Genomic DNA, 455377 nt, shown 5'->3' on the forward strand with positions numbered 1-455377 from the left:
CATCGGCGGGCGTGCCGGCGGTGCGGTCGTCGCGGCCAAGTTCCTGCAGCGCTTCGTCGGCGACTTCCCCTGGGCGCACCTGGACATCGCTGGCACCGCATGGAAGAGCGGGGCGGCCAAGGGCTCGACGGGGCGGCCGGTGGGGCTGCTGGTGTCCTACCTGACGACGCGCGCGGCCGACAAGGCCGCCATCGCCACGCCCAAGGCCAAGACGAAGGCGGAGCCGAAGGCCCCGGCACGCAAGGCGAAGTCCCCGAAGTGACGGAAATCGGCTTTCACTTCAACGCGCCCGACAAGCTGAACTACGCTTGCCGGCTCGTTCGCAAGGCCGTGAATGCACGGGGCCTGCGGGTGGTGGTGGTCGGCGATGCCGAGGCGCTCGACGCGGTCGATGCCGCGCTCTGGCAACTGTCGCCCGTCGACTTCGTCGCGCATTGCCGCAGCGATGCGCAGCCCCACGTGATGGCCCGCTCGCCGGTGATTCTTGCGTCGGAAGGCGCCGATGCGGCATCGCTGCCGCACCGCGAGATGCTGGTGAACCTGGGCCTCGAAGTGCCCGCCGGTTTCGAGCGCTTCGAGCGCCTGATCGACATCGTGAGCGACGAGGCCAACGACCGGCAGGTCGGCCGCTCGCGCTGGCGCCACTACGCCGACCGCGGCTACACCATCCAGCCACACGACTTCGCAAGGAGCGCTTCCTGACATGGCCAGCACGCTGCGCACGCCGCCCCGGTTCGTCCCCACCCTGACCACGGTACTCGATATCCCTGAGGAGCCCGCGAGTCCCGAGCCGGCCGATGCGCCTGCGCCACAACCCGACCCCGCCAGCGCGGTCGCACTGCCGCCCGCGGTGCAGCTCACGCAGGCTGAAATCGTCAGTCTCGAAGAGCAGCTTTTGCACCGCGTGCTGCAGCGCGTGGACCTCTCTCTCGAAGAGCGATTGAGCGATGCGGTGTCCGCCGCGGTCCAGCAGCAACTCGATGACATGGTGCCGCGCCTGCGCGGTGAAATCGAGGCCGTTCTGCGTGCTTTGGTGATCGAATCCATGGCCGCCGAACTCTCCGAAAACACAGGGTCTACGCCAGCTTCCGGCGCATAAATCCTCGGCTAAACTGCGCCGCAGGTCGGAATGGCGTGAGGGTGCCGCTGGTCCGCGGCGCGAAACTTGCGAGGTCTGCGCGCCCGGATCACACGACCGGTTTTTTATTGTTTTCATCCAAGTTCTGGAGGTTTCCCATGCAATTGAAATGGACTGCGGTCGCACTGGCTGCACTCACGCTGGTGGCTTGCGGCAAGAAAGAAGAAGCTGCTGCACCCGCTGCAACGCCAGCGCCCACGGCGGCTGCCCCCGCACCCGCAGCACCTCCTGCCGATGCACTGGTCGTCAAGATCGGTCACGTCGGCCCGACCAGCGGTCCCATTGCCCACCTCGGTAAGGACAACGAGTTCGGCGCCAAGATGGCCATCGAAGACCTGAATGCCAAGGGCCTCAAGATCGGCGACAAGGTTGCCAAGTTCGTGCTGGTGCCGGAAGACGATGCCGGCGATCCGAAGCAAGGCACCGCCGTCGCTCAGAAGCTGGTCGACGAAAAGGTCAACGGCGTGGTCGGTCACCTGAATTCGGGCACCACCATTCCCGCTTCCAAGCTGTACAGCGATGCCGGCATTCCGCAGGTCTCGCCGTCGGCAACCAACCCCAAGTACACGCGCCAAGGCTTCAAGACCACGTTCCGCGTGGTGGCTGACGACACGCAACTGGGCGGCACGCTCGGCAAGTACGCCGTCGACACGCTCAAGGGCAAGAACATCGCCGTGATCGACGACCGCACGGCTTATGGCCAAGGCGTTGCCGAAGAATTCGAGAAGGCCGCCAAGGCCGCGGGCGGCACCATCGTGGGCCACGAGTTCACCACCGACAAGTCGACCGACTTCAACGCCATCCTGACCAAGCTGAAGGCTGCCAAGCCCGACGTCCTGTTCTTCGGTGGCATGGACGCCGTCGGCGGCCCGATGCTCAAGCAAGTCAAGCAGCTCGGCCTGAACGTCAAGTTCATGGGCGGCGACGGCCTGTGCACCGGCGAACTGCCGAAGCTGGCTGGCGATGCCATCGGCGAAGACATGGTGGTCTGCGCCGAAGCCGGCGGTGTCGATGGCGACTTCAAGCAGCCGCTGGAAGACTTCAAGGCCAAGTTCAAGGCCAAGAACGGCGTCGAAGTGCAGATCTATGCACCGTACGTGTATGACGCGGTCAACGTGCTGGCCGAAGCCATGGTCAAGGCCGGTTCGTCGGATCCGGAAAAGTACCTGCCTGAAGTCGGCAAGCTGCAATACAAGGGCGTGACCGGCCCGATCGCCTTCGACGAAAAGGGCGACATCAAGAACGGCGCGCTGACCTTGTTCACGTACAAGGGTGGCGTGCGCACGCAGATCGCCGTGGTGCGCTGAAGCGCATTGGCAGCCGCGCAATTCGCGCGGCTTGTCTGCTGAAAAAGAAAAGGGCCTTAGGGCCCTTTTTTCATGTGCGTGACCCGTCCTGCCCAGCGTTGACACCTTTCATCAGTGAAAGGAAAAAGCGCAATGGACACAGGCGTCAAGAGAACGCAGCGTGACTACACGATGGCCTTCAAATTGGCTGTCGTCGAGCAAGTGGAAAAAGGGGAGCTGACCTGGGGCCAAGCGCAGAGTCGCTATGGGATCCAGGGCAACTCGACAGTGTTGAACTGGCTGCGCAAGCACGGTCGCCAGGGGTGGGGTCGTGCGGCATCATCGGCGGCTATGCCGATCGACAAGACAGCCATTGCACGGACGCCAGAACAGCGGATCAAGGAATTGGAAACGCAACTGGCCATGGCGCAGGAGAAGGCCCGGTTGTTCGAAGCGGTGCTGGAGGTCCTGAAGAAGGATCACGGCGTGCGTGTCGTAAAAAAGCCTTCGGGCAAGTCCTCGCGCAAGGCCTCGTCCAAGGGCTGAGCGTGACGCGGGCCTGCCACCACATGGGCATCAGCCGTCAGGCGTACTACCAGGGCCAGCACAGGGCCACCCGGCGCCACGAACGCGCCGAAGCGGTGGTGCAGTTGGTCAAGGAACAGCGCATGCGCCAGCCGAGACTGGGTACGCGCAAGCTGCACTACCTGCTGCGTGAGCCGTTGCATCGCCAAGGCATCGAATTGGGGCGTGATGCGATGTTCGACGTGCTGCGCAATGCGCGCCTGCTTGTGGCGAACCGCCGGGCGTACCACAAGACGACGGACAGCCATCATCGCTTTCGCCGCCACCCGAACCTGGTCAAAGCGGGGCCTACGCAGATTCGCGTCACGCGCAGCGAGCAGCTGTGGGTGGCCGACATCACGTACCTGCCCACGGTCGACAAGGTGGTGTACCTCAGCTTGGTCACCGATGCGCATTCCCGCAAGATCGTGGGCTGGCACGTCCATGCCAGCCTGCAGACGGAGGAGGTGGCGCGGGCCCTGAAGATGGCGCTGCGCGAGCGAAAGACGCGCGAGCAACTCGTGCATCACTCTGATCGCGGCATCCAATACTGCTCGAACTACTATCAGGCGCTGCATCGCCGCCATGGCCTGAAGTGCTCGATGACCGACGGCTACGACTGCTACCAGAACGCACTGGCCGAGCGCATCAATGGCATCCTCAAGACCGAATTCCTGCTGAGCCAGCCAGCTGACCTGGCTCAGGCCAGACGACTGGTGGCCGAGTCCGTGCAAATCTACAACCACGAGCGGCCCCATCTGTCGCTCAAAATGCAAACGCCCGATGCTGTGCATCGGGCGTCCGTGGTCGGCTGAGGCCGGCTATTTGGGTGTCAACGCAATTCAGGACGGGTCAGCGCGGCGATCGCGGCAGCGTCAGAGTGCGGCGAGGCCCGAGGGGCGGTCGGTGTTGCAGTACTCGATGAAGGCATCGAGATCCCGGGACTTGTCGAACACGGCGTCGGCACCCAGCGCCTCGCATCGGGCCCGGATGTCCGCAGTCACGTAGTTGCTCAGCACCACGACCCGTTGGGCCTCCGAACGGGTCTTGCAGCCGGCCAGGACGCCCAGGCCGGAGCCTTCTTTCAGGAACAGGTCGACGATCAGGAGTTGCCAGTCATCGGGATGGGCCGCGAGCCAGGCCAGCGCATCCGACTCGGTCTCGGCAAAGCCGACGACCCGGCCATTCACCAGGTCTTCCAGTGCCGGCACCAGGTTGTCTCTGATGGTCTTGTTGTCCTCGACGAGGAACGTGATGAGGGACATGCCTTGGTTTCGCTTTGAGAACCAATAGCGTAGCGTGGCGCACGTGGTCGCAGCGTAGGAGAAGGGAGACGACGGACCGAGGGGCGCAGTTCCTGGCTGATTCAGTCCGAGTCGTTGGTCCGGATCTTTGCCTTGAGCTTTTCGGCCAGCGCGTGGCTCGCGTCGCGCTCGGCGGTCGCCTCGAGGCGCTTCTCGATCTCTTCGCTCAGCGCGGCATTCACCTCGGCCAGTTTCTCGGCGGACTTGGCCAGCTTTTCTTCGAGCTGGTTTGTGTGCTCGATGGCCTGCGCCACCTCGCCGACCTGGATCTCGTCAGGCAGTTCCTGCTCGAGCACCGTGCTCACCACGGCCAGGTTGTCCGATGCCCGCTGCACGTCGGCAGCGACTTCTTCGCTCTTTTGAAGCGTCCTGTCGAGGGAGGTCTTGTCACGCGGCGGCGTTGAGGTCTGTCCGGCCATCGAGGCTCCTTGCGAAAATTTCGCGCTTGAAAGTAAAACCTTTGGATCGTACCGCTGGACGGGAGCGTCGGTGGCTTGACCCTTTATGAAGCAACGTGTCATATGACACTCTGGAACACAAAAAAGCCCAAGTGCTTGTGGCGACTTGGGCTTCTTGCTATCTGCATGTTCGCGAACGGTTACGAACAATCAATCTCTGGCGGAGCAGGCGGGATTCGAACCCGCGGAGGGCTATTAACCCTCACACGCTTTCCAGGCGTGCGACTTAAACCGCTCATCCACCGCTCCTGAGCCCACGATTGTAGCAGTCGCTCAAGCCGGATTCGACGGCTTGCCGGCCTGGACCATGCGCATGGCCGATGCGATGAGTGCTGCCGTCTCGCTCATGTTGCTCGGCACGATCAGCGTGGTCTTGGAATCGGCCGCGACCTTGCCGTAGGCATCGACCGCACGCTCGGCCACCTTGAGCTGCACGGCCTGCTCGCCGCCCGGCTTCTGGATGGCCGCTGCCACGCGTTCGATGGCATCCGCCGTCGCCGTGGCCACCGCGGTGATGGCGGCCGCCTCGCCCTGTGCGTTGTTGATCTGGGCCTGCTTCTCACCCTCGGAGCGGGCAATGAAGGCCTCGCGCTCGCCGGTGGCGATATTGATCTGCTCCTGGCGACGGCCTTCCGATGCCGCGATCAGCGCGCGCTTGCCGCGCTCGGCGGTGATCTGCGCTTGCATGGCCAAGAGGATTTCCTTCGGCGGCGTCAGATCCTTGATTTCGTAGCGCAGCACCTTCACGCCCCAGTTGAGCGCGGCCTCGTCGATGGCGGCCACCACCTGGGCGTTGATGACGTCCCGCTCCTCGAAGGTCTTGTCGAGCTCGAGCTTGCCGATCACGCTGCGCAGCGACGTCTGCGCAAGTTGCGTCACAGCCACGATGTAGTTCGACGAGCCGTAGCTCGCGCGCATCGGGTCGGTCACCTGGAAGTACAGGATGCCGTCGACCTGCAGCTGCGTGTTGTCGCGTGTGATGCAGATCTGGCTCGGCACGTCGAGCGGAATTTCCTTCAGGCTGTGCTTGTAGGCCACCCGGTCAATGAACGGGATCAGGAAATTGGGGCCGGGCGTCATGGTGCCGTGGTACTTGCCCAGGCGCTCGCGCACCCAGGCGTTCTGCTGCGGCACGAACTTGACCGACTGGCTGATGAAGATGATCGCGATGACCAGGATGATGAGGGGGACCGAAAATTCCATGGTGCTCTTCCTTGTTCCGAGTTCTTGAGTTCTGACTGACTAGATCTTGTCGACGACGAGGCGGCTGCCGACCACCTCGACCACGCGGTGCTCGCCCGTCGAAGGCGCATGCCCCGCGCGCTGCACCACCGTCCATTGAGCGCCGCGGTAGCGCACGGTGGCGGTGCCGTCGGAGTTCCATGCATCGACCTGCACGCTCTCGCCGATGTCGAGATTCACGTCGCGGTTGGTGCCGGCGCCCGCTGCCCGCGGGCGCTTGCGCTGGATCGAGTACCAGACCAGTACGGCCCCCACGCCGATCACCGCCGCGACGATCAATTGGGTGATGGTGCCGAAGCCCATATGCGCCGCGATCGCCGCGGCCGCGAAGCCGGCCGCCAGCAGAAGCAGGTAGACCGTGCCCGAGAGCAGCTCGACCACGATGGCGGCTCCCGCGATCAGCCACCAGATGGTGGAATTCGCCATGACAACTCCTCTTTTTTGCTTGTTCGATGCGCGCCATTCTGAGGCATACGGCGTCATGCGCTTGCCTCACGTAGGGGTACTGGCCCCAGGGGAGTGCCTCATGCCGCCATCGCTCGAATGTCTTGCACCAGGCTGACCGAATTCTTCATCTGAATTCCGTACACTTCGCGCCTCATTGCCTGTCCGGAGCCCCGCTCATGAAATTTCGCTTTCCCATTGTCATCATCGACGAGGACTTCCGCTCCGAAAACACTTCGGGCCTCGGCATTCGCGCGCTCGCGCAGGCCTTCGAAAGCGAGGGCTTCGAAGTGCTGGGCGTCACGAGCTACGGTGACCTGAGCCAATTCGCGCAGCAGCAAAGCCGAGCCAGTGCCTTCATCCTGTCGATCGACGACGAGGAATTCACGGTCGGCCCCGATCTCGATCCGGCCGTGCTGAACCTGCGCACCTTCATCGGCGAGGTGCGGCGCAAGAACGCGGACGTGCCCATCTACATCTATGGCGAGACGAAAACCGCGCGCCACATTCCGAACGACATCCTGCGGGAGCTGCACGGCTTCATCCACATGTTCGAGGACACGCCGGAGTTCGTGGCGCGCCACATCATCCGCGAGGCCAAGAGCTACCTGGAAGGGGTGCAGCCGCCGTTCTTCAGGGCGCTGATCGACTATGCGGAAGACGGCTCGTACTCCTGGCACTGCCCGGGCCACTCGGGCGGCGTGGCGTTCTTGAAGAGCCCGGTGGGCCGGATGTTCCATCAGTTCTTCGGCGAGAACATGCTGCGTGCCGACGTCTGCAACGCGGTCGAGGAACTGGGCCAGCTGCTCGACCACACCGGCCCGGTGGCGGCCAGCGAGCGCAATGCGGCGCGCATCTTCAACGCCGACCACTGCTTCTTCGTGACCAACGGCACCAGCACCAGCAACAAGATGGTGTGGCACCACACGGTGGCGCCCGACGACGTCGTGGTGGTCGACCGCAACTGCCACAAATCGATCCTGCACGCGATCATCATGACCGGCGCGATTCCGGTGTTCATGAAGCCCACGCGCAATCACTTCGGAATCATCGGCCCGATTCCCAAGAGCGAGTTCGAGCAGAGCGCCATCAAGGCCAAGATCAAGGCCAACCCGCTGCTGGCCGACGTGGACCACGAGAAGGTCAAGCCGCGCGTGATGACGCTGACCCAGTCGACCTACGACGGCGTGATCTACAACACCGAGACCATCAAGAACATGCTCGATGGCTACGTCGACACGCTGCACTTCGACGAGGCCTGGCTGCCGCACGCCGCTTTCCACCCGTTCTATGGTGCCTACCATGCGATGGGCAAGCGCCGCGTGCGTCCGAAGGAATCGCTGGTGTTCGCCACGCAGTCCACACACAAGCTGCTGGCCGGCATCAGCCAGGCGAGCCACGTGCTCGTGCAGGACTCGCAGAATCGGGCGCTCGACCGTGACCTCTTCAACGAGGCCTACCTGATGCACTCGTCCACCAGTCCGCAGTACGCGATCATCGCGAGCTGCGACGTGGCGGCCGCGATGATGGAGCCGCCCGGCGGCACCGCACTGGTGGAGGAGAGCATTCTCGAAGCGCTCGACTTCCGCCGCGCCATGCGCAAGGTCGAGGAAGAGTTCGGCAAGGACGAGTGGTGGTTCAAGGTCTGGGGCCCCGAAAAGCTCGTCGACGAAGGCATCGGCCGCGCCGACGACTGGATCATGAAGGGCGAGAAGGACGGCAAGCCCAAGAACAAGAAGAGCCCGCGCAACTGGCACGGCTTCGGCGACCTGGCCGATGGCTTCAACATGCTCGACCCGATCAAGTCGACCATCGTGACGCCCGGCCTCGACCTCGAAGGCAACTTCGCGGAGACCGGCATTCCCGCGAGCGTGGTGACCAAGTTCCTCGCCGAGCATGGCGTGATCGTGGAGAAGACCGGCCTGTACAGCTTCTTCATCATGTTCACCATCGGCATCACCAAGGGCCGCTGGAACACGCTGCTCACGGCGCTGCAGCAGTTCAAGGACGACTACGCGCGCAACCAGCCGATGTGGCGCATCCTTCCCGAGTTCTGCCAGCAGCACCCGGGCTACGAGCGCCTGGGCCTGCGCGACCTGTGCCAGCACATCCATCAGCTCTATGCACGCTACGACGTGGCGCGCCTGACGACCGAGATGTACCTGAGCGACCTCACGCCGGCCATGAAGCCGAGCGACGCCTTCGCCCACATCGCGCACAGGAAGACCGAGCGCGTGGAAATCGACGAGCTCGAAGGCCGCATCACGACCAGCCTGATCACGCCGTACCCGCCGGGCATTCCGCTCCTGATTCCGGGCGAAGTGTTCAACAAGAAGATCGTCGATTACCTGAAGTTCTCGCGCGAATTCAACCTGCAGTGCCCGGGTTTCGAGACCGACATCCACGGCCTCGTGGCGCGCATCGACGAGACGGGCAAGAAGCGCTATTACGCCGACTGCGTGCGCAAGGCCGGCTGATCAATCAGAGTCAGGAGTGCGGGGCGTCTTCGCGCACCCGCATGAAGCGCGCGAACCGCGGCAGACCGCTGGCATTCGTGCCGTTGAAGCGGTAGGTGACCCAGGCGCCGATGGCGGGCGGGTTCTCGCGCTCGGCATCGGTCAAGCCGCTGCCGAGCTTGAAGCGTTTGCCCTCGGGCGTCTCGACGACGAGGGCCCCGAGCCGGTGGCTGTTGCGGCCCTTGCCGGTCACGTGGCCGACCACGCGGGCTTCGGCATCGTCGTAGGGCTTGACCTTGAGCAGGTCGTTGTTGCGCTCGCCACGGTAGGGCGAGCTGCCGCGATGCAGCATCAAGCCTTCGCCGCCCATCTTCACCGTCTTGTCCAGCAGGGCCTGCAGCTCGGCGTGCGTGGTGGCGCGTTCCTGCGGCACGAGCACGACCCACGGCGCATCGGTGATCGGGAGCAGCTTGCGGAGAGCCGCCAATCGGGCGGTGAAGTCGCCGGGCTGCGCCGGCATGTCGAACACCATGAAGCGCATCTCGCGCCAGGCGACATCATTCGGCGTCTGGCTGCGCGCGGTGGAGACCGCATGCGAGAAGCGACCGCGACCGGCCCACAACTCGCCGTCGAGCTGTTGCTTGGGCAGCGATGCGATGAACCATGCGGGTGCCGCAACGGGCTCGCCACCGCGCGTCCAGAGCTGCTTGCCGTCCCAGTAGCCGCGCACGCCGTCGTATTTCTCGCTGACCCAGTAATCGGCCAACGACATGCTGGGGCGGTAGACATCGGCCAGCATCAGCGAGGGCGCGGCGTTGCGCGCAAGCGCTGGTTGGACCAGGGCCAGGCCCAGGGTCGCGAGCAAAAGGAAGCGTCGGTTCAGCACGATGCTATGGAATGAATAGCGGGATAGCGAAAACGGCCGCAGGGCGGCCGCTTGCCGGGTCCAACGGACCTTATTCGGCCATGCCCCCGACGACGTTGCTGAAACCGCCGTCCACGTAGGTGATCTCGGCCGTCACGCCGCTCGCCAGGTCGCTCAGCAGGAAAGCGGCGACGTTGCCCACCTCCTCAATGGTCACGTTGCGGCGGATCGGCGAGGCGTCGGCCACGGCCGCCAGCATCTTGCCGAAGCCCTTGATGCCGCTCGCGGCCAGCGTCTTGATCGGGCCCGCGCTGATGCCGTTCACGCGCATGCCCTTCGGGCCGAGCGACGAGGCGGTGTAGCGCACCGAGGCTTCGAGTGAGGCCTTGGCCAGGCCCATGGTGTTGTAGTTGGGCAGCGCCCGCTCGGCGCCCAGGTAGGTCAGCGTGAGCAGCGCCGACTTGTCGTTGAGATAGGGCAGGGCCGCCTTGGCCATGGCCGGGAAGCTGTACGCGCTGATGTCGTGCGCGATCTTGAAGCCTTCGCGCGAGAGGCCGTCGAGGAAGTCGCCGGCGATGGATTCGCGCGGGGCGAAGCCGATGCTGTGCACGAAGCCGTCGAACTTCGGCCAGGTCTGGGCGAGGTCGGCGAAGAGCTTGTCGATCTGCGCGTCGTCGCTCACGTCGCAGTCGAAAATCAATTTCGAGTCGAAGTCTGCGGCATATTCGGTGATACGGTCCTTGAATCGCTCGCCGACATAACTGAAGGCGAGTTCCGCGCCTTGTTCGTGGCACGCCTTGGCGATGCCGTAAGCGATCGAGCGATTGCTCAACACGCCGGTGATCAACAGTTTTTTGCCGGAAAGAAAGCCCATGAAATTGCCTTGTGAAAATCTTGGGCAGAATTCTCGCATGCGGTTTCTCCGGGTCGGTTGGTTGTTGGTGTGTGCGGTTCCCGCGTGGGCTGCGCATGGATATGCACTTTGGGACGACCTGAAGTACGCCCCCGGCTTCACCGCCTTCGACTACGTCAACCCCGATGCGCCCAAGGGCGGCGAACTGCGCCTGGTCAGCAACCTGCGCGTTTCCACCTTCGACAAGTACAACCCGTTCACCATCAAGGGCTCGGCACCGGCTTACCTCGACAGCCTGATCTTCGAGACGCTGCTGGCCGGCTCGATGGACGAAACCGCTTCAGGCTACGGCCTGCTGGCAGAAGACGTGGCGGTCGCCCCCGACCGCCTCAGCGTGACTTTCCGCCTCCGGCCCGAGGCGAAGTTCCACAACGGCAAGCCGGTCGAGGCGGCCGACGTGAAGCACAGCTACGACACGCTGATCGGCCCCTTCACTTCGCCGGGCTACAAGACGCTGCTGCAGGAGGTCGATGGTGCCGATGTGATCGATGCCCGCACGATCCGCTTCCGCTTCAAGACGCCGAACCGCGAATTGCCGCTCACCGTGGGCAGCTTGCCTGTCTTCAGTCGCGATTGGGGCATGGAGAACGGCAAGGCCAAGCCTTTCGACCAGGTGGTGATGGACATCCCCATCGGCAGCGGTGCCTACAAGATCGGGCCCGTGCGTTTCGGCAAGGACATCACCTACGTGCGCGACCCGGGCTATTGGGGCCGCAGCCTTGCGGTGAATCGTGGCAGCTACAACTTCGATCGCATCACGGTCAAGATCTACAAGGACAACACGGCCCGCCTCGAGGCGCTGAAGGCCGGCGAGTTCGACATGATGAGCTTCTACTCGGCCGGCGACTGGGCGCGGCGGGTCACCGGCAAGCGCTTCGATAGCGGCGAGCTCATCAAGCACGAGTTCCAGCACAAGAAGCCCGCGGGCTTCCAGAGCTACGTGCTCAACAGCCGCCGGGACAAGCTCAAGGACCCACGCGTGCGCGAAGCGCTCGGGCTGGCGCTGGACTACGAGTGGATGAACCGTCAGATGTTCTACGGCGGCTATCCGCGCGTGAAGGACCTGTTCGGCAACACCGACTGCGAAGCGCAGGGCCTGCCTTCGGCGGAGGAAAAGGCCTTGCTGGAGCGCTGGCGCGGCAAGATTCCAGACGCCAGCTTCGGTCCGATGTACACGCCGCCCACGACCGAGGGTGCGGACCACTCGCTGCGCAACAACCTGCGCCGCGCGCGCGAGTTGCTCAAGGAAGCTGGCTGGGAGTACCGCGACGGCGCGCTGCGCAATGCGAAGGGCGATGCCATGACGCTCGAGTATCTGGACAGCAGGGAAGGCGGCGTGCGCACGGTGTCGCCGTGGGTCCGCAATCTCGAAAAGCTCGGCATCACGCTCAATTTCTCGTCTGTCGATTTCGCGCTCTACCAAGAACGGCTGGATCGGTTCGAGTTCGACATCACAACCATCAATTTCCCCGGCACCAACAACCCGGGCCAGCAACTGCTCGAAATTTTCGGCAGCAAGGCCGCCAAGACGGAGAGCTCGGGCAACTACATGGGCGTGTCCACGCCGGCGGTCGATGCCTTGCTCAAGGACATCGTCGATGCCGACACCAAGGCCGAGCTGCTGCCCGCCTGCCGGGCGCTGGACCGGGTCATCATGCACAGCCACTACCTGATTCCTCAATGGACGCTGAGTTCGCACCGTGTCGTGTACGACGACTGGCGACTGGCGTTCAAGGCGCCGATGCCGCCGTATGCCGCGGCCGAGGGCTGGATCATGGGCACCTGGTGGGCCAAGCCGCCAAAGAAGCCATAGAAGAGAAGGAACGCCGCCATGCTCTCCTATGTTCTCAAGCGACTGCTGCTGTTCATTCCCACGCTGCTGGGCGTGCTCCTGGTCACCTTCCTCGTCATCCAGTTCGTGCCCGGTGGGCCAGTGGAGCAATACCTGGCCGAGGCGAAAACCGCGGGCGTCGGTGGCGGGGGCGGTGGTTTCGAGTCGGGCGGCGGCTCCTACCGGGGTAACCAGGGCGTCGATCCCAAGCGCCTGGAGCAGATCAAGGCGCTGTACGGCTTCGACAAGCCACCGCACGAGCGCCTCTGGCTGATGCTCGGGCAGTTCGTGCGCTTCGACCTGGGCAAGAGTTTCTTCCAGAACAAGGACGTGTGGACGCTGATCCTCGAAAAGCTGCCCGTATCGATCAGCCTCGGCCTCTGGACCTTCTTCATCAGCTACGGCGTGGCGGTGCCGCTGGGCGTGGCCAAGGCGGTGCGCGCTGGTTCGCGCTTCGACCTCATCACCACACTCATCGTGCTGATCGGCTATGCCATTCCGGGCTTCGTGCTGGGTGTGGCGCTGCTGGTGATCTTCGGGGGGCAGCTGCAATGGTTTCCGCTACGCGGGCTGACTTCCTCGAACTGGGACGAACTCAGTTGGGGCGCCCGCATCGTCGACTACCTCTGGCACATCACCTTGCCGGTCACGGCCATGGTGCTCGGCAGCTTCGCGGTGACGGCCATGCTGACCAAGAACTCGTTCCTCGAGGAGATCCGAAAGCAATACGTGCTGACCGCGCGCGCCAAAGGGCTGGGCGAGCGGCAGGTGCTCTGGAAGCACGTGTTCCGCAACGCGCTCATCCCCATCATCACCGGGCTGCCGGCTGCGTTCATCGGCTCGTTCTTCGCGGGATCGCTGCTCATCGAGACGCTGTTCTCGCTCGACGGCCTGGGTCTGCTGGGCTACGAAAGCGTGATCCGCCGCGACTACCCCGTGGTGCTGGGCACCCTCTATATCTTTACGCTGATCGGCCTGGTGACCAAGCTGATCTCCGATCTCTGCTACGTCTGGGTGGACCCGCGTGTCAAATTCGACTGAGACGGCCCCGCACATCTCGCCCGGCCGCCGCGCCTGGATGCGCTTCAAGCGCAACCGGCTCGGTTACTGGAGCCTGGTGATCTTCACGTTCATGGTGGTACTGAGCCTCTTTGCCGAGGTGCTGTCCACCGACAAGCCGCTGATCGTGCGCTATCAGGGCCAGACCTATTTCCCCGTGCTGCGCGACTATTCCGAGAAGACATTTGGCGGCGACTTCGAGACGCCGGCCGACTACCTTGACCCCTTCATTCGCGACCGGATCACAGCCGGCGACAACTGGGCGGTCTTTGCGCCCAACACCTACGGTGCCAAGACGCTCAACTACTTCGCGAAGGCCCCGAGTCCGGCGGCGCCCTCGGCCGACAACTGGCTCGGCACCGACGACCGCGGCCGCGACCTGCTGGCCCAGCTGATCTACGGCTTTCGCGTGAGTGTGCTGTTCGCGCTCGCGCTCACGGTCATCGGCACGGTGCTGGGCGTGGCGGCGGGCGCGGTTCAGGGCTACTTCGCGGGGAGGATCGACCTCGCGTTCCAGCGCTTCATCGAGATCTGGGGCTCGATGCCGGAGCTCTACCTGCTGATCATCTTCAGCGCCATCTTCAAGCCGAGCGTGACGCTGCTGCTCATCCTGCTGAGCCTCTTCGGCTGGATGGCCCTGTCGGACTACGTGCGCGCCGAGTTCCTGCGCAACCGCCAGATGGATTACGTGCGCGCCGCGCGTGCGCTCGGCGTCAGCAACCTGCAGATCATGTGGCGCCACATCCTGCCGAACAGCATGGTGCCTGTCGTCACTTTCCTGCCGTTTCGCATGAGCGCGGCGATTCTGGCGCTGACCTCGCTCGACTTTCTCGGCCTCGGGGTGCCGCCCGGCACGCCGTCGCTGGGCGAATTGCTGAACCAGGGCAAGTCGAGCATCGACGCCTGGTGGATCTCGCTGTCGACCTTCGGCGTGCTCGTCATCACGCTCATGTTGCTGACTTTCATGGGTGACGCGCTGCGTGATGCGCTCGATCCGCGGAAGGCGGACAAGTGAGCGACATGAACCCAAATACAAAAAAGCCCTTGCTCGACGTGACCGGCCTGCGGGTCTCCTTCAGCGGCAAGGAAGTCGTACACGGCATCGACTTCCAGATTGCCGCGGGCGAAAAACTCGCGCTGGTGGGTGAATCGGGCTCGGGCAAGACCGTCACAGCGCTGTCGCTGCTGCGCCTCGTCCAGAACGCCGACCTCGCGGGCGTCGCGCGGCTCTTCGGCCCCGAATCCTCGCAGGGCGCACGTGACCTGCTGTCGATTCCCGAGCGCGAGCTGCGCGGCATCCGCGGCAAGGAGATCGCGATGATCTTCCAGGAGCCGATGACCGCCCTCAACGCGCTCTACAGCGTGGGCGACCAGATCGCCGAGGTGCTGGAGCTGCACGAAGGGCTGTCCGCCCGCGCGGCGCAAGCGGCAGCCGTCCAGCTGCTGGCCGACACCGGCATTCCGGAGCCCGCGCGGCGGGCGAGGTCGTTCCCGCATCAGCTCTCGGGCGGCCAGCGCCAGCGCGCCATGATCGCCATGGCGCTCGCCTGCAAGCCGCGCCTCCTGCTGGCCGACGAACCGACCACCGCGCTCGACGTCACGGTGCGCGCGCAGATCCTCGAACTGCTCGCGGAGTTGCAGCGCAAGTACGGCATGGCCGTGCTGCTGATCACCCATGACCTGAACCTCGTGCGCCGTTTTGCCGACCGCGTGGCGGTGATGGAGAACGGCCACATCGTCGAGCACGGCGCCGTGGCCACGGTCTTCGACGCCCCGCAGCACGCCTACACCCACAAGCTGATCGACAGCCATCCGGAGCGCGACGTGGCGGCGGTGGCGGCGCAGGCAGACGCAGCCCCTCTGCTCGAAGCCAAGGCCCTGCGAGTGAGCTATCCGGTGCCGAGGCCGGGCTTTGCCGGGTGGTTCCGCAAGGGCGAATTCATTGCGGTGCGGGGCGCCGATTTCCGCATCGTGCCGGGCGAGACGCTGGGTGTGGTCGGCGAGTCGGGCTCGGGCAAATCGACACTGGCGCTCGCGGCGCTCGGGCTGCTGAAGCATCGGGGCGAGCTGAAGGTGGACGGCAAGGGGTGGGCGGTCGATCGCGCATCGGACCTGGCGCTTCGCCGCACGATGCAGGTGGTGTTCCAGGACCCGTTCTCCTCGCTCTCGCCGCGCATGACGGTCGAGCAGATCGTGGGGGAGGGCCTGCGCGTCCACGCACCGGAACTCGACACGAAGGCGCGCAGGGCTCGCTCGCTCACTGCGCTGGCGGACGTGGGGCTGACCGAGGCGCAGTTTCCCGCGCTGCTCGACCGCTATCCGCACGAGTTCTCGGGCGGCCAGCGGCAGCGGCTCGCGATCGCGCGCGCCTTGATCGTCGATCCGCAACTGCTGGTGCTCGACGAGCCGACCAGCGCGCTCGATGTGACGATCCAGAAGCAGGTGCTGGGCCTGCTGCAGCGCCTGCAGCGCGAGCGGGGACTGAGCTATTTGCTGATCACCCATGACGTCGAGGTGATCCGCGCCATGGCGCACCAGGTCATCGTGATGAAGGACGGGGCGATCCTCGAGACCGGGACTGTCGAGCGCGTGCTGGATGCGCCGGAGCATCCCTATACGCAGAAACTGGTGGCCGCCGCGCTGCTGGAATAAAACGAAAAGAGAAGAAGAAATGTCGGTAAACGGACAGGACCGCCGCGGCGCCTGGCGCGCAGCGCTGGCCTGCATGGTCACGCTGGCGGTGGCGATGGGGCTCGGGCGATTCGCCTTTACGCCGATGCTGCCCATCATGCTGGGCGAGGGAAAACTGGAACTGGCCGGGGGCGGGGTGCTGGCGTCGCTCAATTACCTGGGCTACTTCCTTGGAGCGGTGAGCTGCGCGGCCATCGGGATCAAGGCGTCGAGCATGGTCCGGGGCGGGCTGGCCGCGACGGCGGCCTTGCTGATCGGCATGGGCCTGCTCCACAGCTTCACGGGCTGGGGCATCCTGCGGGCGGCGGCGGGTGTGATGAGCGCCTGGGTCTTCGTGTTCGCCTCGGGCTGGGGCCTGCGGCGGCTGGCTGAAACGAATTCGCCGATGCTGGCCGGCGTGATCTATACGGGGCCGGGCATTGGGATCGCCATGACCGGGCTGCTCGGCGGCGCGTTGGGGCGCTGGGGTTCGGAGGTGGGGTGGATCGGGCTGGGCTTGCTGGCCGTGGTGCTCATCGCGATCATCTGGCGCGTGTTCGATGATGGTGAAGCCGCGCAGGGCAGCGGCACGAAGACGCCTGTGGCCGCAAGCAGCGCCATGGCGTCAGGCGCGGATCGCAGCGATGCGATCTGGCTGGTGGCGCTCTATGGGCTGGCAGGCTTCGGCTACATCATCACGGCCACCTTCCTGCCCGTGATCGCGCGCCAGGCGCTGCCCGAATCGTCCTGGCCCGACTTCTTCTGGCCGCTGTTCGGCGCGGCCATCATTCCCGGCGCGTTGATCGGCGCTCGCGCGCCCACCCATTGGGACAACCGGCTACTGTTGGCGGCCGCTTATGCGCTGCAGGCGCTCGGCGTGGTGCTCTCCGTGGCTTGGCCCACGATCGGCGGGTTCGCGATGGGCAGCCTGCTGCTTGGGATGCCGTTCACCGCGATCACGCTTTTTGCCATGCGAGAGGCGCGCCGGCTGCGCGGCAATTCAGCTGCAGGGCTGATCGGCTACGCCACGGCGTCCTACGGGGTGGGGCAGATCATCGGACCGCTGTTTGCGGCGCCGCTGGCCCAGCGCACCGGCTCCTTCGAGCAGCCGCTGCTGGTTGCGGCGGCGGCACTGGCCCTCGGCGCGGTGCTGTTTGCGGTGGTCTGGTCGAAATCTCGCCGTTTGAATGCTGGCTGAGCACCAAAGCCCCTTCATTTATCACACGAATAGCATATAATTCGAGGCTCACGACCAAACGGGCGGGTACCAACCGCCCGTTTTTTTGGTCTATGCATTCTTGATCATTCGTTACGTTCGCTGAGAACGCGGCATTCGTGCATTGGCGGATATCGCGAATTCGGCGAATTGAGTATTTAAAAGGCACTTTCGAACACGTGGCATTGCAGCAAATAGTGGAACAAACCGTGGCCGGTCTTGGCTACGACCTGGTCGAGATCGAACGCTCGGCCGGGGGATTGCTGCGCGTGACGATTGATTTGCCTTGGACGGCCCCCACCTCCGAAGCTGTGGCGGCCGGTGTGCCAGAGCCCTTCGTGACGGTCGAAGACTGCGAGAAGGTGACGCGGCAACTGCAATTCGCGCTCGAGGTCGATGGTGTCGATTACAAGCGGCTCGAGGTGTCCTCGCCCGGTATCGACAGGCCGTTGCGCAACGAGCAGGATTTCGAGCGTTTCGTGGGTTCGGTGATCGACCTCACGCTCAAGGCGCCCATGGGCGCGGCGGCGGCGGGCCAGGTGTCCGCCACCCGCAAGAAATTTCGCGGCACGCTGGAGCGTGCTGAAAAGGCAGAAGGGGCTGACGCAGCCCCGGGCTGGCAAATCGTCTGGAGCGATGCGCCCAAGCCCAAGCCGGGTCAAAAAGTGAGCAAGAAGCGCGCGCCTGCACCGTTGCATGCGTTGGGCTTCGTATTGGACGAGCTGCGCGATGCGCGGCTCGCGCCGATTGTGGATTTCAAGGGCCGCAAGGCCAAAACCCAACCGGGTTTTTCGGACATTGACGACGGAACGAACGTTCCTGACTGACAAGAGGAGTGGTGGCATGAATCGCGAAATGTTGATGTTGGTGGATGCGATCTCGCGCGAGAAGAACGTCGAACGTGACGTCGTCTTCGGCGCGGTCGAATCCGCACTGGCGCAAGCCACCAAGAAGCTCCATCAGGGCGATGTGGACATCCGCGTCGCCGTCGATCGCGACAGCGGCGACTACGAAACCTTCCGCCGCTGGCACGTCGTTCCCGACGAAGCCGGCCTGCAGCTGCCCGACCAGGAAATCCTCCTGTTCGAAGCCAAGGAAGAAATGTCGGACATCGAAGTCGGCGAGTACATCGAAGAAGCGGTGGACTCGGTGCCGATCGGCCGCATCGGCGCCATGGCCGCCAAGCAGGTCATCCTGCAGAAGATCCGCGACGCCGAGCGCGAGATGCTGCTCAACGACTTCATGTCGCGCGGCGACAAGATCTTTGTCGGCACCGTCAAGCGCCTGGACAAGGGCGACATCATCGTGGAGGCCGGCCGCGTCGAAGGGCGCCTGCGCCGCAGCGAGATGATCGCCAAGGAAAACCTGCGCAATGGCGACCGCGTGCGGGCCATGATCATGGAAGTCGACCTGACGCTGCGCGGCGCGCCGATCATCCTGTCGCGCTCGGCGCCCGAATTCATGATCGAGCTGTTCCGCCAGGAAGTGCCCGAAATCGAACAGGGCCTGCTCGAAATCAAGAGCTGTGCCCGTGACCCGGGGTCGCGCGCCAAGATCGCCGTGCTCTCGCACGACAAGCGCGTCGACCCGATCGGCACCTGCGTCGGCGTGCGCGGCACCCGCGTCAACGCTGTCACGAACGAACTCGCCGGCGAGCGCGTCGACATCGTGCTGTGGAGCGAAGACCCGGCCCAGTTCGTGATCGGCGCCCTGGCGCCAGCGAACGTGTCCTCGATCGTGGTGGACGAAGAAAAGCACGCCATGGACGTGGTGGTCGACGAGGAAAACCTCGCCATCGCCATCGGCCGCGGCGGCCAGAACGTGCGCCTGGCTTCCGACCTCACCGGTTGGAAGATCAACATCATGGACGCCAACGAGTCGGCCCAGAAGCAGGCGACCGAAACGGATGCCAGCCGCAAGCTCTTCATGGAAAAGCTCGACGTCGACGAGGAAATCGCCGACATCCTGATCGCCGAAGGCTTCAACAGCCTGGAAGAAGTCGCCTATGTGCCGATTTCCGAAATGCTCGAGATCGAAGCATTCGACGAAGACACGATCAATGAGCTGCGCTCGCGTGCCAAGGATGCGCTGCTGACCATGGAAATCGCCAAGGAAGAGGGCGTCGAGACCCAGTCGTCGGTATCGCAGAACCTGCGCGACCTCGAAGGCCTGGACCCCGAGCTGATTCCCAAGTTGGCCGAAGCGGGTGTGAACACCCGTGACGACCTCGCCGACCTCGCGGTCGATGAACTCACCGAGATCACCGGCCACAGCGCCGATGACGCCAAAGCCCTCATCTTGAAAGCCCGCGAACATTGGTTCGCCGGCCAAGAGTGATGGTCATGGAGGCACGAAACCAATATGTCCAGTACCACTGTCGCCGAGTTCGCGAACGAGCTCAAGAAGACTCCCGAAACCTTGCTTGACCAGCTCAAGAGCGCAGGCGTGCCCAAAGCGGCGCCCACCGATGCACTCACCGAGGCTGACAAGCAGCGCCTGCTCGGCTTTCTCAAAGCCAGCCATGGCACCGCCGAGCCCGAGCGCAAGAAGATCACGCTGACCAAGAAGTCGACCAGCGAGATCAAGCAGGCCGACGCCACCGGCCGCGCCCGCACCATCCAGGTGGAAGTGCGCAAGAAGCGCACCTTCATCCAGCGCGACGAAGGCCACCCGGCCGAGCCCGTGCAGCAAACCGCCGAGGCGCCTGCCGCCGCGCCGGCCGCACCCCACGTGGACGAGGCCGAACTGGCCCGCCGCGAGGAAGAAGCGCGCCGCCAGGCCGAGCTGATCCGCCGCCAGGAAGAAGAACTGGTCGAGAAGCGGCGTCTCCGCGAAGAAGCCGAAGCCCGTGAACGCGAGCAGGCCGAGAAGGCCGAGCGTGCCGAACAGGCCGAGCAGGAAGCTGCACGCATCGCCGCCGAAAAGAAGGCTGCCGCCGAAGCCGCTGCTGCGCCCGCGAAGGAAGCCGCCAAGCCGGTCGAAGCGCCTGCTGCAGTCGCCGCGGCCGCCGCTGCGGAACAGCAAGCCGCCGACACCAAGCTGGCCGCCCAGACCGCCGCCACGCAAGCCAAGGAAGACGCGAAGGCCAAGGCCGCCGCCGAATCGAAGGCCCGTGCCGACGAGGAAGCCGCCCGCGCCAAGGACCTGGACGAGCGTCGCCGCAAGGCCCTCGCCGAGGCCGAAGCCATCCGCGCCATGATGAATGCACCGGCCCGCGTGCTGGTGCCGCACAAGGCGCCCGAGAAGCCGCAGCCCGAGAAGGCCGCGGTCAAGGGCACGCTGCACAAGCCGGCCACGCCCGCAGCGCGTCCTGGTGCGCCAGCCGCACCGGGTGCTGCTGCAGCCCCTGGCGCCGCAGCCGGCGCTGGCAAGGAAGTCAAGTCGGCCAAGCTCTCGTCGAGCTGGGCGGGCGATCCTGCCAAGAAGAAGGAAATCAAGACCCGCGGCGATGCCAGCGGTGGTGTCGGTCGCGGCAACTGGCGCGGAGGCCCACGCGGCCGTCGCGGCAACGACCGCGGCGGTCATGAAGAGCACACGCCGGCCGCACCGGTCGAGGCGCGCATCCTGGAAGTGCATGTGCCCGAAACCATCACGGTGGCCGAGCTCGCGCACAAGATGGCCGTGAAGGCCGGCGAAGTCATAAAGCAATTGATGAAGCTGGGCCAGATGGCGACCATCAACCAGTCGCTCGACCAAGATACCGCCATGATCCTGGTGGAGGAAATGGGTCACAACGCAGTGGTTGCCGCACTGGACGATCCGGAAGCCTTCACCGACGAGGACGTGTCGGCGCAAACGGCGGAAGCCCTGCCGCGCGCACCGGTCGTGACCGTCATGGGTCACGTCGACCACGGCAAGACCTCGCTGCTCGACTACATCCGCCGCGCCAAGGTCGCAGCGGGCGAAGCCGGCGGCATCACGCAGCACATTGGTGCCTACCACGTTGAAACCGAACGCGGCATGGTGTCGTTCCTCGACACTCCGGGTCACGAGGCGTTCACCGCCATGCGTGCCCGCGGTGCGCAGGCCACCGACATCGTGATCCTGGTGGTGGCGGCCGACGACGGCGTCATGCCCCAGACCAAGGAAGCCATCAAGCACGCGAAAGCGGCTGGTGTGCCGATCGTGGTTGCCATCAACAAGGTTGACAAGCCCGATGCCAACCTGGACCGCGTGAAGCAGGAACTGGTGGCCGAAGAGGTCGTTCCCGAAGAGTACGGCGGCGACGTGCCGTTCGTGCCGGTGTCGGCCAAGACCGGCCAGGGCATCGACGATCTGCTCGAGCAAGTGCTGCTGCAGGCCGAAGTGCTGGAACTCAAGGCGCCGGTCGATGCCGCCGCCAAGGGCCTGGTCATCGAAGCGCAGCTCGACAAGGGCCGCGGTCCGGTTGCGACCGTGCTGATCCAGTCGGGCACGCTGAAGGCGGGTGACGTGGTGCTGGCCGGTTCGACCTATGGCCGCGTGCGCGCCATGCTGGACGAGAACGGCAAGACCATCAAGACCGCGGGTCCGTCGATCCCGGTCGAGATCCAGGGCCTGACCGAAGTGCCGCAGGCGGGCGACGAGTTCATGGTGATGGCCGACGAGCGCCGTGCGCGCGAAATCGCCACCTACCGTGCCGGCAAGTTCCGCAACACGAAGCTGGCGAAGGCCCAGGCCGCGAACCTGCAGAACATGTTCACCGACCTGTCGGCGGGCGAAGTGCAGACGCTGCGGATCATCATCAAGGCCGACGTGCAGGGCTCGCAGGAAGCACTGGCCCAGTCGCTGCTCAAGCTGGCGACCGAGGAAGTCAAGGTGCAAATGGTGTACGCCGGCGTCGGTGGCATCAGCGAAAGCGACATCAACCTCGCCATCGCCTCCAAGGCCATCGTGATCGGCTTCAACGTGCGTGCCGATGCCGGTGCGCGCAAGCTGGCCGAGAGCAACGGCGTGCAACTGAACTACTACAGCATCATTTACGACGCCGTGGACGAGATCAAGGTTGCGATGTCGGGCATGCTGGCACCGGAGCGCCGCGAAGAGATCATCGGTTCGGCCGAAATCCGCACGGTGTTCGTCGCCTCGAAGATCGGTACGGTCGCAGGTTCGTACATCACCTCGGGCTCGGTCAACCGCAGTGCGCATTTCCGCCTGCTGCGCGACAACGTGGTGATCTACACCGGCGAAGTCGACTCGATCAAGCGCATGAAGGACGATGTCCGCGAAGTCCGCGAAGGTTTTGAGTGCGGTATCAAACTCAAGAACTACAACGACATCAAAGAGGGCGATCAACTCGAATTCTTCGAGATCAAGGAAATCGCCCGGACGCTGTAAGCGTTCGAAGCGAGAGCGTTCATGCCCAAAAGAAAAGCCGCCGCCCCCAACCGCGCCTTCAAGGTCGCCGACCAGATCCAGCGCGATCTGACGGAACTGATCGCGCGCGAGTTGAAGGACCCGCGCGTGGGCATGGTCACGATCCAGGCGGTCGAGGTCACGCCCGACTATGCGCACGCGAAGGTCTACTTCAGCCTGCTCACGGGCGACGTGGCCGAGACCACCGAAGCGCTTAACCAGGCCGCGGGGTTCCTCCGCAATGGCCTGTTCAAGCGCCTCCATATCCACACTGTGCCCACGCTGCACTTCCTGTTCGACCGCACCACCGAGCGCGCGGCCGACATGAACGCGCTGATCGCGCAGGCTGTCGCTTCGCGCTCGAAAGACGAATAGCGATGAATGCGCCACGCACACGGGTGCAGCGGCGCCCTGTGCATGGGGTGTTGTTGCTCGACAAACCGCTGGGACTTTCCAGCAACCAGGCCTTGCAAAAGGCCAAGTGGTTGCTGCGTGCCGAAAAAGCGGGCCATACCGGCACGCTCGATCCATTGGCCACCGGCGTCCTGCCGCTGTGCTTTGGCGCTGCCACCAAGTTCAGCCAGCTGCACCTCGATGCCGACAAGACCTACGAAGCCACGGCGCGCCTTGGCATCAAGACCTCGACCGGCGATGCCGAAGGCGAGGTGATTGCCGAGCGCCCGGTGCACGTCACCGCCGAAGACCTGGCCCGCGCCGAGGCGCAGTTCACCGGCCCGATCCGCCAGGTTCCGCCGATGCACAGCGCCCTCAAGAAGGACGGCAAGGCGCTCTACGAATACGCCCGCGAAGGCATCGAGATCGAACGTGCCCCGCGCGACGTCGTGATCCACGCATTGAAGGTCACGCAAGCGGCCTCCGAATCGGCGGGCAACGCCATCCGCATCGTGGCCTCGGTGAGCAAGGGCACTTACATCCGCACCTTGGGCGAAGACATCGGCGAAGCCTTGGGCTGCGGCGCGCATCTCACGTCGCTGCGCCGTACGGCCACCGGCGGTTTCGGCGTGGCGCAGTGCATCACGCTCGAAGCGCTCGAAGCCATGGGCGAGGAAGAGCGGCTGGCCCAGTTGTTGCCTGCCGAATCCCTGGTCGAAGGCCACACGATCGTCACGCTCGGCAGCGAAGATGCGGGGCGTTTTTTGTCCGGCCTGCGCCGCCGTGGCGCCTGGGCTGATGCAGACCACGTGGCGGTATTTGGCGACACGCCTCCCGCCTTCTTGGGCACGGCGCATATCGCCGCCAACGAACTGATCCCGGGGCGCTTGCTGAACCCCATCGAAATTCAGCAAATTCTTTTGAACGCACAACAGACAGAAGCGACACCATGAGTACCAAGCAAATCCGCAATATCGCCATCATTGCCCACGTGGACCATGGCAAGACCACCATGGTCGACCAGCTGCTGCGCCAGTCCGGCACCTTCGCCGAGCACGAAAAAGTCGTCGACACGGTGATGGACAACAACGCCATCGAAAAGGAACGTGGCATCACGATCCTGGCCAAGAACTGCGCCGTGACCTGGGAAGGCACGCACATCAACATCGTCGACACCCCGGGCCACGCGGACTTCGGCGGTGAAGTGGAACGCGCGCTGTCGATGGTCGACGGCGTGGTGCTGCTGATCGACGCGCAGGAAGGCCCGATGCCGCAGACGCGCTTCGTGACCAAGAAGGCGCTGGCGCTCGGCCTCAAGCCCATCCTGGTCGTGAACAAGGTCGACAAGCCTGGCGCGAACCCCGACAAGGTGGTCAACGCCGCATTCGACCTGTTCGACAAGCTCGGCGCGACCGACGAACAGCTCGATTTTCCCGTGGTGTACGCCTCGGGCATCAACGGCTGGTCGTCGCTCGAAGAAGGCGCTGCCGGCGAGCAGTGGGGCCCCGACATGTCGGCCCTCTTCAACACCATCCTGAAACACGTGCCGTCGCAAAAGGGTGACCCGAACGCGCCGCTGCAACTGCAAATTTCCGCGCTCGACTTCTCGACCTTCGTCGGCCGCATCGGCGTGGGCCGCATCAGCCAGGGCACGCTCAAGCCCATGACCGACGTGCTGGTCATGGAAGGCCCCGACGGCAAGGCCATCAAGGGCCGCATCAACCAGGTGCTGACCTTCCAGGGCCTGGACCGCGTGCAGTCGACCGAAGCCGGCCCCGGCGAAATCGTGTTGATCAACGGCATCGCCGACATCGGCATCGGCGTCACCGTGACCGACAAGGACAAGCCCGCACCGCTGCCCATGCTCAAGGTCGACGAACCGACCCTGACCATGAACTTCTGCGTGAACACCAGCCCGCTGGCCGGCCGCGAAGGCAAGTTCGTGACCAGCCGCCAGATCTGGGACCGCCTGCAAAAGGAACTGCAGCACAACGTGGCCCTGCGCGTGAGCGAGACCGACGAAGAAGGCATCTTCGAAGTCATGGGCCGCGGCGAACTGCACCTGACCATCCTCTTGGAAAACATGCGCCGCGAAGGCTTCGAAATGGCCGTGTCCAAGCCGCGCGTGGTGTTCCGCACCGTGAACGGCGAGAAGCACGAGCCCATCGAAATGGTCACGGCCGACATCGAAGAAGGCCATCAGGGCGGCGTCATGCAGGCCCTCGGCGAGCGCAAGGGCGAGCTGGTCAACATGGAACCGGACGGCCGCGGCCGCGTGCGCCTGGAGTACCGCATTCCGGCGCGTGGCCTCATCGGCTTCACCAACGAATTCCTGAATCTGACGCGTGGCTCGGGCCTCATCAGCAACATCTTCGACAGCTACGAAGCGCACAAGGGCGACATCGGTGGCCGCAAGAACGGCGTGCTGATCTCGATGGACGACGGTGAAATCTTCACCTATGCCCTCGGCAAGCTGGACGACCGCGGCCGCATGTTCGTGAAGGCGAACGATCCGGTGTACGAAGGCATGATCGTGGGCATCCACAGCCGCGACAACGACCTGGTCGTGAACGCCACGCGCACCAAGCAGCTGACCAACTTCCGCGTGAGCGGTAAGGAAGACGCGATCAAGATCACGCCGCCGATCGACCTCACGCTGGAATACGGCGTCGAGTTCATCGAGGACGACGAGCTGGTCGAAATCACGCCAAAGAGCGTGCGCCTGCGCAAGCGTTTCCTGAAGGAAAGCGACCGCAAGCGCGCTGGCCGCGACACGTCGATGGGCTGATCGCCTCCTCGCGTACAACAGCTCTTTCGCAATCCCATGCGCCTGACGCACGGCGGGGCTGTGTGGCTGATGGTCGTCGTGACCCTGATGTGGGGCACGGCGGGCGTCGTCACACGGCACCTCACGCAGGCGCACAGCTTCGAGATCACCTTCTGGCGCAGCCTCTTCACGATGCTGGCGCTGCTGGTGATCTTGCCGCTTTGGCGGGGACGCGCCGTGTTCTCGCAGCTGCGCAGCGGCGGGCGCGAACTCTGGATCTCGGGCGTCTGCTGGGCCGTGATGTTCACGGCCTTCATGGTGGCGCTCACGATGGCTTCGACGGCGAGCGTGCTGGTCACGATGTCGCTCGGGCCGCTGCTCACCGCGCTCGCCGCGCGCATCTTCATCGGTCACCGTTTGCCTGCGCGCACCTGGGTGGCCATCGTGGTGGCCGGGCTGGGCATCGGCTGGATGTACGGCACGCAGTTGGTGCAGGGCGGGGCGGGCGGTGCTTCGCTGCTTGGCACGCTGGTCGCGCTGTGCGTGCCGCTGGCCAGCGCCACCAACTGGACCGTGGTCCAGCACGCGCATGCCAAGGGGCATGACATCGACCTGGTGCCCGCCGTGCTGATCGGCGCCGTGCTCACTGCCTTGTTCACCTTGCCTTTCGCCTTGCCGTTCCAGGCGAGTGCGCACGACCTCGGCTTGCTGGCATTCCTGGGCGTGTTCCAGCTGGCCATTCCCTGTGTGCTGTCGGTGCTGTGCGCGCAGGTGCTGAAGGCGCCCGAGGTGGCTCTGCTGGCGCTGCTCGAAGTGATCTTCGGCATTGCGCTGGCCTGGCTCGGGGCGGGCGAGGAGCCGGCGGCCAGCGTGCTGACAGGCGGCGCGCTGGTCATCGGCGCACTGGTGTTCAACGAGCTGCTGGCGCTGCGCGGGCGCCGCACGACGGCGGCCGACACCGCCTTGCCTGGCGCGCACTAGGCGCGCACGACTTACTCGGGCGCCGCAGCGGCGTCCGTCACGCCCATGCCGATCAACCGGGCTTCCGTCACCGCCCGGGTGAAGCGCTTTGCGAAGTCGTCACTCATGCGCCAGTTGCCGTTGTCCTGCACGAAGGTGAATTCGCCGGTCATCGGCAGCGACTGCGCGCGGCCGATGGTGGCCAGCAGGCTGTCGTTGTATTCGACGACCAGCGGACAGACCCGGCTCACCCCGTCTTCGTGCGCGCGGCAGGGACCGGTGGGCTCGAAGTCGGCGATCTCGCGTTCGCGGTCCGCGTCGGTGACCACGAGGCCGGTGGTGGAGCGCTGCCGCGCGCGCTGGCGTTCGAGCTGGCGCTGGAGCATTGCCGCCGCGGGCGAGCTCGCCTGCAGGGCAGTCACGCCGTCACGGAAGGCCTTCTCCGCCGCCACGCGCCCGATGGGCTCGGCGTTGTAGAGCGGCTTGCCTTTGGCATCCAGATTGCCGAACCGAGCCTCCACGATGACCGGGTCGGCGCCGCGCACCATCATCTTGTCGTCGTCGGCCGAGGCCGGGCCGACCGTGTACGCGATGGCCTTGGTGTCGTCGCCCCGTGTCATCGTCGCCATGCAGCCGCGGATGCGTTCGTCCTTGCGATAGCCGATTTCGCGCAGCCCGCTCAGGCTCGGGATGCCGACTTCGCGCAGGCCCTGGGTTCGTGCGTCGATCGATACGCGGAGCATCAGTCCCTGCAGTGTCTTGTGCGTGGCGTCGGCATCGCAGGCCGGCACGCCTGCCGGCGCGAACAGGTACCAGCCCAGTCCGCCTGCGATCGCCAGCGTGACCAGCCCGGAGGTCCAGGCACTCCGGCGGCGCTTGCCTTGCGCGGTGGCGCGCCACGCGCCGACTGCCTTTTCGTCGGCCGCGATCTCGTCTTGCGCCTCGGCCACGATGCGGGCCCGGTCCGCCGCCATGGCAAAGGCCGGCTCGGCCGCGACCTCGGCACGCGTGGCCTCGAACAATTCCCTCTCGAGCGGGCCGTCGATCACCATCCAGGCCAGCGTCGCGGCCGGTGCGGCGGGCACGCTGCCGACCAGCGGCGTTTTCTCCAGTGCCATGTCGCGTGCCTCGGCATCGACGAGGCCGTCATTGAAGAGCGCGTTCACTGCCTCGTGGGTGATGCCGCGGTCGCCGAGTTCCCCGAATTCCTCGGCGTCGTAGGCGATATAGGACGCATCGTCGGCGGTGGCGATGGGCGGCGAGGCCTCTTCGAGCCGCTCGACGGCGGCGTCGATTTCCTCCTGGTTGACGAGGCCCTTCAGGCACATCCAGGCCAGTGCGTGCGCGGGGCCGGGGATCGGGGGAAGCGCGGCGGTCTCGGGATGAGCGAGCACGGCGTCGTGCTGCGCATCGGTGATCAGGCCAAAGGAGAGAAGGGCGAGGAACGCATCCGGATTCGCAGCTGCAGGATTCATGCGGCGATTCTGCCGTGGCGCACGCGCCAACAAAAAAGGCCCCGGTGTGAGCCGGAGCCTTTGCGATCAGGTGACCACCGTGGCGCTCAGGGGCGCGCGATCTTCCAGTTGCCGCCCACGCCGTCGCCGGTCTTGTCGCCCGGCTTGGCATCCTTGGCCCAGTAGTACAGCGGCCAGCCCTTGTAGGCCCATTGGCGCTTGCCGTCTTCGCGAATGATGATGGTGTAGCCGCCCATCGGCTTGGCAGCCTCGGCGACGGGGAGCGGCGGCCAGTTGGCGGCGCACTGGGCGTTGCAGGCGGAGGTGCCGGCGCCGGCCGTGTCCTTGATGAAGGTGTAGAGCGACATGCCGTTCGGTCCGACCAGCACGCCGTCGGCGGTGCGAGTGGGGGTGTCGGGCGCGCTGGCGGTCTTGTTGGACATGCCGCCGCAGCCGGCGAGCAGGGCCGCCGCGAGGATCGAGGCGCTGAGCAATTTCATGCAGTTTCTCCTTCGGTTGAAAAATCGCGAAAACAAACAAGGCAAGCGGGTTGTTGCGCGAGCCGGCAGTTTATGCCGGGCTCACGACAAATCGCGGTAGGCGAGGGTCGCAAGTTTGAGCAAAACCTCGCGCGGTAGCTTGCCGGCAACGGCATAGCCGAAGCCCTGGTCGACCCAGTAGAAGCTCGGCACGGGGCCTTCGGAGGCGAAGCGGAAGGCGGTTTCCTTCAGCGCGTCCGGCGACGAGCCCGCGGCCCGGGCATCGAGGGTGCCGATGTAGAGCGTGACGCGCTCGCCCGCCGCGTCCTCGAACATGAACTGGGCGCGCGCGCCGGTTTCGCCGGGCAGCAGGCGGCCGCCGACGAGGGTGTAGCCCAGGGTGCTCAGGTCGGGCACCTTGAGCGGCCGGTCGAGCCGCTTGGAGAGCCACTGCACCAGGTGCTGCTGTTCGGAGGCAGCGACTTCGACCGGGTGCCTTTTTTCAGGTGCGTAGACGACGTGGGCAATCGACGCGTCGTGCACGAATTCGCGCATCGCGGGCGCCTTGGCCAGTTGCCTCGATGGGGCGTGCGATGCCGACCATTGCGCGTTCCCGAGCCAGCCCGCGGCAAACGCGACGAGCACGCCGGCGGCCATGCCGCCCCAGCGCATCCAGCTGCTGCGCCGGGCCTGCCGGGGCAGGTGGCGGTCGAGGGCGCTCATCAGCGGCGCGGGAATGGGATCGTCCAGCAGCTCGCCATGCAGGCGGCGCAGGGCATCGCGCTGCGTGTGCCAGGCCGCGACCTTCGCGGCCATGGCGGGGTCGCGCGCCAGGGCTTCTTCGACCGTGGAGCGGCGATCCGGGGCGAGCTGGCCATCGACCAGTGCGTGCAGTTCGTCGTCGGTGATGTCGGTGGGAGGGGGGCCGGGGCGGGTCATGGGGCGGGCTTCATTTGAGACGGCGCAAGCCGGGGCGATGCGGCGCGGCGGCGCCGTCCAGCAGCTCCTGCAGCCGCACGCGGGCGCGCGAGAGGCGCGACATCACGGTGCCGGCAGGAATGCCCAGCACCTTCGCCACCTCGGCATAGGACATGTCTTCGAGCGTCACCAGCAGCAGCACGGCGCGCTGCTCCTCGGGCAACTGCAGCAGACAGCGTTGCAGATCGAGGCCTATGCCCTGGTCCCGGCCCGGGTCGATGCCGCCGTGCAGCTCCTGCGTGGCGTCGTCGAGTGGCACCACGGCGTGCGGCGGTGGCGTGCGCCGCACCTGGCTTGCGAAGATGTTGTGCATGACGGTGAAGAGCCATGCGCGCAGGTCGCTCCCCACCACCCAGAGCCGCCACTTGCTGCAGGCCCGCTCCAGGGTGTCCTGCACAAGGTCGTCGGCCGCCCACGTGTTGCCCGTGAGCGCGCGCGCATAGCGGCGCAGGCTCGGGATGTGGTCGACCAGCAGGCGGGCGTCCATGGGTGGGCCGGGAGCGCGAGTTCCGGATCAGGGCTTGGCGGTTTTCCAGTTGCCGCCCACGCCGTCGCCGGTCTTGTCGCCCGGCTTGGTGTCCTTCACCCAGTAGTAGAGCGGCCAGCCCTTGGCGGCCCATTGCTTCTTGCCGTCGTCGCGCGTGACGATGGTGAAGTCGCCGCTCGGCTTGTCGCTGTCGGCGGCCATGAAGGGCGGCCAGTTGGTGGCGCAGCCGCCGTTGCAGACCGACTTGCCGTTGCCGGCCGTGTCCTTCTCGAAGGTGTAGAGCGTCATGCCGTTCGGCCCGACCAGGGCGCCGTCGGCCGCCTTGGGTTGAGCGAATGCGGGAAGGGCGAGCAGGCTGCCGATCAGAGCGGCAGCGGCGCCGAGGGAAGAAGCGCGAAGTGGCGACATGGAATCTCCTGGTTGGGTGACATCGGCAATCCGATGACACCGCACAAACGCCCGCAGAGCGCGTTTTATTCCATGCCGCGCAAAAAATGACTAGCGGCTGCGGCTCTTCATTGCGCGCTCGACCTCGCGCTTGCCTTCGCGGTCCTTGATGGTGTCGCGCTTGTCGTGCTCGGCCTTGCCCTTGGCCAGCGCGATGTCGCATTTGACCTTGCCCGCCTTCCAGTGCAGGTTGAGCGGCACCAGCGTGTAGCCCTTCTGCTCGACCTTGCCGACGAGGCGGCGGATCTCTTCCTTGTGCAGCAGCAACTTCTTGGTGCGGATCGAATCAGGGTTGACGTGCGTCGAAGCGCTCTTGAGCGGGTTGATCTGCAGGCCCACGACGAACAGTTCGCCGTCGCGGATCACCACGTAGCCGTCGGTCAGTTGCACCTTGCCTTCGCGCAGCGACTTGACTTCCCAGCCCTCGAGCACGATGCCGGCCTCGAAGCGTTCTTCGAAGAAATAGTTGTACGCGGCCTTCTTGTTGTCGGCAATGCGGGAGGAGGTATCTTGTTTCTTTGTGGCCATGGCTCGGGAAGATGGGGACGCATGGCTTCAATACAATCCGTCGCGCACGCTGCACCGATTCTATGAAAACAGTCAACAAGTCCGTCCTCATCTGGTACAGCGCCGAAGAGATGTACGCGCTCGTCACCGATGTGGCGAAGTATCCGCAGTTCCTCCCATGGTGCGACAAGGCCCGGATCCTCGAAGAGGACGAAGCCGGCATGACCGCCGAAGTCGGCTTGGCCTTCGCCGGCCTGCGCCAGAGCTTTACCACCCGCAACACCCACATTCCCGGCCGGGAAGTGCAACTGAAACTGGTCGAAGGCCCGTTCTCCAACCTCGACGGCAACTGGAAGTTCGTGCCCGTGGGCGAAGCGGGCGAACGCGCCTGCCGCGTCGAGCTGCACATGAGCTACGGCTTCAGCAACTTCGCCCTGCAGGCGCTCGTTGGGCCGGTGTTCGACACCGTTGCATCGAGCCTGGTCGAAGCCTTCGTCAAGCGCGCCGAGCAGGTCTACGGCGCCCCCTGAATGATCGAGATCACGCTGACCTGCTCACCCGCGGCACGCGAGGTGTTCGAGCAGGTCCTGCAGCTTGAAGAAGGCATCGTCCTGAGTGACGCGGTGCAGGCGAGCGGGTTGCCGCAGCGCTTTCCCGATCTCGATTGGCGACATGCCATGACACCGGGTGTCTGGGGCAGGGCGGTCGAGTGGAGCCAGGTGCTGAAGGACGGCGATCGCATCGAACTGTGCCGGCCACTCACGGTCGATCCGAAGGTGGCGCGCCGCGAGCGCTTCAAGCGCCAGGGCGCGCGGGGCACCGGCCTCTTCGCGAGCCAGCGCAAGGGCGGCAAGACCGGCTACTGAGGCAGCCGGGTTCCGCGTTTTTTACTTGCAGTCGCTGTCGATGACCGACTGGACGCGCTTCTGCTCGGCCACGCGCGCGGAGTCGTCCATGATCTCGCGCTCGCCCTTGGCATTCACTTTCGCGATGCGGATGCCGCTGTCCAGCGTGGACTTGCCTTCGCGGGCGCGAGCGCAGTTGTCGGCCTTGGCCTTGGCGACCTTGGCTTCTTCGGCGGCGCGCTTGGCCTTTTCTTCGGCCTCGGCTTTCTTCGTCTTTTCCTCGAGTTCCTTGTCGACGCCGCTCGGCTTCGGCGCTGCAGCGCTTTCGCGCGCCTTGGGCGCTGCTCCAGCTTCGGCGCCCTCGGCCGCTGGAGCATCAATGCCGGTGGCCGGCCGTGGCGGCGGCGTGCCCGAACGGCGCAGGATGTTCTTTTCGGGAACATCGGGCGGCGGCGCCTGGTCGCTGAAGACCTTCTTGCCGTCCTTGTCGATCCATTGCCATTGCGCGCTCGCAGAGAGCGGCAGCGCCACGACACATCCCACCAGCAGCCAGTGCATGAATTTCATGCCCGAAGTTTAGCCGCGCCTTACTTCTTGCAACATCCTCGGTGGGTGCTTTTGCAACGGTCCTGAAAAGCCCGGCCGGCCGGACGGCCCGGGCGCCTCGTTACAATCCGTCTTTTGGAGCTTCACCCATGCGCCTTCTCGGCAAAGCGCTCACCTTCGACGACGTGTTGTTGGTGCCAGCGTTCTCCCAGGTCCTGCCCAAGGACACCTCCCTCGCCACCAAACTCTCCCGCAACATCACGCTGAACCTGCCGCTCGTCTCGGCGGCCATGGACACCGTGACAGAAGCCCGCCTCGCGATCGCCATCGCGCAGGAGGGCGGTATCGGGATCGTTCACAAGAACCTCACCGCGCAACAGCAGGCAGCCGAAGTGGCCCGCGTGAAGCGCTACGAATCGGGCGTGCTGCGCGACCCGGTGGTGATCACGCCGACGCACTCTGTGCGCCAGGTGATGGCGCTGTCTGACCAGCTCGGCATCTCCGGCTTCCCGGTGGTGGACGCGGGCAAGGTGGTCGGCATCGTCACCGGCCGTGACCTGCGCTTCGAGAACCGCTACGACGTCCCCGTCAGCGAAATCATGACGCAGCGCGACAAGCTCATCACCGTGCCCGACGGCACGACGCTGGCCGAAGCCAAGGCGCTGCTGAACAAGTACAAGCTCGAGCGCCTCCTGGTCATCAACGGCGACTGGGAGCTCAAGGGCCTCATCACCGTCAAGGACATCACCAAGCAGACCAGCTTCCCGAATGCCGCACGAGATGCCAACGGCCGCCTGCGCGTGGGCGCCGCGGTAGGCGTGGGCGACGGCACCGAGGAGCGCGTCGAAGCGCTGGTGAAGGCCGGCGTCGATGCCATCGTGGTCGACACCGCGCACGGCCACAGCGCCGGCGTGATCGAGCGCGTGCGCTGGGTCAAACGCAACTATCCGCAGGTCGACGTGATCGGCGGCAACATCGCCACCGGCGACGCGGCGCGTGCGCTGGCCGATGTCGGCGCCGACGCGGTCAAGGTCGGCATCGGCCCGGGCTCCATCTGCACCACCCGCATCGTGGCCGGCGTGGGCGTGCCGCAGATCATGGCGGTCGACAGCGTCGCCACCGCGCTGCAGGGCACGGGCATTCCGCTGATCTCCGACGGCGGCGTGCGCTACTCGGGCGACATCGCCAAGGCGATCGCCGCAGGCGCCAGCACCGTCATGATGGGCAGCATGTTCGCCGGCACCGAAGAGGCACCCGGCGAAATCGTGCTGTACCAGGGCCGCAGCTACAAGAGCTACCGCGGCATGGGCTCCATCGGCGCGATGCAGCAGGGCAGCGCCGACCGGTACTTCCAGGAATCGACCACCGGCAACCCCAACACCGACAAGCTCGTGCCCGAAGGCATCGAAGGCCGCGTGCCCTACAAGGGCTCGATCGTCTCGATCGTCTACCAGATGGCCGGCGGCGTGCGCGCCAGCATGGGCTACTGCGGCTGCGCGACCATCGCGGACATGCAGAACAAGGCCGAGTTCGTGGAGATCACCACAGCCGGTATCCGTGAGAGCCACGTGCACGACGTGCAGATCACGAAGGAAGCGCCCAACTACCGCGCCGAATAAGCCTGTTCTGGCCAGACCTTGAAAGTCAGGCCAGACTCGGTTTAGAATTTGGGCCAGATTCAATTTTTCTGGCCCAAATGCAATCCATCGGCATCGCTGAAGCCAAGAACAACTTCTCTGCCCTCATCGACTTGGTCGAAAAGGGCGAGGAGGTTCGCATCACCCGCCACGGCAAGGAAGTCGTGCGCATGCTGCCGGTGCGTCGCAAGCCGGTCATCACCGACGAGCAGATCGCCCGCGAACTCGGCCAGATAGACGCGCTGCACGCCGCCATCCAGCCGGGTCTTTCATTGCGCGCATTGCTCGACGAAGGGCGCCAATCGTGACAGCCTTCGTCATGGACGCCTCCCTCACCGCCGCTTGGCTCCTGCCCGATCAGGCCAGCGAACACACCCGCAAGCTCTACGCCGCAATCCGCCGCGACGAAGTCGAGCCGCAGGCGCCCAACGCCTGGCAATGGGAGTGCGCCAACATCCTCGCGAACGGCGTGCGCAGCGGCCGCATTCCGACGTCTGCCGTCGAAGGGCTGTGGAGCGTGCTCGACGCCATCCGCCACCGCGTCGAACTGCACGAACTCGCGCCGGCCCAGCACAAGGCCGTGCTCGCGGTCGCCATCGACGCAGGCATCTCGATCTACGACGCGGGCTATCTCTGGCTTGCCAAGTCGCTCAATCTCCCGCTCGCCACCTTCGACGAGCAACTCATCCAGGCAGCGCCCCATGCGGGCGTGAAGCTGTTCGACATTTCAACGCTCTGAGTCCTCTCGCCATGCAACACGACAAGATCCTCATCCTCGACTTCGGCTCGCAAGTTACCCAACTCATCGCACGCCGCGTGCGCGAGGCGCATGTGCTGAGCGAAGTGCATCCCTGCGACGTTACCGACGAATGGGTGCGCGAATACGCGGCCGACGGCCACCTGAAAGGCGTGATCCTGTCGGGCAGCCACGCCAGCGTCTATGAAGAGACCACCGACAAGTGCCCGCAAGCCGTGTTCGACCTTGGCATTCCGGTGCTCGGCATCTGCTACGGCATGCAGACGATGGCCCACCAATTGGGCGGCAAGGTCGAAGGCGGCCACAAGCGCGAGTTCGGTTTCGCGGCCGTGCGCGCGCATGGCCACACCGCGCTGCTGAAGGACATCTCGGACTTCACCACGCCCGAAGGCCACGGCATGCTCAACGTGTGGATGAGCCACGGCGACAAGGTCACCGAACTGCCGCCTGGCTTCAAGCTCATGGCCAGCACCGACAGCTGCCCGATCGCCGGCATGGCCGACGAGGCGCGCCGCTACTACGCGCTGCAGTTCCATCCCGAAGTCACGCACACGGTGCAGGGCAAGGCGATCATCGAGCGCTTCGTGCTCGGCATCTGCGAGGCCAGGCCCGATTGGGTCATGCGCGACCACATCGCCGAAGCTGTCGCGAAGATCCGCGAGCAGGTGGGCGACGAAGAAGTCATCCTCGGCCTCTCGGGCGGCGTCGATTCGAGCGTGGCTGCCGCGCTCATCCACCGCGCCATCGGCGACCAACTGACCTGCGTGTTCGTCGACCACGGCCTCTTGCGCCTGAACGAAGGCGACATGGTCATGGAGATGTTCGAAGGCAAGCTGCACGCGAAGGTCATTCGCGTCGATGCCAGTGACCTGTTTCTCGGCAAGCTCGCCGGCGTGAGCGACCCCGAAGCCAAGCGCAAGATCATCGGCGGCGAGTTCGTCACCGTGTTCAAGCAGGAGGCCGCGAAGCTCAAGGCCGGCGACGGCGGGCACAAGGGCGCGACCTTCCTGGCGCAGGGCACGATCTATCCGGACGTCATCGAATCGGGCGGCGCAAAGAGCAAGAAGGCCGTCACCATCAAGAGCCACCACAACGTGGGTGGCCTGCCAGAGCAACTGGGCCTGAAGCTGCTCGAACCGCTGCGTGATTTGTTCAAGGACGAAGTGCGCGAACTCGGCGTGGCGCTCGGCCTGCCGCCCGAGATGGTCTACCGCCATCCGTTCCCCGGCCCGGGCCTGGGCGTACGCATCCTGGGCGAAGTGAAGAAGGAATACGCCGACCTGCTGCGCCGCGCCGACGCGATCTTCATCGAGGAGCTGCGCAACTTCAAGGACGAATCCGGCAAGACCTGGTACGACCTCACGAGCCAGGCCTTCACCGTGTTCCTGCCCGTCAAGAGCGTGGGCGTGATGGGCGACGGCCGCACCTACGACTACGTCGTCGCACTGCGCGCCGTGCAGACCAGCGACTTCATGACGGCCGATTGGGCGGAGCTGCCGTACGCGCTGCTCAAGAAGGTGTCGGGGCGGATCATCAACGAGGTGCGCGGGATCAACCGGGTGACCTACGACGTGTCGAGCAAGCCGCCGGCGACGATCGAGTGGGAGTGATCCAGGGTTGTGTCACAGGGCTCCACTGAGCATCCGGTTGGCCGAAAAAATCGAGTGCCGACAAGGGTAGTTGTTCCCTGTCGTATCGCATGCCGTCGCGGTCGCTCACCTTGTAGGGCTTGTCCTTGGGCTTTAGGGCCCCCCAGCGTTTTGTCGGGGAGACCAGGCAAAGCGGGCTCCAGGTTGGATTCGATGTTGATACCGCCAACCTGCTTGACGGTATAGCGAGCCGCGATTTTTCGCGACCCCAAACCATACCGTCACCCACCGACAACAAGCCCAAGATCCAGAGATCGATCGAGGCATTCCAATCTGACTGGAGCGAGGACTGGGCGGTGATCGCCGGCGAGCGCACCAAGCTGCAGGTCGCGCATCTCAAGCTCAGCCATAGCCGAGCATTCAGCGTCCGTGCCTACCTATTGCAGACCCACAAGATGCTGTTCGACAGCGCACAACCATATCTTCCGCATGCTGGGCGGCGTGCCCAAGCGTGGGATCCACGACAACATGAAGACGGCCGTGGACAAGGTTCGCGCCGGCAAGGATCGGGACGTCAACGTCGATTCAGTGCGATGGTGAGCAGCTTGTCGAGTTCGCGGCGAAAGCGCGATTCGGCGGTGGCGTCGGGGGAACCGATCAAATTCACGGTGTGGCTCATGCGCGGAAGGCTACGTGACGGCCGTGAACCTTGGCGCTGTCAGAACGAATGGCCTTCGCTGTTGCGCCGCAAGTCGGCTTCCACCATCATCGTGCACAGCTGCTCCAGGGTCGTCCGGGGCTCCCAGTCCAGTTTTTCCCTGGCATGCGTCGGATCGCCGATGAGCAGTTCCACTTCCGCGGGGCGATAGAACTTGTGGTTGATCTTCACCAGAACCTTGCCGGTCCTGTTGTCGATGGCGACCTCGTCCTGCGCCGTTCCTTCGAACCGGAGCTCATAGCCTGCGGCTCTGAATGCCATGTCGACGAACTCCCGGACCGTTTCCGTGCGGTTGGTGGCGAGCACATAGTTGTCCGGCTTCTCGGCCTGCAGCATGCGCCACATGCCGTCGACGTATTCCTTGGCATAGCCCCAGTCGCGCTTGGCGTCCAGGTTGCCCAGCGCCAGCACATCGAGCTTGCCCAGCTTGATCTTCGCCACCGCATCGGTGATCTTGCGCGTGACGAACTCGCGGCCGCGCAGCGGGCTCTCGTGATTGAACAGGATGCCGCTGCAACCGAAGATGCCGTAGCTCTCGCGGTAGTTGATGGTCATCCAGTGCGCAAAGAGCTTGGCCACGCCGTAGGGGCTGCGGGGATAGAAGGGCGTGTCTTCCTTCTGTGGAATGGCCTGCACGTTGCCGAACATCTCCGAGGTCGATGCCTGGTAGAACCTGATGCCGCGGTTCGTCAGGCGAATCGCCTCCAGCAGATGCAGGGCGCCCATGCCGGTGATCTGTGCGGTGGCTTCGGGCTGGTTGAAGCTCACGCCCACAAAACTCTGCGCCGCCAGGTTATAGACCTCGTCGGGCTCTGCGTCGCGGATCAGCGTGAGTGAGCTGCCCAGGTCGGTGAGGTCGTACTCCACCAGATGCAGGTCGGGGTGGTCCTGGATGCCCAGCGCCTCGATGCGCCAGAAGTTCACCGAACTGGTCCGGCGGTAGGTTCCGTAGACGGTGTAGCCCTTGGCCAGCAGCAGCTCGGCAAGGTAGGCCCCGTCCTGTCCGGTGATGCCTGTGACGACGGCGCGTTTTTTCATGGGTTCATTCGGGTAGATAAGCTGAGCCAGCTCAGGCCACCGCGCCAGCGGTGAGCGCAACGTGGGGCTGGGCCACGGGCTGTACCGCTGCCCAGGCGGGCACCTCGGGCACGTCGCGTACCTCCACCACCGGGCAGCGGCCGTAGGTGTCGTCGAAGCGCACGATGTCGTCTTCGCCCAGGTAGCTCCCGGTTTGCACCTCGATCACCTCCAGCATGGTCTTGCCCGGGTTCTCCAGCCGGTGGATGGCGCCGCAGGGCAGGTAGATCGACTCGTTCTCCCGCACCAGTTGCACAGCGCCGCCGCAGGTGGCCTTGGCCGTGCCCCGGACCACGATCCAGTGCTCGGCGCGATGGTGGTGCATTTGCAGCGACAGCTTGCAGCCGGGCTTGACGGTGAGGTGCTTCACTTGAAAGCGCTCGCCCGTGTCCACGCTGTCGTAAGCCCCCCAGGGCCGCACCACGCGGCGATGCTCGGTGGCCTCGGCCGTGCCTTCGCGCGCGAGCATGCGCACCACGTCGGCAACCTGTTCGGCGCAGTCCGCGCCCGCCACCAGCACCGCGTCGGGCGTGTCCACGATGATCAGGTCCTCGGTGCCCAGCGCCACCACCGGCCGGTGCGGCGCATGGACGAAGGTGTTGCGCGAATTCAGCACGCGGCCCTGGCCGCTCACGCGGTTGCCCGCCTCGTCGGCCGCGTGCAACTGGGCCACCGCGTTCCAGCTGCCCACGTCGCTCCAGGTGCCCTCGAAGCGCACGACCGCGACGCCGGCATGTTTTTCGAGCACCGCATAGTCGATGCTCTCGCCGCGGCAGCCCTCGAAGGCCTCGCGGTCCAGGCGCAGGAAGCTGCCGTCGACCGAGACCGCCGCGGCCGCGCGTTCGCAGGCCGCGAGGATGTCCGGCGCGTGCGTGCGCAGCGCCGCGACCAGCGTGCGGGCCTGCACCAGGAAGATGCCGGCGTTCCAGCAGTAGCCGCCATGCAGGATCAGCGATTCGGCCACCGACGCCGTCGGCTTCTCCACGAAACGCGCCACGACGCGGCTCTCGCCATGCCCGGTAGGTCCGGCCGCCTCGATGTAGCCATAGGCCGTGCTCGGAAAGCTGGGCGCCACGCCGAAGGTGACGATGCGGCCCGCCAGCGCCGCATCGACGCCTTCGCGCACCGTGGCCGCGAACAGCGCCGCGTCGGGAATGTGGTGGTCGGCGGGCGCGAACAGCAGCAGGTCGTCCGGCTCGGCCAGCAGCGCGGCCGCGGCCATGGCGGCGGCGGTGTTGCGCGGCGTCGGCTCCAGGATCTGCCGGCCCTCGGTCCTGGCGTTCTCCATCGCTTCGCGTACCAGGAAGCGATGGTCTTCCGAGGCTACGCAGGTGATGGTCCGGTTCAGTGCGGAGAGCCGCTCGAGCGTGAGCTGCAGCAGGCTCTTGTTGCCGATCAGCGGCGCGAACTGCTTGGGCAGCGCCTTGCGCGACAGCGGCCACAGCCGCGTACCGCTGCCGCCGCACAGAAGCACCGGATGAATGGTGGGATCGTTCATGTTGACCAGCCTTTTTCGGAGTTGGTGAAGAAGAAGGAGCGGTTCGAAGCGGAAAGCTCGAAGCAAACCTGTGGGCGCCGGGGTGCCGCGCGCTACCGGGGCGACGCCAGGGCGGTTTCGGCGGCGGGCGGCATGCGTTCGAGCGGCAGGGTCACGCTCACCCGCAAGCCGCGTGGCGACAGGTTCGCGATGCTGATGCCGGCGCCAATGGCTTCGGCGCGCGCGCGCATGTTGCGCAGCCCCCCGGCCTTGGGGCGCGCCGCGCCGGGTTCGTGCCGGCCGGAGCCGGGCAGCCCGCGGCCGTCGTCTCGCACCTCCAGCGCGAGCATGCCGTCTGCGCCATCTGTGCCGTCCCTGGCGAGCCGCACGTGCACATGGCGGGCGCCGGAGTGGCGCAGCGCATTGGCAAGCGCCTCCTGCACGATCTTGCAGAGTTCGTGATTCGTGCGGCAGTCGTCGTCTCTTGCCGCGGACGGGAGGTCGGACACCTGCCACTGGAACGCGATGCCGCTGCGCCTGAAGGCCGGCTCGAAGCGGTAGCGAAGGTTGCCCAGCATTTCGCCGAGCGACATGCATTCGGCGCTGAGCCCGTCCACGGTCATCTGCAACTCGAGCAGGCATTCCTGCAGGCCGTGCGCGATCTGCCTGTTCGCATGGCCGTGCGGAGGAAGGCTGGCCAGCAGCATCATCAGGCGCGAGGCAACGCCGTCGTGCAGGTCGTTGGCGATCCTCTGTCGCTCGGCCAGCGTGGCCGAGAGGACCGGGTCATATGCTTCGGATGGCATGAGGAAACTCCCGTTTCGGATCGGAGGGTGCGGCGCGCCAGGTCCCGCCGCTCAGATGAGGCCGGTGTGAACGGCGAAGTTCACGGCCTGCGCGCGCGAATGCACATGCAGCTTCTTGTAGATGCTCTTGATGTGCACGTTGACCGTCTGCCAAGTGATGCCTAGCCGCTCGCCGATTTCGGCCGACACGTAGCCGCAGGCCACGAAGCGCAGGATCTCGCTCTCGCGCGGCGTCAGCGTCGCGTCGCGCCCGGGCTGTCGAGGCGGCGGCGCGTGGCCGGCGGGATCACCCTGGTGCGCGTGACGATGGTTGTTGTTGAGCCGGTGCAGCAGCCGCCGCGCAAGCCGGGGCGTGATGGCGGCGCCGCCGTTCACCACATGCAGCACCGCCTCGGCAAAACTCTGGAGCCACGCGTTCTTGAGCAGGTAGCCCGTGGCGCCGAGTTCGAAGGCGCGCAGCACGTGCGAATCGTCCTCGAGCGCCGAGATCACGATGATCTCGCCGTTGCTCTGGTGGCTGCGCGCTTCGCTGATCAGCTCGAACCCCATGCCGTCGCTCAGCCGCAGGTCGACCATCAGCACGTCGAACTCGTGCCGGGCCAGCAGCTTGCGCCCCTCGCGGATGCTGTCGGCCTGGCCTTCGAGCTGGATGCGCATGTCCGACAGCAGTTCCTGGGCGATCACCCGGCGCACGAACTCGTCGTCGTCGATCAGCAACACCCGCACCGGTGCGGTTTCCTGGCCGGTGAGGAAATCCGGCCATGGCATCGCCGTCGGCACGCAGACGCCTGCGGCGTACCCCGAGCGGCGATCGGCCATCGCGACAGGAGGTTTCTCACTGGAAATTGGAATCGAACTGTTATCAAACATTGTCAATGCCCCAGGTTGGTGAGTTGGCAAACGATTGTTTTAGCAACAAAAAGATAACAAGGCACCTCTTTTTGGCTGGGAATGGCGCTTTGGTTCACTCGCACTTTGGCGTACACCGTCTGGCGTGGAACCAAGTCGGTGCACGCGGTTCTGGTTTTTTCGGAGGCGGTGCGGGCGGTCATGCGGCCGCCAGTCTTTTTGCGGTGAGCTCGGGAGACGGGTCGTCGAAGCCGCGCGGGTTCGCGAGCTGCCAGCGCCAGCAGTCCGCGCACATCTGGTCCAGGTTGCGGCGCGCGCGCCAGCCGAGCCGGTCACGGGCATGCTGCACGTCCGCCCAGTAGGCGGCGGCATCGCCGGGACGGCGTGGCCCGATGTGCACCGGGATCTCCCGGCCCGCGGCTCGTTCGAACGCGGCGATCACCTCCAGCACCGACGCGCCGCGGCCCGTGCCCAGGTTGACCGTGAGGAGCCCCCGGTGCGTGGCCGCATACCGCAGCGCTGCCAGGTGGCCCTCGGCCACGTCCATCACGTGCACGTAGTCGCGCACGCCGGTGCCGTCGGGTGTCTCGTAGTCGTTGCCGTGCACCACCACATGCCCGCGCCCGCCCACCGCGACCTGCGCGACGTACGGCAGCAGGTTGTCGGGCGGACCGTGCGGGTGCTCGCCCAGGAGGCCGCTCTCGTGCGCGCCGATGGGGTTGAAGAAGCGCAGGCATGCGATGCCCCAGCGCTGGTCGGCCCGGGTGAGGTCCGCGGCCATGCGCTCGACCATCTCCTTGGTGCGCCCATAAGGATTGACGGCCGCATACGTCGCGCTCTCCCGGATGGGCGAGTGCTGGTTGTCGCCGTAGACGGTGGCCGAGGACGAGAAGATCAGCGTGCGCACCCCCGCCCGTTCCATGGCGCGGATCAGCGCGAGGCTGCCCGCCACGTTCACGTCGTAGTAGCCGATCGAATCGCTCACCGACTGGCCGACCGCCTTCAGCCCCGCGAGATGCATCACCGCGTCGAACCCATGCTCGGCGAATGCGCGGTCCAGCGCCACCGGATCGCGCACATCTCCGCGCACCAGCGGCGGCTCCACGCCGGTGATGTTCGCCACGCGCTGCAGCGAGCGCGGGTCGCTGTTGACCAGCGTGTCCAGCACCACCGGGCGCAAGCCGGCCTCGATCAGCGTCACGCAGACGTGGCTGCCGATGAAGCCAGCGCCGCCGGTCACCAGGATCTTGGGGTGGCTCATCCCTTGGCTCCCAGCGAAGAAGGGGTGACGGCCACGGCTTCGGTGCCGGCCACGCAGCGAAACATCTCTTGCTCGAAGCGCGACAGGATCGCGTGCTGGTCGAGTTCCGATTCGGCGAACGCCCGGCCCGCCGCGCCCAGCGCCTCGCGCACCGAGGGCGAGAGCGCGAGCTGCTCGATGGCATCGGCCAGCACGGCCGCATCGCCCGGCGCCACCACGATGCCGCGGTCGGCCATCACGCGGCTGAGCTCGGTGCCGCGGTTCGCGGTGACGATCACCGCCTTGCCGCTCGCCAGCATGCCGGCAAGCTTGGAAGGCATGACGAGGTCCGCGGCATCAGCGCGCTGCGGCAGCACATGGATGTCGGCCGTGCCCAGCAGCTCGTTGAGCCGCTCGGCCGGCTGCAGGTCAAGGAAGTGCACGTTGCGAAGGCGGATGCAGGCGGACATCAGCGGGCCGCGGCTCGGCCCGTTGCCGCAGATCACGAAATGGATGCTGCGCGCATGCGCCAGTTGCTGCGCGGCTTCGCCCAGCAGTTCGATGCCCTGCTTGGAGCCGAGGCTGCCCGCATAGAGCACGACCACCGCGTCGGCTGGAATGCCCAACTCGGCCCTGTAGCCGCGAACCGCGGTGCTTTCCGGACTTTCCGCGGATGCGGCACCCGGGCGGATCGCCGACACATCCACCCAGTTCGGAAACAGCACCAGCCGGGCTTCCTCGATGCCCTTGCCCCGGGCCTTCTCGACCATGGCGCCCGAGATGGTGGAGACGCGGTTGAACCGGGTGAGCAGCCAGCGCTCGAGCGACAGCGCAAAGCGCCGTACGCCGGCGCCGCGCACCCAGCCCAGGCCGAAGGCCGCATCGACCTCGTAGTCCTGGATGTGCAGCCACGACTTGATGCCCAGCAGCTTCGAGAAGAACAGCACCGCGGGCGCGCAGAACAGCGGCGGCTCCACCACGAAGACGAGGTCGGGCTTCCAGCGTGCCTGCGCCAGCAAGAGCGGCATGCTCGACAGCATGAAGGAGAACAGGTGCGCCATGCGCCCCAGCGTGCGCGGCCGCGCGGGCACCCAGGTCGGCGCGCGCCACACGGTGATGCCGTTGATGTCGCTCTTGCGGTAGGCCCAGGACGAGTGCCCCTCGAACACCTTCCATTGCGGAAAGGAGGGCGGCGCCGCGATCACGCGCACCTCGTGGCCCTGGCCCGCGAGCCATTCGGCCATCTCTCCGGAGTACTTGCCGATGCCCGCGAGCTCTGGCATGAAATTCATCGAATACAGCAGGATTTTCACGGGCGCCTTTCAATGGTCTTTGTGGTTCTTGGCGGTTTTCAATGGGCCTGGCGCAGCAGGCGAAGCAACGGAAAGAAGCCGAACAGCGCACGCATGCGCAGCTCGTACAGCAGCAGGTCGGAGAAAAAGGCGGCGAAGAACACGTAGTGCGGCCGGCCGGGAAAGAGCGCGATCACGGCGCCGTAGGAGGCCATGCGCAGCGCCACCTCCAGCAGCGCCCAGCGTCCGAGCAAGCCCATCGGCGTGTTGAGCGCCAGCACCATTTCGTGATGGACCGTGTAGGTGCGCAGCAGGAAGTAGGGCGCGATGCACACGAAGATGCCCAGCGCCTCGCCGCCGACCTTCAGCAGCGGCGCGGCCACCGCCAGCACGCCCGCGAGCAGCGCGAAGAGCACGCAGCCGAGCAGGAACGAATGCCGCGCGAGCCGCAGCGTCGCGGCGGCGGCCGCACCGCCCGAGGTCGCGTTCAGCATGGCCGGCGTCTTGGTGACCAGAAAGGCCTGCACGAACTGCGAGGGCGCTTCGGCCAGCAGGAAGGCCAGCTTGAACGCACCCACGTAGCCCAGCGGCATGAAGAGGGCGACGACCAGCAGGTCCGACTTGCGCAGAAGGAAAGTGAGCAGCGCATACACCGTGGCATGGGCTTGCGAGGGGAGGCCGAGCGCGGGCTTTCCGGCCGGCGGCGCCGGGCCGTTCATCGGCAGGCCGATGGCCGCGCCCACGAGCACGAAGGCGACCAGGTTGATGGCCAGCAACTGCGCCACGCCGATCTCGGCATTGAACGCGGCGAGCGCGGCCACGCCCAGCACCAGCAGCGTCGAGCGCAGGCCCGACTCCAGGTTCAGCAGCCCCGCGATGCCCAGGCCCCGGCTGTACGACAGGCGCAGGCTGTTGAACGCGAAGACCGCGAGCGTCGCCGCGATCAGCGCGAAGGGCATGCCCATCACCGGCAGCCGCTGCGCGCTCACGATGACGGCCGCGAGCGCGAGGGCGAGCGGCAGCCCGATGGCCAGCGTGCGCACCATGTCGCCGCGCGTCACGGCGGGCGGAACCTTCGCGGCGTTGCGGGAGAACAGCAGCGCGCTCCCCAGCGTTCCCACCACCAGCGCCACTTCGAGCACCGACTGGTAGATCGAGTACTCGCCGAAGCGCGCGGGCGCGACCTGGGCCGCCATGAGAAAGATCGCGAGAAACCCCGACAGGTACACATAGAGCCGCGAGGCGAGCGCACCCAGCCCCAGGCGCCGCGCGATGCGAGCGCCCGGCAGGGCGAACGAGGCTCCGGCGGACGGCTTCATGGTGCGTTCCGGTCCGCGGGAAATTCCGCCGGCGCGGCGGCGAAGCTGGGCGCATCCGCCGCGCGCCGGACCCGCATCGCCAGGCCGAATGCGGCGTTCTTCGACCGGCGCGCCATCTGCAGCGCCCAGGTCAGCGCCGCGACGCTGCGCACCCGGCCGTGCAGCGCAAGCCGCATCGCGCGCTTGGCGGAGCCCTGGAAATGCAGCGCGAGCACCCGCACCGCATCGCCGGCGTGCGTCTCCAAGCAAGGCCGGCCGTCGACGAACGCGAGGCGCTTGGCCCCGCCGCGAACGTGGAACTCCTGTGCGAGATGGTTGGTTCCGCCGTTGATGTTGTGGTCGATCACCTGGCCCTCGAACACCCGGTTGATCGGCGCGGCGTTGCCCGTGGCCTGCGCCCACAGGTAGAGCAGCGTCATGTCCGAGACGCCGCCGCGCACGCCGCGCGCCGCGAAGCGCTCGGCGATGTCTCGCAACTGCTGCAAGCCCATCGGGGTGGTGTAGGTCTCGATGAGGCAGGCGACGAAATCGTGCAGCGCCGTCGCCTTCCAGTAGCTCACGTGCGGCGAGATCTGGCAGGGGTTCCAGCCGTCGGCCGGCCGGATGAAGGAGCCGGAGAACCCGGCGCCTCCCACCAGCTTCGCGATGTGCGCGCCGGCGCCGCGAAACAGCAGCACGTCGCTGTCGATCAGCACGAATTCGCGGCACTCGGGATGCGCCGCCAGGTAGCCGGCCAGGATGAAGTAGCGCCGAAAGCAGATCTTCTCGAACTCGGGCGTGTTGCTCGACAGGTGCACATAGGCCTGGCAGAAGCGCTTGTACGCATAGCCGGCCTCGATCTCGCCCAGCACGAGCAGGCGTTCGTCCGCGCGCAGGGCCGCCTCGCGGCACAGGCGCAGCGTGTCGTTCTGACGGTCTTCCACGACGATGAAGGCAGGGGTGTTGTTCATGGCGGGGCGGTGGTTGTCGAACGGGGTGTTCAGGGCCGCGGCGCGGTGGCGCTGCGCACCAGGGCCACGTGCGCGGGCAGGAAATGGAAGTTGCTGTCCAGCGGCAGGTCCAGCGTGAGCATTCCGCCGGCGGCGGTCGCGTCGCCGATCCAGCCGCGCAGCCGCGCGGCCGAGAAGCGCGCCGTGCTCGGCCGGCCCCAGTGCGTGCCCAGCGGCGTGAGCACATGCAGCCTCAGCTCGGACGGCGGCGACACGAGGCGCGCGGTGGGCTGCAGGTACTCGCCCGCCATGAGGTTCTGGCAGGGCGCGCTCTTGAGGCTGAAGCGCGCCTGCCCCTCGCCGGCGTTGAAGGCCAGCCAGCGGTTCGATGCGCCGCTGCGGGCGGCCGCGCACAGCTTGCCCCAGTCGTCCGCCGTCATGCCGGTGGTGTTGTAGACGCCGTCGAACCACCAGCCGGTGGCGAGCGGGCCGTAGTGGTCCGACCAGTCCTTGATCACCGCCGACCACGCGGCGATGAAGCGCGGCGGCGGCGGCAGTTGCTCCGAAACATCGCCCAGGCATTCCATGAGGTACGGGTCCGCTTGGGGCGCTCGGAACGGCAGGTACAGGATGAGCGCGATGTCCCGGCGCTGCAGCGCGCGGCCGATCGCCAGGGGCAGGTCGCGCGGCGCGCGGTTCCTGGCGCTGCGCGGGCACAGCGTTTCCAGCGCGGCATTCGGCGCGATGTACTGGCCGTTGTTCTGCCCGAGCGTGAGGATGAGGTAGCTCGCGCGCATCTCGGCGAGCGAGTCCGCCAGCGCCTCGGCGTCGAAGCGCGCGAGTTCGCCGGCGGACTGCTTGTCGGGCAGGTAATGCACCATCACGCCGAAACTGGGGGCGGGCGGGCCGGCCTTGCCGGGTTCAGGGGAGGGAGCGGCTGGAGCGGGGACGACCCGTTGAACCTTGAGCGCTCCCGCCTGCGCAGGCATGTGCCATGCCCACGCGGCCATCGCGAGCGCGACGGCGGCGAGCCCGCGAAGCAGAACGGGAGCGACCCATGGGCACACGCGTTTCGTCATTGCATCGCCTCCGTCAGCGGAGCGGGCCGGCGCTTCAGCGTGAAGTAGCTTGCGGCCACCGCGCTCGGCACGCAGTCGCGCGAGTGCTGCCAGGTCGGGCGCGTGCGCTGGTGGTCGGCGAGGTAGCGCCCGACCGGTGCGAGATCGCAGCGCTCGCTGCCGATGAAGAAGGCGTAGCCGGAGAACAGCTCCCGGTGCACCGGAATGTCCGAGAGCAGCAACGGCACGCCCAGCGTGGCCGCCTCGGCCGCCGAGAGGTTGAAGCCCTCCGAGGTGGACAGCGAGATGAACGCCGCCGCCCCGCGGTACAGCCGGAACAGTTCGTCGCGCGGAACCAGTCCGCGGTGCCGCACGCTGCCCCGCAGGGCCGGCGCCTGGGCGGCGATCATCCGTTCGATCTCGGCCGCGCCGTTGCCGGTGATGTCGAGGTGGTCGACCAGGCCTTCGCGCTTCATGCGCTCGAACAGCTTCAGGATGCCGCCGAAGTTCTTGTGCGGGTAGTAGTGGTAGGCCGCGATCAGGTAGCGGTCGCCCTGCGTGCGGGCGCCGTCGGCGGCGTTCTCGCGGCTGCGGCCGCCCGGTCCCGCGTCCACCGGATTGAAGATCACCGCCGGTCGTGCGCAGCGCGCGAAGTGCCGCTCGAAATCTTCCTGGCTGCTCCTGCTGATGAACACCACGTCGGCCGCGCTGCGCGCAAGGCGGCGCAGGTTCCAGTCGAGCCACAGGCGCTTGGCCGGCGTGAAGTACTGCGGGTGGGACTTGTACTGCAGGTCGTGCACCACCACGATCGAATCGGTGTGGCGCCCGAAGGGCGAGAACGGCAGGAAGTAGTTGGGGAAGAGCGAGAACATCCGCTCGCCCGAGAACCATGCGCGCACGCGGTGGAAGTTGTAGAGCAGGATGTCCAGCACGAAGCGGCTGATGCGCAGCCGGCGCGCCGCCGCATAGACGAGCGGATGGCGCTCGCTCACCGGCTGCACCTGGTCGTCGGGCGACAGGCGCATGCTGCGCAAAAGCACTTCGGACACGTTGAGCACGCCGCCCGCCGACCGGTTCAGCCGGATGGTGTCGTAGAAGAGATAGGTGGCCATGGGCGCTTTTCCTTCTCCGTCTTTCACGCGGCGGGCGCGCCGGCGCGCGCCGCATCGAGCGCCGGCTCCGCGCCCGTTTCGCGCGCCGCTTCCCGCACCGGTACGCGCACCGTGCGCCGGAACCACGAACTCAGGCTGCCCGCGACCAGCGCCGCGATCAGCCCCGAGGCCGCGAACGGCCCCCAGCCGAGGATCGGGCCGCGCATGAACGGCACGTAGGCCGCGAGCATCACCAGCGCGCACAGGTAGGTGGCGGTCAGCGCGCGGCGCGGATCGACGATGCGGTCGACCCAGCGAAAGCCCGCCGAGATCGCGAAGCCCAGCAGCGCCGGCCCCAGCAGCCCGAAGTCGAAGTACGCGGTGGCGAACGGCGGCAGCGACAGGTTGCGCTGCGAGAAATTGGCGGCCACCGCCGACCAGCCGAGCGGGTCGAAGCCGGGAAACATCTTCAGGTCGCGCGGCAGGAAGAACGACACGGCCGACAGCAGGTAGCGCCCGAGGCCGGCGTCGGGCGAGGGCGCGCGCTCCAGGAGGCCCGCAATGACGAACATCGCGTCGAAGTCCTGGCTGAACGGAAACGACTCCAGGCCCGCGCCCCACATGGCGTCGCGCGAGATCAGGTTCAGCACCGGGCCCAGGCCCGCGATGGCGCCGAAGACCACGGCCGACAGCATCCAGCGGTGGCTGCGCGCAATGGCATGGATGAGCAGCGGCAGGAGCCCGATGAGGATGATCTGGCGCGCCGTATTGACAGGGTTCGCGGCCAGGGCGGCCAGCGCGAATGCCAGGCCCGCCGCGCACCAGGCGCCCAGCGTGCGCTGGCGCACCGCGTGGATCGCCAGCGCCACGAAGCACATCAGCACCACCAGTTTGGGAATCGTGGAATAGACGATGAAGTCGATCGGCAGGCTGTCGTCGTCCGCGACCACGCCGCGCGCCACGAAGTTGAGGTCGGGCCGGATGAACAGTGCCGCGAACGCCGCGAGCGAGCAGCTCAAAAGCAGCAGAAAGGGATGGGCCACGCCCGCGCCGCGATCGGCACCACGCAGCGCCCGCGCCGGCGGATGCGCGGGCGTGCCCAGGCGCGCGGCCTCCACGCCGGCCATGTACAGCAGGAGCAGCATCAGCGCCTGCGTGTGCGCCGCGCTGCCGAGGATGCCCACTTCCCAGAAGTCGACGTCCGCGGCGATCTGCATCGCCGGGGCGAGCGAGAAGTAGATGAGAACCACCGTGTAGTGGATCAGCAGGAACACGCTGTCGCCCGCGGCGCCGAGCATCGACAGCTGCACCGCCGCCAGCACGAACACGGCCCAGTAGCCCCAGACCGGGTCGACCAGCCCGCAGAGCAGGGCAGCGGCGATGCCGCACCAGAAGGTGAGGGTTCTCATGGCTGCTTCCGTGTGGTGTGCGCGCGCGTCAGGCGTGCTCGGCGATCGCGTCGACCGGCCGCGTGGCCTTCTGGTAGTCCGCGTAGGTGCGGCGCAGGCCCTCGGCCAGCGGCACCGTGGCGCGCCAGCCGAAGGTGGCGGCGCGCGACACGTCCAAGAGCTTGCGCGGCGCGCCGTCGGGCTGCGCGAGGTCGTAGCGGATGCTGCCCTCGTAGCCCACCGTCTCGCGGATCTGCTCGACCAGCTCGGCGATCGACACGTCCTCGCCGGTGCCCAGGTTGATGTGGCCGCGCATCGGGTCGGTGTGCTGGTCGTAGGCCGCGCGCGGCAGGTTCATCACATCGAGGCAGCCTTCGACCATGTCGTCCACATACAGGAACTCGCGCCGCGCGCGGCCGCTGCCCCAGATCAGCACGCTCGGTGCGCGGCTGATCTTGGCCAGGTGGAAGCGCTGGATCAGCGCGGGCACCACATGGCTGTTCTCCAGGTGGTAGTTGTCGCCGGGGCCGTAGAGGTTGCTCGGCATCACGCTGCGGTAGTCGATGCCGTGTGTGGCGCCGTACTGCCGGTTGTAGCTTTCGCAGAGCTTGATGCCCGCGATCTTGGCGATCGCATAGGGCTCGTTGGTGGGCTCCAGCTTGCCGGTGAGCAGCGCGTCCTCGCGGATCGGTTGGTCGGCCAGCCGCGGGTAGATGCAGCTCGATCCAAGAAACAGCAGCCGCTTCACGTCCGAGACGAACGCCTGGTGCGTGATGTTGGCCGCGATCAGCAGGTTCTCGTAGATGAACTGCGCGGGGTAGGTCATGTTGGCGTGGATGCCGCCTACCTTGGCGGCCGCCACGTAGACCTGGTCGATGCGCTCGGTCGCAAAGAAGCGCGCGACCGCCGCCTGGTCCAGCAGATCGAGTTCCGCGCGCGATCGCGTCACCACCTCGTGGCCGAGTTCGACCAGCCGCCTCGTGAGCGTCTGGCCCACCATCCCGCGATGACCTGCAACATAGATACGCATATCGTTCTTTCGGTGAAGGAGTTGATGAATCGGAGGAGAGGAAAAAATCTGTGACGGGGCTGGCTCAGCGCGAGCCGCGCGCTCCCGCGACGACGCCGAAGGTCTTCAGCACGATCGCCATGTCGCCCAGCACCGACAGCGTGGCCACGTACTCGGCGTCCATCGCCGCGCGGCGGCGGTAGCTCACCTCGTTGCGTCCGCTGATCTGCCAGAGGCCGGTGATGCCGGGGCGCACCGCGCAGTAGTGGTTCCAGTACGGCCCGTACAGGCCCTTCTGCGCGAACATGCAGGGGCGCGGGCCGACCATGCTCATGTCGCCCTTGAGCACGTTCCAGAACTGAGGGAACTCGTCGATGCTGTACTTGCGAAGGAACGCGCCCAGACGGGTGATGCGCGGGTCGTGCGCCAGCTTCTGGAACTTGTGCCACTCGCGCCGCGCGTCTTCGTTCTCGCGCAGGTGCCGCGCCAGCACCGCATCGGCGTCGGGCACCATGGTGCGGAACTTGTAGAAGCGGAACACCTTGCCGTTGCGGCCGTAGCGCGGCTGCATGTAGATGGCCGGGCTGCCCGAAGTGAGCAGCACGCCCGCCCAGATGAGCGCATAGGCCCAGCCGAAGCACACGAAGAAGGTGCCCGCCATGAGGATGTCCACCGCGCGCTTGCTGCCGCGCAGCAGCCGCGAGCCGCCCAGTGGTGCCGTCCCGCCGGCATGGGCGCCGGGCGGCGCGGCTGCGGACGAGGGCGCGCCGCTCCCCTGCGTTCCGGAGTGCAGCGTATTCATGATGCGGCGTGCTCCGGCTCGGGCCGGCGGGTGTGGCCGAGGGCCGGGTAGGCCTGCGGAGGGACGCGGTAGACGCCATATCCGTAGCCGTAGCTGCCGTAGCGCTGCTGCCGTGCGTCCAGCCCGTTGAGCACCACGCCGTGGAACGACGCGCCCACGTGTGCGAGCCGCTTGGCGCTTTCCAACAGGTCGCCCAGTTGGCTCTCGCCCGCGCGGGCCAGCAGCAGCAGCGTGCCCATGGCCGATGCCATCGCCACGGTTTCGGTCGCCCAAAGGATGGGGGGCGCATCGATGAGCACGATGTCGTAGCGCGCCGAAAGCGTGGCGAGCAATTGCGTGAACGCATCGCCCGCGAGGGCCGTGGCCGGGTCCTGCGGCAGCGTGCCGCTGGTGATCACGTCCAGGTGCGGCAGCACCTGCGCATGCGTGGCCTGCGAGAGCGTCGCGCTGCCGGCGATGAGCTCCGCGAGGCCCTTGTCATGCGCCAGCCCGAACTGCGCCGCGAGGCTGCCGCGGCGCACGTCGGCATCGATCAGCAGCACGCGCTTGCCCGAGGCCGCGAGCATGGCGGCCAGGTTCGCCGAGACGAAGGTCTTGCCCGCGCCCGGCGTGGCGCTGGTCAGCAGGATGCGGTTGTTCGGCGCCCCCAGCATCGTGAAGCGCAGCGTGGTGCGCAGCCGGCGCACGCCCTCCAGCGCCGCATCTTCCGGATGCAGCGCCGCGAGCACCTTCACGCCCGGCTTTCCCTGGCGGATGGCGCGGTCGAGGCGGGCCTGCTGCAGGCTGAGCGCGATCGTGCTGTAGACGTCCAGGCCGGTGTGCGCCTCGATCTCTTCGGGGCTGGCAACCGTGCGCTTGAGCGTCTTGCGCAGGATCGCGGTGGCCGCGCCGAGGAACAGGCCCGCCACCAGCGCGAGCGCCATCACGATGGCCGCCTTGGGCCGCACCGGCTTCTCGGGCAGCAGCGCGGGGTCGAGCACGCGGACGTTGCCGATCCTGCCTTCGCGCGCCAGCCGCATCTGCAGCGAACTGTTCAGCAGCGACGCATACAGGTCGGTGTTGACCTTGATGTCGCGCTGCATGCGCACCGAGTTCTGCTGCAGCATCGGCATGCGGCGGATGCGGCTGTCCACCGCGCCGAGTTCCCTGCGCAGCGAGGCGATCTGCGCATCCAGCGTCATCACCACCGGATGCTGGGCGGTGAAGCGGCTGGTGAGGTCCAGGCGCTTCAGGCGCGCATCGAAGAGCTTGGACTGCAGGTCGAGGTTCTGCGCGAGGGCGTTGCGGGCCTCGTCGTCCAGGCTGATGGTTCCGTTCTGGTTGCGGTACTGGTTGTAGACCTCCTCCGACTGCTCCAGCTGCTGCCTGAACTTCGGCAGCTCGGTGCCCAGAAAGTCGAGCGTGCGCTCGGCCTGCGCGGTCTTCTGGTCGATGTTCTGCCGCACGTAGAGGCGCGACACCTCGTTGAGCAGGTCGGTCAGCTGCGTCCGGTTGCCGGTCTGCCAGCTCACGTCCATCACGCCGGACTGCTTGCCTTTCTCGATCACGCGCAGGTCGTTCTGCAGCTCCAGCAGCACGAGCTGCCTGGAGCGGCGGGTGAGCTCGAAGGCGCCGCCGGGGCGGGCCTCGAACGAGCCCACCAGCAGGCGGATCGCGCCGCCCGGCACCGAGGCTTCGAGCGGCACGCCCACGCGTCCCTGCAGCGGTGTGGCGAGGTCCGGATGCGTGAGCGTGTAGCTGCCGTTCTCGCCGGCGGTGAGCAGGAAGCGCTTGCCTTCGAACGCCGGCGGCACGTCCATCTGCGCGACCGCGATCCGCTCGGTGCCGGTCACCCAGCCGCCCAGGCCGAGGAAGCCCGGGCTCGAGAGTTCGGTCGAATGCCGGGCGATGAAGTCGCCCACCAGCGGCAGGTAGTGCGGCTGCGCCTCGATGAAGAGGCGGGTGTTCTCGATCGCCTGGCCGAGCACCATGCGCGACTTCAGGATCTCGGCCTCGCCCGAGGTCGGCGTCTTCACGCTCACCCCGTTGACCGCGGCATCGGCGGGCGTGGAGGAGCGGTCGGCGTCCTCCACCTGGATCAGCACGTTCGCCTCGTACACCCGCGGCCCGAAGAGCGCGTAGCACGCGCCCACCAGCAGCGCCGCGGCGGTGATCGCGGCAATCAGCCATCGATGGTCGAGCAGGATGTCGATGTATTCCCTCGGCCCCGAGCGGGGCCGGTCGGGTTCCGCGCCCTGGGGTGCGGGAAGCGGGGGGTACCAGCGGGCGTTCATGGGGTCACCTTCTTTCCGTGTCGGGTGTGCGGGTGGGATGAGAGGGGCGCGGCGGCCTACCTGCTGCGCGCGGTGTCGCGCGCGAGGTTCACGACCTGGGCGGCCGGCAGGATCAGGCTCGCGACCCGGTTCCACGAGACCAGCGGCACGCGGTCCACGTAGACCACGTCGCGCGGCTTCAGCTCGAAGCGGTCGGCCAGCGCGAGCGCGGCGGGGTTCTTTGCATTGATGTTGAAGATCTCCGGCCCGTCGGAGGTGCTGGATGTGCCGGACGTGCCGGTCGCATCGGCGGTATCGAGCGCGCTGTCGGCACGCCGTGCGTTCCGGATCACGTAGATCTGCCCCGGGTCGGACGAGAACAGGTCGGGCCCGCCCGCATCGCCGAGCGCCTCGTTCAGGCTCAGCCGGCCGTTGCGCATCAGGAGCGCCGAGGGCCGCAGGATCTCGCCCATCACGTAGACCCGGCTGTCGTCGCGGGCGCCCACGTACACCACGTCGCCGTTGCGCAGCGGGATGTTGTTGGCGTCCGCGCCGTAGCGCTTGAGCGCCAGCAGGTCGATCGCCACCGTGCGGTCGCCGCGGGTGAGCAGCACCTGCGAGCGGTCGCCCGCGGCGGTGATGCTGCCGGCGCGGTTGAGCGCTTCCGAGAGCGTCATCGGCACGTCGGTGAAGATCTGCAGCCCGGGCGCGCGCACCTCGCCCTCCACGTAGGCGCGCTGGCTGCGGAACGACTGGATGCGCACGCTGACCTGCGGCGCCTTCACGAAGCCGCGGATGCGCCGCGCGATCAGCTCCGAGGCCTCGCTCTCGGTGAGGCCCTGCAGCTTCGTGCGGCCGATGTACGGAAAGCTGATCTCGCCCGCGGCATCGACGATGAAGCCGGGCGCCACGGTCACGCCGGTGGGGTCGCTCTGCTGCGCGATCACCGCGCCCGCATTGGGCAGCAGCTCGGGATGGTCGTAGACGATGACGCCCACCACGTCGCCCGGCCCGATGGTGTAGGACCTGGCGCGGCCGAACAGCGCGCGCACCTCGGGCGGGAGGCCGGTGTTGCGCGCGTTCTGCGCCTGGATCAGCTCGGGCGTGATCGTCGTCACCTTGCCGGTGCCGACGGAGCCGTCCGACGAACGCAGCATGCCCGGCGTGCCGAAGCCCGGCGCGCAGCCGCACAGCCCGAGCGACAGCAGCATCGACAGCCCAATCCATCGGATCCGCGCCGCAGCGAACGAGGCGCGGGCGCCGCGGCTTGCGGATCCGGTGAAGAACGGAACGCGGGCGCCCTGCGGCGCACTCGCTGGTTCGGTGCGGTTCATGAGGTTCTCCTTGGCTGGTGTGGATCGGGTGATCGGGGGATCGGGTGTGATGAGGTCAGGGGGTCATGAGGGATTCATGAGGTCAGGGCGCGGCCCACTTGGCCGGCATGGGGCGGGCGACGCCCGCGGCCGGGCGGCTCGCGCCGCGCCGTTCCGTGCCGGTGCCGAAGCAGCGCTCGGCGACCCAGTCGCCCACGGTGCGCAGGTACTGCTGCTGGCCCTTGGCCGTGCAGACCGTGTGGTCGACCTCGCGCATGAATTCGTAGTGCAGCGACTGTGCGAACGGTTCGCCGCGGAAGGGGCCGAGCTGGTCGCGGTCGCGGTCGCACACATGCAGCGATCCCGAGTACAGGAGCTGCAGCGCGACGTGCCGCTCGGTCAGCAGCGCCATCGTCCGGCCGAACCAGGCCTGGGTTTCCGCCAGCGATGCCTCCTCGGTGAAAAAGCCCGGCATCGGCTTGGCCGCTTCGCTGCGAAGGAGCCGGCGCTTGAGCCAGCGCTGCGTCTTGCCCGCGAACGAGGGGTGCGCCGGCGCGGCCAGCGCGCGCCGCAGCGTGCGTTCCCAGCGCGTGCGCCGCTGCGGAAAGGCATAGCCGTCGAACAGCGACAGGCCGATCACGCGCGCATCGACCGCGGCGATGGACATGGCGTGCTCCGCGCCCGAGCACATGCCCACGATCGCGAACTGTCCGATGCCCTGCATGCTCTGCAGCAGGTCCATGCCGGCCTGCAGGTCCCGCAGCGCACGCACCGAGAGATCGGCGGCGTCTGCCGGCGCATCGCTGTCGCCGATGCCGCCCAGGTCGAAGCGAAGGCTCGACACACCGCGCGCCGCCAGCGCATGCGCCAGCTTGACGTTGATGCGGCGCGGCCCGACCCGGTGGTTGGCACCCATGTTGAACATGAGGCAGGCCACCGCGGCGGGCGCCTGGCCCGCGGGCGCCGTGACCATGCCGACCAGCGCGTTGTCCGCCCCGAAGCGGACCGGGGTGTGCGTCATGGGCGTGAGGTGCGCTGCGTCATTCATGGAGAGCCCCTTGCAGGCGGTTGAGCGCGTCGGACGGAACCATGGCGCTGTTGGGATAGGGGTCCGCCGTCCAGTCGAGCCGGTGCTGGAAATACGCGAGCCGCACCGGCATGTGGCGCGATTGCTGCTCGGCCGCCCATTGGGGCGTGTGGGTGTCGTCGGGCGGCGTCAGCACCAGCGTGTCGTGCAGCGCGGTGAGCGGCAGTGCGTCCGGCGTGAGCGCGCCCAACTGCTCGCGCAGCGCCGGCGAGAGCAGGGCGCCCAGTGCCTCCTCGGGCAATGCGGCGGGATCGCGGCCGAGGCTCCTGCGCCACGAGAGGTCGGGAATGCAGAAGCTCGCATCGATCGCGGCCACGTGCTGCTCGCGCAGGAAGCGCGCGTAGCGGCGCCCATCGATCACCGGCTCCCACAGCACCAGGCGCACCGGGTCGCAGCGCCCGTTGCGCGCCGCCAGCACCGCGAGCGTGGCCCCCAGGCGCGCGCCGACCCAGACGATGCGCTTGCCCGGTGCGCGCCGGCGCAGTTCCTCGTGGGCCGCGCACAGGTCGCGCCGCCAGCCGTCGAGTTCGCCCTGGCTCTCATCGCCGGGCGAATCGCCCGTGCCGTGGAAATCGAAGCGCAGCGTGGCGATGCCGGCACGAGCGAAGCGTTCGGCCAGCACCTTGAAGAAGCGGTGGGTGCGCAGGCCCTCCTGTCCGAACGGCGGGCAGACGAGCACCGCGCTGTCGTCGGCGCGCGCCTCGTCCGCCGGATGGAACAGGCCGAATAGCTGGCGCGAGCCCGGGCCGAACATGAGGGGCTGCGCCGGCGCGCAGCCCCGGCCGGAGGCGGACGCCGCATGGGAGGCGGTAGCGTGCTGGGCCATGTCGTGTCACCCCTTGCGCAGCAAGCTGCCGAATGCGCGGCCCAGCAGGCTCTCGCCGCGCGATGCGCTCGCGGCCGGGACGGCCGGCAGGCCCGCCAGCTCGCCCGGCTTCGTGTCGGCCGCAGCGTTGCCGTTGCCGCCGTTGCCATCATTGCCATTGCCATTGCCATTGCCATTGCCATTGCCATTGCGGGGCGACGCGATCTGCGCGAGGTTCTCGAACAGGTAGCGCCGCATCTCCACGCGCAAGCCCAGCGTCTGCTCCGCCTGCTTGACCGCGTTCAGCACGAGCAGCGAGTCGCCGCCGAGGTCGAAGAAGTTGTCGCTCGCACGGATGTCGTTGACGTCGATGCCCAGCACGCCGGCCCAGATCTGGGCGAGCGGCGCCTGCTCCGGCGCGAGCAGGCTCGCTGCCGCGGCGCGCCCGCCGGCATCGGCCAGGGGCTTGGGCGCCTTGTCCGCGCGCTCCGGCTCGTCGGCCGCGAGCTTGCGCAGGTAGGCCGCGCTTGCGGAGCCCTCGTCCGAGGCCAGGTAGGCAAGCGTCGCGGCGGGGCGCTCGGCGGCGCGGTGCAGGAGCTCCAGGTAGCGGTCGCGCAGCTGCGCACCGGTCTCGCGCAGGTAGATGTCGGCGTTGTAGATCAGCGCGCCTTCCAGGCCGTGTGGCTTGTCCATCAGCCACACGCCGATGTCGTCGGTCGCGCCGCGCTGCATCAGGTGCATTTGGCGGGTCTGCAGGCTGCCCAGGTGCCGCGCGCGCTCGCGCGCATCCTGGAACGAGAACATCGACTGGTAGGCCCCGGCGTTCCTGTTCGGGCCGCCGAGGCCGTCTCCGGCCACCATCCGCTCGAACGGCACCTGCTGGCAGTTCATGAGCGCGAGCAGCTCCTGCTTCACGCAGCGCATGAAGTCCGGCAGCGACTGGGCGAGGTCGACCCGCAGCGACACCGGCAGCACGTTGTTGAAGACGCCCATCACGTCTTCCGTCTCGGGCTGCAGGCGCCCGCGCACCGGGTTCGCGATGACGACGGCATCGCTGCCGATGACCCGGCTCATGGTGAGTGCATAGAGGCCGAAGGTCAGCATGCTCAGCGTCACCTCCATGCCGCGCGCGATCTCGCGAAGCCTCCCGGTCGTGGCCAGGTCGATGTGGATCCACTGCGTGCCGCCCTGGCCGCTCTTGCCCGCGCGGCGGGGCATGTCGGTGCGGGGCAGGCGCGGCGGCGGCCCGCTCGCCAGCCGGCGGCGCCAGAAGCCCAACTGCTCCTCGAAGGCCGGCTCCCGCATCCAGCCGGCAAGCCATTCGGCGTAGTCGCCGTGCGTGGTCTCCAGCGGCGGCAGCCCGTGCGGACGGCCGCGCTCGGCCGCGTCGTAGATCGCCGTGAGCTCGCGCTGGAACAGGTCGAAGCACCAGCCGTCCCACACCAGATGGTGCGGCACGAACACGAAGGCGTGGTCGTCGTCGTCGACCTGAAACAGCGCCGCATGGGCCATCGGCGCGCGGCGCAGGTCGATGGGCTGGTCGGCGAGTTCCTGCATGCGCTCGGCCAGTTCGGCCTCGCGCTGGTCCGCGGGCAGGCCGCGCAGGTCGATCACCGGCAGCGAAAATTCCACAGCCTGCGCAATCGATTGAACCGGCTGCCCGGTGGCCGGATCGGTGCCCACGCAGGTGCGCAGCGCGGGCTGGCGGCGAATGATTTCGCAAAGCGCCGCCTCGAAGCGCGCTGCATCGAAAGGACCGGTCAGCCGCTGCGCCGAGGGCACGTTGTAGACCGAGCGCCCCGGGTGAAGCTGTTCCATGAAGAGGATGCGCTCCTGCGAGGGCGTCATCGGCGCGCTGGTGCGGTCGATGCGGCAGGCCAGGGGCGCCTGCACGCCGGCGCCGGCGGCTTGCAGGCCGGCAATCGCCGCGGCCAGGCGCTCGGGGGTTGGGGCCTCGAACAGCGTGCGCAGCGGCAGCGCGACCTTGAACTCGCGGGCGAGAAGCGTCGCCAGCCGTGCGGCCAGCAGCGAATGGCCGCCCATCGTGAAGAAGTCGTCCTGCATGTCCAGGCCCGGCAGGCTGAGCACCTGCTCCATCGCCGCGAGCACCGTGCGCTCGGCGTCGTTGCGCGGACCGGCGCCGCGGCGCACCTCGTCGCGCGGCAGCGCCTCCGGCACGGGCAGCGACACCCGGTCGAGCTTGCCGTTGGGCAGCGTGGGCAGCGCCTTGAGCGTGACCACATGCTGCGGCAGCATGAAGGCCGGCAGGTGCTCGCGCAGGTGCTGCATCAGCGCGGCAGGGTCCAGCGCCGCGCCGGGCACCAGCGCCAGGTAGGCCACCAGGCGCACGTCGCCCGGGCGGTCTTCGCGCGCCACCACCACGCTGCGCGAGACGCCGGCGACCTCGTTGCAGCGGGCCTCGATCTCGCCGGCCTCGATGCGGTAGCCGCGCACTTTCACCTGGAAGTCGAGCCGCCCGAGGTGTTCGAGCAGGCGGTCGTTGCGCCAGCGGCCGCGGTCGCCGGTGCGGTAGATCTTGCGGTTCTGGCCCAGCACGCGCGCGGTGACGAAGCGCTCGGCCGTGAGTTCGGCCCGTTCGTGGTAGCCCAGCGAAAGGCCCATGCCCGCGATGCAGATCTCGCCGGGCACGCCGATTGGGCAGGGCTGCAGGTTGCTGTCGAGGATCCACACCTCGGTGTTGTCGATCGGAAGCCCGATCGACACGCCGCGCGAGGCCACCACGTCACGCTGCATGTTCCAGGCGGTCGACCACACGGTGGTCTCGGTGGGGCCGTACACGTTCCAGAGTTCGGCGCAGCGATCGAGCAGCGCGAACGCGAGCCGCCCGCGCACCGCCTCGCCGCCGATCCAGCCGCGAAAGCCCTTGGCGCCGGGCCACTGCGCATCGAGCAGCAACTGCCACATGCCGGGCGTGGCCTGCAGCACGGTGACCGCTTCCGCCTCGAGCAGCGCGCGCAGGCTGTTGCCGTCGATGGCGGTCTCGCGTTGGACCATCACCACCTGGGCGCCCACCGCGAGCGGCAGCAGCAGCTCGATCACGGCGATGTCGAACGAAAGCGTCGTCACCGCGGCGATCCGGTCGTCCGGACCGAGGCCCGGCGCCTTCTGCATCGAGGCGAGCAGGTTGGCCACCGCGCCGTGCGGCACGCACACGCCCTTGGGCAGGCCGGTGGAGCCCGAGGTGTAGATCACGTAGGCCGGGTCCTCGGCCCTGGCATCGCAGACATCCGGCGCGAGCGCATCGGCAGGCGCCTGCAGCCATGCGGTGTCGCGGTCGAGTTCGAACAGCCGCGACCCCGCATCGGCGTTCCACTTGCGCGGCGCGGCGGCGATGTCCGAGGTGGTCACCAGCAGGCTGAGGCTGGCGTCGGTGGCGTAGTGGTCCAATCGCGCCTGCGGAAAGGCCGGGTCGAGCGGCACGTAGGCCGCGCCCGACTTCAGCACCGCGAGCACCGCCACGAGCATGTCCAGCCCGCGCTCCAGGCACAGGCCCACGTACTCGCCGCGGCCGATGCCGCGCGCGCGCAGCGCATGGGCCAGGCGGTTGGAGCGCGCGTCCAGATCGCCGTAGCTGAAGGTGCGTGCACCGTCGCGCAGCGCGGGGCGGTCGGGGTGCTGCAACGCGTGCGCCACGAAACCGGCGTGCGCGAGCGGCGCGCCTTCAACCGCAATGGGCGGGGGCTGCAGCGAGGCCAGCGCGCGCGCGGCTTCGGGCGACAGCACTTCCAGCCGGCCGATCGGCTCGGCGGGGCTGCGCACGGCCGAGCGCAGCACGCACTCGAACATGTCGAGCCAGCGCTGCACGCTCTCCTCGTCGTAGAGGTCGGTGTTGTACTGGGCCTCGATCTGCAGGCCGCCGTCCACCGGCCGCAGGTTGAGGAAGAGCTCGAAGTTCTCGTGGCGGCGCGCCACCGTGTCCTGCTCGACCTTCAGGCCCGAGAAGGTCTGCACGCCCGCGGCCACGTCGGGGTCGACGTTGAACATCACGCTCACGAGCGGCTGGCGGCTCGCATCGCGCTGCAGCGACAGCTTGCCCAGCAGCGCGCCGTAGGTGAGCGCCTGGTGCTCGAAGGCGTCGAGCACGGCGGTCCTGCATTCGCCCATGAGCGTGTCGAAGCGCAGGTCGGCGGGCGCTGCGAGGCGCAGCGGCAGCAGGTTCACGCAGTGGCCCACGAGGCCGGGCATGTCGCGCGCCAACTGGCCCGAGGCCGGAATGCCCACCACGATGTCGTCCTGCCCGGTGAGCCGATGCAGCGTGGCGGCGAAGCCGGCGAGCAGGCCAGCGAAGAGGCTGGTGCCGGTCCGGGCGCTCATGGTGCGCAGCGAGGCCACCAGGCGCCGCTCCAGCAGCCGCTCGGTGCGCCGCGAGGCGAAGGTGCGCACGGCGGGGCGCGGATGGTCGAGCGGCAGGTCGAGCACGGGCAGCGTGCCGCCCGAGAAGCGCTCGAGCCAGTAGTCCACATGCTGCTGCATCTCGGGCCGCGCGGCGTCGGCGGCTTCCTCGGTGGCGAAGGCGTCGAAGGTGGGGGCGGCCTTCAGCGGCAGGCCGTCGCCGGTCTCCTCGGCATAGAGGTGGCCGAGCTGCTCGGTGATCACCGCCCACGACCAGCCGTCGCAGACCACGTGGTGGGCCGACATCAAGAGCTCGTGCTCGCCTTCGCCGAGCCGGTAGAGCTCGGCGCGGAAGAGCGGCCCGCGCTCCAGCGGGAACGGCGTGCTCACCGCCGCTTCGTGCGCGTCCTGCAGGGCGAGCGCGCGGGCTTCGGGGTCGAGCGGGGCGAGGTCGCGCTGCACGAGCGGGTCGGGCCCCGCCTGGCCGACCAGCATGCAGGTGCCGTCCGGCGAGATGGTTGCGCGCAGCGACTGGTGGCGCTCGACGACCCGCGCTACGGCGCGTGCCATCGCCTGGCGGTCCAGCGGGCCGCGCAGCCGCAGCACCACGGAGTCGTTGTAGGCCAGCGATGCCTCGGTGCCCAGCATCGCGCCGAGCCAGACCTCGCGCTGCGATTCGGTCGTGGGAATCACGCATTCGACGAATGCGCCGACATTGGCGGCCGTGCCCATCGCGGCCGGGGTGGGGCGAAGAACGGCGTTCATGCGGCCCGCCCGTTGGGAATCTGGATCGCTTCAGGGGCGGCCGGCACGTACCAGAAGGGCTGGCCGTCGACATCGCGCGCGAGGATCGAGCCCTCTTCCGTGGGCTTGTGCACATCGAAGGCATGCACGGCCGGCGCGCGGCGCGGCAGGAACCCCGACTCCTGCATCTCGGCCACCGATTCCTTGAAGGCGCGCTGGATCGTGGCGATGTCTTCCTGGCTGTGCGCCGTCGTGAGGAAGCACGGGAAGTTGTCCAGGATGTGCACGCCGCGGCTGCGCATCATGGCGAAGAGCAGGTCCTGCAGCGGATGGTCTTCGAGCCAGTTCACGCGCCAGAGCGAGGCGAAGTGGCGAATCGCGATGGGCGCGCCGACCTCGGCGCACCAGGCGGTGAGCTCCCCGGCCATCGCGGCGGTGCTCGCGCCGAGCGCGGCCTGCAGCGCGGGGCCGGCTTCCTTCAGATGTTCGAGCGAGGCCTTGGCCGCAGCCAGCGCGAGCGGATGCCGCACGAAGGTGCCCGCGAAATAGGTGACGCCGACGCCCGGGATGGAGTCGTCGCCGTACTGCCAGGCGCCGCCGTCGAGTGCGTCCATGAACGGCCGCTTGCCCGCGATCACGCCGACCGGAAAGCCGCCGCCGATCACCTTGCCGTAGGTGGCGAGGTCGGCGCGCACGCCGAAGAGTTCCTGCGCACCGCCCAGGCCGGTGCGAAAGCCGGTGATGACCTCGTCGAAGATGAGGCAGGTGCCGCTTTGCGTGGTGATCTCGCGCAGTGCCTGCACGAACTCGCGCGGCTGGAAGTCGGGGCGGCGGCTCTGCACCGGCTCGACCAGCACGGCCGCCAGGTCCTCGGCGTTCTCGCGGATGAAGGCCAGCGCCTCGGGCGTGCCGTAGTCGAGCACGCGCACGTCGCCGAACATGCCGCTCATCACGCCGGGTGCGGCCGAGAGGCCCTTGCCGCCCTTGCCGGCGCGCACCAGCACCTCGTCGAAGGTGCCGTGGTAGGAGCCGGTGAACACCACCACCGTGCTGCGGCCGGTGACGGTGCGCGCGATGCGCAGCGCCGCCATCACCGCTTCGGAGCCGGTGTTGCACAGGCCCGCCCGCTCGCAGCCGGTGAGCTCGCACAAGAGCCGCGTCACCTCGGCCGCGAGCGGATGCTGCGGCCCGATCTCGTAGCCCGCGTCGAGCTGCTTTCTCACCGCCTCCTGCACGAAGTCGGGCTGCCAGCCGAACAGGTTGAGGCCGAAGCCGTTGAGCGCATCGACGTACTCGTTGCCGTCGATGTCCCAGAGCTTCGAACCCTTGGAGCGCTCGACCACAATCTGGTAAGTGATCTCCTTCGTGAGCGGGCGAAAGCCGTTGACCACGCGCGGATCGGCCATGTGGGCGCGGTTGTCCTCGGTGAAGCGCTTGCTGTTCTGCGTGCGCGCCACGTAGCGGCGCACGAACGCGGCCAGCCGCGCCTTCTGCCGCGCGCTTGGCTCCGCGGTGGGCTTGGTGTGGATGCGGGCGATGGCGCCGAAGGCCTTGGCGACGTCGTAGCGCACGGGCTCGCGGGTGGCGTCGGGCGATGCGTCCTGGGCCGGCACCGCGTGTGCCGTCTGCACCGGCACGGGCAGCGGCATCGGCATCGGCATCGGCGATGGCACGCTCATCGCCACCGCCGCGGTCGAGCCGGACAGCAATGCGAGCTGCTGGCGCATCAATTCCATTTGCTGCGCAATCAGCTGGTTCACCGCACCGGTGGAAGGCGAGGGCAACGGACTGGCCATTTGCACCATCTGCACCATCGGCTGCACGGCGGGCAACTGCACGGGGGCCGCCGCGAGTGGCTCGGGCGTGGCCTCGACTTCAGGTGGCAGGCTCTGCTGCAGGAACGCCGCGAGCGCATCGAAGCTGCGGTAGTTCTCCATCAACTGGCGGAAGCTCACGTTGACCTTGAAGGTCTTCTTGATCTGCGTGGCCGCCTGCGTCAGCGTGAGCGAATCCAGTCCGAGCTCGGCGAACATGGCCTCGCCCGCGGCATCGGCCATGTCGATGCCGGAGATGTCCTCGAACAAGCTCCGCAATCGCATGTCCACCGAGGGCGCGCGGGACGCGGCGGGAAGGGAAGGTGAGGGCGGATGGGTCGAAGGCACTGCAGCGGTCACGGTCGGCTCCAATGAAACGGGTGGGACGGAAAGAGCAGGGGCAAGCGCGGGAACGAGTGCGGCCAACATCGGCGCGGCCGAGGCAACTGGCGCGGTGGTGGCCGGGGCCGGGGGCGCGATGTCGACCCAGAGGCGCTTGCGTTCGAAGGGATAGGTGGGCAGGCACACGCGCCGCGCGCCGCCGCGGGCGGACAGCCGCGCGAGTTCGATGTCGGCGCCACAGGTCCACAGGCGCGCGGCCGCGAGCCGCAGCGTGCGGGCCTCGTCGGCCGGCTCGCCGTGCAGCAGCGGGACGGCGGTGACTCCCGCATTCGACGACGACGGGGCCAGTGCCTTCGCGCCGTGCTGGCGCACCAGCGTGGCGAGCGTGTTGCGCGGACCGACCTCCACGAAGACCGGATGCGCGGCCGCCGCCGCCGCGCTCTGCAGCGCGGGCGAGAAGCACACCGTGCCGCGCAGGTGCCGCGCCCAGTAGGCGGGGCTCGTGGCCTCCGGGTCTTCTAGCAACCGGCCGGTGAGCGTCGAGAAGATCGGAATGGCCGGTGCGTGCAGCGCGACCTCGCCGACGAGCGCCTCGAAGGGCGCGACCGCGCCGTCCATCATCGAAGAGTGGAAGGCGTGCGAGGTCTGCAGCGCGCGGCAGGCGATGCCTTCGGCTTCGAGCGCGGCCTGCATCTGCGCGATGGCGTCGGCGGGGCCGGCGGCCACGCAGGCGTTGGGCGCGTTGTCCGCCGCGAGCGAGACGGACGGCCAGGCCGCGAGCCGCGCGGCGAGATCGTCCGCACCGAGCCGCACCGACAGCATCGTCCCCGCGGGCATCGCCTGCATGAGCGCGCCGCGGCGGGCGACGAGGCGAACGGCGTCTTCGAGCCGCATCACGCCGGCGATCACGGCCGCGACGAATTCGCCCACGCTGTGGCCGATGAGCGCGTGCGGCCGCAGGCCCAGCGACAGCAGCCGCCGCGCGAGTGCGTATTCGAGCGCGAAGAGCGCGGGCTGCGTGACCGCGGTGGGCGCGAGCGCGCGCGGGTCGTCGCCGAACATGCGCTCGCGCAGATCGAAATCGGTGACGCCTTCGAGCGCGCGCAGGCAGTCGTAGAAGGCCGCGGCGAACACCGCGTCGCTGGCATGCAGTGCCCGGCCCATGCCGGCGTACTGCGCACCCTGGCCCGGGAACATCAACACCGGCTGCGGCGCGCGCGCGGCGAGGCTGCCGCTCACGCGCCACGGTGCATCGTCCATTCGCAATGCAGCGATGGCGCTTGGGGCATCGGCGGCGACCACGGCGCGACGAAAGGCATGCGCCTTGCGGCCGACGCTGAGCGTGAAGGCCGCGTCGGCGAGCGCGAGGCCGGGGTGCGCCTCCAGATGTGCCGCGAGCTGCTGCGTGGCCACCGCGAGCGCGGCTTCCGAGCGGGCCGACAGCGGCAGCACGTGGATGCCGGTCGCGGCAGACGGCGCGGCGGCGCGCGCCGGCGCCTCTTCGAGCACCACGTGCGCGTTCGTGCCGCCGACGCCGAAGGAACTCACGCCCGCGCGGCGCGGCAGGTCGGCGCGCGGCCAGGGCTGCAGCTGGCTGCTCACGTAGAACGGCGTGCGCGCGAAATCGATGGCCGGATTCGGCGCATTGAAGTGCGCGGTCGGCACCATCACCTCGTGGTGCAGCGACAGCGCCGCCTTGATGAGCCCCGCGGCGCCCGCGGCCGTGACCATGTGGCCCACGTTGCTCTTGAGCGAGCCGAGCGTGCAGTAGCCGCGCGCGTCGGTGTGCTCGGCATAGGCGACGGCCAGCGCCTCGACTTCGATCGGGTCGCCCATCGGCGTGGCGGTGCCGTGCGCCTCGACGTAGCCGATGCTCTGCGCATCCACGTCGGCCGCGGCCAGCGCGGCGCGGATCACCGCGGCCTGGCCGTCCACGCTGGGCGCGGTGAAGCTGGCCTTGGCGCCGCCGTCGTTGTTCACACAGGCACTGCGCAGCACGGCGTAGATGGTGTCGCCATCGGCCTGTGCATCGGACAGGCGCTTGAGCAGCACCACGGCAGCACCGTCGCTGAACACTGTGCCCTTCGCCTCCGCATCGAAGCTGCGCGTGCGGCCGTCGGGCGAGAGCATCGAGCCCTCGTTGTAGAGGTAGCCGCTGCGCGGCGGGCAGGTGACCGAGGCACCGCCCGCGAGCGCCATGTAGCACTGGCCGGTGCGCAGCGCATGGAAGGCTTGCGCCACCGCGACCAGCGAGGTCGAGCATGCGGTGTTCACGCTCACCGCCGGCCCGCGCAGGTTGAGCCGGTTGGCCACGCGGGTGGTGATGTAGTCCTTCTCGTTGGCCAGCATCACCTGGAATTCGCCGACGGCTTCCACGAGGTCGGGGCGCGAAGCGACGTGGCGCTGGAAGTAGGTGGCGTTGTACGTGCCCGCGTACACGCCCACCGGGCCGGGCGCCTCGTCGGGCACGTAGCCCGCGCGCTCCAGGCACTCCCAGCAGATCTCCAGGAACACGCGGTGCTGCGGGTCCATGAGCGTGGCTTCCTTCGGGCCGATGCCGAAGAAGGCGGCGTCGAAGTTCTCGATGCCTTCGATCACGCCGCGCGCCCGCACATAGGCCGGATCGCTGCGCAGCGCCTCGTTCACGCCGGCATCGAGCGTGGCGTCGTCGAAGAAGCTCACGGAGTCGCGGCCCGCGACGAGGTTGTCCCAGAACTGTTCGACGTCGTTCGCACCGGGAAAGCGGCCGGCGGTCGCGATGAGCGCGATCGGCTCGTCGCCGCCGCGCGGCGCGCGTGGGGTGCGCGTGTCCGGTCGCGTGGACGGGGCGTGCTTTGTTTCGGCGGCGGGCTGCAACTGCGCCGCGATGGCGGCCGGCGTCGGATGCCGGAAGAAGAGGTTGGTCGACAGCGGTGGAGCGTGCGGTGCGGCGTCGCGCTGCAGGTCGGCGAGCACCTGCAGCACCAGCAGCGAGTTGCCGCCGAGGTCGAAGAAGTTGTCGTTGCGCCCGACCTTGCTGATGCACAAGGCGCGCGCGAAGGCGGCGCACACCTGGGCCTCGCGTGCGTCGCGCGCTTCCTCGAAAGGCTGCGCGAGTTCGGGGCGTTCGCCCGCGGGCTCGGGCAGCGCCTTGCGGTCGAGCTTGCCGTTGGGCGTGACCGGAAGCTGCGCGAGCCAAACCTGGGCCGAAGGCAGCATCGCCGCGGGCAGGCGCGCCGCGAGGTGCGCGCGCAGCGTGTCCCATGGCAGCGGCTCCGAACGGGCGACGAGATAGGCGACGAGGCGCAGCTGGCCGTCGCTCGCGGGCCTCGCGATCACCGCGCACGACTGCACCGCGGGGTGGGCGAGGATCGCCGCTTCGATCTCGCCGGTCTCGATGCGGTGGCCGCGGATCTTCACTTGCCCGTCGATGCGGCCGATGAATTCGATCGTGCCGTCGGGCAGCCAGCGCGCGAGGTCGCCGGTGCGGTAGAGCCGCTCGCCGGGCGCGCCGAACGGATCGGGCACGAAGCGCGCCGCGGTGAGTTCGGGCTGGCCGAGGTACCCCCGCGCGAGGCCGTGGCCGCCGATGCAGAGTTCGCCGACGAGGCCGCTGGGCAGCAGCGCGAGCGACGGGCTCAGCACGCGCAGCACCGTGTCCTTGATCGGGCGGCCGAGCGGCACGGAGCGAAGCCCGTTTGCGAGGCTCGCCGGGTCGATGCGGTGCGTGGCCGCGAAGGTGGTGCACTCGGTCGGGCCGTAGCCGTTGCTGAGCACGAGGCCGGGCAGGGCGTCGAGCGCGCGCCGCACATGCGCCACCGACAGCGCCTCGCCGCCGGTGAAAAGGTGCTTCAGGCCCGCGAGGTGCTGCGGATCGCCATCGACCACCGCGTTGAACAAGCCTGCTGTGAGCCAGGCCGTGTGCACCTCGTGCCCGGCGATGGTGCGCGCAAGGCCGGCGCCGGTGGGAACCCGTTCGCCGTGGATCACGCAGCGCCCGCCGTTCAGGAGCGGTCCCCAGACCTCGAGCGTCGAGGCGTCGAAGGCGAGCGGCGCCGCATGCAGCACCGCGCGGCCGGGTGCGAACTCGGCGTAGTCCACGCCGACCACCAGTCGCAGGATCGCGCGGTGGCAGATCTCGATGCCCTTGGGCATTCCGGTCGAGCCGGAGGTGTACATCACGTAGGCGACCGATGCGCCGTCGATCACCGGCATATCCGGCACTTCCGGCACATCCGGCACATCCGGCACATCCGGCGACGTATTCGCAGAGCCGCGATGCGCGTTGCCTTCCGTGGCGTCATCGGGATCGCTTGGCAGGAGCACGGCGCCCGCGCCGATTTCGGCGGGCACGAGGTGCCGCAGCGCCTCGGCCACGACCACCCGCACAGCGCCCGCCTGGCCGAGCATGCCGGCGACGCGCTCGGCCGGAAAGTCGGCCGGCACCGGCACGTAGGCGGCGCCCGCCTTCAGGCTGCCGAGCATGGCGACGATGGCGTCCATCGAGCGCTCGAACATCATCCCTACGTTGTCGCCGGGCCGCACGCCCGACTGCCGCAGGTGCTGCGCGAAGCGGTCGCTGCGGCGCTCCAGTTCGCCGTAGCGCATGGCCTCGTCGCCTTCGACGAGCGCCACCGCATCCGGCGTGGCCGCGGCCTGGCGGCTGAACATCGCGGGCACGGTGAGTGCGCGGTCGATTGCGCCGGGCGGCGTGTTCCACGCGTCGAGCTGGTCGCGGCGGTCGGCGTCGGGCAGGGTGCGGATGCTGCCGAGCGCTGCGTCGGGACGGGCCAGCAGATCGGCGGCGGTGTCGGCGATGGCGGCGAGCAGCCGGTCGGCGGCGGCCGCGTCGATGAGGGTCGCCGCGGCGTCGAGCTGCAGGCGGGCGGAGTACCCCGGACGGGCGTCCAGCGACAGGCGGATGGCGTTGTCGCTCTCGCTGTCGTGTGGCGACGCGCGGCGCTGACGGTCGAGCTGCGCGAGCCACGTGTCCGCCGTGCCGTCCGGTTCCGCGCCGAGCCAGCGCGACTGCAGGAGCCGCCACGCCGCGTCGAACAGCGTGTCGGGCAGGAAGCCCATGGTGTCCAGCCACGCCACCCAGCGCTGCGCGAAATCCGCTTCGAGCGTCAGCGTGGCGGCGAGCCGCTCTTCGGTGGCGTCGCGCCGCGGAACGAACAGGTCGTCCAGCGAGGGCGCCGGGGCGGCGTCGGCTGCGGGCGACGGCAAAGCGAATCGAGTGTTCATTTAATTACCAAGCTGAAATTCAATGATTAATTCTTGAATTAAAATTGCCCAATAAAACCAAAACTCCGAAGCTGATCGGCTGCCGCGATCCTAGGAGTTCGGCGAAGTGGCCGTGTGGGTGTTTCAACGGGTTATTACATCCGGATATACATATTTCAGAGACCAACTACCCAATTCGCCATGTTTGAGGTACCCAGACAATGATTTTGAATAATTTGCTGCGAAACTGACGGCGTAATTTACTGATCGGTGTTCGCGGCACGCTCTTCCAATGGAAAGACGGGTATCTCCTGCGAGCAGCGGCTTGCTCGCGATCGGCCGGATCTCCCGGGGGGAGCAAGCTGTTTTCAGGGGGAGAGCGGGTTTTCAGAAAGAACGAAAGCGGCGTCTCTGTAATTTGTATTCAAGAGCCCATCCTGTAACCGGAAGAGAATCAATGGCGGGGGAGTTGAAAAATGCTGGAAATGGATGCAGTATTTGCCAAATTGTCATAACCACTCCGAAGGCTGCATATGCTCAACGACATCCTGTTACCCGACGTTGTTCTCAGGCAATCCGAAGGCTATTGGGAATCCGATCTCCACGGCAATTCGGAAGGCCGATCAGCCAATGCTTTTTATTTCGGAAATAGGGAATGGGCGCAGGAATACTTCGACGCCTGCCACCGCGATGCGCATTTCAGAAGCCGCTGGCTGGCGGCGGCCGGCGGCGATTGGACGGGCAAGGTCGTGGTCGATCTGGGCTGCGGTCCCGGCAATGTCTTTGCCACCGTGGGCGGCAAGCCCAGCATGCTGCTGGGCGTGGATGTGGCGGGCGGTTCGCTCGCATTGGCATCGCGCATCGGCTACACGGCAGTGCTGGCCGATGCGGCGCAAACGCCATTTCGATCGGCCATTGCCGATATCGTGGCCATCAATGCGTCGCTGCACCATTGCGACGACATGGCGGCGGTGCTGCGCGAAGGCGCGAGGCTGGTGCGGCCCAATGGATTGCTCATTACCGACCACGACCCGCAATTGACCGCCTGGGACTACAAGGGCGTCGCAAAGCTGCTTTGGGATGCGCGGCTGTGGATCTACCGGTGGATTCGCCACGGCTTCCACAAGAGCGACACGCAGCAGACGTGGGGGCTGCGAACCGAAATCCACCACAAGCCGGGCGACGGGGTCACGCCGGAATTCTTCAGGGCCACGCTCGAGCCGCTGGGCTTCGAGGTCGATGTCCATGCGCACAACCACCAGATCGGGGCCGACGCGTTCAAGGGCGTGGTGGGGCCCGCGCAGTGGAAATACCGCTTGGGCAACCTGCTGTCGGGCCGCGATCCCAAGGCTCCCGCGAGCGCGCTTTCGCTCATGTGCATAGCGCGCCGCACCGCGCCGGCGCCTGAACTGCCCTAGCTACCTCCTGTAACTGGCCGAACGGCCGTGCAGATGCCTCAAGGCACTGCACGGCTTTCTTGCGTCTGTGCTATTCACAAAACTCGCAAAAAATAGTTCAATTTAGAAACTAATTATTTTGTTCACGCGTAAACATGGCTGACAAGCCGGGTGCGCGGTTTCGTACGCAGCCTCGGGCCATCGGCTCTCAGGCTTCGGGAGGGGCGAGGTACCACCGTGAAAAACGCTGGAACGCAGGGGGAAGCCATTTGGGTCACGCACTGATTGTTGAAGACGACGAAGACGCGGCGCGAATGATCGCCGCGTTGGTCGTGCGCGAGGGCCACATGGTGATGTGCGCCCATTCGATCGCCGCGGCTCGCCGCCTGATCGCCATGCAGCGGCCCGATCTGCTGCTGCTCGATCTGCATCTGCCCGACGGCAGCGGGTTCGATCTGCTGGCAGACACCGAGCTCCTTCGCGACACGGTGCTGGTGCTCATGACGGGCCAGGCGAGCCTGGAGACCTCCATTCGCGCGCTGCGCCTGCGGGCGGCCGACTACCTGGTCAAGCCGATCAACCCGCAGCACCTGAAAGGCCTGCTGTCGCGCCTGATCGCGCCCTCGCAGTTGCGCGCGGAGCTGGACGAGGTGCAGGACCGCTGGCGCGAAACCGGGCGCTTCGGCCACCTGATCGGCCGGTCGCAGGAAATGCAGCGCGTGTACCGCCAGATGTCGCGCGTGGCCGGCACCGCGGTGAGCGTGTTCATCCATGGCGAGAGCGGCACCGGCAAGGAATTGGTCGCGCGCGGCGTGCACGACCTGAGCCGGCGGCGCGACCAGCCCTTTCTGGCGGTCAATTGCGCCGCGCTCTCGCCGCACCTGATCGAGAGCGAGATATTCGGCCACGAGCGCGGCAGCTTCACCGGCGCCGAGCGCCAGCACCAGGGGTTTTTCGAGCGGGCGCACGGCGGCACGCTGTTCCTGGACGAAGTGACCGAAATGCCCATCGAGCTGCAGGCCAAGCTGCTGCGCGTGCTGGAAAGCGGCACCTTCACGCGCGTGGGCTCCACGCAGACGCAGCAGACCGACGTGCGCGTGATCGCGGCGACCAACCGCGACCCTGTCGAGGCAATGACGCGCGGCAAGCTGCGCGAGGACCTGCTCTACCGGCTGCATGTTTTTCCGATCGGTCTGCCGCCGCTGCGCGAGCGCGGCGACGACATTCCGCTCATCGCCCACAGCTTCCTGCAGGAGCTGCACCTGGCCGAAGGCGGTGCGTCGCGCTTCAGCGCGGCGGCGCTGGCGTGGCTGCGCGGCTACGCCTGGCCGGGCAACGTGCGCGAACTGCGCAACGCGGTGCAGCGCGCATGGGTCATGACCACCGGCACCGAGATCGGCGAGGAGTGGCTGTCGACCACGGCAGCCGCACCGTCCCGCTCGCCGCGGCTGCAGGCGGCGCCGTCTTCGCGCGCGACGATGGCGGGCTTCGACGACACCGCGCCCGGCGCCCTGGAGGCGGACGGCGGCGATCTGGTGGTGGCGGTCGGCACGCCGCTCGCCGACGTGGAGCGGCGCGTGATCCTCGCGACCTACGAGAGGTGCGGGCGCAACAAGGAACGCACGGCCGGGGTGCTCGGCATCAGCATGAAGACGCTGTACAACCGGCTGAAGGAGTACCGCGTTTGAGGCGGCGCCGAGATGCGGCCGCGGCGCGCATCGGCTGGGCACTGGGGCGGGGCGGCTCTTGAGGCAACGGCTTTCTACGCACGGCGCGTCGTGCGACAGGCCGGCCACGCCGAAATGGCCGGGATTGCTGACGGTACCAATGACGGTATGAGAAGAATGCGATGCTCCGCAAGGCTTTATCCATGCGGCTTTTCCCACGCAATCGACTATCGAGTGGGAATGATCCGCCGCACACAGCCGGTCGGCCAGCATCTCAAGCTGCCAACACCAGCACCTTGAACTGACTCGGCACGATCCGCATGCCGATGATGTTGCAGCGGTTCTGCACGGCAAGGCTGGTCATGCGGGTGCAGGGCGTGCCCTTCAGCAGCACGGTGAACGCGCCGGTGATGTGGCGCGAGGGGCCCATCACCGTCTGCGACACCACACCCATCAGCACGCCCGCGTTGTCGCCGTTGGTGATCGGCGTGATGGTCGCCATGTTGTGCGCGGGCGTGCCGCCGTAGAGGATGTTCCAGGCGTTGGGAATGGCCGTCGGCCCGAGCGCGAAGTTGGGGTAGGGGATGGGAAGTGCGGGCGGCGTCTTGCAGACATCCGGAAAGGCGAGATCCACGCCCATCATCTGTGCATTGGCAAACATGGCAAAGGCTCCTTGATTGCGTCGTTGGTGGTTAGATGCAGCGGGGGCGGAGGCAGGGGTCAGCCCATGTGGATCTGTTCGGCATCGACCTTGACCAGCGCCTTGCTGGTTACCAAGGTGTTCTTCGCATGCAGGCGCAGTGTTTCGCTTGCCTGCATGTCGATCTGGCCCGCGCGCACCTGCTCGACCTCCTCGGTCAGGCGAAAGCTCGAACGCGTGAGCACGCTCAGCCGGTCGAGCACGGTCTCCAGCGTGCGGCCCACGAAGCGCGCGACCAGCGTGGTCACGCGCACTTCGGCGCCGCGGTAGTCCATGTCTGCGATGTCCAGACGCGCCTTCTGCGCCTGCAGCGTCAGCGTGGGCGCATCCAGTGCGATGCGCCCCTGGCGCGAGCTGATGGTGAGGTCGCCGTCGGTGACGATGCGCGACTGGCTCGCATCCGCCTGCGTGACGACCGCGATCAGGTAGAGCTGGTCGCGGTGCGGGCCGGCCACCAGCACGGTGTCGCCCGGGCTGGGCTGCAGCAGGCAGCTTGCGGCGCGAGGACAGTGCCAGCGTTCGCCGCCGTCCTGCGGTGCGACAAGAAAGCCGCCGCCGCCGGCCAGCGCTTGAACCACCGTGCCGAGCGCGCTGCCCGTCCATGGCGAGACGGCTGTCGCGGAGGAGGGCAGCGGCTTGCGCAGCAGCGCCTGCATGTCGGGAGAGGGCGTGTCGTCGCCGGCTGCAACGCCGACGACGGCCCGGGCGGATTCGCGAATGGCGCGATGAGTCATGGGGCGGTGTCTTTCGGGTCGGGCGGCAAGGGCCGCCCGAAGGTGTCGCGGCCGGCACGTCGCGGACGGCTCGCGCGGGCGGCCGAGAAGCGCTCGGCCTCGAACAGCGCGGGATCGCTGTCGAGCACGCCGAGGCGGTCGCTCCAGCGCGTGCCGTCTTCGACGGCACGGTGCAATTGCGTGCGCTGGAAGGTGGCGCCGCGCATGTCGGCACCGCGCAGGTCGGCATAGGAGAAGTCCGCGTAGACCAGCTGGCTGCGCGCGAACGAAGCGCGGTGGCAGCGCGCGCGGTGGAACACGCATTGCCCGAGCTGTGCGTCCGAGAGGTCCGCCTCGGCCAGCAGCGCATCGACCCAGATGCTCTGCGCGAAGTGCCCGCCGCGGCAGTCGGCGCCGCGCAGGTCCGCCTCCGGAAAAAGGCATTGGGGCGCATGCACGCCCGCGAGCACCGCGCGTTCCAGCTTCGCGCCCTTGAAGTTGCATTGCGTGAGCCGCGCGCCCTTGAAGTTGCAGCCCGCGAGGTCCGCGTCGATGAACTGGCAGAGGTGGAACTGCTGCGCCGAGAAGTCCTGCGCTGCCAGGTCGGCCTCGCTGAAGATCACGTTGTGAAAGCTCGCGGCCTTGAAGCTCGCGCCGCGCAGCCCGGCGCGGTAGTAGACGGTGGTGTCGAGCCGCACGCCGTCGAAGTGCGCCGCGTCGAGCGTCGATTCGCCGAACACGGTCTTGGTGAGGTCGGCGCGGTCGAAGCGCGCCGCATCCAGCGTGCTCTTGTGGAAGGCCGCGAGGTCCAGGCGTGCCGTCGCGAAGTCGGCGCCCTGCAAGGTCGATTCGCTGAAGGCCACGCGCGTCATCGTCGCGCCCCGCAGGCTTGCCTGCGAGAGGCTGCACTTGTGGAAGGCCGCACGCTGCAGGTCTGCTGCGTCGAGCCGCGCACCGTCGAAGCGGCAGGTGTCGAACATCGACTCGGCCAGTTGCGTGCCTTCGAAGCTCGCCTGCGAGAAATCGCATTCGCCGAAGGTGCCGCCGCGCAGGTCGAGGTGATCGAGGCGCATGCCCTTGAAATCCTGGCCCTTGATGAACTCGCCGCCGCGAACCTTCTGTGCCAACGCATCCGGCGTCATCGCGCCGGTTCCGCCGCACGCCGCGGGACGGTCTTGGCCTGTTCGATGTAGGCGCCGCGGGTTTCGGTGACGGTGTCGATCAGCGCTTGCGACACGTCGGCGCGAAAGAGATTGGCGTCGCGCAGGTCGACGCCGGCGAGCGTCGCTTTCTGGAGGCTTGCGTTCATGAGGTTGGCGCCGCGCAGCGACGCATGGGTCAGGTCGGCGCGGATGAACAGGCTCTCCGGCGCATCGACAAGGCTCAGGTCCGCGCCCACGAGGCTGCAGCCCGAGAGGTCGCAGGTGTCCAGCGTGGCGCGGGTCAGGCGCGCACCGTCGAGCACCATGTCGCGCAGGCTGCACTGCAGGAGCGTTGCATCCTGGAAGTCGACGGTGCGCAGGCTGCTGGTGCCGACGAAGCAGGTGGTCTTGAGCGTGGCCGCGGCGAAGGTGATGCCGTGATCGCCGGCAGTGTGAACCCAGGCGCAGGCCTCGAGATGCGCCTGCGAAAAATCCAGGCGCTCGACCACGGAGGAGATCAGGCCGAACTTGTGCAGGCGCGCCGCGCGAAAGCTGCAGTCGATCAGCCGGCTCTGCTCGAGCAGCGTCACGTAGTCGAAGTGCGCGCGATCGAAGCGGCAGTTCTGGAAGTGCATGCCGAAGAGGTTCAGTTGCGACAGGCGCGCATCCGAGAAGTCGCAGTCGTCGAAGCGGGTTTTCTCGATCGTCGTTTCATCGAAATGCGCGCGCGCGAACGAGGTGTGCGCGCAATGCGCAAGGCTCAGGTTGGCGCCGCGCAGCACGCAGCCGGCGAGCGACGCACCTGCCAGCCGCGCGCGGACCAGCACGGCTTCGGTGGCGTCGGCATCGTCGAGCCGTGCGCCGCACAGGTCCGCACTCTCGAGCAGCGTGCGGTGCAGGCGGGCGCTGCGCAGGTCCATGTGCGAAAGGTCGGCGCCTGTCAGGTCCATGCCGGAGAGATCGCGGGTGGTGGACATGAGCGCCTGTACGCGTGCCCGTGCTTCACCGGCGCGTTCGACGGTCATGGCATCGGCCGCGGACTGGTGCTGCGCACCGAGCCGGTACATGTCGATCAGGCCGCGACGGCCGCTCTCGGCGGTCTTCGCAAGATCAGCCTCCTGGGCCGGTGACATGGGCGCGGTGCGCGTGGCCGGGGCGATGCCCCGCATGCCCTGCATCAGCGCCCTGGCATCGAACGTGGGCGGACCTTTGGCCTGGCCGCCGTTCGCATCGGCCACGAGCGCGCGGCTGTCGAAACCCACCTTGCGCGATTCCACCGCATTGGCCTCGGCCATCTGCGCGAGTTCGCGACGCGCGGCGTCGAGTTTCTGTTCCTGTTCGCGCTCGTAGACCTTGGTGCGCTGCATGAACTCGGGCAGCTCGTTCAGCGTCGGCATCTTCGTGAAGGGCTCGGGCGATGCGCGCTCCTTGAAGTGGCGTGGCTTGTGGCCGAGGTCGAGCGCCTGCTGCGTGAGGTCTTGCCGCAGTGCGTCTCCGCGCTCGCGCATGTTGCGCACGAGCACGGACTCTTCCTCCTCCATCTGGTCGACCCACAGGCCGATGGCTTCGGCGGGCAGCAACTCGTCGTCGCGGAACATGTAGAGGCCGCCGGTCTCGGGATCGCAGCGGCGCTGCAGGATCGCGAAGTAGTGTTCGAGTGGCCGCGCGGTTTCGGCGGCGGACTCGATCGCCGGCATCACGTGCGTGATGTCGGCCGCGTCGTCCTCGGCGATGGCGGTTTCGCCATGCCAGATCAGCGCGACCTGCGCCAGGTGCGGAAAGAACCACGCCGTGGTGAGCCGCAGCGCTACCTCTTCGAAGCGCTCGGGCTCGGCCTGACCCGAGGCGCCCTTGCGTGCGATGAAGGCGCGCGCGCGCCAGTCAGGCAAGCGGCCGCGCTGTACCGACAGGGTGGGGTGCATGTTCCACACCTCGTAGGGCGTGCCGCCCGGAATGCGGTCGTGGTCCGGCCAGCGCTGCTCGGGCGATGCGGCGTTGAAGAGGCGCCAGTCCATGTCCTCCGAAAAACCGGGGAAGAGGTTGTCGCGCCAGTGCGCGTCGTAGTGCTTGCCGATCAGGCGCATGCGGCTGGGCCAGCTCACGTCCATCGCGCCGAAGCACGCGGGCTCCGGCTGCCGCGAGGGCAGGTCGATGCGGCGCTGCGGATGCTCGACATTGGGCAGGCGCTGCACCAGCAGGTCGTTCATCAGTTCGGGCGCATGGCCGATGCCCAGCGGGTTGTCGGCGAAGGCGGGGCCGCCGAAGGCGCGGGTCCAGTCCAGGCGCATCGATTCGAAGGGCTGCGGCGCGGTCGCCCGGCCATCGAGCCAGAAGCGGTCGCCGAACACCACGAGCTGCCGGCTCAGCGCGCCGACGTTCAGCGCGACGGCGCAGGCGGTCTTTTCCTTTTGATGATGCGTGTACGCATGGCCCGTCGCAAGGAATTCGGCGCATGCCTTGGGCATGCCGAGATCGAGCACCCCCGTGGGACCCAGTTCATTGGAGACCGCCTTCCAGAACTCGGGCTCGGGCAGCAGCACGGGTGTTTCGTCCATGGCGACCATGCCCATGCAAGTCACGCCAAGCCGCTGGTGGCCGGCGCGCAGGAAAGGGCGCGTGATGATGCTCAGCCGCAGGGGTTTGACGGTCTTCACGGCGAGGCTTGCATCAACCCGCGGCGCGCGCGATTTCGAGCGGCGTGCGGGTGCGGTCGATGGCCAGGCTGGACGCATCGTGAGGGTCGCGCAGCAGGTGCACCCGCGTGCCCGCAATGCAGAACTGCGGCAGCAGGGCTTCGTCGACCAGCGTGCGCACGACGGCCGGGTTCGAGCCGCCCGCTCCGTCGAACACCTTCAGCGACATCTCGACCGCCAGCACCGTCTGCCCCTGCGAGCCGCCGCGCGTGAGTTCGTGCGCCGAGCGCTTGACCGATTCGACGATGGCCTCCGCCGGAACGCCGTGCTGTGCCAGGCGCTTCCAGGTCTTCTCTTCGGCCGAATAGATGCGGTTCTCGCGCGAGGCGACGATCGCCACCGACACGGCGGTCACGATCACCGCGCTCATCACGACGGCGAAGACGATCCAGAGCAGCATTTCAAACCACAAGGGTGAGCACCTTGAACTTCGCGGCCAGGCCGCCGGTGGCGATGAGCATGCCCTTGTTCGCAATGGCCAGGCCCTTGGCGCTGACTTCGAGCGGCTTGTTCTTCAGCGAGAAGACGGCCGTGTCGATCTTCACGGTCGCGATCTGCGCATTGAGCCCGGCGTAGTACTGCAGGCGCGCGCCCCACACGTCGAACGACATGCCCACCAGGCTGATGCGAAGGCCCACCCCGCCCGCGCGGAACAGCCGCCAGTCGCTGCTCTTGGCGTAGTTGTTGATGTAGGTGGCGGAGTTGTTGGTGTAGTTGACCGTCAGGTTGTTGTAGGTGGTCGACGTCGTGTTGTAGGTCGTCGTGTTGATGACGTGCTGCGTCGTGTTGTGGATGTGGTTGGTGGTGTTGAAGGTCACGTCCGGCGAGGTGTGCACCGTCGGGCCGGTGACCGTGGTGGTCGAGGGGCCGTTGACCAGCACCGTGTTCGAGGTGTTGATCGTGTCGTTGCGGCCCGCGCTCACGAAGCGGATTTCCTGTCCGTCGATGGTGCCGTTGAAGCCCCCGGTGATGGCGAGCCGGACGCCGCCGGTGATGGTGTCGTTCAGCCCGCCGCTGAGCATGCGCGTCTTGCCGCCGGAGATCGTCTGGTTCACGCCGCCGCTGATGGTCTCGCCGAAGCCTCCCGCCACGTCGCGGGTGTCGCCGCCGGTGATGGTTTCCTTCGCACCCGCGGTGATGTCGCGCGTCTCGCCGCTCTGGTAGGTGGCCGACTCATGGCCCTTGATCAGGGTGGTGCGGGTGCCGCCGGTGGTGTGGGTCTCGTCGGCCTCGACCTCCACGTCGAGGTTGCGCTCGGCGTGCAGCAGGATCTGTTCGGCGCCCGTGCGGTCTTCGAAGCGCAGCATGTTGGCCTGGTTGGCCGCGCCGCCGGTGCTCGAGCGCGTGAGGATGCCGCTGGCCGTGGCGTTGGCGGGCAGCTCCCAGGGCGGCATCTGGTCGCTGTTGTAGACGCGGCCGGTGATGATGGGGCGATCGGGTTCGCCACCGATGAAATCGACGATCACTTCCTGGCCCACGCGCGGCATGTGCATGGTGCCGTAGTTGGCGCCGGCCCAGTTGCTCGACACGCGCACCCAGCAGGAGCTGTTCTCGTCGGACTGGCCATAGCGGTCCCAGCGGAACTGCAGCTTCACGCGGCCGAAGCGGTCGGTCCAGATCTCCTCGGGTCCGACGACGGTGGCGGTCTGCGGGCCGTTGGTGCGCGGCTTGGGCGTCTTGCGCGCGGGGCGGTAGGCAACAGTGGAGGGCAGCACGGTGAAGTCGAATTCGCACACCGATTCCGCGCTGCCGCCGCTCGAATACTCGGGCTCCTGCAGGTCGTAGCGAGTCTCGGTGACCAGGTACTCGCGGTTGTCGGACTCGCGCGGGCAGTGCGTCATCTGGAACAGGTAACCCGGTGCCATGCCCAGGACGTTGGTGTGTCCCGAAGCCAGTTCGTGCGCGCACTGCAACTCCTGCAGACGGACCTTGGCGTAAGCATCGCCTTGCCCGTGCTCGCTGTAGCCGCCGAGCCATTCGTAGACTTCGTAGGTCGAATGCTCGTGGCCCTTCGGGTCTTGCTGCACGCTTTGCAGCGAGGCGCGCGACTTCTTGAAATCGAAGTCGTCGAGCATCACGCGGCCCGAGGTGATCTGCTCGGAGATGCGCCACCGGTCGATGCACGGCTCCATCGCGTTGACCACGCGGTCGCGCGGACGGTAGGGAATGGTCGCGTAACCCGCCAGCCTGGCGTAGCCGCCGGTGTCATCGGCCAGCACCAGAAGGTGCGCGCCGTTGCTGTGCTCGAAGTGATAGGCGATGCCTTCGTGCTCCATGAGGCGGCTCACGAAGGCGAAGTCGCTCTCCTGATACTGCACGCAATATTCCCACGGGCGGTAGTTGCCCGTCAGGCGCTTCTCGAACTGAAAGCCGTACTTGCCCAGCACATCGTCGAGTACCTCGGGCACGCTCTTGTTCTGGAAGATGCGGCAGTCGGTGGTGCGCGTGAGGTACCAGAGCCAGGGCTGCACCAGCGCGCGGTAGATGTAGTGGCGGCCGGTTTCGTTGGCGCGGCCCACGAGTTCGAAGCGCACCACGGTGCCGTTGAGAAAACGCGGTGCGCCGCCGTCCTGCAGCTCGATGGTGAGCGATGTGCCCAGCAGCGTCTTCAGGTCGAGGCTGAAGCTCGTGCTGACCATGTCCACCTCGAACTCGAACAGTCGCGAGAGGCCTTCGTGCCCACGCATGGCGCGGAATTTGAGGTGCTCTGCACCGAGTGCGGTGTGGACCTGAACGGTACGCGTCATTCGGAATTTCCCTGACCCTTGGAGCTTGTTGCGGTTGCAAGCCTTCGGAGGCAGTCTAGAAATTCGTTATGTCATATGCATGACGTGGGCGTGCTGCGCCGTCTGGAAATCCAACGCGCGAACAGCTTGCGGCAACGCCGCATCGAGGTCACGCGCGGCTTCCTGGAACTCGGCCTTGCGCATTCGTGTGCGGTCGTTGTAGGTCTTCTGTGTGAAGTCGAAAAGAGGTTGTAATTCTTTGGAATTCATCACGCCGAGTTGCATTCAGTTGCGGTTGACCATGCCTTCTGTTCCCCTCAAGATAACAAGTGTTGACGATGGTTAATCACAAGGGGGGACCGGTTGTTGCCGAGTGAGATCGATTTGTTGCAGTCGCCTGTCGAAGGCCCGCTTCCTTGCGGCGAGGATCTGGAGTACGACCCCGATTTCATGGCGTTGCAACAAGCGACGACGGGCAAGCGGGAGCAACAGTTCGGAGCCACGATCATTCCGGCAGAGCCGCCCGACTGGGCCCGCGTGGAACGCATCGCCGGACAGCTGTGCGAACGCACGCGCGACCTGCGGGTGCTGGTTCCGCTGACCCTGGCATGGACCGAGACGCGTGGCCTCCCCGGCTACGTCGACGGCCTTCGGCTGGTCGACTTTGTGCTGCAGACGTTCTGGGACGAAGTGCATCCGCGCGTCATTGCCGACGGCTTCGAAGACCCGCTGCCGCGCATGAATGCGTTGGCTGCACTGGCGGAAACCGAAGGGCTCGGACGCAGCGTGCGAGATGCACGCCTGCTCGACGATGGTGGTTCGTCGGTGAGCCTGCGGCAGGTCGAGGCCCTGCTCGATTCGAGCAAGGCCGATCAGATCGACTATCCCGGCGGCATCGGCCGCTTGCGTGAAGCGGCGCGCCGCGCGCATGAGAAAGCAACGCCCGCGGTGGTGGCCTTGCGCGCCGCGCTGGAGCTGCTGCAGCGCATTCGCGAGACTTCCGAACGCGCACTGGGACAAAGCTGGGCGCCTGATTTCTCCCGGCTCGAACGCTCGCTTCGCACCGTGATCCAGCTGCTGCCCGAGCAGGCGCAGCCCGATCCGGCGCCGAGCCTTCCGGGGGAGAACGACATGAATCCACAAGGGACTGCGCAGTCTGTTTCGAGCGCGCAGTCCACGATCTCGGCGGCTGCAAGTGGCGGCGCAGGCCTACGCGCACCCGGTATTAAAGAGATTGAAATATCGAGCCGTGATGATGTGCGAGTGCTGTTGGAGAAGGCTTGCGAGTACCTGGAGCGCACGGAGCCCAGTCATCCTGCGCCCATGCTGATACGGCGAGCGCAAAGACTCATGGACCTCAACTTCTTCCAGATCATCGAAGAGCTTGTGCCCGAGGGATTGCAGAAGATCGAGGGACTTGCCGGACGGCCGTTGAACGGCGGTGCCGCGCCTGAATAGGCGGCCATCGCAGTCGATGCCGAAGGCTTGCGCCGCCAGGACAGACAGTCGGGTCCGACCCATGGATTCAGTTTCAAGAGGAAGCTTATGGCAGACAACCGTGTCAGAAACAGTGGTCAGAAGTTCATCGCGCGGAACCGGGCGCCGCGTGTGCAGATCGAGTACGACGTCGAGATCTACGGCAGCGAACGCAAGATCCAGCTGCCCTTCGTGATGGGCGTGATCGCCGACCTCGCGGGCAAGCAGATGGACCCGATGCCCGATCTGGCCGAGCGCGATTTCATGGAAGTCGACATCGACAACTTCGACGACCGCATGAAGGCGATCAAGCCGCGCGTGGCGTTCCAGGTGCCCAACACGCTCACGGGCGAAGGCCAGATGAATGTCGACATCACCTTCGACACCATGGACGACTTCTCGCCCGCGCGCATCGCGGGCCAGGTGGGCGCGTTGCAGCAGTTGCTCGCCGCACGCACCGAACTGTCGAACCTGCTCTCGTACATGGACGGCAAGAACGGTGCCGAGCAATTGATCGCGCAGGCCCTGCAGAACCCGGCGCTGCTCAAGTCGCTCGCTTCCGCGCCCAACCCGGCTGTCGCCAAGGCGGTCGAAGCGGCGAACGAGAAAGCGGGCCACGCGCCCGGCGGTTCTCCCGAGTAAGCGCAAAGCCCGAGCAACGCACAGCAAGCCGACAGGATTCCCACCATGAGCACCGCACCGAAACAGACAGCGCGCGCACAGGCCACCACGGTCGAGGCACTGGCGCCGAACGAGTTCTCCGACCTCCTGCAGCGCGAGTTCAAGCCCAAGACCGAGCAAGCGCGCGAGGCGGTGCAGAACGCCGTCAAGACGCTCGCCGTGCAGGCGCTGGAGAGCACGGTCACCATCTCCAACGATGCCTATCGCACGGTCCAGGGCATCATCACCGAGATCGACCGCAAGCTCACCGAGCAGATCAACCAGATCCTGCACCACGAGGACTTCCAGCAGCTCGAGGGCGCATGGCGCGGCCTGCACTACCTGGTGAACAACACCGAGACCGACGAGCAACTCAAGATCCGCGTGATGTGCGCCTCCAAGCGCGAAGTGGCGCGTTCGCTCAAGCGCCACAAGGGCATCGGCTGGGACCAGAGCCCGCTCTTCAAGAAGATCTACGAAGCCGAATATGGCCAGTTCGGCGGCGAGCCCTTCGGCGCGCTGATCGGCGACTTCCACTTCGACCACAGCCCGCCCGATGTCGAGATGCTCGGCGAAATGGCCAAGATCGCCGCGGCCGCGCACTGCCCCTTCATCGCGGGCGCGTCGCCCACGGTGATGCAGATGGACTCGTGGCAGGAACTGTCGAACCCGCGCGACCTCACCAAGATCTTCCAGAACACCGAGCACACCGCATGGCGCTCGCTGCGCGAATCGGAAGACGCACGCTACATCGGCCTGGCCATGCCGCGCTTCCTGGCGCGCCTGCCGTACGGCGCGCGCACCAACCCGGTCGATGAATTCGAGTTCGAGGAAGAAACCGATTCGGCCGCGCACACCCGCTACACCTGGGCCAACTCGGCCTATGCAATGGGCGTGAACATCAATCGCTCGTTCAAGCAGTACGGCTGGTGCACCTCGATCCGCGGCGTGGAATCGGGCGGCGCGGTGGAGAACCTGCCCACCCACACCTTCCCCACCGACGACGGCGGCGTGGACATGAAGTGCCCCACCGAGATCGCCATCAGCGACCGGCGAGAGGCCGAGCTTGCCAAGAACGGCTTCATGCCGCTGGTGCACCGCAAGAACTCTGACTTCGCGGCCTTCATCGGCGCGCAGTCGCTGCAGCAGCCGGCCCAGTACTACGACGCCGACGCCACGGCCAACGCGAACCTCGCGGCGCGCCTGCCGTACCTGTTCGCGTGCTGCCGCTTTGCGCACTACCTCAAGTGCATCGTGCGGGACAAGATCGGATCGTTTCGCGAGCGCGAGGACATGGAGCGCTGGCTCAACGACTGGATCATGAACTACGTCGATGGCAGTCCAGGCACATCGTCGCAGGACACGAAGGCAATGAAGCCGCTGGCGGCGGCGGAGGTCCAGGTGGAAGCCATCGAGGACAACCCCGGCTACTACGCCGCCAAGTTTTTTCTCCGGCCGCACTATCAGCTCGAAGGGCTGACGGTTTCCTTGCGGCTGGTTTCGAAGCTGCCGTCCAACAAGAAGGACAGCAGCTAAATCAACGGTGCTCCACGAGGGCGCAAATAACTTTGGGGGTTAATCATGGCAGTAGACATGTTCATGCGCGTTGAGGGCGCGAACGGCGAATCCAAGGACTCGAACCACAAGGATTGGAGCGATATCAAGTCGTTCGCATGGGGTGCAACGCAGCCTGGCAACATGGTCAGCGGCGGCGGCGGCGGTGTGGGCAAGGCCAGCTTCAACGACCTGCAGGTGGTCGCGCGCATCGACAAGGCGGCCCCGTCCATCCTGAAGAACTGCGCGAGCGGCAAGCACCTGAGCAAGGTCGAGGTGTCGCTGTGCAAGGCCGGCGGCACGCAGATCGAATACACGCGCGTCACGCTCGAGGAAGTGCTGGTCACCTCGGTGCAGTACACGGCGGAGCAGGGCGGCGACGCGGTGCTCGTGCAGTTCGCGTTCCAGGCCGCCAAGGTCAAGCAGCAGTATTGGGAGCAGACCGACAAGGGCGGCAAGGGCGCCGAGACGGTGCTCGGCTGGAACCTCAAGGAAAACAAGGAAGCCTGAGTTTCCTGTTGCCGTCATGCCGGGGGCAGGCCGCGCGAGCAACTCGCGCGCCGATGCAAGGAAGGCCCGCCCTCCGGCCGAGGATCGATCACCACCGGACGACTCGGCCCTGTGCGCGAGTCAGTCAATGAGGAAGCTTCATGGGCGATGGGTTTGCAGTGCTGGGCGAGCGCTCCGTGGCCGAGCACACCGAATGGGTACAGCGGCAGATCCGCGCGAGCCCCCAGAACGCCAGCCTGCGCCTTGCCCTGTGCCACTTCCTCGCGCTGCGCGGCGAGTGGCAGCGGGCTGAAGACCAGCTCAAGCTCGCGGCGAAGATCGATCCCTCTTTCGCGCCGGCGAGTGCCACCTGCGCGATGGCGCTGGCCGGCGAGCGCCACCGCACCGAGTTCTGGAATGGCGGCCGCGCGCCGTCCGTTGTTGCCGGCCAGGCCGCGTGGGTCGACGGCTTGATCGCCGCCGCGGCAATGCCACCCGAGCAGGCCGATGAAGCGGCTGTATTGCGCGAAGCGGCGCGGCAGGATGCGCCCGCATCGCAAGGCACGCTGAGCGTTGTCGACCGGTCCGATTCGCGTGCCGTGCAGGCCATCGACGGCGAGCCTGCGGAGACCATCGGATTCGCCTGGCTCTGCGATGGCGACGTGCGCATGGGTGCCGTGCTCGAACTTCTCACGCCTTCGGGCTACGCGTGGCTGCCGCTGCATGCGGTGAGCCGCCTGAAGTTCAAGCGTCCGCAGCATCTGGTCGACCTGCTGTGGGCGCCGGCCGAAATCGTCCTGCGCGATGGCCGCGGGCTCAACGGCCTGGTGCCGGTGCGCTATCCCGGCAAGCTCGATGCGCTCGACGACGAAACCACGCTGGGCCGCCGCACCGACTGGCTGCCGCTGGCCGGCGAAGAGCAGTACGCGGGCATCGGCCAGCGCACGCTGATCAGCGAAGCCGGCGACCATTCATTGCTCGATGTGCGTCTCGTCGAATTCGATTCGGCAGCAACCGCGGAGGGCGCCGCACCGTGAGCACCACGCTGCCCGCCAGCCGTTCCGCGGCGATCGACGCCGATGGCGATCCGCAGGAAAGCGTTGCGCGCGACCGCCTGCAGCCCGTGCTGCTCGATCGCCTGACCGACAAGCAGCCGCAGAGCCGCCAGGAGCGCGCGGGCAGTTTTCTCATGAGCGGCAGGCTCTTGCGCGACTCGGTGCTGCGCGACCTGCAGTGGCTGCTCAATACCACCAACTTCGGCACCGAGCACGGCATCAACGCCATGCCGCGCGCGCGGCGCTCGGTCGTGAACTACGGCGTGCGCGGCTGGGCCGGCGGGCGCATGTCGGAGGTCGACTTCGCCGACGTCGAGGCCGCCATCCGCGCCGCGATCATCGACTTCGAGCCGCGCATCATGAAGGACAGCATCGACGTGCGCTGCGTGACCGATGCGGCCGACCTCGAACACCACAACCTGCTCGCGCTGGAGATTCGCGGCACGCTGTGGTCGGTGCCTTATCCGATCGAATTCATCCTGCGCTCGGAGCTCGACCTCGAAAGCGGCCACATGATCCTGCGGCCGACGGGAGGCCTCTGAATGGACGCAAGGCTGCTCGACTACTACAACCGCGAACTCACCTACATGCACGAGCTCGGGGCCGAGTTCGCGCAGCGCTACCCGAAGATCGCGGGCCGCCTGGGCATGCGCGGCATCGAGGTCAGCGATCCGTACGTGGAGCGCCTGCTCGAGGGCTTCAGCTTTCTCACGGCGCGTATCCAGCTCAAGATGGATGCGGAGTTTCCGCGCTTCTCGCAGCGCCTCCTGGAGGTGGTGTATCCCAACTTCCTCGCGCCGCTGCCCGCGATGGCGGTGGTGCAGATCGACGGCAACCTCAACGAAGGCTCGCTGAAGGCGGGCTACGAACTGCCGCGCCACACCGTCCTGCGCGGCCGCATGATCAAGGGCGAGCAGACGGCTTGCGAGTTCCGCACCGGCCACCCGGTCACGCTGTGGCCCATCAGGATCACCGAGGCCGGCATCGGCCCCGTGCCCGCGGAGATCGGGCATGCGATGCCGATGGTGGCGCGCCAGGCCAAGAGCGCGATCACCATCAAGCTCGAAGCGGTGGGCGGCGCCAGGTTCTCCGAGATGCCGCTCGACCGGCTCGAATTCTTTCTCTCGGGCGCCGAGTTGCATGCGCTGCGCGTGCTCGAACTGGTGGCGCACCGCAGCGTGGGGGCCGTGTGCCGCAGCGGCCCGGGCGCCCAAGGCGGGTCGTCGCGCATCGTGCCGCTGGGCGACGAGGCCATCCGCCACGAAGGCTTCGACCCCGACCAGGCGCTGCTGCCCTACGACGCGCGCTCGTTCCAGGGCTACCGGCTGCTGCACGAGTACTTCGCGTTTCCCGATCGCTACCTGTTCTTCAGCGTGAAGAACCTGCGCGCCGCGGTCTCGGCCATCGGCGGCAGCACGATGGAGATCGTGATCCTGCTGGACCGCGCCGACGCCGACCTGGAGCGGCTGGTGGACGCCAAGCACTTCTCGCTCTTCTGTACGCCCATCATCAACCTCGTGCCGCGCCGCAGCGACCGCATCCCGGTCGGGCCGGGCCAGCACGAGCACCACGCGGTGATCGACCGCACGCGCCCGCGCGACTTCGAGATCTTCACCGTCGAGCGCGTCACCGGCCACATGACCAACGGCTCGGAGGAGCGCGAGTTCCGCCCCTTCCTCGGCTCGTTCGCGACCGACGACGGCGACTTCGGCGCGTATTTCTCGCTGCGCCGCGAACCGCGCCTGGTGTCGGACCGCGCACGCGCGCAGGGCACACGCACCAGCTACACCGGCAGCGAGGTCTACGTGTCGCTGGTCGACCAGCACGACGCGCCGTTTCCGCACAGCCTGCGGCACATCACGCTCGATGCGCTGTGTACCAACCGCGACCTGCCGCTGCTGCTTCCGACGGGGCTCGAGTCGGACTTCACGCTGCGCATCTCGGCGCCCGTGCGCTCGATCCGCATCCTGCGCGGCCCGTCGCGGCCGTACCCGGCGCTGGCCGAAGGCGCGCTCACCTGGCGGCTCATCAGCCACCTGGGCCTGAACTACCTGAGCCTGACCGACGTCGATGCCGCGCAGGGCGCCGCCGCGCTGCGCGAGATGCTCGACCTCTACGGCAACCTCGCCGATCCCGCGGTGCGCCGCCAGATCCAGGGCGTGCGCTCGATGGCGCTCGCGCCGGTATTCCGCCGCTTGCCCGAGCCGGGGCCCATCGTCTTCGGGCGCGGCGTGGAGGTGGCGCTCAAGATCGACGAGGTCGCGTTTTCCGGCGCGAGCCCGTATCTTTTCGGCGCGGTGCTGGAGCAGTTCTTCAGCCGCCACGTGTCGCTCAATGCCTTTACCGAGTTCGCGCTCTCCAGCCTGCAGCGCGGCGAAATCGCGCGCTGGACCCCACGGGTCGGACGCCGCCCCGCCGTATGAGTACAGCCGGCTTCTCCGACGACATGCCGCAGGCCGCGCAGGTGGAGGGCGAGGAGCTGTTCGAGGCGCATTCGTTCGATGAACCCGCGGGCCAGGAGACGCCGGAAATTGCAGCGACGGGCCGCCGCGATGCGCTGCTGGCCGACCCCGCACTGTGGGCCGGCCTGGTCGAGCAGCCCTTCGAGCACGACCTGTTCATGCTGCTGCGCAGGCTCGATGCGCACGGCGACCATCCCCTGCTGGGCCGCGCACCCCGCCCATCGGATGAACCGCTGCGCCTCGGGCAGGAGCCCTCGATGGCCTTCGCGCCGTCGAACGTCTCGGGTGTCGATGCCGATGGCGACGGGCCGCCGCGCATCTCGATCTACGGCTTCGGCCTGTTCGGCCCCAACGGTCCGCTGCCGCTGCACCTGACCGAGTACGCGCGCGAACGCAAGCGCCACCACAACGACCACACGCTCAGCGCATTCGCCGATCTGTTCCACCACCGGCTCATCCTGCTGTTCTACCGGGCCTGGGCCGATGCGCAATCGGTCAACAGCCTGGACCGCCCCGACGGCCACCGCTTCGTCGACTACGTGGCGAGCCTCATGAACATGGGGCAGCCGGGCCTGAAGGAGCGCGACCGCATTGCCGACCATGCGCGCACCTTCATGGCGGGCCATCTCGTGCGCCAGACGCGCAACCCCGAGGGGCTGATCCAGATCCTGCGCCTGTACTTCGACGTGCCCGTGCGCGTCGAGGAATTCGTGAGCGACTGGGTGATGATCGACGAGCGCCAGGTGAGCCGGCTCGGGCTCTTCGGGCGCAACCACCAGCTCGGCGGCGGAGCCACCATCGGCCTGGCGGTGCGCGATGCGCAGAGCAAATTTCGCCTCGAACTCGGCCCGCTCTCGCAACAGCAGTTTCGCGAATTCCTGCCGGGCAGCCGCCGGTTGCAGCAGGTGGTCGACTGGGTGCGGCAGTACGTCGGCATCGAGTTTGCCTGGGAGCTGCGGCTGGTGCTCAGGAAGCAGGAGGCGCGCGGCATGCAGCTGGGCAGCGACCAGCGCCTCGGCTGGGGCACGTGGGTCGGCACGCGCCTGTCGGACACCGACGCTGGAGACATGCTGTTCGAGCCCGAGGCGCTGTATCCCCGCAACACAACGGCGGCCGCAGTGCCTGCCGAGTCCGCTTCTTCCATGGCCCTATGACCGACATCCGCCGCGTCTCTCTCTTTTCCAAGCTGAACCCGATGCTCTACAAGGCATTGGAGACCGCCACCGCCTTCGCCAAGCTGCGCGGCAACGCCTACGTCGAACTCGTGCACTGGCTGCACCAGATCCTGCAGCTGCAGGACAGCGACATGCTGCGCATCGTCAAGCGGGCGGGGCTCAACCTCGATGCGGTGGAGCAGGACCTCGTGCGCGCGCTCGACCGCCTGCCGCATGGCGCGACGTCGATCAGCGACATCTCCGAGCACGTGGACAACGCCGTCGAACGCGCGTGGGTGTATGCGAGCCTGCGCTTCGAGGCCACGTCGATTCGCGGCGGGTATCTTCTGGCCGGCATCACCAAGACGCCGGGGTTGCGCCAGGTCCTCTCGGGCATCTCGCGCGAGTTCGACAAGATCGTGCCCGACGTTTTGGTGGCCCAACTCGAGGCGTGGACCGAAGGCTCGCCAGAAGACGACTACGACATCACGCCGAACGAGGGCGCGGGCGGCGGTGCGCCGGCCATGCAACACCAGGGCGATGGAACGCCGGCAGGCGGCTCTGCGCTCGCGAAGTACGCGAGCGACCTCACGGCCAAGGCGCGTGCGGGCGAACTCGATCCGGTCTACGGCCGCGACGAGGAGATCCGCCAGATCATCGACATCCTCATGCGCCGCCGGCAGAACAACCCGCTGCTCACCGGCGAGGCCGGCGTGGGGAAGACGGCGGTGGTTGAAGGCCTGGCCTCGCGGCTGGCTTCGGGCGATGTGCCGCCTTCGCTCAAGGACGTGTCGCTCTGGGTGCTCGACCCCACGCTGCTGCAGGCCGGCGCGGGCGTGAAGGGCGAGTTCGAGCAGCGGCTGCGCCAGGTGATCGACGAGGTCGAGAAAAGCCCCAAGCCCATCGTGCTCTTCGTCGACGAGGTGCACACGCTGGTCGGCGCGGGCGGCACGGCCGGCACCGGCGATGCGGCCAACCTGCTCAAGCCCGCGCTCGCGCGCGGCCGGCTTCGCACCATCGGCGCAACGACGTGGTCGGAGTACAAGAAGTACATCGAGAAAGACCCGGCGCTCACGCGGCGTTTCCAGACCATCCAGGTGCATGAGCCCACCGAGCCCAAGGCGGTGATCATGCTGCGCGGCATTTCGGCGGAACTGGAGAAGCACCACGGCGTGCTGATCCTCGATGCGGCGCTTGAAGCGGCCGTGAGCCTGTCGCACCGCTACATTCCCGCGCGGCAGTTGCCCGACAAGGCCGTGAGCCTGCTCGACACGGCGTGCGCGCGTGTGGCACTGAGCCAGCATGCGCTTCCGGCGGCGCTCGAAGACCTGCAACGGCGCATCGAGGTGCTCGGCATCGAGTCCGGCATCGCGGGGCGCGAAGCCGCGATCGGCGTCGGAGAGCACCAGCGTGTCGAGGACATCGCGGCCCAGGTGGCCGCCGCGCAAGCCGAACTCGATCTGCTGGAGCAGCGGCGGCTGGAAGAGAGCGCGCTGGTCGAGCGCATCGTGGCGCTGCGCAAGCTGTTGTCGCCCGCGGCGGTGCCGGTGCAGGCCGAAGCCGACGTCGAAGTTGAAACCGAAGAGGACGCCGACCCGGTCGGCGAAGCACCGCAAGTCGATGCGGAGCCCGAACGCACCCCTGAAGACATTCGCGCCGAACTCAACGAAGCGCAGGACAAGCTGGTGCAGCTGCAGGGCGAATCGCCGCTGATCCTCGCCGCCGTCGATGCGCAGGCCATCGCCACCGTCGTGGCCGACTGGACCGGCATTCCCATCGGCCGCATGGTGCGCGACGATGCGCAGTCCGTGCTGCGCCTGGGCGAGATCCTCTCGGCCCGCGTGGTGGCCCAGCCCGATGCGCTGGAGACCATCTCGCGGCGCATCCGCACAGCGCGCGCGCGGCTGGACAACCCCAACAAGCCCGTCGGCGTTTTCCTGCTGTGCGGCCCCTCGGGCGTCGGCAAGACGGAGACCGCGCTCGCGCTTTCGGAAGCGTTGTATGGCGGCGAGCAGAACCTCGTGACCATCAACATGAGCGAGTTCCAGGAGTCGCACACGGTCTCCACGCTCAAAGGCGCGCCGCCCGGCTACGTGGGCTATGGCGAAGGCGGCGTGCTCACCGAAGCCGTGCGCCGCCGGCCCTACAGCGTGGTGCTGCTCGACGAGATCGAGAAGGCGCACACCGATGTGCACGAGATCTTTTTCCAGGTGTTCGACAAGGGCTGGATGGAAGACGGAGAAGGACGCCACATCGACTTTCGCAACACCGTGATCATCATGACCTCCAACGTCGGCACCGACCTGGTCATGCAGTTGTGCGAAGACCCGACCCTGCGCCCCGACCCCGAACCGCTTGCAGCGGCGCTGCGCGAACCGCTGCTCAAGGTGTTTGCGCCGGCGCTGCTCGGGCGGCTGGTTGTAGTGCCTTATTACCCGTTGCAGGCCGATGCGTTGCATCGCATCATCCGCCTTCAGCTCGACCGCATCGCGGCGCGGCTCGACGCCAACCACGGCATCGCCATGCACTACGACGACAGCGCCGTGGAACTGGTGGCGCGCCGCTGCACGGCCATCGAGTCGGGCGGCCGGATGATCGACGCCATCCTCACGCACACCATCCTCCCCCGGCTGAGCGAAGAGGTCATCGGCGCCACCGTCGGCGCGCGCAAGCTCGCGGGCGTGCGGCTGTCGGCACAGGAAGACGACTTCCGATACGAATTCTCGGAAGCATAAGAAGGCAAAGAATGCATCAAGGAGACATCTTTCATGGCGCGAGTCGTAACGGCGCATACGCCACTGGGTGAAGAGCAGCTGAAGTTCCGTTCGATGCGCGGCACGGAAGGGCTGTCGCAGCTGTTCGAGCTGGAGGTGGACCTGCTGAGTCCGAGCGCGGCGCTGGACCTGAAGTCGGTGCTGGGCAAGCCGCTGTCGCTGGAGATCCGCACGGCGGGTGCGCGGCCGCGGTTCCTGAACGGGCAGGTGGTGCGCTTCTCGATGGTGGGGCGCGAGGGCGGCACGTCGCGCTACACGGTGTACCGCGCGAGCGTTCGGCCGTGGCTGTGGTACCTCATGCGCTCGAGCGACAACAAGATCTTCCAGAACAAGAGCGTGGTGGAGATCCTGGAGGAGGTGCTGGGCGACTACGGCTTCGCGTTCGAGAAGAAGCTGGGCGGCAGCTATCGCACGTGGGAGTACTGCGTGCAGTACAACGAGAGCGACTTCGCGTTCGTGAGCCGGCTGATGGAGCTGGAAGGCATCTACTACTGGTTCAGGCATGAGAAGGGCCAGCACACGCTGGTGCTGGCCGACGATGCGGGTGCGCACGAGCCGATGCCGGACTACGAGACCATCGACTACTTCGCGGCCGACCGGGACATCGGCGAGGACCTGGAGGTCATCCGCGACTGGCAGCCCGGCGAGGAGGTGCGCTCGGGCAGCTACACGGTGGACGACTTCAACTTCACCACGCCCAAGGGCGACCTGGTGAACGTTCGCAGCCAACCGCGCGCGCACGACAACGCCGGCTACGAGATGTACGAGTGGCTGGGGGACTACCCGGCCGCGGGCGACGGCGAGCACTATGCGCGGGTGCGGCTGGAAGAGTCGCAGGCGCTGGCGCAACGCAGCGCCGGATCTTCGACGGTGCGCGGCATGGCGCCGGGGTACACGTTCAGGATGCGCAACTCGCCGCGCTCGGACGACAACCAAGAGTACCTGGTGGTGGCGGTGTCGTATGCGCTGCGCGAAGGCGGTTATGCGAGCGGGGCGGCCAGGGGCGAATACAACTTCGACTTCATGGTGCAGCCCAGCGCGCTGGCGTTCAGGGCGCCGCGGCAAACGCCGGTGCCGCGCACGAGCGGGCCGCAGACGGCGACGGTGGTGGGGCCCGAGGGCGAGGAGATCTGGACCGACGAGTACGGACGTGTGAAGGTGCAGTTCCACTGGGACCGCTACGGCCAGAAGAACGAGAACAGCTCGCGCTTCGTGCGGGTGTCGCACATCTGGGCCGGGGAGCGCTTCGGGGGCGTGTTCACGCCGCGCATCGGCCAGGAGGTGGTGGTGGACTTCATCGGCGGGCGAGTCGACCGGCCGGTGATCGTGGGGCGGGTGTACAACGCGGACCAGATGCCGCCGTTCGCGTTGCCGGGCGAGGCGACCAAGAGCGGCATCGTGACGCGCTCGAGCAAGGGCGGCTCGGGCGCGAACGCGAACGCCTTCGTGTTCGAGGACAAGATGGGCGCCGAGCAGATCCTGCTGCACGCCGAGCGCAACCTGGACGTGGAGGTGGAAGGCGACGAGACGCACACGACCGACAAGACGCGCACCACGCTGATCAAGGGGCACGAGTCGGCGACCTACGAGTCGGGGGAAGAGCGGCACATCACCGCCGGGGCGGTGGAGACGATCGACGGGGGCGAGGAGCGCACGGTGACGGGCGGCGCGACCGAGACGGTGACGGGCGGCGAGGAACGCACGATCACGGGCGGAGCGACCGAAACCATCATCGGCGGGGAGACGCGCACGGTCACCGGCGGCCTGATCGAGACAGTCAATGGCGGCGTGACACTGACAGTGAACGGCACCGTGGTGCGGATCCTCAGTGGCACCGAAATCCGGATCGTCGGCGCAGGGCGTATCGAGATCATCAACGCGATCGATACCAAGGTGGTGAATGGAACGAACGTCACCACCGTGACCGGCCCCAAGATCGTGTTCGCGCCATTCATCATCCACTACGCCGACACCTACACGATCAACACCGTCAACTACATCGTCAACGCCAAGGTGGTGATCCACAACAAGCCCACGCAGACGCTCCACATCCAGGAGCACAGCCACTGGCGTTGGACGCGCTACGACATCGAAGTGTGGCAGGGCGGTACGCACGGCATGGCGTTCGACATCTACGGCATGAAGCTGATGGTGAGCAGGTGGTTCCTGTCCGCCAATGGCATCTTCGTCAACCTCGCCGCGAAGACCGAGATCCAGACGATGAACAAGTACCAGGTCGGCTGGTTGAAGTTCCGGCAGTTCATCGACGACCGAAAGACCCACGGAATGAGGGCGGTCAAGGGAACGATCTTTGTCAAGGTAAATTGAAAAGGACGGCGGTGATGACCAGGATCGTGAAGGCGCATACGCCACTGGGTGAAGAGCAGCTGAAGTTCCGTTCGATGCGCGGCACGGAAGGGCTGTCGCAGCTGTTCGAGCTGGAGGTGGACCTGCTGAGTCCGAGCGCGGCGCTGGACCTGAAGTCGGTGCTGGGCAAGCCGCTGTCGCTGGAGATCCGCACGGCGGGTGCGCGGCCGCGGTTCCTGAACGGGCAGGTGGTGCGCTTCTCGATGGTGGGGCGCGAGGGCGGCACGTCGCGCCACACGGTGTACCGCGCGAGCGTTCGGCCGTGGCTGTGGTACCTCATGCGCTCGAGCGACAACAAGATCTTCCAGAACAAGAGCGTGGTGGAGATCCTGGAGGAGGTGCTGGGCGACTACGGCTTCGCGTTCGAGAAGAAGCTGGGCGGCAGCTACCGCACGTGGGAGTACTGCGTGCAGTACAACGAGAGCGACTTCGCGTTCGTGAGCCGGCTGATGGAGCTGGAAGGCATCTACTACTGGTTCAGGCATGAGAAGGGCCAGCACACGCTGGTGCTGGCCGACGATGCGGGTGCGCACGAGCCGATGCCGGACTACGAGACCATCGACTACTTCGCGGCCGACCGTGACATCGGCGAGGACCTGGAGGTCATCCGCGACTGGCAGCCCGGCGAGGAGGTGCGCTCGGGCAGCTACACGGTGGACGACTTCAACTTCACCACGCCCAAGGGCGACCTGGTGAACGTTCGCAGCCAACCGCGCGCGCACGACAACGCCGGCTACGAGATGTACGAGTGGCTGGGGGACTACCCGGCCGCGGGCGACGGCGAGCACTATGCGCGGGTGCGGCTGGAAGAGTCGCAGGCGCTGGCGCAACGCAGCGCCGGATCTTCGACGGTGCGCGGCATGGCGCCGGGGTACACGTTCAGGATGCGCAACTCGCCGCGCTCGGACGACAACCAAGAGTACCTGGTGGTGGCGGTGTCGTATGCGCTGCGCGAAGGCGGTTATGCGAGCGGGGCGGCCAGGGGCGAATACAACTTCGACTTCATGGTGCAGCCCAGCGCGCTGGCGTTCAGGGCGCCGCGGCAAACGCCGGTGCCGCGCACGAGCGGGCCGCAGACGGCGACGGTGGTGGGGCCCGAGGGCGAGGAGATCTGGACCGACGAGTACGGACGTGTGAAGGTGCAGTTCCACTGGGACCGCTACGGCCAGAAGAACGAGAACAGCTCGCGCTTCGTGCGGGTGTCGCACATCTGGGCCGGGGAGCGCTTCGGGGGCGTGTTCACGCCGCGCATCGGCCAGGAGGTGGTGGTGGACTTCATCGGCGGGCGAGTCGACCGGCCGGTGATCGTGGGGCGGGTGTACAACGCGGACCAGATGCCGCCGTTCGCGTTGCCGGGCGAGGCGACCAAGAGCGGCATCGTGACGCGCTCGAGCAAGGGCGGCTCGGGCGCGAACGCGAACGCCTTCGTGTTCGAGGACAAGATGGGCGCCGAGCAGATCCTGCTGCACGCCGAGCGCAACCTGGACGTGGAGGTGGAAGGCGACGAGACGCACACGACCGACAAGACGCGCAGCACGCTGATCAAGGGGCACGAGTCGGCGACCTACGAGTCGGGGGAAGAGCGGCACATCACCGCCGGGGCGGTGGAGACGATCGACGGGGGCGAGGAGCGCACGGTGACGGGCGGCGCGACCGAGACGGTGACGGGCGGCGAGGAACGCACGATCACGGGCGGAGCGACCGAGACCATCACCGGCGGGGAGACGCGCACGGTCACCGGCGGCCTGACCGAGACGGTCAATGGCGGCGTGACACTGACGGTCAACGGCAACAGCATCCGGCTGCTGAGCGGCTCGGATCTGCGCATCACCTGCAGCGGGCGCATCGAGACGGTCAATGCGATGGACATCAAGCAGGTGAACGGGACCGACTGCACCATGGTCACCGGCCCGAAGATCGTGGTCGCGCCGCTGATCACCTATCACACGACGCAGCACATCGACACCACGAGCACCTACACGATCGACGCGACGGTGAGCATCACCAGATCGCCCCACACGATCCTCAACGTGTCCGACGAGACGTGGCTCAAGTGCAATTTCCTGCGGTGGTCCAACCAGACCGTGCGGGCGCTCGTTCTCGCGACCGATTTCTATGGGATGAAGCTGCAGGCCTGCGCGATCAACACGCAGATCAACGGCTGGTTCACCAACAGGGCGACGACCTTCCTGCTCGACGCGCCGATCAAGTTCGAGACCTCGGCGCGCAGTTCGAAGAAGAAGGGACTGAACATCGGCGTTTGCAAGCTGCACCTGTCGTGCGTCTACATGACGAAGAAGAAATGATCCTGCTGCATCGCGGCCGGCCCTGCACATCCACCCACCAGGAGTTTCCGAGCCCATGGACCGCATCGTGAAGACCCACACTCCGCTGGGCGAAGACCGACTGCTGCTGCGCTCGATGCAAGGCATCGAGAGCCTTTCACGGCCCTACGAGTTCGAGGTCGAACTGCTCAGCACCGACGTGGCGATCGATCCGAAGTCGCTGCTCGGAAAGCCGCTGTCGCTGGAGATCAAGACTGCAGTCGGAGCCCCGCGCTTCCTCGACGGTCAGGTGGTGCGGTTCTCGAAGGTCGGGCGAGAAGGGGGCACTTCGCGCTACACGATCTACCGCGCCGTGCTGCGCCCCTGGCTTTGGTACCTGTCGTTCTCCAGCGGCAGCAGGATCTTCCAGAACAAGTCGGTCGTGGACATCCTCGAGGACGTGTTCGGCGCCTACGGCTTCGCGTTCGAAAAGAAGCTGAGCGGCAGCTACCGGCAGTGGGAGTACTGTGCGCAATACAACGAAAGCGACCTCGATTTCGTGAGCCGGCTGATGGAGCTGGAAGGCATCTACTACTGGTTCAGGCACGAGAAAGGCCGCCATACGCTGGTGCTGGCCGACGATGCGGGCGCGCACGAGCCGATGCCGGGTTACGAGACCATCGACTACTTCGCGGCCGACCGCGACATCGGCGAGGACCTGGAGGTCATCGACGACTGGCAGGCGACCGAGGAGGTCCGCACGGGAAGCTACGCGGTCGGCGATTTCAACTTCACCACGCCCAAGGCCGACCTCGGCGGCGCGCGCAGCCTGCCGCGCGCGCACGACAACGCCGGCTACGACGCGTACGAGTGGCTCGGGGAATACGTCGACGCCGGACAGGCCGAGCACTATGCGCGCGTGCGGCTGGAAGAAGCGCAGTCGCTGGCCTCGCGCAGCTCCGGCCATGCCACGGTGCGCGGCATGGCGCCGGGCGCCAAGTTCAACATGCGCAACGCGCCGCGCGGGGACGACAACCGCGAGCACCTGATCGTTTCGGTCGCCTACTCGCTGCGCGAGGGCGGCTACGCCACGGGAGGCGCACCGGGCACGTACGGTTTCGATTTCGTCGCGCAGCCAGCGGAAGATCAGTATCGCGCACCGCGGCAGACCCCGATGCCACGCACGAGCGGGCCGCAGACCGCGACGGTGGTCGGTCCCGAGGGCGAGGAGATCTGGACCGACGAGTACGGGCGGGTGAAGCTGCAGTTCCACTGGGACCGCGAAGGCCAGCGCAACGAGAACAGCTCGGCCTGGGTGCGCGTCTCGCAGGCCTGGGCGGGCGAAGGCTACGGCACCGTGCACGTGCCGCGCATCGGGCAGGAGGTGGTGGTCGATTTCATCGCGGGCCGTGTCGACCGTCCCATCATCGTCGGCCGTGTCTACAACGCGGACCAGATGCCGCCGTTCGATCTGCCGGGCGAGGCGACCCAGAGCGGCATCGTCTCGCGCTCGACCAAGGGCGGCTCGCCCGCGAATGCGAACGCCATCGTGTTCGAGGACAAGATGGGCGCCGAGCAGATCCTGCTGCACGCCGAGCGCAACCTGGACGTGGAGGTGGAAGGCGACGAGACGCACACGACCGACAAGACGCGCACCACGCTGATCAAGGGGCACGAGTTGGCGACCTACGAGTCGGGGGAAGAGCGGCACATCACCGCCGGGGCGGTGGAGACGATCGACGGGGGCGAGGAGCGCACGGTGACGGGCGGCGCGACCGAGACGGTGACGGGCGGCGAGGAACGCACGATCACGGGCAGAGCGACCGAGACCATCACCGGCGGGGAGACGCGCACGGTCACCGGCGGCCTGACCGAGACCATCAACGGCGAAGTGCTGGTGACGATCAATGGCAGCGTGCTGCGCCTGGTCAGCGGGGCGGACATCCGCATCACCGGGGCAGGCCGGGTGGAAGTAGTGAACGCGATCGACATGACGTTGGTGCAGGGAACCAAACTCACCACCGTGACCGGGCCGAAAGTGATCTTCGCGCCGACCGTTCTTCATCTGTCCGGCAGCAACCATACGATCAATGTGCCAGGCACCCTCAAGATCAACGTGACCGGCGTCGATGTCGAGAACACGCCGGTCAAGACGGTCAACTCGGTGGATGCCAAGTGGTGGCTCCATGCGGTCAAGGAAGGCATCGGCCACCAGGCGCTGTTCGTGGGGGCCTCGGCCGACTCCTACGCGACCAAGATCCAGCTGGCGGTGCGCAACACGCTGCTGCAGAGAAGTGCGTTCGTGAACATCTCGGCCGTCAACTGGGTGCAGGCCATCAGCAGGCAGGAGCTCGGCCACTACCATTTCTGGCTCGACCCCATATTGATCGCTGCCGGAGCGGTGCAGTACGTCAAGAGTGCACTCGACGTCGAGAAATGAAGCCACCAGGAGGCAATCGCAGCGCATGCAGATCATGAGATGGATGGAAATAACGGTCGCCGTCCTCGGCGTCGCGGTCCTGATGGTGTCGACCTTCGGCAGCTCGCGGGTCTTTCGCGCCGGCAGCGCGACCAAGCAGGCGCATGTCCGGGAGGAAGAGGAGTGGGAAGCGCTGCGCCACGACGGCGCGCGCGCAACGGCCCAGATCCTGGCCCTGGCCCGGCCCGGCTTCCGCCTCGTGACCTGGCGCGGAGACTCGCCGAACATGGCGGCCGCGGAACTGCTGATCGCGTTCACGGATTCGGACGGCGAGAACCATCGCGTGACCCTGCGGACCTTCATCGACCAGGAACTGCTGGCCAACTTCTCGGGCGGTCGCCCGCTGCCCATCGTCTACGCCAAGGACCCGACGCTGCGCGTGGCGGTGGACCGCGACCGCACGCAGCTCGAAATTCCCTCCACGATCGACGCATGAAAATCATCAAACCGTTGCGTCTGGGCATGCTGACCCGGCCCTTCGCCAACGACGGACGCCACTGGCTGGCCGTGACCGCCATCGCGATGACCGATCGCCTCGGCAGCGATGCCCGGCTCATCCCGGAGCCGGAGTGCTGGAAGATCTTCGGCGAAGAGGTCGGCATCGACGGTGCGTTCGACCAGGGCATGCCCAAGCTGCATCCGGAATTCCTCGTCACGGGCGTGGCCCATACCCGCCGGGAGCAGGACAAGACGCAATGCGCGGTCCGTGTCCGCGTCGGCAAACGACAGAAGGACCTGCTGGTCTTCGGCGACCGCTTCTGGGTCGATGGCAGGCCGAGCGCCCCGCAGCCCTACGAATCGATGCGCATCGACTGGGGCCATGCCTTCGGCGGTCCGGGGTTCGCCGAGAACCCGGGGGGCATCGGGCATGCGCCGGAGCAGGTCGGCGGCGTTCAGGTACAGCGCCTCGCGAACATCGAGGACCCGCGCGCCCGCGTGCATCGCCCCGACCAGGCCGTGCAGCCCGCGGGATTCGGTCCTGTCGAGGCCACGCGGCCGTCACGTGCGGACCGGCTGGGGCGCCAGTACGACGAGCATTGGCAGAACCATCTCTATCCCGGCTACGCGAAGGACATGGACTGGGCCTTCTTCAATGTCGCGCCGCCGGACCAATGGTTCGGGCGCGACGACGGTGAACTCGCGGGCGCGGAGTTCGAGCTGTGGAACCTGCACCCCGACCGTACGGTGTTGCACGGCCGGTTGCCCGACTGGCGCGCCCGAGCCATCGTCGTGCGCGGCCCGATCAACAGCGTGAAGCTCGACGAAGGCACGCTGCACGACGTACCGATGCGCCTGACCACCGTCTGGTTCTTTCCGCACCTGGAGCGCGTGGGCCTGATCTACCACGGCTTCGTGGAAGTCGAGCAGGACGACGCGGCAGACGTCACGCACGCCATGATCGCCATGGAGGAGGCGGCCGTGCCGCCCCAGGGGCTCGATGCCTGGCGGGACCTGCTGGCGCTGCGCTGCGAGTCGGAGGATCGCGCGCTCTACGGCATGCGCGACGATCTGCTGTTGCCGGAGCCGATCATCGGTCCGTGGCCCGAACTGGACGCGCAATACGAGCCATCGCCGATGCAGCGCAACATGCAGGCGCGCGTCGAACACGAGCGTGAGCGCATGAAGGTCGCGTTCAGGTCCTCGGGCCTCGGCTCGGCCGTGCAGGAGGAGCCGCCGGCCGTCGATCTCATGGAGAAGGTGCCCACCCTGCGGGAACTGCCGGCCTACATGGCCCAGCGCAAGGCGCTCATCGAGGAGCACCGCCAGAAGATCGAGGCGGCGCGTCGGGAGCTCGACGAGGCTGCGAAGGCCAACGCCGTGTATTCGCGCCAGGCGGGTTTCGACACTTCGAACCTGGTGCAACAGACCGGATCGTCGACACAGAAGGGGCCGCCGACCGTGGACAGGTGGTCGCGCATCGAAAGCATCATCGCCCAGTCCGACGGCAAGGGGTTTTCTCCGACGCCCGAGCAGATCGCGCAGTTGCGCAAGGTTCATGACGATGCCGCGAGCCAGTTGTTCGAGAACTACCGCCGCTCGGCGCATCACCAGGATGCGGCGGACAGGATGTCCGAGGAGCGGTCGGTCGAGGTGCGCCTGGAAGTGGCGCGTCGCATGGCCGGCGCGCGGAACCTGTCCGACATGGATCTCACGGGCGCGGATCTCGCGGGCATGGACCTGCGCGGCGCATGCTGGCACCGCGCGATGCTGGAGTGCGCCGACCTCAGCGGCAGCAGGCTCGACGGCGGCGACCTGTCGGATGCGCTGCTCGCGCGCGCACGCCTGGCGGGTACGTCGATGCGGGAAGTGAACCTCAAGGAAGCGAACCTGTCCCTGGCGCAGTGCGAGAACTCGGACTTCAGCGGTGCGCGCTTCGAGTCCACGCAACTCCAGGGCATGGCCGCGCGCGGCTGCAGGTTCACCGACGCATTCTTCGATCTCCATGAAGCCGAAGGCGTGGTGTGGGAGAACTGCGGCTTCGAGCGTGCGCAACTGCGGAACATGAGCTTCACCGAGGGCTCCCGCCTTCACGGCCTCGATTTCGAGGGGGCCAGCTTTCACAAGGTGGACTGGATCGAATGCCAGGCGGGCGGACTGCGCTTTCGCGGCGCAACGCTCGACACTTGCGACTGGACCGATACCGATTGCACCGACGCCATGGATTTTTCCGACGCACGCCTTGTCGCGACCTGTTTCGTGGGATCGAGCGACCTGCGCAAGGCCGACTTCCAAGGCGCCACGCTGGTCGAATGCAACTTGCAGTCGATCCGCCTCGAAGAGGCCGACTTCCGCGATGCGAGGCTCGACAACACCGACTTCACCGACGCGTCCATGCGCGGCGCCCGGCTCGGCGGCGCGAATGCCGATGGCTGCGATTTCGTGCGCACCGATCTCACCGCTGCTTCGCTGGTCGATGCGAGCCTGATCGAGGCCGACTTCAGCAAGGCCATCCTCGTGGCCGCCGACTTCCATCGCGCCAACCTGTTCCAGGCCGACCTGTCCCGGTGCCTGATCGACGACACGACACGCTTTGACGAGGCCTACACCGTCAACGTGGTCACCGTGCCGCGGCGCAAGGTGCAAGAGGGCGCCCGATGACGCCGAAGGAGGTGCAGGCCATGGTCAAGCGCGGACAGGAAATCGTCGACCAGAACCTGGCCGGCATGGATTTCCGCGGCCTCGACCTGTCGGGCGGCATGTTCATCGAAAGCGACTTCACGGGCGCGAACATGTCGGGCGCCAACCTCAAGGGCAGTATCTTCGCAACCTGCGGGCTGAGCGGCGCCACGCTCGAGCGGGCCGTGCTGGACCGCTGCAACTTCCATCGCGTGGACGCCTGCGCAGCCATGATGGCCGGCGCCACCATGCATGGCACCAGCTTCTACGACTCGCGGCTCGCCGACGCGCGCTTCGACGGCGTCGAGGGCGATGTGATCGGCATTTCCAATTGCGACCTGGCCGGGACCTCGTTGCGCGACGTCAAGTCCGAGATGCTGGTGTTCTACGGGGCGCGGCTCGACCGGACGGACTTTTCGGGTGCGCCGCTCGATGGCGCAACCTTCTACCAGGCCGACCTGCGCACCGCGGTGTTCGCGCGCTGCAGCTTCGAGAAGTGCATTTTTTCCGAGTGCGACCTGTCGGGGCAGGTGTTCCGCGGGCAGACTTTCACGCTGTGCCAGTTTCCCGATGCCAACCTCGCCGGCTGCGACTTCGACGAAGCCACGCTGCGCCAGTGCAATTTCAAGGGCGCCTGCATCGAGGGCGGGTCGTTCCGGCGCGCGGCCGCGGCGCACAGCGTGTTCGTGGGCGCGCAACTGGGCGGCGTGGCCTTCAACGGCGGCCATTTCTTCCAGAGCGTGTGGGCCGACGCACGGCTGGACGGCGCCGACCTGTCGGGGGCGCAGTTGGAACAATGCGTCTTCCACCGCGCACGCTGCAACGCCGCGAAGTTCCCGGACGCACGCCTCGCCTATGCCGATTTCTCCTACGCCGATCTGAGCGACGCCGACTTCCGCGGTGCCATGCTGATGCGCACCAAGGTCCACCGCGCCGTGCTCGAGGGCACGCAGTTCTCCGACCGCGGCGGCCTGTTGCTCCAGGATGCGGCGCTGTACGAGGCCGAGGCCTATTCCGCGCGCCGGCCCAGCCATCGCGATCCACCCCAGCGGCGCGGCGAGCCCGGCGCGGCCACAGAAAAGGATTCCCGACCATGACGATCCGAAACACGGCTTCCGATGCGACAGCCGCTCGCGGCGACATCCGCAGTTCTTCCGCCGCCGCGCCCAGGCCCGCGCCCGGAACCGGAGGCGGCGTGGTCAATGCGCTGGGCATCGTCACGGCGATCCTGCCCGGCGGCATCCACAGCGTGGACAGCGACGGGCGCGTGCTGCGCTGCCTGCGCGCCGCCAGCTGCCTGCTGCGGCCCGAGATCGGCGACACCGTGCTCGTCAGCGGCCCGGACGCGCAGCGCCTGTACCTCACCGCGGTGGCCGAGCAGGCCGATGCCGGCGCCGCCCACATCGAGGTCGCCGGCGATCTCACACTTGCCTCGCAGCGCGGCGCGGTCCGGTTGCAAGGGGCCACCGAGCTGCAACTGTGCGGTCCGCAAGCGCTGCGCATGGACACCGCGCAACTGCACTTGAACGCGCAGGCCGCCGAATGCCAGGTCGGCCACATGAGTTACCAGGGCGTGGAGGCGCGCGCGACGGTGCTGAACATGCGGATCGTCGGCCGCGTCTACGAAGCCGTCGTCGACCGCCTCGTGCAACTGAGCAAGTCGGCCTTCCGCATGACCGAGGGCGTGGATCAGGTGCATGCGGGCCAGATCGACTACAAGGCCAGCGAGATGGCGCGCGTGCATGGCAGGAACACCGTGGTCACGGCCCAGGACCTGATCAAGGCGGATGCCAAGCAGATCCACATGGGCTGACCTGCGTCACTCAACCGAAAACTTTCTTCAGAAGGAGCCCCGCATGTTCTTTGCCGCCCAAGGTCCCAGCCTCGACATCGGCGTGCCCGACGTCTGCAAGACGCCGGCCGTGCCCATTCCCCACATCGACATCGGGCTGGGCCTGATGGCGATACCCAACGTGCCGAACATCTTCTGGTCCTGCATGATGGCCCACAACAAGAAGACCAAGATCCCGCTCACCTTCGGCGACACCGCCGGGATCGGCCTGGGCGTGCGCGTGCCCAGCGTCATGGGGCAGTCGAAGAAGATCACGGCCTCGAACACCTTCCTGATCAAGGGTTCGCCGGCCACGCGCGTGACGAGCTTCACCAAGCAGAACCGCGGCAACGTCAACGGCATCCTGGCGACGCCGCCGCAGCTGACCTGCGTGAACCTCTGCGCCTGAAGCGCCGCGCGAGGAGTTGCCGCAGCCCGCGTCGCGGCGCCGGCTTCAGCCGGCCGCCGCGGACGGCCGCGCCACCCCCGCCAGCGTCACCTGCTGCGGAAACCCCACCCACACCGCCAACGCCGAGTAGTTGTCCCGCGCCTTGTCCGCCTTCGCCTCGGCCGCGCGCCGCAGCAGTGCAAGCCATTCCTCCGCGCTGTCCGCCAGCTGCAGCGAACGCTCCATCACCTGCTGCGAGATCAATTGCCAGAGTCCGTCGGTGCACAGCAGGAACGCATCGCCATCGGCCAATTGCTGCGATGCCGACACCGTGGTCTCGGCCGTTGCGCGCGCACCGAGCGCGCGGTACAGCAGGTTGGTCTTGACCAGGCGCTCGCCGCCGTTGGCGCCGCTGCCGGCTGCGGCTTCGCCCGAGCGCGCCGACAGGCTGTGGTCTTCGGTGCGCTGCATCAACGCGCCGCGGCGGAACCAGTAGAGGCGGCTGTCGCCCACATGCGCCCAAGAGGCGTGGCCGCTTGCACGGTCCACGAACAGCGAGACGATGGTCGCGCTCATGCGGCTCTGGTCGGCGAGCTCGCGCTGTCTCGCCAGGATGGCGTCGTTGGCCGCCTTCACTGCATGGCGGATGTCGTCGGCCGCGACAGAAGGACTGCGCACGAAAGTGTTGAGCGCGGTGTCCACCGCGATGCGCGCGGCCAGTTCGCCGCCCGCGTGGCCGCCGACGCCGTCGCTCACGACGAAGCATGCATTGTGCTCATCGAGGTGGTAGCCGATGGCGTCCTGGTTGCCGGAGCGCTCGCCCACGCAGGAGAACTGCGAGGTCGAGATGGGAACCGCGAAAGCGGCGCGGGTGGCGTCAAGCACGGCGCGCTTCCTTCAGGCGTTCCATCTCCCGGTCGTAGGCCTGCTGGAAAGCGCGGCCGAAGACGGCCTGGAAGTCGTCTTCGACGGCCGCGGCCGTTTCCGCATGCAGTTGCCGCAGCTGGCGCCACAGGCGCGCCTCGCGCCCGCCGGGCAGCATCTTTTCGCCGAGGCTGCCGTCGTGCGGTGTGGTGCGGCTCAGCGTCGCGGGGTCGAAGCGCTGCAGCACGGTGAGCAGCGCCGCGCGCATGCCGGCCACCATGCCCAACTGGTGCGATTGCAGGTCGCCGAGCGCATCGTGCACTGCGGCTTCGGGCGTGAGAAAACCGGGCATGCGCGCGCCGAACATCTGCATCAGCACGGCGCGGCCGTTGGGCAGGATCTTGAAGGGGTTGTTCTCTTCGTCCACGATCATCGTGATCTCGGCGCGTACCTCGCGCTTGAGCATCGCGCGCGACGACAAGAGCTCGATGGTGCCGTCGGTGAACGCGCGCATCAGCCGGCCGAGGTGGCGCATGGCTTCCGCATCGAGTGGCTGCTGGCCGGCGACATCGGGCACGCCGGCGCCTTCGAGAAAGGCCTTGAAGAGTTCGTCGGAAGACGCGGGCGATGACAACGACGCTGCGGGCGGGAGCGCCGCGGCCACGGCGGGAGGCGAAGGCGAAAGCGCAGTGGGTGCCGGGGCCTCTTCGGCTTCGACCGGTTCCGATGACACGACCTCGACTGGCGGAACGACCTCCGCGGGTGCGGCGGTGACCGGTAGCGCGGCGGCGGGAGCTTCCGGCTCCGCAACCGGCGCGGGTGCCGATGTTGCTTGAGGAGGAGGAGGCGGCGGAGGAGGAGGTGGCGACGGCGGTAGTGGTTCAAGTAACGGGCTCACCTCCGCGTGCACCGGCTTCACCTCGGGCGCATCGAATGCCACCGGACTCGGCGGCCTGAATTGCGCCCCCACTTCGCGCGCATGGTTCGAGTGGTTGAACCCCTGCGCAGCAGGCGGCTTGCCCAGCAGGTCGAGGGCCGGGTGCCTGTCGCTGAGCGGGTCTTCATGGGTGAGTGCCGTGGGGCGCGGATCGGCGAGCGGCGAGGGTGCGTTGCTGTCGGCCGCAAAGAACGAGAGCGGGTCCATGCCGCGCTTGAGCGCGACGTCGGACATGTCGTTCGCTGCACCCGGGTTCAGTTCAGCGAGCGGATCGACGGGGTTTCTTCGCGCCTGCGATGGCAGCTCGAAAGGCTCGTGCACCAAGGGGTCGGGCATCGGCGTCGGCGCGCTGTCGACGCGGCGAGGCGCGTTCGCGAGGATGGCGTCCCAATCGGCGGCGGATGGAATCTGCGATGTGGTGGGCGCAGTCGTCTTCGCGAACGGCGATGGTGCTGGTGCTGGTGCTGGTGCTGGTGCAGCCGTGACCACAGGCGCTGCGAACTGTTCCCGGGGCTGTGGTGCAAAGGCCGGCGCCGGCGCCGGCGCGGGCAGGGGAGTCGCTGCAGAGACGGAAGCAGATGCGGGCGCAGGCATCGCCACGGTCGTCGGCGGCGCGTCACCGATGGGCAGCGCGCCCGCGCCGAACAGGTCCGAGAACACGTCGGACACGGGCGCCTCTTGCGGCAGTGCATCCAACGAACTCGCCGGCATTGCCTGCACCGCAGGCGGATGCAGCGTCGCCGGCACATCGATCGGCTGTGGCGAAGGCGGCCTTACGGGAACGTTTGCTGCACGCTGGGCGCTCGCAGCCTCCAGCACATAGCTCCCGATGACCACGCGGTCCCCGTCCGCAATGCGCGACTCTTCCTCATGCTGCAGCGTGCGGCCGTTCACGCTGATGGGCAGCACCGCGCTCATGTTGCGCAGCACCACAGCGCCCTCCTGGTCGAAGCGCACGGTGGCCTGCAGGCGCGAGATCTGCCGCTGCTCGTCGGGCAGCACGAGGTGGTTGTCGGGGCTGCGTCCGATGGTGCCTCCGGGTGCTGCAAGCAGCGCCGAGGCGCCTGTTGTCACCGGCCTGCCGGCATGTTCGATCACGGTCCAGCGCATGGCGTCTTCCTGTTCATCTCGGGCGTCGGTCGGCGGTGACCGCGATGGTCAGCGCTTCATTCGTTTGGCGGCCTCGAAGGCGGGTCCCCACACGGGGTGCTTGCGCTCCGCGACGGTCAGATCGAAGCTCGGGAATGCATCGAGGACCTTGCGGAATTGCGTGCGGCATTCCGGGATCTGGTTGTTCACGCAATAGCTGAAGGCCTCCAGCTTCATTGCGCTCTGGCGCGTGGCGGGCTCGGCGCCGTCGAACACCGAGACGCCGCCGCTCTTGAGCGTGGAGATGGCCTTGGCGTAGTCGCCTTCGTCATAGGCCTGCTGCGCGCGCTCGAGCGTGTCGCGTGCCACCTTTTGGCTCAGGCGTTCGGGTTGCGGTGGCGGCTCGGGCGCGGTCTGACACCCGGATACCAGAAAAAGCGTGAAAGCCAGAGCAGGCAGACATGACTTCAATCTTCTCTCCTACCTCGCGAAAGGCAATGAATGGCAATGCTCGAAACAGTATGCCGCCAGGTTGCGACACAAGCACACGATGCGTCGTCGTCCGGGTACACGATTTCGATAATATAGGCCGCGAACCTCTGAGGGAGATCTCATGCAGCGACGAACCTTGCTTCAAGGCGCACTTGCAACCACACCGTTGTTTGCGGGCCTCGTCAGTGGATGCGCATCGACCGCCAAGTCGTTGCCCACGCCCTATGCGGTCACCATCCGCATCGACGACGGCGTGAACCCCGACGGACGCGGCCAGGCAGCGCCGATTCTCGTGAAGGTCTTCGAACTGAAATCTTCCGGTAACTTCGAGACCGCAGACTATTTCGCGCTCCAGGACCGCGACCGCGAGACGCTTTCGACAGAGCTCGTCAATGCGGACCAGGCCATCATGCGAAGCGGCGAAGAGCGTGTCTTCAAGCGAGAAGCAGGGCTCGACTCGCGCTCCATCGGCATCATCGCGGGCTACCGCAAGCTCGAAGCTGCGCGGTGGCGCATCGTGTTGCCGCTCAAGGAGCCCAAGCAAACCAATCTGTACAAGGTCTGGCAGTTTTCGCCAAGCGAACAAGCCGTGCGCATTGCCATCCGCAAGACAGGCATCGAGTTACTACCAAGTCGTTAACCGCGACGAAAAGTTAGTGCGAAAGTGCGAAAAACCAGTGCGCAAAATCCGGTGCAAAACGCAACAAGCGGCGTGTAGCATCAAGCGCAGAACGATCGATCGGGAGGCCGTCATCAGAGCGCATCTCCCGCTTCCGTGTGAGCACTCCCAGGAGGTTCTTTGGTGACAGTTCGCAACTCGGGCTCCGCAAGATCGGGCGCCCATCCGCAGGCATTGGCGAACCGCGTGGTGTGGTCCGAAGGCATGTACCTGCGGCCCCAGCATTTCCAGCAACTGGAGCGTTACGTCGAGCAGTACGTCACGCGTCGCGCCGCCGGCCTGCAGGGCGCGTACTGGGGGTGGCTGCATCTGGACATCGACCGCGACGCCTATGCGCTCGGGCGCGTGTCGCTGCTCGGTGGCGCCGGCGTGCTGCCCGATGGAACGCCGTTTTCTTTCGGCATCGAAGACGCGCCGCCGCCCTACGAAGTGCCCAACGATCTGACCGATGAACTCATCGTGCTCGCACTGCCGCTGCGCAGACCCGGCAGCGAAGAGGTCATCTTTGCCGAGGACGAGGGCTCTGCCGCGCGCTTCGGCGTGATCGAGCGCGAGGTGGCCGACGGCAACGCGGTGGCCCTCGGCCCGGCAGTGCTGCAGCTCGCGGCGCCGCGCCTGCGCCTTGCACGCGCCTCGTCGCTCACCGCGGAGTGGCAGGCCATCGGTGCGGTGCGCGTGATCGAGCGGCGCACCGACCACAAGCTGGTGGTCGATGCCAACTACATCCCTCCGGTGCTCGATGCATCGGCCCACGCGATGCTGCGCAGCATGATCGCGGAGCTGCACGGCCTGCTCACGCAACGCTCCGAGGCGCTGGCTTCGCGGCTCTCGCAGCCGGGCCGCGGTGGTGTGAGCGAGGTCTCCGATTTCCTCCTGCTCGAGCTGGTCAACCGCTACCTCGCGACCACCTGGCACGCGCAGCAGGCGGTGCAGGTGCACCCCGAGCAGTTGTTCATCGACTGGCTCAAGCTGGCCTGCCACCTTGCCACGCACACCTCGCCCACGCGCCGTCCGGTGCTGTGGCCGGTGTACGACCACGACAACCTCAACGAGAGCATCCGTCCGCTGATGGAAGAGCTGCGCCGATCGCTGTCGGCCGTGCTCGAGCAGAGCGCGATCGCCATCGAACTGGAGGAGCGCAGCCATGGCGTGCGCGTGGGCCACATGCCCGACCCGGTGCTGGTGCGCAACGCGGGCTTCGTGCTCGCGGTGCATGCGGACCTGCCGGCCGAGGCGATCCAGCAGCGCTTTCCCACGCAGGTCAAGATCGGTTCGGTCGAGCGCATCCGCGATCTCGTACAGCTGCAGCTGCCGGGCGTCACGGTGCGACCGCTGCCGGTGGCGCCGCGGCAGATTCCCTACAACGCGGGCTATCACTACTTCGAGCTCGACAAGAGCGGCGACATGTGGCGCCAGCTCGAGAAATCCGGCGGCGTCGCCATGCACCTGGCCGGTGACTTTCCGGGCCTGGCCATGGAGTTCTGGGCCATCCGTCCGTGAGGGACCCTATGAACGGTGTCAACGACATGGCCGTCGGTCCGGGGGGCTTCGTGCCGCCGAACCCCGGCGGCGGTAACGGCGGCGGCAATGGCGGCAACGGCGATGCGGGCGGCATGCCGGCATCGCCGCGCGGGCTGGGCCAGCAACCCGAATCCTTCACCGCATGGCACGACGCACGGCGCCCGCATGCGGGCGATGCCGCGCTCGCAGGCAACAACCCGCTGGTGGCGGCCGCCAACCCGCTGCTCGACCTGATCCCGCAGATCCGCGCGACGGGCCACCACGATGCGCCGGCGCAATTGCGCGAGAACCTCGTGGACGAAGTGCGCCGCTTCGAGACCCGCGCGCAGCAAAGCGGCATCTCGCCCGAGGTGATCATCGGCGCGCGCTACTGCCTCTGCACTGCGGTGGACGAGGCCGCTGCGCTCACGCCGTGGGGTGGCAGCATCTGGTCGTCGCAGAGCCTGCTGGTGATGTTTCACAACGAGACCTGGGGCGGCGAGAAATTCTTCCAGCTGCTTTCGCGCCTGGTGCAGAACCCGCAGCAGCACCTGCACCTGATCGAACTCATCTACTTCTGCCTGGCCATGGGCTTCGAAGGGCGCTTTCGCGTCATCGACAACGGCCGCACGCAGCTCGAAACCCTGAAGCAGCGCCTGCTGCAGATCATTCGCCAGACGCGCGGCGAAATCGCGCAGCCGCTGTCGCCGCACTGGCAGGACGCGACCGCGCCGGTGCGCCGCACACGCAACTGGCTGCCGGTGTGGGCGGTGGGCGCCGTGGCGGCGGTGCTGCTGGTGCTCACCTTCGCAGTGCTCACTTTCAACCTCGCGGGCAACTCCGATGGTGCGTTCGCGGCCGTCAATGCGGTGCGGCTGCCGCAGACGGCGCGCGCGGTCGTCATGCCCGCGCCGCAGCCGCGCCTGCAGCGCTTTCTCGAACCCGAGATCCGCGAAGGCCTGCTGACGGTGCGCGACGAGGCCGACCGCAGCGTGGTGGTGCTGCGCGGCGACGGGCTCTTCGCCTCCGGCTCCGACCGCGTGCTCGACCGCTATGTGCCGGTGCTCAGCCGCGTGGCCGATGCGCTCAATTCCGTGGAGGGCAACGTGCTGGTCAGCGGCTTCAGCGACGACCAGCCGATCCGCAGCGTGCGCTTTCCTTCCAACTGGCAGCTCTCGCAGGCACGCGCCGATTCGGTCAAGAAGATGCTGGCCGTGCGCATCACGCGGCCTGAACGCCTGCGTGCCGAAGGCCGCGGCGATGCCGATCCGCTCGCGCCCAACGATTCGCCGGCCAACCGCGCGCGCAACCGCCGCGTCGAGGTCACGCTGCTGGTCGCGCCCGTGACGCCGTCGGCGCAGCAAGGGGGAACCCGCTGATGCTGCGTTCCATCTTCCGTTTTCTCATCGGCCGCGACCTGTGGATTTTTCTCGGCCTGCTGGCCGTGGCGTTCCTGATCTGGGTCATCGGCCCGGTCATCGCCGTGGGCCGCTACCGGCCGCTGGAAGGCGAGTTCGTCCGCATCGCCGTCATCGCGCTGATGTTCGCGATCTGGATCGTGCGGCTGGCCTATCGCAAGTGGCGCGAGCGCAGGCTCAATGCGCAACTGCTCAACCAGCTGCGCGTGCCTTCGAAGAAGGAAAAAGAGGCCAGGCCCGAAGATGCGCCCGAGATCAAGGAGCTGCAGAGCGGCTTCACCGACGCCACCGCGATCCTGAAGAACATGCGCTTCGGGCAGGGCGCCGGCGGCAAGCCCGCGAGCCGCTTCTCGGTGTTCGACCGGCAGTACCTGTACCAGCTGCCCTGGTACATCTTCATCGGCGCGCCGGGCTCGGGCAAGACCACGGCGCTGGTCAACTCCGACCTGGACTTTCCGTTGGCCGACCAGCTCGGCAAGGCCGCGGTGCGCGGCATCGGCGGCACGCGCAACTGCGACTGGTGGTTCACCAACGAGGCGGTGCTGATCGACACCGCGGGCCGCTACACCACGCACGAAAGCAACCGCGAAACCGACGAGGGCGAGTGGAAGGGCTTTCTCGACCTGCTCAAGAAATTCCGCCCGCGCCAGCCGATCAACGGCGCGATCCTCACCATCAGCATCGCCGACCTGCCGCTGGCCGACGACGCGCAGCGGGCGCGCCACGCAATGGCGCTGCGCAAGCGCCTGCTGGAACTGCGCAACGACCTGGGCATCGACTTTCCGGTCTATGTGCTGGTCACCAAGACCGACCTCCTGGCCGGCTTCAACGAGTACTTCGGCTCGCTGGGCCGCGCCGAGCGCGCGCAGGTGTGGGGCTTTACCTTTCCCATCGAAGCCAACCCCGCGGATGCCGCGAAGGCCGATCTTCGCGAGCGCTTTCACCAGGAATACAAGCTGCTGCACCAGCGCCTGGACGAGCGCCTGCCCGAGCTGATGGCCGCCGAGCCCGACCAGATGCGACGCGCGCAGGCCTACCTGCTGCCGCAGCAGTTCGCGAGCTTCGAGGACATCCTGGGCACCTTCCTGGCCGACGTGTTCAACCCGTCGAAGTTCGAGGCCGCGTCGATGCTGCGCGGCGTGTACTTCACCAGCGGCACGCAGGAGGGCACGGCCTTCGACCGCGTGATGGGCGCGATCAAGCGCTACCTGCAGGTCAATGCGCCGCCCGCGCCGCCGCCGGGTCCGGGCAAGAGCTACTTCCTGAAAGAACTGCTGCAGCAAGTGATCTTCCGCGACGCGGGCGTGGCCGGCACCAACCTGCGCTGGTACCGGCGCCGCCGCGCCATCGACATCGCGGGCTACAGCCTCATCGGCGTGCTGCTCGTGGTGCTGCTGGGCGCCTGCGTGAACAGTTGGCGCAACAACAAGGACTACGTGGCCGAGGTCGACAACAACGCCAAGGCCTTCAACAAGGCCGCGGCGCGCGGCGAGTTGCCGACGGTGGTCGATGCGAGCGGCGACCTCGCGAGTTCGCTCCTGATCCTGGACCGCCTGCGCGACCTGCCCAAGTCGGGCCGCTTCGACATCGGAGATCCGCCGGTGTCCTACCGCTTCGGCCTTTACCAGGGCGAGAAGCTGCAGGCCGCGACCGATGGGGTCTACCAGCGCGCGCTGGAGAGCGTGCTGCTGCCGCAGGCGGCGCAGCGCATCGAGCAGTCGCTGCGCGATGCCGCGAAGATCGATGCCGAGTACAGCTACGAGGCGCTCAAGGCCTACCTCATGCTGTACGACGCCGAGCGCTACGACGCCGACTTCCTGCAGGCATGGCTGCTCACCGACGTGGACCGCAAGATCGGCGCCTCGCTCACGCGCGAGCAGCGCACCAACCTCGAGTCGCACCTGAAGGCGTTGTTCGCGGGGCGCGTGGTGACATCGCCATTCGCCAAGGACGACAAGCTCATCACGCAGACGCGCGAGCGCCTGGCCGGCGTGCCGCTCGCGCAGCGCTCGTATGCGCGGCTGCGCCGCATCCTGCTGCAGACCAGCCCGCCCAATGCCTTCACCATCGCCGAGATGGCTGGGGCCGAGTCGGCGCTGGTGATCCGGCGCGCGAGCGGCAAACCGCTGACCGACGGCATCCCCACGCTATTCACCTACCGCGGCTACTGGGACATCTTCGACAAGCGAATGGCCGAAACCACGCTCGCGCTCGAACAGGAAGACCGTTGGGTGCTGCAGATCCGTGCGCCCGGCATGACCGACATCACCTCGCGCGAGTTGCTGCTGCGCGAAGTGCGGCGCCTCTACCTCACCGACTACATCCGCGTGTGGGACGAGTACCTGGCCGACGTGCGATTGGCCGAAAGCAAATCGCTGCTGCAGAGCATTCAGATGACGCGCGTGCTCTCGACCGGCGAATCGCCGATGTCGCGGCTCATCCGCGGTGCCGCGCGCGAAACCGATCTGCTGCGCAACCACGACGAGGCCGCGCGCAGCCTGCTCGACCAAGCGCAGAACCGGGTGGCCAGCACGCGCGAGCGCATCGAACAGCTCATCGGCCAGCCCGACGGCAGCCAGCGCCGCAACGCCGCGCCCGACCGCCCCGAGTCGCTGGTGGACAACCACTTCGAGCCGCTGCGCCGGATGGTGACCGCGCCCAAGGCGGGCGGGCAGACGCCGCTGGATGCCACGGCGGCGCTCATCAACGAGCTCTACACCTTCCTCACCGCCACCGACACGGCGCTGCGCAGCGGCAACATTCCGCCGTCGAGCGATGCCGTCACCAAGGTGCAGGCCGAGGCGGGCCGGCTGCCGGTGCCGTTCCAGGGGATGCTGAACGACCTGTCGGCCACCGCGTCGTCGAAGGCGGCGGCGGTGACGCGGCAGAACATCGGGCAGAACGCGGCGGCGACCATCGGGCAGTTCTGCAACCAGGCGATTGCGGGGCGCTACCCGTTCTCCCGCGGCTCGCCGCGCGACGTGGCGGCCGGCGACTTTGCGCAACTCTTCGCACCGGGCGGGATGATGGACGACTTCTTCCAGAAGAACCTCGCCTCGCAGGTCGACACTTCGGTCAATCCGTGGACCTTCAAGCGCGGTGTCGACGGCAGCGCCGCGGGGCGCTCGGCGTACCTCGATTCGTTTCAGAAGGCGCAGGCGATCCGCGACGTGTTCTTCACCGGCATGGCGGGCAGCCGCACGCCGTCGTTCACCATCGACCTTCGGCCCGAAGACATGGACGCCGCCATCACGCAGTTCACGCTCGACATCGACGGCCAGACGGTGCGCTACGCACACGGCCCACAGGCGCCGAGCACCGTCAAGTGGCCAGGCCCGCGCAACAGCAACCAGGTGCGCCTGCAGGTGACGACCGCCAACGGCACGCCGGCCGGCGGCATCGTGACCGAAGGGCCGTGGGCGCTGCACCGCCTCTTCGACAAGGCATCGATCTCGGCCGGGCGTTCGCCCGAGTCGTTCAACGCGACCTTCGACCTGCAGGGCAAAAAGGTGGTGCTGGCGGTCACGGCCAACAGCGTCTACAACCCGCTGCGGCTCAACCAGATGAGCGGGTTCTCGTGCCCCGGGAAGTCATAGGACATGAACAGCAGCCTTCCCCCGCAGTCCTGGGTCCCCGTCGACGAGCAGATCGGCTGGTACGGCAAGCTGCCCGCCGCCGGCGACTTTCTCTACCGCCGCATGCCGCGCGAACTGCAGGCCTGGTGGGACCGCTGGATGCAGAACGGCCTCGCAAGCTTCAAGCGCTGGCCCGACGCCATGACGCGCCACTACGCGGTGGCCCCGGTCTGGAACTTCGCCATTCCCGCGACCCATGGCGTGGATGCGGTGCAGTTCGGGTGCATTGCCCCGAGCTGCGACCGCGTGGGCCGCTACTACCCGGTGTGCGTGACGCTGCAGGTGTCCGCGTCGAACTACCGCCCCGCCGTGCTCGAAGGCTCGGCCGCGTGGTACTGGCAGTGCGGCACCGCGTTGCTGCAGGCCATTCGCCACGGCGTGGCGCCAGACCAGTTCGACGGCCAGCTCCTTGCCGCTGCGCGCGCGGGCTTTCGCACGGCCAGCGGTGGCTCGGACGACATTCTTTCGATCCTCGGGCCTACAGCCGCTGGCGCGAGCGCCCAACAACGCCTGGGCTGGCCCGAGCTTCCACTGTGCTTCGACGCCTTCGGCAGCACCAGCTACTGGTGGACCAACCAGGCCGACGGCTCGCCGTTGCGCACCGCTGCCCATGGCGGCGGCCTCAACACACCGCTGTTCTCGAAATTGTTTTCGCAGGGGCACGTGCCATGGGCATGAAAAACCGGCCCCCCGCGACAGGAGGAGATGAATGACGACGAACGACAGCAGCATCGGCAACGGCGACAGTCCGCCGTCCGACGCGCAGGACGCGGAGAAACCGCACCCGCTGGGCGTGGGCCACCGGCTGGACGAGTTCGAATTGCTGGAGGTGATCGGCGAAGGCGGCTTCGGCATCGTCTACCGCGCCTACGACCATTCGCTGCAGCGCGAGGTCGCGATCAAGGAGTACATGCCCTCCATGCTCGCGCGCCGCGTGGGCGACAACAGCGTGCACGTGCGCTCCGAGCGGCTCACCGCCACCTTCCAGGCGGGCCTTCGCAGCTTCATCAACGAGGCGCGCACGCTCGCGCAGTTCAGCCATCCGGCGCTGGTGCGGGTGCATCGCTTCTGGGAGTCGAATTCCACCGCCTACATGGCGATCCAGCTCTACAAGGGCCGCACGCTGCGCCGCCTCGCAGACGAGGAGCCCGCGAAGATCACCGAGCCGTGGCTGCTGGGCATGCTCGGCCCGCTGCTCGGCGCGCTGGAGACGCTGCACCGCAACCAGTGCTTTCACCGCGACATCGCGCCCGACAACATCTTCATCCAGCACGATGACCTGCCGGTGCTGCTCGACTTCGGCGCGGCGCGCAAGTCGATCGCCGACCTGGTCGACGAAGTGGCGGTGATGGTGAAGTCGGGCTACTCGCCCATCGAGCAGTACGCCGACGACAACACGCTGCGGCAGGGTGCGTGGACCGACATGTATGCATTGGGCGCCGTGCTGTACCGGGCGGTTACCGGCCACCCGCCGCCATCGGCCGTGGTGCGCAGCGTTCAGGACGCCTACGTGCCGCTGTCGTCCATGGGCCGCGGCGACCTGAGCCCCGGCTTCTGCGCCGCGGTCGATCACACGCTGGCCGTGCACAGCAAGGACCGCACGCAGACCGTTGCCGTGTTCGCGGCCGAGCTGGGGCTGGTGAAGCTGGGCGATATCTATGTGAACACGATGGCGGCGCCGACGGTGATCATTCCGTCCGCGCCCGTGCCGGCCACGCCGCCACCTCCGCCGCTGTCGCCAATGCCGACGCCGCTCGAAGCAGCCGCCGTCGCTGCGCAGCCTGCGGCAGTGGCCGAGCCGGTGCAGACCCAGCCTCCTGCACCGCCGCCGAGAGCCGCGTCGAACGGGAGTGGCAGCAAGCCTGTCGCGCAGAAGAAGACACCGGCGCTTGCGCGCTGGGGCTTGTTGGGCGGGTTGCTGATCGCACTCGTCGCCGTGGGTGCCTGGATCGGCCTGCGCGTGACCTCGGGCAAGCCGGACACGACGACGGCCATGGTGCCGATGCCGCCGCCCGCGCCGCCGATGTCCGATCGCGCCGCGCCGCCGGTCGCCATGCCCGCACCCGGCACCAGTGCACCCGCTGCCGGGCCTTCGGCCACCGACGGCACGCCGCCAGCCGGCGGTGCGACGGTGATTTCGGACGGCACCGCCGCGCCGCCCGCGGCTCCTGCAGCTCCTGCGAGCGCGCCGTCGTCGCAAGGACCGCTGACGCCGCTCGAGAACGTGCCGGTCACAACACCTTCGGCCGAGGCACAGGCCGGGGCGACGTCGCCGGTTCTCCCGCAGGCGCTCACCGAAGCCGAGGACTGGAACCTTGCCCAGGCTGAAAATTCGCGGGAAGGCTACGAGGCCTATCTGCGTCGCTACCGGCGCGGCCCGCACGCAAGAGACGCGCGCAACGCGATCGCGGAGCTGAATCGGCTTTCGGCGAACTCCGGCGCGCCGTCCGCGCCCTCTGTGCCGTCGGCGGTGGCCGCACCGGGCATGGGGCGTGTGCAGTTCAACATCCGGCCGTGGGGCCAGGTGTTCGTCGATGGCGCGGACCGCGGCGTGAGCCCCCCGCTCAAGACGCTGCCCCTGCGACCGGGGGTCTACAACATCGAGGTGCGCAACGGGGACCTCGAGGTGTACCGCCAGCGCGTGACCGTGCAGGACAGCCGGTCGGTGCCTGTGGTGGCGCACGAGTTCAAGTAGGCGAAATCCGGTCCGTCTCTTCGACGTATCAGGATGGCACCTCTTATCGGGCCTCAGGTTCGAGGCTCGGAGGTGTCTAGAAACCCCGGGCGATTCAGACTGCCGCTGCCGCTGCCGCTGCCGCCACGCCTTCGACAAGCGGCGCGTCTTGAAATGCCTCGACCAGAAAGTCGACCATCACCCGCACCTTCGCGCTGAGATGCCGGCGGCTTGCGTAGATCGCCAGGATGTCGACGGGCGGCATGTGATATCCGGGCATGACCTCGACCAACCGTCCGGTGCGCACATCCTCTCCGATCACGAAGCTCGGCTGCCAGATGATGCCGGCACCTGCGAGCGCCGCGGCGCGGGCGGTTTCGCCATTGTTGGCGCGCAGGGCCCAGCGCACGCGCACGGATTCCAGCGAACCGCCGGGGCCGGCGAACTGCCACTCGTCGGAGGTCGCACCGTATGTGTAGCCGAGGCACAAGTGGCGCGACAGGTCTGCCGGCACTTGGGGCATGCCATGGCTTGAAAGGTAGTCCGGCGAGGCGCAGACCAGGTTCTGCGAACGGCCCAGCCGGCGCGCGATATGGTTGCCCGACGAGGTCCGAGAAATGCGGATGGCCAGGTCGTAGCCCTCTTCGACGATGTCGACCACGCGGTCGATGAGCGCGATGTCGAGTTCGACATCGGGGTACTTCGCCATGAACTTCGGCCACAGCGGCGCCAGCACGAGGCTGCCGAAACTCAGTGGCGCGTTGATGCGCAGGCGCCCCCGCGGCTGGAGGGAGGCGGTGGTCGCCAGCGCCTCTGTCTCCGCGACTTCTTCAAGGATCGATTTCGCGCGGTCGAACAATGCTTCGCCGCCTTCGGTGAGCGACAGGCGGCGCGATGTCCGGTTGATGAGCCGCGTACGCAAGTGCGCTTCCAGCTCGTTGACGTAGCGCGTCACGTTGGCCGGCGAGGTGTCCAGCGCATCGGCCGCCTTGGTGAAACTGCCTCGCGCCACCACGGTGACGAATACCTCGTAGGCACGCAATCGGTCCATGGCACCACTTCCAATCATTCATAAAAGCTGAATGAGTAAACCACTTTTGGCCTCTTTCTGGAAGTGAAGCTGAACCATAAATTCAGCTCATCCCAGCAACCGACAGAAAGGAAGTTCAACATGACCGACACCGATTTCACCCCCGCCGCCCCCTCCACATCGACCCGCCGCGCCTTGCTCGGCGGTGCCGTCGCCGTGGGCGCCGCCCTGACCATGGGCGGCACCGCGCACGCGGCCGCCGCCGCCGACGCCGTGCCGGGCTTCCGCTCGGGCAGCGCGGACGTCAACGGCACCCGCATCCACTACCGCATCGGCGGCAGCGGGCCGACCGTCGTGCTGCTGCACGGCTATGCCGAAACCGGGCACATGTGGAACCCGCTCATGCCGTTGCTGGCGAAAACACACACCGTGGTCGTGCCCGACCTCCGAGGTGCCGGTAATTCGTCGAAGCCCGAGACGGGCTATGGCAAGAAGAACATGGCCGTCGACATCCACGAGCTTGTGCGGTCGCTGGGCATTCGCAGCGTCAGCATCGTCGGGCACGACATCGGCCTGATGGTGGCCTACGCGTATGCCGCGCAGTTTCCTTCGGAGACCGACAAGGTGGTGCTCATGGACGCCTTCCTGCCCGGCATCGGCGCATGGCAGAACGTCTGGCTGCTGCGCGATCTGTGGCATTTCCATTTCCACGGTGCGACACCGCTGGCGCTCGTGAAAGGGCGCGAGCGCATCTATTTCGAGCACTTCTGGAACGACTTCGCGGCCGACCCGAAGCACTCGGTGCCCGAAGCCGACCGCCAGTTCTATGCCAGGGCCTACGCGCAACCCGGCGGGATGCGTGCAGGGTTCGAATATTTCAAGGCATTCGAGCAGGATGCGGCCGAGTTCGCCGAACTGGGCAAGACGCCGCTGCCCATGCCGATGCTGGTCCTCTCCGGTGAAAAGGCCGGCGGAACCTTCCTGATCGAGCAGGGAAAGATGGTCGCAACCCAAGTGCAGGGCGTGATCGTCAAAGGCTCCGGCCACTGGTTGATGGAAGAGGCGCCGGAGCAGGTCATTCCGGCCTTGGTCAACTTCCTGGGCTAGCGGGAAAGCTGGCGCCGCATGCGTGCCATGGGCCCCAGGATGGCAAGGGGGCTTGCCACCCTGCGGGCGGCACGCACAGCAGAACTCAGCGAACATGAACGTCGAATCAACCCAGGAGAACCAAGATGGATCTGCAACTCGATGGAAAGCTCGCCCTGGTGAGCGGAAGCACCGCCGGCATCGGCTATGCGATTGCGCGCACGCTGGCCGAGGAGGGCGCAAGCGTGATCGTGAACGGCAGATCGCAGGCGGCGGTCGACGAAGCGGTGGACCGCATCCGCTCGGAAACGCAAGGCACGGTGCTCGGCTATGCCGGGGACCTCAGCCGGGCGGACGCCGCGGAGGAAGCCGTGCGTTGTCACTCCGGCATCGGCATCCTCGTGAACAACCTGGGCATCTTCGAGGCCAAGGCCTTCGAAGACATCCCCGATGAAGACTGGCAGCGCTTCTTCGACGTCAACGTGCTGAGCGGCGTTCGCCTTTCGCGCTTGGTGCTGCCGCAGATGAAGCAGGCGAACTGGGGCCGGATCATCTTCATCTCGAGCGAAAGCGCCGTGCAGATACCCACCGAGATGATCCACTACGGCATGACGAAGACCGCGCAACTGGCGGTGTCGCGCGGCCTTGCGGAATCGCTCGCCGGCACGAACATCACGGTGAACAGCGTCCTTCCAGGACCGACGAAATCGCGCGGCGTCGGCGACTTCGTGGAAGGCATGGCGCGCTCGAGCGACAAGAGCTTCGCGCAGGTCGAGGCGGAGTTCTTCGATCACGTGCGCCCGACCTCGCTGATCAAGCGCTTCGCCTCGCCGCAGGAGGTGGCCTCGCTCGTGGCCTACGTGGCAAGTCCGCTCGCCTCGGCGACCACGGGTGCGGCCCTGCGCGTCGACGGCGGTGTCGTCAAGAGCGCCTTTTGAGGAGCGTGGCTCGCCGCAGGCTCCAACTTCGTTTCAGCGCGACCCTGTTGACCGCGTCAATGGCGGCAGCAGGCGGCAGCAGGCGGCACAGCGGCTCAAGACTTGACGCGCCCCAGGTGCAGTGCGCCTTTGCGCTCGAGCCGCCGGAGGATCGATCCCAGCGTCGAGTAGGGAATGTCGATCCCCCTGCGGACGAGTTCGCTGGCCGCCGCCTTGGGCGTGCGAATTTCCGCTGGCAGGTCGGTGACCGCCTTCAACACATCCGCCTCCCGTCCGTGCAGTGTCGGGCGCAGCTGGATGAACTGGTTCTCGGGACCCGGGCCCTTGTTGGGCACCACTTCAAGGATGCCTGTGACGCCGGTGCGCTTGCCGCTCTTCAAAGTCATAGCGCCGAAATGTGCAGGGCGGGCCTGAACGAAGTCTGAATGCGCAAGCTCGGTCCGGCAGGCGACAACGTGGATCGGGACCTGATCGATCGTTTCTCATCGCGGGTGCTTGGGCCGACGCACTTCGCCCGATACCGGTCTGATCCGGAGTGGGTTGGCGCTGGACAACGTCATGTGCTGAGCAAACAAGGAGGCCTCCGCTGCAGGAGGCCTCCGAACGCTCAGGCAGCCATCCGCCCGAAGCGGCCGCTGTTGAAGTCAGCCACGGCCTGGCGGATCTCGGCCTCGCTGTTCATCACGAACGGGCCATACCCCACCACGGGCTCGTCGATCGGCTCGCCCGACAGCCACAGCACGGTCGCATCGCTGTTGGCCTCGATCTCCACGCCGCTGCCGGCGCGGTCCAGGTGCACCAGTTGCCCTTCGCGCGCAACGGTCGTGCCGTTGACCAGCACCGTGCCGTGCAGGACGACCAGCGCCAGCGTATGGCCTTCCTTCGCGTCGAACCGGCCGATGCCGCCCTGGCCGATGCGCAGGTCCCACACGTCCATCGCGGTGAAGGTTTGCGCCGGGCCGCGATGCCCGTCGAATTCCCCGGCAATCACGCGCACCCGGCCCGCGCCTTCGGGCAGGTCCACCGACGGGATCTGCGCATCCAGCAGGGTCTGGTAGCCCGGCTCGGCCATCTTGTCCTTCGCGGGCAGGTTCACCCAGAGCTGCACCATCTCGATGGTGCCGCCTCGTTCGGTGAAGCCGCGCGAGTGGAACTCCTCGTGCAGGATGCCGCCGCCGGCGGTCATCCACTGCACGTCGCCGGGGCCGATCAGCCCGCCCGCGCCGGTGGAATCCTTATGTTCCACCTCGCCCTGGTAGACGATGGTCACGGTCTCGAAACCGCGGTGCGGATGCTGGCCGACGCCGCGCGGGCGCACCGTCGGCTCGAAGGGTGTCGGTGCCGCGTGGTCGAGCAGCAGGAACGGGCTCAGGTGCTTGCCGAGGCCCTCGTAGCCGAACAGCGAGCGCACCGGAAAACCGTCGCCCACCCAGTGCGGACGGGGAGCGCTGTAGACACCGAGGACTTTCTTCATGTTCATCTCCTTTGCGTCGCCAGAAGGAAGCTCCTGGCCGATGGATAGAGAATATGGGCCGAACGATGAAGGCAGTAGTGGGCACTATTCGCCATCAGAGTCCTATTCAAGGAACGATGAGGGCGGTTTGCGATGAAAGACCTGAACGACCTGTACTACTTCGTGCAAGTGGTGGACCACCGCGGCTTCGCGCCGGCCGGGCGCGCGCTGGGCATGCCCAAATCCAAGCTCAGCCGGCGCATCGCACTGCTGGAAGAGCGCCTGGGCACGCGCCTGATCCAGCGCTCCACGCGGCGCTTCGCCGTCACCGAGACCGGCCAGACCTACTACGGCCACTGCAAGGCGATGCTGGTGGAGGCCGATGCCGCCGACGAAGCCATCGCGCTGACCCACGCCGAGCCCTGCGGCATCGTGCGCATGACCTGCCCGGTGGCGCTGCTCGATGCGCGCATCGCCGACATGCTGGCGGCGTTCATGGTCGCGAATCCGCGCGTGGAGATTCATCTGGAAGAAACCAACCGCCGCGTGGACGTGGTGGGCGAGGGCATCGACGTGGCCATCCGCGTGCGCCCGCCGCCCATCGAGGACAGCGATCTCGTGATGCGCGTGCTCGCCGAGCGTGGGCAATGCCTCGTGGCCAGCCCGCGCCTGCTGGCGAACGGTGTCCCCGAGGTGCCCGCCGATCTGGCGGGCCTGCCGAGCATGGACCTGGGTCTGCCGGCGCACGAGCACGTGTGGAACCTGATCGGACCGGACGGCACGCAGGCGGCCATCCGCCACCAGCCGCGCCTCATCACGCGCGGCATGCTGGCCCTGCGCGCGGCCGCCATTGCCGGCGTGGGCGTGGCGCAGTTGCCCTCGATGATGGTGCGCGAGCAGATCGAGCGCGGCGAGCTGGTCCGAGTGATTCCGGGCTGGGCGCCGGAGCGCGAAATCATCCACGTGGTGTTCGCTTCGCGCCGCGGACTGCTGCCGGCGGTGCGGGCGCTGGTGGACTTTCTTGCGGATCGGTTCCAGGCGCTGGATGAAGACTGATCGATCTCGACAACCAGGCTGTTCGCTGGCCTTCGCCGTTGCCGGAGGACTCGTGAAGAGCGCAGCCCGTGCGCGATGATCGACGCATGTCAGAACAGCTTCTTCTTCCCGGAATCGATCCCCCGCCGCGGCCCCTGCCGCGACCCCGAACCAAGGCACGCCGCAAGGAGCCGCTGCCGCACACGCTCTTCTTCGCGATCTTTCCGAGTGCCGAGGACGCAGCATCGCTTGCGGCGCTCGGTGCGCAACTCAACGACCGGCATGCGCTGAAGGGAACGCTGAGCGAGGCGCATCGCCTGCATGTCACGCTGCACGATCTCGGCGGCTACGACACGGTGCCGTGCAAGAAGGTGCAGGCGGCACTCGAAGCGGCCGCTGCAGTGGCGCCGCCTTCGTTCGACGTCGTCTTCGACCACGCCATGACCTATGCGAACAGCAAGGCCTTCGTGCTGTGCGGCGAAGAGGGCACCGCCGCGCTGGCGGATTTCAGGCAGCGCCTGGGCGAAGCGCTGGCCGATGCGGGGCTCAAGCCCGACCGCAGCTTCACGCCGCACATGACCCTCGCGTACACGCGGCGCAAGGTCGAGAAGCACGCCATCGAGCCGGTGCGCTGGACCGCGGGTTCCTTCGCGCTCATCGACAGCCATGTCGGCGAAGGCCTCCACGAAGTGCTGGGGCGCTGGCCCGCATGAGCGGTCGACTATCGCGCCGACACGGCCGTGGCCGCGGTCGACCAGTTGGCGCGCCGCTCGCCAATGCCGGGCAGCTAGTCCTTGTCCGCAAAGCTGTCGAACAGCAACCCGCGCAGCCACTGATTCCCGGGATCGCGGTGCACCTTCGCGTGCCAGAACAGGTTGATCGCGATCTGCGGCAGCGCCACCGGGTGAGGGCGCCACACGAGACCGAAGGGCTCGGCGATGCTTTGCGCCAACCGCTCGGGCACGGTCGCGATCATTCCGCTCGAACGCAGGATGTGGCCGATCGCCACGAAGTGCGGCACCTTCAGGCGGATTCGGCGGTGGATGCCCTGCGCGGCCATCACGTCGTCGGCCTTGCCGTGGCCCGTGCCGGCGGCCTGCACCAGCACGTGGTCGGCGGCGCTGAAGTCCTTGAGCGACACGCTGCGCTTGCGCGCGAGCGGATGCGTGCCTGAGAAGAGGCATACGTAGCGCTGCAGGAACAGCCGGCGCTGGAACACGCCCGCCTTCAGCTGAGGGAGGAGGCCGATGGCGATGTCCACATGCCCGGCTTCGAGCTCGTCGCGCAGGTTCGTCGCAGTGTTGTTGCGCAGCGTGCTGATCGTCACGCCCGGCGCGGTGGCCGACAGCGCTTCCATCAATCGGGGCGTGAAGTAGATCTCGCCGATGTCGGTCATCGCGAGCGTGAAGCTGCGGGTGCTCGTGGCGGGGTCGAACACCACCTGCTGATTGAGCGCGGTGTGCAGCGCGCCCATGGCATAGGCGACCGGCTCTGCCAGCTGCAGCGCGAAGGGCGTCGGCTCCATGCCGCGCGCGGTGCGCAGGAACAGCTCGTCGCCCAGCAGCTTGCGCAAGCGCGCCAGCGCATTGCTGATGGCGGGCTGCGAAAGCCCGAGCGATTCGGCCACCGCCGAGACGCGCTTCTCGGCCAGCATCCGGTCGAACACCAGCAAGAGGTTGAGGTCGATGTCCTTGAGTTGCATGCCGGACCTTTATTCACATCGGTGATGGAGTCGATTCACCAAATTCTATTGGTCAATCTGCACGGGCCACGCATCATCCGTCCTCAAGAGACAAGCCGGTCCACGATGCCGGCGCAAAAAGAGAGCCCCGCGATGGACCTGCACATTCACCCCCTTGCTCGCACCCTCCAGGTTCGCCCCGGCGCGAACCTGCTGGAAGTGCTGCGCGAGCACCATGTGCCGGTGTCGTACAGCTGCATGTCGGGGCGCTGCGGCACCTGCCGCTGCAAGGTGGTGTCGGGCCAGGTGCTCGACGCGGGGCAAGACGCGGTCCGCCCAGACGGGCAGGGCGAGCGGTATGTGCTGGCCTGCCAGAGCACGCTGACCGAAAGCTGCACCATCGAGATCCCCGAACCCGACGAGGTGGTGGTGCATCCGGCGCGCATCCTGAAGGCGACGGTGACGGGCATCGACGTGCTCACGCACGACATCCGGCGCCTGCGGCTCAAGCCGAACAAGCCGCTGGAGTTTTCTCCCGGGCAGTACGCGCAACTGCAGCTCGCGCCCGATCTCGCGCGGCCGTATTCGATGGCCGGCCTGAGCCGCGATGCGGAGCTTGAGTTCCACGTGCGCAAGGTGCCTGGTGGGCGCGTGACGGCGCACATCTTCGAGCAGTTGCGCGTCGGAGATTCGGTGCGCGTGAGCGGTCCGCTTGGCACGGCCTACCTGCGCACGAAGCACCGCGGGCCGATGCTCTGTGCAGCCGGCGGCACCGGGCTCGCGCCGATCCTTTCCATCGTGCGCGGTGCTATCGCGAGTGGGCTGATGCAGCCGATCCATCTGTACCTCGGTGTGCGTTCCGATGCGGACGTGTACGGGCTCGACGAACTGCGCGAACTGCAGGCTCAACACCCGGGCCTGAAGGTGCACGTGGTCGTCGTCACCGGCCTCGCGCGCGAAGGCCAGCGCCTGGGCCTCATCACCGATGCCATCCGCGCCGACTGGCCCGGCAGCCTCGATGGCTGGCGCGCGTACCTCTGCGGCTCGCCGCCGATGGTCGAGGCGGTGACGCAGCTTGTGCGCGCCCGCGGCCTCGCGCCCGAGCAGACCCATGCCGATGCCTTCTACCTGCAAGGCACCTGAAGAATCCAGAAGACAAGGAGACCCGCGATGACCACGCAACCCGTGTTCCCCATCGAGCTTCGATGGGAGAACGACAAGACCAGCCGCATTCCCTTCATGGCCTACACCGACGAGGCGCTGCACAAGAAGGAGCTGCAGCGCTTCTTCTACGAGAAGCACTGGTGCTACGTCGGCCTCGAAGCGGAGATTCCGAACCCGGGCGATTTCAAGCGCACCGCCATCGGTGAGCGCTCGGTCGTCATGTCGCGCGACGAGGAGGGCGCGATCCATGTGTTCGAGAACGTCTGCGCGCACCGTGGCATGCAGTTCTGCCGCGAGCGCCACGGCAACAAGAAAGAATTCGTCTGCCCGTACCACCAGTGGAATTACACGCTCAAGGGCGACCTGCAGGGCGTGCCGTTCCGACGCGGCGTGAAGCAGGACGGCAAGGTCCACGGCGGCATGCCCGCGGACTTCAAGACCGAGGAGCACGGGCTCAACAAGCTCAAGGTGGCCTCGCGCGGCGGCGTGGTGTTCGCGTCGTTCGACCATGACGTCGAGTCGTTCGAAGACTTCCTCGGCCCCGACATCCTTCACTACTTCGACCGCCTCTTCGACGGCCGCAAGCTCACCATCCTCGGTTACAGCCGCCAGCGCATTCCGGGCAACTGGAAGCTGATGCAGGAGAACATCAAGGACCCGTACCACCCGGGCCTCTTGCACACCTGGTTCGTGACCTTCGGGCTCTGGCGCGCCGACAACAAGTCGGAGCTCAAGATGGATGCGCGCAGCCGCCATGCCGCGATGATTTCCACGCGCGGCAACGCGGGCAAGGCCGCGCAGGTGACGCAGGTCTCCAGCTTCAAGGAGAGCATGCAGCTGAAGGACCCGCGCTTCCTGGACATCGTGCCCGAGCCCTGGTGGGGCGGGCCGACTGCCGTGATGATGACGCTGTTTCCGAGCCTCATCCTGCAGCAGCAGGTCAACAGCGTGTCGACGCGGCACATCCAGCCGGTGGGGCACGACGCCTTCGATTTCGTGTGGACGCATTTCGGTTTCGAGGACGACACCGAAGAGATGACGCAGCGGCGCCTGCGCCAGGCCAACCTGTTCGGCCCGGCGGGCTTCGTCTCGGCCGATGACGGCGAGGTGATCGAGTTCTCGCAGCAGGGCTTCGAGCAGAAGCCCTATCACCGCACGCTCGCCGAACTGGGCGGCCGCGAGGTCGAGAACACCGACCACATGGTGACCGAGACGCTGATCCGCGGCATGTACCGCTATTGGCGCGAAGTGATGGAGGCGGCATGAAGAAGAAGCTCGATGCCAACGCCTATCTCGAGCTGGCTGGTCTCTATGCGGCCTATGCGCATGCGGTCGATTCGGGCAAGTGGGACCTGTGGCCCGCGTTCTTCATCGAGGAATGCAGCTACCGCCTGCAGCCGCGCGAGAACCACGAGCGCAATCTGCCGCTGGCCACGCTGTCGTTCGAGAGCCGGGGCATGCTCGAAGACCGCGTGTACGGCATCCAGGAGACGCTGTTCCACGACCCGTATTACCAGCGCCACGTCGTCGGCCTGCCGGTGGTGCACAAGGTCGATGACGACGGTGCGATCCACAGCGAAGCCAACTACGCGGTGTTCCGCACGAAGCTCGACGGCCCCTCGACCGTGTTCAACGTCGGCCGCTATATCGACAAGGTCGTGCCCACGCCCGAAGGCCTGAAGTTCGCCTCGCGCCTCTGTGTGTTCGACAGCGAAATGATCCCGAACTCCATCATCTACCCGATATAAGGCTCACCCCCAGGCTTGCCCACTTCGTGTGGCCTCCAACCCCCTACCGGGGGCAATACCAGCGGCCCGGCAAAGCCGGTTCCGCGGTATTCCAGAACAGACCATTGAGCAACGAGAGACAGCGAACATGCAAAAAGAACCCGAGACACACGGCGCACCGCTGCGCCGCTTCACCGATCCGGCCTACCAGCCGCTGTGCGACAACCTCGCCGGGGTGCGCGAGAACATCGACCGGCTCGATCGCCAGATCGTCGCGCTGCTGGCCGAGCGCGGCCGTTATGTGAAGGACGCGGCGCGCTTCAAGCGCGATGCCTTCCAGGTGTCGGCGCCGCAGCGCCAGCAGGAGGTGATCGACAAGGTGCGGGCGCTGGCCGAGAAGGAGGGCGCTTATCCCGAGGTGGTCGAGGCGGCGTACCGCGCGCTGATCGCGGGCTTCATCGCGCGCGAGCAGCGGGACCATCAAGGCATGGTCGATGTGGAGGCGAAGCCGTGAAGCGCGCCGTCGTTTTCGCCATCGTGGCCGTGGCCGCCGCGGCCCACGCACAGGACTGGCCGCAGCGCCCCGTGCGCATCGTCGTGCCGTTCGCGGCCGGCTCGTCACCCGACATCCTCGCGCGCATCGTCAACGACAAGCTCGCCGCGCGCATCGGCCAGCCGCTCATCGTCGATAACAAGCCCGGCGCGGGCGGCAACACCGGCACCGACCAGGCGAGCAAGTCGCAGCCGGACGGCTACACCTTCCTGCTATCGGTGAATGCGCCGCTCGTCTACAACACGGTGCTCTACAAGAACCTGCCCTACGACCCGTTCAAGGACCTCGTGCCGGTGTCGCTCGCGGCGACCACGCCCAATGTGTGCGCGGTCTCCAACTCGATGAACGTCGATTCGGTGAAAGGCTGGCTCGCGGCGATGAAGCAGAACCCGGGCAAGTTCAACTTCGCCTCGACGGGCAACGGCTCGATCTCGCACCTGGGCGTGGAACTCATCAAGCTCAAGACGAATTCGTTCGCGGTGCATATTCCGTACGCGTCGTCGGGGCAGGCGGTCACCGCGATCATCCAGGACGATGTGCAGTACGCGTGCTTGCCGCCGGTCACCGTGATGCCGCAGGCCAAGGCCGGCCGGCTCAAAGCGCTGGCCGTGACGTCGGCCGAACGCTCGGCCCTGTTGCCCGAGCTGCCCACGCTGCGCGAATCGGGTCTGCCCGACATCCAGGCCGTGCCGTGGTTCGCGTACATGGCGCCCAAGGGCACACCCAACGAGGTGGTGCAGCGCATGAGCCGCGAGATTGCGGCCGTGCTGCAGGACCCCGAGACGAAGAAGCGCCTGCAGACCGCGTACTTCGACCCCGTGGGCAGCACGCCCGAGGCGCTGGCGAAGTTCATGGGCGAGGAACTGGTCCGCTGGAAGCCGGTGATCCAGCGCGCCGGCCTCAAGCCCGACAACTGAAGAGCGAAGGAAAAAAGACATGAGCACGATGACTTGGGTCGATGCCGCAGCGGTCGACGACATTCCCGCCGACGACGTGGTGGGCATCGAGGTGCAGGGCCGCGACATCGCCCTCTACGGCACCGAAGACGGCATCCACGCGACCGACAACATCTGCACGCACGGGCATGCGCGGCTGTGCGACGGCTTTCTCGAAGGCCACGAGATCGAATGCCCGCTGCACCAGGGGCGTTTCGACGTGCGCACGGGCAAGGCGATGTGCGCGCCGCTCACGGAGGACCTCCGCAGCTATCCGGTGAAGATCGAAGGCGGGCGCGTGTTCCTGGCGTTCGAGGCGTAGCGGGCATCTGTTCCGCCTCCGGGCCACGCCATCTGTATCTGTTCTCCCTGCGCTCGGGTGGCGACAATGGCCCCCCGTTTCATGGAACACATATGACGACAGCGCAAAGCCGAGACCAGATTGCCGATCAGATTGCCGCCGAGCTGGGCCACAGCTTCGCCGGGGAAATGCTTGCGGGGGGGCACTATGTGCCGATCGTGCGCGACGGCCGCACGCTCTACACCAGCGGGCAGGTGCCGCGCGTGGGCACCACGGTGGTCGTCACGGGCCGCGTGGGCGACGTGGTGTCGCTGGAGAAGGCGCGCGAGGGCGCGCAGATCTGCGCGCTGCGCTGCCTCACGCTGCTGCGCCGCGAGCTCGGTTCACTCGACGGTGTCGAGAAGGTGCTGCGCGTGGGCGTGTTCATTCAATGCACGGCCGAGTTCACGCAGCAAAGCGAAGTGGCCGATGCGGCGTCCGATCTGCTGCACCGCGTTTTCGGCGATGCCGGCGTGCATGTGCGGACTGCGGTGGGCGTGTATCAGTTGCCGAAGAATGCGAGTGTCGAGCTGGAGATGACGGTCGCCGCGCGCGACGCCGCGTAGCGCGCTCTTCCTCTAGCGCGATGGCAGATCGACGATGTCCCGCGCGAGCGAGGCAATCGTCAGCGGGGCGCAGCCCTCGGCGTTGTTGCTCACGGTGACGAAGGCGTTCTGGCCCGCGCGCGTGGTGCCGGCAATCACCTTGGCGAGGGCCGCGCGCGTCTCGGGGTCGGGGTCGACGATCTTATCGAACGGGCCGTAGAGTTTTTCGGCATCTTCATAACCGAAGCGGCCGTGCCGGCGGTGCAGGTTCCAGCGGCACACGAGCGGCCCGGGCCACAGGGCGCGCAGCATCGGCAACTGGTCTTCGATCGGTGGCATCTTGGCGTGCAGGCCCATGCAGAAGGTCGCGCCTACGCTGCGCAGCATGTCGGCGAAGGCGGGGCACAGCAGTTGCGGGTCGCGCACCTCGACGGCGATGACGGCATCGGGCGCGGTCTGCTTCAGGCCGGGCAGTGCTTCGAGCATTTCGCCGATGCGCGTGAGCAAGGCTGGCTGGTCGGCGAGCAGTTGCGAAGGGATCGGGCTCAGCTGGAACACCAGCGCGCCGATGCGGTCACCCAGGCCTTCGAGTGCGGGCTGCACGAATTCCTGGATCGCGATCTCGCTGTTGAGGAACACGGGGTTGACCTGCGTGCCGCGGCCGCTTTCGTCGCGCACGGTGGCGTCGGTCACGAGGCTTGGTGCCTTCACCACGAAGCGGAAGTCGGCGGGCACCATCGCCGCGTAGCGCGCGTACTGGCTCGCGGTGAGGGCGCGGTAGAAGTTGCGGTCCAGGCTCACGGTACGAAACAGCGGGTGCTGCGCCAGCGCGGAGAGGCCGTTCTTCGAGAGCACTGTCTCGGCGTACTCGCCGTCCCACACGAGGTTGGCCCAGCCGGGATAGCTCCATGACGAGGTGCCCAGGCGCAGTTCCTGTGGAAGGGCGGCCGCCAATTCGACAAGCGCCGGATCGGTGAGCGCGGGAGCGACGGTGGCGCCGCCGCGCGATTTCTTCTTCGCGGGCGGCTCGGCCTCGGATGGCGGTGCGGCCGCGGGCGCCTCCAGCGGGCGCGGCAGATCGGGGAAAAGAGAGTCCTGTACTTCGCTCATGCTGGGGCCGCATTCTCGGCCAACACAGAGCGGCCTCGCAGCGGCGGGCACAATCCGCGCCATGAAACAGTGGTTGCGCTCGCAGGGTGGTTGGTGGCTGGCCTGGCTGGTCCTCACGGCCGCGGGCGCGGTGTGGCTGGCGCGCGCGGAACTCGTGCAACTGCAGCAGGACTTCGAGACGGACGCGCGCATCGCGCACCGGCTCATGAGCCAGCAGGTGGTGCAGTACGACGCGGTGCTCGCCACGCTCGCGCTGCTGGAGCCCGGCGCCGATGCGGGGCAGCCGGAGCAGCGGTTGCCGTCGGTGTACGCGTCGATCCTGAAGGTGCAGCGGCGGGCGCGCGACGAGGCATGGCCCGATCAAAAGCAGGCGGACGCGCTGGCTGCCGCAGAGGCCCGGTCGCGCAGCCAGCAGCGCGCAGAACTCGCATCGCTCGATCTCGCGCACGGCCGCTACCAGCTCGTGATCGGCGCCACGCCCTTGAGCTATGCGCTCGAAATCGACCTGGCCGGCTCCGTGCCGTGGCGCGACTGGTCGATGAATCCACAGACGAGCCCGGTGCGTGTGAGCCTGCAACGCGATGGGCTACAACTGGTGTTGCAGCCCGGTCGCATGGGCGAAGGCGGCTGGCGCTTCGGTCTCACCAAGGCGCTCGCGTCGCCGAGCCAGCCGTTCGAGCTGGTGGCAGAGCGGCAGGTCGGCTGGGGCGAACTGCCGTGGCGCAGCATCGCTGGATGGGCCGTGGCGATGGCGGTGTTGATGGCCGGCTTGCGGATGGCGCAGCGGCAGCGCATCGCACGCCGTCGGGCCGAAGAGCTGCTGCGGCTCGGACAGGTCGCGCGGCTCAATGCATTGGGCGAGCTGTCGGCGGGCCTGGCGCATGAACTCAACCAGCCGCTCACGGCCGTGCTGGCCAATGCTCAGGCCGCGCGCCGCCTGCTCGACGACGATCCGCCCGACCTCGCCACCGCCCGCGATGCGATGGGCCAAGCCGTGGTGCAGGCCCGCCGCGCGGCCGATGTGGTCGGTCGTTTGCGCCGCGTGATCGAACGGCCCGAGGCCGGCGGCGACGTGAAGCCGCTGGTGCTGCAGGAGGTGGTGCGAAGCGCGATGCACCTGCTCGCGCCCGAGTTCGCGCAGCGCGGCGTCGCGGCCCAGTTCGATGCGGGCGCGCAGGCGCCGGTGCGCGTGCAGGCCGAGGCAGTGGCGCTGGAGCAGATCGTTCACAACCTGCTGATGAACGCGCTGCAGGCGCTGGACCTCGTGCCCGCGGCTGAACGTCGGCTGGTGGTGTCGGTCGGGCGCAATGGGCAGGAGGGCGTGTTGACGGTGACCGACAACGGCCGCGGCATCTCGCCCGAGGCGATGCCGCGGCTCTTCGAGCCGTTCTTCAGCACGCGGGAGGGCGGCCTCGGCTTGGGCCTGAGCCTCAGTGAGACGCTGGCGAGCGGCATGGGCGGCAGCCTGACGGCGGCCCATGCGGCGCCGCGCGGCGCGCGCTTCACCTTGCTGCTGCCGCTGGTGGCGCAATCGACATGAACAACTCGATCACCCAGCAACCCCAGTCCCCGCTGATCCACCTGATCGACGACGACCAGGCGGTGCGCGACGGCCTCTCGCTGCTCATCGGCACGGTCGGCCTGCGCGTGCAGGGCTGGGCCGATCCGCAGGCTTTCATCGACGGCTTCGACCGCGCGAGCGTCGGCGCCATCGTGCTGGACGTGCGCATGCCCGGCATCAGCGGGCTCACGGTGCTCGACCGGCTGATGGCGCAGGGCGTCGACCAGCCGGTGATCATGCTGACCGGCCACGGCACGGTCGAGATGTGCCGCCGTGCCTTCAAGGCCGGCGCGGCCGAGTTCCTCGAGAAGCCGGTGGACGACGAGCAACTGCTCGAGGCGCTGCAGCAGGCGGTGCGCCAGCATGTGCGCACGCGCGAACGCTCGCAGGCCGACAATGCCGCGCGCGAGCGGGTGGCCCAGCTCTCGGAGCGCGAGCGCGAGGTGCTGGCCTTCATCGTGCAGGGACTCACCAACAAGGAGATCGCGCGCACGCTGGCGTTGTCGCCGCGCACGGTGGAAACGCACCGGGCCAACCTGTTCGCGAAGCTGGACTGCGATTCGCTCGCGCAACTGATCCGGCGCTATGCGGTGCTGGTGACTTCAGACGCGTGAGGTGCGCGCTCCGTAGTTCTACGGAGCGGCGGGCGTAGCCGTACGAATGGTCGCGGCGGCCGGCGTTTTCTACAGTGGCGCAGCCGTCGGCCACAACAGACAGTGGCCGGCGCATTCACCTACATCCACTGGAGAAATCAAACCATGCGTTCCACCCTCTGCCTCGCCGTCCTGCTCGCCGCATCGGCTGCACAAGCCCAGACGCCGGCTCCCGCCGTGCGCACCGAGAAGAACATCTCGCTGGCCCTCGCCAACCAGATCGCCGCCGAAGCCGTGGCCGCCTGCGCCGCCAACGGCTACAACGTCGCCGCCACCGTGGTCGACCGCGCCGGCACCGTGCGTGCCGTGCAGCGCGCCGACAACGCCGGCCCGCACACGCTGGCCTCGAGCGAACGCAAGGCCTGGACCTCGGCATCGGCCAAGAGCCCGACGCAGGCCATGATGGAAGGCGCGCAGAAGAACCCCGGCGCCGCGAACCTCGTGTACCTGCCGGGCTTCCTGCTGCTGGGCGGCGGCGTGCCAGTGAAGTCGGGCAACGAAGTGATTGGCGCCGTGGGCGTCGGCGGCGCGCCGGGCGGCCACCTGGACGACCAGTGCGCCAACGCGGCGATCGAGAAGGTCAAGGGCCTTCTGGGCTGAATGTGATGAAGCGCGGTATCTGGTCTTTCATTCTGGCTGGCATGCTCGGCCTGGGCGCATCGGCCGGCGTGTCGGCTCAGGTGCCGCCGCTCGCGGCCGAGGTGCTGGCCTATGAAGGGCTGCACCGCGCCGCCTGGCATGGCGATCTGCCGAAGCTGAAGGCGTTGATTGCCTTGGGCACGAACCTGGATCCCCGCGATGCAAGGGGGCGGACGCCGTTGCATGTCGCCACGTACGCGCGGCAGGGCGAGGCGATCAAGCTGCTCGCCAAGGCGGGCGCGAACCTCGACCGGCTCGAGGACGACCGCTATGACGCGGTGACCATTGCATCGGTCGCCGACGACCCGGCGACGCTTGCATTGCTGCTGTCGCTCGGCGCCCACCCCGGGCAGACGACGAGCCGCTACGACGGCACCGCGCTCATCGCCGCCGCGCACCTGGGCAATGACGAAGTCGTGCGCCGACTGATTGCGGCCGGCGCGCCACTCGACCATGTGAACAACCTGCACTGGACGGCGCTGATCGAATCGATCGTGCTCGGCGACGGCGGGCCGCGCCACCAGCGCACGCTGGCCGCGTTGCTCGATGCGGGCGCGAGCGTGAAGCTGACCGACCGCCAGGGCAACACGCCGCTGCAGTTGGCGAAGGCGCGCGGCTACACCGCGATGGTCAAGCGCCTGGAAGCACCGCGCGCAAGATAGGTCGGCTCGGGGACAATCGGGGTTCGCCACGAGGAAAAAACCCATGTACATGCCCCCGCAGTTCAATGCCAAGGACCCGGCGATCGCGCTGGAGTTGATGCGCTCGCACCCGTTCGCGAGCCTGATCTCGAACGACAACGACGGCCTGCCGTTCGTCACGCACCTGCCGCTGGTGGCGGAGCCGGGCGAGGGCGACGGGCTGGTGTTGTGGGGGCACTGCGCCAAGCCGAACCCGCACTGGCGCTACCTGCAGGCGCGGCCGCAGGCGGTCGTTACTTTCCTCGGGCCGCATTCGTACCTGTCGCCCCAGGTCTATCCCGACCTGGCCCGCGTGCCGACATGGAACTACCTTGCGGTGCATTGCACGGTCGAGGCCCGTTTGGTCGAGGAGCCCATGGAAAAAGACGCGCTGCTCAAGAAACTCATCGGCGACCACGAGCCCGCCTATGCCCAGCAATGGCGTGACCTGGGCGAGGAGTTCCAGCTCAAGATGCTGAACGGCATCGTCGGCTTCGAACTGAAGGTGACCGCGCTTCAGTGCAAGGTCAAGATCAACCAGCACCGCAAGGAATCGCATGCGGCCATGCGCGCCATGTACGGCGCCGGCACGCCGGACGAGCAGGCGCTGGCGGCGTGGATGGACCGGCTCGGCATGAATGCCGAAGCACCGGTGGCGGAAGGAAGCTGAGATGCGTGTGTTCGGATTGCTCGGGTTGGTGCTGGCGCTCGTGATCGTCGGTCTGATCGCCAAGAAGCAGCTGACGACGACCGTGGTGCCCGCGTTGCCCTCCGTGCCCGGCGCCGCGGCGCCCGCACCGGGCGAGGCTCCCGCCGATGTGCGCACGCAGAGCCAGCAGGTGCAGCAGCAGGTGAAGGATGCGCTCGACGCCGCGGCGCAGGCGCGCAAGATGCCGGATGACAACTGAGTTGCCCTTGCAGACAAACGACGCGCATTGGATGGCGCTCGCGCTGGCCGAGGCGCGCCTTGCGGCCGAGGCGGGCGAGGTGCCGGTGGGCGCGGTGCTGGTGAAAGACGGCCAGGTCATCGCGACCGGTCGCAACACACCCGTGGCGCAGCACGACCCGAGCGCCCATGCCGAGATCAACGCGCTGCGCGCCGGTGCCTCCGCGCTGGGCAACTACCGGCTCGACGGCTGCGAGCTTTTCGTCACGCTCGAACCCTGCGCGATGTGCGCGGGCGCGATGCTGCATTCGCGGCTGGCGCGGGTGGTGTTCGGCGCGACCGATCCGAAGACGGGCGCCGCTGGATCGGTGCTCGATCTCTTTGCGGAGCCGCGGCTCAACCACCGCACGCAGGTGCAAGGCGGCGTGCTCGCACAGGAATGCAGCGCGGTGCTGCAGGGCTTCTTCCAGCAGCGCCGCAGCGTGGCGCGCGAACAAGCCGAGCCCTTGCGCGACAACGCGCTGCGCACGCCGGCCGAACGCTTCGCTTCGCTGAACGACTACGCCTTCGCACCGCATTACGTGCAGGACCTGCCGAGCCTTCAGGGCTGGCGCCTGCATTACGTGGACGAAGAGGACGAAGAGGGCGCAGTGGGCAGCAACGGCCAATCCGCGCCTTGCCTTTGTCTGCACGGCCCCGGCGAATGGGGTTACTTCTTCCGCTATCTTGTCGGCGTTCAAGGTTTGCGCACGCTGGTGCCCGACCTCATCGGCTTCGGCAAGAGCGACAAGCCCAAGCGCGAAGCCGCGCACAAGCTCGAGTGGCACCGCGACGTGCTGCTCGAATGGCTGGACCGCGTGCAGCCACAGCCCGTGGTGCTGGTGCACAGCGTCGCGGCCAGCGAGCTCGCATCGTTGCTGCAAGCCGCGGCTGCCGATCGTTTCGTGGCCACGATCGCCGCTCCCGATGGCGGCGAGCGCATCAAGGACGCGTGGCGCGCGCCGTACCCCGACCGCGGCTACGAAGCCGCGCTGCGCGCGCTCGGACCGATCGCTTCGTCCTCGGGTCCGACGGCAGCGCAGGCCGCGCTGCTCGCGCGTTTGGCGCGCAACGCAATGGGATACTCGACCTCGTGACCAAACACATCTACATCTACTCTCCGTCCAGCGCGATCCGCGACAAGGCCGCCTTCCGGCGCGGCGTGAAACGACTCCAGGCCCTCGGCCACGAGGTCGAGATCGATCCCGACGCGCTCTCGGTGCACCAGCGTTTTGCGGGCGACGATGCCACGCGGCTCGCCGCCATTTCGCGCGCGGCCGCGAGCGGCGCCAACATCGCGCTCATCGCGCGCGGCGGCTACGGGCTCACGCGCATCCTCGACCAGATTCCGTACAAGGCCGTGGCCAAGGCGATCCAAAAAGGTACCGAGTTCGTCGGCTGCAGCGACTTCACCGCGCTGCAGAACGCGCTGGTCGCCAAGACCGGGGCCGTCACCTGGTCAGGCCCCGCGGTCGGCGAAGACTTCGGTGCCGAAGCCGGCGCCGACGACATCATGGAAGCCTGTTTCGACGACCTCGTGAGCGGGCAGGGCGAAGGCACCGGCTGGCGCATGCCGGCGCGCGATGCCGACCTGAAGTTCAAGCCGGTGGAAGACGCGGTGCTCTGGGGCGGCAACCTCTGTGTGCTGACGAGCCTGCTCGGCACGCCGTACTTTCCGGTGGTCGACAAGGGCGTCCTCTTCATAGAGGACACGAACGAGCACCCCTACCGCATCGAACGCATGCTCGACCAGTTGAAGATGGCCGGCGTGCTCGGCAAGCAGAAGGCGATCGTGTTCGGCCAGTTCACCGGCATTCGCAAGGTGCCGGGCTACGACCGCGGGTTCGGCCTGGACACGGTGGTCGATCGCCTCCGCGCGTCATTGAAGAAGGTGCCGGTGCTCACGGGCCTGCCGTTCGGCCATGTGCCGACGAAGGTGCTGCTGCCGGTGGGGGCGAAGGTGGCGATGGCGGCCGAAGGGCGCGACGTCTTCCTCGTGTGGGGGCATCGGCATGCCCATTCGCACGACCATGACCACGCGCACGCGCACTGAATGCGGCCCGGGTTGGCGGCGGCCTCGAAAGCCGCTTCGCCTTCAGCCGTTGTTGGTGAAGCGCTGATGGGTGCGCGGACCCATCGAGCCGGGCAGGCCGCCCTTGAACATGCTGTTGATGGATTTCATCTGGCGGCGGGCGGCGGATTCGCCGTCGATGGCGCTCAGCGCGGTCATCACGTCCTGCCGCAGATACCAGAGAGCCTCGACGTCGACCGCGAAGCGCACGCGCTGGCTGACGCGCTGGATCGAATGGCCGCCATGGGCCTGGAGCACCGACAGCATGGCCGTGCGAATCCGACCCAACTGGCTTTCGGTCGCCTGGCGGGAACCGAAACTGGGCAAATTCAGCAGACGAAAAATGCGGCGGAAGAGCACCATGTGACGAATAGCGTATTGCCGGAAGCCGGGACGGCCGCTACCTTAAGCTTGAGTTCGCCGTTACACAAGGTGTTAAACAGTGTTTCTTGTTTGCAAACAACAAGCTTTACGTATCAGTTTCAGCACTTATTGAAGTTTGATATCAAAAGTACTACATCTTTTGGCGGGCTCGGTTTTCGGCATATGTCAGACAAAACACGGGCAAGGGGCTGAAGAGCTTCCTGACCATAATCAACCAGCGATCGCTACCGAGTACAAGCCAGTATGGGTGTCAATGCCACAGTCGTTTTCGCGGACCTGACGGGGAGCACGAGGGTCTTCGAGGCCATGGGGAATGCGCGCGCCACCGAGACGGTGACACGTCTGACCCAGTGGATCGGCGGCGTCTGCCAGGCGCACGGCGGCCGGGTGGTGAAGTCGCTGGGAGACGGCGTCTTCGCCATCTTCTCGAGCGGCGCCGCCGCCACGCACGCGGTGATCGAGCTCCAGCGCTACCACCAGAAGCGCCTTCAGGTCTGGCCCGCGCCCTTGCGCATGGCGCTGCAGATCGGCGTGGCCAGCGGCGAAGTGGTCGAGGTGGAGGGCGACTGCTTCGGCGACGCCGTCAATCTCGCCTCGCGGCTGAGCGACCTCGCCGGCCCCGGGCAGATCTGGGTGACCGATGCGGTGATCTCGCAGCTGCGCGAAGGCAGCGTGCAGCATCGCGACCTCGGGCTCATCAATATCCGCGGGCGCAGCGAGATGTCGGTGGTGCACCGCATCGACTGGCAAGAGGACGTGACCTCCTTCCTCACGGTGCCGGCCGCGCTGGCGCCGATGCGGATTCCGGATTCGTCGTTCGGCCAGATCGAGCTGTCCTGGCTCGACGTGCGCTCCATGTTCAGCAGCGAGCAGCTGCCGATTCACCTGGGGCGCGTGGACGACGCGCAGTTCGTGGTCAACGACCCGCGCGTCTCGCGGCTGCATGCGCGCATCGAGATGCGCCAGGGCAGTTGCGTGCTGATCGACATCAGCACCTATGGGACCTGGGTGCGCTTTCACGGCAACGGCGGGCCGAGCACCGAGATCGCCCTGCGCCGCGAGGAATGCGTGCTGCACGGCCGCGGCGAAATCGGCCTGGGCGCGCCGCTGAGCGATTTCAGCGCGCCCACCATCGCCTTCAACACGACCGGCGGCGAGGTGATGCTGTCGCGCCGCGAGGTGAGTCCTTGAGAGAAGGTGCACCGGCGGCTTGCATCGGGCGTTGCTTGTGAGCCGGGCGCTGTTCGCCCTTGGCCCTGGAGCCGCTGTGAACCTCAAACAACATTCTTCTGTTTTCAAATGGGCAACCCTCGGCGCGATCGCGGCCGGTGCGTTGCTCGCCGCGGGCGCCGCTGATGCGCGCGGCCACTGGTCGGTGCAGATCGGGACGCCCGGCTATGTGGGCGGCGGTTATCCGGCGCCGTATTACGCGCCGCCGCCGGTTTACTACCCGGCACCGATCTACTACCAGCCCGCGCCGCCCGTCTACTACCGGCCGCCGCCGCCGGTGTACTACCGCCCGGCACCCATCTACAGCCCGCCGCCCGGACGCATCTACTACGGTCCCGGCTATCCGTACCGTCCGCCGAACGGCTACGAATGGGAAGACGAGCAGGACTGAAGTCCCGACCCAAGGCGCAATAACTTAAGACTTGCTCCAGCGGGTCGTTGGAGTTGCCAATTTTGTTTCGGAAGTGACGAAAAAGTCACATAAAGTCACAAATATTGGATTGACGACCTGTTGTCAAAGGTTCTCACCACCGAAATCCACAGGGCACGGCACTTGCCTTGATAGCTCCCGGCGCAAGAACGCCGCAGGAGCGAGGAAACATGGTGGAACCGATAGAAGCCGGCTGCGCGAGCGTGGCCGACGATTTGGCGTACGTCGATGCGCCGGCAACAACAGATACAGCTGAGACCGAAGCGTCGTCCAGGCCCCTGAAGGCGTTGGCGACGTTCTCCATCGCGGCCGCGCTCGCGGCCTGCGGGGGTGGGGGTGGAAGTGGCGGCGGAGGCGCTGGAGGCGGATTCGGCGCCGGCATCGGCGGCCTGCCGGGGGCGGGCTCAGGCCTCGGCGCGGGATCGGACGCGGGCCCGTACCGCTACACGCAAGCCAAGACCGACGAAGAAGCCGCGCGCTTCCTGCTGCAGGCCCAGTTCTCGGCCTCCGAACCGGAGATCGCCGACCTGCGCAACAAGGGCTACCTGCCGTGGCTCAGCGAGCAGTTCGGCGCACCGCGCACGCAGTCGGCCTGGGAATGGATCGACAGCAAGCCCTGGAACACCGTCGAGATCGATGCGGCCGTCTGGCGCCAGCTGATGGTGTCGGCCGACCCGGTGCGCAAGCGCATGGCGCTGGCGCTCAGCGAAATCTTCGTGGTCTCGGCCAATGAGATCGGCTCGAGCTGGCCGCACGCCATGATGGCCCAGTACTTCGACACGCTGGTCGCGGGCGTCACCGGCAACTTCCGCACGCTGCTGGAAGACATCACGCTCAACCCGGCGATGGGCTTCTACCTGAACACCCGCGACAACCGAAAGGAAGACGGCCGCGGCCGCCAGCCCGACGAGAACTACGCGCGCGAAGTCATGCAGCTCATGACCATCGGCCTGTCGCAGCTCAATGCCGACGGCACGGTAAAGACCGGCACCGACGGCCAGCCGCTGGACACCTACACGCAGGACGACGTGACAAACCTCGCACGCGTCTTCACCGGCTACGTGCTCGACATCCGCACCGGGGAGCGCGAGGGTTTCAAGCCACCCGGCGGCGGCGGGGCCTTCGACACCAAGGACTGGACCACGCGTCCCATGGCCTACCTGGCCGCGAACCACTCCATGCTGGAAGCCAAGTTTCTCGGCACCACCGTTCCCGGCGGCACGCCCGGCCCGGCGGCGCTGAAGATCGCGCTCGATGCGCTTTTCAACCACCCGAACGTCGGCCCCTTCATCGGCAAGCAGTTGATCCAGCGGCTGGTGACCAGCAACCCCAGCCTGGCGTACGTGAAACGCGTGGCCGATGTCTTCGGCAACAACGGCACCGGCGTGCGCGGCGACATGAAGAGCGTGTTCGCGGCCATCCTGCTGGATGACGAGGCGCGCGGCCCGGGCGGCCTTTCGGACCCGAACTTCGGGCGCCTGCGCGAGCCGATGCTGCGCCTGGTGCAATGGGGCCGCACCTGCGGCATCGCCTCGGCCACCGACACCTGGAAGATCGAAAACCTCTCAGACGCCAGCTCTGAGCTCGGCCAGAGCCCTCTGCGCTCGCCCTCGGTCTTCAATTTCTTCCGGCCCGGCTATGTGCCGCCATCGACCGCCATGGCGAGCAACAAGCTGGTTGCGCCCGAGTTCCAGCTGGTCAACGAAAGCAGCGTGGGCGGCTATCTCAATTTCATGCAGAACAGGCTGTCCAACGGCTTCGACAACAAGGACGTGATGGCGAGTTACGCGGCCGAGAAGGCGCTGGTGCTCGACCCGGCCGCGCTGGTGCGCCGGCTCAACCTCGTGCTGACCGGCAACCAGCTGCAGCCGGCCACCGTCAACCTCATCACCACCGCGCTTGCGACGCCGAATCTCACGGCGGCGAGCAGCGATGGCGCGAAGCTCAACCGCATCTGCGCCGCCGTCCTCCTGGTGATGGGTTCGCCCGAATACCTTGTCCAGAAATAAAGCGAGAGCGTCTTTCATGTACCTGATCGATCCCGCCCGGCACACCCGCCGCGCGTTCCTCCGCCGCTCGGGCCAGCTCGCGATGGCCGGCACCGCGCTGCCGTTCGCGCTCAACCTCGCCGCCATGGGCGAGGCCGCCGCGCAGGCCGCGCCCGGCAACGACTACCGCGCGCTGGTGTGCGTGTTTCTCTTCGGCGGCAACGACTATGCGAACACCGTCGTCACCTACGACGCCGACAGCTACGGCAAATACAGCCTGATCCGCGGCGGCAATGGCGAGGCGGGTGGCGGCATCGCCCTGGCGCGCGCTGAGCTGGCACGGACCGAACTCAAGCCGACGCAGGCACTGCCCGGCGGCCGTGTGTACGCGCTGCATCCGTCGATGACCGGGCTGGCCGACCTCTTCAACGACCCGGAGAGCAAGGCCAAGGTGGCGGTGCAACTGAACGTCGGCCCGCTCATCAAGCCGCTGACGCGGGCGCAATACAACAGCAGCAACCGCCGCGACTTTCCGATTCCGCCCAAGCTCTTCTCGCACAACGACCAGCAGTCGGTGTGGCAATCGTCCTCGCCCGAAGGCTCGACCGTCGGCTGGGGCGGCAACCTCGGCGACCTGGCCCTCGGGCCGAATGGCGGCTCGCTCTTCACCTGCATGTCGGTCTCGGGCAACGCGGTGTTCCTTTCGGGCGACCAGGCGCTGCAGTACCAGGTGGGAACGCGCGGGGCGGTGCGCATCGGCGCCGTGAGTGGCGTCGGCGGCAACCTCTACGGTTCGGCAACGGTGAAGGCGGCCATGCAGCAGATCGCGCAACGCGAGAGCGGCCACACGCTGGAGAACGAATACACCAAGGTCATCCGGCGCGCGGTCGCGGCCGAGGGAAAGATCACCGAGGCGATCCAGTCCGACTTCGCGCCCGGCACCTTCCTTGCGGAGGGCAACTTGGCCGACCAGCTCAAGATGGTGGCGCGCCTGATCCGCGGGCGCGAAGCACTGGGCGTGAAGCGCCAGGTGTTCTTCGTCTCGATGGGCGGCTTCGACCTGCACGACGACCTGATCGCGCGCCAGCCGGGGCTGATGAAGAACCTCTCCGAAGCGCTGGTCGCCTTCCACAAGCAGATGGACGCGCTCGGCGTCGGCAACAAGGTCACCACGTTCACCGCGTCCGACTTCGGCCGCACGCTGTCGAGCAACAGCAATGGCTCCGACCACGGCTGGGGCGGCCACCATTTCGTGGTCGGCGGCGCGGTGAAAGGGAAGGCGATCTACGGCACGGCGCCGCCGGTGAGCATCACCAACACCGCGAGCGACATCGACCAGTGGCATGTGGGACAGGGCCGCCTCTTGCCCACCACCTCGGTCGACCAGTACGCGGGCACGCTGGCGCGCTGGTTCGGGGTGCCGGACGACCAGCTCGACGGCATCCTGCCCAACCTCAAGAACTTCGGCATGACGGCGCCGAGCGGCATCGCCTATCCGCGCAACGTGGGGTTCATGGGATGAACGACGCGAGCGGCATGAAAGGGATGAACGGCTTGAACGGGGAGGAGGGCGGCACGCGCGTGTCCTTCCCGTCCGCTGGCGGCAGGAAGGCATCCTTCCCCGTTCGCGGTGCGGACCTGACGCCGATGCATCCCTTCTCCAGCGTCGAGGGCGCCATCGCGGCCATCGACGCGCTGGACCGCGGGCTGCGGGAGTTCGAGCTGTCGGTGTCCGACAGCCTGCAGGACTATCTCGGCGTGCAGATGGCGCAGATCACCGACCGCGCACTGGCGCGCGGCTGGGAGCCCATCAGCTTCATGCAGAAGAATGGGTTCCGGCGCTATCGCTTCAAGGCGATGCGCCGGCCCTGAAGCATCGCCTTTCTCTTTCACAAGGCCCTCCGGAAACCAGGCGTTCGAAATTCCAGACCGCCGCCATCGGCGCCCTCGCGACCCTGTTGCTGGCGCTCGGAACACCCTGACCGCCTGACCGGCCTCACGGCCGCGCGCGTCAGTCCAGCCGGATGCGGCCCCACAGTTCGAGCGTGCGCTTGGCGATGCGGTCCATGACCTTGGCCTGCACGCTGTAGAGCCCGGCCTCATTGGTCGGGCCGAAGCCGAAGTTCATGCTGGCCGAACCGAGCACCAAGGTTGCCGCGGGCGGTTCCGAAGTCCAGAGCGGACCGCCTCCCGCCGACACGCGCTGTCCGCTGGGGGTGATCATGAAGAACTCGACCACCACATCGCACTGGCCGACGGCATTCGGCGCGCAGCCGCGCAGGAACAGCATCGCGCTGGAACTGATGCCGCGCTTCACGCTGTCGGTGACCCGCAGCGTCGGGGCGCGGCTGGCGGTGCTCCAGGCCTTGCGAAGCTCGGCCTCGTCGGGGGTGATGAGCAATTGCGCGAGAAAGTCGCCGTCGCTGCGCATCGACTCGGTATCGGGAATCGGCTTGCCGGTGCCGTCGGTCCATCCCGCCGTCGATGCGAGCGGCACGAGGAGCAAGAGAACAACGACAGGAAGACGGAAGAGGCGGCACATCGGCACAAGCCTCCCGTTCTGGCTAGCGCGCCGGCTGCGCCAGGATTCGATCGAGCTGCGCAATGTCGATCGGCTTCTGCAGGTGATGGTCGAACAGCCCCTTGGCGGCTTCGCCGGCCGCGTCCTGGGCCGAGAAACCCGAGATCGCGACCAGCAGCCGCGGCGTGCCTTCGGCGGTGCTCGCACGCAGCCGCCGCGCGACTTCGGAGCCCGGAAAGTCGGGCAGGGTGAGGTCGATCAGCGCGGCATCGAAGTGTTCCTCGGCTGCCGCGTCCATCGCCTGCTGCGCCGTGTAGGTGCAGCGGGCGGTGTGGTCCTGCAGCGTGAGCAGTTCCTGCAGGAGGTCGGCAGCGGCCTGGTTGTCGTCGACGATCAGCACGTTCACGGCGGTGGGTCTCTTGAGTAGGTCGAAAGATGCAGTATCAACGGAATGTGTCTTGAGCGGCGTAAGGATGTTCCTACGCGTCGAATGCGGGGCTCGTTGCGGTGACCTGCAGCGGCAGCTCGACGGTGAAGCGCGCGCCCTGGCCGGCCGCGCTTTCCACACCAATCTGCCCGGCGTGCAGGTCCACGATCTTGCGCGTGATGTAGAGGCCGAGGCCCAGCCCGGCCGCGTGCTGGCGGCTGTGCTCGGTGCGCTCGAACTGCTCGAAGATGCGCGCCTGGTCCTCCGGCGCGATGCCGATGCCGTGGTCGCGCACGCTCACGCGCGCTACGTCGCCGGCCCGCTCGACCACCATCTCCACCGGCTTGCCGCCGCCGTAGCGCAGCGCGTTGGTCAGCAGGTTGGTCAGCACCTGTTCGATGCGGAACTCGTCCCACACGCCGTGCAGCTCGGCCGGCGCTTCGAGCGAAATCGTCGAGCCCGCGGCCTCGGCCTGCTGGCGCAGGTTCTCGACCACGGCGCGGGCCAGCACCGCGAGGTCGACCGGCTTGGTCTGGATCGACAGCGCATCGCGCCGCATGCGCGTCACGTCGAGCATGTCGTCGATGAGCCGCACCATGTTGCGGATCTGCCGTTGGTCGCGCTCGATCATCGCGGGCAGCCGCTCGGGCGAGAAGCTCGCGAGGTTCCCCTTGCTCAGGTGAAGCTGGCGCAGCTGCGCCTCCAGGTAGAGCGTATTGAGCGGCGTGCGCAGCTCGTGCGAGACCATCGACATGAAGTCGTCGCGCATGCGCACCGCGCGCTCCAGTTCGAGCTGGGTGTGCTGCAGCTGCTGCACCAGCTCTTCCTGCTTCCTGTGCGCGGCCGCGAGCAGTTCCATCTCGTGGCGCAGCGCCTTCCGGTGCTGGTAGAGGTCGACGAACACGTTCACCTTGCTGACCACCGCATGCGGATCGAGCGGCTTGTGCAGGAAGTCGACCGCGCCGCTCTCGTAGCCCTGGAAGGCGTAGTTCAGCTCGCGCCCGGCGGCGCTCACGAAGATGATCGGGATGTGCCGCGTGCGCTCGGTGCCGCGCATCATTTCGGCCAGCTCGAAGCCGTTCATGCCGGGCATCTGCACGTCGACGATGGCGAGCGCGAATTCATGCTCCAGCAGCAGCGAGAGCGCGGCCTCGGCCGAGCCGGCGCGGTACACGACGCGGTCGGGCGAGCGGATCAGCGCCTCCAGTGCCAGCAGGTTCTCCGGCAGGTCATCGACGATCAGCAGCTTGCTTTGGACGTCAATGGGCATGGGCGGCCTCCAGTTGCAGGAGCAGGGCGCGAAGCTCGCGCAGCGGCAATACGTGGTTGGGGGCGTGTCGCGCAAGGGCGGCGTTGGGCATGATGGAAATCAGGGCTTCTTTGGGGTCCTGCACGGCGGTGAGTCCGCCGGCCAGGTGAATGCGATACAGGCCTTCGGCGCCATCGTCGTTGGCGCCGGTCAAGAGAAAACCGGCCAGTGCGGGGCCGTAGGCGTCGGCGGCCGAGGCCATCAGCACGTCGATGGACGGCCGCGAGAACAGCACCGGCGCCTCGCAACTGAGCGAGAAGCAACGCTCCCGCTCGATCGACAGGTGGTAGCCGGGCGGCGCGAAATAAAGCGTGCCGACGGCAATCGGCATCTTGTCGGCGGCCTCGTGCACGGGAATGGGCAGGCGCTGCGCGAAGATCTCTGCGAGATGGCTGTCGTGGTTCTCGGGCAGGTGCAGCACGACCGTCATCGGCAGGCGCCAACCGGCGGGCAGGTCGTGCAAGAGCATCATGAGCGCATCGATACCGCCGGCCGAAGCGCCGAGCACGACCATGTCCACGCGCTTGCGGGTGTAGGGACGAGGCAGCGTCGTCGTCATGTCGCCTTGCGGTAGATGCGCTCGGCGCGGGCGTGCGGCGCGAAGCGGTCTGCGTAGCCGGAGAAATCGATGCTTTCCTTCGACCCGAGGCCCAGGAAGCCGCGATGCGACAGCGACTCGTGGAAGAGCCCGAGCGCACGGTCCTGCAGCAGCCGGTTGAAGTAGATGAGCACGTTGCGGCACGACACCAGCTGCGTCTCGGCGAACACGGTGTCGGTCGCCAGGCTGTGGTCCGCGAAGATGACGTCGGCGCAGAGCGAGGGGTCGAAGCGTGCCGCGTCGTAGGCGGCGGTGTAGTAGTCGGAGAACGCACTGCGCCCGCCCGCCCGCTGGTAGTTGGTGGTGTAGCCGCGAATCGCCTCCAGCGGAAAGATGCCCTGGCGCGCCTTCTCCAGCGAGGCCGGGTTGATGTCGGTCGCGTAGATCTGGGTGCGTTCGAGCAGGCCTTCTTCGCGCAGCAGGATCGCAAGCGAGAACACTTCTTCTCCCGTGCTGCAGCCCGCCACCCACACCTTCACCGAAGGGTAGGTGTGCAGGATCGGCACGACGTGATCGCGCAGCGCCAGAAAGTAGGCCGGGTCGCGGAACATCTCGCTCACCGGGATCGTGAGGAACTGCAGCAGCCGGCCGAACAGCCCCGCGTCGCGCAGCACTTTCTCTTGCAGCGCCGAGATGCTCGGCAGTCCGAGCTGGTCGAGCGCGTAGAGCACGCGGCGCTTCTGAGAGGCGGTGGTGTAGTTGCGGAAGTCGTAGCTGTACTTGAGATAGATGGCCTCCATGAGCAGGCGCAGCTCGATCTCGGTGTCGCTCAGCGGCTGGAGCGGCGAGGGCGGGGAAGACGCGGCTGAGAGCGGCGAGGGCCGCGGGGTTGGGGGCTGCTTGTCGGTCACAGGCGCTCCATCTTGGGCATCCACACGCGCAACAGCGAGAACAGCCGCTCCAAATCGACCGGCTTGGCCAGGTAGTCGTTGGCGCCAGCTGCGAGGCACTGGTCGCGGTCGTCCTTCATGGCCTTGGCGGTGATGGCGATCACCGGCATCTTCTCGAAGCGCGGGTCGGCGCGGAGGCGCCGGGTGGCTTCCAGGCCGTCCATCTCCGGCATCATCACGTCCATCAGCACCAGGTCGATCTCGCGCACCTGGTCGAGTTTTTCGAGCGCCTCGCGGCCGTTGCGACCGATTTCCACGGCCGCGCCGCGCTGCTCCAGCGCGCTGGTGAGGGCGAAGATGTTGCGCACGTCGTCGTCCACCAGAAGGATGGTGCGGCCCTCGAAGATGCGGTCGCGCCCGCGCGCCGTCTTCAGCATGCCCTGACGCTCGGTCGAGAGCGAGGCTTCCACCTTGTGCAGGAAGAGCGTCACCTCGTCGAGCAGGCGCTCCGGCGAGCGGGCGCCCTTGATGATGATCGAGCGCGAGTAGCGCTGCAGCTCGGCTTCTTCGTCGCGCGTGAGGTTGCGCCCGGTGTAGACGATGACCGGCGGGAACGACACGATTTCTTCCGCCGCCATGGCCTTGAGCAGATCGCTGCCTTGCATGTCGGGCAGCCGCAGGTCGGTGACCATGCAGTCGAACACGCGGGTGCGCAGCAGCTCCAGCGCTTCTTCGCCGGAGCCCACGGCCACGATCTCGATGTCGTCGTCGCCAATCAGCTTGATCACGGCTTCGCGCTGCAGTTCGTCGTCTTCCACCAGCAGCACGACCTTGACCTTCTGCGTGAGCTTTTCCTCCAGCCGGCCGAACACCTTCATCAGTTCGTCGCGCGTGGCCGGCTTCAGCGCGAAGCCGATGGCGCCCATGTGCAGCGCGGCGGCCTGCGCGTTGTCGGCGGCCGACACCACGTGGATCGGGATGTGGCGCGTGTGCGGCGAATCCTTCAGTTTCTGCAGCACGTCGAGGCCGGTGCTGTCGGGCAGGCGCATGTCCAGCAGGATGGCGTCCGGCACGAACTGCGTGGCCAGCTCGAAGCCGTCGGCCGCGCCGTGCGCCACCAGGCAGCGGTAGCCCAGCTCGTGCGCCAGGTCGTAGAGGATGTGCGCGAACTGCGGCTCGTCCTCGATCACCAGCACGCGGCGCACCTGGTCGCGCGGGATCGCGCGGTCGTCGTCGAACTGCGGCGCCGGCACCACGGCCCGCGGCGCGGGTGCTTGCGGCGCGGCAGGGGCGGGAGCGGGCGCGGCGGCGGAGTTCCGGTTGCCGGGCACATAGGTCGGCACGTTGCGCGGCGCGCTGGCCTGCTGCCCCGAAGCCTGCGGCGCCAGCGCCGGCAGTTGCAGCACGAAGGTGCTGCCCTTGCCCGGTTCGCTCTGCACGGTGAGCGTGCCGCCCAGGAGGTGCGTGAGGTCGCGCGAGATCGACAGGCCGAGGCCCGTGCCGCCATAGCGCCGGCTGGTGGTGCCGTCGGCCTGGCGGAAGGCCTCGAAGATCAGTTCGTGCTGTTGCGCGTCGATGCCGATGCCCGAGTCGGACACCGCGAAGGCCGCGCCGCCGTCGGCCGTGGCGGAGACCACCAGCGCCACCTCGCCCTTGTCGGTGAACTTGAGCGCGTTCGACAGCAGGTTCTTCAGGATCTGCTCGACCCGCTGCCGGTCGGTGACCAGCGAGGCCGGCGCGCCGGGCTGCAGCTCGAGCCGGAAGCTCAGGTTCTTCTGCATCGCGAGCGGGCTGAAGGTGCTCTCCAGGCTCTCTGCGAGGCGCGCGAGCGACACGTCTTCCGGCACCACTTCGAGCTTGCCCGCCTCGACCTTGGCAATGTCCAAAATGTCGTTGATCAGCACCAGCAGGTCGTTGCCCGACGAATAGATCGACTCGGCGAATTTCACCTGCTCCAGCGTCAGGTTGCCCTGCGGGTTGTCGCCGAGCAGCTTGGCCAGAATGAGCGCGCTGTTGAGCGGCGTGCGCAGCTCGTGCGACATGTTCGCGAGGAACTCCGACTTGTAGCGGCTCGCGCGCTGCAGCTCGTCGGCGCGGTCTTCCAGGTCGCGCTGCACGCGGCGCAGGGCGGTGTTGCGCTGGTCCAGCGCCTCGGTGCGCTCGGAGAGCTGGCTGTTGGTCTGCTCCAACTCGGCCTGCTGGTTCTCCAGCATGGCCTGCGAGGCGCGCAGGGCCTTCGACTGTTCCTCGAGCTCTTCGTTGGCGGTGCGCAGCTCTTCCTGCTGCACCTGCAGTTCCTCGTTGAGCTGCTGGGTCTCGGCCAGCACGTCCTGCAGCTGTTCGCGGTAGCGCGCGGCGGCGAGCGAGGTGCCGATGTCGTCGGACACCACGTCCAGCAACTGGCTCGCGCGCTCGTCGGGCGCGCCGGGCAGGCCGAGCTCGACCACGCCGTTGACGATGCCGCCGTTCATCACCGGCAGCAGCAGCACGGTTCGGGGCGCCATCGCGCCCAGGCCGGAGTTGACCTTGAGGTAGTCGGCATCGATCGGGTCGATCAGCATGCGGCGCCGCTCGGCCGCGGCCTGGCCCACCAGGCTCTCGGTGGGCGAGAAGACCTGCGGCGAGGCTTCGGCGTCGGCCGAGAAGCCGTAGCTCGCCGCCCGGCGCAGCGGACCGTGGCGCTCCCGCACATACATCGCGCCGACGCTGCTGCCCAGGTGCCGCGAGAAGAAGGCGAGGATCTTGCGGCCCATGTCCGGTGCGCTCAGCTCCCCGACCAGTTCGCCCACCAGCTCGGTCTGCGCGCCGCGCAGCCACGCTTCTTCGGAGAGCCGCTGGGTGTGCTCCGCCTGCTCCTTGAGCACCACGTCGTAGCTGTCGGACAGCCGCACGAGTTGGCGACGGCCGAAGAAGCTGATCAGCCCGGTCAACGTCAGCGTGAACAGCAGGAAGAGGCCGACTACCCACCAACTGGTGCGGTTGGCGTCGTTGTTGCGCTGGAAGCGCAGCGTCTGCTCGGTGTCCATGAACCCGGTGTATTCGGCGCGCATGTCGTCGGTCAGCCGCTTGCCGCGGCCGAGGCGAACGGCCGCCTGCACGTCGCCGCCGGCGCGGCGGGTCGCAATCATGTCGCGGGCGAACTCGTTCCAGGCGTCCTGCAGGCTGGCGATGCGGTCCACCCGCTCGAGCTGCTGCGAGTTGTCCGACACGAGCCTGCGCAAGGCATCGGTATCGGGTTTCAGGCGGGGCAGGGCGCTCTGGTAGGGCTCCAGAAAGGTCTCGTCACCGGTGAGCAGGAAGCCGCGCAGCCCCGTTTCCATGTCGATGCCGCGGCGCTGCAGCTCGCTGGCCGAGCGGGTCACGCGGTCGGTGTGCTCCACCCAGCCGATGGTCGAGAGCAGAAAGAGGATCAGCCCGACGAACACCACGGCGCCGAACAGTCCTCCGAGCATCGGGAGCTTGAGGTTGCGGCTCAGCAGGCGGTCGAAGTCGTCGGGATCGATGGCGGCAGGTGTTTTCATCAGCACATTTGTAAGCAAAACTTGTCAAGTTTTGCCGGAAATGGAGGGGCGCCCTGTCGGAGAAGACCCCGAGACGAACGCATGGACCCTCAACGTTAACATTCCGCCGCTGGTTATACTGTACTTTCATACAGTGAATCGAGAGATGGCCCCGGCTTCCTCCACCCCCCCGCCAGATGCGGCTTCGGCCGTCTGCGTCGTTTCGGTCAAGGCGCTTTGCGCTTTCGGCGCGAAGGCGGGCGACCTCGACCTGCGCTTCGTGCCCGCGCCCAGCGCGCTCGAAGGCATGGCCGGCCACGCGCTGGTGCAGGGGCGGCGCGGCGGCAACTACCAGAGCGAGGTGTCGCTCGACGCCCGGCACGGCGCACTGCGGGTTCGCGGCCGCGCCGACGGCTATGTGCCCGATCCGCCGCGCGTGGAAGAGATCAAGACCTTCCGCGGCGACTTCGACGCCATCCGCGGCAACCACCGCGCGCTGCACTGGGCGCAGGCCCGCGTCTACGGCTGGATGCTGTGCGACCAGCACGGGCATGCGCAGATGACGGTCGCGCTCGTCTACCTCGATCTCGCTACTGGCGAGGAAATCCTGCTCGAGGAACAGCACACCCGCGAGGCGTTGCGCGAACATTTCGAATCGCTGTGCGAGCGCTACAGCGCGTGGGCACAGCAGGAAGCCGATCACCACGGCGCACTCGACCGAACGCTGGCGCAACTCGCGTTCCCGCACCAGTCTTTCCGCACCGGCCAGCGCGAACTGGCCGAAGCCGTCTACCGCGCCGCCGCCGGCGGGCGCTGTCTCATGGCGCAGGCGCCGACCGGCATCGGCAAGACGCTGGCCACGATCTTTCCGCTGCTCAAGGCGCGCGCGGCGGGGAAGCTCGACAAGGTCTTCTTTCTCACCGCCAAGACCTCGGGCCGGCCGGTGGCGCTCGATGCGCTGCGGGTGCTCGGCAAAGGTTGTGCAGCGGGCGGCGCGCAGCCGCGCGTGCTCGAACTCGCGGCGCGCGAAAAGGTCTGCGAATACCCCGACCGCGCCTGCAACGGCGATTCGTGCCCGCTCGCCAAAGGCTTCTACGACCGCCTGCCCGCCGCCCGCATCGAAGCCGCACAGACCGGCTGGCTCGACCGCCAGGCGCTGCGGCAGGTCGCGCTGCAGCACACGGTCTGCCCCTACTTCCTCGCGCAGGAAATGGCCCACTGGAGCGACGTGATCGTGGGCGACTACAACTACTACTTCGACGGCAGCGCCTTCCTCTTCGCCACCATGAAGGACGCCGACTGGCGCGTCGCGGTGCTCGTGGACGAAGCCCACAACCTGCTGGAGCGCGCACGCGGCATGTACACCGCGCAGCTCGAAGGCGGGGCGCTCGAAGAGGCGCACCGCATCGCGCCCGCGCCAGTGCGCGGCCCGCTCGCACGGCTCTTCCGCGAGTGGGACTCCGTGCAGCAATCGCAGACCGACAACTACGAAACCGCCGACGAGATTCCCGAGCGCTTCGTGCGCGCGCTGCAGGCCGCCAACACGGCGATGGCCGAGTACTTCGCCGCCAAGCCCGAGGCCGCGCAAGGTCCGCTGCAACGCTTCTTCTTCGATGCGCTGCACTTCGCCCGGCTCGCCGAGGTTTTCGACGACCACTCGGTGTTCGAGCGCACCCTCGGCATCACGCAACAAGACCGCACGCTGGCGATTCGCAACCTCGTGCCCGCGCCGTTCCTCGAAGGCCGGTTTGCGGATGCGGTCTCGGTCACCTGCTTCTCGGGCACGCTCTCGCCGTTCGCGTTCTACCGCGATGCGCTCGGCCTGCCGCCGGACACCGCGCTGCTCGACGTGGCCTCGCCGTTCCACAGCCAACAGCTTCGCGTCGAAGTGGCGATGGATGTCTCCACGCGCTTTCGCGACCGCGCCGGATCGCTCGGCAATGTGGCCGGCATCATCGGCGCCCAGTTCGAGCGCATGCCCGGCAACTACCTGGCCTTCTTCAGCAGCTTCGATTACCTGGAGAGCGCCCGCGCCGCCTTCTCGGCGCGGCACCCCGGCGTGCCGGTGTGGACGCAGACGCGCGGCATGCTGGAGGCCGACCGACACGGCTTCATCGCGCGCTTCGAGGAGGGCGGGCAGGGCATCGGCTTCGCCGTGCTCGGCGGCGCATTCGGCGAGGGCATCGACCTGCCGGGCAGCCGCCTCGTTGGCGCCTTCGTCGCGAGCCTCGGGCTGCCGCAGTACAACGCGCTGAACGAGATCACGCGCGAGCGCATGCAGTCGCGCTTCGGCAAGGGTTATGAATACACGTATCTCTATCCGGGCCTGCAGAAGGTGGTGCAGGCGGCGGGGCGAGTGATCCGCACCGAAGAAGACCGCGGCGTGCTGCACCTGCTGGACGATCGTTTTGCGCGCACGGAAATCCGCGAGCTGCTGCCGCGCTGGTGGCATGTGGAAGTGGGCGGAAAGGCACGCGATGCGTTCCGCTAGGCGCCTCGAGCACGCGGGCCAGGACGACCTGTTCGGCGGAACGCCCACGGCCGTCATCGAAGGGCTGCGCTACGAGCGCGAGTTCCTGTCGCGCGATGAAGAAGCCGAACTGCTGCGCATCGTGCAGGCCTTGCCGCTCAAGGAGATGCGCTACAAGGAATACACGGCGCGTCGTCGCGGCATCGGCTTCGGCGGCAGCTACGACTTCGACACCAACCGCCTCAAGCCCGGCGCACCGCTGCCTGAGGCGCTGCATCCGTTGCGGGCGAGGGCGGCTGCATGGCTCGGCGTTGCGCCCGAGGAACTCAGCCACATGCTGATCGCCGAGTACCAGCCCGGCACGCCGCTCGGCTGGCACCGCGACGTGCCGGACTTCGAGGACATCGTGGGCGTGTCGCTGCAGGGCGATGCGGTGATGCAGTTCAGGCCGTACCGGCCGCAAGGCGCGTCGAGCTCCGATGCGGGCAACGTGCAGTTCCTGATCGAGCCGCGCTCGATTTATCTTCTGCGCGGTCCGGCGCGATGGGCGTGGCAGCACGCGATTGCACCGACCGAAGCGCTGCGCTACTCGATCACGCTGCGTACGTTGGCCACGCGTCGTCCGCGCCCTGCAGAAAAATCCCAAGGCCCCGCGCCCAGGATTGCGCCGAGCCCAGGACAAAGACAAACCTCTTGATGCGCTGCTCGACCACTCGAACGCCCCCAAGGCCGGCCTCGGGGCGAAGGTGGAGTCAGACCAGAAAAAATCGGCTCCGGCGATCTTCCGTCTCAAAGAATGCCTTGTGTTGGCGAACAACGGTGCGCCCGTCGTCCAGCCGGTAGACAACCTCTTTGAGAACCGGCGCATAGCGTTTGGTGACGCTCAAGTGCTCGATGTAGACGCCGCTCCCGGTCACGGTGGCGTGGTGGTCGAAAGCATCGACCACTTCAACCCGTTCCGTTTCGCGGACGATGGTTGTGTAGGTAGCCATGGCACCTCCTGCCCGACATCGGGAAGCATGGCCGGGAGTGGCTTGCTTCCACGTGATTCGTAATACTTACGTTTCCATGGCATACAGGTGAGCGGGTTTTCCATGTCTTCCAAACCGATCGTCGAGCCTTGCGGGCTTCACTTCAGGCCCGGGGGTGGTGCGCGGGTTCGAATGGCGTACAGATCCCTTCGATGAGCCGGCGAGACGACAGACAACGCTGACGCGCATCGCGCCCGTCTTCTTACCCACGCCGCGATTCGCACGCCCAGCATGGGAAGCTTCTCACTCAACCTACCTGAAGGAGCGATGACCATGCCAAGAGGCGACAAGTCGTCCTACACGGACAAGCAGAAACGCAAGGCCGAGCACATCGAGGAAGGCTACGAGCACCGCGGTGTCGGCAAGGGCGAGGCCGAGCGCCGCGCGTGGGCCACGGTGAATGCCGAGACCGGCGGCGGCAAGAAGAGCGGATCGGGCCGCGGCAAGTCCGAAAACCACGCGCCTTCCCGCAAGGGCGGCCACAAGGGCGGGGCGGCGGCGGCATCCCGCACCGCGGAGGAACGCTCCGCATCGGCGAAGAAGGCAGCCGCCACGCGCAAGCGCAACGCCGAGAAGCGGTCGTAGGCAAATCGCGATGCACATCATCCTCGGCGCAACGGGCCACGTCGGCTCTGCATTGGCGCAGGCGCTGCTCGCGCGCAATGAGCCGGTCACCGTGGTCACGCGCAAGGCAAGCAAGGCGGAATCGATGAAGACCAAGGGGGCCCATGTGGTCGAGGTCGACGTATTCGACACGGCCGCGCTGCACCGCGTGATCGAGGGCGGGCATCGGCTCTTCGCGCTCAACCCGCCGGCGCCGCCTTCGACCGACACAGTCGCCGAAGAGCGAAAGAGCCAGAACGCCATCGTCGCCGCGCTCGAAGGCTGCAAGCTCGAGAAGATCGTCTGCGAATCGACCTACGGCGCGCAGCCCGGCGACGGCATCGGCGACCTCGGCGTGCTGTACGACATGGAGCAGGCGTTGCGACAAACCGGCGCGGCGCCGGTCAGTGCCATCCGCGCGGCCTATTACATGAGCAACTGGGACGCCTCGCTGGAAACCGCGCAGAAGGAAGGCAAGGTCCACAGCATGTACCCGCCCGATTTCAAGCTGCCAATGGTGGCGCCGCGCGACCTCGGCGAGTTGGCCGCGCGGCTGATGCTGGGTGCGGCCGAGGCATCGGGGCCGTACTATGTCGAAGGGCCGGAACGCTATTCACCCGGCGAAGTGGCGCGGGCTTTTGCCCAGGCGCTGGGGCGGCCCGTGGAGGTGGCGGTGACGCCGCCTGACCAGTGGGAGCAGGCGTTCCGGTCGCTGGGGTTCTCGGAGGCTGCCGCGAAGTCGTATGTGGCGATGACGCGGCTCACGCTGGAGAGCAAGGAGGAGCCCGCAAAGCCCGAGCGCGGGGCGACAACGCTGGGCGACTACATCACGGCGCTGGTCAGAAAGAGCAGCGGCGCCTAGCGCGAACGCAAAAGGCCTCGCGCATCAACCAGCGCTCCCGCCGGCCAGGGCTATTGCATCGCCCTGGTCACGGCGGTGAAGAACGCGGCCTCGTTGACCGGGGCCGGCGCGCTGGGCTGGGTGCGGGCGCTCCACACCACGACGACGAGCCTCTCCTTGGGATTGATGTGGATGGTCTGGCCGAAGATGCCAAACGCATTGAAGGCGCCTTCGTCGAGAGCCCCCGCGGGCGCCCCATCGAGCCACCACATGTACCCATAGTCGACGGTGCCGCCGCCTTTCAAGGCCGTCGGTTTCGTCGCGTCGGCGAGCCAGTTGTCCGGAAGAATCTTCTCGCCGCCCGCGATTCCCCCGTCCATGAAGAACTGGGCAAAGCGCCCGTAGTCGCGCAGGGTCGCGCTCAGTCCGCTGCCCGCCACTTCCAGGCCATCGGGCGATTCGACCCACCAGTTCGCATCGGCCTGCATGCCGTACTTCTTCCAGACCTTCTCGGACAGGTAGTCGGCCAGCGGCCGCTGGATGGCGCCGCGCAGGATCTCGCCCAGGATGTGCGTCTCGCCGGTGCTGTAGTTGAACCGCGCGCCGGGTTCGGCGGCCCTCGGCAGCTTGGCCATGAGGTCGAGAATCGCGCCGGGCTTTTGCGAGATCTGCGCCTCCAGCATGGCCCGTCGGTCGGAGGTCGGGTCGGTATAGGTTTCGTTCCACCTGACGCCCGAAGTCATCGTCAACACCTGCCTGACCGTCACGCCGTCGTACGCGCTGCCCGTGAGCCTGGGGACATAGCGGACCACCTGGTCATCCAGGCTGGCGATGAGGCCGTCCCGAAGTGCGGCGCCGACCAGCGTCGAGCTCATCGACTTGGCGATGGACATCGACATCCACCGGGTCTGCTCGGTGTTGCCGAGTTCGTAGCGCTCCAGCGCAACCTTGCCGTCCTTGAGAACCAGGAGACCGCTCACCCGGTTCTGGCCAATGAAATCGGCGAGGCTGTAGGTGGTTCCGTTCGATGTGAACGTCAGCGCGGTGATCTGTCTGTCGTGCTTGGCGAGTGTCGAGGCGACGTTTCCTTTCGCAATGGTGCGGGTCGGGAAGAGACGATCGATGTTGCGGAAGGTGCTGACGGCCAAGCCTGGCGTGAGTGCGCCGTCGTACATCTGGCGAACGGTTCCGATGGGCTCCTGCGCGGGCGGCGGCGTGGGGGCCGACGGCACGGGGATGAGGGGGACGCCGCCGCCACCAGTTGCACCACCTCCACCGCCGCCGCATGCCGCGAGGAAGACCAGGGACAAGGTGCAAAGGACGGACAGCGTGCTTCTTCTCAGGCGCATGGAGTTCTCCGTGAAGGTCTTCTCGTGAGGGCAGCCGAGGCGCCCGGCGTGCGATCCGCACGGCAGCGAGCGAGTTTAGGACGGCCGAGATATCGCGTGCGGAAATCAGCCATCGGGTTGTCCGGAAACCACAAATCGAGCACTCCTGCGGCGTGCATTCGACATTTGCCAGTTGTCTTTGCTGGCAGCAAGACAATTTGCGTTTCGTGCGCGCGCCGCCTGTTCGCACGAAGCCGTGGCGTTGCAGGCGCTTGGGCCGAACGTGCGATCTATGCCGCCCAACATCGCTCAATTGCCGCCCATCTCTCCAGCGCAGAGGCGGTTTGCCGTGCCTGTTTCGCGTCGATAGGATTCCGCGCCTTGCCCTCCACAGGAACCGCGGATGCCGCCAACGATTGCTTCTCTCTCGACGCTCGCACCGTCGAAAAACGCCGCCTGGCAACAGCGCAGCCGGCGCCACGTCTGGCATCCGTGCACGCAGAGCATCCGCCTCGAAGCGGTGCCGCCGTTGCCGATCGCGCGGGGCGAGGGCGTGTGGCTCCTCGACCATGACGGCCGCCGTTATCTCGACGCGACGAGCTCGTGGTGGGTCAATCTCTTCGGCCATGCGCACCCGGCCATCAACGCCGCGCTGAAGGATCAGCTCGACGCGTTCTCGCACGTGATGCTCGCCGGCTGCACGCACGCGCCGGCCGTGGAACTGGCCGAGCGCCTGTCGGCATTGACCGGCCATGCGCTCGGCCATTGCTTCTATGCCTCGGATGGCGCCTCGGCCGTGGAGATCGCGTTGAAGATGAGCTTCCACGCATGGCGCAATGCGGGCCGCGGCGGCAAGCAGAATTTCGTCGCTCTGCGGCACGGCTACCACGGCGAGACGCTGGGTGCGCTGCATGTGACCGACGTGCCGGTGTTCCGCGACGCCTATGCGCCGCTGCTGGCGAACGCGCACCTCGTTGCATCGCCCGATGCGCGGACCGCACGGCAGGGCGAGGACGCGGTTGACGTCGCGCGGCGTGCCGCCGCCGAACTCAAAGCGCTTCTGGCCGAACGGCACGCATCCATCGCCGCCGTGATCGTCGAGCCGCTCGTGCAGTGCGCCACCGGCATGGCGATGCACGACCCCGAATACCTGCGCCTCGTGCGCGCGCTGTGCGACCGTTACGAGGTACACCTCATCGCCGACGAGATTGCGGTGGGCTGCGGGCGCACCGGCACTTTCTTCGCGTGCGAGCAGGCCGGCATCTGGCCCGACTTCCTGTGCCTCTCGAAAGGCATCAGCGGCGGCTACCTGCCGCTTGCGTTGGTGATGACGCGCGATGCGATCTACGAAGGCTTCGTGGACGACGACGTGGCGCGCAGCTTCCTGCATTCGCATTCCTACACCGGCAACGCGCTGGCCTGTCGCGCGGCGCTTGCGGCGCTCGATCTGTTCGAGCGTGAGGACGCATTGCGGCGCAACCGTGGCCGCGCCGAACGATTGATCGGCCGGTTGCGCGAAGGCCTGCGCGGCATGCCCGTCGACCATCTGCGCCAGTGCGGAATGATCACGGCCTTCGACGTGCGCGAGCCCAGCGCCCGTTTCGCGGAACGCTTTCACCTTGCAGCGCGAGCGAACGGATTGCTGATGCGGCCCATCGGCTCGACCGTCTACCTGATGCCGCCCTACGTGATCGGCGACGACGAGATCGACCGGCTGGTCGACGGCACGCTGGCCACGCTGCAAGCCGTGGCCGAGCCGACTCACGCAGAAGGAGTTCGCGATGCTGCGCTTGCTTGAACGCCTGCAGGACGAGATCACCGCGCTCGATGCGCAATCGCTGCGCCGCCGCCGGCAGATCGCCGAAACGGCCTGCGCGCCCGAGCAGCGTTTGACACTGGCTGACGCGACCGCACCGCGCACCATGCTCGGCTTCAGCAGCAACGACTACCTCGGCCTCGCTGCGCATCCGGCGCTGGCCGCTGCGCTGGCTGAAGGCGCGGCGCGCTACGGCACGGGCAGCGGCGGGTCGCACCTGATCCTGGGCCACTCGCGCGCGCATGCCGAACTCGAGGAGCGCCTGGCCGACTGGATGGCGCCGTACATCCCCGAGGCGCGAAGCCTCTTCTTCTGCACCGGCTACATGGCCAACCTCGCGGTGCTGTCGGCGCTGGGCGGCGCGGAGGCGGTGATCTTTTCGGAGTCGCTCAACCATGCGTCGCTGATCGACGGCGCGCGGCTGGCGAAGGCGCGCGTCGAGCGTTATCCGCATTGCGACGTGGCGGCGCTCGATGCGCAGCTCGCGGCCTGCGACGCGCCGGTCAAGCTCATCGTGAGCGATGCGGTTTTCAGCATGGACGGCAACATCGCGCCCGTGGCCGAACTGCTCGCGTTCGCGGAACGCCACGACGCGTGGCTGGTGCTCGACGATGCCCATGGCTTCGGCGTGCTGGGCGCTACCGGCCGCGGCGTGCTGCAGGCGATGGCGCTGCGCTCGGAGCGGCTGGTGCTCATCGGTACGCTCGGCAAGGCGGCGGGTGTCGCGGGCGCGTTCGTGGCGGCGCACCGCACCGTGGTCGATTACCTCGTGCAGCGCGCGCGCCCGTACATCTTCACCACGGCCGCGCCACCGGCCATTGCGCATGCGCTGCTCGCAAGCCTCGCGCTGATCGAAGGCGAGGAGGGCGACACGCGCCGTGCGCAGTTGAAGGCGCGCATCGCGCAACTGCGACGGGGCGTGAAAGCGATCCTCCCGCCCGATGGCAGCGCGTGGCTGCCCGATTCGCCCACCGCGATCCAGCCGCTGATCCTCGGCGACAACGCGCGTGCGATGCGGACGATGGCGCAGCTCGATGCACGCGGCCTTCGCGTCGGGGCCATTCGCCCGCCGACCGTGCCGGCCGGCACCGCGCGCCTTCGGATCGCGCTGTCGGCCAGCCACGGCGAGGCCGACGTGGCGCGTCTGGTCAGTGCGCTCGGCGAAGCATTGGCGCAACCGTGGAAGGAGGCCGCATGACGCAGCGCCGCTGGTTCGTCACGGGCACCGACACGGGGGTGGGCAAGACGCTGGTCAGCAGCGCGATGCTGAGCCTGCTGGCCGCCTCGGGCCTGCGCGCGGTCGGCATGAAGCCGGTGGCTGCGGGTCTGGAACGGGTCGATGGCGCGTGGCAGAACGAAGACGTCGAGCAGCTGCACGCTGCCGGCAATGTCGATGCGCCGGTGGCCTTGCGCTGCCCGTACCTGCTGCGCGCGCCGATGTCGCCGCACCTCGCTGCCAGGGAGGAGGGCGTGCGCATCGAATTGCCGCTGCTGCTGTCGGCCTTCACTGCCCTGTCGCAGCGCGCGGATGCGGTGGTCGTCGAAGGCGTGGGCGGGTTCTGCGTGCCCTTCGGCGACGACCTCGACAGCGCCGACCTCGCGGTGGCGCTCGATCTGCCGGTGATCCTCGTGGTCGGGCTCCGGCTCGGCTGCCTGAGCCACGCGCTGCTGACCGCCGAGGCCGTTCGCGCGCGTGGCCTTGTGCTCGCGGGATGGGTCGCGAGCGTCATCGAGCCGCGGATGCTGTCGCCGGAGGCCAATCTGCAGACCCTCCGCGACAGGCTGGGCGCGCCCTTGCTCGGCGTGGTGCCGCACCTGCCTGCGCCCGATGCAGCCGGCGCCGCGCGGCATCTCGATCTGCGCGCGCTTCGCGCAACCGCGGGCCACGCGGCGCGGCGCTCGGCCGCGCTGGCCTTGGCCTGATACGAATTGCTTTCGCTTTGCCACAACCGTTCGGGCTGAGCCTGTCGAAGCCTTGCGCGACGCTTCGACAAGCTCAGCGTGAACGGGTTTATGTTTTCGAATGCATCCCGGTATGAGCCACTCAGGCCAGGTGCTTGTCGCGGTTCACGCGCTGGCGCTCCAGCATCCAGCCCGGGTACTCGGCCGGCAGCGCGCTCGCCTTGTCGAGCGTGGCCAGCCTTGGCCTGATACGAATTGCCCTCGCTTTGTCACAACCGTTCGGGCTGAGCCTGTCGAAGCCTCGCGCGGCGCTTCGACAAGCTCAGCGTGAACGGGTTTATGTTTTCGAATGCATCCCGGTATGAGCCAATCAGGCCAGGTGCTTGTCGCGGTTCACGCGTTGACGCTCCAGCATCCAGCCCGGGTACTCGGCCGGCAACGCGCTCGCCTTGTCGAGCGTGGCCAGCCTTGGCCTGATACGAATTGCCCTCGCTTTGTCACAACCGTTCGGGCTGAGCCTGTCGAAGCCTCGCGCGGCGCTTCGACAAGCTCAGCGTGAACGGATTTATCTTTTCGAATGGATCCCGGTATGAGCCAATCAGGCCAGGTGCTTGTCGCGGTTCACGCGCTGGCGCTCCAGCATCCACCCCGGGTACTCGGCCGGCAGCGCACTCGCCTTGTCGAGCGTGGCCAGCTCATCGGCTGAGAGCTTGATGGCAGTCGCCGCGATGTTGTCGTCCAGCTGATCGACGCGCTTGGCGCCGACGATCACGCTGGTGACGACCGGCTGGTGCAGCAGCCACGCCAGCGCGATCTGCGCGACCGACACCTTGCGGGCTTCGGCCAGCACACGCATCGCGTCGATGCAGTCGTAGGCGCGTTCGCGGTTCACCGGCGGGAAGTCGAAGGTGGCGCGGCGGGTGCCCTTTTCGGTTTCGGTGTGGCGGTCGACCTTGCCGCTCAGAAGGCCGCCGGCCAGTGGGCTCCAGACCATGAGGCCGACGTTTTCGCTGCGCAGCATCGGCACCAGCTCGCGCTCCAGGTCGCGCCCGGCGATGGTGTAGTAGGCCTGCAGCGATTCGAAGCGCGCGAGCCGGTCGCGCTCGGCGATGCCCAGCGCCTTGGCGATCTGCCAGGCCGCCCAGTTCGACACGCCCACATAGCGCACATGGCCCTGCTGCACGAGGTTGTCGAGCGCATGCACGGTTTCCTCGATGGGCGTGAGCGGGTCGAAACCGTGGATCTGGTACAGGTCGATGTGGTCGAGCTGCAGGCGCTTGAGGCTTGCCTTCACGCCGTCCATGATGTGATAACGCGAGGCGCCGCTCGCGTTCGGGCCCTTGCTGCCGGTTTCGCCGAGCACCTTGGTGGCGACCACCACGCCGTCGCGCGGGATCTTGAGGTTCTTGAGAGCTTGGCCGGTGATGACTTCCGACTGACCTTCGGAGTACACGTCGGCGGTGTCGATGAAGTTGATGCCGGCGTCGATGGCGCGGCCGACAAGCCCTTCGGCCTCGCTCTGCTGCAGGTCGCCGATATGGGTCCAGATGCCCGAGCCGCCACCGAAGGTCATCGTGCCGAGGCAGAGTTCGGAAACCAGGAGGCCGGTGCGGCCGAATTTGCGGTACTGCATGGAATAGGTCCTTTGCGTTGAGAGAGGTGTCGGGGGATGCCGGGAGGCGCGTCGGTAAAAAGTATCCGCCCGCGGGCCCCGGCGCGGCGAGCGCGTTCCTGCAAAGTCTTTGCCTATTTCTCCAGACCTCGTTCCAGACCCGTGCAGATTCGTGGGAGCGGCGCTAAGCTGCAAACCACCCGATCCTCCACGGTGCGCGCCGCCGTGATTCCCACCGCCATCCCCCCGCGAGAGGCCCCCTACATGTCCGACGAAACACCCGAAATCGCTGCAGCCCTTGCCCAGCCGATGCCGCTGGAGCCCGAACTCGACGAAGCCAGGAAGGAACTGGTGGCGCTCATCAACCGCATCACCGGCGGGCGCGACGGCACGGTGGAAACGCCGGTGGCCGGCCTGCAGGTGTACTGCATCAGCAAGCCCGACCGCCCCAAGCACGCCTTCGCCACCCCGGCGCTTGGGCTGATCGCGCAGGGTTCCAAGCGGATCATCATGGGCGACGACATCTATGTGTACGACCCGATGCACTACCTCGTGACCTCGGTCGACCTGCCGGTGTGCGGCCAGGTGCGCCTGACGAGCGACAACGAGCCGTACCTTGGCCTTCGGCTGGAGCTGGCGCTCGACGAAATCGGCGAGCTCATCGGCGACGAGAAGCTGCCCGCCAAGGCGAACGCGCCGGCTTCCCGCGGCATGTACGTGAACCGCATCGCGATGCCCGTGCTGGAGCCGGTGCTGCGGCTGCTGCGGCTGGTCGAGAACCCGGAAGACGTGCCGATCATGGCGCCGCTCATCAAGCGCGAGATCATGTATCGGCTGCTGGTGAACGGCGAGGGCGCGCGCCTCCGCCAGATCGCGCTCCAGGACAGCCACACCCAGCGCATCGCCAAGGCCATCAGCGCATTGCGCATCAACTATGCGCAGTCGCTGCGGGTGGAGGACATGGCGCGCGCGGTGCACATGAGCGTGTCGTCGTTCCACCACCACTTCAAGGCGGTGACCGCGATGAGCCCGCTGCAGTACCAGAAGCAGCTTCGCCTGCAGGAGGCGCGCCGCCAGATGCTGGTGACCGGCATCGACGTGGCGAGCGCGGCGCACAGCGTGGGCTACGAAAGCCCCTCGCAGTTCGCACGCGAGTACGGCCGCATGTTCGGTGCGCCGCCGCTGCGCGACAAGCAGCGCTGGCTCTCGGAGGCGGGCAACGATGCGATGGGGGCGGCTTCGATGGAAGCGGCCTGAACGGCAGCCCGGACAAACAAGCCGCATGGCCGAATCGAAAGTCGCGATCTACGGCGCCATCGGCGCCAATGTCGCTATCGCCATCACCAAGTTCGTCGTGGCGGGCATCACCGGCAGCTCGGCGATGCTGTCGGAGGGCATCCACTCGGCGGTCGACACCTTCAACGGCGTGCTGCTGCTGGTGGGCCTCAAGCTCAGCAAGCGGCCCGCAACGCCCGAGCATCCGTTCGGCCACGGCAAGGAGCTCTATTTCTGGAGCCTGATCGTGGCGGTGCTGATCTTCGGGCTGGGCGGCGGCGTGTCGTTCTACGAGGGCATCCAGCACATCCGCGCGCCGGAGCCGATGCGCGATCCGACGTGGAACTACGTCGTGCTCGCGGCGGCCTTCGTGTTCGAGGGCACGAGCTTTCTGATTGCGCTCAAGCAGTTCCGCGCGCAGGCCAAGGGCACGCCGTTCTGGCAGGCGCTGGACCGCAGCAAGGACCCGACCACCTACACCGTGCTGGCCGAGGATTCTGCCGCGCTTGTGGGGCTCTTGGTGGCGGCGCTCGGCATCTACCTCGGCCACGCGCTGGACATGCCCGTGCTCGATGGCGTGGCCTCGGTGGTCATCGGCGTGCTGCTGGCCGGTGTGGCCGTGCTGCTCATCGCGCAGGCGCGGGGTCTCCTGATCGGCGAGGGCATCCGGCCCGAGACGGCGCGCGCCATCCGCGCCATCGCGATGGAGCAGCCCAGCGTCGAAGACGTGGGCCATGTGCTGTCGATGTACATCGGCGCCGACGAGGCGCTGGTGATCGTCGATGTGAACTTCAAGGACGACATTTCCACGGGCGAGGCGGGCGACGCCATCGCGGCCATCGAGACCGAGGTGCGCGCGCGTTTCCCGACGATCAAGCGCATCTTCATCGAGGCGACCGAGGCGCCGCAGGCCGGCGCGGCACCGGCGAAAGACGGAGGTGCCTTGTAGCACTTGCTGCAATTTCTTGCGTTGTCACGACCATGCGGGTTTCAAATTTTTTCGTTATTGTTTTGCTCGCTGCAGCACCCCGGCGCACAGGCGCCGGGAGAACCAAACAACACGGAGAGATGCATGCTTTGGGAAAAGAAGCTGGCGCAGTGGAGCGCCGCCGTTCGTGACCGCGCCAACCTGCCGGCACGCCTCACGCTGTGGGACGGCCAGTCCTACGACTTCGGCAATTTCAGCGGACCTTCGGTCACGCTTCACGTCAAATCACCGGCAGCGCTGTCGCTGATGCTGCAGCCCACCCTCGATAACCTGGGCGAGGCCTACGTCAAGAGCAAGATCGACATCGAGGGCAAGCTCAGCGACGTGATCGACATCGCCTACGGCCTCGCGAAGACATCGATCGACAAGCAGGGCGGGGCGCTGCAGAACATGGCGCGCTACTTCGCGCACACCAAATCGTCGGACAAGAAATCGATCCAGTACCACTACGACGTTTCCAACGAGTTCTACCAGCAGTGGCTCGATGCGAACATGGTCTATTCGTGCGCCTACTTCGAGAACGGCGACGAAGACCTCGCCACCGCGCAGTTGAAGAAGATCGACCACATCCTCACCAAGATCGACCTCAGGCCGGGCCAGACGCTGCTGGACATCGGCTGCGGCTGGGGCGCGCTGGTGATCCGCGCGGCGCAGAAGTTCGGCGCGCGCTGCGTGGGCGTGACGCTCTCGCAGAACCAGTTCGACCTGGCCACCGAGCGCGTGAAGGCCGCGGGCCTGGAAGACCGCATCGAGATCCGCCTGCAGGACTACCGCGACGTGACCGGCCAGTTCGACCGCATCACCAGCGTCGGCATGTTCGAGCATGTGGGCCGCAAGAACCTGCCCACCTACTTCAAGCACGTGCGCGAACTCCTGGCCGACGACGGCGTGGTGATGAACCATGGCATCACCTCGTCCGACCCCGAAGGCGGCGGTGTCTCGTACGGTGGCGGCGACTTCATCGACCGCTACGTGTTCCCCAACGGCGAACTGCCGCACATCAGCCTCGCGCTGCAGGCCATGCAGCAGGGCGGGCTCGAAGCCTTCGACATCGAGAACCTGCGCCGGCACTACGCGCAGACGCTGCGCTACTGGAGCGACAGCTACGAGGCCAACAGCGACAAGCTGCGCACGATGGTCGACGAGGAGAAATTCCGCATCTGGCGCGTGTACCTCGCGGGTTGCGCGTATGCGTTCGAGAACGACGATGTAGCGATCTACCAGATAGTGGGGCGCAAGGCGGGGAGGGCGGCGAAGACGCTGCCGTGGTCGCGGCGCTATATCTACAACGGCACCTCGGCGCTGAACGCGGCTTGATGTTCCGGTGCCGCCGCATCGGCATGGCGGCAAAGCGATATCGCAAGGGCGCGCGGGCGCGTGAACAAGACAACGGAGGGCCAGCGCCAGCACGGATTCGCACGGCCCGATAGCATCACGGGCTCGCGGCTTCTCACCACCTCGGCGCTCACCGGACACCCCGTTCGGGGCAGCCTCCCCGGCCCGCGAAGAACCCCATGAGCGTCAGCACCAAAACAACAAACCGCCCCCTGGTCATCGCATCGATCATGGCCTCAATGGCCATGGTCGCCATCGAAGCCACCATCGTCTCCACCGTCATGCCGCAGATCGCCTCCGAACTCGGCGGGCTGCATCTCTACAGCTGGGTCTTCGCTTCGTTCCTGCTCGCGCAGACCGCGATGACCGTGGTGTTCGGCAAGCTCAGCGACTTGTACGGGCGCAAGCCCATCATGTTCGTGGGCATCGCGATCTTCGTCATCGGTTCGGTGCTCGCGGGCTTCTCGTGGTCGATGCCGGCCATGATCTGTTTCCGTCTCATCCAGGGCATCGGCGCGGGCGCGATCCAGCCGGTGTCGCTCACCATCGTCGGCGATCTCTATCCGGTGCGCGAACGCGGCAAGGTGCAGGGCTACCTCGCGAGCGTGTGGGCGGTGTCGGCCGTCGTGGGGCCGATGATCGGCGCGCTCATCGTGCAGAAGCTGTCGTGGGCCTGGATCTTCTGGGTCAACGTGCCCATCGGCCTGGCCGCGGCGGCGGGTTTCTGGTTCTTCCTGCACGAGGCGCCGACGGTGCGCCGCTCGTCCATCGACATGGTGGGCGCGGTGCTGTTCACCGTCGGCATCGCCTCGCTGATGATCGCGCTGACCGAGTTCGGCGTCGGCAACTCGGGCGTCGCGCTCGCGTGGGCCGGGCTCTTCGTGGTCACGCTCGCGCTCTTCATCGCGCAGGAGCGCCGCGCGGCCGACCCGATGGTGTCGCTCAAGCTCTGGGGCGCACGGATGATCGCGACGGTCAACGGCGCGGCGATGCTCGCCGGCATGGTGCTGATCGGCATCACCACGTTCCTGCCGATGTACGTGCAGGTGGTGCTGGAGCGCTCGTCGGTCACGGCCGGCCTCACGCTCACGATGGTGATGCTGGGCTGGCCCATCGGCGCGACGCTGACCTCGCGCACCTTCCACCGCATCGGCCTCTGGCGCATGGTGGTCGTCGGCGCCGCGCTGATTCCGGTGGGCACCGCGACCTTCGCGCTGCTCGGGGCCGGCAGCTCGCCGGTGCTGCCGGCCATCGGCTCGTTCATCATCGGTTTAGGCATGGGCGTGATGAGCCTGGCTTCGCTGATCCTGATCCAGGAGGGCGTGGAGCTCTCGCAGCGCGGCATCGCCACGGCTTCGAACGTGTTCTCGCGCAACCTCGGGAGCGCGCTGGGCGCGGCCTTCTTCGGCGCGGTCTTCAACTTCGGGTTGACGCGGGGGGACGGCAGCATGATGTTCACGGACGACGAACTGCGGCTGCTGCTGCAGGGCGTGCACGGCTCGGTGGCGGGGGATGCGGGTATCCGGTTGGCGCTGGGCAGCTCGCTGCACCTCACGTTTCTGATGATGCTGGTGGTGAGCCTTGGCGTGGTGGTGCTGGCGTTGTGGTTGCCGAAGGAAGGGTTGGAGACGCGGGCGGTCAAGGAAGACAACAAGGTCGTGCAGAAGTAGGGGATGTCTGTCAGGCGCCGCTTCAGACGCCGCATTCAAGTGATTTCTTCGGCCATTTGAAGGAAAAGTGTCCTTCTTAATGGACATTTTTCGCTTGATGCCTAAAAATGTGGCATATGAAGGACAAAATCCGACTACCCATTGAATTAGGCCAAGCCATCCAGCGCGCGCGAAAAGGGGGCCGCCTGAAGGCGACCGACATCGCCGCGCGCTCTGGCCGCGCGCGCAACGTTCTCTATCGACTGGAGCGAGGGGAAGACATCACCGTGGCCTCGCTGTTCGACATCCTGCGCGCCATGGATCTCACGATCGGCCTGCAGCGCTTGGGCATGCCGACACTGGAAGAAGTCACGGACCGCTTCGGACAGGATGACGACGATGCTTCCTGAAAAGATCAGGCAGCTCGACGTCGAGATCGCCGGCGCGCCGGCCGGCCAGTTGCTCAAGCACTCGGTCTACGAGTTCCGGTATCTCGACAGCGGTGTGGAGCAGCCCTCGGTCGCGTTGCTGATGCCACCGACCCGGCCGACCTACCAGGATGGCGACCTTTTCGCAGTGATGGACCAGAACCTCCCCGAGGGCGACCTGTACCTGCGTCTGCGGGCGATGTTCCCCAAGCAGCAGCTCACGCAGATGCATCTGCTCGCAGTGGTGGGATCCAACGGCATCGGGCGCTTGGGCTTCCGGCTGGCGGGAGCAGAGGCGCCTGCGGTGCCCCGGATCATCGACCGCAAGGCCTTGCTCGCCACCCGCTACACGCCCGAGGTGTTCGACGAACTGGTGCGCGCGTACCTGAGCACCGGCGCCGGCATTGCCGGCATGCAGCCGAAGATCATGGTGCCGGACAGGGTCAGCGTTCCGGTGCCCACGATCATCGTGAAGGCGGGCGCAGCTTCCTATCCGGGCCTGTCGGCCAACGAGTTCATGTGCCTGACGGCCGCCGGCCACGCCGGCATCGAGACGCCCACATTCGACCTCTCGGACGATGGGCAACTGCTGCTGGTCGACCGTTTCGACATCGCGGCGGACGGGTCCCGGATCGGCTTCGAGGACATCGCGGCGCTGATGAACCTTCGCGTGCGCGACATCCAGTCCGACCGGAAGTACCACGGGAGCTACCAGCGCATCGCCGAGTTGATGCAATACCTCCAACTGCCCAGCGAAAACCTCGCGCGCTTCTTCGAGCAGGTGGCGTTCAGCATCATGGTTCGCAACGGCGACGGCCACCTCAAGAACTACGGATTGCTCTACACCTCGACCGCCGATTGCCGCCTTGCGCCGATGTTCGACGTGGTGACGACAGCGCTCTACCGGTACACGCGCTACGAAGGCGGTCCCGAACTCGAGGACCGCACGCTGGCGCTCAAGCTCTTCGCGGGCAAGGGCCACACGAAGGCCTACCCGACGACCGAGGAGTTGCTGCTGTTCGGCAGCAAGGTCTGCGGGGTCGCCAGGCCGGAACTCGTTCTTGCGCGAATCGCGGAGGGGATGCAGAAGACGTTGCGCCTGGCAGCCGGTGACCCACGAATCCCGAAGGACCTGCTGGAGAAGATGCGGGACATCTGGGCCGATGGGATGACTTACGCCAAGGCGCGGTAGATCCGCGGTCGCGAAGCGACGATCCTAGAAAGCCCTGGCCGCGTCACCAACGAAGAAAACCGCGCATGCATATGCGCAAACGCGCGGGCATCATGTCGCTCCCTTTCCACTTTCCATCGCACTTCATGACCTACCTTGCCGCCCCCGAGCGCTACGACGCCATTCCCTACCGACGCGTCGGGCGCAGCGGGCTCGTGCTGCCTGCCATTTCGCTCGGGCTCTGGCACAACTTCGGCGACAGCACACCCATCGACGTGCAGCGTAAGCTGTTGCGCACGGCCTTCGACCTGGGCATCAACCACTTCGACCTCGCCAACAACTACGGCCCGCCGTACGGCAGCGCCGAAACCAATTTCGGCCGTCTGCTGAGGGAAGATTTCAAGGCGTACCGTGACGAACTCATCATCTCCAGCAAGGCCGGCTGGGACATGTGGCCCGGCCCCTACGGCCAGGGCGGGGGCTCCCGCAAATACGTGCTCGCGAGCCTCGACCAGAGCCTGCAGCGCCTGGGCCTCGACTACGTCGACATCTTCTATTCGCACCGCTTCGATCCGCACACGCCGCTGGAAGAAACCGCCTCCGCGCTGGCGCAGGCCGTGCAGCAGGGCAAGGCGCTCTACATCGGCATCTCGTCTTACTCAGCTGGCAAGACGCGCGAAATCGCCGCGCTGCTGCGCGAATGGAAGGTGCCGCTGCTCATCCACCAGCCGGCCTACAACCTGTTCAACCGCTGGATCGAAAAAGACCTGCTCGATGCCACCGGCGAACTCGGCGCGGGCGTGATCGCCTTCACGCCGCTGGCGCAGGGGCTGCTCACCGACAAGTACCTCAAGGGCATTCCGGCCGATGCGCGCATCAACCGGCCCGGCGGCGGCTCGCTCAAGCAGGAGCACCTGTCGGACGACAACGTGGAACGCGCACGCGCGCTCAACGAGATCGCCAAGCGCCGCGGCCAGAGCCTTGCGCAACTCGCGCTGACCTGGACGCTTCGCGATCCGCGCGTGAGTTCTGCGCTGATCGGTGCGAGCCGGCCCGAGCAGATCGTCGACAACGTCGCCGCCTTGCGCCATGCGCCGCTGAGCGCCGAAGAGCTCGCCGAGATCGACAAGTACGCCGTGGAAGGCGGCGTGAACCTCTGGGAAAAGCCGTCGACCGACTTCGCGTGACGACGGCCAACGCTGCCGCGTTTATTCGAGCGTGAACCCGATCTTCACCGTCACCTGCCAATGCGCGACCTTGCCGTCCACCACATGGCCGCGCGTCTCGGTGACGGTGAACCACTGGATGTTGCGCACCGTCTCGTGCGCCTTGGCGATCGCGGTCTGCACCGCGTCCTCGATGCCGACCGGCGACGAGCCGGTCAGCTCGAGAGACTTGTAGACGTGGTTCGACATGTGCGTGCTCCTTGTGAATGGGTGTGGAGCCATCGTAGTCATGGCACGTGGTCGCGGGTGGAATTTTCTGCATCAGGTAACTCGCAATCCTTCTTTGAGAAAGCGAAGTGCCTGCGCAGAATCGCCCCCAGCGTTCACCCGGAAGTTGTTCATGCCACAGCGCAGTCTTTATGTTTCTCCGGCGGCCCAGGCCCGCCACGTTCTCGCGCTGACCACGGCAGCGTGGCGCATCGCGCCGTCTTCGCCGCACGAGGTGGCGCGGTGTGCGCCGCACGGCTATATGCCGATCCGCGCCATGCGGCGCTTCCACGCGGTAGCGGCCCTGGCCCTGCTGCCGCACTCATGGTGAGATGCTGATCGTTCTGTCAGGCTTGCCCGGCTCGGGCAAGACCACCGTCGCACGCGAACTCGTGGGGCGGCTTTCGGCCGTCTATCTGCGCATCGATGCCATCGAGCAGGCGCTCGTGTCGGCGAAGGTGCTGGCGGGAGAGGTCGGCCCTGCGGGCTACGAGGTTGCCTATGCGCTGGCGCGCTCGAATCTTGCGCTCGGCCTCACGGTGGTTGCCGATTGCGTCAACCCGTTGCCGGTCACGCGCGAAGCGTGGCGCGCGGTCGCGGCGAGTGCGTCGTCACGTGTGCTGGAGGTCGAGATCGGTTGTTCGGATGTCGCGGAGCACCGCCGGCGCGTGGAGCTTCGCGCGCCAGACATTCCGGGGCATGCGCTGCCCGATTGGGCGTCGGTGCTGCGGCACAACTACGCGCCGTGGACCACGGATCGCCTGGTCATCGACACCGCCACTGTCGGCGCGGCCGAAGCGGCGCAGCGCATCGTGGCGGCAGCCCGCACCTGAACAGCACGCAGATATCGATACAGAAATCAGCGAAAGCGGCGCACGCTCTTCGCGACGGACCTCGTGGGCACGTCCGACGAAATCCTGGAGCGGCTGCGCAAGGACCCGGTGCTGCCGCAGATGAGCGAACTGCGCGTGGAGCTGCCCTACAACTTCGCGAGCGACGAGTACGAGCAGATCCTGGACGACCTCGCGCGCCGCATCGCGCCGGATTGGGATGGCATGTGACGGCCGAGCCCGTGCGTGAGCCCGCGCTGCTGGTCGCTTGATGCCGTTGCCCCTTTTTCTGCTGGGTGCATTTGCTGAATTGGTTATGGACTTATCGCAAACGCTTCGTTGGTGATCGGTGCCCGCTTGCCTAGAGTCCAGCCTGTCTTTTTCATGATCATTCACAAGGAGTCCCGAATGTCGATTCTCAGCAGATGGTGGCGAGCCGCGTCCTTCGCCACGCTGGCCTTTCTGGCCACCTCGCCCATTGCGTTCGCGCAGGCATCGGCCGACGGCAGTGGTCCGCTCGTCTCCACCGAGTGGCTCGAGAAGAACCTCAAGAACCCGAAGCTGCGCGTGATCGAGGTCAGCGTGAACCCCGGCCTCTACGAGCGCGGCCACATTCCCGGCGCCGTCAACTTCTCGTGGCACAACGACCTGAACGACCGCGTGCGGCGCGACATAGTGAGCCAGGCCGATTTCGAGAAACTGCTGTCCGCGGCCGGCGTGGACAAGGACACCACCATCGTCCTGTACGGCGACAACAACAACTGGTTCGCGGCATGGGGCGCCTGGGTGTTCGACCAGTACGGCCTCTCGAACGTGAAGCTGCTCGATGGCGGCCGCAAGAAATGGGAGGCCGAGAACCGGGGCCTCGACAACCGCGCGCCCGAGTTCGCCGCCACCCGCTTCAAGGTGACGCAGCCCAACCCGCAGATCCGCGCGCGGCTGGCCGACGTACTGGCCGTGGCCGAAGGCAAGAGCGACACGAAGCTGGTCGACATCCGCTCGGCCGACGAGTACAGCGGCAAGATCTTCGCGCCCGCCGGTGCCGCCGAGTTGGCGGTGCGCGCGGGCCACATCCCCGGTGCGGCCAACGTGCCGTGGGGACGCGCGGTGAATGAAGACGGGACCTTCAAGTCGGTCGCCGAGCTGAAGGCGCTCTATGCGGGCGTGGGCATCGATGGCAGCAAGCCGGCCATCACCTACTGCCGCATCGGCGAGCGTTCGAGCCACACCTGGTTCGCGCTCAACAGGATTCTTGGCTACAAGAACGTGCGCAACTACGACGGCTCGTGGACCGAATACGGCAACGCCGTTGGCGTGCCGGTCAACAACCCGAGCGGCACGGTCTGGGCTTCCAAGTGAGCAATCTGGAGGTGGTTTGAAGGATGAGTTCGAGGTGAGTCGGAGTCGGGTTGCCTTCATCGCAACTTGACGGACGACTTTTGAGCGAGCCCTCGGGCTCGCTTTTTTTATGGACTTTTTATGGATCTGCCGGAACGGACATGACTACTTCATCGCTTTCACTTTCCCGCACCGGCCTCGTTGCTGCAACCGCGACGCTGCTGCTGATCGCCGCCGGCGTGCACCTGCTCGGCGAACGCAGCGGTGGCCGGGCGCTCGCATTCGCGCTCGGGCTGGGCGCGGTGCTCGGCGTGGTGCTGCAGCGTTCGCGCTTCTGCTTCTATTGCCATGCGCGCGACTATTTCGAAGGCGGCGATGCGCGCGGGCTGCTCGCCATCGTGGCCGCGCTCGCGGTCGGCACGGTGGGCATGCATGTCGTCATGACGGGCTGGCTGCCGGTGCCGCAAGCGGGGCGCCTGCCGCCCGATGCGCACATCGGTCCGGTCAGTTGGGCGCTGGTGCTCGCCGGCTTGGCCTTCGGCGCGGGCATGGTGGTTTCGGGCTCGTGCATCAGCGCGCACTGGTATCGGCTGGGCGAAGGCTCGCCGACCGCGCCGTTCGCACTGCTGGGGGCTGCAGGTGGGTTCCTGCTGGGCTTCAACAGTTGGAACTGGCTCTACAGCGCCACCATCGCCACCGCGCCGGTGGTGTGGTTGCCGCATTACCTGGGCTATGCGGGGTCGGCGGTGCTGCAACTGGCGTTGCTCGGCGTGCTGAGCGCCGTGCTCTGGCGACGGTTGCCCACAGCCAAGGCGCCGGCTTCAGCACCTCGCAGCTTCGCCGCGGCGCTGCGCGGCTTGTTGCAGGGACGTTGGGCCTACGGATGGGGCGGCATCGCAGTCGGTGCGATCGCGGTGATCGTGGTGCTGCGGCTGCGTCCGCTGGGCGTGACGGCCGCGCTGGGCAGCGCCGCGCGCGACCTCGGCAACGCACAGGGCCTGCTGCCGCAGCGGCTCGATGGGCTCGATGGCTTCGGCGGTTGCGTCACCGCCTTGGTCGAGAGCCTCTGGCAAACGCCCAATGCATTGCTCGTCGGCGGCATCGTGGCCGGCGCACTGGCCGCGGCGCTCGCGAGCGGGCAGTTCAAGCCCGCATGGCCGAAGGCGGGTCAGATCGCGCGCGGCCTCGGCGGCGGTGTGTTGTTGGGGTGGGGCGCGATGACCGGGCTCGGCTGCACGGTCGGGAACCTGCTCTCCGGCACCATGGCCGGCGCGCTGTCGGGCTGGGTGTTCGGTGCGAGCGTGTTGTTTGCGGTGTGGGCGGGATTGCGGGTGCTCAATCGCGGTCGATGAAAACACCCGCGCACAGCGCGATGCCGACGACGTAGAGCAGCCAGGTCCACGGCACCGCGTAGGGATAGAACATCAGCGCCACGCCGAGCCACTTGCTGCGCCGGCGCCCGGAGCGCTTGCCCCACCGGTAGGCCGCGATGCCGGCGAGGCCGAACACCACGGCGCCGAAGATGTAGGCCGGGCTCGGCAGGGTGATGCCGAGCGACTGCAGTGCTTGCAAGTTGTCCATGGGGCGCTATTAACGCACGCCCGAATGACGTCACTTTGCCCGCAACGGACCGAAAAAGCCGACGATCTTGAGAATGCGGCTGCCGTCTTCCGAGAACTCGACATAGTCGAGACCTTCCACATCCAGGGCGCGCGCCGTTCCGTCGGAATCGATCCGGGTCGGCGACTTCAGCTGCCAGGGGAAACGGCCGACCGCATGGTGCATGTCCAGCTGGCTGGTCTGCACGAGGAGGGCGCCGGGGGAACTGGCGTGAAGGTTGAGGATGACCGCAGCCAGTTCGTCGGGTCCGGTGACGGTCGGGGTCATCGGGTCGGTGTAGGTGCTGGCGGGCGTCCAGCACAGCGCCAGCGCCTCGCGGATGCCCTGTTCGGTGGCCTGGGACCAGGCGGAGGAGTAGGTTTGAACGGTGGCTGAATGGGTCACTGGTTTTCCTTGCCGTGCTTCATCGGGAGTCATCGTGCGCAAGGCCGCCCTTCGGCCGCGCCCACGCCGGGAAGCTTGGCAGAGGCGTCCTGACAACGTGGTGTCAGCAGGAGTTGTTCCCTGAGGATTCGCCGTATCTCCAGGATGGCCAGCGGGTTCTCCTGCACGCTGTGCGCCGACCGAAGCACCAGCTCGGACGCCGCGCCGTCCAGGTGGGCGCTCTCGTAGGGCACGATGCCGTCGCTCGACAACGCCTGCACGACACCGGGCGTGTCGTTGCCGATGATCGAATGGAAGCGCACGCGCGGGTTCATCGGCAGGTCCGAGGACATCTGCACGAAGGCGTCGCGGTCGCTCAGGTTGTCGATGCTGTTGGGAATGCGCAGCGGCCCGATGTCCTGCTTGCCGGGCGCGATGCGCATCAGCTCGCGGGAGATGTCGTTCAACTGCCCCAGCATCGCCACCGGCAGCGTGATGAGGTTGGCCACCCAGCGTGCGATGCGGTTGTTGGCGAAGGGCGTACCGCGGTGCGGCGAAGCGATGAAGATCGCGTCGCTCACTTGCGGCAGCGGCTCGAAGCGCAGGTAGGGCGCAAGCCGCTGCTCCATGCGCTGCTGCTGCGCACCCTGCATGGGGTAGCTCGCGAGGATCGTGTCCCACAGCTTGTCGCCCGACGAAGACACCAGAAGGCGCGAGAGCACGCCGCCCATGCTGTGGCCGATCAGCGTGATGTTGCGCGAGGCCTCGGCCTTGCCCGTGGGGTCGAAGTGCGCGAGCGTCTCGGTGATGGCCTGCCGGATCGCGAAGTTGTTGATCGCGAGCGGCGCGTTCGTCGGGTAGTACACCTGCCAGATCTGGTAGTTGCGGCGCAGCGTTTCGTCGCCCAGCACCTCGTTGGCCACGTTGATCCACGCCTCGGGGCTGCTCGCGAGGCCGTGCAGCATGATGACCGTGCGCCGGTTCGGGTCGTAGGGTTGCATCAGGTAGATGCGCGGTTTGGTGAGTCCGTCGGCGCTGCCGAAGAGGCTGTGCAGCGCCTGCCGCGCGAAGTCAGAGCGGGCGAGCCAGAGACCGTAGCCGGAGGTGAAGTTCGCGGCGAGCGGAACGTCCTGTTCGGCCAGCCGCGTGGTCGAGGTGCGGTAGGGGTCGAACACCACGATGCGCGCGGTGTGCGTGGCGAGCACCTGGCGCAGGTCCGTGCCTTCGAAGCGCAGGAGCGCGGTGAGGCCGGGAAAGGGCATTTCGCTGTAGGGCGGCGCGTTGTCCTCGGTCTTGTTGTCTACGGGGCGGGGCGAGGGCGCCGGCTGGTTGGTCTCCACCACCAGTTCGGCGCCGAAGCCGTCGCGCCGGTAGGTGTTGCGCAGGCCCGAGAAGGTGAGCGAGGCGGCGGGAATCAGCGCCTGTGGCACCGGGTCTTCAGGGCGCAACTCGAGCGCGGACAGGTCGGTGTCGATGCGCCAGGCGCCCACCTGCGGCACGCGCGGCAGCCCGTCCTGGCTTGCATGACCGTTCTGGCGGTAGCGGCTGAACAGGCCGGTGATCGCCTGCTGCACCGCGTAGTTGTAGTAGTCGCGCACCTGAGTCTGACGATCTTCGAAGGCCCGGTCGCGTGGCTTGCGCGCGGTGAAGAACAGGTAGGCGTAGGCATGGCGCGCGCTCTCCAGGTACGCCTCGATGGTCTCGGGCGCGGCAGGCCCGACGGCGGCACCGCTGGCCTTGCCGGCCGCGAGCGCCACCTGCAGCCAGACTTCCGAGAGGGCGGAGAGCCGTTGTTCGTCGCTGAGGCCCGTGGAATCGGCCAGCGCCTGGCGGCAGACCTGTCCGTTCGCGGTGCACTGGTCGGCGTCCGAGCCGATCACGCGCAGCACCTCCTCCGCCGAGGTGCTGAGCTTGCCGGTGATGAGCACGTCGCCGCGGCGTTGTGCGAGGTATTCGGAGGGCGAGATCGAGCCGACCGTGACGCCCGCGCAGCCGGCCAGCAGCAGTGCGGTGCACAACAGGGCTGGCAATGCGAGGAAGCGTGAAGCCGTCATGGCTTCGTCCCGGCATCGACCGCCATTTCCACACCCGGCAGATCGTTCCGGATGGCTTGCGAGAAGCTTTCCGTGCCGGGGTTAGCGTCGAATGCGCGCGCACGTTCGGTGATACGTCCGGCCGCGCGCAAGTCCTCCATGCCAAGGCCAGGCGTCAGCGCGCCGACGTCGTGGAGGTATTCGGGCAGGTAGCCCGAGGCCAGCAGCCGCCAGTCCATCGGCAGGCCAGGCACGACATGCTTGGCCAGCGTGTAGACGATGGTCGTGCAGTTGGCGGTGATCGTGTTGTAGAAGCTCGGCGCGCGCACCAGCGCCGCGCCTTCGCCGATGTAGCCGAGGAAGAGCGAGCGCATCTCCGATTGCGGCAGGCGCACGCGGTACATGTAGACGTCTTCGCCGCGCACGTTGGTGCGCACGCGCAGGATGTCGTGTTCGTCGGCCGCGACGAGGCTTGTTTCGAACTCCTTGAAGAAGCCGCCGACGGAAGAGAAGCTCTCGCCGCGTTCCTTGCGGATCTCTATGGAGAAGGTGACGAACTGGCCGTCGTCGAAGCCGAAGGACACGAGCGTGTGGGCGATGGCCGGGCCGGCCCAGTAGGAGAGCGACACATCGACCGAGCGAATGCGGTCGAGGTCGTAGCGGCGGGTTTCCCAGCGCGGTGTGTAGTCGGTGTCGCTGCGCCAGTCGAAGTTGCGCACGTTCTCCATCGTGACCTTGTTCCCATCGACGCGCGCGATGAGCTGCCGCGCCACGTCGTCGGCCCAGACCCGGTTTTGCGAGGGCAGGATGGTGCCCCACCACGCGAGCACCATCGCGAAACCCACGGCATACGAGAGCAGGGCGCGTGCAGCCTTGCCGCGCCACAGCAGCGCGATCGCCGCGAGGCCGAAGCCGGCCCAGAGCACGCCGGCCGCGATCTTGAGGGCGGGCGTTGCCGGCAGTTGGTACCACAGGGCGGCGCAGGCCCATGCGGCCGAGAGCAGCACGGCGAGCGAGGCCGCGAGACGGCCGGAGTAACACAACAAGGTTCGGATCATGAAGAGGGGGGGAGCTGCGGAGGCACCGAAGCATAGAGCTTGCCCAAGACCGATCCGAACCCTCGCTGATCAACAGCGCATCAGCAACACGCCCTCAAATGCCCTCGAACGCTCCTTGTCCAAAGCCTACAACTGGTAAGTCACGAGCTTGAAGTCGGGGTCCTCGGGGAACGACTTCACGGTGAAGCCCAGCCGGCGCACCAGCTTCAGCATGTCGGGGTTGTTGGCGAGCACCAAGCCGTCGACTTCCGACAGGCCCCGGTCGCGCGCGACGTCGATGATGCTTTCGAGCAGGCGCGAGCCGATGCCCTTGCCGCTGAACTCGTCGGCCACCACCAGCGAGAACTCGCAACTGGTCTGGTCGGGGTTGGTGACGTAGCGCGACACGCCCACGATGCGCTCGCTGTCGAGAATCGTGCCGTCGGGCGCGTTGCTGCGCTCCATCACCACGGCCACCAGCGCCATCTCGCGGTCGTAGTCGATCAGCGTGAAGCGCGACAGCATCGAGGGCGGCAGCTCGTGGAAGCGCGAGACGAAACGGAACCAGCGGCTCTCGGGCGAGAGGCCCTGCACCAGCGCCTGCAGCATCTGCGCGTCGTTCGGATGCACCGGCCGCACGGTGTAGATGTCGCCGCCCGTGCCGGGCAGCGGCCACTCGCGCCGGTAGCGCGCGGGGTACGGCATGATGGCCAGGTGCTGGTAGCCGCTGCCCACGTGGCCCGCCACCGCCTGCGGGCTGCTGTCGACCACGATGCGCGCATCGACCGAGACCGCGCCATGCTCGTCCACGATGATGGGGTTGATGTCCATCTCGCGCAGCTCGGGCAGCTCGCACACCATCTCCGACACACGCAGCAGCACGTCTTCGAGCGCTTCCATGTTCACCGGATTCGCGCCGCGCCATTCGCCCAGCGTCTCGGCCACGCGCGAGCGCTCGATGAGCCGGTGCGCGAGAAACTGGTTGAGCGGCGGCAGCTCCATCGCGCGGTCGTTCATCAGCTCGATCATGGTGCCGCCCGCGCCGAAGACGATGACCGGGCCGAAGGGCTCGTCGGTCACGAGGCCGACGTAGATCTCGCGGCCGCGCCGCGCCTTCACCATCTTCTGCACCGTCACGCCGTTGATGCGCGCCTCGGGCGCGAGGCGGGCCACGCGCTCCATCATCTCGACGTAGGTGTCGCGCGCGCTGGTGCCGTTCAGCACGTTGAGCGCCACGCCTTCGACGTCGGACTTGTGGCTGATGTCGGGCGAGTCGATCTTCAGCGCCACCGGAAAGCCCAGTTGCGTCGCGATCATCATGGCCTCGTTGGCGCTGCGCGCGAGCAGCGTGCGGGTGATCGGGATGTGGAAGCACGACAGCAGCGACTTCGACTCCATCTCCGTCAGCACCTTGCGCCGTTCGGCCAGCACGCTTTCGATGATGAGACGCGCGCCTTCGATGTCGGGCTTGGCCAGGGCCGAGAGCGGCGGCGGCGTCTGCTGCAGCAACTGCTGGTTTTGATAGAAGGCCGCGATGTTGCCGAAGGCGCCGACGGCCGCCTCGGGCGTGCGGAAGCTCGGAATGGTGGCCTCGGCCAGCACGCCGCGCGCAGGGCCGACGGAGGCGTCGCCCATCCAGCAGGCGAGCAGTGGCTTGTTCATGGGGCGCGGGATGTCGGCGAGGGCGCGCGCCGTGGCGGCCGCATCGACGCCGGCCTTGGGAGAAAAGATGGCCAGCACGCCATCGACCTGGCTGTCGGCCGAGGCAGTGTCGATGGCAGCGCGGTAGTGGGCAGGCGTGGCGTCTTCGGAAAGGTCGATCAGGTCCGTGAGCGTGGCGAGCGGCGGCAGTGCGGGGTGCAGCAGCTTCTGCGCGGGTGCGGAGAGCTTGCCGAGGTCCAGGCCGATCTCGTTGATCCAGTCCGCTGCCAGCACGCCGGGACCGCCGCCGTTGGTGACCACGGCGAGCCGCTTGCCCACCGGGCGGTAGCGCGAGGCCAGGCACTTGGCGGCCGAGAACAGCTCGACGAAGGAGCGAACCCGCACCGCGCCCGCGCGGCGCAGTGCGGCATCGAACACGTCGTCGCTGCCGACGATCGATGCGCTGTGCGTCTGCGCCGCCGCGTTGCCCGCGGGCTTGCGCCCGGCCTTGAGCACCACCACCGGCTTGGCATGCGAGGCCGAACGCAGCGCGCTCATGAAGCGACGCGCGTCCGAAATGCCTTCGAGGTACACGATGATGCTGTGCGTGGCCTGGTCGTTGGCGAGGAAGTCCAGCACCTGGGGAATGTCGACCGACGTATGCGGGCCCAGCGACACCACACTGGAAAAACCGACGCCGTTCTGCCGCGCCCAGTCGAGCATCGAGGCGGTGAGCGCGCCCGATTGCGATACCAGCGCGAGCGGCCCGGCCTTGGCCAGCGGCCCTGCGACGCTGGCGTTCAGGTGCAGCAGCGGGCGTTGGAAGCCCAGCGAGTTGGGCCCGAGCAGGTGCACGCCTTCGCGGCGCGCGATCTTGCGCCACTGGGCCGCCTGTTCAGACGCGATGCCGTTGGAGATGACCACCGCGGCCTTGCAGCCGATGCGCCCGGCGATCTCCAGGGCTGCGGCCACGTCCTGCGGCGCGAGCGCGATGAGGGCGAGGTCGGCATGCGTCTGCGAAAGTTCCTCGAGCGTGCCCTTGGTGCGCACGTCGAGAAAGCGCAGCGTGCCGTCGAAGCGGTCGGCACGGAAGGCTTCGCGCAGCACGCGGCCCGATGCGGTCTGGCCGCCCGGGTCACTGGCGTTGCCGACGAAGGCCACGGCGGAGGCGGGGGCGAAGAGCGGGGTCAGGAAGTGCTTGTCCATGCGCCAAGTTTGCACCTATAGCCCGGGCCTGTCGCCAGCGGCCACGCGGCTCCTGTACACTCCGCCTCCCATGTCGTGCCTCCAACTCCATACCGCATCCACCGCCGTCCGCATGGGCCGGATGATGCCGCCTGCATTCCCGCAGGCAATGGGTGCACGAATGATTACCTCCATTACCACCGCGGCCACCTGAGCACGCGCAGGTGGCCGTTCCGGCAGCCACCTGGTCAATCGCTCTTCTCCCCGAAGGAATGAAAACCCAGCTCTGGCAGCTGGGTTTTTTGTTTGTTCTTTCGTTCGGAGAAGTCCCATGTACCGCGATCCAGTCCTGTCCTTTCAGCCCCTTCACGGTGTTCCCGTGGCCATGCGCCCGCTGCGCGTGGGCATGATCGGCATCGGCACCGTGGGTTCGGGCACCTTCCGCGTGCTGGCCCGCAACCAGGCCGAGATTGCCGGCCGGGCAGGGCGCGGGATCGAGGTGGTGATGGTGGCCGCGCGCAATCTGCCGCGGGCGGCCAGCATCGTGGGCGACGGCGTCCCGCTGACCGATGACCCGATGCACGTCGCCACGCACCCCGACATCGACGTGCTGGTCGAAGTGGCCGGCGGCACCGGCCCGGCGCGCGACTGGGTGCTGGCGGCCATCGCGCACGGCAAGCATGTGGTCACGGCCAACAAGGCGCTGCTGGCGGAGCACGGCGGCGAGATCTTCGCGGCCGCCCGGCAGCACGGCGTGGCGGTGGCCTACGAAGGCGCGGTGGCGGTCAGCATCCCCATCGTGAAGGCGCTGCGCGAAGGGCTCACCGCGAACCGCATCGAGTGGGTGGCGGGAATCATCAACGGCACCACCAATTTCATCCTGAGCAAGATGCGCGACGAGGGTCTGGACTTCGCCGCAGCGCTCGCCGAGGCGCAAGCCCTGGGCTATGCCGAGGCCGACCCGGCCTTCGACATCGAAGGCATCGACGCCGCGCACAAGCTCACGCTGCTCGCCGCCAATGCCTTCGGCTCGCCGGTGCGCTTTGCCGATGTGCAGGTGGAGGGCATCACCGCGCTGCAGGGCGAGGATGTCGCCTCTGCCGAACAGTTGGGCTACCGCATCAAGCTGCTGGGCATCGCGCGCCGTCTGGACGAGGGCATCGAACTGCGCGTACAGCCCGCGCTCGTGCCCGCCGCGCATCTCATGGCGCATGTGAACAGCTCGATGAACGCAGTCATGGTGAAGGGCGATGCGTCGGGCGTGACGATGTACTACGGCGCGGGTGCCGGCTCGGAGCAGACGGCATCGGCCGTGATCGCCGACCTGGTCGACGTGGCGCGCCTCGATGGCACCCATGCCGCGCAGCGCGTGCCGCACCTGGGCTTCCATGCGCACGCCATGAGCGAACTGCCGGTGTTGCCACGCGCGGCCGTGCGGACTTCCCATTACCTGCGCGTCCCCGTGCATTCGGCTAATCAGATCGAAGCGGTTGCGGTCTTGCTGGCTGGACAACAGTTGCCGGTGGAGCAGGTGGTGCTGGCGGCGGAGCGGCCGCAGGCCGGGCCTCAGGTGCTGGTGCTGACGGGGCTGGCGGCGCAAAGCGCGATCGATCTTGCCGTGCATGCGCTGCAGGCGCACCCGGCAGTGAATGGCGCGGTGACGACGTTGCGGGTGGAAGCGCTCGCGGGCTGAGCGTTACCAGGCGTCCGCGCGGCCCTGGAGGGCGCGTTGGGCAAGCAGGAAGGTCGCCGCATTCCAGCTCTGCCCGGCCATGCCCATCGGCGCCAGCGTCTTGCCGTGGAACCATTCGGTGAAGCGCCAGTCGCCGAGCGAATTGACGTGCGCGAGCCGCGCGAGTTCGGCGTGTGCGAGATCGTGCCGGTCCACGTTGGCGAGCGCCATCACCCAGAAGCCGCCGACGAACGGCCAGATGCCGCCGTTGTGGTACTGGTGCACGTCGTTCTGCTGGTGGCGTCCCATGTAGGGCCGCCACAGCTCGTGCTGGCGCGACAGCGGATGCAGCACGACGCGCACCGGGTACGGATCGGCCGCGCGCGAGCTCGCGATGGTGTCGACGATGCGGCCGGCCATCTCGGGTTCGGCGAGGCCAGCCTGGATCGCCAGTGCGTTGCCGAACACATCGCCCTCGTTGCCGACGAACGCGAAGTTGACGAAGCTGAGGTAGAGCGCCGGGTCGCGCCGCCCGCGTCGCGCGTAGTGCCGCAGCAGACGCGCCCGGTGGTATTCGGGCAGGTCGCTCTGGAACGGATTGAACATGTGGTTGAAGTGGTGCCGCGTTTCCTCGGCATGGCCGAGCGCGAAGCGGCGCTTGACGTCGTACCAGAGCGCGTTGCTGTACAGCACGTAGCCCGAGCGCGGCATGATGTCGGCCCAGTCGCTCGCCTCGTTCTGCTGCAGCAGCCGAAAGTGCTGGTGCTCCTGCGCGAGCAGCCAGCCGATGGCGCGGCCCACGCCGTCTTCCCAGTGGGATGCGCCGACCTTGCCGTGGCGGCGCACATGGTCCACCGCGATCAGCCACCACAGCGTGGCGTCGATGCAGCCGAGATACCAGAAGTCCGCATCCTGGCCCTCGGGATCGACGTACTTCGGAATCTGTCCGTTGGCCGCCTGCTGCGCCGCGAGCGCATCGAGGCTCGCGACCGCGCCTTGCTCCAGCGCGGGCACGCCGCTGCCGTACATGGCCATCACGCAGATCGCCGCATCGCGCCCGAAGATGCGCGTGTAGCGCCGCGCCACGGCGGCTTCGGTGCGGCTCGCGGCCAGAATGCCGTGCGGCGTCAGGTTGCTTTCGAGGAGCGCGAGCGAGGCCTGCGAGCAGGCGTCGATCAGCGCGAGCGAATCGGTGTCGGGCATCGTCATGGCAGCGATCGTAGGGGATGCCGCGCGCGGGAGTCCGACGCCCGGGGTGGTTCGGTTCTCACAGCGTTGACTCGTCGTACCCTGCAGGCTCTCGATGCCTGCAAGGCACAAGACAAGAAGACAAGAAGACAGAAAGAAGAAACCATGGCGCGCAAATCCGCCCGCACGTCCCCAAGCACGTCGGCCCGCGGCACCGACCACTTCGTGCGCGTCCGCGGCGCACGCGAACACAACCTGCGCAACGTCGATGTCGACATCCCGCGCGACGCGCTCGTGGTGTTCAGCGGCATCTCCGGCTCGGGCAAGTCGTCGCTGGCCTTCGGCACGCTTTACGCCGAGGCGCAGCGGCGCTACTTCGAATCGGTCGCGCCGTATGCGCGCCGGCTCATCGACCAGGTGGGCGTGCCCGCGGTCGATGCCATCGACGGGCTGCCGCCCGCCGTTGCCCTGCAGCAGCAGCGCGGCACGCCGAGCACGCGCTCGTCGGTGGGCAGCGTCACCACGCTGTCGAGCCTGCTGCGCATGCTCTATTCGCGCGCCGGCGACTATCCGCCGCGCCAGCCGATGCTCTATGCGGAAGACTTCTCGCCGAATACGCCGCAGGGTGCATGCCCGACGTGCCATGGCCTGGGCCGTGTCTTTGAGGTGACCGAGCGCTCGATGGTGCCCGACGACACCCTCAGCATCCGCGAGCGCGCTATCGCCTCGTGGCCGCCCGCCTGGCACGGCCAGAACCTGCGCGATATCCTCGTCACGATGGGCATCGACGTCGACAAGCCGTGGCGCGAGCTGCCGAAGAAAACGCGCGACTGGATCCTCTTCACCGAGGAGCAGCCGACGGTGCCCGTGTACGCCGGCTTCACACCCGCCGAGACCCGCGCAGCGCTGCGCAGCAAGATGGAGCCGAGCTACCAGGGCACCTTCATGGGCGCGCGCAAGTACGTGCTGCACACCTTCGCGACCACGCAGAGCGCGCTCATGAAGAACCGCGTCGCGCGCTTCATGGTGGGCGGCGACTGCCCGGCCTGCAAGGGCAAGCGGCTCAAGCCCGAGGCCTTGTCGGTGCGTTTCGCGGGGCACGACATCGGCGAGATCGCGCGCATGCCGCTCGCCCAGTTCGCCGAGGTTCTGCGGCCGGTGGCGGCGGGCGAGGCGCCCGCATCGCCCAGCCGTGAAGCGAGCCGCAGCGCCTTGCGCGAAAAAGGCGGCGCGCACGCAGCGGCGCCCGACGTGCGCCGCACGCCCAATCAATCGGCGGAAAAGCGCATCGCCGCGCAACGCATCGCTCACGACCTGCTGGAGCGCGTCACGGTGCTGAACGACCTGGGCCTGGGCTACCTCTCGCTGGACCGCAGCACGCCCACGCTGTCTCCCGGCGAACTGCAGCGCCTGCGCCTGGCGACGCAGATTCGCTCGAACCTCTTCGGCGTGGTCTACGTGCTGGACGAACCCTCGGCCGGGCTGCATCCCGCGGACGGCGAAGCGCTGGTTGTGGCGCTCGACACACTCAAGCGCTCGGGCAATTCGCTCTTCGTGGTGGAGCACGATCTCGACCTGATGCGGCGCGCCGACTGGCTGGTGGACGTGGGGCCCGATGCGGGCGAGAAGGGCGGCGTTGTCCTCTACAGCGGCCCGCCCGAGGGGCTGCGGCATGTGAAGGCGTCGCGCACCGCGCGCTACCTGTTCGCACCGCACACGGCGACTTCGCGGATCGTGCGCGCGCCGGCTGCCTGGCTCGCGCTGGAAGACGTCACGCGCAACAACCTGCAGGGCCTGTCGGTGGCGTTTCCGCTCGGGGTGATGACGGCGGTGACCGGTGTCTCGGGCTCGGGCAAGTCCAGTCTGGTGAGCCAGGCGCTGGTCGAACTGGTGGCCGCGCACCTGGGCCACGAGGCGCCGCCGGCCAATGGCGAAACCGACGACGAGCCCGATGCGCAGCCCCGCCTCGCGGGCCGCACCGGCGGCCGCATCGCCGGCGGCATGGAACGCATTCGCCGGCTGGTGCGCGTGGACCAGAAGCCCATCGGGCGCACCCCGCGTTCCAACCTGGCGACCTACACCGGGCTGTTCGACCATGTGCGCAAGCGCTTTGCCGACACCAGGGCGGCCCGCGCGCGTCGCTTCGATGCCGGCCGGTTCTCTTTCAACGTGGCCAAGGGCCGCTGCCCGACCTGCGAGGGCGAGGGCTTCGTGAGCGTCGAGCTGCTCTTCATGCCCAGCGTGTACGCGCCGTGTCCCACCTGCCACGGATCGCGCTTCAACGAACAGACGCTGAAGGTGACGCTGCGCGAGCGCACCATCGCCGATGTGCTGGCCATGACGGTGGAGGAGGCGCATGCCTTCTTCGAAGACGACGGCGCCATCGAACGGCCGCTGCGGCTGCTGAAAGCCATCGGGCTGGGCTACCTGCGCCTCGGGCAGCCCGCGACCGAGCTGTCGGGCGGGGAGGCGCAGCGCATCAAGCTCGCCACCGAGCTGCAGCGCGCGCAGCGCGGCGATGCGCTCTACGTGCTGGACGAGCCGACCACGGGCCTGCATCCATCCGACGTGGACAAGCTGATGGCGCAGCTCGGCGGCCTGGTGGAAGCCGGCAACACCGTCATCGTCGTCGAGCACGAGATGCGGCTGGTCTCCGCCTGCGACTGGGTGATCGATATGGGGCCGGGCGCGGGCAAGGAGGGTGGGCAGGTGGTGGCGAGCGGTACGCCGCATGCGGTGGCGAAGGCCGCGGGGAGCCGGACCGCGCCTTACCTCGCGCGCTGGACGGCACCGGGCGGGGAAGCCGCGCGTTGATCCGCGCGAGGCCCGACTGCGCCTACAAGCAGCCGGGCCCAAGCCCCACGATGGCGCGTGCCTCGACCTGCAGGATGAAGTCTGTTCGATCGAGAGTCGATCGACTTTCTTTCCACCCTCATTCAAGGAGCCACCATGGCAAAAGACCGCACATCCCTGCATCCTGACGATCTCAACCGCGATCCCATCTCCGGCGCGCCCGGCGCGCATCCCGTCGGCACCGGCGTCGGCGCCACGGGCGGTGCCGTGGCGGGTGCCGCGGTCGGCGCGGCCGGCGGCCCGGTGGGCGCTGCGGCGGGCCTTGTCGTCGGCGCGGTGGTCGGCGGACTCGGCGGCAAGGCCGTGGCTGAGCGCGTGAACCCGACCGCCGAGCGCAGCTACTGGGAGAACGCCTACGACCGCGAGCCGTACTACGAGACCGGCCGCACCTACGACGACTACGGTCCGGCCTACGAGCTGGGCTGGTCCAGCCGCAATGCAGCGGTCGATGAGTTCGCCTCGGTCGAACCCTCGCTCGCGCGCGAGTGGGAAACGCGCCGCGGCACTTCGTCGCTCGACTGGGAGCGCGCTCGCCCGGCTTCGCACGCCGCATGGGAACGTGCCGACCGCCTGTATTTCCGCGAGGAAGACACAGCCATTCCCGAAGGCGAGCCGCTGTCGAACGAAGAAGTCGTCGATGTTCTGAACGACCTGCTCGAGAACACGCGAGACGGCGAATACGGTTTCCGCACCTGCGCCGAAGAGGTGGAAGCCGGCCGCTTGAAGGAGGTCTTCGCCTCGCGCGCCGCGCAGTGCCAGGCGGCGGCGAGCCAGCTGGTGGAACTGGTCATCACCTACGGCGGCAAGCCCGCGGAAGGCGGCACCGCCTCGGGCGCCATGCATCGCGGCTGGGTCCATGTGAAGGGTGCCGTGGGTGCGAACAGCGAGCTGTCGATCCTGGAGGAATGCGAGCGCGGCGAAGACGCGGCGGTGGCCCGCTACCGCAAGGCCCTGAAGCGCGCGCTGCCTGCGGGCGTGCGCCAGATCCTGCAGGCACAGGCGCAGGGTGCGCAGCGCAACCATGACCAGATCCGCGACCTGCGCAATGCGGCACGCGCGGCCAAGGCGCGCAGCTGATCCGCGTCGCAACCCGCACATTGCAACCCACAACAAGCGCGGCCTTCGGGCCGCGCTTTTTTTCAGAGCTGAACCGAGAGCACCGAGGCCAGATGCTCCATCGCCTTCTCGTGCAGGGGGCGGTTCTTCCAGTCTTCGAAGGTGATGCGCCTGGATTGCGCGAGGTCGGCCTCGAACTGCACGGTCTCGGCGGCCGCGAAGGCCTCGTCGTAGATGTTGAGGTTGGCTTCGTCGTTCAGCCGGAACGAGCGGTTGTCGAAGTTGGTGGAGCCCACCGACACCAGCAGCCCGTCGACCATGAACACCTTGCAGTGAAACATCGTCGGCTGGTATTCGCTGATTTCCGCACCGGCCTCGAGCAAGGGCCCCCAGCTCGCACGCGATGCGGCGCGCACCGTCTGCGAATCGATGATTGGTCCCGGCGTGATGATGCGCAGCCGCACGCCGCGCCGCATGGCCGCCACCAGCGCGCCAACGGTCAGGTCGTCGGGCACGAAGTACGCGCTCGACAGATCGATGGTCTTGGTCGCCGCCGCGATCGACAGCAGGTACATCAGGTGCATGCTTTCGCTGCCGCCCGAGGGCGAACTGCTGAACACCTGGGCGCGGCCATCGCCCACGGGCGCAAGGCGGGGGAAGTAGCGTTCGCCGTGCAGCACATCGCCCGACACCTTGATCCAGTTGTCCATGAACACCGCCTGCATCTGCGCCACCACCGGCCCTTCGACCTTGTAGTGCGAGTCGCGCCAGTGCTTCGCGTCCTGCGCATGGCCGGTCCATTCGGGCGCAATGCCCACGCCGCCGGTGAAGCCGATGCGCCCGTCCACCACCAGGAGCTTGCGGTGCGTGCGGTTGTTCATGCGGCCGATGTCGTACCAGCTCGGCTTGTGGAAGCGGCGGATCTGCACGCCCGCCGATTCCATTTCCTTGATGAAGTCGTCGTCCACCTTGGCACTGCCCACCCAGTCGAGCAGCACATGCACCGGCACGCCGGCCCGCGCACGCTCCGACAGCGCATCGGCGAACGCACGGCCGATGTCGCCCGACCAGTAGATGTAGGTCTCGAAGGTGATGCTCTCCTTCGCGCCGCGGATGGCCGTGAGCATCGGCGGAAAGATGCGGTCGCCGTTGTAGAGCGCCTCGAAGCGGTTGCCGCCGGCGATCGGCGGGCCGAGCATCACGCCCAGCACGCGCTGGTACTGCGCGTCGTGCAGCGAATACTCGCGGCGGATCTGCTCGTCCAGCTTCTTCTCGCTGCCGCCCAAATTGACCACCAGCAGCGTGGCCGCCACGGTCAAGAGGAAGGTCCAGACGACCGCCTTGAGCGTCCTGCGGTGCCTCACGTCACGTCAGTCCAACTGCCCCGGAGGCGCTGCGCGCTCAATCGATCAACTGCGTCTTGATGGCGTAGTAGGTGAGGTCGCTGTTCGTGGAGAGATTCATCTTCTCCATGAGCCGCGTGCGGTAGGTGCTGATGGTCTTGACCGACAGCGACAGCGCCTCGCCGATGCTGCCCACCGATTCGCCCTTGGCGAGCTTCAGGAACACCTGGAACTCGCGCTCCGACAGGTGCTTGTGCGGCGGCTCGCTGTCCTTGCGTTCCAGCTGGCCGGCCAGCAGCTCGGCCACCGAGGCCGAGATGTAGCGGCGTCCCAGCGCGACGGTGCGGATGGCGTTGGCGATTTCCTCGGGCTCACATTCCTTGTTGAGGTAGCCCGATGCGCCCTGGCGGATCAGGTTGACCGCGTAGTGCTCCTCCGGGTAGCCGCTCAGGATGAGCACGCCCAGTTGCGGCGCCTTGGCGCGCACCATGGCGAGTGCATCGATGCCGCTTTGGCCGGGCATGGAAAGGTCCATCACCAGCACGTCCATGTCCGTGGTGCGGACCATGTCGATCGCCTCGCGGCCGGTGGCGGCTTCGCCGACCACCCGGAAATCCACGAAGGTAGAGAAGAAAGCCTTGAGGCCTGAACGCACGACCGCGTGGTCGTCGACGATGCCGATCTTGATCATGATGGGGCTGCTCCTTCCGCGTGAACACAAAAATGGCCGCGTCTGTCGCGGCGGGGGAACAATGCCACAACAGTGCGTCGTTTCACGACGGCGCATGCAGGTCGAGCGCTTGTCCTGCACGGGAATGCCGTTCAGTCCGCCATGAAGACGCGGCCTGGCGCCGATTCGTGGCACTGCGCCTACAGCGCATGTCCCGCCACGCCGACAGGGCGGTCCCGGATGCTGCAAAAGCATGAAGGCTCTTTTGCGAACCGCGAAGGAATTTTCCGAAGGACCCGAACCATGGCATCCATCACCACCAGAACCCAATCCGATACCGATCCCATCGGCCCGCACGACGACAACCCGCCTTCGCGCGGCAAGCTCGAGCGCGGCGGAACATCCGGCAGCGCCCCGCTGAATTTCGACGACGACGAAATCTATTCGGGCCGCGGCAAGACACGCGACGGCGGCACCACGCACGCCGCCGGAGGCGACAGCGGCAAGGTCGGCCCGCCGGCCGAGCAGCTCTCGGGCACCAATGCACCCAGCGATCCCGCCAACCGAAAGGGGCGGTCATGACACAAGGCACTTCCCCCCTCAACAGCGGCGACGGCTCCCGTCCGACCACGGACGGCACGGTCGACAACATCGGCGGCGGCGAGCGCTTCGTGGCGCCCGACAAGGAAGGCGAGCGCACCGGGCCCCAGCCGCATGAACGTTTCGCCGAGAAGCGCAAGGACGTGGCAGCGAGCAAGAAGGACGATTCGGACGCCTTCCATCTGCACGAGGACCTGGACAGCGAGACCAACGAGGAAAATCCGCCACCCGCGCCCGCTTCCTGAGGCGCAAGCGCGTGGCCACGCAGATCGCTCCGGTCGAGCCGATGCTCGCGAAGATCGCCGAGGAGGTGCCGCCCGAAGGCGAATTTCTCTACGAGCCCAAATGGGACGGCTTTCGCGCCATCGTGTTCCGCGACGCGGCGGGCGTGCGCATCCAGAGCCGCGACCTCAAGCCGCTGGACCGCTATTTCCCCGAACTGCATGCGGCCTTGTATGACGGCTTGCCGGCGCGCTGCGTGCTGGACGGCGAGATCGTCATTGCCGGCGCGGCCGGGCTCGACTTCGATGCCTTGCTGCAGCGCGTGCATCCGGCGGCTTCCCGCGTCGAGCGCCTCGCGAGCGAAACGCCGGCGTCGTTCGTGGCCTTCGACCTGCTGGCGCTCGAAGGCCGGGACCTCCAGCACCGCAGCCAGAGCGAGCGGCGGATGCTTCTGGAAGCGTTCATGGCCGACGTCGGCCCGCCGATCCACCTCACGCCGATGACCGAAAGCCGCGCGGTCGCCCTGCAATGGCTCGACCACTTCGAGGGCGCGGGCCTCGATGGCGTGGTTGCCAAGCGCGCCGACGGCGCCTACCTGCCGGGCGAGCGCGCCATGTTCAAGGTGAAGCACGTGCGTACGGCCGACTGCGTGCTGGCCGGCTTGCGGTGGCACAAGTCCGGCGACGACGCGGTCGGCTCGCTGCTGCTCGGGCTGTGGGACGCGCAGGGCGTGCTGCAGCATGTGGGGGCCACGTCGTCGTTCGACATGGCCACGCGCCGCTCACTGGCGCGGGAGCTCGCGCCGCTCATGCGCAACGCTGGCCGCGGCCATCCCTGGATAGGCTCCGACGACGCGGCCACCGCGGCACTTCAGGCCCGCCAGCGTGCACCCGGCGCGCGGACGCGATGGAATTCCGGCAAGGATCTCTCGTGGGTGCCGCTGCGTCCCGAGCGTGTGTGCGAGGTGCGCTACGACCATCTGCAGGGCGACCGCTTTCGCCACGGCGCCATCTTCGTGCGGTGGCGGCCCGACAAGCCGCCGGCCGCCTGCACCTACGCGCAATGCGAGGTCACGCCGCCCTACGAACTGGCGCGGGTGTTCGCGGCCGAGCGCACGCGCTCGGCTTCGGCTTGAAGCACCGCGCCCCTCAACTCACACCGAGGACGATCGCGCCCGACTCGATGAACCGGTCGAACTCGATCTTGGGAATGGCGGCCGTGAGCGGCTGGCCGTCTTCGGTCCAGGTCAGCACGGCGCTGTCGCCTTCCACGATGACCTGGCATTCGCCTTCGCGAATCTCCAGCAGCGGGCCGTCGCCGGCACGGAACTCGACGGGCGCGACGATGCGCGCACTGATCTGTGTGGGGTTGGATGACATGGCGCCGATGTTTGCCGCGGCCATCCAGCGTGCGCGTGGGACGGCACCGCGTGAGAGGCGAGGGCAATGCCCTCAGCGTCAAGCATGCGGCCGCGCGATGAGAGCCCCTCGAGCGTCGAAGCCCTGAAGATGCGCCGCGGGCTTCGCAGCCCCGCCGCGCGGGACTGTTCCCACGCAGAGGCGCAGCGCCTTCCGACCGCGCACCTCCCGAACGGGACAGCACCATGGCCGGGCGCCTTCCTTCTTCGAGGAGGGGCCCACATTGCCAGGAGCGCACCATGACCAAGGAACCGAAAGAGCAGAAGCCATTTCCCTTTCCCACGTCGGAGAACCATGGCAAGCCGGCCGAGCAAGAAAAACCCGTCGAGCAGCCCGCCAGCGAGGAAGCGCTGGACAGCGGGGTGGAGGAGTCCTTTCCCGCGAGCGATCCGGTGTCCGTCACCGTCACCAAGGTGAAGCTGCCTTCGGCGGAGAAGGACAAGGACGCGGACAAGAACAAGGCACACCAGCGCTGACGGCACGGCAACCATCGACCACCACCGCCACCATGAAGACGGCCCTCCGACCCCGGCCCGCCGCAACGGCGTCTCCCGCCCCTCAGTCGCAGTTGCAATCACAGTTGCAGCCGCAGCCCCAGCCGCGCAGCCTCGTGACATGGAACCTCGATCCGGCGGCCTACTGCAGCGCGCATGAGCACGCCACCCGCAGCGAATTTGCGCGGCGGCTCGCTGTGCTCACGGGCTGCACCTACGCCGGTGACTACGACGAGCGGCAGCCCTATGCAACGGCGCCGTACTTCGTGCCCAGCAACACGGTGACGGACGCCGGCCTCGCGCAAGCGATGGGCATTGCCGGTGTGCACGACCTGTTCGGCGGCGTGGTGCCGCACCCGTTCATCGCCACCAAGGCCATCACCCATCCGGTGGCCGGGGCCGGTGCGCCGCAACCGGCCGGGTGGAACCCACGCTTCGCCCCCGAGATCGCCGGTTCGGCGCTGGCAGGGTTCTCGTGCTTCTCGCGTGCGGAGGCGCGCCGGGCAGGGCGCACGCTGCTCGGCGCGGGCGTGGTGCGCATCAAGCCGGTGACCGCGACCGGCGGCCGGGGCCAGGTCGTGGCGCACAGCGCCGATGCGCTGGACCGCTGCATCGATGCCATGGACGAGGCCGACATCGCCAGCCACGGCGTGGTGATCGAAGAGAACCTGGAGCGCCCCGTCACCTACAGCGTCGGGCAGGTGATCGTGGCGCGCATGGTCGTGAGCTACTACGGCCAGCAGCGCCTGGCGCGCGACAACGCGGGAGAAGAGGTTTACGGCGGCTCCGATCTCACGCTGGTGCGCGGCGACTTCGAAGCGCTGCTCGCCACCGCCGACCTCGCACCGCCGCTTCGCCACGCGATCGACCAGGCCCGGCGCTACCACCGCGCCGTGATCGATTGCTACCCGGGCTTCTTCGCCTCGCGCACGAACTACGACGTGGCCCAAGGCACCGGGCACGGCGGCGCGTGGCGCTCGGGCGTGCTGGAACAGTCGTGGCGGGTGGGCGGCGCCACGGGCGCCGAGATCGCGGCGCTCGAATCGTTCCATGCGGACCCGGCCCGCGAGCGCGTTCGCGCATCGACCTTCGAGGTGTACGGGCCGGCCACGGTGCCTGCGCACGCCATCGTTTCCTACCAGGGCGTCGATCCGCAGGTCGGACCGCTCGCCAAATACACCCTCTTGAACCTTCATGCCGACTCGCCATAGCGCCATCGATATCGCCGTGGACGGCCAGCACATCGAAGGCACGCTCTTCGCCGCCTCGACGACCGTGCCCGGCGTGCTGCTGGTGCACGGGTGGGACGGGAGCCAGGAGCAGTACATGAAACGGGCGCAGGAGATCGCCGCACTGGGCTGCGTGTGCCTCACCTTCGACCTGCGCGGCCACGCCCGCCATGCCGCGCAGCGGATGGAAGTGACGCGCGAGGACAACCTGCGCGACGTGCTCGCCGCCTACGACGCACTGGTCGGCCACCCGACCGTCGACCCGGCATCCATTGCCATCGTCGGCAGCAGCTACGGCGGCTACCTCGCCGCGCTGGTGAGCGCGATGCGGCCGGTGCGCTGGCTCGCGCTGCGCGCACCGGCGCTGTACCGCGACCGCGAGTGGGACACGCCCAAGGGCAAGCTGAGCCGCTCCGACCTGGTGACCTACCGTCGCTCGCTGGTCGGCCCCGCCGACAACCGGGCGCTCGCGGCCTGCTCCCGGTTCACGGGCGACGTGCTGATCGTCGAGTCGGAAGACGACCAGACCGTGCCGCACCCGGTGGTCGAGAACTACCTGGCCGCCTTCAAGCGCGTGCGCTCGGTCACGTACCGCGTGCTGTCGGGCGCCGACCACGCGCTGTCGAAGCAGGAATCGCGACAGGCCTACGGTTCCCTGCTGGTGTCGTGGATCACCGAGATGACGCTCGGCGCCAAGGCCACGGCGACGATCACGAAGCCGGTGTCGAAGAGTCCGGCGTGAGCGGGGTGTGAGTGGTGTAGGTGACTGCGCAGGTGTCGATGTAGGACGCGTCCTGCACGAACATGCGCCAAATTCCATCGCCGCCTGTGGGCGCGCGCGCCTTCAATTCCTGCCGCGGCGCACCGCGCACAACGCCCCCAACACAGGAGACACGGCCATGGATTTCGAGGGTATTTACTGTTTCGACACCGCTTCGGTGCGCCTTGCCGTCTACCCCGACGGCCCGCAAGGCGCACGGGTCGTGGCGCAGATTTCCGAAGACACCTTGCACGACGGCTTCGGCACGCGCGAGGTCGGCCACCGGCTGCTGGATGTCTGCAAGAACAACTTCCGCGCGATCGAGCTTGCCGCCGTCGCGCGCTACCGGACGAACAAGCGTCAGTCGGTCATCACGCTGACGCTCGGCGACTTCACGGTGCACCGTAGCGCACAGGCTGCCAACGAGGCCATGCGCACCACGCGCGAGGACGACGCGATCGCCGCCTGAGGGCCCGAGGTTTACGGGAAACCGTTTCATTCGAGGCCGTGCACGCCATTGCGGTGCATTGCAGGGCACCGCACGGGCAGCTCTCTGACACGGCGAGGGGGCAGAGGCCGTAACCGCGACGCCATTCGTTCTTGCAAATTGGTGGCAGCCATGCGGAGGCCAGCGTCGTTCCTTGAACAACCGTTCCGCGGGCCATTCAATTCGAGGAACGCCGGTGCCGTTGAACCATTCACTCCAGGGCGAGCGAGACGCTTATCTTTTTCGGGAAGGGACCCACTCCCGCCTGTATGACTTGCTGGGTTGTCATCCGCAGGAAGAGGGCGGAGCCCACTTCGCGGTGTGGGCGCCGAACGCCGAATCTGTTTCCGTAGTGGGCGACTGGAACTACTGGTCCGGCGATGCCGATCCGCTGCAGCCCAGCCCCGACGGCACGGGCATCTGGCGCGGGCATGTGCCGCAAGCCGCCATCGGGCAGGCCTACAAGTACCGCATCCGTTCGCGCCATAACGGCTACACGGTCGACAAGGCCGACCCGGTCGCCTTCAGCGCCGAGCCGCCGCCCGCCACCGCGTCGCGCATCTGCGAGCTTTCGTACAAATGGGGCGATGCGGAATGGATGGCCAACCGCGGGCCCTTCAATGCGCTCGATGCGCCGCAGTCGGTGTACGAAGTGCACCTGGGCTCATGGCGCCGCAAGGACGGCCAGTTCCTCGGCTACCGCGAGATCGCGCACCAGCTGGCCGACTACGTGACGAAGATGGGCTTCACGCATGTGGAGCTCATGCCGGTGACCGAGCATCCGTTCTACGGCTCGTGGGGCTACCAGACCACCGGCTACTTCGCGCCCACCGCGCGCTTCGGTTCGCCGCAGGACTTCATGTACCTCGTGGACCACCTGCACCAGCAGGGCATCGGCGTGCTGCTGGACTGGGTGCCCTCGCACTTTCCGACCGACGAGCACGGCCTGGGCTACTTCGACGGCACGCACCTGTACGAGCATGCCGATCCGCGCCAGGGCTTCCACCCCGAGTGGAGCTCGAGCATCTTCAATTACGGCCGGCCGGAGGTGCGCAGCTTCCTGGTGTCTTCGGGCCTGTTCTGGCTGGACCTGTACCACCTCGATGGCCTGCGGGTGGACGCGGTCGCCTCCATGCTCTACCTCGACTACGCGCGCAAGCACGGCGAATGGATTCCCAACCGCCACGGCGGGCGCGAGAACCTGGAAGCCATCGACTTCCTGCAGACGCTGAACCGCGCCGTCTACCGCGAGCACCCCGACACCGTCACCGTGGCCGAGGAATCGACCGCCTGGCCGCGCGTCTCGCGCCCCACCGACATGGACGGCCTCGGCTTCGGCGAGAAATGGAACATGGGCTGGATGCACGACACGCTGGCCTACATGAAAGAGGACCCTGTCAACCGCAAGTACCACCACCACAAGCTGACCTTCTCGCTGGTGTATGCCTTCCACGAGAACTTCGTCCTGCCGCTCTCGCACGACGAGGTGGTGCACGGCAAGGGTTCGCTCATCAACAAGATGCCCGGCGACCCCTGGCAGCAGTTCGCCAACCTGCGGGCGCTCTACGGCTTCATGTGGGCGCACCCGGGCAAGAAGCTGCTCTTCATGGGCGGCGAGTTCGGCCAGCGCCGCGAGTGGACGCACGACGGCGAGCTCGAATGGTGGGTCTGCGAGCAGGAAGGGCACGGCGGCGTGCAGCGCCTGGTGGCACAGCTCAACCGCGTGTACCGCGCGGCGCCCGCGCTGCACCAGGTCGACTTCGCTTCGTCGGGCTTCGAGTGGGTCACGGCCAACGACGAGGCCCAGAGCGTGTTCGCGTTCCTGCGCAAGGCCGCCGACGGCAGCCCACCGCTGCTCGTGGTGAGCAACATGACCCCGGTGCCGCGCACCAACTACCTGCTCGGCGTGCCGCTGGGCGGCCACTGGCGCGAGGTGATCAACACCGACGCCACCGAGTTCGGCGGCGCGGGCTGGGGCAATTTCGGGGGCGTCGAGGCGGCGCCCGTGCGTTCCCACGGACACAGGCAATCGGTGTGCATCACCTTGCCGCCCTTGTCCACGCTGATCCTGGAGCACCGGCCCTGATGAAGAACATTTTCTCGACCAAGCCGCTCGCCGCCGCGAGCGCCCTCGATGGCACCGGCATCGGCTTCGACCATGGCGCCTCGCGCGCGGTCATCGACGCGGTGCTGCCCAACGTGGACAACGGCCGCTTCGCGGTCAAGTGCGTGGCGGGCGAGCGCGTGACGGTGCGCGCGCATTGCTTCACCGACGGCCACGACGTGCTGCGCGTGCAGCTGTGCTGGCGCGCGCAAGACCAGAACCAGAAGGAATTCCGCGAGGTGCCGATGAAGCCGCTGGTCAACGATGTGTGGGAGGCCGCGTTTTCCCCGCCGTCGGTGGGCCGCTACGTCTACACCGTGGTCGCGTGGGTCGATCCGTTCGAGTCGTGGCGCCACGAGATGACGCGCCGCGTCGACCCGCAGGACGTGCGCATCGCCGCGCAGGTCGGCGCGCTCGAAATCGCCGCCGCGGCTGCCCGCGCCGAGGGCAGCGACCGCGCCGAGCTGCAGCGCTGGGCCACCGAACTCGATGCCACGGCCGCCAACCCGGGCGCGGACGTGACATCGCTCAAGGCGCTGGCGCTGGACGACGAATACGCCGATCTGGTGCGCCGCCACCCCGACCGCCGGCATGCGGTGCGCCATCCGGTCGAACTGCCGCTGGTCGCGGATCGCGAACGCGCGCGCTTCAGCACCTGGTACGAACTCTTTCCGCGCTCGGCCGGCACCATGCCCGGTGTGCACGGCACCTTCAGGGACGTGGAGGCGCGCCTGCCGGCCATCGCCGCGATGGGCTTCGACGTGCTGTATTTCCCGCCGATCCATCCGGTCGGCCGCATGCAGCGAAAAGGCCCGAACAATGCGCTCGAAGCCGGACCCGATGACGTGGGCAGCCCCTGGGCCATCGGCGCGGCCGAGGGCGGGCACAAGTCGATCCTGCCGGCGCTCGGCACCGAAGAAGACTTTCGGCACCTGCTCGCGCGCGCGGCCGACCACGGGCTGGAGATCGCGCTGGACATCGCCTTCCAGTGCGCGCCCGACCACCCCTACGTGAAGGCGCACCCCGACTGGTTCCGCTGGCGCCCCGACGGCACGGTGCAGTACGCGGAGAACCCGCCCAAGAAGTACCAGGACATCTACCCCTTCAACTTCGAGTGCGAGGACTGGCGCGGCCTCTGGGCCGAACTCAAGAGCGTGTTCGACCACTGGATCGGGGAGGGCGTGCGCATCTTCCGCGTGGACAACCCGCACACCAAGGCCTTCCCGTTCTGGGAGTGGGTCATCGGCGAAGTGAAGCGCGAGCACCCCGACACCATCTTCCTGGCCGAAGCCTTCACCCGGCCGAAGGTGATGCACCGGCTCGCGAAGCTGGGCTTCTCGCAGAGCTACACCTACTTCACCTGGCGCAACACGAAAGAGGAGCTGCAGGCTTACTTCACCGAACTCTCGACCGCGCCCGGCATCGACTACTTCCGCCCCAATGCCTGGCCCAACACGCCGGACATCCTGCACGAGCAGTTGCAGACCGGCGAGCCCGCGGTGTACATGTCGCGCCTCGTGCTGGCCGCCACGCTCGCGGCCAACTACGGCATCTACGGGCCGGCCTACGAACTGCGCGAGCACCTGCCGCGCGGCCCGGGCAGCGAGGAGTACCTCGACTCCGAGAAGTACCAGCTGCGCCACTGGAACCACGACGACCCGGCCAGCCTTGCGCCTTTCATCGCGCGGGTGAACCGAATCCGCCGCGAGAACCCGGCGCTGCAGCGCGACCGGGGCCTGCGCTTTTTGCACGTGGACAACGACCAGTTGCTCGCCTATGCCAAGGCATCGCCGGACGGCGACAACGTGGTGGTCACCGTGGTCAACCTCGACCCGCACAACGCCCAGTGGGGCTGGGTCGGGCTGGAGCCCGCGAGCGTGGGCGTGAAGGACGGGCAGCCGTTCCAGATGCACGACCTGCTGAGCGGCCAGCGCTTCACCTGGCAGGGCGACTGGCACTACGTGAGGCTCGATCCGCACAGCGTGCCGGCGCACATCTTCGTGGTGCGTCGCCGACATGGCGACGAGCGCGACTTCGACTACTTCCTGTAGCCGAGAAGCCGAGAAGCCGAGAAGCCGAGAAGCCGAGAAGCCGAGAAGCCAAGAAGCCAAGAAGCCGAGAAGCCGAGAAACAACAAAGAAACGAAGGAAGGTTTGTCGCCCATGAATGCACCCGTCTCCCACATCGCGCTTGAAACCGTCGAGATCGACAACAGCGACGATCCGCTGTGGTACCGCGACGCGGTGATCTACCAGCTCAACGTCAAGGCCTTCTTCGACTCCAACAACGACGGCATGGGCGACTTCAAGGGCGTGACCGCCAAGCTCGACTATGTGAAGGAGCTGGGCGTCAACACCATCTGGCTGATGCCGTTCTACCCGTCGCCGCTGCGGGACGACGGCTACGACATCTCCGAGTACGAGGACGTGCATCCGCAGTACGGCACGCTGGACGATTTCCGCGAGATGCTGGCCGAGGCGCACAAGCGCGGCCTGCGCGTCATCACCGAGCTGGTCATCAACCACACCTCGAGCGAGCACCCGTGGTTCAAGGCCGCGCGCCTCGCGCCGCCCGGTTCGCCCGAGCGCAACTTCTATGTGTGGAGCGACACCGACCAGATCTACCAAGGTACGCGGATCATCTTCACCGACACCGAAACCTCGAACTGGACCTGGGACCCGGTCGCCAAGCAGTACTTCTGGCACCGCTTCTTCAGCCACCAGCCGGACCTGAACTTCGACAACCCGGCGGTGATGGAAGCCATCCTGAAGACGATGAAATTCTGGCTCGACATGGGCGTGGACGGCTTCCGCCTGGATGCCATTCCCTACCTGGTGGAGCGCGACGGCACCAGCAACGAGAACCTGCCCGAGACGCATGCGGTCATCAAGCAACTGCGCGCGGCCATCGACGCGCAGTACAAGAACCGCTTCCTGCTGGCCGAGGCCAACATGTGGCCGGAGGACGTGCGGGAGTACTTCGGCGACGGAGACGAGTGCCACATGGCGTATCACTTCCCGCTGATGCCGCGCATGTACATGGCCATCGCGCAGGAAGACCGGCACCCGATCGTGGAAATCATGGCGCAGACGCCCGACATTCCCGAGGGCTGCCAGTGGGCGATTTTCCTGCGCAACCACGACGAGCTCACGCTCGAGATGGTGACCAGCAAGGAGCGCGACTACATGTACACCATGTACGCGGCCGACATGCGCGCGCGCATCAACCTGGGCATCCGCCGGCGCCTGGCGCCGCTGATGGAAAACGACCTGGACCGCGTGAAGCTCATGAACGGCATGCTGCTGTCGATGCCGGGCTCGCCGATCATCTACTACGGCGACGAGATCGGCATGGGCGACAACGTGTTCGTGGGCGACCGCAACGGCGTGCGCACGCCGATGCAGTGGAGCCCCGACCGCAATGCCGGCTTCTCGCGCGCCGACCCGCAGCGCCTGTACCTGCAGCCGATCATGGACCCGATGTTCGGGTACGAGGCGCTCAACGTGGAGACACAGGCGCGCGACAGCAGTTCGCTCCTGAACTGGACCAAGCGCATGCTCGCGGTGCGCAAGACCAGCCATGCCTTCGGCCGCGGCAAGCGGCGCTTTCTGAAGCCGGGCAACCGCAAGATCCTCGCGTACCTGAGCGAGTACGACGGCGACGTGATCCTCACCGTGTTCAACCTCTCGCGCGCCGCGCAGCCGGTGGAGCTCGACCTCTCGGAGTTCAAGGGCTTCGTGCCCATCGAGATGCTGGGCCGCGCGCCGTTCCCGCCCATCGGCGAGCTGCCGTACCTGCTCACGCTGGCCTCGTACGGCTTCTACTGGTTCAAGCTCACGGCCGAGGCCGATGCGCCCAGCTGGCACGAGCAGGGCGTGGCGCTGCAGGAGTGGCCCACGCTGGTGCTGTTCGACGGCTGGACCAGCTTCTTCCGCGAGCGCGTGATGCCGTGGCGCATCGGCATGTCAGAGCGCATGCGCACCCAGTTCGAGCTGGAGACGCTGCCGCGCCACATAGAGATCCAGCGCTGGTATGCCTCCAAGGGCACGGCCATCCGCCGCGCGCGGGTGGTCGACCACGCCGTGTGGGAAGCCAACGGGCAGAGCTGGCTGTTGCCGCTGCTCGACCTGGACGGCCCGCCCGGCGGCGCCACTTACTTCATGCCGCTCGCGCTGGCGTGGGAAGAGCGCGACGAGGAGCGCATGGCCGGCGTGGCGCAGGCCGCCATCGCCCGCATCCGCCAGCAGGCGCAGGTCGGCCTGATGGGCGATGCCTTCTACGACGAGGCCTTCTGCCGCGAGCTGGTGCGCACCATCGGCAACGGCGCCGAAGTGCCCACGGCCAACGGCAAGCTGGTGTTCAAGCCGACGGCGGCCTTTGCGGAGATGGCGGTCGACATCGACGCGCTGCCGGTCGGCCGCCCGAGCGGCGTGAGCAGCAACACGGTGGTCACGCTGAACGAAACGCTGTTCCTCAAGGGCTACCGCCATGTGCGCGAGGGCATCAACCCCGAGCTGGAGATGGGCCGCTTCCTCACCGAGGTGGCGCGCTACCCGAACTGCGTGCCGGTGCTCGGCGCGCTGGAGTACATGACCCACGACGGCCGCACCATGACGCTGGCGATGGTGCAGAGCTACATGGCCAACCAGGGCGACGGCTGGGACTACACGCTGGGGTATCTCGAACGGTTCCTGCGCGACGCGGCCACCACCGACGGCAACGCGCCCGAGGCGACGGAGGTGGCCGACGTGCACGGCGGCTTCCTCGCGCTCATGGCCACGCTGGGCCGGCGCACGGCCGAGCTGCACCGCGCGCTCGCCACGCGCACCGGCGCCGCGGCCTTCGACCCCGAGCCGCTCGCGCCCGCCGACCACGCGGGCTTCAAGGCGCATGCGGCCGAGGACGCCACCGCCACGCTCGCGCTGCTGCGCGAACGCATCGACCTGCTGCCGGGTGCCGCGCAGGCCGATGCGCGCACGCTGCTCGACGCGGCCGATGCGCTGCAGGCCGGCATCGCGTCGCGCCGGCCGGTGGAGGGCGTGGGCGTCAAGACCCGCTACCACGGCGACTACCACCTGGGCCAGGTGCTGGTGAAGGACAACGACTTCGTCATCATCGATTTCGAGGGCGAACCCGCGCGCACCTTCGACGAGCGCCGCACCAAGGGCTCGCCGCTGCGCGACGTGGCGGGCATGCTGCGCTCGTTCAACTACGCGCGCTGGTCGGCCCTGCGCCGGGTGGCGCAGAGCCCGGAGGAGGCCGAGCGCCTCGCCGCGCCGGCCATCGCCTGGGAACAGGCCACGCGCGCGGCTTTCCTGGCCGGCTACGGCGATGCGGTGGACACCGAGCTGCTCGCGCTGTTCGAGCTCGACAAGGCGCTGTACGAGCTGCGCTACGAGCTCAACAACCGCACCGACTGGGCACAGGTCCCGCTGCACGGCGTGCTCGCGCTCATCCGGCCGGCCCGCGGCTGATCCGGCGACACGACGCGGACGACACGAACGCACGACACACACAACACGACATCGAGGAAGAACACACATGGAAAATTTCGGCATTCACCTGGAGCCGCTGCGCGCCATCCTCTACCAGGTCGGCGCCTTCATTCCGCGCCTCCTGATCGGGCTGGTGGTCGTCGTCGCCGGCTGGCTCATCGCCAAGGCGGCGCGCTTCGCGGTCACCAAGGCGCTGCGCGCCATCAACTTCAACGTGCTCACCGAGCGCGCGGGCCTCGACAACTTCCTGCGCCAGGGGGGCCTCGCAGGCGACACGAGCAGCGTGTTCGGCATCCTCACCTACTGGCTGGTGATCCTGGCCTCGCTGCTCATCGCCTTCAACGGCATGGGCCTGAGCTACATCGCGGACCTCCTGGGGCGCATCGTCTGGTTCGTTCCGAACGTGTTCGTGGCGCTCCTGGTGCTGGCCTTCGGCTCGTACTTCGCGCGCTTCGTGGGCGAGGCGGTGTCCAGCTATTTCCGCGGCGTGAAGATGCAGGACGCGGTGGCGTTCGGCAAGGTCGCGCAGTACGCGGTGATGGCCTTCGTGATCCTGATTGCGCTCGACCAGATCAAGGTGGGCGGCGACATCGTGCGCGAAAGCTTCCTCGTGATCCTGGCGGGCGTGGTTTTTGCACTGGCCCTGGCATTCGGGCTCGCCGGCAAGGACTGGGCGAAGGCGCAGATCGAGCGCTGGTGGCCCAGGCAAATCAAGGACAGCAAGGCGCCGACGCCCGGAGTGACGCCCGTGGGCACCCCTCCGCGATTCGACAGCGACCGGCCGCCGCGCTGAACCGATGAAGAGCGAACGCTGAACAAATGACCGAACAAACGACTGCACGAACGACTGAAACACCGGCTTCCTGAATGACACGAAAAACCAATCCGACGATCACCGCCATCTGGCCCGGACGGCCCTATCCGCGAGGCGCCACCTGGGACGGGGAGGGCGTGAACTTCGCACTGTTCTCGCAACACGCCACCCAGGTCGAGCTGTGCCTCTTCGACGAGCGCGGCCGCCATGAACTGCAGCGCATTCCGCTGCGCGAGCGCACCGACGGCGTGTGGCACTGCTACCTGCCCGAGGCGCGCCCGGGCCAGGCCTACGGCTACCGGGTGCACGGCCCCTACAAGCCGGAAGAGGGCCATCGTTTCAACGCCCACAAGCTCCTGCTCGACCCCTATGCGAAAGACCTGGTAGGCGACCTGCGCTGGGGCGATGCGCTCTACGGCTACACGGTCGGCAGCAAGCGCGAAGACCTTTCCTTCGACCGCCGCGACAGCGCACCGCTGATGCCCAAGGGCCGCGTGCTGGAGACCGCCTTCACCTGGGGCGACGACCGCCGCCCCTCGGTGCCGTGGCAGGACATGGTGATCTACGAGATGCACGTGCGCGGCTTCACCATGACGCACCCCGACGTGCCGCCCGAGTTGCGCGGCACCTACGCCGGCCTCGGCTGCGCGCCGGTGGTCGACTACCTCAAGCGCCTGGGCGTGACAACGGTCGAGCTGCTGCCGGTGCACAGCTTCCTGAACGATCGGCACCTGGCCGAGAAGGGCCTGCAGAACTACTGGGGCTACAACACCTTCGGCTACTTCGCCCCCGAAATGCGCTATAGCGCCTCGGGCAAGGTGAAGGAGTTCAAGACCATGGTGAAGACGCTGCACTCCGCGGGCATCGAGGTGATCCTGGACGTGGTCTACAACCACACCTGCGAGGGCAACCAGCTCGGCCCGACGCTCTCGATGCGCGGCGTGGACAACGCCTCGTACTACATCGTCAATTCAGACAACCGCCGCTACTACGACGACTTCACCGGCTGCGGCAACACGGTGAACCTGGAGCATCCGCATGCGCTGCAACTGGTGATGGACTCGCTGCGCTACTGGGCCGAGGAGATGCACGTGGACGGCTTCCGCTTTGATCTGGCCTCGGCGCTTGCGCGCGAATCGGGCAAGGTGGAGAACCTGGGCGGCTTCTTCGATGCGATCCGCCAGGACCCGACGCTCAACCGCGTGAAGCTCATCGCCGAGCCGTGGGACCTGGGCCACGGCGGTTACCAGGTGGGCAACTTCCCGCTTGGCTGGGCCGAGTGGAACGACCAGTACCGCGACGGCCTGCGCGGCTTCTGGAAGGGCGACGGCGGGCTCATCGGCGAGGTGGCCAAGCGCGTCACCGGCTCCGAAGACCTCTACGGCTGGTCGGGCAAGCGGCCCAGCGCCAGCATCAACTTCATCACCGCGCACGACGGCTTCACGCTGCACGACCTGGTCTCCTACAACGACAAGCACAACGAGGCGAACGGCGAAGACAACCGCGACGGCAACAGCCACAACGTGTCGTGGAACTGCGGCGTCGAGGGGCCGACCGACGACCCCGAGGTGGTGACGCTGCGCGAGCGCCAGAAACGCAACCTGCTCGCCACGCTGCTGCTGTCGCAAGGCGTGCCGATGTTGCTGGCGGGCGACGAGCGCGGCCACACGCAGCAGGGCAACAACAACGTCTATTGCCAGGACAACGAACTCGGCTGGCTCGACTGGACGCCCACGCCCGAGCGCCTGGCGCTCGCGACCTTCGTGGAGCGCGTGGTGGCGCTGCGCCGCGCGCACCCGTCGTTCCGCCGCCGCACTTTCTTCGCGGGCAAGCCGGCGGAAGGCGAGACCGTGACCGACGTCTACTGGCTCAAGCCCGACGGCCAGGAGATGCGGCCCGAGGACTGGAACGACGCCAACGCCCGCTGCATCGCGATGTACATCCCCGGTGGCGGCATCGCCGACCGCGGCCCGCGCGGCGAGGCGCAGCACGACGACGACTTCCTGGTGCTGATGAATGCGCACCACGACGAGATCGCCTTCACGCTGCCGGCGGCGCCGCATGGTTCATGGCGGCTCTTGGTGGACACCGCGAGCAATTCGCCGCCGCCCACGACCGAGGACGCGGCCTCGCTCGCTCCTGCCTGGGCCGAGCCGGCCTATCCGTTGCAATGCCGCTCGCTCGTCGTGATGAGCCGGCCGGATGTGCGGCCATGAGCCGCCGGGCCGTTCCCAAGGCGAATGCCGCAGCGCGAAGCGCGGAGGCCAACCAATGAGCGCCCATTCGCATCGCATGCCGTTCGGCGCCACGGTGCAGGCCGACGGCGTGGCGTTCGCGCTCTGGGCGCCGTCAGCGGAAACCATCGTGCTCGAACACCAATCCGAGTCCCGGCCGATGACCCGCGACGGCGGCTGGCATCGCCTGACGGTGCCGAGCGCCAAGCCCGGTGACCGCTACAGCTACCGCCTTGCCGACGGCACCCGCGTGCCCGACCCGGCCTCGCGCTGCAACCCCGACGACGTGCACGGCCCGAGCCTGGTGATCGACCCGGCACGGTTCGCATGGACCGACGACGGCTGGCGCGGCCGGCCATGGGAAGAGGCGGTGGTCTACGAAATGCACGTCGGCACCTTCACCGACGAGGGCACCTTCAACGCGGCGCGCGAGCGCCTGGGTGCGCTCGCCGAACTCGGCATCACCGCCCTCGAAATCATGCCGCTCGCGGATTTCCCGGGCCGGCGTAACTGGGGCTACGACGGCGTGCTGCACTACGCGCCCGATGCCTCCTACGGCACGCCCGACGAATTGAAGGCGCTGGTCGACACGGCGCACTCGCTCGGCTTGATGGTGCTGATCGACGTGGTCTACAACCACTTCGGCCCGGAGGGCAACTACCTGCACGCCTACTGCCCCGAGTTCTTCAACGCCGGCAAGCAGACGCCGTGGGGCGCGGCGATCAACTTCGACGGGCCGCAATCGCGCACGGTGCGCGACTTCTTCGTGCACAACGCGCTCTACTGGATCGAGGAGTTCCGCTTCGACGGCCTCCGCATGGATGCGATCCACGCGATTCACGATGAGACCCGGCCGCACATCGTGCGGGAGATCCGCGAGGCGATCGATGCCGGTCCGGGGCGGGAACGCCATGTGCACCTGGTGCTGGAAAACGAGACCAACCAGGCGTCGATGCTTGCGCGCGACGGCCGCGGCCAGCCCGTGGCCGGCACCGCGCAATGGAACGACGACCTGCACCACGCGGTGCACGTGCTGGCCACCGGCGAGCGCGACGGCTATTACATCGACTACGCCGACGAGCCGGTGCGGCGCCTCGCGCTCGCGCTGGCCGAGGGCTTCATCTACCAGGGGCAGGCTTCGGCATTCCGCCAGGGCGAGCCGAGGGGCGAGGCGAGCACCGGCCTGCCGCCGCAGGCCTTCGTGTCGTTCCTGCAGACGCACGACCAGGTCGGCAACCGCGCATTCGGCGAGCGCATCCACGCGCTGGGCGATCCGGTGCTGGTGCGCGCGGCCATGGCCTGCCTGCTGCTGTCGCCGCATGTGCCGATGCTCTTCATGGGCGACGAGTTCGCTGCCTCCACGCCGTTCCAGTACTTCTGCGACTTCGGGCCGGAGCTGGCGAACGCGGTGTCCGAAGGGCGGCGCTCGGAGTTCGGCGGCTTCGCGGCCTTCAAGGACGAAGCGGCCCGCGCGCGCATTCCCGATCCGAACGCCGAGGCGACTTTCCTCGCCTCGAAGCTGCGCTGGCGCGAGCGCGGCACACGCGCGCATTTCTCGCGCCTCTGCGAGGTGCAGCAGCTGCTGGACCTGCGCCACAAGCGAATCGTTCCGCACCTGGCGGGGATGGCAGGCGCTGGCACCTTCCGCTGCGAAAACGACACGCTGCGCGTGCAATGGGACCTCGGGCCCGTCGCCGAAGGCGCGCCGCCGCTGCGGCTGCACATGCTGGCCCACTTCGGGGCCGAGCCGGCAGAGGGCGTGGAGATGCCGCCCGGCGAGACGATCCACAGCGATGGCGTCGGCGGCCGTGAAGGCGCACGGCAACTCGCGCGTGGCGCGGTGCATGTGACGCTGGAGGCAGTGCATGGTGGATGAGGCGAATCACGGCCCGGTCGGCGGCGATCTCGGGCGGTTGTGCGAACACTTCGGCATTGCGACAGGTTATTTCGACGCTTTCGGCGTGCGGTGCGAAGTCTCCGCACGGAGCCTCGTCGCGCTGCTCGGCGAATTCGGCGTGAAGCTCGACAACGCGGGCGATGCAGGCCGTGCACTCGACGTAGCACGCCGTGCGCGCTGGGCCGAGGCATTGCCGCCTGTGCAGGTCGTGCAGGCCGGCAATCCCGCATGGTCGGTGACGCTGCGGGTGCCGGCTTCGATGGGCCGGCTGCGCTGGCGGATCGGCGACGAGCACGGACGGGAAGTCGAAGGCGAGGTCGATGCCGACACGCTGCATGAAAACGGCCGAAGCGAGATCGACGGAACGCTGCTGTGCGAACGCGTGCTGCATGTGCCGCTCGCGCTCGAAGCCGGCTACCACCGGCTGCGCATCGAGGGCCTTCGCGGCGAAACGCTGCTGCTCGCCACGCCGGGCCACTGCTATCGGCCGCCCGCGGTGCGCGAGGGCGGCCGCGTCTGGGGCACGGCGGTGCAGCTCTACAGCCTGCGCTCGCCGCGCAACTGGGGCATCGGCGATTTCGGCGATCTGGAAGACCTCGCGGTGCGCATGTCGGCGCAGGGTGCCGACGTGATCGGCCTCAACCCGCTGCATGCGCTGTTCGCGAGCACGCCGTCGAACGCGAGCCCGTACAGCCCGTCGTCGCGCCAGCAACTCAACGTGCTCTACATCGATGTCGAAGCGGTCGACGGCTTCGCGGACTGCGCGCCGGCCCGCGACCGGGTGCATTCGCCCGACTTCCAGGCGCGGCTCGCGGCACTGCGCGCGGCGCCGTTGGTCGACTACGCCGGCGTGGCCCAGGCCAAGTTCGAAGTGCTGGCCTTGCTCTTCGGCGATTTCTGCGCGCGGCACCTGCCCGCCGAGGGCGCGCCCAGCGAGGAGGGCCGGGCATTCCTGGCCTTCGTCGCGGAGCGCGGCGAGGCGCTGCGGCAGCACGCGCTGTTCGAAACGCTGCAGGCCCACTTTCTTGAGACCGAAGGCGGCGCGTGGGATTGGCACGACTGGCCCGCGGCCTGGCGCGACGCCGATTCTGCCGAGGTGACCGCCTTTGCCGTCGCGCACGCACAGCGCGTGCAGTTCCACCAGTACCTGCAATGGCTCGCGACGCGGCAACTGGCGCGGGTGGCGGCACGCTGCGAAGCGCTCGGCATGGGCGTCGGCCTGTACGTGGATCTCGCGGTGTCGGTCGACCGCGCCGGCTCCGACACCTGGGGCGCGCAGCGGGTGTTCGCGGACGGCGCCAGCGTCGGCGCGCCGCCCGACGAGTTCAACCCCGCGGGCCAGGGCTGGGGCCTGCCGCCGCTGCGGCCCGACCGCCTGCGTGAAGACGGCTACCGCTTCTTCATCGAGACGCTGCGCGCCGGCATGCGCGGCGCGGGCGCACTGCGCATCGACCATGTGATGGGACTGATGCGGCTCTTCTGGATTCCGCAGGGCCGCAGCGCCCGCGAGGGCGCGTACGTGTATTACCCGCTCGCGGAGATGCTGGCCATCGTCGCGATCGAGAGCCACCGGCACCGCTGCATGGTCGTGGGCGAAGACCTCGGCACCGTCGAGGACGCGGTGCGCGAGGCGCTGGCCCGTGCAGACGTGCTCTCGTACCGGCTGCTGTATTTCGAGAAGCGCCACGACGGCGGCTTCAAGCCGCCGGAGGCCTATCCGGCGGCTGCGCTGGTTGCAATCAGCACGCACGACCTCGCGACCTTCGCCGGGTGGTGGACCGCCGCCGACCTGCGCGAGCGGCTCGCGCTCGACCTGTTCCCCGACCCCGCCATCTTCGACAAGCAATTGATGGACCGGGCGCGGGAGCGCATCGAACTGACGCAGGCCTTGCAGCACGCCGGACTGCTCTCGCGCGAGGAGGCGGCAGAGGCCGCAGGGCTCGCGATGCCGTCGCCGCGCCTCGTCGAGGCGGCGCATGCCTTCCTGGCCGCGACGCCCTCGGCGCTGCTGATGGTGCAGCTCGAAGACGTGGCCGGCGTGGTGGCGCAGGCCAACATGCCCGGCACGGTGGACCAGCATCCGAACTGGCGGCGCAAGCTCCCCGAACCGGTCGCCGTGCTGGCGAACGGCGACGGCATGCGCGGGCTGGGCGAGGCGCTGCGCGCAGCGCGGCCACGCCGCATCGATGCCGGCGAAGGCGAATCGCCCGGCCTGCAGACCCGCGTGCCGCGCGCCACCTACCGGCTGCAGTTCCACAAGGACTTCGGCTTCGACGATGCGATCCGCGTGCTGCCGTACCTTGCGAAGCTGGGGGTGAGCCATGTGTACTGCTCGCCGATCCAGCGCGCGCGGCCGGGCAGCATGCATGGCTACGACGTGGTGGCGCATGCCGAGGTGAACCCCGAGCTTGGCGGCGAGGAGGGCTTTGCGCGCTTCGTCGCGGCGCTGAAGGCGAACGGCCTCGGCCAGTTGCTGGACATGGTGCCCAACCACATGGGCGTGTTCGGCGCCGACAACGCGTGGTGGATGGACGTGCTGGAGAACGGGCCGGCTTCGCTTTTTGCGCAGCACTTCGACATCGACTGGCATCCGCTCAATGTCGAGCTGACCGGCAAGGTGCTGCTGCCGGTGCTGGGCGTGCACTACGGCGAGGCGCTGGACAACGGCGAGCTCGTGCTGCGCTTCGAGGACGCCACGGGCAGCTTCGCCGTCACCTATTACGACCATCGGTTTCCGCTTGCGCCGGAGAGCTATCCGGTGGTGCTGGAGCGGGCGCTCTCGCGGCTCGGCGATGCGGCGGCTGCGGCGCGGCTCGCCAGCCTTTCGACGGCGTTCGGGCACCTGCCGCCGCGGGACACGAGCGATCCGAAGGCGCAGGCCGAACGCGTGCGCGACAAGGAACTGCTCAAGGCCCGGCTCGCGCGCCTCGCGGAGCGCCATCCGGCGGTTGCCGAGGCGCTCGTCGCTTCCGTGGCGGAGCTGAACCTCGCGTCGCCCGAAGCGCGCGATGCGCTGCACCGGCTCATCGAACTGCAGGCCTTCCGGCTCGCGCATTGGCGCGTGGCGGCGGACGAGATCAACTACCGGCGCTTCTTCGACATCAACGACCTCGCGGCGGTGCGGATGGAGCGCGACGAGGTGTTCGAGGCCACCCAGTCGTTCGCGCTGGACCTCGCGGCGTCGGGCATGGTGGACGGCTTGCGCATCGACCACCCAGACGGGCTCTACGACCCGGCGGACTACTTCCGCAAGCTCCAGGAAGGCTACGCCCGGCGCGCCGGACTGGTGCTGCCGACGCACGATGCAGAGGGCCGGCCCGCGCGGCCGCTGTACGTGGTCGCCGAAAAGATCGCGGGCGCGCACGAGGAAGTGCCTGAGAGCTGGCATGTGCACGGCACCACCGGCTACCGCTTCGCCAACGTGGCGAACGGCGTGCTGGTCGACACCGCCGCCGAGGCCGCCGTGCTGCATGCATGGCAGCGCTTCACCGGCGAGACGGAGGACTTCGCCGCGATGTCGCGCGCCGGCCGGCGCGAGGTGATGCGCAATGCGCTGTCATCGGAACTGAACGTGCTTTCGACCGAGCTGCTGCGCATCGCGCGGGCTGACCGCAGCACGCGCGACTACACGCTCAATGCGCTGAGGCGCGCGCTGGCCGAGGTCGGCGCGTGCATGCCGGTGTACCGGACCTACATCGTCGAGCACCCGTCGGCGCAGGACGAGCGCTTCATCGACGAGGCCGTGAACGAGGCCGCGCGTCAGAGCGGCGATGCCGACCGCAGCATCTTCGACTTCGTGCGCAGCGCGCTGCGTGGCGAAGCCGTCGCTTCGGCGCCGGCCGCGCTCGGCGAGCGGGTGCGGCGCTTCGCGGTGCGCTTCCAGCAGTTCAGCGCGCCGGTGGCGGCGAAGGGCGTGGAAGACACGGCGTTCTACCGCTACTTTCCGCTCAGTTCGCTCAACGAGGTGGGCGGAGAGCCCGACCAGTTCGGCATCGACGTGGCGACCTTCCATGCGCTCAGTGCCGACCGCGCGAAGCGCTGGCCGCACACCATGCTCGCGACTTCGACGCACGACAACAAGCGCTCCGAAGACGTGCGCAACCGCATCGACGTGCTCTCGGAGATGCCCGACGAATGGATGCAGGCGCTGAGCCGCTGGCACGGCCTGTGCCGCGGCGCGCGCAAGAAGCTGGAAACCGGCGAGGCGCCGTCGCGCGCCGACGAATACCTGCTGTACCAGACGCTGCTGGGCGCCTTGCCGCTGGGCGGGCTCGACGCGGCCACCGCGCCGGCCTTCGCCGACCGCATCTGGCAGTACATGCAGAAGGCCGCGCGCGAAGCCAAGCTGCGCACGCGCTGGTCGCATCCCGATGCCGACTACGAAGCCGCGCTCGAAGGCTTCGTGCGCGAGCTGCTGGCCGATGCGAAAGAGGGCGGCTGCCTCGCCGACATCCAGCGCCTCGCGGACCGGCTCGCCTGGTTCGGCGCATGGAACAGCCTCACGCTCACGCTGCTGAAGTACGGCTCGCCCGGCGTGCCCGATCTCTACCAGGGCAGCGAGCTCATCGAACTGAGCCTGGTCGATCCCGACAACCGGCGGCCGGTGGACTACGCGCTGCGGCAGCAGCAGCTCGATGGGCTGCATGCGATGGCCGACCAGGACGGGCTCGCCGCGCGCATCGGCGACCTGGCTGCTGCGCCGCACGATGGGCGCGCGAAGCTCTGGTTCATCTGGCGATTGCTGTCGCTCAGGGGCCGGCATCCGCTGCTGTTTCGCGAAGGCGGCTACGAGCCGCTGGTGGTCGAAGGGCCGATGGCGCGGCATGTCGTGGCGTTCGCGCGCCAGCATGAGGGGCAGACGCTGGTGATTGTTGCGGGCCGGTTGTTCGTCGGGCTATCGGCGGACGCCGCAGCAGCGCCAACGCTGCCGCCGGCCGCGGCTTGGAACGGCACGACGGTGCGGCTGCCCGAAGGGCTCGGCACGGCGGCGCTTGGCAACCTGCTGACCGGTGAATCCATTCCGGTCGATGCAGGTGCGCGCACGGTGCGGCTGGCCGACGCCTTCCGCCACATGCCGTGGGCGGCGCTGGTGATCGAAAGCGGTCCCTGATCAGCCCAGCACGCGCGGCACCAATTGCACGGTGAGCACGCCCAGCACGCCCTGCGCGGTGACGCAGTGCCACATCAGCGCCGTGTTGTCGAGCGTCGCACGGGCGGCGGGCTGCAGCCTGCCGGTCCATGAGCGCACGAGCACATAGCCGCCCATGAGCAGCAGAACCGCGACATGGAAGGCCTGGTAGCCGAGCAGCATGCCGACGCTCGCGCTCCAGGCCTCGTCGCGCGGATCGAGGCCGGCGCGCCAGTGGCCCGTGAGGTCGAAGCCGAATGCACAGGCGGCAGAGAGCATCGCAAGACCCGCGAGCCATCGCACGGTGCGCTGCGCGGTCGGCTGCAGTGGCCTTCGAACGGCCGCCGCCATGGCGGCCGAGCCCAGCAGCAGCAACACGCCGGAGGCCAACGGCCATTGCAGCGGCGGTAATGCAGCACCCGGCGGTGGGCACACCTCGGCGGCCATCGACAGGTGGATGTGCGTGAACAGGAACGACACGAAGATCGTCATGTCCACCGCGATCAGCACGATCACCGCCCACCACGAATGCGAAGCCGTGCCCGCGGCGTTCACCGGCAGGCGCACGCCGTGGCCCACGTCGGCGGTGGGGGTGGGCGGCGGCTGGTCGGACGCCCACAGCCACCAGAGGATGGCGACGATCGCGAGCAGCCCGAACGCGAATGCGAGCACCGCCTGCGAGACGGTCAGCAGCAGGAAGAATCCGGCCGTGCCCACGGCCGCGACGAACGGCGGCCAGCCATCGGTCGGCAGCCGCAGCAAGTGCAGCGGCCGTGCATCGCGCATGCTGGTGACCAGCGTTTCGCGCCCGCCGAAGACGGTGCCGGGCAGCCAGTGCCGTCCGGCCTCGACCTCTTCGGGCAGCGCCGGCTGGCGCCACAGCGGATAGAGCGAATCGACTTCGGGAATGCTGCGCACGCCGTAGTCGCGCGGCGGCAGCCATTCGAGCGTGCCCGCGCCCCAGGGATTGCCATGGTCCTTTTCGGGCCGGCGCAGCGTGCGCGCCGCGTCGATGAAGAACAGCAGCACGCCCGCCGCGAGCACGAAGGCGCCCACGGTCGACGCCATGTTGAGCCCGTTCCAGCCCAGGTCGCCCGGGTAGGTGTAGACGCGGCGCGGCATGCCCATGAGCCCCGCAATGTGCATCGGGAAGAACGCGAGGTTGAAGCCGCCGAACATCAGCCCGAACACCCAGCGGCCCCAGCGCTCCGAGAGGCGATGTCCGTTGAACACCGGCGCCCAGTAGTAGAAGCCCGCGAACACCGGAAACACCATGCCGCCGATCAGCACGTAGTGCAGGTGCGCGACGATGAAGTAGCTGTCGTGCGCCTGCCAGTCGAAGGGCAGCACCGCCACCATCACGCCGGTGAGCCCGCCCAGCACGAAGATGAAGTGAAAGCCCAGCAAGAAGAGGGTGGGCGCATCGAGCGTGACGCGCCCGCGCCAGAAGGTGGCGATCCAGGCGAACACCTGCAGCCCGCTCGGAATGGCCACCATGAAGCTCGCGGCCGACACCACCAGCATCGAGAGGTTGCCAAGACCGGTGGTGAACATGTGGTGCGCCCAAAGCAGGAAGCTCACCACGCCCACGCCGATGAGCGCCATCACCACCGCGCGGTGACCCACCAGCGGCGTGCGCGCGAGCGTGGCCACCATCACCGAGACCATGCCGGCCGCGGGCAGGAAGATGATGTAGACCTCCGGATGCCCGAAGAACCAGAACAGGTGCTGCCACAGCACCGGGTCGCCACCACGCGCGGCGATGAAGAAGGGCCAGTCGAAGGCGCGTTCGAGTTCCAGCAGCATGGTGGCCGCGATGACCGCGGGGAACGCGAACACGATCATCAGCGCGCTCACCAGCATCGCCCATGCGAACACCGGCATGCGCATGAGCGTCATGCCCGGCGCGCGCGTGAAGAGGATGCCGATGATCAGCTCGATGGCGCCCGCGATGGCCGAGATCTCGATGAAGCCGATGCCCAGCAGCCACCAGTCGGCGCCGCGTCCCGGCGAGAACTCCTTGCTGGTGAGCGGCGGGTACATGAACCAGCCGCCGTCGGGCGATTCGCCGAAGAAGATCGTGCAGAAGAAGGCCAGCCCACCGATTGCATAGGCCCAGAACGCGTAGGCCGAGAGCCGCGGAAACGGCAGGTCGCGCGCGCCGAGCATGCCCGGCAGCAGGTACACCGCAATCGCCTCCACGATCGGCACTGCGAAGAGAAACATCATCACGGTGCCGTGCATCGTGAAGAGTTGGTTGTAGGTCTGCGCGCCCACGAGGTCGTTGCCCGGCACAGCGAGCTGCGTGCGCATCACCAGCGCGAGGATGCCCGCCAGCACGAAGAAGACCATCGCGGTCACGATGTAGAAAACGCCGATGTGCGTGTTGTTGACCGCCGAGAGCAGGCGCCACCCGCGCGGCGCGCGCCACGCGCGTTCGAGCGCCTCGCGTTCGCCTTCGGGACGTTCGTGGCGTTGTTCGGCGGGCTGCGTCATTTCAGTTGCCCGAGGAAAGCCGCGATGGATTGCAGCGTGGCCGCGTCGATGCGCTCGCTCGACGAAGGCATGCGCGCGCCGGGCTTGAGCTGCTGTGTGTGGGCGACCCACGCGGCGAGGTTCTCGGCATCGTTGGGCACCGTGCCCGCGCCGAGATACAGCCGGCTGCCGACGTGCGTGAGGTCGGGGCCGAGGCGGCTTTCCTCGCTCACGCCGCGCACCGTGTGGCAGGCATTGCAGCGGTTCGCGAGGAAGGCTTCGTGGCCGCGTTCGATATCGGAAGAGGAAGAGGAAGAGGAAGAGGAAGAAGAGGAGGAGGGCGGCGCGGCTGGCTTCGCCTGTGCCGCGAGCCAAGCATCGAACTCGGCGGGCGTTTGCGCCACCACATGCAGCGCCATGCGCGCATGCTGCTCGCCGCAGTATTCGGCGCACTGCCCGCGGTACGTGCCGGGGCGGTCGGCCTGCAGCAGCAGGTGCTGCACGCGGCCGGGCAGCATGTCCATCTTGCCGCCGAGCGCCGGCACCCAGAAGCTGTGGATCACGTCGGCGCTGCCGAGGCCGAAGTACACCGGCCGGCCGACGGGAATGCGGATCTCGTTGGCGGTCGCGATCTCCGCGCCGGTCGCGGGGTCGCGGTAGCGCACCTCCCACCACCACATGTGCGCGGTGATGCCGACGATGAGCGCGTCCTTCGGCGGCACGGCCCGCCAGGTCGGCCGGTGCCATTCGCTGTACGCGAAGAGCGCGACCAGCACGACGCTGGGAAACACCACGCCGCCGCCGATGACCCAGAGCCGTGCATGCAGCGTGCCGTCGTGCCGGCGCGCCGCGAGCACCAGCAGCGCCATGACGCCAAGGAAGATCACCGCCGCGCCGCACACGAGCAGGCCGGTGACGCCGAGCAGCGTGTCGGCCACCGGCCCCGCGGCCTGCAATGCCGATTGCGATGGCGACGGTGCGGTGCTCATTCGAGCGCGAGCAGGTAGGCCGCCATGTCGCGCGCATCCTGCGGCGACACGCCCATGGCGGGCATCGCGGTGCCGGGTACCAGAGCGGCCGGCGCGACGATCCATTGCGCAAGCGTGTCGGGCCGGTTCGGCAGGTGGCCCGCGATGTAGCTGCGCCGACCGTAGGCGCTGAGCGGCGGGCCGACCGCGCCCTGTGCAATGGGCACGCCGGGAATCGCATGGCAGCTGCCGCACTGGTACTGCGCGAGCAGGCGCTGGCCCGCCACGCGCTGCGCGGAGGGCGCGCCGCCGTAGGGCAGGTCGCGTTCGCCGAGTTCGCAGCCGCTGGCCAGGGCTGCTAGCAACAGGGCGGCGAGTGCGGCAAAGGTGGCGGAGGGCGCGGCCATCCGCGGATTCTGCGAGCGCGAACGGGGCTTCCGCCGACACGGCATGCCCTGGTGCGCGTCGGACAATGCCGCCAAATGGGGACGCCCAAGACCATCCTCCTCACCGTCGCAACGCTCGGCCTGGCCGCGGCGGCCGGTGCGGCATGGATGGTGTGGGGCGGCGTCTACAACGTGGCCGCCACCGAGCAGCACACGCAGCCTGTCTACTCGCTGCTCGAGACGGCGATGCGGCAGTCGGTGCGCCTGCGGGCGCGCGGCATCGAGCCGCCGGACCTTGCCGACGCACAACGGGTGGCGCGCGGCGCGGGTTGCTTTCGCGACAAGTGCGTTCAGTGCCACGGTGCGCCGGGCGTGGCGCAGGGCGACATCGGCAAGAGCATGCAGCCGCTGCCGGGCCCGCTGGTCGATGCGCGGCAGCGCTGGAATGCGCGCGAGCTCTACTGGGTGACGAAGCACGGCATCAAGATGAGCGGCATGCCGGCATGGGAGTACCGGCTGTCCGATGAAGACCTGTGGGCCGTGGTCGCATTTCTGCAGCGGCTGCCCGACATGACGCCGCAGCAGTACGCAGAGGCGAGCGCGCCGATGCTGCCCGCCGGCCAGGGCGCGCCGGCCGCACCTTCATGCGGACCCGGCGTGCGCGCGGCTTCCGCGGAAAAGGGCGACGAGGTGCGGCGCGGCCAACGCGCGCTCTACCAGTACGCATGCAATGCGTGCCACACGATTCCCGGCATCACAAGTTCGTTTCCCAACGTCGGCCCGCCGCTGGACGGCATGGCGAAGCGCTCGCTGATCGGCGGCAAGCTCGCGAACACGCCCGACAACATGGTGCGATGGCTGCGCCACACGCGCGAGGTCGATCCGCTCACCGCGATGCCCGAGATGGGCGTGACCGAGCAGGACGCGCGGGACATCGCGGCCTACCTGGCCACGCTGGATTGACTGCATTCGGCAGCGCTCGGCACCACCTTCCCGTTGCGCCAACACGCTGACGCGCTGTCTGCCTACACCCGCGCGCGGGCGGAAGAGCGACTGTCCAGCGCATGACGCTGGCCGTGTTCATCGTGGAAGACGAACCGACGATCCAGGACAGCCTGAAGGTCGTGCTGGAGGGCTATCTGCGGGCGGAGATCGTCGGCACCGCGCCCTCGGAAGCGGACGCCGTGGCGTGGCTGAAGGCGAACCGCGATGGCTGGCATCTGCTGGTGGTGGACCTGCTTCTGAAGCAGGGCAGTGGCCTCGGCGTGCTCGGGGCGCTGGCCGCCCTCGGGCCCAAATGCGGACTGGTGGTGGCGCTGACGAATGCGGCATCGGCGGACAACCGCGCGCAATGCCTCACCTTGGGCGCCGACGCGGTCTTCGACAAGGCCGCGGAGATCAACGAGTTCCTGGCGTTCTGTGCGGACGGGCTCGGCGAGAAAGCCTGAGCCACTTTTTCAGGACTTGTCGAGCAGGCGCGCGAGCAGCCCTTCGAGCTGCTGCGCATCGACCGGCTTGGTCAGGTGCGCGTAGAAGCCAGCCGCGAGGCTCGCGTCCCGGTCCGAGCCCTGGCCGTAACCTGTGACGGCGACCAGCGTGGGCGGATGCGGGACCTCGCGGCGAACCCGCAGGGCCACCTCGACGCCGCTGAATCCCGGCAGGCCGATGTCCAGCAGCACGAGGTCCGGCTGCTCGACCTTGATCGCCTCCACCGCCGAAGGGCCGTCGGCGGCCGTGCGTGTCACGTAGCCCAGGCTCTCGACAAGGAGGCACATCGTCTCGGCCGCGTCCTGGTTGTCGTCGACCACGAGGACCATCTTCCGGCTCTCGTTGCCGTCGATTTTTTTCTTTTCCAACGGCGCGGTCGCGCGGGGCAGGCGGACGACGAATTCCGCGCCGTCTCCCGGCGTGCCTTTGCTGAACGCGCTGACATCGCCGCCGTGCAGCGTCACCAGTTGCTGCACCAGCGTGAGGCCGAGCCCGAGCCCGCCCTGCGGCCGGGAAATTTCCTGCTCGCCCTGCGCGAACAGCATGAAGACGCGCGGCAACGCGGCGGACGGGATGCCGGGACCGTTGTCGCTCACGCTGACCTCCGCGTTGGCGCCCACCTCGCGCAGCCGCACCTCGATGCGGCCGCCGTCCGGCGTGAACTTGATGGCGTTGTTCAGCAGGTTGCAGACGACCTGGATCATGCGGGCGCGATCGCCGGTGATCCACGGGTCGGCGGAGGGCGAGTGGAAGACCAGGGCGTGCTGCTTGGCGTCGGCGGAGGGCCTCAGCATCTCGATCGACTCGTCGATCACGTCGCAAAGCCGCACGGGTTTCGATTCGAGATGGATCTTGCCGCTCGTGATGCGCCCGACGTCCAGCAGGTCGTCGACCAGCCGCGTGATCTGCTTGAGCTGGCGGCCGATGATGCTGCTCATGCGCGCCAGCGTCGCCGTGTCGGCGGCCGAGCCCAGGCGGTCCATGATGGCTACCGCGTTGGAGATCGGCGTGAGCGGATTGCGCAACTCGTGGCCGAGCATCGCCAGGAAGGTCGTGATGCGGCGGCCTTCGTCCTCCAGGGTGGAAATGCGCCGGCGCTCCGTGAGGTCGCGCGTGACCTTGGCAAAGCCGCGGTGGCGGCCGGTCTCGTCGAAGAGGGCGGTGATGATCACGCTGGCCCAGAACCGGCTGCCGTCCCTGCGCACGCGCCAACCCTCGTCCTCGAAGCGGCCGACTTCGCGCGCGGTCTTCAGCTCCTCGTCGGGAAAGCCGGTGGCGGCCACCTCGGGCGGATAGAACACCGAGAAGTGCTTGCCGATGATCTCGTGCGCCTCGTAGCCCTTGGTGGCCTTCGCGCCGGTGTTCCAGCTCACGATGTAGCCGCTGGGGTCGAGCATGAAGATCGCGTAGTCCTTCACGCCATCGACGATCAGCCGGAAGCGCTCCTCGCTGGCGCGAAGCAGCTCGTCCTGCTTCTGGCGAGCCGACAGGTCGCGGGTGATCTTGGAAAAGCCGCGCAGCTTGCCGTCCGGGCTCGTGAGGCGGGTGAGCACAAGACTCGACCAGAAACGCGTGCCGTCCTTGCGCAGGCGCCAGCCTTCTTCCTCGTACTGGCCCGTTCGGGTCGCGACTTCGAGTTCGTGCTGTGGCCAGTTTTTCTCCAGCAGCTCGGGGGGATAGAAGACGGAGAAGTGGCGCCCGATGACCTCGTGGGGTTCGTAGCCCTGGAGCTGCCTCGCGCCCGCGTTCCAGCTGAGCACGATGCCGGTGGGGTCGAGAAAGAAGATCGCGTAGTCGGTGATGGCATCGACCATCAGCCGGTAGTCGGCATCGGTGATCAGCCCGAGGTTCAGGGGAATGTTGAGATCGGGAGCGGTTTCGTCATCCCTCTTGCCTCGCGCGCCATCGGCCATTTTTTCTCAGGGGGTCTCGTTGGAAAGCCAAAGCGGCACAAAGCCACCGTCGAACGAGACGTTATTGCGTTTTGTCCTGGTCAGGTGTCGGACAAGGCCGCAGTACGCCATCGAGTAACTTTTCCCACCGATTCCCGTGGCTGGCAATGGGGTTTTGTAATCTAGTGTTTTTTTGTGCAACTGATGTTATATTTTTACCGAGGGATTATTAAAACTTAGGCATTCAATTTCCGGCGGCCGCGAGGCTTCCCATGGATGTTTCACCAACGGGAGCGCCTGAATTGCAGTCCACGCCGCAAGAAAGCCCTAATTTGGTGCACGCGAAGCCGGCGGCCGACTGGCTGCGCCGGGGATGCCGATGACCACGCCCGCGGCGTTCGCCGCACCCCCGCGGACGCGCCGTCCGCTGTTGAGCTACAGCGTCGATGGCCTGCCGGCCCGCGACGAACTGCTGTTCAAGTCCCTCGTGCGATTGCTGGACCACCGCACACACCAGCAATGGACCTGGCAGATCGAAGATGCCGACCTGCGCGTGGTGGGCGACCGGGTCCCGGCGACGGCGCTGGACGACGCGGCCGACCGTCCGGTCCCGCGGCTGACACTTGGAGAAACGCCGCCGCCGCATGGACCTTTCCTGCGGTTGCCGCTGCACGCAGACGCCCTCGAGGTCATGCTCAACCGCCTTGGCGCGATGGTGGTCCATGCCCGTGAGCTCGGCCTGCCTGGGTCTGCTCTCACGCCTGCTGCCCGCGACCACAGCGAGCGGGGCAGGGGCGCGCACTGCGAGGAATACCGCCTTTTGCGCTGGCCCGCGGCCGCACTGCTCGACACCCCCATGCGCATGAAGCTCGCCGCGCTGCTCGCGAGCCGCCCGGCTTCGCTCCATGCGCTGCAGCAGCGCTCGAACGCCGGCGCACAGGAGTGCGCGGACTTCATCGCGGCGCTCGAGCATGCAGGGTTCGTCGCACGCACTGGCCATGGCAACGCGGGCACAGGCTTCGCGGCCAGCCATGCGCCCGAATCGCTCTGGCCCGATTCGCAGTCATTCCAGGTCTCAGGGGCCTCCGGCGCGGACGCGCACCGCGCGCTCGCCCCGCCGCGCGCTGTCGTGGCGCCGGGCCTGCTCGCGCGCATCCGCAACCGCCTCGGGTTGCTGTCCTCCGGTTCGAAGGCCTGAAGCACGTGGAACACAAGATCCTTTTCACCGGCACCATGGGCGCCGGCAAGACCACCGCCATCGCCGCCGTGAGCGAGATTGCGCCGGTCCGCACCGAGGTTCGCAACAGCGATGCTTCGGTCGCCAAGGCCACCACCACGGTGGGCCTGGACTACGGCGAGCTCACGCTGGACAACGGCGAGAAGCTGCGCCTCTACGGCACGCCGGGGCAGATCCGCTTCGACTTCATGTGGCGAATCCTCGCGCGCGGCGCGCTCGGCCTGGTGATCCTGGTCGACAACAGCCGCCCCGATCCGCTGGCGGACCTGGAGGTCTATCTCGACGGCTTCGCCGAACTCATCGAGAAGACTGCCTGCGTCGTTGCGGTCGGGCGCATGGAGACCCATCCAGAGCCCGACCTCGACGCCTACGCCCGGCGCATGCAGGACAAGGGCGTGATGTGCCCCGTGCTCCCGGCCAACGTGACCGACCCGCAGCAGGTGGTGCAGCTGCTCGAGCTGCTGCTGATCCAGCTCGAAGCCTGAGCACGACACCGCCGCTGCTGCCGCTGTTCCTTCCTTCTCTTTTCCTTCCTCTGTTCCCCGCAACGCCGGACCCCAGCCACATGAACATCGCACCCCGCATCAAGGACGCCGCCGACACGGCCGTGGACACGCTCATGCGCGAGATCAAGGGCGTGAAGGCCGTCGTGATCGCGACCGAGGACGGCCTCGAGCTGGCCGCGCGCGCGGAGAACACCGCGCAGGTCGCACGCATGTCGGCCATCGCGAGCTCGTTGGCCGCGCTGGGTGCGGTGGCCGGCGTGGAAAGCGGGTTGGGGCAATGCGAGAACGTCGCGATAGAGACCGCGTCGGGCCACATCCTGATGCTGCAGGCCCGCCACGCCGAGGTCGACCTGATCGTGAGCGTGATCACAGGCAAGGATGCCGTGATCGGACAGGTCCTGTATCTCTCCAAGCTGGCGACGCTCGCGCTGCAGCGCGCCTGAACGCCGCGTCTTTTTTCCTTTTCACAAAACGGCCGGCGCTCATCACTCGCCCGGGCGGCGGCCGATCCCGAGGGCGATGGACTACGAAAGACTTTGATGGCAAATATCAAACAATCCATGGATGAACTGATGACGATCGACGGCGCGCTCTGCGCCGCGCTGGTCGACTCCGGCAGCGGCATGGTCCTGGGGCAGGTGGGTTCGGGCGTCGACCTGGAAGTGGCCGCCGCGGGCAACACCGAGGTCGTGCGCGCCAAGCTCAAGACCATGAAAGCGCTCGGCCTCAACGACGTGATCGAGGACATCCTGATCACGCTCGGACGCCAGTACCACATCATCCGGCCGATGAACAAGCACGAAGGCCTGTTCGTCTATCTGGTGCTCGACAAGTCGAAGTCGAACCTCGCACTCGCGCGTCGGAAGACACAGGAAGTGGAGCAAGGGCTGGCGGTCTGAGCTGATACAGCGACGGCGCGCTGCGGGCGAGCGGGCATTCATTCGGGCAGCCAGGCCGCCGGGGGATGCGGTGCCGCGGCGCGCCGATCGGGCAGGGCGGTCAGGCTCTCTGCGCGATTCGCAGGATGGCGTCGTAGATCTCGTTCTCCGCATCCACCGGATCGAACTCGCCCGCGGCGGCCGCAAACGACACGGCCTCGGCCGCACCCAGCATCGCGCGCATCGCTGCCGGCGCGATGGGGCGTTTCGCAAACGGCTGCAGCGCGTTGCGGCACTTCACCAGGAACTCGGCCTCGAGCTCCTTCTTCAAGGCATCGAGCTCGGGAGAGCCGGCCAGTGCGGCGCTCACACCGGGCATCTCGCGGCCCATCTCCATGACGCAGTTGACGTAGGCGGCGGCGATCACCTTCGCCACGGCGGGGAGCGATTTTCCCGACGCTCGCAGAGCCTCGTCCATGAGCGCGTGCTGCCGGCTGTCGTATTCCCCGTAAAGCACGCCGAGCAGGCCGGTGCGCGTGCCGAAATGGTCGTACACGACGGGCTTTGTCACCCCCGCGCGCTCCGCCAGGTAACCCAGCGTGAGCGCATCGGTTCCTTCGCTGCGCACGATGGCCCAGGCGACGTCCAGCAGCTGGCGGCCGCGCTCGTCCTTGGGAAGGCGTTTCCTGGTTGCGACTTGCATGACCGGTTCCATCTGCTTGCTTGACATCGTTAATCTACCAAAGGTAACCTACGAACAGTAGTTTAAACCGAACCACGAAAAAGGAACCGCCATGCATGCCCTCATCGTTGTCAGCCATCCCGATTCCCGGTCCCTCACGCACGCTGTCGCTCGCTCGTTCGCCGAGGGCGTCGAGGAATCGGGCAAGCACACCACCGAAATCGCCGACATCGCTGCGGAAGGCTTCCAGGCGGCCTTCAATCAGGCCGACCGCGCCGCCTATTTTCTCCAAAAGCCTTTGCCGCCGGACATCCTGCGCGAGCAGGAACGCATCGACCGGGCCGACGCGCTCGTGCTGGTCTATCCCGTGTACTGGTGGTCGTTCCCCGGCCAACTCAAGGGCTGGATCGACCGCGTGTTCTCCAACGGATGGGCGTATGACGAGGCGCCCGACGGCACGCTCGGAAAGCGGCTCGGCCGCCTGGCCGTCCACCTCATCGGCATCGGCGGCGCAGACGGGGGCACCTATGCGCGGCACGGCTACGACAAGGCCATGCGCACACAGATCGACCACGGCATCTTCGATTTCTGCGGCGCGCGCGTCGTCACCTCGGAGTTCCTGCTCGATGTGAACGGGCAAGCCGCGGCGTCTCATGTCGTCACTGCGCGAGCGCTGGGCGGCAATGCGTTTGCGAAGACGGCGCCGGGCGGCACCGATCTGTCCGAGGTCGTCGAAGAACTGCCAGGCTAAGGCGAGTCGAATTCGCTGCAGCGTCCTACAAAAAGCCCTGATTCGTCGCACTAGGTTGGAGGCTCCCTCGAACCCAACCGGACGACAAATACATGGCCAAACAACCCCGAGCGAGCGCGCCGCCTTCCGCCGCGCTCGACGCCGCCCGCTCCGCGGCACGCAACACCGACAGCGGTCCCGCCCATCCGGCGCCGCCCGCGGCAGGCAAGGGAGACATCCCCGCACAGAAGGCGATCGATACGCAGGCGCTCGCCGCGTCGATGCCCGCCAACCTCAACAAGCCGCTGGAGCACACGCCGCAGGCGCCGGTGGGCCAAAGCGCCAAGCCGCCATCGCGGCTTCCCACCGGCAGCACGCCCTCTGAATCGAATGCCTCGGCCAAGACCGGCTCGGTTGCGCCCGAAGGCATCAACGCCACCATCGGCACGCTGGACCGGGTGCGCGTTGATTCCGGCGGCCAGCGGCTCACCACCAACCAGGGCGTGCCGATCGCTGACAACCAGAACTCGCTGAAGGCGGGCGCGCGCGGCCCGGTGCTGCTCGAAGACTTCATCCTGCGCGAGAAGATCACGCACTTCGACCACGAGCGCATTCCCGAGCGCATCGTCCACGCCCGGGGCTCCGGCGCGCACGGCTTCTTCGAGTGCTACGAACCGCTCACCGAATACACGCGGGCTGCGCCCTTCCGCGAAGCCGGCAAGGTGACGCCGGTGTTCGTGCGCTTCTCCACGGTGGCCGGCGAGCGCGGCTCCAAGGACACGGCGCGCGACGTGCGCGGCTTCGCGGTCAAGTTCTATACCGACGAGGGCAACTGGGATCTGGTGGGCAACAACATGCCGGTGTTCTTCATCCAGGACGCGATGAAGTTCCCCGACCTCGTGCATGCCGTGAAGCCCGAGCCGCACCATGCGATGCCGCAGGCCGCCTCGGCGCACGACACCTTCTGGGACTTCGTCTCGCTGATGCCCGAATCCACCCACATGCTGATGTGGCAGATGAGCGACCGCGCCATTCCGCGCAGCTACCGGATGATGCAGGGCTTCGGCGTGCACACCTTCCGGCTCGTGAACGAGGCGGGCGAATCGGTGCTGGTGAAATTCCACTGGCAACCCAAGCTCGGCACGCATTCGCTGGTGTGGGACGAGGCCGTGAAGATCTCCGGCGCCGACCCAGACTACCACCGCCGCGATCTCTGGGAAGCCATCGACGCGGGCGAATACCCCGAGTGGGAACTGGGCCTGCAGATCTTCACGGAAGAGCAGGCCGCGCAGTTCAGCTTCGACATCCTCGATGCCACCAAGATCGTGCCCGAGGAACTGGTGCCGATCCGCATCGTCGGGCGCATGGTGCTGAACCGCAACCCCGACAACTTCTTTGCCGAGACCGAGCAGGTCGCGTTTTGCACGGCGCACGTGGTGCCGGGCATCGACTTCACCAACGATCCGCTGCTCGCGGGGCGCATCCATTCCTACGTCGACACGCAGATCACGCGCCTGGGCGGGCCGAACTTCCACGAGCTGCCGATCAACGCGCCCATTGCGCCGGTGCACAACAACCAGCGCGACGGCATGCACCGCCAGGCCATCCATCGCGGGCGCTCGGCCTACGAGCCGAACTCGCTGGGCGGCGGCTGTCCGTTCCAGGCCGGTGCGGCGCAGGGCTTCGAGAGCGTGGCGCGGCGGCTCGACGCGAAGGAGAGCAGCGACAAGGTGCGCGTCAAGCCCGAAAAATTTGCCGACCACTACACGCAGGCCACGCTCTTCTACGAAAGCCAGACGCCCGAGGAGCAGGCGCACATCGCCGCGGCCTTCCGCTTCGAGCTCTCGAAGGTGACGGTGCCCGCAGTGCGCGAACGCGTGGTGGCGAGCCTGTTGAACGCGTCGCCCGATCTCGCGGCGAAGGTGGCGAAAGGGCTCGGCATGGAACTGCCCCAGCCGCTGCCCAAGGTGCTGGAAACGCCGGCCGCGCCCGAGGTCGACCAATCGCCCGCGCTCTCGCTCATGGCGCGGCCGGGCGATGGCGGCATCCGCACGCGCAAGATCGCGATCCTCGTGGCCGACGGCGCGGAAGGCACGTCCATCGGCAAGCTGGTCACGGCGCTGGTGCAGGCGGGCGCGGTGCCGCGGCTGGTCGGACCGCGCCTGGGCACGTACCTCGGGATGGGCGGCGAGAAGATCGAGGCCGACGCCAGCATGGAGAACAGCCCCGGCTTTCTCTTCGATGCGCTGGTGCTGCCCGACGGCCTCGCGGCGGTGGAGGCGCTGGTCTCCGACGGCCACTCGATGGAGTTCGTGAAAGACCAGTACCGGCACTGCAAGACCATCCTTGCGCTCGGCGCATCGCAGGCGCTGCTCGCGGAGGCCGGCATTCCGATGAGCCTGCCCGACGGCTCGCACGACCCCGGCCTCATCCTTGCGGACGCCGCGCATGCCGACGACGCGGCCATCGATTTCATCGCCGCGGTGGGCATGCATCGCCATCTCGCGCGCGATTCCGATCCGCCGCGCGTTTAAGCACGGCCATCCGCACCATTGGCTGCATGCGCCCCGGCTTCTCACGGCCGGGGCCAGCGGACGCGTGCGGGGCCGACGAGGTCGGCCGCCGTGCCGTGTTGCTGTTTCCTACAGCCGCCCGCGCCGTCCACCGACCCGATGCAGTCCGCGAACTTCTAGGTTGAACAGCGTCGGGCAACCGCCCGGCACAACCATCCAAAGGAGATAACCATGAACCGCACCTCCAGCCTGCTTGCAGCCCTCGCACTCGGCGCCGCCGGCGTCGCTTTTGCCCAAGGCAATCCCCCCACCACCGCACCCGCGAATCCCGCCACGGCCGCAGGCCAGCAAAGCCCTGCGGGCGGTCCGATGGGGACCACCGGCACCACGCCGCAGAACACGTCGCCATCGGGGTCCACATCCTCGGGCTCCATGTCATCGGGGTCGTCGTCCTCGGGCTCGACCATGTCGCAAGGAACGCAAGGATCGCAAGGCAGCATGAGCACCGAGCCGCCCATGCGCCAGGCCCGCGCCGACCGCAACTGACCACCGCATGCGCTTGCCTTCACCTCCAACGGGCATCGCGGGCCACGGGCTCGCGATGCTTCTTGCCGGCACCTTTGCCGCGGCTTGCACCACCGCCGCGGCGGCGGAGCCCGATGCGCTCAGGCTCGCGAAGGCCGCCGTTGCAGCGGCCGACAACCAGGGCCAGGCCTTCGCAGTGGTCGACAAGAAAAACGCACGCGTCTTCGTCTTCGACGGCTCGGGAAAGCTGCGCGGCGATTCGCCCGTGTTGCTGGGGCTGGCGCACGGCGACGATTCCGTGCCGGGCATCGGCGAACGCAAGATGTCCGAGATCCGGCCCGACGAGCGCACCACGCCCGCGGGCCGCTTCGCGAGCGAGCCCGGCCGCAATCTCCAGGGCGAGGACATCGTGTGGATCGACTACGACGCCGCCGTCTCCATGCACCGCGTGCGCGCGACCAACAAGGCCGAGCGCCGCCTGGAGCGGCTTGCCACGCCCACCGTGGCCGACAACCGCATTTCCTACGGCTGCATCAACGTGCCGGCCGGCTTCTACGACACCCACATCCGGCCCGTGCTCGGCGGCCGCAAGGGCGTGGTCTACGTGCTGCCGGAGACCGCGCCGATGCAGGCGCGCTTCGGCTTCATGGGAGCGGGGTAGCGGCGGCAGTGACCCTGTGCTGCGCGGGGCCGGAAGGCGTGAGCACGACCTTGCGGCATTCCTCCTCGGCCTTCTCGAAGATCTCGTAGCCGCGCGCCGCGTCCTCGAGCGCCATGTGGTGCGTGATGATGACCTCGGGCTTCAATTGCCCAGCCTGGATGTGCTCGAGCAGCTTGGGCATGTGCTGCTGCGCATGCGTCTGGCCCATCTTGAAGGTGAGGCCCTTCTCGAACGCATCGCCGAACATGAAGCCGTGGATGAAGCCCGCGTACACGCCGGGCACGCTCACCACGCCGCCGCGCCGCGTGGCCGCGATGGCCTGGCGCAGCGCCTTGCCGCTGGAGCCTTCGAGCTTCAGGTCGGTGAGTACCGTTTCGACCGCGCTGCCCTTGGCCTCGAAGCCGACCGCGTCGATCGACGCATCGACACCGCGGAAATCGGTGCGCTCGACGATCGCGCCGGCAGGGTCGTCGATGTCTCTGAAGTTGATCGGATCGACGCCGTAGGTGGCCTGCGCAAACGCGAGCCGGTACGGGTGCTCGTCGACCATGAAGATGCGCTCGGCACCCAGCAAGCGCGCCGACGCGGCGGCCATCAGGCCCACGGGGCCGGCGCCGAAGATGGCCACGCTCGAGCCCGGACCCACGTTGCCGTTCACTACCGCCTGGTAGCCGGTCGGCAGGATGTCCGAGAGAAACAGCACCTGCTCGTCGGCCAGTCCGGGCGGAATCACGAGCGGGCCGGTGTTCGCCTTGGGCACGCGCACGTATTCGGCCTGGCCGCCGGGATAGCCGCCATACAGATGCGAGTAGCCGAAGAGGCCCGCGCCCGAGCGCAGGTTCTTCTTGTTGAGGATGGCGCCGCGCCCGGGGTTGGTGGTTTCGCAGGCGGCGAAGAGGGCCTTGGCGCAGAAGAAGCACTGGCCGCAGGCAATGGTGAAGGGCACCACCACGCGGTCGCCTTTCTGCACGCGCGTCACGGCCTTGCCGGTGTCCTCCACGATGCCCATGAACTCGTGGCCGAGGATGTCGCCCGATTCCATGTCGGGAATCTTGCCGCGATAGATGTGCAGGTCGGAGCCGCAGATGGCGGTGGCGGTCACGCGCAACACGATGTCCTCGTCCTCCTGGAGGATGGGGTCGGGCACCGTCTCCACGCGGACGTTTTTCGACGATTGGTAGGTGAGGGCTTTCATGCGGTTTCCTTTTTTTGGGGTGGTGATGCGCGCACGATTTGCGCGTGCGCGCGCCGCATGCGCGGGCACCGCGCCTGTCCACGGGTCGGACAATTTCCCGTTGTGGCGGCGCGGCGCTTGCGTTGCCCCTGGCTCACATTCCCGTCCGTCGCAGCTCGCCGGACGAGCGATGCGGGTGTCGAAAATTTCCCTCTTGAAATCCGCGATGGCCCGCCTATCTTTTCTTCCGTCGGAAATTGGTCGACCGAAAAAGGAGGTATTGAAATGACCATGAACTTGCTCAAGCAAATCGCCGGCTCCCGCCTGCCAGTCACGTTCTATCGCGACGAAGACATCGACGGTGTCAGGGTGCTTCGCGCTGCCGGCCTCGTCGTGGCGCTCGTGCCATCGCCCTCGAACCCGCTGTCGCTGTCGGGCTCTCCCTCGGCGGCCCAGGTGCTGGCGGTGACCCAGAAGGGACGCGAGGAACTGGCGAAATTCAGCTATCCGGAATCCCGACCGCCGCGCTGGCGGAACCGCTCCCCGCGGATCACCGCGTGGCGCCGCTCGAACGCCAGCGGCCCGCCGCGATCGGCCGATGCGCACACCTTGCCGCAATAGGCCCCGGCCCGAAACCAGTCTTTCTGATTCCAGATATTTGGAGGTTCCAACATGTACCGATCTTTCTTTCCACGCGACATGCTCGCCGAGATGGATCGCCTGCAGCGGGACATGCAGCAGGCATTCGACCTGGCACCCACCATCCGCGGCTTCGGCAGCAACGGATTTCCCGCACTGAACGTCGGCGCAACGCCGCAGGCCGTGGAGATCTATGCGTTTGCGCCCGGCGTCGATCCGGCCACGCTCGAAGTCAAACTCGAGCGCGGCCTGCTGACCATCGCGGGCGAGCGCAAGGGCGTGCTGCCGGCAGCCGAGGCGAAGGCGGCGGTGCACATCAACGAGCGCTTCGAGGGCGCGTTCCGCCGGATGCTCACGCTGCCCGACGATGCCGACCCGGAGGCGGTCGACGCCAAGCTGCGCGACGGCGTGCTGCGCATCACCATCCGCCGCCGCGCGTCGGCCCAGCCGCGCCGCATTTCCGTCCAGTGAGATCAAGGAGATGAACACCATGAGCAACGACATCCAGACCCAACGCGCCGGCGCGCCCGGTGCGCCCGAACAGGCCGACCGCAAGCAGGCGGCACCCCGCTATGGCAATGCGGCCTTGACGCCACCCGTGGACGTGGTCGAGGACGCGGGCGGCATCACCCTGTACGCTGACTTGCCCGGCGTTTCGCGTGAGAACCTGAACCTTCATGTCGAGGCGGAGACCTTGACCATCGAGGCGGAGTCGGCCTTGACCGTGCCCGATGGCTTGAAGACCAGCCATACCGAGGTCGGGCTCGGCCGCTTCCGTCGCGTGTTCACGCTCAGCAAGGAGCTGGACACCGAGAAGGTTTCGGCCGAACTCGCGCAAGGCGTGCTGACGCTGCGGATTCCCAAGGCCGAGCATGCCAAGCCGCGGAGGATCGAAGTCCAGGTCGCTTGAGCGGCCGGCCGCCGAGCGCCCTCGGCGGCATCCGGCAACCTTCGACGGCGGTGGTCCTTTTGGGCCGCCGCCGTCCTTGTCTCTATTTCTTCGGCGGCGCAAGCCCGCCGTTCTCCTGCACCGGTGCCGTGGCCCCGCCGGGCGGCAGGTTGCCCGGTCCCTTCTCGGGCTCCTTGAAGCCGAAGAAGAACAGCACCACCACGACGATGACCGCCAGGGAGCCCAGCAGCGTCCACATCAGGCGGCGGCCAACGTCGCCCTGCTTGTCGCGTTGTTTCGGGTTCATGCGCCGCCGCCTCGCGATTCGCGCGATTCCCGCGCGGCAAGCGCGCCGCGCCCGGCGGGCGTCAATGCCAGCACTTCGCCGAACTGGCCGTCGCGCGCGTCCGGCGGATAGAAGCGCGCCTCCACATGGCCTATGGCGGCCAGGCGGCGCAGGTGCCGCAACCGCGAGGGCGTGGTCACGAACATGGGAAGGCGGCGCGAGGCCAGCTTGGCGAGGTATCTGTGGGACATGGGGCAACTCCTTCAATTCCTTCGAGATGCCTGGCGGTTTTCAATGCGGCGCTTCTTTCGCCGGCATTCCGTGCGTGCGCCCCGAGTTGCCCGCGCGGTACAGCGCGCCCTCGGGGTCGCGCACCCGGGCGCTCTCGTCCTTTTGCTGCCGCTCGGCCTGCTTGGCCGACATGCGATCGGCCACGGAGGGCAGCACCTTGGAAAGCACGGTGTTCATCACCGCCATGCCGCCCACCTTCACATCGCGCCCGCCGCTCACTGCGGCCTTCAGGATCGCCTCGGCGACCTGCAGCGGATCGATCATCGGCGTGGGGAGCTTGGGCTCCTTGTCCATGTAGTTGCGCGCGTGCTCGGGGTAGGGCGTGTCGACGGCGGTGGGCTGGATCAGCGTCACCGTCACGCCGCTCTTGTCGACGTCTTCCAGCTCCACGCGCAGCGCGTCGGTGAAGCCCTTCACCGCATGCTTGGAGGCCGAGTACATGCCCTGCAGCGGAATCACCGCGTCGGACACTTCGCTGCCCACGTTCACCAGTGTGCCCTTCACGAGCTTGAGATAAGGCAGCGCGGCGAGCGATCCGTTCACCACGCCCCAGAAGTTGGTGTCGAACAGGCGGCGGCTGTCGGCCTCGCTCACCTCGTCGAGCCGGCCGTAGATGGAAATGCCCGCATCGTTCACCCAGGTGTCGATGCGTCCGAAGTGGCCGACCGCGAGCAACGCGACGCGATCGAGCTGCTCGCGGTCGGCCACGTCGGCCTCGGCCGCCACGGCATGGCCGCCCTGCGCCTTGATGTCTTCGGCAAGCGCGCGCAACACATCGCCGCTGCGCGCGACGAGCACGAGGCTCGCGCCCTGCTGCGCGGCGAGCTGGGCGGTGCAAAGGCCGATGCCGCTGGAGGCGCCGGTGATGACGATGACCTGCTGGTCGAGCGGTCGGTCTGGTCTGGACATGAAAAAGCTCCTTCGGTGAATTTCGCGATGGCTTCTTCCGGCAATCGGCGTTCCCGCGAGCCCTCGTCGAAGGACGGCATCCGCGCCAACAAATACAAACACTTCGGTGATGCACATGCGAGCGCTTCGACACGGTGCAGGCCTGTAGCAGGCACACGCCTTGCCGGCTACAGGCCGGGGCGCCAAGCCTCGCGGGCGGCAAGAAAGCCGCCGATGGCGCCTGTCCCATGCAACCCACAAGGAGCGACACCACCATGCTGGCCATGAACTACCGCGGGCCCTACCGCGTGCGCGCCGCGCACAAGGCCGAGCCCGAGATCGAGCATCCGGGCGACGCGATCGTGCGCGTCACGCGTTCGTGCATCTGCGGTTCCGATCTGCACCTCTATCACGGGCTGGTGCCCGACACGCGCGTGGGCACCACGTTCGGCCACGAGTTCACCGGCGTGGTCGAGGCGGTCGGCTCGGCGGTGCAGCACCTGAAGCCGGGCGACCATGTGCTGGTGCCGTTCAACATCTTTTGCGGCAATTGCTACTTCTGCCAGAAGGAGCTGTACAGCAACTGCCACGACACCAACCCCGAGGCCACCGCCGTCGGCGGCATCTACGGCTACTCGCACACGACCGGCGGCTACGACGGCGGGCAAGCCGAGTACGTGCGCGTGCCCATGGCCGACGTCGGCCCCACGGTCATCCCGCCCGACATGAACGTGGACGACGCGGTGTTGCTCACCGACGCGCTGCCCACCGGCTACCAGGCCGCGGAGATGGGCGACATCGAGGAGGGCGACACCGTCGTGATCTTCGGTGCGGGGCCGATCGGCATCTTTGCCGCCAAGTCGGCGTGGCTGCTGGGCGCGGGCCGCGTGATCGTGGTCGACCACATCGAGTACCGGCTCGACTTCGTGCGCCGCTACGCGCAGTGCGAGGTGGTCGATTTCAAGCAGGTCGGCGACATGGCGATCCACATCAAGAAGATGACCGATGGCCTCGGTGCCGACGTGTGCATCGACTGCGTGGGCTGCGAAGCCGCGGGCAGCTTCGCGCACACGCTGCTGGGCGTGAAGCTCAAGCTGCAGGGCGGCGCGGCGACCGTGCTGCACTGGTGCATCAACTCTGTCCGCAAGGGCGGGCGGGTGTCGATCGTGGGCGTGTACGGGCCGACCTTCAATGCGGTGCCGATCGGCAACGCGCTCAACAAGGGGCTCACGCTGCGCATGAACCAGGCGAGCGTGAAGCGGCACCTGCCGCGGCTCATCGAACACATCCAGGCGGGGCGCATCCGGCCGAGCGAAATCATCACGCACCGCATCGACCTGCGCGACGTGGCCGATGCCTACCACCTGTTCTCCAGCAAGCTGGACAACTGCATCAAGACGGTGCTGGTGCCGCCTTCGGCGCTTGCCGGTTGACGGCCCGCCAACGACCGGCTGAAGGCCGGGATGCCACCCTCATTGGAGCGATCCGCATGATCATCACAGACGCACAACAGAACCCGCCGCGCAGCCAAGCCGAGCGCCATGCGCACATCGTCGGCTGGGGCGCCGACCTCGACCACGCCCATCGGCCGGCCTACCCGATGGAGCGCACGCCGCCGCGGCTGCCGCATGCGGTGCCGCCGCCCGAGCAGCAGCATTCGCATGCCGAGGTGCTGGTGTCCACCGAGCGCCCGCGCATCACGCCGATCTACGGCACCACGCTGCCGCCCAAGGGCCTGAGCGGCTGGCTGCGCCGCCAGGCCTTCAGGCACTCCGAGAACGACCTGCGCCACTGGATGATGCTGCTGCTGGCCGACCGGGTGAACATGGGCGAAGGCCTCATCGAAGACCTCTCGCGCGGCCATGTGCCCAACCTCTATGCCGAGATGGGCGGGCGCGCGGAGCTCAAGCACAACCCGATGGGCGCGGCGCGCAAGGCCGCGATCGGCATTGCGGCCTTGGCACTGATCGCTATCGCGCTGAAGAGACGGCGCTGAAGGGAAGAGGGCGGGCGCGGTTACCGCGAGAGGCCGACCGCGGCCATCAGGAAGCGGAACACCACCGCCACCACGAACATCACGCAGACGCTCGCGAGCCAGATGCCCGCGAGCCAGCCGAGGCGCCGCCGCCAGGTGCGCGGGGAGCGTGGCGGGCGCGCGGAGGCTTCAGTGGTATCCGTCGCCATGCCGCACCTTGCCGCGAAACACCCAGTAGCTCCAGGCCGTGTACATGAGGATGACCGGAATGATCAGCAGCGCGCCCACCAGCGCGAAGCCCAGGCTCTGCGGCGGCCCGGCCGCCTGCCAGATCGAGATGTCGGGCGGAATCACGTTCGGCCAGAGGCTGATGCCCAGGCCCGTGTAGCCGAGGAAGAGCAGCGCGAGCGTCAGCACGAAGGGCGCGGCATGGCCGTCGCCGCGCAGCGTGTGCACCAGCCGCCAGGTGACCACGCCCACCAGCAGCGGCACCGGCAAGAAGTACAGCAGGTTCGGCAGCGTGAACCAGCGGCGCGAGATGGCCTCGTGCGCGAGCGGCGTCCACACGCTCAGCACGCCGATCACCGCGAGCATCGCCCACACCAGCGGGCGCGCAAGCGCGCGCATGCGCTGCTGCAGTTCGCCTTCGGTCTTCATCACGAGCCAGGTGGCACCGAGCAGTGCGTACGCGGCGACCAGCGCGAGGCCGGTGAAGATAGAGAAGGGCGAGACCCAGTCGAACGGACCACCCGAGAAGTTGCCGTCGACCACCTTCAGCCCGTTGAGAAACGCGCCCAGCGTCACGCCCTGGAAGAAGGTGGCGGTGAACGAACCGCCGATGAACGCCGCGTCCCACCAGCGGCGCTTGCCCGCGCGCGCCTTGAAGCGGAACTCGAAGGCCACGCCGCGGAAAACGAGCCCGACCAGCATGAGGATGAGCGGCAGGTAGAACGCGCTCAAGATCACCGCATAGGCCAGCGGAAACGCCGCCAGCAGGCCCGCGCCGCCGAGCACCAGCCAGGTCTCGTTGCCGTCCCACACGGGCGCGACGGTGTTCATCATCACGTCGCGGTCTTCCTTGGCGGGCACGAACGGAAAGAGGATGCCGATGCCCAGGTCGAAGCCATCCATCACCACGTACATCATGATCCCGAAGAGGATGATCACGGCCCAGATCAGGGGAAGGTCAATGCCCATGGCCAGCCTCCGGTGCGGCGAGATCGCCTTCCGCATCCACGCCTTCGCGCGCGGCCGACAGCGGCCGCATCGGGTGGCGCGGCTCGCCCGGCCCGCCATGCACGGGCGCCTCGGGCGGTTCGTGGTCGTCGTCGGGCGGACCCTTGGCGATCAGCCGCAAACCATACGCAGTGCCGGCACCGAACACCGCGAGGTAGACCAGCACGAACAGCGCGAGCGTGAAGCCGACCTGCGACGCCGAATGCTGCGGCGAGACCGCGTCCGCGGTGCGCATGAGGCCGTACACCACCCAGGGCTGACGACCGATCTCGGTCGTGTACCAGCCCGCGAGAATCGCCACCAACCCGGCCGGCGACAGCAGCAGCGCGAAGCGCAGGAAGAGCCGGTTCGAAAAGACGCGCTCGCGCCTTCGCAGCCACAGGCCCCAGAACGCGAGCGCGATCATCAGCACGCCCAGGCCGACCATGAGGCGGAAGGTCCAGAACACGATGGTGGAGTTCGGCCGGTCCTCGGGCGGAAAGTCCTTCAAGGCCGGGATCTGCCCGTCCCAGCTGTGCGCCAGCAGCAGGCTGCCGGCACGCGGAATCTCGATGGCGTAGCGCGTCGTCTCGGCGGCCATGTCGGGCCAGCCGAACAGGATGAGCGGCACGCCTTCGCCCTCGGGCGTGCGCTCCCAGTGGCCTTCGATGGCAGCGAGCTTGGCCGGCTGGTGCTCCATGGTGTTGAGGCCGTGCTGGTCGCCGATGAGCGCCTGTATCGGCGCGGCCACCAGCAGCATCCACAGCGCCATCGAGAGCATCGTGCGAACCCGCGTGTTGTCGCGTCCGCGCAGCAGGTGCCAGGCCGCCGCGCCGCCGACCATCAGCGCGGTCGCGATGTACGAAGCGACGACGGTGTGCGCAAGGCGGTAGGGGAACGACGGGTTGAAGATCACCCGCAGCCAGTCGACCGGCACCACCCGGCCGTCGATGATCTCGTGGCCCTGCGGCGTCTGCATCCAGCTGTTGGACGCGAGGATCCAGGTGGCCGATATCAGCGTGCCGATCGCCACGGCCAGCGTCGAGACGAAATGCAGCCCCGGCCCGACGCGGTCGCGCCCGAAGAGCATCACGCCCAGAAAACCGGCTTCGAGAAAGAACGCGGTGAGCACCTCGTAGGCGAGCAGCGGCCCGGTCACGCCGCCCGCGAAGCGCGAGAAGTTGCTCCAGTTGGTGCCGAACTGGTAGGCCATGACGAGGCCCGACACCACGCCCATGCCGAAGGCGACCGCGAACACCTTGATCCAGAACTGGTAGAGGTCGATGTAGACCTTGCGCCCGGTGCGCAGCCACAGGCCCTCCAGCACCGCGAGGTAGCTCGCGAGCCCGATCGTGAGCGCCGGAAAGACGATGTGGAACGAGATCGTGAAACCGAACTGGATGCGCGCCAGCGTGAGGGAGTCCATGGCTTGTGCGTTTTCGTTGGTTGCGGCGCATCGGTTCTGTGCCTGACGTCATTGGACGCCTGCCTGCGGCATTTGGGAATAGGACAGTTCGCCCTTGGACATTTCGTCCTGCCTGTTCTGTCCCGGCGGGAAGGGCGACGCACTCAGGCGGCGCGCGCGTCGCCGGCCCGCATGCCGACGCGCCGCTCCGACCATCGTTCGTCGAGCCATGACACGGCGAGCGCGTGGTAGGCCGCGCGGTGTTGCTCCGCCGAAAGCTCATGGTCGGCGCCGGGCAGCACCCGACGGGTCAGCGACCTCGCATTGCCGAACGCCTCCGCGTAGTTCTCGATCACCTCGCACGGAATGACCTCGTCGCATCCGGATTCGAGCAGCAGCACGTCGCCGCGGAAGGCCGCGCAGCAGGCGAGCGCGCGGTTCTCGCCGGGGCGGATGCGCAGGCGCCGGTAGCGTTGCAGCGCATCGCTGTCGAGCTCTTCCTTCGGCCGGGTCCAGTCTTCGTCGGGGTAGAGGGCCGGCGACCGGAGCGCGAGCCAGGCTGGAGAGCGGCTGGCGGTGAGCATCGCGGCCTCGTAGGCGCCATAGCTGAAGCCGAGCACGCCGATGGCCTCGGCATCGGCGCCCGGCGTTTCGGCCAGCGCGTCGTAGTCCTTCAGCACTTGCGCGAGGCTGTCCGCGCGGCTCTCCGACTTGCGCTCGGCACGGTCCCAGTCGGCATCGGGAATGCCGGCCCTGCGGCAATGCCAGCCGCGCGGCTCCAGCACCGCGCGAAGCCGTTCGTACTGCGGCTTGCCGTGGTCGTTCCAGCCGGGGCAGACGAGCAGCGACGGATGCGCGGGCGCCATGGGCGTGCTATTTCGTGCTTCCGGGTTTCAGGAAGCCGGGTGCGTTCTCGCCCTTGCCGGGTTGGGTTTCGGGGTCGTCGCTGCGGTCGGCGCCGTCCGGATCGGGCGAGGGCGTCTCGAGGTCTTCGGTCCGGACCTGGGCCTCGTCAGGGCGAACCGGGGAGGGCGAGGTGGCAGGCTTGGCATCGGTGGGCATGGCTTCTCCTTGTGGGGAAATCTTGAGGGCACGATGCACAGGGCCACGGCCGCCGGTTGTAGGCATCGGGCGCACGGCCCGGTGCGAAGCCGCCTTGTCGCCGCGCTTGCGGCACGGCAAGACGGGCGCCGATCTTCACGCCGCCGGCGCAGCCCCGCCGTCGACATCGCGATCGCCGGCCTGCATCGTCACCTTGTTCTGGATGACGGCCAGCAGCTCTTCCGGATCGAAGGGCTTGATGAAGTGCGCGTCGAAGCCCGCGGCCTTCGCGCGTTCCTTGTCGGCTTCCTGCCCCCAGCCCGTGGCCGCGAGAAGAAATGCCTGCTGCCCCCACGTCGTGCGGCGCACCGCCTGTGCCACTTCGTAGCCGGTGAGCTTGGGCATGCCGATGTCCAGGATGAGCACCGACGGCTGCACCGCATGCGCCACGGCCAGCGCCTGGGCGCCGTCGGTGGCGACGTGCACGCGGTGGCCTTCCATGCGCAGCAGCTCGGCCAGCAGCGTGACCGCGCTCACGTTGTCGTCGGCCACCACGATGCTGAGCGAAGCGGCGGCCGCGCCGGCGGGCAGCGCGCTACCGGCCGCGGGAACGTCCGCGGCGTTCCCCGTGGGCAGCCGCACCACGAAACGGCTGCCTTTTCCGAGGCCCTCGCTCTCGGCCACGATGGTTCCACCGTGCGCCGTGACGATCGCCCGCGCGAGTGCAAGGCCGATGCCCAGGCCGCCCTCGGGCCGGTGCAGCACCGTGTCTTCCTGCGAGAACATCTCGAAGATGCGTTCCAGCGAGCCGGGTTTCAGGCCCATGCCGTTGTCGCTCACCACGAACTCGCAGGCATCGCTGCCGGCGGCGGACGCAGTGATGCCGATGAGCCCGCCCACCGGCGTGTACTTCGCGGCATTCGTCAGCAGGTTGGCGATGACCTGCGCAAGCCGCACCGGGTCGGCCTCCAGCGCGAGGTGCTCCTCGACCTGCACCGTCGTCTTGTGCTTGCGGCTGCGCAGCAGCGGCCCGGCGTTCTGCAGCGCGAGCTCGACCGCCGCGCGCGCCTGCACGCGCTCCTTCTTCATGTTCAGGCGGCCGCTCTTGATGCGGCTGGTGTCCAGCAGGTCGTCCAGCAGCCGCGACATCTGGTGCACCTGCGAGCGGATCAGCTCGGCGGTGCGGTGGGTGGATGCATCGGGCGCACGCTTGAGCAACTGCGCAGCCAGGCCGATGGGCGCGAGCGGGTTGCGCAACTCGTGCGCCAGCACCGCGAGAAATTCGTCCTTGCGGTGGTCGGCCTCCTGCAGTTCGAGCGCCTGCACGCGAAGCTCGTGTTCCATGCGTTTTCGCTCGGACGATTCCTGCAGCACGCCCAGGATGCCCACCACGCGCCCCGCGTCGTCGGTCTGCGGGGTGCCCCACACCGCCAGCCAGCGCTGCGGCGCCGTGCCGGCCAGCCGGTATTCCTCACGATAGGTTTCGCCGCTCTGCAGGCTCGCCTCGACGGCGCGCACGGTGCGTTCGCGGTCGTCCTCGTGGATCAGCAGGGCCAGCTCGCGCCAGGTGATCGGCGCCGCCGGAATGCCGAAGAGCGCAGCCGCGCGCGGCGAGAGCGTCACCAGGTCGGTGGCCGAGCTCCAACTCCAGTCGCCCATCTGCGCGGCGGCCAGCGCGATGCCCAGGCGCTCGTTGGTGAGCTGCAGCGCGTGTTGCGTGCGGGTGCGCAGCAGGCTCTCCCAGCAGCGGCTGCCCACCATCTGCACCAGTTCGATGTCGCTCTCGTGCCATTGCCGGGGCGTTCGCTGGTGCACCGCCATGGCCGCGACGAAGCGGCCGTCCTTGTGCAGCGGAATGCAGATGACGGCCTGGATCGCGGTGAGCCGGTAGGCGTCCAGGTCCATGCCGGCGGCGCGCGGGTCGGTGTCGATGTCGTGCACCACGTAGGGCTCGTTGGCACGCATGAGGCGAAGGCAATCGGCGCCGAACTGCGAGAAGCTGTAGCGGCCCACGATGGAATCCACGCCCTGGCTGTAGTCGCCGGTGAGGGTGAAGTGGTCCTCGTCGGTATCGACCTCGGCGTAGGCGCAGCGGTTCACGCCCATGTGCGTTCCGAGCAGGCGCGCGGTGAGCTGCATCACCTCGGCCGGGTCGCTCAGCGACTGCGTCGCCTTAGCAAGGCTGTCCAGAAATTCGATCTGTAGGTCGGGACCCGGGCGTGCCGCCGCGGCGCCCCTTTCGGCAGACTGACGGGGCGGGACTGCATCAAGGGTCACGGCATGGCCTCGAAAGCTCGGAAAAGAAGAGAAAACTCAAGCGGGGCGGGGCGTTCCCACTGTTGAGTCGGGACTGTCGCCGCCGTCGACATCGCGACCCTGTCAGCGAACTTCGCTCGCCGGGGGCGGCGGAGTTCCCGCGCCCGCGTGCGCCATCTGCCCATGCCGCCACCTGTGCGCATGGGCCGGTGACTGACACCGCATCCCATGACTTGCCGACCCTGCCAGCGGTCATCGGTGCCAGGGTTGGGGCGATGTCGAACCCACTCGACCTGCCACTCGACCCGCATATGCCGCGGCTCGCGCAGCGCCCCCGTTCCGCCACGGCACTGGCCCTCGGAGCGGCCGCGCTGACGCTGTGCGCGGCCACCGCGTCCAGCACGCTCGTTCAATGGGCGCGCGTGCGCAACGCGTTGCGCGCGGGGCCCGGGAAGCAGGCCGAGGCGCACGATGCGCCGGAGCCCGCATCGACGCCCTCGATGCGCCTCCTGCTGGTGGGCGACAGCGCTGCGCTCGGCGTGGGGGCCGACGGCCCGCGGCATTCGCTCGCCGGCCTCATCGCGGCCGACTTTCCCGATGCAGAGGTGCGCAACCTCGCCCGCAGCGGCGCGATGCTCACTGACGTGCATGCGCAATTGCAGGCGGCCGGCACCGGCTTCGACGTGGCCGTGATCGTTGCAGGCGGCAACGACATCCTGCGCCGCCGCCGCATGGCGCAGATCGCGCGCGACGCCGATGCCGTCATGGCCGACCTCGCACCGCGTGCGCGGACGGTCGTGTGGCTGGGCGTCGCGAACATGGGCCTGGCGCCGCTGTTCGTGCCGCCCTGGTCATGGTGGGTCAGCGCGCGGGTGCGCCGGGCGCGCCCGCTGTTCGCCGCCGCCGCGCTGCGCCATGGCGTCTGCTACCTGGACTTCTTCCGGGAAGCGCGCGACGACGTGTTCTCGCGCGACCCGCTGCGCTATTTCGCCGCCGACGGCATCCATCCGAGCAGCAGCACCTACCGCCACTGCTACGAGGTGCTGCGCGGCAAGCTCGATTGAAGCGAAGGATTCACGGCGTCTCCTGTCCCTGCGCCTGCATGCGCCACAAGCTCGCATACACGCCGTCGCGCGCAATGAGCACGCCCGGCGGCCCGTCCTCGACGATGCGCCCGTCCACCAGCACGATGATCCGGTCGAATGCCGCGACCGTCGAAAGCCGGTGCGCCACCGCCACCACGGTGCGCCCGAGCATCAGGCGCGCGAGCGCGGCCTGGATTTCCGCCTCCGAGCGGCTGTCCAGCGCCGAGGTGGCCTCGTCCAGCAGCAGCACCGGCGCGTTCTTGAGCATTGCGCGCGCAATGCTGATGCGCTGGCGCTGCCCGCCCGAGAGCCGCGCGCCGCGCTCGCCGACCACGGTGTCGTAGCCCTGCGGCAGCGCCATGATGAAGTCGTGGCACAGCGCCTCGCGCGCCGCCGCATGCACCTGTGCATCGCTAGCGCCGGGGTTGCCGTAGCGCAGGTTCTCCAATATCGAGCGGTGCAGCAGCGTGATGTCCTGCGGCACCACGCCGATGGCATCGCGCAGGCTGTCCTGCCGCACGCTCGATACATCGACGCCATCCACGGTGACCGTGCCTCGCGTCGGGTCCATCACCCGGCCGACGAGCCGCACGAAGGTCGACTTGCCCGCGCCCGAAGGGCCGACCACGCCCAGCCGCTGCCCGGCCGGGATGAAGAGGTCCAGGTGCTCGAACACCGGCCGGCCGTCGTCGTAGGCGAAGTGCACGTCGTGAAAGGCGATGGCGCCGGGGCCCGGCACGAAGGGCGCCGCATCCGGCCGGTCGGCCACCTCGTGCGGCACCGCCACCACCTTCAGCATCTCGGCGATCACGCCGAAGTGCTGCGACGCATCGACCAGCGACAGCGCCAGCTCGCGCGAGCCGTGCAGGATGCGGAAGGTGAGGGCGCTGATGAGCACCACGTCGCCCGCCTCGTTGAGCCCCGCGCGCCAGGCTTCCACCGCCCAGATCAGCATGGCGCCCGCCATGAGCCAGAGGCACAGGTCGTGGAAGGCGCGCGCCTTCTCCAGGTAGAGCCAGCTGCGCCGCTGCGCGCGGGCCTCCAGCCCGAAGGCTTCGCGCAGCCGCCGGTGCTCGCGCTCGCGCGCGGAAAAAGCCATCACCGTGAAGATGTTGGCCACCACGTCCACCAGCTCGCCGCCTACCTGCGAGGCGCGTTCGGCAAAGGCCTGCTGCAGCGGCCGCGCGCGGCGCCCGAACGCGAACATGAAGGCCGCCACCAACCCCACGAAGCCGATGAGCGTGAGCGCCATGCGCACGTCGATCGTGCAGAGCACCACCACCGCGCCTACAAAATCGACGCAAGGCGGCAGGATCTTCCAGATCAGCGTGCCGAAGATCGCGCCCGTCGCACCGGCGGTGGCGGTCACGCGGTTGCCGAGCGAGCCGGCGAGGTGGCGCGAGAAGTAGTCCAGCGAATGGCCCGAGAGGTGCCTGAAGAGATCGAGCCGCACGTCCACGCCGCTGTTCACCACGGTGATGCAGCCCAGCCATCCGCTCAGGCGCCACAGGGCGCTTTCGGCGGCGATGAGCACGATGAAGAGCGCGAGCCAGTTCCAGATGGCACGCGAACTTCGGTCGTTGTCGGCCATCGTGTCCACGATGAGCTTCATGCCGTACTGCACGCCCACCGAGCAGGCAGCGGCCGCCACGATGAGCGCAAGCAACCCGCCGAACGCCACGGGGCGCCGGCGCACGTAGTGCCAGAGAAAGGGAGTCGGCCGGTCGGGCAGCGGGTCGGCGCCCGCTGCCGGTTTGGCGCTCAGGCGGCCACCGCCACGTCGGGCGGTACGGCGTTCGCTTCGGCGTTGCGCTGCAGCGCCGCTTCGGCGGCCTTGCGGCCGGCAACGAAGGCGTGGTCGGAGTTGTAGTAGGCCCATTCGCTGTAGCGCCCGGCCAAGAGGATGCCGGCTGCCGCGAGCCAGTTGCGGATGGTCTCCACATGCGCCGCGCGCGCATGGTCGTACACCACGTAGGCGCAGGGCATGTCGACCTGGTTGGCGCAGACGATCGCATCGTCGGCGCGCAGCAGCCCCACGCGCACCGCGTCGTCGATGCAGCGCCGCACGAGCGCGTCGTCCTCGGCCGGCAGCGGCTTGGCGGGCGAGTAGGTGATCTCGCAGGTCAGGCCGAAGCCGCCCGGCGCATTGCAGTGCGGGCTCGCGTTGCCCTGCACGAAGATGCGGTGGAACACCGTGTCTTCGGGGTAGTAGATCCAGTGCTTGTCGGTGATGTCTTCGCGGCCCACGCCCAGATTCACGCAGCGCACCGACACATGGCGCAGCTGGCGCGCCGCCTCGCGCACGAAAGCCGGCGCCTCCGCGCCGATGGCCTCCACCAGCCGAGGCAGCGGCATGGTGCTGATGAGCGTCTGGAAGCCGACCGTGCGCCCGTCCTCGAAGGTGACGGTCTTGCGCGAGGGCGACACCGCGGCGACTCGCGTGCCCAGCGAGAGCGGGCCTTCGAGCAGCGGCAAGAAGCCGTTCATCAGCGCCTGGAACCCGCCGCGCAGCGGATAGCCGAAGCGCGCGTTGGGGCCGATGGGCTTGCGCACCGGCTGCAGCGCGCCGTCGATCATTTCCTCCAGGTCGGGCAGCGGCACGCGGCCGCCGAGCCAGGAGGTTTCCATCTCGCTCAGTGGCACCGCCCAGAGCTTGCGGTTGTACGGAATGGCGAAGTGCCTGGCGACGCCGTCGCCCCAGACCTGGTAGATGAACTCCTCGAAATTGCGTGGGGCTGCCGGCGGCGCGAGCGCGGGCGCGGGAGTCGGTGCGGGTACGGACGCAGCAGCAGGCGCCGGCGCGGCGGCGCGCGACGGCCCGGTCGGCGACACGCGCAGCGCCGGCTTGCCCAGGCTGCCGAAGCGCGCCTCGATGGCGCCGACCAGGCACTCCTTGAGCACATCGGGCGGCAGGCCGTGCAGCGCCGACTGGAACGGATAGCGCGTGTACACCGACTTGCTGTAGATCCACGCCTCGCGGTCCTGCCAGTGCAGGTTGTCGCCCAGCAGCCGCTCGTACAGCGCCAGCACCCACGGGTCGGTGGAGAACATGATGTGGCCCGCATGGTCGAAGGTGAAGCCGCGGTCCTCCACCGAGCGGCACCAGCCGCCCACGGTGTCGTGCTGCTCCACCAGCAGCGCCTCGCGCCCCGCATGCAGCGCCGCCGCGAGGCCCGTGGGCCCCGCGCCGAGGATCACGATCGGGTGGCTCGACGCGCTCGCGCCGCCGGACTCGTTCATCGCCGGGCGGCCCGCCATGCCCTGCGTCTGCGAAAGTGCGCGTGCCTGCGATGCGCGGCGCGGGCCTTTCTTCTCGGCGGTGCGCGCCATCAACGCCGCCATCTGCTGCGCGGTACGGTCCCACGAGGTCGATTGCAGGATGGCCTCGCGCGCGGCAGCTTGGCGGGCGCGGCCTTCCTCATCGAGTGCGAGCATGTTCTCGCAGGCCCGCACGAAGGCATCGGCATCGCCGGCGATGCCGACCACGCCCGCATACGGACCGACCACGTCCCGGATCGGCGTGCTCACGATCGGCTTGCCCGCGGCCATGTATTCGAGCGTCTTCGTCGGGCTGATGAAGCGCGTGGCTTCGTTCAGCGCAAAGGGCATGAGGCACACGTCCCAGCCCGCGATGAGCTCCGGCAGTTCCTGGTAGCCGCGCTGGCCCAGCCAGTGGATGTTGGGTCGCCGCGGCAGCTCGGCCGCGTCGATCTTCACCACCGGGCCCACGGCCACCACCTGCCAGTCGGGATGCGCATCGGCCAGCGCGGCGAAGAGCGACAGGTCGATGCGCTCGTCGATCACGCCGCAGTAGCCGAGCCGCGGATGCGGAATGGCCGCTTGTGCCGGATGGTCGCCGTTCGCCGGCTGGGCGAAGTGCGCCGCATCCACGCTGCTCGGAAAGCAGTGCGTCTCGGGATGGCGCTCGCGCTTGGATTCGTACAGGCTCTGCCCGCCGGTGAACACGAGGTCGGCCATGTGGAACAGCGCGCTTTCGCGCTGCAGCAATTGGCGCGGCGCATGCCGGAAGGCAGAGAGTTCGTCCATGCAGTCGTACACCACGCCGACGGGATCGAGGCCCGCGGCCAGCGGCATCGCCATCGGCGTGTAGAACCAGAGCCAGTAGTCGCGGATGCCGGCCTCCTGCAGGTAGTCGGCGAGCAGCATCTGCAACTGCGGGATGTGGTCGTCGTGAAAGCCGGCGGCACTGCCGGCCAGGTGCGGGCGAAGCACCGTCACGCCGTCGCAAGGCGAGAGTTTCTCGAGCGCCGCATGCGCCGCGCCCGGCACCGGTTCCTCGACGAACACCACCTGGAAATCTTGTGCGAGGCGCGAGAGCAGCTGTTGCGGGCGCTGGTAGACGAAGTCCCAGCGCAGGTGGGAAAAGACGATCAGTGTGGGAGTCATGGGGCTTCCTGGAGAGTGGGTCGGTGAAAAGGTGGAGGGGAATCGGGTGTCGGGTGCGGCCATGGCCGCAGAGGCCTGCCCATGTGCGTGTGCGTGCGGTGCGTCGAGGAGCGTTTGCCAGTGCCGCAGCCTCCGCAGCGAGGGTTGGTGGATCTGCCGTGCGCCGGTGCGCCGGTCGACGTCCCAGAGGCCGCTGCGGTGCCAGCAGTGCGCGTCTTCCCAGTCGGGCCGGTCGATCAGCGGATACAGGCAGATGCCCTCCAGCGGCACGCCCGCGGCCCGGCAGCGCAGCGCGGCACCAGCCACTTCGTCGAGCCACTGCGCGCGGCCGTCGCCCACGTGGCCGGTCTCCGCAATGAAGAGCGGCCGCCGGTAGCGTTGCCAGGCCTCGGCCATCATCTGGGCGAAGTCGCGCCGCCGCGGGTCGCGCAAATGCCAGTAGAGGCGCTCGTCGGTCGGGTGCTGCCACTGGTTGCCGTGGTAGTAGTTGAGGCCCAGCACATCGAGGTAGCGGGGGGCGCCGCCGAGCGAGGGCTCCAGCCTGCCGCACAGCATGTCCCACGCCTGGTATTGCTGGTCGACGAGCGCGCGGGCCTCGGCGGTCCAGTCGGGTCGGTCGGCCGCGGGCACCACGTGGATCAGCGGGTCGGTGTGCACGATGCGCGCGTCGGGCCAGGTGGCCCACAGCGCATCGGTGCCGCGCAGCGCGGCGCGCACGAGGTTGCACTTGAGTTCGTAGCCGCGCGCAGATGCCTCGGCGCCAGCGTGCCGGAACGGATGAATCAAGGAGGTGCTGGTCGCGGCCCAACTCAGGAACGAGATTTCGTTCACTGGCTGGAAGAAGAACGGCCCGTCGCCAAGGTCCGCCGCATCGCGCAGCGCGTGCGCCACGTCGCCGCAGAAATCGGCGAATCGCTGCGGAAAGTCGGCGGCGAAAAGGTCCACCCCGTCGGGCACGCCGTAGTGATGAAGCGTCCAGATCACCTGCAGCCCGTGGCTCGCGGCGAGCCGTGCGGTGTGCACGAGTTCGCCGCGCGCGGCCGGCGGGCTCTTGCTTGCGAACGCGCGCCAGCCGATGCTCTCGCGGATGGTGCGGATGCCCAGGCCCGCGAGCAGCGCATAGTCTTCCTCGCGCCGCTGCGCATGGCCGTTGGCGGCATTCATCGCCACCTGTTCGCCGCGGCTGTTGAGGTGGTCGGCGCCTTCGTAGCCACCCATCCAGAAAGACCGGAACAGCGGCGCGGCGGCGGAGTCGGGAGCAGGGGTCAAGAGGCGCTTTCCATGAAGAGGTCAGAGCCTCAGGGCAAGGGCGATGCCTGAACCTCGCCCGTGAAGCGGAGGCTTTCGCTGGCGCTGTTGCGTGCGACTCTTGCGGCAATCCGTGCCGGTGCCGTGCGAAGCGTTCTGCAAAAGCTGCGGCAACCCGCACCGGGAACGTCGCTTGCCGTTCCTCGCGCATCCCTAACTGGAGATGCAATGACGCTCAACATCCTCGTGACCGGCGGTGCCGGATTCATCGGCAGCCACACCTGCGTGGCGCTCGTCGAAGCGGGGTTCACGCCCCTGGTGGTCGACAACCTCTGCAACGCCGATGCGGATGCGCTCGTGCGCGCGGCAGAGGTCACGCGCAGCCGGCAGCCGCTCGTGTTCTGGCGCGGCGACGTGCGCGACGGCGCGCTGCTCGACAGGATCTTCGCCACGTACCCCGTGCATGCGGTGGTGCACTTCGCGGGGCTCAAGTCGGTCGGCGAATCGGTGGCGCAACCCATCGGCTACTACGACTGCAACGTGCAGGGCTCGCTCAGCCTCGTGTCGGCCATGCAGCGGGCCGGCGTGCACCGGCTCATCTTCTCGTCGTCGGCCACCGTCTACGGGCAGCCCGAGCGCTCGCCCGTGTGCGAGACCGCCGCGCTGCAGCCTTGCAGCCCGTATGGCCAGTCGAAGCTGTTCGTCGAGCGTTTGCTGACAGACCTCGCGCATGCGGATGCGCGCTGGCGCATCGCCTCGCTGCGCTACTTCAATCCCGCGGGCGCGCATCCGAGCGGCCTGCTGGGCGAGCGCACCTCGGGCACGCCGAACAACCTTGTGCCGGTGCTGTGCAAGGTCGCATCGAGCGCGAGCGAAAAGCTCACGGTGCACGGCGGCGACTACCCGACGCCCGACGGCACCTGCGTGCGCGACTACGTGCATGTGATGGACGTGGCCGAAGGGCACATCGCCGCGCTGCGCCACCTCGAAGCCGGCGCGGGCGCATCGACCTTCAACCTCGGCGTGGGACGGGGCACCTCGGTGCTCGAACTCGTCCGTGCCTTCGCAAGCGCCTGCGGCATGGAGGTGCGCCATGCGATCGGGCCGCGGCGCGCCGGCGATGCGGCCGCCTACTGGGCTGACGTGGAGCGGATGCGAACGGCCACCGGCTGGATCGCGCGGCGCACGATTGCCGACATCTGCGGCGATGCCTGGCGCTGGCAGCAAAGCCAGCAGCCCGCGCTGGCCGCCGCGGCCTGACACCGCTGCATGCCGCGCGCTAGCAGGGGCGGCCGCTTCCCGGGTGGCTTTCCTGCAGGAAGCGCTGCAGCTTTTCGGACGCGACGCGCTTGAGGCGCTGCACTTCCTCCATCTCGGCCTCGCGCTGCATCGAGGGCATCGCAAGGTGCAGGCCGAGGCTCAAGCGGAAGTCGGCCTCGGCGGCCCTGCAATGCGCTTCCTTCCAGGCGAGGAATGCGGTGTCGTCCTTGCGCTCACTCATGGTGCCTGCGTGGGTAGCCTGCCATGGCCGGCCTGCGGCAAGCGGCGTTCCCGTGCGTCGGCGCTCCTTTGTCTTTCGCCGCCGGGCGGCGGCTCAGGACTCGCGCTGCGACTTCTCCGTCCGGCTCCGATCGCCATAGGGCGAACTTCCCTGGTTGTCCGTCTCGCCCACGCCTGCATCGCCGGGGCGGGTGCCCTCGGGTTTGTTGCGTTGGGTCAGCGCCGGACCGTCATTCGGGCCGACAGGCTCGTTGCGTTCGGCAGGCGTTTTCTGGAACTGCTTCATGGCCTTCTGCGCGGGCAGTTGGCCTGTGTTGGAAGGGTCGTCGGAAGTGGGCTTGCTGCTCATGGATGCTCCAGGTGAGATGTGTGCAATGTGGCTTCACGCTAGCCAACCCCGCGCGGGCGCCGTGTAGGAGGTCGCGCTTTCGAGCTCGCAGTCTCCGGACGATCGCTCCACGGAGCCATAGGGCGCACCCGCGCGCGAGCGCAGGCAACTTGAAAAAAGGCGGACCGGCGGTCCGCTTTTTTTTGTGCCGTGCTCAGTGCACCCGCGGTGCGAGCCGCATCGGCATGCTCAGGCCGTACAGGCCGGCGAGTCCGACCAGCACGTAGACGATGCGGCTGGCCATCGACATCTCTCCGAAGAGGGCGGCCACGAGGTCGAAGCCGAAGGCGCCGACAAGGCCCCAGTTGATGGCGCCGACGATCATCAGGATCAAGGCGATCCAATCGGCAATGCCGAGGGCGCGGGCCTCGGTCGTCGCGTTGCTGCGCAAGGTGGTGCTCATAAATTTCTCCTGGGTGGGGTGGTGGTCGAAAAGGCCTGGTGGAACGCCGCCAGACCGACGCATGCTCTAGGCAGATGACACCCGCTGCGTAGGAAGAGCGCTGATGCGCTCGTCGGTCCTGCATGCGATGCGCCGCGCCGTCCGTAGGCACGCGCGTTGCTCCGCCGTCTGCACACCAATGCAGAGGAGACCGCCATGAACACCGCCGCCTGTCTGTCGCAGCTTGCAAAAGGGCCGCTGCCCCACGTCGAAGACAACCCCGAGCGGGTCGCGATGCTGCAGACGATGCAGCGCATGGGACACATCCGCGCGCATACCGAGCAGCGCGAGGGGCGAACGGTCGTGGTCGTCGAGGCGCTGACGCCCCTGGGTCGCAAGATCGAGAGCTGCCTGGACGGCGGCGTGCCCCGCCGTCTCACGACCGCGTTCTGGGCTTTCAAGGTTCAGGAGACCGTGCCGCGCGAGCCGACGAAGCTCGCCGGGCTTGCATGAAAGCGCGCCATCGCAGGTAAAACTTGCGGCAGCGATGCCCGCACGGGTTGCCGGTCAGCGCGGCGGCTGTGGGAGGCGGGCCTGCAGCGCGCCGGTGAGTTGACGCAACCGACGCTCCAGGCGCTCACGGTCCGCTGCATCCGCGGTGTCGCGCGACGCAAGGCTTGCATGGCCGAGCTGGAAGGCCGGATAGGCGACCGAATAGACGTCGAGCAGCGCGGCGTCCACCTGGCAACCGCGCGCAGCCAGAGCCTGCAGCAACTCCCCGAGTTCATCGTCGCCGAGCGCGAATTCGATTCGCGCACCGGCCACGTCCCAGGCCACGTCCTGGCAGCCGACGAGGTCGTGGCCGGCGTGGTGGTCGATGGCGTCGGTCTTCAGCAGGCGGACGCCGTCGTCGAGCCATTCCCAAGGCTGCAGGCGGCTGTCGGTGCGCACCGGGCGCACGCTCGCCTGCAGCCGTGCGGCCGCGGCGAGATGCCGTTCCCAGGGCGCATCCGATCCGGCGCCGAGCGCTTCGACGGTGTTGTGCCGGCCCATGTCGCACAGCGCGCGCAATGAAGCCCCGCCGCTCTGCGGCATGGCCAATGTGCGTGCGCGGAATGCGAGGTAGTCGGCGACGCGCGCGAGCAGCCGCGTGCGCAAAGCCGGCTCATGCAGCCGCTCTTGCGAGAGCGGCCTCATGCCGCCATGCCAGCGTTCGATGAGAAAGCCGTGGCAGGCCCCCGCGACCTCGGGGCAGAAACCCGCGCGGGCCAACGCCTCGGCGCATGCGATCCGCTCTTCCGCGCGATGGCCGAGGCCCGCGAACTTGACGAGCCAGGTGCCGCTCTCGGCCTCTGCGAGGAACTTGCGCCGCTCCTGCCAGGGATGGACCGGCGGCCACGATGCCATGGCCATGCGGTGCGCCTGGCGCCAGCCGCCGCCATCGATTGCGCGAAGCGGTGCGCGCAACGATCCCACGCACGCCTCCACCCAGGTCTGCAACCGGTGCGCAGGCTCGGCGGCATTCAGGATCACCGCATCGAAATCCGCCGCATGCGAAGTGGCCTGCGCCCACAGCGCACGCACCTGCGGGCTCGCCTCTGCACCGGGGCCGCGCGCGTGCGCCGTGAGCAGGTGGATGCGCTGCGGCGCCACGCCTTCCTCTTCGCGCAGCAGCCGGATCACCGCCGCCATCGAGGAGCCCGAGAGGCCCGGCCCTTCATCGACGATGGCGTGGTGCAGCGAAGGTTCGGTGCGCGGCGCGGCGCGCCATGCCACCCGGCGCCCGAAGGGATGGCCCACCGGCCGCAGCGTGACCGGCCGCGGATCGCCGAGCGCCGCGGCCGCGATGGCGGCGAGGCTGGTGCCGATGCTGCGGAGGCCAATCACCCGCCACGGCCCGGCACCGAGCCGGCATGCGGCCGCGAGATAGCACTCGGGATAAAGCGCATAGAACGCATAGCCCTCGGGCTGCCGCACCTCGATGTCCATGGCCGGCAGGTGCGCCGCCCAGCCTTCGATCGACGGCATGCGCGAAGGGAGCGCACCGCGCAAACCGCTGTGCCAGGAGTGCGCGCACAGGCGCGCGAGCATCAGTGCGATGGCCATGGCCGCGTCCACCTCCTGCGCGGGCGCGTCGTGTTCGCCGTTCGCGTGGAAGCGCGCATCGGCGATGCCCTGGGCAAGCTCGCCGGCCTCGATGAGCGCGGCGACCAGACATGCATGGCGCCCGATGCCGGGCGGCGAGCCCTGCGCCTGCGCCAGCATCGTGCGCAGCCGGTCGAGCTTGCACGCGACGGTTTCGCGCTGCGTGGCATCGCCGAAGACCAGCATCTCAGCCGGTCCGCAGGTGCCGGTAGGCGATGGCCTGGAAGGCGTCGAAGTCGGGCACGCGCCATGCGGTGCGCAGCCGCGTGCGGTGCCGTTCGAGCCAGCCGCACCAGCAGGCGAACTGCTCGGGCGAGGGCGACACCAGCGCGCGCCGCGTCTTCATGCGCTCCAGCGCATCGAGCGGCGTGTCGCCCCGGCTCACCATCACGCAGAGCGCAAGCGTGGCCGAGCGGCCGATGCCGTGCTCGCAGTGGATGAGCACCCGCTCCCCGCGGTTGATCCATTCGCAGGCGAAGGCCACGCCGTCGTCCAGGTGCGCCGGCGCCACGCCGCACATGTCGGGCGTGGGCAGGTGCAGCAGCGCGATGCCGTGGCGGCGCATGAGCACCTCGTCGTCCTGTGCTTCGCCGCGCAGGTCGACCACCGCGCGGATGCTGTGCTCGGTCGCCAGGCGCTCGGCATGCGCCGCGGGAAAGCTGCCGCCCACCGCGAGCTGCGGCGTGATCCAGCTGAAGTTGGGTGTCCAGGTGTCCATCGATGGTGTGTTCGTCGCAGGCAAACGGGATGCCCGCGTGCGCGCCGCGCCTCTGTGTTGCGCCGATGCCGCGCTCATCAATGCGAACCCGAGCGCGCGAAGGCACCGTCCTGCTTGCCGCGAGATTTTTTTCTGCTAGGTTTTTTCCATCGCGGCACAACTGCAACGCAGATGCGGTTTTGCCGGCGCAACGAATGCATCGCAACCTCTTGTCCAGGCATTGTTCTTCATGAAAATCTCGGTACTCGGCACCGGCTATGTCGGCCTCGTCACAGGCAGCTGCCTCGCGGAAATCGGCAACGAAGTGGTCTGCTTCGATGTGGACGAGCGCAAGGTCGACATCCTTCGCTCGGGCGGCGTCCCGATCCACGAGGACGGGCTGCCCCAGCTCATCGAGCGCAACGTGCGCACCGGCCGGCTGCACTTCACCACCGACGTGGCGCGCGCGGTGCACCACGGCGACCTGATCTTCATCGCCGCGGGCACGCCGCCCGGCGAAGACGGCAGCGCCGACCTGCAGTACGTGCTCGCGGCGGGCCGCAGCATCGGGCGGCACATGCAGGGCTTCAAGGTGGTGGTCGAGAAATCCACCGTGCCGGTGGGCACCGCCGGCAAGCTGCGCGCGGCCATCGAGGAAGAACTCTCGAAGCGCCGCAGCGACGGCGACCATGCCGCGGGCAGCGGCCTGCTCGCGCTGCCGGTGGCCCTCGTGTCGAACCCGGAGTTTCTGAAGGAGGGCGCGGCGGTGGACGATTTCATGCGGCCCGACCGCATCGTCGTCGGCACCGAACCCGGCGAAGCGGGCCAGCAGGCGCGCGAGGTGATGACGCGGCTGTATGCGCCGTTCAATCGCCAGCGCGACCGCATGATCCACATGGACGTGAAGGCCGCGGAGTTCACCAAGTACGCCGCCAACGCGATGCTGGCCACGCGCATCAGCTTCATGAACGAACTCGCCAACCTCGCGGAGAAGGTCGGCGTCGACATCGAGCAGGTGCGCCGCGGCGTCGGCTCGGACCCGCGCATCGGCTACAGCTTTCTCTATGCGGGCCTGGGCTATGGCGGCAGTTGTTTCCCGAAGGACGTGCAGGCGCTGGTGCACACCGCGGCCGTGCACGGCCAGCGCCTGAAGGTGCTGGAGGCGGTGCGCGCTGTCAACGATGCGCAGAAGCACGTGCTGGTCGACAAGATCGTGCAGCGCTTCGGCCAGGACCTGCGCGGCCGGCGCTTCGGCGTGTGGGGCCTGGCCTTCAAGCCCGACACCGACGACATGCGCGAGGCGCCCAGCCGCGTGGTGGTGAAGGCGCTGCTGCAGCGCGGCGCCGAGGTGGTGGCGCACGACCCGGTGGCGATGGCGCAGGCCCGCGAGGCGCTCGCCGGCGACCTCGACGGCATGCCCGAGCTGCTTGCGCGGCTGCGCTATGTCGATGCCCCGATGGAGGCGGTGGCCGACGCCGATGCGCTGGTGATCCTCACCGACTGGAAGGTCTTCAAGAGCCCGAGCTTCAGCGCGCTCAAGGCGGCGCTGCGCCAGCCGGTGATCTTCGACGGCCGCAACCTCTACGAGCCCGAGATCCGCACCCAGGGTTTCGACTACCTGGCCATCGGCCGCTGACGCGACGCACACACCCGGCCTCACTCGCAACACACACCAACAAGAAGGAGCAAACACCATGCGTCTCTACAACAACCAACGCCGCGTGCTGGTCACCGGCGGCGCAGGCTTCCTCGGCAGCCACCTGTGCGAACGCCTGCTCGCACGCGGCCACGAGGTGCTGTGCGCCGACAACTTCTTCACCGGCACGCGCCGCAACATCGAGCACCTGCTGGGCGACCCGCGCTTCGAGCTCATGCGCCACGACGTGACGCTGCCGCTGTATGTGGAGGTCGACCAGATCTACAACCTCGCATGTCCCGCCTCGCCGGTGCACTACCAGCACGATCCGGTGCAGACCACCAAGACCAGCGTGCACGGCGCGATCAACATGCTGGGCCTGGCCAAGCGGGTGCATGCGCGCATCCTGCAGGCCTCGACCAGCGAGGTGTACGGCGACCCCGACGTGCATCCGCAGCCCGAAAGCTACTGGGGCAAGGTCAACCCCATCGGCGTGCGCAGCTGCTACGACGAAGGCAAGCGCTGCGCCGAGACGCTCTTCTTCGACTACCACCGCCAGCACGGCGTGGACATCCGCGTGGCGCGCATCTTCAACACCTACGGCCCGCGCATGCATCCGCGCGACGGGCGCGTGGTGTCGAACTTCATCGTGCAGGCGCTGCGCGGCGACCCGATCACCGTGTACGGCGACGGCCTGCAGACGCGCAGCTTCTGTTTCGTGGACGACCTCGTCGAAGGGCTGCTGCGGTTCATGGAGGCGGAGCCGGGCGCACCCGGGCCGGTGAACATCGGCAACCCCGGCGAATTCACCGTGCGCGAACTGGCCGAGGAGGTGATCCGCCTGACCGGCTCGACCTCGCGCATCGCGTTTGCGCCGCTGCCTTCGGACGACCCGATGCAGCGCCGCCCCGACGTGCGCCTGGCGCGCTCGATGTTCGGCTGGGAGCCGCACATCCAGCTGCAGGAGGGCCTTCGCAAGACCATCGACTACTTCGATGGCCTGCTCTCGGCCGGCGAGCTGCCGCCCGCTCAGCGCAGCGCAAGGCGCTCGGGTGTCGTGCCGGCTGCCTCGACCGGCGGCGCCACGGTGCATGCGCCGCTGGACGCATAGCGCCGCACCATCCGCGCGCAGAACTCAGCGAACTCTTCGGGCAACTGCGGCGGGCTCGTGTGGTGCGGCGCGATGCCGCGGTGCTCGGGCGTGAAGCAGAAGGTGAGCGTCACGTCGAAGCCTTCGAGCGCGCGCATCTGGCGGTCGAACCAGCGGTCGGCATCGGGGCGGAAGCTGTCGGCCCAGCTGAGGCCCGTGCGCAGGCGCCGCACACCGAGCTGGTTCAGCCAGCGCACCGCGTCGTCGAGCCGGTGGTCCTCGAAGTGGAACCACTGGCAGATGCCGAACTCAGGCGTGAAGGCCGCAAACTGGTCGCAGGCCAGCTTGGGCGTGCCGTCCTCGCGCAGCAGGCCCATGTGGAAGTGGCGGTAGTAGCTCGAGCCCTCGGCCTCGCGGTGCCGCGTGGTCGCGGGCCAGGCCGCGGGCAGGTCGTAGAGCGAATACCAGAAGATGCGAGGCACGCGGCCCATCAGCAGTTGCGCTGTGCGGCGCAGGCCGAACTCCTGCACCTCCTCGGCGCCGAAGGTCGACACGCCCACCTCGGTCACCCACACCGGCAGGTGCGTGACCGCCTCGATCTCGGCAATGCGTTGCGGCCATTCGTCGATCGGCCAATGGTTCCAGTCGAGCGGAAAGCCGTGCACCGCCACCGCATCGAGCCCGTCGAGCACGCCGCGATCGCGCAGGCTGGCCATGAACACCGCATCGATCGGCGAGATGCCGCCCAGCACCTGCGTGAGCGTGCTGTTCTCCGCGCGCACCGCGGCGGAGGCGAGCGTCACCATGCGCGCGTAGGCCGACCAGTCGGGGTCGAGCTCCAGGTCCCAGTGCGACTTGTTGTTGGGTTCGTTCCAGAACTTGACGGCTTCGATCATGCGACCTTGCTCCTGCGGCGGGCATGGGCGGCGGGTGCGACGGTGGCAGCCGGACGGCCCGAGGCCGCACCCTGGCCGGCCGCATCGCCGCGGATGAAGGCCTCGACCAGCTCGCGCGCCTCGTCATCGGTGAACTGCTGCGGCGGCGACTTCATGAAGTAGCTCGACGGCGCAAGCACCGCGCCGCCGATGCCGCGGTCGAGCGCGAGCTTCGCGCAGCGCACCGCATCGATCACCACGCCCGCGGAGTTGGGCGAGTCCCACACCTCCAGCTTGACCTCGCACTGCAGCGGCACGTTGCCGAAGGTGGTGCCCTCCATGCGGATATAGCACCACTTGCGGTCGTCCAGCCACGGCACATGGTCGCTCGGACCCACGTGCACATCGCTCGCGCGCATCGGGTGGCCGAGCTGGCTGGTCACCGCCTGGGTCTTGGAGATCTTCTTGGAGAGCAGCCGCTCGCGCTCCAGCATGTTGAGGAAGTCGGTGTTGCCGCCGAAGTTCAGCTGGTAGGTGCGGTCCAGCCGCACGCCGCGCTTGCGGAAGAGGTCGGTGAGGATGCGGTGCACGATGGTCGCGCCCACCTGCGACTTGATGTCGTCGCCGATCACCGGCAGGCCGCGCTGTGCAAAGCGCTGCTCCCACGCGGGGCGGGAAGCGATGAACACCGGCACGCAGTTGACGAAGGCGCAGCCCGCCTCGATGACCTGCCCGGCATACCACTCGGTGGCCTTTTGCGAACCGACCGGCAGGTAGGAGACCACCACGTCGGTGCCGGTGTCGCGCAGGATCTTCGCCACGTTGCCCGCCTTGCCGCGTGCGACAGGCACCACGTTCTTCAGGTACGCGCCGATGCCGTCGTGCAGCGCGCCGCGCTGCACCGTGACGCCGAGCGGCGGCACGTCGGCGAAGCGCATCGTGTTGTTGGGGGCGGTGTAGATGGCTTCGCCGAGGTCGCGGCCCACCTTCTCTGCATGCACATCGAAGGCGGCGCTGAACTCGATGTCGCCGGGGTGGTAGCCAGCGAGATCGGGGTGCATCAGGCCCGGAATGAAGTCGGTGCCCTTGGCATCGCCGTAGAAGTGAACGCCCTGCACGAGGGACGAGGCGCAGTTGCCCACACCGATGATCGCGACGCGTATCTTGCTCATGTTGAAGACCCTTGGTGATGCCGCGGCGCGGAGCGCGCGGCGTGGTGCCGTGGAGAAAAAAGGAAGCTTTGTTCCTTGGCAATCTACGCGCCTGCGCGCACAAATCCGGCACTGATGCAAAGACCCAACTCAGCCGTGGCGTAACAGGGAAAAGGACCTACACACAGGTAAGTACCTTCGCACATGCGTGCTCGATGACGGCTGCGAATTTGAAGCTTCGCCGCCGTCACAACGACTCGTTTTTCTTCCGATGGCCACGACGGCGAACTCAAAGCACGAAGGGGTTCCATGTCTCAGCACATTCTCATCACCGGCGGGGCCGGTTTCATCGGCTCGCACCTTGCGGACGAGCTGCTCTCCCATGGCTACCGCGTCCGCGTTCTGGACAACCTCGCGCCGCAGGTGCACGGCGAAGACGCGAAGCGGCCCGACTACCTGGAGCCCGACGTCGAGCTGGTGACCGGCGACGTGTGCGATCCCGCGGCGGTGCGCAACGCGCTGCGCGGCATCGACGCGGTCTACCACCTGGCGTCGGCCGTGGGCGTGGGGCAGAGCATGTACGAAGTGGCGCACTACACGCGGGTGAACAACCTCGGGACCGCGGTGCTGATGGAAGCGCTGATCGAGCGGCCGGTCAAGCGCCTGGTGGTCGCATCGAGCATGAGCCTCTACGGCGAAGGCCTCTACCGCACCGCCGGCGGCGAGCTGCGCACGGTGCAGGAGCGCAGCCTGGAGCAACTGCGCCGAGGCGACTGGGAATGGCGCGACGAAGACGGCATCGCGCTGCAGCCCGCGCCCACGCCCGAGGACAAGGCGCCCGCGCTCGCCTCGGTGTATGCGCTGTCCAAGTTCGACCAGGAGCGCATGGGCCTCATGACCGGCCGCGCCTACGGCATTCCGACGGTGGCGCTGCGCTTCTTCAACGCCTACGGGCCGCGCCAGGCGCTCTCGAATCCCTACACCGGCGTGCTCGCGATCTTCGCGGCGCGCCTGCTCAACGACAGCCCGCCGAAGATCTTCGAGGACGGACACCAGCAGCGCGACTTCGTGAGCGTGTACGACATCGCGCGCGCCTGCCGCCTCGCGCTGGAAATGCCCGCCGCCGCGGGCGAGGTCTTCAACGTCGGCAGCGGCGAGGCGCGCAGCGTGCGCGACATCGCGCAGCGCGTGGCGCAGGCCGTCGGCAAGGAGCACCTCGCGCCCGAGATCACCGGCAAGTACCGCGTCGGCGACATCCGCCATTGCTATGCCGACATCGCCAAGGCGCGCAAGGTGCTCGGCTACACGCCGCGCGTGACGCTGGAGGACGGCCTGGCCGAACTCGCCGCCTGGCTCGAAGGCCAGGCCGCCGTGGACCGCGTGGCGCAGGCCAGCGCCGAACTCACCGCACGCGGGCTCGCCATATGAACGGCCGCGATGCAATCGACTCGGCGGCGGCTTCGCGGCGGCGTGCGCTGAACGGCGGCGGGCGCGCCACGCTCATCACCGGCGGCGCCGGCTTCGTGGGCGCGAACCTGGCGCACCGGCTCTTGTCCGAAGGGCAGCGCGTGCTGGTGTTCGACAACCTCTCGCGGCCCGGCGTGGAACGCAACTTGGCGTGGCTGCAGCAGACGCATCCGCACGGCCTGGACGTGATGGTGGCCGACGTGCGCGATGCCGACGCGGTCGAGCGCGCCGTGGCCCGCGCCGACCACGTCTTCCACTTCGCCGCGCAGGTGGCGGTGACCACCAGCCTGGACGATCCGCGCGAGGACTTCGCCGTCAACGCGCTGGGCACGCTCAATGTGCTGGAGGCCGCGCGCGCGCAGCCGGTGCCGCCCTCGCTGGTCATGACCTCGACCAACAAGGTGTATGGCGGCCTGGACGACGTGGCGCTGGAACTGGACGGCCAGCGCTACGGCCCGGCCGATGCGGACATCGCCGCGCACGGCATCGCCGAGACGCGCCCGCTGGACTTCCACAGCCCCTACGGCTGCTCCAAGGGCACCGCCGACCAGTACGTGCGCGACTACGCGCGCAGCTACGGCCTGCGCACCGTGGTGTTCCGCATGAGCTGCATCTACGGCTGGCGCCAGTTCGGCACCGAGGACCAGGGCTGGGTCGCGCACTTTTTGCTGCGCGCGCTGGCGGGAGAGCCGATCACGCTGTTCGGCGACGGCCGGCAGGTGCGCGACATCCTCTTCGTCGACGATCTGGTCGATGCCTTCCTGCGCGCACGGCGCGGCATCGATGCGCTCGCGGGGCGCGTGTTCAACATCGGCGGCGGGCCGGGCAACGTGGTGAGCCTGCTCGAACTCATCGACATGATCGGTGCGCTCGAAGGGCACAGGCCCGAGACCGCGCACGAGGGCTGGCGCACCGGCGACCAGCGCTACTACGTCTCGGACACGCGCGCTTTCCAGGCGGCCACCGGCTGGCGGCCGGCGGTCGATGCGCGCCAGGGCGTGGAGCGGCTGCATGGCTGGCTGCGCGAGATGCGTGCACAGCCGGTGCCGCAGGCGGCGTTGCGCCAACCCGCGTCGCGGCGGCCGACGCTGGCTGTCACGGGGAGGTGAGCATGTACGCAAGCGTCATCACCTCGCCGCGCCAAGTTGCGCTGCAACGCGTGCCGGTGCCCGAGCCCGGACCCGGCCAGTTGCTGCTCAAGCTGGAAGGCTCGGGCGTCTGCGCATCGAGCCTTCCGCTCTGGGAAGGCCGCGAATGGTTCGACTATCCGCAACCCGCCGGCGCGCCGGGCCACGAAGGCTGGGGCCGCGTGGCCGCGGTGGGCGAGGGCGTGCAGGGCGTCGCGGTGGGCGACCGCGTGGCCGCGCTCACCTACCGCGCGCATGCGGAGTACGACATCGCCGATGCGGGCGCCTTCGTGCCGCTGCCCGCCGCGCTGGCCGATGCCGCGATGCCTGGCGAGCCGCTGGGCTGCGCGGTCAACATCTTCCGGCGCAGCGACATCCGCGCGGGCCAGACGGTGGCGATTGTCGGCATTGGTTTCCTGGGCGCGATCCTCACGCGGCTCGCCGCGCGCGCCGATGCGCGGGTCATCGCGATCTCGCGGCGGCCGTTCTCGCTGGAGGTGGCGCGCAGCATGGGCGCGGCGCACACCATCGCGATGGAAGACCACCACCGCATCGTCGAGGAAGTGCGGCGCCTCACCGGCGGCGCGATGTGCGAGCGCACCATCGAGGCCGTGGGCCTGCAGTGGCCGCTCGACCTCGCGGGCGAGATCACCGGCGAGCGCGGCCGCCTCGTGGTCGCGGGCTACCACCAGGACGGCAAGCGCGAAGTCAACATGCAGATGTGGAACTGGCGCGGCATCGACGTCATCAATGCGCACGAGCGCGATCCGCGCGCCTACGTGCAGGGCATCCGCGAGGCGGTCGACCTGATGGCATCGGGCGTGCTCGACCCAGCGCCGCTGTTCACGCACCGGCTGCCGCTGGACCGCCTCGGCGAAGCGCTCGAACTCACGCGCACGCGGCCCGATGGTTTCCTCAAGGCGGTGGTGACCGCATGAGCGCCGATCCGATCGCGGTGATGGAAGCCGCACCACACACCACAAGCTCGCCCCGCACGCGCATGCCGCACCGCCCGCGCCTGGGCTTCCTCGGCGTCGGTTGGATCGGCCGCAACCGCATGGAGGCGATCGCGATGGACGGCGCCGCCGAAATCGTCGCCATCGCGGACGCGGATGCGCAGATGCGCGATGCGGCGCGCGAACTCGAACCGGGCGCCGCATCGCTCGCCTCCATCGACGCGCTGCTCGACCTGCCGCTGGACGGCCTGGTCATCGCCACGCCGAGCGCGCTGCACGCGCAGCAGGCCGAGGCGGCGCTCGCGCGCGGCATCGCGGTGTTCTGCCAGAAGCCGCTCGCGCGCACCTCGGCCGAGACGCGCAGCGTGATCGATGCCGCGCGGCGCGCCGACCGGCTGCTGGGCGTGGACCTGTCGTACCGGCGCACGCAGGCGATGCAGCGGGTGCGCGAATGCGTGGAGGCCGGCACGATCGGCGAGGTGTACGCGGTCGACCTGGTCTTTCACAACGCCTACGGGCCCGACAAGCCCTGGTTCCGCGACCCAAAGCTCTCGGGCGGCGGCTGCGTCATCGACCTGGGCATCCACATGGTGGACCTCGCGCTGTGGACGCTCGGGTTCCCGCGCGTGCAGTCGGTCTCCAGCTCCCTGCACGCCGGCGGCCGCAAGCTCGTGCTGCCCAGCGCGGAGGTCGAGGACCATGCGGTCGCGCAGCTCGAACTGGCCAACGGCTGCGTGGTGCGGCTCGCGTGTTCGTGGAACCTGCCGGCGGGGCGCGATGCGGTGATCGAGGCGCACTTTCATGGCACCCGCGGCGGCGCCGCGATGCGCAACATCGATGGGTCGTTCTACGACTTCATCGCCGAGCGCTTCGAGGGCACGCGCGCGCTGCCGCTCGCCGTGCCGCCCGATGCCTGGGGCGGCCGCGCGGCGGTGCACTGGGCGCGCGTGCTGGCGGCGGGCGGGCGCTTCGATCCCGAAGTCGCGCGGCTCGCGCAGGTCGCCGAGGTGCTGGATGCGATCTATGCGCGCTGAATCCACCGGACATGTGCTGATGACGGTCGACACCGTCGGCGGCGTCTGGCACCAGGGGCTGGAGCTTGCGGCGGGCCTGGCGCGGCGCGGCATGCGCGTGTCGCTCGCGACCATGGGCGCGCGGCTCACGCCGGCGCAGCGCGCGCAGGCGGCCGCGCTGCGCGGCGTGGCGCTGCACGAGAGCAGCTGGCGCCTCGAATGGATGGACGATGCCCGCGACGACGTGTGCCGTGCGGGCGACTGGCTGCTGGGCCTGGAAGCGCGGCTGCGGCCCGACGTGGTCCACCTGAACCAGTTCGCGTTCGGCGCCTGGCCCTTCGTGGCGCCCACGCTCGTGGTCGCGCATTCGTGCGTGCTCTCGTGGTGGCGCGCGGTGCACGGCGAGCGCGCGCCCTCGTCATGGGACGCCTACCGCGACATCGTGCGCCGTGGTCTCGCCGGTGCCACGCTGGTGGGCGCGCCCACGCAGGCGATGCTCGATGCGCTGGCCTTCGAGCACGGCCATGTGCAGGGCGGCGTGGTGCTGCCCAACGGACGCAGCCCCGCGGACTTCCGGCCGGGCGAGAAGCAGCCCGTGATTCTTGCGGCCGGCCGCCTCTGGGACCCGGCCAAGAACCTCGCCGCGCTGGAAGCGGTGGCGCCGCGCCTGCCGTGGCCGGTGCGCGTGGCGGGCGCGTGCGTGGAGCCGGGGCGCATGGCGCCATGCACCACGGCGGCGGTACAGGCCTCGGCCGTGCAATGGCTCGGCGAACTCGCGCCGACGGAGCTGGCCGCGCAGTTCGCCGAGGCATCGATCTATGCGCTGCCGGCGCGCTACGAACCGTTCGGCCTCTCGGCCCTCGAAGCGGCGCTGTCGGGCTGCGCGCTGGTGCTCGGCGACGTGCCCAGCCTGCGCGAGGTGTGGGGCAATGCCGCCGTGTATGTGCCGCCCGGCAATGCCGGCGCCTTGCGCGCGGCGCTGATGCAGCTCATCGACGGCCCGCGGCAGCGCGAACAGATGGCGCACCGCGCCCGCATCCGCGCCCGTTGCTTCACGCCCTCGCGCATGGTGCAGGCCTACCTCGGCGCCTATGCGCGGCTGTGTGCGCCGAAGCACACAGTGGCCGATGCGGCAGTGCAGGCGCCAGTGCAACGACAACCGGAGGCGATCCCATGCGATTCGTGATCTTCTGCCATTCGCTCGTGTCCGACTGGAACCACGGCAACGCCCATTTCCTGCGCGGCATCTGCAGCGAGCTGATGGCGCGCGGCCACGAGGTGGCTGTGTACGAGCCGCGCGGCGCATGGAGCCGCGTGAATCTCGAAGCCGAGCACGCCCATGCAGTGGAAGGCTTCGCGCGCGCCTATCCGGAGCTGCACAGCACCGTGTTCGATCCCGACATGCTCGACCTCGACGAGGCGCTGGCTGGCGCCGACATGGTGCTCGTGCACGAATGGAACCCGCATGCGCTGGTGCGCCGCATCGGCCTGCACCGCCGCGACGGCGGCCGCTACCGGCTGCTGTTCCACGACACGCACCACCGCTCGGTGAGCGACGCCGAGGGCATGGCCGCCTACGACCTCTCGCACTACGACGGCGTGCTCGCCTTCGGCGAAGTGATCCGCGAGCTCTACCGCCGCCGCGGCTGGGGCCGCCGTGCGTGGACCTGGCATGAGGCGGCCGACGTGCGGCGTTTCCATCCGTTGGACGACGTGGCGCCCGAGAGCGACCTGGTGTGGATCGGCAACTGGGGCGACGACGAGCGCGCCGCCGAGCTGGAGGAGTTTCTGTTCGCGCCCGTGCGCGCGCTCGGCCTCAGCGCCTGCGTGCACGGCGTGCGCTATCCGGCGGAGGCGCTTGCGCGGCTGAAGAGCGCCGGCATCGACTACGGCGGCTGGCTCCCCAACTACCGCGTGCCGCAGGTCTTCGCGCGCCACCGCGTCACCGTCCACGTGCCGCGCCGGCCGTACGTGCAGGCGCTGCCGGGCATACCGACGATCCGCGTGTTCGAGGCGCTGGCCTGCGGCATTCCGCTGGTGAGCGCGCCGTGGCGCGACAGCGAAGGCCTGTTCGCGCCGGGCCGGGACTTCCTGGTGGCGAACGACGGCGCCGCGATGCAGCGCCACCTGCGCGACCTTTTGAACGACCCGGCGCTCGCACGCGCGCTCATCGCGCAGGGCCTGGACACCGTGCGTGCCCGCCACACCTGCGCCCACCGCGTCGACGAACTTCTCGCCATCCATGCGCAGCTGGACGGCGAACGCACCCACAACCTCCGGAGCATTCCCGCATGACCCAGCCAGCAAGCCCGCCCATGAACATCGCCTTCTTCGCCTCCAGCCTGGTCTCGGCCTACTGGAACGGCGCGGCCACCTACTACCGGGGCATCGTGCGCGCGCTGCATGCGCGCGGCCACCGCGTGCGCTTCTACGAACCCGATGCCTTCGGCCGCCAGCAGCACCGCGACATCGACGATCCGCCCTGGGCCGAGGTGATCGTCTATCCGGGCGAGGGCGACGCGAACGCGCGCCGCATGGTCGAGCATGCGCGCGGTGCCGACCTCGTGGTGAAGGCCAGCGGCGTGGGCGTGTTCGACGAACTGCTCGAAGAAGCCGTGCTCGACCTGCGCGGCCCGAACACGCGTGTCGTGTTCTGGGACGTGGACGCGCCCGCCACGCTCGATCGCCTCGCGGCCGACTTCGCCGACCCGTTCCATGCGCTGGTGCCGCGCTACGACATGGTGCTCACCTATGGCGGCGGCGATCCGGTGGTCGAGGCCTACCGGCGCTTCGGCGCGCGCGACTGCGTGCCCATCTACAACGCGCTCGATCCCGACACCCACCATCCGGTCGAGGCCGATCCGCGCTTCGCAGCCGACCTGGGCTTTCTCGGCAACCGGCTGCCCGACCGCGAAGCCCGCGTCGATGCCTTCTTCCTGCGCGCGGCCGGGCTCCTGCCCGAGCGGCGCTTCCTGCTCGGCGGCAGCGGCTGGGACGACAAGCCCTTGCCCGCGAACGTGCGCAACCTCGGCCATGTCTACACCGCCGACCACAACGCCTTCAACCGCTCGCCGATGGCGGTGCTCAACGTGAGCCGCGACAGCATGGCGCGCTACGGCTTCTCGCCGGCCACGCGCGTCTTCGAAGCCGCGGGTTCGGCCGCCTGCCTCATCACCGATGCATGGGAAGGCATCGAGCTTTTCCTGGAGCCGGGGCGCGAAGTGCTGGTGGCGCGCAACGGCGAGGAGGTCGCGGCGCACGTCGAGCGGCTCGATCCGGTGCGCGCCCGCCGCATCGGCGAGGCCGCGTACCGGCGCGTGCTGTCCGAGCACACCTATGCGCACCGCGCCGCGCAGCTCGAAGCGCTGCTCGAAGGCCGCGACGCCGCGCGCGCGGTGGAGGTGGCGGCATGAGCGCGGCATCGACCGAACCGCTGAAGATCGTCGTCCTCGGGCTCTCGATCACGTCCTCCTGGGGCAACGGCCACGCGACCACCTACCGCGGCCTCGTGCGCGAGCTGGCGCGGCGAGGTCACGACGTGCTGTTCCTGGAGCGCGACGTGCCCTGGTACGCGAGCCACCGCGACCTGCCCGAGCCGCCAGATTCGAGCCATGGACGCACCGTGCTCTATGCGGACCTGCCGGCGCTGCAGCGCGCGCATGCACGGGACGTTGGCGAGGCCGACCTCGTGATGGTCGGCTCCTTCGTGCCCGACGGCATTGCGGTCGGCGACTGGGTGCAGTCGCAGGCCTCGGGCTGCACCGCCTTCTACGACATCGACACGCCCGTCACGCTCGCGGCACTCGGCCGCGACGGCACGAGCTACATCGAAGCGCGGCAGATCGCGGGCTACGACCTCTACCTGTCGTTCACCGGCGGTCCGACGCTGGAGCGGCTGCAGCGCGAGTTCGGTTCGCCGGCCGCGCGGCAGCTCTATTGCTCGGTCGATCCTGCCCTGTATTTCCCCGAGCCGGTGGCGCAGGACTGCGACCTCGGCTACATGGGTACCTACAGCGACGACCGGCAGCCCACGCTGGAGGCGCTGCTGCTGGAGCCCGCGCGCCAATGGCCCGAGGGCCGCTTCGAGGTGGCCGGCGCGCAGTACCCGGACGGCATCGTGTGGCCCGCCAACGTGCGCTACACCGCGCACCTTCCGCCCGCGCAGCACCGCGCGTTCTACAACCGCCAGCGCTTCACGCTCAACGTGACGCGCGCCGACATGATCCGCGCGGGCTGGTCGCCGAGCGTGCGGCTCTTCGAGGCCGCGGCCTGCGGCACGCCGATCGTGAGCGACCGCTGGGACGGCATCGAGTCGTTGCTGGTGCCGGGCCGCGAGATCTTCCTGGCCGATTCGCCGCGCGAGGTGACGCGGCTGCTGCGCGAGCTGCCCGAGGAAGAGCGGCGCGCGGTGGGCGAGCGCGCGCGGCAGCGCATCCTGGCCGAGCACACGGCCGCGCACCGCGCCGCCGAGCTGGAAGCGCATGCGCGCATGGCGCTGTTGCGGATGCCGGTGCGCGAGGCGGCATGAAAGAAGGAGACCGCATGCAGCATCCATCGTCCGTTTCCCTGTCCGACACGGTGGCCGCCTTCGATGCGGCCGGCCGCGAGCCCTCGGTGCGCGAGCAGATCGAGGCGCTCGGCCCGTGGTTCCACAACCTGCACCTGCCGGGCGGCGTGCAGACGACGCCCGAGCACTTTCTGGGTGGCGATTTCCCGAACTTCAAGTGGCAGGAGATCCGGCCCTTCGTGCCCGAGGACCTGAGCGGCTGGCGCGTGCTCGACGTGGGCTGCAACGCGGGCTTCTACAGCTTCGAGCTCGCGCGGCGCGGCGCCTCGGTGCTCGGCATCGATGTCGACGAGCACTACCTCGCGCAGGCGCGCTGGGCGGCCAGGCAGCTCGGGCTGGGCGCGCAGGTGGAGTTCCGGAAGATGCAGGTCTACGACCTCGCGCGCACCGATGCGAGCTTCGACCTCGTCTGGTTCATGGGCGTCTTCTATCACCTGCGCTATCCGCTGCTCGCACTCGACCTGTTGGCCGAGCGCACCCGCCGCATGCTGATGTTCCAGACGCTCACCATGCCGGGGGATTCGGTCTACGGGCCGTTAGAGGACTGTTCCATCGACGATCGCGCGCCGCTGCTGGAAAGCGGCTGGCCGCGCATGGCCTTCATCGAGCACCGGCTGGCCGGCGATCCGACGAACTGGTGGGCGCCCAACCATGCGGGCGTCGAGGCGATGCTGCGAAGCAGCGGCTTGCGTGTGGAGGCGCGCCCGGGCCACGAGATCTACCTGTGCGTGCCCGATGCGGAGGCGCGACGCGGCCGGGCGATGTTCGAATCGCAGTACGCCGCGGCCACGGGAGCCATCGGTGAAGGAAGCTGACCGCGAGCGCGAAGCAGACCAAGAGAAAGAAAAGAGAGAAGGGCGGGCACGCGAATCGCCGGTCGCCCAGGTGGTCGACCGCAACATCGCCGCGCTGATGCGCCGGCGGCGCGAAAAGACCCAGGCCGCGAGCCTGCAGGACCGCGCCGCCGATGCCATCACCTCGTTCGCGGGCAGCATGAAGTTCGTGTACCTGCACCTCCTCGTCTACGGCGGCTGGATCGCGGTCAACCTCGGCTGGCTGCCGCCGCTGCGGCCCTTCGATCCGACCTTCGTGGTGCTGGCGATGGTGGCCTCGGTGGAGGCGATCTTCATCTCGACCTTCGTGCTCATCAGCCAGAACCGCATGGCCGCGCTGGCCGACCAGCGCGCCGACCTCGACCTGCAGATCAGCCTGCTCGGCGAGCACGAGATCACCAAGATCATGTCGCTGGTGACAGAGATCGCCCAGCGCATGGACATCCCGGCCGCGAACGATCCCGAGCTGGGCGAGTTGCGGCGCAACGTGTCGCCCGAGCGCGTGCTCGACCGCATCGAGGAGCCCGGCGCCGACGCGCCTTGAAGTGCCGGGCGTGGGCTGCAGTTCAGCCGTCGCAAGTACTGCTGCGGCTGCCGTCGGCCAGCGCCGCGCGGCCCGTCGGCGTCACCGCGAGAAAGCGGCCCCACTCGCGGGACTCGCCATCCCGCACGGAGCGCAAGGTGAATGCGGCGACAAAGCCGGCCGCGCGCAGCACCACGAGGTTGTTGATCTCGTCGGGCTGCGTGAGCGTGAGCGGTGCCTTGGAGCGGCTCAGCCGGTCGAGGAATTCGATGCACATGGTCTTCGCGTCTTCTTTCTGCGGTTGCACACCTTGTCAGGCTGCTGCGGCCGCGAGCCGGGCGCCGCGCGCGCGGCGTCGCTCCACCGGGTCGATGTCCAGCGTCTGCCGGTACTTGGTGATGGTGCGGCGGGCGATGTGAAAGCCCTGCTGCGCCAGTTGCCGAGCGAGCGCGGCGTCGCTCAGCGGCGCGGTCGGCGGCTCGATCGCAATGAGCTCGCGAATGAGCTGCTGCACCGCCACCGGCGCGCTCGCGCCGCCGGCCGTGTGCTGCAGGCCGCGCGAGAAGAAGTACTGCAGCTCGAACACGCCCGCGGGCGTGGCGATGTACTTGTTGTTCACCGTGCGCGAGACGGTCGAGGCATGCACGCCCACCTCGTCGGCGATTTCCTTCAGGCCCAGCGGCTTCATCGCGAGCGGCCCGTGCTCCAGGAACATCTGCTGGCGCGCCACGATGGCACGCGCCACCTCCAGGATGGTCGAGGTGCGCTGCGCCACGGTACCCACCATCCAGCGCGCCTGTTCGAGGTAGGCCTTGAGCGCGCCGGTGTGGGCCCCGCGCCGCGTGTCGAGCAGTTGCGCACAGGCGGTGTTCAGCCGCACGCGCGGCACCGCATGCGGGTTGAGCGTGGTGCGCCACGCGCCGCGCACCTTCTTCACGGTGACGTCGGCGACGACGAGGCGCGCGCCGGTCTCGCCATGGCCCCAGCCCGGGCGCGGGTTCAGCCGCCGGATGCCGGCGACTGCGCACTGCACCTCGGCGAGCGGCGCGCCGGCTGCGCGCGCGATGCCGGCGAAGTCCTGTGCGGCGAGCAGGTCGATATGGCGCTCCAGGATGCGCTGCGCGAGCGCGCGCACCGGCACCGGCTCGATCGCATCGAGCTGCAGGCAGAGGCATTCGGGCACGCTGCGGGCCCCCACGCCGGCCGGGTCCAACGCCTGCACGCGGCGCAGCGCGGTGCGCATCTCGTCTTCGGTGTCGTCGGGGTTTTCACCGAGGGCGAGAGCGATGTCGCCGAGCGGCATGCGCAGGTAGCCGTCGTCGTCCAGCGCCTCGACCACCGCATGGGCCAGCGCCGCATCGCGCTCGTCCAGGCGCAGCACGCCGAGCTGCGCATGCAGGTGCGCCGACAGCGACTCCGGCAGCGCCAGGCGCTGCATCGCATCGAGGCTTTCGTCGTGCGAGAGGTGGCGCGTGCCCGCGGGCGGCGCCGCGGTGATGCGGTCGAACGCGGCCTCGGCTTCAGAGCTCGCTTCAGACCGTACCGGCTCCGCCAGCGCTTCGGGCGTGCCGCCCACCGAGGGTTCGTCGATTTCGAGAAAGGGGTTCAGCTCCGCCGCGTCGCGAAGAGCCTCTGCATATTCCTGCGAAGAAAGCTGGAGCAGCCGTACGGCATGCTGCAGCCGGGGAGAGAAGATCGCGGCCTGCGCCTGCCGCGCCTGCATGGCAATGGATGAATTCATGGCGATGGACACGCGCAATGGTCGTGCCAGGAAAAAATCCGAAAAGCGCGCGCAAAACGAGGTTGAAAGTGTGCAATTCGATGCACGAGACACGGCACCCAGAACGCCTTGCAGCAATTCTTGCAACGCCGTCCGACTGACAAGGCTGCTTCGTTGGCCCACACTGGCGGTATGAAAAACATTCGAAACGGCATGCGAGCGCCCGCGGGGCGATGGACTGCAGGCGTGTTGGCCGGTGCGTTTGCAAGCATCGTCGGCGTGGCGCTCGGTTCGGGCCTGCGGCGGCAAGGCGGAGCGCGCGGGCGCGTCTCGGTGGAGCGGCAACTGGCCGCGCTGCGCGCGCACACGGCGCGCCAGGCGCAGGCGGCACGGCAACTCGACCACGACCTGCGCGCACCGGTCGGTGCGATGGCGGTGGCGCTCGAACTCATGAGCACCACCGACGATCCCTCGTTGAAGCAAGAGGCGATGCAGGTGCTCGAGCGGCAGATCGCGCGTATGAATACGCTGACACATCGAGTGCACGAATTCTCACGCGAGTTCAACGGTTGAACCGTCGGCCGCGAGTGCCGGGCAGGAGAACCATCGACTGAATCGGGGAGCATCGGAAAGAGCGCGAAAAACACGCAAGAAGCACGCGCCTGTTTTTGTATCTGGAGTCGGTTTGGCGCACGCATTGATCGTTGAGGACGACGAAGATTCGGCCCGCATGATGGCCGCGCTCGTCGCGCGGGAGGGGCACTCGGTGATGTGCGCGAATTCGCTCGTCGCCGCGCGCCGGCTGATGGTGATGCAGCGGCCCGACCTGCTCTTGCTCGACCTGCACCTGCCCGACGGCGACGGCTTCGAGCTGCTCGACGACAAGAACGAGGCCTTGAGCGACACCGTGCTGGTGCTCATGACCGGCCAGGCGAGCCTGGAGACATCGATCCGCGCCATGCGCCTGGGCGCGGCCGACTACCTCGTGAAGCCCATCAACCCGCAGCACCTGAAGGGCCTGCTATCGCGCCTGATCGCACCGTCGCAGTTGCGCGCCGAGTTCGACGAGGTCGAGGAACTCTGGCGCGAGACCGGGCGCTTCGGCCCGCTGATCGGCCGCTCGCAGGAGATGCAGCGGGTGTACAGGCAGATTTCGCGCGTGGCGCGCACCGCGGTCACCGTGTTCATCCACGGCGAGAGCGGCACCGGCAAGGAACTGGTGGCGCGCGCGGTGCACGACATGAGCCGCCGGCGCGAGCAGCCCTTCCTGGCGGTGAACTGCGGCGCGCTCTCGCCCAGCCTGATCGAGAGCGAGATCTTCGGCCACGAGCGCGGCAGCTTCACCGGTGCCGAACGCCAGCACCAGGGCTTTTTCGAACGCGCGCACGGCGGCACGCTGTTCCTGGACGAAGTGACCGAGATGCCGCTGGAGCTGCAGGTGAAGCTGCTGCGGGTGCTGGAGACCGGCACCTTCATGCGCGTGGGCTCCACGCAGGTGCAGCAGACCGATGTGCGCGTGATCGCGGCAACCAACCGCGATGCGGCCGCGGCGGTGGCGAGCGGCCGCATGCGCGAAGACCTGCTCTACCGGCTCAACGTATTCCCCATCGCCTTGCCGCCGCTGCGCGAGCGCGGCGACGACATCGGGCTCATCGCGAGCGACTTCCTGCAGGACATGGCGCGCCAGGAAGGCGGCGGCGCCAAGCACCTGAGCCAGGGTGCGCACGCGCGCCTTGCGGCCTGGCGCTGGCCGGGCAATGTGCGCGAGCTGCGCAATGTGCTGCAGCGCGCCTGGGTGATGGCGAGCGGATCGGAGATCGACGAGGAATGGCTGCCCGCGCCGTCCGCACAGCCTTTGCGCGAGACACCGGAGGCGCCGCGCAATGGCGGGGCCTTCGCCATGCCATCGACGACCGCATTCGACACCGGGCGCGACAGCGCGCCCGCGCCGCTCGTGCCGGGCGGCCAGCAGCTCGTGGTCGAGGTCGGAACGCAGCTTGCCGATGTGGAGCGGCAGCTCATCCTCGCCACCTACGAGCGCTGCGGGCGCCACAAGGAGCGCACCGCCGCGCTGCTGGGCATCAGCATGAAGACCCTCTACAACCGGCTCAAGGAATACCAGCAGTAGCCCGCGCGGCCGCCGGGCCGCGCAAACCACGCAAGGATTGCATTGAACGATTCCACGCCCGACAGGGCCGAAGAAGAAGGCGCCACGCAGTTGGACGATGCGGTGCCGTCGTTCGGCTATGGCCTCCTGCCCCTGGTGGGCCTGGCCGGCGCCGCGGGGAGCGTCGAGGCGCTGTGCGCGTTCCTGCAGGGCACCGCGTCCGATTCGGGCATGGCCTTCGTCGCCGTGCTGAACCTGTCCGACCGCGGGCCGAAGGCATTTGCCGATCTCGTCCAGACGCTGCGCGCGGCGACGGCGCTGCCTGTGGTGCCGGTCGACCAGCGGGTGCGCCTCGCACCCGACACCCTCCATGTGCTGCCGCCCGGCAGGCCGCCGCACATGCGCGGCAATTTCATCGAACCGGCCGAGCTGCCGGCGGGCGGCGGGCGCCACCTGCCGGCGGACCTTTTCTTTCGCACGCTCGCGGATTCGCATGGCCCGCATGCGACGGCGGTGGTGCTCTCGGGGCCGGACGGCGACGGCACCATCGGCATCAAGCGCGTCAAGGAGCGCGGGGGCCTGACCATCGTTCAGGACCCGCGCGAGTCGGCCGAGGGGGGCATGGCGCAGACGGCCCTCGCGACCGGCATGGTCGACTGGGTGCTGCCGGCGCGCGAGATGGGCACGCGCATCGCCGCGTACTACCGCCTCGAATCGCAGCTGCGCCTGCCGCCCGAACAGCCGCCGGCGCACGACGCCGCGCTCGCCGAGGCCGCGCTGACGGACCCCGGCGAAGCGGCCTTGCGCGAGGTGCTGGCCTTCGTGCGCGACCGCACCGGCCGCGATTTCGACGACTACAAGCGCGCCACGGTGCTGCGGCGCCTCGGCCGGCGCATGCAGGTGAACGGCGTGGGCAACCTGCAGGCCTACCTCGACTGCCTGCGCACGCGGCCCGGCGAGGCGGGCGCGCTGGTGCACGACATGCTCATCAGCGTGACCAACTTCTTTCGCGACAGCGACAGCTTCGCCGCACTGGAAGCGCGCGTGCCGGAGCTCTTTCGCCACAAGGGCCCGGACGACACGCTGCGCGCCTGGGTGGTGGCCTGCGCCACTGGCGAGGAGGCGTATTCGATCGCGATGCTGCTGAGCGAACACGCGCGCACGCTGGAGAGCCCACCGTCCATCCAGGTCTTCGCGACCGACCTGGACGAGGAGGCGGTGCGAGCCGCGCGCGACGGCATCTACCCGCTGGCGGCCGAGGCCGACCTGGGCGAAGAGCGCATCCGGCAGTTCTTCGTGCGCGAGCCGCGCGGCCTGCGGGTGCGGCGCGAACTGCGCGAGATGGTGCTGTTCGCGGTGCACGACGTGCTGCGCGACGCGCCGTTCGCGCGCATCGACCTGGCGACCTGCCGCAACCTGCTCATCTACCTGAACCGCGATGCGCAGACGCGCGTGCTGGAGACGCTGCACTTCGCGATGTACCCGGGCGCGCCGCTGTTCCTCGGCGTCTCGGAGGCGGCGGACGGCGACGGGCGCCTGTTCGCCGTGGCCGACAAGCCGCACCGCATCTACCTGCGCTGCCAGTCGCGCGCGGGCGCACCGGTGCCGCCCCGGCCCGTCGGCCCGCCAAGAGCGGCCGCGGCGCGGCACTCGCAGGCGGTGATCCCCCTGGCGGCGATTGCGCCGCCCGTCGCACCGCAGGCCATGCTGCCGACCCTGCGCGGCGGGCAAACCATGACCTGGGCCGAAATGCACCTGCAGCTGGTCGACCTGCTGGCGCCGCCCTCGATCCTGGTGGACGCCGGGCACGAGATGCTGCACATCTCGCCCGCGGCCACGGCGTTCCTGTACTTCGGCGGCGGCGAGCCTTCGCGCAACGTGATGCAGGCCATCGTGCCCGACCTGAAGGCCGAACTGCAGACGGCGCTCCATCACGCGCACGAGCGGCACGAGCCTGTGGAGGTGGCGCCGGTGCGGGCGCGCATCGCCGGCGGCGAGGTGGAGGTGACCGTCAGCGTGCGGCCGGTGGAGGCGTTCGGCGGCGGCTTCCTGGTGCTGCTGCGCCGCCAGGACTTGCGCCAGGACGCGCTCGAGGGGAATTCCGGCGAAACCGCCCCTGCGGCCGGCGACGCCTTCGCCGTCCTGCCGCGTATGAAGCCCGAGCCCATCGCCAGCCACCTGGAGCGCGAGGTCGGACGCCTGAAGGCGCGCCTGCGCCAGACGGTGGAGCAGTACGAGGTCTCGACCGAGGAGCTCAAGGCGAGCAACGAAGAGCTGCACGCCATGAACGAGGAACTGCATGCGGCCGCCGAGGAGCTGGACACCAGCCGCGAGGAGCTGCAGTCGATCAACGAAGAGCTGACCACGGTCAACCAGGAACTGAAGAACAAGGTCGACGACCTGGGCCATGCCAACAGCGACATCGTGAATCTGATGGACGCGACGGCCATCGCCACCGTGTTCCTGGACCGGAACCTGCGCGTGATGCGCTTCACGCCGAGCGCGGCGACCATCTTCAAGCTGATCGCGAGCGACACGGGGCGCCCGCTCTCGGACCTGGTCACCGGGCTGGACTACCCCGAGCTCTCGGACGATGCGCGCGCCGTGCTGCGCTCGCTGCAGCCTTCGGAGCGCGAAGTGGGCGACGCGCGGGGCAACTGGTATCTGGCGCGCGCGCGGCCCTACCGCACCATCGAGGACGTGATCGCCGGCGTGGTGCTGAGCTTCGTGGACATCACCGAGCGCAAGGTCGCACAGGAATCACTCAGGCAATCTCAGGAGCGCTTCAGCGCCATCGTGAACCAGGCCTCGGTGGGCGTGGCGCAGATGCGGCTGGACGGCGAGATCACCTTCGCCAACACCTGCTACCGCGCGCTCACCGGCTACGGGGACGACGAGCTCCTGGGCCGGCGTGTGCTCGATTTCGTGCACCCGGCGGACCTTCCGGCGACGCAGTCGCTCTTCGAGCAGCTCGCCGCGCAGGGCAAGCCGTTCCAGGCCGAGAACCGCATCGTGCGCAAGAACGGCGAGGTCATGTGGCTGCACAAGAGCGTGACGGTGCTCACCGACGGCGGCGGCCGGCCCGACTCGGCGCTGATCGTCTGCACCGACGTGAGCGAGCGCAAGTTGGCCGAGGAAGCGCTGCGCGAGAGCCAGGAGCGCATGCGGCTGATGCTGGAGAACGCGATCGAGTACGCCATCTTCTCGGTCGACATGGAACGCCGCGTGACGAGCTGGAACGCCGGCGCCGAGCGGCTGCTGGGCTACAGCGAGCAGGAGATCCTCGGCCGCTCGGCCGACCTGATCTTCACCGAGGAAGACCGCGCCGCCGGCGCACCGGTCGAGGAGGCCCGCACCGCGCTCGCCGAAGGCCGCGCGGCGGACGACCGGCTGCACCAGCGCAAGGACGGCTCGCGCTTCTGGGCCAGCGGTGCGCTCATGCCAATGCACGACGGCGAGGGCAGGTCGATCGGACTGGTGAAGGTGCTGCGCGACCAGAGCAAGCAGCGCGCCGCGCAGCAGGAACTGGAGCAAAGCCGCGGCGAGCTGCTCTCCGCGCTGCGCGCCAACGAGGCCGCGCGCCGCGCGCTGGAAACGGCCGACGCGGCGAAAGACCGCTTTCTGGCGGTGCTCTCGCACGAGCTGCGCAACCCGCTCGCCTCGATCAGCGGCGCGGCCGAGCTGCTCGCGCCCGAATCGCTCGCCACGCAGGACCAGGCACGTGCCGCCCGCGTGATCCGCCGCCAGGCCTCGGTCATGAAGGTCATGCTGGGCGAGCTGCTCGACGTGTCGAGCCTGCGGCAGGGCCGGCTTGCGCTCAGCCGCGAGCGCATCAGCGCGCAGGCCATTGCGGATGCGGCGCTGGAGACGGTGCGGCCGCTCATCGAGCACGGGCGCCACACGCTCGATCTGGACATCGCCGAGGAAGAGATCGCGCTGGACGCCGACCCGATCCGGCTCAGCCAGGTGCTGTCGAACCTGCTGTCGAACGCCGCCAAGTACACGCCCGCGCCGGGGCGCATCGCGCTGTCGGTGCGGGCCGAGGCGCGCGACGCGGTGTTCGAGGTGACCGACGACGGCATCGGCATGGAGCCCGAGTCGATCGAGACGATGTTCGAGATGTTCGTGCAGAGCGAGCATGCGCACGCGCGCGCCAACGGCGGCCTGGGCATCGGTCTGGCGCTGGTGCGCAACATCGTGGAGCTGCACGGCGGCACCGTCACCGGCCACAGCGAAGGGCTGGGTCGGGGCTGCCGCTTCACGGTGCGGATTCCCACCGCGCGGCCGGCCGCGGCCATGTCGACGCTCGCGCCCGAAGCCGGCGGCGAGGCGCCGGTGCGGCTGCAGCGGCTTCTGCTCGCCGACGACAACGTCGATGCGCTCTGGGGCCTGGAGCAGATGCTCTCCAGGGCGGGCTTCGAGGTCGAGACAGTGAACAACGGCATCGATGCGCTGCGCGTGGCACAGGCGCTGCGCCCCGATGCGGCGGTGCTCGACATCGGCATGCCCGGCATGGACGGCCACGAGGTGGCGCGCCGCATCCGCGCCGAACCCTGGGGCCGCGAGCTCGTGCTGATCGCCGCCACCGGCTGGGGCCAGCCGGCCGACCGGGCCGCGGCGCTGGCGGCGGGGTTCGACGAGCATGTCGCCAAGCCGGTGACGGCCTCCGACCTGCAGCGGCTGCTGCGCGCGCACGAGGCGGGCCGCCAGGCACGCCGTTTGCCCGATGCATGAATGCCGCATCCATACCGGCGCCGACCGCGCACGGGGCCTCCACCCACTTCGCGTTCACGGCCATGACAACGAACAACGAAAAACCTCTGCCCCCCACCCGCACCCCGGCGCGCGCCATCTTCATCGGTGCCTCGTCGGGCGGCGTGTACGCGATGCTCGAACTCGCGGCGGCGCTGCCCGCGAACTTTCCGGTGCCGGTGTTCCTCGTGCAGCACATCGGCGCGCACCGCAGCCAGCTCGCGCAGCTCCTGAGCGCGCGCGGGCCCAACCCCGCCGTGGCGGCGAACGACGGCGATGCGCCGGCCGCCGGCACCATCCACGTCGCGCCGCCCGACCACCACATGCTGCTCGAAGGCGGTGTGATCCGCGTGACCCGCGGCCCGAAGGAACACCATGCACGCCCCGCCATCGACCCCCTGTTTCGTTCGGCCGCGCTGGAGATGGGCGCGGGCGCCATCGGCGTGGTGCTCACCGGCATGCTCGAAGACGGCAGCGCGGGCCTGCGCGCCATCAAGGACTGCGGCGGCACGGTCGTCGTGCAGGACCCGGCCGACGCCTTCGAGCCGGGCATGCCGCGCGCCGCCCTGTCGGTGGTGCGCGCCGACCACGTGGTGCCGCTGTCGCAGATGGCGGACCTGCTCCTTGCGCTGGCCCGCGAAGAACGCGTTGTACCCGCCGACCGGAACCTCGCGCCATTGCCCGCGCTGCGCCGCGAGCATGCCTTGGGCAAGGGGGGGCACACCGTGGAAAACCTGAAGGAAATCGCGACGCCTTCGACCTTCAGCTGCCCCGACTGCGGCGGCGTGCTGTTCGAACTGGACGACAAGCGGCCGGTGCGCTACCGCTGCCACACCGGCCACGCCTTCGGCCTCCGCAGCCTGGCCGCGACCCAGGAGCAGGTGACCGATGCCGCGCTGTGGACGGGCCTGCGCGTGCTGCAGGAAAAAGAAGCGATCCTCCGGCGCCTGGCCGAAGTGCAGCGCGAGAGCGACGCCGCGGCAGCCGCGGATTGCGATCGCGAAGCCGATGAAATCGCGCAGGTCGCCAACGCGATGCGCAAGCTCACGGTGAAGGCGCCCAGCCCCGCGAGCTTCGAGGCGTAGCCGCGAAGGCGGGGCGCGTTGCTCTACGCGTTGATCTACGCGTTGATCTACGCGTTGATCTACGCGTTGATCTACGCGTTCTGAAGAAAGCGCTCCATGCGGGCAGCCTCCGCCACGCGGCCGGGCTCTGCATCGAGCAACGCGAGCGGCGTGCGGTCGTCCAGCGCGCAGTGCGGCCGAACGAACCACTGCACGCGCTCCCAGTCGTCGGTCCACCCCGCCAGTTCGGCCGCGATCCGCGCAACGGCGCCGCGCTGCGACATGTCCGCCTTGTCGAACTGGAACACCGGAAACCACAGCGCCTCCTGCCAGGTGAAGAACAGCAGGCCGCGGCAGGCGATCTGGCGCGAAAGCCACACGCAGCCGCCCGGATGCCGGTCGGCCACGCGCGGCACGATCTCGCTGTCGCGCGCCAGCCCGCCGGCGGTGCGATAACCGGCGAGCAGTTCGGTGAAGCGCCGGTCCAGAGGCTCGATCTCGTTCACTTGCGCGGTTTGCCCTTGGCGGGGTCCAGGCCTTCGGGCTGGGGGCCCAGGCCCGCGGCATCGGCAAGCAGCGCCTGCTCGCCCATGCCGAGTTCGGCGCCGGTCGTCGGATCGATGTCGCGGCGCGACTGGGTGCGTGCCGCCATCTGCTGCACCACGGGCGCCTCGGCATCGGAAAGCGTGACGCTGGCCAGGCCGTCGCCTTCGTCCACCGGCGCATCGCCCTCTGCAAGCGTGCGGAAGTCCCAGCGCTCGCCCTGGTTCCACGGGCCGCGCAGGTCGGGGTCGCCCTTGGACATGTCGAAGTACACATTGGTGAAGCGCGGATCGCCCGGCAGCTTGCCCGGCGGGAAGTTCGGCTCGATGGCGTAGAGCGCCTTCTCGAACGACTTCTGGTGCGCGATCTCGCGCGTCATGAGGAAGGTCAGCGCGTCCTTCACGCCGGGGTCGTCGGTGAGGTTGATGAGGCGCTCGTAGACGATCTTGGCGCGCGCCTCGGCCGCGATGTTCGAGCGCAGGTCTGCGGTGGGCTCGCCGATGGTGTCGATGTAGGCGGCCGTCCACGGCACGCCGGCCGAGTTGACCAGCGGCGGCCCGCCGCCGTAGAGCACCTGCGTGATGTGGCTGTCGTTGCCCGCACCGGTGATGGTGCGGTACATCTCGCCTTCTTCCTCGACGCCTTCGGCCAGCCGGCCCTTGGCGCCCTTGTTGAGCATGCCGACGATGGTGCCGATGATCTCCAGGTGGCTCAGCTCCTCGGTGGAGATGTCGAACAGCATGTCCTTGCGGCCGGCATCGTCCTCGCCGAGCGCCTGGGTGAAGTAGCGGCAGGCCGCGGCGAGCTCGCCTTGCGGGCCGCCGAACTGCTCGAGCATGAGGTTGGCGAGGCCGGGATTGCACTCGCTCACGCGCACGGTGTATTGAAGTCGCTTGTTGTGAGAAAACATGAAATAGCTCCTGGGTCTTGAGTGGGTTGATGAAAAGGGAAATGCGTCGGGGGCGACGGGCGCCGCTCGGCGCATTCGTGCGCATCGCGGCCGCCCGATGGAAGTCGCGGCAAGCGGCATGCCGGGCGGCGCATGAAGGGCGCCTCATGCGCGGCGACTCCCCACAGGATCAGTCCTCGTCCGACATGGCGCGGCAGGGCACGTCCCTAAGTTGATTGCATGACTGCGAACAACACCGCGCCCGGCCATCGCGAGACCGTCGACTACCTGAAGCGGCACACGCTCGTGGTGGTCACGGCCGAGTCGTGCACCGCGGGCCTCATCGCCTCCCGCCTGGCCGCCGCCCCGGGCGCGGGCGAGGTGCTGGAGTGCGCTTTCGTCGTGTACGACCCGAAGGCCAAGCGGCGGTGCCTCGGCGTGCCCGCCGAGGTGCTGGAGCGCAATAACCTCACGAGCGAGCCTGTGGCACTGGAGATGGCGCGCGGCGCATTGCGCCACAGCGATGCGAACGTGGCCGTGTCCAACACCGGCGTGGCCGACGACTCGGACCCCGAGATCACGCCGGGCACCCAGTGCTACGCATGGCTGTTCCGCGATGCGCGGGGCGTGTGCGAGTTCACCGAGACGCGCGTCTTCGAGGGCGAACGCAACCAGATCCGCGAGGCCAGCGCGGACTACGCGCTCGGCCGCATCGCCCACTACCACGCGCAGTGCGGCGCGCAACACCGCGCCTGACATCAGGCCGCGAACAGCGCCGCACTTTCATGCGGACAACAGAGCGAAAGAAAAAGGAACACCCATGACCTCGATCACCAATACCAATACCAATACCAATACCAATACCGATACCGATACCGATACCGACACCGAACGCGAGCGATGGCGCAGCACGCTCGATGCGCGCGAGGCCGTTCTCGCGGCCGATCTGCGCACCGCCGCCGCCGAACTGCCCGATGCGCGCAACACCGACGACACCGAACGTGCGCGCGCTCCGGCCCGCGACCCCATCGACATCGCCGACGAGCGCCTGCAGAACGGCCTGCGCTATGCGGAGGCCGAGCGCGACATGGCCGAACTGCGCGACATCGATGCGGCCCGCATGCGGCTGGAGAACGGCGAGTTCGGTTTCTGCATCGATTGCGGCACCGAGATCCCGCGTGCGCGGCTGGAGGCGATGCCCGCCGCCGCGCGCTGCATCGCATGCCAGGAGCGCCACGAAGAGGCGCATCCGGCCGAGGTGCGGCTGCCGCCGGACCTCTGATTCGTCCTGCGCTCGTCCTGCGCCATGTACGACGCCCTCGTCGTCGGAGGCGGGCCCGCGGGCCTGCTGGCCGCCGTCTACCTCGCGCGGTTCCGGCGCTCGGTGGCGCTCCTCGATGCCGGGCAGAGCCGCATCGCGCGCATTCCGCAATCGCACAACTACCCCGGCTTCGGCGACGGCGTTTCCGGCGCCGCGGTGCGGGACATGCTCCGTGAGCAGGTGGGCCGCTATCCGGTGGACCGGATCGACGGTTTCGCGGAACACGTCGAGCGGCGCGAGGAGGGCGGCTTTCGCCTGCACATGCGCAGTCGCGCCCTCGATGTCGATGGCCGATTGCTGCTGCTCGCCACGGGCGTGACCGACATTCCGCCTCCGATGCCGCATCTGCGCGAAGCGCTCGAAGCGGGCCTGCTGCGCTATTGCCCGGTGTGCGATGCCTACGAGGTCATAGGGCAGGCGGTCGGCGTGTATTCGGATGGCGAGGCAGGCATCGGCGAGGCGCTGTACCTGCGCCACTTCAGCGCCGACATCACGCTCTTCATGGCCTCCGGCGGGCAGGCGCTGTCGCCGCCGCAGCGCCGCCGCCTTGCCGACGCGGGCATCCGCTGGAACGATGCGCCCATCGAGGCGATCCGCCGCGAGGGCGGGCGTGTGGCCGTCGTGCACGCGGGCGGCACCGCCTGGTGCGACACGCTCTACTGCGCGCTCGGCGTGGCGGTGCATTCGCGGATGGCCGAGAGCCTGGGCGCGGCGCTCGATGCGACCGGATACGTCGAGGTCGATGCGCACCATGCGACGGCCGTGCCGGGCCTCTATGCCGCCGGCGACGTGTGCACGGGGCTGAACCAGATCGCGGTGGCGCTCGGCGGCGCGGCGATCGCGGCCTCGGCGATGCACCGCGCACTGCCGCCCGACTGGCCGCGCTGATCGTCTTCTGGCTGTGCCGGGCATGCCGGTTGCCTCGCACGCGGTGGCGGGCATTCCGGCCCGCGCCAGCACCGCGCTGCATTCGCGGACACCGAAGAGACCCATGACGACGATCGATCACGACGCACCCTTGCGCCCGCGGCGCGGCTTTGCAGGCATGGACCCCGAGCGCCGGCGCGAGATCGCGCGGCTCGGCGGCCGTGCCGCCCACGAACTGGGCCGAGCGCACGAGTTCACGCCCGAGGAAGCCCGCGAGGCGCGCGCCAAGAGCCTGCGCGGGCAGGATGCGGATGGCGGCGCGTCCGGTCCCTGATGTCGTCGGCCGTGCGGGTGGGGGTACCGGTGCGGGTGCGCGGCGTCAGTCGAAAGGAATCGCCGCGCGCAGCACCTTCAGCTCGAAGGAGCGCGCCAGCACCGCGTCGAAACCCGCGGCGCTGCTGGTGGCCGGCAGGCCCCGCGTGGCCACCGCATCCTCGATGGCGATCAGCCGCCCATCGAAACCGGCGCCGCGTGCCAGCCGGCCCAGCGAGCGGGCTTCGCCGGCCGAGGTGCGCAGATCGATCACCGCGAAATCCGGCTGCTCGCGCACCAGCGCTTCATAGCCGGTCACGGTATTCACCGCGAGATCGATCCGGTAGCCCGCATGCGAGAGCAGTCCGGCAAGGCGTGCGAGGAGGTGCATGTCGTCCGAGACCACGAGCGCGCGCTCGCTCTCGGCGGTGCCGTGCCGCGCGTGGGTCATGAGCTCGCCGATGCGCTCGGCGAGTTCGTGCGCCTGACGCGCGACCACCGCGCCGGCCTTGTGCAGCACCGCGGGCGGCGCATCGTCGCGCGCCAGCACCTCGGTGGCGGCGGAAATGGCGGCGAGCGCATTGCGCGCATCGTGCGCACAGCGATCGAGTCGGGTGGGAGCGCGAAGAGACATGGACGGATTCATGGCGGAGGGAATGGCGGACATGGCGCGATGCTCCTGCACGCGGTGTGCCTGCCGGTCGCGAAGTCGCAGAGGGCGCACCGGGTGCGCGGGCGTCAGTCTTGCGGCAAGTTTTGCCGGCACGGAAAAGACTTACAGCGGCCGTGCAGCGTGGATGACACGCGCGGCGCCGCGAGTGCCCACCATGGGATTTCAGCGGGCACCTTGCGGCACAGATCCAAAGACACAGCCGCGGGCCTCGTTGCCGATCCGGCATTTGCAAGCAATCCATTTTTTGAAGGAGTCCACCCCATGCCCACCTACACCACTGGCGGCACCCCCGTTTCCACCGGCGCCACGCTCGAAGCCGACGACGTGGTCGACGTGCTCGACGACCTCTTGGAGAACGCCCGCGACGGCGAATACGGCTTCAAGGCCTGCGCCGACGAGGTCGAGTCGGCGCAGCTCAAGCAGGTGTTCCGCGACCGCGCCGCGGCCTGCGCGACCGCCGCGACGGAGCTGGGAAGGATGATCGAGCGCTTCGGCGGCAAGGTCGACGACGGCGGCAGCGTGAGCGGCGCAATGCACCGCGGCTGGGTCCATGTGAAGGGCTCGCTCGGCGCCGACAGCGCGCTCTCGATGCTCGAGGAATGCGAGCGCGGCGAAGACGCCGCGGTGGCGCGCTACCGCAAGGCCCTGAAGGAGCCGCTGCCGGCCGACGTGCGCGCGCTGGTCGAGCGCCAGGCCGAGGGCGCGCAGCGCAACCACGACCAGATCAAGGCGCTGCGCGACCAGTTCCGCAGCAGCAAGGGCTGATGAGGAGGATCGCGCCATGGCCGAGACACCCAAGCAGTCGCCAGTGAACATCGACCAGAACCGCGCGGTCGGGCAGGACAGCCCGGCCGAGGGCAGCCACATGGGCCGCGAGGCCGACAAGAAGACGGGCTATCCCGGCTCGCCCGACATCGGCACCAACGCGGCGCAGAAGGCGCAGGTCGGCGAGAAGCTGCCGCCGTCCAAAGACCGAAAGGGAGCAAGTACGCCATGAAGGATTCGATCCGCCAGATCAAGCCCGGCGCGTTCCAGCAGTCGGTCGCGGGCGAGGAAGACCCGGGCGCCTCGATCGACCTGCCGCCCACCGCCGCGCCCCGGCGCGGCGACGAAGCGCCCGCCGGCACACCCGGCACCGGCGAAGTGCAGTGCCCCGCGTGCGGCGGCAGCGGCCGTGGCATCGGGGATGCGACCTGCCCGGAATGCAACGGCACCGGCAAGGTGAACCGCGGCATCGGCGGCGGTTGAGCAAGGCGGCCGTGCGGGAAGCCACTACGTGCTTCCCGCCGTCCGCGCAATGCGCGCGAACCACGCGCCGAGCTTGCCGCGTGAGTACGCAAGCGCGTGATAGAGCGTGAGTGCGGCGCGCGCCCAACCCAGGTAGAGCCACGGCGCGCGTGCAGCCCGCGACACCGCGAAGAGCCGCCGGCTCCAGGTGCTGATCGCGGCGCGTGTGCGGTACACCAACTTGCGCTGCCATGCGATGCCGGTGTCGGCCTGCACGCGCTTGACCGGGCGCACGCTGCCGGCACGGGCGCGTTGCCAACTGAGGCGATAGGCGAGCCCTTCGCGCCGGTGCCGCAGGCCCGCCGCTTGCGTGCGCGCCACGAACGCCGCATCGACCGGCGCCAATGCGAGCCGCCCTTCGTCGATGGCGCGCGCGACCATCGCCTGCATGCGCGCACTGCGCACGATCACGACATTGGTGCCGCGCCCGTCAGACGTATACGGCTCCACCCACGCGTCGCCGAAAGCGATGTCGGCGGTCTCGCTCACCACGTCGTCGCAGAAATTGCAGGCCTCGTTCTGGAAGAAGCCGGAACCCCAGTCGCCTTCGGCCAGGTGAAACCAGTCGCGCTGCACCGTGCGGCCGTCGCGCAGTTCGAAGTGCGCGGTGTACCAGTTGGCCGGGCGCTGCGCGTTCTTCAGCCGGAAGTCCACGCCGCGCACTTCGGCCATCGGCACGGCCATCTGGAGCGCGAAGCTCTCGATGAGGCGCGTGCTCTTCATGTGGCCGCAGAAGAGGCCCAGCGTGGCGACGATGCGCTCGCGCATCACCGGGTCTTCGCGCCGCAGCAACTGCACCGCCTTCACGAAGCAGGGCACGCCGACCACGGCGTAGCGCCCGGGTTCGCGGCGGATCGTCTCCAGCACCTCGGACATTTCCACCGGGTAGTAGCGCGACTTGGCGCCCGCCGCCAGCTCGTCGGGTGTGCGCGAGAGGCGGTAGCGAAAGAGGCGTTCGCCATCGGCTGGCGCCACGTGTGCGACCGCATCGACCGCGCCGGTGCGCAGCAGCTCGCCGGCGGTCCAGCTCACCATGCCGCCCGAGCTGCCGCGTTCGCGAAAGCCGGGTTCCGCGACATGGCCGACATAGGCGGCGCGGAAGCGCCCGACCTCGCCGTCGGCATGTGCCGTGTCCGCGAACAAGTCGTCGGCCAGTTGCGACTCGTTGGCCGCGACCGGCGAGAACGGACAGGTGCGCGCAAACGGTGCCGGCCCCTCGCGCAGCCATGCCGGCGAGCCGCGTGGCCTGAGCTCGCCGTAGCGGTCGAGCGCCATGTCGACCCTGTGCGCATCGAGCCGGCCCTGCGCAACGCAACTGCCGCAGCCGATGCACAGCCCCGCGCGCACGATCGCATCGGGCCCCGCCGGGTTCGCGTGTTCGAGGCGGCGCTCAGGCACGGCGCGCCTCGCGCGCATCGAGCACTGCAGTCGAAGCCAGCGGCGCCAGCGCGTCCTGCAGGTAGGCCATCGACGTGGTGCGCAGCGCGGCGATGCGCGCATGCACCGCGGCCGCGACCGGCACCGAAAGCCCGACCTCCCAGTTCCCCGGCGCCGTGGCCGCATCGACCAGGTGCCGCCGAGCGCCGAGCGTGACGAGCAGGTCGTCGATCTTGATGGCGCGGTAAGGCGACTGCTCGCAGACGAAAGGCTTGCCGTGGCGCAGTGCGAACACGCAGCCATGGAAAAAATTGGTGGCCACCGCGCCCGCGAGCGCCATGAAGCGGGCGAAGTCTTCCGGGCCGGCGGTGAGCCATTGCACGTCGGCCCAGTCGTTGCGGTAGCCGATGCTCACGATGTGCAGGCCGTGCCGCCGCGCATGCGCGCGCACCCGCTCGGCGAACCAGCCGCTGAAGTTGTGGCCGTACAGCGCGATGCAGCGCGACGCGGGGTTGTCGTCCCCATCGGTCTCCGGCGGCCGCAGCGCCGAAGCGAACTGAAGGCAGGGGTCGAGCACCAGCGCCGGCACATCGCCCAGGCTCTGCGCGATGAGCGCGCGCGAATTGCCGTCGCGCACCGAAAGCGCATCGAAGCGGCGCAGCGCCGCGGCCCGGTGCGGCGGCACGCCTCGCGCCACCGGGTGGTTGCCGAAGCTGGCCGCATAGGCCACGAGGCGACCGGCGCGCAGGCCTTCGCCGAAGAAGGGCGGGCAGTCGCGGAACCAAGGATGCGCGAAGTTCCAGACCTCGTCGCTGCCGACCACCACCGCATCGCAGTGCGGCATGTCCTGCGGGCTTTCGAGTTCGAAGGGGCGCGTCAGCGGCAACGCCTCGATGGCGTCGAGAAAGCGCCGCGTCTTGCGGGCATACACGCGCCGGTCGGCGGGCGGCGTGGCGCCGGGCTGCGCCGGCTGCAGCGCGCAGCGCCACTCGGCGAGGTCGATGCGGCGCGAACGGTGGTCGAGCACCACCGCGCGGTACCCCAGGCCGCGCAGCCCTTCGGCCAGGCAGCGGGCCTGCCAGTACGAGCCGTAGTTGATGCAGCGGTGGAAGGTGAGCACGCCGACCTGCGGCATCGGCGCGGGCTCCGGCAAGCGCGGCAGGTGGCGCCCGGAGCCATCGCGGGGAGGAAGGAGCAGTGCGGGCATTTGCATGACGGACAACGCTAGCGGCGCACGCACGGCACGGCGTCGGACGATGCGCCGTGGCCCGGTGCGTGCCGCACGCGGTGCGCGGGCACGTCGATTGCCCGTGGACCCCGGCCATGAACCACGTCCCCATGCAGGTGCAACTCGGCAACGGGTGGGCCTGCCAGATCGAGGTTCACTGCAAGCAAAACGGTTCTTGCAACGGCCGTGCGGAGGTCTCATGCAACGGCACTCGGCGCTGCGTGCTGATGGCATTGAACATCGAAGGCTCCGACGACGTGCTCGAAAACCTGATGCAGCGCGTGCGCCTCTACATGGCGCACGCGGCCTGCCCCGAAGACGACGGCGATTGACCGATCGGTCGATCAGCGTGCGGCACCCGCAGGCGGGTGCGCATGCGGCGTGGCCGTCGGGTCGGCGAGCTGCACGGCCTGGCCCTTCTGCCAGGCATCGGCGCCGGGCGCGATGGACGGCGCGGCGATGTCTTCGCGGTTCTTGCGCTTCTCGGCGCTCTGCACGCCGAAGCGGCGGTCGCGCTCTTCCACCATGGCGGCGTTCGCCTGCCCATCGGCGGTGAAGCCCATCATGAGCTGCGGCGTGCCGAGCGGCAGTTCCTTCTGCTGGTCGGTGTGCCAGGTGTGGAAGGTCTTGCCGTAGGTGCCGACCAGCTTCTTCATGAGCGCATGCTCGGCCGCCTGCGGAATCCCGGGTGCGATGAGCTGGCCCGACTTCACCTCGTGCACATGGCTGTGCCAGAGAGCCTTCTCGGCATCGGGCAGCGTGTTGAACAGGCGCTCGCTCACGATGTATTCCACGCCCATGAGCTTGGCCGACTTCTGGTTGCCGTCGAAGATCACGCACTGGATCACTTCGTCGTTGAGCACGGCGCAGTAGTGGTGCGCTTCCATCTGCGCATCCATCCGGCCGCTGTAGAAGTGGAAGCCGTCGAGGTAGGCGTTGAGCGCTTCGATGGGCGGCTTGTCCTGCAGCAGCGCCGCGCCGGTTTCCAGCACCGCGGTGCCGGCGCGCTTGTCCGCGCCGGGCGCCTGGACGTTCGACGGGCTGGGCTTGTCGCCGCAGGCCGCGATGGCGGTCGCGAGCGCCAGCAGCGCCGCCCCTTGCAGCAGATGCCGCATCGCGTGGCCCGCCTCAGATGAAGGGCACGCCGCCCGTCACCGGGATCGTCGCGCCCGAGATGTAGCTCGCCTGGTCGGAGGCCAGCAGCACGTACACCGCCTGCAGTTCAGCCGGCTGGCCGGGCCGCTTCATCGGCGTCTGCTTGCCGAACTCCTTCACCTTCTCGGGTGGCATGGTCGAGGGAATGAGCGGCGTCCAGAACGGGCCGGGCGCTACGCAGTTCACGCGGATGCCTTTCTCGGCGAGCAGCTGCGCCATGCCGCCGGACATGTTCTGGATCGCGCCCTTCGTTGCCGCATAGGCCACCAGCGTGGCGTTGGGCTTGTCGGCATTGACGGAGGCGGTGCTGATGACCGAGCCGCCGGGCTTCATGCGCGCGGCGGCGGCCTTGCAGAGGAAGAAGTTCGCATAGACGTTGGTGCGGAAGGTGCGGTCGAACTCCTCGGCAGATATCTCGTCGAGCGACTTGTGCGACATCTGGAAGGCCGCGTTGTTCACCAGCACGTCGAGCCGGCCGAAGGCGTCGAAGGCCTGGTCCACGAGCTTGCGGCAATGCGCTTCCTCGCAGATGTCGCCGGGCACCGCCACGCAGCGGCGGCCCGCGCGCTCGATCCACTCGCGAGTGACCTTTGCGTCTTCCTCTTCCTCGGCGAGGTAGGAGATGAGCACATCGGCGCCTTCACGCGCGAAGGCGATAGCGACCGCGCGGCCGATGCCGCTGTCGCCGCCGGTGATGAGGGCGGCCTTGCCCTCGAGCTTGCCGCTGCCGACGTAGCTCTCTTCGCCGAAATCGGGTGGCGGCGACATCTTCGATTCGAGGCCGGGCGGCTGCTGGGCGGGTGTGGAAAAGGGTGGTTGGGGGCCGGTCTGGCGAGGGTCTGTCATGGCGGGTCCTGTCTGGGATCGGTGGAGTTCAGTGGAGGGTTGGAATGGATCGGCGCGGCCGTTCAGGCGCCCGCATCGTTCTCGCGCGGCGTGCCGCGTGCGGCCCGGCGCTTCTGGGTGTCCTGGCTGTCGGCCTCCGGTGCTGCGGCGTCGCGGTCGGCGGCTTTCTTCATGCCGCGCTCGAGGTCCTGCGTGCTGGCGTTGCCGCCGATGGCGGGCTCCTCACCGTTCACCGCGTCGGGCGCCTGCACGCGCTGGCCGCCAGAGGCGGGATCAGGGGCTGAACGGGCTGGATTGCGGGGCGTGTTCATCGTGTGCTCCTTGCGTTTCTCGAGAAAAGGGCAAATGCGGTAACGGCGGCGATCGCGCCAAGGCCGAGCCATACCGCATCGGTGGGCTTTGTCTTCCTTTCGCTGCGGAAGCCGCCGTCGATGGCGCAGCCGCGCGAGGGTTCGAAGAGATTGCCGTCGCTGTGCGCGGCGGGCGCGGCACGGCGCATCGCGGCGCCGCCGACCCAGCCGAGCACGCGCGCCATCAGGTTTGGCGCGAGCGCATGCATCAGGATGCCCGGCCGCGCCGGTGCGCCGATGTAGGTGCGAGCGCGCGGCCGCGTGGCCAGCGAAACGAGCGAGGCGGCCACGCGGCGCGGATCGAGCACCGGCGGCGGCGGCGCGACGCGGTGCCCGCTGTAGTTCGCGCCATGCGACATGCCGGGCGAATCGACGAAGGTCGGGAACACCTCGCAGACATGGATGCCCGGAAATTCGGCGAGCTCCGCGCGCAGCGACTCCGAGAACCCGCGAATGCCGAACTTGCTGGCGGTGTAGGCCGTCGCGTAGGGCGTGGCGACCCAGCCGCCGAGCGAGATCATGTTGACCAGCGTGCCGCGCCCGCGCTCGCGAAAGTGCGGAACGATGGCGTAGGCGCCGTGCATGTGGCCCAGCAGGTTGGCCTCGACCACGCGCCGGTGCGAGGCGAGCGGCGTCTCCTCGAAGCGTCCGACGGCGCCGACGCCCACGTTGTTGATCCACATGTCCACGTGGCCGAAATGGGCGATGGCCGATTCGGCGAGCGCCGCCATCGCGGCGGGGTCGGTCACATCGGTCGGTACGGCGAGCGCGCGTGCGCCGGCCGCTTCGCACTCGGTGGCCAGCGACTGCAAGGCCTCCTGGTTGCGCGCGGCCAGCGCGAGCGAGGCGCCTTGCGCGGCGAAGGCGAGGGCGGTGGCGCGGCCGATGCCGCTGGAGGCGCCGGTGAGCACCACCACCTGCGAGCGCAGCGTGTGCGGGGTGGCATCGGCCGGGCCGTCATGGGCCGACGAAGGTGTGGATGGCGTGGTTCCTGCGGGGGATTTCGCGGCGGAAATGGGGGACACGGGGCAGCTCCTGCGGGCAAGTAAGGCCCCTACCTTTCGACCTGTAGCGCGGCGCGTGCGCGCGAGGCTTGCGCATCCGGGCGTCGGACAAAGCCCACGGGTTTCCCGCTTGTTGCGTGCATGCCGCAGCCGTGCAGGAACCGAGAAAAGGTCGCGGCGCCAAGCGCACTCAAGGCGGCGTTCTGTCCTTGCGTTCAGTCAGTCGTGGCGCCGCCGCGTCAATGCCTCCAGCGCAATCAGCGCGGCATCGAGCTTGTCCGCACAGGCGCGCCACTGGTTGCGCGCGCCCGGCGAAGGCAGCGGGCCGCCGTCGCGCACGGCCACCCGCACGGCGTCGAGCCACACATCGACCTGCTCGCGCGCGACCGCCTCTTCGGCGCCCTGGTGTGCGAGCGTGCTCTCCAGCCGCTCGATGCGCGCGAGCCAGTCCGCCGCGTCCGCCGCCTGGTCGTTGGTGCGTGTCATGCGCGCTGCACGGAGGAGGGCGCCCGCGGAAACGACGGCACGGCCCGGGCGCTCCGGGCGAGCGCATTGCGGCCCTCGGCCGTGATGGCTGTGACCACGGCGCGCGCGATGCGCCGCTCGCCGGTGCGCAGCAGCTCGGGCGGCTCGGTCAGTGCTTCGAGCAGCGAGGCGCTGCGCAGCGCGAGGATGCGGTGGATGTCTTCCGGCGCGGAGCACACCACCGGCAACTGCCGGCGCGACAGGAGTTCGAGCAGTTGGTAGTACTCGGCCACGCGGAGGTCTCGGGGCGTCGTCTTTTTTCTCATGCGGATACCTGGAAGGAGAAGGAAGGTCGATGAAGGGAACCGGACCCGCTTCTCCCGGCAAACGGCATGCCTGCGCTCCGGGTGTGCCGAGCGCGACGGGCACTTCCTTGGCGATTGGGTGGCGTCCGACACCTCTGCGGCACCGTGCGTTCAGCCTTGGCGGCAAGCCCGCTCGCGCACGGCGCGCACAACCGAAAGGAGCACACACGATGACCAAGCCAAGGAAGCTCGAGGTACCCACATCGCCGCAAGAAGCGCAGGCGCCGTTGGGCGATGCGAACGCAACGCAAAAGGCACCTGCGAAGAAAGAAGGACCGACCGCCACGCGCACCACGCGCGAAGGCGCGTCGGTCGGCAAGGCCGGCAATTCGACCGTCGGCGGCGCGGCCGGCCAGCTCACGCCGAAGGACTAGCGTGGCCGGCGCGGCCGGGGCTCAGCCCTTGCGGCCGTCGACCTGCGATTCGGCGTCGAGCCAGTCCTGCACCTCGTCGCCGGGTTCGCCGCCGCGGCGCACGTAAGCGTCGTAGGCGGCATTGCGGATGCGCTCTTCCCTGGCGGCCGGGTCCTCGCCATGCATCGACTGCTGTTGCTGCTGCTGGCCGGACCCATCGGATGCATTGGACGCAGCGGACGAAGGCTGCGTGGCCGTCTCGCTCGCGGCTCCCGCGCCTTGCGCGCTCGTGCCCAGGGGCTGCTGGTTCTCTGGATTGCTGCTGCTGCTGGTCTTCGGCATGGTCACCTCTTGTATGTACGCCGTTGAACACGCCGGCCAACCTACGCCGTTGCGGTGGCGCCGCCGTCGGACAAGTGCCCGATTTCGCTCGATGAATGCGAAAAGTTCGAGGCGCGGCGCGAGAGAATTCTTGGCACATGGTTTTGATCTTTTTCCTACAGCGAACGCGTCGGCGTGCGTGCGAGCCTGCGGCCTTCGATCAACTTTGTGGAGCGCACCCATGACCCTGTCTTCCCGCCATCTCGCAGCAACATTTGCAGTCAGCTTTTCGCTGCTGGCCGCCTCGTCCGCCTGGGCCGCGGACAAGCTCGCGGCCGCCGACGCCTCGATGCTCAAGGACATCGCCCAGGCCAACATGGCAGAGGTCGAGACCGGCAAGCTCGCGCTCGAGAAAAGCACCAATCCCGAGATCAAGAAGTTCGCCCAGATGATGGTCGACGACCACAGCAAGGGCCTCGCCGACGTGAAGACGCTCGCATCGGCCAAGGGCACCGAGTTGCCCGACGGACCGGACGTCAAGCACAAGGCGACGGCGCTCGAATTCAAGGCGCTCTCGGGCGACATGTTCAACAGCCGCTATGTGAAGCAGGCCGGCGTCGGCGACCATGAGGCCACCGAGAAGCTGCTGAAGAAGACGCAGGCCGAGGCGAAGGACGCCGACCTCAAGGCGCTGGCCGGCAAGATGCTGCCGATCGTGCAGGGGCACCTGCAGCATGCGCGCCAACTGGTCGCCACCACCGACAAGAAGTAGCAACCGCAACCGCACCGCATTGCGGTGTCGGAACGAAGATCGAGGGCGCGAGCTTGAAGCTCCGCCCTCGATTCGCTTTGCGCGTCTGCGCAATCAGTGCAGTCCGTGCAATCAATGCAATCAGTGGAGAAGGGGAGGCCTCTGCATCTCGGTGTCGGTGAGGCCGGCCACGTCGGAGGGCTCCAGCACCACGCGCTCGGCGCCGGTCTGCGCGTGCACGAGCAGGGCGCGCTCGCGCAGCAGGCCCATGCAGGCGGTCAGCGTCGAGAGCTGGTCGACCGGCTCGCCGCCGGCCAGGAACTCCAGCGTGGCGCGGGGCACATGCACGAACAGGCGCCGGTGGTCGAGCAGCCGGATGCTGAACTCGTAGCCGTCGCCTTCGTAGCAGTCGGTCATGCGAACCCGCCCCTGCAGCCCGTCAGGCTGTCGCTTCCTCGATCTGCGCGGCTTCGGCCAGCAGGCCCAGCCGCTGGTCGGTGGCCTGTTCCTCCGAGAGGCTGGTCTGGAGCAGCGGAAGGGCGTCCGCAAAGCCCAGCTTCTTCGCGAGCAGGCACAGCGACGTGTAGCCGGCGATCTCGTAGTGCTCGGCCTTCTGCGCGGCGCCGATGAGCGCCGCATCGAGCACCGGGCCCTTCTCGATCAAGTCGACCAGTGACATCGTCTCTTCGACCAGGCCTTCCATGCCGTCGCACTTGATGCGCTTGAGCTTGAAGCCGCACTGCTCGGCGACCTGCTCCAGGCGCTCGACCTGGTTGCGCGTTTCCTGCAGATGGTCTTCGAACGCCTGCTGCAGATCGGGGTCGGTGGCCGCGCGCGCGAGCTTGGGCAGCGAGCGCGTCATCTGCTTCTCGGCGTTGTAGGTGTCCGAAATTTCGTGCACGAAAAGGTCCTTCACGGACTTGACTGGCATGGATGGCTCCTTCGTTGAAGTGGGTTGAAAAGTGCAAAGGTGGTGGCCGTTTCGCGGCGTCCATGTAGGCCATTTGCGATTCGATTCGCCAGTGCCGCGGCATCGGGTGCCGCCGTCGTCAACGCGCGTTCTTGCTGCGTGATTCGGTTGCTGCTGCAGCGGCTGCGGCACGGCCCTCGCCGAGGAACTCGACGAGCAGCGCATTCACCTCGTCGGGCTCTTCGTGGTGCAGCCAGTGCGAGGCCCGCGGCAGCCGCACGACGTGGCCGTTGCGGCAGTAGCGCAGCGCGGCTTGCGCGAGGCCGGGCTCCAGCGCGGAATCGGCATCGCCCCAGACGATGCGCACCGGCGCCTCGATCTTCTCGGCGCGCGGCCGCGCGAGCGGCATGGCGCGGTACCAGTCGAGCATCGCGCGCAGCGCATCCGGCTCGGCCCAGGCGGCGCGGTAGCCCGCAAGCTTGTCTTCGCCGAAGGTGCCGGGGCGGCTCGAATGCGTGAGCGCCGCCTGCAGCAGCGCGAAGTTGTTGGCGCGTAGCAGCGTTTCGGGAATCCACCGCAGCTGGAAGAAGCCGACGTACGTGCTGCGCAGCATCTGCAGCGGATGAGTCAGCGCGTACGAGAAGAAGGTGGCGGGGTGGGGCGCATTGAGGATCGCCAGGCGCTCCACCGCCGCCGGCTCGCGCGCCGCGAGGTGCCACGCCACCATGCCGCCCCAGTCGTGGCCGACGAGGCAAAAGCGCGGCGCGTGCAGCGCCTGCGCGATGCCCATCACATCGTCGGCCAGCGTGTCGAGCGTGTAGGCGCCGGTGCCTTCGGGCTTCTGCGATTCGCCGTAGCCGCGCTGGTCGGGAACGGCCACGCGCCAGCCCGCATCGACCAGCGGCTGCACCTGCTGGCGCCATGCGCCCCAGTACTCGGGAAAGCCGTGCAGCAGCATCACGAGCGGCGCGCCTTCGGCGCCCGCGGTGGCGACATGGAGCGACACGCCGTTCGTGTCGAGGGTCCGGTGCATCAGCGTGGCTTCCATCGTGTTCATCCCAAGGCGGTGTCCAGGACCATCATCAGCACGAAGCCGAGCATCAAACCGGTGGTCGCATGAGCCTCGTGGCCCTTGCGGTGCGACTCCGGAATGATCTCGTGGCTGATGACGAACAGCATCGCGCCCGCCGCCATCGCAAGGCCCCAGGGCAGCAGCGCGGCGGTGAGCCCGATGACGGCCGCGCCGAGCACGGCGGCGAGCGGCTCGACCAGCCCCGACAGCACGCCGAGCCCGACCGCCGTCAGCTTTCCGTAGCCCACGCTGCGCAGCGCGAGCGCGACGACCAGGCCCTCGGGCACGTCCTGGATCGAGATGCCGGTGGTGAGCGCGGTCGCGCCCACCGCATCGGTGCCCGCGAACGCGACGCCGATGGCCAGCCCCTCGGGCAGGTTGTGCAGCACGATGGCCAGCACGAAGAGCCACACGCGCTTGAGCGCGCGCGACTCGGGCCCTTCGAGGCCCTTGACGAAATGCTCGTGCGGCACGGCGCGGTCGATCGCCAGCAGCACCATCGCGCCGAGCAGCACGCCCCCGCCCACCAGCGTGCCGCTGCCCCAGGCGCCGGCGCCTTGCGACTTCGCCGCCGCGAGCGCGGGAATGACGAGCGAGAACGAGCTTGCGGCCAGCATCACGCCCGCGCCGAAGCCCAGCATGCTGTCGTAGGCGCGCTGCGAGAACTGCTGAGACAGCAGCACCGGCACCGTGCCGAGCGCGGTCGCCAGCGCGGCGATGCAGCCGCCGGTGAGCGCCGCGCCTACCGGCGAGCCCGAGCGCGCGAGATTCGCGCCTTCGATCAACAGCAGCAGCAAGCCGGCGCACGCGATGCCGGCGCCGAGCCAGCGCCGGGCGGTGCGGGCCGAGAGGGCGGTCTTTGGGAAGCGGATATCAGCCATGCCGGGTACGGGTTAAAGAGTGAGCGAGCAAGACACAACAGGCTCGCAGCGTGTTGGCTCGTTGCCGGCTCACTCGTAGGACCCATGCCCGCCGCCTTGGGAAAACCGCCTACTTGGTGTTGTTTGTTTCGCGCCGGCGTCTGGTGTCCGCGCCGCTACGCCGTCGGGCCCGTTGGCACAGCTGAGCATCACCGCCTGCTTCATCTGAAATTTTCAAATGGAATTGTGGCCCGTAGAAGACTTCAGTCGCCGCGATTTTCCTTTTCCCTGAGCGCAGCCCATCGCGGATCGGTGTGGCGACCGCTGTATTCCTGGTCGATTTCGTCGATCACACGGTCGGCGTTCTTCGGGTCGACCGCCGCGAGGATCGCGTCGATCTTGGCTTCGACGCGGTCATCGCCTTCCTTGGACTGCGGCGAGCCGAGGTACAGCAGGAAGGCGAGGCCGCCCACCTGCCAGAGCAACTGCAGGAACTCGGACTGCCAGTTCTCCAGCGTGTCCCGCATCATCTCGATGAGGTAGCCGTTGACTTCCACCGGATGGCCGAACTGCGTCTGTTCGTTCGCATAGGCGAACCAGCCGAAGACCCAGTGGCCGATCAGCGAGATGAGGAAAAAGCCGGCCGTGACCCAGGCGAAGCCGTAGAGCTTCCAGATCGATTTCTTCTTCATGAGCGAGCACCCCTTGTTTGTTGTTCGACGAGGGGGAAATTCGGCGCGCGCGGCAAGCAAGGGGCAGAAGGAGAAAACCGGCGTTGCATCGCCGGAGAGTCCTACGCGTGTGCTGGTGCTCTCACTAGGTCATTTAACATAACGCACATTGTGTGATCGTCATATGCCAGATGAGCCCATTCTGGAAACCGCCCAAGAAAGTGAGCTCAGGACCCCATCGGACTGACCGATGCCAACGAAGGATCGAAATCCGCTTCCACGCGTCCGATGTCCGGCACGCGCTGATACCGCAGCACGCGATATCCGGCTTCGATCAGCATCGCATCCCGATCCGGATCGCGCCGGGCCTTGTCCTTTTGATTCTTGTCGCCGAGCTCGACCACGGCCACGACCTTGAACGAGCGGTCGCACACGACGAAGTCTGCGATCCTGCGGCTGAACGTGCTGCGCGCCGCGCGCGTGCGGGCGGTGAGCAAGGCACCGAAACTGACCTGCGGCAGCACCACGAGGTCCGGGAGCGTTTGCACGAGGCGGTTGTACATCGCCTGCTCGCGTGCAGTGAGCGGTGCCCGGGCCTTGGGTTTGTCGACGAAGTTGCTGGTGTTTTGCTCGGACCTTTTCTTGGCCACCAACAGAAACACCAGCACGCCAACAACCAGCAAAACGACCATGAATAGGAACGTATTCATCTCTGCTTCTCCTTCTCCACAGAGTCTCGCACGAGTGCGCAGGCGCCCTTTTTTTGACCTTTTGCCGGGCCTGCAAGGCGACGAAATCAGCCCTCAACGCTTGGGCGAATTTCCAATTCCTCTGCCTTCGTAGTTCACTCCCTTGGTCTGCTTGATCTCGATCTTCTTCGCGTCAGGACAGGGCTCGTTCGAATACACGACCTTGCCGCCTTGCACGCATTTGTAGATCGAGTGCTGGGCCGCGGCATCGAACCCGGCGGTCGTCAGCAAACCCAGCGTGAACGCAAGGCCGCCCCATCTCACCATTTGCCGTCCTTGGGCGGCGGCTTCGGACCGGCCTTGGCGTTCATTGCGGCCGTGATGAGCTGCGCCGCTTCCGCACGGTTCACCTTGTTCGCGAAGTCGACCGCCGTCATGCCCAGCTGATTTTTCATCGTCGTGTCAGCGCCTTCGTCCAGCAGCAGCTTCACGGCTTCGCCCGAGCCGTACATGGCGGCCATCATCAGCGGCGTGGTGCCGTTGGGCGACTGCGCATCGATGAACGCGTAGTTGTCGAGCAGCACTTTCATGATCGTCAATTGGCCGCTGGTGGCCGCGTAATGCAGCGGCGTCCAGCCGGTCTTGTTGACCGCGGCATCGCGCTTGAGCAGCTGCTTGACCAGGTCCTGCTGGCCCTTGATCGCAGCCAGCATCAGCGGCGTTTCGTCCTTGGCATTGGGCAGGTCGACATTGAGCTGGGGCGATTCGAGCAGCACCTGGATGACCTTGGGCGACGGCTCGCGCAAAGCGATCATCAAGCCGGTCTGGCCGTGCTCGTCGAGCGTGTTCGGGTCAAACCCGCGTTGCAGCAGGGTGCGCACGCCGCTGGCGTTGTCGCCGCGCACGGCACGGAAAAAGTCTTCGAACGAGCCTGCATGCGCTGCAAAAGATGCAGCAATGACAAGGAGATAAAGCGACTTCTTGAAGTAGTTTTTCATGATCTGACGTCCCTGAATAATGTGTCGAAGTTGTCGCTCGTCGCCTTGGCGATGGCCTCTACGGGCACATTTCGAAGCTCGGCGATCTGTTGTGCCACGTAGGGCACGTACGACGGATTGTTGGTCTTGCCGCGGTACGGCACGGGCGCCAGATACGGGCTGTCGGTCTCGATCAGCATGCGGTCGAGCGGCACGAAGGCGGCCACGTCGCGCAGGTCCTGAGCCTTCTTGAAGGTCAGGATGCCCGAGAAGGAAATGTAGAAGCCCAGGTCGAGCGCCGCGCGCGCCACTTCGGCGGTTTCGGTGAAGCAATGGAACACGCCGCCTGCCGCACCCGTACCGGTTGAGCCGTCTTCGCCCTCCTCCTTGAGGATCGCAATCGTGTCGGCCGAGGCTTCGCGGGTGTGAATGATGAGCGGCTTGCGGGTCTGCTGCGCCGCGCGGATGTGCACGCGGAAGCGGTCGCGCTGCCACTCCATGTCGGCGATGCTGCGGCCGCCCTTACGTTCTTCCATCTGGTAGTAGTCGAGGCCGGTCTCGCCGATGGCCACCACGCGGGGCCGGGCCGAGAGGCGCACCAGGTCTTCGACGCTGGGCTCGGCGATGTCCTCGTTGTCGGGGTGCACGCCCACGCTGGCCCAGAAGTTGTCGTAGCTGGCGGCGAGCGCCTGCACGTCGTCGAACTCCTCGAGCTTGGTGCAGATGCAGAGGGCCCGGTCGACCTTGGCGGCGGCCATGGCGGCGCGGATCTGCGGCATCTGGTCCGCGAACTCAGGGAAGGTCAGGTGGCAATGGGAGTCTGTGAACATCGGAAATGACGGTGAAGTCGGCGCACCTGTCACCTGTGTGAGGTGGCGCCGTACACGGAGTTCCGCGTCACGAGGACGACGGAAAACTCAGATGGTTTGGGTGGGACGGTCCGACGCCATCGAACCACCGAGGGCTGCCTCGATGCGCGCCTTCAGTTGCCGCGATTTTTCGTCCGAAGGAAAACGGATGCCGACACCGGGCGCCCGGTTGCCGGCGGCGCGTGCCGGCGTGATCCAGGCGACCTTGCCGGCCACCGGATAGCGCTGTGGGTCTTCGGGCAGCGTCAGCAGCACATAGACGTCGTCGCCCAGCCGGTATTCGCGCGTGGTCGGAATGAAGATGCCGCCCTCGGCAAAGAGCGGGATGTACGCCGCATAGAGCGCCCCCTTTTCCTTGATGGCGAGCTGGATGACGCTCGGCCTGGCGGGCGTGGAGGCTGCGGACGCAGCGGGGGCGGGGGCGACAGGTTGGTTCATGGGCGGCGAGCGGCTGAGTTTAGGGTGCTTCGCGCTTCGCTCACAAGCGCTTCGAGCATGAGACCTGCATTGAACGGATGCTCCGCGGTTCTCGCGGCATTCGCGAGCGACTTCGACCAACGCGCCAAAGCCAGCCGCGACGGCGCCGCCGGCAGGTCGGCCGCCTCGAAGAAACGTGGCTCGGCGCCGTTGCCGACAGCCATCAAGTCGTGGCAGAGCTTCTGCAGCGCGCCAACGGCTTGAGCCGGTGCATGGTCCGACAGCGCACCCACATCACCGCGCGAAATGGCCTTGGGAAACAACGACCACGCCTTGGGCGATTGGCCGGACCGCGCGAGCCGCAAGGCATCGCTGGGCCGTCCGCCGGCAGCGCGCAACAGGGCGGCCGCATCGGCGGCCGGCACGTCCTGCGCCACAAGCCAGGCCTCGGCCTCGGCCGTTTCGGGCCACGGCAGCGTGAAGCCCAGGCAACGGCTGCGAATCGTCGGCAGCAATTGCCACGCCGCCTCGCTGGCCAGCACGAAGCGCACGTCGCCGACGGGCTCCTCGAGCGTCTTGAGCAGCGCGTTCGCGGTGATGGTGTTCATGCGCTCAGCCGGATACACCAGCACCACCTTGCCGCGCCCGCGCGCACTGGTGCGCTGGGCAAAGCCGACCGCATCGCGCATCGCCTCGACGCGGATCTCGCGGCTCGCCTTGCGCTTCTTGTCGTCGATGTCGGCCTGCGCCTTTTCGTCGAGCGGCCAGCCCAGTTCCTGCATGGCGACTTCGGGCATCAGCACGCACAGGTCGGCGTGGGTGCGGACCTCGATGGCGTGGCAGCTGGCGCAATGGCCGCAGGCAGTACCGCCCTCTTCCGCCGGCTGCTCGCACAGCCAGGCGGCGGCGAGCGCCAACGCGAGTTCGTATTGGCCGATGCCCGACGGCCCTTGCAGCAGCCAGGCATGACCGCGCTGGCGCAGCAGCTCGGCCAGCGGCTGGCGCAGCCAGGGCGTGAGGGGTGGCACGCTCATCGCGCAACTCCGCTTTGAGGTGCCAGCACGCCGCGCGCCACCAACGCCGTTTCGATCTGCTGCCAGACCTGGTCGCGCGCCTGGCTGGCGTCGATGCGAATGAAGCGCTGCGCGTCGGCGTCGGCGCGGTCTGCGTAGCCTTGGGCCACGCGGCGAAAGAACTCGACCGGCTGCGCCTCGAACTTGTCGGGTACGCGCGCACCGGCCAGCCGCTGCGCCGCGATCTCGGGCGCCAGGTCGAACCACAGCGTGATGTGCGGCTGCAGCAGCCCTTCCGCCCTGCCCCCTTGCGCCCACTGTTCCAGCGTCGACAGCACGGCTGCATCGAAGCCGCGCCCCGCGCCCTGATAGGCGAAAGTGGCGTCGGTGAAGCGGTCGCACAGCACCAGGTCGCCGCGCGCGAGTGCCGGCTCGATGACCTGCACGATGTGATCGCGCCGCGCCGCGAACACCAACAGCGATTCGGTCAGCGGGTCCATCGGCTGCTCCAGGATCAACCCGCGCAGCGTTTCCGCCAGCGGCGTGCCGCCGGGTTCGCGCGTGCGCACGACCGTGCGGCCCTGCGCCTTGAACAGCGCTTCCATCGCATCGAGATGGCTCGACTTGCCCGCGCCATCGATGCCTTCCAGCGTCAGAAAAAGCCCTTCGCTCATTGCGTTGCCTTGGGTTTGGGTTCGCTGCTGCTGCTGCCACCACCGCGCTGGTAGCGATTGACCGCGCGGTTGTGGTCATCGAGCGAGCTGCTGAACTGGCTCGTGCCGTCGCCGCGCGAAACGAAGTACAGCGATTTGCTCTGCGCCGGCTGCACCGCCGCCAGCAGCGCCGCCTTGCCCGGCATCGCGATCGGCGTGGGCGGCAGGCCACCGCGGGTGTAGGTGTTCCAGGGGCTGTCGGTCTGCAGGTCTTTCTTGCGCAGGTTGCCGTCGAAGGCGGCGCCGAGGCCGTAGATCACCGTCGGATCGGTCTGCAGCGGCATGCCGATGCGCAGGCGATTGGTGAAGACGGCGGCGATTTCGGCGCGGTCGTTGGCTTTGCCTGTCTCCTTTTCGACAATGCTGGCCAGAATCAGCGCGTCATCGGCCGATTTCAGGGGCAAGTCGGCGGCCCGCGCCGCCCAGGCGGCTTCGAGCTTCTTGTCCATGGCCCGCATGGCGCGCTGCAGCAGGGCGATGTCGGTCGAGCCCTTCGAATAGGTATAGGTGTCCGGGAAGAAGCGGCCTTCGGGGTGCACGCCGGGCTTGCCCAGCTTGGCCATCAGGGCGTCGTCGGTCAGGCCCACGCTTTCGGGCTTGAGCTGATCGGCCTTGCCGAGCGCCGCGCGCACCTGCCGCATGTTCCAGCCCTCGACCAGCACCAGGCTGCGCGTGGCTTCCTCGCCGCGCACCAGGATGTTGAGCAGCAGCTTAGGCGTGACACCGCGCTCCAGCTCGTAACTGCCGGCGCGCATCTGGCGGTCCTGGCCCGAAATCCGGAACCACCAATAGAGCAGTTGCGGCTGCACATCGACGCCGGCATTGGCCACGGCCTGGGCAATGCCGCGCGGCGTGGTGCCGGGCTCGATGGAAAGATCGGCGCTGGGCGCCGACATCTTGAGCGGCTGGTGCACCCACCAGAGTCCGCCGGCGCCGAGCGCGAGCGCGATCAGGGCGGCGAGCAGGAAGAGGGTAAGAAAGAAGCTGCGCACGAATCCGATGGGAAGCGGTGGGTCGATGGGGATGGGAAAAGGGAGGGAGTCCCTGACGCCGGAAGGAACAGGCCCGGCCATGATAATTCAGCGATGACCACAGTCGTTCTCAACGGGGTAGCCACCCTCTCGCACCTCGGCGTGATCCGCGCCGAAGGCCCCGATGCCGCCAGCTTCCTGCACGGACAGCTGACCCAGGATTTCTCCCTGCTCGGCGCCACCGAAGCCCGTCTGGCCGCGCTCTGCACCGCCAAGGGCCGCGTGATCGCAAGCTTCATCGGTATCCGGCCGCAACCCGAGTCGATCCTTCTTGTGTGCAGCCGCGACATCCTCGCAGCGACGCTCAAGCGCCTCTCGATGTACGTGCTGCGCGCCAAGGCCAAGCTGACCGACGCCACCGACCAGTTCGCGCTCTACGGCCTGGCCGGCACCGCGCTCACCGCCAACGGCCTGGATGCGGCCACGCCACCCGGCAAGCGCACCGCCATCGGCGACGACATCAGCGTGGTGTCGCTCTACCCGGCCGACGGCGTGCCGCGCGCCTTGTGGATCGCCCCCGCCCACCATGCCGCGCCGGCCGGCCCGAAGCTCGATGCCGATCTCTGGCAATGGAGCGAAGTTCGCAGCGGCATCGTGACCGTGACCACGCCCATCATCGAAGCCTTCGTGCCGCAGATGATCAATTACGAATCGGTGGGCGGCGTGAACTTCAAGAAGGGCTGCTACCCCGGCCAGGAGATCGTGGCGCGCAGCCAGTTCCGCGGCACGCTGAAGCGCCGCACCTACCTCATGCAGGCCGATGCGCCCGTGGCGGTGGGCCAGGAAGTGTTCGCAGCCAGCGATGGCGAACAGCCCGTCGGCACCGTGGCCCAGGCTGCACAGGCGCCCGGCGGCGGCTGGTCGGCGCTGGTCTCGATGCAGATCTCGGCGCTCGAAGCCGGCGCCCTGCATGCCGGCGCGGCCACCGGCCCGGCCTTGACGGTCGAGCCGCTCCCTTACGCCTTGCTCGAAGACATCTGATCTTTCTTCCCCCAACGCCCGGACCAAGAGGGCGTTCGGCGCCATCGAAAAAGATGGCGCCATTTTTTTGCGCGACGCTTAACCCCGCCGTCGATGCTGCGCCGTAGAAGCCTGCATCGACCCACTCCTGGCAAGGAAGAGCACCATGAAGCGCAGACTTTTTTCCACCGTCCTGGCCCTGACCGCCCTCACCACCGGCCTGGCGGCCGCTGCCGAAAGCCCGGCCCGCCCGTTCGCGCCGCCCTCTTCTTCGAGCCGCATCGGCTCGATCATGCAGATCGCCATTGTCGATCGCACGACGGGCGCCGAACTCCCGATCTACCGCCACCGCGGCGAATACTGGGTGGCCGGCCGCCCCGGCGCGCGCTACGCCATCCGGGCGCGCAACGCGATGGGCGAACGCATCATGGCCGTGATGTCGGTGGACGGCGTCAACGTCGTCAGCGGCGAAACCGCGGGCATCGGGCAGACGGGCTACGTGTTCGGCGCGCGCGAAAACAGCGACATCACCGGCTGGCGCAAGAGCGATTCGCAGATCGCGGCCTTCGAATTCGCCTCTGCCGGCAACTCCTACGCAAGCCGCACCGGCCGGCCCGACGACGTCGGCGTGATCGGTGTCGCGCTGTTCCGCGAGAACGTGCCGGTGCCGCCGCCTCCCCCGATCGCGCCCTATCCGAGCCGCGACGAGTACAGCTCGCGCGACCGCGAATTGCGGAGCGAATCGTCTGCGCTGGGCGATGCCAAGGCCAAATCGGCGCCCGCCGAGGCCGCGGCCTCTGGCGACGCACCCGCCGGCAGCATGGCGCGCCGCCAGGCACCGGCTCCAAGCCTGGGCACGGCCCACGGCCGCCGCGAAACCTCGTACGTCGGCAAGACGAACTTCGAGCGCGCGCAGTCGACGCCCGACGAAGTGGTCCGCATCCGCTACGACAGCCGCGACAACCTCATTGCGGCGGGCGTGATTCCGGTGCCGCCGACGCCGCGCTGGCCGCGTCCCGCGGGCCCGTCGCCGTTCCCCGGTTCGGACTCCGGCTACGTGCCGGATCCGCCCAGCCGCTACTGATCAGCGCAGCGAGCGGCGCATCTCGACGTGCGGGATGCCGGCTTCTTCGAACGGCTCGCCGTGCACCGCATAACCGAGCCGCGCATAGAACCGCTCGGCGCTGCGCTGCGCATTGAGCGCCACTTCGCGGTCGCCGCGCGCCCGCGCCGCTTCTTCCAGCGCCTGCATCACGGCCGCGCCATGCCCGCCGCTTCGCAGCGTGCGGTGCACCGCCATGCGGCCGATGTGGGAGACGCCGTCTTCCGCATCGAGCAACCGCCCGGTCGCGATGACTTGCCCGAGGCGATTGCGCGCCACCGCGTGCAGCACGACGGCATCGTGCGCGTCCCACTCCAGTTCCTTCGGAATGTTCTGCTCCTCGATGAACACCGCGCGCCGCAGGGCGCCCGCGCCTTCGCCGAGCGCGTCCCATCCGCCGGTCTCCACGGTCCGCATCGCTTCACCGGCCTCGAAGCCCAGCAGCACTTCTCGCAGCCCCGCGGGCACCGCCTTCGAAGTCTGCGTGGCCGGATCGGCGAACACATAGACCAGTTCGCAGCCGACCAGGTACTGGTCCTGCCGGAACAGCGCGCCCTCGAACACGATCGACGAATTGCCGATGCGCGCGCACTTCATGCCCACGTCGATCACATCGTCCATGCGCGCCGAGGCACGGAAATCGATCGTCGCCTTGCGCACGTACAGGTCGCCGCCCAGCGAATGCATCGCCTCTTCGTACGGCAGCGCCATCGCGCGCCAGTAGTCGGCGATGGCGGTGTCGAAGTACATGAGGTAGTGCGCGTTGAAGACGATCTTCTGCATGTCCACCTCGGCCCAGCGCACGCGCAGGCGGTGGAAAAAGCGGAAGTCCTCGCGTCGGTTCGCTGCGGTTCTTGTCTCTGTCGTCATGGTGCCAATGCTTCCTTGAGTGCCCGGGCCGCGTCGCCTTGCGCCTGCAGCGCTTCGGGCAATGCGCGGCCCATCTTGATGAATTCGTGGATCACGCCGCGGTAGATCTCCAGGTCGACTTGCACGCCCGCGGCGCGCAGCTTGTCGGCGTAGGCGATGCCTTCGTCCACCACCGGGTCGCATTCCGCGAGGCCGATCCACGCGGGCGCCACGCCGTCGACGTCGTCGGCCAGCAGCGGCGCAAAGCGCCAGTCGTCGCGGTCGGCCGGCGTGCGGACGTACTGCGCGAAGAAGAAATCGATCATCGCCTTCGTGAGCAACGGGCCGTGCTCGAAGCGCTGGTGCGATGGTGTGTCCTGGTGCGCCGTCATGCCGGGGTAGATCAGCATCTGCAGCGCGAGCGGCAGCCCCGCATCGCGCGCCATGATCGCGCACACCGCGGCCAGCGTGCCGCCGGCGCTGTCGCCGCCGACCGCGAGGCGGCTGCCGTCGAGCCCGAGGCTCGCGCCTTGCGTGGCGACGAACTGGAACGCGTCCCACGCGTCGTCGGATGCGGTCGGAAACTTGTGCGCGGGCGCGAGCCGGTAGTCGACCGACACCACCGCGCAGCCGCTCTTGCTGCTCAGCACGCGGCACAGCGTGTCGTGCGTGCGGACGTTGCCGACCGTGAAGCCGCCGCCATGGAAGTACACCAGCACCGGCAGCACGTCCGATGAGGGCGCGTAGAGCCGCGCGGGTATCGCAAAGCCGTCACGCGCGGCGATGGTGAAGTCTTCGATGCGCGCCAGTTCTGGCTTGGGCACTTCGAGCACGCCCGCGCCTTTTTCATAAGAGGCCTTGGCCTCGTCGGGCGAGAGCTGATCGAGCGTCGCATGGCCGGCGCGCGCCATGCGCTCGACCACGCTGGCCATCTTCGCGGTCAGCGGGTGCGGGGGGAATGTCGTGGGAGGGTTGCCTGTCATGCGCACTTGGTCGATCGATCGATGGATTGTTTGTTTGTTTATTTATCTACTTGCTGAACGTCACGACCACGGGCTGCATGCGCGACAAGCCTTCGTAGGTCACCAGCACGGTCTGCCCCGCCTTGGGCGGCAGCAGCGGAGAGAACGAACCCAGGCTCACGAGATCGCCGGCCTTCAGCGCCAGGCCCTCTTTCGCGAGCGCCCCGGCCAGCCACACGACCGCGTTGAGCGGATGCTCCAGGATGTCGGCGCCCTTGCCGCGCGCCAGCTCGGCGCCCTGCCCGTCCTTCATCACCACCGTCATGTCGCGCAGGCTCTCCAGCAGCCAGGCCTGTCCGCCGGCCGTGGTGGGCACATCGACCGGCAAGCCCTTCACGCCGAGGCGCGCCGCCACGTTGATGGCCGCGAGGCCCGGCCCGTTGAGTTTGGGCGGCGTCTGCACCACAAGGTCGGGCAGTTCGATGAAGGGAATGACCTGGTCGATGTTCGCCAGCACATCGGCCGACGTCTTCGCGCTGTTGATGTCGGCGCTCTTCACGCGCACCAGCATGTCAGCCTCGAAGAGCGGCCGCGCGCCGAAGGCGGCATTGACCACCGCGCCGCTGTCCAGCAGCATGCCCTGGTAGAGCACGCCCCACACCGGCTTGTCGTAGTTGAAGCGCTTCTGCACCGCGGGGTTCGTGAGGCCGGCCTTGTAGCCGATGACCGCGCCGTGCTTGCGCGCGAGCAGCGCGTTGAGCTTGGCACGGGTGCACGCGGCATCGGCTTCATCGAGGTTCTCGATGTCGGCGGCGGGCGTGCGGGCTTCGCGGGCGGCGAAGAAATCGGCCACCTGCGCATCGCCGAGGCAGGCAGCGTGCGCTCCCGCGGACGCTGCCGCCACGAGTGTGCCGAGCGTGACAGCGGCAAGGGTTTTGTTCATGTGCAAGGCTGTCCCCTGTTGTTAGATTCGGATGGTCGGCAATCGTACTTCCCCGACGCTTTTCCCTGCGTCCGGGCACCCACCCACCACGTCCACACGTCCCACGATCCATGGCACTCATCCAGTACCTCACCCAGATCCAGTTCGAATTCGGCGCCATCAAGCTCCTGTCCAGCGAATGCGCGCGCATCGGCATCCACCGCCCGCTGATCGTGACCGACGCCGGCGTGCGCGCGGCCGGCGTGCTGCAGAAGGCGCTCGACGCCATCGCCGACCTGGAGGTCTCGGTGTTCGACCAGACCCCCTCCAACCCCACCGAGGCCGCGGTGCGCGCCGCCGTCGAGCTCTACCGCAGCGGCCGCTGCGACGGCCTCATCGCCGTGGGCGGCGGCTCGGCCATCGACTGCGCCAAGGGCGTGGCGATTGCCGCCACGCACGAAGGCCCGCTCAAGACCTACGCGACCATCGAAGGCGGCTCGCCGAAGATCACCGACCGCGCGGTGCCGCTCATTGCGGTGCCCACCACCAGCGGCACCGGCAGCGAAGTGGCGCGTGGCGCGATCGTCATCGTGGACGACCACCGCAAGCTCGGCTTCCACAGCTGGTTCCTGATGCCCAAGGCCGCGATCTGCGACCCCGAACTCACGCTCGGCCTGCCGCCCAAGCTGACGGCCGCCACCGGCATGGACGCGATTGCGCATTGCATGGAAACCTTCATGTCGGCCGCGTTCAACCCACCGGCCGACGGCATCGGCCTGGACGGCCTGGAGCGCGCCTGGCTGCACATCGAGCGCGCGACCAAGGACGGCAGCGACCGCGAGGCGCGCCTGAATCTCATGAGCGCCTCGATGCAGGGCGCGATGGCGTTCCAGAAGGGCCTGGGCTGCGTGCATTCGCTCAGCCACAGCCTGGGCGGCGTCGATCCGCGCCTGCACCACGGCACGCTCAACGCCCTCTTCCTGCCTGCGGTGATCCACTTCAACGCGGGCGCCGAGTCGGTTCAGAAGGACCAGCGCCTGCAGCGCATGGCGCAGGCCATGCACCTGGATTCGCCCGGCGATCTCGGCGAAGCGATCCGCGACATGAACGCGCGCCTCGGACTGCCGAAGGGCCTGGCGGAAGTCGGCGTCACGCCCGCGCTGTTCGAGCAGATCATCGACGGCGCCATGGCCGACCACTGCCACAAGACCAATCCGCGGCTCGCTACGCGCGACGACTACAAGGCGATGCTCGAAGCGTCGATGTAAGTGGCCCGGCGCCGGCTGCCCGCGCCGTTGGGCATGCCGGTTGCGCGATCTGGATCAATGGGATGCGGCCAGGCATCCCCATGCGCTCAATGCCTGATCCGCGGGAATTCCGCCCGAGGCATTTCTCGCAAGCGACGGTGCGCCGGCCGGAGCGTTGTCGTCGTGCACCCATTTGTCGAGGTCGGACACCGCATTCCAATTCAATTGCAGGGGGCTCAATCCCAATCTATTGAGCAATGAATTGGTGTTGTAAAACCCGTGGCTGTAGTTCTCGATGAAATAGGCACGCACCGAATTATTTACTTCGTCCGCAGCTGCCTTTTGGGTCAATTTACTGACAAATCCACCAGCCTGGGTGCAAGGGACCAGAAAATCGGATGTCCCCTGATAAATGATGATCTTCTTTCCTTTCTTGCCGGCCTTTTTCTGGTTCGAGGCTGCATTGAAGAAATTGGCAAGATCACCCGGCTTGACATTCCATACAGGCGCAAATTCATCCAATAGCTTGCTATATCCATCGTAATTCGCACCCGATTCAATAGCGACATTCGCCAGATGCCGGGATGTCGCGCCCAGCCCATCGCTCAAGGTTTGCTCGGATACATCGCCGCCGAACAAGCTGGTCAACATGGCCGCACCGCTGTTCCAGTTGACCACCCAATCATTGACGACCGCCGGCACCTCCAGCGTCTTGAGCAGATTGGTTTCGTCAACGGGAGGCGCGCCCGCCACAACGCCGTCGTAAGCGTCCGGCCAATTGGCAATGGCTTTCAATGCCTGCCTGCCGCCGGTGGAAATACCTACGAAATAGGTATCGCTGGGCGCAATTCCTGTCAGTTTTTTAACCAGATATAACCCGACATCAAGCGATTTCTTGATGGAATCCTGCCCGAAATTCTTTACCGCTTCCTGCTTGGGAACATCACTGAGTTGCCTGCCGGGCCGCACGAATTGTGGATCGAAGGCTTTGGACGATTCACCAGCGCCCGCATCACTTAGAACGACCGCGTAATTCGCCAGCGCCGATCCCTGAAATGAAGGTGAGAATTGCTGATTGCTTTGCTGGCCCGCCGCCACGACGTCGGAACTCCAGGCAAATCCGCCGCCACCCAGTTGGACGAATTTCCCATTCCATTGCGACGGAATATAGATTTGATAATTGATATCGGGAATCCGATAATCGGGCGCCTTGACTGCTGGATCAATTCCTCCAGGAGAGGTGGGCTGAATTGTTCCCTTGATCAGGCAATAGGAAGGAAGCGCGAGCCAGATCTGTTGCACCGATGTGATCTTGAATCCGCCGGTCTTTGGCGAAGGAAATTTGTAATTGCGGAAATCATTCAATACGGCATCGCCGTATGTCGATCCATTCAGCTGGTTGGAACATGTCCGGATAAGGGTGCTGGAAATATCGCTGGCCGCATGAGCGGATGAAAAAATGCCCCCGCAAGCCATTGCCAAAAAAGACGACTTGCGCAACCAAAGCGAATGATGCCGCCCCAAAGACCCGCTATTTTCTGTCTTGGTCAAGATTTGTCTCCAATTGATTGAATTGAATATTCACGGGCATCCATTTCCCAATGGCGCCATACCTTCTGTGAGGCCGTGAAATTCTCAATCGCCTGGCGACGGGCCGCGCTATCCCTGCGGCGCCATTCGAATGACCTTCAGTGCACGCGCAGGTGCGTTATTCCGCCTTCACCCCCGCCGTCCGGATGACCTTCCCCCACTTCGCCGTCTCCGCGGTGATGAACGCATCGAACTCCTCGGGCGTGCTGCCCGCCGGAATCGTGCCCATCGCGTCGAGCTTGGCGCGCGTCTCGTCGCTCTTGATGATCCGCGCGACTTCCTCCGACATGCGCTTGACGACGTCGCGCGGCGTGCCCGCCGGCGCCAGCATTCCGGCCCAGGTGCTGCCGGTGAAGCCCGCGAAACCCTGCTCGATGAAGGTCGGCACGTCGGGCGCGGCCGCGAGGCGCTTGTCGCCCGCCACGCCGATCAGCCGCACCTTGCCGGCCTTGGCCTGGTTGATGAGGCCGGTGGGCGCATCGAAGAAAAGCTGAATCTGCCCGCCCATGAGGTCGGTCAGCGCAGGCACCGCGCCGCGGTACGGGATGTGGATCATGTAAGTCTGCGTGAGCGACTTCCACAGCTCGGTCGTCAGGTGCGCGGCCGAGCCGTTGCCCGAGGAGCCGAAGCTCACCTTGCCCGGGTTGGCGCGTGCGTAGTCGATGAGTTCGCGCGCGGTCTTGAACGGCGCGTTGATGTTCACCGCGGCCAGCAGCGGCGAGACGCCCATCAGCGAGACGCCCGTCAGGTCCTTCTGCGGGTCGTAGGGCAGCTTGGGGTACAGCGTGGTGTTGGCCGCATACGCCGCGATGACGACGCCGAAAGTGCTGCCGTCGGCCGGCGCCTTGGCGATGGCGTCGACGCCGATGAGGCTGTTGGCGCCGGGCTTGTTGTCGATGAGCACCGGCTGGCCGAGGCGCGTCTGCAGGCCGATCTGCACGAGCCGCGCCATCTGGTCGGTGAAGCCGCCGGGCGTGTAGGGCACGACGATGCGGATCGGTTTGCTCGGCCACGCGGTCTGTGCGAAGGCCGGAACGGCGAGGCTGGATGCGGCGGCGGCGAGCGTGAACTGGCGGCGGGTCAGCGTGGGAGGCTGGGGATGGGGCATGGCGGCTTGTCTCTTTCTTGAATGGATCGATCCATTCTCGAAGCGCAAACAGCCGCGCCAGTCAGGGTTTGTCCCGGCGGACGAGCGCCCTCGCCTGCTCAGAGCGGCAGAACGTCGGGCACGCGCCCCTTCACAAACCCATCGGCGAGCCACCCTTCGAACTCATCCGACAGCCGCTGTGCCTCACGCGTCGCCTTACCCCACGCCGTGATACGCGCCTGCGCATCGTTCTGGAAATGAATGAAGTCCTTGCGGTCCGGCAGCTTGCCGTTGGGCAGCGACTTCACCCATTCGGGATCGGGCGCGAGCACCACCATGCGGTCGAGGAAACCCGTGGACTTGTGGCGCCAGCGCAGGCCCTTGTCGAGCCAGCCCGGCACCACCGCGCGCTGGAAGTGCGGGTACAACACGATGCCTTCGTCGGCAGGCTGGTAGTCCAGGTGCAGGTGGTAGTCGGTGATGCCGCCGTCCCAGTACGCACCGCGCGGCGCGCCGGGGATGTCGTGCACCGCGGCCAGCAGGAACGGGATCGAGCACGAGGCTTGCAGCACCAGGTTGAAGTTGGCTTCGCTCAGCGCGTGCTGGCGGGTGCGGAAGTCCTGCGTGCCGAAAGGCAGCGCCGCGCCCGGCGTGGAGAACACGCAGCGCTCCAGCCACGCGCCCAGGCTCTTGCGGTAGACGCTGTTCGAGGCAAAGGCGCCCAGGTAGCCGAACGGCGTGCGCGCCCTGCCCTCGCGCCCGAGGATGTGGCGGCCGCGCGAGGTCACCACATGCAGCCGGTAGCGCGGATGGTTCAGCACCTCGCCGATGCGGCCGCCGTAGAAATCGACCAGGCTTTCGGCGAATCGCTCGCTGAGCTGCCGCGGACTCAGGCGCTTCTGCCCCGGCGGCACTTCGAACTGCTGGCGAACGTAGTCGTGCTCGAAACGCTGAAAGGCGGCCTCGGGGTCGGAGAGGCACGCCGTCGCGAGCCGCCACGCGCCGATCGACGCGCCCACCAGGTGCACTTGCTGGCTCGACTGCGTGAGCCAGCGGCCGAAGATGAAGCGATCGAGCGGTCCGAGGATCAGGCCCTTGGGGCCGCCCGCCGCGCCGGGGACGGTGCGAACGTCCTCGGCGCGGAGGCCGTGCTGCTCGATGTGCTTGCGGGCCGCGGGGCCGGCGTAGATGCGCAGGGCTTTCATGCCGGATGCGTCAGCAAGAACCGTGCGGCACGGTTACTTGCGCAACCCCTGCAGCTTCGCAAACGCACTGGCCATCTGCCCCGCGGGCTGCGGCGAGTTGTCGCGGCGCGGCTGCTGCTGATTGCCTCGCCCCGCCCCTTCGAAGCGGTTGTCGCGCGGCCCGTCGCGGCGCGCGGGCGCTGCGTCCAGCTTCATCGACAGGCCGATGCGCTTGCGCGCCACGTCCACTTCCATCACCTTGACCTTGACGATGTCGCCGGTCTTCACGACCTCGCGCGCATCGTTCACGAACTTGTGGCTCAGCTGGCTCACGTGCACCAGGCCGTCCTGGTGCACGCCGAGGTCGACAAAGGCGCCGAACTGGGCGACGTTGCTCACGGTGCCTTCGAGGATCATTCCTTCGACCAGGTCCTTGATGTCGTCCACGCCGTCGTTGAAGCGCGCCACCTTGAAGTCGGGACGCGGGTCGCGGCCGGGCTTCTCGAGTTCGCCCAGGATGTCCTTGACCGTGATGACGCCGAACTTCTCGTTGGCGAAGAGCTCGGGCTTCAGGGTCTTGAGCATCTCGGCGCGGCCCATCAGTTCGGCGATGGGCTTGCCGGTCTTCACGATGATCTGCTCGACCAGCGGATAGGTTTCGGGGTGCACGCCGGTGATGTCCAGCGGGTCGGCACCGCCGCGGATGCGCAGGAACCCGGCGCTCTGCTCGAAGGCCTTGGGGCCGAAGCCGGTCACGTCGAGCAATTGCTTCCGGGTGGAAAACGCGCCGTTCGATTCGCGCCAGCGCACCACGGCCTTGGCCACGCTGCCCGAGAGGCCGGACACACGGCTGAGCAGCGGCACGCTCGCGGTGTTGAGGTCCACGCCCACCGAGTTCACGCAGTCTTCGACCACGGCCTGCAGGGTGCGGGCGAGTTCGCTCTGGTTCACGTCGTGCTGGTACTGGCCCACGCCGATGCTCTTGGGGTCGATCTTCACGAGCTCGGCCAGCGGGTCCTGCAGGCGGCGCGCGATGGAAGCGGCGCCGCGCAGGCTCACGTCCACGTCGGGCATCTCCTGCGAGGCGAATTCGCTGGCGGAATACACGGAGGCGCCCGCCTCGCTGACCACGACCTTCTCGACCGTCATCTCGGGCGCGCTGGCCTGTGCGGCCATCTTGGCCAGCAGCTTGATGAGGTCGGCGGCCAGCTTGTCGGTCTCGCGGCTGGCGGTGCCGTTGCCGATGGCGATGAGGTTCACGCCGTGCTTGGCGCAGAGCTTGCCGAGGGTGTGGAGCGACCCTTCCCAGTCCTTGCGCGGCTCGTGCGGGAACACGGTGGCGGTCTCGACCAGCTTGCCGGTGGCATCGACCACGGCGACCTTCACGCCGGTGCGGATGCCGGGGTCCAGGCCCATCACGACGCGCGGGCCGGCGGGTGCGGCCAGCAGCAGGTCGCGCAGGTTGTCGGCGAAGACCTTGATGGCGACCTTTTCGGCCTCTTCGCGCAGGCGGGTGAACAGGTCGCGCTCGGTGGACAGCGCCAGCTTCACGCGCCAGGTCCAGGCCACGCACTTGCGCAGCAGGTCGTCGGCCGGGCGGCCCGCGTGGCTCCAGCCCAGGTGCAGCGCAATCTTGCCCTCGGCGATGCTGGGCTTGCCCGGCTCGGGCTCCACGGGCAGCACCAGCTTGGCATCGAGGATGTCGAGCGCGCGGCCGCGGAACACGGCCAATGCGCGGTGCGACGGCACGCGGCCGATGGGCTCGTCGTACTCGAAGTAGTCGCGGAACTTGGCGATGTCGGCGTTGTTTTCGTCCTTGCCGGCCATGAGGCTGGACTTGAGCAGGCCCTCGGCCCAGAGCCATTCGCGCAGGCGCTGCACAAGAACGGCGTCTTCGGCCCAGCGCTCGGAAAGGATGTCGCGCACGCCATCGAGCACGAGCGGCACGGTGGAGAAATCGGGGCCCGGCTTGCCGTCGTCCAGCGTGGTGGCGGGCTGCAGAAAGGCCTTGGCTTCGACGGCCGGGTCCAGCGTGGGGTCGGCCAGCAGCTTGTCGGCGAGCGGCTCGATGCCGAATTCGCGGGCGATCTGGCCCTTGGTGCGGCGCTTCTGCTTGAACGGCAGGTACAGGTCTTCGAGTTCCTGCTTGGTGGGCGCGAATTCGATCGCGGCGCGCAGCTGGGGGGTGAGCTTGCCCTGTTCGTCGATGGCTTTGAGCACCGCCACGCGGCGGTCTTCGAGTTCGCGCAGGTAGGAAAGACGGGCTTCGAGTTCGCGCAGCTGGATGTCGTCGAGGCCGCCGGTCACTTCCTTGCGGTAACGGGCGATGAAAGGAACCGTGGCGCCTTCGTCGAGCAGTTCGACGGCGGCCTTCACCTGGTGCTCGCCGACCTTGATTTCAGTGGCGAGCTGGCGAATGATTTTCTGCATGTCTTGAGCGCATCCCGGGCAAAGCGCGGAAGTTTGCCATAGGCGCGGACGGGCTCCGGCGGCAGCGGCCCCGCGCGTTGTTACAGGCTGCTCGCAGTGTCCAGCCCCGCGCTGGCCGGCGCGGCTTCGGCGTCCGACACCACGAGGCGCACGCGCAGCCCGTGCGGCTCGGTGTCCATGACGGCCAGCTCGCCGCCCAGCGCATCGGCCCGCGCACGCATGCTGCGAAGCCCCTTGCCCAGTTGCTCCAGCGGCATGGGCGCCGATGCCTGGAGGCCGCGGCCGTTGTCCTGCACTTCGAGCACGAGCCCGCGCGCGCGTCCCAGCGGGCCGAAGCGCACCTCGACGATGCTCGCGTGGGAGTGGCGCAGCACATTCGACAGGGCCTCTTGCGCGATCCGGCAGATCTGCATCGCGGATTCGGCGGACAGCGTGCGGGCGAGCGGCACGTCCTGCACATGCCACACGAGGCCGATGCCCAGCCGGTCGAACGCTGGCTGCAGCCGGTAGCGCAGGTGGGCCAGCCGCTCGACGATGGTGGCCGAGGCCTCGTCGTCCAGGGAATCGACGGTCATCTGCAGTTCGAGCAGGCAGGCCTGCAGCGCCCTCGACAGCTCGCTGGGCTCGGCCGCGCGCGGGTCCTGGCTGGCCAGGAGCGCCATCAGCCGGGAGCCGACGCCGTCATGCAGGTCACTGGCGATGCGGCGCCGCTCGGCCAGCACCGCCTGCACCTGCCGGAATCGCGCGACGCGGCGGCGCGAGAGATACCAGATGCCCAGGATCATTCCGAGCACGGCCACGTTGACGCCCTGCAGCGCCCAGAACGCGAGCGGGATGTCGTTGATCTCCACAGACATCGCCGAGGTGGCCCGCAGCACCTGCCCTGTTACCGGCGTGAGGTGCAGCGCACCGGCCAGCGCGGCCCACAGCAGCATCCGGCGGCGCGAGGCGCGGGGCCAGAGCCAGGCCAGGAGCGCGGACCATGCGGCGATCGAGAGCCACACGAACTGGTCTTCGAGGTAATGCGGTAACTGGGGCACCGAGGACCACATGACCGTATCGACCCGTTGCATACCGTTGTGGGTTGCAACGGTGTCAGAGGAGTCCCCTGTGCGAGGCGAAGCTCACCGCCTGGGCACGGGTGTGCGCGTGCAGTTTGCGGTAGATGTTCTTCACGTGGGCGTTGACCGTTTGCGCGCTGATGGTGAGCTGCAATGCGATCTCTTCGGTCACATACCCAGTGGCTACAAGTCGCAACACTTCGCGCTCCCGTGCGGACAGCGCGGCCTTGGTCTCGGGCGGGCGCACCGGGCTCTGGTTGCTGCGCTGGTGGTCCAGGTGCACGAGCAGGCGTCGCGCGAGCCGCGGCGTGATGGCGGCGCCCCCGTTGACCACTTGCAGCACGGCCTGCGCATAGCTCTGGAACCATGCGTTCTTCACCAGGAAACCGGAGGCGCCGAGTTCGAAGGCGTGCAGCACCTGGGGTTCGTCCTCGATGGCCGAGATGACGATGATTTCGGCGGCACTGCGGTGTTTCTTGGCTTCTTCGATCAGCTCGAAGCCGCTGCCGTCTCCCAGGCGAATGTCGACCATGAGCACGTCGAATTCATGCTGCATCAGGAGGCGCCGCCCTTCGCGCAGGCTGCCGGCCTGGCCTTCGAGCTGGATGCGCAGGTCGCCGAGCAGTTCCTGTGCGATGACGCGTCTGACAAAGGGGTCGTCGTCGACCAGCACGACGCGCACCGGCTTGGTCTGTTGGCCCGTCAGATAGTCGGGCCAGGGCAGCGAGTCGGCAGAGGGGGCAAGCAGCCCGCCGAACTGGCCAGGATTCGAGAAATTCCTAGCGCTCGCGTTGACCTCTGTCAACGAAATGTCAAGCTCATTTTCCATTTCTATCCCCTAGTGACAAAAACTACCGCTTGTTCGTGAGCAAAAGTTAATTCATTTCTACTCAAATTTTGCCTTGAAGCTTTTTTGATTACTTTAGTTTCGTCTTGTTGCATCCCAGGACTAATGTGTACTAAAGGCGTAGGTTCGACGAGGGCCGCCATGCGGAAAGGGACCCATTGGCGGGGCCTCCGCACCCTCCCCTCCCATTGCTTTCGCCATAGCCTCACATTACCCACCACAGGGCATTTTTAGATTCCTTCTCGACGCTGAAACTGCATCCCGGTCGCAACGGAAACATTCACTCCGCGCTCGCTGACCGTTGGCTGATGGCCGGATACGCCGGCGATCGGGTTCGTTTCAACACTATCGAGGAAGCATCATCATGAAGAAGACTCTCATCACGGCAGCCGTGGTCCTGCTTGCAGGCGTGGCCTCGGCAACCAGCACCACGGCGCTGGCCGTCACCAACACGAGCACCGGTTCTTCCAGCTCGGCAGGGTCGACGGCAGCGAGCTCCGGCACCGGCAGCGCATTGAGCTACAACGCAGCCACTTCCAGCTCGGCGGCCACGGCCAATGCAGCAGGCGGCGCGATCAGCATTCCGGGTCTGCGTGTCGGTGGTGCAACAGCCAGCGGCTCGGCAACCACCCAAGGCCGCGTGACCAGTGTTGCCGCGACGACCGGCAACGGCGCAGCCCTCGGCGGTGCCAATGCCTCGGCCAATGCAGGCTCGTCCGCCGGTGCCAACTACTCCGCGGGCGGCCCGAACCAGGTGAGCGGCGCGGCAGGCGGCACCGCAAGCTCCACCACCAACAACACGGCTGCCACCGCAGCCGGTCCTGGCGGCGGTCTGGCAGTGGTGACGCGCACCTCGGGCACCACGTCGGGCTACAACGCCTCGTCGGGCGCCATCAACGGCTTCGTCAACGGCACGACCACCTCCGCGACGGCGGGCTCGGCCGGCGGCTCCTTCGGCGTGACCAACTTCGCGTTCGGCAATGCGGGCGGCCTCAGCAATGGCGGCGGCACCGGCGGCACCGCGGGCGCCGGCTCCGTCGCATCGGCTCCCTGAACGGGGCATGCCACGGTTGTTGGACCAGAAATGGGGAGGGGCACGCCCCCTCCCCCGGCTTTCAAAGGAGTGAGAACATGAAGAAACTGATTGTCCTGACCTTGATGGGCTTGTCCGCGGGCGGCGCTTACGCGCAGACGGCGGGCGGCGCCAACAACCAGTCATCGAGTTCGGCTACCACATCGGCGCAGGGCAACACCCAGGCCGTTAACTTCAACAGCAACACGCCGGCGGACACCACCACCCGCTCGACGCTGAGCAGCAACCAGAACATCAACAACACAGGTGCCACGACCAGCACGGTGGACTACCAGGGCAGCTACACGATCAAGAACGTGCCCTCGGTCAACGGGCCCAACCTGACCACCAGCAACGACACCTGCATGGGCAGCACGAGCGCCAGCGCGAACGGCCCGGGCGTCGGCATCAGCTTCGGCACCACCTGGACGGACGAGCACTGCAAGCGCCTGAAGATGAGCCGCGAGCTCTGGAACAAGGGCATGAAGGCGGCGTCGCTCGCGATGGACTGCATGGACTCCGCCGCCATGGCCGCGCTGGAGATGACCGGCACGAAGTGCCCGCAGTCCATGACCGCCGCGGAGCGCGTGAGCGCATTCGGGCCGTATGCCTCGCCGGCGAACGCCGCCGCGCAGGTGGTCGGCCAGCCGGTCGCCGCGATGACGCCACCCATGGCGCCCATGCAGCCCATCGCGGTGTCGGTGCAGCCGATGCAGCCGCCGCAGGCGGTGGCCATTGCGCCGCAGGTGGCTTCGGTGCCCCCTCCCACGTCGACATCCACGTCGACGTCGGCGCCGCCGCCGCTGCCATTGCCGCAGGCTCCCCTCGTCGAAGCGGCGCCCGTGCCGCAAGCGACGGCTCCGATGCAACCGGCGCAGCCCGCGCAGGAAGAGCCGCAGCAGGCCGCGGTGACCATGCCGGTCGAGCCCGCCGGCGCCGTGGCCGTCGAGCCCATCGGCGAGATCGCGTCGCTTCCGCAAGCGGACGCCGTCTCGCAATGACAGCCCGGAGCCCATGATGACCAGGACCGTCTTCCTCTGGATCGCGGCTTGCTGTGTGGCTTCGGCCTCCGCGGGCCCTGTCGTTCCCAACCTGCGCATCGAACGGGTGACCTTCGGCAGCGGCCTGCAGAACGCCAGCGGCACCGACAACGCCGAGCCGGTCGGCGACCTCGGCGTGTGGCACGTGCCGCAGTACCTGCCCGGCTATCCGACGTCGGCGACCATCTGGCCGCGCGTGGTCGTGATCCAGTGCGCCAACGAGCTGTGCTCGGGCTACGAGGTCACGCCCGAGCTGGGGCGCGGCGAATACCTGTTCTTCCGGCCGGCGCGGAAGTAGCAGGGCTCGAGCAGTTGCAAGCGCGGCCGGGTCGTCCCGGCCGCTTTGCCGTGCGGCACCATTTTTACCCGGGTTATATTGCGTTTTATATTTCACCCGGGTAATATCAACGGCATGAACATGCCACAAGAGACGCGGCGCGCCCTCGTCAGGAAATACAAGGAAACGGTGCTCCCCGCGGGCGTCTTCGTCATCCGCAACACGCTGAACGGCCGCGTCTATGTGTCCGGCAGCCTCGATGTCGAAGGCGCGATGAACCGGGCTCGCTTCGAGCTGGGCCTGCGTTCGCACCGCAACAAGGCGCTGGTGCGCGACTGGATCGCCCACGGCGCCGAGCACTTCAGCTTCGAGGTGATCGACCGCGTGAAGGAGCGCGACGATGACCCTGCCTTCGACCGCGCCGCCGAGCTCGAGAAACTGCTCGAACTCTGGCGCGAAGAACTCCAGTGCACCGGCGACAAGGGCTACAACACGCCATGACCGCCGATGCGCTGGATTTCTGCCTCACCATCAGCCGCGCGCATGCCAACCTGAATCTGAAGCTCCAGGACAACCTGGGCGCCTTCCACGGGCTGGACTACGAGGACTTCAGGCTGCTTCATCTGTTGCTGCGCTCCGAAGACGGCCGCATGGCGATGCCCGCGCTTTCGCGCGCCTTGGGGTTGCCGATGTCGGCGCTGCTTCGCAAAATGGTCCTGCTCGAAAAAACAGGACTGGCCGAACGCACGGCCGGCGCGAACGGAGACAGCCGCCAAAACCATCGCGTTGCGGTCCTCCGACCGGGCGGCAGGAAACTGATGCAGGCCGCGGTCACGACCGTGGAGGCGATCTGCGCCGATGCGGTGAAATCGCTCGACATCGAAAACCTGCCGCAGATCCATGCCGCGCTCCTTGCGCTTTGCCTCGACGACACACCGAACGCCTGAGAAGGTGTGAACGAGTAGATTACGGACCTCGTTCGAACGGACCGGAAGAAAAAGCAACCCATTCGACATGCCATCCGATACGCAACCCATTCACCTGATCGTTTTCGCCGGCTTCAAGCGCATCGCCGAAGGAAGCACGGCCGAAGTGCTCGCCCAATTGCGCGAACGCAAGGACGACACGCCCTACCTCATCTTCGACGCGCAGACCGGCGAGTCGCTCGACTTCGATGTGCACAACCAGGCCGGCGTCGTGCCGCATGCGACCGCCGCCGAAGCCCATGACGACGCGCCGCGCGGCGTCGGCCGCCCGAAGCTGGGCGTGGTCGCACGCGAAGTCACGCTGCTGCCGCGCCACTGGGACTGGCTCAACCGCCAGCCCGGCGGTGCCTCGGTGGCGCTGCGGCGGCTGGTGCAGGAGGCGAGCCGCGTCAACGCCGACCGCGACGCCGTGCGCGCCTCGCGCGAAGCCACCTACCGCTTCATGACCGCGATCGCCGGCGCCCTGCCCGGCTTCGAGGAAGCCACGCGCGCGCTGTTCGCCGGCGAGCGCAACCGCTTCGAGGGTTTCATCGACGCCTGGCCCGCGGACCTGCGCACCCATCTCCAAAAACTGTCAGCCGCCGGCTGGAGCACCCCTGCATGAGCGCACCCCCCGCGACTTCGACGACCTCGACAACGCCCCCCGTTAATCCAACGACCTCCGCAACCGGCCCGAGCGGCCTCAAGGGCGTGCCCGTGTCGCCCGTCGGCGCGGCGCGTCCGCTGTGGAAGGTGTTTCTCTTCTTCCTCGCGCCGATGTTGCTCAGCAACATCCTGCAGTCGCTCTCGGGCACGCTCAACAACGTCTACGTCGGCCAGATGCTCGGCGTGGGCGCGCTGGCGGCGGTGTCGAGCTTCTTTCCGGTGATGTTCTTCTTCATCGCCTTCATCATCGGCCTGGGCGCGGGCGCCTCGGTCCTCATCGGCCAGGCCTGGGGCGCGCGCGACGCGACCAAGGCCAAGGCGGTGGCCGGCACCACGCTCACCGTCGGCGTGCTGATGGGCTTGGTGATCGCGGTGTTCGGCGGCGCCTTCACCACGCCGATGCTGGCCGCGCTGGGCACGCCGCCCGACGTGCTGGCCGACTCGACGCGCTACGCCCGCATCATGCTGATCGCGATGCCCGGCGTGTTCGTGTTCCTGCTCGCGACCGCCATGCTGCGCGGCGTGGGCGACACCGTCACGCCGCTGCTCACGCTGGTGATCTCGACCCTGATCGGCCTCGTGGTCACGCCCGCGCTCATCCGCGGCTGGGGTGGCCTGCCGCAGATGGGCGTGGCCAGCGGCGCTTGGGCCTCGGTGCTGTCGTTCGTGGTGGCGACCACCTGGCTGGGCTTTCGGCTGCGCCAGAAAAAGAGCCCGCTCGCGCCCGATGCGGAGTTCTTCCGGTATCTGCGCATCCAGCCGCAATTGCTGAAGGCGGTGCTGCGCATCGGCGTGCCCACGGGCGTGCAGATGATCGTGGTGGCGCTGGCCGAAGTGGTGCTGCTGTCGATGGTCAACAGCTACGGCTCGAATGCCACGGCCGCTTACGGCGCGGTGAACCAGGTGGTGGCGTACGTGCAGTTCCCGGCCATTTCGATCGCCATTGCCGCGTCGATCCTCGGTGCGCAGGCCATCGGCGCGGGCCGTGCCGACCGGCTGGGCGCGATCACCAAGACGGCGCTCCTGATGAACCTCGTGCTGACCGGCGGCCTCGTGCTGCTGGGCTATTTGTTCTCGCGGCCGCTCATGGGCTTTTTCATCACCAGCGAGCCGGTGATCGAGATCGCGCAGACGCTCTTGCACATCATGCTGTGGAGCCTGGTGATCTTCGGCATGGCCGCGGCCACGTCGGGCGTCATGCGGGCCAGCGGCTCGGTGCTGGTGCCGACGGTGATCTCCATCGTCTGCATCCTGGGCGTCGAGGTGCCGGTGGCCTGGTTCATGAGCCACCGCATCGGGCTGGACGGCATCTGGATCGCCTACCCCGTGACCTTCGGCGCGATGCTGCTGCTGCAGACCGCGTACTACCAGCTGGTGTGGCGCAAGAAGGCGATCCGCACGCTGGTGTGAGCTGAGCGGGGGCCGGACTCAACGGCCCTCGTAGGCCTTCTGCACCGTCGCGAGATCGAGCTTGGTCATCTCCATCATCGCCCGCATCGCGCGGCCGGCCTTCTCGGGGTCCTTGTCCTGGAACATGCGTGTCATGGCCTGGGGTGCCACCTGCCACGAGACGCCGTAGCGGTCGGTGAGCCAGCCGCACTTCACGGGCTTGCCGCCGCCTTCGAGCAGCTTGTCCCAGTAGTGATCGACCTCGGCCTGCGTCTCGCAGGGCACGTAGAGCGACAAGGCCGGGGTGAACTTGTAGTCGGGGCCGCCGTTGAGAATCATGAATTCCTGGCCGAAGAGCTCGAAGGTGGCGGTCAGCAGGCTGCCGTCCTTGGGGCCGGGGCCGTTGGCGGGCCAGTGCAGCCGGTCGGTCACGCGGGAGTTCGGAAAGATGCCGGCGTAGAAATTGATCACCTCTTCGCCGTTGCCGTCGAACCAGAGGCAGGGAACGATCTTTTGCATGGGTCTCCTTTGCTTGGATGATGAACCTGAGAGTTCAGTATCAAAGCCGGGGCGGATCGTTGTCAACCCGCGCGGTTCCTGTCAAAAAGACGTTCCCATGCGCCCTCGGGCTCCGTCGAGAAGCGCGCCGAGAGGGGCCCCCGTCGGCTACCAGCGGTAAGTGGCGGTCGCCACCGCGGTACGCGGATAGCCGTAGTAGCAGGCGACGTACCCGCAGTTCGCGAAGTAGGTCTTGTTGGTCAGGTTGCGCAGGTTGAGCGCCAGGCTCCAGCGGTCGATGTCGTAGCCGATCATGGCGTCGAACACGGTCACCGCCGGCACCTTGGTCGGCGCGGTGGATTCGCCGTCGCCGTAGTTCGCGCCGGTGTAGCGCGCGCCCAGGCCGAGCTTCACGCCGTTGGCGAAGCGGTAGTCGGCCCACACCGAGAAACGGTGGCGCGGCACCGCGGTGGCCTGCTTGCCGATCTCCTTCTCATTGGCGCTGGCCGTGACGATCGCGCGCGGCGTGTAAGCGTACGAGGCGGTGAAGTTCAGGCGCGGCACCAGCTCGGCGGTGGCCTCCAGTTCCAGGCCGCGCACAGAGATCTCGCCGGTCTGCTTGGGCACGAACTCCGCGTCGTAGCTGATGTAGTTGTTGCGCTTCAGGTCGAAGATGGCGGCGCTGTAGAGCGCCTTGCTGCCCGGCGGCTGGTAGCGCACGCCGGCTTCGTATTGCTTTCCGCCCTCGGGCTTGAACGGGTTGCCCGACACCGGATCGATGGTGGCGGTCGGCGCGAACGATTCGGTGTAGCTCAGGTACGGCGCCCAGCCGCTCGGGTGCAGGTAGACCAGGCCCGCGCGGCTGGTGAACTTGTGGTCGCGCATGCGCTGGTTCGAGCCGTCGAGGCGGCTGAAGACGGTGCTCTCGGCGTCGTCGTAGCGCCCGCCCAGGGTCAGCGACCAGCGCTCGCCCCACTTGATCTGGTCCTGCAGGTAGAGACCGGTCTGGTTCAGCCGGGTGATGCCGTCGAAGTACGGCGCCGGGATGTCGTACGCGCCGCCATGGACCGGCGCGTAGATGTTCAGCGCCGGAGCGCTGCCGCCGCTGAAGGTGACCTGGTCGATGCGGGTGCGCTGGTAGTCCAGCCCCACCAGCAGCTTGTGCTGCACGTCGCCGGTGCGGAAGTCGGCCTGCAGCTGGTTGTCGAGCGCGACGGCGCCGATGTTCTCGCGGCTGCCGAACACGCTGCGCGTGAGCTGCGTGAAGTTGGCGGGATCGGTCGCAACGTCGGGATTCAGGGTCTCGAAGCCCGAGGCCTGCACGCCGCGGTAGTCGAGCTTCTGCGCGGCGTAGCGCGCGTTCTGCCGCACGGTGAAGGTCTCGTTGATGCGATGCTCGAACTGGTAGCCGACCATCTGCTGGTCCTGGTTGAACCGGTCGAAGCCGGGCTCACCGATGAACAGTTTCGACGGGATGTAGCTGCCGATCGCGGTGGGCTCGAGCGAGCCGACCGTGGGTCGTGCGCGCGTGTAGACGCCGCTGCGCGTGCGCGTGAACTGCGACAGCAGCGTGAGGCTGGTGTCCGCCGAGGGCTTCCAGGTCAGCGAGGGCGCGATGTAGCTGTGGTCGTCGGCTTCCTTGCCGGCGGGCAGTTGCGCATCGCGCAGCACGCCGGTGATGCGGTAGAGCAGCTTGCCGTCGGCATCGAGCTGGCCCGCGAAGTCGCCCGCGATCTGGCGCCGGGCGTTGTCCCCGAGCTGCACCTGCAGTTCGCGCACCGGTTCGGCCGTGGGCCGCTTGCTGACCACGTTGACCACTCCGCCCGGCCCGCTCATGCCGTACAGCACCGACGAAGGCCCGCGCAGCAGTTCGATGCGCTCGGCGCCGTAGTTCTCGGTGCGCCACACGCCCCAGGTGCCGTTGTTGCGCAGCGGAAGGCCGTCGAGGTAGAAACCCGGCGAATAGGCGTCGAAGCCGCGCAGCGAGATCCAGTCGTAGCGCGAGTCCGCGCCGTAGGTGGTGGTCGACACGCCCGGCGTGTAGCCCAGCGCGTCCTTGAGGTTGGTGGCGCCGATGGCCTCGATGCGGTCGGCCGTGATCACCGAGATCGACTGCGGCGTCTCGATGATCGGCGTGTCGGTCTTGGTGCCGGTGGCGCTGCGCCGGGCCACGTAGCCCTGCACGCGGCCCGTGGCGCTTTCCTCTCCATCGGCCACCACCGTGACCGCCGGGAGCGTCGAGCTGCCCGATGCCCCGGTGGCAGCAGGTGCTGCCGGAGCGGTCTTGACCACAGCCGCATTGCCTTCCATCGCGGCCACCAGCCCGCTGCCGGCTAGCAGACGGTCGAGCGCCGCGCGCGGCGTCAGGCTGCCGGAGATGGCGGGCGCGGTCTTGCCGGCCACCAGGCTTTGCTGCACCACCAGCTGGATGCGCGTCTGCCGGGCCCAGTCGTTCAGGGCCTCGGCCAGCGGCTGGGCGGCAATGCGGATCTGCTGCGGTGCGCCCTGGCCTTCCTGACCCCCTTGGGTCTGCGCGCGCAGCGGCGCACTCGCCAGGGCGAGCGCAACGGCCAGCGCCAGCGGTGCCGGCGTCGTCTTCATCAAGCGGTTCATCAACGTCTTCCAGGTAGGTGAATACAAATGGTTCCTATCTGGCTGACGCACGAACCGCCGGAAATACCGTATCCCCAACGAAATATTTTTTGCTTCGAGGCTTCGGAGCCCACCGGTCAGGGCGCGGCGACGATCTCGGCGACCGGTCCGTCGCCCCGGAGCCGCACGGGCAACGCGCTCGGCAGCGCGCGCCGCAGCGTGCGGGCGTCCCGCGGGTCGAAGGTGCCGCTCAGGCGCAGCGCGGCCACGGCAGGGTCGCGCACCACGAGGCCGGTGCTGCCGTAGCGCTCGAGTTCGGCCAGCGCGCGCGCCAGGGGCGTGTCGACAAAGCTCAGCCGGTGCTCGCGCCAGGGCGCGATGCCGTCACCCGGGATGGCCGACACGGCCGCCAGCGCGCCCTCTGCATCGCTGTGCACCTGCTGGCCGGCGGTGAGGAAGACGGCGCCCTGCGGCTCGGTACCCGAAGCGGATCCCGCCCAGCTTCCGTCGGATGCCCGGTCCATCCGCGCGACCCGCACCCTGCCCTGCTCCACCGACACGCGCGCACCCTCTGCGCCCGCCATGGTCGGCGTGTAGCGCACCGCAAACCGGGTGCCGACCACCCGAACCTGCAACGGCCCCGCCAGCACATCGAAGGGACGCTTCGCGTCCGACTGCACCGCGAAGACGGCCTGCCCGTCGATCAGCCGGACCTCACGCCGCTGGCGAAAGTAGCGCACCTCCAGCCGCGTGGCGGTGTCCAGCCGCAGCACGCTGCCATCGGGCAGCGGCACCTCGAGCTGCTGCCCGCGCTGGGTGGCGAAAGCCTGCGCGAACACGGGCTGGGCCTGCTGATGGCTCCATCCCAGATAGCTGCCGCCGGCGACCACGCCCGCCGCGGCCAGCGCCAGCGCGGGCTTCAGGAACCCGCGCCGCGTGGAAGCGACAACCTGGCTTCCCGCGAAGCCCTCGCGCCAGCCCGCGACGGTCCCCGGCGCAATCGCGTCGAAGGCCTGCCAACGCGATTCCCACTGGCGGTAGGCATCGGCGTGCTTCGGGTCCGCGTCGATCCAGTCCTGGAAAAGACGCTCGTCGCGCGAATTCCAGTTCGCGCTCCGGCGATGGACGAACCAGTCGATCACCTCCTCGCGCAGGCGCAATGCTTCTTCGGACGGTGGCAGCGATGGGGTCATGGCTCGGGGAGCTCTCCTGGGGAAGTAGACGCGCGAGCGGTGCAAAACCCTGTAGCGGGCATCGTGGGTGCACCGCGTCGCTCGCGCGTTCGCTCCTCTTGTGTTGGTGGTTTGCGTTTCATCGCGGTGCCCCGTTCACTTCGTCCAGGCATGTCCAGCAGGCCTGCATCGCGATGCGCAACTGCATCTCGACCGTGCGCACGGAAATGCCCATGCGCTCGGCGACCTCGGCATACGACAGCCCATCGAACTTGTAGAGCACGAAGGCTTCGCGGCAGCGCGGCGGCAGCCTGTCGATGGTGGCGACCATGGCCGCCAGCCCTTGGCCGGAAGACAGGATGGTGTCGGGTTCGAATGTCGAAGGGCCGATGCAATCGTCGAGCTCAACCGCGCCCTCTTCCGAAGAACCGGGCCCGTCGAAATCGGCACGCACGCCGGTGCGGCGGTGGTGGTCGGTGACGAGGTTGCGGGCCGTGCGGTAGAGCAGCGCACGCGGGTCGCGCACCACGCTGCCGGTGCGCTGCGCCTCGTACACGCGCACGTAGCTTTCCTGCGCCAGGTCGGCCGCGGTGGCGCGGTCGGACACCTTTCGGGAAAGAAAGCTCAGCAGTTCGCGGTAATAGCGTTCGAACACAGGCGCAGCACGACCGAAAACGGTCGGTCGAAGTCCAGGTGCAGGTTGGCTTCGACATGGCGTGGCTTACCTGAGGCGATTCAGAAAACGGGAGGCGCCGATTATCACGCCTCGCCGTGGCAGTCCAGGTAGGAGTGCACGCCGGCGGCGTCGGCAGTGCAGTTTTCAAGGCAGCTCACCTGCTCCAAGGGTAGGCATTCCGCTTGCCGGACGGGGCGCGCGCTGGCTACCCCTCCTCCTGCGCCCATGTGGCCCACGAGAACAGCAGGTCGTGCAGCGGCACGGCCTCGGGCTCTTCGATTGGTTGTGTGATGAACGGAACGATCAGCCGAAGGCTTTCCGCCAGCGCCAGGCCTCGGCCGCGTTGACGGCGCCCTTCGGCATCCGCCCCTGGAACAGCTCGCCCAACTGGCCCACCGTTTCCATCGCCTGATGCTCGACAGCCGGCGGCGTGAGTCCGCCGATGTGCGGCGTCGCGATCACGCGCGGATGCGCAGCCACGCGCGGCGAGGGCATCTGGTCGGGCGCGCGGCCGACGTCGAGCGCGCAGCCGGCGATGGTGCCGGCGTCGAGCGCGGTGAGGAGCGCGTCCTCGTCCACGAGGTCGCCGCGCGAGGCATTGATGAAGAAGGCTTGCGGCCGCATCGCGGCGAAGGCGGCGGCGTTCATCAGGTTCTCGGTGGCCTCGGTGGCGGGCGCGAGACAGACCACGAAGTCGCACCGCGCGAGCAGCGCATCGAGCGCGACCTGTTCGAGCCCGGGGCGTTCGATCGACGCATGCGGGTCGTACACAACGATGTGCATGCCCAGCGCCAGCGCCACGTCGCACAGGTAACGACTGATCTGCCCGTACCCGATCACGCCCAGCGTGCTGCCGCGCAGCTCGCGCCCCATCGCCGGCACCACCGGCTGGCCCGCGTGATACAGCGCCGTCGAGGCGCTGATGTGGCGCCCCAGGTCGATCATCGCGCCCACGATCCACTCCGACACCGACGCGATGAACCCCGCGCTTGCCTGCGTCACCAGCACGCCGTGCCGGCTGGCCGAGGCCACGTCGATGTTGCGGATGTCGATCGCGCAGCGGACGAAGGCCTTCAGGTCGGGCAGCGCGGCGAACAGCGCCTCGTCGCCCACCGTCTGACGATACGAAATGATGGCGTCGCAGCCTTGCGCGAGCCCGGCGAGTTCGCCAGAGGAGAGTTCATGGTCCGTCGGGTTGAAGCGCACCTGCGCAATGGCCTGCAACGCGGCGATGGCACGGTCGCCGAAATAAGGGGCGAGCTTGCTCTGCGGATGGCTGACGAAAACCGTGGTCATGAAAAAGGAACCTTGCTAGGCACGCGGCGGCACCACCGAGTCGCGCGCCACCAGCGTGGGCGCGAAGACGAACTCCTGCGTCGGAAGCGACGCATCGGCCAGCCGGCTCATCACCCGCTCGACCATCACCTGCGCCATCTCGGGCACCGGAACGCGCACCGAGGTCATCGCGGGGTACATGAGCGTGGAGAGAAACACGTTGTCGATTCCCATGACCGACACGTCCTCCGGCACCGAGAGGCCTTCGTCGCGAAACCCAGCCATCAGGCCGAAGGCCAGCAGATCGTTCACGCCGATCACGCCGGTGGGGCGATCGGGCGATTTCGCGAGCAGGCGAGCCTGCATGCGGCCCAGCTCGCTCATCATCGAATCGCCGTATTCGTCGACCGGCAGGCTCTCGACGACCTGCGCGCTGCCTTCCAGGCCCGCGCTCTTCGCTGCGGCGAGAAACCCCCTGATCTTCTCGTTCCGGCTCATCGTGCGGCCGGAGGGCGTGACAAAAGCCAGCCGCCGATGGCCTTGTTCGATCAGGTGCGAGGTGGCGATGCGCAGCGACTCGAAGTTGTCGACCGTCACGTGATCGATGACGGAGGGCACCCCCGGCGTGGCGCGGCGGTCGTAGCTCACCGCCACCAGCCCACGCTCGGCGGCGGCTTCCACGTGCTGCTCGTCGACCATCGACGAGATGATGATCACGCCGCGCACGCCGTGCGCCATCAGGTCCTCGAAGAAATGCTTTTCCTTCTCGGCGTCGCGGTAGGTGTTGCCGATCATGATGCGGAAGCCGTAGCGCCCCTGTGCCATCGCCTCGATCTCGCGCGCGATGAAGCCGTACATCGGGTTGGCCATCGACGGCACCAGAACGCCGAGCAAGGGCGTGTGGCCCGTCTTGAGCTGCCGCGCCGAGGTGTTGGGCCGGTACTTGAGGTCGCGGATCGCTGCCTCGACGCGGGCCAGCGTCTCGGCGGCCATGCGTTCGCTGCGCCCGTTCAGCACGTTCGACACGGTGCTGGTCGACACGCCCGCCCTCCGGGCCACATCGGTGATTCTGCTCACGGAATCCTTCCAGTTTTCATCGTCGCAAGCCCATGCGCGTCGGCCGCCAGGTGGAGAACGCCGGCACGGGCACCAGAACCACGAGGGTAACGAACAAAATGGCCGGGTGCCTCGACATCGGCCGGACGCTGCCTTTCGCCCCCCGGGTGCCGGATGGCTGCGAAGGCAGAATGGAAAAAACCATCGGACGGATGCCCCATGACCCCATCGACACCCGAAGCCGCGCGCACCTACGCCATCGCCATGCATGGCGACCAGAAATATGGCGCGCATCCCTATGTTCACCACCTGGACGCGGTGGTCGCCCTGCTCCAGCCCTATGGCGAGAAGGCGCGGGTCGTCGGCTACCTGCACGACGTGGTGGAGGACACCGACGCCACGTTGTCGGATGTGCAATCGCGCTTCGGCGATCTGGTGGCTCGGTGCGTGTCGCTATTGACCGATGCGCCCGGCGCCAACCGCAAGGAGCGCAAGGCCAAGACCTACGCGGCGATGGCAGAGGTGAGTGGCGATGAGGAACTCGCGTTGGTGGTCAAGGCGGCGGACCGGCTTGCGAATGTGCGGGCCTGCGTGGCCGATGGGCATCGACAGCTTTGGGACACGTATAGGGGGGAGCACCCGACGTTTCGGGCTGCTGCGTTTCGCAAGGGGCAGTGCGATCCGTTGTGGGCCGAACTCGACTCGCTTCTGTCGGAGTGGCCGGCGTCCTGAGGGCTCTGTTCAGGGCGCGTGCACAGGCCACCGGGTACTCCCCTCCGCGAATGTCCCCCGGGCTTCGCCCTCCTCCTTGATTTCGCTGCGGGGAGCACCCGATGCCCTGTGCACTTGGGCGCGCTGTCGGTGATGGGCTGAGCCACCGGTGCTCTGATCACTGCCCGCAGCTTGGATGCTTGTGCCCTTCTGTCGCGTTGGGCAGGCCCATGAAATCCAGGATGTGCGGCGTCGTGCCGTCCACCTGCAGCATCGCGGTCGCGCCGAGGTTGCCCTGGCAGTAGGCGGGCTTCAGCGGGTTTGCGTAGTTGTTGTTCAGGATGAGCAAGGTGCTGCGCTCCGCCGCTGTCTGCCCGCCATGGCCGCTGCCGGTGCCGCCGTGGTCGGAGGTCACGACGATCAGCCACTCTTCGTTCGCGTAGTTCGGGCGTGCTGTGAGTGCGGCGAGCAGTTGCGCGATCTGCTGGTCTTCGCCGGCGATCTTGCTCTGGTAGTTGGCGTTCAGCGGGTCGTAGCTCGGCGCGTGGATGTCGACGTTGTGCAGGTAATAGAAGATGGCCGTCGGCGGGTTCTTCCAGCTGAGCCAACCCTTGACCGCATCGGTGGCCTGCTGCGAGTTCTTGGTAGCGTTGGCGACGACGAAGTCGGCCTTCGCGGGGCGCAGGTTGTGGGTGATGTTGAACCAGTCGCCGACCACCGCCGTCGTGGCCGTGGGCCAGGCCTGCTTGATGAGGTCGAACACGTGCGTCTTCTTCAGCGGCAGGCTGGTGTCGTTCGAGGTCACGCCGTGCTTGTCGGCCCAGAAGCCGGTGAACACCGACGACCAGCCGGGTCCGCTGACGGTCGCCTGCTTGGTGCCGCCCGCGAGCACGTTGCCGTGGAAGGCGCCGCCCGCGATCAGCGCCGACATCGCGGGCGTCTGCACGCAGCCCTGGCACTGGATCGCGTCGCCGCGCAGGCCGTCGATGCCGATCAGGAGCACATGCTTGTTGCCCGGCACGGGGTTGGGAATGCCCTCGCCCGCGATCAGCGCGTAGTGGTCGTAAGGGTTGCCGGCGTAGTCGGTCTTCAGGCCGCCGACATCGCTCGCGCGCTTGTCGCTGAGGTCGCAGCGCTGCGGGGTCTTGTGATAGTCGAAGGACTTGCACCATGCGGCACGGCTCGCGTCGGTGCAGGCGGTGGCGCAGTCGGCAGGCGTCACGGCCTGCAGTGTCTCGGTGTTGTGGCCGCTGATCGCCGCATCGGGCGTGCGCGTGAACGCCTTCAGCGGATCGGGCTTCAGGCTGTAGTGGTCGTAGGGGTTGCCGGGGTAATCGGTCTTCAGGCCGCCGACATCGGCCGCCTGTTTGTCGCTGAGGTCGCAGCTCTGGTTGGTCTTGTTGAAATCGAACGACACGCACCAGGTGGCGCGCGGTGCGGACAGGCAGGCCGTCGCGCACATCTCGGGCGTGGACTGCGCCAGGTTCTCGACGTTGTAGCCCGAGATGGCGGCGTTCGGCGAGAGCGTGAACGCGTCGAGCGATGCTGCGGCTGCATGGCCGGCGAGCGCTGTGAACAGGCACGCCAGGCCGGCGCGGATCGATGGCTTCATGTGATGTCTCCTCATCGCGTGAACGTTGGATGAATCCCGTGTTGCCCCCGCGTTTTTCGCGTGGCTCCTGCAACTCCGGGCGGAGTAAATCACTGACGCCTGCTATCGATCCAATTCAAAAATCTTCGGTGTCGTATTGAGTGGGCCTATACGTCGGGCTGTCATCGGCGTGTGCTTGGCCTATGGTTTTTCGTCGGCGCGCTGCGCGGCGGGTCCCTTGCCGATCATCAGCCAGGCACTCAACGCACTCAGCACGGCCAGCCCCGCGCTCAGCAGCATCACCCAGCGGAAACCCGCCACGAACGATTCGGCCACGGCGCGCTTGACCGACGCCGCTGTGGCCGCATCTACACCCGGCGGCATCACCGCGCCGGCGAGCTTGCTGCGCTCGCCTTCGAGGAATCTCGACACCTCGCCCGAGGCGCCCATCTTGCGCAAGCCATCGGCCAGCGCGGCATCGAAGGCCCAGGCCATGACCGCGCCGAACACGGCGATTGCCAGCACCGCCGCCGCGCGCGACACCGCGTTGTTGACGCCCGAAGCCACGCCCGCGAGATCGGGTCCGACCGCGTTCATGACGGTGGTGGTGAGCGGCGCGACCGTCACTGTCATGCCGAAACCCAGCACCACGACCGCGGGCAAAAAGCCGGTCCAGTAGCTCGCACCGACGCCCGGTATCGCGAACAGCACGAAGCCCCCCGCCGCGATGCTCGGCCCGATGACCAGCGGCAGGCGCGGCCCGAAACGGTCGACCAGTTGCCCGGCCCAGCCCGAGAGCGCGAACATGATGAAGATGAACGGCAGCAGCGCCGCGCCCGCCGCGCTGGCCGAGTAGCCCTGCACCTGGATCATGTTGAGCGGGAAGAAATACAGCCCGCCGCCGAGCGCCGCATAGAGCAGAAGGGTCAGCAGGTTCGCGCCGCTGAAGTTGCCGATGCGCAGCAGGCCCAGCGGCAGCATCGGCGTGCGCGCCTTGCGCTCGACCGCGATGAAGCCCGCGCTGCCCACGATGCCGACGGCCAGCGCCGCGAGCACGTACGGCGAATGCCAGCCCTGCGTGGGCGCCTCGATGAAGGCATAGACCACGCCGCCCAACCCGGCGGTGGCGAGCAGCGCGCCCCACACATCGAGCCCGCCGCTGGCCGATGCGCCGTGGCTCTCGGGCACGTGGCGCCAGGTGATCCACAGCACCAGCAGCGCCATCGGCACGTTGATGTAGAAGGCCCAGGTCCAGGAGAAGTGGTCGACCAGGAAGCCGCCGAGCACCGGCCCCACAGCGGCCGTGATGCCGCTGAAGCCCGACCAGGTGCCGATCGCCTTGCCGCGTTCCTTCTCGGGAAATGCCGCGCTGATGAGCGCCAGGCTGCCGGGCACCAGCAGCGCCCCGCCGACGCCCTGCACGGCGCGTGCGGCGATGAGCTGGTGCACATCGGCCGCCAGCCCGCAGGCCACCGAGGAGAGCGCGAAGATGCCGACGCCGATGCCGAAGATGCGGCGGCGGCCGTAGTGGTCGCCGAGTGCGCCGCCTACGAGCAGCAGCGCCGCCAGCAGCAAGGCATAGGACTCGACCACCCACTGCGCCTGGAAGGCCGTGGCGTTCAGGTCGGCCTGGATGGCCGGCAGCGCGACGTTGACCACCGTGCCGTCGATGAAGGCCATGCTGGAGCCGACGATGGCCGCGGCCAGCACCCAGGGCTTGGAGCGCTCGGGGCAGGCGCCTTCTTCCGCCCTGGCGCCATGCAGGATCAGCGTGTGGTCGTTGGGCGCCTTGCCGATCTGTGCCATGGGGTCTCCGATCTATCGGATTCCGGTCTTGCCCCTTCCCCTTCCGGGGGAAGGTTGGGATGGGGGCAAGCGGCGCTTGCAATGTCGCAGCGCCTGGTCGAGGGCCGCGTGCCCCCACCCCGGCCCTCCCCCGGGAGGGGAGGGAGAAAGAAAAAGGATCAGAGCGCGCATGCCGTAGAGGCCGGGTTTGCACGCGCCGCGCTCACGCTGCGCGCCATCGCAGCAGCAGCAGCGGCCGTCACGCGCTGCGCGCCTTGCGCCACCGCGTCCATGCCGCCGGCGACCGCCTCTCCGACGTTCAACTGGCACACCACCGTGCGCGCTTCGTCGGAGCGGCGCAGCGTCCAGCTGAAGCTCGCATCGACGCGCCCGCCATCGACCGCATTGAACTGCTGCAACTGCACCGCGACGCGCCATACCGGCTGCGAGGTCTGGCGTCCGCCCTTGGTCACGTCGAGCGCACCCAGCCGCGCGGAGATGTTGCCGGACAGCGCATCGCGCAGCTCGTTTTCGAACGACGAAGCCCAGCGGTGCTGCTCGAGCACCTCGACCTGCACGCTGCCGCCCGGCTGGCGCACCACCATCTGCGGCCGCGCGAAGCGCTCGGGCACGGACACCGGCGCGAGCTCGATGTAGAGCGGCGCGGGGCTCCCCAATGTCGAAGGCGCCGCATCGGCGGCCGCGACGGGGCTGGCGAGCGTGTAGTACTTGTCGGGCTTGCTCGCGCAGCCGGCCAATGCCAACAGCGCGGCTGCAACGATCAGCGCAGGTTTTCCGAATGCAAAGGTCTTGCTCATCATTTCTTGTCGTCCGGTTTGCCGCGCAGCAGCGACTCGGGATGGCGCTCCAGGTAGTCGGTCAACACGCGCACCGAGCCCGCGGCTCGGGTCAGTTCCCGCAGCGTCTGGCGCATGTCCTGTTGCAACGGCGAATCGTCGGCCAGGGTGCGCTCGGCCGTGTTGACGGTCTTGCGCACATCCTTCATGGCCGCGGCCAGCTCGGGCGTCACGTCGTTGTTGATGCGGGTCACGGTCTGCTCGGCGCTGGTGAGCGTCTTGTTGAGCGTGGCGAGCGTGGTGCGCAGGTCCGCCGCGATCTGCTCGTAAGGCACCTTGTTGAGCTTGCTCGCGATTTCCTGCACCTGCGACTGGATCTCGTCGAGGCTGTTGGCCACCGTGGGCAGCTCGATCGGGTTCTTCGCGAGGTCGATCTGCACGGGCGGCGCCTTCGGGAAGAAGTCGAGCGCCACGTACACCGAACCGGTCAGCAGGTTGCCGTTGCGCAGTTGCGCGCGCAGGCCCTTCTCGGCCAGGAAGCGCAGGCGCTCCTGCTGCGTGGCGCGCGACTCGGTGCCCTGCGGCTGCCCGGTCTCGCGGCGGCGCAGGCGGTCGGGGTAGATCTGCACCAGCACCGGCATGCGGAACTCGCGCTCGGCGCGGTCGAACTCCACGCCGATCGACTTGACCTCGCCGATCACCACGCCGCGGAAGTCCACCGGGGCGCCGGGCACGAGGCCGCGCAGCGACTGGTTGAAGTACATGAGCAGCGTCTGCGACGGGCCGTCGGGCTCCTTCATGGCCGCCACTTCGTCCTGCGCCAGCATGAAGGCGGTGTTCTCCTTTGCCAGCGGACCCATCGCGTCGTCGGGCGCCTGGAAGGCGATGCCGCCGAGCAGGATGGTCGCGAGCGACTGGGTGCGCAGCGTGAAGCCACTGGCGCTCAGTTGCGCATCGATGCCGCTCGCCTGCCAGAAGCGGGTGTTGACGCCCACGAACTTGTCGTAGGGCGCGTTGACGAACACCCGCAGCGTGACGCCGCGGCCGTCGCCGTCGAGCTCGTATGCGGCGACCTGCCCGACCTTGATGCGGCGGAAGTACACGGGCGAGCCCACATCGAGCGAACCGATGTCGGTGGCGCGCAGCAAGAACTGCTGGCCAGAGTCGTCGCGCGTGACGATGGGCGGCGCCTCCAGGCCCTTGAATTCGCCCGCGGTTTCCTTCGACACGCCGGCATCGGCGCCGATGTAGGCGCCCGACAGCAAGGTGCCCAGGCCCGAGATGCCCGAGGTGTCGAGGCGCGGCCGCACGACCCAGAAGCGCGAATCGTCGGAAGTGAAGCTCTCGGCGTCCTTGTTGAGCTGCACCAGCACGCGCACGTGCGAGCGGTCGCGCGCGAGGCGCAGGCTCTGCACGAGACCGATCTGCACGTCCTTGTATTTCACGGCGGTCTTGCCGGCTTCGAGGCCCTCGGCGGTCTTGAAGGTGAGCACGATCTCGGGGCCGCGCTCCAGCAGGATGCGCGCCACCAGCGTCACACCGACCAGCGCGGCCACGATGGGAATCAGCCAGATCAGCGAGGGCAGCCAATCACGGCGGCGCTTGACCTGGGGTCGGGGTAATGGGGGGGCAGACGGCGGCGCGGATGGTGCCGGTTTGTCGCCTTGCGGTTGCGGATCTTCTTCACTCATGCTGTCTGTTCTTCCCTGTTCTCGAAACTCTCTTGCATCGCCTGCGCTTCCTTGCTGTCCCAGGTGAGCTTCGGATCGAAGCTCAGCGAAGCCAGCATGGTCAGCACCACCACCGAGCCGAAGGCCGCGATGCCCACGCCCGCGGTGATGACCGCGAAGCCCTGGATCTGCACCAGCCCGGTCAGCAGCGACACCACGAACACATCGAGCATCGACCAGCGGCCGATGATCTCGATGATGTGATACAGCTTTGCCCGCTCGTGCTGGCGCCAGGTGCTCGCGCGCTGGGCCATCACCACAAGCAAGAAGAGCACCGCCAGCTTGAACAGCGGCACCAGGAAGCTCGCGATGAAGACGATGGCGGCCAGCCCGTAGGCGCCCGACACCCAGAAATAGATCACGCCGCTCAGGATGGTGTCGTACTGCGCGCCGAACAGCGTGCGCGTGATCATCACCGGCAGCAGGTTCGCCGGGATGTACATGATGCAGGCCGCGATCAAGAAGGCCCAGGTGCGCGTAAGGCTCTGGGGCTTGCGCGTATGCAGGTGCGTGCCGCAGCGGCCGCAGGCATCGCCCTCTTGTGCGCCTTGCCACACGGCTGCGCAGTGCGGGCAGGCCATGAGACCCAGTGAGGCGGCAGTCGCGACCGGGGCATCGGGATCGTGTTCGACCTCCTGATGCACCGGCTTCGCTTCGCGCGACCTGCGGAAAGGGAGGAACTTCATGCGGAAGCCTCCTCCCGCTTCTTGTCTTCATCACCGGCGGCGCGGAAAGTCATTTCCCAGAAGGCACCCGGGTTGAACGACAGCACCGCCGTCAGCGTGACCGTGAGCGCCATGAAGGCCCACAGCGCCGGCCCCGGCACCACGGTTGCCATGCTGGAAAGCTTGACGATGGCCACCAGCACGCCGAGCAGGAACACCTCGATCATTCCCCACGGGCGCAGCGACTGCATCATCCGCACCAGGACCGCGAAACCCAGCGGCCGGTGCTCTCGGCGCAGCGGAATCAGCAGGTAGGCCAGGATGCACAGCTGCAGCAGCGGAAAAAGAATGGTCGTTGCCAGCACCAGCAGCGCCACCACCGACATGCCCTCGCCCGCCAGCACCACCACCGCGCCGGCCAGCGTGGTCTGGCTGCGCAGGCCGCGCAGCTCGATCTCGACGATGGGAAACAGGTTGGCGATGGCGAACATGATCAGGCTCGCCACCGTCAGCGGCAGGATGCGCTGCTGCTGCGAGCCGGGGTGCCTGTCCAGCTCGGTGCCGCAGCGCGGGCAGCGGGCCACGTCGCGCGGCTTCAGCGGGGCGCGGGTATAGACCGCGTCGCAACCCGGGCAGACCACGGTGTCGGGTACTTCCTTCATGGGGGCGTACCCTACCCTATTCAGTGCTGCGGCTTTGTCGTCTTCAACCGCAGGCTGCTGAAAACCGCCGCCACCGCCGCACAGCAGGCGGCCAGCACCAGCGCCACCACCGGGCCGTGCCCGCCGTGCGGGCTCCAGACGCTGAAAACCCCTGCCAGCACCACCGCGCCGAGGGTTTGGCCCGTGAGCCGCGCCGTGCCCAGCATGCCGCTGGCCGCACCGCTTCGGTGCGCGGGCGGAGAGCTGACGATGGTGTGGTTGTTGGGCGACTGGAAGAGCCCGAAGCCCAGCCCGCACAGCGCCATGCGCCAGGCGATGTCGGCATTGCCCGGATGCGCCGGCAGCGCTGCCAGCAGCGCGAGGCCCGCGGCCAAAAGGCCGAGGCCGATGCCGCCGAGCAGCCCATCCGGATATTTGCCGATCAGTTTCCCCGCGATGGGCGCCATCACCACGATGGCCAGCGGCCACGCGGTGATGAGCAAGCCCGCCTCGATGTGGCTGCGGCCGTACACGTCCAGCAGCAGGAACGGCAGCGCGATGTAAGCCAGCATCTGCGCGCAGAACGCGGCCACCGAAGTGCCCATGGACAGCGCGAACACCGGAATGCGCAGCAGGTCGATGGGAAAAAGCGGCACCGCCTGCGTGCGCTGGCGCCGGAGGTACACGAAGCCCACCGCCAGCCCCGCCAGCAGGATCGCCCAGGCCGACCAGTGCGATCCGCCGCCCTCCACCCCGCCTTCGCGCACGCCCAGCCGGTCCACGCCCAGGAACACCAGCGAGAACATCAGCACGTTGAGCGTCACGTCGACGGGCGAGAACCGCAGCCCGGCGGCTGGTGCCACGCGGTTGAACGGCAGCGCCTTCATGCCCAACGCGAAGGTCACGATGCCCAGCGGCACGTTGATCGCGAAGAGCCAGGGCCACGAAGCTACCGAGAGAATCGCCGCCGCCACCGACGGCCCGGCCACGGACGACGTGGCGACCACCAGCGAGTTGATCGCCATGCCCTTGCCCAGTTGCGACGACGGATACACCAGCCGCACCAGCGCCGCGTTGACGCTCATGATCCCCGCCGCGCCCAGCCCCTGGAAGGCGCGCGCCGCGATCAGCGTGCCGAGCGAATTGGCGAAGGTCGCCGCCAGCGACGACAGCGCGAACACCGCCATGCCCACGAGGTACACGCGCCGGTAGCCCACGAGGTCGCCGAGTGAGGCCAGCGGCAGCAGCATGACCAGCGTGGCGATCTGGTACGCATTGACCACCCAGATCGCCTGCGACGGGCTGGCCTGCAATTCGCGCGCGATGCCCGGCAAAGCGAGGTTGACGATGGTGCCGTCGAGCACCGCCACGATCAGCCCGAGGATGATGACCAGCATGGCCCAGCCGCGCTCGGGCGAAGCGAGGCCGTCGATGGGCTTCAGGGTGTTTGCTTCGGCGCTTGCCAGTGCGGCGCCTGGATGTATCGAGCTCACGCTTCCTGCGTCCTTCGTGTGGGTTCCGAGCGCACGCCGCCCAGCGTGAGCCAGGTCAGCACCAGTGCGATCAGCGCGCCTGCGGCCATGCCCGCCACCATCGGCAACGGCCGGCCATCTGTGAAGAGGCCCACCAGCGCCATCGCCAGCGCGCCCGTCAGCATCTGCAGCGTGCCGAGCAGCGCCGATGCGGTGCCCGCGATGGCGCCGTGCATTTCGAGTGCGAGCACGCCGGTGGTCGGAATCACCAGGCCCATGAAGCCCGAGGCGATGAAGTACAGGACGATGAGCACCCAGATGCTGTCGCCGCCCATCGCGAAGTAGATGAACATCGCGACCATCGCCGCGCCGCAGCACACCACGCCGAACTTCACGAGGTTGACCAGGCCGTAGCGCTCGCCGAGCGAACCGGTGAACTGCGAGGCGCCGATGAAGGCGGCCGCGTTCACGCCGAAGGCCACGCTGTACAGCGCGGGCGAGAGGCCGTAGTGGTCGATCATCACGAACGACGAATTGGCCAGGTAAGTGAAGAAGCCCGCCATCGCGAAGCTGCCGATGAACACCAGCCCGAGGTAGTGCCAGTCGCGCAGCAGCAGCCAGTAGGCCGAGAGCGCGCTGCCCAGGCTGCTCTCGACGCGCTCCGACGCCGGCCGGGTTTCATCGAGCAGCTTGACCATCATTGCGAGGCCCGCCACGGCAGCGATGGTCACCGCCCAGAACACGCCGCGCCAGCCCGCCACGGCAATCACCGCGCTGCCCGCGAGCGGTGCGAGGATCGGCGACACGCTGAACACCAGCATCAGGAGCGACATCAGCCGCGCCGCGTCGGTGCCGGTGTGCAGGTCGCGCACGACGGCGCGCGGAATCGCCATGCCGGCTGCGGCGCCCAGGCCCTGGATGAAGCGCAGCGCGATCAGCGTCTGGATGTCGGTGGCCAATGCACAGCCCACGCTGGCCAAGGCAAAGAGCACGAGACCCGCATACAGCGGCGGCTTGCGCCCCCCCATGTCGGAGATCGGTCCGTAGAGCAGTTGACCCGCGCCGAGCGAAAGAAAGAACGCCGTGAGGCTCATCTGCACCGCGCCGATGTCGGCGCGCAGGCTCTGCCCGATGGCGGGCAGAGCGGGCAGGTACATGTCGATGGCGAAGGGCCCGATGGCCGAGAGCAGGCCCAGCAGCAGGGCCATCTTGAAGAAAGGGGAAGAACGCATTGCCCCGATTGTCGCCAAGCGAGGCGATCGGCGCAGGCGTGGGGTCGAGCGCCCGTGGCCGCGCGCCGGCGCTAATTCAGTACAAAGAATCGGCTGGCAAGCCGCGGCCGGTGCGGCGTACGAACTTGGTATTCAGGCGGCCGGCCAGAACACCAGCGCGCGCAGTTCGATGCTGCGCCGCGCAGGTGCTTCGGGCGCGCCGGTCGGGTCTTCGAACGCGGTGTGCGCGGTGAAGCGCGCGGTGCCGTCCTCACGCGAGTCGTAGATCTTCAGGAGCAGCGCCTCGTCGGGCCGCAGCCGCGGGAACCAGTACCACTGATGCCTGGGGTTCCAGGTGAAGGAGTAGGTCTCGCCCACCCTGTCGGGGTAGACCAGGTCGCTCGGCACCATGTCCTCGCGTGCGATGGAGCGCGCGTCGCACACAGCGAGCGGCAGGCGCTCCACCGTGGCCAGCGGGCGCCACAGGTTGATGATGGCGAAACGGTGCTTCAGGCGCTCTTCCGCTTCGTCGGGCGGCAGGTGGGCGCGCACGCGGCGCGGCGCGGAGACGAAGGTCTGGTCGTTGTGCACCCGCCGCACCGGCTCGCGCAACTCGGCCGTGCGGCGCGAGCCCTGCGCGCTGTCGCGCAGCGTGTGGTCGAAGACGACGATCTTCTCGGCGCCGGTCACATCGCGCAGCAGCGCCTCGGCTTCGCGGTAGTAGATGTCGCGGATGGTCGCGTCATGCGAGAAGTCGGCCACCACGCTGCGGTGCGAGATCTGCGTGAAGCCGCTGCGGTCGAGCGAGAGTTCGTGCAGCGCCACGAGCGGACGACCATCGCGAATGGCAACGCGGCGCGGCTCCAATTCCCCCGTCACCCACGGCACGCCGGGCGGCGGCTCGAAGGTGTAGCTCACCGGCCTGCCCTGCCCCGTCTTCAGGTAGTTGAGCTCCGCTTCCACCGAGGAAAGCGTGGAGGCCACCAGTTGGCCATTCGATCCAGTGCCCATGCGGCATGACTCCAGAAAACGTTCTTGAAAAGGGCTGCGGTTGCGTCTCCGCCCCCCACTCATGGCGAGAGATCGCCGGCAGTTCGTCGATGAAGGCTATACCCGCGCCCGGCGGCGCGGAACGATGCAAAGGCGATAACCATATTCGTTGGCTGGTTGGCACACGCGCGCGCTTGACGCATCCCGGAATTTCGCCGTTACGCAAACGGCGGCTACCCTATCGGCTTCCCGGACCGCTTCCACAACAACTCACAGCAATTTGCTTTCCTGGAGGAGTTATCCATGGCCTTCGCCCGAACGATCCACGCCGATCTGCTTCGCGTGTTTCTTCTGACCCTCGTGTCGCTCTTCGCCATCCCGGCGGCGACGCTGGTCTTCACCGAATACGCACTGCGCTCGCAGGACGCCGAGTTCCTGCAGTCGATCGAGAACCGCATCAACACCGATGCCCGCCTCAACGCCGCCGACAAGGCGGAGGCCACCGCGTTCTACCGCAGCCACCCGCTCTCCAAGGCCTGCGACGCGACCGCACCGGAAGACAAGAACTTTCACGACAAGGTGTGCAGCCCCTACTCGATGCAGTGGCAGTTCCACTGGGCCGACCGCGCCGCGCTCTGGACGCTGGCCCTGGGCGCGGCGCTGCTCGCTGCGGCGCTCGTGCTCGGCGCGCTGGCCTTCGCGAATCGGGGCCTGCGCTACGCGAGCTTCGTCGCGGGCTGGCGGCTCATGACGGTATCGAGCGCCATCGAAGTCGTGCTGCAGAGCGCGATGCTGGTGTGGCTCTCGTTCTGGCTCACCGCCTTCTTCTGGCACAGCTATTACGTCAAGCTGATCGCCATTGCGGGCATCGCGGCCGCGGCGGCCGTGTTCTATGCGGTGTACACGCTCTTCAAGAAGCTGCCTTCGGTCAACGCGATCGACGGCGAACTCATCGCGGAGGCCGATGCGCCGCGCCTGTGGGAGCGCATCCGCCAGCTCGCGGGCCGCGTGAAGACGGCGCCTCCCGACCAGATCGTGGCCGGCATCGACACCAACTTCTTCGTCACAGAAGCGCCCATCGAAGTCAGCGGCCGTGCCTTGAACGGCCGCACGCTGTTCGTGAGCCTTCCGCTCCTGCGCGTGCTCGACCAGTCCGAAGCCGATGCGGTGCTGGCCCACGAGCTGGCCCACCTGGGCGGCGGCGACACCCGCAGCAGCGCGGCGCTCGGCCCGAAGCTGCGGCAGTTCGACCAGTACACCTGGAAGATGCGCAGCGGCGGCCTCACCATCGTGGCGCATTACCTGCTGCGCCTCTATCGCATGATCTTCGAGTTCGCCTTGGCACGCGACAGCCGCGAGCGCGAGTACAAGGCCGACCGCGTGTCGGCAAGTCTCACGGCACCGAGTGCCATCGTGCAGTCGCTGATCAAGATCTCGGCCTACGCGAGCTACCGCAACGACGTCGAGCAGAAGCTCTTCGCGCAGAACCGGCAGCACGACGGCGCGCTGGGCATCGCCCGCTTCGTGGCCGATGGGCTGCCGCCCTATGCGAGTTCCGAGGCGTTCATCGAAACGATGAAGACCGCCGACGTGCCCCATCCCTACGACAGCCATCCGCCGCTGCTCGAACGCATGCGCAACGTCGATCACCATGTGCCCGAGAGCGTGTACGGCGCCATCGTCGCGACCGCGCCCGAGGCCACCTGGGCCGACGAGATCGAGACGGCGCCAGCCATCGAGCAGCGCCTGTGGAGCGAGTACGAGCAGCGCTTCGTGCAGAACCACGAACTGGCCCTCGCCTACCGCTACGAGCCCGCCACGGAGGAAGAGCGCATCGTGGTGCTGCGGCACTTTCCGCCGCTCGAATTCGCGCTGAAGAACAACGAGCGCATCGTCGTCGACTACGCCGGCCTGCATCCGAGCGCGGACGGCGGCTCGACCATCGCATGGGACGAGGTGAAGGGCCTCACCTACAAGGACGGCAGCTTCGGCGACACGCTGATCGTCATGCACCACGACAAGGCCATGCTGGGCGCGCGCACCACCAAGGTCAAGGTGGCCGGCCTCGGCAAGCAGAAAGACAATTTCAGGGGCGCCGTCGGCCACTACTGGCAACGCCACCAGGTCATGAGGGCGCAGCAGAAAGAAGAAAAGGAAGGAGAAAACGACCCCGCGTCCTGAGCATCCTTTTCTTTTTTTTCCTTACCAGTCACCGGACAGGCTCCACAAAAACCTTCACATAACAGGAGACGAACACACCGTGAACCCCGTCGAACAGAGAACCATCTCGAAGATCAGCTGGCGGCTCTTGCCGCTTCTGATGATCAGCTACTTCATCGCCTACCTCGATCGCGTGAACCTCGGCTTTGCCGGGTCCGCGATGTCGAAAGACCTGGGCTTCACCGCCGCCGTTTTCGGCAGCGCGGCCGGCATCTTCTTCCTCGCGTATTTCCTGTTCGAGGTGCCGAGCAACATGGCGCTGGAGCGCTTCGGCGCGCGCCGCTGGATCGCCCGCATCATGTTCAGCTGGGGCATTCTTTCCGCGGCGCAGGCCTGGGTGGGCGGCTCGACCAGCTTCAACGTCGTGCGCTTCTTGCTCGGCATTGCCGAGGCCGGTTTCTTTCCGGGCGTCATCTTCTACATCACGCTCTGGTTTCCGGCGGCGTACCGCGCGCGCATCGTGGGCTGGTTCATGTTCGCGATTCCGATCTCCACGGTGATCGGCTCGCCCATCTCGGGCTACATCCTCAACATGGACGGCATCGGGGGCATGCACGGCTGGCAGTGGCTCTTCATCCTGGAGGCGATTCCCTCGCTGATCCTGACCTTCTTCATCCTGTTCTACCTGCCCGATGGGCCGAAGGATGCGAAGTGGCTCTCGAATGAAGAGCGCGACTGGCTGCAGCACACGCTCGACGGCGAGCGCCGCAACCGCGAAGCGCTGCACACCATTTCATGGAAGCAGGCGCTGCTGAATCCGCGCGTGATCGGCCTGGGTTTCGTCTACATGGGCATCACCGTGCCGCTATATGGCTTGAGCTTTTTCCTGCCGCAGATCATCAAGGGCTTCGGCGGGCTGGGCAACGTGGAGATTGGTTTCATCAACGCCTTCCCTTACCTGATCGGCGCCATCGCCATGGTGTTCTGGACCCGTGCGTCCGATGCGAAGAAGGAGCGCAAGTGGTTCCTGTTGATCCCGCTGGCCTGCATCTTCGTCGGCCTCGTCGCGGCCGCGGAAACCAGCGCGCCCATCCCCAAGATGGCGGCCGTGACGCTCGCCGCCTTCGGCATCTTCAGCGCGCTGCCGATGTTCTGGACGCTGCCCACCGCCATCCTGAGCGGCACCGCGGCCGCGGCCGGCATCGCGTGGATCAACTCCATCGGCAACCTCGGCGGCTACATCGGCCCGACGATCTTCGGCGCGCTGAAGGACCGCATGGGGAACGATTTCTACGCCGTGCTTTTCCTGGCGCTGCTCGCGGCGCTGGGGTTCGTGCTGGTGCTGGTCATCGGGCACGACGCGCGGGCGGAGCAGGCGGCGTCTGGGCAGGCCTGAGTCGAGTCGTCAGGCGGACTTGCTGCGCGCCGTCTTCTTGCCGCCCTCGGCGCGCGGCGCAGCATCGTTGCTCGCCGGCGCATTCGCCTGATCGACCCACAGCAACGCATCGACATACGACACGAACTTGTTGAGGTACTCGGGCGACAACTCGCGCATCAGCGTGAGCGATTGGTGCACGAGGTTGTGCGAATTCAGCGGGCCGGCGTTCTGCGGCAGCTTCGCCAGCGACTGCGTCAGCCGCCGTTCGGCGCTGAGCTTCGACCAGGTGCTCCGGAAGAACGGGAGGACCTTCAGTTCGTTGGTTGCCGGGTCCATCCGCTCGGACGATCCGTGTTGCGCGAGGTGGTCCGTCAGTTCCGCGAGCGGGCCGCGTGAAGCTTGTCTTGCAGCTGCGGCAATTTCGGCGCCCGAAGCTTTCTCGAGATCTTCGCCATAGGCCGCAAGCAGCGTGGACACCCTTACGTCCAGGATGCGCCGGGCTTCGCCGCTGTATTCAGCGGCCCGCCTGGCCAGCGTCTCGATGAAATGAAAACGGACCGGGTCGAGGCGATGCGCCCCGTGCTCGCGCCATGCGTCGAGCGTTGCGTCGATTCCGCCGGCTTCGTCGCTGCTACTCACGAGGCTTCGTCTTCACGTCCGAACGCTTCGGCGTGGGCGCCATTTCCACGCGCCGGTTCTTCGAACGCCCATCGGCATCGGCGTTCGACGCCACAGCCTGTTCGGCGCCGAACGCGGCCGCGAAGACGGATGACGACGGAATGCCCTCCTCGATCAGCGCCCGTGTCACCGTCAACGCGCGCTGGGCCGAGAGCTCCCAGTTGTCCGCAAACTGCTTGTTGCCGCCGCGCACCTGCCGGTCGTCGGTGAAGCCGCTCACCATCAGCATCTCGTTGCGCGCCTGCAGGTAAGCGGCGAGCGGCGCGGCCAGGCTCTTGAGCAGTTGCCGGCCTTCGGGCTGCAGCTCCGCGGAGTTCAACGCGAACAGCACGCTGCCGCTGATGCCGATGCGCCCGTTGTCCAGCGTCACGCGGCCCGCGGCCAGCGGCCCCGCAAGGGCCTGCTCGAGCGTCTGCAATCGCTCGGCCTCGACCTTACGCTGCTTCACCTCGGCTTCGAGCTTGGTCGCGAGTTCGAGCTGCATGCCGATCACGCACACCAGGATCAGCACGAAGGCACCCAGCAAACCCGACATCAGGTCGCCGAAGACGGCCCATACCGGGACCGATGCCTCGGTGCCGGCGTCGATGTCCTCGGTCATCACGCTTCGCTGCCGGCTACTGCGCGGTGATCGCGTTTCGCAGCGAGCTGCTGCAGGTCTTCGACGATCTGCTTCTGCGACGAGATGCTGAGATCGATGACCTCGCGAGCTTGCGCCACGTAGTACGCCAGTTGCTCGTCACTGCGCGCGATCGATTTGCCCAGGGCACCTTCGATACGCTGCAGGTGCGCGCTCATCTTGTCGTTCGATTCGGTGAAAAGCTTCACCGCGAAGCCGAAGGCCTCGCCCAGGCTCGCGACTTCGACGGCGCTGCCGGTGATCTGCGCGGCCACGTCGGCCATCTTCCCGGTTTCGGTGTCGACCTTGTCGGTGAAGCGCGTGCCGACGCGGTCGAGCAGGTCAGCCGATGTGGCCACGAGCGCGTCGATGGCGCTGCGCTGTTCGGTGGAGGCGTGGTTCACCGCATCGAGCAGCGTTTCCAGCGTGCCGAGGATGCGGCTGCGCTCGTCGAGCATCGCGTTGTCGCGCGCCATGCTGTCGGAGAGCTTCTGGCGCAGTTCTGCGATCACTTCGGCAGCAGCCCGTGGCGCCTCGGAGGCGGCCTGCATGAGCTGGCCGATTTCGGCGATGGTGCTCTTCGCATGCGCTTCGCTCTGGGCGGAGATGTCGCTGGCGGTCTGTGCCAGCGTCTTGCAGATTTCCTGCTGCTGGGTCTCGCTGCGCGCGCCGGCTTGCTGCCATTCCTGCTGGAGCGACACGGCCATCGCTTCGAGCGCCTGGGTCCAGGATGCCAGCCGCTGCTGGTCGCGCGATGCCATCTCGGCCTGCAGGTCGGTGTGCGCCTGGCCCACCGTGTTCAGCAACGAAGCCGAGTGCTGTTCGAAAGTGGCGGCGGCGGCGGCCAATGCGCGTTGCGTGTCGCCCGAGAGGGTTTCGCTCGCGCGCTCGTGCTGCGTGAGTGCGCTGCGCCAGTTGTCGGACACGCGCTCGACCGTGGTTTCGAGGCGGGCGGAAACGCCGTCCACCAGCGAAGCCGAGCGTTGCTCGAAGGTCTGCGTGAACTGGTCGAGCGTGGCGCGCAGGTCCTTGGCTTGCGCCTCGCTCGCGCGTTGCTGACCGGCGAGCGCGGTCTTCCAGATGTCCGCCACGGTGGTCGTATTGGCCTCGAAACGGGTGGAGAGGCCGTCCAGTTGCCGCTGCACGCCCTGCTCGACCGTGGCGTGCAGCGCGGCCGTTTCGCGTGCGATGCCGGCCATGGTGGCTTCGACGACCGGCTGGATCGTCGCGCCGGCGATGCGGGCGCTGTCGGCCAGGCCTTCTTTCAGCGACTGGCCGACGGAAGAAGCCAGCCCCGCGTACACGGCCTCGGCCTTGCCATGGAAGCTGTCCTGGCTGGAGATCAGGCGCTCGTTCAATGCCTGGCTCTGGCGCTCCATCGTCGCCATCATCGATTGCAGGCGGTCGACCAGTACAGGCATCGCCTCGCCCTGCCGCTGCAGAAGCTTGAAGGACTCCTCGCGCTGATGCGCCTGCGAGAAGACGCGCAAGGTGGTGGCGATCCGCGTGTCGAGCAGTTGCCCGGCCTGCATCCTGTCGCGCCGGCTCAGGGCCGACAGAAGGCCCAGCGTCGCCGATGTGGCCACGCCCGCGAGCGAGGTGCCGAAGGCCACGCCCAACCCTTTGACCGGCGCGGCCAGCGAGGCGCGCATGGCCTGCAGGTCCGATGCGTTCTCCAGCGCCGTGCCCGTGCCGTTCAGCGTGACCACCATGCCGAGGAAGGTGCCGAGCATGCCCAGCAGAACGAGCAAGCCCGCGAGATACGGCGTGAGACTCGGGCCGGGCAAGCCGACGCGCTCGCCCTCGATGCGCAGGCGCACCGCGTTGCGCAGCGACGGATGCAGCTTGTCGAGCCATTCGCCCAGGCCGGCCGGCGGGCCGGTCATGTCTGCAACGGCGGTGGTCAACGTTGTGGTCGCCTGCCCGAAGCGGTGCAGCTCCAGCGCGCCGACCACATAGAACGCACCGATGAGCACGGTGATCGCCAGCGCCAGCGGGTTCGAGCCGATGTAGCCGATGCCGACCCAGCAGACCGCGGCCAAGCCGACGACGAAGACGATGCGATGAAGAAGTTGGGTCATGAAACTCTGGTTAGCTCGCGCGAACGGCTTCGAGCAGCCCTTCGACGGGTTGAAATCGGATTTCCATCTCGGCAAGCAGCACGTCGTGCATGTCCTTGCGGAACACGGGCAGCCATGCGCCGGGCTCGGCGTCGCTGTCGGCGAGGTTGGCATCGGCTTGGCCGAGGCGCTTGAAATGCTTCTCGAGCATCGCCGGGATGCTCCCCAGCAGCCGATGCTCCTGCGCGCTCAACACCTGCTCCATCACCACATCCACCGCCGCCAATCGCGCCATGTCGGGCGAGCGCGTCGCCAGCGTCGAACGCAGGCGGCCGCGCAAGGGGCCGATGCTCGTCTGCATGGCCTGCTGCCTGGCGTGGTAGCGCCGGCGATAGGCCGCGAAGTCGGTCGTGTTGTCCCTGGCGATGCTGTGCATGTCTTCCGCGATGGCGTTGGCGATCGCGGTCCGCACCCGCTCGCATTCGCGTGCTTCGGGGTTGCCAGCCGCACGCGCGCCAGAAGACGACGCAGCCAGGCCGCCGTTCAACGCTGCAGAAAGGGAAATGGCATCGGTCCAGCCGAGCCATTGACTCAATCGATCCGCAAAAGCCTGTTTGGGCTCGGGGACTTCGATGTCGGTCAATCGAGCGAGCAAGCGAATCAGCGCCGAGCCGGTGAAGCCTGTGCGCCTTGACACTTGCACCATTACCGCCACTTGGAAAAACTTGGCAGTCTACACTGCCGTCCCCTGCTGACCGGCCGGTCGCGCCGTGGCCAAAGCGCCTTTTGCGTGACATCTTGTAGCGCGCAAAAACGGCCATTGACGGGCCGGATGCCGCCCCGATCCAGTGCTCAGTACAACGTGGCCTGCTGCCGTGCAGGCAACTCCCGGTCGTAGGCCGCCCCATCGAACGCGGCATTCGTCAGCGCCGAGAGGATGGCTCCGGCCGTCGGCACTTCGCGCATCGCATCCTCCGCCACCGGTGCCCAGAGCTTCGAGCGCTGGATCGCGCGGGCGCACTGGAAATACACCGTCTCCACCAGCACCTCGATCACGCACTGCGGCAGCTTGCCTTCCATCTCGAAGCGTGCCAGGACGTCGGGTGCGACGGTGATGCGCGCGCGTCCGTTCACCCGCAGCGTCTCGCCGACACCGGGAATCAGGAAGAGCAAGGCCACGCGCGGATCGGCCACGATGTTGCGCAGGCTGTCGATGCGGTTGTTGCCGCGGCGCTCGGGCAAGAGCAGCGTCTTCTCGTCCTGCACCACCACGAAGCCCGGCGGGTCGCCGCGGGGCGATGCGTCCAGGCCACCGGGGCCGATGGTGGCGAGCACCGCGAAGGGCGATGCGGCGATCAGCGCCTGGTAGCTCGGGTGCAGGTATGGCACTTCCTTCTTCAGCGAGGCCTCGCCGGGCTGGCCGAACAGCGCTTCGAGCTGCTCGACGGTTTCGATGGCGTGGGACCTGGTCATGACGTTCGCTCCGGGGTGTGAGGTGGTGACGATTGTGGCGATGGATTTCGCCCGCAGGCCAGCGCCATGATGGCGAGCAGCACTGCGGCACTGCCATAGAGCCACGGCGGCGATGCGACCGGCAGCAGCAGCCCCGCGATGAGCGGTCCGGCGCCGGCGCCGATGTCGCGCCACACCGAGCGCGCGGCCAGCGCCTGCACGCGCTCGGGCCCTGGCGTGCGGCGCGCCACGATGGGCGACAACAGGGGCAGCTGCAAGGCACGCAGGACCACGATCAACGCCGCACAGCTCCAGAGCCATCCGAGGCCGAAGCCCACGAGCGCGATGGCCGTCACGAGCGACAGGCTCACCAGCAGCCGCTCCGCGCCGAAGCGGTCCGCCAGGTGCCCACCGACCGGGCTCAGGAAAATCTCCGCCAAGTAGCGCAGCGCCATCAGCAAGCCAGCCACGATCACCGCGCCGCCCGGCAGCAGGTCCTTGCCGAGATAGGACAGACCGACGATGAAGAGCCCGTCGAGCGCCAGCCCTTCCATGAACGACCAGCCATCGAGGCTGTTCGGCCACTGGAAGCGCCGCGTGGGTTTTTCCGTGCGATGCGGCGCCGAGGGCAGCCGCCGGGCCGCGAACACCGCCAGCAGCGAGAACACCGCGAGGATGCCGAAAATCGCGCGCGGCCCGACCCAGTGCGCCATCAACGCGCCCAGCGGCAGCGCCAGCACCGGCCCCATCGCGATGAACGCGCGCGAGCGGCCATTGCGGCGCGCGGCACCGACCGGGTCGGCCGTGGCCAGCGCCTGGGTGGACAGGTTGAGCGCCGCGAAGCACAACCCCCACATCAGCCGCAGCGGCAGCAGCGCCCAGAAGCCCGAGAGCGTCGCGTAGCCCACACCACAGACGGCGGCGGCCACGACGGCGATGGTGCAGGTCGGCCGGTCGCCGTTGCGCGCATAGAAGCGCGCCACCCACCGGTACCCGGCGATGCGTACCAGCCGGTTGGCGGCGAGCAGCATGCCGGCTTCGGCCAACGTCACGCCGAACTGGTCGGCGTACATCGGCAGCAAGAGGTAGAGAACGACGTCGGCCGGCAGCGAAAGCCCGAGCGCGATGGCTGCGTGGCGGGAATTCAGGTCGGTGGCGCTGGGCGCTGCGGGGGCTGGTGCGAGGGGCGTGGAAGGCATCGAGACCGCATCGTGCGCCGCGCCAAGGCGGGCTGACAAACGAGATTAACGCCCCTCATGCGTGAGAAAATTACACGCATGCCGCTTCGAGAACCGCCCCTCAACGCCGTGCGCGCCTTTGTCGCCGCAGCCCGGCACCAGAGTTTCACGCGCGCGGCCGAGGAGCTTCATGTCACGCACAGCGCGGTGAGCCGGCAGATCAAGAGCCTTGAAGAATGCCTGGGCGTCGCACTGTTCGAGCGCCGCATCCGGCAGGTGGCATTGACAACGGAAGGCCAGCAGTTCTTCGCGGAAGCCGGACCGGCGCTGGCGCAGATCAACGCGGCCGCCCAAGTGCTGCAGGCACAGGGCCCGGCCCGCGCGGTGCGGATCAACGTGCGGCCGTCATTCGCGGTCCGCTGGCTGATTCCGCGGCTGCCGCTATTCGTCGAACGCCACCCAGACATCGAACCGCAGGTCGTCACCAGCACTGTGATGCCAGAGCAGGCCACCGGCACCTTCGACATCGCGGTGCGTCGCGGCCACGAGGGCTGGCCCTCGTCCGCCCGGGTGCATCCCTTTCTCGAAGACGAAGTGCTGGTGGTCGGCGCGCCTGCCCTGTTCAAGGCGCATCCGCTGGCCGACCTGCGTGCGCTCGCGTCGCACGTGCAGCTCTCGGCCAAGACGCGCAAGGACGACTGGGACGCCTGGAAGAAGCAAGTCGGCGCGCCGCGCACGAAGCCTGCCGGCCGCCTGCAGTTCGACCACCTGCATTTCGTGCTGCAGGCTGCGGTCGACGGGCTCGGCATCGCCCTCGCGCCGACCTCGCTCGTGTCACACGACCTAGCTTCGGGGCGCCTGCAATCGCCGCTGCCCGCGCTGCGCATGGCGCTCGACCGCTACTACTACGGCCTTGCTTCCGACGCCGCGCCGGAAGCCCGGCACGTGGCCGCGTGGTTCGAGGAGATGCTGCCGCCGCTCAGTTCGCTAATGAGCGGATGACCTCGATGAGACCGACCTTGCTCTTGCGCACTGTCGCATCGCCGCCCTCGAAGGTGATCCACCCCTCGTTGAAACCGTCGAGCATCTGGATCCGCGGCATCGGGTCCTTCATTCCCTGCGAGAGAAACAGCGAACCCCAGGTCTCGCGCGGCACCGCCTCGGCCTGAACCGGGCGACCCAGCACCGTCGAGAGCGCCGCGGCGATCGCGTTCGGGCTCACCCGCTCCGGACCTTCGAGTTCGACGATGCGTTCGACTGGGCTCTCCTGCATCAGCAATTCGGCCGCGACGCGCCCGACGTCGGCTGCGGCGACCATCGGGATCGGCCTGTCGAGCGGCTGCAGGAAGCTCGCGAAAACGCCCTGCTCGCGCGCCCCTGCAATGTCCCAGGCGAGGTTGTCGAGGAACCATGCGGGCCGCAGGAACGCGATGGGCAACGGCAGCGCCGACAGCGCCTCTTCCATCAGGGTGCGCTGGCTCAGCAGGTTCGATTGCGTGGCCTGTGCGCCAACGGTCGAGAGGCAGACCACGCGGGCCGGCCGCGCTGCGACAAGCGCGCGGCTCACCGCATCGATGACGGCCTTCGCTTCCGGGAACCCGGGCGTGGGATCGAAGTTCGGTGGCGGCAGGACGAAGACACCCCGGGCGCCCGTGAAGGCGCGCGCCAACGCCGCCGCATCTTCCATCTCGGCGATGGCGACTTCGCAGCCCAGGTCGGACCAGACCTGGCCCTTGGCTGCATCGCGCACCACCGCGCGAACGGAATGGCCCTCGGCCAGCAAGGTGCGCGCGACGGCGCCGCCGACATTGCCTGTGATACCGGTGATTGCGTACATGAGACTTTCCTTCTTTCTTCCAGTGAATCGATTGCGATGGAAGGAATGTAGGAATCCGGCGTCTTTGAGTAAAGCGACCCAGAGGCATATCATTCATGACACCCGATCACGAATACAGAACATGGCACTCGACGGACGACTCCTCTCCAACGTGGGCGTGCTCGCCGCTGTCGTCGAAGGCGGCAGCTTCGCGAGCGCGGCCAATGCGCTCGGCCTCACACCCTCGGGCGTCAGCCGCGCCATCGCACGGCTGGAGGCGCGCATCGGCGTGCGCCTGTTCGACCGCACGACGCGCTCGCTCAACCTCACGGACGAAGGCCGGCTGCTCTATGCCAACGTCAATCCGCTGGTGCTGGGCATCGAGGACGCGGTGACCATCGCCGCGGGCGCGTCCGGCGCGGTGCGCGGGCGCCTGCGCGTCAACACCGACGCCTTCACATCGCGCCTCCTGCTCGCGCCGCACCTCCCGCGCTTTCTCGACCAGTACCCCGAGCTGTCGCTCGACCTCGTCGCGCGCGACCAGCTCGGAGATTTGGTGGCCGAAGGCTTCGACATCGCGGTGCGCTTCGGCGAGCCGCCCTCCTCGTCGCTGGTCGCACGCAAGCTCATGGACACGCGCATCGTGACCGTGGCGACGCCTGCCTACCTGAAGCGCCATGGGCGCCCCGCGAAGCCCGCGGATCTCGTGAACCACGCCTGCCTGCAGGTGCGCAATCCGGTCACGGGGCAGCCCTACACATGGGAGTTCCAGCGCGGCCGCAAGCTCGTCAAGGTGCCCACCACCGGCCGGCTGCTGCTGACCGATGCGGGCACCATCCTCGCCACCGCGCTCGCGGGCGTCGGCGTTGCGCAGATCAAGGCGGTGGGCATCCAGCAGCACCTCGACAGCGGCGAGTTCGTCGACCTGTTTCCCGACTGGCCCGACGAGCGCTTTCCGCTCTATGCGCTGTATCCGTCGCGCCACCTCCCGGCGGCGAAGGTGCGGGCATTCATCGATTTCGTGATGGCGGCGATTGCTCCCGAGGCGAAGCCCGGACCGCGTCGATGAGACGGCTGCTCGCAGGTCCGTAAACGGCCAGCGCCGGAGAGGGCTCAAGCGGAGGATCGGGCTTTTCTTCCGAGCCTTGTCGCATGCCCTACGCCCTTCCCCGTTCTTTCCGCAATCTCGCGTGGTCCAACCTCGCGGCGCAATCGGCCGAGCAACTCAGCCTCGCGGCCGTGCCGTTGGTCGCGGTGCTGATGCTCGGCGCGGGGCCGGGCGAGATCGGTTTTCTCGCGGCGGTCCAGACGCTGCCTTTCCTGCTCGTCTCGATGCCGCTCGGGCTGCTGGCAGATCGCATGTCGCGCCAGCGGCTGATGCTGTGGGCGGAAGCGCTGCGCGCGGTGTCGCTGCTGGTGCTCCTTGCGATGGTGTTCGCGTCGAAGCTGAGCATCGCGTGGCTGGCCGTGCTCGGGTTTCTCGGCGCGGTGGGCACCGTGGGTTTCAGCGTCGCGGCGCCGGCCCTGGTGCCCGCGCTCGTGCCGCGCGAGGCGCTCGCGTTGGCCAACGGAAGGCTCGAGCTCGCACGCAGCGCAGCGTTCACTGCCGGCCCCGCGCTTGCTGGCGCGCTGGTCGCATGGGCGAGCGCTTCGGCCCCGTTCGTGCTCGCGGCGATGCTGTCAGTCGCGGCCGTGGCGCTACTGTTGCGACTGACCGAAGCACCGCGCTCACCCGCCTCGCCGCGCCATCCATTGCTCGAAGTGAAGGACGGCGCTCGCCTCGTCTGGCAGCACGAATTGCTGCGGCCGATGGCGATCACCGGCGCGGTCTTCAACATCTCGTGGTTCGTGCTGCAAGCCGGCTATGTGCCCTATGCGGTGCGAGTGCTCGGGCTCGGCGCGCAGGCGGTGGGCTTCACGCTGGCGATGTATGGTGCGGGCATGGTGGCGGGCGCGTTGTTGACGTCGCGTGTCGTGGCGCGGCTGCCTTTCGGCCGCGCCATCCAGGTCGGCCCCGCCGTGGCGGTGATCGCGGCGGGCGTGATGGCGGCCACGCTGGTCTTTCCCCTCGCATCGCTCGCTGCGCTGTCGTTCTTTCTTTTCGGCGCGGGACCGATGGTCTGGGTGATCACCTCGACCACGCTGCGGCAGAGCGTCGTGCCCTCGACGATGCTGGGCCGCGTGTCGGCGGTGTTCCTCACGATCAACTCGGGCGCCCGTCCCATCGGCGCCGCGCTGGGTGGTGTCGTGGGTGCCGCATGGGGCGAGCCGGCCTGCTTGCTGCTCGCTGCTCGCGCTCGCGGGGTTCGCGCTGCAGGCGGTGATCATCTTTGCATCGCGCGTCGCCACGCTGCATCGGCTGCCCGTGGCTGCGGCCTGACGGCCTTCAGTTCAGAACAGCGACGCCCCTCCCGTTCGGCCTTCATTACTTCGTGATGGCAGTGATCGCACTCGAAGTGAAGTCCGGACTGTGTCGATGAACTGACTGCTCGCGGGACCGTCGCCGCCCGTCGGCATCACGAAACCATCAGCGCCGTCGTCCCCATCAATGCCAGACCCAGCGCCGCCCAGCCACTGCGACGAGCCCACGCCTGGGTGCGCACGGGCCAGGTATTCAACGCCAGCGTGTAGCCCCACCCCATCGCCATCCAGGCGCAGGCCACCATCGCGAGGCCGCCGCAAGGGCCCGCCGCAGCGATGGCGCACAGGCACTGCCCCGCGAGCAGGAACGCGATCTGCACGGCCGCGTGACTCCGCGCGCATTGCGCGTCGCCCAGGGCGCGCGTCGATGAAGCCGCGCTCCACACCGCCAGGCCGGCCAGCGTGGCCCATGCGATCAGCGGCAGAACGAATGCGCTCATCGACCTTCGTTCAGGGATTTGTGCGGGGCTCCCCAGCCCATCTGCAGTGCAGCCCCCAGCGACAAGACCGCGCCCAGCCCCCATTGGGCCAAGCCTGAACGCAAAACGAGCCAGGCAAAGACCGCAGCCGCAGCGATGGCAAGCACGACCGCTGTGCGGCGCAGCCAGGACGCCAACGTCGCAGCTGGGAGCAGCAGGAAGAACGCGGCCAACATGGCGACCATGCCCGAGTCGCGGTGCGGTTCTCCGGCGCTCATGTGCGCGAGCCTGAAGCCCTCGACCATCAGGCCACCAGCCACCCAGAACGGCAGGCTCGCGCGCAGGCGACGCCACAAGGGCCGCGACCGCGCAAGCACCGCCTTCGATGCCAGGCCCCTGCCTGGCCGATGCTCGCGCACCCGGTGCGGCCCCAGCGATGTCGCGAGCGCCAGGCTGGCCACGCCGAGCACCCCCAGCACCAGCGCGAACGGCGAAGCTTGCGCGCTCGACAACACGATGCCCGCCGATGCGGTGGCCATCAGCAGGATCGCTGTGAACACCAGGGCCGTGCGCCAGAGCATCAGCCGCCGTCGCAGCAGCAGCGCAGGCAGCAAGCCGAAGGCCAGCCACAGCACGACGGCGCCCCACAGGGTCCAGGCAGGCCTCTGGGCCAGCGCGCCCCACCGCGCGGGCGGGAACAGTTGCGCGAGGCTGATTGCGAGCAAGGCGGCCGGCACCATCGCATGAAGGCCGAGAAAGAAGCGCTCGGCCAACGTGGCGTCACGCGTGTGGAGAGATGAAGAGACGGACATTCGGTGTTCAGTTTTTTAGATCGGCATGCGTGCGCCATTCGCGCCACGCTGCCGACGGCCATCGAGCCAGATCAAGGTGCCCGACAGCGAGAGAAATGCGGGCGTCAGGCCCAGCAGGAAATACAGCCACTTGAGCGGCATGCCGCCGAAATTGCCGAAATGCAGCGGTTCCATGAGTCCGTTGAACTGACTCCAGAAGCCCTTCGTTCGGGGATCGAGCACGGAGGCCACTTCGGCCGTCGCACCACCGACCTGCACGCGCACGGTGCTGGCCAGGTGGGTCGCCAGTCCGCCCGTGAAGATGACCTGCGCGTCCGCGCGACCCCACTGCCGCAGCGTCACCTGCCGCGGCTCGAAGCCGGGCACCGCGCGCAATGCAGCGATGCGCATTTCATCGAGAGACCGCATCGGCGCTGCGGGCGCGGGCACCGGCCGGGCAACCGCCGTGGGGCCCTGCACCACATAGGCAAAACCGCGCTCGAACACCGGTGCAAGCCCCAGCCAGGCGCCTGTCACCGCGATGAGGATGTGAAAGGCCAGCCCCCAGATCCCGGCCGCCTTGTGCATGTCGGACATCACCACGCGCAAGCTGCGCCCCCAGCGCTGGGTGAACAGTTCGGCAATGATCTTGCGGTGCATCACGATGCCGGTGCCGATCAGCACGGCCATGACCACACCCAGAAAACCGACGATCCAGCGCGGACCGAAGAACAGGAACACGTGAAGCATGCGCAGCGACTGCCCGAGCTGGCTGTCCACCGGGCCGACCAGCGCGCCCGTGTCGGAGCGCGCCGCCAGCTTGGTGCGCGCCGATTCGGGCAGGCCCTCTTCGCGGACGAAGACGAAGTGGCTGGGCGTGACCGCATCGGGCAGCACGATGGCCTCCACCCGTGCGCCCGGATACGCAGCCTGCACGTTGCGCAGCACCGCATCGAGCGACACGGGCGATGCGGCGCGCGGCAGCTTCGCCAGACCGGGGTTGGCCCAGAGGTCGATCTCGTCCTTGAACACCATGACCGCGCCCGAGAAGCACACGATGAACAACAGCAGGCCCGTGACGATGCCGGCCCACGAATGAACCGTGAACAGCATGCTCAGTGTGCGCTGCGAGGTCATGAAGCAGTGACCTCCGCTCAGAAGAAATAGGTCGCACCGACGGTGAAGCGCCGTGGCATCCCGGGTGACACCACGAACTGGTTGACCGCGCCGTCGAAGTATTTCCTGTTGAACATGTTCGACACGCCCGCCGTCAGCCGCCAGTTGTCGCCCATGTACGAGAGCGAGGCATCGGCCACGAAGTACGGCGGCAGCGTGAACGGGAACGAGCCCACCTGCCGGCTCACGTAGCGCCCGCCGAGACCCACGGTGACGCGCTGGAGCACGGGCAGGCGCCAGGTCGCCCAGACGGCCGCCACATGACGCGGGGTGAGGTTCAGCGGACGGCCGACGATGGACTTGTCGTTGTCGCGCGTGACGGCGGTGTCGGCATAGGTGTAGCTCGCGGTGAGCTTCACGCCGTTGGACAGGTCGGCGCCGGTCTGCAGTTCGAGGCCACGCGAGCGCTGCTCACCGGTCTGCACCTGGAAGGTCGGATTCACCGGGTCTGCGTTGGTCACGTTCTGGCGCTTGAGGTCGTACACCGCGAGCGAACCCGTCAGGCCGCCGCCAGGACGCTCGTACTTCAGGCCCGTCTCCCATTGCTTGCCGATTTCGGGAACGAAGGGCGTGCCACCGAAGGTCTTGCCGGCGACTGGCAAAAATGACTCGCTGTAGCTGCCGTAGGCGGCCCACCCGGGCTGGAATTCGTAGGTCAGGCCGAACGCGCCGGTGGTAGCGTAGTCGCGCGTCACCGTGTGTTCGCGGCGCACCCAGTCGTTCGTTTCGTTGCGCGATCCTTCGCGGCGCAGGCCCAGCAGCGCGGTCCAGCCCTTGGCGAACTTGACCTGGTCCTGCAGGTACAGCCCCGCTACCGTCAGCCTGGAAGGCGCATGCGTGGTGGGGGTCGCCGGGCAGGTCGCCGACATCCCGTAGACCGGCGCATAGAGGTCGAGCGGCGCGATGCGGCAGTTGGTATTGGCCTGGTCGCTCTTGCCGCGGCGCGCGTCCATGCCGACCACGAGCCGGTGCGACATCCCCAGCGCATCGAAAGTGGCGAGCAGCGAGGTATCGGTCACCAGAATGTCGTAGTCCGCCTTCTGCAGCGACGCCACGCGGTTCTGCAGCCGCTGGCGGGGTTGCTGCAGCGCCTGGTTCGAGACGAAGCGGCCCTCGCCTTTCTCCTGCTCGTAGCGTACGTTCTGGCGCAGCGAGAGTTGCGGGCTGATGCGGTGCTCGAAGGCGTAGCCGAGCGTGTACTGCTCCACGGCATAAGGGCCGAAAGCCGGTTCGCCGGTGAACAGCGTCCGCGGCAGTGGGCCATTGCGGTTCGGCAGCACCGTGCCGTAAGGCGAAATGCCCTGCATGCGCAGCCAGCGCGAGCCGCTGTAGGTGCCGAACAGCACGAGGTCGGTGTCACGTCCCAGATCGAGCGAAAGCGAAGGGGCCAACCAGCGATCCTTACGCCAGACATGGTCGACCGGATCATCGGTGTCGGCCACGTAGGCATTGAGGCGAAACGCCGTCTTGCCCGATTCGGACAACGGCCGGTTCACGTCGAAGGAGAGGCTCTTCATTCCGAAGCTGCCGAGTTCGACGCCCACCTCGCTCAGGGCCTCCCTGTGCGGACGCTTGCTGACGGCGTTGACCAGGCCGCCGGGCTGGACCTGCCCATAAAGGATCGACGAAGCCCCCTTCAACACCTCGATGCGCTCGTAGCCATAGGGAACCATGCGCGTCCACATGCTGGGGCTTTGCACGAGCCCGTCGATCAGGATCGATTCGGTGGAGCGGAACCCCCGGATGTTGATGTCGTCGAAACCGCGCCGCCCGAAGTTGACCGGGCTCACCCCCGCCACCGTCTGCAGGGCCTGCTGAAGCGTGGTGACCTGGCGTGACTCCATTTCCTCGCGCGTCACGACGCCAACGGACTGCGGCGTTTCGAGCTGCCGCATGGGCGCCTTGCCGGCGGTCTGCGTCTGGGTGGGCGCGAAGCCCACACCCTTTTCGGCAACGGCGTTCACGCGCACCTCCTGCAGCGCAGGTGGCTCAGCCACCTCCTGCGCGTCAGCCCCGAAGGAAAGGCCGAGCACCAGCGGTGTCAGGGGAACGAAGGCAAATCGCCGGTGCGAGCGGCAAGGCGCAAGAGGAAGAGGAAGAGGAAGAGGAAGAGTACGAACCATGAAAGTGAAAACAAGCAAACAAAGACAAATTGCTGGCTGGCTTCACTCAGGAGCTGACTGGCGACGGGCACGCATTGTAGGAACTTTGAAATTCGGTTCGGCGAAGCCTTGTGTGCGCAGGTGGCGCCGTGGGTGCAGCGTGGGGCGAGCCGGCATGCCTGCTGCTAGCGCTCGCGGGCTTTGCGCTGCAGGCGGTGATCATCTTTGCATCGCGCGTCGCCACGCTGCACCGGCTGCCTGTTCCGGCAGGTTGAAACGCTTCAGAACAGCGACGCCATCCCGTTCGGCCGCGCATCCTCGATGCCCAGCATGCGCAGCTTGGTCAGCGCGCCGCCGCCAGCCGAAAACCCGCCGGGCTTGTTGCCCGCCGCGAGCACGCGATGGCATGGCACCACGGGCGCAAAGGGGTTGTGGCCCATGGCCTGGCCCACGGCGCGCGACAAGCCCTTGTCGCCGAGCTCCTCGGCAATCTCGCCGTAGGTGCGCGTCTGCCCCGGCGGAATGCTTCGCGCAATGGCGTAGATGCGCTGGTAAAACTCCGACACGCCGCGCATGTCGAGCACGATGTGGCTCAGGTCGTCGTGCACGCCCTGCAGCAGGCCCTGGATGGCGGTGATGGCATGTTGCCCCATGTCGTTCGGTGGTCCTTCGTGCAGCTCCGGAAAGCGGTGCCGCATGCGCGCCCGCGTGGCCGGCTCGCCCTCGTCGGCAGGCAGTTGCACGCCGACCAGTCCGTGCGGCCCCCAGGCCAGCGCGCACATGCCGATGGTGGTCTCGAACAATGCGAAGCCGGTGGCGTCGTCTCGTTCCGTCATTCGATCTCCTTCAACGCATGCTGGCGCGCGGCCAGCACCGCACCGAGCCACAGCGCGATCGCCGAGGCCACCAGCCCGCGCGCGAGGCCGCCGGGGCCGTCCGAGATCCAGCCCGTCACCGTCGGGCCGACGATCTGCCCGAGCGCGAAGACGATGGTGAACAGGCTGATGCCCTGCGCCCAGCGTGCCGGCGGCAGGTTGTGGCGCACCAGCGCGGTGGTCGAGGCCACCACCGACAGGAACACGCCGCCGAACAGCACGCCCGAGGCCAGTGCCACCGGTGCCGAAGCGCTCAGCACCGGCAGCAGCGTGGCCACGCCGAGCAGCCCGTTCAACAGCGCCTGCGGCTGGCCGCCGCGGTAGCGGTCGAGCAGCCCGGCCCACAACCGCGACGACGCCACGCAGGCGATGCCCAGCAACGCATAGAACAGGGTGACGAAGCCGGCGCTGGCGCCCTGCTCCCGCAGCAGCGCGATCACGAAGGTCATGTAGCCGATGTAGCCCATGCCGAAGAGCGCGTACCCCGCGAGGGCCCAGACGAAGTGGCGCAGCGCGATGGGCGCAGCCTCGGTCGCGGTCGCAGCCGATGGCGTTGCCGAAGCCGGAGGGTCCGGCATCGCGCGCCCCGCCCAGGCCAGCAGGCAAGTGGCGGCTGCGCTCGCAAGCGCCAGCGCCCACCACGCCCAGGTCCACCCATGCGGCACATCCGACGCCGCGCGCAGCACCTGCGGCACGAGCAGCGCCGACAACAGGATGCCGAAGCCGGTACCGCCGTAATAGATGCCGAGCAGCAGCCCGCTGCGCGAGGCGCCGGTCCGTGCATCCGCTTCGCCGAGCCGCGCGGCGAGCAACCCGCCCGCCACGAACACCCAGGCACTGGCGACACCGGCCAGCAGGCGCTGCAGCAGCAAGGCCGGCGCATCGGTCACGAAGCCGCTGCCCGCCATGAACACGCTGGCCAGCACGGCGCCGACGATGAGGAGCCGCGTCACGCCGAAGCGCCGCATCAGCGCCGGCGTGACCAGCGCACCGGCGAGGTAGCCAACCGCGTTGGCGGTGTTCATGCCGCCGGCCAGCGCGTAGCTCCAGCCGAGGTCGGCGCGCATCGGCGGCAGCAGCAATGCATACGCGAAACGGGTGATGCCGAGCGACACGGCCGCGCCCATCGACAGCGCGAACGCAAGGCGCAGCGCGGGCTGCGCGCGAAGGGAGGGAGAAGTGAGGGTGGTCGACATCGGATCGGGCGGCGCAGCCATTTTGCGGCAGCCCGCGCGATCCTGCCCGGGTGCCGGCCGGTTACCGCGCCGTCGAATCCGGCTTCACCACCAGGTGGCGCGCCAGCAGCACCGCCACGTGCACCGCCTCGCGCTGCGCTCCATCGCCGATCTGGTGGCGGCAACTGGTGCCATCGGCCACCACCACCGCATCGGGCTTCGCACGGATGGCAGGCAGCAGGCTCGCCTCGGCCATCTGCATCGAGACGTCGAAGTGGCTCGCCTCGTAGCCGAAGCTGCCGGCCATGCCGCAGCAGGAGCTTTCGATCAGCTCGGGCTCGGCGCCGGGAATGAGCTTGAGCACCTCCATGATCGGGCTCACCGCACCGAAGGCCTTCTGGTGGCAATGGCCGTGCAGGAGGATCGGCGTGGCGGACGGCTTCAGCGACAGCTTGAACCGGCTCGCCTTGATTTCGCGCGCGATGAACTCCTCGAACAGCAGCGCCTGCTTCGCCACGGTCTGGGCCTTGTCGCCGAAGCCCATCACCAGTGTCTCGTCGCGCAGCGTGAGCAGGCACGAAGGTTCGAGGCCGACGATGGGGACGCCCGCTTGCGCGAGCGGCAGCAGCGCATCGATCAATGCTTCGGCGCGGACCTTGGCCTCGTCCACCATGCCGCTCGCGAGGAAGGTGCGGCCGCAGCAATGGTGGCCGCCGCCCTTTCCACCGCTCTTTTCGACCGTGTGCAGCACATAGCCCGCGGCTTCGAGCACGCGCGCGGCCGCGAAGGCGTTCTCGCTCTCGAAAGTGCCGTTGAAGGTGTCGACGAAGAGCACGGCCGTCTTGCCACCGCGCGCCGCCACCGACAGCACCGAGGCCTGGTCCGCGAACAGGCCGGGCTCGTTGCCCTTCGCGCGCCAGAAGGTGTCGCTGCGCCATTCGGGCAGCGAGCGCTTCGCCGAAAAGCCCAAGAGCTTCTCGCCGAGCCACGCCGCGCCGGGCACGCTGTTGCGCAGGTTCAGCAGCCACGGCATGCGGCTCGCCTTGTGCGCGTAGTCGGGCATGTAGGCGACGAGCTTGTCCTTCAGCGTATGGCCGTGGCGCTTCTTGTAGTGGTCGAGAAACTCGATCTTCATCTTCGCCATGTCCACACCCGTCGGGCAATCGCGCTTGCAGCCCTTGCAGCCGACGCACAGGTCCATGGTCTCGTGCATGGCTTCGCTGGTGAAGGCATCGGCGCCGAGCTGGCCCGAGAGCGCGAGGCGCAGCGTGTTGGCGCGGCCGCGTGTGAGGTGCTGCTCGTCGCGCGTCACCCGGTAGCTCGGGCACATGGTGCCGGCGTCGAACTTCCGGCAGTGGCCGTTGTTGTTGCACATCTCCACGGCTTTCGCGAGGCCGCCGGTGCTGTCGCCGCCGGTGCCGGGCGCGGTGGTTACTTCAGTCACCGGATCGGCGTTGACGTTCCAGGCCGACCAGTCGAGCACTGGCTTGAGTTCGATGCGCCGGTACGGCTTCGGTGCCGTGGGCGGCGCAAAGCGGAACAGCGCGCCGTCGTCCATGCGCGGCGGATCGATGATCTTGCCGGGGTTGAACAGGTCGATCGGGTCGAGCTTCTTCTTGATCGCGCGGAAGGCTTCGTTGATGGCCGGGCCGAACTGCCATTCGATCCACTCGCCGCGGCAGAGGCCGTCGCCGTGCTCGCCGCTGAAGGCGCCCTTGTACTTTCGCACCAGCGCGCTCGCCTCTTCGGCGATGGCGCGCATCTTCGTGGCGCCGTCTGCCCGCATGTCGAGGATCGGCCGTACATGCAGCGTGCCGACCGAGGCGTGCGCGTACCAGGTGCCGCGGCTGCCGTACTTGGCGAACACCTCGGTCAGCGCGTCGGTGTATTCGGCCAGGTGTTCGAGCGGCACCGCGCAGTCCTCGATGAAGCTCACCGGCTTGCCGTCGCCCTTGAGGCTCATCATGATGTTGAGGCCAGCCTTGCGCACTTCCCACAGGTTCTTCTGGCGTGCGTCGTCGGGCATCTCGACCACGCTGCCGGGCAGGCCCAGGTCGCCCATCAGTTCGACGAGTTGCTTCAGTTGCGGCAGCAGCGCGGCCTTGTCGCCACCCGAGAACTCGACCAGCAGGATGGCCGCGGGCTTGCCGATCAGCGCGGTCTCCACCGTCGGCTTGAAGGCGGGATTCGCCAGGCTCAGCTCGATCATCGTTCGGTCGACCAGCTCCACCGCTGTCGGCCCGAGCTTGATGATGTGCTGCGCCGCATCCATGGCCGCATGGAAGGTCGGGAAGTTCACGATGCCCAGCACCTTCGCGCGCGGCAACGGCGCGAGCTTGAGCTTCAGGCTCTTGGTGTACGCGAGCGTGCCTTCCGAGCCGATCAAGAGATGCGCAAGGTTCACGCTGCCATCGGCGGTGTACGGCTTCTCGCTCTGGTTGTCGAAGATGTCGAGGTTGTAGCCGGCCACGCGGCGCATCACCTTGGGCCAGTGCTCGGCCATCGCGTCGCGGTGCTGCCGAGCGAGGCCGCGCACGAACTGCGCGATGCCGGCCGCGCGCACGCCGAGCGTGCCCGTCGGTCCGAACTCCACCAGCTCGCCGTTCGACAACCACGCGCTCGCGCCCAGCACGTTGTGCACCATGTTCCCGTAGGCGATGGAGCGGGAACCACAGGAGTTGTTGCCCGCCATGCCGCCCAGCGTTGCTTGCGCGCTGGTCGATACATCGACCGGATACCAGAGCCCGAGCGGCTTGAGCTTCGCGTTCAGGTGATCGAGCACGAGGCCGGGTTCGACAGTCGCCGTGCCCTCCTCCGCATTCACCTCGAGCACGCGCCGAAAGTGCTTGCTGTTGTCGATGACCAGCGCCGCGCCCGTGGTCTGCCCGCACTGGCTCGTCCCGCCGCCGCGTGCCAACACCGGCACCTTGAGGTCGCGTGCGATGTCGATGGCGGTGGCAATGTCGCGGTCGTTCGTCGGCACGAACGCACCGACCGGCGTGATCTGGTAGATCGACGCGTCGGTGGCGTAGCGCCCGCGCGAGCCGTCGTCGAAGAGCACCTCCCCTTGCGTTTCGGCGCGCAGCCGGCGCGAGAGCAGCTCGCAGGTGTCGTTGGGCGGAAGAACGGTTCCGGCTGGCTGCATGTGGCTGGCGGGATCGATGCGCATGGTGGATGTGTGGGGTCAGTTGGCCTTGTTGGCCTGGGGATAGATCTCGCCGGCGCGCAGCAGCTCCAGCACCGTGTCGCGCTTGCGCAGCACGTGCGCGATGAGCACCTTGCGCATCGCTTGTGCATCGCGCGCGGCCAGCGCCTGGATCATCTGTTCGTGCTCGTCGACCGCATGCTTCCACTTGGTCTCGTTCTGGTTGGTGCGAAAGCGCAGCGACTGCACCCGCGCATTGATCGAGCGGTAGGTGCCCGCGAGCACCGGGTTGCCCGCGGCCTCGTTGATGGCCGTGTGGATGCGCGCGTTCAGGCGGTAGTAGCCCGAGAGATCGCGCCGCGAAAAGCAGGCCAGCATCTCGTAATGCAGCGCGCGCACCTCGGCCAGCTCTTCATCGGTGATGCGCTTGGCGGCGAGCTCGCCCGACATGCCCTCGAGCATCGCCAGCACCTCGAAGGTGTCGAGCACATCCGTCTCGGTGAGCTTCACCGCCACCGCGCCGCGGTTCGGCAAGAGGTCGACCAGCCCCTCGGCCGCAAGCAGCTTGATGGCTTCGCGCAGCGGCGTGCGCGACACGCGCAATTGCAGGCACAGCTCGCGCTCGTTGAGCTTGGCGCCGGGGGCGATGTGCCCCTCCACCAGCATGGTGCGAAGGCGCGCAGCGACCTGGTCGTGCAATGCGAGCCTGGAGATTTCGATGATTTCTGCGGTCATGGTTGGATTCCCTTGAATGCATTTTGAATGCAAATATTAGGACTCACAACCCCGGTAATTCAGGGTAAACCAGCATACGTAAATCAATTTTGAATGCAAAACTGAAAGCGAAAGGACAGTCCATGCTGCAACTCGACATCCATCCCACCGGCCGCCATTTCCTCCAGATTCCCGGCCCGAGCCCGGTGCCCGACCGCATCCTGCGGGCCATGAGCCTTCCCACCATCGACCACCGCGGGCCCGAGTTCGGCACGCTCGGTTTGAAGGTGCTCGGCGGCATCAAGCAGATCTTCAAAACGAAGCATCCGGTCGCGATCTACCCCGCTTCGGGCACCGGCGCCTGGGAGGCCGCGCTCGCCAACACGCTGAGCCCGGGTGACCACGTGCTCATGTACGAGACCGGCCACTTCGCTTCGCTCTGGCAGAAGATGGCCACGCGCCTCGGCCTCTCGACCGAATTCCTCGCGCTCGCCGGCACCGACGAACATTTGCCGAATGCGCCGAGCTGGCGCCGCGGCGTGCAGGCCGAACTCATCGAGGCGCGCCTTCGCAAGGACACCGAGAAGAAGATCAAGGCCGTGTGCGTGGTGCACAACGAGACCTCCACCGGCGTCACCTCCGATATCGCCTCGGTGCGCAAGGCCATCGACGCGGCCGGGCATCCCGCCCTCTTGATGGTCGACAGCATCTCGGGCCTCGCGAGCGCCGATTTCCGGCACGACGAATGGGGCGTGGACGTCACCATCAGCGGCTCGCAGAAGGGCCTGATGCTGCCGCCCGGCATCAGCTTCAACGCGCTCTCGCCGCGCGCGCTCGAAGTCTCGAAGACCGCCAAGCTCCCGCGCGCCTTCTGGGCGTGGGACGAGATCGTCGAGATGAACAAGGACGGCTACTGGCCCTACACGCCGAACACCAATCTGCTCTACGGCTTGTCGGAATCGCTGGACATGATCCTCGGCGAGGGCCTGGACAACGTGTTCGCGCGCCACCAGCGCTGGGGCGCGGGCGTACGCGCCGCTGTCAACGCCTGGGGCCTGCCGATCCAGTGCGCGGACCCTGCCGTCTACTCGCCCGTGCTCACCGGCGTGATCACACCCGAAGGCGTCGATGCCGACGCGCTGCGCCGCCTGATTCATCAGCGCTTCGACCTCTCGCTCGGCACCGGCCTCGGCAAGCTCAAGGGCCGCATGTTCCGCATGGGCCATCTGGGCGACAGCAACGACCTGACCCTCGTGGCCATGGTCGCGGGTGTCGAGATGGGCATGAAGCTCTCGGGCATCAAGCTCGCGGGCAGCGGCGTGCAGGCGACGATGGACTATTTCGCCAATCACGCGGCGGCCCCCGTCGGCTTGCAGAAAGCCGCCTAGGCCTGCGACACACCGGCCGCAACGCGTCGCTCGAACGAGGCGGCGGCCTCCACCTTGCCGGACCTGTCGACAGGCCGGCACGCATCGGACCCCAACACCACGGAGACAAAGATGATGCAAAGACGTTCCCTCATTCAAGCCGCAGGCGCCGCGGCCGCCACGCTGGGCGTGCCCCGGCTCTTCGCACAAGAGTGGCCCTCGGGGCCCGTGCGCATCGTGGTGGGCTTTCCACCCGGCGGCGGCACCGATGCGCTCGCGCGCGTGGTCGCGCAGAAGCTCACGGTCATGTGGGGCCAGCAGGTCATCGTCGAGAACAAGGGCGGCGTCGCCGGCGTGCTCGCGGCCGACTACGTGGCCCAGCAACCCAGCGACGGCAGCACGCTGCTGATGGCGCACATCAATAGTCACGCGCTTGCGCCCAGCCTGCAGCCCAAGCTGCGCTACAACGTGGAGCGCGACTTCGTGCCGATCGTGCTCGTGGGCGTCACGCCCAATCTGCTGATCGCAAATCCGGGGCAGAAGGCGTTGAGCGTGAAAGACATCGTCGCCGCCTGCAAGGCCGCGCCCGGCACGGTGAGCTTCGGCTCGGCCGGTGCGGGTTCGGCGCAGCACCTCGCGCTCGAAATGTTCAAGCTGCAAGGCGGCGTCGATGCGCTGCATGTGCCCTACAAGGGCAGCGGCCCATTGCTTGCCGACCTGATGGGCGGTCAGATCCAGTACAGCTTCGAGACGATGACGGCCGCCACGCCGCACGTGAAGAACGGTCGTGTGATCGCTGTCGCCCAGACGCGCACCAAGCGCGCCAAGGGCCACCCGAGCGTGCCGACGATGCAGGAGCAAGGCTTCGCAGGCTTCGAGGCCACCACGTGGTACGGGCTTGTCGGCCCGGGCAAGCTGCCGCCTGCGATTGCGCAGAAGGTGAATCGCGATGTGAACACCGTACTCGCAATGCCCGATGTGCAGGAGCGCATGGACACCTACGGCGCGGAAGACGGCGGCGGTTCGCAGGACAAGTTCAAGCAGTTCATCAGCACTGAAATTGCCAAGTGGGCGAAGGTCGTCAAGGACGGCAACGTGCACGTGGAAACCTGAAGCCCTTGTTCAGGGCGCGATCACGCCCCGAACAGCAACTGACAAAATCGCAGGATGACTCCATCCATGACCGCCCTCGCCGACGCCTTGATCGCCGCACGCCGCAGCAACCGCACCCTCGATGCCGCCCCCTGGACCGATGCGCTGCAAGACGCCGCCCAGGCCTATGAAGTGCAGGACGCCGTGGCCGCCGCGCTGGACTGGTTCGGTGACGAAGGCGCCGTCCCCGGCCACTGGAAATCCGGCGGCGGCTCGCGCAGCGTGACGCTCACGCACGCGCCGCTGCCTCCGTCCGGCGTGCGCCAGAGCCCGGCGAATTTCGACGACCTCGTGTTTCACACGCCCGGCATCGAATCCGAAATCGCATTGCGACTCGGCCAGGACGTGACACCCGAACAAGCCGCAAAGCTCGACCACGAAAACTCGGCCTCGCTCATCGACGCGATGGCCGTCTCCATCGAAATCGTCGACTCGCGCTGGCAAGACCTCGCTTCCACATCCGCCCTGCTCCGCCTGGCCGACTCGCAAGTCCACGGCGCATTGGTGCTCGGCGATTGGCAACCCTACGCCGCCATCGACTGGGCCTCGCAGCGCTGCGAAACACGCATCGGCGATGGCGAAGTCGTCGTGCGCGAAGGCACCCATCCGCTGGCCGATCCGGCGTGGCTGCTGCCGATCTGGCTGCGTCACATCACGCGGCATGGGCAGACCGCGCGTGCGGGCACCGTCGTCACAACGGGCTCATGGGTCGGCGTGCTGCCCTGCCGCCGCGGCGATCAGGTGACGGCCGAGTTCCCCGGCATCGGCGCGGTCCGCTTGCGCGTGTAGCGCCCGTCGCCCACGCCCGAGCAGGCGACCAGGAAGTCGAGCACCGCACGCACCCGCGCGGGCAGCGTGCCCGCCTTGCCGATGTAGACCGCGTGGATCGGCTCGATCTCGCCGGGGTTGAATTCCTCCAGCAGCGGCACCAGCCGCCCGGCGTCGATGTCGTGCTGGATGTGATACAGCGACAGCCGGGCCGCGCCGGCACCCGCGATGGCCAGTTGCCGCAGCGTTTCGCCATCGCCCGCGCGCACCGGGCCTGCCACCGGCATCGTGACCGTCCGGCCATCCACGCGCAGCGGCCAATCGGGCGTGTTGCGCCGGTAGCTCCACCCGAGCCGGTTGTGCGCCTCCAGTTCCTGCGGTGTGTGGGGCGTGCCGTATTTCTTGAGGTAGCCGGGCGAGGCCACGATCGCCTGGCTCGTTTCGCCGAGGCGCCGCGCCACGAGGTCGGACGCCGGCAGTTGGCCCCAGCGGATCGCGATGTCCGCGCGCTCGTCCATCAGGTCGACGATGCGGTCGGTGAGCGCGATGTCCAGCGTGATTTCCGGATGCATCTCGAGCAGGCGCGGCACCAGCGGCACCAGCTTGTGATGGCCGAACGAAACACTGGCATTGATGCTCACCCGCCCGCGCGGTGCCGCACCGGCGGCGGCGCAGCGTTCGGCCTCGTCCATGTCGGCCAGCACGCGCGTGCTGCGCTCGTAGAAATGCAGCCCTTCGGGCGTGAGCTGCAGCTTGCGGGTGGAGCGGTGCACGAGCTGAATGCCCAGCCGCAGTTCGAGCCGCGCCACCAGCTTGCTGATCGCCGAGGGCGTCATGTCCAGGAGGCGCGCCGCCGCGGAGAAACCGCCGGACTCGACCACCTGCACGAAAGCCTCCATCTCACCGGAGCGATTGACGTCGATGCGCGGCATGAGCCTTCCTTTTCTGTGACTTCAAATCACAAGTGCATGTAGCGGCGGCATTCTAGTCACAGACCATGAATGTCCGCACAGTACAGGCATCATGCCAATCGCTCTACTTGCCCTTACCGCCGGTGCCTTCGGGATCGGCACCACCGAGTTCGTCATCATGGGCCTGCTGATGCAGGTGTCGACGGACCTTCATGTCTCCATCACGATGGCCGGCCTGCTGATTTCGGGCTATGCGCTCGGCGTCGCGGTCGGCGCACCCGTGCTCACCATCGCCACCCGCAAGCTGCCGCGCAAGACCGTGCTGCTCGCGCTGATGGCGATCTTCACGCTCGGCAACCTCGCCTGCGCGCTCGCGCCCAACTACGAAATGCTGATGACTGCGCGCGTCGTCACCTCGCTCGCGCACGGCACCTTCTTCGGCGTCGGCTCGGTGGTGGCCACCGGGCTCGTCGCGCCCGAGCGCCGCGCCTCGGCCATCGCGATCATGTTCACCGGCCTCACCGCCGCCACGCTGCTCGGCGTGCCGGCCGGCGCCTGGCTGGGCCTGCAGTTCGGCTGGCGCTCGGCCTTCTGGGCAGTGACGCTGATCGGCGTGCTGGCGTTCACCGTGCTCGCCGTGTTCGTGCCGCGCGTGAAGGGCGAGGCCAAGCCCGCGCCGCTGCGCGAAGAGCTGGCCGTGCTGGCCCGCCCACAGGTGCTGCTGGGCCTGGCGATGACGGTGCTCGGCTTCGCCGGCGTGTTCGTGGTGTTCACCTACATCCAGCCGCTGCTGACGCAGATCACAGGACTCTCGGAATCGGCTGTGTCGCCGATCCTGCTGGTATTCGGCGGTGGCCTCGCGGTCGGCAACATCCTCGGCGGCAAGCTGGCCGACCGCGCACCGATGGCCGCCGTGCTCGGCACGCTGGTGGCGCTGGCCGTGGTGCTCGGCGCGATGCAGTTCACCATCGGCACGCCGTTCACCGCGGTGGTCTTTGTCGGGCTGCTGGGTGTGGCCTCGTTCGCGACCGTGGCGCCGATGCAATTGCGGGTGCTGGAGAAGGCCTCGGGCGCCGGGCAGAACCTCGCGTCGAGCCTCAACATCGCAGCCTTCAACCTCGGCAATGCGCTGGGCGCGTGGGTCGGCGGTGTGGTGATCGACCATGGCCCAGGGCTTCGCGCATTGGGCTGGGTGGCCGCGTTGCTCACGCTCGTGGGCCTAGCGATCGCACTCTGGAGCCGTGCGCTCGACCGCCAGGAAAGTGGTCGCACCGTGGTCGATTGCGCATCGGCGCAGGCCTGAGAAAGGTGTGAACTACTGCGGCACCGCGCGCCGCGGGTACATGCTCGTGACATGAGTGAGCCGGGCTCTGTCGCGAGACGGATCGCATGACGATCGATCAGGTCGCCCCGCCGAGAAACCGGGGTCTGACAGAATCGGCGCGCCTCGAACAGTGCGCCCGATTCCAGATTCACCATGCAATTCAACTGGCACAGCGATCCCATCACGCGGACCACCGTGGTCGACAAGGGCTACAGGAACACGCAGAACGTGCGGCGCTTCATGGTCTCGGCATGTGGCGACGAATTCAAGTTCGACCGGGCCTTCATGGCGTGGATTCGCGACGGGTCACCCAAACGCATGGGCGACGTGGCGGACGAATGGTTGAAGCGACGCGGGGAGCTGTCGAAATGACGTCAGTCACGCGCCCCGATATTTCTGTTCGCGCCGCCGTCGTGGCCGACGCGCACACCCTCGCCGCCCTGTCGATCCAGGTCTGGCTCGCCACCTACACCGAGGGCGTGAGCGACCTGTTCGCACGCTATGTTCTGTCGGAATTCACGCCCGAAAAATTCCTCGCGCTGGTGAATGCGCCCGATGTCTCGCTGCACGTCGCCGAGGTCGATGAACGACTCGTCGGGTATGCGCTGGTGCGCTCCGGCGTGCCGCAGCCCTTGGTGCCCGAAGCCGATTCGGAACTCTGCACGCTGTATGTGCAGGAGCCGTTCACGCGGCACGGCGTGGGGGCCGCATTGCTGCGGGCGGCACGCGCGGGCAACGACGGGCTGTGGCTCATGGTCAATGTGCAGAACCTGCGCGCCTGCCGTTTCTACGAGAAGCACGGCTTCGTGGTTCGCGGCAGCACCGATTTCGTTCTCGGCGAAGGCCGGCACAGGAACCATGTCCTGGCGATGCCACAGGCCTTGTCTAGCGGGGACTGATCATCCGTGCGCTCGCCGTCAAGCGCGCCAGCATCCGCCCGTCCGCATCGCTGAGGTGCGCCTCCAGGAACGAGAGGGTCTTGCCGAGCTGCACGACCCCGCCCCGATCGTCGCGACGGTGCTGCTCGCGCTCGGCATGTCGATGATCTCGCCCAACACCATCTCGCTGCCGTTCAAGCTGTTGCTGTTCGTGATGCTGGATGGGTGGACGCGACTGGTGCACGGGCTGGTGCTTTCGTACCGCTGAGTTCGTCCACGAGTCGGTCGACCGCGGCCTCGGCTTTGCGCATCGATTGCGCGAGTTGCTCGCCGCCGAATTCGTCGCACTCCACCGCCGCCTCATGCACATCGGTAATGCCGATGTAGCCGAACACCGAACGCACAGAGGACTCCGTGTGGTTCAGGTGCGCGATGCGCCCGCCCGGGTCGTAGCCATGGTCGCCGCGCGCGCCGAGCAGCACCATGCGCTTGCCGGCGTCGGCGAGCATCGGCCAGTAGGGCACCGCGCCTCGCGCGCGGTCGAAGCCGAAGGTGCGGCCCACGCGCACGATGTTGTCGATGTACGCCTTGAACTGCGCGGGCACGCTGAAGTTGTACATGGGCAGGCCGACCACGATGAGATCGGCGGCGACGAGCTGGTCGACAAGGCGGTCGCTTTCTGCGAGCACGTCGGCCATCCAGGGTTCGCGGTCGGCCGGCGCGGTGAAGGCGGCGTGGATCCAGCGGCTGTCGACGAATGCGGGCGGGTGCTGGCCGACATCGAGATGGTCGATGCGATCGTCGGGCCGGGCCGCGCGCCAGCGCTCGACGAAGCGTGCCGAGAGGCGCCGCGTGTGCGAGCCGTGGGCGTCGGTGCCCGAGATACCCGGGCGGGCGCTGGCGTCGATGTGGAGCAGGTTGAGGGTCATGTCGCTCTTTCGGTGAATGGATGAATTGATCTACGCTGTGTTGCGCTGTCAGAATGACTGCACAGGCCTTGAATCTATGGATACGCACGGCCATTCACAAACGATCATTTCTACCGTCATGCAAGAGATTGGCTCACCTGTTCGGCCACCGCGCCGCCTGCCTCCCCTGCTCTCCTTGCGGGCCTTCGAAGCCGCAGCCGCGCACCTGAGCTTCCAGCGCGCGGCGGTCGAGCTGTCGGTCACGCCTTCGGCCATCAGCCACCAGGTGCGCGCGCTCGAAGACACGCTGGGCCAACCGCTGTTTCGCCGGCTCACGCGGCAGCTCGCGCTGACGCCCGCGGGCCAGCGGCTCTTCGACGATCTGCGCATGGGCTTCGATGCGCTCGAAGCGGGCATCGACAGGCTGCGCCGGCCTGCGGCTTCGCAGTCGGTCACGCTCACCACGAACACGGCCTTCGCGGCGCGCTGGGTGCTGCCGCGCATGGCGGCCTTCCGCAAGGCCTGCCCCGGCATCGAGCTACGGCTGCATGCGGGCGACACGCTGGTCGACCTCGCGCGCGGCGACGCGGACATCGCGGTGCGCTCGGGCAACGGCAACTGGCCGGGGCTGGTATCGAGCGAGCTGATGCCCGAGCGCTATGCGCCCTTGTGCAGTCCGATGCTGGGCCTGCGCCGCAAGAGCGATCTGCCCAAACACCAGCTGATCCATTGCGACTGGCAGCCGAACGCGACGGCGCCGGCGTTGTGGTCGCGCTGGTTTCGCGAAGCGGATATCGCGCAGCCGCGTGGCCGTTCCGCGAAGGCTGCGGGCCTGTCGTTCTCCGACGAGACGCACGCGATGCTTGCTGCACTGGCGGGCCACGGGGTCGCGCTGCTGAGCCTCACGCTCACGGCCGAGGAGTTGCGCAGCGGCGCTCTGGTGCAGCCCTTCGGGCCGGCGCTCGATACCGGGAGCTACTTTCTCGCGACAGCTAACGGGCGGGAGAACGAGCCTGCGATACGCGCCGTGTGGCAGTGGATCGAATCGCAGGCCAGTACCGATTGATCACGCCAACGGATCAGTGATCTCGCGAAGCGCCATGCGCTTGTAGCCCTCCACCAGCGCCGCACCTTCGGCCGCATCGACCGCGATGGCCAGGCGGATGGTCGCCTCGCCCATCTCCCAGATCAGGAGCGCGGTTTGCTCGACGCGCCTGATGTCGGCACGGGCCCGCACCTTGTGCACCTTGAACATCGCGTCGGCCAGCATCTGCCCGCAGACGCGGCTCTCGGCGAGTTGCAGGGTCAGCAGTTGCCTGTCGACCTGCATGCCGCTCCAGATGTCGCGCATGACGGGGCGCTCGTTGACGATGGCGTAGTACACGTCCACCAATGCCGCGAAGGACGACTGCAGGCTCGCGAGGTCCGTCACGTCCTCGAGGCCGTCGCGGATGCACTCGCGGCTCGCTGCATTGATGCGCTCGGCCAGCATGCGGATCAGCGCGGCCTTCTCGGGGAAGTACTGGTAGAGCGAGCCGATCGAGATGCCGGCGGATGCGGCGACCTCGCTCATCTTCAACAGGTCGCTGCCGCTGCGCGCGATGAGTTCGGCTGCCGCTTCGAGGATGCGCTCCACGCGCGCCTTGCTGCGCTCCTGGATCGGGCTCTTTCTTGCCGAAGGCGCTTCCACGACGGCCACCTGCGATTGCAAAGGTGCGCTGCGTTTCATGGCACGCCCCGAGGGTTGACATTCAAAATGTGAGCAACTATCATTTTTTACGTGAGCATTTCTCACATTATCTCAAGGAGTCCGAAAATGGCAATCAGCAGCAGCCCCCGGGATGACGCGCATCCCATCCTGGTTCTCGGTGCGAACGGCAAGACCGGCGGACGTGTTCTGGACCGTCTTCGCGCCGCGGGTCACGCCGTGCGCGTCGGTTCGCGCTCCGCGCAGCCCCGCTTCGATTGGGAAGACCGGACCACCTGGACCGCTGCGCTTGACGGCGTGCGCGCCGTCTACGTCGCCTACCAGCCCGACCTGTGCGTGCCGGGCGCCGTCGAGACGGTGACGGCCTTCTACGACGCCGCCGCCGAGGCCGGCGTCGAAAGGGTCGTGCTCCTGTCGGGCCGCGGCGAACCCGAGGCGCAAGACGCCGAGAAGGCCCTGCAGGCCACCACGCTCGACTGGACCATCGTGCGCGCGAGCTGGTTCTTCCAGAACTTCAGCGAAAACTACTTTCTGGACGAGATCGTCGCCGGTGCGATCACCCTGCCCCAAGGGCTCGCGCCGGAGCCTTTCATCGACGCCGACGACATTGCCGACATTGCCGCCGAAGCGCTGGTCGACACCCGCCACAGCCGCAAGCTCTATGAGCTGACCGGATCGCAGGCCTTCACCTTCGCGGAAGCCATCGCGCAGATCTCGGCCGCGACGAATCGGCAGATCGACTGCAACATCATTTCGATGGACGACTACGCAAAGTTGTTGGCCGAAGCCGGCCTGCCGCCAGACCTTTCGTGGCTCGTCATCTACCTGTTCACCACCGTGCTCGACGGCCGCAACACACCCATCGCCCACGGCGTGGAGCAGGCGCTGGGCCGCCCGCCGCGCACCTTCGCCGACTACGTGGCGCGCACGGCCCCGACCGGTGTGTGGGGAGCGAAGTGATGATGGGCAAGACCGCCACGGTGCTGATCCTCGTCAGCGCCTTCTCCAGCGCGATGGTCGCCGGCCACCCTACGGGCTTTGCAGCTTGTGCCTCCGCACGGAACATGGTTTCATCCAAAAGAAACAGGGAGTAAGTAGAAGACCGATTCAGGAGAGGATCGAGATGAAGCACCATGACTCGCGCGTACTCGCGGCACTGGCATTGCTGACCACCTGCATGGCATCGATCGATGCGCGTGCGGCGGACGGCACCATTCATTTCGCGGGCGAGATCGTTGCCGCCCCTTACGAGATGCGCCTCGCGGCGCACGCGCCGGCACCGGCACCAACGGTGGCCCACCGCAAGAGCGGCCTGGGCCCCGTCGCCGAACTCTCCTTCGTGCAGCAACACGTGGACCGGCCCAGCGGCACCGTGCGAATCGACGGGCTCGGCGCCCTGCCCCTGCGCACCGTGTACACCGACGCCCAGGGCCGACAGCATTCGTTCGATCCAACGCAGGCGCAGGCACTCGGCCTCGATGGGGGCAAGCTGTCCATTGCGGCGCTGCGACAGCCGCCTACGGGCCGCGTGGCGGCCGCCATGGTGACGGTCAGCTACAACTGACCACGCACCGGCGCAACCTCAAGCTGCGCGAAGCTGCTCGCGCAGCTTCTGGCCGATCTCGGGCCTCTCGAGGAACGGATCGGCAGGGTTCACGACCGACACGATGTTCTCCATCCGGGCGCGCACATTGCCCAATGCCTTGGGGTGGCTGAACACGTAGAACTGGTTGTCGCTGATCGCATCGAACACCTTCGCCGCGACTTCGGCTGCGGTGATCTTGCCGCTGCTCACCGCCTTGTTGCTCATGGCCTGGCCGATGAGCTGGCTCTTGGTGAGTTCGCTGTCCTTCGGCGCATTCGGACGATTGCGCTCGCTGCTCGTGATGCCGGTCGGCACGAAGTACGGGCACAGGAGGCTCGCACCGATCTGGTCGGTGACCAGCGTCAGATCCTGATACAGCGTTTCGGTGAGGCTCACGACCGCGGCCTTGGCGGCGTTGTAGATGCCCATGTTGGGCGGAGTGAGAAGGCCCGCCATGCTGGCGGTGTTGGTGATGTGGCCGCGGTAGCCCGGGTCTTTCGCGGCGGCTTCGAGCATCATCGGCGTGAAGAGGCGCACGCCGTGGATCACGCCCCAGAGGTCCACGCCCAGCACCCATTCCCAGTCGGCAACCGTGTTCTCCCACACGAGCCCGCCCGCGCCCACGCCGGCGTTGTTGAACACGAAGTGCGGCGCGCCGAAGCGCTCCTTCACGGCAGCGGCCAGTGCTTCCATCTGCGCGGCATCGGACACATCGACCTTGCGGGCCAGCACCTGCACGCCGGCGGCTTCCATCTCGGCCGCGGCCTTGTCCAGCGCGTCCTGCTGCACGTCGACCAGCACGAGGTTCATGCCGCGCGCGGCGCCGATGCGCGCGCATTCGAGGCCGAAGCCCGAACCCGCGCCGGTGAGAACGGCGGTCTTGCCCTTGAAGTCCTGAATCATTTGCCGGTGTCCTTCTTGCGTTGAATGTCTCAGAGGCTGAGAGGCAATTCGGCGTGACCGAGCAGCCCCCGCAAATGGCCCCAATCAAGGCGCAAAGCACAGCCATAGCTCGGGCTATGGCGAGCATTTGCAACGCAGAATGGGGCCATTTGCGGGGGATGAGCGGTCACGTCGGATTGCTTCTCAGCCTCTCATAGGTTGGAGCCGCTATTGAAGTACGGAACGCGCCATCGCGCAGTCACGAAGGTGCCCCGGCCGCGTGCCTCTCATACGGAAACGCGTTCAAAAATATCAATCCGTTCACGCTGAGCTTGTCGAAGCGCCGCGCGAGACTTCGACAAGCTCAGTCCGAACGGTTCTTGTTGATCAACCGCAAACTCGTATCAGGCCTCTGTTTTTTTCAGCACATAGCCGATGCGCGGAAAGTGCACATGCACCGTGCCGATGCGCTCGTCGCTGCGCTCCAGCGTGTAGTGCGTGCGCGTGGCGGCCACCAGCGTGCCCGACGTTTCCTCCAGGCCGAAGCTCTCGGCGCGAATGGTCACCGCGCTGCCGAGCGCAATGCCGTGGTCGTCCTGGAAGGTGCTGTCGGTCAGCATCGTGTGGGGCGTCGCGGCCTTGGCCACGGCGATGGCTTCGTCGGCGCTGAACTTCTCGGGCGCGCCATGGCCGATGGCGGCCATGCGGTCCATCCAGTCGACCACTGCGGGCGTGAGGTCGAGGATGGTGCGCACCGACTCGATCCGGCGCGTGTACCAGAGCGGGTGGTAGGCCGCGAAGTCGGTGATGCTCGGCACTTCGCCGAGCAGGTAATGGCGATCGTCCAGCATGTCCGACAGGCGGCGCAGGTACGACTTGTAGGCGCTGGTGGCATCGGCCGGGCGCAGGCGCGTCATGTTGCCGGCGCTCATCTTGCCGCGGTCTTCGCCGAAGGCCTTGGCGGCTTCGGGCGGCGCCTTGGCGAACACTTCGGCCGCGCCTCTGGGCTGCAGGTTCCAGGCCATCGCGGCCCAGAACAGGGTTGTGTCGGCCCACTGCGCGAGGATGCGCGAGAGGCCCTTCTCGGGTTCGGGGTACAGCGTGGGCTCGGGCTGCAGGTGCTCCAGCACGTCGGCGATGAGCGCGCTGTCGCAGTACATGTCGGCGCCGATCTGCAGGAACGGCGTCTTGCGGTAGCCGCCTGTGAGCAGCTCCACATCGGGCTTGGGCATGATCGGCGGGATGAAGACCGACTTCCACGGCAGTTGCTTGGCGCCGAGGATCAGCCGCACCTTTTCCGAGAATGGGGAGGTGGTGTAGTGGTGGAGGATCAGGTCGGCCATGGGTTTCGGTTTCCTTGTAGTCGTGAGGCTGAATCCACCCTCAACCGTTCGGGCTGAGCTTGTCGAAGCCGCGCGCGGCACGTCGACAAGCTCAGTGCGAACGGGTTCGCGGGGTGGCGTGAATATCTATAGCGGACTTGCCCGCTGAACGATCGAATCGAAATCGGTGCCCGCGCCCAGCGTGCCGAAGGCATTGCCCCAGTCGCCGCCCAGCCGCGAGGCGCAGAACGCGCCGACCACCGCGGGCGGTGCGGTCTGTGCGAGCAACGAAGCCTGCACGGCCAGCGCCACGTCCTGTGCCAGACGACGCGCCTCCACCTCGGAGGCCATCGCCTCGATGCGGGCCGGCAGCGCGTCGGCCAGCCGGTCGAGCGCGGCATGCTGGCCACGTGCAGGAGCAAGCTCCTTGGTCAGCGCCGCCACTGCATCGCCCTTGCGCAGGCCCCGCAGCAGGTCGAGCGCCATGATGTTGCCCGCGCCTTCCCAGATCGAGTTGAGCGGCATCTCGCGGTAGACGCGCGCCATGATGCCTTCGCCGCCCTCTTCCACATAGCCGTTGCCGCCGAGGCACTCCATCGCTTCCTGCGCGAAGTGGCTGCCGCGCTTGCAGATCCAGAACTTGGCGACCGGCGTGAGCAGGCGCGCCATCAGGCGCTCGTGCTCGTCGTCCGGGTAATCGAAGGCGCGGGCCAGGCGAATGGCCAGCGCGGTCGAGGCTTCGCTTTCGAGCGCGAGGTCAGCCAGCACATTCTTCATGAGCGGCTGCTCGATCAGCGGCTTGCCGAAGGCGTTGCGCTGCGATGCATGGTTGATGGCGATGCTCAACGCCTGACGCATAAGACCGCTCGTGCCGAGCGCGCAGTCGAGCCGGGTCATCGTGCCCATTTCGAGGATCTGCGGAATGCCGCGCCCCTCCTCGCCCACGAGCCAGGCGCTGGCGCCGTGAAACTCGACCTCGGAACTCGCATTGGCCTTGTTGCCGAGCTTGTCCTTCAGGCGCTGGATGTGGATGGCGTTGCGCGTGCCATCGGGCAATACACGCGGCAGGAAGAAGCAGCTCAACCCGGCCGGCGCCTGCGCGAGCACCAGGAAGGCATCGCACATCGGCGCCGAGAAGAACCACTTGTGGCCGGTGATCGCATAGCGCTCGCCCCACGCATCGCTGCCGTCACGCACGGCTTGCGTGGTGTTGGCCCGCACGTCGGAGCCGCCCTGCTTCTCGGTCATGCCCATGCCCATGGTCACACCGGGCTTGTCCTTGAAGGACTTGAGCGCAGGGTCGTACCAAAGGCTGGTGAGCTTGGGGCCCCAATCGGCGTACACGGCCGCATTGCTGCGCAGCGCGGGTGTGACCGCATAGCTCATCGAGATCGGGCAGAGCATCGACGGCTCCAGCTCGGTGAAGAGCATGAAGCCCGCCGCACGCAGCACATGTGGCGAAGCAGAGGTGCCGGCCCACGGCGTGCCATGCAAACCGGCGCCCACGGCAGCGGACATCAGCACGTGGTAGCTCGGATGGAACTCCACCTCGTCGATGCGCCGCCCGAAGCGGTCGTGCGTGTGCAACTCGGGCGTGTGGATGTTGGCCAGCCGCGCATGCGTCTGCATCTCGGCCGAGCCGATGGTTACACCCAATTCCTGCAACGGCGCCACCTGCAGCTGCGGCGCATTGAATTTCAACGCATCGCGCAAAGGCCGGTTGGTTTCGAAGAGGTTGTAGTCCGCCAGCGGTGCGGGCTGGTTGAACACCTCGTGCGTCGTTTCCATGGTCGGCTCCTTTGCCGTGCGCTCAGTTCATTTCAGATCAGCTTGACGAGTTGCTTGCCGAAATTCTTGCCCTTCAGCAAACCCAGGAAGGCCTCGGGGGCGGATTCGATGCCCTGCGCGACCGACTCGCGCGGCCTCAGCTTGCCGGTGCCCACCAGCGTGCCGAGCTCGGTCAGCGCCTCAGGCCACACTTCCATGTGCTCGCTGACGATGAAGCCCTCGATCTTCAGCCGGTTGATGAGGATCAGCGCCGGGTTCGCCAGCGGCAGCGGCGCGCCGTCGTAGCCCGCGATCATCCCGCACAGCGCCACGCGTGCAAAGGCGTTGCAGCGCAGCAGCACCGCATCGAAGATGTAGCCGCCGACGTTCTCGAAGTAGCCGTCGATGCCGTCGGGACAGGCTTCCTTCAACGCCGCGCTCATCGACTTCACGTCGGGGTGCTGGCGGTAGTCGATGCAGGCGTCGAAGCCGAGTTCGTCGGTCACGTACTTGCACTTGTCCGGGCCGCCCGCGATGCCGACCACGCGCAGGCCGCGCGCCTTGGCCAGCGCACCGAAGGCGCTGCCCACCGCGCCGCTGGCCGCCGTGATGACCACGGTTTCGCCGGCCTTGGGCGCAATGATCTTCACGAGGCCATACCACGCGGTCACGCCCGGCATGCCGACCGCACCCAGGTAGTGCGACAGCGGCACGTGCGTGGTGTCGACCTTCTTCAGCGCGCCGGGCTGCGAGGCATCGACCACGCTGTACTCCTGCCAGCCGCCGAAGCCGACCACCTTGTCGCCGACCGCGTACTTCGGGTGCTTGCTCTCGACCACTTCGCCAACGGTGCCACCCTGGAAGACCTGGCCCACGGGCTGGTTGGCGGTGTAGCTCTTCGAGTCGTTCATGCGCCCGCGCATGTACGGGTCGAGGCTCATGTAGTGGTGGCGCACCAGCACCTGGTTGTCGGCGAGCGCGGGCGTCTGGACGGTCACCAGCTTGAAGTTGCTCGCGGTGGCTTCGCCTTCGGGGCGGTTGTCGAGGTGGATCTGCTTGTTCGTGGGCATGGGGTTCTCCTGGGGAATTCGTTCGTTCGTCGGTCAGTCGGTGGAAGGCGGCCGCATCGCGTTCGCGCTGGCGGGGCCCGTCGGCAGGCGCCGCTTCACGTACTTGAAGGTGCCTGTGGCATGGGCGCACACGCGCTCCTGCTCGTCGTAGATCTTGGCTTCGGTAAACGCCAGCGTCGCGGTGCGATGAATGAGCGTGCCGCGCGCATGCAGCGGGCCGACCGAGGGCTGCATGAAGCTGGTCTTCATCTCGATGGTGACCACGCCGGTCTCGGGCGCCACGCTGCGCGCGGCTGCGGCCATGGTGATGTCCAGCAGCGTCATGCAGGCGCCGCCGTGCGTCACGTCGAAGGTGTTCAGGTGCTCGGGCTTGGCGGTGTAGATGATCTCGGACTCGCCGCCCTCGAACTTCGTGAGTTCGAAACCCAAGTGGCGTGCGAACGGAATCTGGCTCGTGTACGAGCGGATGTTGATGTCGGAGGAAGGAGAAGAAGCGTCTGTGGTCATTGAATCTTTTCGTGAGACACCGCGGAACCGGCTTCGCCGGGCCGCTGGTGTTGCCCCCGGTGAGGGGCTTGGCGCGCGCGACACGAAGTGCGCGCAGCCTGGGGGAGAGCCTTACGCTGCGCCGAGGACCACGCTCACGCCGCCGTCCACCGCCAGCCACTGGCCGGTGATGTGCTTGCCGGCATCGCTCGCGTACAGCAGCGTCAGGCCCTTCAGGTCTTCGTCGTCGCCCAGGCGGCCCAGCGGCGCCTGCGCGGCCATCTTCTCTTCGCCCAGCGACTTGATGAGGCCCGCCGCCATCTTCGTCATGAAGAAGCCCGGGCAGATCGCATTCACCGTGATGCCGTACTTGCCCCACTCGGCCGCCAGCGTACGGGTGAAGCCGATCACCGCGGTCTTGGAGGTGTTGTAGGCCAGCGTCTGCATCTCGGGCGGGTTGCCGTTCAGGCCGGCGATGGAGGCGATGTTGATGATGCGGCCCGTCTTCTTCGGGATCATGTAGCCGTTGGCGATCTGCTGCGACAGGATGAAGTAGCCGCGCACGTTGAGGTTCATCACCTTGTCCCACGCTTCGACGGGGTGGCTCTCGGCGGGCGAACCCCAGCTCGCGCCGGCGTTGTTGATGAGGATGTCGACCGCGCCCATGCGCTGCAGCGTCTCGTCGGCGAGGCGCCGGGTGTCTTCTTCCTTGGAGCAGTCGGCGGCGATCCAGCGTGCGTCGATGCCGGCGGCCTGCAGCTCGGCGGCGGCCTGCTCCAGGTCGTCGGCCTTGCGCGAGCTCAGCATGATCTTGGCGCCCGCTTCGCCGAGTGCATGGGCCATCTGCAGGCCCAGGCCGCGCGAGCCGCCGGTGATGAGGGCGGTCTTGCCCTTGAGGTCGAAGAGCTGTTGAGTGGTGCGAGCGGTCATGGGTTGTCTCCGGTGTTCTGTGAGAGGTAGGTCGATCAGATTTCGTAATCCATGCACTGGCGGGCTTCACGGACTGCGCCGATGAAAGGCTTGAGCGCCACATGCTGCGGATGATCTGCATACGCGGCGAGCGCGGCTGCATCGGTGAATTCCGAATACAGCACCAGGTCATAGGTGGCTTCGAGCCCGGGCTGGGCAATGGCCACCTCGAAGCGGTGCGTGCCTGGCGAGAGCTTGGCGCAGGCATCGAGCAGCGCCTTGGCCTTCAGCAGGTTGGTCGCCTTGTCGGCACCTTCGGCGTGTTCCTTGAACTTCCACATCACGATGTGCTTGAGCATGGTGCGGGCTCTCCTGCCTACTTCTTCTTGCCGTCGTCCAGGCGCGAACGCACATAGATGAGCACGACGCCCACCAGCGCGATCACGCCGCCGGGCACGGCCATCGACCATCCGAGCGTGGCATCGGTGCGGCCCGTAGCAATGCCGAGAATCAGCAGGAACAGGCCGCCGTAGATCAGGATCCAGATCCACTTCTCGAGCCGCGCATGCGGCTTCGGGGGTTTGACGGGGGTGGGAGTGTTGGGGGCGGCGTTGGCCATTGTCAGAAAGCGTCCTCGGGCAAAGCGGTACAGGTCGGATCACGGCTCTCGACCACGTTGAGCCAGGCACCGATTTTCGGCAGCTCGTAGTGGAAGAAATAGTCCGTGGCGCCGATCTTGCCAGCTGTTACCGCCCTCGCCTTGTCCGCGTCGATCTCGAGCGCCCGCCGCGCCACGTCCAGCCAGAGCCAGGCGAGCACCGTGTGGCCGAAGGCCTGCATGTACGGCACGGCGTTGGCCAACGCGTCGGCCGGGTCGCCGGTGGACCAGGCGGCCTCGGTGGCGCTCCCGATGCGCTGCAGCGCGTCGCCCAGCGCCTTGGCATGCGCCGCGAGCGCCGGCACCTTGGCCGTGCGGCCGATGGTCTCGGTGATGCGGCCGGCCAGGAGTTGCAGGCCGCGGCCCTTTTCCATCAGCACCTTGCGGCCCAGCAGGTCGGCCGCCTGGATGCCGTGCGTGCCCTCGTGGATCATGTTCAGGCGGTTGTCGCGCCAGTACTGCTCCACCGGAAAGTCGCGTGTGTAGCCGTAGCCGCCGTGCACCTGGATCGCCAGCGAATTGGCTTCCAGGCACCACTCGCTCGGCCAGCTCTTGGCGATGGGCGTGAGAACTTCGAGCAGCAGGCGCGCGTCGTCAGCCGCCTGTGCGGCGCCGGTCTTCTGCGTGTCGACCAGCCGGGCGCAATACAGCTCTAGCGCCAGCGCGCCTTCGCAATACGCCTTCTGCGCGAGCAGCATGCGGCGCACGTCGGCGTGTTCGATGATGCGCACCTGCGGGCTGGCGGAGTCCTTCACGACCTGGCTGCCGGCGCCCGCTTCTGGCTTCTTCACGAGGCGGCCCTGCGGCCGGCTCTTCGCGTATTCGAGCGAGGCGTAGTAGCCCGCCATGCCGAGCATGGTCGCAGCCGTGCCCACACCGATCCGGGCCTCGTTCATCATGTGGAACATGCAGTGCAGGCCCTTGCCGGGCGCGCCGACGAGGTAGCCCACGGCGCCCGCCTTGCCATCGACCGGGTACTTGCCCTCGCCGAAGTTCAACAGCGTGTTGGTCGTGCCGCGCCAGCCCAGCTTGTGGTTCAGGCCCGCCAGCGCCACGTCGTTGCGCTCGCCGGTCAGCTCGCCCTTGGTGTTGACCATGCGCTTGGGCACGATGAAGAGCGAAATGCCACGCGTGCCCGGCACCAGCTTGCCGTTCTCGTCGGGGATCTTGGCGAGCACGATGTGCACGATGTTCTCGGTCAGTTCGTGGTCGCCGGACGAGATCCACATCTTGTTGCCGGTGAGCCGATAGCGTGGGCCGAGCGGATCGTCCTGGTAGTCCGCGCCATCGGGCACGGCGCGCGTGGCCACGTCGCTCAGCGACGAGCCGGCCTGCGGCTCCGACAGGCACATGGTGCCCGCCCAGCGGCCCGAGAACTCGTTCTTCGCGAACACCTCTTTCTGCGTCTCGGTGCCATGCACCATCAGCAGGTTGGCGTTGCCGCTGGTGAGCATGTTGGAGCCGATGCTCACCGAGGCCATCGCGAAGAAGCTGTTGGCCGCGGCCGACAGCGTGTAGGGCAGCTGCATGCCGCCGATGTCGTAGTCCTGCGCGGCGCTCATCATTCCCGATTCGACGAAAGCCTTGTGCGCGTCGTGCGTGGCCTTCGGCAGGATGACTTTCTCGCCGTCGAAATGCGGCTCCTGCGTGTCGACCGTGCGGTTGAACGGCGCGTACTTCTCGCGCGCGATGCGCTCGCAGGTGTCGAGCACCGCATCGAAGGTTTCGCGCGAATGGTCGGCGAAGCGTTCGCTCTTGTTGAGCGACTCGGCATCGAGCCAGTCGTAGAGCAGGAAGTCGAGGGTGGGACGCAGGCTCATGGGGTGTCTCTTCTGGCTACTTCTTCGAGGATTCGGGCAGCTTCGCGATCGTGCCCTGCGCGAGCGCGCAGAGCTTTTCCACACCGCCGGTCACCGCGAAGATCTCGCAGGTGCAGACGGCTTGCGAGCTGCCGGTGTGCACGGCCTTGGCACGCGCGATCAGACGATCGCCGACGGCTGGCCGCACGTAGTTGATCTTGAATTCGGAGGTCACCACCGGCACGCGCAATGCGGTGCCGCCGGCGAAGGTCAGCGCGTTGTCGGCCATGTAGCTCACGATGCCGCCGTGGGCGAAACCGTTCTGCTGCTTGAGCTGCGCGGTCAGCGGCAGCTGGAGGTCGACTTTTCCCGGCGACAGCGCATGCATTTCCGCACCGATCAGCACGCTGAAGGGCTGCGAGGCGAGAACGCCCCGCCCCATTTCGAGCATGGCCAGGAAGGCTTCGGGCGAGACCTGTGTGTCGCCGCCCGACATGATTACAAGACCTCGAACACGCCCGCGGCGCCCATGCCGCCGCCGATGCACATCGTGACCAGCACCTTCTTCGCGCCGCGACGCTTGCCTTCGATGAGCGCGTGGCCCGTCAGGCGCTGGCCGCTCACGCCGTAGGGGTGGCCGACGGCGATGGCGCCGCCGTCCACGTTCAGGCGGTCAGCCGGAATGCCCAGCTTGTCGCGGCAGTAGATCACCTGCACCGCGAAGGCTTCGTTCAGCTCCCACAGGTCGATGTCGTTGACCGTGAGGCCCAGGCGCTTGAGCACCTTCGGGATCGCGAAGACGGGGCCGATGCCCATCTCGTCGGGCTCGCAGCCGGCCACGGCAAAACCGAGGAAACGGCCGAGGGGCTTCAGGCCCTTTTGCTGCGCGTACTTCTCGTCGACCACCACGCAGGCGCCGCCGCCGTCGGAGAACTGGCTGGCATTGCCGGCCGAGATCAGGCCGCCGGGCATGGCCGAGCGGATGCCGCTGATGCCTTCCTTGGTGGTGCCGGGGCGGATGCCTTCGTCGTTCTCGATCGTCACTTCCTTCGTGCGCAGGCCCATCACCGGGTCGGCCACGCCGGCCAGAACGGTGATCGGGGCGATCTCGTCCTTGAAGCGGCCGGCTTCCAGCGCGGCGGTGGCCTTCTGCTGGCTGGCTGCGCCGTATTCGTCCATCGCGTCGCGGCCGATGTTGTAGCGCTTGGCGACCTGCTCGGCCGTCTGCAGCATGTTCCAGTAGATCTCGGGCTTGTGCTTCACGAGCCAGGGGTCGGCCAGCATGTGCTTGTTGGCTTCGTTCTGCACGCACGAGATGCTCTCGACGCCGCCGGCCACGTACACGTCGCCTTCGCCCGCGATGATGCGTTGCGCGGCGGTGGCAATGGTCTGCAGGCCCGAGGAGCAGAAGCGGTTGATCGTCATGCCCGAGGTGGTGACGGGGCAGCCGGCGCGCAGTGCGATCTGGCGCGCGATGTTGGAGCCGGTGGCGCCTTCGGGCGTGGCGCAACCCATGATGACGTCATCGACTTCGGCGGCTTCGATGCCGGCGCGCGAGATGGCGTGCTGAACGGCGTGGCCGCCGAGCGTGGCACCGTGCGTCATGTTGAAGGCACCCTTCCAGCTCTTCGCGAGCGGCGTGCGGGCGGTGGAAACGATGACGGCGCTGGTCATGGTGAGGTCCTTTGAAGATGGAAGGGAAAAGAGGGTGTGGTCGTCATTGCGCCGGAGCAGCGTTCGTGTTGCTCAGGAGCTGGTGATAGAAGCCGATCATCTCGCCGTAGTTCGAGAGGGCCAGGCGTTCGTTGTTGCCGTGAAAGCGCGCGAGGTCTTCGCCCTTCACACGGAACGGCGAGAAGCGGAAGACGGCGTCGCTCACGAGGCTGAAATGGCGCGAGTCGGTCGCGGCCGTCATGAGGCCCGGGGCCACGACGGCATCGGGAAAGGTCTGGCGCACGGCCTGCTGGATCGCGCGGTAGCCGGTGCTGTCGGTCGGCGACACGGGCGACGGCTCGGAGTTGCCGGGATAGCGCTTGATCTTGATGTCGTCGTTGGCGAGCGCCTTGCGCAGATGCGCCTCGACGCTGTCGATGGTGTCGCCCGGGAGGATGCGGAAGTTGACCGCCGCCTCGGCGCGGCCGGGCAGCACGTTGTCCTTGTTGCCGGCGCGCACGATGGTGAGTGCGGTGGTCGTGCGCAGCATGGCGTTGCTGCTCGGGCTCTTCTCGAGCTGGCCACGCACCAGCGGCTCGGTGAGCCACAGGTTGGAGAGCATCACGCGGTTGACGCCGCTCATCTCGGGCGCAAGCGCGCCGAACATCTGGCCGGCCACGCCCTTGATGCCGCCGGGCATCGGATTGGCTTCGAGCCGCGCGAGCGCCGCGCTCATGCTGCCGATGGCGCTGTGCTGCGGCGGCATCGACGAATGGCCGGGGGCCGTGTCGAGCGAGAGGAAGAAGGTGCCGTAGCCCTTCTCGGCCAGGCCGATCAGTGCCGCGGGCTTCGAGAGGCCGGGCAGCACGCCGTCGAGCACCAGGAGGCCTTCGTCGAGCACCCAGTCGAGGCGCACGTTGCGCGACTTGAGCAGTTCGGCGATGGGCAGCGCACCGCGCAGGCCGCTCACCTCTTCGTCGTCGCCCATCACGAGGTAGACGGTCTGTTTCGGCTTGAAGCCGGCGCCGATGAGCAGCTCGATGGCTTCCATCTGCGCGAAAAGATTGCTCTTGTTGTCGAGCGTGCCGCGGCCCCAGACGAAGCCGTCCTTGATCTCGCCCGCGAAGGGGTCGACCGTCCAGGCCTTCTCTGTGCCGGGGGCGATGGGCACCATGTCCTGATGCGCCATGAGAGCGATCGGCTTGGCCGACGGATCGGTGCCGGCCCATGTGTAGAGCAGCGCCTTGTTGCCCACCACTTCCTTCTTGAGGGTGGCGTGGACCTTCGGGTACTGCTGTTCAAGATAAGCGTGCAGCTTGTCGAACTCGGCCGCGTTGGCGGCCGGGTCATCAAGGCCCGACACCGTGCGGAACGTGATCGCCGTCGACAGCCGCTTGGCGGCCGCCTGCACGTCGATGTCCAGCTTGGGTGCAGGCGCCACCGCCAGTTGCTGCGATGGCGTGGTCCAGGTCTTGACCGCCACGGCGGCCACCAGCAACACGATTGCCAGCAGCAGCCCGAGGAAGATGCGTTTCAACATAGGCGGTCAGGACTTTCGGATCAGCTGAAGGACTTGCCTTCGGCCACCAGCTTCTGGATCAGCGGTGCGGGCTGCCAGAACTCGGCGTCGTCGCGCGGGTTCTTCGCGAAGCGCTTCATCGACTCGGCCACGTTGTAGAGACCCACTTGCGACGCGTAGTGCATCGGGCCGCCGCGCCAGATCGGGAAGCCGTAGCCGGTGAGGTACACCATGTCGATGTCGCCGGACTTCGAGGCGATGCCGTCTTCCAGGATGTGCGCGCCTTCGTTGACCAGCGCATACACCAGTCGCTGCACGATCTCTTCATCGGAAATCTTGCGCGGCGTGATGCCCAGTTCCTTGCGGTGGTCCTCGATCATCTTGTTGACCAGGTCCGAGGGAATCGCATCGCGCTTGCCGGCCTGGTAGTCGTACCACCCTGCTCCGGTCTTCTGGCCGAAGCGGCCCAGTTCGCAGAGCTTGTCGGCCGTGCGGCTGTACTTCATGTCGGCGCGCTCGGTGGCGCGGCGCTTGCGAATGGCCCAGCCGATGTCGTTGCCGGCCAGGTCGCCCATGCGGAACGGACCCATGGCGAAACCGAACTTCTCGATGGCCTTGTCCACCTGCTGCGGCGTCGCACCTTCATCGAGCAGGAAGCCGGCCTGACGCGAGTACTGCTCGATCATGCGGTTGCCGATGAAGCCGTCGCACACGCCCGAGACCACAGAGGTCTTCTTGATCTTCTTGCCGATGGCCATGACCGTGGCGAGCACGTCCTTGGCGGTGGCCTTGCCGCGCACCACTTCGAGCAGCTTCATCACGTTGGCCGGGCTGAAGAAGTGCATGCCGACCACGTCCTGCGGACGCTCGGTGAACGAGGCGATCTTGTCGACGTCGAGCGTCGAGGTGTTGGAGGCCAGGATCGCGCCCTTCTTGGCCACGCGGTCGAGTTCCTTGAAGACCTTTTCCTTGACGCCGATTTCCTCGAACACCGCCTCGATGATGAGGTCGGCATCCTTCAGGTCGTCGTAGCTCAGCGTGGTGCTCAGGAGCGCCATGCGCTGCGCGTACTTGTCCTCCTTGAGCTTGCCCTTCTTGACCTGGGCTTCGTAGTTCTTCTTGATGGTGGCGACGCCGCGATCGAGCGCCTCCTGCTTCATCTCGAGAATCTTCACGGGGATGCCCGCATTCAGGAAGTTCATCGAGATGCCGCCGCCCATGGTGCCGGCGCCGATCACGCCGACCGAGTTGATCTCGCGCTTGGGCGTGTCTTCGGGCACATCGGGAATCTTGCTCGCGGCCCGCTCGGCCATGAACAGGTGGCGCAGCGCCAGCGATTCGGGCGTGAACATCAGCGCGGTGAAGATGCGGCGCTCCTCGGCCATGCCTTGGTCGAACTTCATCTTCGTCGCGGCCTGCACGGCATCGATGCACATGAGCGGCGCCGGATAGTTCTTCGACATGCCGCCCACCATGTTCTTGGTGAACTGGAAGTAGGCATCGCCTTGCGGATGCTTGCACGGCAGGTTGCGCACCAGCGGCAGCGCTTCACCTGTCTTGCCGGCCACGCTCTTGGCGAAGGCCACGGCTTCGTCGAACACCGACTCGGCCGATGCTGCCAGCTTGTCGAACAGCTTCTGGCCCGGCAGGCTCGCGAGCAGTTCGCTCTTCACAGGCTCGCCGCTCACGATCATGTTGAGGGCGGTTTCCACGCCGATCACGCGCGGCAGGCGCTGCGTGCCGCCGGCGCCCGGAATGAGGCCGAGCTTGACTTCGGGCAATGCGATGCTGGTGCCCGGCGCGGCCACGCGGTAATGGCAGCCGAGCGCCAGTTCGAGGCCGCCGCCCATGCACACGGAGTGGATGGCTGCGACGATGGGCTTGGGGGAGGCTTCGAGCGTGAGGATCACGCTCAGGAGGTTGGGCTCTTGCAGCGCCTTGGGCGTGCCGAATTCCTTGATGTCCGCACCGCCGGAGAACGCCTTGCCGGCGCCGGTGATGACGATGGCCTTGACGGCGTCGTCGGCATTGGCCTTGGCCAGGCCATCGGTGATGCCGATGCGGGTCGAGAAACCGAGACCGTTGACCGGAGGGTTGGTCAGTGTGATCACGGCGACATCGCCGAGCACTTTGTATTCAGCCGTCATGCTGCGTTCCTTGGTGTGTGAAGAAAAAGAAGAAAAAGCACGAGTGTTCTTTTTCGGAAGATTCTAGGCTTTTGTCGCGACGCAACAATGGCATGCAGTCGCTGTCGAGACAAGGCCCCCAACCGTTCGCGCCAGAGCCCGCAATCCGTTCGGGCCAGAGCCCGCAATCCGTTCGGGCTGAGCTTGTCGAAGCCTGCGCGCGCCCTGGCGGCCCTTCGACAAGCTCAGGGCGAGCGGGGTTTGCTCAAACCTCCAGCCACTCTTTGCGAGTGGTGGCGTCGGCGCGCAGGCTGTCCGGCGTGCCGTCGAACACGATGCTGCCGTGGCCCATCACGAGCGCGCGGTCGGAGATCTGCATCGCGATGGTGAGCTTCTGCTCGATCAAAAGCACCGAGATGCCCTTGTCCTTGAGTGTGCGCAGGTACTGCCCCACCAGCTCGACGATCTTGGGCGCAAGGCCTTCGGTGGGCTCGTCGATGATGATGAGATCGGGGTCGCCCATCAGCGTGCGGCACAGCGTGAGCATCTGCTGCTCGCCACCCGAGAGCACGCCGGCTTCTGTGTGCTGGCGTTCCTTCAGGCGCGGGAACATGGTGTACATGTCGTCGAACTGCCAGCGGCTGCCCTTGCCCGTGCCCTTCTGCCCCAGGAGCAGGTTCTGGTGCACCGTGAGCTTGGGAAAGATGTCGCGGTTCTCGGGCACGTAGCCGATGCCCAGGTGGGCGACCTCATAGGCCTTCTTGCGCAGGATGTCCTGGTCCTTCCAGCGCAGCGTGCCTTCGGCATGCACCAGGCCCATGATGGCCTTGGCGGTGGTCGAGCGGCCCGAGCCGTTGCGGCCCAGCAGCGCGACGATCTCGCCAGGGCCGACGTCGAACGAAACGCCATGCAGCACATGGCTCTTGCCGTAGTAGGCGTGGATGTCGTGAAGCTTCAGCATGTCAGTGTCCCGCTCCCTGTGCATCGGCCACAGAGGACCCCAGATACGCTTCTTGAACCCGCGCATTGGCGCGAACTGCAGCGGGCGTATCGAAGGCGATGACTTCGCCATACACCACCACCGCGATCTTGTCGGCGAGTCCGAAGACCACGCCCATGTCGTGCTCCACCGTCAAAAGCGTCTTGCCGACTGTCACGTGCTTGATGAGCGAGATGAAGTGCGAGGTCTCCGTTTTGCTCATGCCGGCCGTGGGTTCGTCCAGCAGGATGACGCCCGCACCGCCCGCGATCGTCACGCCGATTTCCAGCGCGCGCTGCTCGGCATAGGTGAGGTTCACCGCATGCACGTCGCGCTTGCGCTCCAGGCCGATCTGCTTGATGAGCTCCTCGGTGCGCGCATTGGCGTCATCGAGGTTCGAGAGAAAGCGCAGGAAGGTGTACTTGTAGCCCAGGCTCCACAGCACGCCGCAGCGCAGGTTCTCGAACACGCTCAGCTTCGGGAAGATGTTGGTGATCTGGAAGCTGCGCGAGAGGCCCAGCCGGTTGATCTCGTAGGGCTTCTTGCCGTCGATGCGCTCGCCGTTCAGCAGCACCTCGCCGCTGGTGGGCGTGAGGCGACCGCTGATCAGGTTGAACAGCGTCGACTTGCCCGCCCCGTTCGGGCCGATGATGGCCACGCGTTCGCCGGCGTTCACCGCCAGGTCCACGCCGCGGATGATTTCGGTCTTGCCGAAGTTCTTCCGCAGCGCCTTCAATTCCAATGCGTACGCGCTCATTTACGCCGCCTCCCGACGTTTGATTTCTGCTTCTATTTCTTCCTGTGCGCGACCCCAGACGCGCACGAAGCGGCGTCGTGCCACTTCCAGCGCAGCCAGGCCGATCGTCAGGATCACCGCCGCGCCGAGCCAACTGCCCACGCCTGCCGTGTCGAGCGCAACACCGAAGAAGTTCAGCGTCGGGCCCATCGCCGCGTTGAGCTGGATGTGATAGATCATCTCGATGAGTGCCGCCGCGCCGATGACCACCGGAACCAGCGCCACCGCGATGGCGAGGTACAGCAGCCAGAAGCGATCGAACTTGCCGAACTTCGCGACGCGCAGGTTCATCATGATCAGGCTCGCGATACCGCCCGGGGCGAACATCACCATGAACACGAACACCAGGCCGAAGTACAGCTGCCAGGCTTTGGAGAGTTCGGACAGCAGGATCGATGCGAACACCAGCAGCACCGCGCCGATGATCGGCCCGAAGAAGAACACTGCGCCACCCAGGAAGGTGAAGAGCAGGTAGCCGCCCGAGCGGATGGCGTTCAGGCTGTCGGCCGCGTTCACGATCTCGAAGTTGATCGAGGCCAGGCCGCCGCCGATGCCGGCGAAGAAGCCCGCGATGATGAACGCGAAGTAGCGCACGCGCTGCGTGTTGTAGCCGATGAATTCGACGCGCTCCGGGTTGTCGCGCACCGCGTTCAGCATGCGGCCGAGCGGCGTGCCGGTGAAGGCATACATGAGCGCGGTGCAAACGAAGCAGTACGCGGCGATCAGGTAGTACACCTGGATCTGCGAACCGAAGTTGAAGCCGAAGAAAGTCGGGCCGTACACGCGGTCGGTGGTGATGCCGCCCTCGCCGCCGAAGAAGCTCGGGAACATCAGCGCCATCGAGGCCACCAGTTCGCCGATGCCCATGGTGATCATCGCGAAGGTGGTGCCCGACTTCTTGGTGGTCACGAAGCCCAGCAAGATTGCGAAGAACATGCCGGCCAGGCCGCCCACCAGCGGAATGAGCACCAGCGGAATCTGCATGCCGCCCTTCGCGCCCATGTTCATCGCATGGATCGCGAGGAACGAGCCGAGGCCCACGTACACCGCATGGCCGAAGCTCAGCATGCCGCCCTGCCCCAAGAGGATGTTGTAGCTCAGGCAGATGATGATGAGGTAGCCCATCTGCGAGAGCATCGTGAGCGCCAGGCTGCTCTTGAAGAGCAGCGGCGAGACGATCAGCACGACGGCGAAGAGCGTCCAGATCAGGTAGCGCCCGATGTTCCAGGGCTTGAAGCGGTAATACTGCGTAGAAGTTGCTGTGGTCATGGTGTCAGTCCTCCCGTTTGCCCAGAAGACCCTTGGGCCGGAAGATGAGGATCAGCACCAGGAACAGGTACGGCAGGATCGGCGCGACCTGCGAGATCGTGAGCTTGAGGAGCTCGTAGCCGAAGGTCTGGTCGGTCACCGCCACGCCGATGGCGCGCAGGCCCGTGGCCAGCGACTGGTCCATGGCGACCGCGAAGGTCTGGATGATGCCGATCAGCAGCGACGCGAGGAACGCACCGGCCAGCGAGCCCATGCCGCCGACCACCACCACCACGAAGATGATCGAGCCGACCGAGGCCGCCATCGCGGGCTCGGTGACGTAGGTGTTGCCGCCGACCACGCCCGCGAGGCCCGCGAGCGCGGCACCGCCGCCGAACACCAGCATGAACACGCGCGGCACGTTGTGGCCCAGCGCCTCGACCATGTCGGGGTGCTTGAGCGCCGCCTGGATCACCAGGCCGATGCGCGTGCGCGTGAGCAGCAGCCACACCGAGATGAGCATCAGCACCGCCACCAGCATGATGAAGGAGCGCGACTTCGGGAACTGCGTGCCGTAGAGCGAGAACAGCGGCCCTTGCAGTTGCGTAGGCAGGCCGTAAGGCACGGTGGAGCGGCCCCAGGCCAGCTGCACCAGTTCGAGGATGAGGTACGACAGGCCGAAGGTCACCAAGAGCTCGGGCACGTGGCCGAACTTGTGGACTCGCCGCAGGCTGTAGCGCTCGAACGCTGCGCCCAGCATGCCCACCAGCAGCGGCGCGATGAACAGCGCCGGCCAGAAGCCGATGATGTTCGACAGCGTGTAGGCGATGTAGGCGCCGAGCATGTAGAAGCTGGCGTGCGCGAAGTTGAGCACGCCCATCATGCTGAAGATCAGCGTAAGGCCAGAGCTCAGCATGAACAACAGCAAGCCGTAGCTGACGCCGTTGAGCAGCGAGATGACGAAGAATTCGACGTTCATCGGTCTTTCGGATGCGTGAAAAAGAAAGAGGCCCGAGTGTTGAAGTCGGGCCTCGACCAGCTGGACGACAGATCAGGAAGCCGCGGCGCCGGGTCGCTTCATCTGGCACGTCGTCGGGGTGCTCGAGACGTAGGGCTCGTAGTACTTCACCGGTGCCAGCGTGTAGCCGGTGTTTTCGGGGCTGTACGGGTTCTTGGCGTCGGCCTTCTGCCAGCGCGTGATCCACAGCCCCTGCTGCAGCTGGTGGTCGGCCTTGCGCATCTCGACGTCGCCATTGAAGCTCTTGAACTTCATGCCTTCCATCGCGGCCGCGACCTTCACGGGTTCGGTCGACTTGGTGCGCACGAAGGCTTCGCTCAGCATCGCGTACACCGTGTAGATGTCGGTGGTGTACATGTCGTCGTTGAAGCGCTTCTTGAACTCGTTCATCAGCGGCTGCACCGGGCCCGGTGCGTTGTAGTGGCTGTAGCCCACCTGGTAGACCTTGCCGTCCGAGGCCGCGCCCATGGCGGTCGGCGTGCCGTTGGTCACGGCGTAGTAGGTGTAGAACTTGACGTTCAGGCCCGAGTCGTTGGCCGACTTGATGAGGAGGGCCAGGTCGGAGCCCCAGTTGCCGGTGATGACCGTGTCGGCGCCCGACGCCTTGATCTTGGCGATGTACGGCGCGAAGTCGCGCACCTGCGCCAGCGGGTGCAGGTCGTCGCCGACGATTTCCACGTCGGGGCGCTTGGACTTCAGGTTGTCCTTGGCGAACTTGGAGACCTGCTGGCCGTGCGAGTAGTTCTGGTTGATGAGGTAGACCTTCTTGATCTCGGGCTGGTCCTTCATGAAGGTGGTCAGCGCCTCCATCTTCATGGAGGTGTCGGCATCGAGGCGGAAGTGCCAGTAGCTGCACTTGCTGTTGGTGAGGTCGGGGTCGACGGCCGCGTAGTTGATGTACAGCACTTCCTTGCCCGGGTTGCGGGCGTTGTGCTTCTCGAGCGCATCGATGATGGCGAGCGCGGGGCCGGAGCCGTTGCCCTGCACCACGTAGCGCGCGCCCTGGTCCATGGCCGAGCGCAGCGCGGCGGTGGTTTCCTGGGGGCTCAGCTTGTTGTCGATGCCGATGACTTCGAACTTCACGCCGGCCGCGTTCTTCTTGTTGAATTCTTCGGCCAGGAACTGGAAGGTCTTGAGCTGGTTCGTGCCCACCGCGGCCATGAGGCCCGAGAGCGGGTCCAGCCATGCGATCTTGACGGTTTCACCCTTCTGGGCCAGAGCACCGGTGGCACTCGCGGCAAGGATGGCTGCGGTAGCGATTTTCAGAGCGAACTTCACGATCTATATCTCCTGGTCAAACCGAATCAAAAAGCCTTGCACGAGCGTACAAGCGTTCCCGGCCCCTCCCCTCAGGGAATGCCCGAAGGGGGTGGCCGCAAAGGCCCGTTTCTATCGCGCAGGCGACAGCGCATTTCTCCAATTGCTACCCGCCGGTAGAGCGTTGCTACCAACGAGTAGGAAATGCGTTCACAAAGACGCCTAGGGGCGCTTCATCTGGCAGGTCGTCGGCGTGCTCGCCACATACGACTCGTAGTACTTCACGGGGACGTTCGTGTAGCCGGTGTTCTCGGCGTCGTAGGGGTACTTGGCGCTCGCCTTCTCCCAGCGCGAGATGTACAGGCCCTGCTGCAACTGGTGGTCGGCCTTGCGCATCTCGACCTCGCCGTTGAAGCTCTTGATCTTCATGCCCTCCAGCGCGGCCGCGACCTTGACCGGATCGGTCGACTTGGTCTGCACGAAGGCCGCATCGAGCAACGCGAACGTGTGATAGATCGACGACTGCGTGAGGTCGTCGTTCATCTTCTTCTTGTAGCCGGCGAGCAGCTTCTGGATCTCGCCGCCCATGTTGTAGTGGGCATAGGCCACGGTGTAGACCTTGCCTGCCGAGGTGGCGCCCATGGCCGTTGGCGTGCCGGCGCCCGGTGCGTAATACGTCAGGAACTTGACGTCCAGCCCCGAGTCGTTCGCCGCCTTGATGAGCAGCGAGAGGTCGGAACCCCAGTTGCCGGTGATGACCGTGTCCGCGCCCGAAGCCTTGATCTTGGCGATGTAGGGCGAGAAGTCGCGCACCTGCGCGAGCGGATGCAGGTCGTCGCCCACGATCTGGATGTCGGGGCGCTTGACCTTCAGGTCTTCCTTGGCGAACTTCGACACCTGCACGCCGTGCGCGTAGTTCTGCCCGAGGATGTAGACCTTCTTGATGTCGGTCTGGTCCTTCATCCAGGTGGTCAGCGCCTCCATCTTCATGGAGGTGTCGGCATCGAGGCGAAAGTGCCAATAGCTGCACTTGCTGTTGGTGAGGTCGGGGTCGACCGCCGCGTAGTTCAGGTAGAGCAGTTCCTTGCCCGGATTGCGCGCGTTGTTCTTCTCGATGGCATCGATGATCGCCAGCGCCGGGCCCGAGCCGTTGCCCTGGGTGATGTAGCGCGCACCCTGGTCCTGCGCCGAGCGCAGCGCGGCGGTGGTTTCCTGCGGGCTCAGCTTGTTGTCGATGGCGATGATCTCGAACTTCACGCCCGACGCGTTCTTCTTGTTGAACTCTTCGGCCAGGAACTGCGTCGTCTTGAGCTGGTTGGTGCCCACGGCGGCCATCAGCCCCGACAGCGGATCGAGCCAGGCGATCTTGACCGTTTCCCCCTTCTGGGCGAAGGCGGCGGTCACGCTCACCAACATGGCACAAGCAGCGACTGACTTGAGAGCAAATTGCATGAAGAGTCTCCTGGATGAAATGGCGGGGATGAGGCGGATGCCAGCGTACAAGCGCCCTTTTCTTCGCCGCACAGGGATTGCCCGCAAGGAAGCCCGCCGGAGCGGTCTTCCTATCGCGTGCGCGACAGTGCGGTTGGGCCTTGGCGGTGCTTCAGAGCGTGGGCAGCTTGTAGTCCTTGAGCAGTTCGCGCAGCTTCGTTTTCAGGATCTTTCCGGTGGCGCCGATCGGAATGGCCTCGACGAAGACCACGTCGTCGGGGATCTGCCACTTGGCGGTCTTGCCTTCGTAGAACTTGAGCAGTTCCTCGCGCGTGACTTCGGCGCCGGGCTTCTTCATCACGGCGATGATCGGCCGCTCGTCCCACTTCGGATGGAACACGCCGATGCAGGCGGCCATGGCCACGGCCGGATGCGCGACCGCGATGTTTTCGATTTCGATGGAGCTGATCCACTCGCCGCCGGACTTGATCACGTCCTTGCTGCGGTCGGTGATCTGCAGGTAGCCCTCGGCGTCGATGGTGGCGACGTCGCCGGTGGGGAACCAGCCGCGGCCCTGTGCATCGGGAATGAGCGGATCGCCGCCCTCGCCCTTGAAGTACTCCTTGACGATCCACGGTCCCTTGACCAGCAGGTCGCCGTAGGCCTTGCCGTCCCAGGGCAGCTCGTTGCCGTCGCCGTCGACGATCTTCATGTCCACGCCGAAGATCGCGCGGCCCTGCTTCATGCGGATCTGCAGCTGCGCCTCGGGCGACAGCGACTCGTGCTTGTTCTTGAGCGTGCAGAGCGTGCCCAGCGGGCTCATCTCGGTCATGCCCCAGGCGTGCAGCACCTCCACGTTGAACTTCTGCTGGAACGCCGTGATCATGGCCGGCGGGCACGCCGAGCCGCCGATGACGGTGCGGTTGAGCTTGCTGAATTTCAGGTCGCCCGCCTGCATGTGGCCGAGCATCATCTGCCACACGGTGGGCACGCCGGCCGCGAAGGTCACGCCTTCGGACTCGATCAGCTCGAACACCGACTTGCCATCGAGCGCCGGACCGGGGAACACGAGCTTGCAGCCCACCAGCGCCGCCGAGTACGGAATGCCCCAGGCGTTGACGTGGAACATCGGCACCACCGGCAGGACCGAGTCGCGCGCCGACAGGCGCATCACGTCGGGCAGGGCCGCCGCGTACGCGTGCAGCATGGTCGAGCGGTGGCTGTAGAGCGCGGCCTTCGGGTTGCCCGTGGTGCCGCTCGTGTAGCACATGCTCGAGGCGGAGTTCTCGTCGAAGCTGGGCCATTCGTAGTCGGTCGGCTGCGCACCCATCCAGCTTTCGTAGCTCACCAGATTGGGAATGCCGCTGTCGGCCGGGAGCTTGTCGGCATCACAAAGCGCAATCCATTTCCGGATCGTGGGGCACTTGGCATGCACGGCCTGAACCAGCGGCAGGAACGTGAGGTCGAAGCACAGGATCTGGTCTTCGGCGTGGTTGGCGATCCAGGCGATCTGGTCGGGGTGCAGGCGCGGGTTGATGGTGTGCAGCACGCGGCCGCTGCCGCTCACGCCGTAGTACAGCTCCAGGTGCCGATAGCCGTTCCAGGCCAGGGTGGCGATGCGGTCGCTGAAGAGCAGCAGCTCGCCGTCGAGCGCATTGGCCACCTGCCGGGCACGCGATGCGATCCCGCCCCAGGTGGTGCGGTGAATATCGCCTTCGACACGGCGCGAGACGATCTCGCCATCGCCGTTGTGGCGCTCGACGAACTCGATCAGCGACGAGATCAAAAGCGGTTGGTCTTGCATCAAACCCAGCATTTACGGATTCCTTTTTTCAACAGAAGTCAGCGGTTTCAGAACTACGGCGATTCACGCAATTTATGTGCGTTCGCACAATGACAGAAACCCGCAGTCTGCGAGGACCGATCTGTCATCCGGATGACAGCCTGCGACCGCCGGAACGTGCAAGCACCTCGTCGACCACCTGACTTTCGCCATCACCGCGGCGGCCATCGCCGCCGCGGTGATGTGTTTCGATGCGCGCGCAGTGCTCAAGGCGCGCTGTTCTGCAATTGCGTCTTGCTGGCATCGAGCACGATCTTGCGTGGCCAGTTGGGCCAGGCAACGCCCAGGCCCGCATGGTTCGGATCGCCGGTGCGCGAGAACGCGGCGAGGCTGCCCACCATCGCATCCGACAGCGCCTCGCGTCCCGGCCGATTCGCCTCGCCGAAGGAGAACGAGAAGATGCTGGTGCCGAAGTTGTGGAACATGAAGGCCGTGTCCAGCCCGTGCGTGGCGCCATAGACGGTGTTGAACGGCGCCACCTGCTGGCTCCAGTCGAAGCGGTAGTACCAGGTCTTGGTCGGCATGTACTTGGCCACGGAATCGATCTGCGCGGGCAGGCCATTGAGGAAGATCGCGTTGGTGGCGAAATCCGATGCCGCCTTCCAGCCGTTCAGCGGCTTGTCTACCGGCAGGTAGGGCGCGTTGATCAGGTCGGCCTCGGTGAGCGTCACCGCTGCGTCGGGGTTGAAGTTGTATTGCAGGCCGAAGCGCTCGTAATCGGTGGGCTTGAAGCCCAGGCCCTGCCCCGTGAAGGTGCCGAACAGGTTGGCGAACAGCGCGCCTTCGTCGCGCGTGTTGCCGATCAGCATCGGCATCTTGTTGAACCTGCCGGCATTCACCTCGGCGAGCGAGTTCACCGGCAGGATCGCGCCGTCCTCGATCGGGGCCGGCGCGTTGCCCAGCGGCGGGCTCGCAAGCAGGTTGCCCGGCTTCGCGGCCTCGAGCACGATGGTCAGTAGCCGGTCCGCCGAGAGGCCGCGCAGGTAGGTAGCGATCTGCGCGTCGGTCTGCGAGCCCACCCAGGTATTGGCCGAGGCGGCGTCGGTAGCCTTGCCCTCGGCGATGGCGATCGCGTTGAGTAGCGCCTTCGAATAGGTCTGTGCGGTGGCACGCGTTGAGAAGGCCATGCCGCCGCTCAGCGGCACCGCCTTGTGCAGCAGCCCGGCCGACGCATTCGAGACCACCAGCCCCCAGGTGTTGACCGCGCCCGCCGACTGCCCCATCACCGTGACGTTGCCTGCGTCGCCGCCAAAGGCACCGATGTTGGCCTGGATGAACTTCAGCGCCTGCATCTGGTCGAGCAGCGCGAAGTTGCCCGAGTCGTTCTTCGCTTCGCCGGTTTTCAGTTGCGGCAGGTCGAGCCAGCCGAGCACGCCCACGCGGTAGTTGATCGTCACGACGACGGCGTCGCCGCGCTTGGCGAGTTGGGCACCGTCGTAGCCCGGATCGGCCGAGTAGCCAGAGATGTTGCTGCCGCCGTAGATATAGACGATCACGGGCAGCTTGGCGGCGTTGCCGGCTGGGCGCCAGATGTTGAGCGTGAGGCAGTCTTCGTCGCCCACCGGCTTGCCGAAGCCTTCGCGCACGGCAAGACCGAAGGGCGCGTCGTTGGGCGCGGGGCTGAAATAGCGTCCGCCCTGGGCGCAGCTGCGGCCGAACTTCGTCGCGGCGCGCACGCCCTCCCAGGACTTCGGGTCGGCGGGCGGCGCCCAGCGCAGGGCACCGACCGGCGGCTGCGCGAACGGAACGCCCTTCCAGAACAAGGTGCCCGTCCTGGCACTGTCGTCCACGCCTTCGATCTTGCCGGCGGTGGTCTGGCGAACCATGGGGCCGTCGGCGGCCGGGGGCGGTGCAGCCGGCGGCGGGGGCGCCACCGGAACGATCGGTGTGAAGGTAAAGCCGGAATCCGAGCCGCCGCCGCAGGCGGACAGCGCAATGCACGCCGTCACGGCCATGGCGCGCGCTACTGCGCCTGCCGCCGTTTGCCTGGTCGGGTCCTGGTTTTCCGTTGTCTCTGTATTCATTTGTTTGTCTCCACACCGGGTTAATCGGAATTCCTGCGTCGGTGTCCGGCGGCCATACTCCGGCCGACCGGACCCGCCAGAAAATTCTAGAAACGGACCGCGTTTCCCCCGCTATCGCAAGCGAGCCAATTCAATGACTTCAGGAGCCTCCATGCCGCATGCCCAGCGCCGCCCGCAACGCCGGCCGGACGGCCCCCGGCAGCAACCGGAACTGCGGACCAGCTCAGCCGCCTGGCTCGAAGGCGTGCTCTCGATGTTCGAGTCCGAGGGTCTGGACGTGCCCTCGCTGCTGCGCGAGGCGGGCTTCGATCCCGACTCCCTGCACCGGCAGAACGCGCGCGTGCCGGTCGACGAAATCTCCGTGCTCTGGCAACTGGCGGTGGCGCGCGCCGGCAAGCCCACGCTGGGCCTGCACCGCGACCTGGCCGCCACGCACAGCAAGCTGGGCACGGTCGGCCACGCCATGTCATGCAGCGCCGACCTGGGTGCGGCGCTGACGCTGCTCACGCGATACATGGCGGTGATCTCGGATGCGACCGCCTTCTCGATGCAGCCAGAGCCACGCGGCTGCTGGCTGGTGATGGCGCACACGGGCGGCAGCCTGCCCATTCCACGCCAGCGCGTCGAATACGCGCTGCTGACCGGGCTCATGCAATACCAGTGGCTCACGCGCCGTGCAATCGAGCCGCTGGCCATGGAATTCGTCTACCCGTCCCCGGCCGACGACCGGCTGCACCGCGAGGCCTTCGGCTGCCCGATCCGCTACAACGCGCCCGCCAACCGCATGCTGCTGGCAGCGACCGACATGGCCATGCCGCTGCCCACCTACCACCCGACGCTCGGCGAAATGCAGGAGCACCTGCTGGACGACCAACTCAACCTGCTGGGCCAGACCACCACCAGCACCCTGGTGTGCGCAGAAATCGCGCGCCGGCTGCCGCATGGCGAGCCGCGCCGGCAGGACGTGGCCGCGGGCCTCGGCCTCGCGGAGCGCACGCTGCAGCGGCGGCTGCAGGAGGAGTCGGTGTCGTTCCAGTCGCTGCTCGACCGCACTCGCCGCGAGTTGGCGCAGCAGTACCTGGCGGAAGACCGCCACACCCTTACCGACGTCGCGGACATGCTCGGATTCGTCGACAGCAGCAACTTCTTCCGGGCCTGCAAGCGCTGGTTCGGCCTGCCGCCCGCGCAATACCGGGCGCGGATCTGGGACACGCCCGCGCTGGCCCACTGAATCGTTCCGGGCGCGATGGCCCGCATGGCAAGGGGTTACGCCCGGTGCCGGACAATCCGGGCATGAGCCTGCTTGCTGAAGACACGGACGTCGCTGACCTGGGATTGCGCTGGAAACCTGGTTTCGCGGCTCTCGGCCCCGCCTTTCTCACCCATCTGCGTCCCACGCCCCTGCCCGACCCGTACTGGGTGGGCCACAGCGAGGCGGTGGCGCGCGAACTGGGGTTACCCGCCGATTGGCGGCAATCGGACACCACGCTCGCGGCGCTGACCGGCAGCCTGCCGGCTTCCGGCACCAACCCTTTCGCCACGGTCTACAGCGGGCACCAGTTCGGCGTGTGGGCCGGCCAGCTCGGCGATGGCCGGGCGATCATGCTGGGCGAAACCGAAGGCGGGCTCGAGGTGCAACTGAAGGGCGCGGGCCGCACGCCCTACTCGCGCGGCGGCGACGGCCGCGCGGTGTTGCGCTCCAGCATCCGCGAATTCCTCTGCAGCGAGGCCATGCACGGCCTTGGCATCCCGACCACCCGCGCGCTCAGCGTGACCGGCTCCGACGCCCGCGTGTACCGCGAAGAGCCCGAGAGCGCCGCGGTCGTTGCCCGCGTGGCGCCGAGCTTCATCCGCTTCGGCCACTTCGAGCACTTCGCAGCCAATCAGCGCGAAGACGAGCTGCGCGCCCTCACCGATTACGTCATCGACCGCTACTACCCGGCCTGCCGCACCACCGACCGCTTCAACGGCAACGCGTACGCCGCCTTCCTCGAAGCCGTGAGCGAGCGCACCGCCGCCCTGCTCGCCCAATGGCAGGCCGTGGGCTTCTGCCACGGCGTGATGAACACCGACAACATGAGCATCCTCGGGCTCACCATCGATTACGGGCCGTTTCAGTTCCTCGACGGCTTCGATCCGCGCCACATCTGCAATCACAGCGATACCAGCGGCCGCTACGCCTTCAACCAGCAGCCGAACGTGGCGTACTGGAACCTCTTTTGCCTCGCGCAGGCGCTGCTGCCGCTGATCGGCGACCAGGAAGTCGCCGTCGCCGCGCTGGAGTCGTACAAGACAGTGTTCCCGAACGCCTTCGAGGCCCGCATGCGCGCCAAGCTCGGCCTCGCCGATGCGGCCGAGGCCGACCGCGCGCTGATCGAAGGCGTGCTCAAGCTGCTGGCGGCGGGCAAGGTCGACTACACGATCTTCTGGCGCCGCCTCTCGCAGTACATGGCCGACGGCAACGCGGAGCCGGTGCGCGACCTGTTCCTGGACCGCGCGGGCTTCGACGCCTGGCTGCTCTCATTTTCAGAGCGCCATGCGCAGTCGGTGCGTTCGGAAGCCGCCGATCTGATGCTTCAATTGAACCCGAAATACGTGCTGCGGAACCACCTGGGCCAGCAAGCCATCGAAGCGGCTGCACAAAAAGACTTCTCGGGTGTGGCAACCTTGCTCACGCTGCTCGAAACCCCATTTGAAGAACACTCCGGTGCCGACGCATACGCCGGCTTCCCGCCCGACTGGGCTTCCACGATTGAAATCAGCTGCTCATCATGACCAATCCCGTACAGAAAACCGACGCCGAATGGAAAGCCGTGCTCGCTGAAAAAGGCGCGGAACCCGCCGCCTTCGAAGTGACCCGCCACGCCGCCACCGAACGCCCCTTCACTGGCAAGTACGAAGCGCACTGGGACGACGGCACGTACCACTGCGTGTGCTGCGGCGCCAAGCTGTTCGAGTCGGGCACCAAGTTCGACGCCGGCTGCGGCTGGCCCAGCTTCTCGGAAGAAGCGGTGCCCGGCGCCATCAAGAACATCGTCGACCGCTCGCACGGCATGGTGCGCACCGAGAATGTCTGCGCCAATTGCGGCGCACACCTCGGGCACGTGTTCCCCGACGGCCCGACGGAAACGGGCCTGCGCTATTGCATGAACTCGGCGTCGCTCGATTTCCAGAAAAAATAAATGAAACTGATCCTCGACTTCTTCCCGATCCTGCTGTTCTTCGGCGCCTACAAGCTTGCCGACATCTACACCGCCACCGGCGTGCTGATGGCCGCCACCGTGGTGCAGATGGCCGTCATCTATGCGATGGAGCGCAAGCTCCAGGCGATGCAGAAGGCCACGCTGGTGCTGATCCTTCTGTTCGGCACGCTCACGCTGGTGCTGCACGACGACCGCTTCATCAAGTGGAAGCCCACCGTGCTCTACGGCGCGATGGCGATCGCGCTGGCCGTGGCGCTCTGGGCGCTGAAGAAGAACTTTTTGAAGATGCTGCTGGGCTCCCAGCTCGAACTGCCCGATCGCATCTGGGGTCGCCTGAACGTCGCGTGGATCGGCTACTGCCTCTTCATGGCGCTCATCAACGGCTACGTGGCGGCCTATTTCACCACCGAGGCCTGGGTCAACTTCAAGCTCTGGGGCTATGTGTTCCCGATCGTCTTCCTGGTGGCGCAGGGCCTGTACATCGCGCCGCACCTGAAAGAAGACAAGCCGACCGCATGACGAGCACGACCACTCCCCTGCCGACGCCGGCCGCGCTCGAAGCGGCATTGCGCGAAGCACTGGCTCCCACGCAGCTCGAAGTGATCGACGAAAGCGCCGCGCACGCAGGCCACACGGGCGCCAATGCGGAGGGCTACGGCACGCATTTCCGGGTGCGCATCGCCTCCCCGCTCTTCGAGGGGAAGCCTCGCGTGGCGCGACATCGCCTTGTGTATGATGCCCTCCAAGTTTTTATCGCACAGGGTCTGCACGCCATCGCCATCGAGGTGCTCTGAGTCGTCCGTACTGGTTGCACGGGGTTGCGCGCGGTCTTCGCCGCGATGCCCCAGTCCTCTTTCTTCCCCGTTTTGTTCGTCTCTCTCCGCTTTCTTTCACGCGCCTTTTCCTACACGCGCACTTTCTCCCCAGCCTGATATTCATTCCATGAAAAAACACATCTTGCAGGCCGTCGCGGCCGCAGCGCTGATCGGTGCCATTCCCATGGCGGCTCTGGCGCAGAACGCAGCCATCGTGAACGGCAAGCCGGTGCCCAAGGCCCGCATGGACGTTCTGGCGCAGCAACTGGCCGCCGCAGGCCGCCCGGTGACGCCGGAAATGCAAAGCCAGCTGCGCGAGGAAATCGTGGCCCGCGAAGTGTTCATGCAGGAAGCGCAGAAGCAAGGCCTGGACGCCAACGACGACTACAAGAATCAGCTCGAACTCGCCCGCCAGGCCATCCTGATCCGCGCGCTGTTCGACAACTACCGCAAGACCAACCCGGTCTCGGACGCCGACGTGAAGGCCGAGTACGACAAGTTCGTCGCAGCCAACGGCGGCAAGGAATACAAGGCCCGCCACATCCTGGTGGAGACCGAGGACCAGGCCAAGAAGATCATGGCCGACCTGAAGAAGGGCGCCAAGTTCGAAGACATCGCCAAGAAGCAGAGCAAGGATCCGGGATCGGGCGCCAACGGCGGCGACCTCGACTGGGCCAACCCCGCGAGCTTCGTGCCCGAGTTCTCGGAAGCGATGATCAAGCTGAAGAAGGGCGAGACCACGCCGGCGCCCATCAAGACGCAGTTCGGCTATCACATCATCCGCGTGGACGACATCCGCCAGGCGCAACTGCCGAAGCTGGAAGAAGTGAAGCCGCAGGTCACGCAGCAGCTGCAACAGCAGCGCCTGCAAAAGTACCAAGAGGAACTGCGCGCGAAGGCCAAGGTCGAGTAAGCCTCGCGCTTCTCTCCCCCATAAAAAAAACGGCCTGCGGGCCGTTTTTTTTATGGGGCTGCCGCAGCAGCCTTCAGGTGATCAACCCACCCACTTGCGCGCGTTGCGCCAGATCTGCATCCAGGGGCTCAGTTCGCTCCGGTCGCCCGGCGTCCAGCTCATCTGGATGTTGCGGAACACGCGCTCGGGGTGCGGCATCACGGCGGTGAAGCGGCCGTCGGGCGTGGTCACCGAGGTCAGGCCACCGGCGCTGCCGTTCGGGTTGAACGGGTACTGCTCGGTGGCGTTGCCGTGGTTGTCCACGAAGCGCATCGCCGCGATAGCCTTGGCTGCGTCGCCGCGGTGCTTGAAGTTCGCGTAGCCCTCGCCGTGCGCCACCGCGATCGGCAGGCGGCTGCCGGCCATGCCTGCGAAGAAGAGGCTCGGCGATTCGAGCACTTCGACCATCGACAGGCGCGCCTCGAAGCGCTCGCTCTGGTTGGTGGTGAAGCGCGGCCAGGCTTCGGCGCCGGGGATGATGTCGGCCAGCTCGGCGAACATCTGGCAGCCGTTGCACACGCCGAGGCCGAAGGTGTCTTCGCGTCCGAAGAAGGCCTTGAACTGCTCGGCCAGCTTCGGGTTGAAGGTGATGCTGCGCGCCCAGCCGGTGCCGGCGCCCAGCGTGTCGCCGTAGCTGAAGCCGCCACAGGCGACCACGCCCTTGAAGTTGGCGAGGTCCGCCCTGCCCGTCTGCAGGTCGGTCATGTGCACGTCGTAGGCCTCGAAGCCCGCTTCGGTGAACGCATAGGCCATCTCGACATGCGAGTTGACGCCCTGCTCGCGCAGGATCGCGACCTTGGGGCGCGACTGCAGGATGGCCGGCGCCGCAGGCTGCGCGTTCGGCAGGAACACATGCATGCCGGGGTCCGAAACTTCGCCAGCCGCGGCGTGCTCGGCATCGGCGCAGGCTGGGTTGTCGCGCTCGCGGGCGATCTTCCAACTCACCGAGTCCCACACCTGGTGCAGGTCGTGCAGCGACGCGCTGAACACCGACTTGGCATCGCGCCAGACTTCGAGCTTGCCCTTGCCCGCATCCATGGTGGAGCTGACCGGGCGCGTCTTGCCGACGAAATGGCTGTGCGCGCTGAGGCCATGCGCGCGCAGCACCTGCATCACGTCATTGCGCTCTGCCGTGCGCACCTGCAGCACCATGCCGAGCTCTTCGTTAAAGAGCGCCTTGAGCGTGAGCTCCTCGCGCCGCGCGCTGACCTGCTGCGCCCAGTTCTTGGCGTCGCCGGTTTCCATGCGGCTGTCGGAGATGCCGTCTCCTTCGGTGACCAGCATGTCCACGTTGAGCGCCACGCCGACGTGGCCGGCGAAGGCCATCTCGCAGGCGGTGGCAAACAGGCCGCCGTCGCTGCGGTCGTGCATCGCGAGGATCTTGCCGTCGGCGCGCAACGCGTTCACTGCATTGACCAGCGCCACGAGCTGGGCCGGGTCGTCCAGGTCAGGCACGGTGTCGCCGCTCTGGCCGAGCGCCTGCGAGAGGATGCTGCCGGCCATGCGGTGCTGGCCACGGCCCAGGTCGATAAGCACGAGCGTGGTGTCGGCTTCTTCTGCGTCCAGTTGCGGCGTGAGCGTGCCGCGCACGTCGGCCAGCGACGCGAAGGCGGTGACGATCAGGCTGACGGGCGAGGTGACCTTCTTGGCCTCGTCGCCGTCCTTCCACTGCGTGCGCATCGACAGCGAATCCTTGCCGACCGGAATCGACACGCCCAGCGCCGGGCACAGTTCCAGGCCCACGGCCTTGACGGTCTCGTACAGCGCGGCGTCTTCGCCGGGCTCGCCGCAGGCGGCCATCCAGTTGGCCGAGAGCTTGACGCGCGAGAGTTCGATCGGCGCGGCCAGCAGATTGGTGATGGCCTCGGCCACGGCCATACGGCCCGAGGCCGGCGCGTCGAGCGCGGCCAGCGGCGTGCGCTCGCCCATGCTCATGGCTTCGCCGGCGAAGCCCTTGTAGTCGGCCAGCGTCACGGCGCAATCGGCCACGGGCACCTGCCATGGGCCGACCATCTGGTCGCGGTGGGTCATGCCGCCCACGGTGCGGTCGCCGATGGTGATGAGGAAACGCTTGGAAGCGACGGTCGGGTGCGCGAGCACGTCGATGGCAGCCTTCTGCAGATCGACGCCCGTGAGGTCGAGCGGCTTGAAGGTGCGGGCGACGGTCTTCACGTCGCGGTGCATCTTGGGTGGCTTGCCGAGCAGCACTTCCATCGGCATGTCGACCGGCTGGACCGCTGCGCCTTCGTCGGCGACCAGCAGCTGGCGCTCTTCGGTCGCCACGCCGACCACCGAGAACGGGCAGCGCTCGCGCTCGCAGAAGGCCTTGAACTGTTCGAGCGAGTCCGGCGCGATGGCCAGCACGTAGCGCTCCTGGCTTTCGTTGCACCAGATTTCCTTCGGTGCCATGCCCGACTCTTCGAGCGGCACGGCGCGCAGGTCGAAGTGCGCGCCGCGGCCGGCGTCGTTGGTCAGCTCGGGGAAGGCATTGCTCAGGCCACCCGCGCCCACGTCGTGGATCGCCAGGATCGGGTTGGCCGCGCCCTGCTGCCAGCAGTGGTTGATGACCTCTTGCGCACGGCGCTCGATTTCGGGGTTGCCGCGCTGCACCGAGTCGAAGTCGAGCTCGGCCGCGTTGGCGCCGGTGGCCATCGAGCTGGCGGCACTGCCGCCCATGCCGATGCGCATGCCGGGGCCACCGAGCTGGATCAGCAGCGAGCCGGCGGGGAACTGGATCTTCTTGGTCTGGGTCGCATCGATGCTGCCAAGGCCGCCCGCGATCATGATGGGCTTGTGGTAGCCGCGCTGCACGGTGTCGAGGTCGCTCGTCACCGCCTGTTCGTATTCGCGGAAGTAGCCCAGCAAGTTGGGCCGGCCGAATTCATTGTTGAACGCGGCGCCGCCGAGCGGGCCCTCGGTCATGATCTGAAGCGGGCTCGCGATGTGCTCGGGCTTGCCGTAGTGGCCGTCTTCAGGCCAGAGCTTGGAGACGGTGAAGCCAGTCAGGCCCGCCTTGGGCTTGGAGCCGCGGCCGGTGGCGCCTTCGTCGCGGATCTCGCCGCCTGCGCCGGTCGAAGCACCGGGGAACGGGGAAATCGCGGTCGGGTGGTTGTGCGTCTCGACCTTCATCAGCACATGGCTCAGGGCGCTATTTTTCTGATAGCTCTGCGAACCGTCGGCCGGAGTGAATCGCTCGATGGTCGCGCCTTCCATCACCGAGGCGTTGTCCGCATAGGCGATGACCGTGTGCTGCGGGTTCTGTTTCTCGGTGTGGCGGATCATCGAGAACAGGCTCTGCGGCTGCGCCTTGCCGTCGATGGTGAACTGGGCGTTGAAGATCTTGTGGCGGCAGTGCTCGCTGTTGGCCTGCGCGAACATCATCAGTTCGACGTCGCTGGGGTTCCGGCCGAGGCGCGTGAAGGCTTCGACAAGGTAGTCGATCTCGTCCTCGGCCAGCGCCAGGCCGAAGCCGGTGTTGGCAGCGACCAGGGCCTCGCGGCCGCCGGCTTGCACATCGACCTGCGCCATCGGCTGGGCCGGCAGTTCGCTGAAAAGGCTGGCCGCCTGCTCGACGGTGGCGAGCACCGATTCGGTCATGCGGTCGTGCAGCGGGCCGGCCACGGCGGCGAGCGTGTCGCCTTCGATGACGGGCGTCTTGCCGATCAGCGGCGACTTGAGCTTCAGGTGGTATTGCGTGACCCGCTCGACCCGGCGCAGCGCCAGGCCGCAGTTGTGGGCGATGTCCGTGGCCTTGGAGGCCCAGGGCGACACGGTGCCCAGGCGCGGCGTGACGACCACCGAAGTGCCCGCCTTGGCCGGCGCCTCGAAGGGCTCGCCGTAGGTCAGCAGCGCGGCGAAGCGGTCACGGCCGGCCGCATCGAGTGCGGCATCGGTGACCACCAAGTGAACGAAACGGGCCGAAATGCCCTCGATGCGCGGCTCGATGGCCTGCAGCTTCGGCAGCAGTTGCCGCGCGCGGAAATCGCTGAGTGCGCTGCCGCCCTCGAACAGGGTTACGACGGGAAGGGCTTGAGGTGCGGGCTGCGTCACGGTCGATGTGGGGCCTCGGGGGCCGCGTTGGGAATCAAGAAATCGAGGGCGGATGGCCGCTGACTGGGGCCATCCGCGTTAACCCGGGATTTTAGGCCAACGCCGGGCCACCCCAAGCGGGCCGCGCCCTCGGGGGCAGCGGGAACACGAAGTGTCCCGCGTTGGGGGCAGGCTCGTTCTCCGATGGGATAATTCGGGCCATGAGCATTACCTACAAAGACGCTGCGGGCATCGAAGCCATGCGCGTCGCCTGCCGCCTTGCCTCCGAGGTGCTGGACTACCTCACGCCCCTCATCAAGCCCGGCATCACGACCAACGACGTGGACCGGCTCGCCGCCGAGTACATGGTCAAGCAGGGCACCACGTCGGCCACTGTGGGCTACATGGGCGCCAGCAGCGTGCCTTTTCCGAAGTCGCTCTGCACCTCGGTGAACCACGTGGTGTGCCATGGCATCCCGAACGACAAGCCCCTGAAGAAGGGCGACATCATGAATGTCGACGTCACCGTCATCAAGGACGGCTGGTTCGGCGACAACAGCCGCATGTACGTGATCGGCGACGCCTCCATCGCCGCAAAGCGCCTGTGCAGCATCACCTTCGAAGCCATGTGGCACGGCATCCTGCAGGTGCGCCCCGGTGCGCATCTCGGCGACGTGGGCCATGCGATCCAGAAGTTCGCCGAGGGCCAGGGCTTCTCGGTGGTGCGCGAGTTCTGCGGGCACGGCGTGGGCCAGCGTTTCCATGAAGAGCCCCAGGTGCTGCACTACGGCCGCCCGGGCACCATGGAAGAGCTCAAGCCCGGCATGATCTTCACGATCGAGCCGATGATCAACGCCGGCAAGCGCGACGTGAAGGAAGACTTCAAGGGCGGCCAGTACGACGGCTGGACCATCGTCACCCGCGACCATTCGCTGTCGGCCCAGTGGGAGCACACCGTGCTCGTCACCGAAACCGGCTACGAAGTGCTGACGCTCTCCGAAGGCAGCCCCCCGCTGCCCTCCTTCGTCACCTCGACAAAAACCTGACGCGCCGAAGCGCGCCCCCGCCGTGATCGAAGCAGCCAAGATCGATGTGGCGACGCTGCGCGAAGCCTATCGCGCGAAAAAGCTCGCCCTTTTCGACACCCTGCGCTTCGCACGCGCGCCCACCCGCAGCGTCCATACGGTGCTGCGCCAGCTCTCGGCGCTGGCCGACCAGACGCTGTGCAGCCTGTGGCAGGAAGCCAATTTCGGCGACTCGCTGACCCTGGCCGCCGTCGGCGGTTTCGGCCGCGGTGAGCTGTTCCCGTATTCCGACGTCGATGTCCTCCTGCTCCTGCCGCCCGAAGGCCACGAGAGCGAGATCGACCCGGCCCGCATCGAAGCCTTCATCGGCCACTGCTGGGACGCCGGGCTCGAAATCGGCTCCAGCGTGCGCACCGTCGAAGAGTGCCTGGCGGAGGCCGAGAAGGACGTCACCGTCCAGACCTCGCTGCTCGAAGCCCGGCTGATCGCGGGCAACAAGAAGCTCTTCGTCGCTTTCCGCCGCCGCTTCACGCGTGCCATCGATCCGCAGGCGTTCTTCGTGGCCAAGTCGCAGGAAATGCGGCACCGCCATCAGAAGTTCGACAACACGCCCTACGCGCTCGAACCCAACTGCAAGGAATCGCCCGGGGGCCTGCGCGACCTGCAGACCATCCTCTGGATGACCAAGGCCGCCGGCTACGGCAGCCGCTGGGACGACCTGGCCAAGAACGGCCTGGCCACCTCTTTCGAGGCGCAGCAGATCAAGCGCAACGAGGCGCTGCTCTCGCTGATTCGCGCCCGCCTGCACGTGATTGCCAACCGGCGCGAAGACCGCCTGGTGTTCGACTTGCAGACCGCCGTGGCTGCCAGCTTCGGCTACGAAAGCGAATCGCAGCGCAAGTCCAGCGAGGCGCTGATGCGCCGCTACTACTGGGCGGCCAAGGCCGTGTCGCAGCTCAACCAGATCCTGCTGCTCAACATCTCCGAGCGCCTGCAGCCCAGCGACGAGCAGCACACGCCGATCAACGAGCGCTTCTACGAGCGCGCCGGCCTCATCGAGATCGCGAGCGACGACCTCTACGAGCGCGAGCCGCATGCGGTGCTCGAGACCTTCCTGCTCTACCAGAAGACCATCGGCGTGAAGGGCCTGTCGGCGCGCACGCTGCGGGCGCTCTACAACGCGCGCCATGTGATGGACAGCAAGTTCCGCAACGACCCGGTCAACCACGAGACCTTCATGCGGATCCTGCTGCAGCCCTACGGCATCACGCATGCCTTCCGGCTGATGAACCAGACCTCGGTGCTCGGGCGCTACCTTCGCGTATTCCGCAGCATCGTGGGGCAGATGCAGCACGACCTGTTCCACGTGTACACAGTGGACCAGCACATCCTGATGGTGCTGCGCAACGTGCGGCGCTTCTTCATTGCCGAGCATGCGCACGAGTACCCGTTCTGCTCGCAGCTCGCGGCCGGCTGGGACAAGCCCTGGATCCTGTACGTGGCGGCCCTCTTCCACGACATCGCCAAGGGCCGCGGCGGCGACCATTCGACGCTCGGTGCGCGCGACGTGCAGCGCTTCTGCAAGCAGCACGGCATCGCGCGCGAAGACTCCAAGCTCATCGAATTCCTCGTGTCCGAGCACCTGGTGATGAGCCAGGTGGCCCAGAAGCAGGACCTGAGCGACCCCGAGGTGATCGGCGCCTTCGCCAAGCGCGTGGGCAACGAGCGCTACCTCACCGCGCTGTATCTGCTCACCATCGCCGACATCCGCGGCACCTCGCCGCGCGTATGGAATGCATGGAAAGGCAAGCTGCTCGAAGACCTGTACCGCTACACGCTGCGCGCCCTCGGCGGACGCATGCCCGACCCGGACGCCGAAGTCGAATCGCGCAAGCGCGAGGCGTTGGTGCAGCTCGCCCTGCATGCCCAGCGCTTCGAGGCGCACAAGGCGCTCTGGGACACGCTCGACGTCGGCTATTTCATGCGGCACGACGCCACCGAAATCGCCTGGCACGCCAAGCAGCTCTCGCGCTTCGTGCCGCCGCCGAACGTGCCGATCGACCCGAAGGCGCCGCCCATCGTGCGCGCGCACCTGTCGCCGGTGGGCGAAGGCCTGCAGGTGGTGGTCTACACGCCCGACCAGCCCGACCTGTTCGCGCGCATCTGCGGCTACTTCGACCAGTCGTCGTTCAGCATCCTGGATGCCAAGGTGCACACCACGAGCAACGGCTATGCGCTCGACACCTTCCAGGTCGTGACCACCTTCCTGCCCGACCACTACCGCGACCTCATCAGCATGGTGGAGTCGGGCCTCGCGCAGACGCTCACCGAAGCCGGCGCCCTGCCCCCGCCGAGCATGGGCCGGGTGTCGCGCCGGGTGCGGAGTTTCCCGATCAAGCCGCGCATCAGCCTCTTGCCCGACGACAAGGCGCAGCGCTGGCTGCTCAACATCTCGGCCAGCGACCGCGCGGGTCTTCTGTATTCGGTGGCGCGGGTGCTGGCGCGCCATCACCTCAATCTGCAGCTCGCCAAGGTCACGACCCTGGGCGAGCGGGTGGAAGACACCTTTCTGATCAGCGGCCCCGAGCTCCAGGGCCAGAAAACGCAGCTGGCCATCGAGAAGGACCTGATGGAAGCGCTGGCCTGAAAGCAGTCAACCGGGGTCGGCGTCGCCGCGTTTTCATCAACTTCTGCAAACAAAAAGATTCATTTTTGAGTCTTTGACCGTTCAGAATGGCCTTCATGGACCCCTTGCTGCTTCAGCTTTCCGACTCGGTTTCTTCCGCCAGGACCCTGGAGGATCTGACGCGTCCCATGCTCGAGATGCTCGAGGCCGTGAGCGGGCTGGAGTCGACCTATCTCACGATGATCGACCTGGACAAGGGCCTGCAGCACGTCCTGTATGCGCGCAACACAAGGCAGATGCAGATTCCCGAGGGCCTGAGCGTCCCCTGGGACGACACGCTTTGCAAGCGCGCCCTCGACGAGGGCCGCTCCTATACCGGCAACGTCGCCGAGTGCTGGGGCGATTCGGATGCGGCGCGCGACCTCGGCATCCAGACCTATGTCAGCATGCCCGTGCGCACCGACAGCAGCGGCCTCTACGGCACGCTGTGCGCGGCCAGCGCCGCGCAGGTGCCGCTGCCTCCGAATGCAGAGAACGTGCTGGGCCTGTTCGCCAAGCTCATCGGCCAGCATGTGGAGCGCGAGATGCTTTTCGCGCGCCTCACGCAGGCCAACTCCGAACTGGCCAGCCACGCCGCCACCGACATGCTCACCGGCCTGCCGAACCGCCGCTCGCTCGACGAGGCACTGGACCGCCTGCTCGCGCAGAGCCAGCGCAACGGCACCTGCGTCCTGGTGGCCTTCATCGACCTGGACGGCTTCAAGCAGATCAACGATGCGCACGGCCACGAGGTGGGCGACGAGTTCCTGCTCGCCATGGCCACCCGGCTCAAGGCAACGTTGCGCGCCGGCGACATGCTCGCGCGGCTGGGCGGCGACGAGTTCGTGGTGATCGGCGCCGGTCCCGCCTGCGACGCGGCAGGCGAGGCGCCGGCCGCCGCGGCCGAAGCGCTCGCCCAGCGAATCACGGCCGCGGCCACGGGTGAGTTTCAGCTGCCAGCGCTGGTCATCGACTACGGCGGTGCGAGCGTCGGGGCGGTGGCCGCCGATCCGCGCGTCACGTCGGCCCGCGACGCCCTGCGCCAGGCGGACGCCGCCATGTACGACATGAAGCGGGCGCGCCGCGCGCTCTCGCGGGAACGCAACCTGCACGCCTGAACGGCCCCGCCGGCCGCGGCTATACCCCGCGGCGGTCCGCCGGATCGGGCAACCTGAACGGCTTCGGCCGCTGCGCCCGACCTCAGGCCGGCCGTGTCCGTGCGGCCCCTATTGCAACAGCACGCTCACGCATCACCGATGCGCCGGCTGGGTACCCACACGTGCCGAAAAATTCTTCTCATCCTGAATCCAATCTCGCCGCAGCTACGTATGCGTCGCCAATGGTTTCCATTTTTAGAAACATTGTTTGACATGTGTTGTCGATCGTTATTTGGTCCAACACAATGCCCCGATATGGACATCGAAGAGAACGTTTTTCAGTACTACGAAGGTCGGGCATGCAGCGCCCAATGGCTGGCATTCAACCGGGGCATGGCGGCCGAATTGAGCGCCGGCTTGCCGCCTGAAGACATTCGGCAGCTTTTCTTCCGCATCGGCCAGCGGGTGGCCGAAGCCCTCCCCGTCGCGCCCTGCGAGACCCTGGCCGATCTGCAGTCGCAGTTCAATGCGCACTGGCACGGCATCGACTGGGGCTTCAGCAGCCTGCGCGAGGAGGCCGATTGCGTCGCCATCACCCACGCCTGCAGCCCCATCGCGATGGCCTTCGGTCCCGAAGCGACCGGCTGGAGCACCGGCTTCTTCGAAGGCGTCTACCAAGCCTGGTTCGATGCCCAGCGCATGCCCCCTTCGCTGCGCGTGATGGCGCTCGACGGCGGCGCGCCGGCGGGCCCGGTGGTCGAACTGCGTCTCGGCAGGAGTTCGCCATGAGCCGCGACGACCGCTCCGCCGAAGACGTCGCCGGCCTGTTTCGCAAGTTCGGCGGGGACGCACACAACTACAGGGAGTTCAGCGCACCCGAGGAGGACGCGCAGGCCGCCGGCAACTGGCCGCTGCTCTCGGGCGGGCCGATCGATCGCCCGCCGGTGGCACCGCCTGTGCCCGCCGCGGCGCCGGCCATTGCGCCGGTTGCGCCGGTTGCACCAGTTGCAACGACCGCGCCGGCCGTATCGGTTGCCCCGTTCGCACCCGTCGCGCCGTTGATCCCGGCAGCGACCGCCGCGACGCCATCCGCCCCCGCCCCGTCGGCAGGAGCCGCGCCCGGCGAACTGCAGGCGCTGTTCGCACGCCTCGCGCAGCCTCAGCGCCCCGCAGCGGCGCCGGGCCCCATGTCACGCTGGCGACGGCCGACGTGACGATGGTTGTCGTTCCTGTCATTTCCTCCAAGGGCGGCGTCGGCAAGACAACGGTTGCCGCGAACCTGGCCACGACCCTCGCAGCACGAGGACGCCAGGTGCTGGCCATCGACCTCGATCCGCAGAATGCGCTGCGCTTCCATCTGGCGAACGATCCGCGCGGCTGCGAAGAAGGCCTGGTCGCCGCGGCGAGCGGCCAGTTGCCCTGGACGCAGGCGATGCGCCCCGCGCATGGCGGCGTGGTGCTCTTGCCCTTTGGCACGGTCGACGACGAGCGGCAGATCGGCTTCGAGCACGACCTCTCGCGCCATCCCGGCTGGCTGGCCGACACGCTCGCGCGCTTCGGGCTGCCGGCCGACATGCTGGTGGTCGTCGACACCCCGCCCGGCCCCACCGTCTACCTGCAGCAGGCCCTGCGCGCAGCCGACCTCTGCGTGATCGCGGTGCTGGCCGATGCGGGCTCGTTCGCCACGCTGCCGATCGTCGAGCGAATGGTCGACAAGTACTGCCGGTCCCGTGCGGATTACCGCGGCAGCGCCTATGTCATCAACCAGGTCGATCCCGGCCAGCGGCTGAACCACGACGTCCTGGCGGTGCTGCGCGCGCGCCTGCAGCCCGAGCTGCTGGGCGTGCTGCACCTGGACGCCTCGGTGTCCGAGGCGCTCGCCTCCGCCCTGCCGGTGCAGCGCTACGCACCCATGAGCCAGGCGGCCGAAGACGTCTCGGTGATCGCCGACCGGCTCCTCGCGCGCCTCGCAGCCCCCGCGCCTTCACCCTCATCCGCGCACGCCTCGCCGCTGCGCCAGGAAACGCCCCGATGAAAAGCAATACCGGCAACTCCGGGTACGTGCCCCGCGAAGCGCCCGGTTTCCTGCGCCTGTGGCCGGTGCGCCTGGCCGGCTGGCTCACCGCGCTGGCCGTGCTGCCGGCGCTGATCATCGCGCCGATGACCTTCGAGCAGCAGCTGGTGCTCTCGGTCGGCATCTTCGTGGCGGCGCTGGTGGCGAACCGCTTCCAGGGCCGCTTCGCCGGGCTGGTGATGATCGTGCTGTCGGTCGTCGTGTCCTCGCGCTACACCTACTGGCGGGTGACCGAGACGATGTACATGGACAACCCGCTGGACCTGGTGCTGGGCGCGGGCCTGCTGATGGCCGAGCTCTACGCCTTCGTGGTGCTGCTGCTGGGCTATGTGCAAACCGCCTGGCCGCTGGAGCGCAAGCCGGTGCCGCTGCCCGAAGACACGGCGCTGTGGCCGACCATCGACCTCTTCATTCCGACCTACAACGAGCCGATATCGGTGGTGCGGCCCACGGTGCTGGCGGCCCAGTCGATCGACTGGCCGCGCGACAAGATCAAGATCTTCGTGCTGGACGACGGCCGGCGCGAGGAATTCCGCGTGTTCTGCGAAGAGGTCGGCGTGACCCACGTCACGCGCGACAACAACCGCCATGCGAAGGCCGGCAACATCAATGCGGCGCTGAAGAACACCACCGGCGAGTTCGTCGCGATCTTCGATTGCGACCACATCCCGACGCGCTCGTTCATGCAGATCGCCATGGGCTGGTTCGGCCGCGACCCGAAGCTGGGCATGGTGCAGCTGCCCCACTATTTCTTCTCGCCCGACCCGTTCGAGCGCAACCTGGACACCTTCGGCACCGTGCCCAACGAAGGCGAGCTGTTCTACGGGCTCATCCAGGACGGCAACGACCTCTGGAACGCCACTTTCTTCTGCGGTTCGTGCGCGGTGCTCCGGCGCACCATCGTCGAGGAGGTCGGCGGCGTCGCGGTGGAAACCGTGACCGAAGACGCGCACACCGCCCTCAAGATGCATCGCCGCGGCTACAACACCGCTTATCTCGCGCTGCCGCAGGCGGCCGGCCTGGCCACCGAGAGCCTCTCGAGCCACGTGGGCCAGCGCATCCGCTGGGCGCGGGGCATGGCGCAGATCTTCCGCATCGACAACCCGCTCTTCGGTCGCGGGCTGCACTGGGCGCAGCGGCTGTGCTACCTGAATGCGATGCTGCATTTCCTGTATGGCCTGCCGCGCCTGATCTATCTCACCGCGCCGCTGGCCTACCTGTTCTTCGGTGCAAGCGTGATCCACGCCTCGGCCTCGATGATCTTTGCGTTCGCGCTGCCGCACATCCTGCATGCGAACCTCACCAACAGCCGCATCCAGGGACGCTTTCGCTACCTGCTGTGGAACGAGGTCTACGAGGCGGTGCTGGCCTGGTACATCTTCCGGCCCACGCTGGTGGCGCTGATCAACCCCAAGCTGGGCAGCTTCAACGTGACGGCCAAGGGCGGCCTGGTGCGCGAGGAGTTCTTCGACACCCTGATCGCCAAGCCCAGCCTGGTGCTGCTGCTGCTGAACTTCCTGGGCGTGGGCGCGGGCCTGTGGCGGCTGACCTGGGTCGATCCGCAGAACATCGCCACCGTGTGGCTCAACCTGGCGTGGACCTTCTACAACCTGATGATCCTGGGCGCCTGCGTGGCGGCGGCCAACGAGTCGCGCCAGGTGCGGGGCGCGCCCCGCGTGGCGCTGCAGGTGCCGGCCACCCTGTACTTCGCGGATGGGCATTCGGTGCGCTGCACCACGTCCGACTTCTCCGCCGGTGGCCTGGGCGTGGAGCTGCCGGCCGACATGCAGCTTGCGCAGGACGCGAACGTCGTGGTGGCGCTCTACCGCGGCGAAGCCGAGTCGCGCTTTGCCACCACCGTGCGTTTCAGCAAAGGGCGGCGCGTCGGCCTTCACTTCGCCCCGATGACCCTCGCCCAGGAACGCGCGCTGGTGCAATGCACGACGGCGCGCGCCGACATCTGGGCCGCGCGGTGGGGCATCCACCCGCGGCAGGGCATCCACCGGGTGCTCGGCCACATCGTGAGCATCAGCGGGACCGGCTTTCGCAACATGTTCTCCCATTACTACCGCGCCGCCACCTCCCGGCTGCGCCCCACCGCGGCTTCGTCGTCGAAGCCGCCCGTCGAAGCGAAGGAACCCGTGTGACGACCTCCCTGCAAGCGCCCGGCCGCGATGCACCTGCCCTGCGCCCGGCGCCGAACCGCGGAGCCACCGTGCTGGCGTTCGCCCTGGCCGCCGCAACAACGGGCGGCGCGTGGGCGCAGCCCCAGCTCCAACTTCAGCCCCAAACCCAGGCCCGGCCGGCCATTCCGGCGGCCGCCGCCGCACCCGGCGGTGCGGTCCGCGAACTCAACCTCACGCAGCTGGGCATCGACTACGCGGTGCAGCTGCGCGGCATCAGCGGCACCATCGGCATTCCGTTCAACGTGCGCGCCGACGAGCTGGTCACTGCCGCGTCGCTCAAGCTGAACTACGCCTACTCGCCTTCGCTCATTCCCGAGCTCTCGCACCTGAAGGTCACGGTCAACGACGTGCTCGTCGCCACGCTGCCGGTGAACCGCGCGGAGGCCGGCAAGCCGCAGACGCAGGACATCCCGATCGACCGGCGCCTGATCACCGAGTTCAACCGCATCAACGTCGAGTTGGTCGGGCACTACACGCGCGAATGCGAGGACCCGGCCCACACCAGCCTCTGGGCGCGCATCGACGCGTCGAGCACGCTCAAGCTGACGGTGTCGCCGCTCAAGCTCACCAACGACCTGGCCACGCTGCCGCAGCCCTTCTTCGACCGCCGCGACGTGCGGCGCGCCCGCATCCCCTTCGTGTTCGGGGGCGCCGAGTCGCCGCCGCTGCTCGAGGCGGCCGGCATCGTCTCCTCGTGGTTCGGGGCGCTGGCGGACTACCGCGGCGCCACTTTCCCGGTCACGCGAGGCGAGCTGCCCGCCGGGCATGCCGTGGTCTTCGTGCTGCCCGACACCCAGATCCCGAACCTTTCGCTGCCGTCCATCCAGGGGCCGGCGCTGGCGGTCGTGGACCATCCGCAGGACCCGGCCTCCAAGCTGCTGCTGGTGATGGGCCGCGATCCGGCCGAGCTGCGCACTGCCGCGGCCGCGCTGGCGCTGAACAGCCGCGCGTTCTCGGGCGATCGCAGCAGCATCGCCGCGTTCCAGGAACCGCCGCCGCGCAAGCCCTACGATGCGCCGCGCTGGGTGCCGAGCGACCGTCCGCTGCAACTGGGCGAGCTCACCGACGCCGCCGGGCTTTCGGTGTCGGGCTACACGCCCGACGTGGTGCGCGTGAACCTGCAGCTGCCGCCCGACCTTTTCACCTGGCGCAGCCGCGGCATTCCGCTCGACCTGCAATACCGCTACACGCCGCGCGTGCGGCCCGACCAGTCGACGCTCAACCTGAACGTCGACGACAACTTCATCGGCGCGCTGCCGCTGCGCTCGGCGAACCCGGCGGGCGACCGCTGGTGGAACCCGCTGGCCGTGAAGGTGATGCCCGACGGCACGGTGGCCGAGAACCGGCAGGTCATGCTGCCGCCGCTCGCGCTGGGCCCGCGCAGCCAGCTGCGCATGCACTACTACTTCGAGCCTTCGGGCGGACGCTGCCAGCCGCTGCTGGACAACGTGCGCGGCGCGATCGACCCGACCTCGAAGATCGACGTGTCGGGGTTCCCGCACTACATCGCGATGCCCGACCTGGCGGCCTACGCCAACGGCGGCTTCCCGTTCTCGCGCATGGCCGACCTCTCCGAAACCGCGGTCATCCTGCCGGACCAGGCCGATCCCGCGGACACCGAAACCTACCTGGGCCTGCTCGGCCAGATCGGGCATGCCACCGGCTACCCCGCGCTGCGCGTGAAGGTGGGCCGCGCCGCCGAGGTGTCGCAGTGGGCCGACAAGGACCTGCTGGTGATCGGCAACCTGCAGAACCAGCCGCTCTTCGCGCAATGGGCGGCGAAGATGCCGCTGCAGCGCAACGGCACTTCGCCGCAACTGAAGCTCGGCAGCTGGCTGGACACCGCCATCGACTTCGTCATCGGCGCGCGCAAGCGCGAAGACCTGGCCGGCGGCATGCAGATCGCGGTGAGCGAGGACGGCCGCGACGCGGTGCTCGCGGGCTTCGAATCGCCGCTGCGCAGCGGTCGCAGCGTGATCGCCGCCGTCACCAATCCGGCCTCGAAGGAAGCGCTGCTGAGCGCGCTGATGACGCCCGAGCGGCTCAAGCGCATCCAGGGCAGCATGGCCATCGTGCGCGACACGCAGGTGCACAGCGTGCTCGGCGAGGACACCTATTACGTCGGCCGCCTGCCGCCGATGGCCTGGCTGCAGTGGAACCTGTCGCGCAGCCCGCTGCTGCTCGCCGGGCTGGTGGTGGCGCTGGCCCTTCTGGGCGCGGCGGTGGCCTTCGCCAGCCTGCAATTGCGCGCACGGCGCCGCCTGCGTTGAAAGCGGTCCCCGCCATGCCAACCGCCGCATCGCCGCCATCCATCGACACGTGCATCGGCACGCGCATCGGCAGGCGGCCGCTGCTCGCCGCGGCGGCGCTGGGCTGGGCGGCGTCGCGCCCGGCCTTCGCGGCGCCGCCGGCCGCGGCGTGCCATCCGGCGTCCGACTGGGCCGCGTTCGCCGCGCGCCACATCCAGCGCGACGGGCGCGTGATCGACTTCAACACGCCGCAGCAGCAGTCGACCTCCGAGGGGCAGTCGTACAGCCTCTTCTTCGCGCTGGTCCACAACGACAAGCCGACCTTCGCGCGCGTGCTCGCCTGGACCGAAGCCAACCTCGCGCAGGGCAGCCTGGCCAGCAACCTGCCGGCCTGGCAATGGGGCAAGAAGCCCGACGGCGGATGGGGCGTGCTCGATGCGAATGCCGCCTCCGATGCCGACCTGTGGATCGCCTATGCGCTCATGGAAGCCGGCCGGCTCTGGAACGAGCCGCGCTACGCGAAGCTCGGGCGCAGCCTGCTGGCGCTGGTGGTGCGCGACGAAGTGGTGGCGCTCCCCGGGCTCGGCCGCATGCTGCTGCCCTGGCCCGCGTCGGTGGCGAGCGGTCCGGTCTGGCGACTCAACCCGAGCTACATGCCGCTGCAGTTGCTGCAGTACTTCCACCATGCCGATCCGCGCGGACCGTGGCGCGAAGTGGCGGACAACACCCTGCGCCTGCTCGACGCCGTCGCACTCAAGGGCTTCGCGCCCGACTGGTGCGGCTGGTCGCAGACGGCCAATGCCTTCGTCGCCGATCCCGAGAAGGGCACCGTCGGCAGCTACGACGCCATTCGCGTCTATCTCTGGGCCGGCATGCTGTCGCCCAGGGCGCCGGAACACAAGGCATTGATGCAGCGCCTGAACGGCCCGCGCCAACTGGTTGCGGAGCATCGCCCGATGCCCGAATCGGTGGACACCGCCACCGGTGCCGGGCGCGGCACCGGGCCGGTCGGTTTCGCCGGCGCGCTGCTGCCTTATCTGAAAGCGCAGGCTCTGCCCGATGTGCTGGCCACCGAGTCGGCCCGGCTCCCGGGCGGACGCGCCGAAATTCCATCGGCGGCGGCTACGGGCGCTCCGATGCCTCCGATGCCTTATTACGAGCAGGTGCTGTCGATCTTCGGACAGGCCTGGCTGGACGGCCGCTACGAATTCGATCGCAGCGGCCAGTTGCAAACCTCATGGAGACTGCTATGTCGACCCACCCGAGCGGCATGAAGCCGCTGTGTCCACCCTGGCTGCGACGCGGCCCGGGCCGCATTCCCGCCTCGCAGTGGATGGCATGCCTCGGCCTGCTTGCAGCCGTTTGCGCGAGCAATCCCGCGCGGGCACAGGCGGATGCCAGCGCCGCACTCGTCGAGCAGGGCAACTACTGGCAGACGCAGGGCCGCGCGGACCTCGCGGAAGAGAGCTGGCGCAAGCTGCTGCGGGTCGATCCGCAATCGGCCGATGCCATGTACGGCATGGCGCAGGTCGAGCTGTCGCGCGGCAATGCCGAGCCGGCGCGCAGCTGGATCTCGCGGCTGCGCGCCGCGCACCCGAACGACAGCCGCCTCGCGCGCCTGCAGCAGCAGGCCCAGCAACCCGGCCAGGGCAGCACGCTGCAACGCGCACGCGCGGCGGCGCGCGCGGGCCGCGGCGCGGAAGCGGTCGAGCTCTATCGCAGCCAGTTCGACAACCGCCCGCCGCCCGAGGCCCTGGCGCTGGAGTACTACCAGGTGCTGAGCAGCACGCCGCAAGGTGCCGACGAAGCGCGCAAGGGCATCGAGCAGCTGGTGAAGGACCATCCGGACAACGCCAACTACAAGCTCGCGCTCGCGCAACTGCGCACCTACAGCGAATCGACGCGGCGCGAAGGCATCCGCAGCCTGGTCGAGTTGGCCAGGCAACCCACCGTGGGCACGGCCGCGCGCACGAGCTGGCGCCAGGCGCTCATCTGGCTCGATGCGCGCGCGCCCGACATTCCGCTCTACCAGGACTACCTGGCAAGCAACCCGAACGACGCCGCGGTGTCGGCGCGCCTGGAGACGCTGACCTCCGGCAAGACCGCGGCCGCCGCCTCGCCCGGCGTGCCGCTCGGCGAAGGATTCCGGGCGCTGGACCGCGGCGACCCGGCCACCGCAGAGCAGCGCTTCCAGCAGGCGCTGCGCACCAAGGCCGACGATCCCGAGGCGCTCGGCGGCCTCGGCCTGGTGCGGCTGCGCCAGGAACGTTTCGGCGAAGCGCAGGAACTGCTGGAACGTGCCGCGCGCGGCTCCGGCGGCAGCAAATGGAATTCGGCGCTGCAGAGCGCCACCTACTGGAGCCTGGTCGGCCAGGCCCGCGCGGCGCGCGAGAAGAACGACGCGCGCGGCGCGCAGTCGCTGCTCGAACGCGCGGTGCGCATCGATCCGCGCGAGAGCGTCGGACAGGTCGCGCTGGCGGACCTGCGCGCCGCCGCCGGCGAGCTGCCGCAGGCCGAACAGGGCTACAAGCGCGTGCTCGAAAGCAAGCCCTCGGACACCCAGGCCTTGCGCGGCCTCATCGCCGTGTACGGTCGCCAGGGCCGCGCCGACGAAGCGCTCGCGCTGGCCCGGCAGCTCACGCCCGAACAGGCCAGCCAGCTCAGCGGACTGCGCGACATCCAGGTCGAGCAGGCGCGCGCCAAGGCCCGCCAGCAGGCCGATGCGGGCGATGCGCCCGGCGCGCAGCGCACGCTCGAGGATGCGATGCTCGCCGCGCCCGACAGCCCGTGGGTGCGGCTCGACCTTGCCAACATCTACCGCCGCCAGGGCCTGGTGGCCGAGGCGCGCGGCGTGATGGAGGGCCTCCTGATGTCGCAGCCCGACATGCCCGATGCGCTTTATGCAAGCGCCCTGCTCGCCTCCGAGAGCGGCGACGCGGCCGGCGGCATCCAGTACCTGGAGCGCATTCCCGCAGCCTCGCGGACGCGCGACATGGCGGCGCTGCAGCGCAGGCTCTGGGCGCAATCGCAGGCGCAGCGCGCGCAGGCGCTTGCCCGCCAGGGCCAGGTGGACGCGGCACGACAGGTGCTCGGCCAGGCCGAGGCGGCGCTCAGCAGCGACATGCCGGCCGAACTCTGGGGCCAACTGGCCGGCGCGTATGCGGAGATCGGCGATGCGCCCCGCGCGCTCGCCATGAGCCGGCAGCTGCTCGCGCGCAGCCCCAACCCGGGCATCGGCGACCGGCTGCTCTATGCGTCGGTGCTGCTCAAGACCAAGCAGGACGTGGAGCTCTCGGCGGTGCTGCGGCAGCTGCAGCCCGCGGGCATGACAGCCGCGCAGCGCAGCGACTTCGACAGCCTGCGCATCGCCTTCGCGCTGCGCCAGACCGATGCGCTGCGCGAGGCCGGCAACCTCGAGGCCGCCTACAACGCCATGGCGCCGGTGCTGGCCGAGCGGCCGGACGATCCGCGGGCAATGGCGGCGCTCGCGCGGCTCTACTCCGCCGCGCGCGACGAAACCCAGGCGCTCGCGCTCTACCAGCGCGTGCTGCAACGCAGCCCCACCGACCTGGACGCCCTGCTCGCCGCGGCCGCCAGCGCCAGCGCGCTGCGCCAGCACAGCGAGGCCGAGAACTACGTGATGGCCGCGCTGAAGCAGGCGCCCGACCAGTCGCGCGTGCTGGCCGCCGCCGGCCGCGTCTACCGGAATGCCGGCGACAGCCGCAAGGCGGAGCAGTACCTGCGCGCCGCGGTAGACGCCGACAGCCGCGTCGCGACTGGGTTCGCGCCCGGCGTTGCGCCGGGAGGGCTGCCCGCGGCGAATCCGTTCGCGGGCATGACGGGCGGTGCCCCGGGCACGGCCGCGCCCGGCGCTTACCCCAGCGCGGCCGGCAATCCTTTTGCGCAGGCGCGCATGCAGCCGGTGGTCTATGCGGCTGCACCGGCCTATGCACCGGCCTACCCCGCGGCGCCGCCCGCGTATCCGGCCTATCCCGCCGCCCCCGCGAACACGGGCTATCCCGTCGCGGGCGCGGCGCCAGGCGCGCTTCCCTGGGCCTCCGGTCCGGCACCGGCTCCGGCTGCGAACAGCAAGGGCCGGCGCACGGCGACGGCCACGGCTTCGTCGCGCAACGCCGCCGCCCGCAACACGCCGCAGGCTTCGGCCTATATCGCGCCGCCGGCAACGCAGCAATACCCCGTTGCCGGCATGCAGCCGGTCGCGCCGGTCTATGCGCAGGCGCCGCAGCCCGGGAGCTATCCGCAGGCGTATCCGCCCGCCTACCCGTACCCCCAGGCGGGCGCCGCCCCGCTGCCGGTTCCCGGTGCAGGCAACACCGGCTGGAACGCGCCGCTGCGCGCCGCGGCGCCCGCAGATCCGGTGGCCGCCGAACTGCGCGAGCTGCAGGCGCAGCGCTCCATCAGCCTGACCGCCGGCACCGTCTATCGCAATCGCGCCGGCGAAGCCGGGCTCAGCCAGCTCTCGGACTTCCAGATTCCCATCGAGGCGCGGTTCCCGGTCGGCGAAGGCAAGATCGTCGTGGGCGTCACGCCGACGGTGCTCGATGCCGGAACGCCCTCCGCCGACTACCCCACCGGCAGCCGCTTCGGCGGCGGCCCGGGCGCGGCGATCACCGGCCTGCAGAACGGCACCAGCGCCGGCCAGCAGAACGCCTCCGGCGTCGGGCTGAGCGTGGGCTACGAAGGCAAGAACTTCGGCGCGAGCATCGGCACCACGCCGCTCGGGTTTCCCGAGACCAACGTGGTGGGCAACGTGTCGTACGCGGGCTCGTTCGGCGACTCGTGGAACGCGAAGGTCGATGTGTCCCGCCGCGCGGTCACCGACAGCCTGCTGTCGTTCGCCGGCGCCAAGGACCAGCGCACCAACGAGCGCTGGGGCGGCGTGGTCGCCACCGGCGTGCGCGGCGACCTGGGCTACGACGACGGCACCTACGGCGTCTACGGCTATGCCGCGATGCACGGCATCACCGGCAAGAACGTCGCGAGCAACAGCCGCTTCGAGACCGGCGGCGGCGCCTACCTGCACCTGGTCAACAACCCGAACTCCAAGCTCACGCTGGGCATGAACCTCGGGCTCATGGGCTACGACAAGAACCTGAGCTACTACACCTTCGGGCAAGGCGGCTACTTCAGCCCGCAGAGCTTCGTGAGCGTGGCCTTCCCGGTGGACTGGAGCGGACGCAGCGACCGCCTGTCGTGGCGCCTGAACGCCTCGCTGGGCGTGCAGTCGTTCACCCAGAAGGAGTCGCCCTACTTCCCGACCGACAGCCGGCGCGCGGGCGATGCGGGAAGCGCGGCCGCCTATGCCGCCTCGCTGGGGCTGAGCAGTGCGCCCTTCACCGGCATGTACCCGAAGACCTCGAAGACCGGCCTGGCCTACAACCTGGCCGCCATCCTCGAGTACCAGCTTGCCCCGAAGATGTTCCTCGGTGGCTCGATCGGGCTGAACAACGCGCAGAACTACCGCCAGCTCACGGGCGGCCTGTACATCCGCTACGTGTTCGACGGCGCGAGCTCGCTGGGCGTGCCGAGCGGCACCACGCTGCGCCCGCTGGTCTCGCCCTACACGCCGCTGCTTTGAGGCGGCGGCGCTGAAGGCGCGGAGCCCGGCGCGGTGGGCGCCGCCTGCGAGCCCTGGGGCGGCGCCTTGCGGCCCCACGGCGGCGCACGCTCGAACTCGGCGACCCAGCGCTGCATCAGATCGGCCGCCATCGGCTTGGCGATGCCGTAGCCCTGGGCCAGCGTGCAGCCCATGGCGAGCAAGGCCTCGCCGTGGGCCAGGGTCTCGACGCCTTCTGCCACCGCGGTGCGCCCGAGCGCCTTCAGCAGCAGCAGGATGCCCTGGACGATCGCGCGATCGGGCTCGCTGTCGAGCATTTCTCGGATGAAGGACTGGTCGATCTTGACCGACGACACCGGCAACTGGCGCAGGTAGGTGAGCGACGAATAGCCGGTGCCGAAGTCGTCGATGGCCACCGCCACGCCGAGCGCGCGGCAGGCCTCCACGAAGCGGGCGACCGTGGCGAACTGGCTGATCGCCGTGGTCTCCAGGATCTCCAGTTCCAGCGCGCCGGCGCCGAGCTTCGGATACTGCGCGAGCTGCTCGGTGAGCCGGTCGACGAAGTCGTGGCGCATCATGTGCAGCGGGCTCACATTGACGCTCACCGACATCCGAAGCCCCGCCTCGCGCCAGTCGTAGAGCTGCCGAAGCGCGGTGCCGATGACCCACTGGCCGACCTGCTCGGCGAGCATTTCATCCTCCAGCAGCGGCACGAAATGAATGGGCTGCAGCAGCCCGCGCTCCGGATGCCGCCAGCGGATGAGCGCCTCCGCGCCCACGACGACGCCGCGGCGCATGTCGACCTTGGGCTGGTATTCGAGAAAGAACTCGTCTTGCGCCAGCCCTTCCTGGATGCGCTGGCGCTGGCGCACGACCTGCGCGTCGGCCTTGGCCTGCGGCGCGTCGAAGTAATGCACCTTGCCGTCGGCTGCGCGCTTGGCGAAGAAGGCCGCATGCTGGGCATCGCGCAGCGCGATTTCGGGGGCCGGACCGGTGCTGTCCATCAGCCGCGCGCCAAGGCTGCCTCCAAGGTTCGCGGTGAGACCGCGCCATTCCCAAGGCTCGGCCAGCGCCAGGAGGATGCGCTCGAGCACCTCGTGGCATTGCGGAAACCCGAGCCCGGCGAAGACGGCGCCGAACTCGTCGCCGCCGATGCGCGCCATGACCGATTCGCGCGGCAGTTGGGCCTTGATCCGGCGAGCCGCCTCGACCAGCGCGGCATTGCCGCCGGCCATGCCCAGGCGTTGGTTCACTTCGGCGAAGCGGTCGAGGTCGATGTCGCAGACGATCGCCAGGCGCTTGCCCGCGCGCGCCCAATCGTCGATGAGCGGAGACAGAACCTCGTCGGGAGGAAGGCGCTTCAGCTCTTCGTCCGGCGGCGGGGAAACCTGAGCGTGCTTGTTCGGCAAGTGAATCGGGCTCCGGAAAATGCAGGCTGGTGTTTTCCGGATTCAGCCTGTCCGCTTCCCCGATGGCAAGGGATTTTTCGCCCGCCGCGTGTGCGGATCGAAAACCCTGGATTTTTTCCTACGACGAAAGAACTCCTGGCCGGCAGGCGACGGCCAGTTCCGGCCTAGCCGCAATAGGCGCCGACGATCCGGCCCGTGGGTTCGACCTGCAGGTTGAGGCGCGTGGGGTCTTGCGCAGTGCTCGCGGTTTCCGTCGCCGGCACGGTGCGGCCGGTCTTGGCGCCCGCACGCTGCATCATTTCCTGCAGCAGGGCCTGGGTCGCCTGCAAGCCGAGCCCGAAGCGAACGGCCGAGGCCTGGCAGGTTTCCGGCGGCGGCGCGAAGCTGGGCGGCTCGGGCACCTCCGAGGTCAGCGGACGGTCCTTGGGCGGGGCTTCGCAGCCCGCCACCAACAGGGCCACGACCGACAGGCATAACCAGCTTCGACCATTCTTCATGCGCATACTTTCTTGCTCCTTGAACTGGACGAAAGCTTAGTCGCCAAAAGCGACATGCCGTCTACAGGTTAATCCGGCCGAACACAAAGCATCAACTAATTCACGATCGTATCGGCGACGCCTTTTCGATGGCGTATCCTGAACGCGATGCATGCAGCCAAGGCCCGATGGGCACCCCCTTCATGACACAGCAGCCCGGCACCATTTTCCTGATCGACGTCGACAACACCCTGCTCGACAACGACGGCGTCGTCGGCGACTTGCGTGCCCACCTCGAAGAAGCCTTCGGCACCGAGAGCGCGAACCGCTACTGGACCGCCTTCGAGACATTGCGCAGCGAGCTCGGCTATGTCGATTACCTCGGTGCATTGCAGCGCTACCGGGCCGAGGAAAGCAAGCGCGGCATGAGCGATTCGCGGCTGCTGTTGATGTCGGGCTTTCTCATCGACTACCCGTTTGCCGACCGCCTCTACCCCGGCGCGCTCGATGCGCTGAAGCACCTGCGCCGCCACGGCCCGACGGTGATCCTGTCCGATGGCGACGTGGTGTTCCAGCCGCGCAAGGTGCAGCGCTCGGGCCTGTGGGATGCGGTCGAGGGCCGCGTGCTGATCTACGTGCACAAGGAGCAGATGCTCGACACCATCGAGGAGTGCCACCCCGCGGCGCATTACGTGATGGTCGACGACAAGCTGCGCCTGCTCTCGGCCATGAAGGCGATCTGGGGGCCGCGGCTCACCACCGTCTTCGTGCGGCAAGGCCATTACGCGCTCGACGAACAGGCCATTGCCGCCTACGCGCCCGCCGACATCACCATCGAACGCATCGGCGACCTCATTCAAATCGACGACTGGGCACCCAAGACATGAGTCAAAAAACCAATCCCCTCGCGGGCAAACCCGCTCCCCTCGAACTGCTGGTGAACGTGCCGCGCCTGATCTCGGCGTACTACACGGGCCGGCCCGATCCATCGGTCCCCGCGCAGCGCGTGGCCTTCGGCACCTCGGGCCACCGCGGCTCGTCGTTCGACGACGCGTTCAACGAATGGCACGTGCTGGCGATCAGCCAGGCGATCTGCGACTACCGCAAGCAGAAAGGCATCGACGGCCCGCTGTTCCTCGGCATCGACACGCATGCGCTTTCCACGCCCGCCTTCAGCAGCGCCGTCGAAGTGCTGGCGGCCAACGGCGTCGAGCTGATGCTGTCAAAGGACGACGAGTACACGCCGACGCCCGCCGTGTCGCATGCGATCCTGGTCTACAACCGCGGCCGCACGACAGGGTTGGCCGACGGCATCGTCATCACGCCTTCGCACAATCCGCCCGAGAGCGGCGGCTTCAAGTACAACCCGCCGAACGGCGGCCCCGCCGGCACCGACATCACCTCCGCCGTCGAAGCTGCGGCCAACAAGATGCTGGCGAACGGGCTCGAAGGCGTGAAGCGCATGCCGCTCGCGCAGGCGCTGAAGGCTTCGACCACGCATCGGCACGACTACCTGAACACCTACGTCGAAGACCTCGCGCAGGTGCTCGACATGGACGCGATCCGCGGCGTGCAGATCGACCTCGGCGTCGACCCGCTCGGCGGCGCCGGCGTGCACTACTGGCCGGCCATCGCCGAGCGCTACAAGCTCGACCGTCTCACCGTTCTGAACCAGGAGGTCGACCCGACCTTCCGCTTCATGTCGCTCGACTGGGACGGCCGCATCCGCATGGACCCGTCGTCGCCCGACGCGATGCACAAGCTGATCGCGCTGAAGGACCGCTTCGGCATCGCCTTCGCCTGCGACACCGACCACGACCGCCATGGCGTCGTCACGCAGAGCGCGGGCCTGATGCAGCCGAACAGCTACCTCGCGGTGATGATCGACTACCTCTACACGCACCGCCCGCATTGGCCGGCGGGTGCGGCAGTCGGCAAGACGGTGGTGAGCAGCCAGATGATCGACCGCGTCACGGCCCGGCTCGGGCGGAAGCTCTACGAAGTGCCGGTGGGCTTCAAGTGGTTCGTCGATGGGCTCGTCGAGGGATCGCTGGGCTTCGGTGGCGAAGAAAGCGCCGGCGCCACCTTCCTGCGCCACGACGGCTCGGCGTGGACCACCGACAAGGATGGCATGGTGCCCGCCCTGCTTTCGGCCGAGATTGCCGCACGCACCGGGCGCAATCCGGGCGAACGCTATGCGGAGCTGACGCAGGCGCTCGGACAGCCGGTGTCCGACCGCGTGGATGCGGCAGCGACGGTCGAGCAGAAGAAGAAGCTGTCGAACCTGTCGCCGCAGCAAGTCAGTTCGACCGAACTGGCGGGCGACAAGATCGAGGCCGTGCTGAGCCATGCGCCCGGCAACGGCGCGGCCATCGGCGGCGTGAAGGTCGTCACCGCCAACGGCTGGTTCGCGGCGCGGCCCTCGGGCACGGAGAACATCTACAAGGTCTACGGCGAGAGCTTCAAGGGTGCGGAGCACCTCGCGCGCATTCTTGAAGAGGCGCAGCAGCTGGTGGACAAGGCGCTGTCGAGCTGAGGGAGAAGCAGCCGGCCATGGAAGCGCACGCGCTGCGATTGAACCCGGGCGATGACCTGCGCGGCGCGCTCGATGCGGCGCTCGAGGCGCGTGGCGCTGAAGCTGCTTTCGTGGTCTCCGGCATCGGCAGCCTCCGCGGTGCGCGCATCCGGTATGCCGGTGTGGAAAGCGCTGCGGTGCTCGATGGCGATCTTGAAATCCTCACGCTGTCCGGCACGCTTTCGCCGGATGGTGCTCATCTGCACATCAGCGTGTCGGATGCGGTGGGCCAGGTGCGCGGCGGGCATGTCGCACCGGGTTGCATCGTGCGCACCACCGCTGAAATCCTGATCGCCTGGCTGCCCGAATGGCGCTTCGCCCGCGAGCACGACCCGGCAACTGGCTACCCTGAACTGGTGCCGCGTCTCAAAGCCTGAGTCCGCGCCGATGCCTGTTCAGGTCGGCGCGCTCGCCAGCCTGCGCTCCAGCCACACGCTGTAGCGCGAGAGCCCGAAGCACAGCACCCAGTACACGGCGGCGATGAAGAGATAGCCCTCGAGGTAGAACGGCCGCCAGATCGGATCGCCGCCGAGCGCAAGGCCCAGCGCGCCGGTCAGCTCGAAGAGGCCCACGACGGTGACGAGTGAGGTGTCCTTCAGCGTGCCGACGACGCTGTTGGTCAGCGCCGGCACGACGAGGCGCAGCGCCTGCGGCAGCACGATGTCGCGCTGCACCGGCCAGCGCCCGAAGCCCAGCGCCATCGCCACCTCGGTCTGTCCGCGCGGCACGGCCTGCAGGCCGCCCCTGATGATCTCGGCCAGGTAGGCAGCGACGAACAGCGTGAGGCCCGCGAGCACGCGCACCAGCACGTCGGGCTGCCAGCCCGCCGGCCACAGCAGCGGCAGCAGGAACGAGGCCATGAACAGCACAGAGATCAGCGGCACGCCGCGCACCAGCTCGATGTAGCTCGCGCTCAGCGTGCGGACCACCGGCCAGCCCGAACGACGGCCCAGCGCGAGCAGCAGCGCGAGCGGAAAGGCCAGCGCCAGTCCGACCACCGCCAACCCGATGGTGAGCGGCAGGCCGCCCCAGCGGCTGGTCGGCACATGGCTCAGCCCCATGACGCCGCCGCGCATCAGCAACACGAACAGCACCAGCGCCACGACCCACAGCGGCACCAGCCACCAGCGCCAGCTGCGCGGCCACGCACTCAGCACGGTGACGGCGGAGAGCACGACCACTGCGATGGCGGGGCGCCATTGCTCTTCGTAAGGGAAGCGGCCGAACAGCATCGGCCGCCATTTCTCGGCCACCACGCCCCAGCAGGCGCCATGCTGCACCGCGCGGCAGGCCTCGGCATCGGCGCGAAACACCGCATGCACCACGGCCCATTCGAAGATATGAAAACCGATCCACGCGAGCACCGCGATCAGCAACACCGTCGCCAGCGCGCGCAGCGGCGAACCCCAGAGTTCGCTGCGCCAAGCAATCGGGCCTTGCGCAACATTCCTCATCGCCACCCCCGCAATGCGACGCGCGCGTTGTAGCGGTTCATGCCGAAGGAAATCACGAGCGACAGCAGCAGGTACACCGCCATGATGATCGCGATGCACTCGAAGGCTCGGCCGTTCGAGCCGATGGTGGTGTTGGCGACCGACACCAGCTCCGGATAGCCCACGGCCACCGCGAGCGACGAATTCTTGACGAGGCTGAGCAACTGGTTGGTGAGCGAGGGCACGATCACCCTCAGCGCCTGCGGCAGGATCACGATGCGCAGTTGCTGCACCGACGACAACCCCAGTGCCTGCCCCGCCAGCACCTGCCCCTGCGAGACCGAGAGGATGCCGGCCCGCACGATCTCCGCGACGAACGCGGCCGAATAGAACGACAGGCCCGCGACGATGGTCACGTACTCGGGGCTCAGCGCTGCGCCGCCGCTCACGCCGAAATCGCCGCGCTCGGGCCATTCGAAATGCGTCGGCCACCAGCCGCCCTCGCCCGCCACGGGCCAGGGCACGCTGAGCCCGCCTTTGCTGAGCCACACGCCCGGCAGCAGCCGCACGGGTTCGGTCGGATCAGGCAGCAGGTTCGCCATCGCGAAGGCCAGCATCAGCAATTGCACCAGCAGCGGCACGTTGCGCAGCAGTTCGACGTAGGCGGTGCAGATGCCGCGCATCAGCACGTGCGGCGCGAGCCGGCCGATGCCGATGAGCGTGCCGAGGACGACCGAGAAAATCGCTGCCGGCACCGCCGCCCGCACCGTGTTGACGAGGCCCGCGAGAAAAGCGCGCCAGAACGGCTGGCTGGCGTCGAAATCGAGCCAGCCCTCGCTGATCGAGAAGCCCGCGGGCTCGGTGAGAAAGTCGAAGCCGGATCGAACGCCGCGTGCGCGCAGCACGTCGAGCGCGTGATGCACCACCCAGAAGGCGCCGGCCACGACGGCCAGCACCAGCAGCGCCTGGACGGTCCAGGCCAGCCAGGCGCCGCGGCGCGAGGCCCCCCGGCTCATCGAACCGGTGGTGCGTAGATCAGGCCGCCCTTGCTCCACAAGTTGTTGGAGCCGCGCGGCAGCTTGAGCACCGACTTCGGTCCGACGTTGCGCTCGAACACCTCGCCGTAGTTGCCCACGGCCTTGATCGCGCGGAACGACCAGTCCTTGTCCAGGCCCAGCAGCTTGCCCAGGTCTTCACCAGTGCCGACCAGGCGCTGCTGCGCCGGGTCTTTGCTGCTGGCCTTGAGTTCGTCGGCGTTGGCCTGCGTGACGCCCGCTTCTTCCGCCTCGATGAGCGCGTTGGGCACCCACTTGGCGATGGCGAACCACTCGTCGTCGCCGCGGCGCACCAGCGGCGCGAGCGGTTCCTTGGAGATCAGCTCGGGCAGGATGATGTAGTCGTCGGGGTTCGGCGCTTCCTTGTTGCGCAGGCCCGCGAGCGCCGAAGCGTCGGTGGTAAAGGCCTGGCAGCGGCCCGAGAAGAAGGCCTTGAACGAGGCTTCGAAGCTCTCGAAGACGACGGTCTTCACCGGGATGTTCTGCGCGCGGAAGTAGTCGGAGACGTTCTTCTCGTTGGTGGTGCCCGACTGCGTGCAGATGGTGGCGTTTTTAAGCTGCTTGGCGCTCGTCACCTTGAGCTTCTTCGGCACCAGGAAGCCCTGACCGTCGTAATAGGTGATGGTGGTGAAGTTGAAGCCGAGCGAGGCGTCGCGCGTGAGCGTCCAGGTGGTGTTGCGCGCGAGGATGTCGATCTCGCCGGCCTGCAGGGCCGAGAAGCGCTGCTGCGAATTGAGGGGCACGAAGTCGACCTTCTTCGCATCGCCGAGCACGGCCGCGGCAATGGCACGGCAGGTGTCGACATCCAGGCCCGACCAGTTGCCCTGCGTGTCAGGGGCGGAGAAGCCCGCCACGCCGTTGGTCACGCCGCACTTGACGGTGCCGCGTTGCTTGACCGCATCGAGCGTCTTGCCCGCAAAGGCCGGGGCGGCAGTGGCAAAGGCGACCAGGGATGCGGCGGCGATGAGCGCCGGGCGGAATCGATTTTTCATGGGGATGTTTCTCCTCAACAGACAACAAAAGCCAGTGTACGGGGCGTCGCGCGGCCGCGCCAAAGACGGGTCGGTTGGATGCATATGCCCTTTGCAGCGCCAATACCGCAATACCATACGGCCCTTTATCAACTCTCCCGAACAGGAATCACACAATGTTCAAGTCCGACGACACCGGCAAGCTCGTTCTGCGCCTCGCGCTGGGCATCCTCATCCTGCTGCACGGCGTGTCCAAAGTCACCAAGGGCGTCGATGGCATCGGCGGCATGCTGGCCTCGCACGGCCTGCCGGCGTTCCTGGCGTACGGGGTCTATGTCGGTGAGATCCTCGCGCCCGCGCTGCTGATCGTCGGCCTGTTCACGCGACCGGCCGCGGTGATCGTGGCGATCAACATGCTGGTGGCGATCTGGCTGGTGCACCGCAAGGACCTCGGCGCGATCAACGGCCAAGGCGGCTGGGCGCTGGAACTGCAGGGCATGTTCCTGTTCGCGGCGATCTCGCTGGCCTTCACGGGCGGCGGCCGCTTCGGCCTCAGCAACAAGTAAGCGCGACGGCTTAGGCTTCAGTCGTCATCGGCTGCATCGAGTCCCGGAAACAGGACCTCGGTGTAGCCGAAGCGCGAAAAGTCGCGCACCCGCATCGGGTACAGCTTGCCCAGCAGGTGATCGACTTCATGCTGCACCACGCGCGCATGAAAACCGCTGGCCACCCGGTCGATAGGGTCGCCGTACGGATCGAAGCCGGTATAGCGGATGTTGGCGAAGCGCGGCACCACGCCGCGCAGGCCCGGCACCGACAGACACCCTTCCCAGCCCTCTTCCTCGTCCTCGCCGATGGGCGTGATGACGGGGTTCAGCAGCACGGTGCGGGGCACTGGCGGCGCGTCGGGATAGCGGGGGTTGACGATGTCGGTGCCGAAGATCACGAGTTGCTGGTCCACGCCGATCTGCGGGGCCGCGAGGCCGGCGCCATTGACCGCATGCATGGTCTCGAACATGTCGCGCACCAGGAGGTGCAGTTCGTCGGTGTCGAAAGCGGCGACCGGCTGCGCGATGCGCAGGAGCCGGGGGTCGCCCATCTTGAGTATTTCGCGAATGGCCATCGCGGGATTATCGCGATGGCTTCGAGGCCGCGCTCAGGGGATGCCGCCGGGATTGTTCTTCGAGTCCGGCGAAGACCAAAGCCTTGCCGCGCCGCGCGGCTGCTGCGGGCGATACTGCGGCAGCGGCGACACGCCCGTGTTGCCCGTGGGCGGCACGATCGCTCCGCCGCCCGGTGGGCGGCCACCGCCGCCCCAGCCAGGACGCGGCCCGCCGGGGCGAACCGCCGGATAGCCGGGTCGAACGCCTGGGTAGCCTGGCCGGCCGTAATAGGGACGCCGGTCGTAGTAGCGGCCTCCATCGTAGTAGCCCCCGCCCTGGATGTAGACGGGTGCCGGCTGAACGACGACAGGATCCGAATAGTAAGGGTCCGAGTAGCCACCCGAGTAGTACGGATCGCCGGGAACCGCAACGCAGCCCGTCAGCAGCGCAACGCCACCGAGGGCAATGCTGGCACCAAGAACGCGAATTTTTTGCATGAGGGGCTCCTTGTTGGCCTTCAGTTGTCTTTCAACGCCAGGTTGTAGACCCTGTTGACTGCGCTCCGATGAAGCTAGGTAACGGCCGGTAAAGAGGCCGCCGGTGGCGCTCTCATTCCGTGATGCCGTTCTCGAGAATCTCCAGCATACGCGCCTCGTCGATCACCGCCACCCCGATTTCCCGGGCCTTGTCGAGCTTGCTGCCGGCTTCTTCGCCGGCCACGAGGTAATGGGTCTTCTTGCTGACGGAGCCGGCGACCTTGGCCCCGGCTGCCTCCAATTTATCCTTCGCCTCGTCGCGGCCCAGCGTAGGAAGGGTGCCGGTGATCACGAAGGTCAGGCCCGCCAAAGGCTTGGGCGCGCGAGCTGCGGGCTCGCCCTCTTCCCAGGTCAGCCCGCAGGCGCGCAGTTGCTCGACGACCTCGCGGTTGTGCGGCTGGTCGAAGAAGGTGCGAAGGCTCTGCGCCACCACCGGCCCCACGTCGTTGACCTCGAGCAGCTGCTGTTCGGTCGCGTCCATGATGGCGTCGAGCTTGCCGAAATGCTTGGCCAGGTCCTTCGCCGTGCTTTCGCCCACGTGCCGGATACCCAGCCCGAACAGGAAGCGCGGCAGCGTGGTTTTCTTGGACGCTTCGAGTGCGTCGACCAGATTCTTGGCTGACTTCTCGGCCATGCGGTCCAGCCCCGCGAGCGTGGTGAATCCGAGCTTGTAGAGATCGGGCAAGGTGCGGATGAGGTTGGCATCCACCAGTTGCTCGACCAGCCTGTCGCCCAGCCCGTCGACATCGACCGCGCGCCGCGCCGCGAAGTGCAGGATGGCCTCCTTGCGCTGCGCCGCGCAGAACAGCCCGCCGGTGCAGCGGTAATCGACCTCTTCCTCTTCGCGCACGGCTTCCGAGCCGCACACGGGGCACTTGTGAGGCATGGTGAAGACCGGGCCGCGTTCGCCCTCTGGCTTGGCGAGGCTCTCGGGCACCACGCCGACCACTTCGGGAATCACGTCTCCGGCACGCCGCACGATGACCGTGTCACCCACGCGCACGTCCTTGCGGCGGGCCTCGTCCTCGTTGTGCAGCGTGGCGTTGGTCACGGTCACGCCGCCGACGAACACCGGCGCGAGCTTGGCCACCGGCGTGAGCTTGCCGGTGCGGCCGACCTGGATCTCGATGCCGAGCACGTCGGTCAGCTGCTCCTGCGCCGGGTATTTATGTGCCACGGCCCAGCGCGGCTCGCGCGATACAAAGCCCAGTTGCCGCTGCAGTTCGATGCTGTCGACCTTGTAGACCACGCCGTCGATGTCGTAAGGCAAGGCATCGCGCTGCCGGCCGATGTTCTCGTGGAACGCGATCAGCTCGATGGCACCGGTCGCCCGCGCGGTCTGCGTGGCCACCGGAAAACCCCAGGCATGGAACTGCTGCAGCCAGTCGAACTGGGTCGGGCAATCCGGCCCGCCTTCTGCGGCCGGCGTGACTTCGCCCAGGCCGTACGCGAAGAAGCTCAGCGGCCGCGCCGCGGCAATCGCCGGATCGAGTTGCCGCACCGCGCCGGCCGCCGCATTGCGCGGATTCACGAAGATCTTCTCGTTCTTCTGGCCGGCCGCGATCTTCTCGCGCTGGCGTTCGTTGAGCGCGTCGAAATCGGCACGCTTCATGTAGACCTCGCCGCGCACCTCGACCACGGGCGGCGCCTTGCCGCTGAGCCGCAGCGGAATTTCGCGCACCGTGCGGATGTTCTGCGTGACGTCTTCGCCGACCTCGCCGTCGCCGCGCGTCGCCGCCTGCACCAGCACGCCGTCTTCGTAGCGCAGGTTCATGGCGAGGCCGTCGAACTTGAGCTCGCACACATATGACACCTGCGGACCGTCCTCGGCCAGGCCCAACTCCTTGCGCACACGCGCATCGAAGGCACTGGCGCCGCCCGGCGTGATGTCGGTCTCGGTACGGATCGACAGCATCGGCACCTTGTGGCGCACCTTGGTGAAACCGTCGAGCACCTTGCCGCCCACGCGCTGCGTCGGCGAATCGGGCGTGCGCAGCTCGGGAAATTCAGTCTCCAGGGCCTGCAGTCGCTGGAAGAGCTTGTCGTACTCGGCGTCGGGCAGCTCGGGCGCGTCGAGCACGTAATAGAGGTGGGCGTGCTTGTGAAGCTGTTCGCTCAGTGCGGCGGCTTCGCGTGCCGCTTCGTCGCGCGTCGTCATGTGGGTGTCTCCCGAAGGTCGGAGTTAGCTGAAGAGGCGCCGTGCGAGCGGTGAACCCGCCGCGAGATCACGTGCATCGAGCGTGTCGTAGAGCTGCTCGAGGTCGTTGCCGATGACGTCCATCGTCTCGTCGCGCAACAACTGACCGTCGCTGTCGGTCACGACACCGTCCATCTCGCGCGCGAGCGTGGCGGCGGCTTCGCGCATGCGGCGGAACGGCTCTTCGGCGCGATCGACCTGCGGCACGTCCAGGCTCAGGCTGAGTTCGCGGATGGCCGATTGCGCCGGATCGTCGGCCAGCGCTGCCTGCGTATCGAAGGCCAGCCCGAGGATCGGCGGCAAGCCGGCTTCACCGGTCGGCAGCACCATGCGCCCCGGGATGATGCCTGTCACGAAACCAAGCCGCGCGGCGTTCTGCTGCACGTAGCCCGGGCTCCAGGCCGCGTGCAGCGCACGTAGCACGAAGCCGAGCTGGGCGTCGTGCGCGCTCGCGAACTGGTCGAGCTCGCGGGCCCGCGCCACCTCGTCGAGCATCTCGGGAAATTCGGGCGAGCCGTTGACCGCATCGGCGAAAGCCTGTGCCTTGACCACGAATTCGGAGTATTCGATCTCGTTGAGCGCGCCCGTGCGGTTGGCCAGTTGCACGCCGACCTGGAACGCGCTGTAGCGCTGCCCGGCCACGGGCGGCTCCCATTGGCCCGTGTGCTCGTTGAGGCCTTCGATGGCGACCGGCTTACTGCCCGCACGCCGCGTCGGCGGCATGGCTGCGATGGCGGCGTCGCCCGAAGCGAGTCCGTCCAGCGACACCGGCGCGATCACGTCGATCAGCGGATCGAGCCCGCCGCGCCGCTCGCCGGTGGCGACCGGAACGCCGCTGGGCGCCGGCAGGTCGGGATCGAACAGCGGCTCGTGACGGTCTTGCGCCGATATCTGCTTCGGATCGACGTGCAGCATCGGCTCCACGCCGTCGCCCGACGACATCGAGCGCTCCACATCGGCCAGCGCGGTATCCACCGCATCGGGCTGGCGCGGCGCATTGCGGCGCGACATGAAGGTTTCGTAGCCGACGACGGCCGCGAGAACGAGGCCTCCAAGAATGGAGAGAGCGAGAGTGAGATTGCTCATGCGCGCCGCCAGCTCAAGCGGCCTCGACCATGGAGGCCGCGGCCTCCATGTCCACCGCGACGATGCGCGAAACGCCCTGCTCCTGCATCGTGACGCCGATCAACTGCTCGGCCATTTCCATGGCGATCTTGTTGTGGCTGATGAAGAGGAACTGGGTTTCGCGGCTCATGGCGGTCACGAGTTTGGCATAGCGTTCGGTGTTGGCGTCGTCCAGCGGCGCGTCCACTTCGTCCAGCAGGCAGAACGGTGCCGGGTTGAGCTGGAAGATCGCGAACACGAGCGCAATGGCCGTGAGCGCCTTCTCGCCGCCCGAGAGCAGGTGGATGGTCTGGTTCTTCTTGCCGGGCGGCTGCGCGAGCACCTGCACGCCGGCGTCGAGGATTTCGTCGCCCGTCATCACCAGCCGCGCATTGCCGCCGCCGAAGAGCTCGGGGAACATGCGGCTGAAGTGCTCGTTGACGATCTTGAAGGTGCCGCCGAGCAGGTCGCGCGTTTCGGCGTCGATCTTGCGGATCGCGTCTTCGAGCGTGCCGATGGCTTCGTTCAGGTCGGCCGACTGGGCATCGAGGAAGGTCTTGCGCTCGCTGGCAATCGCGAGTTCGTCAAGCGCGGCGAGGTTCACCGCGCCGAGTGCGACCACTTCGCGGTTGAGACGGTCGATTTCGCTCTGAAGTCCGGTCAGGCGCACCTTGTCGGTCTCGATGGATTGCGCAATGGCTTCGAGATCGGCGCCGGCATCTTCCAGCAACTGCTGGTATTGCTCGACACCCAGGCGCGCGGCCTGCTCCTTCAACTGGAATTCGGTGATGCGCTGGCGCAGCGGATCGAGTTCGCGCTCCAACTGCAGGCGGCGCTCGTCGCTGGCGCGCAGCTTGAGCGTGAGGTCGTCGTACTGGCTGCGGGCTGCACCGAGCGAGGTTTCGCGTTCGAGCTTGAGGGACAGCGCGTCCTGCAGGCCGGCCTGCGCAGCGGCGTCGGAGAGCCGGCTCAGCTCGGCGCGGGCGCGCTCGTCTTCGTCGGTGAGCGCCACGACCTGCTGCGATGCGGTCTCGATCGCGCGGTTCAACTCTGCACGACGGGCTTCGAGCGTGCGCTGCGAGAAGGTGGCTTCCTGCGCCTGCCGCTCCAGGCTGCGGTGCTGCTCGCGGCTGGCATTCAGCGCACGGCCGGCTTCGATGACGCGCTCGTCGAGCTGGGCGTGGCGCTCCTGGCTGTCGGCCAGTTGCATGTCGAGCTCTTCGAAGCGGCCTTCGGCGGCGATGCGCTTCTCTTGCAGTTCTTCGAGTTGCGCATCGACTTCGCCGAGGTCGGAGGCCAACTGCTGGCTGCGCGCACGCGTTTGCTCGGCGAGCTGGGTCATGCGCAGGGTTTCGACCTGCAATTCGTGGGCGCGCGACTGGGTGTCGGCGGCTTCGCGGCGTGCGGTCACGAGGCGTTGCGCTGCGTCGCCGTAGGCGGCTTCGGCGCGAATCAGCGCAGTGCGCGCCTCTTCGTTGATGAGGGTCTGAGCGCGGAGCTGGCGCTCCAGGTTTTCCATTTCCTGCTGGCGGGCCAGGAGGCCGGCCTGCTCAGAGTCGGGCGCGTAGAAGTTGACGCTGTGCGAGGACACGGCATGGCCGCTCTGCACGTAGATGACTTCGCCCGGCTGCAGCGTGGCGCGCTGCGCCAGTGCTTCTTCAAAGCTGGAGGCGGTGTAGCAGCCGTGGAGCCAGTCGTTCAGCAAGGCTTGCTGGCCGGCATCGTTCAGCCGCAGAAGGCTAGACAGCCGCGGCAGCGTCGCCACGCCCTGAGGCGCACCGGCCGATGGCGGGCTGTAGAACGCCAGCTTGGCCGGCGGCGCGTCATTGCCGAAGGCGCGGACCATGTCGAGCCGGCTGACTTCGAGCGCGCCCAGGCGCTCGCGCAATGCGGCTTCGAGCGCGCTTTCCCAGCCCTGCTCGATGTGAATGCGGCTCCACAGGCCCTGCAGGCCGTCGAGGCCATGCTTGGCGAGCCAGGGGGCCAGCTTGCCGTCGGTCTTGACCTTTTCCTGCAGCGCACGCAGCGCTTCGAGCCGCGCCGAGAACTCGGCGTGGCGCGCGCCTTCGGTGTTGACGGCCTGCTGCTTCGCGCGGCGGTCGTCGTCCAGTTGCGGCACGGCTTCCTGCAGCTCGTGCAGGCGGGCCTCGGCTTCGCTAGCGGTTTCCTGCGCGACGGCGAGCTGCTCCTGCATGTCGAGCAGACGCGCCTCGTCGGGCGCGGCCAGCGCGTTCTGGTCGGCGCGCAGGCGCTCGCTGCGCAGCGTGAGCTGTCGGCTCTGGTCTTCGATGTTGCGCTGGTCGGCGGCCAGAACCTGGATCTGCTGCTGCACCTGCGACACGGTCGTGCGCTGGCTGTTGGCTTCGTTCTGGGCGCGCTGCACGGCTTCTTCGAGCTCGGGCATGCGCGCGTCGTGTTCTTCGAGCTGTGCGGCCAAAAGGATGGCTTGCTCTTCGGCATCGACGCCCCTCCCGGCCAGCGTCTCGATCTCTGCTTCGGCTTCTTCACGGCGCGTGCCCCACTGGCCCATCTGCTCGCGCAGCTGCACGAGCCGCTGCTCGACGCGCTGGCGGCCTTCGACAACGAAGCGAATTTCGCCTTCGAGCCGGCCGACTTCGGCACTGGCCTCGTAGAGCTTGCCCTGCGCCTGGTTGACCTGGTCGCCGGCCGCGTAATGGGCCTGGCGCACGGTCTCGAGTTCGGCTTCGATGTGGCGCAAATCGGCGGTGCGCGATTCGAGGTCGTTGATCGCGCGCTCGGAATCGGACTTGATCTTGGCCTGGTCGGCATCGCTCTCGCTGCGCTTCAAGAACCACAGCTGGTGCTGCTTCTTCGTGGCTTCGCCCTGCAGCGTGTTGTACCGCGCAGCCACCTCGGCCTGCTTCTCGAGCTTCTCGAGGTTGGCATTGAGCTCGCGCAGGATGTCTTCGACGCGCGTCAAGTTCTCGCGCGTGTCGCCCAGGCGGTTTTCGGTCTCGCGGCGACGCTCCTTGTACTTGGAGACGCCGGCTGCTTCCTCGAGGAACAGACGCAGTTCCTCGGGCTTGGATTCGATGATCCGGCTGATCGTGCCCTGGCCGATGATGGCATAGGCGCGCGGGCCGAGGCCGGTGCCGAGGAACACGTCCTGCACGTCGCGGCGGCGCACCGGCTGGTTGTTGATGTAGTAGCTGCTGGTGCCGTCGCGCGTGAGCACGCGCCGCACCGCGATTTCGCCGAACTGGTTCCACTGGCCGCCGGCGCGGTGGTCGGCGTTGTCGAACACCAGCTCGACGCTCGAGCGGCTGGCCTGCTTGCGGGTGGTCGTGCCGTTGAAGATCACGTCCTGCATCGACTCGCCGCGCAGTTCGGAGGCGCGCGATTCGCCGAGCACCCAGCGCACCGCATCCATGATGTTCGACTTGCCGCAACCGTTGGGCCCGACCACGCCAACCAATTGGCCCGGCAGCAGGAAGTTGGTGGGTTCGGCGAACGACTTGAAGCCCGAAAGCTTGATGGAATTAAGACGCACGACTTGTCGGCCTGCCTTGGCGTTAACGCCAAGGTATTGATTTGTAAGGAAAATTGCACGGGCTCGCTGCTCGAAGCGAGCCGCCGCCCCAGCCGTGGATGATAACGTCAGGGCATGAGTGTTTCTCCGGTTTTACCCCTTGCGGCGCGGCGCACCTGCCTCTTGGCAGGCGCCGCGTCCTTGCTTGGCCTGGCGGGCTGTTCTTCGTTTCGGTCGACCGACCGCGCCGAGCCCTATGCCAACCAGGAATGGTTGCAGTCCGGCGCCAACCGCATCGCGAACCTCTCGCTGCGCGACAACCTGCAGTCGATCCGGCGCGTCCAGACCACGCTCTACCGGCGCAACCCGCGGGAGTGGCGCAAGTCGGCCGCGAGCATCGACGAAGCCATCCAGCGCACCTGGGACGCCATCCTCAAAGGCCCCGATCTGCCCGAGCTGCGCGGCGCCAACGGCATCGAGGCTATCCGTCTGGCTTTCGAGACCGGACCGCAGTCCTACCAAGGCGATCGCGTCGCCGCGCTGGTGGTCGGCTGGGCCGCGATGCTCAAGCAGGCCAACGGCGGCACCTGGGAGCAGACCATGATCGACGGCGTCGACGCCGAGAACAGCTACCGGGCCGCGCGCAATTTCGAGATCTCGCTCTGGCTGATTTCCTCCAAGACCGGCCCCGACGGCCAGCCACTGCTGCTGGCCACCGAGATCAGCGAGCGCGGCCGCAACCTCGTGGCCGACCGCGAGCTGTCGAAGGTGGTGGCCCGGCTCGACCTGCTTGCCGCGCAGGCCGACGAGAAGTACCGGCGCGCGGCACTCGATTTCGGCCAGAACTGGGTGATGGGCGTGGTCATGCCTTTGTTCACCCTGGTGCCCAAATAAGCTGGATAGCCGCGACACCGTCCAGGAAATATATTTCCCAAAATGGAGTTTCCGGTAATATCTTTTCCGTGAACAGACAAGAGCTCATCAACACCCTGGTCGCACGGCGCGATGCGTCAGGCCTCTCGACCGCCGAGATCGCGCTGCGCTCCGGGCTCACCGAGCGCTCGGTCCGCAATGCCCTGAGCCTTCAGGGCAATCCGCAAATGTCCTCCCTGCTCGCGCTGGTCGATGCGCTCGGGCTGGAACTGCAACTGGCGCCCAAGGGCTTCGGTGAAACCGCAGCCACCGATCCCGGCTATCGCCCTGTCGCCACCCGCGTGGGCCACGCGGTCGCGCAGGCGCCGGCCCCGCCGCCATACACCACCACCAACAACAAACGCCGCTCGCCATGAACGTCAAGATCCTGGAGATCTCGCTCGGCACACGGCGTTTCGGCAAGCTCTTCCAGTACGCCGACCTGTGCCGCTTCGTGGCGGAGCCCGAACTGATCGCCGCACCGCCGCAGGAGGTGCTCTCCCTCTCGATGGTGGCGAGCGACCCCGCCACGCAAGCCGCCCTCTGGGCCGACGTGAAGAACCCGCTCTTCAATGCCCAGGGCGGGCAGCTCCCGCGCTTCTTCCAGAACCTGCTGCCCGAGGGCGTGCTGCGCAGCCACATCGCGCAACTGCGCGGCTGCCGAGAAAACGATCACTTCGAACTGCTCGCGGCCTGCGGCGGCGACCTGCCCGGCGCGGTGAGCGCCAAGCCGGTGTCGGTGGACCGCGGCACGCTGCAGCGGCTCATCACCCAGGACCAGGACGCACTCGAAATGTCCGTGGTCGAACTGCCGATGCCGCAGGGCATCTCGGTGTCGGGCGTGCAACCGAAGCTGGGCCTGCGCCGCCAGGGCGGGCGCTACGTGGCGCGCACGCGGGCCGGCGCGAGCACGCGCGTGATCGCCAAGCTACCGGTGGCTGGGCGGCCGCACATGCCGCAGCTCGAAATGTTCTCGCTGCAGATGGCGGGCGCCGCGGGTGTCACGGTATGCGAGGCCGAATTGGCACCGCTCTCGGCCATCAAGGCCGAGCACAGCTACGCGCTGCCCGACGAGCCCGACTTCCTGGCCGTGACGCGCTTCGACCGCGACGGCGCGCGCCGCATCCACTTCGAGGACTTCGCGCAGGTGCTCGCCGTCGACCCGATGCACAAGTACAGCGCCAGCTACCTCGACATGGCGCTCGCGATGCAGGCGTTCCCGTCGCTGGGCGAAGACGCGGTGCTCGAACTCGTGCGCCGCCTCGCGGTGAACGATTTGCTCGGCAACCCCGACGCCCACCTGAAGAACTTCGGCGTGCTGTACGCCGACGGCATCGCGCCACGATTGGCGCCGGCCTACGACATCGTCGCGTACGCAGCGATCCAGGGCGTCGACGGCCATGCCCTGCCGCTGCTACCGAACGCAGGCGCCACGCCCAAGCGCACTGCCCTCTTCACGCCCGCCAATGTGCGCGCCTTCTGCTTCTCGACCGGCCTGCACGAACCGCTGGTGCGCCGCGTGGTCACTGACACGGCACGGCTCGCACGCAGTCTCTGGCCCGAAATGATCGACGCCTCGACGCTCCCCGCGCCGTGGAAAAAACGGCTGCAGCAACGCTTGCAGGCACACCCCTTGCTGCAAGGCATGGCCAAGCGCGGCAAGTAACAAACAGAAAAACACGCCCCCTAGAATGATTCAGCCCTTCACCCCTCAACCCATTCGAGGCAGCAGCAACTCATGAGCTCCATCAATTTCATCGGCGGCGAAAAAGGCGGTGTCGGCAAGTCGGTCACGGCGCGCGTCCTGGCCCAGTACTTCATCGACCGCAGCCGCCCTTTCACCGGCTTCGACACCGACCGTTCGCACAGCTCGTTCACCCGCTTCTACGAAGGCTTCGCCTCGCCCGTCGTGGTCGACAGCTACGAAGGACTCGACACGGTCGTGAACGGCTTCGAGAGCAATCCGAAGCAAAGCGTGATCGTCGACTTGGCGGCCCAGACGCTGGCCCCGCTATCGCGCTGGATCAAGGAATCGGATCTCTTCGATGTGTTCGCCGAAATCGGCGTGACCGTCAATTTCTGGCACGTGCTCGACGACGGCAAGGACTCGACCGACCTCCTCGGCACGCTGATCGACACCTTCGGGAACCGGCCGAACTACATCGTGGTGCAGAACTACGGGCGCGGCAGCGATTTCGGGATGTTGCTGGCCTCGCAGTCGCTCTCCAAGGCGAATGCGAACGGTGCGCGGGTCATTGCATTGCCGCGCTTGCACGAAGCCAGCATGCGCAAGATCGATGCGCAGAACACGAGCTTCTGGAAAGCCGTGAACGATCGCGAAGGCGCGCACGCCCTGGGTCTGCTGGAACGCCAGCGCGTGAAGTCGTGGCTGGCTACGGCCTACGCCGCGTTCGACACGCTGCCGCTGTAACGCCCAGCCGCAGGCCTCAGATCATCCCGCCGTTGATCGAGATCACCTGCCCGGTGATGTAGGCCGCTTCGTCGCTGGCCAGGAACGACGCCAGCGCGGCCACTTCCTGCGGCGTTCCCGCCCGTTTCACCGGCACCATCTGGTTGATGACCGCGGGATCGAACACCGCATCCGCCATCGGCGACGTGATGATCCCCGGCGCGATCGCATTGACCGTCACGCCGCGCGACGCCACTTCGAGCGACAGCGCCTTGGTCGCGCTGTTGAGCGCGCCCTTGGCCGCGGCGTAGTTCACCTGCCCCCGGTTGCCCGTGATCGCCGACACCGACGAGATGTTCAGGATGCGCCCCCAGCGCGTGCGCATCATCGGCAGCAGCAACGGCTGCGTCACGCGGAAGAAGCCGTTGAGCGACACGTCGATCACCTTGTGCCACTGATCGGCGCGCATGCCCGGCAGCACCGCGTCGTCGTGCACGCCGGCGTTGTTGACGAGGATCTGGACCGGCCCGCCTTCCAGGATGCGCGTGCACGCGGCCGCCGAGGCCTCATCGCTGCGCAGGTCGAACACATGGCATTCCGCCTTGCCGCCCGCCGCCGTGATCGATGCGGCCAATTGCTCGACCGCTTCCGGCCGCGAGTTGGCATGCAGCAGCACCGTTGCGCCGTCCCGCGCAAATCGTTCGGCCATGGCCGCGCCGAGTGCGCCGCTGGCGCCCGTGATCAGTGCGCGTTTTCCTTCGAGACTCATGCTGCGGTGCTTTCTTGTGTTGCGAGCGGCGTGTTCAGGACCACCACGGCCCGCCCCTCGGCGAGCGTGCGGCCGTCGTCGGCGCTGACCGCGAATTCGTAGAGAACCTGTCGCTCGTCGCCCGACAGGCGCCGGGCCTGCACATGCAGTTCGCCCTCGACGTCGTCGAGCCGCGCGACGGCCAGCCGCACATTGCGCGCGCTCGCCAGAAAACCGGCCGAGGGCGTGCTGCCTTCAGCAGCCAGCAAACCGCCGTGCAGCGCCATGGCCTGCGCCGCGTATTCGATGGCGTTCGGAGCGAGCAATCCGCCGGTCGTGCGCAGCGGGTTGTCCAGCAGCCGGTGCGTGGTCGTGCTGCAGCGGATCACTTCCGTATCCCAGCCATCGAGCCGCTCCAGCAGGCACATGCTGCCGCTGTGCGGAATGCGCGCGGCGATGCCCGCGCGGTCGAGCGTCTGCGGTGCCGTCAAGCGGCGGCCTCCAGGTCGGCGACCAGCAGCACGTTGGCGAATGGCGTGCCTTCGCTCATCGGAATGCTTTGCACGCGGAAACCCAGGCGCTGCAGCAGCGCCGTCCATTCGGCGAGCGGACGGCCCCAGGTCGGCGAGACCTTGTGGCCGCGGATGCGCGTCACCGTGCGATCGACCCACTGGCTGATCGCGAAACCGCGGCGGCTCGACGCGTCGCCCACGCGCAGCAGCAGCCGCGCCTTCGGGTTGCCGCCGCGCCGGAGCGCATCGCGCACACGCGTCAGCACGCCCTCTTGCGCCGCGAGGTCCACGTAATGCAGCACGTCGAGGATCACGACCAGGTCGCAATCGGGCAAGGCGGCCGAGCACATGTCGGCGCACACCAGGCGCGGCGTCGGCTGCAAGTGGCCGACCGATGCCTCGGCGCGCGCCACGTCCTTGGGCATCAGTTCGATGCCGGTGTAGTCCGCGGCGGCCGGCGTGGCCGGCCATGAAGCAGGCCAGCGTCCTTGCTGCTGCATCGCGCTCATCGAGGCAAGCAGACTCACGAAGAGCCCTTGTCCGCAGCCGATGTCGACCACGCGCCGATGCTGCGCGTCGATCAGCCCGCGTTCGAGCAGGCCGCGAAACACCGGGTCGCGCCCCAGCTTGCCGCGTGCGAACTGCCAGGCGAAGGTGCCGCCCTTCTTGTAGGGAACGGTCGCGGCTTCGTGCAGTTCGCGCCATGCGTTGTCGGTCGACAGCGACGACATCACGGCACTCACAGCTTCATCCCTTCAGCCAGGGTCACGGCGCGCAATCCATCGGCGCGCAGGCGTTCGAGCAACAAGGGCAATACCTCCAGCAAAACGGGTTTTCCTTCGGCGGTGCGCGCGGCGTTGCCGTCGTGCAGCAACAGGATGTCGCGGGCCTGCAGGTTGCGGGCGAGGCGCGCCATCACCTTGGCGGGGTCGCCTTCGCGCGTGTCGAAACCGCGCCGCGTCCAGCTCACGAGCGAAAGGCCCAGGCGATGCAGCACGGGTTCGAGAAACGGATTGCGCAGCCCGGCGGGCGCGCGGAAACAGGTCGGGCGCTGGCCGGTGACCTCGGTCAGGATGTCCTGCGCCCGCGCGATCTCGCTAGCGAAGCCACGCGGTCCGAGGAACGAGAAGTTGTGCCGGTGCCGCGCCGTGTGGTTCTGGATGCTGTGGCCGCGCGCCACGATCTCGCGCGCCAGTTCCGGATGCGCCAGCACGCGCTCGGCGATGCAGAAGAAGGTGGCGCGCTGGCCGTGCGCGTCCAGCAAGTCGAGCACGCGAGGCGTGACTTCGGGCTCGGGCCCGTCGTCGATGGTGATCGCCACTTCGCGGCGAGCCGCCGCCGCTTCGGGCAGCTGTGTGACGTTGGGGCCCAGCAGGTTGCTGCGCGGCGTGAGGCCGGCGCCGGTGATCAGCGCGTGGTTTAGCACGATCGCGCCGACTGCCCACGGCCACGCGCCCGGCACCAGCACGCCCGCGCCGATGGCGGCCACATGCAAGGCCGCGCTGGCGCGCATGGCCGGCGGCCAGGGCCAGGATTCGGAAGCGGTGACGACTGCGGAAGACATGGCGGCGGATTTTCCCATCAGGTGCGCCGCACGGACGGCGCCACACGCCGGGCAAACGCCGCCGACAGCAGCAGCGCCAGCAACGCCCCCGGGGCCACCACACGACCGATCGACGATAGTGCCGGGATATCCGATATCGCGATTAAGCCAAATGACACCACCGTCGTGAGGTTCGCCAGCATCAGCGAGGCCAGCGTGTCTTCATCCGCCCGCCCTGTCGTGCGCAGTTGGTCGAAGAACAGCGCGTAGTTCGAACCCACCGCCACGATCAGCAGCAGCCCCACCAGATGGAGGATGCCGAGCGCAGCCTGCGCCAGCGCCATGCCGCCGAGCGTGAGCATCACCGCGAACACCAGCGGCTGGCACACGGCCAGCAGGCGGCGCCACGACCGCAGGTAGATGCCCAGCAGCACCACGACCGCCAGCGCGCCGAGCAGCACCTGTACGAAGGCTTCATGCAGATAGCGCTGGTACAGGCTCGCGAGTTCGCGGCCGACATCGACCACCTGCACGTCGGTCGTGCCCGCGAGCGCGGCTTCGAGCCGGCCCTGGTCGAATTTCGTTCCGGGGTGCAGCACCAGCAGCGTCGCCCACCCGCCGCCCGGACGCTGGTACATCAGCGTATTCAGCACCGAGCCGAGCGGTCCGCCAGCCAGGTCGGCGCGCTGCACGGGCGATTGCTTGCGCGCCGCCTCGATGTCGGCCAGGAACGGCCCGAGCCGCGAAGCCGGCAGCGGCAGGCCCTTCGTCGCTTCGGCCAGGCTGGTTTGCAGCGTGGCCGCGTCGGGCAGGCTCGCAATGCGCGCACGCTGCGTGGCCGCGCTGGGCAGCACGCGCGTGACGGCCTCGTAGCCGACGAGTTCGCCCGTGTCGACCAGCGCATCGAGCTTCGCCGCCGCCGCTTCGGTGTTCTGCAGCGCCGCCTGATCGTCGTCGCCGTAGGCCACGACCAGCACGCCGCCGTCGCTCGCGCCGATGTCGTTGCGCAGCATCTCGTCGAGCTGCTGGGCCGACTTGGGCACCGGGCTCATCGCGCCCAGGTCGGCGCGCCATAGGTGCCCGCCCTGCCACAGCACCAGCCCCAGCGCAGCCACGCCCAGCGCGGCCAGCGGCCAGCGCAGGCGCGGCAGGCCGCGCACCAGCATGCCGGCGAGCTGCGCCATGTACTTGCGCATGCCCATGCCGGTCGCGCCGTCGGGTGCGAGCATCGGCAGCACATAGCGCGTGGCCAGCGCGGCGGAGACCAGGCCGGCGATGGAGAACACGCCCAGTTGCGCCAATCCCGGAAAGCCCGAGAACACCAGCGCCGCGAAGCCGCACACCGACGTCAGCAACCCGAGCCGCACGGTGGGCCAGTTCAGGTCTCGCCAGCGCTGCCAGCCGGTGCCGGCCACGTTGGCGCCGCGCGCCTGGATCAGGTAATAGATGGCGTAGTCCACCGTCTCGCCGATCAGCGTGCTGCCGAAGCCCAGCGTGAGGCCGTGCACCGAACCGAACACCAGGCTCACGCTCGCGGTGCCGATCACCACGCCCGTCGCCACTGGCAGAAAGGCGATGAGCAGCGCGCGCGGCGAGGCGAAGGCCAGCAGCAGCAACACGCCCATCACGATGCCGCCGACGATCGCGAGATGAATGGCTTCGGTCTTGATCTTGTCGCGGCTCATCACCGAGAACACCGGCGGGCCGCTCAGCAGCAGCTTGGGCTTGGCCTCGCCCATCTCGCGCGTGGCGGCGTCGAAGGCCGCGTGCACCTTCGCGATGGCCACGGCCTGCGCGTCGAGGTCGCTGCCGGCGGCGCGGGTGGTGGCGATCATCAGCGCGCGGGGCGCGCTGCGCGACATCCACACGCCGTCTTCGCTGCGCGGCGAGCTCGCGGGCACCAGTTCCATGGCGATGCGCTGGGTCTCGCCGGTCGGGTCGCGGTCGAGAAAGGGCTTGATCACGTTGCCGGCCGGCGTGCCCAGCATCGACAGCGTCTCGTTGATCGCGTCGCGCAGGCCCTCGGCCGTGAAGTGCCCCGGCACGGCCGCGGGCGAGAGTTGATAGCGGTGCTGGAACACCCAGGTGCCCGCCTCGCTCCAGTCGCCGACGTCGCCGTTCTGGATCAGGTCGAAGAGCTGGCTCTCACGCATGACCTTCGCCGTGGCACGCGAGGCCGCGGCGCGCTGCTCGGCGCTGCCGCCCTCGATGCCCAGCATCAGCGTGCGCGAGGCGACGCCGCTTTGCAGTTGCTCGATCAGCACGCGCTGGCGCAGGTCCGGGCTCTTGGGCAGGAAGGCCGAGAGATCGGCGCCGATCTGCGTGCGCGCGATGACGACGGCACCGCACAGCAGCACCAGCAGCCACGCGATCAACACGACGGCCCTCTGCCGCCAGCCCGGCGGGCCGCCCGCCTGCGGCGCCGCATTCACGGTGGTCACGGTGTGGTGCGTCCGGCCGCGCCGGACGGGGCCGCGGGCGCGTTCGGCGAGATGGTCATGACCGAGCGATCACCGCCGATGAACTCCATCTCCAGCCCCAGCACGTCGCTCGCGCGGCCGCTGATGCGGATGCTGCGCACCTGCGCGGCCAGGCGGCTGTCCATGGGCGTGAGGTCGAGCGTCCACTTGCCCGGCGCGCCCGTCACCGTGCTCTTGAAATAGCGCTGCAGCGTGGCGCCGTCGCCGCTCAGCGTGCCGCGCATGGCTTCGACCAGGCCGAGCAGCTCGGGCATGCTGTCCAACGCCAGCGTGCGGTTGCGGCCACCGCGCGAGAGCGTGAGCGTGTTGCCGTCGACGGCCATGGTCTCCGCGCGCGGCGACAGCGTGCGGCGCACGAGCTTGTCGGGCGCCTCGAAGCTCAGCGTGCCGCTCGCGTCGAGCGGGCCTTCCAGGCCGTGCACGAAGCGTTGTTCGGTGAAGCGGGCCTCGCCGCTCTTCTGCTTGGCCAGGAGGCCCATCAACTCGGGCAGGTCGAACGCCCACGCCGGCGCGGCGCAGAAAGCCACCGCAAGCACCAATACCTTGCAAAGCCGGTCAAGCCGCATCTTCGAGCCAGAAATCATGAAAGTTGAACCAGTTGTACGGATAAGCGCGGCACAGCGCCTCCAGGCGTGCGACGTAGGCCTCGACCGCGGCGCGGATGCGCCGCTCGCGGTCCGCGGCGTCGACCGGCGGCTCGGCAAAGTCTGCGAGCGGATCGAACCGGACATCGTAACGAGCGCCGCCGCCATAGAGGCCGGCCATGAAGAACACCTTGCGGCGCAGCAGTGCTGCCAGGCGGAACGGCCCGTCGTTGAAGGAAGCCGGCTGGCCAAGGAACGGCAGCACGATGCTGTTGCCGCGGTGGTGCGAAGGCTGGTCTTCGCTGCCCGGCAGGGTGCGGTCGGCCAGCATGCCGCCCAGGCCGCCGTCGTCGAGCCAGTCGCGCAGCGCGAGCATCGAATTCGGCCGGCCGAGCGCGATCACGTGGGGCCGCATCTCGGGCACCGCGATGTGGTTGAGGATGGCCGTGATGCGCCGTGCGTTGTCGGGGTACATCAGCATCGCGAGGCGCAGGCCCTGCTGCTGCGTGCGGTGCTTGCAGGCACCCATCACCTCGAAGCTGCCCACGTGCGCACCGAGCAGAAAGGCGCCCCGCCCTTCGGCCGCTTCGGTTTCGAGCGGTTCGTTGCCTTCGATCGCGATCTTGAAAAGATCCATGCGGCCGCGGAGGAAATACACCCGGTCGAGCACCGTCGAGGAGAACGCGTGCAGCAGCCGGTAGCCGTCGATCCAGCCCGCGTGCGGGCCGATGGCCCGGAACAAATAGCGCTTGATCTGCCGGCGCGGCGCGGGCGCGAACAACAGGAAGTAAAGACTGATCGGCGGCAGCAGCAGCCGCGTGACGTGGCGACCGCACACCAGCGCCATGAAACAGATGCAGCGCAGCGCAAGCATGTTGCTGCGCTCGGGCGCCTGGGTCCAGCCGCCCTTCTGCGTGGTCTGCGCAGACTGGGCAGCCTCGTTGAGGGCGCGCGTTTCGGCGTCGGTGTGCTTCATCACGCGGACTCTTGCACGGCAGTCCAGCGGCCGGTGACAGCCACCACGCCGTCGCAGCGCACGTCGAAGCGCACGCCGCGGCCGGCACCGGCTTCCGGTTGCAGTTCGATGGAGAGCGTGCTGCCGGGCCGCACCGGCGCCAGGAACTTGGCCGCCGCGAGCGTCGGACTCACCCCAAGGCGCGCGACCAGCGCCGGTACGCGCTGGATCGCTTCCATGACCTCGGCCAGCACCAGCGCGCCGGGCAGCAGCGGCTGGCCGGGGAAATGGCCGGAGAAAGAAGGATGGTCGACGGGCACGGTGTGTGCGATCTTCACCGGCGTGTCGTCTTCCGCGAGCTGCGCCAGCGCGAATTCGCGCAGCGCCCGCACCGTGAGCTTGCCGGTGCCTTCGCGCGGGAAAGACTTCACCTGCACCACGCGCCGCGGCACGAACACCGGCTCCAGGCGCTGGCGCAGCGCGGCGATGATCTCGCTCGCCGCCAGCGTGGGCGCCACCACGAAGGCCACCGGACGCACGACGCCGTCGGCCACTTCGTCGGGCAGCCAGAACGCGCCGTCGTCCACGCCGGGAATGCTGTTCAGGTGGTAGTTCAGGTGCGCGAGCGAACTGCGCCGGCCGGCCACATGGATCAGGTCGTTGGCGCGGCCGAACAGGCGAAAGCGCCGGTCGTCCAGGAGCTCGAGCACGTCGGCCATGGGCGTCGGCTCGGGAATGAAGTCGCCCTCGAAGATGAAGCGCTCGGGCCCGTCGCCCTCGCCCGGCTCCGCACGCACGCGGATCTGGCCGAAGTTTTCCCAGATCTCGCTTTCGGTCGTGCGGCGCGTGGCGACCTGGCCCGACTCGGTGCTGCCGTAGATTTCGAGCAGCACCGCGCCCATGGCCTGCTCGGCCTGGAGCGCGAGCTGCGGCGACAGCGGCGCGGTGGCCGAGAGGATCAGGTCCACCGGCTGCAGTTCGATGCCCGACAGCAGCAGCGTCTTCAGATGGAACGGCGTGGTCACCAGCGCGCGCGGGCGCGGCACGGAGGCCAGCGTCTGCGCCACGTCGGCCGGGAAAAAGGGCCGTCCGCTTTCGAACATGGCACCGCCCAGCATCGCGAGCAACACCGACGATTCGAGGCCGTAGCTGTGCTGCACCGGCACGGTCGCGACCAGCGTCAGGCCTTCGAGCGACGGACGGCCGAGGACGCGGCTGAGCCGCTCGACCGCGACGGCCACGTCGCCCACCAGCGTGCGCCAGTTCTTGGCATGCGGCTGCGGCGCGCCGGTGGAGCCCGAGGTGAGCAGGCTGGCCGCGTGCATCGCGCCGTCGAATGCGGGCACCGTCGCGTCCGCGTCGCCTTCGAGGCTGGAGCGGTCCTCGATCAGCACGCGCTGCATGCCGGGCGTCTGCTGCTTCGTGTCGTCGGTGAGCGCGAAAAGGCGGGTGCCGTGGCTTTCGACCAGGCGCGCCAGCGTGTCGGGGCGCGCGTCGGGCGGCAGCAAGCTCGCGTGGCCGCGCATCAGCGCGGCACCCAGGCTCACCGCGAAGGCGTAGCGGTCGACGCACAGGTTGACTGCGGGGCCTTCGGCCGGCAGCACCGGCGCGAAGCGAGCCACGTCGGCCAGGAACTGGCGGGTGCTCACAGGCTCGCCTGCACGCCAGGCCAGAGGGGCGTCGGGGTCGCGGTCCGCGAGCAGGGGCAGGAAGGGGTTGTCTGTCGTCACGCGGGCTGCGCCTGTGTCACCGGGGGCCGGCGCCGTTGTCGATCGTCGAGGTGCCGTAGAAAGCACGCACCGCATCGACAAGCCGGGTGCGCTCGAACTCGGGATGCAGCCTGTAGCGCACCAGGTGCTCGCCGACGAACAACAGGGCCACCGACACCGGCGACAGCACATTGGCCAGCAGCGACCAGGCCGAGAACGGCATCGTCAGGTAGACCACGATCGACGACACGACCACGACCGCGAAATACACGGTCCAGACCTGCGTGAGATGTGTCGTGTAGGACAGCATGTGCCCCTTGAGCGGATGCACGCGCTGCGCGAACTGCGTGATCAGCGGCAGCCCGCGGCCGCGCAGCGTGGAGCCGAACCAGCCGCAGAGCGCGCCGTTGATGCCGACGTGCTGCAGCACATAGAGGCGGTTCGGATCGCCCGCTTCACCCAGGAAGACCAGCGAGAAGCCGCCGATGCCCAATGCCATTGCGGCCGCAAAGCCCCAGCGGCCGAACCAACTGGCGGCGAAACCCATGGCCGCAAGCCACAGCGGGCCGAGCAACACCACCACCGCCCACGGCTCGGTGGCGTGGAACAGGGTCATCCAGTGGGAAAGGCCGGCATAGGCCACTCCCACCATCAGCAGGAGTGCTATTCGCCATCGTGACATGGGATTCAGGGAGCGGCGCGGTGCTGGGCGACGTGCGTCGCGAGCGTGCGCAGCGACTGGAAGATCTGCTGGTTGCGTTCGTCGTCCGAACGCAGCTGGAAGCCATAGCGCCGCGAGACTTCGAGCGCGACTTCGAGGATGTCGATGGAGTCAAGGCCCAAACCTTCGCCGTACAGCGGCTCGGTGGGGACGATGTCCTCGGGCGCAACCTCGAGATTGAGGGCGTTCACGAGCAGCACGGCGAGTTCTTTTTCGATCGGCGACTGTTCTGACGCATCGCCAGTGGCGGGAATGGGGGGCTGAGCAGTCGATGACAAAAAAACCTCCTGAAAACTTTTTCCTGAACCTATCGTGCGGCCGTGGATTATAGGAGTGCGGCCCAGGGCCTGTTCACCCTGTGCGAGGGCCCTAGACTACCCGCTTCGATACGACCGGAGCCTCTCATGGCAGACCCCCTTCTGATCGCCCGCCACGACAGCATCGAGTGCGCCCTCCTCCCCAGTCTTGCCAACCGCCACGGTCTCATTACCGGTGCCACCGGCACCGGCAAGACAGTCACCCTCCAGACCATCGCCGAGAAGCTCTCCAGCATCGGCGTGCCGGTGTTCATGGCCGACGTCAAGGGCGACCTGACGGGCATCAGCCAGAAAGGCACCATCGGCGGCAAGCTGGCCGCCACGCTCAAGGAACGCGGCATCGACGTTCCCGAGCCCTCCGCCTGCCCCGTCACGCTGTGGGACGTGTTCGGCGAACAGGGCCACCCGGTGCGGGCCACCGTGTCCGACATGGGCCCGCTGCTGCTGGGCCGCATGCTCGACGTGAACGAAACCCAGGCCGGCGTGCTGAACCTGGTGTTCAAGATCGCCGACGACAACGGCATGCTGCTGCTCGACCTGAAGGACCTGCGCGCCATGCTGCAGTACGTGGGCGAGAACTCCAGCCAGTTCACCACCGAGTACGGCAACATCAGCGCCGCCAGCGTGGGCGCCATCCAGCGCGGCCTGCTGCAGATCGAGACCCAGGGCGGCGACAAGTTCTTCGGCGAGCCGATGCTCAACATCGCCGACTTCATGCAGACCGTGGGCGGCAAGGGCGTGGTCAACGTGCTGGCGGCCGACAAGCTGATGAATTCGCCGCGCCTGTACGCGACCTTCTTGCTGTGGATGCTGTCGGAGCTGTTCGAGCAGTTGCCCGAAATCGGCGATCCCGATCAGCCCAAGCTCGCCTTCTTCTTCGACGAGGCCCATCTGCTGTTCAACGAGGCACCCAAGGCGCTGGTCGAACGCATCGAACTCGTGGTGCGGCTCGTGCGCTCCAAGGGCGTGGGCGTGTATTTCGTCACCCAGAACCCGCTGGACATTCCCGACACGGTGCTGGCCCAGCTCGGCAACCGCGTGCAGCATGCGCTGCGCGCCTTCACCCCGCGCGACCAGAAGGCCGTGAAGGCGGCCGCCAGCACGATGCGCCAGAAGCCCGGCCTCGACATCGAGACCGCCATCACCGAACTCGCCGTCGGCGAGGCGCTCGTGAGCTTCCTCGATGAAAAGGGCCGCCCGAGCGTGACCGAGCGCGTGTTCGTGCTGCCGCCGGGCAGCCAGCTCGGCCCGATCACGCCCGACCAGCGCAAGGCATTGATCGCCAACTCGCTCGTGGCCGGCGTGTACGAGAAAACCGTGGACCGCGAATCGGCCTACGAAAAGCTCAAGGGCCGCGCCGAGTCCGCACCCAATGCGCCCGCGGCCAAGGGGCCCGCCGGCGGGGCCGGCACCGAGGAAGCCGGCTCCGGCATGGGCGGCATGCTCAACGACATGATCTTCGGCAGCACCGGCCCGCGCGGCGGCAAGCGCGACGGCTTGGTGCAGACCATGGCCAAGTCGGCGGTGCGCACCATGGGCACGTCGGTGGGCAAGGAGATTTTGCGCGGCGTGCTCGGCGGGATCTTCGGCAGCAAGAAGCGCTGAAGCCCGCGGGCAGGCTTACCAGCGCAGCAGGCGCGGCCCCAGCGCAGCGCCGACCAGCACCGGCACGGCAATGCCGCTCACATACCAGACCGCCAGGAACGGTGCGGTGAGCTCCATGCAGTGCAGCGCGTAGATCGCTGCGCCGACACCGCCCCCAAGCGCACCTGCCGCGGCGCCCGCCAGCGCAGGCTGCGTGGGCGCGAGCCCCTTGAGCGCCACCAGCGTGGCCGCGAAAACCGGCAGCGCCATCAGCCCGATGCTGAGCGCGCAGATGCGCCACGACTGCCCCATGAGCGACGGCATCTTGTCCTCGGCCGGCAGGGTGAACCAGGCGATGGCAGCCAGTGCCCAGACGCCGAGCACCGGCAGCACCGCACCAAGCCAGGCATGCCGCACGGCAACACCCGGCCGCGCAAGCCGCTGCACCATCACGAAGCCGGCCGCCGCAATGCACAGCGGAAACAGCACCTTGACCCAGAACATCGGCCAGAACATGGCCTGCACCAGGTCGCGCCTGGGGCCGTACTCGGCGAACAGGATCACGAACGACAGCGGCATGCCGACCAGCAGCGCCAGCCACAGCCGCCGGCTCGTCGCGCGGCGCGGCACCGCG

406 protein-coding genes, 1 tRNA gene and 5 pseudogenes (2 of these 412 cut by a window edge) are annotated in these 455377 nt (G+C 67.7%); 207 read left to right on the forward strand and 205 right to left on the reverse strand.

Going from position 1 to position 455377, the window contains the following annotated elements:
• From VARPA_RS14130 to VARPA_RS14155, 5 genes are all read left to right on the forward strand, one after another.
• A protein-coding gene (locus VARPA_RS14130; RefSeq protein WP_013541249.1) for a leucyl aminopeptidase crosses the window boundary here: on the forward strand, window positions 1-262 show its 3' portion. Its footprint begins 1259 nt before the window's first position; 262 of the gene's 1521 nt are visible here — the last part of the coding sequence; the start codon falls outside the window, past its left edge; its stop codon occupies window positions 260-262.
• Window positions 259-702 carry a DNA polymerase III subunit chi gene (locus VARPA_RS14135; protein ID WP_013541250.1) on the forward strand — a complete coding sequence of 148 codons (444 nt, stop codon included), beginning with the start codon at window positions 259-261 and terminating at the stop codon, window positions 700-702. The genes VARPA_RS14130 and VARPA_RS14135 overlap by 4 nt, the downstream gene beginning before the upstream one ends.
• Before the next feature lies 1 nt (window position 703).
• The gene (locus VARPA_RS14140; RefSeq protein ID WP_013541251.1) at window positions 704-1099 is read left to right on the forward strand and encodes a hypothetical protein; all 396 of its coding nucleotides are present in this window, start codon (window positions 704-706) and stop codon (window positions 1097-1099) included.
• A gap of 137 nt (window positions 1100-1236) precedes the next feature.
• The gene (locus VARPA_RS14145) at window positions 1237-2445 is read left to right on the forward strand and encodes a branched-chain amino acid ABC transporter substrate-binding protein (RefSeq protein ID WP_013541252.1); all 1209 of its coding nucleotides are present in this window, start codon (window positions 1237-1239) and stop codon (window positions 2443-2445) included.
• A gap of 132 nt (window positions 2446-2577) precedes the next feature.
• Window positions 2578-3803, forward strand: a protein-coding gene (locus VARPA_RS14155) for an IS3 family transposase (RefSeq protein WP_200861456.1) whose coding sequence is annotated in 2 segments (ribosomal slippage) — window positions 2578-2919 and window positions 2922-3803 — 1224 coding nt in all. Because the reading frame shifts where the segments join, the coding sequence is not laid out codon by codon here.
• A 60-nt stretch (window positions 3804-3863) separates the two neighbouring features.
• Here VARPA_RS14155 and VARPA_RS14160 read toward each other — a convergent pair.
• From VARPA_RS14160 to VARPA_RS14180, 5 genes are all read right to left on the reverse strand, one after another.
• Window positions 3864-4253 (reverse strand): response regulator, encoded by a 390-nt coding sequence (locus VARPA_RS14160; RefSeq protein ID WP_013541255.1) that lies wholly within the window; start codon window positions 4251-4253, stop codon window positions 3864-3866.
• Window positions 4254-4354: 101 nt separating this feature from the next.
• Window positions 4355-4711 (reverse strand): hypothetical protein, encoded by a 357-nt coding sequence (locus VARPA_RS14165; RefSeq protein WP_013541256.1) that lies wholly within the window; start codon window positions 4709-4711, stop codon window positions 4355-4357.
• Window positions 4712-4908: 197 nt separating this feature from the next.
• Window positions 4909-4999 (reverse strand) — tRNA-Ser (locus tag VARPA_RS14170).
• Between the two features lie 24 nt (window positions 5000-5023).
• Entirely contained in the window at window positions 5024-5953 is a 930-nt protein-coding gene (locus VARPA_RS14175; protein WP_013541257.1) for an SPFH domain-containing protein, read from the reverse strand.
• A gap of 39 nt (window positions 5954-5992) precedes the next feature.
• Window positions 5993-6418: an NfeD family protein gene (locus VARPA_RS14180; protein WP_013541258.1), complete on the reverse strand. Its 426-nt coding sequence runs from the start codon at window positions 6416-6418 to the stop codon at window positions 5993-5995.
• A 197-nt stretch (window positions 6419-6615) separates the two neighbouring features.
• On the opposite strand from VARPA_RS14180, the gene VARPA_RS14185 reads away from it, so the two are divergent.
• The gene (locus VARPA_RS14185) at window positions 6616-8913 is read left to right on the forward strand and encodes an arginine/lysine/ornithine decarboxylase (RefSeq protein ID WP_013541259.1); all 2298 of its coding nucleotides are present in this window, start codon (window positions 6616-6618) and stop codon (window positions 8911-8913) included.
• 10 nt (window positions 8914-8923) lie between these two features.
• On the opposite strand, the gene VARPA_RS14190 is transcribed toward VARPA_RS14185, so the two are convergent.
• Complete coding sequence (locus tag VARPA_RS14190; protein ID WP_013541260.1) at window positions 8924-9778, reverse strand: DNA ligase; 855 nt, start codon at window positions 9776-9778, stop codon at window positions 8924-8926.
• Between the two features lie 70 nt (window positions 9779-9848).
• Entirely contained in the window at window positions 9849-10631 is a 783-nt protein-coding gene (gene fabI / locus VARPA_RS14195; protein WP_013541261.1) for an enoyl-ACP reductase FabI, read from the reverse strand.
• A gap of 37 nt (window positions 10632-10668) precedes the next feature.
• Between fabI and VARPA_RS14200 the strand changes: the two genes are divergently transcribed.
• The 12 genes from VARPA_RS14200 (at window position 10669) to VARPA_RS14255 (ending at window position 26921) form a co-directional block, all read left to right on the forward strand.
• Window positions 10669-12483 carry an extracellular solute-binding protein gene (locus VARPA_RS14200; RefSeq protein WP_013541262.1) on the forward strand — a complete coding sequence of 605 codons (1815 nt, stop codon included), beginning with the start codon at window positions 10669-10671 and terminating at the stop codon, window positions 12481-12483.
• 18 nt (window positions 12484-12501) lie between these two features.
• Window positions 12502-13542, forward strand: coding sequence for a microcin C ABC transporter permease YejB (locus VARPA_RS14205; protein ID WP_013541263.1), 1041 nt, complete (start codon window positions 12502-12504; stop codon window positions 13540-13542).
• Window positions 13526-14575 (forward strand): ABC transporter permease, encoded by a 1050-nt coding sequence (locus VARPA_RS14210; RefSeq protein ID WP_013541264.1) that lies wholly within the window; start codon window positions 13526-13528, stop codon window positions 14573-14575. Before VARPA_RS14205 ends, VARPA_RS14210 begins: the two co-directional genes overlap by 17 nt.
• A 5-nt stretch (window positions 14576-14580) precedes the next feature.
• On the forward strand, window positions 14581-16212 hold the full coding sequence (locus VARPA_RS14215) for an ABC transporter ATP-binding protein (protein WP_013541265.1): 1632 nt from the start codon (window positions 14581-14583) through the stop codon (window positions 16210-16212).
• A 19-nt stretch (window positions 16213-16231) separates the two neighbouring features.
• Window positions 16232-17428: a YbfB/YjiJ family MFS transporter gene (locus tag VARPA_RS14220; protein ID WP_013541266.1), complete on the forward strand. Its 1197-nt coding sequence runs from the start codon at window positions 16232-16234 to the stop codon at window positions 17426-17428.
• Window positions 17429-17625: 197 nt separating this feature from the next.
• Complete coding sequence (rimP, locus tag VARPA_RS14225; RefSeq protein WP_013541267.1) at window positions 17626-18273, forward strand: ribosome maturation factor RimP; 648 nt, start codon at window positions 17626-17628, stop codon at window positions 18271-18273.
• 16 nt (window positions 18274-18289) lie between these two features.
• The gene (gene nusA, locus VARPA_RS14230) at window positions 18290-19783 is read left to right on the forward strand and encodes a transcription termination factor NusA (RefSeq protein ID WP_013541268.1); all 1494 of its coding nucleotides are present in this window, start codon (window positions 18290-18292) and stop codon (window positions 19781-19783) included.
• Window positions 19784-19807: 24 nt separating this feature from the next.
• The gene (gene infB, locus VARPA_RS14235) at window positions 19808-22762 is read left to right on the forward strand and encodes a translation initiation factor IF-2 (RefSeq protein ID WP_013541269.1); all 2955 of its coding nucleotides are present in this window, start codon (window positions 19808-19810) and stop codon (window positions 22760-22762) included.
• 21 nt (window positions 22763-22783) lie between these two features.
• Window positions 22784-23155, forward strand: a complete 372-nt coding sequence (gene rbfA, locus VARPA_RS14240) for a 30S ribosome-binding factor RbfA (protein ID WP_013541270.1) — start codon at window positions 22784-22786, stop codon at window positions 23153-23155.
• A gap of 2 nt (window positions 23156-23157) precedes the next feature.
• Window positions 23158-24126 (forward strand): tRNA pseudouridine(55) synthase TruB, encoded by a 969-nt coding sequence (gene truB, locus VARPA_RS14245; protein WP_013541271.1) that lies wholly within the window; start codon window positions 23158-23160, stop codon window positions 24124-24126.
• Complete coding sequence (typA, locus tag VARPA_RS14250) at window positions 24123-25961, forward strand: translational GTPase TypA (RefSeq protein ID WP_013541272.1); 1839 nt, start codon at window positions 24123-24125, stop codon at window positions 25959-25961. The genes truB and typA overlap by 4 nt, the downstream gene beginning before the upstream one ends.
• Window positions 25962-25997: 36 nt before the next feature.
• Window positions 25998-26921: a DMT family transporter gene (locus VARPA_RS14255; RefSeq protein ID WP_013541273.1), complete on the forward strand. Its 924-nt coding sequence runs from the start codon at window positions 25998-26000 to the stop codon at window positions 26919-26921.
• An 11-nt stretch (window positions 26922-26932) separates the two neighbouring features.
• Here the strand turns inward: VARPA_RS14255 and VARPA_RS14260 are convergent, their stop codons facing one another.
• The 6 genes from VARPA_RS14260 to smpB all read right to left on the reverse strand — a co-directional run bounded on the left by VARPA_RS14260 (window position 26933) and on the right by smpB (window position 31273).
• The gene (locus VARPA_RS14260; protein WP_013541274.1) at window positions 26933-28375 is read right to left on the reverse strand and encodes a hypothetical protein; all 1443 of its coding nucleotides are present in this window, start codon (window positions 28373-28375) and stop codon (window positions 26933-26935) included.
• Between the two features lie 86 nt (window positions 28376-28461).
• Entirely contained in the window at window positions 28462-28854 is a 393-nt protein-coding gene (locus tag VARPA_RS14265; protein WP_013541275.1) for a hypothetical protein, read from the reverse strand.
• A gap of 81 nt (window positions 28855-28935) precedes the next feature.
• Window positions 28936-29772 carry an anti-sigma factor family protein gene (locus tag VARPA_RS14270; protein ID WP_013541276.1) on the reverse strand — a complete coding sequence of 279 codons (837 nt, stop codon included), beginning with the start codon at window positions 29770-29772 and terminating at the stop codon, window positions 28936-28938.
• A 10-nt stretch (window positions 29773-29782) separates the two neighbouring features.
• Window positions 29783-30298, reverse strand: coding sequence for a sigma-70 family RNA polymerase sigma factor (locus tag VARPA_RS14275; protein ID WP_013541277.1), 516 nt, complete (start codon window positions 30296-30298; stop codon window positions 29783-29785).
• Between the two features lie 27 nt (window positions 30299-30325).
• On the reverse strand, window positions 30326-30706 hold the full coding sequence (locus VARPA_RS14280) for a hypothetical protein (protein WP_013541278.1): 381 nt from the start codon (window positions 30704-30706) through the stop codon (window positions 30326-30328).
• Window positions 30707-30796: 90 nt separating this feature from the next.
• Entirely contained in the window at window positions 30797-31273 is a 477-nt protein-coding gene (gene smpB, locus VARPA_RS14285; RefSeq protein ID WP_013541279.1) for an SsrA-binding protein SmpB, read from the reverse strand.
• Between the two features lie 62 nt (window positions 31274-31335).
• Here smpB and VARPA_RS14290 point away from each other — a divergent pair, with 62 nt between their 5' ends.
• Window positions 31336-31782 (forward strand): type II toxin-antitoxin system RatA family toxin, encoded by a 447-nt coding sequence (locus tag VARPA_RS14290; RefSeq protein WP_013541280.1) that lies wholly within the window; start codon window positions 31336-31338, stop codon window positions 31780-31782.
• The gene (locus tag VARPA_RS14295; RefSeq protein WP_013541281.1) at window positions 31783-32118 is read left to right on the forward strand and encodes an RnfH family protein; all 336 of its coding nucleotides are present in this window, start codon (window positions 31783-31785) and stop codon (window positions 32116-32118) included.
• A 21-nt stretch (window positions 32119-32139) separates the two neighbouring features.
• Here the strand turns inward: VARPA_RS14295 and VARPA_RS14300 are convergent, their stop codons facing one another.
• On the reverse strand, window positions 32140-32664 hold the full coding sequence (locus VARPA_RS14300) for a DUF4124 domain-containing protein (protein WP_013541282.1): 525 nt from the start codon (window positions 32662-32664) through the stop codon (window positions 32140-32142).
• Window positions 32665-32792: 128 nt separating this feature from the next.
• Between VARPA_RS14300 and guaB the strand changes: the two genes are divergently transcribed.
• From guaB to VARPA_RS30615, 5 genes and pseudogenes are all read left to right on the forward strand, one after another.
• Window positions 32793-34262, forward strand: a complete 1470-nt coding sequence (guaB, locus tag VARPA_RS14305) for an IMP dehydrogenase (protein ID WP_013541283.1) — start codon at window positions 32793-32795, stop codon at window positions 34260-34262.
• Between the two features lie 77 nt (window positions 34263-34339).
• Window positions 34340-34588, forward strand: a complete 249-nt coding sequence (locus tag VARPA_RS14310; RefSeq protein WP_013541284.1) for a type II toxin-antitoxin system Phd/YefM family antitoxin — start codon at window positions 34340-34342, stop codon at window positions 34586-34588.
• Window positions 34589-34599: 11 nt separating this feature from the next.
• Window positions 34600-35019 carry a type II toxin-antitoxin system VapC family toxin gene (locus tag VARPA_RS14315; RefSeq protein ID WP_013541285.1) on the forward strand — a complete coding sequence of 140 codons (420 nt, stop codon included), beginning with the start codon at window positions 34600-34602 and terminating at the stop codon, window positions 35017-35019.
• An 11-nt stretch (window positions 35020-35030) separates the two neighbouring features.
• Window positions 35031-36647, forward strand: coding sequence for a glutamine-hydrolyzing GMP synthase (guaA, locus tag VARPA_RS14320; protein WP_013541286.1), 1617 nt, complete (start codon window positions 35031-35033; stop codon window positions 36645-36647).
• Between the two features lie 299 nt (window positions 36648-36946).
• Window positions 36947-37228, forward strand: a pseudogene (locus VARPA_RS30615) (IS21 family transposase); the annotation flags it as partial.
• Window positions 37229-37344: 116 nt separating this feature from the next.
• Here VARPA_RS30615 and gmd read toward each other — a convergent pair.
• From gmd to VARPA_RS14415, 20 genes are all read right to left on the reverse strand, one after another.
• Window positions 37345-38382: a GDP-mannose 4,6-dehydratase gene (gene gmd, locus VARPA_RS14325; protein WP_013541288.1), complete on the reverse strand. Its 1038-nt coding sequence runs from the start codon at window positions 38380-38382 to the stop codon at window positions 37345-37347.
• 31 nt (window positions 38383-38413) lie between these two features.
• On the reverse strand, window positions 38414-39919 hold the full coding sequence (locus VARPA_RS14330; RefSeq protein WP_013541289.1) for a mannose-1-phosphate guanylyltransferase/mannose-6-phosphate isomerase: 1506 nt from the start codon (window positions 39917-39919) through the stop codon (window positions 38414-38416).
• Between the two features lie 92 nt (window positions 39920-40011).
• Window positions 40012-40704 carry a sensor histidine kinase gene (locus VARPA_RS14335; RefSeq protein ID WP_013541290.1) on the reverse strand — a complete coding sequence of 231 codons (693 nt, stop codon included), beginning with the start codon at window positions 40702-40704 and terminating at the stop codon, window positions 40012-40014.
• 51 nt (window positions 40705-40755) lie between these two features.
• The gene (locus VARPA_RS14340; protein ID WP_013541291.1) at window positions 40756-41523 is read right to left on the reverse strand and encodes a response regulator; all 768 of its coding nucleotides are present in this window, start codon (window positions 41521-41523) and stop codon (window positions 40756-40758) included.
• 53 nt (window positions 41524-41576) lie between these two features.
• Window positions 41577-41756, reverse strand: a complete 180-nt coding sequence (locus VARPA_RS31095) for a hypothetical protein (RefSeq protein ID WP_013541292.1) — start codon at window positions 41754-41756, stop codon at window positions 41577-41579.
• Window positions 41753-42814 (reverse strand): UDP-glucose 4-epimerase GalE, encoded by a 1062-nt coding sequence (gene galE, locus VARPA_RS14345; protein ID WP_013541293.1) that lies wholly within the window; start codon window positions 42812-42814, stop codon window positions 41753-41755. The genes VARPA_RS31095 and galE (VARPA_RS14345) overlap by 4 nt, the downstream gene beginning before the upstream one ends.
• Complete coding sequence (locus VARPA_RS14350; protein WP_013541294.1) at window positions 42811-44106, reverse strand: glycosyltransferase WbuB; 1296 nt, start codon at window positions 44104-44106, stop codon at window positions 42811-42813. Before VARPA_RS14350 ends, galE (VARPA_RS14345) begins: the two co-directional genes overlap by 4 nt.
• 38 nt (window positions 44107-44144) lie before the next feature.
• A complete protein-coding gene (locus VARPA_RS14355; protein WP_013541295.1) occupies window positions 44145-45404 on the reverse strand; it encodes a polysaccharide biosynthesis protein in 1260 nt (419 codons plus the stop codon).
• Entirely contained in the window at window positions 45401-46354 is a 954-nt protein-coding gene (locus VARPA_RS14360; protein WP_013541296.1) for a hypothetical protein, read from the reverse strand. Before VARPA_RS14360 ends, VARPA_RS14355 begins: the two co-directional genes overlap by 4 nt.
• A 29-nt stretch (window positions 46355-46383) precedes the next feature.
• A complete protein-coding gene (locus VARPA_RS14365) occupies window positions 46384-47412 on the reverse strand; it encodes a hypothetical protein (protein ID WP_013541297.1) in 1029 nt (342 codons plus the stop codon).
• Complete coding sequence (locus tag VARPA_RS14370) at window positions 47409-48503, reverse strand: glycosyltransferase (RefSeq protein WP_013541298.1); 1095 nt, start codon at window positions 48501-48503, stop codon at window positions 47409-47411. Before VARPA_RS14370 ends, VARPA_RS14365 begins: the two co-directional genes overlap by 4 nt.
• A 23-nt stretch (window positions 48504-48526) precedes the next feature.
• Window positions 48527-49891, reverse strand: a complete 1365-nt coding sequence (locus tag VARPA_RS14375) for a hypothetical protein (protein WP_013541299.1) — start codon at window positions 49889-49891, stop codon at window positions 48527-48529.
• A 28-nt stretch (window positions 49892-49919) separates the two neighbouring features.
• Window positions 49920-50900, reverse strand: coding sequence for a GDP-L-fucose synthase family protein (locus tag VARPA_RS14380; RefSeq protein ID WP_013541300.1), 981 nt, complete (start codon window positions 50898-50900; stop codon window positions 49920-49922).
• Between the two features lie 64 nt (window positions 50901-50964).
• Entirely contained in the window at window positions 50965-51681 is a 717-nt protein-coding gene (locus VARPA_RS14385) for a sugar transferase (protein WP_013541301.1), read from the reverse strand.
• Window positions 51678-53954 carry a polysaccharide biosynthesis tyrosine autokinase gene (locus VARPA_RS14390; protein ID WP_013541302.1) on the reverse strand — a complete coding sequence of 759 codons (2277 nt, stop codon included), beginning with the start codon at window positions 53952-53954 and terminating at the stop codon, window positions 51678-51680. Before VARPA_RS14390 ends, VARPA_RS14385 begins: the two co-directional genes overlap by 4 nt.
• A gap of 56 nt (window positions 53955-54010) precedes the next feature.
• Complete coding sequence (locus tag VARPA_RS14395; RefSeq protein ID WP_013541303.1) at window positions 54011-55267, reverse strand: polysaccharide biosynthesis/export family protein; 1257 nt, start codon at window positions 55265-55267, stop codon at window positions 54011-54013.
• Between the two features lie 82 nt (window positions 55268-55349).
• Window positions 55350-56294, reverse strand: a complete 945-nt coding sequence (locus VARPA_RS14400) for an alpha/beta fold hydrolase (RefSeq protein WP_013541304.1) — start codon at window positions 56292-56294, stop codon at window positions 55350-55352.
• On the reverse strand, window positions 56287-57159 hold the full coding sequence (locus tag VARPA_RS14405; protein ID WP_013541305.1) for a serine aminopeptidase domain-containing protein: 873 nt from the start codon (window positions 57157-57159) through the stop codon (window positions 56287-56289). The genes VARPA_RS14400 and VARPA_RS14405 overlap by 8 nt, the downstream gene beginning before the upstream one ends.
• Before the next feature lie 6 nt (window positions 57160-57165).
• Window positions 57166-62256, reverse strand: coding sequence for a non-ribosomal peptide synthetase (locus tag VARPA_RS14410; RefSeq protein ID WP_013541306.1), 5091 nt, complete (start codon window positions 62254-62256; stop codon window positions 57166-57168).
• Window positions 62253-69614 carry a type I polyketide synthase gene (locus tag VARPA_RS14415; protein WP_013541307.1) on the reverse strand — a complete coding sequence of 2454 codons (7362 nt, stop codon included), beginning with the start codon at window positions 69612-69614 and terminating at the stop codon, window positions 62253-62255. The genes VARPA_RS14410 and VARPA_RS14415 overlap by 4 nt, the downstream gene beginning before the upstream one ends.
• 512 nt (window positions 69615-70126) lie before the next feature.
• Between VARPA_RS14415 and VARPA_RS14420 the strand changes: the two genes are divergently transcribed.
• On the forward strand, window positions 70127-71011 hold the full coding sequence (locus VARPA_RS14420) for a class I SAM-dependent methyltransferase (protein WP_013541308.1): 885 nt from the start codon (window positions 70127-70129) through the stop codon (window positions 71009-71011).
• Window positions 71012-71259: 248 nt separating this feature from the next.
• Window positions 71260-72678 (forward strand): sigma-54-dependent transcriptional regulator, encoded by a 1419-nt coding sequence (locus tag VARPA_RS14425; protein WP_013541309.1) that lies wholly within the window; start codon window positions 71260-71262, stop codon window positions 72676-72678.
• A 253-nt stretch (window positions 72679-72931) separates the two neighbouring features.
• Here the strand turns inward: VARPA_RS14425 and VARPA_RS14430 are convergent, their stop codons facing one another.
• The 7 genes from VARPA_RS14430 to VARPA_RS14460 all read right to left on the reverse strand — a co-directional run bounded on the left by VARPA_RS14430 (window position 72932) and on the right by VARPA_RS14460 (window position 80916).
• A complete protein-coding gene (locus tag VARPA_RS14430) occupies window positions 72932-73318 on the reverse strand; it encodes a DUF4150 domain-containing protein (protein WP_013541310.1) in 387 nt (128 codons plus the stop codon).
• A gap of 59 nt (window positions 73319-73377) precedes the next feature.
• Window positions 73378-74091 carry a DUF3540 domain-containing protein gene (locus VARPA_RS14435; RefSeq protein ID WP_013541311.1) on the reverse strand — a complete coding sequence of 238 codons (714 nt, stop codon included), beginning with the start codon at window positions 74089-74091 and terminating at the stop codon, window positions 73378-73380.
• Complete coding sequence (locus VARPA_RS14440; protein ID WP_013541312.1) at window positions 74088-75212, reverse strand: pentapeptide repeat-containing protein; 1125 nt, start codon at window positions 75210-75212, stop codon at window positions 74088-74090. The genes VARPA_RS14435 and VARPA_RS14440 overlap by 4 nt, the downstream gene beginning before the upstream one ends.
• The gene (locus tag VARPA_RS14445; RefSeq protein ID WP_013541313.1) at window positions 75209-77866 is read right to left on the reverse strand and encodes a DUF2169 family type VI secretion system accessory protein; all 2658 of its coding nucleotides are present in this window, start codon (window positions 77864-77866) and stop codon (window positions 75209-75211) included. Before VARPA_RS14445 ends, VARPA_RS14440 begins: the two co-directional genes overlap by 4 nt.
• A 13-nt stretch (window positions 77867-77879) precedes the next feature.
• Window positions 77880-78305, reverse strand: coding sequence for a hypothetical protein (locus VARPA_RS14450; protein ID WP_013541314.1), 426 nt, complete (start codon window positions 78303-78305; stop codon window positions 77880-77882).
• Between the two features lies 1 nt (window position 78306).
• Window positions 78307-80652, reverse strand: a complete 2346-nt coding sequence (locus tag VARPA_RS14455; protein ID WP_013541315.1) for a type VI secretion system Vgr family protein — start codon at window positions 80650-80652, stop codon at window positions 78307-78309.
• A gap of 66 nt (window positions 80653-80718) precedes the next feature.
• Window positions 80719-80916, reverse strand: coding sequence for a hypothetical protein (locus tag VARPA_RS14460; protein ID WP_013541316.1), 198 nt, complete (start codon window positions 80914-80916; stop codon window positions 80719-80721).
• 78 nt (window positions 80917-80994) lie between these two features.
• On the opposite strand from VARPA_RS14460, the gene tssA reads away from it, so the two are divergent.
• From tssA to VARPA_RS14545, 17 genes are all read left to right on the forward strand, one after another.
• Complete coding sequence (tssA, locus tag VARPA_RS14465; protein WP_041942903.1) at window positions 80995-82089, forward strand: type VI secretion system protein TssA; 1095 nt, start codon at window positions 80995-80997, stop codon at window positions 82087-82089.
• Window positions 82090-82176: 87 nt separating this feature from the next.
• Window positions 82177-82749, forward strand: a complete 573-nt coding sequence (tssB, locus tag VARPA_RS14470) for a type VI secretion system contractile sheath small subunit (protein WP_013541318.1) — start codon at window positions 82177-82179, stop codon at window positions 82747-82749.
• 45 nt (window positions 82750-82794) lie between these two features.
• Complete coding sequence (gene tssC, locus VARPA_RS14475; protein ID WP_013541319.1) at window positions 82795-84303, forward strand: type VI secretion system contractile sheath large subunit; 1509 nt, start codon at window positions 82795-82797, stop codon at window positions 84301-84303.
• Between the two features lie 45 nt (window positions 84304-84348).
• Window positions 84349-84831, forward strand: a complete 483-nt coding sequence (locus VARPA_RS14480) for an Hcp family type VI secretion system effector (RefSeq protein WP_013541320.1) — start codon at window positions 84349-84351, stop codon at window positions 84829-84831.
• A gap of 140 nt (window positions 84832-84971) precedes the next feature.
• The gene (locus VARPA_RS14485) at window positions 84972-85847 is read left to right on the forward strand and encodes a type VI secretion system accessory protein TagJ (protein WP_013541321.1); all 876 of its coding nucleotides are present in this window, start codon (window positions 84972-84974) and stop codon (window positions 85845-85847) included.
• 32 nt (window positions 85848-85879) lie between these two features.
• Window positions 85880-86407, forward strand: a complete 528-nt coding sequence (tssE, locus tag VARPA_RS14490; protein WP_041943592.1) for a type VI secretion system baseplate subunit TssE — start codon at window positions 85880-85882, stop codon at window positions 86405-86407.
• A complete protein-coding gene (tssF, locus tag VARPA_RS14495) occupies window positions 86408-88288 on the forward strand; it encodes a type VI secretion system baseplate subunit TssF (protein WP_013541323.1) in 1881 nt (626 codons plus the stop codon).
• Window positions 88285-89481 (forward strand): type VI secretion system baseplate subunit TssG, encoded by a 1197-nt coding sequence (gene tssG, locus VARPA_RS14500; protein WP_013541324.1) that lies wholly within the window; start codon window positions 88285-88287, stop codon window positions 89479-89481. The genes tssF and tssG overlap by 4 nt, the downstream gene beginning before the upstream one ends.
• The gene (gene tssH / locus VARPA_RS14505; RefSeq protein WP_013541325.1) at window positions 89478-92216 is read left to right on the forward strand and encodes a type VI secretion system ATPase TssH; all 2739 of its coding nucleotides are present in this window, start codon (window positions 89478-89480) and stop codon (window positions 92214-92216) included. Before tssG ends, tssH begins: the two co-directional genes overlap by 4 nt.
• A gap of 33 nt (window positions 92217-92249) precedes the next feature.
• Complete coding sequence (locus tag VARPA_RS14510; RefSeq protein WP_013541326.1) at window positions 92250-94583, forward strand: type VI secretion system Vgr family protein; 2334 nt, start codon at window positions 92250-92252, stop codon at window positions 94581-94583.
• 14 nt (window positions 94584-94597) lie between these two features.
• Window positions 94598-96928, forward strand: a complete 2331-nt coding sequence (locus VARPA_RS14515; protein WP_013541327.1) for a type VI secretion system Vgr family protein — start codon at window positions 94598-94600, stop codon at window positions 96926-96928.
• A gap of 55 nt (window positions 96929-96983) precedes the next feature.
• Window positions 96984-99326: a type VI secretion system Vgr family protein gene (locus VARPA_RS14520; RefSeq protein WP_013541328.1), complete on the forward strand. Its 2343-nt coding sequence runs from the start codon at window positions 96984-96986 to the stop codon at window positions 99324-99326.
• A gap of 25 nt (window positions 99327-99351) precedes the next feature.
• A complete protein-coding gene (locus VARPA_RS14525; RefSeq protein ID WP_013541329.1) occupies window positions 99352-99801 on the forward strand; it encodes a hypothetical protein in 450 nt (149 codons plus the stop codon).
• On the forward strand, window positions 99798-102464 hold the full coding sequence (locus VARPA_RS31835; RefSeq protein ID WP_013541330.1) for a DUF2169 family type VI secretion system accessory protein: 2667 nt from the start codon (window positions 99798-99800) through the stop codon (window positions 102462-102464). The genes VARPA_RS14525 and VARPA_RS31835 overlap by 4 nt, the downstream gene beginning before the upstream one ends.
• Window positions 102461-103579 carry a pentapeptide repeat-containing protein gene (locus VARPA_RS14535; protein ID WP_013541331.1) on the forward strand — a complete coding sequence of 373 codons (1119 nt, stop codon included), beginning with the start codon at window positions 102461-102463 and terminating at the stop codon, window positions 103577-103579. Before VARPA_RS31835 ends, VARPA_RS14535 begins: the two co-directional genes overlap by 4 nt.
• Window positions 103576-104295: a DUF3540 domain-containing protein gene (locus VARPA_RS14540; protein ID WP_013541332.1), complete on the forward strand. Its 720-nt coding sequence runs from the start codon at window positions 103576-103578 to the stop codon at window positions 104293-104295. The genes VARPA_RS14535 and VARPA_RS14540 overlap by 4 nt, the downstream gene beginning before the upstream one ends.
• A gap of 43 nt (window positions 104296-104338) precedes the next feature.
• Entirely contained in the window at window positions 104339-104722 is a 384-nt protein-coding gene (locus tag VARPA_RS14545; RefSeq protein ID WP_013541333.1) for a DUF4150 domain-containing protein, read from the forward strand.
• Window positions 104723-104767: 45 nt separating this feature from the next.
• On the opposite strand, the gene VARPA_RS14550 is transcribed toward VARPA_RS14545, so the two are convergent.
• From VARPA_RS14550 to VARPA_RS14560, 3 genes are read right to left on the reverse strand one after another with little or no spacing between them, the layout of a single operon-like run.
• A complete protein-coding gene (locus VARPA_RS14550; RefSeq protein ID WP_013541334.1) occupies window positions 104768-105586 on the reverse strand; it encodes a PP2C family protein-serine/threonine phosphatase in 819 nt (272 codons plus the stop codon).
• Window positions 105579-107612: a type VI secretion system-associated FHA domain protein TagH gene (gene tagH / locus VARPA_RS14555; protein ID WP_013541335.1), complete on the reverse strand. Its 2034-nt coding sequence runs from the start codon at window positions 107610-107612 to the stop codon at window positions 105579-105581. The genes VARPA_RS14550 and tagH overlap by 8 nt, the downstream gene beginning before the upstream one ends.
• 48 nt (window positions 107613-107660) lie before the next feature.
• A complete protein-coding gene (locus VARPA_RS14560; RefSeq protein WP_234975018.1) occupies window positions 107661-107960 on the reverse strand; it encodes a TssQ family T6SS-associated lipoprotein in 300 nt (99 codons plus the stop codon).
• Window positions 107961-108204: 244 nt separating this feature from the next.
• On the opposite strand from VARPA_RS14560, the gene tssJ reads away from it, so the two are divergent.
• The 6 genes from tssJ (at window position 108205) to VARPA_RS14590 (ending at window position 118010) form a co-directional block, all read left to right on the forward strand.
• Window positions 108205-108723 (forward strand): type VI secretion system lipoprotein TssJ, encoded by a 519-nt coding sequence (tssJ, locus tag VARPA_RS14565; protein WP_013541337.1) that lies wholly within the window; start codon window positions 108205-108207, stop codon window positions 108721-108723.
• A 243-nt stretch (window positions 108724-108966) separates the two neighbouring features.
• Window positions 108967-110262 (forward strand): type VI secretion system baseplate subunit TssK, encoded by a 1296-nt coding sequence (gene tssK, locus VARPA_RS14570; RefSeq protein WP_234975085.1) that lies wholly within the window; start codon window positions 108967-108969, stop codon window positions 110260-110262.
• Window positions 110263-110270: 8 nt separating this feature from the next.
• Window positions 110271-111641, forward strand: coding sequence for a DotU family type VI secretion system protein (locus VARPA_RS14575; RefSeq protein WP_013541339.1), 1371 nt, complete (start codon window positions 110271-110273; stop codon window positions 111639-111641).
• A complete protein-coding gene (gene tssM / locus VARPA_RS14580) occupies window positions 111641-115276 on the forward strand; it encodes a type VI secretion system membrane subunit TssM (RefSeq protein ID WP_013541340.1) in 3636 nt (1211 codons plus the stop codon). The genes VARPA_RS14575 and tssM overlap by 1 nt, the downstream gene beginning before the upstream one ends.
• 3 nt (window positions 115277-115279) lie before the next feature.
• Complete coding sequence (tagF, locus tag VARPA_RS14585; protein WP_013541341.1) at window positions 115280-115993, forward strand: type VI secretion system-associated protein TagF; 714 nt, start codon at window positions 115280-115282, stop codon at window positions 115991-115993.
• Window positions 115994-116024: 31 nt separating this feature from the next.
• Window positions 116025-118010 (forward strand): serine/threonine protein kinase, encoded by a 1986-nt coding sequence (locus tag VARPA_RS14590; protein ID WP_013541342.1) that lies wholly within the window; start codon window positions 116025-116027, stop codon window positions 118008-118010.
• A gap of 94 nt (window positions 118011-118104) precedes the next feature.
• Here VARPA_RS14590 and VARPA_RS14595 read toward each other — a convergent pair whose 3' ends face one another.
• Window positions 118105-119040: a LysR family transcriptional regulator gene (locus VARPA_RS14595; RefSeq protein ID WP_013541343.1), complete on the reverse strand. Its 936-nt coding sequence runs from the start codon at window positions 119038-119040 to the stop codon at window positions 118105-118107.
• 120 nt (window positions 119041-119160) lie between these two features.
• Here VARPA_RS14595 and VARPA_RS14600 point away from each other — a divergent pair, with 120 nt between their 5' ends.
• Together VARPA_RS14600 and VARPA_RS14605 are read left to right on the forward strand one after the other, a co-directional pair.
• Window positions 119161-120126, forward strand: a complete 966-nt coding sequence (locus VARPA_RS14600) for an alpha/beta fold hydrolase (protein WP_013541344.1) — start codon at window positions 119161-119163, stop codon at window positions 120124-120126.
• A gap of 125 nt (window positions 120127-120251) precedes the next feature.
• Entirely contained in the window at window positions 120252-121043 is a 792-nt protein-coding gene (locus VARPA_RS14605; RefSeq protein WP_013541345.1) for an SDR family NAD(P)-dependent oxidoreductase, read from the forward strand.
• Between the two features lie 95 nt (window positions 121044-121138).
• Here the strand turns inward: VARPA_RS14605 and VARPA_RS14610 are convergent, their stop codons facing one another.
• Both VARPA_RS14610 and VARPA_RS14615 read right to left on the reverse strand, forming a co-directional pair.
• Window positions 121139-121429, reverse strand: a complete 291-nt coding sequence (locus tag VARPA_RS14610; RefSeq protein ID WP_041942905.1) for a hypothetical protein — start codon at window positions 121427-121429, stop codon at window positions 121139-121141.
• Window positions 121430-121650: 221 nt separating this feature from the next.
• A complete protein-coding gene (locus tag VARPA_RS14615) occupies window positions 121651-122517 on the reverse strand; it encodes a pirin family protein (protein WP_013541346.1) in 867 nt (288 codons plus the stop codon).
• 132 nt (window positions 122518-122649) lie between these two features.
• On the opposite strand from VARPA_RS14615, the gene VARPA_RS14620 reads away from it, so the two are divergent.
• Both VARPA_RS14620 and VARPA_RS14625 read left to right on the forward strand, forming a co-directional pair.
• The gene (locus VARPA_RS14620) at window positions 122650-123552 is read left to right on the forward strand and encodes a LysR family transcriptional regulator (RefSeq protein WP_013541347.1); all 903 of its coding nucleotides are present in this window, start codon (window positions 122650-122652) and stop codon (window positions 123550-123552) included.
• 86 nt (window positions 123553-123638) lie between these two features.
• Window positions 123639-124244, forward strand: a complete 606-nt coding sequence (locus tag VARPA_RS14625) for a 2'-5' RNA ligase family protein (RefSeq protein ID WP_013541348.1) — start codon at window positions 123639-123641, stop codon at window positions 124242-124244.
• Window positions 124245-124318: 74 nt separating this feature from the next.
• On the opposite strand, the gene VARPA_RS14630 is transcribed toward VARPA_RS14625, so the two are convergent.
• Window positions 124319-125233, reverse strand: a complete 915-nt coding sequence (locus VARPA_RS14630) for a LysR family transcriptional regulator (RefSeq protein WP_013541349.1) — start codon at window positions 125231-125233, stop codon at window positions 124319-124321.
• Between the two features lie 132 nt (window positions 125234-125365).
• On the opposite strand from VARPA_RS14630, the gene VARPA_RS14635 reads away from it, so the two are divergent.
• The 7 genes from VARPA_RS14635 (at window position 125366) to VARPA_RS14665 (ending at window position 130497) form a co-directional block, all read left to right on the forward strand.
• Complete coding sequence (locus VARPA_RS14635) at window positions 125366-126355, forward strand: 2Fe-2S iron-sulfur cluster-binding protein (RefSeq protein WP_041942906.1); 990 nt, start codon at window positions 125366-125368, stop codon at window positions 126353-126355.
• A gap of 27 nt (window positions 126356-126382) precedes the next feature.
• Complete coding sequence (locus VARPA_RS14640; protein ID WP_013541351.1) at window positions 126383-127642, forward strand: aromatic ring-hydroxylating dioxygenase subunit alpha; 1260 nt, start codon at window positions 126383-126385, stop codon at window positions 127640-127642.
• Entirely contained in the window at window positions 127639-128124 is a 486-nt protein-coding gene (locus tag VARPA_RS14645) for an aromatic-ring-hydroxylating dioxygenase subunit beta (RefSeq protein ID WP_013541352.1), read from the forward strand. The genes VARPA_RS14640 and VARPA_RS14645 overlap by 4 nt, the downstream gene beginning before the upstream one ends.
• Window positions 128125-128251: 127 nt before the next feature.
• Window positions 128252-128617, forward strand: a complete 366-nt coding sequence (locus tag VARPA_RS14650) for a chorismate mutase (RefSeq protein WP_013541353.1) — start codon at window positions 128252-128254, stop codon at window positions 128615-128617.
• The gene (locus VARPA_RS14655; RefSeq protein ID WP_013541354.1) at window positions 128614-129573 is read left to right on the forward strand and encodes a Bug family tripartite tricarboxylate transporter substrate binding protein; all 960 of its coding nucleotides are present in this window, start codon (window positions 128614-128616) and stop codon (window positions 129571-129573) included. Before VARPA_RS14650 ends, VARPA_RS14655 begins: the two co-directional genes overlap by 4 nt.
• Before the next feature lie 19 nt (window positions 129574-129592).
• Window positions 129593-129913 carry a non-heme iron oxygenase ferredoxin subunit gene (locus VARPA_RS14660; RefSeq protein WP_013541355.1) on the forward strand — a complete coding sequence of 107 codons (321 nt, stop codon included), beginning with the start codon at window positions 129593-129595 and terminating at the stop codon, window positions 129911-129913.
• A gap of 92 nt (window positions 129914-130005) precedes the next feature.
• Window positions 130006-130497 (forward strand): RidA family protein, encoded by a 492-nt coding sequence (locus VARPA_RS14665; protein WP_013541356.1) that lies wholly within the window; start codon window positions 130006-130008, stop codon window positions 130495-130497.
• A gap of 12 nt (window positions 130498-130509) precedes the next feature.
• Here the strand turns inward: VARPA_RS14665 and VARPA_RS14670 are convergent, their stop codons facing one another.
• A complete protein-coding gene (locus tag VARPA_RS14670; RefSeq protein ID WP_013541357.1) occupies window positions 130510-131586 on the reverse strand; it encodes a DUF72 domain-containing protein in 1077 nt (358 codons plus the stop codon).
• A gap of 61 nt (window positions 131587-131647) precedes the next feature.
• Here VARPA_RS14670 and VARPA_RS14675 point away from each other — a divergent pair, with 61 nt between their 5' ends.
• From VARPA_RS14675 to VARPA_RS14710, 8 genes are all read left to right on the forward strand, one after another.
• Window positions 131648-133126, forward strand: coding sequence for a sensor histidine kinase (locus VARPA_RS14675; protein WP_013541358.1), 1479 nt, complete (start codon window positions 131648-131650; stop codon window positions 133124-133126).
• Window positions 133123-133761, forward strand: coding sequence for a response regulator transcription factor (locus VARPA_RS14680; RefSeq protein WP_013541359.1), 639 nt, complete (start codon window positions 133123-133125; stop codon window positions 133759-133761). Before VARPA_RS14675 ends, VARPA_RS14680 begins: the two co-directional genes overlap by 4 nt.
• Before the next feature lie 144 nt (window positions 133762-133905).
• Window positions 133906-134400 carry a GlcG/HbpS family heme-binding protein gene (locus VARPA_RS14685; protein WP_013541360.1) on the forward strand — a complete coding sequence of 165 codons (495 nt, stop codon included), beginning with the start codon at window positions 133906-133908 and terminating at the stop codon, window positions 134398-134400.
• A 2-nt stretch (window positions 134401-134402) separates the two neighbouring features.
• Window positions 134403-135101 (forward strand): ankyrin repeat domain-containing protein, encoded by a 699-nt coding sequence (locus VARPA_RS14690; RefSeq protein WP_041942907.1) that lies wholly within the window; start codon window positions 134403-134405, stop codon window positions 135099-135101.
• 43 nt (window positions 135102-135144) lie between these two features.
• Entirely contained in the window at window positions 135145-135789 is a 645-nt protein-coding gene (locus VARPA_RS14695; RefSeq protein WP_013541362.1) for an FMN-binding negative transcriptional regulator, read from the forward strand.
• A gap of 1 nt (window position 135790) precedes the next feature.
• On the forward strand, window positions 135791-136027 hold the full coding sequence (locus VARPA_RS14700; protein WP_013541363.1) for a hypothetical protein: 237 nt from the start codon (window positions 135791-135793) through the stop codon (window positions 136025-136027).
• Complete coding sequence (tadA, locus tag VARPA_RS14705; RefSeq protein WP_041942908.1) at window positions 136017-137141, forward strand: tRNA adenosine(34) deaminase TadA; 1125 nt, start codon at window positions 136017-136019, stop codon at window positions 137139-137141. The genes VARPA_RS14700 and tadA overlap by 11 nt, the downstream gene beginning before the upstream one ends.
• Window positions 137138-138097, forward strand: coding sequence for an LD-carboxypeptidase (locus VARPA_RS14710; protein WP_013541365.1), 960 nt, complete (start codon window positions 137138-137140; stop codon window positions 138095-138097). The genes tadA and VARPA_RS14710 overlap by 4 nt, the downstream gene beginning before the upstream one ends.
• A 42-nt stretch (window positions 138098-138139) precedes the next feature.
• Here the strand turns inward: VARPA_RS14710 and VARPA_RS14715 are convergent, their stop codons facing one another.
• Window positions 138140-138478, reverse strand: a complete 339-nt coding sequence (locus tag VARPA_RS14715) for a hypothetical protein (protein WP_013541366.1) — start codon at window positions 138476-138478, stop codon at window positions 138140-138142.
• A gap of 264 nt (window positions 138479-138742) precedes the next feature.
• Between VARPA_RS14715 and VARPA_RS14720 the strand changes: the two genes are divergently transcribed.
• The 5 genes from VARPA_RS14720 to VARPA_RS30210 all read left to right on the forward strand — a co-directional run bounded on the left by VARPA_RS14720 (window position 138743) and on the right by VARPA_RS30210 (window position 144019).
• Window positions 138743-139690, forward strand: coding sequence for an adenylate/guanylate cyclase domain-containing protein (locus VARPA_RS14720; protein WP_013541367.1), 948 nt, complete (start codon window positions 138743-138745; stop codon window positions 139688-139690).
• 76 nt (window positions 139691-139766) lie between these two features.
• Window positions 139767-140120 carry a hypothetical protein gene (locus tag VARPA_RS14725; protein WP_013541368.1) on the forward strand — a complete coding sequence of 118 codons (354 nt, stop codon included), beginning with the start codon at window positions 139767-139769 and terminating at the stop codon, window positions 140118-140120.
• A 209-nt stretch (window positions 140121-140329) separates the two neighbouring features.
• Entirely contained in the window at window positions 140330-142168 is a 1839-nt protein-coding gene (locus tag VARPA_RS14730; RefSeq protein ID WP_013541369.1) for a DUF1800 domain-containing protein, read from the forward strand.
• A 16-nt stretch (window positions 142169-142184) separates the two neighbouring features.
• Complete coding sequence (locus tag VARPA_RS14735; protein WP_013541370.1) at window positions 142185-143669, forward strand: DUF1501 domain-containing protein; 1485 nt, start codon at window positions 142185-142187, stop codon at window positions 143667-143669.
• Window positions 143666-144019: a hypothetical protein gene (locus VARPA_RS30210; RefSeq protein WP_013541371.1), complete on the forward strand. Its 354-nt coding sequence runs from the start codon at window positions 143666-143668 to the stop codon at window positions 144017-144019. Before VARPA_RS14735 ends, VARPA_RS30210 begins: the two co-directional genes overlap by 4 nt.
• A gap of 139 nt (window positions 144020-144158) precedes the next feature.
• On the opposite strand, the gene VARPA_RS30215 is transcribed toward VARPA_RS30210, so the two are convergent.
• The 6 genes from VARPA_RS30215 to VARPA_RS14770 all read right to left on the reverse strand — a co-directional run bounded on the left by VARPA_RS30215 (window position 144159) and on the right by VARPA_RS14770 (window position 151353).
• The gene (locus VARPA_RS30215; protein ID WP_013541372.1) at window positions 144159-144689 is read right to left on the reverse strand and encodes a hypothetical protein; all 531 of its coding nucleotides are present in this window, start codon (window positions 144687-144689) and stop codon (window positions 144159-144161) included.
• Between the two features lie 22 nt (window positions 144690-144711).
• A complete protein-coding gene (locus tag VARPA_RS14750; protein ID WP_013541373.1) occupies window positions 144712-145074 on the reverse strand; it encodes a response regulator in 363 nt (120 codons plus the stop codon).
• 73 nt (window positions 145075-145147) lie between these two features.
• Window positions 145148-146365, reverse strand: coding sequence for a hybrid sensor histidine kinase/response regulator (locus tag VARPA_RS14755; protein ID WP_013541374.1), 1218 nt, complete (start codon window positions 146363-146365; stop codon window positions 145148-145150).
• Window positions 146355-146963: a chemotaxis protein CheB gene (locus VARPA_RS14760; RefSeq protein WP_013541375.1), complete on the reverse strand. Its 609-nt coding sequence runs from the start codon at window positions 146961-146963 to the stop codon at window positions 146355-146357. The genes VARPA_RS14755 and VARPA_RS14760 overlap by 11 nt, the downstream gene beginning before the upstream one ends.
• Complete coding sequence (locus VARPA_RS14765) at window positions 146960-147742, reverse strand: CheR family methyltransferase (RefSeq protein ID WP_200861479.1); 783 nt, start codon at window positions 147740-147742, stop codon at window positions 146960-146962. The genes VARPA_RS14760 and VARPA_RS14765 overlap by 4 nt, the downstream gene beginning before the upstream one ends.
• A gap of 107 nt (window positions 147743-147849) precedes the next feature.
• Window positions 147850-151353, reverse strand: a complete 3504-nt coding sequence (locus VARPA_RS14770; protein ID WP_013541377.1) for a response regulator — start codon at window positions 151351-151353, stop codon at window positions 147850-147852.
• A gap of 145 nt (window positions 151354-151498) precedes the next feature.
• Here VARPA_RS14770 and VARPA_RS14775 point away from each other — a divergent pair, with 145 nt between their 5' ends.
• From VARPA_RS14775 to VARPA_RS31640, 3 genes and pseudogenes are all read left to right on the forward strand, one after another.
• Complete coding sequence (locus VARPA_RS14775) at window positions 151499-153823, forward strand: ATP-dependent DNA helicase (RefSeq protein WP_013541378.1); 2325 nt, start codon at window positions 151499-151501, stop codon at window positions 153821-153823.
• Window positions 153810-154499, forward strand: coding sequence for an alpha-ketoglutarate-dependent dioxygenase AlkB (locus tag VARPA_RS14780; protein WP_013541379.1), 690 nt, complete (start codon window positions 153810-153812; stop codon window positions 154497-154499). Before VARPA_RS14775 ends, VARPA_RS14780 begins: the two co-directional genes overlap by 14 nt.
• Window positions 154450-154554, forward strand: a pseudogene (locus VARPA_RS31640) (IS5/IS1182 family transposase); the annotation flags it as partial. The gene VARPA_RS14780 and the pseudogene VARPA_RS31640, both read left to right, overlap by 50 nt.
• On the opposite strand, the gene VARPA_RS14785 reads toward VARPA_RS31640, so the two are convergent.
• Entirely contained in the window at window positions 154555-154794 is a 240-nt protein-coding gene (locus tag VARPA_RS14785; RefSeq protein WP_013541380.1) for a hypothetical protein, read from the reverse strand. It abuts the pseudogene before it with no gap.
• Window positions 154795-155106: 312 nt separating this feature from the next.
• Here VARPA_RS14785 and VARPA_RS14790 point away from each other — a divergent pair, with 312 nt between their 5' ends.
• A complete protein-coding gene (locus tag VARPA_RS14790; RefSeq protein WP_013541381.1) occupies window positions 155107-155418 on the forward strand; it encodes a hypothetical protein in 312 nt (103 codons plus the stop codon).
• A gap of 10 nt (window positions 155419-155428) precedes the next feature.
• On the forward strand, window positions 155429-156298 hold the full coding sequence (locus tag VARPA_RS14795) for an NmrA family NAD(P)-binding protein (protein WP_013541382.1): 870 nt from the start codon (window positions 155429-155431) through the stop codon (window positions 156296-156298).
• A gap of 50 nt (window positions 156299-156348) precedes the next feature.
• Here VARPA_RS14795 and VARPA_RS14800 read toward each other — a convergent pair whose 3' ends face one another.
• On the reverse strand, window positions 156349-157626 hold the full coding sequence (locus VARPA_RS14800; protein WP_013541383.1) for a serine hydrolase domain-containing protein: 1278 nt from the start codon (window positions 157624-157626) through the stop codon (window positions 156349-156351).
• Between the two features lie 382 nt (window positions 157627-158008).
• On the opposite strand from VARPA_RS14800, the gene bioA reads away from it, so the two are divergent.
• From bioA to bioD, 3 genes are read left to right on the forward strand one after another with little or no spacing between them, the layout of a single operon-like run.
• Window positions 158009-159403, forward strand: coding sequence for an adenosylmethionine--8-amino-7-oxononanoate transaminase (gene bioA / locus VARPA_RS14805; protein ID WP_013541384.1), 1395 nt, complete (start codon window positions 158009-158011; stop codon window positions 159401-159403).
• On the forward strand, window positions 159387-160619 hold the full coding sequence (bioF, locus tag VARPA_RS14810) for an 8-amino-7-oxononanoate synthase (RefSeq protein ID WP_013541385.1): 1233 nt from the start codon (window positions 159387-159389) through the stop codon (window positions 160617-160619). Before bioA ends, bioF begins: the two co-directional genes overlap by 17 nt.
• Window positions 160616-161344 (forward strand): dethiobiotin synthase, encoded by a 729-nt coding sequence (bioD, locus tag VARPA_RS14815; RefSeq protein ID WP_013541386.1) that lies wholly within the window; start codon window positions 160616-160618, stop codon window positions 161342-161344. The genes bioF and bioD overlap by 4 nt, the downstream gene beginning before the upstream one ends.
• Window positions 161345-161921: 577 nt before the next feature.
• Here the strand turns inward: bioD and VARPA_RS14820 are convergent.
• Complete coding sequence (locus VARPA_RS14820; protein WP_013541387.1) at window positions 161922-162956, reverse strand: aldo/keto reductase; 1035 nt, start codon at window positions 162954-162956, stop codon at window positions 161922-161924.
• Window positions 162957-163199: 243 nt separating this feature from the next.
• Here VARPA_RS14820 and VARPA_RS14825 point away from each other — a divergent pair, with 243 nt between their 5' ends.
• From VARPA_RS14825 to mgrA, 7 genes are all read left to right on the forward strand, one after another.
• The gene (locus VARPA_RS14825) at window positions 163200-164192 is read left to right on the forward strand and encodes an AraC family transcriptional regulator (protein WP_041942910.1); all 993 of its coding nucleotides are present in this window, start codon (window positions 163200-163202) and stop codon (window positions 164190-164192) included.
• A 25-nt stretch (window positions 164193-164217) separates the two neighbouring features.
• A complete protein-coding gene (locus tag VARPA_RS14830; protein ID WP_013541389.1) occupies window positions 164218-165159 on the forward strand; it encodes a cation diffusion facilitator family transporter in 942 nt (313 codons plus the stop codon).
• A gap of 123 nt (window positions 165160-165282) precedes the next feature.
• On the forward strand, window positions 165283-166515 hold the full coding sequence (locus tag VARPA_RS14835) for an SAM-dependent methyltransferase (RefSeq protein WP_013541390.1): 1233 nt from the start codon (window positions 165283-165285) through the stop codon (window positions 166513-166515).
• A 197-nt stretch (window positions 166516-166712) separates the two neighbouring features.
• Window positions 166713-168203: an MFS transporter gene (locus tag VARPA_RS14840; protein WP_013541391.1), complete on the forward strand. Its 1491-nt coding sequence runs from the start codon at window positions 166713-166715 to the stop codon at window positions 168201-168203.
• A 116-nt stretch (window positions 168204-168319) separates the two neighbouring features.
• On the forward strand, window positions 168320-168592 hold the full coding sequence (locus VARPA_RS14845) for a helix-turn-helix domain-containing protein (protein WP_144298990.1): 273 nt from the start codon (window positions 168320-168322) through the stop codon (window positions 168590-168592).
• A complete protein-coding gene (locus VARPA_RS14850; protein WP_013541393.1) occupies window positions 168582-169802 on the forward strand; it encodes a type II toxin-antitoxin system HipA family toxin in 1221 nt (406 codons plus the stop codon). The genes VARPA_RS14845 and VARPA_RS14850 overlap by 11 nt, the downstream gene beginning before the upstream one ends.
• Before the next feature lie 125 nt (window positions 169803-169927).
• The gene (gene mgrA / locus VARPA_RS14855; protein ID WP_041943601.1) at window positions 169928-170968 is read left to right on the forward strand and encodes an L-glyceraldehyde 3-phosphate reductase; all 1041 of its coding nucleotides are present in this window, start codon (window positions 169928-169930) and stop codon (window positions 170966-170968) included.
• Between the two features lie 21 nt (window positions 170969-170989).
• Here mgrA and VARPA_RS14860 read toward each other — a convergent pair whose 3' ends face one another.
• Complete coding sequence (locus tag VARPA_RS14860; RefSeq protein ID WP_013541395.1) at window positions 170990-171196, reverse strand: dodecin; 207 nt, start codon at window positions 171194-171196, stop codon at window positions 170990-170992.
• A gap of 151 nt (window positions 171197-171347) precedes the next feature.
• Here VARPA_RS14860 and VARPA_RS14865 point away from each other — a divergent pair, with 151 nt between their 5' ends.
• The 5 genes from VARPA_RS14865 to VARPA_RS14880 all read left to right on the forward strand — a co-directional run bounded on the left by VARPA_RS14865 (window position 171348) and on the right by VARPA_RS14880 (window position 174734).
• Window positions 171348-171545: a hypothetical protein gene (locus VARPA_RS14865; RefSeq protein ID WP_041942911.1), complete on the forward strand. Its 198-nt coding sequence runs from the start codon at window positions 171348-171350 to the stop codon at window positions 171543-171545.
• A gap of 1 nt (window position 171546) precedes the next feature.
• The gene (locus tag VARPA_RS14870) at window positions 171547-172047 is read left to right on the forward strand and encodes an AAA family ATPase (RefSeq protein ID WP_013541396.1); all 501 of its coding nucleotides are present in this window, start codon (window positions 171547-171549) and stop codon (window positions 172045-172047) included.
• Between the two features lie 63 nt (window positions 172048-172110).
• Entirely contained in the window at window positions 172111-172275 is a 165-nt protein-coding gene (locus VARPA_RS30620) for a hypothetical protein (protein WP_321163516.1), read from the forward strand.
• A gap of 177 nt (window positions 172276-172452) precedes the next feature.
• Window positions 172453-173403: a sulfurtransferase gene (locus VARPA_RS14875; protein WP_013541397.1), complete on the forward strand. Its 951-nt coding sequence runs from the start codon at window positions 172453-172455 to the stop codon at window positions 173401-173403.
• A gap of 140 nt (window positions 173404-173543) precedes the next feature.
• Complete coding sequence (locus VARPA_RS14880; protein ID WP_013541398.1) at window positions 173544-174734, forward strand: YeeE/YedE family protein; 1191 nt, start codon at window positions 173544-173546, stop codon at window positions 174732-174734.
• On the opposite strand, the gene VARPA_RS14885 is transcribed toward VARPA_RS14880, so the two are convergent.
• The 5 genes from VARPA_RS14885 to VARPA_RS14905 form a co-directional block, all read right to left on the reverse strand.
• On the reverse strand, window positions 174718-174963 hold the full coding sequence (locus tag VARPA_RS14885; protein WP_013541399.1) for a hypothetical protein: 246 nt from the start codon (window positions 174961-174963) through the stop codon (window positions 174718-174720). The genes VARPA_RS14880 and VARPA_RS14885 overlap by 17 nt on opposite strands.
• A gap of 30 nt (window positions 174964-174993) precedes the next feature.
• Window positions 174994-175386 carry a hypothetical protein gene (locus VARPA_RS14890; protein ID WP_013541400.1) on the reverse strand — a complete coding sequence of 131 codons (393 nt, stop codon included), beginning with the start codon at window positions 175384-175386 and terminating at the stop codon, window positions 174994-174996.
• Window positions 175387-175415: 29 nt separating this feature from the next.
• Entirely contained in the window at window positions 175416-177419 is a 2004-nt protein-coding gene (locus VARPA_RS14895; protein ID WP_013541401.1) for an esterase/lipase family protein, read from the reverse strand.
• A complete protein-coding gene (locus tag VARPA_RS14900; RefSeq protein ID WP_013541402.1) occupies window positions 177416-178456 on the reverse strand; it encodes a DUF4105 domain-containing protein in 1041 nt (346 codons plus the stop codon). Before VARPA_RS14900 ends, VARPA_RS14895 begins: the two co-directional genes overlap by 4 nt.
• A gap of 126 nt (window positions 178457-178582) precedes the next feature.
• Window positions 178583-181282: a bifunctional acetate--CoA ligase family protein/GNAT family N-acetyltransferase gene (locus tag VARPA_RS14905; RefSeq protein WP_013541403.1), complete on the reverse strand. Its 2700-nt coding sequence runs from the start codon at window positions 181280-181282 to the stop codon at window positions 178583-178585.
• Window positions 181283-181592: 310 nt separating this feature from the next.
• Between VARPA_RS14905 and VARPA_RS14910 the strand changes: the two genes are divergently transcribed.
• A complete protein-coding gene (locus VARPA_RS14910) occupies window positions 181593-182954 on the forward strand; it encodes a homoserine dehydrogenase (protein ID WP_013541404.1) in 1362 nt (453 codons plus the stop codon).
• Between the two features lie 3 nt (window positions 182955-182957).
• Here the strand turns inward: VARPA_RS14910 and VARPA_RS14915 are convergent, their stop codons facing one another.
• Window positions 182958-184142, reverse strand: a complete 1185-nt coding sequence (locus tag VARPA_RS14915) for an amylo-alpha-1,6-glucosidase (protein WP_013541405.1) — start codon at window positions 184140-184142, stop codon at window positions 182958-182960.
• A 144-nt stretch (window positions 184143-184286) separates the two neighbouring features.
• Here VARPA_RS14915 and VARPA_RS14920 point away from each other — a divergent pair, with 144 nt between their 5' ends.
• Both VARPA_RS14920 and VARPA_RS14925 read left to right on the forward strand, forming a co-directional pair.
• Window positions 184287-186935: an excinuclease ABC subunit UvrA gene (locus tag VARPA_RS14920; RefSeq protein WP_013541406.1), complete on the forward strand. Its 2649-nt coding sequence runs from the start codon at window positions 184287-184289 to the stop codon at window positions 186933-186935.
• A 135-nt stretch (window positions 186936-187070) separates the two neighbouring features.
• A complete protein-coding gene (locus tag VARPA_RS14925) occupies window positions 187071-188051 on the forward strand; it encodes a ferritin-like domain-containing protein (RefSeq protein ID WP_013541407.1) in 981 nt (326 codons plus the stop codon).
• Window positions 188052-188113: 62 nt separating this feature from the next.
• Here VARPA_RS14925 and VARPA_RS14930 read toward each other — a convergent pair whose 3' ends face one another.
• Both VARPA_RS14930 and VARPA_RS14935 read right to left on the reverse strand, forming a co-directional pair.
• The gene (locus VARPA_RS14930) at window positions 188114-189394 is read right to left on the reverse strand and encodes a phospholipase D-like domain-containing protein (RefSeq protein ID WP_013541408.1); all 1281 of its coding nucleotides are present in this window, start codon (window positions 189392-189394) and stop codon (window positions 188114-188116) included.
• Between the two features lie 37 nt (window positions 189395-189431).
• Window positions 189432-190064, reverse strand: a complete 633-nt coding sequence (locus VARPA_RS14935) for a response regulator transcription factor (protein WP_013541409.1) — start codon at window positions 190062-190064, stop codon at window positions 189432-189434.
• Window positions 190065-190346: 282 nt separating this feature from the next.
• Between VARPA_RS14935 and VARPA_RS14940 the strand changes: the two genes are divergently transcribed.
• From VARPA_RS14940 to VARPA_RS14950, 3 genes are read left to right on the forward strand one after another with little or no spacing between them, the layout of a single operon-like run.
• On the forward strand, window positions 190347-190625 hold the full coding sequence (locus tag VARPA_RS14940; protein ID WP_013541410.1) for a hypothetical protein: 279 nt from the start codon (window positions 190347-190349) through the stop codon (window positions 190623-190625).
• The gene (locus VARPA_RS14945; RefSeq protein ID WP_013541411.1) at window positions 190622-190888 is read left to right on the forward strand and encodes a hypothetical protein; all 267 of its coding nucleotides are present in this window, start codon (window positions 190622-190624) and stop codon (window positions 190886-190888) included. The genes VARPA_RS14940 and VARPA_RS14945 overlap by 4 nt, the downstream gene beginning before the upstream one ends.
• An 11-nt stretch (window positions 190889-190899) precedes the next feature.
• Window positions 190900-192000, forward strand: a complete 1101-nt coding sequence (locus VARPA_RS14950) for an ATP-dependent DNA ligase (RefSeq protein WP_013541412.1) — start codon at window positions 190900-190902, stop codon at window positions 191998-192000.
• Window positions 192001-192013: 13 nt separating this feature from the next.
• Here VARPA_RS14950 and VARPA_RS14955 read toward each other — a convergent pair whose 3' ends face one another.
• Window positions 192014-192244, reverse strand: a complete 231-nt coding sequence (locus tag VARPA_RS14955) for a hypothetical protein (RefSeq protein ID WP_041943608.1) — start codon at window positions 192242-192244, stop codon at window positions 192014-192016.
• Window positions 192245-192522: 278 nt separating this feature from the next.
• Between VARPA_RS14955 and VARPA_RS14960 the strand changes: the two genes are divergently transcribed.
• From VARPA_RS14960 to VARPA_RS15010, 11 genes are all read left to right on the forward strand, one after another.
• On the forward strand, window positions 192523-192759 hold the full coding sequence (locus tag VARPA_RS14960) for a hypothetical protein (protein WP_013541414.1): 237 nt from the start codon (window positions 192523-192525) through the stop codon (window positions 192757-192759).
• 32 nt (window positions 192760-192791) lie between these two features.
• Window positions 192792-193988 carry a DUF3182 family protein gene (locus tag VARPA_RS14965; RefSeq protein ID WP_013541415.1) on the forward strand — a complete coding sequence of 399 codons (1197 nt, stop codon included), beginning with the start codon at window positions 192792-192794 and terminating at the stop codon, window positions 193986-193988.
• Complete coding sequence (locus VARPA_RS14970) at window positions 193972-194748, forward strand: alpha/beta hydrolase family protein (RefSeq protein WP_013541416.1); 777 nt, start codon at window positions 193972-193974, stop codon at window positions 194746-194748. Before VARPA_RS14965 ends, VARPA_RS14970 begins: the two co-directional genes overlap by 17 nt.
• A gap of 157 nt (window positions 194749-194905) precedes the next feature.
• Window positions 194906-195235 carry a hypothetical protein gene (locus VARPA_RS14975; protein ID WP_013541417.1) on the forward strand — a complete coding sequence of 110 codons (330 nt, stop codon included), beginning with the start codon at window positions 194906-194908 and terminating at the stop codon, window positions 195233-195235.
• Window positions 195236-195449: 214 nt separating this feature from the next.
• The gene (glgB, locus tag VARPA_RS14980) at window positions 195450-197339 is read left to right on the forward strand and encodes a 1,4-alpha-glucan branching protein GlgB (protein WP_013541418.1); all 1890 of its coding nucleotides are present in this window, start codon (window positions 195450-195452) and stop codon (window positions 197337-197339) included.
• Window positions 197339-199408: an alpha-1,4-glucan--maltose-1-phosphate maltosyltransferase gene (locus VARPA_RS14985; RefSeq protein ID WP_013541419.1), complete on the forward strand. Its 2070-nt coding sequence runs from the start codon at window positions 197339-197341 to the stop codon at window positions 199406-199408. Before glgB ends, VARPA_RS14985 begins: the two co-directional genes overlap by 1 nt.
• A gap of 111 nt (window positions 199409-199519) precedes the next feature.
• Window positions 199520-202831: a maltose alpha-D-glucosyltransferase gene (gene treS / locus VARPA_RS14990; RefSeq protein WP_013541420.1), complete on the forward strand. Its 3312-nt coding sequence runs from the start codon at window positions 199520-199522 to the stop codon at window positions 202829-202831.
• 67 nt (window positions 202832-202898) lie between these two features.
• Window positions 202899-203645: a mechanosensitive ion channel family protein gene (locus VARPA_RS14995; RefSeq protein ID WP_013541421.1), complete on the forward strand. Its 747-nt coding sequence runs from the start codon at window positions 202899-202901 to the stop codon at window positions 203643-203645.
• 74 nt (window positions 203646-203719) lie between these two features.
• A complete protein-coding gene (gene glgX, locus VARPA_RS15000; protein WP_013541422.1) occupies window positions 203720-205882 on the forward strand; it encodes a glycogen debranching protein GlgX in 2163 nt (720 codons plus the stop codon).
• 55 nt (window positions 205883-205937) lie between these two features.
• Window positions 205938-207776 carry a malto-oligosyltrehalose trehalohydrolase gene (gene treZ, locus VARPA_RS15005; RefSeq protein WP_013541423.1) on the forward strand — a complete coding sequence of 613 codons (1839 nt, stop codon included), beginning with the start codon at window positions 205938-205940 and terminating at the stop codon, window positions 207774-207776.
• The gene (locus VARPA_RS15010) at window positions 207766-212907 is read left to right on the forward strand and encodes a malto-oligosyltrehalose synthase (protein ID WP_013541424.1); all 5142 of its coding nucleotides are present in this window, start codon (window positions 207766-207768) and stop codon (window positions 212905-212907) included. The genes treZ and VARPA_RS15010 overlap by 11 nt, the downstream gene beginning before the upstream one ends.
• On the opposite strand, the gene ctaD is transcribed toward VARPA_RS15010, so the two are convergent.
• From ctaD to VARPA_RS15025, 3 genes are read right to left on the reverse strand one after another with little or no spacing between them, the layout of a single operon-like run.
• Window positions 212908-215421 carry a cytochrome c oxidase subunit I gene (ctaD, locus tag VARPA_RS15015; protein ID WP_013541425.1) on the reverse strand — a complete coding sequence of 838 codons (2514 nt, stop codon included), beginning with the start codon at window positions 215419-215421 and terminating at the stop codon, window positions 212908-212910. It abuts the gene before it with no gap.
• Window positions 215418-216389, reverse strand: coding sequence for a cytochrome c oxidase subunit II (gene coxB / locus VARPA_RS15020; protein ID WP_013541426.1), 972 nt, complete (start codon window positions 216387-216389; stop codon window positions 215418-215420). Before coxB ends, ctaD begins: the two co-directional genes overlap by 4 nt.
• Entirely contained in the window at window positions 216386-216775 is a 390-nt protein-coding gene (locus tag VARPA_RS15025) for a c-type cytochrome (RefSeq protein WP_013541427.1), read from the reverse strand. Before VARPA_RS15025 ends, coxB begins: the two co-directional genes overlap by 4 nt.
• A gap of 75 nt (window positions 216776-216850) precedes the next feature.
• Here VARPA_RS15025 and VARPA_RS15030 point away from each other — a divergent pair, with 75 nt between their 5' ends.
• Complete coding sequence (locus VARPA_RS15030) at window positions 216851-217717, forward strand: c-type cytochrome (protein WP_013541428.1); 867 nt, start codon at window positions 216851-216853, stop codon at window positions 217715-217717.
• 101 nt (window positions 217718-217818) lie between these two features.
• On the forward strand, window positions 217819-218202 hold the full coding sequence (locus tag VARPA_RS15035; RefSeq protein ID WP_013541429.1) for a response regulator: 384 nt from the start codon (window positions 217819-217821) through the stop codon (window positions 218200-218202).
• A gap of 9 nt (window positions 218203-218211) precedes the next feature.
• Here VARPA_RS15035 and VARPA_RS15040 read toward each other — a convergent pair whose 3' ends face one another.
• Window positions 218212-220155, reverse strand: coding sequence for a PAS domain S-box protein (locus VARPA_RS15040; protein ID WP_013541430.1), 1944 nt, complete (start codon window positions 220153-220155; stop codon window positions 218212-218214).
• A 358-nt stretch (window positions 220156-220513) separates the two neighbouring features.
• Here VARPA_RS15040 and VARPA_RS15045 point away from each other — a divergent pair, with 358 nt between their 5' ends.
• The 4 genes from VARPA_RS15045 (at window position 220514) to VARPA_RS15060 (ending at window position 222776) form a co-directional block, all read left to right on the forward strand.
• Window positions 220514-221332, forward strand: coding sequence for a hypothetical protein (locus VARPA_RS15045; protein WP_013541431.1), 819 nt, complete (start codon window positions 220514-220516; stop codon window positions 221330-221332).
• A gap of 5 nt (window positions 221333-221337) precedes the next feature.
• A complete protein-coding gene (locus VARPA_RS15050; RefSeq protein WP_013541432.1) occupies window positions 221338-221856 on the forward strand; it encodes a GTP-binding protein in 519 nt (172 codons plus the stop codon).
• Window positions 221857-221936: 80 nt separating this feature from the next.
• Window positions 221937-222320, forward strand: coding sequence for a roadblock/LC7 domain-containing protein (locus tag VARPA_RS15055; RefSeq protein ID WP_013541433.1), 384 nt, complete (start codon window positions 221937-221939; stop codon window positions 222318-222320).
• A 96-nt stretch (window positions 222321-222416) separates the two neighbouring features.
• A complete protein-coding gene (locus VARPA_RS15060; RefSeq protein ID WP_013541434.1) occupies window positions 222417-222776 on the forward strand; it encodes a hypothetical protein in 360 nt (119 codons plus the stop codon).
• A 100-nt stretch (window positions 222777-222876) separates the two neighbouring features.
• On the opposite strand, the gene VARPA_RS15065 is transcribed toward VARPA_RS15060, so the two are convergent.
• On the reverse strand, window positions 222877-223458 hold the full coding sequence (locus VARPA_RS15065; RefSeq protein WP_234975020.1) for a TetR/AcrR family transcriptional regulator: 582 nt from the start codon (window positions 223456-223458) through the stop codon (window positions 222877-222879).
• Between the two features lie 91 nt (window positions 223459-223549).
• Between VARPA_RS15065 and VARPA_RS15070 the strand changes: the two genes are divergently transcribed.
• From VARPA_RS15070 to VARPA_RS15085, 4 genes are all read left to right on the forward strand, one after another.
• Window positions 223550-224188 carry an NAD(P)H-dependent oxidoreductase gene (locus VARPA_RS15070; RefSeq protein ID WP_013541436.1) on the forward strand — a complete coding sequence of 213 codons (639 nt, stop codon included), beginning with the start codon at window positions 223550-223552 and terminating at the stop codon, window positions 224186-224188.
• Window positions 224189-224280: 92 nt separating this feature from the next.
• Window positions 224281-226701, forward strand: a complete 2421-nt coding sequence (locus VARPA_RS15075; RefSeq protein ID WP_013541437.1) for a catalase — start codon at window positions 224281-224283, stop codon at window positions 226699-226701.
• Between the two features lie 210 nt (window positions 226702-226911).
• Window positions 226912-227226: a hypothetical protein gene (locus VARPA_RS15080; RefSeq protein ID WP_013541438.1), complete on the forward strand. Its 315-nt coding sequence runs from the start codon at window positions 226912-226914 to the stop codon at window positions 227224-227226.
• 7 nt (window positions 227227-227233) lie between these two features.
• Window positions 227234-227866 carry a hypothetical protein gene (locus VARPA_RS15085; protein ID WP_041942912.1) on the forward strand — a complete coding sequence of 211 codons (633 nt, stop codon included), beginning with the start codon at window positions 227234-227236 and terminating at the stop codon, window positions 227864-227866.
• On the opposite strand, the gene VARPA_RS15090 is transcribed toward VARPA_RS15085, so the two are convergent.
• Window positions 227850-229061 (reverse strand): zinc-dependent alcohol dehydrogenase, encoded by a 1212-nt coding sequence (locus VARPA_RS15090; protein ID WP_013541440.1) that lies wholly within the window; start codon window positions 229059-229061, stop codon window positions 227850-227852. The two genes, VARPA_RS15085 and VARPA_RS15090, sit on opposite strands and share 17 nt — an antisense overlap.
• 264 nt (window positions 229062-229325) lie before the next feature.
• On the opposite strand from VARPA_RS15090, the gene VARPA_RS15095 reads away from it, so the two are divergent.
• Genes VARPA_RS15095 through VARPA_RS15105 form a run of 3 tightly spaced genes read left to right on the forward strand, consistent with a single transcriptional unit; the run spans window position 229326 to window position 230589 of the window.
• Window positions 229326-229661: a hypothetical protein gene (locus VARPA_RS15095; RefSeq protein ID WP_013541441.1), complete on the forward strand. Its 336-nt coding sequence runs from the start codon at window positions 229326-229328 to the stop codon at window positions 229659-229661.
• Window positions 229662-229712: 51 nt separating this feature from the next.
• A complete protein-coding gene (locus VARPA_RS15100) occupies window positions 229713-230150 on the forward strand; it encodes an Hsp20/alpha crystallin family protein (protein WP_013541442.1) in 438 nt (145 codons plus the stop codon).
• 19 nt (window positions 230151-230169) lie between these two features.
• Entirely contained in the window at window positions 230170-230589 is a 420-nt protein-coding gene (locus VARPA_RS15105; RefSeq protein WP_013541443.1) for an Hsp20/alpha crystallin family protein, read from the forward strand.
• 82 nt (window positions 230590-230671) lie between these two features.
• Here the strand turns inward: VARPA_RS15105 and VARPA_RS15110 are convergent, their stop codons facing one another.
• The 3 genes from VARPA_RS15110 to VARPA_RS15120 are packed head-to-tail and all read right to left on the reverse strand — an operon-like array spanning window position 230672 to window position 232054.
• Window positions 230672-230875 carry a hypothetical protein gene (locus VARPA_RS15110; protein ID WP_013541444.1) on the reverse strand — a complete coding sequence of 68 codons (204 nt, stop codon included), beginning with the start codon at window positions 230873-230875 and terminating at the stop codon, window positions 230672-230674.
• Window positions 230872-231105 carry a hypothetical protein gene (locus VARPA_RS15115; protein WP_013541445.1) on the reverse strand — a complete coding sequence of 78 codons (234 nt, stop codon included), beginning with the start codon at window positions 231103-231105 and terminating at the stop codon, window positions 230872-230874. The genes VARPA_RS15110 and VARPA_RS15115 overlap by 4 nt, the downstream gene beginning before the upstream one ends.
• 40 nt (window positions 231106-231145) lie before the next feature.
• Window positions 231146-232054 (reverse strand): SDR family oxidoreductase, encoded by a 909-nt coding sequence (locus VARPA_RS15120; protein ID WP_013541446.1) that lies wholly within the window; start codon window positions 232052-232054, stop codon window positions 231146-231148.
• A gap of 254 nt (window positions 232055-232308) precedes the next feature.
• On the opposite strand from VARPA_RS15120, the gene VARPA_RS15125 reads away from it, so the two are divergent.
• Both VARPA_RS15125 and VARPA_RS15130 read left to right on the forward strand, forming a co-directional pair.
• On the forward strand, window positions 232309-233466 hold the full coding sequence (locus VARPA_RS15125; protein ID WP_013541447.1) for a zinc-dependent alcohol dehydrogenase: 1158 nt from the start codon (window positions 232309-232311) through the stop codon (window positions 233464-233466).
• 56 nt (window positions 233467-233522) lie between these two features.
• A complete protein-coding gene (locus VARPA_RS15130) occupies window positions 233523-234029 on the forward strand; it encodes a hypothetical protein (RefSeq protein WP_013541448.1) in 507 nt (168 codons plus the stop codon).
• 20 nt (window positions 234030-234049) lie between these two features.
• On the opposite strand, the gene VARPA_RS30625 is transcribed toward VARPA_RS15130, so the two are convergent.
• The 6 genes from VARPA_RS30625 to VARPA_RS30220 form a co-directional block, all read right to left on the reverse strand.
• Window positions 234050-234217, reverse strand: a complete 168-nt coding sequence (locus tag VARPA_RS30625; protein ID WP_013541449.1) for a DUF2474 family protein — start codon at window positions 234215-234217, stop codon at window positions 234050-234052.
• The gene (gene cydB, locus VARPA_RS15135; protein WP_013541450.1) at window positions 234198-235205 is read right to left on the reverse strand and encodes a cytochrome d ubiquinol oxidase subunit II; all 1008 of its coding nucleotides are present in this window, start codon (window positions 235203-235205) and stop codon (window positions 234198-234200) included. The genes VARPA_RS30625 and cydB overlap by 20 nt, the downstream gene beginning before the upstream one ends.
• Window positions 235195-236649, reverse strand: a complete 1455-nt coding sequence (locus VARPA_RS15140; protein ID WP_013541451.1) for a cytochrome ubiquinol oxidase subunit I — start codon at window positions 236647-236649, stop codon at window positions 235195-235197. The genes cydB and VARPA_RS15140 overlap by 11 nt, the downstream gene beginning before the upstream one ends.
• A gap of 143 nt (window positions 236650-236792) precedes the next feature.
• Window positions 236793-237494 carry an alpha/beta hydrolase gene (locus tag VARPA_RS15145; protein ID WP_013541452.1) on the reverse strand — a complete coding sequence of 234 codons (702 nt, stop codon included), beginning with the start codon at window positions 237492-237494 and terminating at the stop codon, window positions 236793-236795.
• Window positions 237495-237501: 7 nt separating this feature from the next.
• Complete coding sequence (locus VARPA_RS15150) at window positions 237502-237690, reverse strand: hypothetical protein (protein ID WP_013541453.1); 189 nt, start codon at window positions 237688-237690, stop codon at window positions 237502-237504.
• A gap of 135 nt (window positions 237691-237825) precedes the next feature.
• Window positions 237826-239946: an ATP-binding protein gene (locus VARPA_RS30220; RefSeq protein WP_013541454.1), complete on the reverse strand. Its 2121-nt coding sequence runs from the start codon at window positions 239944-239946 to the stop codon at window positions 237826-237828.
• 254 nt (window positions 239947-240200) lie between these two features.
• Between VARPA_RS30220 and VARPA_RS15160 the strand changes: the two genes are divergently transcribed.
• The gene (locus VARPA_RS15160; protein ID WP_013541455.1) at window positions 240201-240989 is read left to right on the forward strand and encodes a GDSL-type esterase/lipase family protein; all 789 of its coding nucleotides are present in this window, start codon (window positions 240201-240203) and stop codon (window positions 240987-240989) included.
• 10 nt (window positions 240990-240999) lie between these two features.
• Here VARPA_RS15160 and VARPA_RS15165 read toward each other — a convergent pair whose 3' ends face one another.
• Window positions 241000-242706 (reverse strand): ABC transporter ATP-binding protein, encoded by a 1707-nt coding sequence (locus VARPA_RS15165; protein ID WP_234974749.1) that lies wholly within the window; start codon window positions 242704-242706, stop codon window positions 241000-241002.
• A 65-nt stretch (window positions 242707-242771) separates the two neighbouring features.
• Entirely contained in the window at window positions 242772-246686 is a 3915-nt protein-coding gene (locus tag VARPA_RS15170; protein WP_013541457.1) for an FAD-dependent oxidoreductase, read from the reverse strand.
• Between the two features lie 207 nt (window positions 246687-246893).
• Between VARPA_RS15170 and galE (VARPA_RS15175) the strand changes: the two genes are divergently transcribed.
• Window positions 246894-247925, forward strand: a complete 1032-nt coding sequence (galE, locus tag VARPA_RS15175) for a UDP-glucose 4-epimerase GalE (protein ID WP_013541458.1) — start codon at window positions 246894-246896, stop codon at window positions 247923-247925.
• Window positions 247926-247944: 19 nt separating this feature from the next.
• Here galE (VARPA_RS15175) and VARPA_RS15180 read toward each other — a convergent pair whose 3' ends face one another.
• The 3 genes from VARPA_RS15180 to VARPA_RS15190 form a co-directional block, all read right to left on the reverse strand.
• Entirely contained in the window at window positions 247945-248166 is a 222-nt protein-coding gene (locus tag VARPA_RS15180; RefSeq protein ID WP_013541459.1) for a hypothetical protein, read from the reverse strand.
• A 93-nt stretch (window positions 248167-248259) separates the two neighbouring features.
• On the reverse strand, window positions 248260-248514 hold the full coding sequence (locus VARPA_RS15185) for a hypothetical protein (RefSeq protein ID WP_013541460.1): 255 nt from the start codon (window positions 248512-248514) through the stop codon (window positions 248260-248262).
• A 193-nt stretch (window positions 248515-248707) separates the two neighbouring features.
• Window positions 248708-248956, reverse strand: a complete 249-nt coding sequence (locus VARPA_RS15190) for a DUF378 domain-containing protein (protein ID WP_013541461.1) — start codon at window positions 248954-248956, stop codon at window positions 248708-248710.
• Between the two features lie 195 nt (window positions 248957-249151).
• Here VARPA_RS15190 and VARPA_RS15195 point away from each other — a divergent pair, with 195 nt between their 5' ends.
• The gene (locus tag VARPA_RS15195) at window positions 249152-249448 is read left to right on the forward strand and encodes a hypothetical protein (protein ID WP_013541462.1); all 297 of its coding nucleotides are present in this window, start codon (window positions 249152-249154) and stop codon (window positions 249446-249448) included.
• A 54-nt stretch (window positions 249449-249502) separates the two neighbouring features.
• Here the strand turns inward: VARPA_RS15195 and VARPA_RS15200 are convergent, their stop codons facing one another.
• Together VARPA_RS15200 and VARPA_RS15205 are read right to left on the reverse strand one after the other, a co-directional pair.
• A complete protein-coding gene (locus VARPA_RS15200; RefSeq protein WP_013541463.1) occupies window positions 249503-251266 on the reverse strand; it encodes a hypothetical protein in 1764 nt (587 codons plus the stop codon).
• A gap of 1 nt (window position 251267) precedes the next feature.
• Complete coding sequence (locus VARPA_RS15205; RefSeq protein ID WP_013541464.1) at window positions 251268-251798, reverse strand: protein-tyrosine phosphatase family protein; 531 nt, start codon at window positions 251796-251798, stop codon at window positions 251268-251270.
• Between the two features lie 229 nt (window positions 251799-252027).
• Here VARPA_RS15205 and VARPA_RS15210 point away from each other — a divergent pair, with 229 nt between their 5' ends.
• Together VARPA_RS15210 and VARPA_RS15215 are read left to right on the forward strand one after the other, a co-directional pair.
• Entirely contained in the window at window positions 252028-253413 is a 1386-nt protein-coding gene (locus tag VARPA_RS15210) for a UDP-glucose dehydrogenase family protein (RefSeq protein WP_013541465.1), read from the forward strand.
• A 58-nt stretch (window positions 253414-253471) separates the two neighbouring features.
• A complete protein-coding gene (locus VARPA_RS15215) occupies window positions 253472-254524 on the forward strand; it encodes a UDP-glucuronic acid decarboxylase family protein (RefSeq protein ID WP_013541466.1) in 1053 nt (350 codons plus the stop codon).
• On the opposite strand, the gene VARPA_RS15220 is transcribed toward VARPA_RS15215, so the two are convergent.
• Window positions 254443-255399, reverse strand: coding sequence for a glycosyl hydrolase (locus VARPA_RS15220; protein ID WP_013541467.1), 957 nt, complete (start codon window positions 255397-255399; stop codon window positions 254443-254445). The genes VARPA_RS15215 and VARPA_RS15220 overlap by 82 nt on opposite strands.
• Window positions 255396-256550 carry an inositol-3-phosphate synthase gene (locus VARPA_RS15225; protein WP_013541468.1) on the reverse strand — a complete coding sequence of 385 codons (1155 nt, stop codon included), beginning with the start codon at window positions 256548-256550 and terminating at the stop codon, window positions 255396-255398. The genes VARPA_RS15220 and VARPA_RS15225 overlap by 4 nt, the downstream gene beginning before the upstream one ends.
• 288 nt (window positions 256551-256838) lie before the next feature.
• Between VARPA_RS15225 and VARPA_RS15230 the strand changes: the two genes are divergently transcribed.
• From VARPA_RS15230 to VARPA_RS15275, 10 genes are read left to right on the forward strand one after another with little or no spacing between them, the layout of a single operon-like run.
• Entirely contained in the window at window positions 256839-257957 is a 1119-nt protein-coding gene (locus VARPA_RS15230; RefSeq protein WP_013541469.1) for an NAD-dependent epimerase/dehydratase family protein, read from the forward strand.
• On the forward strand, window positions 257954-259105 hold the full coding sequence (locus VARPA_RS15235; RefSeq protein WP_013541470.1) for an NAD-dependent epimerase/dehydratase family protein: 1152 nt from the start codon (window positions 257954-257956) through the stop codon (window positions 259103-259105). The genes VARPA_RS15230 and VARPA_RS15235 overlap by 4 nt, the downstream gene beginning before the upstream one ends.
• A gap of 2 nt (window positions 259106-259107) precedes the next feature.
• Complete coding sequence (locus VARPA_RS15240; RefSeq protein WP_041942914.1) at window positions 259108-260061, forward strand: MDR/zinc-dependent alcohol dehydrogenase-like family protein; 954 nt, start codon at window positions 259108-259110, stop codon at window positions 260059-260061.
• Window positions 260058-261113: a Gfo/Idh/MocA family protein gene (locus VARPA_RS15245; RefSeq protein WP_013541472.1), complete on the forward strand. Its 1056-nt coding sequence runs from the start codon at window positions 260058-260060 to the stop codon at window positions 261111-261113. Before VARPA_RS15240 ends, VARPA_RS15245 begins: the two co-directional genes overlap by 4 nt.
• Window positions 261103-262278 carry a glycosyltransferase family 4 protein gene (locus VARPA_RS15250; protein WP_144298993.1) on the forward strand — a complete coding sequence of 392 codons (1176 nt, stop codon included), beginning with the start codon at window positions 261103-261105 and terminating at the stop codon, window positions 262276-262278. Before VARPA_RS15245 ends, VARPA_RS15250 begins: the two co-directional genes overlap by 11 nt.
• Window positions 262266-263387 carry a CgeB family protein gene (locus VARPA_RS15255; protein WP_013541474.1) on the forward strand — a complete coding sequence of 374 codons (1122 nt, stop codon included), beginning with the start codon at window positions 262266-262268 and terminating at the stop codon, window positions 263385-263387. Before VARPA_RS15250 ends, VARPA_RS15255 begins: the two co-directional genes overlap by 13 nt.
• Entirely contained in the window at window positions 263384-264505 is a 1122-nt protein-coding gene (locus VARPA_RS15260; protein WP_013541475.1) for a CgeB family protein, read from the forward strand. Before VARPA_RS15255 ends, VARPA_RS15260 begins: the two co-directional genes overlap by 4 nt.
• Complete coding sequence (locus tag VARPA_RS15265) at window positions 264502-265620, forward strand: CgeB family protein (protein ID WP_013541476.1); 1119 nt, start codon at window positions 264502-264504, stop codon at window positions 265618-265620. The genes VARPA_RS15260 and VARPA_RS15265 overlap by 4 nt, the downstream gene beginning before the upstream one ends.
• Window positions 265621-265634: 14 nt before the next feature.
• On the forward strand, window positions 265635-266474 hold the full coding sequence (locus VARPA_RS15270; protein ID WP_013541477.1) for a TIGR04290 family methyltransferase: 840 nt from the start codon (window positions 265635-265637) through the stop codon (window positions 266472-266474).
• Window positions 266461-267036, forward strand: a complete 576-nt coding sequence (locus tag VARPA_RS15275) for a DUF1003 domain-containing protein (RefSeq protein ID WP_013541478.1) — start codon at window positions 266461-266463, stop codon at window positions 267034-267036. The genes VARPA_RS15270 and VARPA_RS15275 overlap by 14 nt, the downstream gene beginning before the upstream one ends.
• A gap of 22 nt (window positions 267037-267058) precedes the next feature.
• Here the strand turns inward: VARPA_RS15275 and VARPA_RS15280 are convergent, their stop codons facing one another.
• Both VARPA_RS15280 and rpoN read right to left on the reverse strand, forming a co-directional pair.
• Window positions 267059-267292, reverse strand: coding sequence for a hypothetical protein (locus tag VARPA_RS15280; RefSeq protein WP_013541479.1), 234 nt, complete (start codon window positions 267290-267292; stop codon window positions 267059-267061).
• A gap of 36 nt (window positions 267293-267328) precedes the next feature.
• The gene (rpoN, locus tag VARPA_RS15285) at window positions 267329-268756 is read right to left on the reverse strand and encodes an RNA polymerase factor sigma-54 (RefSeq protein ID WP_013541480.1); all 1428 of its coding nucleotides are present in this window, start codon (window positions 268754-268756) and stop codon (window positions 267329-267331) included.
• A gap of 171 nt (window positions 268757-268927) precedes the next feature.
• Here rpoN and VARPA_RS15290 point away from each other — a divergent pair, with 171 nt between their 5' ends.
• The 4 genes from VARPA_RS15290 (at window position 268928) to VARPA_RS15305 (ending at window position 276679) form a co-directional block, all read left to right on the forward strand.
• Window positions 268928-269308, forward strand: coding sequence for a histidine kinase dimerization/phospho-acceptor domain-containing protein (locus tag VARPA_RS15290; RefSeq protein ID WP_144298994.1), 381 nt, complete (start codon window positions 268928-268930; stop codon window positions 269306-269308).
• A gap of 112 nt (window positions 269309-269420) precedes the next feature.
• On the forward strand, window positions 269421-270863 hold the full coding sequence (locus VARPA_RS15295; protein WP_013541482.1) for a sigma-54-dependent transcriptional regulator: 1443 nt from the start codon (window positions 269421-269423) through the stop codon (window positions 270861-270863).
• Window positions 270864-270905: 42 nt separating this feature from the next.
• Window positions 270906-275576 carry a PAS domain S-box protein gene (locus VARPA_RS15300; RefSeq protein WP_013541483.1) on the forward strand — a complete coding sequence of 1557 codons (4671 nt, stop codon included), beginning with the start codon at window positions 270906-270908 and terminating at the stop codon, window positions 275574-275576.
• A gap of 62 nt (window positions 275577-275638) precedes the next feature.
• Complete coding sequence (locus VARPA_RS15305; protein WP_167330541.1) at window positions 275639-276679, forward strand: chemotaxis protein CheB; 1041 nt, start codon at window positions 275639-275641, stop codon at window positions 276677-276679.
• A 71-nt stretch (window positions 276680-276750) separates the two neighbouring features.
• Here VARPA_RS15305 and VARPA_RS15310 read toward each other — a convergent pair whose 3' ends face one another.
• Together VARPA_RS15310 and VARPA_RS15315 are read right to left on the reverse strand one after the other, a co-directional pair.
• Window positions 276751-277164, reverse strand: a complete 414-nt coding sequence (locus VARPA_RS15310; RefSeq protein WP_013541485.1) for an antitoxin Xre/MbcA/ParS toxin-binding domain-containing protein — start codon at window positions 277162-277164, stop codon at window positions 276751-276753.
• Window positions 277161-278111: a manganese catalase family protein gene (locus tag VARPA_RS15315; RefSeq protein ID WP_013541486.1), complete on the reverse strand. Its 951-nt coding sequence runs from the start codon at window positions 278109-278111 to the stop codon at window positions 277161-277163. Before VARPA_RS15315 ends, VARPA_RS15310 begins: the two co-directional genes overlap by 4 nt.
• Before the next feature lie 219 nt (window positions 278112-278330).
• Between VARPA_RS15315 and VARPA_RS15320 the strand changes: the two genes are divergently transcribed.
• From VARPA_RS15320 to VARPA_RS15335, 4 genes are all read left to right on the forward strand, one after another.
• Complete coding sequence (locus VARPA_RS15320; protein ID WP_013541487.1) at window positions 278331-278846, forward strand: CinA family protein; 516 nt, start codon at window positions 278331-278333, stop codon at window positions 278844-278846.
• 64 nt (window positions 278847-278910) lie between these two features.
• Window positions 278911-279372, forward strand: a complete 462-nt coding sequence (locus tag VARPA_RS15325; RefSeq protein WP_013541488.1) for a TraR/DksA family transcriptional regulator — start codon at window positions 278911-278913, stop codon at window positions 279370-279372.
• Window positions 279373-279396: 24 nt separating this feature from the next.
• Window positions 279397-280299: an NAD(P)/FAD-dependent oxidoreductase gene (locus VARPA_RS15330; RefSeq protein ID WP_013541489.1), complete on the forward strand. Its 903-nt coding sequence runs from the start codon at window positions 279397-279399 to the stop codon at window positions 280297-280299.
• Window positions 280300-280402: 103 nt separating this feature from the next.
• Entirely contained in the window at window positions 280403-280612 is a 210-nt protein-coding gene (locus VARPA_RS15335; RefSeq protein WP_049794519.1) for a KGG domain-containing protein, read from the forward strand.
• A 45-nt stretch (window positions 280613-280657) separates the two neighbouring features.
• Here the strand turns inward: VARPA_RS15335 and VARPA_RS15340 are convergent, their stop codons facing one another.
• Window positions 280658-281257, reverse strand: a complete 600-nt coding sequence (locus VARPA_RS15340; RefSeq protein ID WP_013541491.1) for a response regulator transcription factor — start codon at window positions 281255-281257, stop codon at window positions 280658-280660.
• Window positions 281258-281524: 267 nt separating this feature from the next.
• Here VARPA_RS15340 and VARPA_RS15345 point away from each other — a divergent pair, with 267 nt between their 5' ends.
• Genes VARPA_RS15345 through VARPA_RS15355 form a run of 3 tightly spaced genes read left to right on the forward strand, consistent with a single transcriptional unit; the run spans window position 281525 to window position 282511 of the window.
• Window positions 281525-282028, forward strand: a complete 504-nt coding sequence (locus VARPA_RS15345) for a ferritin-like domain-containing protein (RefSeq protein WP_013541492.1) — start codon at window positions 281525-281527, stop codon at window positions 282026-282028.
• Between the two features lie 16 nt (window positions 282029-282044).
• The gene (locus VARPA_RS15350) at window positions 282045-282260 is read left to right on the forward strand and encodes a hypothetical protein (RefSeq protein WP_013541493.1); all 216 of its coding nucleotides are present in this window, start codon (window positions 282045-282047) and stop codon (window positions 282258-282260) included.
• Complete coding sequence (locus tag VARPA_RS15355; protein ID WP_013541494.1) at window positions 282257-282511, forward strand: hypothetical protein; 255 nt, start codon at window positions 282257-282259, stop codon at window positions 282509-282511. The genes VARPA_RS15350 and VARPA_RS15355 overlap by 4 nt, the downstream gene beginning before the upstream one ends.
• A gap of 24 nt (window positions 282512-282535) precedes the next feature.
• Here the strand turns inward: VARPA_RS15355 and VARPA_RS15360 are convergent, their stop codons facing one another.
• Together VARPA_RS15360 and VARPA_RS15365 are read right to left on the reverse strand one after the other, a co-directional pair.
• A complete protein-coding gene (locus VARPA_RS15360) occupies window positions 282536-283948 on the reverse strand; it encodes a Coenzyme F420 hydrogenase/dehydrogenase, beta subunit C-terminal domain (protein ID WP_013541495.1) in 1413 nt (470 codons plus the stop codon).
• Window positions 283941-285140, reverse strand: a complete 1200-nt coding sequence (locus tag VARPA_RS15365) for a polysaccharide pyruvyl transferase family protein (RefSeq protein WP_200861433.1) — start codon at window positions 285138-285140, stop codon at window positions 283941-283943. Before VARPA_RS15365 ends, VARPA_RS15360 begins: the two co-directional genes overlap by 8 nt.
• 110 nt (window positions 285141-285250) lie before the next feature.
• Between VARPA_RS15365 and VARPA_RS15370 the strand changes: the two genes are divergently transcribed.
• Window positions 285251-285487 carry a hypothetical protein gene (locus tag VARPA_RS15370; protein ID WP_013541497.1) on the forward strand — a complete coding sequence of 79 codons (237 nt, stop codon included), beginning with the start codon at window positions 285251-285253 and terminating at the stop codon, window positions 285485-285487.
• Between the two features lie 12 nt (window positions 285488-285499).
• Here the strand turns inward: VARPA_RS15370 and VARPA_RS15375 are convergent, their stop codons facing one another.
• The 6 genes from VARPA_RS15375 to VARPA_RS15400 form a co-directional block, all read right to left on the reverse strand.
• Complete coding sequence (locus VARPA_RS15375; RefSeq protein WP_013541498.1) at window positions 285500-286270, reverse strand: OBAP family protein; 771 nt, start codon at window positions 286268-286270, stop codon at window positions 285500-285502.
• Between the two features lie 13 nt (window positions 286271-286283).
• Window positions 286284-287156: an SDR family oxidoreductase gene (locus VARPA_RS15380; protein ID WP_013541499.1), complete on the reverse strand. Its 873-nt coding sequence runs from the start codon at window positions 287154-287156 to the stop codon at window positions 286284-286286.
• A gap of 62 nt (window positions 287157-287218) precedes the next feature.
• Entirely contained in the window at window positions 287219-287467 is a 249-nt protein-coding gene (locus VARPA_RS15385; RefSeq protein WP_013541500.1) for a hypothetical protein, read from the reverse strand.
• Window positions 287464-288531, reverse strand: a complete 1068-nt coding sequence (locus tag VARPA_RS15390) for an SDR family oxidoreductase (RefSeq protein ID WP_013541501.1) — start codon at window positions 288529-288531, stop codon at window positions 287464-287466. The genes VARPA_RS15385 and VARPA_RS15390 overlap by 4 nt, the downstream gene beginning before the upstream one ends.
• A 198-nt stretch (window positions 288532-288729) precedes the next feature.
• Window positions 288730-288996, reverse strand: coding sequence for a hypothetical protein (locus tag VARPA_RS15395; RefSeq protein ID WP_013541502.1), 267 nt, complete (start codon window positions 288994-288996; stop codon window positions 288730-288732).
• On the reverse strand, window positions 288993-289301 hold the full coding sequence (locus tag VARPA_RS15400; protein ID WP_013541503.1) for a hypothetical protein: 309 nt from the start codon (window positions 289299-289301) through the stop codon (window positions 288993-288995). Before VARPA_RS15400 ends, VARPA_RS15395 begins: the two co-directional genes overlap by 4 nt.
• A gap of 209 nt (window positions 289302-289510) precedes the next feature.
• Between VARPA_RS15400 and VARPA_RS15405 the strand changes: the two genes are divergently transcribed.
• Complete coding sequence (locus VARPA_RS15405) at window positions 289511-289714, forward strand: hypothetical protein (protein ID WP_013541504.1); 204 nt, start codon at window positions 289511-289513, stop codon at window positions 289712-289714.
• A gap of 21 nt (window positions 289715-289735) precedes the next feature.
• Here the strand turns inward: VARPA_RS15405 and VARPA_RS31370 are convergent, their stop codons facing one another.
• Window positions 289736-290035, reverse strand: coding sequence for a DUF2934 domain-containing protein (locus tag VARPA_RS31370; protein ID WP_013541505.1), 300 nt, complete (start codon window positions 290033-290035; stop codon window positions 289736-289738).
• 220 nt (window positions 290036-290255) lie between these two features.
• Here VARPA_RS31370 and VARPA_RS15415 point away from each other — a divergent pair, with 220 nt between their 5' ends.
• Complete coding sequence (locus VARPA_RS15415) at window positions 290256-290786, forward strand: DUF4142 domain-containing protein (RefSeq protein WP_013541506.1); 531 nt, start codon at window positions 290256-290258, stop codon at window positions 290784-290786.
• A 120-nt stretch (window positions 290787-290906) separates the two neighbouring features.
• On the opposite strand, the gene VARPA_RS15420 is transcribed toward VARPA_RS15415, so the two are convergent.
• From VARPA_RS15420 to mltG, 13 genes are all read right to left on the reverse strand, one after another.
• Window positions 290907-291182 (reverse strand): hypothetical protein, encoded by a 276-nt coding sequence (locus tag VARPA_RS15420; RefSeq protein WP_013541507.1) that lies wholly within the window; start codon window positions 291180-291182, stop codon window positions 290907-290909.
• A 22-nt stretch (window positions 291183-291204) separates the two neighbouring features.
• Window positions 291205-291696 (reverse strand): ferritin-like domain-containing protein, encoded by a 492-nt coding sequence (locus VARPA_RS15425; RefSeq protein ID WP_013541508.1) that lies wholly within the window; start codon window positions 291694-291696, stop codon window positions 291205-291207.
• Window positions 291697-291814: 118 nt separating this feature from the next.
• Window positions 291815-292732, reverse strand: coding sequence for an alpha/beta fold hydrolase (locus tag VARPA_RS15430; protein ID WP_200861434.1), 918 nt, complete (start codon window positions 292730-292732; stop codon window positions 291815-291817).
• Window positions 292729-293628, reverse strand: coding sequence for a ZIP family metal transporter (locus VARPA_RS15435; RefSeq protein WP_013541510.1), 900 nt, complete (start codon window positions 293626-293628; stop codon window positions 292729-292731). The genes VARPA_RS15430 and VARPA_RS15435 overlap by 4 nt, the downstream gene beginning before the upstream one ends.
• A gap of 242 nt (window positions 293629-293870) precedes the next feature.
• Window positions 293871-294299 (reverse strand): DUF6766 family protein, encoded by a 429-nt coding sequence (locus VARPA_RS15440; RefSeq protein WP_013541511.1) that lies wholly within the window; start codon window positions 294297-294299, stop codon window positions 293871-293873.
• Between the two features lie 206 nt (window positions 294300-294505).
• On the reverse strand, window positions 294506-294970 hold the full coding sequence (locus VARPA_RS15445; RefSeq protein WP_234974751.1) for a DUF2726 domain-containing protein: 465 nt from the start codon (window positions 294968-294970) through the stop codon (window positions 294506-294508).
• A gap of 111 nt (window positions 294971-295081) precedes the next feature.
• On the reverse strand, window positions 295082-295294 hold the full coding sequence (locus VARPA_RS15450; protein ID WP_013541513.1) for a DUF4124 domain-containing protein: 213 nt from the start codon (window positions 295292-295294) through the stop codon (window positions 295082-295084).
• Window positions 295288-295965: an ankyrin repeat domain-containing protein gene (locus VARPA_RS15455; protein ID WP_013541514.1), complete on the reverse strand. Its 678-nt coding sequence runs from the start codon at window positions 295963-295965 to the stop codon at window positions 295288-295290. The genes VARPA_RS15450 and VARPA_RS15455 overlap by 7 nt, the downstream gene beginning before the upstream one ends.
• A complete protein-coding gene (locus tag VARPA_RS15460) occupies window positions 295962-296774 on the reverse strand; it encodes a TatD family hydrolase (RefSeq protein WP_013541515.1) in 813 nt (270 codons plus the stop codon). Before VARPA_RS15460 ends, VARPA_RS15455 begins: the two co-directional genes overlap by 4 nt.
• Window positions 296775-296861: 87 nt before the next feature.
• Window positions 296862-297251 carry a PilZ domain-containing protein gene (locus tag VARPA_RS15465; RefSeq protein WP_013541516.1) on the reverse strand — a complete coding sequence of 130 codons (390 nt, stop codon included), beginning with the start codon at window positions 297249-297251 and terminating at the stop codon, window positions 296862-296864.
• Window positions 297248-298264 carry a hypothetical protein gene (locus VARPA_RS15470; RefSeq protein WP_013541517.1) on the reverse strand — a complete coding sequence of 339 codons (1017 nt, stop codon included), beginning with the start codon at window positions 298262-298264 and terminating at the stop codon, window positions 297248-297250. Before VARPA_RS15470 ends, VARPA_RS15465 begins: the two co-directional genes overlap by 4 nt.
• Window positions 298261-298917, reverse strand: coding sequence for a dTMP kinase (gene tmk / locus VARPA_RS15475; protein WP_013541518.1), 657 nt, complete (start codon window positions 298915-298917; stop codon window positions 298261-298263). Before tmk ends, VARPA_RS15470 begins: the two co-directional genes overlap by 4 nt.
• Window positions 298914-299948 carry an endolytic transglycosylase MltG gene (gene mltG, locus VARPA_RS15480; RefSeq protein WP_041942918.1) on the reverse strand — a complete coding sequence of 345 codons (1035 nt, stop codon included), beginning with the start codon at window positions 299946-299948 and terminating at the stop codon, window positions 298914-298916. Before mltG ends, tmk begins: the two co-directional genes overlap by 4 nt.
• Before the next feature lie 93 nt (window positions 299949-300041).
• On the opposite strand from mltG, the gene VARPA_RS15485 reads away from it, so the two are divergent.
• Both VARPA_RS15485 and VARPA_RS15490 read left to right on the forward strand, forming a co-directional pair.
• Window positions 300042-300968, forward strand: a complete 927-nt coding sequence (locus tag VARPA_RS15485) for a YgfZ/GcvT domain-containing protein (RefSeq protein WP_013541520.1) — start codon at window positions 300042-300044, stop codon at window positions 300966-300968.
• A 145-nt stretch (window positions 300969-301113) separates the two neighbouring features.
• Window positions 301114-302031 carry a hypothetical protein gene (locus tag VARPA_RS15490; protein WP_013541521.1) on the forward strand — a complete coding sequence of 306 codons (918 nt, stop codon included), beginning with the start codon at window positions 301114-301116 and terminating at the stop codon, window positions 302029-302031.
• Here VARPA_RS15490 and VARPA_RS15495 read toward each other — a convergent pair whose 3' ends face one another.
• From VARPA_RS15495 to VARPA_RS15505, 3 genes are read right to left on the reverse strand one after another with little or no spacing between them, the layout of a single operon-like run.
• Window positions 302032-302919 carry a YbgC/FadM family acyl-CoA thioesterase gene (locus VARPA_RS15495; protein WP_013541522.1) on the reverse strand — a complete coding sequence of 296 codons (888 nt, stop codon included), beginning with the start codon at window positions 302917-302919 and terminating at the stop codon, window positions 302032-302034.
• Entirely contained in the window at window positions 302916-303881 is a 966-nt protein-coding gene (locus tag VARPA_RS15500; protein WP_013541523.1) for an alpha/beta hydrolase, read from the reverse strand. Before VARPA_RS15500 ends, VARPA_RS15495 begins: the two co-directional genes overlap by 4 nt.
• Before the next feature lie 46 nt (window positions 303882-303927).
• Entirely contained in the window at window positions 303928-304803 is an 876-nt protein-coding gene (locus VARPA_RS15505) for a 2-keto-4-pentenoate hydratase (protein ID WP_013541524.1), read from the reverse strand.
• A 110-nt stretch (window positions 304804-304913) separates the two neighbouring features.
• On the opposite strand from VARPA_RS15505, the gene VARPA_RS15510 reads away from it, so the two are divergent.
• Complete coding sequence (locus VARPA_RS15510) at window positions 304914-306050, forward strand: iron-containing alcohol dehydrogenase (RefSeq protein ID WP_013541525.1); 1137 nt, start codon at window positions 304914-304916, stop codon at window positions 306048-306050.
• Window positions 306051-306104: 54 nt separating this feature from the next.
• On the opposite strand, the gene VARPA_RS15515 is transcribed toward VARPA_RS15510, so the two are convergent.
• The 6 genes from VARPA_RS15515 to VARPA_RS15540 form a co-directional block, all read right to left on the reverse strand.
• Entirely contained in the window at window positions 306105-307580 is a 1476-nt protein-coding gene (locus VARPA_RS15515) for a tannase/feruloyl esterase family alpha/beta hydrolase (RefSeq protein WP_144298995.1), read from the reverse strand.
• A gap of 157 nt (window positions 307581-307737) precedes the next feature.
• Window positions 307738-308727 carry a tripartite tricarboxylate transporter substrate binding protein gene (locus VARPA_RS15520; protein ID WP_013541527.1) on the reverse strand — a complete coding sequence of 330 codons (990 nt, stop codon included), beginning with the start codon at window positions 308725-308727 and terminating at the stop codon, window positions 307738-307740.
• A 98-nt stretch (window positions 308728-308825) separates the two neighbouring features.
• A complete protein-coding gene (locus VARPA_RS15525) occupies window positions 308826-309911 on the reverse strand; it encodes a phospholipase (protein WP_013541528.1) in 1086 nt (361 codons plus the stop codon).
• A 33-nt stretch (window positions 309912-309944) separates the two neighbouring features.
• Window positions 309945-312320 (reverse strand): Tex family protein, encoded by a 2376-nt coding sequence (locus tag VARPA_RS15530; protein ID WP_013541529.1) that lies wholly within the window; start codon window positions 312318-312320, stop codon window positions 309945-309947.
• 80 nt (window positions 312321-312400) lie between these two features.
• Window positions 312401-313393, reverse strand: coding sequence for a sensor histidine kinase (locus tag VARPA_RS15535; protein ID WP_234974752.1), 993 nt, complete (start codon window positions 313391-313393; stop codon window positions 312401-312403).
• A 22-nt stretch (window positions 313394-313415) separates the two neighbouring features.
• Window positions 313416-314210: a LuxR C-terminal-related transcriptional regulator gene (locus VARPA_RS15540; protein WP_013541531.1), complete on the reverse strand. Its 795-nt coding sequence runs from the start codon at window positions 314208-314210 to the stop codon at window positions 313416-313418.
• Window positions 314211-314592: 382 nt separating this feature from the next.
• Here VARPA_RS15540 and VARPA_RS15545 point away from each other — a divergent pair, with 382 nt between their 5' ends.
• The 7 genes from VARPA_RS15545 to VARPA_RS15575 all read left to right on the forward strand — a co-directional run bounded on the left by VARPA_RS15545 (window position 314593) and on the right by VARPA_RS15575 (window position 319658).
• Entirely contained in the window at window positions 314593-315282 is a 690-nt protein-coding gene (locus tag VARPA_RS15545) for a hypothetical protein (RefSeq protein WP_013541532.1), read from the forward strand.
• Between the two features lie 77 nt (window positions 315283-315359).
• Window positions 315360-316301: a hypothetical protein gene (locus VARPA_RS31645; protein WP_013541533.1), complete on the forward strand. Its 942-nt coding sequence runs from the start codon at window positions 315360-315362 to the stop codon at window positions 316299-316301.
• A gap of 16 nt (window positions 316302-316317) precedes the next feature.
• Window positions 316318-316638, forward strand: a complete 321-nt coding sequence (locus VARPA_RS15555) for a hypothetical protein (protein ID WP_013541534.1) — start codon at window positions 316318-316320, stop codon at window positions 316636-316638.
• Between the two features lie 114 nt (window positions 316639-316752).
• A complete protein-coding gene (locus VARPA_RS15560; protein WP_013541535.1) occupies window positions 316753-317118 on the forward strand; it encodes a GIY-YIG nuclease family protein in 366 nt (121 codons plus the stop codon).
• On the forward strand, window positions 317115-317564 hold the full coding sequence (locus VARPA_RS15565) for a MarR family transcriptional regulator (RefSeq protein WP_013541536.1): 450 nt from the start codon (window positions 317115-317117) through the stop codon (window positions 317562-317564). The genes VARPA_RS15560 and VARPA_RS15565 overlap by 4 nt, the downstream gene beginning before the upstream one ends.
• Before the next feature lie 67 nt (window positions 317565-317631).
• Window positions 317632-318207, forward strand: coding sequence for a DUF2239 family protein (locus tag VARPA_RS15570; RefSeq protein WP_013541537.1), 576 nt, complete (start codon window positions 317632-317634; stop codon window positions 318205-318207).
• A 152-nt stretch (window positions 318208-318359) separates the two neighbouring features.
• Window positions 318360-319658, forward strand: a complete 1299-nt coding sequence (locus VARPA_RS15575) for an MATE family efflux transporter (RefSeq protein WP_200861481.1) — start codon at window positions 318360-318362, stop codon at window positions 319656-319658.
• Between the two features lie 18 nt (window positions 319659-319676).
• Here VARPA_RS15575 and VARPA_RS15580 read toward each other — a convergent pair whose 3' ends face one another.
• The 6 genes from VARPA_RS15580 to VARPA_RS15605 form a co-directional block, all read right to left on the reverse strand.
• Complete coding sequence (locus VARPA_RS15580) at window positions 319677-320156, reverse strand: VOC family protein (protein WP_013541539.1); 480 nt, start codon at window positions 320154-320156, stop codon at window positions 319677-319679.
• Between the two features lie 147 nt (window positions 320157-320303).
• Complete coding sequence (locus tag VARPA_RS15585; protein ID WP_013541540.1) at window positions 320304-322748, reverse strand: TonB-dependent siderophore receptor; 2445 nt, start codon at window positions 322746-322748, stop codon at window positions 320304-320306.
• A gap of 116 nt (window positions 322749-322864) precedes the next feature.
• Entirely contained in the window at window positions 322865-323920 is a 1056-nt protein-coding gene (locus tag VARPA_RS15590; RefSeq protein ID WP_013541541.1) for a FecR family protein, read from the reverse strand.
• Window positions 323921-324038: 118 nt separating this feature from the next.
• Window positions 324039-324554 carry an RNA polymerase sigma factor gene (locus tag VARPA_RS15595; RefSeq protein WP_013541542.1) on the reverse strand — a complete coding sequence of 172 codons (516 nt, stop codon included), beginning with the start codon at window positions 324552-324554 and terminating at the stop codon, window positions 324039-324041.
• A 324-nt stretch (window positions 324555-324878) separates the two neighbouring features.
• Entirely contained in the window at window positions 324879-325871 is a 993-nt protein-coding gene (locus VARPA_RS15600) for an NAD(P)-dependent oxidoreductase (RefSeq protein WP_013541543.1), read from the reverse strand.
• A 15-nt stretch (window positions 325872-325886) separates the two neighbouring features.
• Window positions 325887-326927, reverse strand: coding sequence for a LacI family DNA-binding transcriptional regulator (locus VARPA_RS15605; RefSeq protein WP_013541544.1), 1041 nt, complete (start codon window positions 326925-326927; stop codon window positions 325887-325889).
• 198 nt (window positions 326928-327125) lie between these two features.
• Between VARPA_RS15605 and VARPA_RS15610 the strand changes: the two genes are divergently transcribed.
• Complete coding sequence (locus tag VARPA_RS15610; protein ID WP_013541545.1) at window positions 327126-327638, forward strand: HD domain-containing protein; 513 nt, start codon at window positions 327126-327128, stop codon at window positions 327636-327638.
• Window positions 327639-327795: 157 nt separating this feature from the next.
• Here VARPA_RS15610 and VARPA_RS30225 read toward each other — a convergent pair whose 3' ends face one another.
• From VARPA_RS30225 to VARPA_RS15655, 9 genes are all read right to left on the reverse strand, one after another.
• On the reverse strand, window positions 327796-329229 hold the full coding sequence (locus VARPA_RS30225) for a PAN domain-containing protein (RefSeq protein WP_013541546.1): 1434 nt from the start codon (window positions 329227-329229) through the stop codon (window positions 327796-327798).
• A 180-nt stretch (window positions 329230-329409) separates the two neighbouring features.
• Entirely contained in the window at window positions 329410-331014 is a 1605-nt protein-coding gene (locus VARPA_RS15620) for an MFS transporter (protein ID WP_013541547.1), read from the reverse strand.
• A gap of 158 nt (window positions 331015-331172) precedes the next feature.
• Window positions 331173-331814 carry a PqiC family protein gene (locus VARPA_RS15625; protein ID WP_013541548.1) on the reverse strand — a complete coding sequence of 214 codons (642 nt, stop codon included), beginning with the start codon at window positions 331812-331814 and terminating at the stop codon, window positions 331173-331175.
• Window positions 331811-333481, reverse strand: coding sequence for an intermembrane transport protein PqiB (locus VARPA_RS15630; protein ID WP_013541549.1), 1671 nt, complete (start codon window positions 333479-333481; stop codon window positions 331811-331813). Before VARPA_RS15630 ends, VARPA_RS15625 begins: the two co-directional genes overlap by 4 nt.
• Window positions 333478-334206 (reverse strand): paraquat-inducible protein A, encoded by a 729-nt coding sequence (locus VARPA_RS15635; protein ID WP_013541550.1) that lies wholly within the window; start codon window positions 334204-334206, stop codon window positions 333478-333480. The genes VARPA_RS15630 and VARPA_RS15635 overlap by 4 nt, the downstream gene beginning before the upstream one ends.
• Window positions 334203-334847: a paraquat-inducible protein A gene (locus tag VARPA_RS15640; protein ID WP_013541551.1), complete on the reverse strand. Its 645-nt coding sequence runs from the start codon at window positions 334845-334847 to the stop codon at window positions 334203-334205. The genes VARPA_RS15635 and VARPA_RS15640 overlap by 4 nt, the downstream gene beginning before the upstream one ends.
• A gap of 20 nt (window positions 334848-334867) precedes the next feature.
• The gene (locus VARPA_RS15645) at window positions 334868-336223 is read right to left on the reverse strand and encodes an MFS transporter (RefSeq protein WP_416367510.1); all 1356 of its coding nucleotides are present in this window, start codon (window positions 336221-336223) and stop codon (window positions 334868-334870) included.
• Window positions 336224-336315: 92 nt separating this feature from the next.
• A complete protein-coding gene (locus VARPA_RS15650; protein ID WP_013541553.1) occupies window positions 336316-337530 on the reverse strand; it encodes a multidrug effflux MFS transporter in 1215 nt (404 codons plus the stop codon).
• A gap of 132 nt (window positions 337531-337662) precedes the next feature.
• Window positions 337663-338520, reverse strand: coding sequence for a CmcJ/NvfI family oxidoreductase (locus VARPA_RS15655; protein ID WP_013541554.1), 858 nt, complete (start codon window positions 338518-338520; stop codon window positions 337663-337665).
• Between the two features lie 282 nt (window positions 338521-338802).
• Here VARPA_RS15655 and VARPA_RS15660 point away from each other — a divergent pair, with 282 nt between their 5' ends.
• Both VARPA_RS15660 and VARPA_RS15665 read left to right on the forward strand, forming a co-directional pair.
• Complete coding sequence (locus VARPA_RS15660; protein WP_013541555.1) at window positions 338803-340680, forward strand: M48 family metallopeptidase; 1878 nt, start codon at window positions 338803-338805, stop codon at window positions 340678-340680.
• A 79-nt stretch (window positions 340681-340759) separates the two neighbouring features.
• Window positions 340760-342055 (forward strand): MFS transporter, encoded by a 1296-nt coding sequence (locus tag VARPA_RS15665; RefSeq protein WP_013541556.1) that lies wholly within the window; start codon window positions 340760-340762, stop codon window positions 342053-342055.
• A gap of 9 nt (window positions 342056-342064) precedes the next feature.
• Here VARPA_RS15665 and VARPA_RS15670 read toward each other — a convergent pair whose 3' ends face one another.
• From VARPA_RS15670 to VARPA_RS15695, 6 genes are all read right to left on the reverse strand, one after another.
• Window positions 342065-342676 (reverse strand): DUF2894 domain-containing protein, encoded by a 612-nt coding sequence (locus VARPA_RS15670; RefSeq protein WP_013541557.1) that lies wholly within the window; start codon window positions 342674-342676, stop codon window positions 342065-342067.
• Window positions 342669-343316 (reverse strand): OmpA family protein, encoded by a 648-nt coding sequence (locus VARPA_RS15675; protein ID WP_013541558.1) that lies wholly within the window; start codon window positions 343314-343316, stop codon window positions 342669-342671. Before VARPA_RS15675 ends, VARPA_RS15670 begins: the two co-directional genes overlap by 8 nt.
• Window positions 343316-345415 (reverse strand): DUF802 domain-containing protein, encoded by a 2100-nt coding sequence (locus VARPA_RS15680; protein WP_013541559.1) that lies wholly within the window; start codon window positions 345413-345415, stop codon window positions 343316-343318. Before VARPA_RS15680 ends, VARPA_RS15675 begins: the two co-directional genes overlap by 1 nt.
• A 10-nt stretch (window positions 345416-345425) precedes the next feature.
• The gene (locus VARPA_RS15685; protein WP_013541560.1) at window positions 345426-346100 is read right to left on the reverse strand and encodes a DUF3348 domain-containing protein; all 675 of its coding nucleotides are present in this window, start codon (window positions 346098-346100) and stop codon (window positions 345426-345428) included.
• 146 nt (window positions 346101-346246) lie between these two features.
• Complete coding sequence (locus tag VARPA_RS15690; protein ID WP_013541561.1) at window positions 346247-346867, reverse strand: pyridoxamine 5'-phosphate oxidase family protein; 621 nt, start codon at window positions 346865-346867, stop codon at window positions 346247-346249.
• Complete coding sequence (locus VARPA_RS15695; protein ID WP_013541562.1) at window positions 346864-348045, reverse strand: MFS transporter; 1182 nt, start codon at window positions 348043-348045, stop codon at window positions 346864-346866. The genes VARPA_RS15690 and VARPA_RS15695 overlap by 4 nt, the downstream gene beginning before the upstream one ends.
• Window positions 348046-348123: 78 nt before the next feature.
• Between VARPA_RS15695 and VARPA_RS15700 the strand changes: the two genes are divergently transcribed.
• Window positions 348124-349026 carry a LysR substrate-binding domain-containing protein gene (locus VARPA_RS15700; protein WP_013541563.1) on the forward strand — a complete coding sequence of 301 codons (903 nt, stop codon included), beginning with the start codon at window positions 348124-348126 and terminating at the stop codon, window positions 349024-349026.
• Here the strand turns inward: VARPA_RS15700 and VARPA_RS15705 are convergent.
• Complete coding sequence (locus tag VARPA_RS15705; RefSeq protein ID WP_013541564.1) at window positions 349004-349861, reverse strand: NmrA family NAD(P)-binding protein; 858 nt, start codon at window positions 349859-349861, stop codon at window positions 349004-349006. The two genes, VARPA_RS15700 and VARPA_RS15705, sit on opposite strands and share 23 nt — an antisense overlap.
• 121 nt (window positions 349862-349982) lie before the next feature.
• On the opposite strand from VARPA_RS15705, the gene VARPA_RS15710 reads away from it, so the two are divergent.
• Both VARPA_RS15710 and VARPA_RS15715 read left to right on the forward strand, forming a co-directional pair.
• Complete coding sequence (locus VARPA_RS15710; RefSeq protein WP_013541565.1) at window positions 349983-350909, forward strand: LysR family transcriptional regulator; 927 nt, start codon at window positions 349983-349985, stop codon at window positions 350907-350909.
• Window positions 350910-350992: 83 nt separating this feature from the next.
• Window positions 350993-352220 (forward strand): annotated as a pseudogene (locus VARPA_RS15715) (MFS transporter).
• Between the two features lie 136 nt (window positions 352221-352356).
• On the opposite strand, the gene VARPA_RS15720 reads toward VARPA_RS15715, so the two are convergent.
• Genes VARPA_RS15720 through VARPA_RS15735 form a run of 4 tightly spaced genes read right to left on the reverse strand, consistent with a single transcriptional unit; the run spans window position 352357 to window position 356680 of the window.
• Window positions 352357-352701: a hypothetical protein gene (locus VARPA_RS15720; protein ID WP_013541567.1), complete on the reverse strand. Its 345-nt coding sequence runs from the start codon at window positions 352699-352701 to the stop codon at window positions 352357-352359.
• Window positions 352698-353453: a hypothetical protein gene (locus tag VARPA_RS15725; RefSeq protein ID WP_041942923.1), complete on the reverse strand. Its 756-nt coding sequence runs from the start codon at window positions 353451-353453 to the stop codon at window positions 352698-352700. Before VARPA_RS15725 ends, VARPA_RS15720 begins: the two co-directional genes overlap by 4 nt.
• 54 nt (window positions 353454-353507) lie before the next feature.
• Window positions 353508-354608, reverse strand: a complete 1101-nt coding sequence (locus VARPA_RS15730) for a PepSY-associated TM helix domain-containing protein (RefSeq protein WP_013541569.1) — start codon at window positions 354606-354608, stop codon at window positions 353508-353510.
• A 17-nt stretch (window positions 354609-354625) separates the two neighbouring features.
• Complete coding sequence (locus VARPA_RS15735) at window positions 354626-356680, reverse strand: TonB-dependent siderophore receptor (RefSeq protein WP_234974753.1); 2055 nt, start codon at window positions 356678-356680, stop codon at window positions 354626-354628.
• Between the two features lie 218 nt (window positions 356681-356898).
• Here VARPA_RS15735 and VARPA_RS31840 point away from each other — a divergent pair, with 218 nt between their 5' ends.
• Window positions 356899-357024: a hypothetical protein gene (locus VARPA_RS31840; protein ID WP_268741610.1), complete on the forward strand. Its 126-nt coding sequence runs from the start codon at window positions 356899-356901 to the stop codon at window positions 357022-357024.
• A gap of 6 nt (window positions 357025-357030) precedes the next feature.
• Here VARPA_RS31840 and VARPA_RS15740 read toward each other — a convergent pair whose 3' ends face one another.
• The 4 genes from VARPA_RS15740 to VARPA_RS15755 form a co-directional block, all read right to left on the reverse strand.
• Window positions 357031-357585 carry a methylated-DNA--[protein]-cysteine S-methyltransferase gene (locus tag VARPA_RS15740; RefSeq protein WP_013541571.1) on the reverse strand — a complete coding sequence of 185 codons (555 nt, stop codon included), beginning with the start codon at window positions 357583-357585 and terminating at the stop codon, window positions 357031-357033.
• Window positions 357582-358820: a YbfB/YjiJ family MFS transporter gene (locus VARPA_RS15745; RefSeq protein WP_144298996.1), complete on the reverse strand. Its 1239-nt coding sequence runs from the start codon at window positions 358818-358820 to the stop codon at window positions 357582-357584. Before VARPA_RS15745 ends, VARPA_RS15740 begins: the two co-directional genes overlap by 4 nt.
• A 61-nt stretch (window positions 358821-358881) precedes the next feature.
• The gene (locus VARPA_RS15750) at window positions 358882-361968 is read right to left on the reverse strand and encodes an FAD-binding and (Fe-S)-binding domain-containing protein (RefSeq protein ID WP_013541573.1); all 3087 of its coding nucleotides are present in this window, start codon (window positions 361966-361968) and stop codon (window positions 358882-358884) included.
• Between the two features lie 15 nt (window positions 361969-361983).
• Window positions 361984-362679, reverse strand: coding sequence for a GntR family transcriptional regulator (locus tag VARPA_RS15755; RefSeq protein ID WP_013541574.1), 696 nt, complete (start codon window positions 362677-362679; stop codon window positions 361984-361986).
• Between the two features lie 122 nt (window positions 362680-362801).
• On the opposite strand from VARPA_RS15755, the gene VARPA_RS15760 reads away from it, so the two are divergent.
• From VARPA_RS15760 to VARPA_RS15770, 3 genes are all read left to right on the forward strand, one after another.
• Window positions 362802-364046 carry a pyridoxal-phosphate-dependent aminotransferase family protein gene (locus VARPA_RS15760; protein ID WP_013541575.1) on the forward strand — a complete coding sequence of 415 codons (1245 nt, stop codon included), beginning with the start codon at window positions 362802-362804 and terminating at the stop codon, window positions 364044-364046.
• Window positions 364047-364160: 114 nt separating this feature from the next.
• Window positions 364161-365138 carry a Bug family tripartite tricarboxylate transporter substrate binding protein gene (locus VARPA_RS15765; RefSeq protein ID WP_041943672.1) on the forward strand — a complete coding sequence of 326 codons (978 nt, stop codon included), beginning with the start codon at window positions 364161-364163 and terminating at the stop codon, window positions 365136-365138.
• A 66-nt stretch (window positions 365139-365204) separates the two neighbouring features.
• A complete protein-coding gene (locus tag VARPA_RS15770) occupies window positions 365205-365966 on the forward strand; it encodes a 2-keto-4-pentenoate hydratase (protein WP_013541577.1) in 762 nt (253 codons plus the stop codon).
• On the opposite strand, the gene VARPA_RS15775 is transcribed toward VARPA_RS15770, so the two are convergent.
• Window positions 365915-366877, reverse strand: a complete 963-nt coding sequence (locus VARPA_RS15775) for a LysR substrate-binding domain-containing protein (protein ID WP_013541578.1) — start codon at window positions 366875-366877, stop codon at window positions 365915-365917. The two genes, VARPA_RS15770 and VARPA_RS15775, sit on opposite strands and share 52 nt — an antisense overlap.
• Before the next feature lie 91 nt (window positions 366878-366968).
• Between VARPA_RS15775 and VARPA_RS15780 the strand changes: the two genes are divergently transcribed.
• From VARPA_RS15780 to VARPA_RS31375, 4 genes and pseudogenes are all read left to right on the forward strand, one after another.
• Window positions 366969-368159 carry an MFS transporter gene (locus VARPA_RS15780; RefSeq protein ID WP_013541579.1) on the forward strand — a complete coding sequence of 397 codons (1191 nt, stop codon included), beginning with the start codon at window positions 366969-366971 and terminating at the stop codon, window positions 368157-368159.
• A gap of 174 nt (window positions 368160-368333) precedes the next feature.
• Complete coding sequence (locus tag VARPA_RS15785; RefSeq protein ID WP_013541580.1) at window positions 368334-368552, forward strand: DUF6434 domain-containing protein; 219 nt, start codon at window positions 368334-368336, stop codon at window positions 368550-368552.
• On the forward strand, window positions 368549-369079 hold the full coding sequence (locus VARPA_RS15790; protein ID WP_013541581.1) for a GNAT family N-acetyltransferase: 531 nt from the start codon (window positions 368549-368551) through the stop codon (window positions 369077-369079). Before VARPA_RS15785 ends, VARPA_RS15790 begins: the two co-directional genes overlap by 4 nt.
• A gap of 106 nt (window positions 369080-369185) precedes the next feature.
• A pseudogene (locus VARPA_RS31375) lies at window positions 369186-369326 on the forward strand (EscR/YscR/HrcR family type III secretion system export apparatus protein); the annotation flags it as partial.
• Here VARPA_RS31375 and VARPA_RS15795 read toward each other — a convergent pair.
• Window positions 369322-369987 (reverse strand): annotated as a pseudogene (locus VARPA_RS15795) (FMN-dependent NADH-azoreductase); the annotation flags it as partial. The pseudogenes VARPA_RS31375 and VARPA_RS15795 sit on opposite strands and share 5 nt — an antisense overlap.
• A gap of 118 nt (window positions 369988-370105) precedes the next feature.
• On the opposite strand from VARPA_RS15795, the gene VARPA_RS15800 reads away from it, so the two are divergent.
• Window positions 370106-371032, forward strand: a complete 927-nt coding sequence (locus tag VARPA_RS15800; protein ID WP_049794426.1) for a LysR substrate-binding domain-containing protein — start codon at window positions 370106-370108, stop codon at window positions 371030-371032.
• On the opposite strand, the gene VARPA_RS15805 is transcribed toward VARPA_RS15800, so the two are convergent.
• Window positions 371033-371695, reverse strand: coding sequence for a TetR/AcrR family transcriptional regulator (locus tag VARPA_RS15805; RefSeq protein WP_013541584.1), 663 nt, complete (start codon window positions 371693-371695; stop codon window positions 371033-371035). It lies immediately after the preceding gene.
• A gap of 87 nt (window positions 371696-371782) precedes the next feature.
• Here VARPA_RS15805 and VARPA_RS15810 point away from each other — a divergent pair, with 87 nt between their 5' ends.
• Together VARPA_RS15810 and VARPA_RS15815 are read left to right on the forward strand one after the other, a co-directional pair.
• On the forward strand, window positions 371783-372634 hold the full coding sequence (locus VARPA_RS15810) for an NAD(P)H-binding protein (RefSeq protein WP_013541585.1): 852 nt from the start codon (window positions 371783-371785) through the stop codon (window positions 372632-372634).
• Between the two features lie 163 nt (window positions 372635-372797).
• Complete coding sequence (locus VARPA_RS15815) at window positions 372798-373238, forward strand: hypothetical protein (RefSeq protein ID WP_013541587.1); 441 nt, start codon at window positions 372798-372800, stop codon at window positions 373236-373238.
• Between the two features lie 18 nt (window positions 373239-373256).
• On the opposite strand, the gene VARPA_RS15820 is transcribed toward VARPA_RS15815, so the two are convergent.
• The 21 genes from VARPA_RS15820 to VARPA_RS15920 form a co-directional block, all read right to left on the reverse strand.
• Window positions 373257-374162, reverse strand: coding sequence for an SDR family oxidoreductase (locus tag VARPA_RS15820; protein WP_013541588.1), 906 nt, complete (start codon window positions 374160-374162; stop codon window positions 373257-373259).
• Between the two features lie 383 nt (window positions 374163-374545).
• Window positions 374546-375484, reverse strand: a complete 939-nt coding sequence (locus VARPA_RS15825; protein WP_013541589.1) for a glutathione S-transferase family protein — start codon at window positions 375482-375484, stop codon at window positions 374546-374548.
• A gap of 126 nt (window positions 375485-375610) precedes the next feature.
• A complete protein-coding gene (locus VARPA_RS15830) occupies window positions 375611-377251 on the reverse strand; it encodes an isovaleryl-CoA dehydrogenase (RefSeq protein WP_013541590.1) in 1641 nt (546 codons plus the stop codon).
• 32 nt (window positions 377252-377283) lie between these two features.
• Window positions 377284-378300, reverse strand: coding sequence for an NADP-dependent oxidoreductase (locus VARPA_RS15835; RefSeq protein WP_013541591.1), 1017 nt, complete (start codon window positions 378298-378300; stop codon window positions 377284-377286).
• 33 nt (window positions 378301-378333) lie between these two features.
• On the reverse strand, window positions 378334-378807 hold the full coding sequence (locus VARPA_RS15840) for a PaaI family thioesterase (RefSeq protein ID WP_013541592.1): 474 nt from the start codon (window positions 378805-378807) through the stop codon (window positions 378334-378336).
• A gap of 111 nt (window positions 378808-378918) precedes the next feature.
• Entirely contained in the window at window positions 378919-379716 is a 798-nt protein-coding gene (locus VARPA_RS15845; protein ID WP_013541593.1) for an SDR family oxidoreductase, read from the reverse strand.
• 35 nt (window positions 379717-379751) lie between these two features.
• Complete coding sequence (locus VARPA_RS15850; protein WP_013541594.1) at window positions 379752-380054, reverse strand: Dabb family protein; 303 nt, start codon at window positions 380052-380054, stop codon at window positions 379752-379754.
• A 17-nt stretch (window positions 380055-380071) separates the two neighbouring features.
• On the reverse strand, window positions 380072-380314 hold the full coding sequence (locus VARPA_RS15855) for a hypothetical protein (RefSeq protein ID WP_013541595.1): 243 nt from the start codon (window positions 380312-380314) through the stop codon (window positions 380072-380074).
• 2 nt (window positions 380315-380316) lie between these two features.
• Window positions 380317-382173 (reverse strand): acyl-CoA dehydrogenase, encoded by a 1857-nt coding sequence (locus VARPA_RS15860; RefSeq protein ID WP_013541596.1) that lies wholly within the window; start codon window positions 382171-382173, stop codon window positions 380317-380319.
• Window positions 382174-382189: 16 nt separating this feature from the next.
• The gene (locus VARPA_RS15865; RefSeq protein ID WP_013541597.1) at window positions 382190-382648 is read right to left on the reverse strand and encodes a PaaI family thioesterase; all 459 of its coding nucleotides are present in this window, start codon (window positions 382646-382648) and stop codon (window positions 382190-382192) included.
• A gap of 2 nt (window positions 382649-382650) precedes the next feature.
• A complete protein-coding gene (locus VARPA_RS15870) occupies window positions 382651-383826 on the reverse strand; it encodes an acetyl-CoA C-acyltransferase (RefSeq protein WP_013541598.1) in 1176 nt (391 codons plus the stop codon).
• 43 nt (window positions 383827-383869) lie between these two features.
• Complete coding sequence (locus tag VARPA_RS15875; RefSeq protein ID WP_013541599.1) at window positions 383870-385345, reverse strand: M20 family peptidase; 1476 nt, start codon at window positions 385343-385345, stop codon at window positions 383870-383872.
• A gap of 20 nt (window positions 385346-385365) precedes the next feature.
• Window positions 385366-387471: a 3-hydroxyacyl-CoA dehydrogenase NAD-binding domain-containing protein gene (locus VARPA_RS15880; RefSeq protein WP_013541600.1), complete on the reverse strand. Its 2106-nt coding sequence runs from the start codon at window positions 387469-387471 to the stop codon at window positions 385366-385368.
• A 244-nt stretch (window positions 387472-387715) separates the two neighbouring features.
• A complete protein-coding gene (locus VARPA_RS15885; RefSeq protein ID WP_013541601.1) occupies window positions 387716-388411 on the reverse strand; it encodes an ABC transporter ATP-binding protein in 696 nt (231 codons plus the stop codon).
• A gap of 1 nt (window position 388412) precedes the next feature.
• Window positions 388413-389186 carry an ABC transporter ATP-binding protein gene (locus VARPA_RS15890; RefSeq protein WP_013541602.1) on the reverse strand — a complete coding sequence of 258 codons (774 nt, stop codon included), beginning with the start codon at window positions 389184-389186 and terminating at the stop codon, window positions 388413-388415.
• Complete coding sequence (locus VARPA_RS15895; protein ID WP_013541603.1) at window positions 389187-390494, reverse strand: branched-chain amino acid ABC transporter permease; 1308 nt, start codon at window positions 390492-390494, stop codon at window positions 389187-389189.
• 4 nt (window positions 390495-390498) lie between these two features.
• Window positions 390499-391452 carry a branched-chain amino acid ABC transporter permease gene (locus VARPA_RS15900; protein ID WP_013541604.1) on the reverse strand — a complete coding sequence of 318 codons (954 nt, stop codon included), beginning with the start codon at window positions 391450-391452 and terminating at the stop codon, window positions 390499-390501.
• A gap of 72 nt (window positions 391453-391524) precedes the next feature.
• A complete protein-coding gene (locus VARPA_RS15905) occupies window positions 391525-392769 on the reverse strand; it encodes a branched-chain amino acid ABC transporter substrate-binding protein (RefSeq protein WP_013541605.1) in 1245 nt (414 codons plus the stop codon).
• A 201-nt stretch (window positions 392770-392970) separates the two neighbouring features.
• Window positions 392971-394200, reverse strand: coding sequence for a branched-chain amino acid ABC transporter substrate-binding protein (locus VARPA_RS15910; protein ID WP_013541606.1), 1230 nt, complete (start codon window positions 394198-394200; stop codon window positions 392971-392973).
• 151 nt (window positions 394201-394351) lie between these two features.
• The gene (locus VARPA_RS15915; RefSeq protein ID WP_013541607.1) at window positions 394352-395995 is read right to left on the reverse strand and encodes a 3-(methylthio)propionyl-CoA ligase; all 1644 of its coding nucleotides are present in this window, start codon (window positions 395993-395995) and stop codon (window positions 394352-394354) included.
• A 233-nt stretch (window positions 395996-396228) separates the two neighbouring features.
• The gene (locus VARPA_RS15920) at window positions 396229-398046 is read right to left on the reverse strand and encodes a carboxylesterase/lipase family protein (RefSeq protein WP_013541608.1); all 1818 of its coding nucleotides are present in this window, start codon (window positions 398044-398046) and stop codon (window positions 396229-396231) included.
• 151 nt (window positions 398047-398197) lie between these two features.
• Between VARPA_RS15920 and VARPA_RS15925 the strand changes: the two genes are divergently transcribed.
• The 6 genes from VARPA_RS15925 to VARPA_RS15950 all read left to right on the forward strand — a co-directional run bounded on the left by VARPA_RS15925 (window position 398198) and on the right by VARPA_RS15950 (window position 402977).
• Window positions 398198-399277, forward strand: a complete 1080-nt coding sequence (locus VARPA_RS15925; RefSeq protein WP_013541609.1) for an AraC family transcriptional regulator — start codon at window positions 398198-398200, stop codon at window positions 399275-399277.
• A gap of 62 nt (window positions 399278-399339) precedes the next feature.
• The gene (locus VARPA_RS15930; protein WP_013541610.1) at window positions 399340-400821 is read left to right on the forward strand and encodes a protein adenylyltransferase SelO; all 1482 of its coding nucleotides are present in this window, start codon (window positions 399340-399342) and stop codon (window positions 400819-400821) included.
• Window positions 400818-401228 (forward strand): peptide-methionine (R)-S-oxide reductase MsrB, encoded by a 411-nt coding sequence (gene msrB / locus VARPA_RS15935; RefSeq protein ID WP_013541611.1) that lies wholly within the window; start codon window positions 400818-400820, stop codon window positions 401226-401228. Before VARPA_RS15930 ends, msrB begins: the two co-directional genes overlap by 4 nt.
• Window positions 401229-401768: a septation protein A gene (locus tag VARPA_RS15940; protein ID WP_013541612.1), complete on the forward strand. Its 540-nt coding sequence runs from the start codon at window positions 401229-401231 to the stop codon at window positions 401766-401768.
• Complete coding sequence (locus tag VARPA_RS15945; protein ID WP_013541613.1) at window positions 401765-402043, forward strand: BolA family protein; 279 nt, start codon at window positions 401765-401767, stop codon at window positions 402041-402043. The genes VARPA_RS15940 and VARPA_RS15945 overlap by 4 nt, the downstream gene beginning before the upstream one ends.
• A 148-nt stretch (window positions 402044-402191) precedes the next feature.
• Entirely contained in the window at window positions 402192-402977 is a 786-nt protein-coding gene (locus VARPA_RS15950) for a peptidylprolyl isomerase (protein WP_013541614.1), read from the forward strand.
• A gap of 81 nt (window positions 402978-403058) precedes the next feature.
• Here the strand turns inward: VARPA_RS15950 and purL are convergent, their stop codons facing one another.
• Window positions 403059-407066 carry a phosphoribosylformylglycinamidine synthase gene (gene purL / locus VARPA_RS15955; RefSeq protein ID WP_013541615.1) on the reverse strand — a complete coding sequence of 1336 codons (4008 nt, stop codon included), beginning with the start codon at window positions 407064-407066 and terminating at the stop codon, window positions 403059-403061.
• A 200-nt stretch (window positions 407067-407266) separates the two neighbouring features.
• On the opposite strand from purL, the gene map reads away from it, so the two are divergent.
• The 10 genes from map to VARPA_RS16005 all read left to right on the forward strand — a co-directional run bounded on the left by map (window position 407267) and on the right by VARPA_RS16005 (window position 423940).
• Window positions 407267-408091, forward strand: a complete 825-nt coding sequence (gene map / locus VARPA_RS15960) for a type I methionyl aminopeptidase (protein WP_013541616.1) — start codon at window positions 407267-407269, stop codon at window positions 408089-408091.
• Window positions 408092-408113: 22 nt separating this feature from the next.
• Window positions 408114-410717 carry a [protein-PII] uridylyltransferase gene (locus tag VARPA_RS15965; RefSeq protein ID WP_013541617.1) on the forward strand — a complete coding sequence of 868 codons (2604 nt, stop codon included), beginning with the start codon at window positions 408114-408116 and terminating at the stop codon, window positions 410715-410717.
• Between the two features lie 95 nt (window positions 410718-410812).
• The gene (locus tag VARPA_RS15970) at window positions 410813-411853 is read left to right on the forward strand and encodes a sensor domain-containing diguanylate cyclase (protein WP_041943682.1); all 1041 of its coding nucleotides are present in this window, start codon (window positions 410813-410815) and stop codon (window positions 411851-411853) included.
• 294 nt (window positions 411854-412147) lie between these two features.
• Window positions 412148-412621, forward strand: a complete 474-nt coding sequence (bcsD, locus tag VARPA_RS15975) for a cellulose biosynthesis protein BcsD (protein ID WP_013541619.1) — start codon at window positions 412148-412150, stop codon at window positions 412619-412621.
• Window positions 412618-413046 carry a BcsR/BcsP family cellulose biosynthesis protein gene (bcsR, locus tag VARPA_RS30230; RefSeq protein WP_013541620.1) on the forward strand — a complete coding sequence of 143 codons (429 nt, stop codon included), beginning with the start codon at window positions 412618-412620 and terminating at the stop codon, window positions 413044-413046. The genes bcsD and bcsR overlap by 4 nt, the downstream gene beginning before the upstream one ends.
• Before the next feature lie 2 nt (window positions 413047-413048).
• Window positions 413049-413867 carry a cellulose biosynthesis protein BcsQ gene (gene bcsQ / locus VARPA_RS15985; protein WP_013541621.1) on the forward strand — a complete coding sequence of 273 codons (819 nt, stop codon included), beginning with the start codon at window positions 413049-413051 and terminating at the stop codon, window positions 413865-413867.
• The gene (gene bcsA, locus VARPA_RS15990) at window positions 413864-416053 is read left to right on the forward strand and encodes a UDP-forming cellulose synthase catalytic subunit (RefSeq protein ID WP_013541622.1); all 2190 of its coding nucleotides are present in this window, start codon (window positions 413864-413866) and stop codon (window positions 416051-416053) included. Before bcsQ ends, bcsA begins: the two co-directional genes overlap by 4 nt.
• Window positions 416050-418362 carry a cellulose biosynthesis cyclic di-GMP-binding regulatory protein BcsB gene (gene bcsB / locus VARPA_RS15995; protein WP_013541623.1) on the forward strand — a complete coding sequence of 771 codons (2313 nt, stop codon included), beginning with the start codon at window positions 416050-416052 and terminating at the stop codon, window positions 418360-418362. Before bcsA ends, bcsB begins: the two co-directional genes overlap by 4 nt.
• A gap of 14 nt (window positions 418363-418376) precedes the next feature.
• Window positions 418377-419615: a cellulose synthase complex periplasmic endoglucanase BcsZ gene (gene bcsZ, locus VARPA_RS16000; protein WP_013541624.1), complete on the forward strand. Its 1239-nt coding sequence runs from the start codon at window positions 418377-418379 to the stop codon at window positions 419613-419615.
• Window positions 419591-423940 carry a cellulose biosynthesis protein BcsC gene (locus VARPA_RS16005; RefSeq protein WP_013541625.1) on the forward strand — a complete coding sequence of 1450 codons (4350 nt, stop codon included), beginning with the start codon at window positions 419591-419593 and terminating at the stop codon, window positions 423938-423940. Before bcsZ ends, VARPA_RS16005 begins: the two co-directional genes overlap by 25 nt.
• On the opposite strand, the gene VARPA_RS16010 is transcribed toward VARPA_RS16005, so the two are convergent.
• Together VARPA_RS16010 and VARPA_RS16015 are read right to left on the reverse strand one after the other, a co-directional pair.
• Window positions 423922-425328 carry a putative bifunctional diguanylate cyclase/phosphodiesterase gene (locus VARPA_RS16010; RefSeq protein ID WP_013541626.1) on the reverse strand — a complete coding sequence of 469 codons (1407 nt, stop codon included), beginning with the start codon at window positions 425326-425328 and terminating at the stop codon, window positions 423922-423924. The two genes, VARPA_RS16005 and VARPA_RS16010, sit on opposite strands and share 19 nt — an antisense overlap.
• 164 nt (window positions 425329-425492) lie before the next feature.
• Window positions 425493-425825: a hypothetical protein gene (locus tag VARPA_RS16015; protein WP_234974754.1), complete on the reverse strand. Its 333-nt coding sequence runs from the start codon at window positions 425823-425825 to the stop codon at window positions 425493-425495.
• A 182-nt stretch (window positions 425826-426007) separates the two neighbouring features.
• Here VARPA_RS16015 and VARPA_RS16020 point away from each other — a divergent pair, with 182 nt between their 5' ends.
• The 3 genes from VARPA_RS16020 to VARPA_RS16030 are packed head-to-tail and all read left to right on the forward strand — an operon-like array spanning window position 426008 to window position 428756.
• On the forward strand, window positions 426008-426691 hold the full coding sequence (locus VARPA_RS16020; RefSeq protein WP_041943693.1) for an HAD family hydrolase: 684 nt from the start codon (window positions 426008-426010) through the stop codon (window positions 426689-426691).
• Window positions 426688-428340 (forward strand): phosphoglucomutase (alpha-D-glucose-1,6-bisphosphate-dependent), encoded by a 1653-nt coding sequence (gene pgm, locus VARPA_RS16025; protein WP_013541629.1) that lies wholly within the window; start codon window positions 426688-426690, stop codon window positions 428338-428340. Before VARPA_RS16020 ends, pgm begins: the two co-directional genes overlap by 4 nt.
• Before the next feature lie 17 nt (window positions 428341-428357).
• The gene (locus tag VARPA_RS16030; protein ID WP_013541630.1) at window positions 428358-428756 is read left to right on the forward strand and encodes a PPC domain-containing DNA-binding protein; all 399 of its coding nucleotides are present in this window, start codon (window positions 428358-428360) and stop codon (window positions 428754-428756) included.
• 18 nt (window positions 428757-428774) lie between these two features.
• Here the strand turns inward: VARPA_RS16030 and VARPA_RS16035 are convergent, their stop codons facing one another.
• Genes VARPA_RS16035 through VARPA_RS16045 form a run of 3 tightly spaced genes read right to left on the reverse strand, consistent with a single transcriptional unit; the run spans window position 428775 to window position 431859 of the window.
• Window positions 428775-429833 (reverse strand): amino acid ABC transporter permease, encoded by a 1059-nt coding sequence (locus VARPA_RS16035; RefSeq protein WP_013541631.1) that lies wholly within the window; start codon window positions 429831-429833, stop codon window positions 428775-428777.
• On the reverse strand, window positions 429830-430828 hold the full coding sequence (locus VARPA_RS16040) for an amino acid ABC transporter permease (protein WP_013541632.1): 999 nt from the start codon (window positions 430826-430828) through the stop codon (window positions 429830-429832). The genes VARPA_RS16035 and VARPA_RS16040 overlap by 4 nt, the downstream gene beginning before the upstream one ends.
• Entirely contained in the window at window positions 430825-431859 is a 1035-nt protein-coding gene (locus VARPA_RS16045) for an amino acid ABC transporter substrate-binding protein (protein ID WP_013541633.1), read from the reverse strand. The genes VARPA_RS16040 and VARPA_RS16045 overlap by 4 nt, the downstream gene beginning before the upstream one ends.
• 155 nt (window positions 431860-432014) lie before the next feature.
• Here VARPA_RS16045 and VARPA_RS16050 point away from each other — a divergent pair, with 155 nt between their 5' ends.
• Window positions 432015-432404, forward strand: coding sequence for a DoxX family protein (locus tag VARPA_RS16050; RefSeq protein ID WP_013541634.1), 390 nt, complete (start codon window positions 432015-432017; stop codon window positions 432402-432404).
• 17 nt (window positions 432405-432421) lie between these two features.
• On the opposite strand, the gene def is transcribed toward VARPA_RS16050, so the two are convergent.
• From def to smc, 5 genes are all read right to left on the reverse strand, one after another.
• Window positions 432422-432961 (reverse strand): peptide deformylase, encoded by a 540-nt coding sequence (gene def, locus VARPA_RS16055; protein WP_013541635.1) that lies wholly within the window; start codon window positions 432959-432961, stop codon window positions 432422-432424.
• A 33-nt stretch (window positions 432962-432994) separates the two neighbouring features.
• Window positions 432995-433438, reverse strand: a complete 444-nt coding sequence (locus tag VARPA_RS16060) for a hypothetical protein (protein ID WP_013541636.1) — start codon at window positions 433436-433438, stop codon at window positions 432995-432997.
• 112 nt (window positions 433439-433550) lie between these two features.
• Complete coding sequence (gene ligA / locus VARPA_RS16065; protein ID WP_013541637.1) at window positions 433551-435635, reverse strand: NAD-dependent DNA ligase LigA; 2085 nt, start codon at window positions 435633-435635, stop codon at window positions 433551-433553.
• Between the two features lie 24 nt (window positions 435636-435659).
• Window positions 435660-436760, reverse strand: coding sequence for a cell division protein ZipA C-terminal FtsZ-binding domain-containing protein (locus VARPA_RS16070; RefSeq protein ID WP_013541638.1), 1101 nt, complete (start codon window positions 436758-436760; stop codon window positions 435660-435662).
• Window positions 436761-436773: 13 nt separating this feature from the next.
• Window positions 436774-440289, reverse strand: coding sequence for a chromosome segregation protein SMC (gene smc / locus VARPA_RS16075; RefSeq protein WP_013541639.1), 3516 nt, complete (start codon window positions 440287-440289; stop codon window positions 436774-436776).
• A gap of 114 nt (window positions 440290-440403) precedes the next feature.
• Between smc and VARPA_RS16080 the strand changes: the two genes are divergently transcribed.
• The 4 genes from VARPA_RS16080 (at window position 440404) to VARPA_RS16095 (ending at window position 443611) form a co-directional block, all read left to right on the forward strand.
• Window positions 440404-441162, forward strand: coding sequence for a hypothetical protein (locus VARPA_RS16080; protein WP_041942926.1), 759 nt, complete (start codon window positions 440404-440406; stop codon window positions 441160-441162).
• 68 nt (window positions 441163-441230) lie between these two features.
• Complete coding sequence (locus VARPA_RS16085; protein ID WP_013541641.1) at window positions 441231-441557, forward strand: transcriptional regulator; 327 nt, start codon at window positions 441231-441233, stop codon at window positions 441555-441557.
• Window positions 441554-442846, forward strand: a complete 1293-nt coding sequence (locus tag VARPA_RS16090; protein WP_013541642.1) for a type II toxin-antitoxin system HipA family toxin — start codon at window positions 441554-441556, stop codon at window positions 442844-442846. The genes VARPA_RS16085 and VARPA_RS16090 overlap by 4 nt, the downstream gene beginning before the upstream one ends.
• 72 nt (window positions 442847-442918) lie before the next feature.
• Window positions 442919-443611 carry a mobilization protein gene (locus VARPA_RS16095; RefSeq protein ID WP_013541643.1) on the forward strand — a complete coding sequence of 231 codons (693 nt, stop codon included), beginning with the start codon at window positions 442919-442921 and terminating at the stop codon, window positions 443609-443611.
• 16 nt (window positions 443612-443627) lie between these two features.
• On the opposite strand, the gene fabG is transcribed toward VARPA_RS16095, so the two are convergent.
• The 10 genes from fabG to VARPA_RS16145 are packed head-to-tail and all read right to left on the reverse strand — an operon-like array spanning window position 443628 to window position 453120.
• Window positions 443628-444359, reverse strand: a complete 732-nt coding sequence (gene fabG / locus VARPA_RS16100) for a 3-oxoacyl-ACP reductase FabG (RefSeq protein ID WP_013541644.1) — start codon at window positions 444357-444359, stop codon at window positions 443628-443630.
• Window positions 444356-444829 (reverse strand): 3-hydroxyacyl-ACP dehydratase, encoded by a 474-nt coding sequence (locus tag VARPA_RS16105; RefSeq protein WP_013541645.1) that lies wholly within the window; start codon window positions 444827-444829, stop codon window positions 444356-444358. Before VARPA_RS16105 ends, fabG begins: the two co-directional genes overlap by 4 nt.
• Window positions 444826-445581, reverse strand: coding sequence for a class I SAM-dependent methyltransferase (locus VARPA_RS16110; RefSeq protein WP_013541646.1), 756 nt, complete (start codon window positions 445579-445581; stop codon window positions 444826-444828). The genes VARPA_RS16105 and VARPA_RS16110 overlap by 4 nt, the downstream gene beginning before the upstream one ends.
• A gap of 8 nt (window positions 445582-445589) precedes the next feature.
• Window positions 445590-446432 carry a polysaccharide deacetylase family protein gene (locus VARPA_RS16115; RefSeq protein WP_013541647.1) on the reverse strand — a complete coding sequence of 281 codons (843 nt, stop codon included), beginning with the start codon at window positions 446430-446432 and terminating at the stop codon, window positions 445590-445592.
• Entirely contained in the window at window positions 446432-448834 is a 2403-nt protein-coding gene (locus VARPA_RS16120) for an MMPL family transporter (RefSeq protein ID WP_013541648.1), read from the reverse strand. Before VARPA_RS16120 ends, VARPA_RS16115 begins: the two co-directional genes overlap by 1 nt.
• Window positions 448831-449457: a LolA-related protein gene (locus tag VARPA_RS16125; RefSeq protein WP_041942928.1), complete on the reverse strand. Its 627-nt coding sequence runs from the start codon at window positions 449455-449457 to the stop codon at window positions 448831-448833. Before VARPA_RS16125 ends, VARPA_RS16120 begins: the two co-directional genes overlap by 4 nt.
• The gene (locus VARPA_RS16130) at window positions 449429-450433 is read right to left on the reverse strand and encodes an acyl-CoA synthetase (protein WP_013541650.1); all 1005 of its coding nucleotides are present in this window, start codon (window positions 450431-450433) and stop codon (window positions 449429-449431) included. Before VARPA_RS16130 ends, VARPA_RS16125 begins: the two co-directional genes overlap by 29 nt.
• Entirely contained in the window at window positions 450433-452142 is a 1710-nt protein-coding gene (locus VARPA_RS16135; RefSeq protein WP_013541651.1) for an AMP-binding protein, read from the reverse strand. Before VARPA_RS16135 ends, VARPA_RS16130 begins: the two co-directional genes overlap by 1 nt.
• Before the next feature lie 16 nt (window positions 452143-452158).
• Window positions 452159-452803 (reverse strand): membrane protein, encoded by a 645-nt coding sequence (locus VARPA_RS16140; protein ID WP_041942929.1) that lies wholly within the window; start codon window positions 452801-452803, stop codon window positions 452159-452161.
• A 5-nt stretch (window positions 452804-452808) separates the two neighbouring features.
• A complete protein-coding gene (locus VARPA_RS16145) occupies window positions 452809-453120 on the reverse strand; it encodes a phosphopantetheine-binding protein (protein ID WP_013541653.1) in 312 nt (103 codons plus the stop codon).
• A gap of 126 nt (window positions 453121-453246) precedes the next feature.
• Between VARPA_RS16145 and VARPA_RS16150 the strand changes: the two genes are divergently transcribed.
• On the forward strand, window positions 453247-454764 hold the full coding sequence (locus VARPA_RS16150; RefSeq protein WP_013541654.1) for a helicase HerA-like C-terminal domain-containing protein: 1518 nt from the start codon (window positions 453247-453249) through the stop codon (window positions 454762-454764).
• Between the two features lie 15 nt (window positions 454765-454779).
• Here the strand turns inward: VARPA_RS16150 and VARPA_RS16155 are convergent, their stop codons facing one another.
• Window positions 454780-455377 carry the 3' portion of an NrsF family protein gene (locus VARPA_RS16155; RefSeq protein WP_013541655.1) on the reverse strand. The gene runs 44 nt beyond the window's last position, so the window shows 598 of its 642 coding nt (coding positions 45-642); its start codon lies beyond the right edge, outside the window; its stop codon occupies window positions 454780-454782.

The sequence above is a fragment of the Variovorax paradoxus EPS genome (genome assembly GCF_000184745.1).
In the GTDB taxonomy this organism is placed as follows: Bacteria; Pseudomonadota; Gammaproteobacteria; order Burkholderiales; family Burkholderiaceae_C; genus Variovorax; species Variovorax paradoxus_C.

Bases quoted from the DNA above. Each gene is read 5' to 3' on its own strand.
- VARPA_RS14865 (WP_041942911.1), top strand. From the start codon at position 171,348: ATGCCACAGCGCAGTCTTTATGTTTCTCCGGCGGCCCAGGCCCGCCAC.
- VARPA_RS15405 (WP_013541504.1), top strand. From the start codon at position 289,511: ATGACCAAGCCAAGGAAGCTCGAGGTACCCACATCGCCGCAAGAAGCG.
- VARPA_RS15255 (WP_013541474.1), top strand. From the start codon at position 262,266: ATGCGATTCGTGATCTTCTGCCATTCGCTCGTGTCCGACTGGAACCAC.
- guaA (WP_013541286.1), top strand. From the start codon at position 35,031: ATGCAACACGACAAGATCCTCATCCTCGACTTCGGCTCGCAAGTTACC.
- VARPA_RS15380 (WP_013541499.1), bottom strand. From the start codon at position 287,156: ATGACAGACCCTCGCCAGACCGGCCCCCAACCACCCTTTTCCACACCC.
- VARPA_RS15895 (WP_013541603.1), bottom strand. From the start codon at position 390,494: ATGACCACAGCAACTTCTACGCAGTATTACCGCTTCAAGCCCTGGAAC.
- VARPA_RS15260 (WP_013541475.1), top strand. From the start codon at position 263,384: ATGACCCAGCCAGCAAGCCCGCCCATGAACATCGCCTTCTTCGCCTCC.
- VARPA_RS14625 (WP_013541348.1), top strand. From the start codon at position 123,639: ATGTCAGAACAGCTTCTTCTTCCCGGAATCGATCCCCCGCCGCGGCCC.
- VARPA_RS14885 (WP_013541399.1), bottom strand. From the start codon at position 174,963: ATGGACAACTTGCAAGCACTGCAGTCGCTCGGCATCACCCTGCCGAGC.
- VARPA_RS15120 (WP_013541446.1), bottom strand. From the start codon at position 232,054: ATGTCCAGACCAGACCGACCGCTCGACCAGCAGGTCATCGTCATCACC.
- VARPA_RS15850 (WP_013541594.1), bottom strand. From the start codon at position 380,054: ATGCTCAAGCACATCGTGATGTGGAAGTTCAAGGAACACGCCGAAGGT.
- VARPA_RS30625 (WP_013541449.1), bottom strand. From the start codon at position 234,217: ATGGCGACGGATACCACTGAAGCCTCCGCGCGCCCGCCACGCTCCCCG.
- VARPA_RS15505 (WP_013541524.1), bottom strand. From the start codon at position 304,803: ATGAACAAAACCCTTGCCGCTGTCACGCTCGGCACACTCGTGGCGGCA.
- bioA (WP_013541384.1), top strand. From the start codon at position 158,009: ATGCCGCCAACGATTGCTTCTCTCTCGACGCTCGCACCGTCGAAAAAC.
- VARPA_RS14785 (WP_013541380.1), bottom strand. From the start codon at position 154,794: ATGGCTACCTACACAACCATCGTCCGCGAAACGGAACGGGTTGAAGTG.
- VARPA_RS15030 (WP_013541428.1), top strand. From the start codon at position 216,851: ATGGGGACGCCCAAGACCATCCTCCTCACCGTCGCAACGCTCGGCCTG.
- VARPA_RS15205 (WP_013541464.1), bottom strand. From the start codon at position 251,798: ATGGACACCTGGACACCCAACTTCAGCTGGATCACGCCGCAGCTCGCG.
- VARPA_RS15560 (WP_013541535.1), top strand. From the start codon at position 316,753: ATGAACATGCCACAAGAGACGCGGCGCGCCCTCGTCAGGAAATACAAG.
- VARPA_RS15745 (WP_144298996.1), bottom strand. From the start codon at position 358,820: ATGTCGACCACCCTCACTTCTCCCTCCCTTCGCGCGCAGCCCGCGCTG.
- VARPA_RS16090 (WP_013541642.1), top strand. From the start codon at position 441,554: ATGAACGTCAAGATCCTGGAGATCTCGCTCGGCACACGGCGTTTCGGC.
- VARPA_RS15345 (WP_013541492.1), top strand. From the start codon at position 281,525: ATGCCCACCTACACCACTGGCGGCACCCCCGTTTCCACCGGCGCCACG.
- VARPA_RS14175 (WP_013541257.1), bottom strand. From the start codon at position 5,953: ATGGAATTTTCGGTCCCCCTCATCATCCTGGTCATCGCGATCATCTTC.
- msrB (WP_013541611.1), top strand. From the start codon at position 400,818: ATGACCAATCCCGTACAGAAAACCGACGCCGAATGGAAAGCCGTGCTC.
- tssC (WP_013541319.1), top strand. From the start codon at position 82,795: ATGAGCACCGCACCGAAACAGACAGCGCGCGCACAGGCCACCACGGTC.
- VARPA_RS15855 (WP_013541595.1), bottom strand. From the start codon at position 380,314: ATGGCCAACGCCGCCCCCAACACTCCCACCCCCGTCAAACCCCCGAAG.
- VARPA_RS14140 (WP_013541251.1), top strand. From the start codon at position 704: ATGGCCAGCACGCTGCGCACGCCGCCCCGGTTCGTCCCCACCCTGACC.
- VARPA_RS15215 (WP_013541466.1), top strand. From the start codon at position 253,472: ATGCGTCTCTACAACAACCAACGCCGCGTGCTGGTCACCGGCGGCGCA.
- VARPA_RS14160 (WP_013541255.1), bottom strand. From the start codon at position 4,253: ATGTCCCTCATCACGTTCCTCGTCGAGGACAACAAGACCATCAGAGAC.
- VARPA_RS14695 (WP_013541362.1), top strand. From the start codon at position 135,145: ATGTACATGCCCCCGCAGTTCAATGCCAAGGACCCGGCGATCGCGCTG.
- VARPA_RS14845 (WP_144298990.1), top strand. From the start codon at position 168,320: ATGAAGGACAAAATCCGACTACCCATTGAATTAGGCCAAGCCATCCAG.
- VARPA_RS15535 (WP_234974752.1), bottom strand. From the start codon at position 313,393: ATGCAACGGGTCGATACGGTCATGTGGTCCTCGGTGCCCCAGTTACCG.
- VARPA_RS15815 (WP_013541587.1), top strand. From the start codon at position 372,798: ATGAAGCACCATGACTCGCGCGTACTCGCGGCACTGGCATTGCTGACC.
- VARPA_RS15250 (WP_144298993.1), top strand. From the start codon at position 261,103: ATGCGCGCTGAATCCACCGGACATGTGCTGATGACGGTCGACACCGTC.
- tagF (WP_013541341.1), top strand. From the start codon at position 115,280: ATGAACAGCAGCCTTCCCCCGCAGTCCTGGGTCCCCGTCGACGAGCAG.
- VARPA_RS15890 (WP_013541602.1), bottom strand. From the start codon at position 389,186: ATGAGCGCGTACGCATTGGAATTGAAGGCGCTGCGGAAGAACTTCGGC.
- VARPA_RS15580 (WP_013541539.1), bottom strand. From the start codon at position 320,156: ATGCAAAAGATCGTTCCCTGCCTCTGGTTCGACGGCAACGGCGAAGAG.
- VARPA_RS31370 (WP_013541505.1), bottom strand. From the start codon at position 290,035: ATGCCGAAGACCAGCAGCAGCAGCAATCCAGAGAACCAGCAGCCCCTG.
- VARPA_RS15200 (WP_013541463.1), bottom strand. From the start codon at position 251,266: ATGCTGGTCTTCGGCGATGCCACGCAGCGCGAAACCGTCGCGTGCAAG.
- VARPA_RS14290 (WP_013541280.1), top strand. From the start codon at position 31,336: ATGAAAACAGTCAACAAGTCCGTCCTCATCTGGTACAGCGCCGAAGAG.
- VARPA_RS15070 (WP_013541436.1), top strand. From the start codon at position 223,550: ATGCATGCCCTCATCGTTGTCAGCCATCCCGATTCCCGGTCCCTCACG.
- VARPA_RS14900 (WP_013541402.1), bottom strand. From the start codon at position 178,456: ATGATCCGAACCTTGTTGTGTTACTCCGGCCGTCTCGCGGCCTCGCTC.
- VARPA_RS15465 (WP_013541516.1), bottom strand. From the start codon at position 297,251: ATGAACCAACCTGTCGCCCCCGCCCCCGCTGCGTCCGCAGCCTCCACG.
- VARPA_RS14970 (WP_013541416.1), top strand. From the start codon at position 193,972: ATGCCGACTCGCCATAGCGCCATCGATATCGCCGTGGACGGCCAGCAC.
- VARPA_RS14920 (WP_013541406.1), top strand. From the start codon at position 184,287: ATGGCGCGCAAATCCGCCCGCACGTCCCCAAGCACGTCGGCCCGCGGC.
- VARPA_RS15585 (WP_013541540.1), bottom strand. From the start codon at position 322,748: ATGAACCGCTTGATGAAGACGACGCCGGCACCGCTGGCGCTGGCCGTT.
- VARPA_RS15485 (WP_013541520.1), top strand. From the start codon at position 300,042: ATGACCACAGTCGTTCTCAACGGGGTAGCCACCCTCTCGCACCTCGGC.
- VARPA_RS15755 (WP_013541574.1), bottom strand. From the start codon at position 362,679: ATGACCGCAGAAATCATCGAAATCTCCAGGCTCGCATTGCACGACCAG.
- VARPA_RS15970 (WP_041943682.1), top strand. From the start codon at position 410,813: ATGGACCCCTTGCTGCTTCAGCTTTCCGACTCGGTTTCTTCCGCCAGG.
- VARPA_RS15305 (WP_167330541.1), top strand. From the start codon at position 275,639: ATGACAACGAACAACGAAAAACCTCTGCCCCCCACCCGCACCCCGGCG.
- VARPA_RS15090 (WP_013541440.1), bottom strand. From the start codon at position 229,061: ATGAAAGCCCTCACCTACCAATCGTCGAAAAACGTCCGCGTGGAGACG.
- VARPA_RS31835 (WP_013541330.1), top strand. From the start codon at position 99,798: ATGAAAATCATCAAACCGTTGCGTCTGGGCATGCTGACCCGGCCCTTC.
- VARPA_RS14995 (WP_013541421.1), top strand. From the start codon at position 202,899: ATGGAAAATTTCGGCATTCACCTGGAGCCGCTGCGCGCCATCCTCTAC.
- map (WP_013541616.1), top strand. From the start codon at position 407,267: ATGAGCATTACCTACAAAGACGCTGCGGGCATCGAAGCCATGCGCGTC.
- VARPA_RS15760 (WP_013541575.1), top strand. From the start codon at position 362,802: ATGCTGCAACTCGACATCCATCCCACCGGCCGCCATTTCCTCCAGATT.
- tssH (WP_013541325.1), top strand. From the start codon at position 89,478: ATGACCGACATCCGCCGCGTCTCTCTCTTTTCCAAGCTGAACCCGATG.
- VARPA_RS15820 (WP_013541588.1), bottom strand. From the start codon at position 374,162: ATGATTCAGGACTTCAAGGGCAAGACCGCCGTTCTCACCGGCGCGGGT.
- VARPA_RS15455 (WP_013541514.1), bottom strand. From the start codon at position 295,965: ATGAAAAACTACTTCAAGAAGTCGCTTTATCTCCTTGTCATTGCTGCA.
- VARPA_RS15395 (WP_013541502.1), bottom strand. From the start codon at position 288,996: ATGACACGCACCAACGACCAGGCGGCGGACGCGGCGGACTGGCTCGCG.
- VARPA_RS14780 (WP_013541379.1), top strand. From the start codon at position 153,810: ATGCGTTCCGCTAGGCGCCTCGAGCACGCGGGCCAGGACGACCTGTTC.
- VARPA_RS14185 (WP_013541259.1), top strand. From the start codon at position 6,616: ATGAAATTTCGCTTTCCCATTGTCATCATCGACGAGGACTTCCGCTCC.
- VARPA_RS14605 (WP_013541345.1), top strand. From the start codon at position 120,252: ATGGATCTGCAACTCGATGGAAAGCTCGCCCTGGTGAGCGGAAGCACC.
- tssB (WP_013541318.1), top strand. From the start codon at position 82,177: ATGGCAGACAACCGTGTCAGAAACAGTGGTCAGAAGTTCATCGCGCGG.
- VARPA_RS14260 (WP_013541274.1), bottom strand. From the start codon at position 28,375: ATGAATCCTGCAGCTGCGAATCCGGATGCGTTCCTCGCCCTTCTCTCC.
- VARPA_RS14335 (WP_013541290.1), bottom strand. From the start codon at position 40,704: ATGCCATCCGAAGCATATGACCCGGTCCTCTCGGCCACGCTGGCCGAG.
- VARPA_RS16045 (WP_013541633.1), bottom strand. From the start codon at position 431,859: ATGAAAAATCGATTCCGCCCGGCGCTCATCGCCGCCGCATCCCTGGTC.
- VARPA_RS14975 (WP_013541417.1), top strand. From the start codon at position 194,906: ATGGATTTCGAGGGTATTTACTGTTTCGACACCGCTTCGGTGCGCCTT.
- VARPA_RS14825 (WP_041942910.1), top strand. From the start codon at position 163,200: ATGTCCGACGAAACACCCGAAATCGCTGCAGCCCTTGCCCAGCCGATG.
- VARPA_RS15075 (WP_013541437.1), top strand. From the start codon at position 224,281: ATGGCCAAACAACCCCGAGCGAGCGCGCCGCCTTCCGCCGCGCTCGAC.
- VARPA_RS15700 (WP_013541563.1), top strand. From the start codon at position 348,124: ATGCCGCTTCGAGAACCGCCCCTCAACGCCGTGCGCGCCTTTGTCGCC.
- VARPA_RS15340 (WP_013541491.1), bottom strand. From the start codon at position 281,257: ATGTCCGCCATTCCCTCCGCCATGAATCCGTCCATGTCTCTTCGCGCT.
- VARPA_RS14660 (WP_013541355.1), top strand. From the start codon at position 129,593: ATGAGCACGATGACTTGGGTCGATGCCGCAGCGGTCGACGACATTCCC.
- VARPA_RS14820 (WP_013541387.1), bottom strand. From the start codon at position 162,956: ATGCAGTACCGCAAATTCGGCCGCACCGGCCTCCTGGTTTCCGAACTC.
- VARPA_RS14735 (WP_013541370.1), top strand. From the start codon at position 142,185: ATGTACCTGATCGATCCCGCCCGGCACACCCGCCGCGCGTTCCTCCGC.
- VARPA_RS15880 (WP_013541600.1), bottom strand. From the start codon at position 387,471: ATGACGGCTGAATACAAAGTGCTCGGCGATGTCGCCGTGATCACACTG.
- VARPA_RS15600 (WP_013541543.1), bottom strand. From the start codon at position 325,871: ATGACCACGGTTTTCGTCAGCCATCCGCAGAGCAAGCTCGCCCCTTAT.
- VARPA_RS14720 (WP_013541367.1), top strand. From the start codon at position 138,743: ATGGGTGTCAATGCCACAGTCGTTTTCGCGGACCTGACGGGGAGCACG.
- VARPA_RS15630 (WP_013541549.1), bottom strand. From the start codon at position 333,481: ATGAGTGAAGAAGATCCGCAACCGCAAGGCGACAAACCGGCACCATCC.
- VARPA_RS14385 (WP_013541301.1), bottom strand. From the start codon at position 51,681: ATGAATACGCTGCACTCCGGAACGCAGGGGAGCGGCGCGCCCTCGTCC.
- VARPA_RS14910 (WP_013541404.1), top strand. From the start codon at position 181,593: ATGTACCGCGATCCAGTCCTGTCCTTTCAGCCCCTTCACGGTGTTCCC.
- VARPA_RS14775 (WP_013541378.1), top strand. From the start codon at position 151,499: ATGGCCCCGGCTTCCTCCACCCCCCCGCCAGATGCGGCTTCGGCCGTC.
- VARPA_RS14665 (WP_013541356.1), top strand. From the start codon at position 130,006: ATGACGACAGCGCAAAGCCGAGACCAGATTGCCGATCAGATTGCCGCC.
- VARPA_RS14640 (WP_013541351.1), top strand. From the start codon at position 126,383: ATGACCACGCAACCCGTGTTCCCCATCGAGCTTCGATGGGAGAACGAC.
- VARPA_RS14945 (WP_013541411.1), top strand. From the start codon at position 190,622: ATGACACAAGGCACTTCCCCCCTCAACAGCGGCGACGGCTCCCGTCCG.
- VARPA_RS15610 (WP_013541545.1), top strand. From the start codon at position 327,126: ATGACCCCATCGACACCCGAAGCCGCGCGCACCTACGCCATCGCCATG.
- VARPA_RS14795 (WP_013541382.1), top strand. From the start codon at position 155,429: ATGCACATCATCCTCGGCGCAACGGGCCACGTCGGCTCTGCATTGGCG.
- VARPA_RS15510 (WP_013541525.1), top strand. From the start codon at position 304,914: ATGGCACTCATCCAGTACCTCACCCAGATCCAGTTCGAATTCGGCGCC.
- VARPA_RS15435 (WP_013541510.1), bottom strand. From the start codon at position 293,628: ATGGCTGATATCCGCTTCCCAAAGACCGCCCTCTCGGCCCGCACCGCC.
- VARPA_RS15220 (WP_013541467.1), bottom strand. From the start codon at position 255,399: ATGATCGAAGCCGTCAAGTTCTGGAACGAACCCAACAACAAGTCGCAC.
- VARPA_RS14400 (WP_013541304.1), bottom strand. From the start codon at position 56,294: ATGAATGACGCAGCGCACCTCACGCCCATGACGCACACCCCGGTCCGC.
- VARPA_RS15520 (WP_013541527.1), bottom strand. From the start codon at position 308,727: ATGCCCCATCCCCAGCCTCCCACGCTGACCCGCCGCCAGTTCACGCTC.
- VARPA_RS14860 (WP_013541395.1), bottom strand. From the start codon at position 171,196: ATGTCGAACCACGTCTACAAGTCTCTCGAGCTGACCGGCTCGTCGCCG.
- VARPA_RS15685 (WP_013541560.1), bottom strand. From the start codon at position 346,100: ATGGTGCAAGTGTCAAGGCGCACAGGCTTCACCGGCTCGGCGCTGATT.
- VARPA_RS15845 (WP_013541593.1), bottom strand. From the start codon at position 379,716: ATGACCGCTCGCACCACTCAACAGCTCTTCGACCTCAAGGGCAAGACC.
- VARPA_RS14380 (WP_013541300.1), bottom strand. From the start codon at position 50,900: ATGCGTATCTATGTTGCAGGTCATCGCGGGATGGTGGGCCAGACGCTC.
- VARPA_RS16035 (WP_013541631.1), bottom strand. From the start codon at position 429,833: ATGAGGAATGTTGCGCAAGGCCCGATTGCTTGGCGCAGCGAACTCTGG.
- VARPA_RS15655 (WP_013541554.1), bottom strand. From the start codon at position 338,520: ATGGGCACTGGATCGAATGGCCAACTGGTGGCCTCCACGCTTTCCTCG.
- galE (WP_013541458.1), top strand. From the start codon at position 246,894: ATGACGCTCAACATCCTCGTGACCGGCGGTGCCGGATTCATCGGCAGC.
- VARPA_RS14610 (WP_041942905.1), bottom strand. From the start codon at position 121,429: ATGACTTTGAAGAGCGGCAAGCGCACCGGCGTCACAGGCATCCTTGAA.
- VARPA_RS15840 (WP_013541592.1), bottom strand. From the start codon at position 378,807: ATGACCACAGACGCTTCTTCTCCTTCCTCCGACATCAACATCCGCTCG.
- VARPA_RS15575 (WP_200861481.1), top strand. From the start codon at position 318,360: ATGTTGCTCAGCAACATCCTGCAGTCGCTCTCGGGCACGCTCAACAAC.
- VARPA_RS16110 (WP_013541646.1), bottom strand. From the start codon at position 445,581: ATGTCGTCGCTGTCGACCGACAACGCATGGCGCGAACTGCACGAAGCC.
- tssJ (WP_013541337.1), top strand. From the start codon at position 108,205: ATGCAGCGACGAACCTTGCTTCAAGGCGCACTTGCAACCACACCGTTG.
- VARPA_RS14375 (WP_013541299.1), bottom strand. From the start codon at position 49,891: ATGAGAACCCTCACCTTCTGGTGCGGCATCGCCGCTGCCCTGCTCTGC.
- VARPA_RS15860 (WP_013541596.1), bottom strand. From the start codon at position 382,173: ATGAGCCTGCGTCCCACCCTCGACTTCCTGCTCTACGACTGGCTCGAT.
- tagH (WP_013541335.1), bottom strand. From the start codon at position 107,612: ATGCGCTGGACCGTGATCGAACATGCCGGCAGGCCGGTGACAACAGGC.
- VARPA_RS15695 (WP_013541562.1), bottom strand. From the start codon at position 348,045: ATGCCTTCCACGCCCCTCGCACCAGCCCCCGCAGCGCCCAGCGCCACC.
- VARPA_RS16060 (WP_013541636.1), bottom strand. From the start codon at position 433,438: ATGCAAAAAATTCGCGTTCTTGGTGCCAGCATTGCCCTCGGTGGCGTT.
- VARPA_RS14220 (WP_013541266.1), top strand. From the start codon at position 16,232: ATGTCGGTAAACGGACAGGACCGCCGCGGCGCCTGGCGCGCAGCGCTG.
- VARPA_RS15210 (WP_013541465.1), top strand. From the start codon at position 252,028: ATGAAAATCTCGGTACTCGGCACCGGCTATGTCGGCCTCGTCACAGGC.
- VARPA_RS14905 (WP_013541403.1), bottom strand. From the start codon at position 181,282: ATGGACAAGCACTTCCTGACCCCGCTCTTCGCCCCCGCCTCCGCCGTG.
- VARPA_RS15110 (WP_013541444.1), bottom strand. From the start codon at position 230,875: ATGAACCCGAAACAACGCGACAAGCAGGGCGACGTTGGCCGCCGCCTG.
- VARPA_RS16080 (WP_041942926.1), top strand. From the start codon at position 440,404: ATGAGTGTTTCTCCGGTTTTACCCCTTGCGGCGCGGCGCACCTGCCTC.
- VARPA_RS31645 (WP_013541533.1), top strand. From the start codon at position 315,360: ATGAAGAAACTGATTGTCCTGACCTTGATGGGCTTGTCCGCGGGCGGC.
- VARPA_RS14800 (WP_013541383.1), bottom strand. From the start codon at position 157,626: ATGCGCCTGAGAAGAAGCACGCTGTCCGTCCTTTGCACCTTGTCCCTG.
- VARPA_RS15010 (WP_013541424.1), top strand. From the start codon at position 207,766: ATGGTGGATGAGGCGAATCACGGCCCGGTCGGCGGCGATCTCGGGCGG.
- VARPA_RS15060 (WP_013541434.1), top strand. From the start codon at position 222,417: ATGGCAAATATCAAACAATCCATGGATGAACTGATGACGATCGACGGC.
- VARPA_RS14830 (WP_013541389.1), top strand. From the start codon at position 164,218: ATGGCCGAATCGAAAGTCGCGATCTACGGCGCCATCGGCGCCAATGTC.
- VARPA_RS15350 (WP_013541493.1), top strand. From the start codon at position 282,045: ATGGCCGAGACACCCAAGCAGTCGCCAGTGAACATCGACCAGAACCGC.
- VARPA_RS15045 (WP_013541431.1), top strand. From the start codon at position 220,514: ATGACCACGCCCGCGGCGTTCGCCGCACCCCCGCGGACGCGCCGTCCG.
- VARPA_RS14535 (WP_013541331.1), top strand. From the start codon at position 102,461: ATGACGCCGAAGGAGGTGCAGGCCATGGTCAAGCGCGGACAGGAAATC.
- VARPA_RS15315 (WP_013541486.1), bottom strand. From the start codon at position 278,111: ATGTTTTCTCACAACAAGCGACTTCAATACACCGTGCGCGTGAGCGAG.
- VARPA_RS14645 (WP_013541352.1), top strand. From the start codon at position 127,639: ATGAAGAAGAAGCTCGATGCCAACGCCTATCTCGAGCTGGCTGGTCTC.
- VARPA_RS15095 (WP_013541441.1), top strand. From the start codon at position 229,326: ATGACCATGAACTTGCTCAAGCAAATCGCCGGCTCCCGCCTGCCAGTC.
- tmk (WP_013541518.1), bottom strand. From the start codon at position 298,917: ATGAGCGAAGGGCTTTTTCTGACGCTGGAAGGCATCGATGGCGCGGGC.
- VARPA_RS14595 (WP_013541343.1), bottom strand. From the start codon at position 119,040: ATGGACCGATTGCGTGCCTACGAGGTATTCGTCACCGTGGTGGCGCGA.
- VARPA_RS14670 (WP_013541357.1), bottom strand. From the start codon at position 131,586: ATGAGCGAAGTACAGGACTCTCTTTTCCCCGATCTGCCGCGCCCGCTG.
- VARPA_RS15940 (WP_013541612.1), top strand. From the start codon at position 401,229: ATGAAACTGATCCTCGACTTCTTCCCGATCCTGCTGTTCTTCGGCGCC.
- VARPA_RS15910 (WP_013541606.1), bottom strand. From the start codon at position 394,200: ATGCAATTTGCTCTCAAGTCAGTCGCTGCTTGTGCCATGTTGGTGAGC.
- VARPA_RS15450 (WP_013541513.1), bottom strand. From the start codon at position 295,294: ATGGTGAGATGGGGCGGCCTTGCGTTCACGCTGGGTTTGCTGACGACC.
- VARPA_RS14680 (WP_013541359.1), top strand. From the start codon at position 133,123: ATGAACAACTCGATCACCCAGCAACCCCAGTCCCCGCTGATCCACCTG.
- VARPA_RS15865 (WP_013541597.1), bottom strand. From the start codon at position 382,648: ATGTCGGGCGGCGACACACAGGTCTCGCCCGAAGCCTTCCTGGCCATG.
- VARPA_RS14455 (WP_013541315.1), bottom strand. From the start codon at position 80,652: ATGACGCGTACCGTTCAGGTCCACACCGCACTCGGTGCAGAGCACCTC.
- VARPA_RS14370 (WP_013541298.1), bottom strand. From the start codon at position 48,503: ATGGCCACCTATCTCTTCTACGACACCATCCGGCTGAACCGGTCGGCG.
- VARPA_RS14410 (WP_013541306.1), bottom strand. From the start codon at position 62,256: ATGAACGCCGTTCTTCGCCCCACCCCGGCCGCGATGGGCACGGCCGCC.
- VARPA_RS14575 (WP_013541339.1), top strand. From the start codon at position 110,271: ATGAACGGTGTCAACGACATGGCCGTCGGTCCGGGGGGCTTCGTGCCG.
- VARPA_RS15800 (WP_049794426.1), top strand. From the start codon at position 370,106: ATGCAAGAGATTGGCTCACCTGTTCGGCCACCGCGCCGCCTGCCTCCC.
- VARPA_RS15835 (WP_013541591.1), bottom strand. From the start codon at position 378,300: ATGCCCACGAACAAGCAGATCCACCTCGACAACCGCCCCGAAGGCGAA.
- smpB (WP_013541279.1), bottom strand. From the start codon at position 31,273: ATGGCCACAAAGAAACAAGATACCTCCTCCCGCATTGCCGACAACAAG.
- VARPA_RS15445 (WP_234974751.1), bottom strand. From the start codon at position 294,970: ATGGTCGTTTTGCTGGTTGTTGGCGTGCTGGTGTTTCTGTTGGTGGCC.
- VARPA_RS15870 (WP_013541598.1), bottom strand. From the start codon at position 383,826: ATGACCAGCGCCGTCATCGTTTCCACCGCCCGCACGCCGCTCGCGAAG.
- VARPA_RS16125 (WP_041942928.1), bottom strand. From the start codon at position 449,457: ATGATTTCTGGCTCGAAGATGCGGCTTGACCGGCTTTGCAAGGTATTG.
- VARPA_RS15675 (WP_013541558.1), bottom strand. From the start codon at position 343,316: ATGACCGAGGACATCGACGCCGGCACCGAGGCATCGGTCCCGGTATGG.
- treZ (WP_013541423.1), top strand. From the start codon at position 205,938: ATGAGCGCCCATTCGCATCGCATGCCGTTCGGCGCCACGGTGCAGGCC.
- VARPA_RS14840 (WP_013541391.1), top strand. From the start codon at position 166,713: ATGAGCGTCAGCACCAAAACAACAAACCGCCCCCTGGTCATCGCATCG.
- VARPA_RS15730 (WP_013541569.1), bottom strand. From the start codon at position 354,608: ATGACCTCGCAGCGCACACTGAGCATGCTGTTCACGGTTCATTCGTGG.
- VARPA_RS15920 (WP_013541608.1), bottom strand. From the start codon at position 398,046: ATGAATACAGAGACAACGGAAAACCAGGACCCGACCAGGCAAACGGCG.
- VARPA_RS14520 (WP_013541328.1), top strand. From the start codon at position 96,984: ATGGACCGCATCGTGAAGACCCACACTCCGCTGGGCGAAGACCGACTG.
- VARPA_RS15680 (WP_013541559.1), bottom strand. From the start codon at position 345,415: ATGACCCAACTTCTTCATCGCATCGTCTTCGTCGTCGGCTTGGCCGCG.
- VARPA_RS14395 (WP_013541303.1), bottom strand. From the start codon at position 55,267: ATGAACCGCACCGAACCAGCGAGTGCGCCGCAGGGCGCCCGCGTTCCG.
- VARPA_RS15775 (WP_013541578.1), bottom strand. From the start codon at position 366,877: ATGCCGCGCATCGACGTCAATCGCTCCGGTGAGATGGAGGCTTTCGTG.
- VARPA_RS14960 (WP_013541414.1), top strand. From the start codon at position 192,523: ATGACCAAGGAACCGAAAGAGCAGAAGCCATTTCCCTTTCCCACGTCG.
- VARPA_RS15180 (WP_013541459.1), bottom strand. From the start codon at position 248,166: ATGAGTGAGCGCAAGGACGACACCGCATTCCTCGCCTGGAAGGAAGCG.
- VARPA_RS14925 (WP_013541407.1), top strand. From the start codon at position 187,071: ATGGCAAAAGACCGCACATCCCTGCATCCTGACGATCTCAACCGCGAT.
- VARPA_RS15810 (WP_013541585.1), top strand. From the start codon at position 371,783: ATGGCAATCAGCAGCAGCCCCCGGGATGACGCGCATCCCATCCTGGTT.
- VARPA_RS15195 (WP_013541462.1), top strand. From the start codon at position 249,152: ATGAACACCGCCGCCTGTCTGTCGCAGCTTGCAAAAGGGCCGCTGCCC.
- VARPA_RS14200 (WP_013541262.1), top strand. From the start codon at position 10,669: ATGCGGTTTCTCCGGGTCGGTTGGTTGTTGGTGTGTGCGGTTCCCGCG.
- VARPA_RS15500 (WP_013541523.1), bottom strand. From the start codon at position 303,881: ATGACAGGCAACCCTCCCACGACATTCCCCCCGCACCCGCTGACCGCG.
- VARPA_RS15365 (WP_200861433.1), bottom strand. From the start codon at position 285,140: ATGCAAATGCCCGCACTGCTCCTTCCTCCCCGCGATGGCTCCGGGCGC.
- VARPA_RS14880 (WP_013541398.1), top strand. From the start codon at position 173,544: ATGACTACTTCATCGCTTTCACTTTCCCGCACCGGCCTCGTTGCTGCA.
- VARPA_RS14255 (WP_013541273.1), top strand. From the start codon at position 25,998: ATGCGCCTGACGCACGGCGGGGCTGTGTGGCTGATGGTCGTCGTGACC.
- VARPA_RS14875 (WP_013541397.1), top strand. From the start codon at position 172,453: ATGTCGATTCTCAGCAGATGGTGGCGAGCCGCGTCCTTCGCCACGCTG.
- VARPA_RS15785 (WP_013541580.1), top strand. From the start codon at position 368,334: ATGCAATTCAACTGGCACAGCGATCCCATCACGCGGACCACCGTGGTC.
- VARPA_RS14360 (WP_013541296.1), bottom strand. From the start codon at position 46,354: ATGAACAACACCCCTGCCTTCATCGTCGTGGAAGACCGTCAGAACGAC.
- nusA (WP_013541268.1), top strand. From the start codon at position 18,290: ATGAATCGCGAAATGTTGATGTTGGTGGATGCGATCTCGCGCGAGAAG.
- VARPA_RS15635 (WP_013541550.1), bottom strand. From the start codon at position 334,206: ATGAAGTTCCTCCCTTTCCGCAGGTCGCGCGAAGCGAAGCCGGTGCAT.
- VARPA_RS14365 (WP_013541297.1), bottom strand. From the start codon at position 47,412: ATGACGAAACGCGTGTGCCCATGGGTCGCTCCCGTTCTGCTTCGCGGG.
- VARPA_RS16115 (WP_013541647.1), bottom strand. From the start codon at position 446,432: ATGGGAAAATCCGCCGCCATGTCTTCCGCAGTCGTCACCGCTTCCGAA.
- VARPA_RS16030 (WP_013541630.1), top strand. From the start codon at position 428,358: ATGGAAGCGCACGCGCTGCGATTGAACCCGGGCGATGACCTGCGCGGC.
- VARPA_RS30225 (WP_013541546.1), bottom strand. From the start codon at position 329,229: ATGAAGCCATCGATCCGCGCCGGCCTGGCGTGCCTGTTCACAGCGCTC.
- VARPA_RS15720 (WP_013541567.1), bottom strand. From the start codon at position 352,701: ATGAGCGCATTCGTTCTGCCGCTGATCGCATGGGCCACGCTGGCCGGC.
- VARPA_RS15765 (WP_041943672.1), top strand. From the start codon at position 364,161: ATGCAAAGACGTTCCCTCATTCAAGCCGCAGGCGCCGCGGCCGCCACG.
- VARPA_RS14165 (WP_013541256.1), bottom strand. From the start codon at position 4,711: ATGGCCGGACAGACCTCAACGCCGCCGCGTGACAAGACCTCCCTCGAC.
- VARPA_RS15065 (WP_234975020.1), bottom strand. From the start codon at position 223,458: ATGCAAGTCGCAACCAGGAAACGCCTTCCCAAGGACGAGCGCGGCCGC.
- tadA (WP_041942908.1), top strand. From the start codon at position 136,017: ATGACAACTGAGTTGCCCTTGCAGACAAACGACGCGCATTGGATGGCG.
- VARPA_RS15495 (WP_013541522.1), bottom strand. From the start codon at position 302,919: ATGACGACAGAGACAAGAACCGCAGCGAACCGACGCGAGGACTTCCGC.
- VARPA_RS16140 (WP_041942929.1), bottom strand. From the start codon at position 452,803: ATGTCACGATGGCGAATAGCACTCCTGCTGATGGTGGGAGTGGCCTAT.
- VARPA_RS15915 (WP_013541607.1), bottom strand. From the start codon at position 395,995: ATGCTGGGTTTGATGCAAGACCAACCGCTTTTGATCTCGTCGCTGATC.
- rbfA (WP_013541270.1), top strand. From the start codon at position 22,784: ATGCCCAAAAGAAAAGCCGCCGCCCCCAACCGCGCCTTCAAGGTCGCC.
- VARPA_RS15705 (WP_013541564.1), bottom strand. From the start codon at position 349,861: ATGTACGCAATCACCGGTATCACAGGCAATGTCGGCGGCGCCGTCGCG.
- VARPA_RS15270 (WP_013541477.1), top strand. From the start codon at position 265,635: ATGCAGCATCCATCGTCCGTTTCCCTGTCCGACACGGTGGCCGCCTTC.
- VARPA_RS14405 (WP_013541305.1), bottom strand. From the start codon at position 57,159: ATGGCCCAGCACGCTACCGCCTCCCATGCGGCGTCCGCCTCCGGCCGG.
- coxB (WP_013541426.1), bottom strand. From the start codon at position 216,389: ATGAGCACCGCACCGTCGCCATCGCAATCGGCATTGCAGGCCGCGGGG.
- VARPA_RS16040 (WP_013541632.1), bottom strand. From the start codon at position 430,828: ATGAGCCGGGGGGCCTCGCGCCGCGGCGCCTGGCTGGCCTGGACCGTC.
- tssG (WP_013541324.1), top strand. From the start codon at position 88,285: ATGAGTACAGCCGGCTTCTCCGACGACATGCCGCAGGCCGCGCAGGTG.
- VARPA_RS15565 (WP_013541536.1), top strand. From the start codon at position 317,115: ATGACCGCCGATGCGCTGGATTTCTGCCTCACCATCAGCCGCGCGCAT.
- VARPA_RS15415 (WP_013541506.1), top strand. From the start codon at position 290,256: ATGACCCTGTCTTCCCGCCATCTCGCAGCAACATTTGCAGTCAGCTTT.
- VARPA_RS15925 (WP_013541609.1), top strand. From the start codon at position 398,198: ATGCCGCATGCCCAGCGCCGCCCGCAACGCCGGCCGGACGGCCCCCGG.
- VARPA_RS15825 (WP_013541589.1), bottom strand. From the start codon at position 375,484: ATGGCCGACCTGATCCTCCACCACTACACCACCTCCCCATTCTCGGAA.
- VARPA_RS15660 (WP_013541555.1), top strand. From the start codon at position 338,803: ATGGCCTTCGCCCGAACGATCCACGCCGATCTGCTTCGCGTGTTTCTT.
- VARPA_RS15230 (WP_013541469.1), top strand. From the start codon at position 256,839: ATGTCTCAGCACATTCTCATCACCGGCGGGGCCGGTTTCATCGGCTCG.
- VARPA_RS14355 (WP_013541295.1), bottom strand. From the start codon at position 45,404: ATGAAGCCGTCCGCCGGAGCCTCGTTCGCCCTGCCGGGCGCTCGCATC.
- treS (WP_013541420.1), top strand. From the start codon at position 199,520: ATGAATGCACCCGTCTCCCACATCGCGCTTGAAACCGTCGAGATCGAC.
- VARPA_RS15650 (WP_013541553.1), bottom strand. From the start codon at position 337,530: ATGCGTTCTTCCCCTTTCTTCAAGATGGCCCTGCTGCTGGGCCTGCTC.
- VARPA_RS14545 (WP_013541333.1), top strand. From the start codon at position 104,339: ATGTTCTTTGCCGCCCAAGGTCCCAGCCTCGACATCGGCGTGCCCGAC.
- VARPA_RS14280 (WP_013541278.1), bottom strand. From the start codon at position 30,706: ATGTCGCCACTTCGCGCTTCTTCCCTCGGCGCCGCTGCCGCTCTGATC.
- VARPA_RS15540 (WP_013541531.1), bottom strand. From the start codon at position 314,210: ATGGAAAATGAGCTTGACATTTCGTTGACAGAGGTCAACGCGAGCGCT.
- VARPA_RS14205 (WP_013541263.1), top strand. From the start codon at position 12,502: ATGCTCTCCTATGTTCTCAAGCGACTGCTGCTGTTCATTCCCACGCTG.
- fabI (WP_013541261.1), bottom strand. From the start codon at position 10,631: ATGGGCTTTCTTTCCGGCAAAAAACTGTTGATCACCGGCGTGTTGAGC.
- VARPA_RS14940 (WP_013541410.1), top strand. From the start codon at position 190,347: ATGGCATCCATCACCACCAGAACCCAATCCGATACCGATCCCATCGGC.
- VARPA_RS14515 (WP_013541327.1), top strand. From the start codon at position 94,598: ATGACCAGGATCGTGAAGGCGCATACGCCACTGGGTGAAGAGCAGCTG.
- VARPA_RS15055 (WP_013541433.1), top strand. From the start codon at position 221,937: ATGAACATCGCACCCCGCATCAAGGACGCCGCCGACACGGCCGTGGAC.
- VARPA_RS14790 (WP_013541381.1), top strand. From the start codon at position 155,107: ATGCCAAGAGGCGACAAGTCGTCCTACACGGACAAGCAGAAACGCAAG.
- VARPA_RS14430 (WP_013541310.1), bottom strand. From the start codon at position 73,318: ATGTTTGCCAATGCACAGATGATGGGCGTGGATCTCGCCTTTCCGGAT.
- ligA (WP_013541637.1), bottom strand. From the start codon at position 435,635: ATGACGACGCGCGACGAAGCGGCACGCGAAGCCGCCGCACTGAGCGAA.
- VARPA_RS15330 (WP_013541489.1), top strand. From the start codon at position 279,397: ATGTACGACGCCCTCGTCGTCGGAGGCGGGCCCGCGGGCCTGCTGGCC.
- VARPA_RS15740 (WP_013541571.1), bottom strand. From the start codon at position 357,585: ATGACGGAACGAGACGACGCCACCGGCTTCGCATTGTTCGAGACCACC.
- VARPA_RS15640 (WP_013541551.1), bottom strand. From the start codon at position 334,847: ATGAAGGAAGTACCCGACACCGTGGTCTGCCCGGGTTGCGACGCGGTC.
- VARPA_RS15425 (WP_013541508.1), bottom strand. From the start codon at position 291,696: ATGCCAGTCAAGTCCGTGAAGGACCTTTTCGTGCACGAAATTTCGGAC.
- VARPA_RS15320 (WP_013541487.1), top strand. From the start codon at position 278,331: ATGACTGCGAACAACACCGCGCCCGGCCATCGCGAGACCGTCGACTAC.
- bcsZ (WP_013541624.1), top strand. From the start codon at position 418,377: ATGCCAACCGCCGCATCGCCGCCATCCATCGACACGTGCATCGGCACG.
- def (WP_013541635.1), bottom strand. From the start codon at position 432,961: ATGGCCATTCGCGAAATACTCAAGATGGGCGACCCCCGGCTCCTGCGC.
- VARPA_RS14540 (WP_013541332.1), top strand. From the start codon at position 103,576: ATGACGATCCGAAACACGGCTTCCGATGCGACAGCCGCTCGCGGCGAC.
- VARPA_RS14390 (WP_013541302.1), bottom strand. From the start codon at position 53,954: ATGAACGCCCGCTGGTACCCCCCGCTTCCCGCACCCCAGGGCGCGGAA.
- VARPA_RS15750 (WP_013541573.1), bottom strand. From the start codon at position 361,968: ATGCGCATCGATCCCGCCAGCCACATGCAGCCAGCCGGAACCGTTCTT.
- typA (WP_013541272.1), top strand. From the start codon at position 24,123: ATGAGTACCAAGCAAATCCGCAATATCGCCATCATTGCCCACGTGGAC.
- glgX (WP_013541422.1), top strand. From the start codon at position 203,720: ATGACACGAAAAACCAATCCGACGATCACCGCCATCTGGCCCGGACGG.
- VARPA_RS14480 (WP_013541320.1), top strand. From the start codon at position 84,349: ATGGCAGTAGACATGTTCATGCGCGTTGAGGGCGCGAACGGCGAATCC.
- VARPA_RS15710 (WP_013541565.1), top strand. From the start codon at position 349,983: ATGGCACTCGACGGACGACTCCTCTCCAACGTGGGCGTGCTCGCCGCT.
- VARPA_RS14985 (WP_013541419.1), top strand. From the start codon at position 197,339: ATGAAGAACATTTTCTCGACCAAGCCGCTCGCCGCCGCGAGCGCCCTC.
- VARPA_RS15225 (WP_013541468.1), bottom strand. From the start codon at position 256,550: ATGAGCAAGATACGCGTCGCGATCATCGGTGTGGGCAACTGCGCCTCG.
- VARPA_RS15265 (WP_013541476.1), top strand. From the start codon at position 264,502: ATGAGCGCGGCATCGACCGAACCGCTGAAGATCGTCGTCCTCGGGCTC.
- VARPA_RS14615 (WP_013541346.1), bottom strand. From the start codon at position 122,517: ATGAAGAAAGTCCTCGGTGTCTACAGCGCTCCCCGTCCGCACTGGGTG.
- VARPA_RS15805 (WP_013541584.1), bottom strand. From the start codon at position 371,695: ATGAAACGCAGCGCACCTTTGCAATCGCAGGTGGCCGTCGTGGAAGCG.
- VARPA_RS14300 (WP_013541282.1), bottom strand. From the start codon at position 32,664: ATGAAATTCATGCACTGGCTGCTGGTGGGATGTGTCGTGGCGCTGCCG.
- VARPA_RS16005 (WP_013541625.1), top strand. From the start codon at position 419,591: ATGTCGACCCACCCGAGCGGCATGAAGCCGCTGTGTCCACCCTGGCTG.
- VARPA_RS14760 (WP_013541375.1), bottom strand. From the start codon at position 146,963: ATGACGACGACGCTGCCTCGTCCCTACACCCGCAAGCGCGTGGACATG.
- VARPA_RS15530 (WP_013541529.1), bottom strand. From the start codon at position 312,320: ATGCAGAAAATCATTCGCCAGCTCGCCACTGAAATCAAGGTCGGCGAG.
- tssF (WP_013541323.1), top strand. From the start codon at position 86,408: ATGGACGCAAGGCTGCTCGACTACTACAACCGCGAACTCACCTACATG.
- cydB (WP_013541450.1), bottom strand. From the start codon at position 235,205: ATGGGCATTGACCTTCCCCTGATCTGGGCCGTGATCATCCTCTTCGGG.
- VARPA_RS15145 (WP_013541452.1), bottom strand. From the start codon at position 237,494: ATGGCGCCCGCGCATCCGTCGCTGCTCGTCTGCCCCGGCTGGAACGAC.
- VARPA_RS16095 (WP_013541643.1), top strand. From the start codon at position 442,919: ATGAGCTCCATCAATTTCATCGGCGGCGAAAAAGGCGGTGTCGGCAAG.
- VARPA_RS31095 (WP_013541292.1), bottom strand. From the start codon at position 41,756: ATGACCGCCCGCACCGCCTCCGAAAAAACCAGAACCGCGTGCACCGAC.
- VARPA_RS14215 (WP_013541265.1), top strand. From the start codon at position 14,581: ATGAACCCAAATACAAAAAAGCCCTTGCTCGACGTGACCGGCCTGCGG.
- VARPA_RS14525 (WP_013541329.1), top strand. From the start codon at position 99,352: ATGCAGATCATGAGATGGATGGAAATAACGGTCGCCGTCCTCGGCGTC.
- ctaD (WP_013541425.1), bottom strand. From the start codon at position 215,421: ATGACGCAGCCCGCCGAACAACGCCACGAACGTCCCGAAGGCGAACGC.
- VARPA_RS15335 (WP_049794519.1), top strand. From the start codon at position 280,403: ATGACGACGATCGATCACGACGCACCCTTGCGCCCGCGGCGCGGCTTT.
- VARPA_RS15875 (WP_013541599.1), bottom strand. From the start codon at position 385,345: ATGTTGAAACGCATCTTCCTCGGGCTGCTGCTGGCAATCGTGTTGCTG.
- VARPA_RS14965 (WP_013541415.1), top strand. From the start codon at position 192,792: ATGAAGACGGCCCTCCGACCCCGGCCCGCCGCAACGGCGTCTCCCGCC.
- VARPA_RS15355 (WP_013541494.1), top strand. From the start codon at position 282,257: ATGAAGGATTCGATCCGCCAGATCAAGCCCGGCGCGTTCCAGCAGTCG.
- VARPA_RS14420 (WP_013541308.1), top strand. From the start codon at position 70,127: ATGCTCAACGACATCCTGTTACCCGACGTTGTTCTCAGGCAATCCGAA.
- VARPA_RS15590 (WP_013541541.1), bottom strand. From the start codon at position 323,920: ATGACCCCATCGCTGCCACCGTCCGAAGAAGCATTGCGCCTGCGCGAG.
- VARPA_RS15100 (WP_013541442.1), top strand. From the start codon at position 229,713: ATGTACCGATCTTTCTTTCCACGCGACATGCTCGCCGAGATGGATCGC.
- VARPA_RS15625 (WP_013541548.1), bottom strand. From the start codon at position 331,814: ATGATGAGCAAGACCTTTGCATTCGGAAAACCTGCGCTGATCGTTGCA.
- VARPA_RS14590 (WP_013541342.1), top strand. From the start codon at position 116,025: ATGACGACGAACGACAGCAGCATCGGCAACGGCGACAGTCCGCCGTCC.
- VARPA_RS15430 (WP_200861434.1), bottom strand. From the start codon at position 292,732: ATGAACACGATGGAAGCCACGCTGATGCACCGGACCCTCGACACGAAC.
- VARPA_RS14450 (WP_013541314.1), bottom strand. From the start codon at position 78,305: ATGCTGCTCTGGATCGTCTTCGCCGTCGTGATGAGCGCGGTGATCGTG.
- VARPA_RS14730 (WP_013541369.1), top strand. From the start codon at position 140,330: ATGGTGGAACCGATAGAAGCCGGCTGCGCGAGCGTGGCCGACGATTTG.
- VARPA_RS15690 (WP_013541561.1), bottom strand. From the start codon at position 346,867: ATGACCAGGTCCCACGCCATCGAAACCGTCGAGCAGCTCGAAGCGCTG.
- VARPA_RS15570 (WP_013541537.1), top strand. From the start codon at position 317,632: ATGCCATCCGATACGCAACCCATTCACCTGATCGTTTTCGCCGGCTTC.
- VARPA_RS16070 (WP_013541638.1), bottom strand. From the start codon at position 436,760: ATGAGCAATCTCACTCTCGCTCTCTCCATTCTTGGAGGCCTCGTTCTC.
- bcsQ (WP_013541621.1), top strand. From the start codon at position 413,049: ATGGTTGTCGTTCCTGTCATTTCCTCCAAGGGCGGCGTCGGCAAGACA.
- VARPA_RS14435 (WP_013541311.1), bottom strand. From the start codon at position 74,091: ATGACTCATCGCGCCATTCGCGAATCCGCCCGGGCCGTCGTCGGCGTT.
- VARPA_RS15245 (WP_013541472.1), top strand. From the start codon at position 260,058: ATGAGCGCCGATCCGATCGCGGTGATGGAAGCCGCACCACACACCACA.
- mgrA (WP_041943601.1), top strand. From the start codon at position 169,928: ATGACCTACCTTGCCGCCCCCGAGCGCTACGACGCCATTCCCTACCGA.
- VARPA_RS14675 (WP_013541358.1), top strand. From the start codon at position 131,648: ATGAAACAGTGGTTGCGCTCGCAGGGTGGTTGGTGGCTGGCCTGGCTG.
- VARPA_RS15885 (WP_013541601.1), bottom strand. From the start codon at position 388,411: ATGCTGAAGCTTCACGACATCCACGCCTACTACGGCAAGAGCCATGTG.
- VARPA_RS14310 (WP_013541284.1), top strand. From the start codon at position 34,340: ATGCAATCCATCGGCATCGCTGAAGCCAAGAACAACTTCTCTGCCCTC.
- gmd (WP_013541288.1), bottom strand. From the start codon at position 38,382: ATGAAAAAACGCGCCGTCGTCACAGGCATCACCGGACAGGACGGGGCC.
- VARPA_RS15420 (WP_013541507.1), bottom strand. From the start codon at position 291,182: ATGACCGACTGCTACGAAGGCGACGGCTACGAGTTCAGCATCCGGCTG.
- VARPA_RS14315 (WP_013541285.1), top strand. From the start codon at position 34,600: ATGGACGCCTCCCTCACCGCCGCTTGGCTCCTGCCCGATCAGGCCAGC.
- VARPA_RS14620 (WP_013541347.1), top strand. From the start codon at position 122,650: ATGAAAGACCTGAACGACCTGTACTACTTCGTGCAAGTGGTGGACCAC.
- VARPA_RS15035 (WP_013541429.1), top strand. From the start codon at position 217,819: ATGACGCTGGCCGTGTTCATCGTGGAAGACGAACCGACGATCCAGGAC.
- VARPA_RS30210 (WP_013541371.1), top strand. From the start codon at position 143,666: ATGAACGACGCGAGCGGCATGAAAGGGATGAACGGCTTGAACGGGGAG.
- bcsA (WP_013541622.1), top strand. From the start codon at position 413,864: ATGAAAAGCAATACCGGCAACTCCGGGTACGTGCCCCGCGAAGCGCCC.
- VARPA_RS15620 (WP_013541547.1), bottom strand. From the start codon at position 331,014: ATGGCACAGATCGGCAAGGCGCCCAACGACCACACGCTGATCCTGCAT.
- VARPA_RS16130 (WP_013541650.1), bottom strand. From the start codon at position 450,433: ATGAAGCACACCGACGCCGAAACGCGCGCCCTCAACGAGGCTGCCCAG.
- VARPA_RS15900 (WP_013541604.1), bottom strand. From the start codon at position 391,452: ATGAACGTCGAATTCTTCGTCATCTCGCTGCTCAACGGCGTCAGCTAC.
- VARPA_RS15830 (WP_013541590.1), bottom strand. From the start codon at position 377,251: ATGGAAACGACGCACGAGGTGTTCAACCAGCCCGCACCGCTGGCGGAC.
- VARPA_RS15125 (WP_013541447.1), top strand. From the start codon at position 232,309: ATGCTGGCCATGAACTACCGCGGGCCCTACCGCGTGCGCGCCGCGCAC.
- VARPA_RS14630 (WP_013541349.1), bottom strand. From the start codon at position 125,233: ATGCAACTCAAGGACATCGACCTCAACCTCTTGCTGGTGTTCGACCGG.
- bioD (WP_013541386.1), top strand. From the start codon at position 160,616: ATGACGCAGCGCCGCTGGTTCGTCACGGGCACCGACACGGGGGTGGGC.
- VARPA_RS14835 (WP_013541390.1), top strand. From the start codon at position 165,283: ATGCTTTGGGAAAAGAAGCTGGCGCAGTGGAGCGCCGCCGTTCGTGAC.
- VARPA_RS14895 (WP_013541401.1), bottom strand. From the start codon at position 177,419: ATGACGGCTTCACGCTTCCTCGCATTGCCAGCCCTGTTGTGCACCGCA.
- VARPA_RS14685 (WP_013541360.1), top strand. From the start codon at position 133,906: ATGCGTTCCACCCTCTGCCTCGCCGTCCTGCTCGCCGCATCGGCTGCA.
- VARPA_RS15140 (WP_013541451.1), bottom strand. From the start codon at position 236,649: ATGGACTCCCTCACGCTGGCGCGCATCCAGTTCGGTTTCACGATCTCG.
- VARPA_RS14460 (WP_013541316.1), bottom strand. From the start codon at position 80,916: ATGCAACTCGGCGTGATGAATTCCAAAGAATTACAACCTCTTTTCGAC.
- VARPA_RS15950 (WP_013541614.1), top strand. From the start codon at position 402,192: ATGAAAAAACACATCTTGCAGGCCGTCGCGGCCGCAGCGCTGATCGGT.
- VARPA_RS14330 (WP_013541289.1), bottom strand. From the start codon at position 39,919: ATGAACGATCCCACCATTCATCCGGTGCTTCTGTGCGGCGGCAGCGGT.
- VARPA_RS14295 (WP_013541281.1), top strand. From the start codon at position 31,783: ATGATCGAGATCACGCTGACCTGCTCACCCGCGGCACGCGAGGTGTTC.
- bioF (WP_013541385.1), top strand. From the start codon at position 159,387: ATGCTGCGCTTGCTTGAACGCCTGCAGGACGAGATCACCGCGCTCGAT.
- VARPA_RS15280 (WP_013541479.1), bottom strand. From the start codon at position 267,292: ATGTGCATCGAATTCCTCGACCGGCTGAGCCGCTCCAAGGCACCGCTC.
- VARPA_RS15160 (WP_013541455.1), top strand. From the start codon at position 240,201: ATGTCGAACCCACTCGACCTGCCACTCGACCCGCATATGCCGCGGCTC.
- VARPA_RS14650 (WP_013541353.1), top strand. From the start codon at position 128,252: ATGCAAAAAGAACCCGAGACACACGGCGCACCGCTGCGCCGCTTCACC.
- VARPA_RS14915 (WP_013541405.1), bottom strand. From the start codon at position 184,142: ATGACGATGCCCGACACCGATTCGCTCGCGCTGATCGACGCCTGCTCG.
- VARPA_RS14600 (WP_013541344.1), top strand. From the start codon at position 119,161: ATGACCGACACCGATTTCACCCCCGCCGCCCCCTCCACATCGACCCGC.
- bcsD (WP_013541619.1), top strand. From the start codon at position 412,148: ATGGACATCGAAGAGAACGTTTTTCAGTACTACGAAGGTCGGGCATGC.
- VARPA_RS14700 (WP_013541363.1), top strand. From the start codon at position 135,791: ATGCGTGTGTTCGGATTGCTCGGGTTGGTGCTGGCGCTCGTGATCGTC.
- tssK (WP_234975085.1), top strand. From the start codon at position 108,967: ATGTACCTGCGGCCCCAGCATTTCCAGCAACTGGAGCGTTACGTCGAG.
- VARPA_RS15080 (WP_013541438.1), top strand. From the start codon at position 226,912: ATGAACCGCACCTCCAGCCTGCTTGCAGCCCTCGCACTCGGCGCCGCC.
- VARPA_RS15770 (WP_013541577.1), top strand. From the start codon at position 365,205: ATGACCGCCCTCGCCGACGCCTTGATCGCCGCACGCCGCAGCAACCGC.
- VARPA_RS15385 (WP_013541500.1), bottom strand. From the start codon at position 287,467: ATGAACACGCCCCGCAATCCAGCCCGTTCAGCCCCTGATCCCGCCTCT.
- VARPA_RS15780 (WP_013541579.1), top strand. From the start codon at position 366,969: ATGCCAATCGCTCTACTTGCCCTTACCGCCGGTGCCTTCGGGATCGGC.
- VARPA_RS15470 (WP_013541517.1), bottom strand. From the start codon at position 298,264: ATGAGCGTGCCACCCCTCACGCCCTGGCTGCGCCAGCCGCTGGCCGAG.
- VARPA_RS14510 (WP_013541326.1), top strand. From the start codon at position 92,250: ATGGCGCGAGTCGTAACGGCGCATACGCCACTGGGTGAAGAGCAGCTG.
- VARPA_RS15185 (WP_013541460.1), bottom strand. From the start codon at position 248,514: ATGAGCAGCAAGCCCACTTCCGACGACCCTTCCAACACAGGCCAACTG.
- VARPA_RS15375 (WP_013541498.1), bottom strand. From the start codon at position 286,270: ATGCGGCATCTGCTGCAAGGGGCGGCGCTGCTGGCGCTCGCGACCGCC.
- VARPA_RS15370 (WP_013541497.1), top strand. From the start codon at position 285,251: ATGAACCACGTCCCCATGCAGGTGCAACTCGGCAACGGGTGGGCCTGC.
- VARPA_RS14180 (WP_013541258.1), bottom strand. From the start codon at position 6,418: ATGGCGAATTCCACCATCTGGTGGCTGATCGCGGGAGCCGCCATCGTG.
- galE (WP_013541293.1), bottom strand. From the start codon at position 42,814: ATGAGCCACCCCAAGATCCTGGTGACCGGCGGCGCTGGCTTCATCGGC.
- VARPA_RS14415 (WP_013541307.1), bottom strand. From the start codon at position 69,614: ATGAACACTCGATTCGCTTTGCCGTCGCCCGCAGCCGACGCCGCCCCG.
- VARPA_RS14270 (WP_013541276.1), bottom strand. From the start codon at position 29,772: ATGACCCGCCCCGGCCCCCCTCCCACCGACATCACCGACGACGAACTG.
- VARPA_RS14440 (WP_013541312.1), bottom strand. From the start codon at position 75,212: ATGACGCCGGATGCGTTGGCACAGAAGGTTCGCGGCGGCGAGTTCATC.
- VARPA_RS16050 (WP_013541634.1), top strand. From the start codon at position 432,015: ATGTTCAAGTCCGACGACACCGGCAAGCTCGTTCTGCGCCTCGCGCTG.
- VARPA_RS15115 (WP_013541445.1), bottom strand. From the start codon at position 231,105: ATGTCCCACAGATACCTCGCCAAGCTGGCCTCGCGCCGCCTTCCCATG.
- VARPA_RS15645 (WP_416367510.1), bottom strand. From the start codon at position 336,223: ATGCTGGTCATCATCCTCGGGCTGATCGTGGCGGTGCTCGACGGCACC.
- VARPA_RS15150 (WP_013541453.1), bottom strand. From the start codon at position 237,690: ATGCCCACCGATGCCAAGCCTGCCACCTCGCCCTCCCCGGTTCGCCCT.
- VARPA_RS15325 (WP_013541488.1), top strand. From the start codon at position 278,911: ATGACCTCGATCACCAATACCAATACCAATACCAATACCAATACCGAT.
- VARPA_RS15400 (WP_013541503.1), bottom strand. From the start codon at position 289,301: ATGAGAAAAAAGACGACGCCCCGAGACCTCCGCGTGGCCGAGTACTAC.
- VARPA_RS15945 (WP_013541613.1), top strand. From the start codon at position 401,765: ATGACGAGCACGACCACTCCCCTGCCGACGCCGGCCGCGCTCGAAGCG.
- VARPA_RS15460 (WP_013541515.1), bottom strand. From the start codon at position 296,774: ATGTTCACAGACTCCCATTGCCACCTGACCTTCCCTGAGTTCGCGGAC.
- VARPA_RS15085 (WP_041942912.1), top strand. From the start codon at position 227,234: ATGCGCTTGCCTTCACCTCCAACGGGCATCGCGGGCCACGGGCTCGCG.
- rpoN (WP_013541480.1), bottom strand. From the start codon at position 268,756: ATGAATTCATCCATTGCCATGCAGGCGCGGCAGGCGCAGGCCGCGATC.
- fabG (WP_013541644.1), bottom strand. From the start codon at position 444,359: ATGAGTCTCGAAGGAAAACGCGCACTGATCACGGGCGCCAGCGGCGCA.
- pgm (WP_013541629.1), top strand. From the start codon at position 426,688: ATGAGTCAAAAAACCAATCCCCTCGCGGGCAAACCCGCTCCCCTCGAA.
- VARPA_RS15240 (WP_041942914.1), top strand. From the start codon at position 259,108: ATGTACGCAAGCGTCATCACCTCGCCGCGCCAAGTTGCGCTGCAACGC.
- VARPA_RS14265 (WP_013541275.1), bottom strand. From the start codon at position 28,854: ATGAAATTGCTCAGCGCCTCGATCCTCGCGGCGGCCCTGCTCGCCGGC.
- VARPA_RS14275 (WP_013541277.1), bottom strand. From the start codon at position 30,298: ATGGACGCCCGCCTGCTGGTCGACCACATCCCGAGCCTGCGCCGCTAT.
- VARPA_RS15235 (WP_013541470.1), top strand. From the start codon at position 257,954: ATGAACGGCCGCGATGCAATCGACTCGGCGGCGGCTTCGCGGCGGCGT.
- VARPA_RS14485 (WP_013541321.1), top strand. From the start codon at position 84,972: ATGGGCGATGGGTTTGCAGTGCTGGGCGAGCGCTCCGTGGCCGAGCAC.
- VARPA_RS15290 (WP_144298994.1), top strand. From the start codon at position 268,928: ATGAAAAACATTCGAAACGGCATGCGAGCGCCCGCGGGGCGATGGACT.
- VARPA_RS14340 (WP_013541291.1), bottom strand. From the start codon at position 41,523: ATGGCCGATCGCCGCTCGGGGTACGCCGCAGGCGTCTGCGTGCCGACG.
- VARPA_RS14755 (WP_013541374.1), bottom strand. From the start codon at position 146,365: ATGCCCATTGACGTCCAAAGCAAGCTGCTGATCGTCGATGACCTGCCG.
- truB (WP_013541271.1), top strand. From the start codon at position 23,158: ATGAATGCGCCACGCACACGGGTGCAGCGGCGCCCTGTGCATGGGGTG.
- VARPA_RS15790 (WP_013541581.1), top strand. From the start codon at position 368,549: ATGACGTCAGTCACGCGCCCCGATATTTCTGTTCGCGCCGCCGTCGTG.
- VARPA_RS15545 (WP_013541532.1), top strand. From the start codon at position 314,593: ATGAAGAAGACTCTCATCACGGCAGCCGTGGTCCTGCTTGCAGGCGTG.
- VARPA_RS14870 (WP_013541396.1), top strand. From the start codon at position 171,547: ATGCTGATCGTTCTGTCAGGCTTGCCCGGCTCGGGCAAGACCACCGTC.
- VARPA_RS16150 (WP_013541654.1), top strand. From the start codon at position 453,247: ATGGCAGACCCCCTTCTGATCGCCCGCCACGACAGCATCGAGTGCGCC.
- infB (WP_013541269.1), top strand. From the start codon at position 19,808: ATGTCCAGTACCACTGTCGCCGAGTTCGCGAACGAGCTCAAGAAGACT.
- VARPA_RS15105 (WP_013541443.1), top strand. From the start codon at position 230,170: ATGAGCAACGACATCCAGACCCAACGCGCCGGCGCGCCCGGTGCGCCC.
- VARPA_RS14935 (WP_013541409.1), bottom strand. From the start codon at position 190,064: ATGATCAAGATCGGCATCGTCGACGACCACGCGGTCGTGCGTTCAGGC.
- VARPA_RS15040 (WP_013541430.1), bottom strand. From the start codon at position 220,155: ATGGCCGATGGCGCGCGAGGCAAGAGGGATGACGAAACCGCTCCCGAT.
- VARPA_RS15440 (WP_013541511.1), bottom strand. From the start codon at position 294,299: ATGAAGAAGAAATCGATCTGGAAGCTCTACGGCTTCGCCTGGGTCACG.
- VARPA_RS15490 (WP_013541521.1), top strand. From the start codon at position 301,114: ATGAAGCGCAGACTTTTTTCCACCGTCCTGGCCCTGACCGCCCTCACC.
- VARPA_RS14770 (WP_013541377.1), bottom strand. From the start codon at position 151,353: ATGAAAACACCTGCCGCCATCGATCCCGACGACTTCGACCGCCTGCTG.
- VARPA_RS14635 (WP_041942906.1), top strand. From the start codon at position 125,366: ATGGACCTGCACATTCACCCCCTTGCTCGCACCCTCCAGGTTCGCCCC.
- VARPA_RS15025 (WP_013541427.1), bottom strand. From the start codon at position 216,775: ATGGCCGCGCCCTCCGCCACCTTTGCCGCACTCGCCGCCCTGTTGCTA.
- VARPA_RS15555 (WP_013541534.1), top strand. From the start codon at position 316,318: ATGACCAGGACCGTCTTCCTCTGGATCGCGGCTTGCTGTGTGGCTTCG.
- VARPA_RS14765 (WP_200861479.1), bottom strand. From the start codon at position 147,742: ATGGAGGCCATCTATCTCAAGTACAGCTACGACTTCCGCAACTACACC.
- VARPA_RS30215 (WP_013541372.1), bottom strand. From the start codon at position 144,689: ATGTGCCGCCTCTTCCGTCTTCCTGTCGTTGTTCTCTTGCTCCTCGTG.
- guaB (WP_013541283.1), top strand. From the start codon at position 32,793: ATGCGCCTTCTCGGCAAAGCGCTCACCTTCGACGACGTGTTGTTGGTG.
- tssM (WP_013541340.1), top strand. From the start codon at position 111,641: ATGCTGCGTTCCATCTTCCGTTTTCTCATCGGCCGCGACCTGTGGATT.
- VARPA_RS14715 (WP_013541366.1), bottom strand. From the start codon at position 138,478: ATGGTGCTCTTCCGCCGCATTTTTCGTCTGCTGAATTTGCCCAGTTTC.
- VARPA_RS15130 (WP_013541448.1), top strand. From the start codon at position 233,523: ATGATCATCACAGACGCACAACAGAACCCGCCGCGCAGCCAAGCCGAG.
- VARPA_RS14145 (WP_013541252.1), top strand. From the start codon at position 1,237: ATGCAATTGAAATGGACTGCGGTCGCACTGGCTGCACTCACGCTGGTG.
- bcsR (WP_013541620.1), top strand. From the start codon at position 412,618: ATGAGCCGCGACGACCGCTCCGCCGAAGACGTCGCCGGCCTGTTTCGC.
- VARPA_RS14850 (WP_013541393.1), top strand. From the start codon at position 168,582: ATGCTTCCTGAAAAGATCAGGCAGCTCGACGTCGAGATCGCCGGCGCG.
- VARPA_RS14955 (WP_041943608.1), bottom strand. From the start codon at position 192,244: ATGTCATCCAACCCCACACAGATCAGTGCGCGCATCGTCGCGCCCGTC.
- VARPA_RS15930 (WP_013541610.1), top strand. From the start codon at position 399,340: ATGAGCCTGCTTGCTGAAGACACGGACGTCGCTGACCTGGGATTGCGC.
- VARPA_RS16015 (WP_234974754.1), bottom strand. From the start codon at position 425,825: ATGAAGAATGGTCGAAGCTGGTTATGCCTGTCGGTCGTGGCCCTGTTG.
- VARPA_RS15190 (WP_013541461.1), bottom strand. From the start codon at position 248,956: ATGAGCACCACCTTGCGCAGCAACGCGACGACCGAGGCCCGCGCCCTC.
- VARPA_RS15525 (WP_013541528.1), bottom strand. From the start codon at position 309,911: ATGAAAGCCCTGCGCATCTACGCCGGCCCCGCGGCCCGCAAGCACATC.
- VARPA_RS16020 (WP_041943693.1), top strand. From the start codon at position 426,008: ATGACACAGCAGCCCGGCACCATTTTCCTGATCGACGTCGACAACACC.